Origin of the sequence: Chryseobacterium sp. GM_Chr_2 (assembly GCF_026540445.1) — a bacterium.
In the GTDB taxonomy this organism is placed as follows: Bacteria; Bacteroidota; Bacteroidia; order Flavobacteriales; family Weeksellaceae; genus Chryseobacterium.
This window is the reverse complement of sequence record NZ_JALNUD010000002.1, coordinates 114,580-519,707: the sequence shown is the minus strand read 5'-3', so window position 1 is coordinate 519,707 and position 405,128 is coordinate 114,580. Positions and strand designations below refer to the sequence as shown.

The 405,128-nt window shown below is 35.2% G+C and carries 324 protein-coding genes, 3 tRNA genes, 1 pseudogene and 1 CRISPR repeat array (1 of these 329 running past the window's edge); of the genes and pseudogenes, 98 read left to right on the top strand and 230 right to left on the bottom strand.

Annotated elements, in window-relative coordinates; genetic code table 11:
• Positions 1-90 precede the first annotated feature (90 nt).
• Positions 91-907: direct repeats of the CRISPR family, unit length 47 nt; unit sequence GTTGTGAATTGCTTTCAAATTTTATTATCTTCGTGATAATACACAAC.
• A 904-nt stretch (positions 908-1,811) separates the two neighbouring features.
• Genes cas2 through cas9 form a run of 3 tightly spaced genes read right to left on the bottom strand, consistent with a single transcriptional unit; the run spans position 1,812 to position 7,334 of the window.
• On the bottom strand, positions 1,812-2,150 hold the full coding sequence (gene cas2 / locus OXQ85_RS05535) for a CRISPR-associated endonuclease Cas2 (protein WP_267402818.1): 339 nt from the start codon (positions 2,148-2,150) through the stop codon (positions 1,812-1,814).
• Positions 2,147-3,040 (bottom strand): type II CRISPR-associated endonuclease Cas1, encoded by an 894-nt coding sequence (gene cas1, locus OXQ85_RS05530; protein WP_267402817.1) that lies wholly within the window; start codon positions 3,038-3,040, stop codon positions 2,147-2,149. The genes cas2 and cas1 overlap by 4 nt, the downstream gene beginning before the upstream one ends.
• 4 nt (positions 3,041-3,044) lie before the next feature.
• A complete protein-coding gene (cas9, locus tag OXQ85_RS05525; protein WP_267402825.1) occupies positions 3,045-7,334 on the bottom strand; it encodes a type II CRISPR RNA-guided endonuclease Cas9 in 4,290 nt (1,429 codons plus the stop codon).
• A 307-nt stretch (positions 7,335-7,641) separates the two neighbouring features.
• On the opposite strand from cas9, the gene OXQ85_RS05520 reads away from it, so the two are divergent.
• Positions 7,642-9,765, top strand: coding sequence for a Tex family protein (locus OXQ85_RS05520; protein WP_267402816.1), 2,124 nt, complete (start codon positions 7,642-7,644; stop codon positions 9,763-9,765).
• Positions 9,766-9,775: 10 nt separating this feature from the next.
• Complete coding sequence (locus tag OXQ85_RS05515; RefSeq protein WP_267402815.1) at positions 9,776-10,354, top strand: RDD family protein; 579 nt, start codon at positions 9,776-9,778, stop codon at positions 10,352-10,354.
• Between the two features lie 197 nt (positions 10,355-10,551).
• On the opposite strand, the gene OXQ85_RS05510 is transcribed toward OXQ85_RS05515, so the two are convergent.
• Both OXQ85_RS05510 and OXQ85_RS05505 read right to left on the bottom strand, forming a co-directional pair.
• On the bottom strand, positions 10,552-12,120 hold the full coding sequence (locus tag OXQ85_RS05510; RefSeq protein WP_267402814.1) for a M20/M25/M40 family metallo-hydrolase: 1,569 nt from the start codon (positions 12,118-12,120) through the stop codon (positions 10,552-10,554).
• 430 nt (positions 12,121-12,550) lie between these two features.
• Positions 12,551-12,727 carry a histone H1 gene (locus OXQ85_RS05505; RefSeq protein ID WP_042720556.1) on the bottom strand — a complete coding sequence of 59 codons (177 nt, stop codon included), beginning with the start codon at positions 12,725-12,727 and terminating at the stop codon, positions 12,551-12,553.
• Between the two features lie 437 nt (positions 12,728-13,164).
• Here OXQ85_RS05505 and OXQ85_RS05500 point away from each other — a divergent pair, with 437 nt between their 5' ends.
• A complete protein-coding gene (locus tag OXQ85_RS05500; RefSeq protein WP_267402812.1) occupies positions 13,165-14,085 on the top strand; it encodes a helix-turn-helix transcriptional regulator in 921 nt (306 codons plus the stop codon).
• An 81-nt stretch (positions 14,086-14,166) separates the two neighbouring features.
• Entirely contained in the window at positions 14,167-15,372 is a 1,206-nt protein-coding gene (locus OXQ85_RS05495; RefSeq protein WP_267402811.1) for an MFS transporter, read from the top strand.
• A gap of 173 nt (positions 15,373-15,545) precedes the next feature.
• Here the strand turns inward: OXQ85_RS05495 and OXQ85_RS05490 are convergent, their stop codons facing one another.
• Positions 15,546-16,964: a PLP-dependent aminotransferase family protein gene (locus tag OXQ85_RS05490; protein WP_267402810.1), complete on the bottom strand. Its 1,419-nt coding sequence runs from the start codon at positions 16,962-16,964 to the stop codon at positions 15,546-15,548.
• A gap of 113 nt (positions 16,965-17,077) precedes the next feature.
• Here OXQ85_RS05490 and OXQ85_RS05485 point away from each other — a divergent pair, with 113 nt between their 5' ends.
• Entirely contained in the window at positions 17,078-17,584 is a 507-nt protein-coding gene (locus OXQ85_RS05485; protein ID WP_267402809.1) for a hypothetical protein, read from the top strand.
• 134 nt (positions 17,585-17,718) lie between these two features.
• On the opposite strand, the gene OXQ85_RS05480 is transcribed toward OXQ85_RS05485, so the two are convergent.
• From OXQ85_RS05480 to OXQ85_RS05390, 19 genes are all read right to left on the bottom strand, one after another.
• Entirely contained in the window at positions 17,719-18,060 is a 342-nt protein-coding gene (locus OXQ85_RS05480; RefSeq protein ID WP_267402808.1) for a hypothetical protein, read from the bottom strand.
• Between the two features lie 21 nt (positions 18,061-18,081).
• A complete protein-coding gene (locus OXQ85_RS05475; RefSeq protein WP_267402807.1) occupies positions 18,082-20,328 on the bottom strand; it encodes a hypothetical protein in 2,247 nt (748 codons plus the stop codon).
• 43 nt (positions 20,329-20,371) lie between these two features.
• Positions 20,372-22,390, bottom strand: coding sequence for a hypothetical protein (locus OXQ85_RS05470; RefSeq protein ID WP_267402806.1), 2,019 nt, complete (start codon positions 22,388-22,390; stop codon positions 20,372-20,374).
• A 1-nt stretch (position 22,391) separates the two neighbouring features.
• Positions 22,392-23,222 carry a hypothetical protein gene (locus OXQ85_RS05465; RefSeq protein ID WP_267402805.1) on the bottom strand — a complete coding sequence of 277 codons (831 nt, stop codon included), beginning with the start codon at positions 23,220-23,222 and terminating at the stop codon, positions 22,392-22,394.
• A 1-nt stretch (position 23,223) separates the two neighbouring features.
• Positions 23,224-23,769 (bottom strand): hypothetical protein, encoded by a 546-nt coding sequence (locus tag OXQ85_RS05460; protein ID WP_267402804.1) that lies wholly within the window; start codon positions 23,767-23,769, stop codon positions 23,224-23,226.
• Positions 23,770-23,771: 2 nt separating this feature from the next.
• Positions 23,772-24,686 carry a nucleotidyltransferase gene (locus OXQ85_RS05455; RefSeq protein ID WP_267402803.1) on the bottom strand — a complete coding sequence of 305 codons (915 nt, stop codon included), beginning with the start codon at positions 24,684-24,686 and terminating at the stop codon, positions 23,772-23,774.
• A 1-nt stretch (position 24,687) separates the two neighbouring features.
• The gene (locus OXQ85_RS05450) at positions 24,688-24,987 is read right to left on the bottom strand and encodes a hypothetical protein (protein ID WP_267402802.1); all 300 of its coding nucleotides are present in this window, start codon (positions 24,985-24,987) and stop codon (positions 24,688-24,690) included.
• A complete protein-coding gene (locus OXQ85_RS05445) occupies positions 24,977-25,270 on the bottom strand; it encodes a hypothetical protein (RefSeq protein WP_267402801.1) in 294 nt (97 codons plus the stop codon). Before OXQ85_RS05445 ends, OXQ85_RS05450 begins: the two co-directional genes overlap by 11 nt.
• A gap of 1 nt (position 25,271) precedes the next feature.
• Positions 25,272-25,496 carry a hypothetical protein gene (locus OXQ85_RS05440; RefSeq protein WP_267402800.1) on the bottom strand — a complete coding sequence of 75 codons (225 nt, stop codon included), beginning with the start codon at positions 25,494-25,496 and terminating at the stop codon, positions 25,272-25,274.
• The gene (locus OXQ85_RS05435; protein WP_267402799.1) at positions 25,493-25,984 is read right to left on the bottom strand and encodes a hypothetical protein; all 492 of its coding nucleotides are present in this window, start codon (positions 25,982-25,984) and stop codon (positions 25,493-25,495) included. The genes OXQ85_RS05440 and OXQ85_RS05435 overlap by 4 nt, the downstream gene beginning before the upstream one ends.
• The gene (locus tag OXQ85_RS05430; RefSeq protein ID WP_267402798.1) at positions 25,984-26,982 is read right to left on the bottom strand and encodes a hypothetical protein; all 999 of its coding nucleotides are present in this window, start codon (positions 26,980-26,982) and stop codon (positions 25,984-25,986) included. The genes OXQ85_RS05435 and OXQ85_RS05430 overlap by 1 nt, the downstream gene beginning before the upstream one ends.
• The gene (locus OXQ85_RS05425; protein WP_267402797.1) at positions 26,963-27,604 is read right to left on the bottom strand and encodes a DUF6046 domain-containing protein; all 642 of its coding nucleotides are present in this window, start codon (positions 27,602-27,604) and stop codon (positions 26,963-26,965) included. The genes OXQ85_RS05430 and OXQ85_RS05425 overlap by 20 nt, the downstream gene beginning before the upstream one ends.
• A 4-nt stretch (positions 27,605-27,608) precedes the next feature.
• Entirely contained in the window at positions 27,609-29,549 is a 1,941-nt protein-coding gene (locus OXQ85_RS05420; RefSeq protein WP_267402796.1) for a tape measure protein, read from the bottom strand.
• 3 nt (positions 29,550-29,552) lie between these two features.
• Positions 29,553-29,738, bottom strand: coding sequence for a hypothetical protein (locus tag OXQ85_RS05415; RefSeq protein ID WP_267402795.1), 186 nt, complete (start codon positions 29,736-29,738; stop codon positions 29,553-29,555).
• Positions 29,731-30,138 carry a hypothetical protein gene (locus tag OXQ85_RS05410; RefSeq protein ID WP_267402794.1) on the bottom strand — a complete coding sequence of 136 codons (408 nt, stop codon included), beginning with the start codon at positions 30,136-30,138 and terminating at the stop codon, positions 29,731-29,733. The genes OXQ85_RS05415 and OXQ85_RS05410 overlap by 8 nt, the downstream gene beginning before the upstream one ends.
• Positions 30,139-30,167: 29 nt before the next feature.
• The gene (locus OXQ85_RS05405; protein ID WP_267402793.1) at positions 30,168-30,605 is read right to left on the bottom strand and encodes a hypothetical protein; all 438 of its coding nucleotides are present in this window, start codon (positions 30,603-30,605) and stop codon (positions 30,168-30,170) included.
• 8 nt (positions 30,606-30,613) lie between these two features.
• Positions 30,614-31,774: a DUF2586 family protein gene (locus tag OXQ85_RS05400; protein WP_267402792.1), complete on the bottom strand. Its 1,161-nt coding sequence runs from the start codon at positions 31,772-31,774 to the stop codon at positions 30,614-30,616.
• An 85-nt stretch (positions 31,775-31,859) separates the two neighbouring features.
• The gene (locus OXQ85_RS05395; RefSeq protein WP_267402791.1) at positions 31,860-32,381 is read right to left on the bottom strand and encodes a hypothetical protein; all 522 of its coding nucleotides are present in this window, start codon (positions 32,379-32,381) and stop codon (positions 31,860-31,862) included.
• Between the two features lies 1 nt (position 32,382).
• A complete protein-coding gene (locus OXQ85_RS05390; RefSeq protein WP_267402790.1) occupies positions 32,383-32,841 on the bottom strand; it encodes a CHAP domain-containing protein in 459 nt (152 codons plus the stop codon).
• Positions 32,842-33,059: 218 nt separating this feature from the next.
• Between OXQ85_RS05390 and OXQ85_RS05385 the strand changes: the two genes are divergently transcribed.
• A complete protein-coding gene (locus OXQ85_RS05385; protein WP_267402788.1) occupies positions 33,060-33,608 on the top strand; it encodes a hypothetical protein in 549 nt (182 codons plus the stop codon).
• On the opposite strand, the gene OXQ85_RS05380 is transcribed toward OXQ85_RS05385, so the two are convergent.
• The 9 genes from OXQ85_RS05380 to OXQ85_RS05340 form a co-directional block, all read right to left on the bottom strand.
• The gene (locus OXQ85_RS05380; RefSeq protein ID WP_103293146.1) at positions 33,605-33,808 is read right to left on the bottom strand and encodes a hypothetical protein; all 204 of its coding nucleotides are present in this window, start codon (positions 33,806-33,808) and stop codon (positions 33,605-33,607) included. The genes OXQ85_RS05385 and OXQ85_RS05380 overlap by 4 nt on opposite strands.
• A gap of 88 nt (positions 33,809-33,896) precedes the next feature.
• Positions 33,897-34,115 carry a hypothetical protein gene (locus tag OXQ85_RS05375; RefSeq protein WP_267402786.1) on the bottom strand — a complete coding sequence of 73 codons (219 nt, stop codon included), beginning with the start codon at positions 34,113-34,115 and terminating at the stop codon, positions 33,897-33,899.
• Between the two features lie 24 nt (positions 34,116-34,139).
• Positions 34,140-34,469 carry a hypothetical protein gene (locus OXQ85_RS05370; RefSeq protein WP_267402785.1) on the bottom strand — a complete coding sequence of 110 codons (330 nt, stop codon included), beginning with the start codon at positions 34,467-34,469 and terminating at the stop codon, positions 34,140-34,142.
• A gap of 2 nt (positions 34,470-34,471) precedes the next feature.
• Positions 34,472-35,101, bottom strand: a complete 630-nt coding sequence (locus tag OXQ85_RS05365; RefSeq protein ID WP_267402784.1) for a DUF3164 family protein — start codon at positions 35,099-35,101, stop codon at positions 34,472-34,474.
• Positions 35,102-35,141: 40 nt separating this feature from the next.
• Positions 35,142-35,351, bottom strand: coding sequence for a hypothetical protein (locus OXQ85_RS05360; protein ID WP_267402783.1), 210 nt, complete (start codon positions 35,349-35,351; stop codon positions 35,142-35,144).
• Between the two features lie 2 nt (positions 35,352-35,353).
• Positions 35,354-35,980 (bottom strand): hypothetical protein, encoded by a 627-nt coding sequence (locus OXQ85_RS05355; RefSeq protein WP_267402782.1) that lies wholly within the window; start codon positions 35,978-35,980, stop codon positions 35,354-35,356.
• Complete coding sequence (locus OXQ85_RS05350) at positions 35,977-36,900, bottom strand: AAA family ATPase (protein WP_267402781.1); 924 nt, start codon at positions 36,898-36,900, stop codon at positions 35,977-35,979. The genes OXQ85_RS05355 and OXQ85_RS05350 overlap by 4 nt, the downstream gene beginning before the upstream one ends.
• Before the next feature lie 18 nt (positions 36,901-36,918).
• On the bottom strand, positions 36,919-38,973 hold the full coding sequence (locus OXQ85_RS05345) for a hypothetical protein (RefSeq protein ID WP_267402780.1): 2,055 nt from the start codon (positions 38,971-38,973) through the stop codon (positions 36,919-36,921).
• Positions 38,974-39,143: 170 nt separating this feature from the next.
• Positions 39,144-39,365: a hypothetical protein gene (locus tag OXQ85_RS05340; protein ID WP_267402779.1), complete on the bottom strand. Its 222-nt coding sequence runs from the start codon at positions 39,363-39,365 to the stop codon at positions 39,144-39,146.
• Between the two features lie 101 nt (positions 39,366-39,466).
• Here OXQ85_RS05340 and OXQ85_RS05335 point away from each other — a divergent pair, with 101 nt between their 5' ends.
• Positions 39,467-40,258: a transcriptional regulator gene (locus tag OXQ85_RS05335; RefSeq protein ID WP_267402778.1), complete on the top strand. Its 792-nt coding sequence runs from the start codon at positions 39,467-39,469 to the stop codon at positions 40,256-40,258.
• Positions 40,259-40,962: 704 nt separating this feature from the next.
• Here the strand turns inward: OXQ85_RS05335 and OXQ85_RS05330 are convergent.
• The 3 genes from OXQ85_RS05330 to holA form a co-directional block, all read right to left on the bottom strand.
• Positions 40,963-41,050: transfer RNA gene (locus OXQ85_RS05330), tRNA-Ser, on the bottom strand.
• Between the two features lie 232 nt (positions 41,051-41,282).
• On the bottom strand, positions 41,283-42,224 hold the full coding sequence (gene trxB / locus OXQ85_RS05325; protein WP_267402777.1) for a thioredoxin-disulfide reductase: 942 nt from the start codon (positions 42,222-42,224) through the stop codon (positions 41,283-41,285).
• 184 nt (positions 42,225-42,408) lie between these two features.
• Positions 42,409-43,446: a DNA polymerase III subunit delta gene (holA, locus tag OXQ85_RS05320; RefSeq protein ID WP_267402776.1), complete on the bottom strand. Its 1,038-nt coding sequence runs from the start codon at positions 43,444-43,446 to the stop codon at positions 42,409-42,411.
• Between the two features lie 7 nt (positions 43,447-43,453).
• Between holA and OXQ85_RS05315 the strand changes: the two genes are divergently transcribed.
• From OXQ85_RS05315 to bglX (OXQ85_RS05295), 5 genes and pseudogenes are all read left to right on the top strand, one after another.
• Positions 43,454-43,885, top strand: a complete 432-nt coding sequence (locus OXQ85_RS05315; RefSeq protein ID WP_267402775.1) for a type I restriction enzyme HsdR N-terminal domain-containing protein — start codon at positions 43,454-43,456, stop codon at positions 43,883-43,885.
• A gap of 373 nt (positions 43,886-44,258) precedes the next feature.
• A complete protein-coding gene (locus tag OXQ85_RS05310; protein WP_267402774.1) occupies positions 44,259-45,002 on the top strand; it encodes a dienelactone hydrolase family protein in 744 nt (247 codons plus the stop codon).
• A 160-nt stretch (positions 45,003-45,162) separates the two neighbouring features.
• The gene (locus tag OXQ85_RS05305) at positions 45,163-46,791 is read left to right on the top strand and encodes a DUF6377 domain-containing protein (RefSeq protein ID WP_267402773.1); all 1,629 of its coding nucleotides are present in this window, start codon (positions 45,163-45,165) and stop codon (positions 46,789-46,791) included.
• Between the two features lie 135 nt (positions 46,792-46,926).
• Complete coding sequence (locus tag OXQ85_RS05300; protein WP_267402772.1) at positions 46,927-47,412, top strand: RidA family protein; 486 nt, start codon at positions 46,927-46,929, stop codon at positions 47,410-47,412.
• A 271-nt stretch (positions 47,413-47,683) separates the two neighbouring features.
• Positions 47,684-49,978, top strand: a pseudogene (gene bglX, locus OXQ85_RS05295) (beta-glucosidase BglX).
• A gap of 578 nt (positions 49,979-50,556) precedes the next feature.
• Here the strand turns inward: bglX (OXQ85_RS05295) and OXQ85_RS05290 are convergent.
• From OXQ85_RS05290 to OXQ85_RS05245, 10 genes are all read right to left on the bottom strand, one after another.
• Positions 50,557-53,751 (bottom strand): hypothetical protein, encoded by a 3,195-nt coding sequence (locus OXQ85_RS05290; protein WP_267402771.1) that lies wholly within the window; start codon positions 53,749-53,751, stop codon positions 50,557-50,559.
• Positions 53,752-53,774: 23 nt separating this feature from the next.
• On the bottom strand, positions 53,775-54,482 hold the full coding sequence (locus tag OXQ85_RS05285) for a hypothetical protein (protein WP_267402770.1): 708 nt from the start codon (positions 54,480-54,482) through the stop codon (positions 53,775-53,777).
• A 734-nt stretch (positions 54,483-55,216) separates the two neighbouring features.
• The gene (locus tag OXQ85_RS05280) at positions 55,217-55,831 is read right to left on the bottom strand and encodes an alpha-ketoglutarate-dependent dioxygenase AlkB (protein ID WP_267402769.1); all 615 of its coding nucleotides are present in this window, start codon (positions 55,829-55,831) and stop codon (positions 55,217-55,219) included.
• Between the two features lie 15 nt (positions 55,832-55,846).
• Complete coding sequence (locus OXQ85_RS05275) at positions 55,847-58,738, bottom strand: AsmA-like C-terminal region-containing protein (RefSeq protein WP_267402768.1); 2,892 nt, start codon at positions 58,736-58,738, stop codon at positions 55,847-55,849.
• A gap of 309 nt (positions 58,739-59,047) precedes the next feature.
• Entirely contained in the window at positions 59,048-59,203 is a 156-nt protein-coding gene (locus tag OXQ85_RS05270; RefSeq protein ID WP_267402767.1) for a hypothetical protein, read from the bottom strand.
• 542 nt (positions 59,204-59,745) lie between these two features.
• A complete protein-coding gene (locus OXQ85_RS05265) occupies positions 59,746-64,563 on the bottom strand; it encodes a DNA repair ATPase (protein ID WP_267402766.1) in 4,818 nt (1,605 codons plus the stop codon).
• Positions 64,564-64,826: 263 nt separating this feature from the next.
• Positions 64,827-66,836, bottom strand: coding sequence for an SPFH domain-containing protein (locus tag OXQ85_RS05260; RefSeq protein WP_267402765.1), 2,010 nt, complete (start codon positions 66,834-66,836; stop codon positions 64,827-64,829).
• Between the two features lie 106 nt (positions 66,837-66,942).
• Positions 66,943-67,596 (bottom strand): hypothetical protein, encoded by a 654-nt coding sequence (locus OXQ85_RS05255; protein WP_267402764.1) that lies wholly within the window; start codon positions 67,594-67,596, stop codon positions 66,943-66,945.
• A 3-nt stretch (positions 67,597-67,599) separates the two neighbouring features.
• Positions 67,600-68,301 (bottom strand): PspA/IM30 family protein, encoded by a 702-nt coding sequence (locus tag OXQ85_RS05250; RefSeq protein ID WP_267402763.1) that lies wholly within the window; start codon positions 68,299-68,301, stop codon positions 67,600-67,602.
• A gap of 20 nt (positions 68,302-68,321) precedes the next feature.
• Positions 68,322-68,717, bottom strand: coding sequence for a YbjN domain-containing protein (locus OXQ85_RS05245; RefSeq protein ID WP_267402762.1), 396 nt, complete (start codon positions 68,715-68,717; stop codon positions 68,322-68,324).
• Positions 68,718-68,837: 120 nt separating this feature from the next.
• Between OXQ85_RS05245 and OXQ85_RS05240 the strand changes: the two genes are divergently transcribed.
• Complete coding sequence (locus OXQ85_RS05240; RefSeq protein WP_267402761.1) at positions 68,838-69,437, top strand: helix-turn-helix transcriptional regulator; 600 nt, start codon at positions 68,838-68,840, stop codon at positions 69,435-69,437.
• 218 nt (positions 69,438-69,655) lie between these two features.
• Here the strand turns inward: OXQ85_RS05240 and OXQ85_RS05235 are convergent, their stop codons facing one another.
• The 4 genes from OXQ85_RS05235 to OXQ85_RS05220 all read right to left on the bottom strand — a co-directional run bounded on the left by OXQ85_RS05235 (position 69,656) and on the right by OXQ85_RS05220 (position 76,441).
• A complete protein-coding gene (locus OXQ85_RS05235) occupies positions 69,656-70,912 on the bottom strand; it encodes an efflux RND transporter periplasmic adaptor subunit (protein WP_267402760.1) in 1,257 nt (418 codons plus the stop codon).
• 2 nt (positions 70,913-70,914) lie between these two features.
• Positions 70,915-75,282, bottom strand: a complete 4,368-nt coding sequence (locus OXQ85_RS05230) for a CusA/CzcA family heavy metal efflux RND transporter (protein ID WP_267402759.1) — start codon at positions 75,280-75,282, stop codon at positions 70,915-70,917.
• Between the two features lie 152 nt (positions 75,283-75,434).
• Positions 75,435-75,761 (bottom strand): DUF6660 family protein, encoded by a 327-nt coding sequence (locus OXQ85_RS05225; protein WP_267402758.1) that lies wholly within the window; start codon positions 75,759-75,761, stop codon positions 75,435-75,437.
• 50 nt (positions 75,762-75,811) lie between these two features.
• On the bottom strand, positions 75,812-76,441 hold the full coding sequence (locus OXQ85_RS05220; RefSeq protein WP_267402757.1) for a TetR/AcrR family transcriptional regulator: 630 nt from the start codon (positions 76,439-76,441) through the stop codon (positions 75,812-75,814).
• A gap of 573 nt (positions 76,442-77,014) precedes the next feature.
• Between OXQ85_RS05220 and OXQ85_RS05215 the strand changes: the two genes are divergently transcribed.
• From OXQ85_RS05215 to OXQ85_RS05195, 5 genes are all read left to right on the top strand, one after another.
• Entirely contained in the window at positions 77,015-78,415 is a 1,401-nt protein-coding gene (locus tag OXQ85_RS05215) for a glycoside hydrolase family 28 protein (RefSeq protein WP_267402756.1), read from the top strand.
• 1 nt (position 78,416) lies between these two features.
• On the top strand, positions 78,417-82,025 hold the full coding sequence (locus OXQ85_RS05210; RefSeq protein WP_267402755.1) for a DUF4450 domain-containing protein: 3,609 nt from the start codon (positions 78,417-78,419) through the stop codon (positions 82,023-82,025).
• 233 nt (positions 82,026-82,258) lie between these two features.
• A complete protein-coding gene (locus OXQ85_RS05205; RefSeq protein ID WP_267402754.1) occupies positions 82,259-84,394 on the top strand; it encodes a hypothetical protein in 2,136 nt (711 codons plus the stop codon).
• Between the two features lie 337 nt (positions 84,395-84,731).
• Positions 84,732-85,775, top strand: a complete 1,044-nt coding sequence (locus OXQ85_RS05200) for a GntR family transcriptional regulator (protein WP_267402753.1) — start codon at positions 84,732-84,734, stop codon at positions 85,773-85,775.
• A 72-nt stretch (positions 85,776-85,847) separates the two neighbouring features.
• A complete protein-coding gene (locus tag OXQ85_RS05195; protein ID WP_267402752.1) occupies positions 85,848-86,291 on the top strand; it encodes a nuclear transport factor 2 family protein in 444 nt (147 codons plus the stop codon).
• Between the two features lie 95 nt (positions 86,292-86,386).
• Here the strand turns inward: OXQ85_RS05195 and OXQ85_RS05190 are convergent, their stop codons facing one another.
• From OXQ85_RS05190 to OXQ85_RS05120, 15 genes are all read right to left on the bottom strand, one after another.
• Positions 86,387-87,538, bottom strand: coding sequence for an alpha-hydroxy acid oxidase (locus OXQ85_RS05190; protein WP_267402751.1), 1,152 nt, complete (start codon positions 87,536-87,538; stop codon positions 86,387-86,389).
• 85 nt (positions 87,539-87,623) lie between these two features.
• Positions 87,624-89,009 carry an FGGY family carbohydrate kinase gene (locus OXQ85_RS05185; RefSeq protein ID WP_267402750.1) on the bottom strand — a complete coding sequence of 462 codons (1,386 nt, stop codon included), beginning with the start codon at positions 89,007-89,009 and terminating at the stop codon, positions 87,624-87,626.
• A gap of 425 nt (positions 89,010-89,434) precedes the next feature.
• Positions 89,435-90,715, bottom strand: coding sequence for a sugar isomerase (locus OXQ85_RS05180; RefSeq protein WP_267402749.1), 1,281 nt, complete (start codon positions 90,713-90,715; stop codon positions 89,435-89,437).
• A gap of 196 nt (positions 90,716-90,911) precedes the next feature.
• Positions 90,912-93,014 (bottom strand): bifunctional aldolase/short-chain dehydrogenase, encoded by a 2,103-nt coding sequence (locus OXQ85_RS05175; protein ID WP_267402748.1) that lies wholly within the window; start codon positions 93,012-93,014, stop codon positions 90,912-90,914.
• 264 nt (positions 93,015-93,278) lie between these two features.
• The gene (locus OXQ85_RS05170) at positions 93,279-95,354 is read right to left on the bottom strand and encodes a RagB/SusD family nutrient uptake outer membrane protein (protein WP_267402747.1); all 2,076 of its coding nucleotides are present in this window, start codon (positions 95,352-95,354) and stop codon (positions 93,279-93,281) included.
• 18 nt (positions 95,355-95,372) lie between these two features.
• Positions 95,373-98,414, bottom strand: a complete 3,042-nt coding sequence (locus OXQ85_RS05165; protein WP_267402746.1) for a TonB-dependent receptor — start codon at positions 98,412-98,414, stop codon at positions 95,373-95,375.
• A 310-nt stretch (positions 98,415-98,724) separates the two neighbouring features.
• Positions 98,725-99,813: an L-rhamnose/proton symporter RhaT gene (gene rhaT, locus OXQ85_RS05160; protein ID WP_267402745.1), complete on the bottom strand. Its 1,089-nt coding sequence runs from the start codon at positions 99,811-99,813 to the stop codon at positions 98,725-98,727.
• Positions 99,814-100,217: 404 nt separating this feature from the next.
• A complete protein-coding gene (locus tag OXQ85_RS05155; RefSeq protein WP_267402744.1) occupies positions 100,218-101,366 on the bottom strand; it encodes a glycoside hydrolase family 88 protein in 1,149 nt (382 codons plus the stop codon).
• Positions 101,367-101,514: 148 nt separating this feature from the next.
• Positions 101,515-102,291, bottom strand: coding sequence for an SGNH/GDSL hydrolase family protein (locus OXQ85_RS05150; protein ID WP_267402743.1), 777 nt, complete (start codon positions 102,289-102,291; stop codon positions 101,515-101,517).
• Between the two features lie 3 nt (positions 102,292-102,294).
• Positions 102,295-104,175, bottom strand: a complete 1,881-nt coding sequence (locus tag OXQ85_RS05145) for a rhamnogalacturonan lyase (protein WP_267402742.1) — start codon at positions 104,173-104,175, stop codon at positions 102,295-102,297.
• A 530-nt stretch (positions 104,176-104,705) separates the two neighbouring features.
• Complete coding sequence (locus tag OXQ85_RS05140) at positions 104,706-105,509, bottom strand: DUF4350 domain-containing protein (RefSeq protein WP_267402741.1); 804 nt, start codon at positions 105,507-105,509, stop codon at positions 104,706-104,708.
• Between the two features lie 157 nt (positions 105,510-105,666).
• Positions 105,667-108,438 (bottom strand): glycosyl hydrolase, encoded by a 2,772-nt coding sequence (locus OXQ85_RS05135; protein WP_267402740.1) that lies wholly within the window; start codon positions 108,436-108,438, stop codon positions 105,667-105,669.
• A 140-nt stretch (positions 108,439-108,578) separates the two neighbouring features.
• The gene (locus OXQ85_RS05130; protein WP_267402739.1) at positions 108,579-109,901 is read right to left on the bottom strand and encodes a rhamnogalacturonan acetylesterase; all 1,323 of its coding nucleotides are present in this window, start codon (positions 109,899-109,901) and stop codon (positions 108,579-108,581) included.
• 2 nt (positions 109,902-109,903) lie between these two features.
• Entirely contained in the window at positions 109,904-112,759 is a 2,856-nt protein-coding gene (locus tag OXQ85_RS05125; protein ID WP_267402738.1) for a glycoside hydrolase family 2 TIM barrel-domain containing protein, read from the bottom strand.
• Positions 112,759-114,138 (bottom strand): glycosyl hydrolase family 28 protein, encoded by a 1,380-nt coding sequence (locus OXQ85_RS05120; protein ID WP_267402737.1) that lies wholly within the window; start codon positions 114,136-114,138, stop codon positions 112,759-112,761. Before OXQ85_RS05120 ends, OXQ85_RS05125 begins: the two co-directional genes overlap by 1 nt.
• 170 nt (positions 114,139-114,308) lie before the next feature.
• On the opposite strand from OXQ85_RS05120, the gene OXQ85_RS05115 reads away from it, so the two are divergent.
• The 11 genes from OXQ85_RS05115 to OXQ85_RS05065 all read left to right on the top strand — a co-directional run bounded on the left by OXQ85_RS05115 (position 114,309) and on the right by OXQ85_RS05065 (position 119,707).
• Positions 114,309-114,578 (top strand): hypothetical protein, encoded by a 270-nt coding sequence (locus OXQ85_RS05115; protein WP_267402736.1) that lies wholly within the window; start codon positions 114,309-114,311, stop codon positions 114,576-114,578.
• A gap of 242 nt (positions 114,579-114,820) precedes the next feature.
• Complete coding sequence (locus tag OXQ85_RS05110) at positions 114,821-115,198, top strand: hypothetical protein (protein WP_267402735.1); 378 nt, start codon at positions 114,821-114,823, stop codon at positions 115,196-115,198.
• 10 nt (positions 115,199-115,208) lie between these two features.
• On the top strand, positions 115,209-115,730 hold the full coding sequence (locus tag OXQ85_RS05105; RefSeq protein WP_267402734.1) for a hypothetical protein: 522 nt from the start codon (positions 115,209-115,211) through the stop codon (positions 115,728-115,730).
• 8 nt (positions 115,731-115,738) lie between these two features.
• A complete protein-coding gene (locus tag OXQ85_RS05100) occupies positions 115,739-116,248 on the top strand; it encodes a hypothetical protein (RefSeq protein ID WP_267402733.1) in 510 nt (169 codons plus the stop codon).
• 130 nt (positions 116,249-116,378) lie between these two features.
• The gene (locus tag OXQ85_RS05095; RefSeq protein ID WP_267402732.1) at positions 116,379-116,789 is read left to right on the top strand and encodes a hypothetical protein; all 411 of its coding nucleotides are present in this window, start codon (positions 116,379-116,381) and stop codon (positions 116,787-116,789) included.
• A 36-nt stretch (positions 116,790-116,825) separates the two neighbouring features.
• Positions 116,826-117,203: a hypothetical protein gene (locus tag OXQ85_RS05090; RefSeq protein ID WP_267402731.1), complete on the top strand. Its 378-nt coding sequence runs from the start codon at positions 116,826-116,828 to the stop codon at positions 117,201-117,203.
• A gap of 10 nt (positions 117,204-117,213) precedes the next feature.
• Positions 117,214-117,729 carry a hypothetical protein gene (locus OXQ85_RS05085; RefSeq protein ID WP_267402730.1) on the top strand — a complete coding sequence of 172 codons (516 nt, stop codon included), beginning with the start codon at positions 117,214-117,216 and terminating at the stop codon, positions 117,727-117,729.
• Between the two features lie 10 nt (positions 117,730-117,739).
• A complete protein-coding gene (locus OXQ85_RS05080; protein ID WP_267402729.1) occupies positions 117,740-118,246 on the top strand; it encodes a hypothetical protein in 507 nt (168 codons plus the stop codon).
• A gap of 39 nt (positions 118,247-118,285) precedes the next feature.
• Positions 118,286-118,663 carry a hypothetical protein gene (locus OXQ85_RS05075; RefSeq protein ID WP_267402728.1) on the top strand — a complete coding sequence of 126 codons (378 nt, stop codon included), beginning with the start codon at positions 118,286-118,288 and terminating at the stop codon, positions 118,661-118,663.
• Between the two features lie 11 nt (positions 118,664-118,674).
• Positions 118,675-119,190 carry a hypothetical protein gene (locus tag OXQ85_RS05070; protein WP_267402727.1) on the top strand — a complete coding sequence of 172 codons (516 nt, stop codon included), beginning with the start codon at positions 118,675-118,677 and terminating at the stop codon, positions 119,188-119,190.
• Positions 119,165-119,707 (top strand): hypothetical protein, encoded by a 543-nt coding sequence (locus OXQ85_RS05065; protein WP_267402726.1) that lies wholly within the window; start codon positions 119,165-119,167, stop codon positions 119,705-119,707. The genes OXQ85_RS05070 and OXQ85_RS05065 overlap by 26 nt, the downstream gene beginning before the upstream one ends.
• A 136-nt stretch (positions 119,708-119,843) precedes the next feature.
• On the opposite strand, the gene OXQ85_RS05060 is transcribed toward OXQ85_RS05065, so the two are convergent.
• The 5 genes from OXQ85_RS05060 to OXQ85_RS05040 all read right to left on the bottom strand — a co-directional run bounded on the left by OXQ85_RS05060 (position 119,844) and on the right by OXQ85_RS05040 (position 127,133).
• Positions 119,844-121,310 (bottom strand): TolC family protein, encoded by a 1,467-nt coding sequence (locus tag OXQ85_RS05060; RefSeq protein ID WP_267402725.1) that lies wholly within the window; start codon positions 121,308-121,310, stop codon positions 119,844-119,846.
• Positions 121,303-124,464 carry an efflux RND transporter permease subunit gene (locus OXQ85_RS05055; protein ID WP_267402724.1) on the bottom strand — a complete coding sequence of 1,054 codons (3,162 nt, stop codon included), beginning with the start codon at positions 124,462-124,464 and terminating at the stop codon, positions 121,303-121,305. Before OXQ85_RS05055 ends, OXQ85_RS05060 begins: the two co-directional genes overlap by 8 nt.
• 17 nt (positions 124,465-124,481) lie before the next feature.
• Positions 124,482-125,567 (bottom strand): efflux RND transporter periplasmic adaptor subunit, encoded by a 1,086-nt coding sequence (locus OXQ85_RS05050; protein WP_267402723.1) that lies wholly within the window; start codon positions 125,565-125,567, stop codon positions 124,482-124,484.
• A gap of 101 nt (positions 125,568-125,668) precedes the next feature.
• Positions 125,669-126,097, bottom strand: a complete 429-nt coding sequence (locus tag OXQ85_RS05045; RefSeq protein WP_267402722.1) for a hypothetical protein — start codon at positions 126,095-126,097, stop codon at positions 125,669-125,671.
• Positions 126,098-126,413: 316 nt separating this feature from the next.
• On the bottom strand, positions 126,414-127,133 hold the full coding sequence (locus OXQ85_RS05040) for a hypothetical protein (RefSeq protein WP_267402721.1): 720 nt from the start codon (positions 127,131-127,133) through the stop codon (positions 126,414-126,416).
• A 4-nt stretch (positions 127,134-127,137) separates the two neighbouring features.
• On the opposite strand from OXQ85_RS05040, the gene OXQ85_RS05035 reads away from it, so the two are divergent.
• On the top strand, positions 127,138-127,482 hold the full coding sequence (locus tag OXQ85_RS05035; protein WP_267402720.1) for a hypothetical protein: 345 nt from the start codon (positions 127,138-127,140) through the stop codon (positions 127,480-127,482).
• 228 nt (positions 127,483-127,710) lie between these two features.
• Here the strand turns inward: OXQ85_RS05035 and OXQ85_RS05030 are convergent, their stop codons facing one another.
• From OXQ85_RS05030 to OXQ85_RS04990, 9 genes are all read right to left on the bottom strand, one after another.
• Complete coding sequence (locus tag OXQ85_RS05030; protein ID WP_267402719.1) at positions 127,711-128,772, bottom strand: UDP-glucose--hexose-1-phosphate uridylyltransferase; 1,062 nt, start codon at positions 128,770-128,772, stop codon at positions 127,711-127,713.
• Positions 128,741-129,925, bottom strand: a complete 1,185-nt coding sequence (gene galK, locus OXQ85_RS05025; protein WP_267402718.1) for a galactokinase — start codon at positions 129,923-129,925, stop codon at positions 128,741-128,743. The genes OXQ85_RS05030 and galK overlap by 32 nt, the downstream gene beginning before the upstream one ends.
• 178 nt (positions 129,926-130,103) lie before the next feature.
• Complete coding sequence (fsa, locus tag OXQ85_RS05020; RefSeq protein ID WP_267402717.1) at positions 130,104-130,757, bottom strand: fructose-6-phosphate aldolase; 654 nt, start codon at positions 130,755-130,757, stop codon at positions 130,104-130,106.
• Positions 130,758-130,870: 113 nt separating this feature from the next.
• Positions 130,871-132,901 carry an alpha-glucuronidase gene (locus tag OXQ85_RS05015; RefSeq protein WP_267402716.1) on the bottom strand — a complete coding sequence of 677 codons (2,031 nt, stop codon included), beginning with the start codon at positions 132,899-132,901 and terminating at the stop codon, positions 130,871-130,873.
• Between the two features lie 217 nt (positions 132,902-133,118).
• Positions 133,119-134,093, bottom strand: coding sequence for a glycoside hydrolase family 43 protein (locus OXQ85_RS05010; protein ID WP_267402715.1), 975 nt, complete (start codon positions 134,091-134,093; stop codon positions 133,119-133,121).
• Between the two features lie 151 nt (positions 134,094-134,244).
• Complete coding sequence (locus OXQ85_RS05005; RefSeq protein WP_267402714.1) at positions 134,245-135,366, bottom strand: endo-1,4-beta-xylanase; 1,122 nt, start codon at positions 135,364-135,366, stop codon at positions 134,245-134,247.
• Positions 135,367-135,658: 292 nt separating this feature from the next.
• Positions 135,659-137,113, bottom strand: a complete 1,455-nt coding sequence (locus OXQ85_RS05000; protein WP_267402713.1) for an MFS transporter — start codon at positions 137,111-137,113, stop codon at positions 135,659-135,661.
• A gap of 218 nt (positions 137,114-137,331) precedes the next feature.
• Positions 137,332-139,242, bottom strand: a complete 1,911-nt coding sequence (locus OXQ85_RS04995) for a sialate O-acetylesterase (protein ID WP_267402712.1) — start codon at positions 139,240-139,242, stop codon at positions 137,332-137,334.
• An 8-nt stretch (positions 139,243-139,250) separates the two neighbouring features.
• Entirely contained in the window at positions 139,251-141,620 is a 2,370-nt protein-coding gene (locus OXQ85_RS04990) for a glycoside hydrolase family 127 protein (RefSeq protein ID WP_267402711.1), read from the bottom strand.
• A gap of 540 nt (positions 141,621-142,160) precedes the next feature.
• Between OXQ85_RS04990 and OXQ85_RS04985 the strand changes: the two genes are divergently transcribed.
• Positions 142,161-142,847, top strand: coding sequence for an NUDIX domain-containing protein (locus OXQ85_RS04985; RefSeq protein WP_267402710.1), 687 nt, complete (start codon positions 142,161-142,163; stop codon positions 142,845-142,847).
• Between the two features lie 2 nt (positions 142,848-142,849).
• Here OXQ85_RS04985 and OXQ85_RS04980 read toward each other — a convergent pair whose 3' ends face one another.
• From OXQ85_RS04980 to OXQ85_RS04840, 29 genes are all read right to left on the bottom strand, one after another.
• Positions 142,850-144,760: a DUF294 nucleotidyltransferase-like domain-containing protein gene (locus OXQ85_RS04980; protein WP_267402709.1), complete on the bottom strand. Its 1,911-nt coding sequence runs from the start codon at positions 144,758-144,760 to the stop codon at positions 142,850-142,852.
• A 2-nt stretch (positions 144,761-144,762) separates the two neighbouring features.
• Positions 144,763-145,407 (bottom strand): 3'-5' exonuclease, encoded by a 645-nt coding sequence (locus OXQ85_RS04975; RefSeq protein ID WP_267402708.1) that lies wholly within the window; start codon positions 145,405-145,407, stop codon positions 144,763-144,765.
• Between the two features lie 70 nt (positions 145,408-145,477).
• Positions 145,478-147,205: a sodium/solute symporter gene (locus OXQ85_RS04970; protein WP_267402707.1), complete on the bottom strand. Its 1,728-nt coding sequence runs from the start codon at positions 147,203-147,205 to the stop codon at positions 145,478-145,480.
• A 3-nt stretch (positions 147,206-147,208) separates the two neighbouring features.
• Complete coding sequence (locus tag OXQ85_RS04965; protein WP_267402706.1) at positions 147,209-148,270, bottom strand: aldose epimerase family protein; 1,062 nt, start codon at positions 148,268-148,270, stop codon at positions 147,209-147,211.
• Positions 148,271-148,389: 119 nt separating this feature from the next.
• Positions 148,390-149,886 carry an L-arabinose isomerase gene (araA, locus tag OXQ85_RS04960; RefSeq protein ID WP_267402705.1) on the bottom strand — a complete coding sequence of 499 codons (1,497 nt, stop codon included), beginning with the start codon at positions 149,884-149,886 and terminating at the stop codon, positions 148,390-148,392.
• A 171-nt stretch (positions 149,887-150,057) separates the two neighbouring features.
• Positions 150,058-150,756, bottom strand: coding sequence for an L-ribulose-5-phosphate 4-epimerase (locus OXQ85_RS04955; protein WP_267402704.1), 699 nt, complete (start codon positions 150,754-150,756; stop codon positions 150,058-150,060).
• Positions 150,757-151,176: 420 nt separating this feature from the next.
• Positions 151,177-152,874 (bottom strand): ribulokinase, encoded by a 1,698-nt coding sequence (locus OXQ85_RS04950; protein WP_267402703.1) that lies wholly within the window; start codon positions 152,872-152,874, stop codon positions 151,177-151,179.
• A gap of 217 nt (positions 152,875-153,091) precedes the next feature.
• On the bottom strand, positions 153,092-155,074 hold the full coding sequence (locus OXQ85_RS04945) for an alpha-L-arabinofuranosidase C-terminal domain-containing protein (RefSeq protein WP_267402702.1): 1,983 nt from the start codon (positions 155,072-155,074) through the stop codon (positions 153,092-153,094).
• A 100-nt stretch (positions 155,075-155,174) separates the two neighbouring features.
• On the bottom strand, positions 155,175-157,802 hold the full coding sequence (locus tag OXQ85_RS04940; protein ID WP_267402701.1) for a glycoside hydrolase family 3 C-terminal domain-containing protein: 2,628 nt from the start codon (positions 157,800-157,802) through the stop codon (positions 155,175-155,177).
• Positions 157,803-157,990: 188 nt separating this feature from the next.
• Positions 157,991-160,735: a T9SS type A sorting domain-containing protein gene (locus OXQ85_RS04935; RefSeq protein WP_267402700.1), complete on the bottom strand. Its 2,745-nt coding sequence runs from the start codon at positions 160,733-160,735 to the stop codon at positions 157,991-157,993.
• 258 nt (positions 160,736-160,993) lie between these two features.
• Complete coding sequence (locus OXQ85_RS04930; protein WP_267402699.1) at positions 160,994-163,516, bottom strand: glycosyl hydrolase 115 family protein; 2,523 nt, start codon at positions 163,514-163,516, stop codon at positions 160,994-160,996.
• A gap of 216 nt (positions 163,517-163,732) precedes the next feature.
• The gene (locus OXQ85_RS04925; protein ID WP_267402698.1) at positions 163,733-164,023 is read right to left on the bottom strand and encodes a glycoside hydrolase family 97 C-terminal domain-containing protein; all 291 of its coding nucleotides are present in this window, start codon (positions 164,021-164,023) and stop codon (positions 163,733-163,735) included.
• A complete protein-coding gene (locus OXQ85_RS04920; RefSeq protein WP_267402697.1) occupies positions 164,020-165,675 on the bottom strand; it encodes a glycoside hydrolase family 97 catalytic domain-containing protein in 1,656 nt (551 codons plus the stop codon). The genes OXQ85_RS04925 and OXQ85_RS04920 overlap by 4 nt, the downstream gene beginning before the upstream one ends.
• 2 nt (positions 165,676-165,677) lie before the next feature.
• Positions 165,678-167,045 (bottom strand): glycoside hydrolase family 43 protein, encoded by a 1,368-nt coding sequence (locus OXQ85_RS04915; protein ID WP_267402696.1) that lies wholly within the window; start codon positions 167,043-167,045, stop codon positions 165,678-165,680.
• A gap of 112 nt (positions 167,046-167,157) precedes the next feature.
• Positions 167,158-168,564, bottom strand: a complete 1,407-nt coding sequence (locus OXQ85_RS04910; RefSeq protein WP_267402695.1) for a glycoside hydrolase family 43 protein — start codon at positions 168,562-168,564, stop codon at positions 167,158-167,160.
• A gap of 6 nt (positions 168,565-168,570) precedes the next feature.
• Positions 168,571-170,595, bottom strand: coding sequence for an NPCBM/NEW2 domain-containing protein (locus OXQ85_RS04905; protein WP_267402694.1), 2,025 nt, complete (start codon positions 170,593-170,595; stop codon positions 168,571-168,573).
• Positions 170,596-170,612: 17 nt separating this feature from the next.
• Positions 170,613-171,986, bottom strand: coding sequence for a glycoside hydrolase family 43 protein (locus OXQ85_RS04900; RefSeq protein WP_267402693.1), 1,374 nt, complete (start codon positions 171,984-171,986; stop codon positions 170,613-170,615).
• 17 nt (positions 171,987-172,003) lie between these two features.
• Positions 172,004-173,122, bottom strand: a complete 1,119-nt coding sequence (locus OXQ85_RS04895; RefSeq protein WP_267402692.1) for a family 43 glycosylhydrolase — start codon at positions 173,120-173,122, stop codon at positions 172,004-172,006.
• 12 nt (positions 173,123-173,134) lie between these two features.
• Positions 173,135-175,696 carry a glycosyl hydrolase 115 family protein gene (locus tag OXQ85_RS04890; protein ID WP_267402691.1) on the bottom strand — a complete coding sequence of 854 codons (2,562 nt, stop codon included), beginning with the start codon at positions 175,694-175,696 and terminating at the stop codon, positions 173,135-173,137.
• Between the two features lie 77 nt (positions 175,697-175,773).
• On the bottom strand, positions 175,774-177,699 hold the full coding sequence (locus tag OXQ85_RS04885) for an alpha/beta hydrolase-fold protein (protein WP_267402690.1): 1,926 nt from the start codon (positions 177,697-177,699) through the stop codon (positions 175,774-175,776).
• A 328-nt stretch (positions 177,700-178,027) separates the two neighbouring features.
• Positions 178,028-179,638 (bottom strand): glycoside hydrolase 43 family protein, encoded by a 1,611-nt coding sequence (locus OXQ85_RS04880; protein WP_267402689.1) that lies wholly within the window; start codon positions 179,636-179,638, stop codon positions 178,028-178,030.
• Between the two features lie 52 nt (positions 179,639-179,690).
• Complete coding sequence (locus tag OXQ85_RS04875; RefSeq protein ID WP_267402688.1) at positions 179,691-181,409, bottom strand: glycoside hydrolase family 43 protein; 1,719 nt, start codon at positions 181,407-181,409, stop codon at positions 179,691-179,693.
• A gap of 93 nt (positions 181,410-181,502) precedes the next feature.
• Positions 181,503-182,318, bottom strand: coding sequence for an SDR family oxidoreductase (locus tag OXQ85_RS04870; protein WP_267402687.1), 816 nt, complete (start codon positions 182,316-182,318; stop codon positions 181,503-181,505).
• A gap of 118 nt (positions 182,319-182,436) precedes the next feature.
• A complete protein-coding gene (uxuA, locus tag OXQ85_RS04865) occupies positions 182,437-183,606 on the bottom strand; it encodes a mannonate dehydratase (RefSeq protein WP_267402686.1) in 1,170 nt (389 codons plus the stop codon).
• Between the two features lie 88 nt (positions 183,607-183,694).
• Positions 183,695-185,656: a RagB/SusD family nutrient uptake outer membrane protein gene (locus tag OXQ85_RS04860; RefSeq protein WP_267402685.1), complete on the bottom strand. Its 1,962-nt coding sequence runs from the start codon at positions 185,654-185,656 to the stop codon at positions 183,695-183,697.
• An 11-nt stretch (positions 185,657-185,667) separates the two neighbouring features.
• Entirely contained in the window at positions 185,668-188,532 is a 2,865-nt protein-coding gene (locus OXQ85_RS04855; protein ID WP_267402684.1) for a SusC/RagA family TonB-linked outer membrane protein, read from the bottom strand.
• A 91-nt stretch (positions 188,533-188,623) separates the two neighbouring features.
• Positions 188,624-189,952 (bottom strand): xylose isomerase, encoded by a 1,329-nt coding sequence (gene xylA, locus OXQ85_RS04850; protein WP_267402683.1) that lies wholly within the window; start codon positions 189,950-189,952, stop codon positions 188,624-188,626.
• Positions 189,953-190,061: 109 nt separating this feature from the next.
• Entirely contained in the window at positions 190,062-191,546 is a 1,485-nt protein-coding gene (locus OXQ85_RS04845) for an FGGY family carbohydrate kinase (protein WP_267402682.1), read from the bottom strand.
• Between the two features lie 16 nt (positions 191,547-191,562).
• The gene (locus OXQ85_RS04840) at positions 191,563-192,279 is read right to left on the bottom strand and encodes an NUDIX domain-containing protein (RefSeq protein ID WP_267402681.1); all 717 of its coding nucleotides are present in this window, start codon (positions 192,277-192,279) and stop codon (positions 191,563-191,565) included.
• A 658-nt stretch (positions 192,280-192,937) separates the two neighbouring features.
• Here OXQ85_RS04840 and OXQ85_RS04835 point away from each other — a divergent pair.
• A complete protein-coding gene (locus tag OXQ85_RS04835) occupies positions 192,938-193,087 on the top strand; it encodes a hypothetical protein (RefSeq protein WP_267402680.1) in 150 nt (49 codons plus the stop codon).
• Positions 193,088-193,311: 224 nt separating this feature from the next.
• Here OXQ85_RS04835 and OXQ85_RS04830 read toward each other — a convergent pair whose 3' ends face one another.
• Complete coding sequence (locus tag OXQ85_RS04830; protein ID WP_267402679.1) at positions 193,312-193,791, bottom strand: hypothetical protein; 480 nt, start codon at positions 193,789-193,791, stop codon at positions 193,312-193,314.
• Positions 193,792-194,148: 357 nt separating this feature from the next.
• On the opposite strand from OXQ85_RS04830, the gene OXQ85_RS04825 reads away from it, so the two are divergent.
• From OXQ85_RS04825 to OXQ85_RS04815, 3 genes are all read left to right on the top strand, one after another.
• Positions 194,149-194,616 carry a PA2169 family four-helix-bundle protein gene (locus tag OXQ85_RS04825; RefSeq protein WP_267402678.1) on the top strand — a complete coding sequence of 156 codons (468 nt, stop codon included), beginning with the start codon at positions 194,149-194,151 and terminating at the stop codon, positions 194,614-194,616.
• Positions 194,617-194,765: 149 nt separating this feature from the next.
• Positions 194,766-195,728, top strand: a complete 963-nt coding sequence (locus OXQ85_RS04820; RefSeq protein WP_267402676.1) for a YihY/virulence factor BrkB family protein — start codon at positions 194,766-194,768, stop codon at positions 195,726-195,728.
• A gap of 24 nt (positions 195,729-195,752) precedes the next feature.
• A complete protein-coding gene (locus tag OXQ85_RS04815) occupies positions 195,753-196,595 on the top strand; it encodes a transporter (protein WP_267402675.1) in 843 nt (280 codons plus the stop codon).
• A gap of 714 nt (positions 196,596-197,309) precedes the next feature.
• On the opposite strand, the gene OXQ85_RS04810 is transcribed toward OXQ85_RS04815, so the two are convergent.
• Positions 197,310-197,726: a helix-turn-helix domain-containing protein gene (locus OXQ85_RS04810; RefSeq protein ID WP_346659705.1), complete on the bottom strand. Its 417-nt coding sequence runs from the start codon at positions 197,724-197,726 to the stop codon at positions 197,310-197,312.
• Between the two features lie 61 nt (positions 197,727-197,787).
• Between OXQ85_RS04810 and OXQ85_RS04805 the strand changes: the two genes are divergently transcribed.
• Positions 197,788-198,417 carry an NAD(P)H-dependent oxidoreductase gene (locus tag OXQ85_RS04805; protein WP_267402674.1) on the top strand — a complete coding sequence of 210 codons (630 nt, stop codon included), beginning with the start codon at positions 197,788-197,790 and terminating at the stop codon, positions 198,415-198,417.
• Positions 198,418-198,768: 351 nt separating this feature from the next.
• A complete protein-coding gene (locus tag OXQ85_RS04800; protein ID WP_267402673.1) occupies positions 198,769-200,220 on the top strand; it encodes an OmpA family protein in 1,452 nt (483 codons plus the stop codon).
• Positions 200,221-200,396: 176 nt separating this feature from the next.
• Here the strand turns inward: OXQ85_RS04800 and OXQ85_RS04795 are convergent, their stop codons facing one another.
• Positions 200,397-200,777 (bottom strand): STAS/SEC14 domain-containing protein, encoded by a 381-nt coding sequence (locus OXQ85_RS04795; protein WP_267402672.1) that lies wholly within the window; start codon positions 200,775-200,777, stop codon positions 200,397-200,399.
• A gap of 327 nt (positions 200,778-201,104) precedes the next feature.
• On the opposite strand from OXQ85_RS04795, the gene OXQ85_RS04790 reads away from it, so the two are divergent.
• The 3 genes from OXQ85_RS04790 to OXQ85_RS04780 all read left to right on the top strand — a co-directional run bounded on the left by OXQ85_RS04790 (position 201,105) and on the right by OXQ85_RS04780 (position 205,805).
• Complete coding sequence (locus tag OXQ85_RS04790) at positions 201,105-201,470, top strand: response regulator (protein ID WP_267402671.1); 366 nt, start codon at positions 201,105-201,107, stop codon at positions 201,468-201,470.
• Between the two features lie 50 nt (positions 201,471-201,520).
• A complete protein-coding gene (locus OXQ85_RS04785; protein ID WP_267402670.1) occupies positions 201,521-203,509 on the top strand; it encodes a PAS domain-containing sensor histidine kinase in 1,989 nt (662 codons plus the stop codon).
• A gap of 91 nt (positions 203,510-203,600) precedes the next feature.
• The gene (locus tag OXQ85_RS04780; protein ID WP_267402669.1) at positions 203,601-205,805 is read left to right on the top strand and encodes an ATP-binding protein; all 2,205 of its coding nucleotides are present in this window, start codon (positions 203,601-203,603) and stop codon (positions 205,803-205,805) included.
• 291 nt (positions 205,806-206,096) lie between these two features.
• On the opposite strand, the gene OXQ85_RS04775 is transcribed toward OXQ85_RS04780, so the two are convergent.
• The 4 genes from OXQ85_RS04775 to OXQ85_RS04760 all read right to left on the bottom strand — a co-directional run bounded on the left by OXQ85_RS04775 (position 206,097) and on the right by OXQ85_RS04760 (position 211,132).
• Entirely contained in the window at positions 206,097-206,582 is a 486-nt protein-coding gene (locus OXQ85_RS04775) for a DUF4385 domain-containing protein (protein ID WP_267402668.1), read from the bottom strand.
• A gap of 112 nt (positions 206,583-206,694) precedes the next feature.
• Positions 206,695-207,069 (bottom strand): response regulator, encoded by a 375-nt coding sequence (locus OXQ85_RS04770; RefSeq protein ID WP_267402667.1) that lies wholly within the window; start codon positions 207,067-207,069, stop codon positions 206,695-206,697.
• Complete coding sequence (locus OXQ85_RS04765; RefSeq protein ID WP_267402666.1) at positions 207,059-208,564, bottom strand: PAS domain-containing protein; 1,506 nt, start codon at positions 208,562-208,564, stop codon at positions 207,059-207,061. The genes OXQ85_RS04770 and OXQ85_RS04765 overlap by 11 nt, the downstream gene beginning before the upstream one ends.
• A 72-nt stretch (positions 208,565-208,636) precedes the next feature.
• Positions 208,637-211,132 carry an ATP-binding protein gene (locus OXQ85_RS04760; RefSeq protein ID WP_267402665.1) on the bottom strand — a complete coding sequence of 832 codons (2,496 nt, stop codon included), beginning with the start codon at positions 211,130-211,132 and terminating at the stop codon, positions 208,637-208,639.
• 269 nt (positions 211,133-211,401) lie between these two features.
• Here OXQ85_RS04760 and OXQ85_RS04755 point away from each other — a divergent pair, with 269 nt between their 5' ends.
• The 3 genes from OXQ85_RS04755 (at position 211,402) to OXQ85_RS04745 (ending at position 214,569) form a co-directional block, all read left to right on the top strand.
• Complete coding sequence (locus OXQ85_RS04755; protein ID WP_267402664.1) at positions 211,402-213,105, top strand: FAD/NAD(P)-binding protein; 1,704 nt, start codon at positions 211,402-211,404, stop codon at positions 213,103-213,105.
• A 142-nt stretch (positions 213,106-213,247) separates the two neighbouring features.
• Positions 213,248-214,252 (top strand): SDR family oxidoreductase, encoded by a 1,005-nt coding sequence (locus OXQ85_RS04750; protein WP_267402663.1) that lies wholly within the window; start codon positions 213,248-213,250, stop codon positions 214,250-214,252.
• A 14-nt stretch (positions 214,253-214,266) separates the two neighbouring features.
• A complete protein-coding gene (locus OXQ85_RS04745; protein WP_267402662.1) occupies positions 214,267-214,569 on the top strand; it encodes a hypothetical protein in 303 nt (100 codons plus the stop codon).
• Positions 214,570-214,756: 187 nt separating this feature from the next.
• Here the strand turns inward: OXQ85_RS04745 and OXQ85_RS04740 are convergent, their stop codons facing one another.
• Genes OXQ85_RS04740 through OXQ85_RS04720 form a run of 5 tightly spaced genes read right to left on the bottom strand, consistent with a single transcriptional unit; the run spans position 214,757 to position 218,913 of the window.
• Entirely contained in the window at positions 214,757-215,455 is a 699-nt protein-coding gene (locus OXQ85_RS04740) for a lycopene cyclase domain-containing protein (RefSeq protein ID WP_267402661.1), read from the bottom strand.
• Between the two features lie 3 nt (positions 215,456-215,458).
• Entirely contained in the window at positions 215,459-215,911 is a 453-nt protein-coding gene (locus OXQ85_RS04735; protein ID WP_267402660.1) for a sterol desaturase family protein, read from the bottom strand.
• A gap of 16 nt (positions 215,912-215,927) precedes the next feature.
• Positions 215,928-216,764, bottom strand: a complete 837-nt coding sequence (locus OXQ85_RS04730) for a phytoene/squalene synthase family protein (RefSeq protein WP_267402659.1) — start codon at positions 216,762-216,764, stop codon at positions 215,928-215,930.
• A 6-nt stretch (positions 216,765-216,770) separates the two neighbouring features.
• Positions 216,771-218,240 carry a phytoene desaturase family protein gene (gene crtI / locus OXQ85_RS04725; protein WP_267402658.1) on the bottom strand — a complete coding sequence of 490 codons (1,470 nt, stop codon included), beginning with the start codon at positions 218,238-218,240 and terminating at the stop codon, positions 216,771-216,773.
• A gap of 1 nt (position 218,241) precedes the next feature.
• Positions 218,242-218,913 carry a MarR family transcriptional regulator gene (locus OXQ85_RS04720; RefSeq protein WP_267402657.1) on the bottom strand — a complete coding sequence of 224 codons (672 nt, stop codon included), beginning with the start codon at positions 218,911-218,913 and terminating at the stop codon, positions 218,242-218,244.
• Positions 218,914-219,113: 200 nt separating this feature from the next.
• Here OXQ85_RS04720 and OXQ85_RS04715 point away from each other — a divergent pair, with 200 nt between their 5' ends.
• Positions 219,114-219,464, top strand: a complete 351-nt coding sequence (locus OXQ85_RS04715) for a PA2169 family four-helix-bundle protein (protein WP_267402656.1) — start codon at positions 219,114-219,116, stop codon at positions 219,462-219,464.
• A gap of 1,133 nt (positions 219,465-220,597) precedes the next feature.
• On the opposite strand, the gene OXQ85_RS04710 is transcribed toward OXQ85_RS04715, so the two are convergent.
• Both OXQ85_RS04710 and OXQ85_RS04705 read right to left on the bottom strand, forming a co-directional pair.
• The gene (locus OXQ85_RS04710) at positions 220,598-222,979 is read right to left on the bottom strand and encodes a DUF5686 family protein (RefSeq protein WP_267402655.1); all 2,382 of its coding nucleotides are present in this window, start codon (positions 222,977-222,979) and stop codon (positions 220,598-220,600) included.
• Positions 222,980-223,199: 220 nt separating this feature from the next.
• Complete coding sequence (locus OXQ85_RS04705) at positions 223,200-224,513, bottom strand: sorbosone dehydrogenase family protein (protein WP_267402654.1); 1,314 nt, start codon at positions 224,511-224,513, stop codon at positions 223,200-223,202.
• A 207-nt stretch (positions 224,514-224,720) separates the two neighbouring features.
• Between OXQ85_RS04705 and OXQ85_RS04700 the strand changes: the two genes are divergently transcribed.
• Positions 224,721-225,080 (top strand): response regulator, encoded by a 360-nt coding sequence (locus OXQ85_RS04700; RefSeq protein ID WP_267402653.1) that lies wholly within the window; start codon positions 224,721-224,723, stop codon positions 225,078-225,080.
• Positions 225,081-225,446: 366 nt separating this feature from the next.
• On the opposite strand, the gene ligD is transcribed toward OXQ85_RS04700, so the two are convergent.
• From ligD to OXQ85_RS04670, 6 genes are all read right to left on the bottom strand, one after another.
• On the bottom strand, positions 225,447-227,306 hold the full coding sequence (ligD, locus tag OXQ85_RS04695; RefSeq protein WP_267402652.1) for a DNA ligase D: 1,860 nt from the start codon (positions 227,304-227,306) through the stop codon (positions 225,447-225,449).
• 65 nt (positions 227,307-227,371) lie between these two features.
• The gene (locus OXQ85_RS04690) at positions 227,372-227,983 is read right to left on the bottom strand and encodes a DNA polymerase ligase N-terminal domain-containing protein (protein ID WP_267402651.1); all 612 of its coding nucleotides are present in this window, start codon (positions 227,981-227,983) and stop codon (positions 227,372-227,374) included.
• Positions 227,984-228,052: 69 nt separating this feature from the next.
• Positions 228,053-228,832 carry a Ku protein gene (locus tag OXQ85_RS04685; RefSeq protein WP_267402650.1) on the bottom strand — a complete coding sequence of 260 codons (780 nt, stop codon included), beginning with the start codon at positions 228,830-228,832 and terminating at the stop codon, positions 228,053-228,055.
• Positions 228,833-230,087: 1,255 nt separating this feature from the next.
• A tRNA-Arg gene (locus OXQ85_RS04680) sits at positions 230,088-230,159 on the bottom strand.
• Between the two features lie 62 nt (positions 230,160-230,221).
• A complete protein-coding gene (locus tag OXQ85_RS04675) occupies positions 230,222-231,985 on the bottom strand; it encodes a TonB-dependent receptor (RefSeq protein WP_267402649.1) in 1,764 nt (587 codons plus the stop codon).
• Positions 231,986-232,074: 89 nt separating this feature from the next.
• The gene (locus OXQ85_RS04670) at positions 232,075-235,038 is read right to left on the bottom strand and encodes a tetratricopeptide repeat protein (protein ID WP_267402648.1); all 2,964 of its coding nucleotides are present in this window, start codon (positions 235,036-235,038) and stop codon (positions 232,075-232,077) included.
• A gap of 249 nt (positions 235,039-235,287) precedes the next feature.
• Between OXQ85_RS04670 and OXQ85_RS04665 the strand changes: the two genes are divergently transcribed.
• Together OXQ85_RS04665 and OXQ85_RS04660 are read left to right on the top strand one after the other, a co-directional pair.
• Positions 235,288-236,958 (top strand): amino acid permease, encoded by a 1,671-nt coding sequence (locus OXQ85_RS04665; RefSeq protein WP_267402647.1) that lies wholly within the window; start codon positions 235,288-235,290, stop codon positions 236,956-236,958.
• 128 nt (positions 236,959-237,086) lie between these two features.
• Entirely contained in the window at positions 237,087-237,434 is a 348-nt protein-coding gene (locus OXQ85_RS04660) for a DUF962 domain-containing protein (RefSeq protein ID WP_267402646.1), read from the top strand.
• A gap of 202 nt (positions 237,435-237,636) precedes the next feature.
• Here OXQ85_RS04660 and OXQ85_RS04655 read toward each other — a convergent pair whose 3' ends face one another.
• Entirely contained in the window at positions 237,637-239,658 is a 2,022-nt protein-coding gene (locus OXQ85_RS04655) for a DUF3857 domain-containing protein (RefSeq protein ID WP_267402645.1), read from the bottom strand.
• Between the two features lie 150 nt (positions 239,659-239,808).
• Between OXQ85_RS04655 and OXQ85_RS04650 the strand changes: the two genes are divergently transcribed.
• Together OXQ85_RS04650 and OXQ85_RS04645 are read left to right on the top strand one after the other, a co-directional pair.
• Positions 239,809-240,162: a DUF4377 domain-containing protein gene (locus OXQ85_RS04650; RefSeq protein ID WP_267402644.1), complete on the top strand. Its 354-nt coding sequence runs from the start codon at positions 239,809-239,811 to the stop codon at positions 240,160-240,162.
• 27 nt (positions 240,163-240,189) lie between these two features.
• On the top strand, positions 240,190-240,546 hold the full coding sequence (locus tag OXQ85_RS04645; RefSeq protein WP_267402643.1) for a DUF4377 domain-containing protein: 357 nt from the start codon (positions 240,190-240,192) through the stop codon (positions 240,544-240,546).
• Between the two features lie 44 nt (positions 240,547-240,590).
• Here the strand turns inward: OXQ85_RS04645 and OXQ85_RS04640 are convergent, their stop codons facing one another.
• A complete protein-coding gene (locus tag OXQ85_RS04640) occupies positions 240,591-241,532 on the bottom strand; it encodes an SPFH domain-containing protein (RefSeq protein ID WP_267402642.1) in 942 nt (313 codons plus the stop codon).
• 183 nt (positions 241,533-241,715) lie between these two features.
• Here OXQ85_RS04640 and OXQ85_RS04635 point away from each other — a divergent pair, with 183 nt between their 5' ends.
• Positions 241,716-242,789, top strand: a complete 1,074-nt coding sequence (locus OXQ85_RS04635) for a nitronate monooxygenase (protein WP_267402641.1) — start codon at positions 241,716-241,718, stop codon at positions 242,787-242,789.
• Positions 242,790-242,877: 88 nt separating this feature from the next.
• Here OXQ85_RS04635 and OXQ85_RS04630 read toward each other — a convergent pair whose 3' ends face one another.
• Complete coding sequence (locus OXQ85_RS04630) at positions 242,878-244,233, bottom strand: deoxyguanosinetriphosphate triphosphohydrolase (protein ID WP_267402823.1); 1,356 nt, start codon at positions 244,231-244,233, stop codon at positions 242,878-242,880.
• A gap of 69 nt (positions 244,234-244,302) precedes the next feature.
• Here OXQ85_RS04630 and OXQ85_RS04625 point away from each other — a divergent pair, with 69 nt between their 5' ends.
• The 5 genes from OXQ85_RS04625 to OXQ85_RS04605 all read left to right on the top strand — a co-directional run bounded on the left by OXQ85_RS04625 (position 244,303) and on the right by OXQ85_RS04605 (position 248,911).
• Complete coding sequence (locus OXQ85_RS04625; RefSeq protein ID WP_267402640.1) at positions 244,303-245,037, top strand: DNA-formamidopyrimidine glycosylase family protein; 735 nt, start codon at positions 244,303-244,305, stop codon at positions 245,035-245,037.
• 859 nt (positions 245,038-245,896) lie between these two features.
• The gene (locus OXQ85_RS04620) at positions 245,897-246,397 is read left to right on the top strand and encodes a MepB family protein (protein WP_267402639.1); all 501 of its coding nucleotides are present in this window, start codon (positions 245,897-245,899) and stop codon (positions 246,395-246,397) included.
• Between the two features lie 40 nt (positions 246,398-246,437).
• Positions 246,438-247,154 carry an ATP-binding protein gene (locus tag OXQ85_RS04615; protein ID WP_267402638.1) on the top strand — a complete coding sequence of 239 codons (717 nt, stop codon included), beginning with the start codon at positions 246,438-246,440 and terminating at the stop codon, positions 247,152-247,154.
• A 106-nt stretch (positions 247,155-247,260) separates the two neighbouring features.
• The gene (locus OXQ85_RS04610; RefSeq protein ID WP_267402637.1) at positions 247,261-248,445 is read left to right on the top strand and encodes a HEPN domain-containing protein; all 1,185 of its coding nucleotides are present in this window, start codon (positions 247,261-247,263) and stop codon (positions 248,443-248,445) included.
• 283 nt (positions 248,446-248,728) lie between these two features.
• Positions 248,729-248,911: a hypothetical protein gene (locus tag OXQ85_RS04605; protein WP_267402636.1), complete on the top strand. Its 183-nt coding sequence runs from the start codon at positions 248,729-248,731 to the stop codon at positions 248,909-248,911.
• 70 nt (positions 248,912-248,981) lie between these two features.
• Here OXQ85_RS04605 and OXQ85_RS04600 read toward each other — a convergent pair whose 3' ends face one another.
• Positions 248,982-251,975 (bottom strand): LamG-like jellyroll fold domain-containing protein, encoded by a 2,994-nt coding sequence (locus OXQ85_RS04600; RefSeq protein WP_267402635.1) that lies wholly within the window; start codon positions 251,973-251,975, stop codon positions 248,982-248,984.
• Between the two features lie 395 nt (positions 251,976-252,370).
• On the opposite strand from OXQ85_RS04600, the gene OXQ85_RS04595 reads away from it, so the two are divergent.
• Positions 252,371-252,928, top strand: coding sequence for a hypothetical protein (locus OXQ85_RS04595; RefSeq protein ID WP_267402634.1), 558 nt, complete (start codon positions 252,371-252,373; stop codon positions 252,926-252,928).
• A 197-nt stretch (positions 252,929-253,125) separates the two neighbouring features.
• Here OXQ85_RS04595 and gcvP read toward each other — a convergent pair whose 3' ends face one another.
• On the bottom strand, positions 253,126-255,984 hold the full coding sequence (gene gcvP / locus OXQ85_RS04590; RefSeq protein ID WP_267402633.1) for an aminomethyl-transferring glycine dehydrogenase: 2,859 nt from the start codon (positions 255,982-255,984) through the stop codon (positions 253,126-253,128).
• Positions 255,985-256,521: 537 nt separating this feature from the next.
• On the opposite strand from gcvP, the gene OXQ85_RS04585 reads away from it, so the two are divergent.
• Together OXQ85_RS04585 and OXQ85_RS04580 are read left to right on the top strand one after the other, a co-directional pair.
• Positions 256,522-257,703 carry a DcaP family trimeric outer membrane transporter gene (locus OXQ85_RS04585; protein WP_267402632.1) on the top strand — a complete coding sequence of 394 codons (1,182 nt, stop codon included), beginning with the start codon at positions 256,522-256,524 and terminating at the stop codon, positions 257,701-257,703.
• 104 nt (positions 257,704-257,807) lie between these two features.
• Positions 257,808-257,963 (top strand): hypothetical protein, encoded by a 156-nt coding sequence (locus OXQ85_RS04580; RefSeq protein WP_267402631.1) that lies wholly within the window; start codon positions 257,808-257,810, stop codon positions 257,961-257,963.
• Here the strand turns inward: OXQ85_RS04580 and OXQ85_RS04575 are convergent.
• The 20 genes from OXQ85_RS04575 to tpx (OXQ85_RS04480) all read right to left on the bottom strand — a co-directional run bounded on the left by OXQ85_RS04575 (position 257,960) and on the right by tpx (OXQ85_RS04480) (position 273,213).
• The gene (locus OXQ85_RS04575; RefSeq protein ID WP_267402630.1) at positions 257,960-258,610 is read right to left on the bottom strand and encodes a J domain-containing protein; all 651 of its coding nucleotides are present in this window, start codon (positions 258,608-258,610) and stop codon (positions 257,960-257,962) included. The genes OXQ85_RS04580 and OXQ85_RS04575 overlap by 4 nt on opposite strands.
• Positions 258,611-259,080: 470 nt before the next feature.
• Complete coding sequence (locus tag OXQ85_RS04570) at positions 259,081-259,338, bottom strand: hypothetical protein (protein ID WP_267402629.1); 258 nt, start codon at positions 259,336-259,338, stop codon at positions 259,081-259,083.
• An 84-nt stretch (positions 259,339-259,422) separates the two neighbouring features.
• Positions 259,423-259,764, bottom strand: a complete 342-nt coding sequence (locus OXQ85_RS04565; RefSeq protein WP_267402628.1) for a hypothetical protein — start codon at positions 259,762-259,764, stop codon at positions 259,423-259,425.
• A gap of 9 nt (positions 259,765-259,773) precedes the next feature.
• Positions 259,774-260,352, bottom strand: coding sequence for a sigma-70 family RNA polymerase sigma factor (locus OXQ85_RS04560; protein ID WP_267402627.1), 579 nt, complete (start codon positions 260,350-260,352; stop codon positions 259,774-259,776).
• Positions 260,353-260,823: 471 nt separating this feature from the next.
• On the bottom strand, positions 260,824-262,827 hold the full coding sequence (locus OXQ85_RS04555; RefSeq protein ID WP_267402626.1) for a S9 family peptidase: 2,004 nt from the start codon (positions 262,825-262,827) through the stop codon (positions 260,824-260,826).
• 131 nt (positions 262,828-262,958) lie between these two features.
• Positions 262,959-263,417, bottom strand: coding sequence for a hypothetical protein (locus OXQ85_RS04550; RefSeq protein ID WP_267402625.1), 459 nt, complete (start codon positions 263,415-263,417; stop codon positions 262,959-262,961).
• Positions 263,418-263,439: 22 nt separating this feature from the next.
• Positions 263,440-263,892 carry an SRPBCC domain-containing protein gene (locus OXQ85_RS04545; RefSeq protein ID WP_267402624.1) on the bottom strand — a complete coding sequence of 151 codons (453 nt, stop codon included), beginning with the start codon at positions 263,890-263,892 and terminating at the stop codon, positions 263,440-263,442.
• A 45-nt stretch (positions 263,893-263,937) separates the two neighbouring features.
• Positions 263,938-264,366 carry an SRPBCC domain-containing protein gene (locus tag OXQ85_RS04540; protein ID WP_267402623.1) on the bottom strand — a complete coding sequence of 143 codons (429 nt, stop codon included), beginning with the start codon at positions 264,364-264,366 and terminating at the stop codon, positions 263,938-263,940.
• A gap of 60 nt (positions 264,367-264,426) precedes the next feature.
• Positions 264,427-265,260 carry an SDR family oxidoreductase gene (locus tag OXQ85_RS04535; protein ID WP_267402622.1) on the bottom strand — a complete coding sequence of 278 codons (834 nt, stop codon included), beginning with the start codon at positions 265,258-265,260 and terminating at the stop codon, positions 264,427-264,429.
• Between the two features lie 133 nt (positions 265,261-265,393).
• Positions 265,394-266,260, bottom strand: coding sequence for a VOC family protein (locus OXQ85_RS04530; protein ID WP_267402621.1), 867 nt, complete (start codon positions 266,258-266,260; stop codon positions 265,394-265,396).
• Positions 266,261-266,382: 122 nt separating this feature from the next.
• A complete protein-coding gene (locus tag OXQ85_RS04525) occupies positions 266,383-266,619 on the bottom strand; it encodes a hypothetical protein (protein ID WP_267402620.1) in 237 nt (78 codons plus the stop codon).
• Between the two features lie 37 nt (positions 266,620-266,656).
• Positions 266,657-267,070: an SRPBCC family protein gene (locus OXQ85_RS04520; protein ID WP_267402619.1), complete on the bottom strand. Its 414-nt coding sequence runs from the start codon at positions 267,068-267,070 to the stop codon at positions 266,657-266,659.
• Positions 267,071-267,151: 81 nt separating this feature from the next.
• Positions 267,152-267,583, bottom strand: coding sequence for a VOC family protein (locus OXQ85_RS04515; RefSeq protein WP_267402618.1), 432 nt, complete (start codon positions 267,581-267,583; stop codon positions 267,152-267,154).
• 228 nt (positions 267,584-267,811) lie between these two features.
• Positions 267,812-268,588 (bottom strand): alpha/beta hydrolase, encoded by a 777-nt coding sequence (locus OXQ85_RS04510; RefSeq protein WP_267402617.1) that lies wholly within the window; start codon positions 268,586-268,588, stop codon positions 267,812-267,814.
• Positions 268,589-268,590: 2 nt separating this feature from the next.
• Positions 268,591-269,115 (bottom strand): DinB family protein, encoded by a 525-nt coding sequence (locus OXQ85_RS04505; RefSeq protein WP_267402616.1) that lies wholly within the window; start codon positions 269,113-269,115, stop codon positions 268,591-268,593.
• A gap of 163 nt (positions 269,116-269,278) precedes the next feature.
• Positions 269,279-269,686, bottom strand: a complete 408-nt coding sequence (locus OXQ85_RS04500; protein WP_267402615.1) for a VOC family protein — start codon at positions 269,684-269,686, stop codon at positions 269,279-269,281.
• Positions 269,687-269,725: 39 nt separating this feature from the next.
• Complete coding sequence (locus OXQ85_RS04495; protein ID WP_267402614.1) at positions 269,726-270,136, bottom strand: VOC family protein; 411 nt, start codon at positions 270,134-270,136, stop codon at positions 269,726-269,728.
• Positions 270,137-270,213: 77 nt separating this feature from the next.
• Complete coding sequence (locus OXQ85_RS04490) at positions 270,214-270,804, bottom strand: Crp/Fnr family transcriptional regulator (RefSeq protein WP_267402613.1); 591 nt, start codon at positions 270,802-270,804, stop codon at positions 270,214-270,216.
• Positions 270,805-271,198: 394 nt separating this feature from the next.
• Positions 271,199-272,410 carry a DUF763 domain-containing protein gene (locus tag OXQ85_RS04485; protein ID WP_267402612.1) on the bottom strand — a complete coding sequence of 404 codons (1,212 nt, stop codon included), beginning with the start codon at positions 272,408-272,410 and terminating at the stop codon, positions 271,199-271,201.
• Between the two features lie 305 nt (positions 272,411-272,715).
• On the bottom strand, positions 272,716-273,213 hold the full coding sequence (gene tpx, locus OXQ85_RS04480) for a thiol peroxidase (RefSeq protein ID WP_267402611.1): 498 nt from the start codon (positions 273,211-273,213) through the stop codon (positions 272,716-272,718).
• A 164-nt stretch (positions 273,214-273,377) separates the two neighbouring features.
• Here tpx (OXQ85_RS04480) and OXQ85_RS04475 point away from each other — a divergent pair, with 164 nt between their 5' ends.
• From OXQ85_RS04475 to OXQ85_RS04465, 3 genes are all read left to right on the top strand, one after another.
• Positions 273,378-273,830, top strand: a complete 453-nt coding sequence (locus tag OXQ85_RS04475) for a T9SS type A sorting domain-containing protein (RefSeq protein WP_267402610.1) — start codon at positions 273,378-273,380, stop codon at positions 273,828-273,830.
• A 14-nt stretch (positions 273,831-273,844) separates the two neighbouring features.
• Positions 273,845-274,969, top strand: a complete 1,125-nt coding sequence (locus tag OXQ85_RS04470; RefSeq protein WP_267402609.1) for a hypothetical protein — start codon at positions 273,845-273,847, stop codon at positions 274,967-274,969.
• Positions 274,970-275,075: 106 nt separating this feature from the next.
• A complete protein-coding gene (locus tag OXQ85_RS04465; RefSeq protein WP_267402608.1) occupies positions 275,076-277,295 on the top strand; it encodes an NADP-dependent isocitrate dehydrogenase in 2,220 nt (739 codons plus the stop codon).
• A 334-nt stretch (positions 277,296-277,629) separates the two neighbouring features.
• On the opposite strand, the gene OXQ85_RS04460 is transcribed toward OXQ85_RS04465, so the two are convergent.
• A complete protein-coding gene (locus OXQ85_RS04460) occupies positions 277,630-277,974 on the bottom strand; it encodes a helix-turn-helix domain-containing protein (protein ID WP_267402607.1) in 345 nt (114 codons plus the stop codon).
• Positions 277,975-278,077: 103 nt separating this feature from the next.
• On the opposite strand from OXQ85_RS04460, the gene OXQ85_RS04455 reads away from it, so the two are divergent.
• The 7 genes from OXQ85_RS04455 (at position 278,078) to OXQ85_RS04425 (ending at position 283,862) form a co-directional block, all read left to right on the top strand.
• Complete coding sequence (locus OXQ85_RS04455; RefSeq protein WP_267402606.1) at positions 278,078-278,824, top strand: SDR family oxidoreductase; 747 nt, start codon at positions 278,078-278,080, stop codon at positions 278,822-278,824.
• Between the two features lie 207 nt (positions 278,825-279,031).
• Entirely contained in the window at positions 279,032-280,015 is a 984-nt protein-coding gene (locus OXQ85_RS04450; RefSeq protein ID WP_267402605.1) for a heme-binding domain-containing protein, read from the top strand.
• Positions 280,015-280,455: a hypothetical protein gene (locus OXQ85_RS04445; RefSeq protein ID WP_267402604.1), complete on the top strand. Its 441-nt coding sequence runs from the start codon at positions 280,015-280,017 to the stop codon at positions 280,453-280,455. Before OXQ85_RS04450 ends, OXQ85_RS04445 begins: the two co-directional genes overlap by 1 nt.
• 221 nt (positions 280,456-280,676) lie before the next feature.
• Positions 280,677-281,693, top strand: a complete 1,017-nt coding sequence (locus tag OXQ85_RS04440) for a sensor histidine kinase (RefSeq protein ID WP_267402603.1) — start codon at positions 280,677-280,679, stop codon at positions 281,691-281,693.
• Positions 281,674-282,438 (top strand): LytTR family DNA-binding domain-containing protein, encoded by a 765-nt coding sequence (locus OXQ85_RS04435; protein ID WP_267402602.1) that lies wholly within the window; start codon positions 281,674-281,676, stop codon positions 282,436-282,438. Before OXQ85_RS04440 ends, OXQ85_RS04435 begins: the two co-directional genes overlap by 20 nt.
• 141 nt (positions 282,439-282,579) lie before the next feature.
• The gene (locus OXQ85_RS04430) at positions 282,580-283,353 is read left to right on the top strand and encodes a DUF1223 domain-containing protein (RefSeq protein ID WP_267402601.1); all 774 of its coding nucleotides are present in this window, start codon (positions 282,580-282,582) and stop codon (positions 283,351-283,353) included.
• 116 nt (positions 283,354-283,469) lie between these two features.
• Positions 283,470-283,862: a DoxX family protein gene (locus tag OXQ85_RS04425; RefSeq protein ID WP_267402600.1), complete on the top strand. Its 393-nt coding sequence runs from the start codon at positions 283,470-283,472 to the stop codon at positions 283,860-283,862.
• A 185-nt stretch (positions 283,863-284,047) separates the two neighbouring features.
• On the opposite strand, the gene OXQ85_RS04420 is transcribed toward OXQ85_RS04425, so the two are convergent.
• The 3 genes from OXQ85_RS04420 to OXQ85_RS04410 form a co-directional block, all read right to left on the bottom strand.
• Positions 284,048-285,049, bottom strand: a complete 1,002-nt coding sequence (locus tag OXQ85_RS04420; protein ID WP_267402599.1) for an aldo/keto reductase — start codon at positions 285,047-285,049, stop codon at positions 284,048-284,050.
• Positions 285,050-285,137: 88 nt separating this feature from the next.
• Entirely contained in the window at positions 285,138-286,043 is a 906-nt protein-coding gene (locus tag OXQ85_RS04415; RefSeq protein WP_267402598.1) for a helix-turn-helix transcriptional regulator, read from the bottom strand.
• Positions 286,044-286,257: 214 nt separating this feature from the next.
• Positions 286,258-286,686 carry a hypothetical protein gene (locus tag OXQ85_RS04410; protein ID WP_267402597.1) on the bottom strand — a complete coding sequence of 143 codons (429 nt, stop codon included), beginning with the start codon at positions 286,684-286,686 and terminating at the stop codon, positions 286,258-286,260.
• Positions 286,687-286,958: 272 nt separating this feature from the next.
• On the opposite strand from OXQ85_RS04410, the gene OXQ85_RS04405 reads away from it, so the two are divergent.
• The gene (locus tag OXQ85_RS04405; RefSeq protein ID WP_267402596.1) at positions 286,959-287,246 is read left to right on the top strand and encodes a GNAT family N-acetyltransferase; all 288 of its coding nucleotides are present in this window, start codon (positions 286,959-286,961) and stop codon (positions 287,244-287,246) included.
• Position 287,247: 1 nt separating this feature from the next.
• Here the strand turns inward: OXQ85_RS04405 and OXQ85_RS04400 are convergent, their stop codons facing one another.
• The gene (locus OXQ85_RS04400; RefSeq protein ID WP_267402595.1) at positions 287,248-288,342 is read right to left on the bottom strand and encodes an MBL fold metallo-hydrolase; all 1,095 of its coding nucleotides are present in this window, start codon (positions 288,340-288,342) and stop codon (positions 287,248-287,250) included.
• 222 nt (positions 288,343-288,564) lie between these two features.
• Between OXQ85_RS04400 and OXQ85_RS04395 the strand changes: the two genes are divergently transcribed.
• A complete protein-coding gene (locus OXQ85_RS04395; RefSeq protein WP_267402594.1) occupies positions 288,565-290,043 on the top strand; it encodes a S41 family peptidase in 1,479 nt (492 codons plus the stop codon).
• A gap of 29 nt (positions 290,044-290,072) precedes the next feature.
• Here the strand turns inward: OXQ85_RS04395 and OXQ85_RS04390 are convergent, their stop codons facing one another.
• Both OXQ85_RS04390 and OXQ85_RS04385 read right to left on the bottom strand, forming a co-directional pair.
• Positions 290,073-290,669, bottom strand: coding sequence for a hypothetical protein (locus OXQ85_RS04390; RefSeq protein WP_267402593.1), 597 nt, complete (start codon positions 290,667-290,669; stop codon positions 290,073-290,075).
• Positions 290,670-290,725: 56 nt separating this feature from the next.
• Positions 290,726-291,217, bottom strand: coding sequence for an RNA polymerase sigma factor (locus tag OXQ85_RS04385; RefSeq protein WP_267402592.1), 492 nt, complete (start codon positions 291,215-291,217; stop codon positions 290,726-290,728).
• Between the two features lie 373 nt (positions 291,218-291,590).
• Between OXQ85_RS04385 and OXQ85_RS04380 the strand changes: the two genes are divergently transcribed.
• Positions 291,591-292,421, top strand: a complete 831-nt coding sequence (locus tag OXQ85_RS04380; RefSeq protein ID WP_267402591.1) for an alpha/beta hydrolase — start codon at positions 291,591-291,593, stop codon at positions 292,419-292,421.
• 200 nt (positions 292,422-292,621) lie between these two features.
• On the opposite strand, the gene OXQ85_RS04375 is transcribed toward OXQ85_RS04380, so the two are convergent.
• The gene (locus OXQ85_RS04375; protein WP_267402590.1) at positions 292,622-294,250 is read right to left on the bottom strand and encodes an NADP-dependent glyceraldehyde-3-phosphate dehydrogenase; all 1,629 of its coding nucleotides are present in this window, start codon (positions 294,248-294,250) and stop codon (positions 292,622-292,624) included.
• A 235-nt stretch (positions 294,251-294,485) separates the two neighbouring features.
• On the opposite strand from OXQ85_RS04375, the gene tpx (OXQ85_RS04370) reads away from it, so the two are divergent.
• Positions 294,486-295,058 carry a thiol peroxidase gene (gene tpx / locus OXQ85_RS04370; protein WP_267402589.1) on the top strand — a complete coding sequence of 191 codons (573 nt, stop codon included), beginning with the start codon at positions 294,486-294,488 and terminating at the stop codon, positions 295,056-295,058.
• A 98-nt stretch (positions 295,059-295,156) separates the two neighbouring features.
• A complete protein-coding gene (locus OXQ85_RS04365; protein WP_267402588.1) occupies positions 295,157-295,336 on the top strand; it encodes a hypothetical protein in 180 nt (59 codons plus the stop codon).
• Positions 295,337-295,393: 57 nt separating this feature from the next.
• On the opposite strand, the gene OXQ85_RS04360 is transcribed toward OXQ85_RS04365, so the two are convergent.
• The 5 genes from OXQ85_RS04360 to OXQ85_RS04340 form a co-directional block, all read right to left on the bottom strand.
• Positions 295,394-296,059: a hypothetical protein gene (locus OXQ85_RS04360; RefSeq protein WP_267402587.1), complete on the bottom strand. Its 666-nt coding sequence runs from the start codon at positions 296,057-296,059 to the stop codon at positions 295,394-295,396.
• Between the two features lie 215 nt (positions 296,060-296,274).
• A complete protein-coding gene (locus tag OXQ85_RS04355) occupies positions 296,275-297,033 on the bottom strand; it encodes a hypothetical protein (protein WP_267402586.1) in 759 nt (252 codons plus the stop codon).
• A 26-nt stretch (positions 297,034-297,059) separates the two neighbouring features.
• Positions 297,060-297,359, bottom strand: a complete 300-nt coding sequence (locus tag OXQ85_RS04350; RefSeq protein WP_267402585.1) for a type II toxin-antitoxin system RelE/ParE family toxin — start codon at positions 297,357-297,359, stop codon at positions 297,060-297,062.
• Complete coding sequence (locus OXQ85_RS04345) at positions 297,352-297,684, bottom strand: hypothetical protein (RefSeq protein ID WP_267402584.1); 333 nt, start codon at positions 297,682-297,684, stop codon at positions 297,352-297,354. The genes OXQ85_RS04350 and OXQ85_RS04345 overlap by 8 nt, the downstream gene beginning before the upstream one ends.
• Before the next feature lie 286 nt (positions 297,685-297,970).
• On the bottom strand, positions 297,971-298,684 hold the full coding sequence (locus OXQ85_RS04340; RefSeq protein ID WP_267402583.1) for a DUF6261 family protein: 714 nt from the start codon (positions 298,682-298,684) through the stop codon (positions 297,971-297,973).
• A gap of 339 nt (positions 298,685-299,023) precedes the next feature.
• Here OXQ85_RS04340 and OXQ85_RS04335 point away from each other — a divergent pair, with 339 nt between their 5' ends.
• Both OXQ85_RS04335 and OXQ85_RS04330 read left to right on the top strand, forming a co-directional pair.
• A complete protein-coding gene (locus OXQ85_RS04335) occupies positions 299,024-299,371 on the top strand; it encodes a hypothetical protein (protein WP_267402582.1) in 348 nt (115 codons plus the stop codon).
• A 39-nt stretch (positions 299,372-299,410) separates the two neighbouring features.
• Positions 299,411-300,580, top strand: a complete 1,170-nt coding sequence (locus OXQ85_RS04330) for a DUF4062 domain-containing protein (RefSeq protein ID WP_267402581.1) — start codon at positions 299,411-299,413, stop codon at positions 300,578-300,580.
• Positions 300,581-300,753: 173 nt separating this feature from the next.
• On the opposite strand, the gene OXQ85_RS04325 is transcribed toward OXQ85_RS04330, so the two are convergent.
• The 6 genes from OXQ85_RS04325 to OXQ85_RS04300 form a co-directional block, all read right to left on the bottom strand.
• Complete coding sequence (locus tag OXQ85_RS04325) at positions 300,754-302,739, bottom strand: urocanate hydratase (RefSeq protein WP_267402822.1); 1,986 nt, start codon at positions 302,737-302,739, stop codon at positions 300,754-300,756.
• Between the two features lie 293 nt (positions 302,740-303,032).
• Positions 303,033-303,449 (bottom strand): endonuclease domain-containing protein, encoded by a 417-nt coding sequence (locus OXQ85_RS04320; protein ID WP_267402580.1) that lies wholly within the window; start codon positions 303,447-303,449, stop codon positions 303,033-303,035.
• Positions 303,450-303,617: 168 nt separating this feature from the next.
• Positions 303,618-303,911, bottom strand: a complete 294-nt coding sequence (locus OXQ85_RS04315; RefSeq protein ID WP_267402579.1) for a hypothetical protein — start codon at positions 303,909-303,911, stop codon at positions 303,618-303,620.
• 192 nt (positions 303,912-304,103) lie between these two features.
• Positions 304,104-305,081, bottom strand: a complete 978-nt coding sequence (locus OXQ85_RS04310) for a D-glycerate dehydrogenase (protein WP_267402578.1) — start codon at positions 305,079-305,081, stop codon at positions 304,104-304,106.
• A gap of 151 nt (positions 305,082-305,232) precedes the next feature.
• Positions 305,233-305,652, bottom strand: coding sequence for a DUF1801 domain-containing protein (locus OXQ85_RS04305; protein ID WP_267402577.1), 420 nt, complete (start codon positions 305,650-305,652; stop codon positions 305,233-305,235).
• Positions 305,653-305,839: 187 nt separating this feature from the next.
• Positions 305,840-306,493 carry a protein-L-isoaspartate(D-aspartate) O-methyltransferase gene (locus OXQ85_RS04300; RefSeq protein WP_267402576.1) on the bottom strand — a complete coding sequence of 218 codons (654 nt, stop codon included), beginning with the start codon at positions 306,491-306,493 and terminating at the stop codon, positions 305,840-305,842.
• A 134-nt stretch (positions 306,494-306,627) separates the two neighbouring features.
• Here OXQ85_RS04300 and OXQ85_RS04295 point away from each other — a divergent pair, with 134 nt between their 5' ends.
• From OXQ85_RS04295 to OXQ85_RS04265, 7 genes are all read left to right on the top strand, one after another.
• Positions 306,628-307,590 (top strand): Gfo/Idh/MocA family oxidoreductase, encoded by a 963-nt coding sequence (locus OXQ85_RS04295; RefSeq protein WP_267402575.1) that lies wholly within the window; start codon positions 306,628-306,630, stop codon positions 307,588-307,590.
• 235 nt (positions 307,591-307,825) lie between these two features.
• Positions 307,826-309,556 carry a cellulase family glycosylhydrolase gene (locus tag OXQ85_RS04290; RefSeq protein ID WP_267402574.1) on the top strand — a complete coding sequence of 577 codons (1,731 nt, stop codon included), beginning with the start codon at positions 307,826-307,828 and terminating at the stop codon, positions 309,554-309,556.
• Positions 309,557-309,621: 65 nt separating this feature from the next.
• Positions 309,622-310,497 (top strand): CGA/CIA family class A beta-lactamase, encoded by an 876-nt coding sequence (gene bla-A / locus OXQ85_RS04285; RefSeq protein WP_267402573.1) that lies wholly within the window; start codon positions 309,622-309,624, stop codon positions 310,495-310,497.
• 53 nt (positions 310,498-310,550) lie between these two features.
• A complete protein-coding gene (locus tag OXQ85_RS04280) occupies positions 310,551-310,961 on the top strand; it encodes a hypothetical protein (protein ID WP_267402572.1) in 411 nt (136 codons plus the stop codon).
• A 23-nt stretch (positions 310,962-310,984) separates the two neighbouring features.
• On the top strand, positions 310,985-311,875 hold the full coding sequence (locus OXQ85_RS04275; protein ID WP_267402821.1) for a 3-hydroxybutyryl-CoA dehydrogenase: 891 nt from the start codon (positions 310,985-310,987) through the stop codon (positions 311,873-311,875).
• Between the two features lie 109 nt (positions 311,876-311,984).
• The gene (locus OXQ85_RS04270) at positions 311,985-313,268 is read left to right on the top strand and encodes a hypothetical protein (RefSeq protein WP_267402571.1); all 1,284 of its coding nucleotides are present in this window, start codon (positions 311,985-311,987) and stop codon (positions 313,266-313,268) included.
• Between the two features lie 38 nt (positions 313,269-313,306).
• The gene (locus tag OXQ85_RS04265; protein WP_267402570.1) at positions 313,307-313,549 is read left to right on the top strand and encodes a hypothetical protein; all 243 of its coding nucleotides are present in this window, start codon (positions 313,307-313,309) and stop codon (positions 313,547-313,549) included.
• 50 nt (positions 313,550-313,599) lie between these two features.
• Here OXQ85_RS04265 and OXQ85_RS04260 read toward each other — a convergent pair whose 3' ends face one another.
• The 9 genes from OXQ85_RS04260 to dnaN form a co-directional block, all read right to left on the bottom strand.
• Positions 313,600-314,010, bottom strand: a complete 411-nt coding sequence (locus tag OXQ85_RS04260) for an META domain-containing protein (protein ID WP_267402569.1) — start codon at positions 314,008-314,010, stop codon at positions 313,600-313,602.
• A gap of 246 nt (positions 314,011-314,256) precedes the next feature.
• The gene (gene pheT / locus OXQ85_RS04255; protein WP_267402568.1) at positions 314,257-316,659 is read right to left on the bottom strand and encodes a phenylalanine--tRNA ligase subunit beta; all 2,403 of its coding nucleotides are present in this window, start codon (positions 316,657-316,659) and stop codon (positions 314,257-314,259) included.
• Positions 316,660-316,861: 202 nt separating this feature from the next.
• Positions 316,862-317,587, bottom strand: coding sequence for a LytTR family DNA-binding domain-containing protein (locus OXQ85_RS04250; protein WP_267402567.1), 726 nt, complete (start codon positions 317,585-317,587; stop codon positions 316,862-316,864).
• Between the two features lie 3 nt (positions 317,588-317,590).
• Entirely contained in the window at positions 317,591-318,622 is a 1,032-nt protein-coding gene (locus tag OXQ85_RS04245; protein ID WP_267402566.1) for a histidine kinase, read from the bottom strand.
• A 160-nt stretch (positions 318,623-318,782) separates the two neighbouring features.
• Positions 318,783-320,000, bottom strand: a complete 1,218-nt coding sequence (locus OXQ85_RS04240; protein ID WP_267402565.1) for an ABC transporter permease — start codon at positions 319,998-320,000, stop codon at positions 318,783-318,785.
• A gap of 135 nt (positions 320,001-320,135) precedes the next feature.
• The gene (locus tag OXQ85_RS04235) at positions 320,136-320,873 is read right to left on the bottom strand and encodes an ABC transporter ATP-binding protein (RefSeq protein WP_267402564.1); all 738 of its coding nucleotides are present in this window, start codon (positions 320,871-320,873) and stop codon (positions 320,136-320,138) included.
• Between the two features lie 48 nt (positions 320,874-320,921).
• Positions 320,922-322,178, bottom strand: a complete 1,257-nt coding sequence (locus tag OXQ85_RS04230; protein WP_267402563.1) for an efflux RND transporter periplasmic adaptor subunit — start codon at positions 322,176-322,178, stop codon at positions 320,922-320,924.
• A 25-nt stretch (positions 322,179-322,203) separates the two neighbouring features.
• Entirely contained in the window at positions 322,204-323,508 is a 1,305-nt protein-coding gene (locus OXQ85_RS04225) for a TolC family protein (protein ID WP_267402562.1), read from the bottom strand.
• A gap of 420 nt (positions 323,509-323,928) precedes the next feature.
• Positions 323,929-325,059 (bottom strand): DNA polymerase III subunit beta, encoded by a 1,131-nt coding sequence (gene dnaN, locus OXQ85_RS04220; protein WP_267402561.1) that lies wholly within the window; start codon positions 325,057-325,059, stop codon positions 323,929-323,931.
• A gap of 200 nt (positions 325,060-325,259) precedes the next feature.
• Between dnaN and OXQ85_RS04215 the strand changes: the two genes are divergently transcribed.
• Positions 325,260-325,613, top strand: a complete 354-nt coding sequence (locus tag OXQ85_RS04215) for a diacylglycerol kinase family protein (RefSeq protein ID WP_267402560.1) — start codon at positions 325,260-325,262, stop codon at positions 325,611-325,613.
• A 104-nt stretch (positions 325,614-325,717) separates the two neighbouring features.
• Here the strand turns inward: OXQ85_RS04215 and OXQ85_RS04210 are convergent, their stop codons facing one another.
• From OXQ85_RS04210 to purB, 6 genes are all read right to left on the bottom strand, one after another.
• Positions 325,718-326,347 (bottom strand): GDSL-type esterase/lipase family protein, encoded by a 630-nt coding sequence (locus OXQ85_RS04210; RefSeq protein ID WP_267402559.1) that lies wholly within the window; start codon positions 326,345-326,347, stop codon positions 325,718-325,720.
• Between the two features lie 161 nt (positions 326,348-326,508).
• Positions 326,509-326,901 (bottom strand): ribonuclease inhibitor, encoded by a 393-nt coding sequence (locus tag OXQ85_RS04205; RefSeq protein WP_267402558.1) that lies wholly within the window; start codon positions 326,899-326,901, stop codon positions 326,509-326,511.
• Between the two features lie 44 nt (positions 326,902-326,945).
• A complete protein-coding gene (locus OXQ85_RS04200; RefSeq protein ID WP_267402557.1) occupies positions 326,946-327,647 on the bottom strand; it encodes a DUF3667 domain-containing protein in 702 nt (233 codons plus the stop codon).
• Positions 327,648-327,795: 148 nt separating this feature from the next.
• Entirely contained in the window at positions 327,796-331,491 is a 3,696-nt protein-coding gene (locus tag OXQ85_RS04195; RefSeq protein ID WP_267402556.1) for a phosphoribosylformylglycinamidine synthase, read from the bottom strand.
• Between the two features lie 29 nt (positions 331,492-331,520).
• Positions 331,521-332,483, bottom strand: coding sequence for a WG repeat-containing protein (locus tag OXQ85_RS04190; protein WP_267402555.1), 963 nt, complete (start codon positions 332,481-332,483; stop codon positions 331,521-331,523).
• A gap of 59 nt (positions 332,484-332,542) precedes the next feature.
• Positions 332,543-333,970 (bottom strand): adenylosuccinate lyase, encoded by a 1,428-nt coding sequence (gene purB, locus OXQ85_RS04185; RefSeq protein ID WP_267402554.1) that lies wholly within the window; start codon positions 333,968-333,970, stop codon positions 332,543-332,545.
• A gap of 491 nt (positions 333,971-334,461) precedes the next feature.
• Here purB and OXQ85_RS04180 point away from each other — a divergent pair, with 491 nt between their 5' ends.
• Both OXQ85_RS04180 and OXQ85_RS04175 read left to right on the top strand, forming a co-directional pair.
• Positions 334,462-335,346 (top strand): helix-turn-helix transcriptional regulator, encoded by an 885-nt coding sequence (locus OXQ85_RS04180; protein WP_267402553.1) that lies wholly within the window; start codon positions 334,462-334,464, stop codon positions 335,344-335,346.
• Between the two features lie 67 nt (positions 335,347-335,413).
• Complete coding sequence (locus tag OXQ85_RS04175; protein WP_267402552.1) at positions 335,414-336,580, top strand: iron-containing alcohol dehydrogenase; 1,167 nt, start codon at positions 335,414-335,416, stop codon at positions 336,578-336,580.
• A 241-nt stretch (positions 336,581-336,821) separates the two neighbouring features.
• Here OXQ85_RS04175 and OXQ85_RS04170 read toward each other — a convergent pair whose 3' ends face one another.
• The 6 genes from OXQ85_RS04170 to OXQ85_RS04145 all read right to left on the bottom strand — a co-directional run bounded on the left by OXQ85_RS04170 (position 336,822) and on the right by OXQ85_RS04145 (position 346,640).
• Entirely contained in the window at positions 336,822-337,223 is a 402-nt protein-coding gene (locus OXQ85_RS04170) for a hypothetical protein (RefSeq protein WP_267402551.1), read from the bottom strand.
• Positions 337,224-337,335: 112 nt separating this feature from the next.
• Entirely contained in the window at positions 337,336-339,663 is a 2,328-nt protein-coding gene (gene bglX, locus OXQ85_RS04165) for a beta-glucosidase BglX (RefSeq protein ID WP_267402550.1), read from the bottom strand.
• A gap of 180 nt (positions 339,664-339,843) precedes the next feature.
• Positions 339,844-340,551, bottom strand: coding sequence for a prolyl oligopeptidase family serine peptidase (locus tag OXQ85_RS04160; RefSeq protein WP_267402549.1), 708 nt, complete (start codon positions 340,549-340,551; stop codon positions 339,844-339,846).
• Between the two features lie 305 nt (positions 340,552-340,856).
• Positions 340,857-342,245: a glucoamylase family protein gene (locus tag OXQ85_RS04155; RefSeq protein WP_267402548.1), complete on the bottom strand. Its 1,389-nt coding sequence runs from the start codon at positions 342,243-342,245 to the stop codon at positions 340,857-340,859.
• Between the two features lie 77 nt (positions 342,246-342,322).
• A complete protein-coding gene (locus tag OXQ85_RS04150) occupies positions 342,323-343,795 on the bottom strand; it encodes a RagB/SusD family nutrient uptake outer membrane protein (RefSeq protein ID WP_267402547.1) in 1,473 nt (490 codons plus the stop codon).
• A gap of 4 nt (positions 343,796-343,799) precedes the next feature.
• Positions 343,800-346,640 carry a SusC/RagA family TonB-linked outer membrane protein gene (locus tag OXQ85_RS04145; RefSeq protein ID WP_267402546.1) on the bottom strand — a complete coding sequence of 947 codons (2,841 nt, stop codon included), beginning with the start codon at positions 346,638-346,640 and terminating at the stop codon, positions 343,800-343,802.
• 376 nt (positions 346,641-347,016) lie between these two features.
• On the opposite strand from OXQ85_RS04145, the gene OXQ85_RS04140 reads away from it, so the two are divergent.
• Positions 347,017-347,694: a DUF4197 family protein gene (locus OXQ85_RS04140; RefSeq protein WP_267402545.1), complete on the top strand. Its 678-nt coding sequence runs from the start codon at positions 347,017-347,019 to the stop codon at positions 347,692-347,694.
• Positions 347,695-347,734: 40 nt separating this feature from the next.
• Entirely contained in the window at positions 347,735-348,040 is a 306-nt protein-coding gene (locus OXQ85_RS04135) for a DUF493 family protein (RefSeq protein ID WP_267402544.1), read from the top strand.
• Positions 348,041-348,097: 57 nt separating this feature from the next.
• On the opposite strand, the gene OXQ85_RS04130 is transcribed toward OXQ85_RS04135, so the two are convergent.
• The 17 genes from OXQ85_RS04130 to OXQ85_RS04050 form a co-directional block, all read right to left on the bottom strand.
• Positions 348,098-348,448, bottom strand: a complete 351-nt coding sequence (locus OXQ85_RS04130; RefSeq protein ID WP_267402543.1) for an ArsC/Spx/MgsR family protein — start codon at positions 348,446-348,448, stop codon at positions 348,098-348,100.
• Positions 348,449-348,483: 35 nt separating this feature from the next.
• Positions 348,484-349,098 (bottom strand): deoxynucleoside kinase, encoded by a 615-nt coding sequence (locus OXQ85_RS04125; protein WP_267402542.1) that lies wholly within the window; start codon positions 349,096-349,098, stop codon positions 348,484-348,486.
• A 39-nt stretch (positions 349,099-349,137) separates the two neighbouring features.
• Complete coding sequence (locus OXQ85_RS04120; RefSeq protein ID WP_267402541.1) at positions 349,138-350,061, bottom strand: hypothetical protein; 924 nt, start codon at positions 350,059-350,061, stop codon at positions 349,138-349,140.
• A 90-nt stretch (positions 350,062-350,151) separates the two neighbouring features.
• Positions 350,152-351,177 (bottom strand): glutaminyl-peptide cyclotransferase, encoded by a 1,026-nt coding sequence (locus OXQ85_RS04115; protein ID WP_267402540.1) that lies wholly within the window; start codon positions 351,175-351,177, stop codon positions 350,152-350,154.
• Positions 351,178-351,433: 256 nt separating this feature from the next.
• Positions 351,434-352,456 (bottom strand): glutaminyl-peptide cyclotransferase, encoded by a 1,023-nt coding sequence (locus OXQ85_RS04110; RefSeq protein ID WP_267402539.1) that lies wholly within the window; start codon positions 352,454-352,456, stop codon positions 351,434-351,436.
• Between the two features lie 104 nt (positions 352,457-352,560).
• A complete protein-coding gene (locus OXQ85_RS04105; RefSeq protein ID WP_267402538.1) occupies positions 352,561-352,986 on the bottom strand; it encodes an SRPBCC domain-containing protein in 426 nt (141 codons plus the stop codon).
• A 40-nt stretch (positions 352,987-353,026) separates the two neighbouring features.
• On the bottom strand, positions 353,027-354,640 hold the full coding sequence (locus OXQ85_RS04100; protein ID WP_267402537.1) for a Na+/H+ antiporter: 1,614 nt from the start codon (positions 354,638-354,640) through the stop codon (positions 353,027-353,029).
• 38 nt (positions 354,641-354,678) lie between these two features.
• Positions 354,679-355,683, bottom strand: a complete 1,005-nt coding sequence (locus tag OXQ85_RS04095) for a bestrophin family ion channel (protein WP_267402536.1) — start codon at positions 355,681-355,683, stop codon at positions 354,679-354,681.
• 77 nt (positions 355,684-355,760) lie between these two features.
• Positions 355,761-356,435, bottom strand: a complete 675-nt coding sequence (locus OXQ85_RS04090) for a DUF2490 domain-containing protein (protein ID WP_267402535.1) — start codon at positions 356,433-356,435, stop codon at positions 355,761-355,763.
• A 138-nt stretch (positions 356,436-356,573) separates the two neighbouring features.
• On the bottom strand, positions 356,574-356,966 hold the full coding sequence (locus OXQ85_RS04085; RefSeq protein WP_267402534.1) for a DUF1398 family protein: 393 nt from the start codon (positions 356,964-356,966) through the stop codon (positions 356,574-356,576).
• Between the two features lie 248 nt (positions 356,967-357,214).
• Entirely contained in the window at positions 357,215-357,664 is a 450-nt protein-coding gene (locus tag OXQ85_RS04080) for a VOC family protein (protein ID WP_267402533.1), read from the bottom strand.
• A gap of 39 nt (positions 357,665-357,703) precedes the next feature.
• Positions 357,704-358,075 (bottom strand): VOC family protein, encoded by a 372-nt coding sequence (locus OXQ85_RS04075; RefSeq protein ID WP_267402532.1) that lies wholly within the window; start codon positions 358,073-358,075, stop codon positions 357,704-357,706.
• Between the two features lie 26 nt (positions 358,076-358,101).
• Entirely contained in the window at positions 358,102-358,572 is a 471-nt protein-coding gene (locus tag OXQ85_RS04070; protein ID WP_267402531.1) for a hypothetical protein, read from the bottom strand.
• A 16-nt stretch (positions 358,573-358,588) separates the two neighbouring features.
• A complete protein-coding gene (locus OXQ85_RS04065) occupies positions 358,589-359,044 on the bottom strand; it encodes a DUF1569 domain-containing protein (RefSeq protein WP_267402530.1) in 456 nt (151 codons plus the stop codon).
• A gap of 469 nt (positions 359,045-359,513) precedes the next feature.
• The gene (locus OXQ85_RS04060; RefSeq protein ID WP_267402529.1) at positions 359,514-360,719 is read right to left on the bottom strand and encodes an ABC transporter permease; all 1,206 of its coding nucleotides are present in this window, start codon (positions 360,717-360,719) and stop codon (positions 359,514-359,516) included.
• 2 nt (positions 360,720-360,721) lie between these two features.
• A complete protein-coding gene (locus tag OXQ85_RS04055) occupies positions 360,722-361,678 on the bottom strand; it encodes a biotin/lipoyl-binding protein (protein ID WP_267402528.1) in 957 nt (318 codons plus the stop codon).
• An 11-nt stretch (positions 361,679-361,689) separates the two neighbouring features.
• A complete protein-coding gene (locus OXQ85_RS04050) occupies positions 361,690-363,105 on the bottom strand; it encodes a TolC family protein (RefSeq protein ID WP_267402527.1) in 1,416 nt (471 codons plus the stop codon).
• 404 nt (positions 363,106-363,509) lie between these two features.
• On the opposite strand from OXQ85_RS04050, the gene OXQ85_RS04045 reads away from it, so the two are divergent.
• Positions 363,510-365,687, top strand: a complete 2,178-nt coding sequence (locus OXQ85_RS04045) for a prolyl oligopeptidase family serine peptidase (protein ID WP_267402526.1) — start codon at positions 363,510-363,512, stop codon at positions 365,685-365,687.
• Positions 365,688-365,879: 192 nt separating this feature from the next.
• Here the strand turns inward: OXQ85_RS04045 and OXQ85_RS04040 are convergent, their stop codons facing one another.
• From OXQ85_RS04040 to OXQ85_RS04030, 3 genes are read right to left on the bottom strand one after another with little or no spacing between them, the layout of a single operon-like run.
• Positions 365,880-366,365 (bottom strand): ecotin family protein, encoded by a 486-nt coding sequence (locus OXQ85_RS04040; protein ID WP_267402525.1) that lies wholly within the window; start codon positions 366,363-366,365, stop codon positions 365,880-365,882.
• A 42-nt stretch (positions 366,366-366,407) separates the two neighbouring features.
• Positions 366,408-372,290 carry an alpha-2-macroglobulin family protein gene (locus OXQ85_RS04035; RefSeq protein WP_267402524.1) on the bottom strand — a complete coding sequence of 1,961 codons (5,883 nt, stop codon included), beginning with the start codon at positions 372,288-372,290 and terminating at the stop codon, positions 366,408-366,410.
• Positions 372,290-378,187, bottom strand: coding sequence for an MG2 domain-containing protein (locus OXQ85_RS04030; RefSeq protein WP_267402523.1), 5,898 nt, complete (start codon positions 378,185-378,187; stop codon positions 372,290-372,292). Before OXQ85_RS04030 ends, OXQ85_RS04035 begins: the two co-directional genes overlap by 1 nt.
• A gap of 18 nt (positions 378,188-378,205) precedes the next feature.
• On the opposite strand from OXQ85_RS04030, the gene OXQ85_RS04025 reads away from it, so the two are divergent.
• From OXQ85_RS04025 to OXQ85_RS04010, 4 genes are read left to right on the top strand one after another with little or no spacing between them, the layout of a single operon-like run.
• Complete coding sequence (locus OXQ85_RS04025) at positions 378,206-378,961, top strand: hypothetical protein (protein WP_267402522.1); 756 nt, start codon at positions 378,206-378,208, stop codon at positions 378,959-378,961.
• 3 nt (positions 378,962-378,964) lie between these two features.
• Positions 378,965-380,068 (top strand): DNA replication/repair protein RecF, encoded by a 1,104-nt coding sequence (locus OXQ85_RS04020; RefSeq protein ID WP_267402521.1) that lies wholly within the window; start codon positions 378,965-378,967, stop codon positions 380,066-380,068.
• Between the two features lie 2 nt (positions 380,069-380,070).
• Positions 380,071-380,655 carry a hypothetical protein gene (locus OXQ85_RS04015; protein ID WP_267402520.1) on the top strand — a complete coding sequence of 195 codons (585 nt, stop codon included), beginning with the start codon at positions 380,071-380,073 and terminating at the stop codon, positions 380,653-380,655.
• Positions 380,655-380,948: a hypothetical protein gene (locus OXQ85_RS04010; RefSeq protein ID WP_267402519.1), complete on the top strand. Its 294-nt coding sequence runs from the start codon at positions 380,655-380,657 to the stop codon at positions 380,946-380,948. The genes OXQ85_RS04015 and OXQ85_RS04010 overlap by 1 nt, the downstream gene beginning before the upstream one ends.
• On the opposite strand, the gene OXQ85_RS04005 is transcribed toward OXQ85_RS04010, so the two are convergent.
• Genes OXQ85_RS04005 through OXQ85_RS03995 form a run of 3 tightly spaced genes read right to left on the bottom strand, consistent with a single transcriptional unit; the run spans position 380,926 to position 384,706 of the window.
• The gene (locus OXQ85_RS04005) at positions 380,926-382,956 is read right to left on the bottom strand and encodes a recombinase (protein ID WP_267402518.1); all 2,031 of its coding nucleotides are present in this window, start codon (positions 382,954-382,956) and stop codon (positions 380,926-380,928) included. The genes OXQ85_RS04010 and OXQ85_RS04005 overlap by 23 nt on opposite strands.
• A 13-nt stretch (positions 382,957-382,969) precedes the next feature.
• The gene (mtgA, locus tag OXQ85_RS04000) at positions 382,970-383,614 is read right to left on the bottom strand and encodes a monofunctional biosynthetic peptidoglycan transglycosylase (RefSeq protein WP_267402517.1); all 645 of its coding nucleotides are present in this window, start codon (positions 383,612-383,614) and stop codon (positions 382,970-382,972) included.
• Between the two features lie 45 nt (positions 383,615-383,659).
• The gene (locus OXQ85_RS03995; protein WP_267402516.1) at positions 383,660-384,706 is read right to left on the bottom strand and encodes an ABC transporter substrate-binding protein; all 1,047 of its coding nucleotides are present in this window, start codon (positions 384,704-384,706) and stop codon (positions 383,660-383,662) included.
• Positions 384,707-384,765: 59 nt separating this feature from the next.
• Between OXQ85_RS03995 and OXQ85_RS03990 the strand changes: the two genes are divergently transcribed.
• A tRNA-Arg gene (locus OXQ85_RS03990) sits at positions 384,766-384,839 on the top strand.
• A gap of 156 nt (positions 384,840-384,995) precedes the next feature.
• Here OXQ85_RS03990 and OXQ85_RS03985 read toward each other — a convergent pair.
• The 6 genes from OXQ85_RS03985 to OXQ85_RS03960 all read right to left on the bottom strand — a co-directional run bounded on the left by OXQ85_RS03985 (position 384,996) and on the right by OXQ85_RS03960 (position 390,931).
• Complete coding sequence (locus tag OXQ85_RS03985; protein ID WP_267402515.1) at positions 384,996-385,802, bottom strand: AraC family transcriptional regulator; 807 nt, start codon at positions 385,800-385,802, stop codon at positions 384,996-384,998.
• A 92-nt stretch (positions 385,803-385,894) separates the two neighbouring features.
• Positions 385,895-386,872, bottom strand: coding sequence for an aldehyde reductase (locus tag OXQ85_RS03980; RefSeq protein ID WP_267402514.1), 978 nt, complete (start codon positions 386,870-386,872; stop codon positions 385,895-385,897).
• A 333-nt stretch (positions 386,873-387,205) separates the two neighbouring features.
• Complete coding sequence (locus OXQ85_RS03975) at positions 387,206-387,772, bottom strand: AraC family ligand binding domain-containing protein (protein WP_267402513.1); 567 nt, start codon at positions 387,770-387,772, stop codon at positions 387,206-387,208.
• Positions 387,773-387,838: 66 nt separating this feature from the next.
• Positions 387,839-389,254, bottom strand: a complete 1,416-nt coding sequence (locus OXQ85_RS03970) for an aldehyde dehydrogenase family protein (protein WP_267402512.1) — start codon at positions 389,252-389,254, stop codon at positions 387,839-387,841.
• A 302-nt stretch (positions 389,255-389,556) separates the two neighbouring features.
• The gene (locus tag OXQ85_RS03965) at positions 389,557-390,123 is read right to left on the bottom strand and encodes an NAD(P)H-dependent oxidoreductase (RefSeq protein ID WP_267402511.1); all 567 of its coding nucleotides are present in this window, start codon (positions 390,121-390,123) and stop codon (positions 389,557-389,559) included.
• Between the two features lie 4 nt (positions 390,124-390,127).
• The gene (locus tag OXQ85_RS03960; RefSeq protein WP_267402510.1) at positions 390,128-390,931 is read right to left on the bottom strand and encodes an enoyl-CoA hydratase/isomerase family protein; all 804 of its coding nucleotides are present in this window, start codon (positions 390,929-390,931) and stop codon (positions 390,128-390,130) included.
• 140 nt (positions 390,932-391,071) lie between these two features.
• On the opposite strand from OXQ85_RS03960, the gene OXQ85_RS03955 reads away from it, so the two are divergent.
• From OXQ85_RS03955 to OXQ85_RS03945, 3 genes are all read left to right on the top strand, one after another.
• Positions 391,072-391,485: a helix-turn-helix domain-containing protein gene (locus tag OXQ85_RS03955; protein ID WP_267402509.1), complete on the top strand. Its 414-nt coding sequence runs from the start codon at positions 391,072-391,074 to the stop codon at positions 391,483-391,485.
• 48 nt (positions 391,486-391,533) lie between these two features.
• Positions 391,534-392,391 (top strand): AraC family transcriptional regulator, encoded by an 858-nt coding sequence (locus tag OXQ85_RS03950; protein WP_267402508.1) that lies wholly within the window; start codon positions 391,534-391,536, stop codon positions 392,389-392,391.
• 551 nt (positions 392,392-392,942) lie between these two features.
• The gene (locus tag OXQ85_RS03945) at positions 392,943-393,923 is read left to right on the top strand and encodes an alpha/beta hydrolase (protein WP_267402820.1); all 981 of its coding nucleotides are present in this window, start codon (positions 392,943-392,945) and stop codon (positions 393,921-393,923) included.
• Positions 393,924-394,142: 219 nt separating this feature from the next.
• On the opposite strand, the gene OXQ85_RS20680 is transcribed toward OXQ85_RS03945, so the two are convergent.
• The 5 genes from OXQ85_RS20680 to OXQ85_RS03925 all read right to left on the bottom strand — a co-directional run bounded on the left by OXQ85_RS20680 (position 394,143) and on the right by OXQ85_RS03925 (position 399,656).
• On the bottom strand, positions 394,143-394,298 hold the full coding sequence (locus OXQ85_RS20680) for a helix-turn-helix domain-containing protein (RefSeq protein ID WP_346659707.1): 156 nt from the start codon (positions 394,296-394,298) through the stop codon (positions 394,143-394,145).
• 15 nt (positions 394,299-394,313) lie between these two features.
• Entirely contained in the window at positions 394,314-394,463 is a 150-nt protein-coding gene (locus tag OXQ85_RS20675) for a hypothetical protein (RefSeq protein ID WP_346659704.1), read from the bottom strand.
• A gap of 350 nt (positions 394,464-394,813) precedes the next feature.
• Positions 394,814-395,332, bottom strand: a complete 519-nt coding sequence (locus OXQ85_RS03935; RefSeq protein WP_267402507.1) for a DUF2911 domain-containing protein — start codon at positions 395,330-395,332, stop codon at positions 394,814-394,816.
• A 36-nt stretch (positions 395,333-395,368) separates the two neighbouring features.
• Complete coding sequence (locus OXQ85_RS03930) at positions 395,369-397,060, bottom strand: sodium:solute symporter (RefSeq protein ID WP_267402506.1); 1,692 nt, start codon at positions 397,058-397,060, stop codon at positions 395,369-395,371.
• A 100-nt stretch (positions 397,061-397,160) separates the two neighbouring features.
• Positions 397,161-399,656, bottom strand: coding sequence for a PIG-L family deacetylase (locus tag OXQ85_RS03925; protein WP_267402505.1), 2,496 nt, complete (start codon positions 399,654-399,656; stop codon positions 397,161-397,163).
• Positions 399,657-399,833: 177 nt separating this feature from the next.
• Here OXQ85_RS03925 and OXQ85_RS03920 point away from each other — a divergent pair, with 177 nt between their 5' ends.
• Positions 399,834-400,964: an AraC family transcriptional regulator gene (locus OXQ85_RS03920; RefSeq protein ID WP_267402504.1), complete on the top strand. Its 1,131-nt coding sequence runs from the start codon at positions 399,834-399,836 to the stop codon at positions 400,962-400,964.
• A 101-nt stretch (positions 400,965-401,065) separates the two neighbouring features.
• A complete protein-coding gene (locus OXQ85_RS03915; protein ID WP_267402503.1) occupies positions 401,066-402,472 on the top strand; it encodes a serine hydrolase in 1,407 nt (468 codons plus the stop codon).
• Between the two features lie 364 nt (positions 402,473-402,836).
• Here OXQ85_RS03915 and OXQ85_RS03910 read toward each other — a convergent pair whose 3' ends face one another.
• Both OXQ85_RS03910 and OXQ85_RS03905 read right to left on the bottom strand, forming a co-directional pair.
• Complete coding sequence (locus tag OXQ85_RS03910) at positions 402,837-404,402, bottom strand: ABC transporter permease/substrate-binding protein (RefSeq protein ID WP_267402502.1); 1,566 nt, start codon at positions 404,400-404,402, stop codon at positions 402,837-402,839.
• On the bottom strand, positions 404,399-405,128 hold the 3' portion of the coding sequence (locus tag OXQ85_RS03905) for an ABC transporter ATP-binding protein (protein ID WP_267402501.1). 191 nt of this gene lie beyond the right edge of the window; the window shows 730 of its 921 coding nt (coding positions 192-921); its start codon lies off the right edge, out of view — the gene reads right to left on this strand; its stop codon occupies positions 404,399-404,401. The genes OXQ85_RS03910 and OXQ85_RS03905 overlap by 4 nt, the downstream gene beginning before the upstream one ends.

The window sequence follows — 405,128 nt, the reverse complement described above, 5'->3', positions numbered from 1 at the left end:
TTGTAATTGAATAGTTGTGAATTGCTTTCAAATTTTATTATCTTCGTGATAATACACAACAGGCAACTTCAAAGGCTTATTCATAGAATTGTTGTGAATTGCTTTCAAATTTTATTATCTTCGTGATAATACACAACTGAAGTTCATTCTGGAATTTTCCACCTTTAGTTGTGAATTGCTTTCAAATTTTATTATCTTCGTGATAATACACAACCTACAGGAATAAGATCTTTTCCTGCTGTAAGTTGTGAATTGCTTTCAAATTTTATTATCTTCGTGATAATACACAACCTGCTCCATTACCATTCCAAATCCCGCCATGTTGTGAATTGCTTTCAAATTTTATTATCTTCGTGATAATACACAACGTTGTATGACCTTGATACTCACCTTGACTAGTTGTGAATTGCTTTCAAATTTTATTATCTTCGTGATAATACACAACTTAACCCAGCGTTGAGGAGCAAAGTATTCAGTTGTGAATTGCTTTCAAATTTTATTATCTTCGTGATAATACACAACTCTTTAGCTTCATTAATGGGTGTGTAGAACGTTGTGAATTGCTTTCAAATTTTATTATCTTCGTGATAATACACAACGACGATGCCGCCGTATTGGTGTTCTATGATGTTGTGAATTGCTTTCAAATTTTATTATCTTCGTGATAATACACAACTAACGAATGTTTTAACGCCTTTTGCTTTTAGTTGTGAATTGCTTTCAAATTTTATTATCTTCGTGATAATACACAACTAATATCTCGAAGTTCATTCTCTTGAGTAAGTTGTGAATTGCTTTCAAATTTTATTATCTTCGTGATAATACACAACCACCATCCTTACAGTGAAACTCTTTCACATGTTGTGAATTGCTTTCAAATTTTATTATCTTCGTGATAATACACAACTCATTTGAATCTTTTCATTAGCGTAAACAAGTTGTGAATTGCTTTCAAATTTTATTATCTTCGTGATAATACACAACCCTGGTTCCTGCTGCATCATCAAAAATGTGGTTGTGAATTGCTTTCAAATTTTATTATCTTCGTGATAATACACAACTCTAGCATTGTCTTTGCGCCCGGCTTACTCGTTGTGAATTGCTTTCAAATTTTATTATCTTCGTGATAATACACAACACCGTAGATAACGCGGGCGTGGCAAATCACGTTGTGAATTGCTTTCAAATTTTATTATCTTCGTGATAATACACAACGGTTATGCCGGATTGCTTACATAGCTTGCAGTTGTGAATTGCTTTCAAATTTTATTATCTTCGTGATAATACACAACTTTAGCCACTAATGGTAATTACTCGGTAAAGTTGTGAATTGCTTTCAAATTTTATTATCTTCGTGATAATACACAACATGGATTATTCTTAGTTGGTAAGTCGAAAAGTTGTGAATTGCTTTCAAATTTTATTATCTTCGTGATAATACACAACTTAAATCGTGCTTAGGATTTTTTATTAATTGTTGTGAATTGCTTTCAAATTTTATTATCTTCGTGATAATACACAACGATATTTCTTTTATTAATTTCATTCAAATAGTTGTGAATTGCTTTCAAATTTTATTATCTTCGTGATAATACACAACGTTGCCTTGCTTATATTGTATTTTCCTTTAGTTGTGAATTGCTTTCAAATTTTATTATCTTCGTGATAATACACAACTGTAATTCCTTCCGTTAATTCAGAACCTAAGTTGTGAATTGCTTTCAAATTTTATTATCTTCGTGATAATACACAACCTCAAAAAATAATCTACTGAAATTCAGTAGATTATTTTTGTTTTCAGGATTTAAAATTTAGAATAATTCGAGCTGCTGAAACGTCGGTGGTGGCTCTTCTTTATTTCTGGCAAAGAAGATTTCAATATCTCCAAACTGCTTGTCTGTGATACACATAATGGCTACTTTACCCGCTTTGGGAAGCATAAATTTCACTCTTTTAATATGTACTTCCGCGTTTTCGCGGCTCGGACAGTGCCTTACATACATTGAGAACTGAAATAAGGTAAATCCGTCATCAATCAGCCCCTTACGAAAGCGGTTGGCATCTTTCATATTAGCCTTGGTTTCTGTTGGCAAGTCATATAATACTAAAACCCACATAATTCGGTATGCATTAAACCTTTCGGCATTCATATCAGTTCAGGATAAGAAATTAACCTTTTTTCACCAGTATAGCACTTATATAGAGAGGTTACCGTTGTTTTTACAGCAACTAGTAAAGGTCTCACTTTATCATCAATTCTTACATCTCTGGTAGCTATCTGAAGGATATGTGCTTTAAATTCTTTGGTTAACTCCTCTGTTTCAGGACATTTAGCAAGCCATTGCATCACCAACATATCAACAAAAGGACGGTAAGGCTCCATGAGATCATCAGCGAGACAGTAAGGATTGTATTTGTTTTTATGAAAGATACCGAGCACCGGAAGCAATCCAGTTTCCACAATTGCTCTTGCCACAATACTCCGAAGTACGGCATAACCAAAATTGAAAAATTGATTCGGTGAATCTCCAAAACGCTGTCTAAGAAAATCTAAACTTATAAGATATTTCCAATAATGCTGAGCCGCAATACCTTCCATATTGGTGATATCACCACTTTTTACGTTGTTTTGATAATCAATCATGGGTTCATAATAGTTCCCCAATCTCATCAATACATTTTTTTGGTTTTCAATTTTACATTCGATGGTCTGTTTCCAAAGTTGTTTTTTTAAAGGTTCACTCGCTTCCAACTGATCTTTTACCCGATCAGAATGTTCGGAATGTCCATAAAGTGGCAACATAATTCCGTGTGGTAAATGTTGTGCATCACAGCTTATCACCACTACATTATTCCCCATCATTTTTTGAATGAGATTATGTGAAATCGTAATCTGAAAATGATCCAGCATCAGTAGCCCCAAATCTTCCACAGGAACACTCCCCTTTTCCGTTTTAGTTTCCGGACAGAGAATTTTCATCTGCTCGTCTTTGAGTTTGAGATAAGCAGGATTGCCGATGTAAATGGAGCGGGTGATCATAAAATTATGCTTTTGAGATATTTCCTAGACGATCAACATTTAGTTTTATACAATACTCTTTAATCATAGAGCCCTCAATTGAGCGTTCCATTTTATTTAATGTTGAAAACTCAGCCTTATTAACAATTGATACAGAAATATCCTGCCTTACAAAAAATATCTGGCTTCCTGAGAAACTTACAACTTTGTATATTTTTTCGTTTTGCTCTTTAGTGAATTTTTCAAAATTAATCGTATTTACATTCTCAATCTCATCATCTGAAGGAATATAAACTAAATCATTTGGACAAAGATAAAAATCATTAGTTCTTTTTAAATCAACAACTGACAAACCTTGTTTTTGCCTTTCAATCACTTCATTTAAGGGAATTGTCTCATAACTTCTCTTCCCGTTTTTATCTTCATATATTACAAAAAAGAGGTTGGTTCCCTTTGCAGCTTCTACATATTTATCTTTTTTATTTCCTAATTGACCCACCTGAAATTTGGTTCCTAATTCAAAAACTCGGACTTTATTAATAGGTTGATGCAGCTTACCATCATTAAATTTTTCAATATTTTTATTCAAATCTTCTATTCCTTCAGGAGAAAAAGCTAATTCAGAACTTCCCTTAAACTCTAAATAATTTTTAAGAATTTTCTGTATTCCTGTATCTGTAATCGAATTAATTGACTTCAAATCGAAAGATGTATCAAGACTTTTTCTCGTGGCTGTAAGTATTTTTCCTTTTGGAACTTTTACCCAAGATAAATCTACCTTACCCGAAACAGTATCTTTATGCATTGGCTTTCTTATCGCCCAATTCATTCCGGTCTGCTCTACCCTTTCTTTTCTTTTCAATCCATCTTTCTCTACATATTTTTCATAGTAATTGGTAGCTTTATTAATAACACGAAGGTTTTGTTTAAAACTGACAATAATTTTATCTAAACTATTTTTTGCATCTAATGTGAAATTATCCCAAGGTTTTAAAAATTGCTTTGGAACTTCTCTTTCAATTGTAGCGCTAGATTGTGAATGTTTATAGACTGTCTTCTCAAACTTCATCAATTTCTTTTTCAAATCATACCGTTTTGTCTCCGACTTTGCAGATTGATTATTCAATAAATTCACATGGTCTTTTGTTGCACAGGCAATTACCAAAGCATCTAAAGCATGATGACGATGGTCTATTCTCTTCTTTGAAAATCCTTTTGAAAACTTAATAGGAACAGTAGGTAAAAACTTTTGATGATTTTCATTCCAAGTTGTAAAATCCGTAGATTTTGTCAATTGATTCATTCTTTCAAAACGAGGAAGTATTAAATCATTCCAGACATCATTCAGCCCCCAATCCTGTTTCAGTTGTGTTGTAATTTTTCCATTTCCGGGAACAATATTTTTAGAATTAATACCTTCATCTGTTCCATCTTGCACTCTAACTATATGAGAAAGTACTCCAGAAATATATTTACTGATATGACGCGTATCATTTATCTGACGTTCAATCATTTTTTCAGGAATCTCTTCCAAAAGAAGCTTATTTTTCTTTCCTCGATTATTAGCATAAGTTTTTTTTATAAAATCTTCATATTCTTCTGCTTCAAATATTTTGATACTTTTACCAAACCCTGTTTCAACAATTGTCCCTCCGAATTTTTTAATAAATTCAAGGCCAATATAATTATCCTTTAATTTGTTTACTGCGGATTCACAAATAACTTTATTACTAAAACTATCATCAAAATAACGACTTTGTGGTATAATATGCTCAATTTCATATTCCGGTGTAAACAATTTATTTAAAGGAATAATTTGCCCGGTATATGGTGATTTATATTTCTGTTCCAGCCAAAGCTTATACTTTCTTAAATCTGATGGAGAAGGCTGAGCTGTTTTGCTTATTTTAAGGATATCATCTTCAATTTCTATGTCAGATTTTAAAATTCCATCCTCATAAATTTTCAAAATTTCCTGTTGCATTGGAGAATATGGACGAATATTCTCTACCTCAGCATCATTTATCATTTCTGCCAAAAGCGCTTTGATACGAAGATTAGTATTTTCGTTTTCAGAAATCTTGCGAGTAAGATCTTCTCGTTCTTTTGCAGGAAGTTTCATTTCTCTTCCTAATTCGATATGAATTTCATTGAAGAAATCTTTAGCTCCATTTCCGTATTTCAACCAAATATCTTTTACTACACGTAACGTTTCTGTAATGACTTGTTCAACAATCGGATTACGAAGTGAATGTTGCTTAAAACCTTTCAAAAACTCTTCTAAATCATCTACAGAATTCCATTTCCCAATCATTGAAGCTTCTGAATGTCTTCCGTAAACAATATATTGAACAAGCCACAATTGTAAACCCTGAAAATCATTTTCGGCTGTAAGATGAATTGTTTTTTCTCTTACTTTGTCTTTAATATTTTCATCATATTCTCCATTGATAATTTTCTGAATCCTGTCTTTTGAATATTTATCAATATCAGCATAGTTCCAATATTTTCCCAATCGCATCAAAGGCAATAATTTCTTAATCGCTTTCTCGGAAAAAGAACCGTACTCGCTTTTAAACGGTGGAAATTTTCTGAAAGCTTCAAAAAAAGAAATTTCATCTAGATTATTTTTAAGAGCAAAAGATTTTAATGCTTTTTCATATTCCGTTTTATCATTTACAGAGTAGATAATATGCCAAATTTTTTGTTCAACTTCTCTCGTTAGAAATTCATCAGAAATTCCTTCAACTTTATCTAATTTTGATGAAATCATGGTTTTGGTTTCGTTGCAAGGATATTTTTTATCTTCAACGAAATTCCAACGATACTTTTCAATTTCTAAATTCAATAATTTTCCCCTAAACTCTTTTTGCTCTAACAGAAATTTGAGTAATTGTTTCTGTTCTATATCCTTTCTGTTATTCAGAAATTCAAATAGATTTTCGTAATCTGCGGTTGTATTAAAAAACTCTTTTGTAACAGGATTTTGCTCATCATCTTTTTTATAAATATTAAGATTAAAAATCCACTGCCATATTCTGAATTCCTGATAATACGGATTAGATTTTGGAATCGCTTTTAAATATTGAGTATGTTCTACTCCATTTTCATCTTTATATTTTCTAAATTCCAAAGTACAATTTGAAATAGACGATTTCTGACTTCTCAACGGTCTTTGATAGAAAATTATATCATCCATAAAAAGATGAACAATATCTTTTTTGCTTAAGGTTAATTGATGTGCTTCATTATTTCGATACAGCTCACGAATACAATCAATATACAGATCCTCATTCTGTAATTCAGGATGAAATTTTTTCTGTTTTTCTAAGATTTGCTTTAGTTCCTCTTTATAAAATTTTCTTTCGATGGTACGAACCAACTTTCCTTTAATTTTTTGTTTCGGAGTTTGAAGAAGCGTTTCATAAATGTAAGTTCCTACCGTTTTATCTGAATGATCAATTTCTTGTTCTGTTTTAGTCTTTATAGCAATCCAATCTTTTTCAGAATCAACAGCTTTAAAAGTTCTTTTTACATCTCCATTTTTCAATGATGATTCTGTAACAATAAATTCTTTTACACGCTCTATCCAATCTTCTGTTTTTACAATTTGCTTATCATATTTCCACCCATTATCGAAATAAACATCATATAATATTTTGCCCTTTACATTATCTCCGGAATCTACAATCTTATCAACTTTTAGGCTTACAAACGTTTTATCTTTCTCCTCATCCAAATCTTCACCACGCAATTGATAATAACCACGTTTTTGATTAAAATTCAAAATAAGCCAAGCCAATTCTTCTTTTTCTATTCTTTCAGTTAAAGCTCTTTTACGCAGATAATATATGGTCCAATCATAAGGAATTTTTTTATTATTTTCTAAAAGCTGAGGTTGGTGATTTTTAAAATCAGAAATCATCTCCTCAAAGGACTTTTTAAAAATAAATTCACCATTATGATAAACCAACTTTGGCTCTGTTTCAGATTTAAACTTTCCGAATCTTTTTTCAAAATCTATCTGAGAAGCATAATGTTCCGGAAGGAAATTCAAAACATTTAAAACTCTGTGAAGTCTTTCTCTTCGTAATAAAAACCTTTCACGAAGTCTTCTTACGCTTCTGTAATTAGTTCTTGCAGCAGTTTGGGATACAGCATTTCCTTTTCCAAAATCTCCCAGAATATCCTGAGACATTGGAATAATTCGACTTCCCATTCCTAGAATGTTACCCTTCTTATTTTGAAAATCCTGCTGTATTAATGCCCAGCCGATTGAATTTGTTCCTAAATCTAATCCTAATATATTTTTCATCATGATTATCCGTTTTTTGAAATTACCCTAAAAATAGAAAGAAAAAAATAATGTAAAATACGGTTTACCTTATTTCGTATAAAAAATTAATTTCTATCTTTGAAACCGAAAGCAATTCACAATAAGGATTATTCCGTTGTGAAAACATTTGGGTCACCTCTTGTCCATAATCAGGAGGTTTTTTTATGCCCAAATGTTTCGTGAATTCTTTTAAGCGGATAAAAATCAATGAACAAAACATTTAAGGCGGGCAACTCCCCTTCTTTTATTTTCAAAAATGCTATTTTAGCACTTCCAAAAAATTTCAATGAACACCATTAATTATATACAACAAACCCTCAATATATCCGAGAAAAGCATCAACGCAACGTTAGAACTATTGGCGGAAGACTGTACGATTCCTTTTATTTCCCGTTACCGAAAAGATAAAACCGGAAATCTGGATGAAACGCAGATCGAACAAATTTCTAAGCTCAATAAGCAGTTTGATGAAATTATAAAGAGAAAAGATTCAATCTTAAAATCAATTGAAGAGCAAAATGCATTAACTCCGGAACTGAAACAGAGAATTGAAGAAAGTTTCGATATTCAGGAGATTGAGGATTTATATTTACCCTTCAAAAAGAGAAAGAAAACCAAAGCTGATGCGGCAAAAGAAAAAGGACTGGAACCTTTGGCTAAAATGATCATGAGCCAGAAAGTTCAGGATTTGGAATTTTTAGCTTCAAAATATATAAATGATGTTGTTTCGACTGAAGATGAAGCTTTGCAGGGTGCAAGAGACATCATGGCAGAATGGATCAATGAAAATATGTATGTGAGAAAAAATCTTCGCCGATTGTTCCAAAGAAAAGCGGTGATGACTTCAAAAGTCGTAAAAGCGAAGAAAGATGAAGAAGATGCTCAAAAGTTTTCACAATATTTCGATTGGGAAGAAAATCTGAACAGAACGCCTTCTCATCGATTATTAGCGATGTTGAGAGCAGAATCTGAAGGTTTTGTAAAGACAAACATCGGAATTGATAAAGAGGAAGCGATTGATTTTATTGAAAACGCGATTATCAAGTCAAATAACGAAACAGCGGAACAAATTTCATTAGCCATAAAAGACAGCTATAAAAGACTATTAGAACCCGCTATTTCGAATGAAACTTTACAGGAAGCCAAAGAAAAAGCAGATAAAAAAGCTATCGAAATTTTTTCTGAAAACCTGACTCAACTATTGCTTGCTCCGCCTTTGGGAGAAAAGAGAATTTTGGCAATTGATCCAGGCTATAAAAGCGGTTGCAAAATTGTTTGTCTGGATGAAAAAGGAGATTTACTGCACAATGAAACCATCTATCCTCACGCTCCGCAAAACGAAAGCGGAATGGCGATGAAAAAAATTCGTTCGATGGTGAATGCCTACAATATTGAAGCAATATCAATCGGAAACGGAACCGCAAGTCGTGAAACTGAGTTTTTCATTAAAAAAATTGCATTCGACAAACCATTGCAGGTTTTCGTGGTTTCGGAAGCCGGAGCTTCGGTATATTCGGCAAGTAAAATTGCAAGGGATGAATTTCCAAGTTATGACGTGACGGTTCGTGGTTCGGTTTCTATCGGTCGCAGATTGGCAGATCCGTTGGCTGAATTGGTGAAAATTGATCCGAAATCAATTGGTGTTGGTCAGTATCAACACGATGTTGATCAAACTCAGCTTAAAAATGAACTGGATTCTACGGTGATGAAGTGCGTGAATTCTGTTGGTATTAATTTAAATACCGCAAGTAAATCATTATTAAGTTATGTTTCCGGAATCGGTGAAAAGATGGCGGAAAACATAGTCAATTATCGAACCGAAAACGGCGCTTTCGAAGATAGAAAACAATTGAAAAAAGTTCCTAGATTAGGTGAAAAAGCTTTCCAACAGGCGGCTGCGTTTGTGAGAATTAATAATGCTAAAAACCCCTTAGATAATTCTGCAGTTCACCCTGAAGCCTATAAAATTGTCGAAAAAATGGCAAAAGATTTAGGGATAAAAACTGATGAACTGATTGCCAATAAAGAGAAAATTGCATTAGTTCAACCTGAAAAATATATTACCGAAGACATCGGAATTTTAAGCATTAAAGACATTTTAAAAGAACTTGAAAAACCGGGATTAGATCCAAGAAAAGCAGCTAAAGTTTTTGAATTTGATCCTAACGTGAAAAAGATTACCGACTTAAAAGTTGGAATGATTTTACCGGGAATTGTGAATAATATTACGGCTTTTGGATGTTTTGTAGATTTAGGAATTAAAGAAAGCGGATTGGTTCATATTTCTCAACTAAAAGACGGTTTTGTGTCTGATGTGAATGAAGTGGTGAAATTACATCAGCACGTTCAGGTGAGAGTAACGGAAATTGATGAAGCAAGAAAAAGAATTCAGTTGAGTATGATTTTGTAAAAAAATTATCTTGAAAATATCAGAAATTAAAGAAAGAAAAACAATTCGCAGAGCAACGCGAGATTTTGATTTGGAAGGTAATCGTATTTATAATGAATTTGAATATGATTTACCTTACAAAGTTGATTTTCCCTATAGCGATCAACAAAGACAAGTGGCAAAAATAATAGACATGATACCTTTATTTTTGATTTTTCTTTTCATTTTTAAACAAACTTTGTTCCTATCATTCTTGCTTTCAATACCATCTGTAATAATTATTGGAAGTATTACAGAAACAATTTGGGGAACAACTTTTGGAAAAAAACTCTTCAGGATGGTTGTTATCGATGATTTTGGAAACTTTCCTGATTTTTCTACATCTTTAAAAAGAAATTTCCTTTGTTTATCAAATTTTTATCCTTCCTTTTCAGAATATACGTTCAAAACTGTTGCGTTTGGAACTCAAACACGTTTTAGAACTGATATAAGTATGCATATGAATAATAAATTGTGTAAAACTTACATCGTAAAACAAAATAAATTATCTGAAATCAGGAATCTACTCAATACAGAAGAACAAAAACAAAATGTGCGACTTATTGATTAAGTCGCACATTTAATTTCTATGACAATCTTTGTATCTCATTTAAAGATTGCTTCTTCACTTTGTTCATCGCAATGACGGCAGACTACTACCCTAGCCCCGATTGAAACGACATCCTTTTTGGTTGCGGGCGGAGCGAAGCGGAGCCCGTAACCAAAAAGATACAGTGGAAAGCGGGATTAAGCTCCTAAAAATTATATTTAAAATCCTTTAGAATCTCTTCTCGGTTGCCTTACTTCCGGCCATTTGGTCGTCTGCCCTTTGTCGTCAACAGGCATTGCACGCTTTTCTCTGTTGGTAAATTCAGGATCTTCAGAAGCCATATACGCCAACGTTGCAGTTAAAATGACATTGCTTTTCACTTCATCGAAAACGATCTTATCATAGGTATCTTTCGTGGTATGCCATGTATACCCGAAATATCCCCAATTTAAAGAGCTTAAAGAAAAGCCGGGAACACCTGCAGCAACAAACGAAGCATGATCTGAGCCACCTCCACCCGGCATTCCAGGGAAATCTGTTTTAATTTGATCTTTGATATTTTTGGGTACTGCATTCAGCCATTTCCCGATGTAATCATAAGCATTCACAAACCCTTGTCCGCTGATGTTTACCACTCTACCCGTTCCGTTATCCTGATTGAAAACAGCCTGAGTTCCTTTGATAATTTCCGGATTATCTGCCACGAAACCTCTCGAACCGTTCAAGCCCTGCTCCTCGCTTCCCCAAAGCCCGACAACGATTGTTCGTTTATTATTAGGATAATATTTTTTAAGAATTCTCATCGTTTCAAGCATTGTTAAAACACCCGTTCCGTTATCTGTCGCGCCTTGTGCGCCATCCCAAGAATCTAAATGAGCAGAAAGAATAACATATTCATTAGGTTTTTCTTTTCCTTTAATCATTCCGATGGTGTTAAAAGTTTTCGCATCAGGAAGAACTTTCGACTGTGTTTCTACTTTAATCTTTGGTTTTGCTCCGTTTTCAGACATCCTGTATAACATTCCGTAATCTTCCACATCAATATCGATCATCGGAATTTTACTCGTTTTAGCACCGAAAATTCTGTTGGCTCCCATAATTCCCGTCCAGTTGGAAATCGCAATTCCTGCAGCTCCAGCTTTTTCTAAAGCTTCAGGCAAAGTCGTATTATCGTAACCGATATTTTTCACATAATCATTGAAATCTTTGGTTGCTTTTTCTTTCTCGGCTTTTAATTTTTCATACAATTCAGGCGTTGCAAACTCCTTGATCTGCTCATTCGAGCGCCCAATCTTTTGATATTGAGCCATTAAAACGATTTTTCCTTTTACGGAAGGCAACCATTTATCAAACTCAGCTTTGGAAGCAACTTTCGGAAGAATCACCACTTCAGCTTCTATTGCTTTTTTGGTTGAAGGGCTCCACGCCAATTGAGTTGCCGACAAAGATTTTGTTCTCGGATAGGTCATATCAACATGCGTAATGCCTCTCTGCCAACCTTTCCAAGTACCGAATTGCTGTAAATTGGCCTCAATATCCCACGAACGAAGCTTATTGGCTGTCCATTCGTTCGCCGCCAGCATTTCGGGAGTTCCCACCAAACGCGGACCAACTCCATCGAGAAGTTCGTATGCCATTCCTTCCAATTGAGAATTGGTATTTATTTCATTTACAAAACTTTGAACAATCGGATTAAGCTTTTCTTTCGAATCTACCGTAATTTGTGCCCAAGAAAACTGTGTTGCCAATACAACAGCGGGCATTGCAAAAAATCTATTTATCTTCATAATCTTCATTGATTGGCTTAAAGATAAAGAGATTCTGGGAGAGGGGAAAATGTTTTTAGGGTGAATTGTGGATAAGTAATCCATGTGAAATAAAATAATTCCAATATCTTAAACCATTAAGATTTATATTAAGAAGTTAAGGAAAATTAAGTTTAGCTACGCTTTCATTATACAATAATCAAAAAGTAGTTTAAACTTTCTTGGATAACGTTTAATTTTTTATCGGCATTCCATAATTTTATCATAGATAAAATCCTTGCGTCTTAAAAGTGTTTAACGGTTTAAAAAGACTTTTGCGCCTTTGTGATAAACCAACAGTATGAAAAAAATCTAAGCAATCGGATGGAAATAAAAAAATCAATGAATTTATTCATTAACGATGAGTTATATCCAAAAAAAAAACCGACTTAGAAAGCCGGTTCTGGAACAATTATTTTTTTGATTCCTCAACAGAAACTTTTCTGAATTCTTTGAACAACTTGCTTAATTCCAAAGCTGATTTACGAGCTCTAGTTCCAGCAGCTTTGTTTCCTTTTTCTGCTTGTTGGTTTGCTTCAGTTGCGAATGCTTCAAATTCCGCGTTGATTTTTTCAATTAGTTCTTTCATTATTTTTAAAATTTAGGCTGCAAATATAGGTTTTATGGTGATTCCAGCCAACTTTGACAGAAAAAGTTTTATCAGTTTAATTTAAATTTAACAGCATTCTAAAAATTACCTCTAATTTTTTAATGAAAAAATTAAAATTTAGATAGAATTCTTTTAAAAACGCTTACTGACAAAGCTCTTTTCTATTTTTTATGAATGTCTTTAAAAATTTCACAAATAAGCGTTTTTATTAAGGATAATTATTTTTATCATAAAGTCTACAAAATTTTCATTTATTACGAACTGTTTTTTAATATTCATAAGGACATCTGTTCAACAAAGACCACACGATCAATTATTTAATTTGAAATTACAAAAACATCTATTTATTATATTAATCACAATTTATTTCCCAAACAAGAATCTTTCTCTATATTTGATTTTTATAATTATATACAATGAGCGATCAGCTGGAAACCATAAGTGATTATTACAAGAAAGTAAAAGATGGAAAAGTCACCATTTTTGAAACCGACGATTTTGTTGCCGGAACTTCTCATTTCAATATCACGATGAGGAAATACTGCAGCTCCCGAAGCCCTTACAGCAGACGGGATTATTATCGCGTGAGTCTCATCATCGGCAAAGGAAAATTTCAATATGGAAATCAGACGATTACGATTGAAAGTCCGTCATTATTCTTCCCTTCACTGAATATTCCTTACAGCTGGGAATGTGAAGATGTGATTCAGGAAGGCTACACCTGCCTTTTTAACCAGGAATTTTTCAGTGGTAATTCTGAACTCCAGTTTTTTAAGAAAACATCCCTTTTTAAAGAATGGAGCTCCCCTCTTGTTGTGCTTACCGAAGAACAGACGGAATTAGCAACGCTTTATTTTGATCAGATTTATAGGATTAATAATTCATCTTATCCTTTTCGCTGCAACAGTATTAAAAGCAATCTCGTTTCGGTTCTGCATCTGGCATTGGAAAACCGCATGGAAGATATCAGCATGAATAATCTACCCGCTAATGTGCGCTTGTACAGAATGTTTGACGAACTTTTAAACAAACAATTCCCTTTGGATTCACCTACTTATCCTCTTGAACTAAAAACGGCTTCAGATTTTGCAGATCACCTGCATGTGCATGTAAATCATTTGAATTCTTCGGTAAAGTCAGTCACCAATCTTACTACCACGCAGATTATCAAAGAAAGAATTCTCGAGGAATCTAAAAATCTTTTAAAATACACCAATTGGGATATTGCTGAAGTGGGCTATACTTTAGGCTTTGAACAACCTTCTCACTTCAATAATTTCTTTAAAAAACATACAGACCATTCGCCATTGCAGTTCAAAAAAACATTAATTATTTGATTTTTGTAATTTTTGCTTTGTCTTTTAAAATTCATTTTTCTGAACCTTGATGTAATTTTGTATCATTAAAATGAAAAGAAAATGTTGAAAGAAGCATCATTACAACGTATCAAGCTAATAACCATTATGGCATTTGTGTCTATTCCCCTTTCTGGATTTGTTACAGACATCTATTTGCCGTCGTTTCCTTCTATGGCGAAAGGATTAGCGGTTTCAGAAAAAGATATTCAGATTACGCTCACCTCGTATTTATTAAGTTACGGAATTACACAACTGTTCATCGGCAGTATTCTTGATAGCATCGGGCGTTATCGACCGAAATTGGCAGCATTGTTTCTGTTGATTATAAGCAGTCTTCTTATAACGCAGACCAACAGTATTTTACTGATATCATTGATGCGTATTTTACAGGGAGTTGCCGTTTCAGTTTTGGTGGTTTCCACACGAGCTATTTTTGTCGATCTCTACGATCCAGACAGAGCAAAACACTTTCTGAGCTATTTTACAATAACTTGGTCTTGCGGTCCTATTCTTGCCCCGTTTTTAGGGGGTTATTTGGAAAAACTATTCAATTGGCAGTCGAATTTTCATTTTTTGGCAATCTATGCCGGAATTTTATTTTTATTCGAATGGTTTTTCAGTGGAGAAAGCCTTCCTCAGAAAAAGAAATTCAGCCTTTCTGAAAATTTAAAGCTCTATAAAATGATGCTGAAAAGTAGAATATTTATCCTCGGAATTATGATTTTAGGATTAAGCTATTCTGTTGTCATGGTATTCAATATCACCGGACCATTTATTATTGAGAATACTTTTCACTTTAATTCTGTAGTCATAGGATACTGTACGTTAATCCTTGGATTTTCATGGATGATTGGTGGCTTAATCGGCAAAAAAAGACTTTCGTTACCGGATGACAAACGCGCCTTAAAACCTGTTGTTCTTCAGATTGTATTAATTATTTTAATGCTTATTACGAGTTATTTTTCAGAAAGCTTATTTATTATGATTCCTTTTGCTTTTGTCATTCATATCTGTTCAGGAATTTTATTTACTTCGTTTTTTACCACAAGTATGCTTCACTTTCCTAAACATGCAGCAACAGCTGGCGGATTGATGGGCGGATTGGTCTACGTAATTACTTCGGCAACCAGCTTTATTATTTCTGCCACAGGATCTGTCACCCATCAGAAAGATCTTTCGTGGAGGTATTTCATTATCGGAATTATATTATTTGCAGTTATTATCATATTCAACCAAACCATTAAAAAAACGAAAACAGAGCATTAGTCTCTGTTTTTTTATTATTTTTTTGAAGCTTTTTCGTGCTTTCCGCACTCGCTATTTTTTTGTGTATCGGCGGCGCGGCTTCGCCGCGCCGCCGATACACAAAAAAATGAGCTCAAACAAATGCTACAATCACGGCTAGGAAACTCAACATTCAATTATAATCTGTCTGAAAATTATATTTTCTGAAGCAATTCACGAGCTTTTTCACCTGCTTTTTTAATCAAATCAAGACTTTCAAAAGTCATATATTCAGCAAAAACAATTCTAAAGCAATTTTTATAATCATTATGTACAGAAAATGTAGTTCCGGGAGTGAATAAAATTCTATTTTTCTCGCAATACTCATAAAATTGTTCCATATCAATTTCTTGTGGTAATTTCCCCCAAATACTGTAACCGCCCTCAGGCTCATGAAAACAAGAACCTTCTGGAAAATACGTTCTCAAAGCATTCAATAAAATCATTGCCTGCTGATTAAGTCTTTTCCTAAACAATCGTAAATGACGGTTATAACTATTTTTCATCAACAATTTTATCATTAATTCCTGATAGATCGGAGAAACCGTTCGTCCCAATGAAAACTTTGATTTCTCTGCCTGAGCATAAAACTTTCCTGCATTCAGCCATCCTAAACGGATTCCCGGACTCAAGGTTTTTGAGAAAGAAGAAACAGTCATTACAAAACCTTTTTTATCAAAAGTTTTAATGCAAGTCGGTCTTTTTTCCGAAAAGTAGACATCGCCATAAATATCATTTTCAATAATCGGAATCTGAAACTCTCCAGTAAAATCAACCAAATATTCTTTAACCTCATCTCTCATCAAAATACCTGTCGGATTATGAAAATTGGGCGTTATAATCACCGCTTTTATAGGTTCAGTTCTGCAAATCTCCTTCAAATATTCAACATCAAATCCATGCTGTTCATTAATAGGAATTTCAACAACTTTAAGTTTTAAATTAGCCATAACTTCAAGCACAGAAAACACACACGGGCTTTCAACAGCCACCATATCGCCTTCATGGGTCACCGAATGCAAAGCAATAAACAAAGCCTGAAGCGCACCATCTGTAATAATAATTTCGTCTGAATTCATGTGACAATTCAGTTTGTTCATTCGGTCTGCAATTAAATTTCTCAATTCCAAAGAACCATTTGGCGGATAATATCGAAGCAACGCAGAACCTTTTTCCCTAATAACTTCCTGCATCGTTCGAAGAATTAACTTTTGAGGAATTAAAGTATCTCCCGGAGCGGCATTATTAAAGGAATTAACAGTTAATGGCTTATTTCTCGCCGATGTTAAAAGTATATTTTTATTGAAATTACTATCTTTAGAAATCTTCAACTGATTTTGTGATTGAAGAAAATTGTTATGCTGATACGCCACAACATATCCCGATCGAGGGTTGCTTTTCACCAAACCTTTAATCATCAGATATTCATAGCCACTCTGAACAGAGCTCATGCTTAACGCATATTTCTCCTTGATCTCGCGAACGGAAGGCAAACGATCACCATAATGAAATGTCCCGTTTTTAATTTGTTCTTCAATAACAGAAGTAAAAATTTCATATTTATATTGCTGCATTTTCTCTAACTGTATTGAACAAATTTACAAAATTGAAATCTGTATCGATTATTTATTCCGAAACTGTATCTATATTTTCCCTGAAAATCGACTTACATTTGATAAAAAGACTCATGGAAATAGTTTCAAAATTTACGGTAGGCTCGGATCAGGGAGTGAATGATTTTTTTGCAGTGGAAGAACCATTCTTTATCGCTCTGCATAAAGATTTTGTGGAAGAACAAAAAATTGAAGAATATATTGATGAACATTTTGATCATCGCCAAAAAATCAACGACCTAAATGACTTATCGATACAACTTATCATCACCTATCAAGACGAAAAACCTGTGGGATACAGCATTTTAAAAAGTGGTTCTGAATATCCTGAAATGCCTAAAGATAAAAGGGTGACAGAAATTCTTTTTGCCATTCTTCCTGAATATAATTCGATTGAAGTACAACAATCGCTTTGGAAGAAAACATTAATTGCAGCTTCGTTTGCAGATATTATCTGGATTAATATTTTTCAACATCATTATTTACTTAATTTTTTTAAAGATTTAGGTTTTGAAACTGTAAGAGAATCTCAAGGAGAACCTTTTTTGTTGGATTCTTATGTTTTAAGTTTAGAAAAATAAAATCTGTATATAAACGACAATACGAAATGCCAAAACTGGATTTCCAAACGTCTGAATAAAAAATATGGCTCTGGTTATAAAGCAAAAAAGCATCTATTTCAAGATGCTTTTTAATTTTTAATATGTATGGGAAATTACTTTTCTTTCAGTTTTTCTTTAAGTAAGGTATTTTCTGCTTTCAACTGTTCGTTAATACGCTTTTGAATATTTATTTCTTCTTCTAAAAGACGAATTTTTCTTTCTGAGATCTCCGAAAATTCTTTAAATTTTGCCTCATAACGATTCCCTAGGTCATCCAAAGCATCTTTATAGAGATTTACGAGTTTATCGTCATTCTCCAGCTTTTTACCTTCGTTATCCGCATCCATTCCCTCCACTTCGGCATCAATTTTTCGTCTTCCGAAAAACCATCCTGCCGAGCCTGTAACTATTAAGCTGAGAAAAGTTCCTATATGTTCTTTGAATAATTCAATCATGTTTTTTTAAGTTTATTTTATCTAATCATAGACGTAAATTTCAATTACTCCGAATTGTCCTACAATGTCTGTCGAGCTACTAGTTTCATCATTATTAAAAAGAATGAGAGATATTGCATCGTCTGACAATACATTCGTAAGGCAACCGTACGGATATTTTCTTCCTGACTGAATGTTGATTTTACTATTGATCCAAACTTTATCACTAGGAAAAGCTGCTTTAAGCTCTCCAGAATACACTCCAATATCGGTACGCTTCCAAGTGATGTCTCCAAGCGTATTTTCTAACACCTTGAATTGAGGATCTAAATATCTATCCGCATACATTAATGCTTTATAGATTTTGTAAGCAGGTTTATTCAACCTCTCTTCAACCCATCTTTTTTGCACAAATGAGTTTTCTTGATAGTTATCTCCATAATAATCTGCCCCAACTAAACCAGCTCCTTTTGAATCTGCTTTTATTGCAATATATGGAAATTCATTTGAGAGATTAATGTACTTTCGATCGTCATATAAGCCGTTATTAATAAAAACTTGAGTCGGATTTACACTTACACTAATATTATTTTTGGAGTTCAATTCTAAATAACCTTCGGAAGAAATAGAAAACTCGGCATCACCGCTAAATATTTTATGACCTTGATCTGCTGATAATTCAATATTTCCTGTAATTGGCTTTCCTATTTCTGTGCCAGCTAAGGGAATATATTCTTTCTTATTTTCAAGACCAAATGTTCCATCTGGTTTAGCCACAACATCTTTTGTAAATGAAGCATCTGCAGTGGGAAGTCTCAGAACCTGTAAACTTGTATCAAATCTTAACCATCTGTCTGCGAAGTTTCCTTCAATAAAATGTGTTTTATAATAATTATTATCTTTTCTTAAGAAGTTATTGATAATAAATTTATTACTCTGAAGACCAATTAACTCAATATTAGAACCAAGTATCAGGTTATTCTCTCCCCAAATGCCACTAGGATGACCAGATGTTCCACCTCCAATAACAACATTTGACGACCAAATCCCAGATCCACCTTTCCCCCAGTATTGTCCCGCCTGATAGCCTAAAAATGTATTGTTGCTACCTGCGATAAAGCACCCTGTCCATTTACCCAGCATTGCGTTTCCGCTTCCTTCTTTAATTCCGTAACCCGATGAAACTCCTATTAAGGTGTTATCATTTCCTCCTGTAAGCCCTGTTGCAGCTTCAATCCCCATCGCAACATTCGCTATCCCAGTAGTTACATCTTTACCCGCGTAATGCCCTACAATAGTATTAGATTCTCCTGTAGTTATTGATGGTAAACAGTTATATCCTAAGGCTATATTATATGTTCCGGTATGCTTTGGATTCATGTTTCCAAAGGAAAATGAATATGTGCTTTGATTAACTCCTAAAACACCATTTGTCCCTGGTTTTCCTTTTTCCGAACCTGATTCGATAAAAGCAATGCCCTTAGGAGAATAATTATTTCGGTTAACTACTGTTGCCAAAGTCTCATCCTGTAAAAGGTCTGTAGTAGTAACTCCAGCTTCTCTTTTGATGTAAAACTTCCCATCTATTGATGGTTTGTCAACTTTATTATTCAAAGAAGCCTGCAGACCTTCCACCATCCCAATGGTAACATTAGAAATACCGGTTGGCAGATAATTATTTTTATCTGTTTTTTCGCCCCCTTTGAACATATAAAGAGAATAATTTTCATTATTTACTGGGATGGCTATAAAATCATTATCTTCGAATACATATGCCGCCGAATTTGCGGCAAAGTCTGAAATACTTGTCTCTGAAGATTCAACAAGCGTTGTAATACCTAAAGCTTCAATCTTTTCGGCTAAAATATTTCCATCGTCATCGGTGTAATCATCATAAGACATAAACATGTCATTACTTTGATTTTTGGTATAAACATTTCCGAATTCAGAAATATTTCCAGCCTCATCGTAATCGTCTACTGTCGCGATATTAGTCGGAAGATCTCCAACTCCTAGAGTCGTTTTCCAAGACTGAATATTTTCGTTGTTTAAATTGGATGCATCTCTTTTAGCCAAATAATTGGCATGAGAATCTGGATTGGAAACATGGGTTTCAAAAATAGCTTTATCTGCCTTATTCTGCAGTAGATTATCTAGTCCCGCAATTTTAGTTGTAGGAATAGATTCGTCTTTGTGCCAGAACGAAGACCATGATGCCTGAAATTGTTCCTGGGTGGGAAAATCTCCGGTTTCGAAATAGCTGTATATGGTGTTTAATGGTATTGACATTTTAATTTTATATTATTACTAATTAATTTACTTAGACTTTGCTCTAAATTTTATATAACTCAACGATATTAGCACTTGCACCTGTACGACCTGCCGTGTTTTGATTATACATTCCAAAAGCAACGGCCCCTGTATATCCTATTTTAGTAGATATAAAAACCTGATTATTAGAAGAGATAATAGTTGTCCAGTTGCCACCACGACGTATAAATATTGCAGTTACTGAAAATGTTGTATCAGTAGTTCCAATCATTGAGGAGGAAGTGTCCGGATAAATTTTAGCCATAGGATACCAATAGCTTTGTACTAATCTTACATTCACTATTGTCTGATTTAAAAGATCTACCTGATTTTCTGTATTAACCAATCCTACAAAATGTGTCATACTTCCATTTGCAGAATTTATAATTGCTGTTTGCCCCGTAATCTCCACGGTCATATAAAAATCTTCGTCTGCTCCTACAAGCTCATTTGTTTTTCGAGCCGCAATAAAAGAAGAATCATCACTTCCTTGTTTAACAATAAAATCACTACTATAAGTAACGGACGAACCAGATTCCGTAATCCCAGGGGAAGAAGCATCGTTATAAATTTTCTTTGACCAAACAATGCTGTTCAAATCAACCCTTTGAATATTATCAACAACATTTATTAAAAAGTTAGTTAAATAATATGCAACTCCATTCCATAATCTAATTTTATAAGATCCGAGCGGTATATCTTTAAAATTGTAGTAAAAAGTTAAATCTATTCCATTAGTATATAACTGAACCTGTGATGCAGGAATCTCGGCAATAACTGTTGCTGTTGCTGCTGAGATACTATTCTGTGTACAAAGTTCTACTTTAAAATTGGTGGGTGGCAAATTTAGATTTGCACCTTTGAGATTAATCCAATAGTTTTTATCTTTTGCATCTACAATAGGAGGTGTAATTACTGCCACACTCATGGTTCCGGTTGTCCACCCTCCATTCATTTTGGTTTTCCATAATGCTTTATCAGCATCAGAAAGCTGATCAGGGATTTGTAAAAACTCAGAGGCTAAATCTTCTTTCATTAAGATTTTCTTCCTCACACTTCCACTATCAGTAGCATAAAAACCTTTGTTATAATATGTAATTTGGTTTGTTACAATCTCATTATTTTCATCCAGAATAACTCCTTTCGAACGTAATTTCCCTGTTAAATGAAGTTGTTCAGAGGGTGCTGTTGTACCAATACCTAATTTTCCAGCATTGTTATACACATTAGACTCTCTAAAATCACCACCATTCCATTGAAGTAGATAATTGGAAGCTGGAGATATTGAAGCATAAACAGGAACAGACCCTAAGCTACGAATAAAAAAACTACCATTTCCTGAAGGTTTATCCATTTTTCCATTCAAAGAAGCCTGCAGCCCTTCCACCATCCCAATGGTAACATTAGAAATACCGGTTGGCAGATAATTATTTTTATCTGTTTTTTCGCCCCCTTTGAACATATAAAGAGAATAATTTTCATTATTTACTGGGATGGCTATAAAATCATTATCTTCGAATACATATGCCGCCGAATTTGCGGCAAAGTCTGAAATACTTGTCTCTAAAGATTCAACAAGCGTTGTAATACCTAATGCTTCAATCTTTTCGGCTAAAATATTTCCATCGTCATCGGTGTAATCATCATAAGACATAAACATGTCATTGCTTTGACCTTTGGTATAAACATTTCCGAATTCAGAAATATTTCCAGCCTCATCGTAAGCGTCTACTGTCGCAATATTAGTGGGAAGATCTCCAACTCCTAGAGTCGTTTTCCAAGACTGAATATTTTCATTGTTTAAATTGGATGCATCTCTTTTAGCCAAATAATTAGCATGAGAATCTGGATTGGAAACATGGGTTTCAAAAATAGCTTTATCTGCCTTATTCTGAAGTAGATTATCTAATCCCGCAATTTTAGTTGTAGGAATAGATTCGTCTTTGTGCCAGAACGAAGACCAGGATGCCTGAAATTGTTCCTGGGTGGGAAAATCTCCGGTTTCGAAATAGCTGTATATGGTGTTTAATGGTATTGACATTTTACTGGAAATTTGGTTCAATATATAATGCTATTCTTGAAGGCTGAATATTGTTATGAGGCTGATTTGCCCCTCCCGAGCCAATATATTGAGTATATTCATTACCTCCTTGCTTGCTTAATCCATTTCTATTCCCTGTTCCTACTTTTTCTAAACCAAGCTGAAAAGACATACTGAAATTAGGTAACTCTGCTCTTGACAAAGTATGGGTTTTAGATCCAACCTCACTACCCAATACACTAAATTCTAATTCATTAGGATTCCACCCTACAATAGTTTTACCTCTAAAATCAAGACATTCTTTCCACCCTATAGGGATTTCCGACACGGGTTTTCTCCACGGCATTACAATACCTCCATTAATAATAGGAGCTGTCTTCAATTCCAACATAGCCACTCTTTGTGCCAAAGCGCTTACATCTGGTTGAGATGCCATATTATTAACTTTTGCCTGCAAATCTCTTAAAGTATCTAATTTTACAAACTCAGACCACAAATAATTATTGGTACCCGCTCCTTGTCCAAATTTCACCTCTCTTTTTTCAATCAAAATCTTAGATTGCTGATCTTCAAAAGTTTTAGGAACATCGGTTTGATGGATATACACAGTCGAAAAAACTGTTCCTCCTTCGAAATTATATAGTTTTCCGTCTATGGCTACAATTCCTGGGTTCACCTGCGAGCCTACGGTTTCACAGCCCATTAAAATGGTTTTGTTACCAGCAAGATCTCCAAGCACTTCAAAGATCTCATAAGCTTCCTCAATTAAAGCCATCAAATCATTGGTAAGCGGCACACCGCCTGTCTGTAAAAATTTGAAGTTATATTTCATATTAATATTCTTTTGTTTGTATTTGATACCTTTTTGAAGGCAGTTTATAAAAATCGATATCAGCTTTTAGCTGGTCTATATTGATTAATGAATTATTCGGATTGTTGGCATCTACTGGTATTTGCACAATAAAATCATATTCACTAAAAAGCTCTGCCTCTGTTCTTAGATACAGCGGATTTGAATCTCCAAAAAGCCATCTCGTTTTTGGGGTATATTGCCCACCTGAATTCGCAGGATTTGATGGATCATTTTCAGCTTCTGTATACAGATAAACACCATCATACAAAACAGCTTTTATAATTTTGATTCTTTTATCTACTCGATCATATTTGTAGTTTAGAATCTTTTCAAGAGAAAACTTCTGATAATTATAATTCATTTTCAGAAGGTTAAATTTTCTTTCTTCCATGAAGTTTTTATAGAGATCTTCTATACAAAAAATCAAAACAGAAATTAAATTCATCACCGATCTTGTTCTCCAGAATGTAAACAACCACCAGTTGGCAAGTTTTTTAAAATCGATTAAAAATAATTTATCATTCATAATTACTGTGCCTGATAGTTGATGTACGTAATCCCACTCCAATCCTCCTGATATTCCGGAGCATTGGGATCGCTTGATTGTCTTAATGTAAAGCTTCCGGAACTCGGTATTCTGCTGATTTCGATGGGTTGAAATTGCCCATATCCTGTAGATCCCGCTTCAATCCATTTAGTAGAAACTTCGATATTTAATAAGTCTGTAACTCCTTCTACCGCCAAGATGGCAGCTTCGAGTTTCTGAACGCTTAATTCTCCGTTAAAAGGAAGATTCTTTAAAAATCTTTTGATAGCATCTTGTACAGGATACCTCATTGTTCTGATGCTTCTACCATCACCGAAAAGAACTCCCGGATTATAGCAGACTTTAAATCTTAATCTTAAAATATCTGGTCTGTAGTTTACAATCGTAATATTATCTCCAGCAGCCTGAATTTCTTCTATATAAGCTCTAAATGCTTGCCCTACATCATCACTCACCGGAACAATCTCATCATTTTCTTCTGTTGAAATTTTCATAGAGATTTTGGAGGTAGTGGCAGCTTTTGTAACTGCAACATATTTAATTACTTTCGATTTTTCGATATCTTCCAACGTAGCATCTACCATTTCGCCATCTTCATTTTCATATTGTGGCGAAAACTGATCACTTTCCGGAAGTAAGCTGAAACCATATTGAAATCTAAGAGCCTGATTTCTGTACCATCTTAAAGTAGGTACTTTTTGCTCCTGAATCATGGTTTCTATTTCCTTTAAATGAAGTTTACAAGCTTCCTGAAAATTCCAGATTACAAAAGCTACGGTCTCGAATATCTTTTTCCAGAATGAGGTTTTGGATGATGTATTGAGACTTTGCAGATCCGGATTTTCATTTTTTAAATCAAGGATCTGATTAATTATTTCCTGAAGCGTTTTATTCATCTTAACTTACTTTAAAAGTATTTCCTAATTGCATAAACCCAATACCCTTCAATGTTGGCAATTGGCTTTCTTGTTCTAATGTTGTACCCGTGGCGGGCTTTATTTTTTTTGATGCATAATAATTAATGACATCGTTATTTTTTTCCATTTCATCAGGTATTGTTAACGTTACTCCTGATGTAAGAAAATCGGAAACCGACATTCCGTTTGCAATGGCAATATCAAAGCATTTCTGAACGTCTCCTGTATACTGTATCGCGATATCTAAAATTGATTGCCTGTTTAATACTTTAATCTCCATAATCTGCGTCTATGTTTATTTCAAGGTCTTCACCAATTTTAATCCCGTTTACCGTCATTCCGTCTGCATAAAATTCCTGACGAATTTCTCTTGCCAGCTCTTCGGAGCCATCATGCTCCAAATATCTCCTTACGCCTACTCCGTTTTTAGGGAAAAGTTTTATTTCACCTTTATCCGCCAAAAGCAACGTTCTCTGATGTTCGTAAGTGCTTTCTCCGAATACAAAGTCTCCATTTGCAAACTGCAGTTCAAAATTTTCATTTAAAAGAATATCTACTGGCATATTATGTCATTTTTCCTGTTCCTGTTCCCGTTTGTGCAGCTGCGGTACCTGTGGTGGCTACGGTTACGTTTATCTGTCCCGCTTTTACAAAATCTTTTATTGCACTTGCCATTTTTTCAGCAATTCTGGTTCTTGAAGATGCTGCACTTTGCTCTTCATTTGCCTCATCGCTCATTATTTTAAGCAATGCATTTACAAGTATTGGTTCTGCTATATCTAAACTCATTTTAAAAGCGATTTAAATTCATTTTTAAGATTGCTAAAATCTACACTGTTGATCAGATTGATTGTAGGACCATAATTAGTGGTAAATTTCATTTGCAAAATGGCATCGAATAATTTATCAACTAATTCAGCAAAATTTTTTCCATTGGCCTCAAGGTGAACTTTATCACTCAGCTCAAGATTGGTATTTCCTACCTTCCAATAGAATTTTTCTACCTCATCACAAGCAATCACCATCCAATCTTCATCATCTTCAACCCGAATGGCTAAAACATAGCTTCCTACTTTCGGAATCTGAATAAAACTTTTATTCCCCGTAAGAACAGGTCTTAGTCTTACATCGAAGTACTCCTGATCGTCTTCATCAATTAAAATACAGATGGCTTTATTTTCATCCACAGACTTTACTCTTGCAATATTGCTTACTGCGGGCGCATGTGAACTTGCAATCTGTTTTAATCCTTCTCTTATATATTCTGGTGTTGCCATTATGTTTGCATTAAAAATCCTAATGTTACGGTTTGTCTTCCTCCTGAAGCTCCAAATTCTCCGCTTACGCTTTCGATGAAATATTGACCGGATTTGTCGGGATACATTCCGCCGTCAAGCTCTAAAACCATTCCTTTCACCGCATAAGGTTCTAAAAACAATGTAATATTCCCTTCATAACCTTTGTAGTTTTCTTTGGTTTGTAAGCGATTGGCAATTTGTTTTAAAAACTCAGCAGGAATTCCGGCTTTTACTTTCAAACTTTTCTGAGCAGATGATTTTTGTTGATCTGATTTTGTTTTGTTTACCACGCCTTTATCATCTTTTTCTTTAATGACAATTTGGGTACTTTTATCTACAGATTTCTGATTAAATTCATCATCTTTTACTGTATTCCAGCCTATTTTTACCTTTACTCTATCTTGTACTTTCCCAAAAACGGTTCCTACATAAATTTCATTCATATTAAAATAGACCGCCAGCTTACATTCATCTTTCAGCCATTCCAATACTTTAATTCCGCTTACGTTTTTAAACCTTACATTTTTTAAAGGGATTTCCGGAACTTTTTTAGAAACTAAAATTCCCGTTCCTACAACAAGATCATCCAAAAGCTTCTTTACTGTAACAGATGAATAACTTTTATCGAAAATGACATCGTAAAGTTTATATCCGTAGCCTTCACATTCAATCTTTACGGGAATTCCCATATTGACTCTTTTTATAAAACCTTCGAAACGTGGTTTATTATCATTATTATATCCCAAAGAAACACTTACCTTATCACCTTCTTTAAAAGCATAGCCTTTTCTTTCACTACTTTCACGCTCTCTATTAAGATCCTGAGTTTCTAATTTATCTGTTTTCAGATAACTAATTCTTGGCAGCTCAATGGTACAAGAATCAATGAAAGAGCCAACTTCGCTTTTCCAGGTGACTTTACTGGCTTTTATGTTTTTTGTATCTTTAATCGAGATATCACTTGTTAGTATTAGCATTATTTGGTACTTCTAAATCTTTAACATCTGCAATAAAATCACTTTCACAGGTAAGCGTAAAGGGTCTTATCCAGTGCGCTTTGCCTTGTACTTCCGGAAATTCTAATGATGTGATTGCCACTCTATTGCTCTTTTCTAAAAACAATTCAGGATATCCTCCGTTAAGAGAAACCGGTTCTCCTGTTTCGAAGATAGTTTTGAGTTTTGAAATATCATCTTCCGGAACTGTTCTTCCTTTACCAATTAAAAAACCACGGATAGTAAATTTGTAATCATCAATATTGAACATTTCCTTTACGGTTCCTTTTCTTTCACTTACAGCTGTTCTTACAATTGTTTTGCTAAGGTTAACAGCAATTGTGCAAGCATCAATTATCAAAGGATCATTAGCATTACCATTAATTCTAAACTCTGCAGGAAACCAAATATCCTGACCTTTAGTTGTAACCCTGTTAAATGCAATTCCTGCTTTATTATTACGAATCTTTCCCCTGTGTTTATTTGCTGATTCTCCGGAGCCCACTGTAATTTCATTATCTTTAAAGCCTGAATCGGGAATATGATAAGGTGTCTTCGAAAAATAAGTTTTATATAATTCTGCTAAATCAAATTGTGTGTACATACTATTACATTACTTTTGCTCCGTTATATAGAACACGTCCTAGGCATTCCATTACTATACTTTCTAACTGATCGGAAGTTTCTCCGGAATTCAGGGTATTAAACTGAATGGTTTCGAAGAATTTTCCTAAGGTGATATTGATTGTTTTTTGTCCGCCACCCGAAACTGTACTTCCCGTTTCCTGAGATTTTGCAGCGTTACTTCTTCTGGTATCTTCAGACCTGTTAATGGTTGGTTTTCCTCCTCCCGTTAAGTCCGCTTTTGCTGGCCCTGCCGCTTTTTGAAAACCTTTTACCTTCGCATCCTGATCTTTCATTCCGTTTAAAAGATCTGCATTGGCTTTAATTTCCGTTGTCTTAGTGACTTTTATTTCTTCACCAGTTATGAGCTCTTTTGCCCATCGGTATGCACTTTCGATTCCATCCAAAATAGGCCGTAAAATATTATTCCAAACCCATTTAAGCTTATCTGCAACCCAGCCTATCACCTGAAATACAACTCCTAAGATTCCATAAACAGCAGCAAAAACATCTTTTATCAATTCACTATTTGCAATCCAAGTAATAAGTCCAGAAACAATACTCCATACCGCATCAAAAACTCCTCCCAATGTCTCCCAAACCGTTGAAAGAAAACCTTGAGCAATTTCTACGTATCCCGACCAAGTATCTGTACCATCTCCCAGACCTGTAATAAATTCTACAGCTTGCCCAAGTGCATTTGCTACAATATCAATATAAGGTTGTACGGCAGTTAATGCAGGAGCAAAACCTTCAGTAAATTTTAAACCAATATCCAAAACCTGCGAAATAATAGGGGTGAAAGCTGAACCAATCTCCGTGAGAGCACTCATTCCCCTTTCTTTAATATTATCCCATTTGCCGGTAACTGTATTGTTTGCTTTTTCGGTTGCACCTTCGTATAATCCGCCTTTTCCTTTTGCATCTTCAAATGACTTCGATAAAGTAGCGTAATCTACACCGCCTTTGAATTGGTCTGCGCCTTTTCCTGTAGAAGCAGATAACATTCCGTAAACATCAATCCCTGATGCTTCTAGTTGTTTAAGCTGATCACTAGATGCCTTACCACTGCTTTTAATATCTTTCATTTGATCAGAAAGCTTTGTAAGCTCAGATGCTCCGCCGCCGGTAGCAGTAACTGCATTTGCCAAATTCATCACTTCTTCTCTGGCTTTTTGAGCATCTCCGCCTACAGAAAGTAAAGCTTTATTTGCCTCCAGTAATTCTGGAAGTTGGAAAGGTGAATTTCCTGCATCCGTTGCAATGTTTTTATAGATTGCATTAGCATCCTGCCCTTTACCTACTACATTGGATATCCCTAAAACATCCTGCTCTTTTTGAATACCTCCTGAAATAGCAGCGATAGCTCCATCTTTAAGAATACCTCCGATTGCCGCACCTACTCCTGCAAGTGGAGCAAGCATTCCTGCTAGAGAGAAACCACTTTTTTTTCCAGCGCCATCAGCATCTGAAGATTGTGAAGTTGTAGATTGAGATAAATTTGCAGGGTGATTTGCAGCTCTTGCTTGCAGTTCGCTTAAATTCCCCCTTAATCTTCCAATAGTACTTACGTCATTTTCACTATTTAGGCGATTTCCAATATTTTGGATTCTATTCTGAATACTTCCGTAACTTTCAACAGTTGAAGGAGGGTTTATTCTTTGCATAAAACTATCCCTTCTTCTTGAGTAACCTTCTGATATAAAGTTTTTTAATTTATCATATTGTCCTCGTATATTAAAAAAGTCTTTAAAGGATTCAAGTAGATTATCTTTTATTTTTTTTACAGCCGTAGTCAAATCGTCTTTCACTCGAATAAAAGCTTCCCCAAAATCAGTATTTTTCAGCCTGTTCGTGATATCTGTAAAAAAATTCGCCAAAGCTGCCAACTCACTTAGATTAGATAAATTGTTTGTTCCATTCATATTTTAAAATTTTCTTTCGCCCTGTTTTTTCCAAATTTCCAAGGCTATTCCGGTGCGATAGAAAAATTTTTCATCACCCCAATTCTTTAACGCATCGGCTCCAAACTGCATACTTCCAAAAACAATCAAGAACTCTATTCCTTCGGTCTGTTTATCAGAGAAAGACTGGCTTCCTCTTTCGCTAAGCACGAAAAAAATCGGCCTTCTTACTCTCTAAAATGTTATTCATCTGTAAGAATACAGCGATGAAGCAATCTTCGTCTTCGATCAACTGATAATCTCCTTCAATCCAAAGTTGTTCTACAATCATGGCAACGGCTTTACTCATCCCGTTGGAGCCAATGGCTGTAAGATAATCTCCCAAATCATCTGCTTTTGGTGGACGGAGCACGGCAAGGAAGTCATCCACCTTTAAATAAATAAGGTCTCTGTTGCCGTACTCTTTCTTCCACTCATCTAATTTTTTTGTAGTATATCTTTCCTCGAAGGGTGTAAGATCTTTTACTACAGATTTTTTAGATTCTTTGGTTTTCTTTTCTTCTTTAGACTTTCTGTTATTGAAAATCTCTTGTAACTTTTCGTTTGCCATTTTATTTTTTGTTTATTGTTTTTGTTTGATTATTTAAATTCTCTATTCATTGCGATGTAAGGAAGAGAAACTTCTCTATTTTTCGCACCTTGTTCCATTTCGAAACCATCTTCAGTGAACTGAACTCCAGACATAGTAATCGTTGTTAAAGGATCTGAAGAGTTTCTTCTGTATGAAATAAGAATTGTAATAAGCTCGTGAGGAACCTCTGTAATGTCATCATAACCGGCTGCTTTAGCGGCTCTGTTTAATGCATCTGCTTCAAAACCTAATACTTTGATGCTTCCTTCATACTTTTTGTTACCTCTCATGATATCGATAGGCTGATCTCCAGCGCCATAGATATGTTCAGATTCAACAGTTTTCTTTACAGAGAAGCCTCTAAGCCCCTTGATAGTCTTTGCTAGTAATTTAACCTCAAAATTAGACCATGCACATTCTGATGATGTAATATTAATATTAGCCATGTTTTAAATTAAAGTGTTTGTGTTAATCCCATATTCAATACAATCCAAGTCATATAACCTAAAGGTTGGATTTGAATTTGTTTTTCAAGGGTACTTGTGTTGATTAAGTCTTGTTCTACAGGAACTACTACCTGTGCTCCACTGATTTGCCCTGCCATATTTGCTAAAAGCTGAGATCTTGTAACTTCTTCTAGGTAAGCAGCATCTGCATCGTTTAGTTTTCCTTCAGCAGTCATTCTTACAGAAGATTCTAAGAACGGAGTATCTGTAGCTGTAGAAATTCTTTGCGCCTTGTCGATCAATCTTCCATGAACTAAAGTTCTGAAATCGTCTGTACCAGCCATTTTATCTACGCTGAAATAGTAACCTGCAGCTCCCTCTCTTGTATGGAATGTAATGTAACCTGCGTCTGTAAATTTGTCTAGTTTTTCAACGATAATTTCGTCTACTTTTTCCTTTCCAATGTAGGCCTCGGTAATGCTTAATGCACCGTTTTGTCCGTCTCCGATTTTTACATGAGCAGGATATTTACAAGCTCTCGCCAAAACCAACGCTACAGATGCAGAACCATCTTTCTTTGAACCTCCAAGCACAATCCCTGCGAAAGTATTTTCAACAGATTTTGGCTCGAAAGAAGACAATACAGTCTCATCTAATACTCTACCTTCGATGAAAAGCCTTACCGGTTTATTAATCGACTGTTGGTACTGAGCCAACGCTTTCGAAGCAACCAATGCATCTTTAGAATCTTCATCTAAAAAGCCAGCTGCCGGAACGTAAGCTGCATTAGGTTTTCTGCAAACCCCTACTAAATTTACTCTACCGTTAGAAACTTTAAGAAGTTTTTTCACTCCTTCTTCGTTCGTACTTTTAACGGCATCTTCCATGGTTACGGTATCTTCTGTTCCTAAGATCCATAATTCTTGGCTACCACCTAGCTCCTGATAAAATTCGTTAATTGCCTGAAACAAAAACGGTTCGTCTTGTTCTGTGTATCCTTTTGTTTGAGCATCTGCTGGTGAATAAACTGTCTGTACTTTACCAATATTGGCTTCTAAGTAAGCAGTTCCCACGATTCCTGCAACGCCGTCCATTACTTGAACCTGACGAAGTAAGTTGCCTGAAGCCACATTTGCTTTTACTTTCGGTGTTCCATTTCCTTGTGACATTTTTTAATTATTTTTTAAAAAGTTGTTGTATTTTTTTGATCAGAAATCTATTTTCTGCTCTTTTTTTATTGTATTTAAATTTTATTTAAACAATCCTTTTCCATCTTATAATAAGAACAAGAGCGAACAGGGCGAGTAATGCGAGAAAGATTCTTCCGAGCCATAATTGTGTTTGCTGAAACCATGACAAAGGCTGTGCTTTGTATATCGGCTTTTCAATGTAAATTGGTGTTTGCTCGTGTTCTTTGGAGTACGTTTCCCGCCATGTTTTAAAAAACTCTTGTGCTTGGTTGTAGCATTGTACCGATAGATTTCCGTTTACTAAAGAAACTTTCGGAGGCAATAAACCTTTGTAAGACTTATCACGTTGAATGCTTTCGTTTTCACTTATTTCAGATGATCTAAAAACAGGTTTTCCATTTATACATTCTATAAAAGCATTGTAATAGGTGCTGTCTGCTTCCGTTCTGAAAATCGTGTCTTTAACAATTGTCAGAACTTCTTTCGTGTTTTCTATAATCACCGGTTCCGAAGGCTTCCTATGTAAACAGGAAACCTGAACCAGCGAAACAAAAAATAGCGATATGAAGAAAATAAATTGTTTCATTTTAATATTTTATATAACCCTTAATTGATGTTAAAGCTCGTTTTCTACGGCAAACCTTGATACCTTCTCGGCTTCCGTTATCATTCGTATTCCCTTCTACGGTGTAGATATACTGTCCGTCGAATTTTTCAACAAAACCTGTATGCCCCAGCCCTTTTCCAAAATCCATAATGAATACAGAACCCACAGAAGGTTTTAAAGATTTTTTTTCCTTCGGAGCATTATTCCAAGCATATAAAACGCCGCCTGTTTTAATGGCTGTATTAGCCGTTTTATTCTGCTTTGATGCTTCACTAAAACACCAATACACAAATGCCATACACCAGCTTGCCGGAAAGTTGATATTTACAGATGCTAAATAATTTTTAACAGGAATTCCCCAGTTTGAGCCATGAGGTTTTTCCTCTTGTCCTATTTGGCTAATAGCGACTTGTAATGCTGCTGTAGATAGTGAATCCATATTAATATTTAAGTGTTGTGGTTGTTTTGTGAGTACAAATTTCCAGAATCTCGCAACGGTTTGAAAATAACAGCGCAAGGATTGCACACCTTTTTTAAAATGCCCTCATTTACCCTCAAATTTGTATCGTGAAATAGTGTAAACAGTAAATAAATATAAAGTCTGTTTTAGAAAAGCTATTGATAACAGAAGTAATGAGAAACTATATTTAAATACTTATGGAAGAATATTTTTACGTACAATTATTATTAGATCTTCAGGAAAGAATTGCTCAGGAGATTCCGGAAATTCAATATATTGATCAGCAATTGGGTCAGCTTGAAAACAATACCTCAGAGACACAAAACAATGTGGTTTATCCTGCTTTATTTATTGATTTTCCCGAAGCTGTATATGATGCAGATTTTCCTGAAGCACATTATTCGGATTTATCTGCCAATTCTCAATTAGGAAATATCCCGGTAACGTTTCAGTTGGTTGCCAATGATCAACATGCTACATCGCATTTGGCTTCACTCGAAGAAAGAAAATTAGGGTTAGATTTTTTCAGAATTGAACAAAAGCTTTATAAAACCCTTCAAGGCTGGAGCAAGGAGTATTTTTCGCCATTTTCAAGAATTATATCAAAAAGTACAAGCAAAAAGTATGTAGGATTTAAAGTAAGAGAAATCACTTTTATCACTCAATATGAAGATTTTTCAGCAAGTGTAGAGGAAATCGCACAACCTGTAACTAACTATAAATTTGTAAGAAAAGAAGACACTTAGAATAACGTAAGCTGGGTTTCCTCTTTGGGAATTACCATACCTTTAATATTCATCCATTGTCTGTAAGAAAGGTGAATATTGTATTTTGGGAAGGTATGTCTCACGATTTTTGTATCCGGAACGTCTGCATGTTTGTGTGCATTATAAATACTTATAATGTAGCGTGCCCGTTTGATATAATTTTTATTGTTGTAAGACATTAAGGCAAAATTACAGCGTCTTTTTGTGCAAGTCAAGGCGATTTTCAAGCACAAAAAAAGCTACGGAAAAAATCCGTAGCTTTTAGTTTTATAGAAGTTGAGGTTTTCTTTGAAATTCTTTGAGCGCTACCGTTTTTAAAAGATTCAGAACATTCGGCTCTTCTGAATTTTTCAATGCGTAGGTTTCATACAAAGGATAATCTCGTGGCTCGGTACTTACCTCCAAAGTAAGAATTACGTATCCTTTTTTCTCTAAAGCTTCTTTTACCTCATCATTGCTGTACCAATGAGCATTTATTTTAATCATGTTTAAAGCTTATTTAATTATTATTTAAATGAGTTGTTTATGGAGTTCATTTTTCATCAAAAGAATGGCATTGGTTTCATAACTTCCGAAATCATCAGGAAAATAAATCTCAAACTCCTTTAGAAAATGCCACAAGGCATCTGCTTTATAGTAAGGCAATTTTAAAATGAAAGATTTATCTTTTTGCCTTGTTTTAATCGCTTTTTGCAGAAATTGTGTTCTGAGTTCCATGCAAATAGAAACACTGCTTTTCAATGATCTTGGTTGCGTATGCAGATTCAATATATCCAAAATCTGCATACTGTTATTAAGAACTGCTAGTTTACCATTGTCGAGCGGTAATAGTATTTTCATGGCTAATAAGAAAAATTTAAATTAATCCCGCTCCATTCGTTATTTTCATCCTTTTTAAAAAAAGAAACATAGTCTTTACTTAATGAAAACTTATAACTTTCCTTTAATAATTTAATTCCTTCTTTCCAATTTTCATCATCAAAACGATCTTCCATACTGTAAAGTTTTTGCACCAAAAGAATATCCAACGCACCGTTTTTACGTTCTAAAAGTGACATGATAAGATCTTTTGTATCGCGATCTCCTTCATATTTTGAAGTTAAAAAATCGATAATATGTCTTTCGGCCTGGTGAGATCGTTCATCAAACGTACCTTTGCCTTGTCTTTTAAACTGAATTCTATAATTTTCATCTTCAATTTTAAAATTCCCTTTTCCATCCTGATGTCTTTTGCTGTAATCCTTAAGAAGGTCGAAAAGTGATCCTAATTCTGAAAAAGCTTTGGTTTTAAAATCCTGAATTTCATCTGAAAGTTTTTCGGCAACGGGAACCAAATCATTGATAACCGATTTTTTAAGACTTTCATATTGACTACGTTTTGCTTCCCGCTGTTTTGCTTCGTTTTGCTTTCTGGCATTGAGTTCTGCCTCCAATTCTTCTATCGATAAAATTTTTAATGTTTCTGTGATCATATTTTTTGTTTTTGGTCTTATTGTAAGTTTTAGTTTAATATTAATAAGGTGATTCCCATTGAAGCTGATTGATAATCCTCAACTTCACTTGGATTTTACTTTCCACATCTTCCGGAATTACATAGCTCGCTTCATTCCAAATAGAGCTTAGTTCTTTATGGATAAACATTCTGTCGAAATCTGTAAGGTATTTTTCTCCGTAGCTGTCGTATTGTAATGCAATTGTTAATATATTTTCTCTTGTATTCATGATTAATAATTTTCTGTGGTTGTTCCCCAATAAAGGTTTGCTTTTTCTTCGTTAATATTTAGTGTTCCGCCGGGACATCTTCCGGAGATAATGGCTCTTAAACCTTCTGCCTGAATGATGATTTTTGATAATTTTCTCCAAACAGTTCCTAGTGCACTGTCCGGAAGTCCTTTTTCTTCATGGCTGACAAAAATGATGAGCTTATTTTTGTGTTTTTCTTTGAGTTCCAATACCATTTTTCTTGTAATTTCATCACGGTAAACCGTTGTATTATCAATAAAAATGATTTTCGGACATTTTCGTGATTCAAATTTCTGAACCAATTCTTCCCAAGGCATATAATCCAACAGTTTGAAATTTTTTTCCGTATCTGAAAGACCGGCAAAAACCATTGCTGAAATAATATCCTTTGAAAAACCTTCTTCTGCAGATACGTACAGTACTTTCCCAAAACCTGCCAGATATTTGGCTAACATCATGGCAAAAGTGGTTTTTCCGTGTTTTTCGGCTCCTCCCAAATACCAAAATCCTGTAGTTTCGGGTTGTCCGAAAGTTTTTAGCCATAAATCTTTAAATTCAAACTGTTTAAAGACAATCGATAGAGCCTGTTTTACTGATATTGATTTCATACTTTATTGATGTTGACAAGGGTTTTTAAATATCTTAACGATTTGATCTTTCCATCTTCCTGACCTTTCTTTTTGTACGGAGAATCTACTTTTACCATACAGCTTCTGATGACTTCATTGATGGAATTTTTATCCTCAATATTTACATAAGCTACATCGCCAATAAGCTTTGTATAAAACTTTTTTCGATCTTCAGAACCTCGCGGAACCAGTGTAACAAAATCATCGGAAAACCTACTGAAAATCTCTGCAAAACCGACTTTGTGATTGTTAATTCCTTTAGTAATTTTAGCTCTTAAACCGTCGGCGCCAATCATAAACCATGCACAATTATCTACCGTATCATTCATGATTCCTTTTAGTTCCAAATAAGCACTGTATTCTAAATCTCCGGCTTCATCAATACAGATAAAAGGATTTTCTAAAATATTCAGACTGTACTTTACATTTTCTAGGATCTCGTGATATTTCCCTTTAAAATCGCAGCCTAAAACCAAAGCCAACTGCCTGATAAATCTCATTTTCGTATGGGTCTGAGAAGCATCTACATAAAATGCATTTTTCATTTGTGAAATAATGGCTTTTGCACATTCGGTTTTTCCTATTCCACAATCGTCTACCAAAATCATAGAACTTTTAGTTTTCTGACAGAAAATGAAGCTTTCATACATTTGCTCATATACCTCTGTTCTTGCAAACTTCCAGTCATTTTTATTGATGTTTACTTGAAACTTGCGTCCTATATTAAGCCATTCTCCATTCGATAAAACCTTTTCTGTTTCTCCTTTTTTTATTCTACTGTATATTGAACTGCTAATATTTAAAGTTTTTGCAAAAGCGGCGTCTGAACCTCCGAAATTTTTCCGCCCATTCAGTATCGCTTCGCGAATTTGTTGTTTTAACTCTTTATTGATCTCCATATTTTCTCTTGTATTTGTTTATCTAAAATTCGATTTCCAGCTTCTTGCAGTTCCTTCAGAGTTTTCATAATTATATTCTGCTTTTTCTTCGAAAAGAATTTCTTGTGGAATAGATTCTGTTTGGCTGTATCGCTTTCTGCCGGAAATTTGAAATTTGTTGTTTAGTGTTTTCTTGCGGTTATCTATAATTGTAATCTGGTCTATTTCTCTTTTTTTATGAGCCATATAAGAGTTGACTGTGTTTTCATAAGCCGACATCAGCTTTCTGTTCATTTCTCCCTGTTCGCTTCTTTCATGTTTTGATTTTGAATATTCTGGATGCGGAATTAAGTCACAAAGCATCATATCATCATAATAAATCATTGCTTTTAAGGTTTCTCCATTGTTTCCATCAAGCCAAAAAATCCTGAATTCTTTTCCTTCTACATATTTCATCAGTCTTATCAATTCTTCGCCTAAAACAATTTCATTATCCAAAGCCAAAACATAGGTTGTATTTCTAAAATTGATGATGCCTGCATTGCAGCTCGATATTGTTTCTTTTCCGAGATAAGGTAAAAATGCACTCCAATTGGTTGGCTGGGTATTCTTATTTTGCATTTCGCAAAAAACCTCCCAACGTGTTTTGTCTGTATGTACAGAATGTGGAGAATTGTTCCAGATCTCAATATCATTCAGCGAGTGGTCTACAATATCCTCGTAAGGAATAAAAACTTCATCCTGCGCGCTCTTTTGGTTATCTTCTTTTCTAGCATGTGGCCTTGCCATCCATCCGAGTCTGCTTTTTTCATGTCTGTATCTCAGTTCCTCAAATTTTCTTTCAATCGCTTTAGATCTTGCTCGGTTTGCGTAAATATTTACATTGTCGAACATCGCTCCATTTCTAAGAAAAGTATCTTTAAAACTGCTGTTTAAAGAACTTTCACATTCTATTCCTAAAGGAAGGTTAAAACCCCATTCAGAATAATTCCTTACCATTTGACGATAAAACTCAATGATAATTCCTTCTTTTGTTTTTCCGTGTACCCAACACGTCCATGCTTCAGAACCTAAATCGATTCCCATATAAAACCAGACACGATTTCTGTTTTTATCATACATGAATGGAGGTTGTCTATCGTCAATCGAAATCAATGTTCCTGCTTCTTTAATTTTCGTGAGCTTGTGCCAAGGAATAAATTCCTGCATCAACTTTTGCCTGTCTCCCGACCTTTTTGCGTGCGTTCCTATTCTATTTTCCCATTTTCCCAGCCATGCAATAATGGAACTGTCTGATATTTCTTTAAATTTTGTATTGTCAGCAGCATTATATAATTCTCCGGTTTCGTGTGAAATAATTTCTAATTCACCATCTACAAAAGCTTTATATTGATTAGCAACTTGTGTTCTAGAAGGCTTATACTCTTGCCCGGCAAATAGATCATTCAGTAATTCAAGCATTTCATCAGTCATTAATTTTCTATTTTGATTCTTTAACTTCCCGGAAATAAGACTATTATAATTACACCCTTGCTCAAAAGTGTTAAAAAAAGGCTTCCAGATTCGATCAAATGCTCTGTAAGAAGAGGGTATCGTATGTTTTACATGAAAAAGCTTTGGCAGATATTCATTAAAAGTCACAATATCAGTACATATTGAAGGCAGTAAACCTCTTCCGGATGTTTTCTTTAATTTTTTCCACTCTTCAAGTCGAGCAATTTTCAATCGTTCTGCGGCTAAAAGAACACTAGCATTCGTAATATATTCTTGTTTAAAGCTTTCCTTTAACGGCGTTCCGTCTTCAAATCTGAAATCTGTAAAATATCTTACAGCAAAAGGATCAAATTGAAAAAAAGAAATTAATGGATGATTCATTTTTCGAGGATCTCCTATGCTATCTTGTATTTCTTTTGGTAAAGAATCAAAATCAATTAACATCTGGCGGCCATTTCCTCCCTTTCTTACCTGCTTTATCCCGAAGGGTAAATCCTTATATCTTTGAATTTTCTTTTGTAAAGCATTTAATGTGTTAAAATATTCAGGAACAAGCTCATCTTTGGTTACTGTTAATATGTTGCCCCATTGAAATGGCATAATTTTTTTCGTTATTTTTATTTGTGATTGGAGTATATCTTAATACGATTTATAACTTATTTTAAAAAATATTCCCAGTATAATCTTATAAGTTGCAATCTCTTTCCGGCCTGTTTCGGCATCTATGACCTCTATTTTTTTATGACAGAAAATCATTTGTAACATTTTTTTCATGGTATTTTGCTATTTAGCTGTTGTGCTTCATTTTTAATTGCTTCTTCCGTTTTCTTTAAAAAAATTCTATATTCTTTTTTCAACATATCCGATTTTTCACCCAATCTATCTCCTCGTAAAGATTTTCGAATAAAATCTAAAGAACAGTTATGTCTTTCTTTAAGAATATTTAGAATCTCTGCATTGTAATACGTTCTTTTTTTAGTAGTTTTGTTCATTACCGTGTTTGTCTTTTGTATGGGACAAATGTCGTAAAGTTTTACGAATAACCAAAAGAAAATTCGAAATATTTATCGAATCAAAGTTTAATTATTTGATTATGAATGGAATAAATTTTCGTATAAAACAACTTGTTGATTACTTTGCAAATGGCAACAATTCTGTGTTTGCCAATATGATAGGCGTGAACGAAGCCAATATAAGAAGCTATATCAACGGCACAGAGCCAAAATTTAACGTAATCGAAAAAATTTGTTCAGCACTCGCAATAAATTTCGAATGGTTGATTTTGGATAAAGGAGAAATGCTTAGTGAAAACAGAACCGAGCAAATCACTTTGCAATCTGATTTCTATCATCGAGTTCCTCAGGTAATCACTGTTGATGCCCACAATAAAGACAATATTGCATTAGTTCCCAATAAGCTGAAGGCCGGATATCTGCAAGGGTACAATGATCCAAATTTTATAAAAACCCTACCAACTTTTCGACTTCCAAATTTAAATAATGGTGTTTTCAGAATGTTTGAAATTGAAGGAAATTCAATGTTTCCAACCCTTCCGGATAGAACACACGTAATTGCGCAATTTGTAGACGATTGGATTCACGGAATAAAAGATAATATGCTTTACGCAATTATCTCGAATGAAGTTGAAGACGGATTGATTAAAAGATGTTTAAACAGGATTAAAAAGTATGACAATTTGATCTGCAAATCAGACAACAGAAGAAATTTTCCTACACAAAACATTAGTCCAAGCACGATTAAAGAAGTTTGGGAAGTAAAGCTTCATTTAAACTTTAATTTACCAGATCCGGCAGATTTCTACGACAGATTGAATGACTTAGAGGCAGAAGTACAGCATTTAAAACTCAGGAAAAACTATAAATAACTGATTTACAGCGAAAATATCAATATATAGTAAGCCCCTAAATATATTTGAATAATAAAAATTGATTGATTTCATTCTCTCTGGAAGCCTTAAGCTTTAGTCAAAATTATTGATTAAAGCATATTTTGTCTATCTAAATGTCCATCCAACCGTCTATCCAATTCTAATTTTAACCAAAGTATTAACATTCAAAATTGAAGCTAAAAATCATTTTTTAATAATAAGTTGCTAAAAATCAATATTAAAAACCCAACAAATTAACTCAATACTTGTTCATAAAATTATGTAAAGTACTAGAATTAGTTAAAAATTGAGACATTTGGTAAATGCTATTTCCAAATTCCAACCCTAACTATATACACTGTTAATAAGCTAATTAAACATACTCAATAGTATTTTATATTTGGTCTTTTGATTTTAGGATGCGTAAAAGATCGAGGCAGAACAATGCAGGGAGACAAATTTTTATGATTTTTATCTTGTTTTATATTTGATTTTCAGTTGGTTGTTGCTTATTATTTGACAATTTCAGGAATAAAAAACAGCATCAAAAGATTGATGCTGTTTAGGTTTTGAAATGTTGTTTAATTAATTTGGTATTAACTAGTATATTATTATCTTATTTTTTTTTGATACTGTGCTCAAACAAAAAACGCTGTAAACATTGATGTTTACAGCGTTTTAGATTATTTTGGTTTCCCAACTGGCGGAGAGTGAGGGATTCGAACCCCCGGACCTGTTACAGTCAACAGTTTTCAAGACTGCCGCAATCGACCACTCTGCCAACTCTCCTTTGAAACTCCGATTGTATCGTTGTTTTCAGTGGTGCAAATATAGAAACATTTTTAATACTGTCAAAACATTTTATTGATAAATTTTAACAAAACTTAATAATCAGCTATAAATCAGTTGAATTATTTTTCACAAACATTGATTAATAAAGGAAATTTTAGGATCAGAAATAAAAAAAAACGTGCCTCAAAAAAGAAACACGTTTTCATATTTTAAGATTAATTTTTGCTAATTAATGCAATTCCGCTAGATATTTTTCAGCATCCATTGCCGCCATACATCCGCTTCCTGCTGCTGTAATTGCTTGTCTGTAGATATGATCCTGAACGTCTCCCGCCGCAAAAACTCCAGGAAGATTTGTTCTTGAAGATCCTTTTTCAGTATCAATATATCCGTTTTCGTCTAAGTCAATTTGACCTTTGAAAATATCTGTATTTGGTTTGTGACCGATTGCGATAAAGATTCCGTGAACATCAACTGTAGATTTTTCTTGAGTCTGGTTATTGATAACAACCGCTCTTTCTACCAAGTTATTCTCACCTTCGATACCAATCAATTCATGGTGGAATTTCACTTCAATATTCGGTGTATTCTGAACTCTGTGAATCATTGCTTTAGATGCGCGGAACTCGTCTTTTCTCACCAACATCGTTACTTTGTTTACCAATTTTGCAAGATAAGTAGCCTCTTCTGCCGCCGTATCACCAGCTCCTACAACCACAACATCTTTTCCTCTATAGAAAAAACCGTCGCATGTTGCACAAGCAGAAACACCTCCGCCATTATATTTTTTCTCGTCATCAAGACCTAAATATTTTGCAGTTGCACCTGTAGAAATAATTACCGTTTTAGCGAAAATTTCTTTGTTTCCTGCATATAATTTGTGAACACCGCCTACTTCTTTAGAAAACTCAACTTTCGTGATCATTTCATAATGCACTTTTGTGTCGAATCTTTCAGCCTGCTTTTGCAAATCCATCATCATTTCAGGACCTGTAATTCCCGCCGGATATCCAGGGAAGTTATCCACTTCCGTAGTTGTCGTTAATTGCCCGCCCGGCTCCAAACCTGTATACAATTCAGGTTTTAAGTCTGCTCTTGCCGCATAAATAGCTGCTGTAAAGCCAGAAGGCCCAGATCCAACGATCACACAATCTAAAATGTTTTGCTCCATAATTTGCTTTTCAAAAGATTTAAAAATTTACGTCCGCTAAGTTCGTAATTTTTAATATTTATTTAAACTTATTTTAATGATAGTTGTCAATATCTAATATGTCGATTTTCAATTGTTGATAGTTGATTGTTTTTGGTTGATAGCTTTTACCCCATCAACTAGCAACTATAAACCATCAACCAAATCACACTTTCATTTTAATCTTATCGACATTGATGATTTTGTAAACCAATTCCTTAATTAGTTCCGCTTCGCTCATGTTGACAGCGCCTAATCCTTTTCCTTTCATATCGAATTCTCTTAAAATCGAAATGACTCTTGTGGCATGTTTTAAAGGATATAATCTTGCGGATTCTGCATAATCTTTAAGAAAATAAGGATGAACACCCATTTGAGAAGCAATAGTTGGCTGTGGTTGTCCCGCCATTGTATGATAGATAATGACATTGGAAAAATAATTATACAAACTCGCCAACATCATCACAAAAGGATTATTTTTAGGATTTTTGCCCATAAAATGAGCAATTTTAAATGCTGCGTTGGCATTTTTTGTTCCTAAAGCTTTCTGCAATTCGAAAACGTTGTATTCTTTGCTGATGCCAATGTGGTCTTCGATGATTTTTCCGTCAAGAACCTCACCCGGTTTCAGGATTATTTTTAGTTTATTTAATTCATTCGCGATTCTTGAAAGGTCGTTTCCAAGATATTCTGCCAGTAAATGAGAAATATTGGGTGCAGTTTTTATCCCAAGTGAAATACATTCGTCGGAAATCCATTTTGGAAGATTATTTTCCTTTATCGATTCACTTAAAAATAAGGCATTGATTTTATCTAAAGATTTCGTAACCTTTTTTCGGCTGTCTAATTTCTTGTGTTTATATGCGAAAACCAAAACTGTAGACGGAACCGGATTTTCAACATACGTTTCCAACGCTTTTGTTTCGGGTTCGTTTAGCTTTAAATCCTGTGCTTCTTTTACAATGATTACCTGCTTATCGCCCATCATCGGAAACTGTCTCGCCAACGAAAGAATTTCCTGATAAGTGGTATCTTTTCCGTAAACCACTGTTTGGTTAAAAGCTTTTTCGTCTTCGGTTAAAAAGTCGTGTTCGAGGGCTTTTACAGCAAGATCTATAAAGTAAGGTTCTTCTCCGTGGAAAAAATAAATAGGTAAAACTTCTTTATTTTTAATATTTTTGAGGATTAAATCTAATTCTTTCATCTTATAAATGGAACTTCCAAAACTGAATTTTCAGGAAACTTTTGATTTTAAATTCAAGAAAGACAAAGATAAGTTTTTTATTTATGACTTGGTTCGTAAAACTTACCTTTTGCTCACTCCTGAAGAATGGGTGCGCCAACATTGGATTCACTATTATCTGACCGTAAAATCCTATTCAACTTCTGCTTTAATTACCGAAAAAAAGATTGTTTTAAACGGTTTAACAAAGAGAATAGACCTCTTAATAACAGAAAAAACAGAACCTATTATTTTGATTGAATGCAAAGCTCCACAAATTAAATTGACAGAAAAAACATTTGAGCAAACTGCAAGATATAACTCTATCATCGGAGCAAAAGAAATCATTCTAACGAATGGTTTGCAGCATATTAATGCATATTATGAAAATGAACAATATCAATTTTACAAACCTAGTTAAGGCTAAGGATAAGGTTGAGGCTAAGGTTGAGATTAAAATTGACTTTAAAAATTAAATAATGGTCTATTCATTCTTTTTCTGAGTTATTTTAGTAATTTAGATGAAGGATTTTTAATTATTACGGTTTCTAACAGGCTTTTGTCATTCTTGAAAGAATCTAAACAAAACTATTCAAAGATTCGAGTTTTGATTATGTACGGGATGTCAAACAGAGTGTTGAATTAGGGTAAAACAGTGGATATCCGACAAAATACGTAGCCCCGATTGAAGCGACATCCTTTTGGATTGCGGTTGGAGCGAAGCGGAGACCGTAACCCAAAAGATACAGCGGAAAGCGGGATAAAGCTTCAAAGAAAAAAATTAATTTAAAATTATGATACGTTCAATATTATTCGCAGCATTTTTAATGAGTTCAGGAACTATTTTTAGTCAAAATCTTAAAACGGTTTCTTATCAAGATGGTTCGCAAAAACTAAATGGTTTGGTGACTTCAAATGCAGGAAAAAAACTTCCCGGAGTTTTGATTTTACCCGCCTGGAAAGGAATTGATGACGAAGCCAAAAATGCGGCTTTAGAACTGGAAAAACAAGGTTATGTTGCTTTTGTTGCAGATATTTATGGGGAGGGAAATATTCCAACCAATATGGATACTGCCGCAAAAAACTCCGGATATTTCAAAAAAAATTATGATTTATACCAAAAGAGAATTTCTTTGGCATTGGATCAGTTGAAGAAAAACGGAGCGGTAGCAGATAAAATTGCTGTCATTGGTTATTGCTTTGGAGGAACCGGTGCGTTGGAATCTGCACGTGGAAGCCTTCCGGTGGTGGGTGTTGTTTCAATTCACGGAAGTATCGGGAAAGATCAATCGAGAGCAAACGGCCCAATTTCTACAAAAATTTTGGTTGAAAATCCAGCGGACGATAAAAGTGTAAGCCCTGAAGATTACAACAATCTGATCAAGGAAATGAACGATGGAAATGCAGATTGGCAAATCATTACGTATGCTCACTCCAAACATACTTTTACCGATCCGAAATCACCGGATTATAATGCTGTGATGGCAAAAAGAGCCTGGAATCATACGCTAATGTTTTTGAAGGAGATTTTGAAATAATGAAATTTATTTGAATCATAAAAAGTTGGTGAAAAATTTCATCAACTTTTTTTATATCTGATGAAGAAAAATAAAAAACACATTTATAAAATTATTTCTAATTTTGTAGACTTTAAATTTTTAAGATACAATTTCTTATTCCTAAGTCAAACTGTTTTTCATGAAATTTCTTTCTGTTTTTCTGTGTTTTATGTCTTTTACTTTTGTTTTTTCTCAAAGCAATCAGGAATTATTGAAAACTCTTGACAAAGAAATCAATCAGAAAGAGATTTACAGCAAGAAAAAAGAGGAAGCGATCGATCAGCTTAAAAAAAATAATTTTCAAAGTTTAGATCAGCAATACCTTAATAATGAGAATATTTACAAGCTCTACAAGCAATTTCAAATTGATTCTGCAGTGCATTATGTAAAGAAAAATATGGCGATTTCGGAGCAGCTTAACAATCCTAAAATGAAAGCTGAATCGAGTCTTCAACTGGCTCACCTCTACTCGACTTTAGGGAAGTTTAAAGAGTCTGAAAACCTCTTAAAAAGCATTAATAAGAATGTTTTAGACACTCAAACTAAAGCAAATTATTACGATACCTACAGTAAATTTTACGAACATTATACTACCAATATTCATGATGTTAATGGAATAAAAAATATTGAACTGTATCGCGATTCACTTTTAATGGTGCTTCCAAAATCTTCGGTTCAGTATAAAATCAATCTTTCGCAAAAATTTATTCATGAAGGCAAAGCTGATGATGCTGAAAAAATTCTGCACAATTTAATAACTGAATCCAAGAAAAAGAATCTGGATTACGCCATGTCGGCTTATCTTTTGGGAGACGTTTATAAACTGAAAAAAAAACAGGATGATGAGTTAAAATATTATCTTATTTCAGCCATTACGGATACTCAAAACGCAATAAAAGACAATGCTTCTTATCAAAATCTGGCACTTATTTTTTACCACAATGGAGATATCGACAACGCATATCGCCTCACAAAATCTGCCATTGAGGATGCTATTTTCTGTAATGTAAAATTCAGAACACTGAATATTTCCGAAATGTATTCCATCATCAATAAGGCGTATGTGGATAAAGAAACAGAGTCTAAAAGTCAGTTGAAACTCTATCTTATTTTGATCAGTTTATTAACACTCCTTCTTGCTTTTTTAATCGTTTATATTTACAGACAGATGAAAAAAGTAACAAAGATTAAAGAACAACTCTCCGAAACTACCGATCAACTAGCGCTTTCCAATGCTGAAATTACCAATACCAATAATCAGTTGCAGCAATTGAATCAGCAATTATCGGAATCAAACCATATTAAAGAAGAATATATCGCCTATTTTTTCGATACCTGCTCCACTTACATCAATAAAATTGAAGATTATCGTAAAAATTTAAATAAAAAGGCAAAAGATAATCAACTGGACGATCTCTTTAAAACGTTAAAATCGAATACGCTTATCGAAAACGAACTGGAAGAATTGTATCGAAATTTCGATCAGATTTTCCTAAATCTTTATCCGAGTTTTGTCAATGATTTTAATTCTTTGCTTGTTCCTGAAGAAAAAATTGTTTTGAAAAAAGGTGAACTTTTAAATACCGAACTCAGGATTTTTGCCCTTATCCGATTAGGGATTACTGACAGTGTAAAAATTGCTGACTTCTTGAGATATTCATTAAGCACGATTTATAATTACAGAACCAAAACCAGAAATAAAGCGGCGGTGTCAAGAGATCAGTTTGAAAATGAAGTTTCAAATATTGGAGAAATGGCTTCGAAATAATTTGACTTCTAAAAAACTCAAATTAGAAGATAGAATTCTGGTAATGTAGCGCTGATAAAAGTAAAATCTCTCAACATATGTATATTTTTTCAAAATAATACCTACCTACATTTGCGCTTATATTTATATAAGACAATGAACAAACTACTTCAACTATCACTTCTCTGCTTGGGAATTCTTGCTTTTTCCCAAAAGAATAATACCGCAAAGACCAATACAATCTCTCACAAAAATCCGAGTACTCTTTTTGATCCTACCCCTTTTGCTTTTTCACATTCTACTACAAATAATACGGAAGGTCAATATGTTTTCATTTCCGGGCAAAGCGGCGGGGAAGATCTGAATCATCATCTTTCTGCCGATTTCAGAACGCAGGTAAAATATTCATTAAAAAATCTTGAAGCTGTACTTAAAGAATATGGACTTGGCGTAAAAGACATTCTTAAGATCACGATTTTGATTGTTGACCACGATCAGGAAAAACTAAAAATTTGGTCTGAGGAGATGCACAATACCTGGCAACATAATAATTTTCCGGCAAGCACTTTAGTTCCTGTTCCAAGATTGGCTTTGGACGGTATGATGATCGAAGTGGATGCTATCGCTTTTTTGAAAAAATAACAGCACTTTTCATTTCAATAAAAATTCAGGAACTCGGTCCAAAAATTGGTTCAAAATAGAGATAAAATCATCAAAAAAATGACTTTAATTCAGTCTGTTTTTTTATAAAATCGCTACATTTTCAATCTTTAAAATTTAAATAACTAATTAATTTTCAAATTTTTAAATTTTAAAACCACTACTTTTTAGCTTTCTATCCCGATTTCGTTTGTTATAAATTTTAGTTTTGCCCTGAACGGTTCACTTAACATTTAATTTATATTTTTTAATAATGAAAAGGGTTATTATCGCGGCTTGTATTGCGGCAAGTATATTCAAAGTAGATGCGCAAACTATTGCTCAATCTGAAAAGGTAAAGATGGATAAATTCATCACCGAACTGATGAGTAAAATGACGATTGAGGAAAAAATTGGTCAGCTTAATTTTCCGGGTGGCGGAGATGTAACAACCGGGCAGGCTAAAAACAGCAATATTGCAGATAAGGTAAGAAAAGGAAATGTAGGTGCCATTCTGAATCTGAAAGGTGTTGAAAAAATAAAGGAAATCCAGAAAGTGGCTGTAGAAGAAAGCCGCTTGAAAATTCCTTTATTTTTTGCGCTGGATGTTATTCACGGTTACGAAACAGGCTTTCCGATTCCTTTAGCATTGGCTGCTACGTGGAATCCAAAAGCCATCGAACAATCTGCAAGAATTGCAGCGAAGGAAGTAAGTGCAGACGGAATCAGCTTAACTTTCAGTCCGATGGTTGATGTTTCCAGAGACCCGCGTTGGGGAAGAGTTTCTGAAGGAAATGGTGAAGATCCTTTTTTAGGCGGTGAAATAGCCAAAGCTTTAGTGAAAGGTTATCAGGGCGACAACACCTATAAAACCAATTCTCAGATTATGGCCAATGTGAAGCACTACGCTTTATATGGCGCGAGTGAGGCGGGAAGAGATTATAATACGGTAGACATGAGCCGCCAGAGAATGTTCAATGAATACATGTACCCTTACAAAGCGGCTGTAGATGCAGGTGTGGGTAGTGTTATGACATCATTTAATGATATTGACGGAATTCCGGCTTCTGCCAACAAATGGCTTTTGGATGATGTATTGAGAAAGTAATGGGGCTTCACAGGTTTCATTATGACCGATTATACCGGAGTGAGTGAAATGGTAGATCACGGAATCGGAGATTTGCAGACCGTTTCTGCAAGAGCTCTGAAAGCCGGAGTTGATTTGGATATGATAAGTGAAAGTTATTTAGCCACATTGAAAAAATCTTTTGATGAAGGAAAAGTAAGCACAGCCGACATTGATAAATCATGTCGCTACATTCTGGAAGCGAAGTATAAAATGGGATTATTCAGCAATCCTTATAAATATATTGATACAAAAAGACCTGCAAAAGACATTTACACTCCTGAAAACAGAGCATTTGCGAGAAAAATTGCTGCAGAAAGTTTTGTTTTGTTGAAAAATGACAATGTTCTTCCATTAAAAAAACAAGGAACTATTGCAGTTGTTGGTCCATTGGCCAACACAAGATCTAATATGCCCGGAACATGGAGCGTTTCTGTAGATTTGAAAAAACCATCGACTTTGGTTGAAGGAATTCAGTCAGTTGCAGGGAAAAATGTGAAAGTTCTTTATGCAAAAGGAAGTCATTTGACTGCCGATGCCGAGCTTGAAAAAAGAGCAACGATGTTTGAACGTGGTTTGGGTAGAGAGAATGAAAAGCGCAGCGACGAAGAAATGATTAAAGAAGCGCTTGATGTGGCTTCAAAATCAGATGTTATTGTGGCTGCTTTGGGAGAATCTTCAGAATTTAGTGGAGAATCAAGCAGCAGAACGGATCTTAATATTCCTGATGTTCAGCAGAAATTACTGGCAGAATTAGTAAAAACAGGAAAACCTGTAGTTTTGGTAGCATTTGACGGAAGACCTTTAACTTTAAACTGGGAGAAAAAGAACGTTCCAGCGATTCTTAATGTTTGGTTTGGAGGTTCTGAAGCGGCTCCGGCAATCGCAGATGTTCTGTTTGGAGACGTAAACCCAAGCGGAAAATTACCAATGACCTTTCCTCAAAATGTAGGACAAATTCCAATTTACTACAATCATAAAAATACTGGAAGACCGTTGCCTGAAGGAAAATGGTTTGAGAAGTTCAGATCAAATTATATTGATGTAAGCAATGATCCGCTCTACCCTTTCGGATATGGTTTGAGCTATACAAAATTTGAATATGGTGATATTAAATTAAGTTCCAATAAAATCTATCAGAACGGAACGATCACGGCAAGCATTGATGTCACCAACAAAGGTTCTTTACAAGGTCAGGAAGTCGTACAGTTGTACATTCGTGACATTGTGGGAAGCATCACGCGTCCTGTAAAAGAGCTGAAAGGTTTTGAAAAAATTTCATTAAAACCGGGTGAAACAAAAACCGTTACCTTTAAAATCACACCTGAACTGTTGAAATTCTACAATTACGATTTGGAATTTGTAGCCGAACCGGGAGATTTCGACGTAATGATCGGCACAAACAGTCAGGAAGTGAAAAAAGCAAAGTTCACTTTACAATAGATATAATTTCTTCAATTATATAGTTGCATTGTAAATAGCCGGTTTCATCGGCTGGCTATTGCAAAGCATCGTTTTTATACAGTTGTTTTTTGAGACGCAAAATCTAAGTTGATACAGTTAGTTAGGTATTTTTTCTCTTGGATTTATTTTGCGTCTCAATTTTTATTTTACATCCAGTTTATATAATTTATTTGAAGCTTTTTCCCGCTTTCCGCACTCGCTATTTCCTTACAGGTTTCGGCGCGGCAGCTTCGCTGCCGCGCCGAAACCTGTAAGGAAATGAGCTCAAACAAGGCTGCAATCGGGGCTAGGGTGTCAGCCATTCATTTAAAAAGTTGGTGAAAACATTAAAACCTGTTTAAATTTTTAAATATACAGAAAAGTCATTTTGAGCAAAATAAAGCGAAATAAAAACATCCCAAATACATGAATTCCAAAATATTATCCATTCCATAATACTTCGCAAAATTCCATTCAGGATAAAAAAATTAGATAAAATTCAAATAACTTTTCACTTTACATAACAAAACAGACCACCCAAAAGCAGTCTGTTTTTCATTCAAAATAAACAATCAAATTTACTTCGGTATACTTCTTATCAAAGGATTGACAATGGACTGACATCCGTTAATCGTCACAGGAATATACTGTACTTCACCCGCGATACAATTACTGCGATACACTTCAATTTTTAAATATAAATTATTTGTTTTACTGTAATTTTTATACATTTTATTCAATTTAAAATTTAAAAGATTTTGCAACGGGTTTCCAATTACAGTTTCAATCACGGAATTCAGAATATCTTTCCATTCCGTAATATTTCCTACCGAATCTTTCTCTGCATAAGCAAATGATAAATGATAAGACGTACAAGGTTCCAGTAAATTAAACGTTAACGGATTTGATAAACACAACGACTGCTCATCTTGTTCCAGATCAAAATAAGGTAAAACAGAAACATCATACACATACGTTTTACTTCCCAAAAGATTCGCCGAAATCACATTATTTAAACGAAGTTCTACACGGTCGAAAGCTGCCCCAATTCCATCTAAAATAATTGCCGTTTTCTGCGACGCCTGATTGGCAATTAACTTTAATAAATCTAATTTTACAATCTGAGAATCTGAAGCACTTACTTCATCTCCCACAGGCATATCTCCCAAATAACGCTGAATTGTAAAACCTCCAAGCACATTCACATCCAAAATAGGCAATCCCTCAGAGCTCATCACAATTCTTACTTTGTCTCCCGGTCGGGCAATTTCTTTAAACTTTACGGTAAGAACCTGCTTATTCAAAACTCCTAAAGAAGTATTAAAAATGGCTGCCGTATCGTAATTCGGGGTTCCGTGTAGTACCGACGAACTATTATTTATCGCATCTGCCGCAAGATAAGGATACAAAACCCCAGACAAAGTTGTGGCAACGCCTAATCCAGCATCCTGAACGCCATACAAAACATCTTTTGCAGAATGATTCAAAAGTAAAGATGAACTAGAATTTCCTGGAATTTCTGCGCTGCTTACCAAAATATTAGCTTCACAAGCCTGAGCCTGTGTCAACGGAATTCTGTCATCAATATACATTCCGTACACTCTGGCAGAATTGAAAAGTCCCAAAACACTTCCCATCAAAATTCTTACTCCGCCATATTCTATCGCATTTCCTGAAGCATCTTTAGGGATAAAAGAAACATCTATGGTATTATTTCCAACCAATAAATTCAGAAGATCCAATTCGCCAATAGATTTTACTGGGCCAACAGGATTTCCGCTCTTATCTAAAGTTTGAAGCGTAATTCCGCCTAATAATTGCAAAACGCCGTAGTCTTGTCCGAGTTTAATCGTCATGGGAGTTCCTGCCGGAATCGGGCTCGCAAACGCATTCGAAAAACCAAGATCTAACCAGGAATTTCCTATTCCGGCTAATGAAATTGCATTAAAAATAGTGGCATATGTAGAAAGATCATTGTCGATTGCTTTTTCGCTATTCGTGCTTCCTCCCGTTAAAATGGCACCTGTACTTTTCAGATTGGCCATTCTTTGTACATATCTGTAGTCACATTCTTGTCTGTCATACACGAAAACCGTAACTCTTTTCACAATATCACAGTTTCCGGCCGCATTTACAGATTTAGCATAATAATTATAAGTTCCTATTTTGGGAAAGTTAATCGTTTGACCAGTTACCTCCTGATTAGTAATTTCATCATAAATTCTTACCCCTGTACTTCCTGGTAACTGACTTTGATAATTTGCAGCACTAAAAGTTGTTGAAGCATCAGCAATTCCATCAAAATTAGCATCCAAAGGCAGGCTAATGCTTGTATTTCCGGTAATTTTATACTCTTTATTTTCTATGGCAGTGAAAGCAATATAATCGCTTGAACAATATCCGGCATCGGTTAATCCTTTAATATAATAAGTTCCGAGTGGCTGCCATTTATTGGCTTGTTTTTCAGCAGCAGTTTTAAAAGGAATTTCTTTTTGATTGCTATCTACTACTATATATCCGTCGAAATTTGCATTGTAATTTGGAATGATTTGAGTAATGTCAAACTTCCTCGTTCTGATGTTATTATTTAAAAACTCAAAAGAGCAAACCTTTTTTATTTCAGGCGTATCATCTACGAAAGCAACGTCGTACACACGAATATCTTCTGCATTAATCAGGTTTACAGAAAGCGGCTTAAATATTCTGATTCCTACTTTATCAAAAGGAATAATATTTCCTGCTGCATCCCGTGGAGCAGCCAGAAAACTGAATTCTGCATTGTTTTGATTAATTAAACCTAAAAGATCTAATCCTAGCACATTAGAATCCAGCTTCACGGAAGAAACTTCCTGTCCGTCTTTATAAAAAACCACCGAAGATTGGCTTGCGACATCTAATTTTAAAAGCCCAGAAGGAATGCGAACTTTCAATCTAACTGCTTTGTCGTGAACTGCTTTGGGCAAATGAAAAAATTGCTCAACAGTTCCCGAAGCATTCAAATTTAACAAAGCCGTAATCCCGATCTTCGAAAACGTGGTAAGATCATTATCTATAGCCAAATGTGCATTAGTTACAGGTTCAGAATTAATTAAACTTAATAATCCTCCGCCCGCTGTATAAGACGTTAATAAGGAAACGTTACAATCTGAAACATCATTTTTAAAATAATAAGAATCATACACTTTAAAATTGTTGACCCCGCCAAAAAGTAATGAAAAAGAAGTTTTATCATTTATTTCAATGGTTTTTACGGCTTCTTTTGGATAAAATATAGCGTAATAATTTTGAGCGGCATCTTTTGCAATGGTAATTTTATCCTGATTAGCATTAGAATTGGTTGTAGAAACAGAAATAACACTATTTCCGGCTGCATTTTTAAGATTAAATGAAGTTACGTGCTCGCCTCCGATCACCACTCCTAAGACTCCTTTTAAAAGATTCCCCAAACTTCCACCTAATAAGGCATCTAAAAGTCCGGTTTCATTGGAGTTTACTTTCATGTAAAATTTAGAATTCGCCGGAACATACGCTGTAGAATTATTATATTCCATAGTAAGCGTTCCCGAATAGCCTAATAATCCCAAAGCCGTTCCTCCGTAACTATTGATTTGTGCGAAAGTATTTACATCTGAGTCATTGGCGTTTGCGGGGCTGGTGACATTAGTTCCGGATGAGGTATTGGGTCTTACTTTCTGTGTGGTTTGACTATTATATAACCCTGAAAACAATAAGAAAACGAGGAGTATAAAGGTTTTGTTAATCGTATTTTTCATATTTTTCAATTCAAAATATTTCATTATTTCAATACGAAAACAATGTTTACAAAAGAATAATCTGTTCCGGTTCCGATAACGTCATAAGTAAGAATGCCATTTTCATCAATACTTAAATTTGCCATCGATGTATTATCATAATCAGTCACATAATAATAAAGTTCATTAGCATTTGGAATATTGCCAATGGTATCTGGCGCATTCGTACTTTTTACAAAAGTGGTTCTTGTTTCTGTACCTATACTCCCACCAGTTGTAGAATTGGCTACAAATTTTTTATTCGTAAACTGTGCTTTATATTCAGCATATAAATTTCTTCTTAATCCCGTTCCTGGAGATGAAGTATTGAAAACAATGGAAGGCATATAAAAAAATTTAATCGGCGAATCTAGATTCGTGTTGAGTTTCATCCATCTTCCTTCACCATTTAGATTGGGCTCGAAATAATAATAACCTGCTGATTTTACATCTGTCGTTTTACCACTTGCATCTGAAGTTACTCCAGAAGTAACGTACACTAAACTAGCCTGTTGGTCACCAGAATAGATAAGATCTTTTGCTTTCAGTTCGTCTCCCGTTAATCTTGGCGGGATAATCCCTTCCACAGAAGTCGAATTTCCTGATTCCTTAACATGTAAAGTAGCTTTTGGCTCTGGTGTGTTAATCCCTACTTGAGCTGATAAAGTAATGGTTGTAAGTAATCCGATGAGTGTGTAATAGGTTTTGTTCATAACATTATTGATTTATAATTTTTGCTAATAATCTATCAATCAACAACAAACTAAAATATACATTTAAATAATAATAAATCTCCAGATAGTGATTATAGCCACAAAAAAATATCAAACTCTTTTCGGAGTTTGTCATTTAAAATTGGAAATATTCACATTAGAATTCTTTTATCACGTGTTATGACAAAAAAGTAATTAGTGGAGAAAATATAGGCAGAATTATATCCGTTGGGACATAAGATGTTTATTCCTTTGTATCATGGTAGTTTGTTAGTTTTCGCTGCAAAGATAATTATTTTTATTAACAAAATACAATTAAACACGCTTTATTATAGAAAATTTTACACAGTTATAACAATTAATTTGCATAAAATAAACTTTGATTGAAAATTCAAAAATAATTATAAAGTCTGTTTAAATTTTATCTAGAAGTTTTTGCTGTTTTAATGAATTAATTTGTAACCAAACATTAAACAAATAGCACATTGATATTTAAAGTTTAAAAATTTGTTATAAAATCTGTTTAAATTATTTTCAATTTATTCATTATAGAAATTAGAATGACAAAATATGATAGAGTTGGCGAATTTCCTAGCCCTGATTGAAGCTTTGTTTGAGCTCATTTTAGATATTTCGGCGCGGCAGCTTCGCTGCCGCGCCGAAATATCTAAAATAGCGAGTGCTGAAAGCAGGAAATAGCTTCAAAAAAAAGACAATTCGATAAAATCAAAAACTTACTCAATCTCTTTAATTAAACGAAAAGTAAGATTAATTCTTGGTTTTATTATCTTCAAAGACTTCGCAATTCTATGCTCCCAGTTTTGTTGCAGATCGCCTTTCATAATCAATAAAGAACCGTGGTGAAGTGGTAAACTATATTTTTTTTGATGGTCATCAACCTTCCTGAAATCAAAATTTCTTGTCTGTCCCAGACTCACAGAAGCGATAACCGGCCGATTGCCCAACTCGCTTTCTTTATCGCGATGCCATGCTACGGAATCATTTCCGTCCCGATACAAATTCAACAAAACGGAATTGAATTTATAGCCGGAAAATTTTTCGATTTTAAGCTTTAAGTTCAATAATTCCGGTGACCATTGATTGACCAAAAATTTATTCTCACCTAAATGGTAAAATTTATTTTCATTGCCGTACCAAGCCGTTAAACGGGGAGTCAGAACCGTTTTATCATACATTTTTTGTGAATTCTGCTTCCAAGGCGTTTCGTTCAGAAGTTTTTCTTCCAGCCTTGAAGCTTCTTTTTCGGATAAAAAATGGTTGGTATATTCTAATAATTCCTCCGGAAACTGGTAAAAATCATCGGAATTGAATAAACTTAACTGACTCACTATTTTTAATTGAATTTATTTTTCTTTTAGATCCTTATTGATCTGTTTTTCTGCATTTTTCGCTTTCTTTTCCTGAGCTTCCCTTATTTTACGTTGCTCTCTTCTCGATTTTTTCTCTGCTCTTCGTTCTTCGCGAATTACTTTATTCGATTTTTTATTGTAAAGCGCATCAATAATCCCCTGCCCTGTTTTGCTGAAAATCTTCACTTTTGGCTTTTCATGAGTTCCTGTTACTACGATCGGGAAACCAACCCATCCGCCGGGCGGCAGCCCTACTCTCACCTGAAGATCCAACAATCCATTAAAACTTGTTGTTCCGCTGATCGATGGTCTTAATACTGAAACTTTAAACGTGAATTTATCTACATGAATCAAATTATTTTTGATATGTGTCTCAATATTTACTCCTTTCATATCAGGATCATTAAAGGCTTTCGAACCAATATTATCTCCCACCGCAGAAAGCATTTTCAGATTTTTAACCTCAACATCACGAAGATTGACAACTCCGCCACCTTCCAAAGAAGGATAAATCGGTGTCATATTTTTATCAAAATCTCCTTTCAGTTTATAATCCAAAGATACAATTCCTTTTACATTTTTCGCAGCGGTTGCCATCTCACGAACCATATCAATTTCTTTATACGCTCTCTGAACATCAAAATCCAACACTTTCAATGCTACATCATAATTGGCAGTTAACGGAGATTCATCCTGATAACGGGCATCAATATTCATGCGGCTTCCAATAATATCAAACGAGGTATTTTTAAGATAAACCTGCCCTTTATCTACAGAAGCAGTTCCTTTAAGATGATTTAAACCTAACCCTTTAAACTCAACTTTTTTAGCATTAGCGACTAAAGATACATCTAGATTTTTCGGAATAATAACCACTCCACTGCTTTTCGGATTTTCAACTTTAGCATATTCTACATCAATAGATTTCTTAGAGTTATCACCTTCTTTCAACGCCATAAATTCATCAATCAGGATATAATTTGAGTTTAAATTAAACTTTCCATGAAGCGTCCCTTTTCGTTCTATAAAATAATTAATAGTGTTCAAAAGATAGCCATTCAAAGCAAAATCTGATTTTCCATAAGTGGCAAAAAACTTTCGGAACCACATTTTTTCATTCTCAAACTGGAAATTTCCTTCCTTAATAAAAAACGATTTAGGTAAATATTCGGTGGTGGCTTTTATATTTTTTAGAATTAAATTCCCTTTATTATCCAACTTACTGTACTGCCCTTTCGTGGCATAACTTTGTCGACCGTTTAAAGATAAATCGGCCATAATTAAACCACTAACATCGAAGCCTTTTTTAGCAAAGACTTTATAAATTCGACCTACATTTAAAACGCCTTTTGCACGAACTTTATATAAAACGTCTTCAAAATTCTGCAAATCTGCATTTACAAACACAGGATTTCCTTCAAAATCAAACTTGAAAGGATCCAGCTTTACGCCAAGACTTTTGAAAGTACCGTCGTTATTAATAATATTGGCCACCAAATTAATATTCTGAATCGCATTCGGGTAATATTTTGTTTTTAACCAACCATTTTTCAGGTTTAAATAACCATTTGTTTTAGGAAATAATTTTTTGTCTAAACTAAAGATTCCATCCGCTTTAATATTGGTATCCATCAATCCTCTTATATCAATATCTTTCAATCCTAAAGCTTCATCCAAGGTTTGAAGATTCACCGCACCTTTTACATCGGCCTTTATTTTCATCTCGTTAAGACCTTTAGTCGTTACAACTGCTCTGAAATTATTGTTCGGACCAAGATCAAAACTAAGTTTTTTCAAATCAATTCCAAGTTGTTCTGTATCTAACGATGGTAAATCCACATTCAGGTCCATATTTAAGTTATTCATCGGAACCGGAGCTTTTCCATTGGAAACAAAACCATTTTTTACCAATAAACGGGCTTTTAATCGCGGTTTTAGATTTTTAGGTTCACTAAAACGTCCTTTTAAATGAAAATAAAGATCACTATTTCCTTCAATCTTAATATCTTTTGCCCAATCGAGATATTGCGGAGGCAATACAGAAATCATTTCTCGAATAGTTGTTTTTTCTGATGCAGCCTGAATATCAAGATTATACCCATCTTTCAAAATACTTAAAAAACCTGTAAACTTTAAAGGTAATTCATTGATTCTTAATTCGTTTTTTCTCAAAACGAAGGTTAACGCATTGGTATTGATTCTGGTGATTAAATCTGCATGTAAAGTTTTCTGTTTAGCGTAATAAATTCTATCTAAACTAAAATCAAGCTTATTAATATCGAGATTGGTTTCAAGATCGAAAATATCTTCACTTAGACCTCCTTTTCCTGTATAATTGAGCCCTTTAGCATCAACCAAAACTCTTGCAGAATGATCGTTATATTTTACATTCCAGTTTTTAAGCTTAATCAAATCTAGTTTTATGGAAGTTCCGGAATCTGCGGTATCTTTCGGTTTATCAGATGGTTTTGATACATATACATTGTAATTTGCCTCCCCTTTCGTATTTACAAAAACGTTCGCATAAGCATCCGTCACATATATTTCATCTATTTTTACCTGACGGTCGAAAATGAGACTTTTAAGATTAATTCCTGCCGCTACTTCTTTGGCTGCCAATAAAGTATCTTCTTGAAATGGTTTGGAACCCTTCAACAAAAAATCATCCACGGAAACCGTAAGTGATGGAAAATGTTTAAAAAAGCTTAAATGCGTTCTTTTATAATCGAGTTTACCTGCTAAATGTTTATTGGCAAATATTTTTACCTGCTCCGAAATGGTTCCCGGAAATAAAATAGGAATAATAAACATGAGAAACAAGATGGAGGCAATGGAAATTCCCGTCCATTTCAGAATTTTCAAAATGATTTTCTTAAACCTTTCCATAAACAGATATTTTTGTGATTGATAAATTAACAGCTATCTAAAATCAAGCCATTAAGGCAGGAACATTTGGCAAAAAACACCATCAAACCTCGAAATATTAAAAAATAAAACAGGCTTATCTTAAGCGACAGCCTATTTTTTAACAAGAAGTTTGTTTAAACTAATTTTAAATTTAACCGCAAAAGAAGCAAAAGATCTTATTGGATTTATTTAAAGGAGTTCAAAAGTATGCAAAGAGAAAAAATCAAAGATTTTTTTTAACTTATGTTATCTTTTTTATTTAAGTATTAAACTTAAACAACTAAAGTGTTAAAATCTGGGCGCAATAACTCCCTCTGCTGTAGTACCATCGGTCTTTTTTGGAGTAACATCCAACGTTGCTTTAGGATTAGAGTTATTGATTCCGATCTGAGCACTTAAAAAAGGTGCAATGATGAAAAAAGGAAGAAATAAATGTTTTTTCATGAATATAATTTTTATTGGTTTTCTTTATTACTAACCAGTAAAAACACATTGATATTGAAAAATAATAATTTCTTCAACATGAAAAGAATTCATCCTAAATAAGCAATACAAATTTCAATCAGAGTGTTTAATAATGGTCCAAAAAAGCCGCAATCTCAGAAAGCGGAATTTTTTGAAAAGAAAGGAGGCAAAAAATCCTCCTTTCAAACTAATAACCTAAAAAGCCTATTTGACTTCTTTATATTGTGTGTGTTTTTTTATCTGCTTTTTAAGAAGCGGTTTCCAAGGTTACCTTATATTAAAAACAGTTTCATCATTTGTATTGATTACAACTACAGCCTATCAACCATAGCTATAAATTATTTACCTAATTATATAAAACAAAAATTTAAAACATTAATTATTGTTTATACGGTAAATTTTATACTACAAAGTAACAATATTGCGAAATAAAATTACCAATGAAGAATGTAGATATTTATCGATGAAAAAAGCCAACTTCATGATAAGTTGGCTTTGTATTTACATTGAATTTAATTTGTTTAGGTTGTCCTGTTTTGCAAAACCTCTTTTATGCCTTCCAAACCTTCGCTGAATTGGGTTAAAAGAGAAATTACCTGAACCATTCGATCATTATCACCAAGACCTTTTATCATTTTATTTTTGACAAAAGTCTTTTTTATTTCTTCCCAGCGTAATTTTTCATGTTCGGTCATAATGTTCATCATTTCTTTCAGTTTCAACATATTGGATTCCGCTCCCGTCGTCAACGTTTGAGATTCATTTTGATAATGATTTAACACAATCTGCACAACCTCATCATCTTTCAGAATAGGCTGCATCTGTACGATCAGTTTGTTCATATTTCGGTAAGAACCCTGAAGCTTAAACGGCGGTTCGTTACGATAATCATCTGCCATTGCTGCGGAAGCGATATATTGGCTGTTCACCTTAAGCACAATATCACGTACTTTCATGGTGTTTTCAAGTACCTTTCTAAAGTCTGAAATCTCATTTGAGCTAAAATTTCCTAACAGGTCAACCGCAGGATTATCTGCCTGCACGGCGTCGTAAAGTCTGTATAAATTTTCCATTCCCGGTTGTGTCAATCGGCTTAAATAATCGTTGGAAGTCAGCGCATTTTCAATTAAACTTAAATCAAATAATTCGGTTTTACTTCCCGAAATCTCACCTAAATTATACGTATCAGAACGGTTCGCCAACATATCCGGAATTTTAAACTTCTCCCCGTTTTCTGTGTAAGGATTACCTGCCATCACCAAACAGAAACGCTTAGAACGAAGATCATAGGTCTTACTTTCTCCATTATAAATTCCTTCAATTTTTCGTTGTCCGTCTGCCAAAGAGATAAATTTTTGCAAAAATTCCGGATTACAATGCTGAATATCATCAAGATATAACATCACATTATCAGCCATTTCCAGAGCCAAATTTAACTTTTCCAGTTCCTGTTTTGCTCCGGCATTTTTAGCTTCACTTGGATCGGTTGAAATAATATCATACCCGATCGACGGCCCGTTAATCTTCATAAAAACAAGCCCCATTCTGTCGGCCATATATTCCATCAACGTAGTTTTTCCGTAGCCCGGTGGCGAAATCAAAAGCAGCATTCCCATTCTGTCGGTTCTTTTATCATTTCCGACCGTTCCTAACTGTTTGGCCAAATTAGCTCCGATTAAAGGAAAGTAAACCTCACTAATTAGTTTATTTCTGACAAATGAACTCAGCACCTGCGACTGGAAAGTCTCCAGTTTCAACGATTTTTTCTTGCTGCTGACCCAAGTTGATTTCAATTCCTGAAGCTTTTTGTATTTTGGAACTGTAACTTCGTTAAAATAATCTAAACGCGAAGAAAATTCATAATAATTAAGATGATATTCCACATCTTTTTCCAACGATTTTAAACTTTTCAATGAGGTTTCATAGGCAACGTGCTGAATATTTTTTTCATTAAAATTCTGAGTTACTAAAAAAGTTGCCGTTTCCTGTTTTATATTTTCCTCAACATTTAATTCTTTGCTGAAAATAAATGCCTGCAAAGCACTTTCTGCAATAAAATAACACGCTGAAGGATGTAGATATAAAGCCTCGATCTGATCTGCAAATTCAAGGTCTTTCCCTTTTTCTTTAAGATCTGAAAAGAATGCTTCATATAAATTTCCGGCTTTTTCAGAGACGATAAAATGTTCTCTGTTTTCCTTTTTAAGATAAATGGCGGCATTCTCAAAACTAGTTTCAACGAAAAAATTACTGTTTCGGGCAAACAATTCTATTTCAGAAGACAATTCATTCACGAGATACTGAAAACCTTTATCTGTGGTAAAAGATTGCGAAATAAGTGTCGCTGCCTCAAACTGTTTAGCAAAATAAGCCTTTCTTTCCTGATCCAGAAACTTCCAGAAAAGCTGAGCAACGGAACGTTCCTGAGAAGTAAACCTCATCAGTCCCAATTCGTTATGCATCTGCTGGAGTTTGGTTGTGATCAGCAAAGCATCCTCGTCATGAATTCCTTTTACCAAACCTTCTCCAAAATGTTCCATCATAAAGTGCTGAATCAATTGTCGGTTTTCTTCTTCCACCACGATATTTTTATTTTGGTTAAAAATATTCCATGATAAATATTCGAAGCGTTTTACCTTTTGATTTTCAGAGATATATTCCTGATTCCAAACTTCTTTATAATCTGAAAGCGCTTCAAAATCGAGAGGTTCGTAAAAGCTTGTTCCAGTTAAATGATAATAATACTGTGCATTTTTAAGCACCATCGTAAGATCAAGCTTCTGGCGATTGACGGCAAATTTATAATCACCTAACGCAATTACATGATCTCCATCTGCATAAATTTCCTTCTTATCTTTCAGTTTTCGTGCAGATTCCTGCTGAGAAGTTTTCAGTAGCGTCTGAATTTCCTCCGCTTTGGCAGAATCTTCCATTTCCATAAGCTGTCGGGCCATATCTCTGACTTTTTCCACCATAAGATCGGTCGCAAAATAGCCGTTGATCTCGTTTTCACTGTCAAAACTTTCGGCTTTGGTCTGAACAGATTTTAAAATCCTTTGCGCAGAATCATAAAAATTCTGAGTTCTTTTATTTCGGGATTCGGTAAGCTGAACCCTTTTATTCTGGAAATGACCATATACCTCTTCCCTTTTTTCGACGATCTTCTGAATAAATTCTTCAAAATCAACAAACTTGGTTTCCATATCTTCCAGCTGAATGGAAAGCTTGGTAAGGTATTCATCACATTTTTCCGGCGTCTGAGAAAGTTCTAAAAAGTTGATGACCGACTGATCAAACAAAGTCGTTTGTGCCTGAAAATCAGCAGAAAGTTCTTTTCCTGAAATTTCTCTTTTTCTTTTTGAAAGTTCTAATCTTTCCTGATTCAATCTGGCGAAAATCAGGGAAATATTTTCGATAATCTGAGTCGACTGTGAGGTATCTTCAATTTTCAGATTGTTCACAATATCTACCAAAAGCTCCAACTGAGCAGACAGGTTATTGATCTCTTCCTCAATGGCTTTTGCATCAATGGCTTTTTCAAGATGAATAATCTGTTCAGTAATCGTTTCTGCACGTTGCTGATAAGGTAACAGCGAGTTTTCCTGCAAAAGGAAAGTGACACAAGCATTTGAAAGTTCTTCCGAACGCTCTGAAAGCGATTTTTCCAAACCATCAAGAATCTCAGTATCGGCATATTTCAGTTCTCTGGCACTGGTAATTTCTCCACGCAGGGCGCGGATTTGGGAGAGCATATCGATATATTCCGTTAATTCAGAATAATGAATTCTCTTTGTATCATCAAGCGTTTTTTCACAGGCTAGCTTTATTTTTTCAATCGCTTCTGCCGTATTTTTCTTTTGTTCAACGACTTTTTCGTATTCATTGATCGCCGAATGGGCAATTTGCCTGATCTCTTTTAAAGGCTGATCGAGATGCTGAATTTCTTCTTCACCCAAAAAGTAATAAGCATCGAGAATCGTGGTGGAAAGCTTAACAATATCATCGTAAAGTCCGCTGTAAGAATCTTTTTTATTCAATAAAGTAATCAATTCCTGACTTTCAGCCATCACGCGAACGATGTCTTTATTTCCTATTTTGTATAATAAATTATCAGATTTTTCAGTATTTTCCTGTAATTCTTTCGAATATGGCGACTGCCAGATCTGGGCAAGATGGTGCTTCGTAGTTTCTACACTTTCCCTTAAATAAATCAGCCTTCCGTCGTGCAGAATTGTATAGCCACTGCATCGAATGGGCGTTTCAATAGTCTGTGTGATGATATTATACGAAATCAGCTGATAATTATTGGTTTTATCATCATAGAAAACATATAAAAAATTTTCACCATTAGGTTCAGGAATAGTTTTCAGATAATGTAACCTGTTTTGATCCTGAGAAATGACCTTTAAACCTCCGGTTTGCAGTGCATAACCATTTGAAAATAAAATTCCCTGACTTTCGGGAAGCAAAACCGCCGCATATTTTAAAGTATCAACCCTGGAGACTGTCTTTTCCTTATGGTTATAAATAAAATAACGCTCCGTTTCCTGATAAGGCCTGATTTTAAACAAAACCAAATTCCCCAAATCACAGAAATGAATTTCAGCATCATCCAGATTCTGATCTTTATGAACCACATCTTCCGAATAAATTCCTTTTCCCGTTTCTGTATTATCTTCAATTTTAATGGTAAGATCGCCTCCGATAGATTCCACAAAAACCTTATCTGCCAGAGAAACATGAGGATATTTTCCGTTTCGCTGCATATCGCGGGTTGCTTTCGTCCATGTAAAGCCATGTTGTGGCGGATAACTGACCTCGGAAGCACTTCTAGAATCAATATAAACTAGCGTATTTTCTTTAATTAACCACTTGAATGCCTTGATGTCCGTTGTGCTTTCAGAAAGCTGGAATACCATGTACAGATAGTTTTCCGTGAAGTAAAAACGGGCAAAAAAGGTATTTCTGTAATATTTATATAAATTTTTGAACTCATCAATAAAAATTTCATCATTGATTAATGAAACATCCTGAGGTTCAAAACGGTTATTATTAATTTTATGAATGGAAAAAACATCGGTAATATTTACTTCAGTCTGCATTCCCAAATGTGCATTGGAACCGAAAATCAGAAGATCGTTGAAAGAAAAAATATCCTTTGCCACACAGCTGTGATCTGTAGAAATTCTTTCGTTGGCAATTAATGAAAAATCGATACCTCCGAAAATGTTTTTACGTTTTTCATTCAGCTTCTGAAGCCTTTCAACAAGGTCGTTTTTCTGCTCATTCAGACGGTTCTGAATAATTTCGTATATCCCTGAATTAAGTTTTTCTGACATAATTTTGGTTTAAATAATTTTATGCTTATCCCGATTTAATAGTATTTAATTTTAACGCAAAGCCCGCAAAGTTTTTTTAAAATACTCAATGTTTTTAAGTTCGCAAAGGCGTTTCACTCAGCAAAGACCATAAAATTTAAATACTGTAAATTCTAGATACATAAAATTTTTGTTAAAAAAACTCTCAAAGTTTTCGCGAAAATCCGCTATCGACCATGAGAGTTTTACTGATGTTTATGTTGAGTTCAATGGTTCTCCAATGGTTATTGCAAAGGCTTTTGATCTACTCCTAAATGTTTTGCCATGTCGAGTGCTTTACCCAGAATTCCTTTTTCATTTTGATCTGCCACGCCATTCAATTTAAATATCAATGAAGCAACGCTCATATTTTTAATATCTTCTGATGAAATATTGTATTTATTCACCATTCTCATTACTTTGCTGATGATATTTTCATTACCATCCAGCAAATTATCTCTCAGCAATTGGGCATTTTCACTGTGATTGATGAATTTATCAATTCCTTTTCCTGCAGAAACCTGACGAATCACGTTATCAAAGAATGTGTTATCACCGCCAACGATGTCGATATTTGCAGATTTGAATGCTTCTGCCAATACCAATGCCTGAGCGTCTGCAATCTCTTTCTGGATAGAAATTTGTGCCAATTCCACTTCTTTTTCTTTAGCCAATGTTAAACGGAATTCTTCGTGCTCTTTTCCTGCATCATTCAGCTTTTTCATCGCTTCGGCTTTTTCTGTAATTCCGGCTGCTTCTGCCAATGCTTTTTCTTTGATAACTTCAGCCTGAGCAATACCTTCCTTCTTGATCGCATCTGCTTTTTTCTCAATAACAATCGCTTCCACAATTCCCTGTCTTTCGGCAACATCTGCTTTCGCTTGCATTACCTGAGCTTCAGATAAACCTACCGTTGCCTCTTCTTTCGCTTTGGCATCAGCAATGATTTTGCGGGCTTCTGCTTCTTTTTCAGCAGCATCTCTTTTAGCCTGAGCTTCGATGACATATTTCTGAGCATCTTTTTCGGCTGCCAATTTGCGGGATTCTGCGGCTTTTGTTTCCTGAATTAATTTTTTCTCCGCTTCCTGAGTCGCCATCGTGATTTCCACCTGCTTTGTTCTTTCAGCGGTTTTAAAAGCTTCAAGATCTTTGATTCCCTGTTGCTCTTCCACCACTGTTTTTTCCATGGTCAATCTTTCACGAATTGCATCCTGAATAGTTTTCTTTTCAAGCTCAATCGCTTTGTCTTTTTCAATTTGCGCCAAGGAAACTATTCTTTCTCTTTCTGTGGCTTCAAGCGCTTTATCTTTCAGCACTCTTTCAGTTTCTACAAGATCGGCGCGTTCTTTATTTTTAGCAGCAATAACCACCTGACGTAATTTATTTTCTTCTGCAATCTGCAATTTTTCTTCGGTAGCAATTCTTACGGATTCGTATTTCAGACGTTCTTCCTCTTCCACTTTTAAGATCTCTGCATTTTCGCGCGCTCTGATATTGGCAACTTCTCTTTTTTGAGACTCTTCTTTTTCAGCCAATTGTTTTTCCAATTCAAGAATGGCTTCACGGGCTTCTACATTCTGTTTGGTGATTGTTTTTTCCTCGTCTCTGCGAACCTGATTGGCTTTAATATTCTGAGTGGCGGTTAATTCTGTAATCTTCTTGATCCCTTCAGAATCTAAGATATTGTCTTTATCTAATTTATCAATAGAAGTCTGTTCAAGATAATCAATCGCACAGTCATCCAACACGTAACCATTCAGGTCTGTTCCGATAATATCTAAAATTTCCTGACGAAATTCGCTTCTTGCTTCATATAATTCGGTAAAATCAAATTTTTTACCAACTGTTTTTAAGGCTTCTGAAAATTTAGCTTCAAAAAGCTCGCGCAAAGTATTGGTATCCGATGCTCTTTGGCAACCAATTGTTTGACCCACATTCACAATATCATCCACCGATTTATTTACTCTGATAAAGAAAGCCACCTGAATATCGGCTCTCATATTATCCTTACAAATCAATCCAGCCCTTCCTTCTCTGGAAATTTCAAGCTTTTTAACTGAAATATCCATAGATTCCATACGGTGGATCACAGGAATTACAATTCCGGCATTAAAAAATACTTTTGTGCCTCCGTATCCTGTTCTAAGCATTACAATTCCCTGAACAGTTTTTTTGTACATCGACAGTACCCAGAAAATGAGCCCTACCGTAGCAATTACAACAACAATGATTCCGACAATTAAAGGTATGTTCATAATTTAATAGTTTATATATTAATGTGTTTTTTTTGGTTAAAAATTTAAAGAAATGATAAAATATAGTTCAGAATGAGCATAAAAAGAGAAAACATGACATTGGTTTTTAAAATTTAAAAACATGATCTACAACGTAGAATTTTCTTCCCGGCTCTTCATCTACAATCATCACCCGCGTTCCGTGTTCCAGCTTTTTTCCGTTGTTGCTTTTCACCATCAGGATCATAGGATCGCTTCCGATGAAAACTTCCATCATCCCGATCTTTTCGCCTTCAATAGTAGATTTTAACCTTCCCTCTCTTCCCAGAAAATCGTGAGATCTTTCTCCCTTATGATTGATTTCTTTGAAAAAAGGATTGAGTGGCTTTAAAATCAGTTTCGTTACAAACAAACTCACGATCAACAACGGAACAACCATTAATGCTTCTGCCCAAGTGGGCAACGAAATAAAAACATTAAGGTAAATAGACCCCAACCAAGTAAGTAAAAGAACCAAGGTAAGAAAGTAGGTCATCGGAACAATATCCAGATTCAGGAATTTGAGAAAATGCGCCCAGGCAGAAGGATCGTCCGAAATATGAATATGGCCGTCCGGAGCGTCTATATTCGTATCGACATCTAAGTCAGAATCTATTCCGACATCAATATCTAACCCTGTAAGCATGGTAAAAATCCAGTAAATGACTGACAGTGCCAAAAGCACGCTCAGAACCGTATTTACGGGAGAAAACGCAATATGTAAAAATTCCTGAAAGGTCATTCTTTAGCCTTTTTTAAGTGATTCTTTTAGTTTTTGTAAAGCATCTCCTGCTTCTGTATCCTCATTCTTCACCAAAGCATCAATCTCTTCATCCACTGATTTTCCTGCTTTGGAAATCTCCAGATAAGCCTCCGCCTCGGCTTCCTGCTGTATTACTCTATCCTTCAGCTTCTCCAGCATACTTACCGTTCCGCCTGTATCTATCTGGGTCATTTTTTGATTGATATCGCGAGTCGCTTCACTCACCTGAACTCTGGCATTTAATGTTTTAAGCTCTGTTTCCCATTTAGAAATACTCGCTTTCAGATAATCAATATTTCCCTGCATTTTATCGCAATCCCCGTGTAGCTTATCAGACTCTTCTTTCAGAGAAACTACATGCTCCAATGCTGCAGCCTGCTTTTTTAAAGCTTCTTTTGCCAGACGATCTGCTTCTGCGCCATCAACCTCTCCTTTTTCTGCTTTTTGAACCAACAGCACTGCTTTTTTATAATACTCTTTAGCCGATAATTCTTCTGCTTCCGCTTCATTTTTTTTGCGGATAGACAATGCTTTCAACTGTGCCAATGCCTCAATTTTCTCAGCAAGCTGCTCTTTCATCTCTCTGATTCCTTGCTCCGTTAATTTTATAGGGTCTTCGAAATCATCAATCACAGAATGAAGCTCTGCTTTTCCTATATTTACTAATCTTTTGAAAATGTTCATTTTAAATATTTTTAGTGGAATTACTTACTCATTTCGATCATTTCATTGGTAAATTCACCGACAAGAATTCCCAAAGAATTGATAGAGGCCATAACCTCGTTTTGTGCCATATTATCAGTCGGTAGCGTATCTCTGAAGATCACGCGTTTTCCGGTATTGTCTAAAACAAAAGCACCGTGTACAATATCTCTGTTTTTCTGAAGAAGGGTTTTGTATATTTTCTCCGTCGGATTTTTAACCTCGAAAAGAAACTGCTCCATAATAAGGATAGAATCCGAGACGATAAGGATCATATTTTTGATTCCGTGCGATTCTTTCTCAATGATAAGAATCCTTCTGGCTTCATCATCTAAAGTAATATTAAAACCACTATCCAACAGCCATTCTTTAACTCTTCTAAATATTTGATTTCTCATAAGCATCCATGTTTATTACTAATTCTGTTTCACAAATATAGAATTTTAATTTTCAAAATGCAAATATTTTTAGCAATAAATTTCATTCATTTGCCGTATATTTGCAAAAAAGATTAGACTATGAGCTTTTTCGGGACTAATATAAAGAAGATAAGACAGGTAAGAGGGCTTAGCCAGAAAGCATTTGCAGACCTTTTTGAACTTAACAGAGGGGTAATCAGCTCTTATGAAGAAGGACGCGCAGAACCCAAAATAGAAACCTTATTAAAAGTAGCAGATTACTTCAATTTAGATTTACATAATTTATTAACAGAAACATTACAGGTTAATCAATTAGCAAGCGGTTCAGATATCGATCATTTAATGTTTGCAGCAGATCATTTGCCAAATGTGGTTTTACATAATGATCCCAGCACTGTAAAAATGCAAAAAATATTAGCAAATATAGATTTAGTATATGAATTCTCTGAAAGCAATAGTCTTTTATCTAATTATCAATACGGTGATATTTTGTTTTTAAACAAGGCCGATCAAAGTAAAGACCCTTTCTCAACTCTTATCGCTCATATTGACGGAAATCTTACATATTATTCTGAAATTACAGAAAACGAAATACCGCAAGCCGAATTTTATAAAATAGTTGGCTATATTTCCTTAGCGGAAAAAAAGAATATTCTTGGGGAAATTTTGGAGAGGTTGGAGAGATTGGAGAGGAAATGATGTGTTTTCACGCCACGAATCCACGAATGATAATTAATTATTTTTTAGTACTAAAATAAAACCAGTGTCATCTTCTTTATCTACAAGCCTATTTTTTAAGTTTAAACCATTTCAAATTAATCACAAAGACATAAAGAAAGCGGACCAAAAGTCCGCTCCCATTAATCAAGATGTTTTAAAATCTAAAGATTATCTTTCAGAATACATCAGATACAATTCTAATGCTCATGCTCTCCTGAATTGGTCAGTTTGGCATTCACGAAAAAGGCACCCTTCACCACAATTTTAGCATTCGGAGAAATATTTCCTACAGAAGTAATCGCTGTATAGCCCATGTCCGTTGAGCCTTTGATGATTTCAACCTTTTCAAAATTCATTGTTTTTGATTGATTTTTAGGCTTTCCTTTTTCATGGCTCCCATTATTTTCCTCTTCATGCTCATCAGGTTTTTTATCGGTCTGCACAAAAACATAATATTTTCCGTCTGCTTCTACGATAGCCTCATTAGGAATGGCTGGTGTTGTACTTTTATCAAGACTTACAATTCCAGTGATGTTCATTCCGTCAATTAAGCCTGTTTTATTCCCTGTTACATTGGCATGAATGGAAATCGTTTTGTTTTCATTTTCAAAAGTAGATCCTACGCTGTAAATGGTGGCATCATACTCTGTTTCAGGATTGTTGGTGAGTTTAAAATGAACAATCTGCCCCACTCTCATTTTAGGCAAATCTTTTTCAAAAACCTGTAAATCAAGATGAATCGAATTGTTATCAATAATTTCCAAAACCGGCGACGAAATATCAACATAGCTCCCGATCTGTGCATTAATATTGCTGATCGTTCCACTGATTGGAGCTGTAATAGCCAGACCCGATTTTAGATTTCCGTTGTTTACACTTCCCGGACTAATTCCCATCATCTGAAGCTGTCTTTGTAAAGAAGCTTTCTGCGTTCTCAGACTTTTCAGTTCCGCATCGGCACTTTGAAGATTCTTTTTAGCTCCGGCATCGTTGTCAAAAAGCTCCTTTTGTCTTCTGAACTCCTGTTCTGCAAAAGAAATTCTACTGTTTACCGTAAGATATTGTTCCTGAAGCTGAATATATTCCGGATTGCTGACGGTCGCCAAAACCTGACCTTTCCTTACAAAATCGCCAATCTGAAAATTAATGGTTTTAATTATTCCTCCATACAAAGAGGTAACCGTTGCCTTATTGTTATTAGGAACCCGCAATAATCCATTAGCTTTGATGGTTGAGGTTAATTCTTTCATTTCGATGGTTCCCAATGTTACACCGACTGACTTCATTTGTTCATCAGTTAATTCCGCGATGGTTTGCGGCGCTTCTTCATGTTTTACTTCCGCCTGTTGAGTTTTTACTTCTCCCTGAATTTCTTCTGTGGAGCCTTTCTTTCCGCAGCTAACTGCTAAAATACTAACCAGAATTAAAGAAAGGATGCTATATTTGATTTTCATTTTTATTGATTGATAATTGAATTAATAGTAACGACAGATTCATTCACCTGCTGAATAGACTGCAGATATTTCAACTGAATATTGGTAGCCGTCTGTAATGCGAAAAGATATTCTACATAAGAGATTTCTCCGGTTTTATAGCCTAATTGTCCGGCTTTGGTAATCTTTTCAGCATTAGGAATCGCCTGATTCATATAGTATTCATATTGTTTTACATTCTGCTGATATTGGCTGAAAGCATTTTCGAGCTGAGCTCCCAGTTGTTTTTGCTGAAATTTCGCATTCGATTCCGCCATTTGTTTCTGATAATCAAACGACTGTATTCTCGCTTTTGTTGCTCCAAAAGTGAGAGGAATGGAAACGCCGACGGTCGCCGAATGAAATCTGTTTCCTCCGTTAAAATACTGCTCCATCCCATTCACAGTCTGAAAACCGATCAAAGATTGATTGGTATACCCGATCGTAAATTCCGGAAGTCCTTGCGATTTTTCAACATTTTTATTCTTTTCCGCAATCTCCATTTCCTGATAAAAAGCTTGTACAGAAGGGTGTTTTGCAATCGCTGAACTGTCTAATATATCACTTACTTTTAAAGGTTGGTAATTTAAGTCAAACGGAACAGCCAGATCTTCAGATGTATTTAAAACTGTTTTAAAATTTTTATAAGCATTCATCAAATACACTTCATTCTGCTTCAGCAATAGATTAATTTCACCTATCTGGGTTTCAGCAGTATTAATTTCAATCTTTTTAATATCTCCCGCTTTAAATCTCACCGTTGCAATTCTGATGAAATCGTTATACAAACTATCCAGATTCTCCAATTTTGATTGATTATACTGCAGATATTCAATCTGATAATAATACGTTCTCACCTGCTTTGCCAGTTCATTTGCAGAAATCTCTTTGCTGATTTGCTTTCCTTTAATTTCCTCATTAATCAATTCCTTTTTTGCTTTAAATAAAGTCGGAAACGGAATGGTTTGAGAAATAGAAAAAGATTGGTCGAATTTCTTAGAATTATATTGCCCCAACTGAGCATCAACATTCATTTTCGGGAGTTCTTTTGCGGTAGGCATCAAAGCTTCAGATGATTTTAAATCTAAATCTTTAGACTTCATTAAGTCACTATTGGTTAAAGCCATTTGAATTGCCTCTTCGATGGTTACAGGTTTTCCCTGTTGTGCTTTAAACATTGATCCCAAAAATAAAAATCCTAAAACTACCACCGTTGGTCCTGCTTTAGATGTACTTTTTTTTAAATTAATAGTAGAATTAAAAATAATATACAACATCGGCAACACAAACAAAGTCAGAAAAGTCGCCGTCACCAATCCACCGATAACCACGGTTGCCAGAGGTTTTTGAACTTCCGCGCCCGCACCCGTGGAAATCGCCATTGGTAAAAATCCTAATGAAGCGACGGTTGCCGTCATAAGAACAGGTCTTAATCTTGTTTTAGTTCCTTCTAAAACTCGCTTTAAAATATTTGTTTCGCCTTCTTTTTCGAGCTGATTGAAAGTTCCGATTAAAACAATTCCATTCAAAACGGCAACTCCAAATAAGGCAATAAACCCGATTCCGGCACTGATACTGAACGGCATATCTCTTAACAATAAGGCAAAAACTCCTCCAATCGAACTCATCGGAATAGCTGTAAAAATCAATACGGCCTGTTTAAACGAATGAAAAGTAAAATACAACAACATGAAAATCAATAACAATGAAACCGGAACGGCAATCATCAATCTTTCGCTGGCGGCTTTTAAATTTTCAAACTGCCCTCCATAGGTAAAATAATATCCGGAAGGCAATTTCACTTGTTGATCCAGTTTTTGCTGAATTTCTTCAACAACACTTTGCACATCACGGTCTTTTACATTAAAACCAATCACAATCCTTCTTTTTCCCTCTTCACGGCTAATTTGAGCAGGTCCCAGTTTATAACTTATATTCGCCACTTGAGAAAGCGGAACCTGAGCCCCGGAATTGGTTGAAATCATCAGATTATTAACATCTTCAATATTGGTTCGATGCAAACTGTCTAAACGAACCACCAGATCAAACCGTCTTTCGTTTTCAAAAACCTGACCGGCAGACTGCCCTGCAAAAGCTGTGCTTACGGCATTATTCACATCTTCAATATTCAATCCGTAATTTGCCATTCTGGTTCGGTCGTATTCCACATTAATCTGCGGAAGCCCGCTTATTCTTTCAATTTGTGGTAAATTTGCTCCCTGAACCGACTGAATAATCTTTGCCGTCTTGTCTGCGTATACAGAAAGGGAATCTAAGTTTTCACCAAAGATTTTCACGGCAACATCCTGTCTGATTCCTGTCATCAATTCATTAAAACGCATCTGAATCGGTTGGTTTTTCTCAAAGAAAACTCCGGGAATTGTTTCCAGCTTTTCGGAAATTTCATCAGCTAAATCTTCGTAGGATTTTTTTGTTTTCCATTCTTTCTGAGGTTTTAAAACAACAATCAGGTCCGTGGCTTCCGGCGGCATCGGATCGGTCGGAACTTCGGCAGCTCCGGTTTTGCCAACAACCATTTTAACCTCATCAAACTGTTTGATAATTCTTGTTGAAGCCTGCATCGAAGTTTCAATGCTTTGGCTTAAAGAGCTTCCTTGTGGCAAAATACAGTGAAAAGCATAATCGCCTTCCTGCAGCTGAGGAATAAACTCGCCTCCCATTTTACTGAAAATTAAAACAGTAATCGCAAACAATGCAACCGTTCCTCCGACGAGCACATATTTTATTTTTAAAGCTTTTTCCAATAAAGGCTGATAGATTTTCTGAAGCTTATTCATCATTTTATCAGAAAAATTCTCTTTGTGTAAAGGTTTTTTAGACAAAAATAAAGCGCTCATCATCGGAATGTAGGTTAATGATAAAATCAATGCTCCTAAAATGGCAAATCCGACTGTTTTTGCCATAGGCGTGAACATTTTCCCTTCAACACCAACTAAAGTTAAGATCGGAATATAAACGATTAAGATGATAATTTCTCCAAAAGCTGCGCTACTTCTGATCTTCGATGCCGAAAGAAAAACTTCTTCATCCATTTCAGATTGCGTGAGGATTTTATTGGTTTTTCTTAAGCCTAAATGATGTAAGGTAGCTTCAACAATAATCACGGCACCATCTACAATCAAACCAAAATCGATTGCTCCTAAGCTCATTAAATTGGCACTTACTCCGAAAACATTCATCATTCCCAACGCAAACAATAGAGAAAGCGGAATGGCTGATGCCACGATTAATCCTGCCCTGAAATTTCCGAGGAAAAGTACCAGAACGAAAATAACGATCAACGCTCCTTCAATTAAGTTTTTTTCAACCGTGTTGATGGATCTTCCAACTAAATCTGTGCGATCTAAAAAAGGTTCGATCACCACATCCTCCGGAAGCGATTTTTGGATCGTCGGAATTTTATCTTTAATACGTTGAACCACTTCATTGCTATTGGCTCCTTTGAGCATCATCACAACACCGCCAACGGCATCTACTTCACCATTATATGTTAAAGCTCCATAACGAACGGCATGACCAAGACCAACATTCGCGACATCTTTTATGAAAATAGGAACACTTCCTGTTTCATTTTTTACCGCAATATTTTTAATGTCTTCAATCGAAGTCACCATTCCAATACCACGGATGAAATAGGCGTTTGGTTTTTTATCAATATAAGCTCCACCTGTGTTCTGATTATTTTTTTCAAGGGCCGTAAATATATCGCTGATGCTTATCCCCATCGCCTTCAAGCGATTTGGATCGATGGCGACCTCATATTGTTTTAATTCCCCACCAAAACTGTTAATCTCTGCAACTCCTGGCGTTCCGTTGAGCTGTCTGCGCACAATCCAGTCCTGCATGGTTCTCAGTTCTTTACTGCTATACTTTTTTTCACTTCCTTTTTTCGGATGAAGAATATACTGATACACTTCACCCAAACCTGTACTTACGGGAGCCATTTCAGGGATTCCGACTCCTTTTGGAATCTCTTCGGAAGCCTGTTTTAACTGTTCGCTAATCAACTGACGGGCAAAATAAATATCTACATTTTCTTTGAAAACAACCGTAATCACGGAAAGTCCGAATCTTGAAATACTTCGGGTTTCTTCGATATCAGGAATATTGGCAATACTCTGTTCGATAGGAAAAGTAACCAATTGCTCTACTTCCTGACCTGCCAACGTTGGGCAAACGGTGATTATTTGTACCTGATTATTTGTAATGTCAGGTACGGCATCGATCGGTAATTTGGAAGCACTCCAAGTCCCCCAAATAATCAACATCAAGGTCATTATCGCTATGACAATTTTATTCTTGATGCTAAATTTTATGATTTTATCCAGCATTAGATTTAATTTTTATTGAAAATCGAGTTTATTCCATCAAAAAAAAGGAATAAAGAGCGACAAAAATGAACATGAATACGTTGCAACGGTATTGCAAAGTTTCCACAACAAATTGATGAAAGACACAAGTCTTCCATTACAATCAATAAAAATTAAATTTTAGGGGGTTGCCAAATCTGGTCGTACACCAAATACGCAAAATCGTTTTTCTGGAAAAGAATTTTTTTTGAATAATAGCTGTGAACCTGCTCCGGAAAGGAAATAATGGGTTCAACTTTAAAAGAAGCTACCGTAATCTGGCAGCAGTTGCATGAACATAATGGCGAACAAACATCGGTCTTATCTTTAGAATGATTATCTGTCTGAAATGTTACTTTTAAAACCTCATCCACCGTTGGAGACTGCGCATGTACATCACCGCATGGCATCAATGACAACACCAAAAAGTAAATTGTAAGCAAAAGTCTCAAAATGTTCACGATGCAAATTTAGGTAATTTCTATAATAAAAAATGAATAATCATTTTAATCTACAAATTTTCATAAGACATCTGCGTCATAAAAGAAATTGCTTTTTTTATGTGATCGCGACCTTCGGAAGTAGTAAGATTAATTCCGCAAAAAGTTTCCCCATTCACCGAAGAATACATATTCAAATAATAAAGTCCGGCAACCATAATGGCCATCACCGACCGGAATTCCTCAGAATGTTTTCCAAAATGCGGATCTGCAATATTTTTAAAAATATACTCTCCGTTGGCTTCCTGAGTATCTGTCATTTTTCGTAAAGCTTTTCGGGATTCTGCCAAACGCCAAAGCAAAAGTTTCTGCGCATCTTTGTTGCTATGCACGTACTCATACTGCATTTGTAACATTCCTTCTATAATTTTTCTTCCGCCATCATCTACCTCAGGCATCACCTTATCAGACGTCAGATTGCTCCAGTAATCCTGAGAGCGAATATATTCGTCTAACAACCCGTCCATACCTCCAAAATAGGTATAGATCATTTTTTTGTCAACCCCAGCCGTAGCTGCGATGTGATTTATCTTTAATGCGGCGTAGCCTTTCGTTTTCAGGATTTTTCCTACTGCATCCAAAAACTTTTTTTTACTTCGTTCTTTGTTGCGGATACTGCCTGCTGCTGGTTTTCTTTCCATCATTAAACATTCAATATACAAGTTTAAGAAAAATTTTATTATTTTAGACACTATTTAGTGTCTTAATTTTTATATATTTGCACCAAACTAAACCATTCTATATATATATTTAAACACTAGTAAGGTTGAAGAAACGAAAAAAAATAATTCAGATTCAAAGCAATAACAATCAGAATTTCAAATTTCGATCCCTCAGTTTCAATGCTTCAGAATACATAATGAAGCAGTGGTAAAAGATTGATTAATACACAAACGAAAAACAATTTATACCGCAAATCGCTAAGGTAAAAACACGAAAACCTAACAGCATCATTAGATTTCTAATGGTGCTTTTTCTTTATAATGAATCAGCAAAATCCGTTGGCTGAATTTTATAAGACCTATTAATATTTAGAATAAGAAAAAATTACCATTTTTCTAAACCTTAATTATGCCTAAATTGCGCAATCGATTACAAAACTAAAAATATACCGACAGTGCAGGATAATTCTTTATAACAATTAATTTAGATTGCGATTAATAAAAGAATGATCCTAAACTATCTTTCTTTAAACCTAAATATTCACTGACATTATGATAAAACTTGCCCTAACTCTTACTCTCGCTTTATCGATATCGTTATCGGCACAATACAAACCGTGGACTTCCGCAAAACAGCCTTTAAAAGAAATCAAAGCGTTAAAAAAGCAAATCAAAAAACCTGAATTCAGAAAAGTTGATTACTTGATTACCGATTTCGGTGCGATTGGGGATGGAAAAACAAAAAATACCGAAGCTTTCAAAAAAGCAATTGAAAAATGTAATTCAGAAGGCGGAGGAAGAGTTGTCGTTCCAAACGGCGTTTTCTTGACAGGAGCTATTTATCTTAAATCTAATGTCAATCTTCATTTAAGCGACGGTTCCACGATTCTTTTTAGCCAAGACAGCAACGACTACCCTATCGTTTTCACACGTTGGGAAGGAATGGAATGTATGAATTATTCATCTTTAATTTATGCTTACGAAGAAGAAAATATCGCTGTTACCGGAAAAGGAACTTTAGACGGAAATTCAGATTTGGATAATTGGTGGTTTTGGTGTGGTGCAACAAAATATGGTTACAACGAAACTCGCCCGGGAAGACAAAATCCAGCAAGAGCAAAACTTCACGAATATATGGCTCAGAGAAAACCTGCGAGAGAAAGAATTTTCGGAGACGGTTATTATTTAAGACCAAATTTCGTTCAGCCTTACAAGTCTAAAAATTTCTATATGGCGGATGTTTTGGTTAAAAATTCGCCAATGTGGAACTTGAATCCCGTTTTGTGTGAAAATGTTTTAATTGAAAGGGTAAAAGTCATCAGTCACGGACCAAACAATGACGGTTTCGACCCTGAAGCTTGTAAAAATGTCTGGATTAAAGATTCCTATTTCGACACAGGAGACGACTGTATTGCCATCAAATCCGGAAGAGACGAGGACGGAAGAGATATTGGAAGACCAGCCGAAAACCATATTATAGAAAACTGCGAAATGAAAGACGGTCATGGCGGAGTCGTTATCGGAAGCGAAATTGCAGGTGGTGCGAAAAATATTTACGCTGTCGGAAACCTAATGGACAGCAAAAATCTTGACCGTGCGTTGAGAATTAAAACCAGTTCAAGTCGTGGCGGAATCATTGAAAACGTGTTCTTCTACAATACAAAAGTGGGGGCTTACAAAGAAGCGGCAGTTCGTTTCAATATGCATTACGAAAAGCCGGGAAATCACATACCGACAATGAGAAATATTTGGGTTGAAAACCTAACCGTTGACAAAGGCGGAAAATATGCTGTATTTTCTGATGCCTACGAATCTTCTCCGGTAACAGATTTCACAATGATCAATGCTAAAATGGTCGGCGTTCAGATACCTTATAAAGTAGATTATATGAAAAATGTGACTTTGAAAAATGTAACCGTTAACGGACAACCATTAACTGAGTTAAAACCATAAAATGCGAAAGAAAACCATTTTCGCCGGACTCATCGTTTTATCGGCACTCTCCCATTCTTTTGCTCAATCAAAACATTGGCAGAACAAAGAGCGTGAACTGCATTATAAAGAGGACAAAGGCGATTTTTTGTTGGTCAACGGAAAATACCGTTTCAACCGTGCTTTGTACGGAGATAATCGTGCATCGAGAGTTGAAGCGGGAGATTTGCCGGAATTTGCACTCTATCTTCCGGGAATGGGCGGAAATCTTCAGTTTATTATTCAGAAAGGAAATTCCATTAGAAAATTAATTAATGCTGAAAAGATTGAAACCCGATATCGTCCCGGAACGATGCTGTATGAAATAAAAGATCCTATTTTAGGAACCGGAAGTTTGAAAATCAACGTTTTAGCACAAGCCAAGGAAGAAGGCTTGGTGGTAAAAATGGAAACTGTGAATATAGATTCGTCAACAAAAATCTATGCGGTTTTTGGCGGAGCAAGCGGGACGACTTTCAGCAGAAACGGCGACATTGGCGCAGATCCGGAATCCGGATTTTATCTGTTGCCTGAATATTGTCTGAATAATCAGTTTCAGATTAATAAAAATCAATTCCAACTCAATTATTTAAATAAGAAAAAAGAAAGTCAAATCGTTAGTGGAAGTTTTTCAAACGTTAATTTGTTACAGCAAACTGATGCTCAGACTTTAGAAAAATTGGCTGAGTTTACTCAAAATAGAACAGATAAATCTCCGATTGTTTACGCTTCCTATTCTTCACAAAAAAATCCGGTTTATATTCAAATAGCGAAAGGAAAATCGGCTAAAAACTTTTCAGACGAAGATTTAAAAAACATATTTAATGAAGCTGAAAAAGCTCGTTTAACTTTAACGAACAGAATTCAGCTCAAAACTCCGGATGCAGATTTGAATAATTTCGGAGCGAATTTAGCCGTTGCAGCCGACGGAATCTGGGAAAGTCCGACTTTTCTTCACGGAGCAGTTGCTTGGAGAATGCGACTGAATGCGTGGCGTGGCGCTTACACAGCAGATGCGTTGAGTTGGCACGACAGAGCAAAAGAACATTTTGAAAGTTACGCCAATTCGCAGGTTTTAAAACCTGATTTTGCGCCTGTAGAAATGGATACATTGCTTCATTTGGCGAGAAGTGCGGAGAAAATGGGGACTTCTGTTTTTTCGAGCGGATATATTTCCAGAAACCCAAATGACAATACAAAACCGCATCACTACGATATGAATCTGGTATTTTTTGACCAGCTATTTTCGCATTTTAATTACACAGGAGACAAAGAATTTCTGAAAAAAATGTGGTCGACAATGGTTCGCCATATGGATTGGGAAAAACGAAATTTTAAACGGGGCGACTTGTATGATGCTTATGCGGCGATTTGGGCGAGTGATGCGCTTCAATATTCGGGTGGAAAAGTGACACATACTTCGGCGTATAATTACAGAGCCAACCGTGAAATGGCAAAGCTAGCAAAAATTATTGGCGAAAATCCTCAACCTTACGAACAGGAAGCTGATGCGATTTTAAAGGCAATGAAAAATGAACTTTGGATTAAAAACAAAGGCTATTTTGCTGAATATAAAGATGCTTTAGGCAATCAAATCGTTCACGACAAACCGGGAATCTGGTCGATTTATCACGTTTCTGACGCGTTTATTTTGAATGAATTTGAAGATTATCAGAACTTACAATACATCAATAATTATACACCAAAAATTCCGATTACGGTAAAAGGTGCGGCTCATAAAGACTATTTTACGTTAGCAACGACCAATTGGCAACCTTATGATTGGTCGATTAACAATGTGGCTTTGGCGGAAAACCTACAGACCGCTTTGGCGTATTGGCAAGCCGGAAGAAATCATGATGCCTACCAACTTTGGAAAGGAAATTTGGTAGAATCGATGTATTACGGCATCAGTCCGGGGAATTTTGAACAGCTTTCTCATTATGATGCGTTTCGTGGAGAATTGTACAGAGATTTTGCTGACCCGATTGGTATGGCTTCAAGAACTTTGACAGAAGGACTTTTTGGAGTTTATCCTAATTTATTGGAAAATAAAATCGTCATCAAACCAGGATTTCCGAAAGACTGGAATTCTTCCGAGTTGAGACTTCCGAATTGGGATTATGAGTTTAAAAGAACTTCTAAGAAAACTGAATATTTATTTAAATCAAAATATCAGAATCCAGTTTCGCTAGAAATGCAGATTCCTGTGAATTATTCCAATATCAAATCGGTACAGGTTAATGGTAAAAATGTAAATTGGAAGGTTAAACCGAATTCTATTTTACAGCCCATTATTCAGTTTGAAACGCCGAAAGGAAAAGATTTTAAAATTGAAATCAATTATTCTGGCGAAGAAAGCAAAAGTGAACAGACGGATTTTACTAATTATATTTCTGAAAATTTTCAGTTAAATTTTGATTCAAAAAAGAAAATAAAACGGGTTTACGATCCGCAAGGACTCATTAAAAATTCCCCTCCTCTGGAGGGGTGGATTCGACCAAAGGGAGAAGACGGGGTGGTTAAAAATGATTTCAATTTAATTCAAGAAGAAAGAAAAGGAACTTTTTTCGTTCAAGTTGAACAAAATGGAACGACTTGGTGGCAACCTGTGAATGTGGATATTCGTTTTCCTTTGGAAACAAAATGGGTGAATAAAAAACTACAGATTCAGTCAAAATCAGCGAATGCAATTAATGGAAAACTAAGTATTAATGGTTTAAATAAAACCTTTAGCATTCAGAAAAATCAAAATACAACCATTGAAATTCCTGCAAATTATTTAAGCAAAGGAACAAATTCTATTGAACTAGAATATAATGGAATTAAACAAAATATCGAAATCACCGATTGGGAAATTGAAAACCAAGGTCAGTTCAACAATATTTCATTAGCTTCAAAATACAACGAAAAAGTAACCGAGATTTTCAACCAAAAATATCTTTCGCCAAGGTTGAAAGTCCCTACTCTACAACTTCCGTGGCAGGGAATCGGAAACTGGTGTTATCCGTTGATTACCGCTCAAATCGATGATTCCGGATTAATGAATAAAAGAAAAAACAACAAAATTGATTTTCTCGGAATTCCATTTTTAATTGATAAATCGGATAAAAATATTGTCTTTGCAAGTCAGTGGGACAATTATCCTGAATCGATTGAAATTCCTTTGAATGGAAAAGGAAAGAAAATTTATTTTCTGATGGCGGGTTCTACGAATCCGATGCAGTCGCAGATTGTGAATGGAAAAATTACGGTTCAATATGTTGATGGTTCAACTTCTGAATTGGAATTGAAAAATCCAGTGAATTGGTGGCCGATTGAGCAGGATTTGTTTGATGATAATTTTGCATTTGAAATTCCAGATGATAAAATTCCGTATCGGGTTCAATTGAAAACAGGCGAATTATATAAAGGCGGAAGTTTAAGTAAATATTCCAGCATTAAAGGGTTTACAGACCGTCAAATTGATGGCGGAGCTGCAACAATTTTGGATTTGCCAATTGATGCAAATAAAGAATTAAAATCTGTAAAATTTACCGCAGTGAGCAATGATGTGGTGATTGGGATGATGAGTGCTACTGTTTTGAAATAATTAATGCCACGAATTCACGAATTTTTATTCAATTATTCATGTATTCGAGGCTGATGAAAAATAAATAAATAATTTAACCGCAAAAGGTTCAAAAGAAATTATTGGAAAATAAGAAATTCAAAAGTTTACAAAATGTATGGTTTATATTCTCGTTTTGCCAGCTTTTGAATAGCTAAATAATAAGAGAAATCTTTTGCCTCTTTTGTGGTTAAAAACAAAAAATAAATTTAAAAATGAAGAAAATTGCAATATATCTGAGTCTTTTCTGCATCGGGTTTTCATCCCTGAATGCTCAGAAAATTGATCGTAAAAAAGTCGTTCAGCGACATAATATCGTCAATATAAAAGCAGATACTTTATCAACTTTAACGGTTGGAAACGGAAAATTTGCCTACACCGTTGACATCACGGGAATGCAGTCATTCCCTGAATATTACAAAAATGGAGTTTCTTTGGGAACTCAATCTGAATGGGGCTGGAACAGTTTTCCGAATACCGAAAAGTTCAAATTTGAGGAAACTTTGAAGCCTTACGATTTCAATAATGACGGAAGAAAAGCGTTGTACAGTGTTCAAATCAAAGAACCGGAACGCAACAAAAAAGCGGTTGAATATTTCAGAGTTAACCAACATCGTTTGCAACTCGGAAATGTTGGAATTGAACTGATTAAAAAGAACGGACAAAAAGCACAGGTTTCAGACATTCAAGACATCAATCAGAAAATTGATTTATGGACGGGAATTATCACCAGCGAATTTTCATTGGAAGGTACTCCGGTAAAAGTTTGGACAGCTTCGTTCCAAAATTCTGATAAAATCGGGGTTAAAATTGAGTCTGATTTAATTTCTCAAAAAAGATTAAAGGTTTTTGCAAAATATTCTTATCCGAGCGGACAGTTTTTGGATGAAGCGGCTTTTTACGGAAATGCTGATAAACATTCTACAAAAATCATTTCTTCAAGCTCAACTCAGGGATTGATTGAGCATAAATTACAGACTGCAGATTATTTCACACAATTGTATTTTACGGAAGGAAAATTAAGCGAATCCGGAAAGCATCAATTCGTTTTCGAACCATCTTCGAAAAGTAAAAATTTAGAATTGACAGTTGAATTTTCAGAGAAAAATCAAAAAACTTCAAAAAGCTTATTCGCTGATGCTGAAAAAGAAAGTATTTCCGGATGGAAAAACTTCTGGGAAAGTGGTGCAGCCGTTGATTTTGAAGGAAGTACCGATAAAAGAGCCAATGAACTGGAGCGCAGAATTGTTCTGTCTGAATATTTAACGAAAGTTCAGTGTGGAGGAAGCAATCCGCCGCAGGAAACAGGTTTGACATTCAACAGCTGGTACGGAAAACCACACACAGAAATGCATTGGTGGCACGGCGTTCATTTTGCTTTGTGGGGAAGACCGGAGATTTTGGAAAAACAATTAGATTATTATTTCAGGTCGTTTGAAAAAGCTAAAAAATTAGCGGAAAGACAAGGTTACAAAGGCGTTCGCTGGATTAAAATGTCGGATAATGAAGGAAACGAAAGTCCGTCTTCTGTGGCTGCATTTTTAATTTGGGAGCAACCGCATTTGATTTATATGACTGAACTTTTGTACCGTCATAACAAAGACAAAAAAGTTTTAGAAAAATATAAAGATTTGGTTTACGCAACAGCTGAATTTATGGCTGATTTTGCAACGTATGACAAAGAAAAAAACCGCTATAATTTAGGAAAAGGCGTAATTCCTGCACAGGAAGTTTTCCCTGCAAAAGATACTTTTAACCCTACTTATGAAGTGGCGTATTGGGATTGGGCATTGAAAGTGGCTCAACAATGGAAAGAAAGATTGGGTGAATCGAGAGATAAAAAATGGGATGATGTGATTACGAAATTGGCTCCGCTTCCGGTTCAGGATGGAGTTTATTTATCGACAGAATCGGCAAGAGATTCTTTCACATTCCCAAAATGGATGACCGACCACCCTGCTGTTTTAGGAGCATTAGGAATGGTTCCTGAATCTCCAAAATTGGATAAAAAGATTATGAAAAACACATTGGATATTGTTTGGGAAAGATGGAACTGGGGTCACACCTGGGGTTGGGATTTCCCGATGACCGCGATGACAGCTGCAAGATTGGGACTTCCGAATAAAGCGCTGGATGCTTTATTTATGGATATTCAGACCAATACATATCTTAAAAATGGTCATAATTTCCAGGATGGTCGTTTGAGAATTTATCTTCCTGGAAACGGCGGTGTTTTAACAACTGTTGCCATGATGTTGGAAGGTTGGGATAATTCGACAGGACAATATCCTGGCTTTCCGAAAGATGGAACCTGGAAAATAAAAGCCGAAGGTTTTAAAAAGATGCCTTAAAAAATTTCACATTCATATAGCTGAAGTCTGTTCTTACGAAGAGCAGGCTTTTTTATTTAAAGTATGATACTCAAAGATCAAGGTTATGATTAAGGTTAACGTAAAGGTTAAAATTGGTCATTATTTTAAAGTTACATATAATTTCCGGGGATTTTGAGAATTTAAACGTATATCAGGTAGTAAATACAATTATTTAAAAATCAACCATTTAAATTAATTTTCAAAATTAAACATGACGAATATCATTTATTGTAAATTTTTGTATCTTTTCTGAACCGTTAACCTCTTTATTACATTAGTTTTTTAAAACTAAAATAATCCTTTGTACCGAAAAGCCATGGCAGAAACGTTTGAAATAAACATTAATGAAAATTCCCGAGTTCCGAAATATAAGCAGATTGTAGATTCTATCCTGAACGGAATTGATGGTGGAGGAATTCAGATTGGAGAAAAAATCCCTTCGATCAATGAGCTCAGCGAATCTTGTTTTCTTTCAAGAGATACCGTTGAAAAAGCCTATAAAGAACTTAGGAAAAGGCAGATTATTGAGTCTGTAAAGGGAAAGGGATATTATATTTCGCGTGTTAATAAAAATGATACCATCAATATTTTCTTCCTGATCAATAAACCGAGTACTTACAAGATGATGATTTATAATTATTTTGTGAATGCAATCGGTTCCAAAGGCAATGTGGAGATGTATATTTACCATTGTGACGAAACGCTTTTTATCAATTCATTAAAGAAAAATTTAGGCGGATTTGATTATTATGTGATTATGCCACATTTTCGGGATGAGCAGTCGAAACACACGAGTTCAACACAGGAAGTTATTGATATGATTGAACAAATTCCGAAGAACAAATTATTGATGCTTGATAATACAAAACCTAATATTTCGGGCGAATACGGCTCTATTTTTCAGGATTTTGAGCATGATATTTATGAAGCATTAGAGGAAGGTTTAGACAAAATCAGGAAATATGAGAAGATCATTTTGGTATATCCTGACAAGTCGATTCACCCCTACCCTTTCCGTATTGTTCGCGGTTTTGAGAAGTTTTGTAAAGATTTTAAATTGGATTATGAAATTTTGGATGAAATTTATCCCGACATGGAATTACAAAAGGATATTTTCATCACCATTCGTGAACGTGATCTGGTAAATTTGGTAAAGCAAATCAGACAGAATAATATGAAATTGGGTGAAGATATCGGCATCATTTCCTACAATGAAACTCCACTGAAAGAATTGCTTGGAATTACGGTTATTACAACAGATTTTAAAGCAATGGGCGAATCTGCAGCGTATATGATCCTGAAAAATAAAAAAGAATCTGTAAATAATGTGTTTAAATTTATTCAGAGAGATTCTTTATAAATTATCTCTTTAAAAACATCAAATGCAATCGATTACATTAACTATTTAAATAAGAAAAATTATAAATTTATTATGATCAAAAAAATAATTTTAGCCATGAGTCTTTTAATGGCAGTAACTATTTTCGCACAGAAAACTAATGATAAAGACGCTGTGACTGCAGCTTCAGAAAAATTAAGACTAGCAATGATCAGCGGAGAAAAACCTGAATTGGAGGCTTTAATTTTACCTGAATTAACTTATGGACATTCTGGTGGACATATTGATGATGCTACAGAATTTGTTGAAAAATTAGTCAGCAAAAAATCTGATTTTGTTACCATTGATATTACTAATCAGAAGGTTGATATTGTGGGAAATACCGCGATTGTACGTCATCATTTATATGCAACGACTGCTGATGCCGGAAAAGCACCCGGCGATGTAACACTGGATATTATCCTGGTTTGGACCAAAGTGAAAAAAGACTGGAAATTATTGGCTAGACAGGCCGTGAAGTCTGAGAAAAAGAAATAAATTGGCTGGAAGCTTGAAGAAGGAAGCCGGAGGTTGTTGAACGCGTAATTCAATAACTTCCAGCCTCCCTCTTCAAGCATCATTACCTAAAAAACTTACTTCACTCTAAAGTTCTGTAACTCTTCCGGTTTTTCACAGCAAACCTGCTCCATTACTTGTCTGAACTGCATTTTAAGCATTTCAATGATATGATCTCCGCCTTTGTCGCCTAAAGCTCCCACAGCATACATGAACGTTCTTCCCATAAAGGTAAATTCAGCACCACAGCTTAATGCACGGGCAACATCCGGACCGGTTCTTACGCCGCTGTCCATCATTATTTTAATCTGACCTTTATATTTTTCGCTGATTTCTTTCACCACCGCAATTGTAGATTCTCCGGCATCCAATTGTCTTCCGCCGTGATTGGAAATAATCATTCCATCGAATCCTAAACGGACTGCTTCTTCTGCGTCTTCATCGGAAGCAACACCTTTAATGACCAATTTTCCTTTCCATTTATCGCGAATGGCTTTGATTCTGTCTGAATTTAATCTTCCGGAAAACGTAGAATTCATGAACTGCCCCAGTTGTTTCACATTCATGTTTTTATCCATGTATTTTTCCATTGTCTTAAAACTTGGAACCCCGTGTTTCAGAATTTCAAGACACCATTCTGGTTTTGCTAACGCTTGGGAAATATTTCGATAATTCAATTGAGGAGGCATTGCCAAACCATTTCTGATTTCTTTGGCTCTGTACCCGAAAGTCGGGACATCAGACAAAACACATAATACATCATAACCAGAAGCTTCACAACGTTCGAGAATATCGTCTCGTAACCATTCTTCTCTCGGATGATATAATTGATACCAAGCTTTTCCTTCCGTTAATTCCGCAATTCTTTCGATACTACTTGTGGTAACGGTACTTAAAATGAATGGAATATTATGTTTAAAAGCTGCTTTAGCCAAAATTTCCGGAGCATTTGGCCACATCAACCCCTGCAATCCAACGGGAGAAATTCCGAAAGGAGCAGAATATTTTACGCCAAATAACTCGGTTTCCATATTGGCTTCTGCATAATTGTTATTCAAATAGCGCGGACGAAGCAGAACGTCTCTCAGCTCGCTTGTATTTCGGTCTCTGTTGATGTTTTCGTTACAGCCACCATCCAAATATTCGAACGCAAAACGAGGCATTCTTTTTTTTGCTCTTTCAATGAGAAGTTCAAGGGAGGCGTAACGCGTATCAAAGGGAAATGCCATAATTTGTTTTTCGTTGTTGGTTGATAGTTGCTGGTTTTACTATTTTGATGTCAACTGACAATCATTAACCAACAACTAAAATATTTTATACATTAAAAATTAAAGGTTGAAGCAAATTCATCTGATAATGTTGCTGTAAAAAGGTTTCATCGATTTCTTTATTAGAAATCACCATCGATGCTCCCAATGCCGAACCCAGCGGCGAATGTGTAGACATCACGCTGTAATCCTGAAAATGGTGAGACATCAGCTTCATAAATACATCATTATCTGTGAATCCTCCATCAATATAAATGGTATTGATTTCTGAATTTCCGATCGCATTTTTTATCGTATGAATCTGTAAATCCATTAATTCAATCATTAACTGATGATAAGCTTCTTCAAATGTAGCAAAAGAATTTAAATCTGTTTCACTAATCATTTTTCTTTTTAAAGCAATTCCTTCAAAACGGAAATACACCGCCTGATGCTTCATCAAATGTAAATATAATTCCTGATCAAACTGTACTTCTCTGTGGAAACCATATTCTTTTCCGTAATGTGCACACAATTTTTCAACCTGAATTTTATATTCATTGCCCATGAAAAAACGCGATGCTTTTACACGTTTTCCGTCGATTCGCATATAATTTAAGCAATTATTTTCGATGTCTTCGTCGGTTAAGCTTTCATCATTAAATGGATTTAAAGAAATACTCCAGGTTCCTGTTGAAAGCAATAAAAACGGCTCTTTTTTACTTAAAATATAAGGCAATAATGCCGATGAAGAATCATGGATTCCTACACCGATTTTGATTTTTTTATTTCTGTACGAAGTATTAATACTCGCAGAAGTCGGAACAATTGGCGGCAATAAAACATCGATTCCTTCTTCGTAAACCCAGTCGTGATAATCTGCTTTATCATAATCCCACAAATTGGTGTGGCAGCCTATCGAAGTAAATTCCGACACACAAATTCCGGTAAACAGATAAGACAGATATTGAGGTAAATGTAGACTGTATTTAATTTTTTTGAAGGTTTCTGGATGCTTATGCTTTAGCCAAAACAACTGCATTCCCGAGTTCAGCATTCCGGATTGTGGAGAGGCTGTCTCGCGGGCAATTTTCAGTTTACTTCCGTGCTTTTCGTAGAATAAATCAAGAATATCCTGATCCATAGGTTTGGTGTAATTGTACAAAGGCGTCAGAACATTTCCTTTCTGATCCAAATGCACAAAACTCGCTCCATACGTCGAGAAGTTGATAGCTTTTACTTCAAAATTTTCATCATCCAAAATGGCATTGAAGTTATCTTTAATCCAGTTTTGCAAGGCTCCAAGATCTTCCGTGGGATAACCGTCTTCATCCGTCGTGAGCGGTAATTCTGTATACTCACGAACAACTTCTTTGTAATTTTTATCAAATAAAAAGAATTTTTTATTGGTCTTTCCAATATCAAATACGATGGTTACCTTTTTTTTAGACATTCTTGGGATGAATTTTTTTTGTCATTGCGAGGAGCGAAGCGACGCGGCAATCTTTTACTTAAACACAAATAACACTAATTTGCTTTATTTTTAAACGTAAAGTTCTCAAAGATTTTTTGGAGTACTATACGTTTTTAAGTTCACAAAGGCGTTTGACTACGTCGAATCTTCGATTTCACTTAACTTAGATCGCAAAGACTAAATTATATTTTATATTTAGTTTCAATAATTTTTTCAACACCATTAAGGAGTGTTCAGATATTAACATTTATACGGAAAAAATCCACTAATTTCCTTAAGCGACGAGGCTTAAAAACCCTAATGATCTAAACACTTTCAACCTTAATGATTAAAAAAATAAGGATACATATAATTAAGGACTTTCGATTGCACCTGAAAGTCCAAATTATCAATTTAATACAGTTTTAAAGCCCTGTTGCTTTTACATTTAAACCTCTTTCGGAGATTAAATTTTCTCTTACTTTAAGATTTCTGTACGCTGAAATCGGGTCTAATGCCGCACCTGTCTGCAATCTCGCTGCTTTTAATAACGGACGAACATCTGTTCTGTAGGCATTCTGTAAAATTTCCTGTGCACGAACTACATCGTTATTCAACTGAGCATCTTTCAATGCTTTTTGATCTACCAAAAGAGCCTGTGCATAAGCAATTAAGATCGCTTCCAAAGACTGAATTAAATCTTCCAACGGATCTTTTATGTTGTGACTCGCATCGATCATCCAAGCCGGATAAGGGTTTTGAGGATTGTTCTCGATTCCGTACACCAATTCGTTGAAAATTAGAAATAATGCATAAGGTTTGATTGAACCTACCGTTAAATCATCATCTCCATATTTACTGTCATTGAAGTGGAAACCTCCTAATTTTCCTTTATACATCAATGTTGCAACAATTTGTTCAATATTTGAATTCGGTAAATGGTGACCTAAATCTACCAACGTGTACGCTCTTTCACCGCAAGCATTTGCCAGCATGAAAGACGTTCCCCAATCCTGAATGGTTGTTGAATAGAAATTCGGTTCGTAAGGTTTATATTCAATGAATAATTTCCAGTCTTCCGGCATTCCTGCGTAGATTTCTTTTAAACTTTGCTCTGTTTTTGACAAAGCTGTCTGGAAATTTAATTGTCCAGGAAAACTTGATCCATCTGCCAACCAAACGGTTAAGCTTTTTGAACCTAATTCTTTTCCGATTCTGATGACTTCTTTATTATGTTCCACAGCATACGCTCTAGAATCTTCATTTACAGCATTTAAAGAACCAAATTTATACGACTGTTTTGCATCTGCCTGATCCTGAAAAGTGTTGGAATTCATGGCATCAAAGATCAATCCGTGAGAAGTCGCTTTTTCTTTAATCGCCGTCACATCGCTGGGAATATCCCAAGGAATATGAAGTGAAATTGCTCCTGCAGAATGCGTTAAAGCGTGAATTAATCCAACATCATCCAACTTTTGTTCTAAAGAAGATGGTTCGCCCCCGTAAGAAAATCTTCCGAAACGAGTTCCTCCCGCTCCCAAAGCCCAACTTGGAATGGCTACCTGGAAATCAGCAATTTTGTTGACAATTTCAGCAACATTTGCACCTGATCTTGTCAGTTTATCTGATAAATACCCAAAGTCTGAATTGAAATTTTCAACCTCGATTTTATTATTTTGTTCAATGATATCTTTTCCTATAATCATGATTTACTTTTTACATTTTTAAATTGAATAAATATTTAAAAAATTCTGAATTTGAACCATTAAGATCATTTAAGTTGTTAAGTTTTTTTAAGACAAATTAAATAGATTTTTAAGTGTACATCTTAAAGCAAAGCTAAACTTAACAATGCTCAACTTCTTAATAAATTCATCAATTTAAAATAATTTGTTTTAAAATTTATCTCGGAAAAGCATTTGCCATTCCACCGTCTACGTTGATGATGTTTCCTGTACTTTTATCCAAAATCGCAACACAAGCGAAAACTCCGTTAGCAATGTCTTCAGGAAGGATAATTTCATTTAGCAAGTTTCTTTTTGCGTAAAATGCGGGTAACTCTTCTACAGAAATTCCGTTGGCTTTCGCGCGACCTTCTGCCCAAGATCCTTCCCAGATTTTACTTCCAACGATTACTCCGTCAGGATTCACAACATTTACTCTTATTTTATCTGCTGCCAATTCTGCTGCCAATAATCTTGTCATGTGTTGTTGCGCTGCTTTTGCAGTTCCGTAGGCTACATTGTTTGGTCCGGCAACTAATCCGTTTTTACTTGCAATGTTTACGATATCTCCGCCTAAACCTTGCTTTTTAACGATCTCAACCCCTGTTTTAACCATTAAGAACTGACCTTTAACCAAAACATCTTCCAGTAAATCCCAGTCTTTTGTTGTTGTATCTTCCAAAGATTTTGAAATCGCCAAACCAGCTGAGTGTACGATAATATCTACTCCACCGAACGCCAAAACTGTTTCTTTGAAAGCATTGGTAATTGCTTCTTCGCTCGTAACGTCGCATAGAACACCAACTGCCTGATCTTTATTGTATTTGGAAGTTACCGCGTCTAACGCTTCCTGATTTAAATCTGTGAAAACCACAACGGCACCTTCGGCAACCATTTTATCAGCAATGGCCTGTCCAATTCCGCCTCCGGCTCCGGTTACCACAGCGATTTTTCTTGATAATGGTTTTTCTTTTGGCATTCTTTGAAGTTTCGCTTCTTCCAACAACCAATATTCGATATCAAAAGCTTCCTGTCTTGGTAATGAAGTGTATTCGGAAATCGCTTCTGCACCACGCATTACATTGATTGCGTTTACATAAAACTCACTTGCAACACGCGTTGTCTGCTTATCTTTTGAGAAACTGAACATTCCCACTCCCGGATAAATGATAATCACAGGATTTGGATCACGCATTGCAGGGCTGTTTGGATGTTTACACGTTTCGTAGTATTCTTTGTATTCTTGTCTGTATTGCTCGAAAAGAGGATTTAGTTTTTCAAGAATAGCTTTAGAATCAGTTAAATCTTCATTTTTATCTAAAGTCAACACCAAAGGTTGAATTTTAGTTCTTAAAAAGTGATCCGGGCAAGACGTTCCAAGCGGAGCCAATCTTTCCAAATCGTTGCTGTTGATGTATTCCAACACGACATCGCTGTCTGTGAAATGCCCAACCATTCTGTTTTCAGAAGAAGCCAAACCTCTTAATAAAGGCATGATTTGAGCCGCTTTATTTTTACGCTCGTCAGCAGGAAGAGATTCTACTTTTTGTCCGCCAAAAACCTGACATTTTTCTTCGATTTTTTTAGCGATATATTCAGAAGCCATCTCGATCACTTCTAAACTGTTGATATAAGATTCGTAAGAAGTATCTCCCCAAGTGAACAATCCGTGGCTGCCCAAAACAATTCCTCTGATTCCAGGATTATCGTTTAAACATTTTTCCAATTGCAAACCTAAATCGAAACCAGGTTTTTGCCAAGGAACCCAACCCATTGTATCACCCCATATTTCCTTGGTAACCGCTTCACTGTCTTTCGCTGCAGCAACTGCAATAAGAGCATCCGGATGAAGGTGATCAATATGTTTGAATGGAAGTAAACCATGAAGAGGTGTATCAATAGAAGGCGCTTTGCTATCTAAATCGAAGATACAGTGATTGAATAAACCTACCATTCTGTCTTCGTCAGCTAATCCTTGATAAACATTTTTAAGGTTACGAAGTCTTTCTGTGTACAAACCTGCAATTCCTTTTCTCGTCAGCGTTCCGATGTCTCCACCTGAACCTTTCACCCACATTACCTCCACTTCTTCGTTAGTTAATGGATCTTTTTCGATGGTTTTGCAACTTGTGTTTCCGCCTCCGTAATTGGTGATTCTAAGGTCTGCCCCCAAGATGTTTGAACGGTATAAAAATAAAGCAACCTGATCATCTCCGAAAGATGCTGCTTTTTCATCATCCCACAAATAGTCTACGTATTTGAATGTTTTTACTTTTTCCATTGTTTATCTTATATTTCTAAAATTCTAAATCAAAATTAGACTGTTATATTTTGTACAGCATCCCGTACTATACTGCTTAATGCCTGAATTAAGGATAAATTAACGTTTATATAATTTTTTATTGAATTTATCTTTTATAATAGCCTGATTTTGATTGTTGGTTATTAATATTTTGTGATTAAGCGTTTAATTTTTATCATTAAAATTTTACCTGTAAAAAATACAGCCATCAATTATTTAATGAATATTTTAAATTATATTGAATTAATATCCAGGCAACTGAGTTAAATTAGGATTATCAATCAACGGATGACCTGCAGAAGCTGCCGCAAAAGGAAGCAATTCTGTCTTATTAGGCACAAATCCGTAGAAAAGACCATCGCCGCCGCCTTCGATCCAGTTTGGATAAGCTCCGCCGTTTTCAGCAGAACCTGTAGGCTTGGTATAAATAATATTTCCAATCTGAAGCTGATTAAACCCAGCTAAGAATCCTGCTGCTTTTCTTGCATTTCCATTGAAGGTACTCGTATAAGCCTGGAACATATTGGTAGGATACCATTTCTCTTCCGTCGTCGTTGTTTGACCGTGAGCCGTTACAATTGCTCTTAATGCTGTCTGGTAAGTCGCATAATTAGCTGAACTCGTCGGAACATTCGTAATCGTTGCAATCTCTGTAGGATTTGTAATATCAATATATTTTAAAGCCAAGTAAGGATCTCCGTAAATCTGTGCGTTTTTTTCAAGTCTGTAAAGACGGTAAACAGGCGTATTGGCATAGGCTCCGGCTTTGTTTGATAAGTTTTTCATTGCCTGTTTTGTGGCTTCAATTTCGCTAGCTAAACGGTTCATTCTGATCAAATCTGTACGAAGGTTAAACTCGCCTGCAAATTCCCACTTACGCTCCTGAACAATCGCCGATTCATAAGCCTGCTGACCAGACGGAAGCGATGCACTTCCAATTCCGGCACGGTTTCTCACCTGCATTAAAGCGGCATTTCCTGCTGCGGTTGGCCCTCCGTTTAAGTAGTTTTGCGTTTCAGCATACATCAATAAAACATCGGCATATCTTAAGACTGGAATATTTAAATTACGGGCATCGGCCGCCTGAGGTGCCACACACCATCCCATTCTGAATTTACCAGCCATAATACATGAGAAAGTAGTTCCAGCGTTCACCCAGGTATCGCTTGCGGCACCACCATTCAAGAAATAAACACTGTATGATGTACAGGAAACATCTCTACGCGTATCTCCCTGATTGAATGACAAATAATAACTCGGAAGCACAAACTGCAATGCTTTTCTTGATCCGTATGTTCCTCCACGAGAGCCTTCATTGGCATATACTCCAAAGGCAGAATTGGTATTAGCTCCATATTCAGCGATCTGCCATAGAACTTCTGTGTTTGTTACGGAGAATTTTCTCTGAGCAAAATTGTACCACAATGCCTCGAAGCCACTTTTACCACTTTGAGCCTGCACCAAAGAATTGGTTCCGCCGTTAATAATGGTTGCACAGGCATTATCCGCAATCTGATACAATTGCTGAACTCTTGTATTATCGCTTCTACGGGACATCATAGCACCGCTTCCGGTACTCAGATCCCAGCGAAGAGAATATCCCGCTGCATATAAAGCCACTCTTGCCAACAAAGCGCTAACACCTTGCTTAGTTAAACGTTCTGTGGTTGCATAGCCACTTTGTGCAAAATTCGGAATAATATTTACCGCTTCCTGAAGATCACCAATAATCTGATCGTAAATTCCGTCACGCGAAGAACGTTTTGGATATAAAGTACTTGGATCATTAGGATCCATTTCATCCAAAGGTTTAAAAACAGAAGGAACATCCCCGTATACGCGGATTAAATTATAATAACAAAATGCACGAATAGCCTTTGCTTCAGCAATCAATACATTTCGTTTTGTACTTTCCGGCATTTTACTCAATCCGCTCACTGCGATATTGGTTCTTTCAATCACCGCATACATTGCCGAGTAAATTCCTGTAACTGTATTCGGAGTGTATGCATCATACTGATAGTTACAGATATTATATTTTGAATTATTGGTAGATCCGTCTTCTGAAGAATGAATCACCGTATCTCCCGCTCCCAGCTGATAATACATTTCTGTAGGAATTACTCCTCTGTAACATCCGAGCACGTACATTTCAGCAGTATCAATATTATTAAATACAGATTCCGTATCCAATGAGTTGTAAGCTGGCTGATCTAAGAAATCCTCGCTGCACGAATTCATAAATAAAACAGCAACAAAAACAGAAGGCAGGATAACTAATTTTCTTAAAAATCTTGGAGAATTATATATATTTTTCATGATTTAAATCGCTAAATGTTAAAAAGTTAAATTAAGACCAAGAACATAACTTCTTGAACGCGGATAGGTTGAACTATCATATCCCGGAGTAACGGTTACTCCGCTCGCCGCTGTAACTTCAGGATCATATCCTGAATACCCCGTAATCGTCGCTAAATTATTCACTGTAAAATAGATACGCGCATTAGACAGCATTACTTTGCTCAAAAATTCTTTAGCAAAAGAATACCCTAAGGTAACCTGAGCAATTCTCAGATAAGAACCATTTTCAACATAATAAGATGAAGGATAAGCGATATTGGCTGTATTGGTATTACTTAAGCTCCAAAGATTTGATGCTTCATTTGGATTCAGCTCTTTTAATCTTGCCAAATTTGTTGTTGCCAAACCTGTATTCGGATCAATTAAATGATAATAATTGTTCCCGAATTCTGAAGGAACGTTCTGAAACATCGCATAAGGACTTAAACTCTGCTTCGTCGCATTGTAAATATCATTTCCAACACTGAACTTCATAAATACTGCCAGATCAAAACCTTTGTAAGAGAAATTATTGCTAATTCCTCCGATAAAATCAGGAGTTCCGTTTCCGATCTTCTGCATTTTTCTGGTAAACTGATCTCCGGCTTCGTTATCCGCCGCAAACTTCATATCACCTGGCTTCGGAGTTCCTGAAGAAGGTTTTACCACACCTGGTTTTAAGCTTAATGTACCGTCTGCATTCTGATTAAAATCATCTGTAGTATAAACTCCCTGATAAACATAGCCATACATATCCCCCAACTGCTCTCCTACCGTTGCGTAGTAAGTAACCATTCCCGTTCTGCTTCCTCCAACACTGAACGTTTTGTTTAACTGCCCACTTTCAAGAGACATTACTTTTGATTTATTGAAAGAGATATTTAAATCGGTAGTCCATCGGAAATTGCTTGATTTAACATTGATGGTGTTCAACGTAAATTCCATTCCTCTGTTTCTCATCGAACCAATATTTTGATATTGCCTGGAGTAGCCTGTAGAAACTGGTATTATCGACTGAAATAACATCTGGCTTACGTTGTTGTTATACCATTCCGAAGTTAATTTAATTCTGCTATTAAAAAATGCCATATCTACCCCGATATTTGTTGTTCTCAACTCTTCCCACTGAAGATAAGGATTCCCCCAATTGGTGCTGGTAACATAGGCAGGATAGCCTTGAGTATTATTCATCGGATAATCCGTCAGTAAAACATTGGTTCTCCATAAATTATTAGAAATTCCGTTATTTCCTGTAACCCCGTACTCTACTCTTAACTTAAAATCATTAAAGTAATTATTGATTTTATGATCTTTCCAGAAATTTTCCTGAGAAACACGCCATGCACCCGCTACTGAAGGAAAATATCCCCAACGAGAACCTTCTGCAAACTTGGAAGATCCATCAGCACGGAATGTTCCTGTAATTAAATAACGGTTATCATAATTATAGTTGACACGCGCGAAATAAGAAAGTAAGCTATTGCTTGATCGGTCTGTATTTTTATCAGCGACTGTGGCGTTTCCGATATCATCCAAACCAAAATTCGGATAAGGAAATTTAATTAATCTCATGCTGCTTCCTTCCGATTCTTCATACCAAATTTCATTTCCAAGCAAAGCATTTACCTTATGTTTCTCACCGAAAGTTTTATTATAATTTAAAGTATTGGTAATCTGATAACGATAACTTTCCGCATTAGCAATATTCCCGTTGATTCCTGTGTTTACAGGATCTGTAAGAAAAGCTCGGGAATTCTGATCTGAAAAAGATGTCGATTTACTATTCGTCCAGCTATATTGCCCCGCAGTTCTCCAGGTAAAGTTTTTTAAAAAGTCAAACTCAATGCCTGCATTGGCAACAAATGTTCTTGTTTTTTTATTGGAAGTTGATGCCTGAGTTTCTATGAAAGGATTTTCTGTATCAAAACCAGAATCTAATGCTGAATAATCAGGAAAAGTCTGCGTATTGAACAATTGATCATCCGTAAATAAAGTTCCTCCTGTAATCGGTTGAAGCAAGATTTTTTTCATCCCAGAATAAGATCCGCCACCATTTACAGAATTATTTGTAAACATCGTATTGAAATCTACTCTTACTCCTTTGTATAACTCTGAATTGATATTTGCTCTCAATGAGTTTCTCGTTTCACTCGAATTCTGAAGTAAACCATCTTGTTTATTGTAATTATAACTGATGAATGCCTGTGTTTTATCACTTCCAACAGAAACATTCAGGTTATGGTTCTGGGTTAGTCCGGTACCTCCCAGCATCTTTTCCTGCCAGTCTAGTGCTGCTACAGAACCGTAACGATCGGCTATTCTCTTAAAAGCACCGGCATTAAATCCTGGTGTATCTGTCCCTAAACTATTGTCAAAAACATTACTCCATTGTGTTGTTTTACCTTGAAGTTGTGCTAACTCATATTGATATTTCACAAACTGCTCCGAACTAGAAATCATATCCAATTTCTTAGAAAGCATATCAAAAGACATGAACGTATTGTAATTAATCACCGTTCTTCCTTTCTTACCACTTTTGGTCTTAATTACGATAATACCGTTCGATCCACGCGCTCCGTAGATGGCAATGGCAGAAGCACCTTTCAACACATCAATACTTTCAATATCATTTGGATTGATCACATTTAGGGCATTATCCAACTGAAAACCATCCACAATATACAATGGATCTGAACTTTGTGTAATCGATGAACCACCTCTTATTGTTACGTTAGCGCTCGCACCGGGAGCTCCACCTGCTGTTACGATATTCAAACCTGCTGCTCGCCCCTGCAATGCCTGTAAAGCATTCATAGCGGGTGTTGCTGCTAAATCTTTTGCTGAAACTGAAGAAACAGATCCGGTAAGGTCAGATTTCTTCACTTTTCCATAACCGATGATGACTACCTCATCAATATCTTTTGTGTTCGTTTTCACACTATCATTTACTCCTTTCTGCCCCCAGACAAAACTAGCTGAAAGCATAAAAGCAGGAAACACGATCCGCTTTATATTCTGATGTTTAATTATTAAAGACATATGTTAGTTTTTATAAGGATTTATAATATTGCATCACAATGTTACATTCTTGTCACATTTCCTGCATCCTGCAATATCCTGTATCCGATTTTTCATAATTTAACTTAATTAGCTATAAATATTTTAGATAAATTTTAAAATTGATAATAATTTGATGATATAATTCAGAATAAACATAAAAAAACACAACACTACTTAGCTCAAGACAAAAAAGGCAGCTGAAAAAATCACTGCCTTACTCAATTTGAATTTTAAACTATATGTTATATGAATATTGTGAAAAATTAATGATTATGTATTCTTTGAGATTTTATCGTAAAGAATTTCCGTATCCTACAATCAGAATTGAAATAAACATCACCGCCATCCCAATCATAATGGTAGAAATGGTTTTCTTGGAGACGCCTTTCCATTCTTTAATGATTACCCCCCACAAATTGGCAATTAAAATGATGAATGCCATGTGCAAGATCCATGAACTTGGGCCGTTCCCCATTTTACTTTCTCCCATTCCGTAGAAGAAAAACTGCAAAAACCACATGGTTCCGGCAAGCGCACAGAAAATAATATTCTTTACAAAGGGAACATTCTTTTTGGTATAATCGCTGTAAGATTTATTTTTAAATGATAAATAAAGACAACCGATAAGATTGGACGCCATACCACCCCAAAGAACAACAACATACGTTACATTATTCTGGAAAAGGAATTCTCCCTGCCCCGGATTGGCAAGCTTCCAAGCATCATTAGCGACAATTGCCATTGGTTTTCCGGCCTCAAGACCAAAATTAAAACATGCACTTAAAACACCTGAAATAATGGCTACAACAAGTCCCAAACCGAATTTATATTCCGTTTTTACCTCCATCCCATGAGGATCAACAGCTTCTGTCTGAAGTTCTTTGTCTTTCATTACTCCGGCTTTTCCGCTGATGATAATGCCGACAACACAAACCAGAAGCCCTAATAAAACAAATTGTCCCCAAGAATTCGAAAGCATTAAACCAATATTATCTTTACCTTCCTGTGGCGAAAATTCATAATAAATGGAAGGCAGAAGTGAGCCGATCACCATCGTCAACCCCAACATAATGCTGCTTCCTAATGCTACGCCAAGATAACGAACGCCCAAACCGTACATAAAACCGCCGATTCCCCAAAGGGCACCGAACATAAATGTTAATCCTAAAATAGATGAACTTTCATTCTGAATAATATCCCAAAAGTTAGGAATGGTAAGAAATGCGGCCAACGGCGGAACGATAATCCATGAAAAAACGCCACCAATCAACCAAAAGGTTTCCCATTGCCATCCTTTTACTTTCTTGTAAGGCAAATAAAAACTGCCCGAAGAAAAACCTCCTAAAAAATGGAAAATAACTCCTAATAATGCATTCATAATTTATTCTTCTTGATTGATTTTGAAAATTAACAAGATGGAACCGATTGCGCATCTTGTACTGTCATGCCTAAATTTTTGAAAAAATAAGATTTTTTCCTATGTTTTACATCTAATTTGTAAATCAATGATCTATTAAGAGTTATGATTAATTTTGAACAATTTTAGTTCAAAACTATTTTCCAAAATAAGGCTTGGGTTTGAGTTTTAATTATAAATAGAAACCTATTAAGCGGAAAAATGGTGATTCTATAAAAGCTCACCTTCCCCCAATTTTATCGATCAACTGTCTGTTTAGGCATAAAAAAACCTAACGGTTAAAAAAATCCGTTAGGTTTGAATATCCCCTTTGGCAAAAGCCTTTTGATAGATCTTATATTGAAATCGGGCTAAAACCCAACTCTTTATTTTAACTTGTAAACTTCACTTGCTGCAAGCAATACACAACCCAATCCATAATCTTCAAAATCAGGGATTTTATCAACCGCTAAAGGCTGTCCATCCTTCGGTTCTTTTCCAGTACCCTGAACCCAGCCTAAAAATCCGTTCGGCTGAACAGAATCTTTTACAATCGCATTCCAAGCCTTGATTAAAACAGGAAGATATGTTTTCTTATCAATCAAACCTTTATTAATTCCATAAGCCATTCCGTAAACGAAAAGTGCTGTTCCCGTCGTTTCTTTTCCGCCGTAATTCGTTGGATCATGAAGGCTTACATTCCAAAAACCATCTTCTCTCTGAATCGGAAGCACCGCTGATAAAAGGTCTTTATAATCCTGCAAATATTCTTTATAATGAGAATCAGATTTTGGAGTGTCTTCCAAAGTACGCACCAATGCAGCCACTACCCAACCGTTTCCGCGGCTCCAATAGCAATCTTCACCATTCGGTTCTTTGTAAGGCGGAACAAAATCTTTATCTCTCCACCATAATTTATCCTTCGCATTGTACAAACCATTTCCGCCATGTTTGTATTTCGTATAAGCATACATTTCGTAGTTTCTGTCGAAATATTTTTGGTCGCCAGTGATTTTACCTAATTTCGTAAAAATAGGCATGCTCATCTGTAAAGCATCAATCCACCACCAATCATCCACTTTTTTTGTGGCAATCATGCTATCCATTGCTGCTTTTACGTTTTTGATTCTTTCCGGATTTTTTCTACCGTCGATTTCGTAAAGATCAAGATACGTTTGTCCGCAAGCCTGATGATCAGCATTTCTTGTATACGTTCCACGCTGTAAATTCCAATCGTGGTTATTTGCCCACGACATGGCGTAGTCGTAATATTCCTTTTTCTTATCTACTGAATACAAAGCCATCAACCCTTCATAATAAACTGCTCTCGTCCACAAATTACTCGGCCAGACTTTTTTACCAACAATATCTTTTTTGGTATCGGGCCATTTATCCATAAAATATTTGTTGGCACGTTCTGCCACTTCCAAAACTTCTTTTTTATTGGGAAGTGCCGTCTTTTGTTTTTGTGCCGAACACGAGGAAAAACCTCCGAGCATTAAAGCAACAAAACTTGCTGTTAATAGTTTTTTCATAAGTATATATTATTTTTCTATTTTAATTTGTTTAAACGCTACGAGCGCTAAGTTTTTGTTAATTAAATCCTGCATATTTTTGTGATCGCAAGGGCACTCTGTTCAGCAAATGATAGCAGAAAAAATTTCTACAATATCGTGCAAAGCATTATTTAATATATTTTTTTAGGTCGCAACCTTTTAACTGCTTAATACCTTTTGTTACCAATTCTGCGTTTACAATTGCGCCTTCTTTGTTGGTGTGGGTATGATCTTTTGGAAAATAAGAATTTACCTTTTCAGCGCCCATTTTTTCATATTTTTCGATGACCATTGTATTTAAATCTAAAAAATAAGCTCCGGTTTGCCTTGCGACTTCTTGAGCCCAGACTCCGTATTGATCTTTTTCAATTTTCCCTTTTTCATTAAACTTATTTCTCGGAATTGGCGAAACAATAATCGGAATGGCACCTTTAGATTTCGCTTCATTCGCATATTTTCTCATGTAATATCCAAAAGTATAAACCGTTTCATTCACCCTTCTGATGGGATTGTAAATATCTTTTGATTCTTCCCCAATTCCTTTTATTGTACCCCTTGCTCTTAACGTATCTGCCAATTCTCCACCATCATTATGACCAAACTGCATTAAAACATAATCACCTTTTTTAATGGTTTTCATAATAGAATCCCATCTTCCTTCTGTTAAAAAAGTTCGGCTGCTTCGTCCGCCTTTTGCGTGATTCTGAATTTCAATTTTGTCAGTATTTAAAAACATATCCATGAAACTTCCCCATCCCCAAAGTGAATCTGCTCCTTTTCCTGAGCCATTTTGTACGGTGGAATCTCCAATAATGTATAAAACAGTTTTGTTTTGAATCTTTTGAAATGAAGCTGCAATCATTACGATTAAAGCAATAGCCGGAAGTAAGAATTTTATTTTCATAGTTTATTTTTGAGATTTTACAGTTACAATATTTGGTTGAGGAACAACTTTCACCGATTCATCTAAATAATAATCCGTATGCGGCGGTTGATTATAGCCTACATTTTGCCAAACAATACTCAATCGATACTGCGGATTATGCATCAAAGTATACAATCTATGTTTCGTAGGAATCGTCGTACTGAAAATTCTCAATTCCTGATTATCTGCAGTTCTGTAAATCAATTCTTCTCTCCAATCTCCAAATAAATCGGCAACCAAAGAAGGATTTTTCTTGGTTCCGTTATTTGATTCGCACTGGAAATTTTTAGCATCAAATATGACATTTGATTTTTCTTTTTTCCAGTCCCATTTTGAAACGACTGTTCCATCTAAAATTTCACTTAAAAAATCGCCGTCCCAATAGATTCCCATATTACAAGCCGGAGTTTTTTCTGCTATTTTCTTTCCTTTTGCATCGTAAAGTCCTTTCACTCCCGCTCCGGCTGCCCAAGATTCGAAACCTTCGTAACGAGGATCTATATTTAATGATAAACCTCTTCCCGGACCTTGAAACTTGCTGTCTTTACTATAAATTAAAGAAGGTAGTTTCCACAAAACTTTTCCGGTTTTTCCGTCTCTAAAATGTGCTCCCGCATCATCAAACCTTTCTTGAATATCAAAAATTTCCAATCCCGGATTGGATGGGTCTAAATCTCCGACGTGCAAAGCATCACCGTGACCATAACCTGTACTATTCAAAACTTTTCCGTTGTCATCAACCGTCATTGCACCGAAAATAATTTCATCTTTTCCATCATTATCGACATCGGCAATACTCAGATTGTGATTTCCCTGTCCGCGATATTGTTTGTTTTCTTCCGAACTTTCTGTATCAAAAAGCCATCGAAGACTGAGTTTTCTATCTTTATAATCCCAAGCAGCAATCGCAGTTCTGGTATAATACCCTCTCGACATAATTACACTTGGCGTTTTTCCGTCGAGGTAAGCAACTGCTCCCAAAAATCGGTCGATGCGGTTTCCTTTGGCGTCGCCCCAAGTTTCGGTCATTTCTTCATTGGTCGGATTTAAACTTCCTGCAAATCTTGGAACTTGATAATTTACGGTATTAATTTCCGCTCCCGTTTGTCCGTCAAAAACAGTCAAGAATTCCGGTCCGGAAAGAATCATTCCGTTTTCGTTGACGTAATTTTTCGTTGGGTCACCAATATATTTTCCTTTTCCGTCTTTGCTTCCATCGGCGGTTTTCATTACGATTTCCGCCTTTCCGTCCTGGTCTAAATCGTAAACCAAAAACTGCGTGTAATGTGCTCCTTCCCTAATGTTTTTGCCTAAATTAATTTCCCACAAAAACTGTCCGTTCAGTTTATAGGCCTGAATAATCGGCGGATCTGTTTCTCCTTTCTGACTATTGTCGTGTGATCTTCCGGTTTGATGAAGAATGATTTCGTATTCGCCGTCTCCATCTAAATCCGCAATTGAAACGTCATTTGGAGTGTAACCAGCTGGTGTTTTCAGCGGAATTGAAAAATAAGGTTTTTGATTCGCTGTGTATTTTGCAAAATCTTGGTCAACGTCCTGATGTTGTGTATTTGATTTTACGAAATAGGTGTAACTCTTCGCTTTATCAGCGGTTTTATCTAAAAAATTGGTTTCGTTGAGCAAAGGTTTTTCATTCAGCTTTTTGGTCTGATTATTTTCTGTGCGATACACATCGAAATGGGTATTCTGAGCTTCCGTTCCCAGCAAACGCCAACTTACAAAAACGCCCGATTCTGCAGGAATGGCAACGATTCCTCTTTTCAGATATTCCATTTGTCTTTGGGCAAAGAATGTTTGCGAAAGAAAAATGGCGGATGTAATGAATATGTATTTAGTTTTCATAATGCACATTATTTTCATTTTTTTCTATAAAAAAGATGAAGCAACAGGTCGCTCCTACGGAGCTTGTTTTTATGGTCTTCACTTTTTTCTATTAACAGTACATCCCGCTGGGATTTTAAATAGTTCCGTTAGGAACGGACTGATAATAGAAAATAATTATTCAATAAATTAAAGCTCTGGAAGAGCGACCTGTAAATTTTATTTCAATTTTTTATCAGACAAGAATAAATATTTTTATGTTTTGGCTAAAGCCGAATTTGAAACTTCATTTTTTAACGGGCTAAAGCCCGTTTCTATTGATTTAATCCCTATTGATTCCAATCCTTGTCAAAGTTTTGAACCCCGAAAAGAATTTACTGCTTTTCTAAACCTTATAGGTTTTAGAAACCTATAAGGTTTGTACAGTTGAATCTCTCGCAGCCCGACCTGAGTGGAGCTCTTTTTGTCGCAGCAAAGCGGAGACAAAAAAGCGGGAACGGAGGGCGGAAAAAGCTGCCCAAATAAAAATTCAACCGATTGCACAAATTGATTTATTTTTTAGAAGTTTGCTTCAGCAACCATTTCACCCATTCTTCTGTGCCTTCATAATTGGAAAAATCTTCCGTAAGCTTCTTTCCATCAATGTATTCATTATAACACCATGGATCTCCCAATGCGAAAACAGTACCTTTTCCAACCTTTGCGATAGCACCAATTACCTGATTCTGTGCATGCAAAAATGGTTTCGCAGGTGCTTTTGCCGTTATAGTACTCACTTCTTTCATATATAATTTAAGCTCAGAAAATACCTCATTGCCCGGTTGTACATATACAGCGCCCTTTTCAAACTCTCTGCCTTTCAATCTATTGATGCTGTCATCATTGAAATGAATCCCGAATTCTCCAGCCAGTTTATTGAAATGTTCAAACTCTGAATTGCCGTTATCATTGCTCAATAAAACCAGAACGCCACCTTTTTTCACCCAATCTACCAGGTTTTTGATTGAATTAGCATCGATAAGATTGGCTTTTCCGCCATAAGCTTCTTTATCGATATCGGCATCAACGATGATATAGATATTGGCTTTTTTCAAATCTTTTTTGGAAGGAGCGGTCGTTAAAGTACTGATTTCTGCACCCTGTTTCTGGAAAATTTCGCCCAGCAAAGAAAATCCGCCGTTGGAAGTGTCGTTCCATGTGTAATGCCAAGATTCCAGCACTTTGGTTTCTTTATTTTCCTTTTTTTCGTTGTTGAAAAAGTTGTCTAAAACGACTTTCGGTTTGTTTTGAGCATTGGAAAATCCGAATGTGAGGAGCGTTCCTAATGCTAATGTTTTTACTATGACTTGTTTCATAATTTATTATACTATTTAATTTAACCTGTTTCTCTATAATTTTTGAACGCAAAGTCCGCGAAGTTTTTCTTTTAAACTACTAACTGTTTTTAAGTTCACAAAGGCGTTACACTTAAATAAGAATACAAAGATTGTTAATTGCAGACTGTCATTAAAATTATTTTGAGAAATATACAGGAATTAATTGAATTTCGCCATCTAAACCTGAAGGTTGTACTTTCCAGTTGGAAGCATCGAACGGTTTGTAATCGATGTTTACAAAATTAATTTCGTGGTAATTTCGCCATTGGATTTTATTTTGGTCCATATAACGGATTCGGTTGGCCATCAGGTTTGAAACTTCAATCTGAATGGTGTTTTTCCCTTTTTTCAGATATTTTCCGACATTGATTTCAAACGGATGACTCCACACAATTCCCGCATCCTGACCGTTGATGATGACTTTTGCACTTTCATATAATTTGTCGAATTTCAGTACAAAATCATCGGCTTTTTTATTTAATTTGAACGAAGTTGTGTAAACTCCTGTTCCCGAAAAACTCTGCGTTGAAGCGTCTTCTGTGAAATTTGTCCAAGGTTGAAGTTTGTCCAAAGTTTTTGATTTCGGAAGTTCGGGACCACCTTCTTTGAAAGTGAGTTGCCAAGGTTGATTTAAAACAATCGGAGTATCTGTTTTTTCAATATATTTCCATTTTGAAATTGAATTATCTGGAGTTTCTGAAACTTTTAAAATTAATGATTCTCCTGATTTCAACTGAACTTTGACCGAATTATTTTGCGTTTCTGCAATTCCAAAATAACCATTTTCAGGATTCATTAAAGCGACTTGTTTTCCAATAAAATTCAAAGGAATATTTTGACTGATTTCTTTTGACGTGTGATTGACTATGTAATAATATTTTCCACCGTCGAACTTTCTTCTGACGAATTTCAATCCTGTATCCGTCAGTTTTTCTCTTTCAATTTTTAAATATTCCAACGCTTTTTCAACATCAGAACTTAATACAATTTTTCCTTTTCCGAATGTTGCCGATTTTAAATTTCCATCTTGCTGAAAAGGAATTTTAGTCCATAAAGACTGCAATTCACTTCTTCTTTTTTCAAATTCAAAAAATCCCGGAACGTCTTTTGGCTCACTTTGAAAAATTACCGAAGCTCCATTCTGAGCTAAATTTAAAATATTTTTCAACGTTGATTTTGAAAAATAATTCAGTTGAGGAATAATTAAAACTTTATAAGAACCACCATTTTTAGAAACCTGAATATTCTGATTTTCAAACTTCGCTTCACCAATCATTTTATCCGAAATCATATCCAAAGAATAACCGGATTTCCCCAATTTTTCAAGATTTTCATAAAATACAGTCGGATGCAGCCACTTTTCAATATTATGAATTTTAAATGCCATATCCTTTCCTTTCGGACTCGCCCATTGGTCGTAAACCGGCCAGTACATCAGGATTTCATTATCCGATTTTCCACTTTGTAAAACTGATTGTGTTCTTTCGATGTAAGAATTTAAACCTTTAATATTTGGCCACAAAGAATTCTCCGGAACGAAATTCGTCGAAGCATAAAACAACCAGCCCGGAAACTGAACATCAGCCGGCGTATACGTCGTTCCGTGATAAAAAATGTGATTAATTCCTGATAAAAAAATCTGTTCAGCTTCCGGTTTTACCTGTGACCAGGATGTTTTGAAATGTTCTGTCAACCAAGTAAAAGATTCATTGGAAATCAAAGGTTTTCCGGTAATGTTTGCCGCCGAAGATGCGAATTTCAGCATATTAATATCGGGAACTTCCTTTGTATTGATGTCTTCCACATTTCTTTTCAAACCCTGAATATCGAATTTTGTACTTCCGAAAGTTTCAGATTCTGGAATATCGACTGCTGCATATAAATCCAATAAATTTCCCGGTGAGCCGTGAGCCTGATTGGTATTTTTCGAGTTTTTGGAATGCGCCCAATTCGTGAAATTATCCGTGAAATTATGCAAAATCAATTCGCTCATTGTTTCACGATAATCGGATTTTATCCTTCCAGCCAATTCGCTTTCTTCATCGCTCACCAAATATTTGATGTACTGACTTAAATCGTAACCTCTTCTTTTTTTGAATTCTTCTTTAAAATCGGCAGTCCAATCTGCACCGTAAACTTCGTAACTGTCATTGAAAAAAGAACGGATTCCATAGTTGGAATTTCCAAAAGCTTTATCGAAAGTTTTGAGATAGTCTTTGGTCGCTTCGGGAGAAAAATGGTCTAAAGTGTAGCCATCACCACCCGGAGCGGCACGTTTTACTTTCTGCAAAGTTTTACCTATAAAAACTGCATAGATTGTCCATTTTCCTGAAGTCGGTTTCCAGTTTAAAGTTCCATCTTGAGCCACTTTATCCGTTAAAACTACCGCTTCATTTTTTTCATTATAAGCGGTAACGATATCTAATTTTGTGGTTTTTAAATTCTTCTGTTTTTCGTCTTTTAAAACAATCTTTTCAGAAAATTTTTCACTCGGTTGAATATTGTAAGTCTGAACAATTATTTTTGTTGCTGCATCCTGTTCATCAACCTGCGGTCCGCCAATTGGCCAACCTGTTCCGACTGCCATATCGACTCCCATTTTTAAACTTTTAGCTTTATCTGTCGTGAACTGCAACATTTTCATCCATTCCGGAGAAAGGTAATTGATGTATTTGTTCTCAAATCCTTTCGCTCCATAAATCGGGACAATTTCTACTCCACCGAAACCTGCTTTGGAAAGGGTTGTCAGTTGTTTATCCAGACCTTTTTCGTCAACGGCACTTCCCATCCACCACCAACGCGTCCAAGGTTGAGCGGTATTGGTTGCTTTTGGCCACGGATTCTGTGCGGAGAGATTTCCGAAGGCAAAACAGATGACGCTTAGTTTGAGTATATTTTTAATTTTCATTTTTGATCATTTTTTGAAACGAATTATATTCGATTTTATAATCCATGGTTTTGCCAAATGTTATTCATATTACACCGGTTTTCACCCGGAGCTATTCACATTGAACCACTACGTGGTTCCCCATTCCACTGCTCATTTTTTCAATTTCCATCAGGTTTTAAAGATTCCATAAAAACAGATTCCGGCCAGTGGATTTTTTTTACATCATCGGGTTTATTCGGGTTAAAATTTTTATAATTCTTTGAAATATATTTTTTTAAAGGCAAGTTTTGGTCAACGATGGATTTTACGACACATTTTGCCAATTCATACGCTCCATAAGGATTAAAATGTGTATCGTCTGCTAAAGCATTCGGTTGATTAGGGTAAGCGTTTGCAGGATAATGAACAAATGCTTTCTTCGCTTTTTCAGGTCCCATTGCTTCGAACAGTGTTTTGCTTAATGCATTCAAATCAATCAAATCTACATTTTCTTCTTTTGCAATTTCCCGCATCGCATCAGGAAAATCGTCTAAAGTATTGACAATTTTATTCTTTTCATCAAAAACTCTGCGGTTCATCGAAGTTACCAAAACCGGAATTGCACCTAATTGTTTGGCCTTCTGAATCCATTCTTTTAATCTTTTTCTGTAACCGGATTTTGTGCTGTTTCCTGCTTTTTGGTCGTTGTGCCCAAATTGTATGAATAAATAATCTCTAGCTTTCAATTTATTCCAAATTTTATCAATTCGGTGGCGGTCTTCGAAGGCTTTTAAAGTTTCTCCACTTTCGGCATAATTGGCAATTACAACTTCATTTGGAACAAAAAAATATGGTAACATCTGTCCCCAAGAAGCCCACGGTTCATATTGTGCATCGACAACCGTTGAATCTCCCGTCAAATAAATCGTTTTTGCTGTTTTATTGGGTTGAATGATTACCGAACATACTTTCGGAGCTTTATCATTAAATTCAATCGTCAACAAATTGTCCCAATGCAAATATTTTGTTTCTCTTGGTTTTAATTTTACAATGCCGATTTTTTCACCGTTTTGGTTTCTAATGATGCTATCTTTTACATAAACGGTAATTTGTTTTTCAACAATTTCGCCTTGTTTTGTTTTGATATCACTCAACATCAATCGACGGTTTTCAACACGAACTGTTGTTTCCGAAGTTCCTTTTGTATCGCCTAAATTCAGTTTAATATCATAATTTCCTTCAGGAACTGCAACGGAAAAATAGAAAGGTTTGTCGCTTGTGATGAAATCTCCTGTCAAAGCATTTCCACCGTTGTCTACGGATTTTAAGCCAGAAATATCCATAAAACCATAACCGACTTTTCTATCGAATTTTGAAGTTGGAGTAACGGGAATGAAACCTTTCTCCACTCTTTCACCACCAAAATCAAATTTGAAGCTGGTTTGCTGTCCAAAATATAATGAACAGATAAGCATTACTAAAAATGATAATTCTTTTTTCATTATTAATCCGTCAAAATATTTTCTTTTGGCATTGTAAACTGTTTATTTTCATCTCCCAAATCTGGCAAACCAAAATAGAAATATAAGGTTCTCTTAAACGTTCCATTCAGATGATTCGGTTCACTTTCTAATCCTAAAGATTCGGTTTTATCGTTAATGTTAAACGCCAAAACAGTTCCCAACGGCGGAATCGCATCTAAAAATGAAATATTTCCACTTGGCAATTTTGGATAACCTTCCGCTCCGTAAATTCCGTAAAAATCAAAAAGTCTGACAAACATCTTTTCTTCTTTTGTTCCAACTGTTATTTTTCCTTCTGCCGTATCCAATTGCAACCAAGAAACATCATCAAAATAACCTTTAAATTCAGGGTAAATCCACGGCGACTGTCCGGTTCTTGATGAGTTTTTTAAATTCTGCCAAACATTATAGGTTTGTCCTTGTAAACGGTTTTTCCAAACGTGATAAGGTCCTTTTCCGAGCCATTTTGCGTTGATGACATAATTTTCAGGATAATCAAAACTTACTCCTGAAAATTGATAATCTCCAGACAAAAAATATTCATAATTCATTTCTAAAATTCCATTTGGATTGAGTTTCCAAATGATTTTATTTCCGTTTTTATAACGAACTTCAACTTCCAAAACACCTTCTTCTGTAAAAGATTTTATGGATGATAATTCCATTTTGTCGTTAACGAAAACAGGTCCGTTTTTCAAGGATATTTTTTTACCTTTTTTATCAAGGGTAACAGATTTTAAAAGTCCATCTGCCCTATCAAAAGTAAATTCCTTTTCGTCTGATTTTAAAATTATCACTGATCTGTCTTCATAAACAGAAACCGGAAATTCTTTAGTTAATGATTTTGAAAATTGTTTCGAAATCTCATCATTAGATTTAATTTTCCAAGTCCAAGTGTAAATTTCTTTTCCGAAAGAATCGGTTGCGGTTAACAATAAACCTTCATTTTCTTTCCAGTTTGCAGGAAGATTTAAATTAATAATTCTTTTTTCTGTCGGTTTAATATTTGGAGATTCTGCTTTTCCCGTTTTAATAATATCAAAACCTGATTCAGAAGAAAATGGAGTTTTAAACTTAATTAATTTCCATTCAAACTGACAATTTTTTAAATTCGTAAAATGATAACGGTTTTCAACGGGAATATTTCCGTTAAAATCATTGGGCAACGATTTCAAATCAATTTTTACCGGACTGTAAATTTCACGGATGGCGTAAAAACTGCCTTCCTTTTCACGATGTGGTCCTAAAACTCCGTCGGGAGCATTAATTGCATTCACATCAATCTGATTATTGAAATCTGTCCGCACCAAACCTTCATCCACAAAAGCCCAAAGGAAACCTCCCGCTCCTTTTTTGGAATTCCAGTGCAGTTCCCAATAATCGGCGAGAGAAGTTCCGCCACCGCCGTCGTCCTGTGCGTGCAAAAACTCCGTCGACATATAGATATTTTCGCCTTCAAGGATTTTTTTTGTACTGTAATAATCTTCGTAATGATTGCAGTCGATGCCGTTGAAAGCATTTCCTGGCTTGTGGTGTGCGTGAATTACGGGACGGTTTGACAAGTCATATTTTGCAAATTCTGCATCCAAATCAAAATTATGCCCGCCTTCGTTTCCATTGCTCCAAAAAATGATTGAAGGATTATTTGCATCTCTTATTACCATTTCTTTCACGAGCTTTTTCCCGACTTCTGTACTGTATTTTTTTTGCCAACCCGCCAATTCATCCAAAACATACAAACCCAAAGAATCGCAAATTTTTAAAAACGATTTATTCGGCGGATAATGAGAGCAACGAACGGCATTCATATGCATTTCTTTGATGAGCTGAACGTCCATTAAATCGATATTTTCCGTAACAGCACGACCCGTTTCCGGCCACCAAAGGTGACGGTTGATGCCTTTCATTTTCACTTTTGTTCCGTTGATGAAAATTCCGTCGCCTTTTCTTATTTCAATGGTTCTGAAACCGAATTTTTCTTCGATTTGACTGATTGTTTTTTTGTTTTTATTTAATGTGAATTTAGCTTTATATAAATTCGGTGTTTCTGCCGTCCAAAGTTTTGGATTTTTAACGGAAAACTGAATCTGTTTTAAAGTATCACCTTTTTGAATCTGAACCTGAGATTCGCCAACCAGTTTATTTTTAACATCAAAAATTTCAACTTTCAAATTATTTGTGGAATTAATTCCTTTCAAGCTAATATTTGAACGAAAAGTTCCGTCTGCTTTGGCTTCAATGGCTGTTGACAAAATATGTTCTTTCGGATTGGCTTCCAAATAAACAGGTCGAAAAATTCCGCCTAAAATCCAATAATCGGCCAAACGTTCTGCGTTATTGATGGATTTATCCGTCGACATTTTGGAAACTTTTACCTCAAGAATATTCTCTTTCCCAAATTGAATTTTCTCCGAAATATCATATTTAAATTCATAAAAAGCGCCCTGATGAATGGCTCCTGCCGATTTTCCATTGATTTTCACTTCGGTGTCGGTCATTGAACCTTCAAAAACGATGTTGACGGTTTTTCCTTTCCATGAATTGGGAACGGTGAATTTGTGTTTGTACAAACCTGTTTCGTCGTAAAACTTGAAGTTTTTGCCATACGTTACATAATCCCGACCGTAATTGTAGGAACCGAAACCTTGCTGTTCCCAATGTGAAGGCACATTGATTTTGCTCCAGCTTCCCGATTTTCTACCGGAGTTTATCCAAAAATCCCATTCTTTGGTGTGTTCAGCATCTTTCCCAGTTAAGAATTGGATTTCTTTAGACTGAGAAAACAAAAACTGTGAAAAGACACATAACAGAGCTAATATTTTGAAAGAAAAACTCATTATTTTGCAGCAATGTCGGAGTCGTCTTTTTTATCGTAAGATTGCGTAAGAGAAGCTACTTTCGTAACATTAACCTTAGTTTGCTTTAAATTTTGAATGTTATTTAAATTTTCCATTTCGGGTTTTAAAGCTTTGATTTTTAAGTTCTCAAAAGTGAAATCTTTTAAATCAAACAAATCCGATTTCTCAATAGAAAAGGCTGTTTCGCAACTTAAATCAATATTTTTGATGGTAATGTTATTTGCCAATCCTTTTCTCGGTCTTGCTTCGCCTTTCAAATCAAAAAACTGATTCCAGCCTTTTGCGTAAATGAAAGTTTTTACGTTTCCTTTAATGTTATCTAAAGTGATGTATTCGTAATGTTGAGGCGTATCGGGACGCATTTTCAGGTGCAACAATCTTGAAGCATCTTTTACGGTAGAGTTTCTAAAAATGATGTTGTAGTTGTGAATCGATTCGCTTCCGCAAGTCAGTGCAGAATGGCAAAATCCGAAAGTATTGTCTTCGATGATGATGTTTCTGTTTTCACCATTATTCGGGTCTGTATCCGCTTTTGGACCTTTTCCACCTTTTAAAGCAATCGCATCGTCATTCACCGACAAATAACAATTTTTAACCAAGAAATTGGTACAAGCATCGATGTCGATTGCATCTGTACTTGGCGCTTTTACAGGTTCTTTCGGCGCTAAAATCGTTAAGTTTAATAATTTTACGAATTGAGATTTGTAATAATGTGTACTCCAAAATGGTGAGTTTTTTATAGTAATTCCTTCAATCTGAATATTTTTTGAATTGGAAACGTAGATAATTCTTGGTCTCATTTCATCCATATTGGTGCATTTAGGATTCCATTCTCTTCTTTTCCAGAATGATTTCCAGAATCGAAGTCCGTTTCCGTCAAGAGTTCCTTTTCCAGAAATTGTGAAACCATCTAAACCGTCTGCATTAATTAAAGCCGGAAAATATTTCACAGTCTGACCTTCCATTCTTGTAGTCACGACAGGAAAATCATTAATATCGTCGCTTCCTTTTAATTTTGCACCGTTTTCTAAATATAAATGTGTTCCCTGTTTAAAGAAAAGTGAACTGATTAGGAAAGTTCCTTTGGGTACGATGACAACTCCACCTCCATTTTTTGCTGCCAAATCAATAATTTCCTGAAGTTTTTTGGTCTGAAGAATTGTACTGTCGTTCTTCATTCCGTTTTCAGTAATGATGTATTTCTTTCCGAGTTTATTGATGTCTGTAGGTTTGTTTTCTTTAAACCATTTTGGAATCGCAGTTCCGTCGGGAAATTTATCCTGACTTTTTAAAGATGAAGAACCTGCAAAAACAATAAACAGTGTAAATATAAAAGGTGATATATTGTGAAATTTCATAATCTTTTTCAGAGAATTCTGAATTTATTTTAATTAAACGAATTAACAAAAATAAAAATATAGATTTTAGTAAAGTACAGCATCCTGCTCTTTCATGTGGATGAAATTTATTAATTTTTCTAAATCATTTTAAACAAATTTTACATCTGTTATTTTCGACTTTTTGTAGAATGAAGTTTTGTATATTTGAAATCATTTCCTCATCATTTAATATCAGTTTTGTGAATATTCAACATCTAATTGATGAATATATTTCTCATCAGCCTGAACAAAAACGCATTAATCTTCAGCATTTACATCAAATAATGCTTGAAATAATGCCAAATTGTAAATTATGGTTTCTGGACGGCAAAAACGTAACCGGAGATTGTATTAAGTTCAAATCACTGAAAAATATCAATATTGAAGTACTAAAAGATGCGATACAATCTGCATTGTAAAACAAAATAAATACAAAAAAAAGTTAACATCTGGAATTTGAAAACGGATTGCTAAGATTTTGGCAGAAAATAATGAAGGCAACTCAATCATTTGGGTTGCTTTTTTCATGAATTAATGAAAAGAATATTTTTCACAATACAAAAATCAAAAAAAAGTGAATAAATTCAAATAAAATCACACTTATTAGTGAAATATTTTATATATTCGCTAAAACTAAATTACATTCAAAAGATTAATAATTATGAAAAAAATTCTTTTCTCGGCAGTTTACGCCAGCATTTTTTGTGCAGTTATCTCATGTTCTACTGAAAGAAATTCTCTAACAACTACCGAAGATCTAAAATCTACCGAAATGACTTCTTTCGACAGAGCTTTAAAGGAAATCATGAAACCCGAAAACCGTTCAACGCCTGAAGAAAAAGCAAGATGGGGCGCGCAATTAAATGACAGGTCACTGGATATTCTTTTCAATGCTTCATTACAAATGCTCGGTAAAAAAAGTAGTACCTCTACAGAAAACAGCACCCGAGTTGAAAAAGAGAAGGTAATTGTACAGGCTACCAATCTTTATTTTTCTAAACTGAATACGATAAAATCTAATCAGAAAGCAGAAAACTAACCACTTGATTATGAAAAAAATACTTTTATCACTTTTTGTAACAAGTACACTGGGTTTGTGTGCACAAGGCAAACTGAATATATTCAATTATTCGTCTTACAGATTATCAAACTATTTAGTAGGGTCTAACCAGGCAAATAACTGTTATCCTAACGTAAGTGGAACCAATTATCCTTTATTGGTGCCGCCAAATACCAATATAAGTTATGATAGTTATTCTACCAGCAATCTTACCAATCCGCCAATCAATTCTTGGACGGTACAACTTAACGCAAGTAGCGGCACTCTACCTCCACAAATACCAGGAGCATCACCTCTGTTAAATGTTTTGGGCACGACTACAAAATGGCAGATGAACAAATTTTATGTGGAAGACCCAAGCGGTGCCCCTCTTTATTACAGTGGAGCTTCCATAGGAAATATTGACTGTAATGTTACGATTACCGACTTAATACCATCTGCTGCTACTCCATATCCATTCAATGCTTTTTGGTTTCCTGTAGGAGACGAAACCTACTTTGTAATCCAATAAAAATAATTATGAAAAAAATACTTACCCTTACCTCCGTACTTGCAATTTCGTTTTGCTTTTCCCAAGGTAAATTATATATTGAGAATTATTCTAATTATGATCTTCAGATGCGTGTAATAGGCGGAAATCCTAATAACTGTGTTCCGGAAGTTGGAGCCAGCATGAATTTTCCTGCCAGTACCCAAGATGTGATTGAAAATTTTAACGATTCTCAACCTTATACTACCCATTGGTCTGCAATATTAACAGCAGGAGGAAATACATATCAGGAATATGCTCCTAATTCCGGATTATTAAATACCGTTTCTCCGCTTACCCGCTGGAAATTTCTGTGGTATCAAACAGTTTATCCCGGAACAACTAATGTAGCTTACGATACGGTGAATTTTAATATGGGCGAACCTTCTGCATTTCCAAATTGCCCGTTGCAAAGCTCACCATTTGTAGACGGAACGTTAACAGATGCATTTTGGTTTTATATTCCATCTGAAAATGCAACCTATTTAGTAATACAATAAATTCAAAAAATCAGACTACAAAATATTAATACTTATGAAAAAGATATTCACCCTTTCCTTGGGACTTGCATTTTCATTATGCTTTTCTCAAGGTAAATTATACTTACAGAATTATTCTAATTACGATCTGATGATGCGGGTAGTAGGCGGAAGTACAACTAGTTGTGTGCCAGAAGCCATAACAAGTATGAGCTTTCCGGCGGCAACGCAAGCAGTTATTAATAATTATAATGATGCGTTTCCCTACACTACAGGTTGGTCTGTAACAACTACTATGGGAACAAACCCCATTGGCCAAACCATACCTTCCGGGTTACTCACTGCTATTTCTCCTATTACTCGCTGGAAATTTGCATATTACCAGACACAAGATCCCGTTACGGGCAGTACTGTTTACGATACCGTAGATCATAATATGGGAGATTCAGCTGCATTTCCATATTGCCCATGGAATAGCTCAACTTTCATCGACGGAACTGTAACCGATTCATTTTGGTTTTATATTCCTTCTGACAATGCAACCTATTTAGTAATACAATAAATTTTAAAAATTAAACGAAATAAAATAGTAATAATTATGAAAAAAATTCTTCTATCGGCAGTTTTCGCCAGCATTTTCTGTGCAGTTATCTCATGTTCTACTGAAAGAAATTCTTTAACAACGACTGAAGATCTAAAATCTACCGAAATGACCTCTTTCGACAGAGCTTTAAAGGAAATCATGAAACCTGAAAACCGTTCTACACCTGAAGAGAAAGCCAGATGGGGAGCACAATTAAATGACAGATCGCTGGATATTCTTTTCAATGCTTCATTACAAATGCTCGGTAAAAAAAGTAGTACCGTTACAGAAAACAGCACTCGAGTTGAAAAAGAGAAAGTAATTGTACAGGCTACTAACCTCTATTTTTCTAAACTGAATACGATAAAAGCCAATCAGAAAGCAGACAACTAAGATTCTGAGTATGAAAAAACTATTTTTATCACTTTTTCTTACAAGCACTCTTGGTTTATATGCGCAAGGCACCATAAATATTTTCAATTATACCAACTATAGGCTGTCTAATGATTTGGTAGGATCTAATCAGGCAAGTAATTGCTATCCATCAATCAGCGGAACTAATTATCCTATTATGGTGCAACCAGGAGCGAGTGTAAGCTATACAGGCTATGCGACAAGCCATCTTCAAAATCCTCCCATCAACTCGTGGAACGTGCAACTTTCAGCAAGCAGTAGCCCTACCATCCAATCGGCAGGGGCACCCATACTGAATACTTTAGCTGCCATTACAAAATGGCAGATGACAAAATTTTATGTTGAAGACCCAAGTGGCGCGCCCATCCCGGTTAATAGCGGTATGTTGGGAAATATCGATTGTACCACTATGGTAACCGAGCTACAGACATCTGCAACAACACCTTATACTTTCAGTGGTTTCTGGTTTGAAATCGGAAACGAAACTTACTTTATCATCCAATAAATAATTAAATATGAAAAAAATATTCACACTTTCATTAGGTCTTGCCTTTTCATTATGCTTTTCACAAGGCAAATTATATATTCAAAATTATTCTAATTACAATCTTGGTATGCGCATTGTAGCCGGAAACACAGGCAGTTGCCTTCCAGAAGCAGTTGCGAGTATGGATTTTCCTGCTCAGACACAAGATGTAATTGACGACTTTAATGATGCTTTTACTTATACTGCAGGCTGGTCTGTAAGGCTTTCTCCTACAGGTAATCCATCATATTTCACGGCTCCGAATGGCTTACTGAACTCTATTTCACCAATTACCCGTTGGGAGTTTGCATGGTATCAGGCGCAAGATCCAATTACTGGCAATACAGTTTATGATACGGTAGACCACAATATGGCGGATAATTCTGCATTTCCAAACTGTGCATGGAACGGTTCTACGTTTGTAGACGGAACGGTAACAGATTCTTTTTGGTTCTATATTCCATCAAATAATGCAACGTATTTAGTTATTCAATAAATAGTAAAAAAATAAATCACATTTAAAAAATTAATGGTTATGAAAAAAATACTTTTATCGGCGGTTTACGCCAGCATTTTTTGTGCAGTTATTTCATGTTCTACTGAAAGAAACTCTTTAGCAACCACTGAAGATCTAAAATCTACCGAAATGACCTCTTTCGACAGAGCTTTGAAAGATATTATGAAGCCTGAAAACCGTTCAACACCTGAAGAAAAAGCAAGATGGGGAGCGCAATTAAATGACAGATCTTTAGATATTCTGTTCAATGCTTCTTTACAATTAATCGGGAAAAAAGCAGAAAATAATACCGAAAATATCAGCAGAGTAGAAAAAGAAAAAGTAATTGTGCAGGCCACCAATCTTTATTTCTCGAAACTCAACACCATAAAAGCAAATCAGAAAGCAGATAACTAAAAACTAAGGCTATGAAAAAATTAATTTTACCTCTTTTTTTAGCGAGTGCGCTCGGTTTGTCTGCTCAAAAGAAAATAAATATCTTCAATTATACTGCTTATAATTTATCGAATTCTCTGGTTGGCTCCAATCAGGCAAACAATTGTTATCCTTCTGTAAGCGGAACCAATCATCCCATACCCGTAGCTCCAGGAGGAGCGGTAACTTACAACGGATATTATGGAAGTCACTTACAAAATCCTCCTATCAACTCATGGAATGTAGAGCTCTCACCCACAAGCAGTTCTACGCAGCCAAGTACTTCTCCCCTTCTTATTACTTTGGGAAATACTACAGACTGGATGATGAATAAATTTAGCCTTTCCGATCCAAGTGGAGCGCCACTTTATTACAGCGGAGCGTCTATCGGGATGATAGGTTGCAATACGCCTGTTATTAGTGATTTAACACCATCTGCTGCAACACCATATCCTTTCACAGCATTTTGGTTTCCGGTAGGAAATGAAACCTATTTTGTCATTCAATAGAAAAATAATTATGAAAAAGATATTTACTCTTTCATTAGGTCTCGCATTTTCATTTTGTTTCTCACAAGGCAAACTCTATTTACAGAACTATTCTGCTTATGATCTTACTGTACGAATAGTAGCAGGAAATACCACAAACTGCTTGCCTCTGGCTTCAACGAGTATAAGATTTCCAGCGGCTACCGAAGATGTAATAGAAAATTTTAATGATGCATTACCTTATACTACGGGATGGTCTGTATCACTTACCACTGGCACAATGCCAACTCAGGTAGCAATACCTTCCGGATTACTAACTGCAATCTCTCCTCTTACTCGCTGGGAATTTGCATGGTATCAGGCGCAAGATCCAATTACGGGCGACACAGTTTATGATACGGTAGATCACAATATGGCAGATAATACTGCTTTCAATAATTGCGGCTGGAGTGGTTCTACTTTTATTGACGGAACAATAACAGATTCTTTTTGGTTTTACATTCCATCAGAAAATGCAACGTATTTAGTTATTCAATAAAGTTAAATTTGATTTCACTTATCTATAATGTCCCTAGGTTTATCTTAGGGACTTTTTAATTTCATAAAATTTATTACTAAAAAAGAAGCTCATCTTTCGATAAGCTTCTTTAAGAAAAAATTTAATGTTATGAGATTTATTTTTTTTCAGGTTCTGGTGAAACCACAGGATTTTGATCCCAACCGCCACCAAGAGCCCGATACACAGCCACACTTGCTTTTAGCTGATTGACTTTCTTTTCAACCAGTTCGAATCTCGATTCTAAAGCATCACGCTGAGTCAGCAAAACTTCCATATAATCAGCGCGGGCATATTTAAACAAATCATTGGAAATGTCGATGGATTTCGTCAAAGCATCTACTTCCTTCGTTTTGATATCTACACTATTTTCTAAGTTTTTAATTTTAGAAAGCTGATTTGCCACCTCAATATAAGCGCTCAAAACCGTTTGCTCATAGTGATAAACTGCCTGAACCTGTTTAGCATTAGCATTATAATATGACGCTTTAATTGCTGCTCTGTTAATCAGTGGAGCTGTTAATTCGCCTGCTAAAGAAAACAGAAACGATTCAGGTTTAATTAAATAGGTTGGGTTAAAAGCCTGTAATCCAAAACCAGCACCAATGTCCAAAGAAGGATAAAATCTGGCTTTTGCTGATTTAATATCTAATTTTGAAGCCGCCAGTTCATATTCTGCCTGTTTGATATCCGGACGGTTTTCCAATAATTCAGAAGGGATTCCGGCATACACTGTTTGGGGAATGATCGTATCAAAATTCTGACTTCTTTCCACAGGCTGAGGAAATCTTCCGACCAAATAATTGATCTTATTTTCAGTTTCCACAATTTTCTGCTGAATATCATACTGCATTCCCTGCGTTTTTAAAACCTGCGCCTGAAATCTTTTCACCGCCAATTCATTCGAGCGGGCAAACTTTTTCAGATCTTTAATAATATTTAAAGCATCTTCCTGAATTTTAATGTTTTGATTTAAAATAACCAATTCATTATCCAACGCCAACAATTCATAATACGAATCTGCAATTTCTGAAATCAGGTTGGTGATCATGAAGTTTTTTCCTTCCACACTTGCCAAATATCGCTGAACCTGAGCCCTTTTCGCATTGTGAAGTTTACCCCAAATATCGGTTTCCCATTTTGCCTGAACGCCCACTCCAAAATCAAAAAGAGGATCCGGCATTTCTTTTCCGGGCTCCATTTCGGTATTGGCCTCCATGGCTCCGATATTGGTGTAACGGCTTACTTTATCTACCCCAACTCCGGCTTTTAAACCCACCGAAGGTAAATATTCTCCTTTTTTAGCCTTAATTTCATTTTTAGAAATTTCGATTTCCTGAAGAACGATATTTAATTCCTGATTATTCTGCAATGCTTGATTAATTAGATTCTGAAGATTAGGATCGCTGAAATATTCGTTCCATTTTTGCTTTCCAATATTGATAGTATCATTTTCTGCTGATGCAAATTTCTCAGGAACCGCTCTGTTTTCAGCACGTTGCTGTATGTCTATAGGTTTGCAGGCCGCGAGACTTAATAAAAAGAATGCCGCACCTGCATATTGATATATTTTATTCTTATTCATAATGGATCATGTCTTCGCTAAATGGTGATTCTTGTTCTTCCTTAATCATTTTTTTACCATCTGCCCATTTTGCAAATATGTAATAGAGCCCCGGAATGATGACAACGCCGAAAACGGTTCCGAATATCATTCCTCCCATTGAGGACGCCCCGATTGTATGATTTCCGATGGCTCCCGCTCCATGAGCCAATACCAAAGGAATCATCCCTGCAATAAATGCAAACGATGTCATTAGAATAGGACGGAAACGAACTTTTGCCCCTTCAATCGCAGCATCAGCAATCGACATTCCTTCCAGACGTTTCTGAACGGCAAATTCCACAATTAAAACAGCGTTTTTACCGAGTAATCCGACGAGCATAATAAGACCAACTTGTGCATAAATGTCATTCTGAAGTCCCATTGCTTTCAACAAAAAGAAAGACCCGAAAAGCCCCACTGGCAAAGAAGTAATAACTGCTAAAGGCAATATTAAGCTTTCGTATTGCGCCGCTAAAACCAGATAAACGAAGATTAAAACAACAAGGAATACATAAATAGCCTCATTACCACGATTGGCTTCGTCATAAGACAACCCTTCCCAAGCCACTTTGTAACCATGAGGCAGAGTTTTTGCTGCCGTTTCGTTGATCGCCTGAATGGCATCAGCCGTCGTGTATCCTGAAGCAGGAAGTCCTCTGATGGCTGCAGAATTGTACATGTTATATCGTGTAATTTCATTGGGCCCCTGCGTTTTCTTCATGGTCATGAATGCAGAATAAGGAACCATTTCATCTCTGTCATTTTTAACGTAGAGATTTAAAATATCTGTTGGAAGTCTTCTGAATTCCGGTCCAGACTGAACATACACTTTAAAGAATTGCCCAAAACGGATGAACCCCTGTTCATAAGTACTACCAATTAAAATATTTAAATTATCCATTGCTTTACCGATAGAGACTCCTTTCTGCATGGCAGCATTATTGTCAAAAACCAATTCGTACTGCGGATAATTGGCAGCGAAGAAAGTAAATACTCCTGTAAGTTCTTTACGTTTCTTTAGTTCTGCCATAAAATCTTTATTCACTTTATCGAACTCCTGATAATTGGTATCTCTGTTGATGTCTAACAATCTCATGGAAAAACCTCCTGAAGAACCAAATCCCGGAACTGCCGGCGGTTCGAAAAACTCGATGGTAGCTCCCAAATCTTTTGATTTTTCTTCTAACTCTTCCATCACTTCTTTCACAGAATGCTCTCTATCCGACCAAGGTTTAAGGTTAATTAAACAAGTACCTGCGTTTGAACCTCTACCTTCGGTCATAATTTCGTAACCCGCTAAAGAAGAAACAGATTCTACACCATCTACTTTTTCTGCAATACCCTGTAATTCTCTGGAAACTTTATTCGTTTGTTCCAAAGTTGATCCCGGAGGCGTCTGGATAATCGCATAAATAGTTCCCTGATCTTCTGTCGGAATGAAACCACCAGGAAGATTTTTATTAACAAAGAAAATTCCCGCGCTGAAAATAGCTAAAACCGTCCATGTTAAAGCTCTTCTGGTTACAATTCTTTTTAATAATGCCGCATACTTTCCTGTCAGCTTATCAAACAGACGATTAAAAGAATCGATAAATCGTGTAAAAAGGGTCACTTTTTTAGGCTTACCATGATTATTTTTCAACAACATCGCACACAACACCGGTGTTAAGGTAAGTGCAATTAATGCTGAAATAACAATAGAACTCGCCATCGTGATCGAAAACTGTCTAAAGAATGTCCCCACAGGGCCAGACATGAATGAAATTGGCAGAAATACCGAAACCATCACCGCCGTAATAGCAATAATTGCCCCTGAAATCTCTCCCATTACCTCCTGAACTGCCTTAAACGGAGTCTGATTTTTTTCTTCCATTTTGGCATGAACGGCCTCAACAACAACAATGGCATCATCTACCACAATACCGATGGCCAGCACCAATGCAAATAATGTTACAAGGTTTATGGTTAACCCAAACAGCTGCATGATAAAGAATGCGCCAATTAGCGAAACAGGTACAGCAATAATCGGAATTAATGTAGAACGCCAATCTCCCAAAAAGATGAAAACAACAATAGCAACCAATATAAAAGCGTCTCTTAGCGTATCGATTACCTGCTCAATAGAAGCATCTAAAAATTTAGAAACATCATAGCTGATTTTATAATCTACACCGGGAGGGAAGTTCTTTTTAAGTTCTTCCATTTTAGATTTAATGCCTTTGATTACGTCGCTGGCATTACTTCCATAATTTTGTTTTAATACAATTGAAGCAGACGGGTGACCATCCAAATTAGAATAAATATCAAAAAATTCGCTTCCTAACTCTACTTTACCAACGTCTTTCAGTTTTATATTTTCTCCTTCCGAATTGGCGCGCACAATAATATTTTCATATTCTTCAGGCTTATTATATTGCCCTTTATACGTCAGTACATACTCCAACGTTTGGGCTGCAATTCCAGAACTTTGTCCGATTCTGCCGGGGCGTCCGATGATACTCTGCTCTCCAATCGCCTTCATCACCTCATCTACTGAAATATCATACGCCCGCATTCTTTCGGGATTCAGCCAAATACGCATCGCATATCTTCGGCTTCCTAAAATCTGCGATCTTGCGATCCCCGGAATACGGTTGATTTCCGGAATAACATTTACAGTAGAATAATTGTACAGAAACTTTTCATCCATACTTTTATCATTGCTGTAAAGATTCACGTACATCAACATACTGGGCTGTACAGGATTTACAATAACTCCTTCTTTCTGAACCAGTTCTGGCAAAAGAGGCATTACCTGATCTATTCTTGTTTTAACTAAAACCGTGGCAATATTAGGATCGGTTCCGGGATCAAAAACAACATTTACAGTCGCTTCTCCGGCACTTGTAGCATCTGTAGACATGTATCTCATTCCCTGCACTCCATTTACGGCATTTTCGATGGTAATTAATGAAGATTTTACCAATACATCTGCACTGGATCCCGGATAGGCAATACTTACCGCAACCGTTGTAGGTGCAATTTGTGGAAACTGTTCCGTAGGCAGTAATTTAATCGCTAAACCTCCTACAAACAGAATAATAACAGAAATTACAATTGCAAAAACGGGTCGATGAATTATTTTCTTAAACATAATTGATGCAATTTTAATTATTCTGAATACAAATCTAAATTGGACATTACCTGCTCAGGCTTAAGGTATTTATTCGCAATTTTCTGATTGTTCTGAACTTTACGAAGCCCTTCCAGCAATATTCTGTCTTCTTTATTTAATCCTGAAGAAACCACATAAATATGAGGTAACTCTGCAGCCACCTTTATTTCGCGAGCCTTCACCGTATTGTTTTTATCTACCACATACACATATTTTTTCTCTAAAACTTCAAAAGTCGCCTTTTGAGGAATCAGCAAAGCATTAGCGTATGGCGATGTGATTACAATGTTTCCAGTTTCACCAAATCTTAATAGACCTTTAGGATTCGGGAATGTAGCTCTGTAGGCAATGTTTCCGGTTTCATTATTAAAATCAGATTCAATAGTTTCTACAATCCCATCCTGAGAGAATTCTTTACCATTAGCCATTCTCAGACGAACGTGCATAGGGTCATTTGTTGTTCTGTCGCTCATCTGATTCAGATATTCTGCTTCCGGAACGTTAAAATACACCCACATTTTGCTGTTATCAGACAATTCAGTGATCAGTTCACCATCATCTACCAGACTTCCTTTTCTTACGTGCAATCTTCCGACAATTCCTGTAAAAGGAGCACGAATTTCGGTAAATCCTAAGTGGGTATTGGTAGAGGCAAGTTCAGCTTTTGCTTTCTCGTATCTTGCTTTTGCCATCGCCATTTCCTGTGGAGCAACGATATCTTTGTCGGATAAACTTTTGGTATTCTGATATTCGATTTCGGCATATTTTGCTTCTGCTTTAGCACGATTTACATCAGATTCATACAAATTAGGCATGATTTTAAACAAAAGCTGACCTTTTTGAACAAATTGCCCTTCATCAACATAAATAGACTGAATATATCCTTTTTCCTGCGCACGAAGCTCAATATGATTGATGGAACGAATTTGCGCAACATAATCTTTATCGATTAAAGTATCTTTTATAAGCGGACTTGTAACATTGAATGATGCTTCTTCTGCTTTTTCTTTTTTCTCAGAATTACAGCTTACACACAACAAAATAAGGCACAAGCTTATATACATGAGACTTTTCTTGACCATGATAATAATTTTATAATATTTTAAAATTGAAAAATAGAGTTCTAAGCTTTCAAATTATAATTGAAAACTTTAAGGGGTTTTTCGAAAAAAATAGAATAAAATCACAGTCGGATGACCCTGTACTGAATATACAGATCATCATATTGAAGCTTTAAGTGTTCGGAATGAGCAAGGGAAACGGCAATTTGCCTGTTATGAAATGTTTTTACAAAACCAGAGATGAGGCTCCAAAAATCTTCCCTCAAAAGCATGGCGAATTCCAGAGAATCTGAAGACTCTACTTTCTCGTCATTTTCATTGTCATTTTCATTTTCAGAAAGCGCCCGAATCTTGTTGTAGTGTGGCCTTGTAAGATTGTATAATTCGTAATCTGTCTGATTTTTGAGAAATGCAAAAGAATGTTCAGTTTCCTGAACTTCCTTAATCAGAACATCTGTGGTAAAATCTATATCGGAAGGAGTATCTGTAGAAATATATTGTTGCATTTGCCCGTAATACAAACCCAACACGGTAAGTAACACAAATGACAAACTATATATATATTGATAAAATCTTCCCAGCATATCCTACCGACAAAGTTAGTTAAACTCGTGGGGAAGAGCAAATCTTAGAATTAAAAATCTCTTAAAAAGCGATCATATTAAATAAAATTATTGTTGATGGTTAATCATTTAATCAAAATAGAATAAAAATCGGGTAATATTGTTAAAAAAAATAACCTCTCACGAAGAGAGGTCACACTTAATGGGGAACAATAAGATAATAAATTGACATGTTTTTTTTCAACTATCAGCAATAAAATTTTGCTGTAGAATACCTAAAATTATTTTTATATAACTCAAATAATTAATCTGAGATTTTTGTAGCGCTTAACGTAACATTAGAAACTGTGAACGATCCTACTCCGGTTCCGGCTGTTAATGTCATATAATCTCCTGCTGCCAGATACACAATTGTTGATCCGGAAATTGCATATCCGTTAGGTGGTTCCACGGCTGCAGTACCCATTAATTCATAGATCGCTCCGTTTTTATTAAAATAGACATATCTACCTTGTGTTGTAGATCCTGCCATACTTTGGAAGCTGCTTGTGAATAAATAATAACCCGCTGTTTTGGCCGTGAATCGATCTGTACTAAGGTCAAAATTAGAATTCACATCAAACACTACATTATTAAAGTCTACCACGTTAATCCCCGTACCAATGGTATATGAGGAAGAATTGGAAACTCTTACCAATGCATCAACCGATTGAGTAGATTTTGAATATACTTCCCAAGTAGTAGCCGCACCTGTAAGACCTGTGCTGATGACCTGCACCGTTTGGTTTCCTCCAACTGATATACTTGTCTGATTATTAATTCTTTCAGAGCCTGAAGGTGTAACGGTTACCATGAAAGACGTATTGTTTTTAATGGTATAAAGACGACCTTTAAAGTTCCCTGCACCCGATATTGCTGCAGGAAGCGTCATGGAAGCATTAGCTGTTCCGTTATACGAAACATAGAAATCGGAAGTCGTCATGGCATAGCTTGCCGCAGTTACCGAATTATACTTTGCTGCCATCTGGTTGGCTACCGAAAACGGAATTGTAAAGTATGACGGAAGTAAATTTGAAGTTTACAATGATTTCCCTACCAAAACTTTGAATTTTGAGTATTTCAGAGGTGATATTGAAAAAGATAAAATACTTATTTCCTATGGAAACGATAATCTTCAAGTTGCCATTCATGGAAGAGAATCAAAAATATCATCAATATCGGAAGTTATTCCCCACCCAGTAATAGCTTTTGCCTGTGCTGCTACAGCTTTTTCATCAGTATCTTTATCTCTGTTATCAGATCTTTCAAACAGACGCTGTAAAGTTTCTCTCCCTTTCGATCTACTGTTTTCGGATTTTATAAAATATATATAAAAACAACTCTGCAGGACTTAATTGTGAACCTCGTGCAAAGCCCTCCACATTTTTTTAGATTCTTCAAGAAAATTACAGGTGCGACTCCCACTCAATATAAGATCTCAATGAAAACTTGCGTTTAAATTACTGGTAAGATACAGACAAAACCTTTATCAAATATTTCAATATTACTCTGTTAAAACTACTATATATCGATAAAATCCTTACTTTTCATCAGGATTTCTATTATAATCTGTAATGAATATTCGAAAGACTCTTCAATATCTCTGCACTTTGCTCCGGAGTGACATCACGTTGCGGTTCTGCAAGCATTTCATAACCCACCATGAATTTTTTCACTTCTGCATTTCTCAGCAATGGCGGATAAAAATGCATGTGAAAATGCCATTCAGCATGAGGTTTATGGTCGGTTGGAGATTGATGGATTCCAGCCGAGTATGGAAATGAAACCTCAAAAAGATTGTCGTATTTTGTGGTTAAATCTTTTAAAATTGAAGCTAAAGAAAGCTTTTCTCCTTCAGAAAATTCAATCAGATTTTCAATTTTTCTTTTGCTCACGATCATTGTTTCGTAAGGCCACACTGCCCAGAACGGAACCACTGCAACAAAATCCTCATTTTCAAGAATAATTCTTTCATTGATTTCCAGCTCTTTTTTCACATAATCTTCCAAAAGAGACTTTCCTTTTTCGTCAAAATATTTTTTAAGGTTTTCCTGGGTTTTAAGAACACTGGATGGTATAGAAGACTGCGCCCAGATCTGTCCGTGTGGATGCGGATTGCTGCAACCCATCACCTGACCTTTATTCTCAAAAATTTGAACGTGGTTGATGTAATCCAATGCTCCCAGTTCTTTATATTGATTTTGCCAAACATCAACAACTTTTTTAATATCATCAACCTCCATTTCAGGCAACGTAAGACTGTGATTTTCAGAGAAACAGATCACACGATTGATCCCTCTTTCAGGCTTCAACGTAAAAAAATCCGACGGTTGCTCAGAAAAATCGACTTCATCTTTCATCAATGAACCAAAATCGTTATCAAATACGTAAACACCTTTGTAATCCGGATTTTTTTCACCGCTAACACGAATATTTCCCGAGCATAAATAGCAATTCTGATCATGAACAGGAAGCTGTTCTTCTGATGTTTTTTCTGTTTGTCCCTGCCAAGGTCGTTTTGCTCTTTGTGGAGAAACAAGAATCCACTCATCCAAAAGCGGATTATATCTTCTGTGAGGATGGTCTTTTTGATTAAATGACAATTTCATCTCGCTTGTATTCATTAATTCCGTCTGATATTTTCACCCTGTACACTTTCATTTCGATATCGAAAGCCTTTTTATATTTAGCACTGATAGCATCAATAACCTGATCAACATTTTCATCTTTAATAAGGTTAATGCTGCAGCCGCCAAAACCGCCGCCCATAATTCTTGCCCCTAAAACACCTTCTTCTTTTAAAGTTTCCTTAACCATAAAATCAAGCTCATCACAGCTTACTTCAAATTCTGTTGAAAGTCCGGAATGGGTTTCGTTCAAAAGTTGACCAAGATATTCTACATCACTGTGGGACAGAGCTTTTGCAGCTTCTTCTACCCTCTTAATTTCTTTAAGGAGATATAGACATCTTTTGTGGGAAACCTCACCCATTTCCTCCCTCACTTTATCAAGCATTTCAAAACTAAAATCCCTGAATTTCTGTATTTCGGGAAACTTTTCCCATAATATTTTTTTGCCATTGTCAACATCTCTTCTTCGGTCGTTGTAGCCGGAAGTAAGGTGGGTATGTTTCACGCAACTGTCAAAAAGAACCAAGCTGTAACCATCAATATTGGCTTCAAAATACTGATGTTCCAAAGAGTTGCAATCGAGCATAATCACTTTATGCTCTTTTCCGAAAACTGACGAAAATTGGTCCATAATTCCACATTTTACACCTACAAAAGTATGTTCAGACTTCTGACCGATGACCGCTATTTCTTTTTTATTTAAATTTAAATCAAAAATTTCGTTGAGAATATAAGTAAAACCACATTCCAAAGCCGCCGACGATGACAAACCAGAACCCATCGGAATCGTACTGCTGAAAGCAATCTGCAAACCTCCGACCTCTTTTCCTAATTCCTGAATGACATTGAAAACACCTAACAAATAATTGACCCAAGTCTGTGAAACCGGAAACTGTTTTTTATTAACATCAAAGCTAAAAGAATCATTAAAATCTTTGGCAAAAAAAATAATTTTGGAATCGTCTGTTTTTTTTACCGCAAAACAAATATGTTTGTCGATGGCAGCCGGAAGCACAAAACCGTCACTATAATCTACGTGTTCCCCAATAATATTAATTCTTCCAGGAGCAAGAAAAATCCGTTCTGGGTCTGAGCTGAAAGCTGTTTGAAAAGCCTCTTTGGTATAATTGATTAATTTCTCCGGCATATCAATAACTGCATTGTTCTTTTTGATTGATCCGTAAAGATAACGATATTTTTTTTATTTATTAATTGTTCAAATACATTATTATCTTCCAATTTGGTCATCAAATTCTTTAAATTAACAGCAACCTGAAATATATTGCTTTTTGATCTAATACTTAAATTTGATGATTTTATTTAGATTACTGCATTTTCTGTGAATCTTTAATGAACTGCTCCAAGCCGGAATCCGTTAAAGGATGCTTCAGCAACGACAAAATCGGAGGCAAAGGACAAGTCACGACATCGGCACCAATTTTTGCACAGTTGATGATGTGCATCGAATGGCGAACAGATGCTGCCAAAATCTCGGTTTCATATCCATAATTATCGAAAATGGTTCTGATTTCCTGGATTAAATGAAGACCATCGGTGGAAATATCATCCAGTCTTCCTAAGAATGGAGAAATGTAAGTTGCTCCTGCTTTTGCTGCTAAAAGTGCTTGCCCTGCTGAGAAAATTAATGTACAATTGGTACGGATTCCTTTTTGTGAAAAATATTTGATCGCCTTGATTCCGTCTTTGATGATGGGAACTTTTACCACTATATTCGGATGAATAGCTGCCAATTCCTCGCCTTCTTTGATCATTTCTTCATAGGTTGTGGAAAGGACTTCTGCCGAAATATCGCCGTCTACAATTTCGCAAATATCTTTGTAATGTTGCAAAATAACTTCTTTCCCGCTGATTCCTTCTTTTGCCATCAGGGATGGATTGGTTGTAACGCCATCAAGAATTCCAAGATCCTGAGCTTCTCTTATCTGATTAAGATTGGCAGTGTCAATAAAAAATTTCATAGATTATATTGTTAATTTTATTTAAGTGTTAGAATTAAACTTAATTGATTAAAAAAACAACTTCCTGTCTTAAAAGATTCAGAAAGTTATTTGTTTAAGTTTAAATGGATTGATTAATTGTGATGTCCCATATTGAGCTTGATTTTTTTTAAATCTTCCAGCTTGTGAACAGGTTTTTCGATATCAGACGGAATTGGTCTTTTGGAAAAGGTCTGAAAATACAACAGACACGCATCTTTCCACCAAACGGCATCTTCAGCCTGAATTTTTAATTTATCCTGAACCTCTGAAAATCTCTCCGCATCCACGTAAGTTTTTACCGATTCCCAGGCTTTTTGATAAGCTCTGACACCCTGAACTCCCGAATCATATTTATAGCACAACTCATCCCAAAGGGTTTTTCCGTCTTTCATCTTGTAATCCCAAGGAACATGATGGAACCAGAGAATCAGGTTTTCAGGAGTTGTCTTGATGTTACCGTAAACTTCATTCAATGGCGGAAAATATTGTGAAACGGCATTGCTTCCCGTTTTTGTTCTATCGAATCCGATTCCTTCTGCATTGGCCTGATGGTAATACACCGGTGACCAGTCGGGTCTTCCGCCTTTATAATCGCCCCACGGTTCCGGACCGTAATGGTGTCCGCCGGCAAAAATGTGGTGAAGACCAAGCGGCATCATATAATCTACTGCAGTTTCGCGTGAAGTAAGCATCATTTCTTTGACCGGATTTACGAAGTTTTTATCATCCGTAAAAGTCATTTTAAGCCATTCATCTGCAATCTGTTCCGAGGTTAAATCGTGATTCCAGGCTAAACGTCCGAAAGCGTACCAATTAGCCTGTGCAAAGTGATGTCCCGTCCAGTCTTGATCTTCTCCTATATTGGCAACAGCGGAAATAGCCGTCAGTTTTGCAGGTCTTAATGTTCCATCTGTAATTTTAGCAATCGTAGAACCTTTCCCATCCGAAAAAGTATCGCTGTCTAAAGTTTCTTTGAATAACGGCGCAAGATAAACCAAATGATTAGCCTGTCCCAAGTATTCCTGAGTAATTTGAAATTCGACCATTTCTGAAGTTTTTCTCATCGCTCCGAATAGTGGATTGAATGCTTCTCTAGGTTGAAAATCTATGGGTCCGTTTTTAATCTGAATAATGACATTATCTCTGAATTTTCCGTCTAATGGAACAAATTCCAGATGTGCCTGTTTCGCACGGTCTTCTTTGCTCGGACTGTATACAAATGCTCTCCACATCACGATTCCGCCATAAGGTTTCAAAACATCTGCCATCATATTGGCTCCGTCTGCGTGCGTTCTTCCGTAATCCTGCGGTCCGGGCTGTCCTTCGGAATTGGCTTTCACCAAAAATCCTCCGAAATCAGGAATTAATTTATAAATTTCCGCCGCTTTATCTTTCCACCATTTCTGAATATCCTGATTCAACGGGTCTGAATTCTGTAATCCACCTAAAACTTTTGGTGAAGAAAAATTGACGGACAGATACACTTTGATTCCGTAAGGTCTGAAAATATCGGCTAAAACTTTGACTTTTTTAAGATAATCTTCACGAAGCATATTTGGTGAAGCATTCACATTATTCAATACTGTTGCATTGATTCCGATGGATGCGTTGGCCCTTGCATACTCTTCGTATCTCGGCGAAATTTTATTGGGTAAGTCTTCCCACTTCCAAAGCGAATGACCAGCATAACCCCGTTCAATGGTTCCGTCAAGATTATCCCAATGGTTAAGAATTCTTACGTCGTAGGAAGATTTTTCTTCAAGCTTTAGATTAGAAAAATTGGCTTTCTGCTGCTGTAAATTCAAGAGATGATAGCTTCCGTACAGCAATCCTAAATCCGTTTTTGCCAAAACGCTGATTTTTTTTGGAGTAGAAACGATTTTGTATCCGTCTTTAAAATTTTCCGGAAATCTGTCAATTTTTAAATCAACTGCTTGTCCTGCCCAATGTTGGTTCAGTTCCTTTTTGGCGATTTCAATGGTAGGACTTTTACTGTTTGAATTTACAATATTTCTTGGCTTTGGATTGACCGGATATCTCAGCCATAGCTGACTTCCGTCTTCAGCAAAAGCCATTAACGGAAGGATTAGAAACAGTAATATGTAATGTCGGAAATGTTGCATTCTTAATGTTTAAAATTATTTAAGTTTTGGCTAAAGCCAAATTAAATTGCATATTATCTTTCAAACGGGCTAAAGCCCATTCCTATTGATATTGGAACCCTTTCGGATTCGGTTTTTTATCGTTAATATTCCATAGGTTTCACCTACGGCTACTTTTGTTGAACCCTTCGGGTTCCCTTTAATGAAAACAATTTAAGCATAAAAACAAACTAAAGATTTACTTATTGTCTTCCAAGCCTTCAATCGTTTTAATTTTACCGTCGTTATCGTATTCAATTTCGACAACCTTCATACTTCTCAGCCACGTTCTTCCGCCACTCGGAACCGAATCGTGGAAAAACAGATACCATTTTTCTTTAAATTCTACAATGCTGTGATGCGTGGTCCAACCCACAACAGGCGTTAATATTTCACCTTGGAAAGTGAATGGTCCGTAAGGATTATCACCTGTTGCATAACAAATCAAATGCGTGTCTCCTGTGGAATACGAAAAGTAATATTTGCCCTTGTATTTGTGCATCCAGGATGCTTCGAAAAAACGATGCTTATCGCCGTGAACTAGAGGATTTCCGTTTTCGTCCAAAATCACGACATCTTTCGGTTCTTCGCCAAATTCCAGCATATCATTACTTAAAGCTACGACTTTTGATGAAATGGCGGGCTCATTATCGTTAGGAAGAATGGCAGATTCTAAGGCCTTGTTATTTCTGTAACGTTGCAATTGCCCGCCCCAAATTCCACCGAAATACATATAATGTTTTCCGTTATCCTCAAAAAGACAAGGGTCGATGCTGTAACTTCCCATCATCGGATGTTTTTCCGGAACGAACGGACCATAAGGTTTATCGCTCACCGCAACCCCGATTCTGAAAATATCATTTTTGTCCTTCAGTGGAAAATACATATAATATTTGCCATTTTTGAAAGCCACATCACAATCCCACAACTGTCTCCCCGACCAAGGAATATCTTTTACCGAAAGAACAACGCCGTGGTCCGTAACTTCGCCATTTTCCACGTCATCAAGGGAGAAAACGTGGTAATCGTTCATATCGAAATGGTCGCCGTTGTCATTTTCTTCGATTCCGCTTTCGCGGTCGTGGGATGGATAAATATAAAGTTTTCCTTCAAAAACGTGTACGGAAGGGTCTGCCATATAATCTTTCGGGAAAAGGTATTTTGCTTTGTTCATTTTATAGTTTAGATATTTAGATAATAGATTTTGAGTTAAATTTCTCGCAGATTTTTCAGATTTCGCAGATTATTTAAAATAAAATCTGCTTAATTCGCTAAATCTGCGAGAAAAATATTTATTTTAATTTTTGAAATCTTAAAAGCTTATTTTATTTTTCTTTTGTTAATCCAATGATTTTCTCAACGACAGGTTTTGCCTGGTAATTTCTGTCGAATGGCAGCGGATAATCGGTTCTGCCTTTTACAGGGAAATCATTTTTCCAGGATTGGGCATCGGTTACTCCCCACAATGTCACTCGTCTGATTTTATCCTGATGTTTCAGGAACAGTCTGAAGAAATCCAGATAACGGTTTTCCCATTCTGTCGTTACATTTTCGGGTAATCCTTTCGTGTAAGGATTCATTTTTGCTTCGTACTCTACTTTGTCGGAAACGTTGGCAGAAGTTCCCCACGGTGAAGGCAGTGCGCTGATTTCCATTTCGGTAACATTGATTTTTACGCCTGCTGCAGCATAATCAACGATTGCTTTTTCGTATTCTTCCAGTTTTGGATTGTCCAATCCAACGTGGGTCTGCATTCCGACTCCATCGATTCTGATTCCTCTGGATTTTAGATTTTTAACAATTTTGGTAACGGTTTTTACTTTTTCCGGAAACCATTCGTTGTAATCGTTGTAATAAAGTTCGGCATTCGGGTCAGCTTCCTGCGCATATTGGAAGGCGAGCGGAATAAATTCTTCGCCAAGAATTTCGTAAAATTTGCTTTTACGGTACGTTCCGTCTTCCATAATCGCTTCATTCACCACATCCCAACCTTTTACACGGCCTTTGTATCTGCCGACCAACGTTGAAATATGACTTTTCATTCTCTGTTTCAGAACTTCGGGAGAAACATCTTTTCCTTCTTTGTCCACGAAAAACCATCTTGGTAATTGTGAATGCCAAATCAAGGTATGACCGATGATGAACATTTTGTTTTTTTCTCCGAATTCCACGAATTTATCGGCATCATCAAAGAAGAATTTTCCTTCCTGAGGCTGGATAAACATTGATTTCATACAGTTTTCCGCAACAATGGAACTGAATTGTTTCTTGATGATTTCATCCGACTTCACATCAGTACCGTCAATTTGCGGAAGGCTCATTGCGGTTCCGATGTAGAATTTATTTTTGTAGGCATCTTTCAGGGAATCTTTTGAGGATGCTGAACTTACTGTTTTGCAGGAAACGGTTAAGGCTAAAATTCCTAATAATGCGGCTATTTTTTTCATTGTTAATTTTTTTATTAATTATCCTGAAACTTTAACAGGTCGCCTCTACGAGGCTTGATGAATATTGATATTTTTAGCTATTAACAGTTCGCTCCTACGGAGCTTTTGCTATTTTTATTTTCTTTATTAAAATTCTAAATCTATAGAATGACCATATTGTCTTTAAGGGTAAAATTTGTTTTTATGCTGAATCTCGCAGCCCGGCTTGAACGGAGCTCTTTTTGTGGAGCAAAGCGGAACAAAAAAGCGGGAGTGGAAGACGGATTAAGCTGCCAAAATAATCAAACCTATATTAATCTTCTTTTTTTCTTCTTTCTTTGAGTTCCTGTTCGATTTGGGTCTCCATTTTTTTGTTGATTTCGTAGAACATCAATAATCCACACGCCGCAAAGAACGGAATGGCCGGAAAAATACTGACCAGCATCTGAGCGCCATTTGAAACGGATTCCGGCTGGATAACGTTTTCGGTTCCTTCGGATGAAATGTAGCCGTAATGCCCGATAATGGAAGAAACCAATGAACTTCCGATGCTTAATCCCACCTTTAATCCTACCATCATTGCGGAAAAAATAATTGCTGTGGCGCGTCTGTTATTTTTCCACTCGGAATAGTCGGCTACATCGGCAATCATTGCCCAAAGCAATGGTGTGCTGATTCCGTAGAAAAAGCCGTGCAGAATCTGGGAAAGGAACATTAATCCTACCGATTTTGGCGGATAAAAGATGAATGCAACGATAAATAAAGTTGAAATAAACAGGGAAGCGATGAACGCATCTTTTTTCCCGTATTTATCGGCAAATCTTTTTGAGAAGGTAATCCCAACAATCATCATAATGATTCCGCCGGCATTGAAGAGCCCGAAACCAGCTGAACGAGGGTCCTCACCGAAGAAATTCATCCCGATGGAGCTGAAAAATGCGGTAATCGGCGAAATAAAATTTTTCAAAGAAGTTTCATCGACGTAATTGTTGAAATAATAAACGTACGAACCGCCTTTCATTGCCAAAGTAATGAAAATCAAAGCTGTAACCACCAACATTATGATCCAAGGCTTGTTTTTCTTTAAGTCTTTTAAATCAGCTCCCAAAGAGGACTCTTGCTCCGGTTTTGGAATGACTCTTTCTTTGGTAGTGAAAAATGTAATGAGCAACATAATCGTTCCGATAATGGCTAACCACGTCATTACAATTTCGATTCCGGCTGCTTTGTCTCCTTGCCCGACAGATAAAATTATCGGCAACATAAATACCTGAACGAAAAACTGTGCAAACATCACCGCGACGAAACGGTATGAAGAAATACTGTTTCGCTCGCCCATATCACCTGTAATCACGCCGCTCAATGCCGCGTAAGGTAAATTATTAGTGGCGTATAAGAGTAATAAAATTGTGTAAGTTACTGCTGCATAAACCATTTTCCCCTGGTACGAAAAATTGGGTGTGCTGAATGCAAAAAGTGCCGCTGCACCCAACGGAACGGCAGAAAATAAAATCCACGGACGGAATTTTCCCCATTTGGTTCGGGTTCTGTCTGCCAAAGCGCCGACCAGCGGATTGAACCCGAAACCTGCAATAAGTCCGACAATCAAAGTAATGATAGACGCATCTTCCGGCTTTAATCCGTAGATATCGGTGTAAAAATAAGCTAAGTAAGTCACCAAAGTCTGGAAAACCAGATTGGCCGCTAAATCTCCCAAACTGTAGCCGATTTTTTCAACGACAGATATTTTCTGAGATGGATTGTTCATATAGTTTATGGTTGTTTTTTATTGAGATAAATAGATAATAGACTGATAGATGAAAGATTTTTTAAACATTAAGAATTTAAGAGACTTAATTTTTCTTAAATAAAATTGACTTGTTAATTTCTTAAAATTTTTACTTATTATTAAATTTCTTAAATCCTTAATGTTTAAATAAATAGAAATAAACAAGTTTATTTTAATTAAAGAATTTAAGCCTTGAGTTATTCCGTTGTGAAAGGCGATGCGGGAAGTCCGGTTTTGTTTTTCAGGTTTCCATCGGGATTGTCTGCCCAGTCGTAACGGACTGCAACAGGATTTGTCACCGAATCATTCCAAACCACAATTGTTTTACCTTCGATTTTTGCTTTTGCCCAAGCCCATTTTCCTTCGGCATTTTTGATGGCGAAACCTTTTAATTCGGAAACTGGCGCAAAATCATCGGTTCCTTTTTTGAAAGTAAGAACAATTTTATTTCCGTCAACTTTTATTGATTGATAAACCGGTCCGTCTGCAACGATGTTTTTTCCGTAAGCCAATTTCATCGCCTGTAAAGCCAACCTGTCTCCTACTGTTTTTTTATCGAGCGGATGAATGTCATTCCATTCTCCGATGTCGATGATTACTGCAAGTCCGGCATTCGGAACTTGTAGTGACACTTTACGCTGCTGGTCTCTGAGTTCCGCCCAATTGCTTTCTATCGGCTGTGCTTTTGACTCCATAAAATTGGCTAACTGAACTGTGATGAACGGCATTTCCTTGTTATTGAATTTGTTTCTCCAGTCTGTAATCATCGTGGTTAATAAATCGCCGTATTCTTTTGGTTTTCCAGTGTTGCTTTCGCCCTGATACCAGATTGCGCCCGTGATATTATAATTAATTAAAGGATTGATCATCGCGTTGTACAATCCCGTCGGTTTCCAACGTATAAAGGTTTGTCCGGGAGCCATTCTGTCGACTTTTACCCCGATTTTATATTTCCATTCGGATTTTAAATCTATTTTTTGTCCGTCGATTTCAAGGTAATACGGTTTGTCTGCAATGAACTGTCCTTTTCCGTTTCCGTTGGAAACTCTCACAGCAATGACGTTTTTGCCTTCTTTTAAAACTCCTGCTGGAACGTCGTACCAACGTGGCGGATATTCATAGGTTACATTTCCTACTTTTGTTCCGTTGATATAGGTTACATCGGCATCTTTAATTCTTCCAAGATTTAAAAATGCTGATTTTCCTGCTTGACTTTTCGTTAAAGTAATTTCTTTTCTGAACCAAACAGAACCTTCAAAAGAACCTTCTTTATCTTCCCAAGAACCGGGAATCTGCATCGTTTTCCAGTCGGAATCATTTAAATCAAATTTTTCCCAGTGTTGATTGAGTCCAATATCGCGTTGGTCTAATTCCGCATACCAAGCCTTGCTAAGCGCCTGTTCTGAAGATTCTGTAGATTTTATTAAATCATCGTTCTGCCATTTTTTTGCTTCTTCCAGATATTCAGGATATTTTTTCAAAGAATTTTCATCCATCCAAGCCTGAATTGGAGAACCTCCTAAACTGGAGTGAATAATTCCTACAGGAACTTTATTTTTTTCACTTAAATCTTTAGCAAAAAAATAAGCAACACCAGAGAAATTCAGAATGGTTTGAGGATTTGTAGCTTCCCATTTCCCACCGTCCAGTTCGGTCTGTGGCGATTTGAAATTATATTTCTGAGGAACCGTAAAAAACCTGATATTCTGATTGTTAGCATTTTTGATTTCATTTGAATAAAGCGGCGTAAGTCTGCGCATCGGCAATTCCATATTCGATTGTCCTGAAGCCAGCCAAACATCGCCAATCAAAATATCTTTAAGAGTAATTTCGTTGATGGTCATTGTGTATGGACCGCCTGCTTTTTGCTCCGGAAGCACGATTTTCCAGTTACCGTTTTGGTCTGCAGTGGTTTTGTAGCTTTTGTTGAGGAATTTCACTTCTACTTTTTCATTGGCATCGGCTTTTCCCCAAATGTTCAATTTCTGGTTGCGCTGTAATACCATTCCGTCTGAAACCAATGCAGGAAGCTTGATTTTAGCTTCAACACAAAGACTGCAAATCAATAGGAATAAGCCCAGAATTTTAGTAAAAATATTATTTGACATATTAGTTTTTATTTTGGCAATTCGTTCAGTAACCTCACTTCAATAATTTTTGGAGTCAGAGATTTTTCGCCTGAAATAAATTTTACGGTGAGCGTTTCTTTATTCTTTTCTGAATCGGGAATAGGGATTAACAATGTTTGTGGTGAGCTTCCCATTTTTCCTTCAAAATCTTTTGAAAATGTTTTAATTCCGTTGATTTCAGCATTCAATGTACGATTGTTATTGGCATCGAAATACAAAAGGTAAAGATATTTTGCATTTTTATCCTTATTTCTCATCTGATAGCTGAACCAGCCTTTAGCATCGCGAAAATGACGGTCTTCCATATAACCATCGTAAGCATCTTTGCTGTCAAAAAAGTGGTCGGACTCCGGCTGTTGCTCGCCTAACTGAATTTTATCTGTTGTAATATTGTCCAGTTTTCGGACAACTTCTTCTTCCTGAGCTTTTTTCTGCTGAATGATTTCGATTTTATCCTGAGTTGCCTGAGGAAAATAGATGATATATCGTTCTTCCTGAACCTGATAAAACGGAACAAGTTCTAACCCGTTGCTGAATTTATTCTGAGGATAAAGTCCATTAATTTTAAATGTCAAATCTTTTTCACTAACAGGTTGAAGATGATCCAAAACAGTTGTCGAAGATCCTAAAATCGTCGGAATATCATTCAGCGGAATCTGTGGTCCGTGCGCAATATGTCCGCCGCGGCTGTCATCGGCAAATAATCCCTGCTGATTTTCTTTTCCATATTTGGCTGCCAAAACGATGGGTCCATATCTGAACGCATAATAATCGGAATTATCCGGAAGCTGTTCCGCAGAAAGATGCATCGGCATTTTCATCTCGATGACATCGCCTTTTTTCCATTTTCTGTTGATATTGATATAACCTTCGGAATCGACAGGAATATTGATATTTTTTGAATTAACGGAAACACTTATCTGTGAAGCATTCGTCCATTCCGGAGTTCTTAATTTTAAATTGATTTCGGATTTTGGAGCAAGGTCAAAAATTAATTTTGTTGAAGGTGTTTGTGGGAAATTATTTTCCTGTCTCAGAATCAACTTCTTCTCTGACCATTTTAAAACAGACGGAATAAACAAATTGACATACAAATCGTTATCAGAATGTGCATAAATCATTTCGCCATACTTCGCGTGGTTTTCCATTCCCGAACCGACGCAGCACCAGAAACTGGTTTCCGGCTGCGAATAGACCCTGTAATGGCCGGGACGCATCGGCGTGAAGTATACCAAACCGCCTTTGTCAGGATTTTGCGTGGAAAGAATATGATTGTACAAGGCTCTTTCGTAATAATCCAGGTAAGATGATTTTGGATGGGTCGCGAAAAGTTCTTTGGTCAACTTCAGCATATTGTACGTATTGCAGGTTTCGGGACCTTCAATGCTTTTAATCATTCCACTGAAATCGGTTGTTGGATTAAAATGTTCACTCACACTGTTTCCACCGATAATTGCAGAACGTTTTTGCGTAACATTAGTCCAGAAAAAATCTGCAGCACTGCTCCACTCTTTGTTATGTTCCAAATCTGCAATTCTTTTGAAGCCAATCACTTTTGGAATCTGTGTATTGGCGTGAATTCCTGTTAGTTTATCTTCGTGAATCAGCAAAGGATTTAAGATTGCCAAATGGGAAAACCGATGGGCAAGCTTTAAGTATTTTTCATTTTTTGTAATGTCGTAAACATCAGCAAAAACTTCGTTCAGTCCGCCGTGTTCGCTTCTCAGCATCTCCTGAATCTGATTATCGGAAAGTCCGGAAACTTCATCCGCCATCCAATCGGTAAGCTTGATGAGCATCTTTTTTGCCTTTTCGCTGTCTGCATACCAATAGGCATCTCGTAAACCCGAATATATTTTGTGAATATTATATAATGGAACCCAACGGTCATTCAATCCGAAAGCCGATGCGCGGATATTGCCATCCGAGATTTCTTTCCAGATTTTTTTGCCATTCGGAACACCCGAAAGATAGCCGCTTTCTGAAAGATTCTGGCAACGTTCCAGCTCATCAATCATATAATCGAGTCGCTGCTTTACTTTGGCATCGCCTGTAGAAGCGTACATCAAAGCCAACGCTGAAATATAATGACCGCCGATATGACCATCCAATCCCGTATTTTCCCAGTTGGGATAATTAGGTTTTTTAGGAGTAATTCCAGACTCTTTTAAATATGGAGCCAACAAACGGTCGGCATCCATCGACATGATATAATTTTTATCTGTCTGCATCGCCCTACTGAAAATGCTTTCCGATAGAGCGACCTTATTCAGAGGAAAATAAGTGATGTTTTTTTTCACCTGCCCGAAAGCAAGTGTTCCCAAACTTAAAAATACTATCAGCGATTTTCGACTCATTAATAAATGTTATTTCAACATTTCTAAAATAAAAGAAAGAATCTATATGGCAAAGAATTTTGCAGTATATAAGGATAAAATCAAAAAAATTGTTATTTTAAAGTCAAAGAAAAAACATACAAAAACCAAAGGCTTATCATAAATAATAAGATTATTAAAAATCACGAAAATCAGATATATAGCTTGAAATTACTTATAATCAATATCAATCAAGAACTTAGAAATGATATTATTTTAAATTCACTGAAAGGGTTATCGTATTTTTTAAGCTAAGCCTTTGCAAATAATTAAAACAAATCTGAAATATGAGAATTAATAATTTTAACATATCTTTAACATTAAATTCACTCATTTTTAATCTTGTTTATGAATAAAATTTAATGAATTCAGCTCATTATTACTCCCAAAATATTAGCTTAAAAACAAAATTTTAAAAATTAAATTAATAATTAAGAAAAATAAAGTGTAAAAAAAACATTTATATGCTATCCGTCATGTAATCAACCAATAAAAACTTTAACTTTGTAAAAAATATAATAGATGACTCAGGACTATTCTCAATATCCACGACATTTGGTAGCTGTTGACTGTATAATTTTCGGTTTTGACGGTGAGAATCTTAAGATTCTTTTGGTACAAAGAAATTTTGAGCCCAAGATGGGAGAATGGTCTCTGATGGGAGGTTTTATTGATGATAAAGAGAGCTCTTATCAGGCTGCCAGTCGCGTTCTGAATACATTAACAGGGTTAGAAAATATTTATCTTGAGCAACTTAATGCTTATACAGAAATAGATCGTGAGCCTACTGCCAGAATTATGTCGATTTCATATTATACATTAATTAACATCGAAAAAGATATTCAAATTAATGAAAAATATAGTGCTAAATGGTTTGACTTGAAAGACCGTCCAGATTTGATATTCGATCACAATGATATGGTAAAAGATGCTGTTCTGAGATTAAGGAGAAGAGCAACGACAAGACCAATCGGTTTTGAATTACTGACGGAGAAATTCACGATGAAGGATCTGCAGAATCTTTATGAGGCCATTTTTGACGAAAAATATGACAAAAGAAACTTCACAAGCAAAATCAACGCGCTGGATGTTTTGGTAAAAACTACCGAAAAAGATATGAGCTCATCTAAAAAAGGTTCTTTTCTTTACACTTTTGATGAAGAAAAATACAATAAAAAAATTGCTGAAGGGTTTATGTTCAGGATTTAAACTTAAAAACTTCCTGTAAATTTCACTTTGATTCCCAGCTGGAAATTGGCAATGGTTTTAAAGATTTCGATTAAAGTGACACGCTCTATTTTGGTAAGTTTACTGATTTCAATATAGTTATCAGGATGCTTTTTATCAATATTAATCTGATTAGCCTGATTTTTTAGCCGAAGTGCCATCAGATAATAGTAAGACTGATGCATTTCATTGTATTGCTGCTGTGTGAAAACTCCTATTTCCGTCAGTTTTTTCATTCGTTCGCCGGTATTCTCTATTTCCAACTGGTTTTTCAACGCATACACACGGAGCAAATCTACAATTGGTGACATCGCAGTCTTAATATCAAAAACTTCTGATTTTCCAATGGTCTGGGTTTTAATTCTTTTCAGAAAAGTCAAAGGCGGTTCGTACTGTAAAGCATTTTTGGCAATATGAGCAAAAAACAGCTGATTGGGTGAAGCTAATTTTTCCTTGATATAGTTCTTCAGATCTTTCACAATACTTTCTTCACCATAAATAAAACGGAAATCGAAAAAAGTGGAAAGCTTCATTGCGGTTTCCGGCACCGATTCTTCGATCCATTGGTTGTAATTTCTTTTCCAGTGAGAAAGAGAATGGGTCCATTTGGGATTGCTTGCCATAAAATTTCCTTTGCAGTATTCAAATCCAATGGTATTGAGATCATCCGAAACTTTTTTGGCAAAATCCAGAAAATATTCCCTTACCATTTCGCGGTGTTCATTGGCTTTATCTTCATAGATAATTCCGTTGTCCTGGTCTGTGCTTAGAGTCTGTTCTTTCCGGCCTTCGCTTCCGGTCACGATAAACGCAAATTTTGCAGGAGGTTTTCCTATCTGCGTGATAACTTTTTCTATTACTTTTACTGTTATTGTATCAGCAATTGTTGTGATGACCTGACTGGCAATCTCCCCGTGCACTCCCCTTCCCAATAATTGAGTAATAATATCCGGGACCTGCTTCCATTTTTCCTTAAGTTCTTCTACACTTTCAGCCTGCTTTACCGATTGGATAAAAACAAGCGGACTCTGTCCCTGCTCGCTCAACAGGCGGTTTCTGCTCAGAAAACCTACATACTCGCCATTATCTTTTACGAGAAGATATCTTGATTTGGTTTTAAACATCATCAGAACCGCTTCATAAAGATAGGCGTCGCTGGAAATACTTACAATGGGATTATCCATCACCTCTGAAATTGCAATTCTGGAATCAAGGCAGTGGGCGATAACATTATCTCGCAAGGTAATATCTGTCGCATAGCCGATAATTTCCTCACTTGCTGATTTTTTCACAAAGATGCAGCTTACTTTATGAGTGGCCATCATTTGAGCCGCCTCAAAAACAGGAGTATTTTCTTCGCAGGAAACAATACTTTTATAGGTAATTCCTTTTATTTTTCTTGAGTAAAACTGTTCAGCCGCAAAATAGCTTTCTTCAAACGTTGCAGGCGTTTTCACAAAATGAGAAAATTCCTCATCCAGCATTTTTTTGCCAAAATCTGATGTAAAATAGTGGAAAAAGTCTTCGTAGGCGTTACATAGCTCGTAGAATTCCTTTTTCGGTAAAGTATAAACAACAGTTCCCTTTTTGGCAATCGCCGATTTCAATGCACGTACTCTGTTCAGAACCACAGATATTCCCCCAAAACAATAAGGCGAATGGTGTATCGAAATACATCTCTTATTTTCCGCTGCATCGAAAAAAAATGTTTCGTATTCTCCGGATTCAATAATGTCTACCCCTCTCATTTCCGTCACTTCCTGGCGATAGACCAATGTATCTTTGGAAAACTCGGTTCTTGTGAACGTTTCTGAGATTTCTGCAAGAACGGTTTGGGGTAAAAGATGAAAAGGTTCTGTTATTTTTAAAAGTGAAATAATTTTTTCCTGCATCATAGTTATTTCATTTTATGGGTTAAAAACTTTAAACCGGATTCGATTTTCTGATGAATATTCTGAAAGTCGGTTTCTGAAACCTCTCCGCGTTTCCGGATTTCAAAAAAACATTTTGCAGTTATTTCTGCATCGATCATCGCATTGTGGAGATGTTCCATTTTTTCATTAAAAAGAAACTCGTAAAGCTGAGGCAGTTTAAAATAATCAGCTTCCGGATTGACAACATACTCTTTACTTTTAAGCATTGTGCAGTAGAAATGACTCTGCAGAAAAGGATTTTCCAGGTTTGCCCTGTAAAAATCGGCGCTCAGTGTGTGAATATCAAACTCTGTAAAATGTCCCGTAATCAAGGGTTGAAATTCTTTTATATCTGTTGAAAGTTTTTCTAAAACCAAAGTTCTTTCCTGTCCGTTTTCAACTAAAAATTCTTTGGTAATACCGTGGATTTTCAATGACTTCGAGCTGATTTTCAAATCCTCATTAAAAATATAAAAATTTTCACGTTTAACTTCCTGGGCATTTTCGTCATAAATAACCCAGGCCACCTGAACTGCGGAAGGCCAGTTATCTTTTTCAGAATAAGGCAGGCTCCATCGTTTCGGAATTCCTGTAGTTTCGGTATCGATGAAAAGAAAATAGGTTTTCAAAATACAATCAAAATTATAAAAAATAAAAAAGGATGCCTCAAATGACATCCTTTTTATAATACCTTAAAATTTACCAAAATCTCACGTAAAGTGCAGTTAGTAAAAGTAATGTTACAACAATTAAAACCAATGTTCTGTTATCTACTTTGAACATTGATGCATCGATGGCAAATGCTTTCGGGTTCACTTTCGGTCCTGCAAGACTGATAAGAATCATCACAACAATCGTGAAAAAGAATGACCAACCCATATTAATCAAAAACGGAATTTCGGTAATCGTATGAACTACGCCATTTTCCAGTTTTTCATAAGTGAAAGCTGTGTATAACCAGGTTTCTTTTCCGAAAATTTCCACAGCAAAACTGTTGAAGAAAATTGCCAGAACGAATCCTAAAATTACGCCGACCAAAGCTGCAGTTCCGGTTGTTCTTTTCCAGAACATTCCTAAAAGGAACATCGCAAAAACACCCGGACTGATAAATCCTGTATATTTCTGAATAAAGGTAAATCCACCTTCACCACCGATTCCCAAAGCATCGGTCCAAGTGAAAGCCAAAGCAACGAACATTGCTATAATAATTGCCCATCTTCCGGTTCTCACCATCTGGATTTCCGTTGCATCAGCCTTCAAATATTTTTTATAAATGTCTAATGTAAAAATCGTTGAGATACTGTTGACTTTCCCTGCCAAAGAAGCAACAATTGCCGCCGTCAAAGCCGCTACAGCAAGACCTTTCAGACCAACCGGTAAAAATCCTAATATTGCAGAATATGCTCCGTCTTTCACTCCGTTAAAGCCATGTAAGTGACCTTTTGTATACAAAACGTAAGCTGCAATTCCTGGAAGCATAACGATAATTGGCATAAATAATTTCAGGAATCCAGCGAATAAAATTCCGGTTCTCGCCGTTTTCAAATCTGCTCCTAAAGCTCTTTGTGTGATGTACTGGTTACAACCCCAATAATTTAAGTTAACAATCCACTGTCCTGCAAAATACATTGCCAATCCCGGAAGGACAACATATTTCTGAACATCAAGATTTTCAGGCATTGCTAAAGTTGTCGTTGTTTTAACCGGTTTTTCAAGCATTAATTTGAAATGTTGCGGAGCTTCGTTCATCAAGGTTTGGAAACCCGTCAAAGCATTTCCTACAGCCGCTCCGTTGATTCTCTGGTCGACAATCTGAAGCGCCATATAAACTGTTGCAAAACCTCCGATAATCAAAACCGCCACCTGAATTACGTCAGTGTAGCCGATTACTTTCATTCCGCCAAGACCGATTAGCAAAGCCATTAGAAGCAGTCCAATCATGATGACATGCAGATTATCTCCTCCAAGTAAAGTATCAATCGCTAAAGCTCCTAAATAAAGAATGGAAGTCAGGTTGACAATCACATATAAAAACAGCCAGAATACCGCCATAATCAGGGAAACCGATTTATTATAACGGGTTTCCAGGAATTGTGGCATCGTATAAATTTTATTTTTAAGATAAATCGGAATGAACCAAATCGCAATGATAATCAGTGCCAATGCCGCAATCCATTCGTAAGCTGCTACTGCAACACCCACGAAAAATCCTTCACCAGACATTCCGATGAACTGTTCCGCTGAAATATTGGAAGCAATTAGACTTGCTCCAATCGCCCACCAAGTCAGTGAACCTTCCGCAAGGAAATAATCTTTACTGCCAGTTGCTGCAGATTTTTTTCTGTTATAAATCCAGATTCCGTAACCGGCTACCACCACAAAATAAATCAGAAATATGATGATATCAATAGTTGCTAAATTTCCCATACTTTATTGTTTAACTGAGAATTTGTAAATTGTTTTCGACTGGTATTTCTGTCCCGGCTTCAACTCCGTAGAAGGGAAAGAAGCCTGGTTTGGAGAATCCGGAAAATGCTGGGTTTCCAAGCAAAAACCCGTTCTGAATTCATTTTTCCCGCCCGTTTTGGTATCAAATTTTCCATCCAAAAAGTTTCCTGAATAGAACTGAACGCCCGGTTCATCAGTCAAAACTTCCATTATTCTACCCGATTCAGGATGATAAACTTTGGCAATGCTTCTCAATCCGCTTCCGTTCAGAATCCAGTTGTGGTCGTAGCCTTTTCCTTTTTTAAGCTGGTCGTCATCAGCATTGATATCTTTTCCAATTGCTTTTGAAACTGTGAAATCGAATGCACTTCCCTTCACCGCTTTTTGCTCACCTGTAGGAATCAGAGTTTCATTAACTGTTGTAAATTTATCCGCATTAATCTGCAATTCGTGGTCAAGAATAGTTTTTGAGAAATTTCCTGAAAGATTGAAATACGAATGTTGAGTTAAATTCACAACAGTCGGTTTATCGGTCTCCGCTTCGTAAGAAATTTCCAAAGCATTATCATCTGTCAAAGTATACAAAACGGTTGTGGTTAATTTTCCTGGATAGCCTTCTTCACCGTCTGCGCTTGTGTAAGTCAGTTTCAAAGTTGGGAATTTGGCATCTTTCACTGGTTCAATATTCCAGAATTTGGTATGAAATCCTTCTTTTCCACCGTGAAGACTGTTCGGACCGTCATTTTTGTCGATGTCATAGGTTTTACCTTCCAAAGTGAATTTGGCATTAGCAATCCTGTTTCCGTAACGGCCAATTAATGCTCCAAAATAATATGGATTTCCGTTGAAATAATCTTCAGGCTTGGTAAATCCTAAAACGACATCTTCATATTTCCCGTTTTTATCGGGAGCGGTAAGTGAAGTAATAATTCCACCAAAGTTAATAACTTCCAGCTTCATCCCGTTTTTGTTGGTCAAAGTATATTTTTTGATGGAATCGCCTTTTGACGTGACTCCGTAATCTGAAACCTGTATGTTTTCCATTGTTTCCGGTTGAGTTTTTGATTGATTTTTTTTTTTATTGCACCCGAAAATACATAAAACGGCAAAAAGAATTATCAGGTTGATACTTGTTTTTCTCATTTTTTAGAAGTTTTGCAAGTTTAACGATAATATATTTCATTCCAGCGAAGTGTGTTCTTAAAATCACGGATTTTTGTATCTTCATCAATAACAAGCGATTCGATACCTGCAATCTCTGCAAAATCTTCTAATTGTTCTACGCTGATGATCTCACTGTAACACGTGTGATGCGCTCCACCTGCCAAAATCCAGGCTTCAGCCGCCGTGTACAAGTCAGGAAGCGGTTTCCAAAGAACTCTAGCAACAGGAAGTTTTGGCAATTCTTCGGTGATTTCTAATGCTCTCGTTTTGTTAATTAACAGTCTGAAATGATTTCCAAAATCCATCAAAGCTGCATTTAAAGAATCAATATTTCCTCTTGAATTAAACACCAGACGAACCGGGTCAGCTTTTCCGCCAATTCCCAATGGATGAATTTCACAAGAAGGTTTGTCAATCGCCAAAACAGGGTCAACTTCCAACATATGCGAACCTAAAATCGAAGGATTGGAAGGATTTAAATGATACGTATAATCTTCCATAAAGGCATTTCCGCCTTCAAGGCCTTGTCCCATCGTTTTCATTGCACGAACCAAAGCGGCAGTTTTCCAATCGCCTTCTCCGGCAAATCCGTAACCTTTTTCCATCAATCTCTGAACGGCAATTCCAGGCAATTGTTCCAAGCCGTGAAGATCTTCGAAAGTATCTGAAAAACCTTTAAAATTTCCGTCTTTCAGGAATTTTTCCAAACCTAATTCAATTCTTGCGGCAACTTCCAGAGATTTTCTGTTTGAACCTCCGGAAAGAAGGGATTCTGCCATTTTGTATGAAGCTTCATATTCTTCAATTAAGGTTTTGATTTCGCCATCGCCAATCGAATTGACAACGCTTACCAAATCCCCGATTCCCCAAGTGTTTACCGAAAATCCAAATTTGGTTTCCGCTTCCACTTTATCGCCATCCGTAACGGCTACAAATCTCATATTGTCACCAAAACGGGCGAACTTCGCACCTTGCCAATCATCCCAACCTGCGGCAACTCTACTCCATTCTCCAATTTGTTTCTGAACTCTTTCTTCAGCCCAATGTCCTACGACTACTTTTCTGTTTTTGCGCAGACGGCTCACCATAAATCCGAATTCACGGTCGCCGTGCGCAGCCTGATTCAGGTTCATAAAGTCCATATCCATCGTAGACCAAGGAATATCCTGGTTGAATTGCGTATGAAGATGCAACATTGGTTTTTGCAAAGCGGTCAGTCCACGAATCCACATTTTTGCGGGTGAAAACGTGTGCATCCAGGTTACGATTCCGATGCAGTCTTTTGCAAAGTTGGCAGCTGTAAGTGTTTCAAAGATTTCTTCTGTTGTTTTTACGGTTGGCTTTAAAACAACTTTTACAGGAATCTGTGATGAAGCATTGAATGCCTCCACGATTTTCGCTGAATGTTCCGCAACCTGCGCTAATGTTTCAGGGCCGTATAAATGCTGGCTTCCGGTGATGAACCAGATTTCTTTTGTATTGAGAGGTGTTAACATATTTTATAAATGATGATTTATGATTGATAATTGATTTTTATTTTTTTCCATAGGTTTTACCTACGGCTACTGATATTGAATCCTTCGGATTCTAATGTTTTTCATTAAACCTCATAGGTTTTAAAACCTATGAGGTTTATAGTATTAAAAGCAGCATCAGGTTTAAGCTAATTACTGTCCGTAATAGGCATTTTTGCCGTGTTTTCGTTCATAATGTTTTTTGATTAATGAATCTTTTAAGCGTGGCGCGTTTGGATTAATTTGCCTTGTGAGATAAGCCATCTCGGCGATAGTTTCGAGAACTTTGCTATTGTAAACGGCTTTTTCAGCATTTTTTCCCCAGGTGAACGGTCCGTGATTTCCGATGAGTACCATTTCCACTTCTTCGTAAGACAAGTTCTTTTCTTTAAAGCAATCCAGAATCTGGATTCCGGTGTTGTATTCGTAATTGCCCTCGATTAAATCATTGTGCATCGGCGGTGCGCAAGGAATATCTGAGGTTAAATGGTCTGCGTGCGTCGTTCCAAAAATTGGAATATCCAGTTGCGCCTGTGCCCAAGCTACGGAATAGATGGCGTGTGTATGTGAGATTCCCCCGATGTTTTCCCAGTTTTTGTAGAGATAAGCGTGGGTTTTGGTATCGGAAGATGGTCTTAAATTTCCTTCAACGACATTGGCATCGTAATCTAAAATCACGATGTCTTCCGGTTTTAGTAATTCGTAAGGAACACCGCTCGGCTTGATGGCAAATATTCCTTTGTCACGGTCGACGGCGCTCACGTTCCCGAATGTGTAAACGACCAGCTTTAATGCATCGAGCTGCATATTAGCTTCGTAACATTCTCGTTTTAATTCTTTATAGATGCTCATTTATTTAATTTTTAAACTTTCGTTTGTCATTCCGTAGGAATCTCTACAAAGCTTGCTTAGATTCCTACGGAATGACAAACGTCCTGGTTATAATCTTCTCCTATTTGACGCTGAATCTGCAGCACGGCTTGAGCGGAGCTCTTTTTGTGTAGCATAGCGGAACAAAAAAGCGGGAGCCCTTCGACAAGCTCAGGATAAACTACAGACGGATTAAGCTGCCATAATAATTTTAGTTGATGGTTATTGGTTTTTCACTTAATGTAAATATTTAACAGGTCGCCTTACGAGGCTCTCTTTGTGATGATAATATTTACATATTTGCTATTAACAGGGCGCTCCTACGGAGCTTTGTTTTTTTCATCACCGTTCTGGCTACTAACAGGCGCTCCTACGGAGCTTTTCTGCTTTAACTTCTATCAACTATAAACTGTCAACCGTCAACTTTTTCTTTGATTTGATATTATTTTCTGTGAAATCTGCGAGAACCTGATACTGTTTCATAAATTCTGCATATTTTTCTACTTTTTCCACTTGTGGGAAATATTCTGCTTCGAAATCGGAGCCCATTTTCTGGCTGGCTTCCTGAACAGTCGGGTAAATTCCAGCCGCAACAGCCGCATAAATGGCTGCACCCAAAGCCGGAGCCTGGTCTGATTCCGCCACTACAATCGGCATATTAAGAACGTTGGCCAACGTCTGCATAATGAACGGTGATTTTCTGGCAACGCCACCAATTCCTATCACTTTTTCGATTTTTACGCCTTCTTCTTCGAAACGGTCGACTATTTTTTGGGCTCCAAAGCAAATGGCATTCACCAAAGCTTTGAAAATATGCGGTGCTTTTGTTCCCAAGGAAAGGTTGCTAATCGCCATTTTCAGTTCCTGATTGGCATCTGGCGTTCTTCGTCCGTTGATCCAATCCAAGGCAACCGGAACAACCTCCGAAAGTGGAATTTTTTCCGCTTCCAAAGTGAGATTGCGAATAAGATTGTTCTCTATTTCTTCTTTCAGCAATTGCTTTTGATTTTCATCAATGACATTGGAATTCATCAGAATATTGTGTGTAGGCCAGGTCAGAATGTCTTTGTACCAAGCCAGAACGTCACCAAATGCAGATTGCCCCGCTTCCAATCCCATCAATCCCGGAATGACGGAACCATCGACCTGTCCGCAGATTCCTTTAACTGTTTTGTCGCCGATGATTTCGTTGGGAGCCACCATAATATCGCAGGTTGACGTTCCCATAATTCTGATTAGTGTATTCTCCTCTACTTTTGCTCCCACCGCTCCGGAATGAGCGTCGAAAGTTCCGACAGCAATTACCGTATTCGTTGTTAAGCCTAATTTTGTCGCCCATTCTTCATTCAGATTGCCGGCAATTTCATCGGACGTGTAGGTTTTATCGTACAGCCTATCACGAAGTTCTGCCAGTGAAGAATCCAGCTGACCGAGAAACTCTTTGGAGGGAAGTCCGTCCCACGATTCGTGCCACATTGCTTTGTGACCGGCTGCGCAACGGCTTCTTTTAAAAGACGCTAAATCCGCATTGTCGGAAAGTAAAAATGTAAGGTAATCGCAATGTTCCATCCAGCTGTATGCTGCGTTTTTCACGGATTCATCTTCTCTGTTGATATGAAGAATTTTTGCCCAGAACCATTCAGAAGAATAGATTCCGCCTTCAAATTTTGTATAATCTTCACCACCCCAGTTTCTTGCCAGATGATTGATTTCTTCGGCTTCGTTGATGGATGTATGGTCTTTCCATAGCACCATCATTGCATTAGGATTTTCTGAAAATTCAGGCAAAAGTGATAAGGCAATTCCATCCTTATTCACGGGAAGCGGTGACGAACCTGTCGTATCAATACAAATGCTGGCGATATTTTCCGGCGCAACGCCACTTTCTTTGACAACGGTTGAAATGGTTTTTTCCAAACCTTCGATGTGGTCGAGCGGATGCTGACGAAATTGATTTTCTTCCGGCTTGCAGAATTTTCCTTCTTTCCATCTTGGGTAATAGCTTACAGAAGTTGCCAGTTCTGCCCCATTTTCCGTATCAATCAAAACGGCCCGAACAGAATCTGTTCCGTAGTCTAAGCCGATAACGTACTTTTTCATTAACAAAAGTGATTTATTTGATTATTTTTTTAGCTCTCTTCAAAATAACAAATGCAATGGATTACATTCGTCAAAGATTTAACAATAAGTTTTAATTAATCTTAAAGAAATCTCAACTTTTCTGTTTTAGAGATAAAACAAATATAACATTCTATTTTAAATAAATGTAATATTTACACTTAATTTTAATTTTTCCTTTGTTAATGTTGGTTTGAAGCTATTTAATTTTCAAAATAACTAAAGAAGTTGCCGGAATTTCAACAGAAATCTTTCCTTTTTTAATGGTCTGCGTTTCTTCTTTTGGTGTAATGGTTTCTGATTGGAAATTATTTTCATCGGAAAGACCTGCGGAAGTCAGTACAATTTTGGTGAGCTGACTGCCTATTTTGATGTTTTTTGGATTGATTTCAACTGAAGTCTCCTGAGAACTCGAATTAACAATTTTAATGATGATTTCTTCTTTTTTAAGATCACGAACTGCCGATGCATAAATATTATTCTCACCTTTCAATGGTTTTCCGTTTTCGGAGATTTTTATTAAATCCGTTCCTTTATTGTTGGAGAATAATTTCTGAACATAATAATTGGGAGTGGCGTAAGATTTTAAATTATTGAACCAAATTAAATCCGGCGTCCATTGCCAACCGTCTGCGTGGGCGAAAAGCGGTGCGTAGGAAGTCATTGTCACGACATCTGCGTTGCGTTCCAGTCCGGTCATAAAAGCGGCTTCTGAAAGTGCGGTCAACCAGTTATTCTTATTGTCAGGTTTTACAACGCCAACCGATTGTGCGGCATATTCTCCGGCAAAAACTCTTGGTCCTCTTCTATCGTATTTATCATATCTGTCAGCATTTTTTAAGAACCATTCAGGAGAATTGTAGTAATGTTCATCCACAATCTGTGCATTGAGTTTTTTAAGCTCTTTCCAACCGTAATCGAAAAATTCGCCATCGGGAGACGGTCCGCTTCCGGAAATGATTTTGATATCGGGATATTTGGTGTGAATCGCTTTTTCAAAAACTTTGTAGCGTTCAATATAATCCGCTCCCCATTGTTCATTTCCAACGCCTATGAATTTCATATTAAAGGTTTTCGGATGTCCCATTTCTGTACGAATTTTTCCCCATTTCGTGTTGGAATCACCATTTGCAAATTCAATCAAATCCAAAGCATCCTGAACGTAAGGGTCTAAATCTTCCATTTTTACAAGTTCAGCTGTGTTAAATTGGCAAGCCATTCCGCAGCTGAGAATCGGAAGCGGTTCTGCGCCTAAATCTTCCGCCAACTGGAAATATTCGAAAAAACCAAGACCGAAAGACTGCCAATAATCGGGAGTGAGACGGTGGGCAAATCCATTGTTCCATTTATTGATAAGATTTTCGCGGTCTTCTACTTTACCAATTGTTTTTTTCCATTGATAACGTTCTGCCAAAGTTCTTCCTTCGACAATACAGCCGCCCGGAAAACGTAAAAATCCCGGCTGTAAATAATATAATTTTTGAACCAAATCTTTTCTCAAACCGCCTTTTCTGCCTTTCCAGGTGTCTTGAGGAAACAGTGAAATCATATCCATATTCACAACACCTTTTCCGGTAAAAGTGATTTGAAGTTTCGCTTTTTCAACGGTTTTGGAAGGTACAAAAACAGCATTATATTTTTGCCAGCCTCCACCTTTTATGATTGTAGAAACTGAAGAAATCACTGTTCCATTTTCATCAATCAGACTTGTATTAATGGCAGAAATATTGTCTGATACATTTTCCAGATTGAAGCTGAAATCATATTTCTCACCTTGATGCAAACCAATTCCCCTGAAACCTTCGTTTTCCAGCACATAATTTTTATCATTCCAAACCGTGATTCTTGCGTAGTTTTTATTGGATTTGGATTTGTCGGTTATAATTGTCAAAAAACCGGAATCCAAGTTTGGAGAAAGCGTTTTTGTATTGGGTTGTTTCCAGCCTGTCAAAGGTTCGTCGAACTCGAAGCTGCGGTTTTTAATCAGTTCAGCATATAATCCGCCGTCTGCCGCAAAATTGATGTCCTCGAAGAAAATCCCGTACATCGTTGGCTGGATTTTGATGTTGGTGGAAGTTCCGTCCAAATCGAGGAAATGGGTTTTAATAGTTTTATTTTGAGCTGAAAAGAAGGCTACGCTTAAAAAAAATGCGGTGGTTAATATTTTGGATTTTGCTTTCATTGATTGGTTTTTATCGCAGAGACACTTCGACTGCGCTCAGTGTGATATCTCTAATACTATATTTTAAACTGATTTTATATCTAAATTTAATTGTAAAAGTTTAATTTACTTTCAATTGAAGACTTTTCAAACCTGCTTCATCGGAAGTTCCGCCGTAGAAAATCGTGTAATCTCCTGCTTTTGGAGCCAAATCATCTACTTTTTCATCATAAAATGTAAATGAATCTTTAGAAATCGTTAATTGAATATTTTTTGTTTCCTGAGATTTAATTAAAACCCTTTCAAAAGCTCTCAAAGTCTTTACTGGTGCCGCAGGATCATTATTTCTTTTTACATAAACCTGAATCACTTCCTCACCATCTTTTTCAGAATTATTTGTAACAGGAATCGTAATTGTAACATTTTCATTGGAATTGATGGTATTTTTGTTCAGCCTAGCATTTCCGTAAACAAATTTTGAATAACTCAACCCGTGTCCGAAAGCGTACAACGGTTTTTCAGTCATATAGCGGTAGGTTCTTCCGACCATATCGTAGTTTTCAAAACCCTGATGTTTGCTGGTTTTGGACAAATTATTGTCAAGCTGTTCCAGATTTTTATAAAATGTAATCGGTAATCTTCCGGATGGATTGTAATCTCCCGCCAAAACGTCTGCAACCGCAGTCCCTCCGGATTGTCCACCATACCAAGCATTGATCAACGCATCATAATTTTTTTCATCCTGCACTAAACCTAATGAACTTCCTGTACACAGAACAAAAACAACTGGTTTTCCTGTTTTTCTTAATTCAGCCAGCAATTCGCGTTGAACTTTTGGTAGATCGATAGACGTTTTATCGCCGCCTTTGAAACCTTCTGCATTCACCATCATTTCTTCGCCTTCCAAACTTGGAGAAAGTCCACCCGCGAATACAATAACGTCCGCATCTTTCACTTTTTCCTTTACTGCAGCAAAATTAACAGGATCTTTTCTGTACACATCAAAAGTGATGCTTACATATTTCCCTTTTTGGGTGTGGCGCAATTCAATATTGTATTCCTTGCCTTTTTCCATTTTTACAGGAAATTCCGAAGGATGTCTCGCATCGGGGCCTTTTCTGGTGGCGATTTCTTTACCGTCAACAAAAAGTGTATAAACATCGGAAGTTGATGGCGAAAGAATCACATCGCCCGTGTAAGGGCTTTTGAAAACGCCGGAAATAATAGCCGATGTATTTTCTCTTCCGACATTCGGGGCAAGCTGAGTTCCGCCAAAACTGTTGTAATTGATTCCGCTTTTATTGACAGAAACATTAGCGGGAGTTCCTTTGAATTCATTGTTGTTGAAAAAGGTAACTTTCATTCCTTTTTCGCCGTTTTTCTGGCTTAAAAAGTTTTGGTAAAGCGAAGTTCTGGAAGACGGATCAGCCACTTCGGTTCCTTTTTCATAAATAATTTCAGTGTTTGGAAATTTTGTTTTAATTCCACCCAAAATCGTTACGATGGAAGAAGGTGTTCCGTTGTAATTTCCCAACTGCATCAGTCCGTCATCAGCATTTGGACCTACAACTGCGATTTTTTTGATATTTTTATTTAAAGGCAAAACTTTCTTCTCGTTTTTCATCAGAACAATAGATTTCTGAGCCATTTTTAACGCCTGTTTTTTATGCTCTTCAGAATCCACAACAGAATATGGAATTGAGTTCCAGTGAACGGAAGATTTCGGATCCAGCATTCCCAATTCAAACCAACCTTTCAGAATTCTTCGCATCGAAATATCGAGGTCTTTTTCGGTGATTAATCCGCTTGCGAGAGATTTGTTTAAATTATTATACGTGTCGCCACACTCTAAATCTGTCGAATGTTTCAGAGCATCTGCGGCGGTACTTTTTTCATCAGGATGTGTTCCGTGGTACTGTTTCTGGTAGAAATCTGCCAAAGCCCAGCAATCGGAAACGACCATTCCGTCATAGTTCCATTTTCCGCGAAGAATTTCTGTCAATAAAGTATTGTTAGCACAGCAAGGCTGTCCGTCGAATGCATTGTAAGCGCACATCACTTCTCTCACATTTCCCTCTAAAACCAATGCCTTGAAAGCGGGAAGATAGGTTTCGTATAAATCTCTTTTCGAAACTTCTGCATTGTAAGAATGTCGGTTCCACTCCGGACCGCTGTGAACGGCGAAATGTTTGGCGCAAGCGTGGGTTTTAAAATATTTCGGATCGTTTACCTGCAAACCTTTTACCGCAGCAACACCTAAAACAGAAGTCAGATACGGGTCTTCACCATAGGTTTCCTGACCTCTTCCCCATCTTGGGTCGCGGAAAATATTGATATTTGGTGTCCAGAAGGTAAGTCCTTCATAACGTCCGGTTTTTTGAGATTCATCGAAAGATCTATTGTATTTTGCACGGGCTTCATCAGAAATCATTTCAAAAGTTTTGAGATGTTCAGGAACGTCCCAAGTTGCTGCCATTCCGATTGCCTGCGGAAAAACCGTGGCTGTTCCTGCCCTTGCGACACCATGAAGCGCCTCGTTCCACCAACCGTAACCGGGAATATCCAGTCTCGGAACTGCTTTGGAATTGTCCATCATCATTCCGATTTTTTCATCAACCGTCAATAATCCGAGAAGATTTTCGATTCTCTGCTCGACCGGAAGTTTAGGGTTTTGGAATGGGTATTTGAAAGTTTGTGCGGATGAGACTGCACAAATTAGTATTGACAGTGAGAAAAAGAGTTTTTTCATGGGATAAAATTTTTTAGATCAATTTTATTGTCGGATCACTATAAAAATGATATTTCAATTCGGTAAAAGCAAATATATCATAATATAATTAATAAATGTATAATTAACACTTAATTTATTTGATTTTTCCTAATTAAAAAGCCACCAGAAAAATCTGATGGCTTAATCTGTTGATGGAAAATCAAATCTTATTTTTTGATTAATTTATGCACAGATGTATTTCCTGCAACCGCTACTTCTACGAAATACAGACCTGAAGGCAGATTTGATGCTTCAATTCTGTTTTTTCCTAAAGAAAGCTCTCTTTTCGAAATAATCACACTTCCTTTCGCATCGTAAATTGTGTAGAAAGCATTACCTTTTTTAATATCAATGAAAAACTCGGTCTTAACAGGATTTGGATATACCTGTACCTCATCAGCAGTAAGTGCAGATTCTGAGGTGGTCAAAGTAGCAAAACTCAGCGGTAAAAATGCTGCAGTATACGGATTTCCTTCTGTAATATATCCCTGGAAAGGATCAATCGTCGGTTCGCTCCCTGCAACCACTTTGTAAAATCCGGTCACATTGTTTTCTGTTTTTAAAACATAAGCCCCTGCATAAACTTTAATTTGTTGATAAACGCCATTCACTTGGTTTACCGTAATCGCTTTTGGTGTTGATACAGATCCTGTTCCTGTGAAAGTGACCGTTCCTGTCGCTGCGATTAACACCGGAGTATTGGCTGGAATCATTCCTGTTATCGGTGAACACGCCACACTGCCTGAGCCGGGAATCATCGTGTAAGCCGTTACATTCGCCGGAACTGCTGCCTGAAATGGCAATAAAACAACTCCGTAGCCGTTAAAGTTTCTGGTGTAGGTTGCTGAAGCCGCCGTAAAATCAAACGGAACCTGAAAATCTTTTCCCTGATCTGAAAGCGTCAGTGTCCTGCAGTTTGTTCCTGAAATAACATTGGTATTGGTGTTTGCCACACTGCTGTTGATATAAAAAATACTGTTCTTGTTCTCAGAACCAGCGATCCAGCTTGAAGTTGGCGTGATGCCGGTTACCGTACGGAAATCTAATGAAGTATACTGGTTGTTTTCCATCGCATCCAAAAGACTGCTGTCTGTCTCGGTATATGCTCCGGTAAATTTTGCAGCTCTTTCATTTCCGACATTAAAATAAACATCCCCAAGATTTAAGGTTAAAATAGAACTGTAATTTCCACTTCTTAAACCTAAAATCCCTTTACATCCGAACGGAAGTGTTGCCCTCGAAAGATCAAAAACCAGATTAAAGCTTCCGGATCCGGGTGCAGGCAAATTCACGCTTCCATAATTGTAATTTCTTACCACATTATCATTATCAACATAGTACAATGTCGTGTTTGATGATGACTGACCAAGCGTTGTCGTATAACTTAAAATATTTAAAACCAATTTATTATAACGATCATTCAAAGCGATATACCCATTCGCTGCCGTCATATTCTGGCTGAAAAGCGGTGTCGAATTATAAAACGTCACGGTCTGCCCTGAAATCTGGTGTGCTGTACCAAAGGCCGGATTTGTCGTTGCTAAAGTTTCAATTTTATTGTAATGAATTTCAGTTCCAGTCATGTTAGAAACGGGTCGGTCGCCACTTTTTGTAAACACAAAAGTCATTACACTAGACGGTGCCACAGACACCTGCGGTCTGAATGTATCGGTAGTAAAGGTCAACGGCGCCGACGTCATATTCTGTGTTTGAGAAGTAGTAATGCTGTTCGCAGAATTGGTATAAAAAGGAAGATCGACCTTAAGATTATAAGTGTTTGTGGAAGAATTTATTACCATTAACGTCACCTGATTTCCATCCAGAGAAATATAGGAAGAACCTTCCAGACTGCCTGTTGCCACTTCCCATTTGGTATCAATTCTGTTTTTGTTGGTGGTGGTTTTAGCATATTGAGATAAAATGTAACCGCGTTTGGTCATTTCACCTGCAACGGTTCCATTTGTACCGTCACCCATCATTCCATAATATCTTTTGGATGCATAGTGTATCCATGCGTTCACATTTCCAAGCATCGCATTGTTGACCGCTCTCGCAAAAGAAAAACCATCAATCGACCAACTGAAATCACGTGCGGGAACGCTTGTATTAGAGTTCCAGTTGATTAGATATTCTGTCTGCCAGATCTGTTTATTATTCGCCTGAAACTGCTTGTATGCCGATTGCATACTTCCATATTGGTGTCCACCATAGACTTCAAAATTGGCCATGGTTGCCGTATTTAAAAAGGCATTGGCAAAATTATCTGTAAACCCAACACTTTCGGGAGCAATGACGTTGCAATTGATGAGCTGGCCATAATCTCTTACAAAATTTGCGATCTGAGTTGGTGTCCAGATGCAGCCTGCGTATTGCGCCATTTCATCCGGCTCGTTTTGAATTGAAATATAATCCAGCGCCACGCCATTATTTGCAAGATAGGTTACAAAACTGTTCAAATGCAAAGCGTAATCCTGATAATGTTCCGGTTTTAGATAGCCGATCTGTTGCACACCGTTGGCATCCGTAAAAACGGCATTTGAATGATTATTTGTTTTCCATGCTGCAGGCATTGTCCAGGGGCTTGCGAAAACGATCAGTCCCATTGCCTTTGCCTGTTGAGCAGTTGCTAAAACCTGCGACCAGTCCGCTTGATTTTCAGGAATATATAACCTCAAAATATTGTATCCTGCGTCGGTTGCGCCGGTTCCCCAAAGTTTCTGAATCTCTGTCGGAGTCATGTGGTTGTACGCAAACTGCGGACTGCACACGAAACCGCCATAGCCGGTCACCTTTTGATACACAATATTTTTGTCTATTTTTACTTTTGCAGGCAACACTGTCTGTGCATCTGCAAATTGAGTACAGGTGATGCCTACCGCCAGAGCAAGCATCCGGTTTAAAATTTTTTTCATAATGTTCTAGTTTTAATTTTGATAATTTTCAGTAAAGTTTGGATAATACAATCCTCTTCAAGACAGTTTATGATTAAAAACCATCAAGAAAATACCCTGAAAAGTTTCAGGCAGCTATCGTAAATAAAGTTATACTACAAGATCCTTAGCTCTTTCCTGTACATTATTTTGTTGAAAAACAATACTTAGAATTCAGAGGTGAAATGGATTAATGTTTCATAGGCAAAACGTAGATTATTATTAATATTCAGCTGATTTTTATTGAAGAATTTCACTTTCGGGTGCACCCAGATAAGAAGGCTGTAAGCCTCCTGTATTGATCAATATTTTTTCAAGCACGATTCCCGGCTCAAGCACTCTGAATCGCAGCGTATGTTTTCCGGGTTGAGAAATCTTGTGTTTTGTTGCAGACTTGATGATATGCTCGGATTGCCATCTTCCCAATTCACCTTTGTAATGACCATTGAAATTGACAACCTGCGGAGTTCCGCCATCAAAGGAAATCTCATAACGCAAACCTTTATTATGATTGAAATTCAAATTTGGTGCTAATAACAGCTGGACTTCAAATTCACCTTTGGATTCAAAATTCATATCATATTCCAGATAAATATTTTCATCAGCTTTCGGATAAGCATTTTGAGGAAAGGTCGTTACGCCGGATTTGGTTTTTCCGAAATCAGGAATAACTTCCCAATGGATTCGGTCTGAATTATTCATTCTTGAAAAATTTTCCGCCTCAATGGAAACATAACCGTTTTTCTCCTGAAACACTTTTTCTTTCGGAACTTCAGACTCAGAAACACGGGTAACTTCGGGCATTATATTTTCTTTTCCGTCAAACCAGGCTTTGTATCCTATTCTCATCTGGTCCATCATATGCTGCCATTTTCCACCGGCAATGACGTTGTTATACTGATTGTCGAGATAAGCATTTCTATCAAAACATTCTTTGACTTTATCCGCATAGACATTAGCTTCAACATCTTTTTTAGTTGCCAATTCTTTGTTTTTTGCCACTGCGTAGTACATTTCATACAGATTGCTGCACGCATCAATCGGATATAAAACCAGCTGAAAGTACGCGTCCTGATATGCTGCCGGAATCTTCTCTTTCAAACGTAAAGCTTCTAATGCCAAAGACCTGTAATCATTTAAAACCGTTTCAAATTCATTATAATTTTGAAGGCTGTAGGTTTTCCAGTCCAATGTTTCGGGCGTTACTCGGCGGTTATATTTTGAATAAAGATTAATCATTCCCGCAATTTCTTTGGCATATTTTTCACCAAACTGTTGTGCAGCCCATTTTTCGGTATATTCTAAAAGATTTTTTGAATTGAATTGTTTCGGATTCCAGGCCATTTCCAGGAAAAAGCTGATTGGGAACTCCATCGGTTTTAAATCCCCGACATTGACGACCCAAACCTTATCCACTTTATGTTCATAGGAAAGATTCATCTGTTCCCAAACTCTCTGAATCGGACTGATATTAATCCACTTTGAATTTCTTGGTCCGCCCACATAATCGAAGTGGTAATACATTCCGTAACCGCCTTTATGTAAAGGTTTTGAAAGGTCCGGAAGTTTTCGCACGTTGCCCCAGTTGTCATCACAAAACAATAAAATTACATCGTCCGGAACCCGCATTCCTTTGTCATAATAATCCTGAACTTCTTTATATAAAGCCCAAACCTGAGGCGTTTTCTCCGCTTTTTTTCCTGTTACGTCAGCAATAATTTTTCGCTGGTCTTTTACGATTTTTTCAAGTAATGAGATATTAGTTCCCTCTCCCATCGCTTCATCGCCGTCGCCACGCATTCCCACTGTGACTAATTTTTCCCAGTTTTTGCTTCTTTCTAACCCCAATTTCCAGAATTCCTGCAAAACTTTCTCATTTTTCGAATAATCCCAGACGTTCGGTAAATTATTTTTTTTGATGTATCGATGCCAATCGGTTTGAGCCTGAGCCATCGGTTCGTGGTGCGAAGTTCCCATAATGATTCCCATTTCGTTGGCTAAAGGTCCGTTCAAAACGTCATCATCATAAAAAGCCTTTCCCCACATTGCAGGCCAGATGTAATTACCCTTCATTCGTAAAATCAGTTCAAAAACTTTTTCATAAAATTTAGAATTGATTCCTCCAAACGTTGCTCTTGCCCATCCTCCGAGCGAAGGTTCTTCATCATTCAGGAAAATGCCACGATATTCTACCGCAGGTTCTCCGTCGGTGTAAATTCCTTTTTTAAAGTATAGATTTTCTTTTTTCTCAACCGGAACATCCGCCCAGTAATACCAAGGTGAAACCCCGATTTGTTGCGACATTTCGTAGATTCCGTAAATTGTTCCGCGTTTGTCGCTTCCTGCAATCACAATTGCTTCGGAAACGCCGGGAAACGGATTGCTGATATTTTGAATGATGTATTTTTCATTTTTTCCAGCTAATGATTTTCCGTCGATTTTCTTTTGTTTAATCAAATCATCAATCGCCGATTTTGTTCCGACTGTCCCGATGATAATCAGCGGAGATTGCTGTCCGGAAATCTGATTTAAAATATTTGGCTGACTTCCTGTAACTTTCTGAAAATCGGATTGCAAATTTTTAACAGCTCTCAAAATTCCATTATCAGTTCCGAAATTAACGAACATTGAAAGAGTAACCGATTTTTCTTTTAAAACAATGGTTTCTAAATTTTTTTCCGTGCTGATGAATGGTTGCGCCGCTTTGAGCTGCAAACAAAGTCCGAATATGATGACGAGAAAAAATATTTTTATTTTATTCATATTTTTTGTTTTATATAATGAACCCTTTTCAGGATTCGGATTTTATTTACTTTTCGTTTTCCATAGGTTGCACCTACGGCTATTGATATTGAATCCTTCGGATTCTATTGCGGTGAATCTCTCGCAGCCCGACCTGAGTGGAGCTCTTTTTATGAGGAGGAACGACGAGCAAAAAAGCGGGAACGGAGGGCGGATTAAGCTGCCCAAATAATTATTTTAATTTCTCAAAACAAATCCTCCGTTCGGCTGAATTTCTATGTTGAATTCTCCTTTATTATTAAACTTCACTTCTTTTTCCGATGAATTTCCCTGAGCATCATCATTAATGAATTTCACCGTTTTACCGGCAAGCATTGGAAGATTAATTTTCAGTTTTTTAACCGTTTTTTCCGCATTGATTCCCGACACATACCATTGATTCTGATGTCTTCTGGCAATCACGGAATATTTTCCGGGGTATCCGTCGATGAACACTGTTTCGTCCCAAAGCGTCGGAACTTCTTTCATAAAATCGAGCTGGAATTCGGTGCGTCGCTCAGGTTATTCGGCATTACACCAAACATCTGAACCGGATTTTGAAACAGAACAGCCGTTGCCAACTGGAAACCATCTGTTGTGTATCTTTTATTTTTATCCTTGTTGGATTTTGTTAAATATTTGTTGAGGAAAGTTCCGCCAAACTCCATACTTCCGACCGTATTTCTGATGAACGGATGTAATGTGGCGAAAAACGCTTCCTGTTTGCGGACATCTTCTGAAAAATACAGCATTTCCGAAGCTAAAACAGCCTCGCTTCCTGCATAATTCGGATACATCACTTCCCAGCCTCTTGGTAAAGTTGCTCCGTGGAAAATGATTTTTAATCCAAAATCATTAGCATCGGAAAGAATATCTTCATAAAGACGCATCGTTTCCTGCTTGTCGCCCCCGAAAAAGTCGACTTTCAGACCTTTTACACCGATATCTTTCAGCCATTTCATTTCCTTTTTTCGTTCGATGGATGAGCTCATTTTATTTCTCGGTCCCATCGGCGCATCATTCGCCGCACCGTTGGAATTGTACCAAAGCAATACCTCAACATTTTTGGATTTGGCATACTGAATGAGTTCTTTCATTCGTTCTTTTCCGATATTTTTGTCCCAAAGTGCATCAATCAAAATATATTCATAACCCAGTTTTGATGCCAAATCGATAAAGAGACTCTGGTCTTCGTAATTCATACTGTTGTCCTGCCAAAGAATCCAGCTCCAGGTAGATTTTCCGAAAGTGTATTTTTGTGAAGGTTCATACATTGGTTCTACGACATCAAAAGGAATTGTCGTTTCAACAATCGGTTTCAAAGAATCGCCAATGGTGATAGTTCTCCAAGGTGTTTTTCCAGGAAGTGAAATGGCAGCTCCGGAACTTCCGAAACCATTGTTTTCAGCCATATTCGGATAAGCAACCTGGTAAAGATTCTTTTCTGACGTTGTATCCAAATGAGAAGCGCAGTAAAAACTGTTCACTCCTGTTTCAGACAATAAAATCCAGCCGTCATTTCCAATATGAAATAGTCCAGGAAAAACGTAACCATAATCGGCTTTTGTTCCTAATTCTGCATCAGCTTTGTAACCGCTTTCGTAGCTTGGAGCGGTTCTGGCAAAACCTGTCATCGGCTTCATCATTGGAGAAAGGAAAGTTGTGGTTTGAGAAGGGAATCTATAACCCGTAATTTCCGATTGTACAACTGCGCTCAAACGGTCTTTCATCGGCTGAATCTCATATCTGAAAGCGACATTATTATCGCTCACCCGAAATTCAATTCCGATATTGAAGTTATCTGCATTGGTAAAACTGACTGTCAGAGTATTAGCCGTATAAGTAACCTGTGATTTTTTGATTTTTTCGTTTGTATAATTTTTGAAAACCTTATCTTTTTTGCTGTCAATGAATTTTAAATTTTTAGAGAAATCAGATTCATTGGTTACTAAGCCCAGTGGAGATTTATCAAGCATAGCTTTTCCCTTAAAAGTAACATTATAAAGCGCTTTTCCATTTTCGGAAAAGACATTCAGTTTCAATTTTCCGTCAGGACTGGAGATTTCTGCAACCTGTGCAAAAACAGTATTCACAATGAGAATACTAAACGCAAGTGATAGTTTAAAAAAAAGTTTAATCATAATTAATGAGTTTCAAGAAAAGTCCAATAATCGAAAAACATAATATCTTTTGCTGCTTTTCCATTACATACAAAATACACATCATGAACACCAGTAATTTTTTCCTTCACTTCAGTTTTCACAGTTTCCCAACGGTCGTCTCCACCGGTCAAAGGAACTTTTACCGTGGCGATAATCGGTCCGCTTACACTGTCCAGATGAATGTCCATCATCACATCGCTGTTGTGTGTCGTTCCAACTCTGGCTGAAAATATTGATGCTCCTTTTTTGCCAAAATCCACATTTTTCACACTGGTGTAAGCGCCACTTTTTTTAGCTTTGATAAAGACGCCTGCTTCTTTGTTCTGATAAGATTTTACATTTTCTGACCAGGCAATCATTTCTGCCTGATTAAAAGCATAAGGATTAATGGTTGCAATAGCTTTGGTAATTCCATTGGTCATTTTGATGGGTAAAATAGAACCGTCTTTATTAAAATTAAGTTCTTCCACACTCACCGACCTTGTGAAACCGCTTCCTCCCGGCAACGCACCGTTGTGATAAAAGAAATAGGTTTTCCCTCTGAAATCAACAATTCCGGGATGATTAGTGAAAGATTTCCCTTCGGTTGGCATTACGATTCCGCTGTATTTCCACGGTCCCTGTGCACTTTTACTGGTGGAATATCCAATGAATTCAGGAAGTGGACCGCCCGGCCAGAATAGATAATACAGATTTTTTCGCTTGTACAGCCAAGGTCCTTCTTCATATTTTGTCGGTCTTTCCGGGTTTTCTTTTCCGTCCCTTTTCCCGAAAGATTCTGCGGTCATTGGCACTTCCACAATATCGCCAGAATAGGAAATCATATCCTGATTGAGCTTAACCATTTTAAGTTTGGGATTTCCCCAGTACATATAAGCCTGACCGTCGTCATCAATAAAAACCGTAGGGTCAATATCGCCCCATTCACTCTGAACCAATGGTTTTCCAAGCGGGTCGTGGAATGGTCCAAACGGACTGTCTCCCACCGCAACACCAATCGCTCCTTTGTTATTTGTTTTGGACCACATCGGAACATACATAAAAAATTTGCCGTTACTTTCCACGCATTGCGCTGCCCAGGCATCGCGTTTTGCCCAGTCGAAATCTTTATAGCTCAGAATGCTTCCGTGGTCAGTCCAGTTCACCATATCGTTGGTGGAATAGACCTTCCAGTCGTTCATCACAAACCAGGTGGAATCGTCCTCATCGTGAGTGGTGTAGACATAAAGCCTGTCGTTATACACCATCGGTGCAGGGTCTGCCGTATAATTGGTCTGAATAATGGGATTCTGGGAAAATAATATTCCCGAATAGCCTATTAAACAAAGATTGAGTATTGTTTTTTTCATATTTAACCTTTTTTGAACACTAAGGACACAAAGTTTTTATTTTTTTAAGTTTCACTAAGCCGCTAACGCTTATAAAAGTCTTACGCTATTAATTATAACAAAAGAATTTAATTTATTTTTTCTGAAAACTCCAGTGGTCGAAATTGAAAAGCACTCTTCCGGCTGTAATGTTTTTACCTTTAAAGACAAAATATACATCGTGAACGCCGGAAACCGATTCTGAAATTTTTGATGTCAGGGTTTTAAATTCTTCCCAACCTCCGGTTCTCGGAACTTCAATCCCGGCAATTTTATTTCCGTCCAATTTATCTAATCTCACTTCTAAAATTCCTCCGTCAACACCTGCAGCGATTGAAGCTGAAAATTCAGAAGCGCCTTTTTCAAAATCTACCGAACGAACTTTGATATAACCTCCCACTCTAGCATCGGAAACATAAACTCCCGTCTTTTTGTTTTCGGAAGTGCTGCATTTCTCTGACCAGGCTATTGTTTCCGCTTCATTTCTTTTGTAGGGATTGAGTGTTGCAACGGGATTTACACCCTCTTTGGTCATTGCAATTTTCGGAATGCTGCCATCCTGATTGTATTTGAATTCTTCAATAGATGTTGACCTTCCGTAACTTCCTGCGCCGGGCAATAATCCTGTGTGATAGAACAGGTAGGATTTCCCTTTAAAATCGATAATCCCGCCGTGGTTGGTGAAACTATTGGTCGGCTGTCCGGTCATTATTTTTCCCTGATATTTCCATGGTCCGGTCGGTGAATCGCTTATGGAATATGACAGACATTCGGTTCGGTCAGTCATTCCGGCATACATCATATAATATTGCTTGTTGCGTTTGTAGAACCAAGGACCTTCCACAAAAACATCTTTAAACTGTTCCTGTTTCTGCAAAACCTCATCACTTCTTCCGGGTCGTTTCAATCCGCCAAAAGCTTCTACCGATTGCGGAATTTCGGTGATTTTTCCACCATAGGAAACCATATCTTTGTTAAGCTTCACATAAAATAATTTGCTGTTTCCCCAATAAAGATAAGCCTGTCCGTCATCATCAATAAAAACCGTCGGGTCGATATTATCCCAGGTTCCCGTTGTCACCAATGGTTTTCCGAGTGCATCTTTAAAAGGGCCTGTCGGACTGTCAGATACTGCAACGCCAATCGCCATATTATTATCAACGGTCTGAACGCAGATATACCAATAAAATTTGCCGTTACGTTCAATGCATTGCGCCGCCCAGGCTCTGTCACGAGCCCAGCTGAAAGATTCCAATGAAAGCGGTGAACCGTGGTCGGTCCAGTTGACCATATCATCCGACGAGTACACTCTCCATTTCGTCATATAATAAAAATCATAGCCGGGAATATCGTCTCCGGTGTAGACATACATCTTGTTTTTGTACACCATCGGTGCAGGATCCGGTGTAAAATGGGTTTGGATAATCGGATTCTGGGCTGAAATAAAAGTACTCGCCAACAGGAATGATAATGCGATATATTTTGATTTAAATTGAATCATAATTAATTATTTTGATGAAATAAATTTATAATAAGCCACACCGTGCGCCGGAATATCCAGTGATAATGCCTGATTCGATGTACTGATTTTGGCAATATCCTTCTGTCTCCAAAGATCTCTTACGGTTTGACTACCGGAAATCCCGAGCTGTCTGAAATCTTTATAAGACATATTCACTTTTTCCCTTCCGAAATTGGCAAATGCCACTGCTTTTCCGCCGTCTTCAAGGTCTTTTACGTAAATTTTCAATTCGCCAATGGTCTGCAGACAAACGCCCTGTTTTCCTAAAGCATCCTGATTGACGGCAATCACTTCATCATTCGTTAAAAGATTTAAAGTAAAATCATCCAGTTTCTCAAGGTCGCAACCAATCAGTAATGGTGCTGAAAATATGCTCCAAAGACTGATATGCAGATATTGTTCGTCCGGTTTCAATCGGCTTTGATGCGGATTTCCCCAACCTACGACACCTACCACCAACATATCGGGGTCGTTCCAGTTGCCGGGTTTTGCGTAAGGAGCGGCTTTATCTTGGGCTAAAGCAATATTTTTAACACTCGCCCAGGTATCAGTAATGTCATTGGTGGTTCGCCAGGATTGTGCATCGGCATCATTTCCCCACTTCCAGACATCGCCCATCCCATATTGACAAAGATTGTACACAATATCACGAGGCTGATTTTTTAATAAATCTCCCATTAATTTAAATGGCTTTACGCCTTTATCTAAATCTCCTCCACCCTGAAAATTGAGGGAAGAAACTTTATTCGGGTCGTTATCAGGCAGACCGTCAATCACGCCGCCGTAACTGCACCAATCGTATTTCAGATAATCGATTCCCCATTTAGCGTAGCTTTCGGCATCCTGTTTTTCGTAGCCGTAGCTTCCTGCACAACCACCGCAAGTCCAAGGTCCGGGAGAAGAATAAATTCCTGCTTTCAGACCTTTTGAATGAAAGTAATCGGTTAATTCCTTCATATCCGGAAATTTTGAATTGGTCAGAATATAACCGTTATCGTCACGCATTTTACCTTTGAAAGACGGGTCTTTTCCGTCTCTGTTAAATTGCCACGAATCATCGATGTTGATGTAATTCCAGCCGTGGTTTACCAATCCTGTTTTAACCAAAGCATCGGCAGCGCGTTTTACTTTATCGGCAGAAACTTCGTGTCCGAAACAGTTCCAGCTGTTCCATCCCATTGTGGGTGTCAAAGCTATTTTGTCTCCGCTTTCTATTCTTAATTTTTTTGAAACTGAACCTTTTGTATTTTTAGCGGATAAAAGGACTTCATAGATTCCTTTCGTATCTATTTTTCCGGTGATAATTCCGGTCTGTGAATCTATGGTTAAACCTTTCGGAAGATTTTTCGCCGTAAAAGTCATCGGCCTGTCCCCTGTTGCTGCAACCCTGAACAAAAAAGGTGAGCCGGGACGAACGCCATAAACACCTGCTGAATTAATTTTTGGAGTTGCCGCTGGTTTTGGCGTTAAAATATAAGGTACTGATGAAATCGGATTAAATGTTATCAGTTTTGCACCGTCTGAAGTTTCAAACTTAGCATCTGCCCAATCGGCGTGGTCATAATAAGGTCCGTTTCCGCCATCTGTTACGACTAATTCTACTTGTTGTACACCTTCCAGCGAAACGGAAACAGGCTTTGCTTTATCGCCTAATTTCATTATTCCGCTTGACCAAAGCTTTTTGTTGTCGCCATAAATTTCAAATTCAACTGCGGGATTTTGATCTTTCATTTCGTCATCCAATCCTACCAAAGCTGAAAAGCTTTTTGCTTTACCGTTTAATTTAATCAACAAAGAACTTTCGGCGTGCGTACCAAAACCTCTTTTGAAAACTTCGCCGGCAATCGTCATAGGTTTTCCGTCCACCGAAGTATTGATGCCGGGTTTTCCGTGTCCCTGTGTTGCCACGCTTAAATCCAACTGGTCTAACCAAACGGTTGACTGTGCCTTGGAAATATTTCCCGACAGCAAAAATGTTACAGCAATTAAAAGTATTTTTGTCTTCAACATGATTTAAAAATTTGGATTTAATTAAATTTCCACCAATCAAAATAGAAAAGGTCCTTTTCACCTTTAAAAACAAAATATAAATCGTGGATTCCTTTTATACTTTTCAGAGGTGTATTAATGGTTTTATATAAGTCGCCCTCACCTTTTCCTGTAACGTTAACAACTCCCAGCAATGGCCCATTAAGAGCATCTGAACGTACTTCTATTTTTCCGCCATAAAGAGAAGCAACATTTACATCCAAAGATTTTACGCCTTTGGAAAAATCTACCCCTTGGATTTTAATATAATCACCATTGTTAATTGAGGTAACGATGACGCGGTCTGTGATTTTTTTGCCTCTGTTATAGGGTTGATTGCGTTCCCATTCTGTGACCATTTCTGTTTTCAGACCTTCGCTGTAAGCCATCGTTTCTGCTTCCACTTTTTTATAAGGGTTCAGAGTGCCCACTCTTTTTGCACCATCCGTAGTCCAGAAAGGAAGCTTCTGAATGGTTCCATCTGCATTGTAGGTAATTTCTGTGACACTAACAGACCTACGTTCGTAATGTTTGCTCATCGTCTGCATTCTAAGCATATGATTGAATCCGAAAACATAAGATTTACCTTTGAAATCTATGATACCGGGATGATTTCCGCTGGATCTCTGGTCGCCATCCATTATTACACCTCCATAATTCCAAGGACCTGTAGGCGATTTTGCCATTGCATAACCAATCCCTTCCGGACAACATTTAGAAGCGTAAGCCATATAGTAGATTCCGTTTCGTTTCCACGCCCAAGGTCCCTCCTGATATTTGAAAGGATCTGGCTGGTCTTTGACCTTCGCAAACGAGGGGTCTTTCGTAATTGGGCCAGCAAGAGATATCATATCTTCGTTGAGTTTAGCATACCAAAGATTCGGATTTCCCCAGTAGAGATAAGCCTGCCCGTCGTCATCAATTAAAACTGTGGGATCGATGTCATCCAGAGAATTTTTGATCAAAGGCTTGCCGATAGGATCGGTGAAAGGTCCATATGGACTGTCCGCCACCAAGACCCCAATACCCATATTGTTGGGCATTGGACAATACATATAGAATTTCCTTTTTCTTTCAACAACCTGTGGCGTCCAGGCACCGTTGTCGGTATTTACCCATTTAAAATCCTTGAGCGAAGCCACTACGCCGTGGTCTGTCCAATTGACCATATCTGTGGAAGTGTATAGTAACCAGTCTTTCATTTTGAATCCGAAGGCATCGTAGTCATCGTGGCTGGTGTACAGAAAAACCGTGTCATTATGAACCATCGGTGCAGGGTCTGCAGTGTACTTGGTTTGGATAATGGGGTTTTGAGCATTCATTGATATTCCTAAGAATAACAACCCAAAATTCAATATATATTTCTTTATCATATTAACTATTTTTTCGATTAATATTTAATAACCTGTTCCGTCCAGGTAGGTCCATTGATGTAAAACATTCCGTCTTTGTAATGCACCGGCTCGATTCCCATTTGCGGACCCAGTTCCCAAGGTTCGAAGGTCTGACTGTAGGGATAAGGTCGTTTTTCATACATAAAATAATGGCAGGAATTCCAGAGATTTCCGTCCGGACCGATGAATAATGCATTATGTCCTGTTTCCTGATAAGGATCTTGAGTATCTGTAAACTGCAGATTTTCATAGCCTCCATCTTTTGCCATTTGCTGTCTGTAACCTTTTTTGCGGGTCCCGAAAATCGGTTCAGGGGAAGCGAGTTCCCAAGGTCCTAAAGGTGATTTTGATTTCAGCAAACCCACTTCATAACCTCTTGTCCAAGTTGAAAAAAACATAAAATAGGTACCTTCTTTTTTAGTCACGAAAGGTCCTTCGATTCCGCCAACCATCCATTCCGGCCAGCCTGGTTGTTTTTTATCCAGGAATTTTTGAATGGGCGTGATTAATTTTCCTGTTTTTAAATCAATTTTAGCCTGAAATAATCCATTTCCGCTGCAATAGAGATAAACCTGTCCGTCCTCATCCTCAAACAAAGTGGCATCATTGTTATATTGTGGGGTGAGCGGACCATTCAGCAGTTTATATGGACCTGTCACTTTATCGGCTGAAAATAACCAAACGCTGTGTGTCGCCATTCCCTTCGGGTCTTCTTTGGTTACCTTTCCACTGTTTACAATCAGATAATATTTCCCTTTGATGAAATGAATTTCGGGAGCCCAAAAACGACCATCATAAGGGCAATCTTTTGGTAGTTTTTTAGCATCAATCAAAAAAGAATGCTGCTTCCAATTCACCATATCTTTTGAAACCAACATCCGGACTCCGGGATTTTTGCCTTCCCAAACAGGATTGGAAGTTCCCACACAATACCATAAATCATCGACCTTAATGATGAAGTGATCACGCATAGAAATGGCAGAATCCCTGGTAATCGGATTGGTGTATCGGAATTCTCTTTTAGCTGAAACTTTTGATGTTTCACCCTGAGCAAAATTCAGATTTGAAATAAAAATGAATAAAAATAATAACAGAATATCTTTAAAATTTTTCATATTTTGAAATATTTATCTTTTATAAGGACTTTCATCCATTTTCAAATACGTTTCTTCATAACCGCCGTTGTCTATGATGATTTTGTACAGTACAATTCCTGGGTCAAGAGGTTCTACCGTCAAAGTAAAATTGTCGTTTTGGTTTGCAGGAACAAGAAATGTTTCCACTTTTTCCACGATTCTTGCTGCTGCGGCAGGATACATTTTGGTGTAATTATTTGCCCAGTTCAAATCCTGATTGAGACCGATGGTTTTTGAGTTATTTTTATCGAGATAAGCTTTTACACTGTGTCCTCCTTTTTTGAACGGAAGCGTAGAATCAAAAATAAAATGAATTTTTACCTCGGAAGGTTTATTTTTAAGATTAAATTGATAGCTTATCGCTGAACCAGTCGTTTTTTCGGTGTAAGGCATCAATGCAATGCCGGAAAGTGTTCTTCCCAAACCAGGAATGACCGTACATTTTGTATTTGCTGAAGCTTTAACCTCAAAAAAATGTTCGGCTTCCATTGCAACTACACCATTCTTTTCTTCAAAAATATAACCGCCTGTTTTTGCATCTTGTTTCGTGATTCTGTAAACGGTTGGCTTGATATTTCCCTCTTTCGGTTCGTCCCAGGATTTGTAACCAATGTGCGTCTGGTCCATTATATGGTTCCATTTTCCATTGGAAATATTGAGGTTGTAATCTTTCATATATTCTGCATCTCTTGCGAAACATTCATCAGCATAGTCTGCCCACTCATTGGCTTTCAAATCTTTTTCTGTTGCTAGTTTATGATTCATTGCGACTGCATAATACATATCGTAAAGATTTGCCATTGCGCGAACGGGATGCAAAACGAGTTGTTTATAGGTATCTTTATAAGCCTCCTCTAAATTGATAAATTGTCTCAAAGCTCTTGTTTCTAAAGCCAAATATGCATCCCTTACCTGCAAAAATTCACCGCTTTGAAGATTATAGGTTTTATCATTCAGCATTTCTGCCGAAACTCTTGAATTGTATTTACAGTAAAGATTAATGATTTCTGCAATTTCCTTTGCATTGGTCTTTCCAAAATGTTCTTCAGCAAATTTCAATGAATAATTTTCAATATTGTCCTGCGTAAAAGAAGTCGGATTCCACGCCATATTCAGGAAGAAATCCATTGGATATTCGTTCGGTTTTAAGTCTCCTACATTCAAAATCCAGATTTTATCAACGCCGTAACTGTACGTTAACTGCAACTGTTCCCACATATGCGGAATCTGCGTCATATTCAGCCACTGATAGGCTCTTGGCGCACCGTGCAAATCAACGTGATAATACATTCCGTAACCGCCTGGATGCTTTTTGGAATTCAATTCAGGAAGTCGTCGTACATTTCCCCAATTGTCGTCGCAAAGCAAAATAATGACATCGTCCGGACCTTTCATTCCCTGATCGTAATATTCCAAAACTTCACTGTACAAAGCCCAAAGCTGAGGTGTCTTTTTTGCAGGTTTTCCTGTTACTTTTTCAATAACTTTTCTTTGGTCAGCCATTATCTGCTCCAACTGTTTGAAATTAGCTTCGGCACTTCCCAAATCGCTCATCGGTTCGTCGCCGTCACCACGCATTCCCATTGTTACGAGATTATCATAATTCTTATTACGACGAAATCCGTCTTCCCAAAATTTCAGGAGTGCTTCTTTATTGGTGTGATAATTCCATTCTCCATTTCCATATTCCTTACGGTGATTTCCCCATTCTTTTTGAGCTCGCATCATTGGTTCGTGGTGTGAAGTTCCCATTACGATTCCATATTCATCGGCAATTTTTGGATTAAGCGGGTCGTCTTCGTTAAAGGCTTTTCCCCACATTGCTGGCCAAAGATAATTGGCTCTGAGACGCAACAGAAGCTCAAACATATTCGCATACATTTTGCTGTTGATGCCTCCGAATTTCGTTCTTGCCCAGGTTCCAAAAGCGGGTTCCTCATCATTGATGAAAATTCCACGGTATTTTACCTTTGGCTCGCCCGAAGCAAAATATCCCGGAACGACATACGCTGAAGAACGTTTCTGAACGGGAACATCATTCCACCAATGCCACGGTGAAACACCAAGCTGTTTTGAGATTTCGTAAATTCCGTAAATCGTTCCCCGTCTGTCACTTCCTGCGATGATGAGCTGTTTTTTTGAATTTGATTTTGAATTATCTACGGTTGTAATGACAAAACTTTCCCACTTTCCTTTCAAATCTTTGGCATTGATTTTTTTTGATGAAATCAATTTATCAATCTGCTTGCTGGTTCCAACTGTTCCGATGATGATTTCAAATTCGCCGGAAGTTTCTGTGGTGAATAGATTCGGTAGTTTTCCTGTTACTTTCTGAATATCGTTCTGTAAATCTTTTGCAGCGCGAATGACGGCAACATTTTCTGATGGGTCATAAAATAAATCGGCAACCTTTCCTTCTTTTGAAACAATAGGGAATCCTTTATCATCTGAAATGATATTTTCTGTGATTCCTGAGGTTTGTTGCCCCAACAGTTTTAATAGCCCAAAAAAAAGGAATACTATTGATAATGTATTTGTTTTCTTATGCTTCATCGTAGCTTATTAGATTTTTTCAAAACCGTTTTTTAAATGTTTATTATTTCATAGACTTGAATAAAACAGGTTTATATCTACTTAAAAAGCTCCTGTGCAAACTGATGCAGACTGTCTCTCCAAACCTGCCAGCTGTGACCTCCAGGATAATCTCGGTACGAATATTTAATTCCTATTTTATCCAGTTCTTTCAGCATTTTCTGACCGTTTTCGTAAGCGATATCGTCTTTTCCGCCCATTGAAATCCAGAAATTTTTAACGTTGGATGAAAATGCAGATTTATTTTCATTTAAAAATTTGTACTGTTTATCGGCAACGTCCTGAAGCATCGGCAACATATATCCAGAACTGAAAACACCCAAGCTTGAGAACATATCCGAATTCTGAATTCCTGTATATAATGTATAGATTCCGCCCATAGAAAGTCCGGCTAAAGCACGATTTTCTTTGCCTTTTTTTATTCTGTAATTGGATTCGGCAAAGGGAATGATGGATTCTTTCAGCTCTTTTTCAAACATCTGGAGATTGCGCTCGCCAAAGTTTCGGATTCCACCTTGTCCGATATTGGCATCCGGCATAATGATAACCATCTTTTTAGCTTTCCCTTCCGCAATCAGATTATCTAAAATCAGATTGGTTTTACCTTGATTCGCCCAACCGCTTTCATCTTCTCCTCCGCCGTGTAAAATATACAATGCCGGATAAGATTCAGAAGAATTTTGGTCGTAACCCGGTGGCGTGTAGATGAAAACCCGTCTCCAAGAATTGGTCACTTTGGAATAGAAATTTTTGATGCGGATATCGCCGTGCGGAACGTCTTTTAAAGCATAAAAATCATCGCCATTAAAAGGAATATCGATTCCGCTGGCGTATCTTCCCATTCCATAGAAAGTCTTGCTGGATGGGTCTGCAACCGCAACACCATCAATCAGCAAAGAATAATAATGAAAGCTTCCCCTTTGTACATCCGTCGTTCCTGTCCAGAAGCCATCTGCGTCTTTTTTGAGGTCATATTTTTTTCCTAAATCGATTTGAACTTTTTGCGCTTCCGGCGCTTTTACCTTGAACATCACTCTTCCATCGGGAAGGATTTGAGGATACTGCGCATTCCTGATATTGGTTGCTGCAGGCGTTCCTAAGACGGTAAATCCATCAAATTTAGTTTTATCAACAGACTTAAATAAGAGCTGTGAAAAGATATATAAATCATTTTTCCAGACTTTGAAATCGTGACCGCCTGGCTCAATGTAGAAGATATGCGGGATTTTATTTTTCTTCAGATAATCGCTGGTTCTTTTGCTGAAAGGCATCAATCCGTCCGCATCACCACAGGAAATAAATATAAGTTTCATTTTCAATGCTTCCTGTGGATTCGGCAAAAGCTGATTCGGTTCTTTTGTATTGGGTGCTGAAGAAAATGCGCCCAGCCACGCAAATTTATCGATGTTGCCGAAAGCGAAATTCTGTGTTTGTCCGCCTCCCATCGACAAACCGGCTAAAGCTCGGTTTTCACGGTCTTTTTTGACAGGATATTTTTTTTCTACAAACGGAATCAGGTCATTCAGCAAATCTTTTTCAAAAGTTGCGAAGGCTTCGACTTTATCCGGAGCCATAATATTTCCTGTTGCTCTGTCATCTTTCATCGCACGGCCGTTCGGCAAAACGACAATCATCGGTTGCAGCTTTCCCTGTGCGTAAAGATTGTCCAGAATAACATTCGGTTTTCCCTGATTGAACCATTCTTTTTCATCTCCGCCAATGCCGTGAAGAAGATAGAGAACAGGATATTTTTCCCCTTTTTTGAATCCCGGCGGTGTGTAAATCAGAGCTTTCCGTGTAGTTCCAACGGTTTTTGATGTGTATTGAATCGTATCGATTTTTCCGTGGGAAATGGTTGAGTTTTCAATATCAAAACCCTTTAGAGCTTGTTTATCAAGAGTTTGTGCCGAAACAAACATTCCGGATAATACGAAACTTACTGCTAATATGATGGATTTGTTCATGATTTTTATTTGTATTTTTTACACTTATTAATTTAGATAAAAAAAAGACTGACAAGGGTTTTATCTTTTTACATTTTTAATGTTAATTATCATTGCCGCAATTAACAGGTCGCCTCTACGAGGCTTTGTTGTGATGACTATTTTTTTCTATTAACAGATTGCTGCTCCTACAGAACATCAATTTTCTTTCAAATAGCGAATCTTTTGCAGCCCGACTTGAGCGGAAATCCTTTTTTGCTTGTACTCTAGTTCTATTTAATCTGAAATCATCTGCAAAAAAGATTGAGAGCGGAAGGCGGATAAAGCTGCCCAAATTATTCAACTCTAATTATTCCGAACTTATATTCACTCTGAAAAAATCAACATCTACAAAACCTCCCAGATTTTTGGTTGCATAATTGAAAATCGCAAACTTTGAACCCATAAAAAATCTCCGATAATCGAAAATCATTTTGTAATCTTTTGCCATTTCGGTCCAGTTTTTCTGGTCGGTGCTGTAATAAAAATCGGCCAAATCTTTTCCGAGATTAAAATCGGCATCAATTTTAAAATAGACTTTGTCAGAATTCAGAGGAATTCTCTTTTTTTCATCTTTTTTAACACCTGTAACCGCCTTATTTTTACTATCTAAACTGACTTCATTGGTTGAAAAAACAATAAACTTTTTACCATCTTCCATTATTACAGATAAAATTCCTGAATCGCCGTTGAAAGCACTGAAACCTGCAACATCACCATCTTTCATAACTTTCACATCCAGAGCAACAATACCACTGGATTTCGGACCTTCCATTCTTTGGGTCAACGTATTCGGAGCGAGGTACAGATTATCGACGACTTTATTGGTTTTTAATCTTAAAAAGCCTTTTCTGTCGGATAAAGACCAAGCTGAATTGACAGGATTATGATTCCACTGCCACTGGATTTTCATCTTTTTGTTAGAAAATTCGTCACTTTCTACCAAATGATTTTTGGGTTTAAATGGAGCTAATGGAACTTCACCTTTCAAAGGAACTTTTCCATTATCACCTAAAATTGGCCAATCGTTTTCCCATTTCACAGGGAGCAAAATCGGAACTCGTCCTACTCCATTTCTGTCCTGGAAAATCAGTGAATACCAATTACCATTTTTATCGTCAATCAAAGCACCTTGTCCGGCGTAGGAAAATCCAAGAAAATTGTCTTCAAGAATAACTTTTTTCTCGTAAGGTCCGGTTACTTTATCAGCTCTGTAAACTTCCTGACGACGTTTTCCGCCTCTCGGCCAGGAAATCATCATCATATAATATTTTCCATCTTTTTTAATGATTTGATTGCCCTCCAAAAGTCCGGTTTCCGATTCATCTTTCTGGAAAACTTCTATTCCGTCCTGATTTCCGATAATGGTTTTAAAATCCGGGCTCAGCTCAAAAACTTTGTTGGAAGTGAAGACATACACTCTGTCGTCATCATCGAAAAGCAAAGATGCATCGTGAAAATGTCTGGTTCTTGTAATCAATTTCCAATCTCCTTTTTCAGGATTATCTGTAACATAGAAATAAGATTTGAAAGGCTCATCATTCGGGGAAAACAGAACGTAATATTTTCCTTTGTGAAAACGTATGGAAGAAGCCCATTGTCCTCGTCCGTAAACACTTCCGTCTATCAAATCATATTTGGAATTGTCATTTAAGGTGTCAAAAACATAGCTAGACATTTCCCAATGGACCAGATCTTTAGAATGCATTACCGGAGCGCCCGGCATCAGGTGCATTGTGGTGCTTATCAGATAAAAATCATCGCCGTTTCTTGTGATCGATAAATCCGGAGCGTCTGCCCAAATGATTGGATTGATAAATTGAGTTATCGCCTTTTCAGAGTGATTTATCTGGGCTGAAAGGTGATTCAGCCCGATAAATCCCAAAATAGAAACTATATAAAATGATTTATTAATTTTCACGGTTTTGAATTTGATGTTATTAAACAAACCTTGAAGGTTTAGAATATTTAAATTAATTCGGAACAATATCATTTGAAGATGTACTGTATAAACCAATCAAACTTCCTGTGAATCCTCCCGCAACATCGGTAGAAAGGATATCTCCGGAAACCGCGCCGCCTAGATTTTTGAAGCTTTTACCACCAAAAGAATAATTGAAGCTGATTTCATCTTTTTCTCCTGTAATCTGAAATTTTATATTTTTTGAAAGTGAAATTTTTTCGCTTGCAATTAATTTAGATTCACCTTTTTCAGTTCTTTCCAAAACAATGTAGAAATCTTTATCTTTCTTCGTAATACCGAAAACGTAATTGAATGTTTCGCTTTGATACAGCGTAATTCCAGCCAATTCTTTTTCAGATTTAGGTTTAAAATCAAGTGTCACGGATGTTTCAAAATCTTCGTGCTGCAATCTGTGGAATAAAGATGAAATCGGAGCCAAGGCTTTGATATTCGTTCCCATAGGATTCACTTTTACACCCGTTTTCGTAGTCGTAATGAAGTTTTCACGCGGTCCGCGCATTGCAATCCAGCGGAAATCGAGGTTTTTATCGGTCAGTTTATCATCATACGTGAAATTCCCGTTCGGGAAAAATCCATTTTGTCCGGTTTGGTTTTGAACGCCTTGTGGCATTTTTAATTTTGGTTTCATCGGAACCAAGCCATTTTGAAACACAGGATACGTTCCGCTCCAGTCAACCGGAAGAATGAAGGTTTCTCTACCGTGATTTACACGTCCTTTTTCGTTGGGACGAATGGCCAAAAACACACCGTACCATTGTCCGTTCGGGCCTTCCACCAAATCGGCGTGACCTGCCCAATCCACTTTTTCTTTTCTGTCTCTAGGAAAATATCTCTGGGTAAGAATTGGATTATTCTTAGCGGGAACAAACGGTCCTTTCGGAGAATCTGCCATAAAAATCACTTCGCTGTGGTTGCCTCCGGTTCCGCCTTCTGCGCACATCAGGTAATATTTTCCTTTGTATTTGTATAAATGCGGGCCTTCAATCCAAATTGGCTTTTGAGAAAGGTCAACGCCACCGTTTACAATAATTCTGTCTGAACCTTCGACAACCTGGTCTTTTTCTAAATCATAATCCCACATTTTGATGACGCGGTGACCTTGATATTGCACTGTTCCCTGTGGTGGTGCGTCGTTGTGAACGATGTAAGCTTTTCCGTCATCATCGAAGAAAATAGCAGGATCGATACCGTCGAAATTCAGTTTCTGGACTTCGCTCCAGCCTTTTGCCGGGTCTTTAGTTTTTACGACCATATTGCCGATTCCACCTGCAATCTGAGTGGTAATCATATAAAATGTGTCGTTGTACTTGTTGTATTTGATATCTGGTGCGTAAATTCCGTGAGAAACGCCACCTTTTTCAACTTTTAACTGAGAAGGTCTGTCGAGAACGTGCCCAACCTGCTTCCAATTGACCAAATCTTTGGAAGTGAAAATCGGAACACCCGGAAACATTGAAAAAGAAGAGTTTACTAAGTAATAATCATCTCCTTTTTTGGTGATACTTGGGTCGGGATAACAGCCCTGAAGAATCGGGGAATAGAATTCGTCTGATTTTAAAGGATTGTCGTTGTATATTTTGTCGTTTCCTTTATATTGAAAATCGGTGAATGTCTGGGCTGAGATGCTGGTCGTCGACAGTAGAGCTGCTGCTGCAATAATGCCGTTTTTATGTGCTGAAAAAATCGATTGCATTAGTCTCTGTTTCATTATTATATTTTTAGATTATTAGGATTGTTATAAAAAAAGACCTTAACCAAAAAATAATTAAGGTCTTAACTATATGAAGAAAATAACTACGTTCTAAACGCCACTGAATGCACTAAAGCCGCCGTCGACAGGAATTAAAGCTCCTGTAATGAAGCTTGCCGCATCCGAACAGAGAAACTGTATTGTTCCGTTGAGTTCCTCCACTTCTCCAAATCTTTGCATTGGTGTCTTGGCCATTACTTTTTTGCTTCTATCTGTTAAAGATCCATCCGGATTCAGTAAAATGGCACGGTTTTGATCTCCTATGAAAAATCCGGGAGCAACGGCATTGACACGGATTTTATCTCCAAATTTTAAAGCTAAATCAGAAGCTAACCATTGTGTAAAGTTTGTAATTGCTGATTTTGCCGCCGAGTATCCAGCTACTCTTGTAATTGCAGAATAAGCTGCCATTGAGGAAATATTCACGATGCTTCCGCTTTTCTGCTCTGCCATCACTTTTCCGAAAACATAGCTTGGATAAACGGTTCCGTTGATGTTAAGATCGGTCACTTCATCCCATCCGCTGATGTTCATATCGAAAAATGACTGCTCTGGAGATAATGTTGCTGAAGGAATATTTCCTCCGGCAATGTTCAGCAAAATATCTATTTTACCATACTTTTCTATGATTTTCTTTGATGCATTTTCGAGGCTTTCGATGTTCATTACATTCGCTTCAACGGCAAATGCATCACCTCCTAAATCTGTAAGTTCCTTTATGCGGGAATCCAACGTTTCCTGATTTCTTCCCAAAGCCACTACTTTTGCTCCCGCTTCGATAAAACTTTTGGCAAGGCTTCCTCCCAAAACGCCGGAAGCACCTGTAATGACCGCTACTTTATCTTTTATGCTGAATATTTCGTTCATTTTTAATTATTGATAAATGATGATTGATAAATGATAATATTGAACCCTTCGGGTTCGTTGGATTGTTTTGCTCTAGGTTACACCTACGGTTACTGATATTGAACCCTTCGGATTCTCCTTATCTTGATTCAGAATTGACAGCTGCCATCACACCGTCGATTTGTCCTAAAGCCAACATTCTTCCTAAGAAAGAATAGCCGGGATTATAACCTTTATCGATATCTTCTGACAACAATCTTCCATGGTCGATTCTCATTGGCAAATCCGGGTTTTCTTTTTCGAATACACGAATTACGTCAATTAATTTTCCTCTTCCGCCTAGATGATGTGCTTCAATGAAATCGCCGTTTTCGAAAACATTGGTGCTTCTGAGGTGAACGAATTTTGTTCTGTGGGCAAACTTCTGAGCCAGCTTCGGAACGTCATTCTGAAGATTGGCACTCAAAGAACCTGCGCAGAAAGTCAATCCGTTGTGGGGATTATCCACAGCATTCAGGAACCAGTCTATATCTTCTTCGTTAGTTACAATTCTCGGTAAACCTAATAAAGCGAAAGGCGGATCATCGGGATGCACACACATCTGGATATTCCATTCTTCACAAACAGGCATTATTTTTTCAAGGAAATATTTTAGGTTTTCCCGAAGTTGGTTTTTATCAATTCCGTCATATAAAGCCAATAAATTATTGAACTTTTCTACAGGATTTAAATCCCCTTCTTTAATATTTCCGTTAACGAATCCCTGTGTTTTTACAATAACAGAATCTATCAGATCATTATTATCCTTTTCTGTGAGCGTGCTTTTTAATAGTTCAACTTTTTCCAGGATTTCCTGATTATAGTCGTTTTTCGCTCCTTCTCTTTTCAGGATATGAATTTCAAAATAAGCAAATCTTGCTTTATCAAAATAAAGTGACGAAGATCCGTCTTCCCATTCGTGGAAAAGATCTGTTCTTGCCCAGTCTAAAACCGGCATAAAATTATAGCAAACCGTATTTATGCCTGCTTTTCCTAAGTTTTCGAGACTTTTAATATAATTTTCTATCAAAAAATCACGGTCTTCACCTCCGTATTTGATTGCTTCGCTTACGGGAAGACTTTCCACAACAGACCAGCGAAGGCCGTGACTTTCTATATATTTTTTGTAATCATTAATAGCCTCCAAACTCCAAATCTCTCCGTTGGGAACACTATGAAGTGCAGAAACAATACCTTCTACACCGATCTGTCGAAGGGTCTGTAATTTAATTTTATCGTTCTTCCCAAACCAACGCCATGTTTTTTCCATACCATTTAAATTTTTAATTGAAAAACAAGGCAGATGTTTTTAGAATCTGCCCTGTGAACTATATATGAAATGTGAAATTAAGTAATTTCTAATAACCAGGATTCTGATATTTTGCTTTAATATCTGCAGATACTTCCATAGCATCGAGCTGTCCTTGAGGAATAGGTCTTAGATAATGGAAAGGCTGAATAGTCCTTGTAACTGTTTGCGGTGTATGATTTCCATAATTCGCACCTCCAATAGAATAGGTTGCTGACTTTGATGCCCACGTCTGAGTTCTCACTAGATCGTACCATCTATATCCTTCTCCAAAGTATTCTCTTGATCTTTCTGCAAGAATATAATCAATGGTTATTGTGGAAGGTGTGGCTGCAATCATAGTAGCACTGTTATCAACAACATACGATGCATTTTGTGCATTATTAAATTTCCATTTTCCAGCACGTCCACGTATCACATTAATTAAATCTCTTGCCGACATAGATCCGGATGCCCCCTTCACGGCAGCTTCCGCTGCAATAAAGTACAATTCAGAGAATTTAGCGGCATAAAAAGGACGGGTATGACTTGGATTGGGATACCCTAAACCATTTCCATTATCGGTTCTATATGGTCCGATTTTCCAGATACCGGGATAAACAATTCTACTGATACCACTTGGAGCAATCACCCAGTCTGCTCTACCAGGAAGGGTACCTGCCCCCACACCGCTCTGATCGGCTGTGGTTGGATAGGTTGGAGTTTGGGAATCATCATTTAGAAATGTTAAAACGGCATCATTTGCGTGTATCGGAAGGTTATTGGCATTGTACAATGTGGTTACATTCGTAAGCCCAGTTCCTTCTTTATGCCAGTTTCCTCTATATACGGTTGTAAAGGTTCCGTCGTATCGAGAATCATTTGTTTTATCTGCAAATGTATTTTTAATAACCTCAATGGTTGGAGCCATTCTTACCCAAGGTCTTCCCAATGGCTGAAACGCTGCACGCTGCACAGAACTTGCTGCAGACCAAGTTGTCGCAGAAGTACTACTTTTAAGATTGGTATAATTCCAGGTCATCATCCATGATGCAAAGTTATTCGGAGACCATCCGTCACCATAACTTGCCTGAATAACCCCTTCATTGAAATAGGCACTGGTTTCTGTATGATCTGCATACAGCATACATTCACTATTACGATCGTTGTCACCTCTGTTCACATCATAGTAAGTTGGCTGTAAGGCATACTGCCCAGGATTATTGATAGCATCCATTGCAATATCATAAGCTTTCTGAAAGTACCATTGAGGATTGTGACCATCCGGATCGGTACGGGATGTTTCAGGGTAAGTAGGGATACTGTTTGGGTTTTGGAGCCACCATCCATATGTTAAATATGCCTTTGCTAAATATAATCTCGCCACATTTTTAGTTACCCCTCCTTTTACACGAGGATCAACAGGAAGATTATCAATCGCTTTTACCAAATCCGGGAAGATAGCTTTAGTATACACTTCTGTAACAGTATTTCTCACTGAAGTTGTTTTTGGATCAATATTAAAAGTAAGCTCACCAGACCCAAGATCTAGAGGTACACCACCATAAGTCTGAACCAATAAGAAATAGTAGAACGAGCGGAAAAATCTTGCCTCTGAAATTAATGATTCTGCTATACCTGCTCCAGATCCGTTCTGTATGATTCCATTTGCAGTGTTAATTGACGGGAATACAGATCCCCATACCATACTGGTAGGAAAGGTATTTGAATTGATACTTCCTGCACCCCCCGTCATATCGAGATCTTTAAAGTTTCCATCGGCACTTTGCCCCCATGTTGCCTCATCTGTACCTGTCATATTAGCATTAAGCCAGTATCCATTTCCATAAAGTAGTCTTAACTGTCTGTACAATGAAGTTACTCCCTGCGATATTCCTCTTTCTGTAGAGAAATCTTCCGGAGTATAAATCCCTCTAGGCTGTTCGTCCAAAATCTCATTACACCCTGTTGTTGTAAATGCTATTGAAGCTAAAAATAAAGCAGCAATGAATTTTTTATTTAAATTAATCATGACTTATAATTTTAGAAGGTTAAATTAAGACCCAAGAGATAATTTCTGGTAGCTGGGTTGTTTGTTCCTATAACTAACTGATTCGCTTTGTACGAATTAACAGCCTGATTCTCATTTCCTCTTGAGTTTGGTTCAGGATCCATTCCGGAATGTCTGTAATATGGCGAACCGAAAACAAATGGATTTTGTACCGTTACATATAATCTTAGATTACTTACACCTAAATTTTCAAGAGTGCTTTTATTAAAATTATATCCTAAAGTAATTGTTCTGATTTTTACAAAAGATGCATCAAAAAGAGCAAGAGTTGATGCATATTTAGGGTTATCCCCACTTAATAATCCTCCTGGTTTAGGATATCTTACATCTGTATTTTCGGGAGTCCAATAATCTACATCCACATTATTCCCTCGGCCTGTTAACCTGTTCAGATATCCGGCTGAGCCATAAATTGTGCTAATAAGAACCCCTCCTTTTTGAAAAGCTCCGACAACACTCAGATCAATGTTTTTATAAGCCAGTCTAGTATTAAAACCACCAATAAAATCAGGATTTGTATTTATTATTTGTCTGTCTGCCTCATTAATTGCTCGTACAGGCGTCCCATCTGCATTATAGCCTCCTGTATACAAAACTTTGATCATTCCTGGCGCTGCACCTACTTGTGGTTCTAAAATATTCAGATATGGATCGCCTTGCTGCCAAAGACCAATATATTGGTAATCATATATTGCATTGATGTTGTACCCCACAAACCATAAATTATTAACATTTCTGTCCTGCCCAGATGCCAATGCTGTGATTTTGTTTTTGTTTGCTGCTAAATTACCTCCCACTTCCCAACTAAAACCTTTGGGATTGTCAAAAATCAAAGCATTCAAAGAGACTTCCAGACCTTTATTCTGCGAAGCTCCCACATTCTGCAACACAAGATTTAAACCACTTGATGAAGGAAGCTGTTTATCTAGTAATAGTTTTTCAGTATTAGTAACATAATATTCAACTGTACCACTTATTCTTTTGTTAAAAATTGAGAAGTCAACTCCATAATTCCATGTCTTAGAAAATTCCCAACCCAGTGACGCATTTGGCGCTCTGTTTACATAATTTCCAATTGCATTTGCAGCTCCAAAATTATAAGGTGTTGTACTTAGGCTGCCAAACGTTGTGTACGGGGCAACAGCTTGGTTTGATGTTTGTCCGAAACCTGCCCTTAACTTCAATGTATTAATGTATTTTGAATCCTTTAAAAAACTTTCATTAGCAACATTCCAACCTGCTGATATTGCCGGATAGGTATGCCACTGATGGCCTTTAGCCAATACTGAAGCGCCGTCTGATCTTACCGTTGCTGTTAACATATAACGATTATCAAACTGATACATCACTCTTCCCATGAATGACATCAGACCTCTTCTCCAATATCCCTGATTGTTGGGATCTATAGTTATTTCCCCTTGTGCATGGCCTAAATTAAAATATTGAAATGCATCTAGAGGAACATCTCGGGCGGCAATAGATGAGCTGTTGAATCGAGTTTGCTCGGCCGAGTAAAGAGCCGTAGCATTAATTTTATGTTTGCCAAACGTTCTGTCATAGGTAATTAAATTTTCGATTACCCATTGACTTGTCAAAGAATTTCCGATACTTGCTGACGAAGCGGTTGTCGGCTGATAATTTAGTACCCCAGTTCCAAGGTAATAGCCACTGTTCGAATTTCTATAGGTAAGCCCCACATTTAATCTGTATTTCAAGCCTTCAACAGATGGGATTTTTATTTCTCCGTACAGATTATTATAGGAGCTGAATGCGTTGGTGCGATCAGCGTATGCATCTCCTAAATTTTCTAAAATTGATCTGGTCTGTAATGCCGTCTGATCCTGATTTGCAAAAGTAGTTCTCAACCTCGACGATCCATCGGCAAGATATGGGCTTGTTAATGGTGAATATCCTAAAACGGGCGCACCGCTGATGCCATTGAAATCATTGATTGAGAAATTAGAATTTGTAGAGAAGCCAACTTTTAACCAAGAATTTATCTCCTGGTCCAACGCTCCTCTAATGGATAATCTTTTGTAAGTTTGTAAAGGCACAACACCATTTTGCTGAAAATAAGCCACTCCAAAATTATACCCTCCTTTCTCTGTACCTCCTGATACTGCCACATCATGATTCATCATCAGCCCCACACCATAATACAGATCCTGCCAATCGGTATTTGTACCGTTGATTTCATCAGGTCCATTTGTAAATAAATTAGCGTCAGCTCTCAGTTTAGCAAACTTGTCCCCACTCATGACAGGATATTTCGAAAATATCGTCTGAAATCCTGTATAACCATTATATGAAAATCTTGCCCGTTGCCCCTTTCCGCCTCTGTTTGTAGTAATAATAATTACTCCATTTGCTCCTCTGGAACCATAAATTGCCGTTGCTGATGCATCTTTAAGAACATCTAAAGTTTTAATATCTGAAGGACTGATATCGCCTAACGATCCTACAAACGGGATACCATCTAATACAATCAAAGGATCATTTGAGCCCGTTAAAGATCGTTCTCCTCTGATTCTTATCTGCTGAACAGCTCCAGGTTTGGTAGAGGTTCTTCCGATATCTACCCCTGGAAGACGCCCTTGTATAGCCTCTGTAATATTTGCAGATGGAACTTCCTTGATGGCTGTTCCGCTTAATGAGGCTACAGATCCAGTAACAGCTTCTTTTTTCTGAGTACCATATCCTATAACAATCACTTCTTCTATCTTCTTCTCCTTCTGTACAGTATCTTTTTTAACCTGGGAATAAGCCATCCCTGAAGGTAACAAGGCCATTGCAAAAAATAATGCTGCCTTATTACCGCCAAAATAAAATCGATTCATAAGTTTTAATTTTAAATGTTGGGTTGAAAAAAAAGACTGTTAAAAAATTGACATTCGAGAATCCTTAGTGTTTAACAGTCTCTTCTATTTTTTAGATATACATGTTCACGATCGCTTCAAACAGTTCCTGTTTTCCGCTTTTCGGCTGTGGTTCGCCAATTTCGTGAGCAATTCTCTGAAGATCTTCTAAAGTAAGTGTTCCATCTTCAAAAGATTTTCCGTTTCCATTGTCGAAAGAAGCGTAACGGTCTGTTCTCAATTTCTTATAATCCGAATTTTCAAGAATATCTGCCGCAGCCAAAAGCCCTTTAGCAAAAACATCCATCCCTGAAATATGAGAAATGAATAAATCTTCCGCATCAATAGAATTTCTTCTGATTTTAGCATCGAAATTTACTCCGCCATTTCCTAAACCTCCCGCCGGAAGAAGCACCAACCAAGCCTGAACCATGTCATAATAATCTATCGGGAACTGGTCTGTATCCCATCCATTTTGGTAATCTCCCCTATTTGCATCGATACTTCCTAAAAGCCCTGCATCTACCGCAGCCTGAAGTTCGTGTTCGAAGGTGTGCCCCGCTAAAGTTGCGTGGTTCACTTCGATATTTAATTTAAAATCTTTGTCTAAACCGTAATGTCTTAAGAAACCAATCACCGTTTCAGAATCGTAGTCGTACTGATGTTTCGTAGGTTCCATTGGTTTTGGTTCAATTAAAAAAGTTCCTTTAAAACCTTGCTGACGAGCATAATCTCTCGACATTGAAAGAAAACGTGCCAAATGATCTTTTTCACGCTTCATATCTGTGTTTAAAAGGCTCATATAACCTTCTCTACCACCCCAGAAAACATAGTTTTCACCGCCAAGAGCAATTGTTGCATCGATTGAATTTTTAACCTGAGTTCCTGCGCAAGCCACCACATCAAAATTTGGGTTTGTAGAAGCTCCGTTCATGTATCTTTCATGCGTGAAAACGTTTGCTGTTCCCCATAAAAGCTTGATCCCGGTTTCCTGTTGCTTCTGTTTTGCGTATTCTACAATTGCCTGAAGATTTTTTTCGTATTCTTTCCAATTGTTTGCTGGGTCTACTAAATCGATGTCGTGGAAACAGTAGTAATTGAAGCCCATTTTAGACATAAATTCAAAACCGGCATCCATCTTATGTATTGCTCTTGTTACCGCATCATTTCCGATATCCCAAGGATGATGAATAGTAGGCCCTCCAAATGGATCGCTACCGTTTGCACACAGTGTATGCCACCAAGCCATTGCAAAACGAGTCCAGTCTTTCATTGGTTTTCCCATGACGATTCTTTCCGCGTCATAATATCTGAAAGCTAATGGATTTCTGCTTTCTTTTCCTTCAAATTTAATTTTGTCGATACCTGTAAAAAACTCCTTTGTACCTGTTAAAGTCTTCATATATTTTATTTATTATTTTAATTTATCGTTAAAATTTGACGTAACATTTCCTGCTCACTGATTCTGAAGATTCAATAAGTGCAATGGAAAATTTCCGTTATAAGTGTGTTTAGATTATTTCTTTAAGATGATCTTTCCATCTCTCATAGGCTTCTAAATATTGTTCCCGTTTTTCATGTTCAGGTTCTATTACTGCTATTTTTTCCAATGATGAAAAAGCCTCCTTAGAATCTGCATAAAAACCGATTCCCATTCCTGCCGCTCTTGCCGCACCTACCGCTCCGTCTGTATCGTAAAGCTCAATGACAGCATTACTCACTCCGGCCAGTGATTTCCTGAAAATTGAACTTAAGAACATATTGGCATTCCCTGCACGGATTACCTGAATATCCATGCCGATATTCCTCATGATATCCATTCCGTACTCGTATGAGAACACAATTCCCTCCTGCGCTGCACGCAAGATGTCTCCTTTTGTATGAATGTTAAAATTAATTCCGTGGATCGAACAGTTCGTTTCTTTATTTTCAAGCACTCTTTCCGCTCCGTTTCCGAAAGGAATGATACTTAAACCTTTAGCTCCAACTGGTGAAAGTGATGCCAAGTCATTCATGTCCCCGTAAGAAGATAAGGATGTTGCAAAGTTGTGCTTTAACCAAGAATTTAAAATTCCTGTTCCATTGATGCAAAGCAAAACTCCAAGTCTTGTAAGCTCTTCGGTATAATTAACGTGAGCAAAAGTATTTACTCTTGATAATTTATCGTAATCTAATTTATCTAAAACTCCATAAACAACGCCTGAAGTACCTGCTGTAGAAGCAATTTCTCCCGGATTGAAAACATTTAATGATAAAGCGTTATTCGGCTGATCTCCCGCTCTATAAGAAATCGGAGTTCCTTCTTTTAAACCTAATTCCTGAGCTGTAGCAGCAGAAACCGTCGCCTGAATTCCGAAAGTTGGAATAATTTCAGGGAAAAAGCTCTTTGGAATTCCATAATAATTGATGACATCTTCTGAAATACAATTGTTTTTAAAATCCCAGAAAATTCCTTCAGATAAGCCCTCAATCGTTATTCCTATTTCTCCGGAAAGTCTCATCGCGATATAATCTCCCGGCAGCATTATTTTATCAATCTTTTCAAAAATTTCCGGTTCGTTTTCTTTAACCCAGGCTAATTTTGAAGCCGTAAAGTTTCCGGGAGAATTTAGTAAATGAGATAAACATTTTTCTTCCCCGATTGCTTTGAAAGCCTTTTCACCATAAGGAACCGCGCGGCTGTCACACCAAATGATGGAAGGTCTTAATAAATTCTGATCTTTGTCTACTAAAATAAGACCATGCATCTGCCATGTAATACCGATTCCTTTGATATCTTCAGGATGTATTCCGGATTCGTGCATTACCGCTTCATGAGCAAGCTTCAGGTTTGTCCACCAGTCGACAGGGTTCTGCTCTGCCCAACCAGGGTGGATCGCAGTGATTTTCATCTCTTTTTTAGGAGAAAATTCAGAGGCGATCACTTTTCCGCTGGATGCCTCAATGAGACAAACTTTCACAGAAGAACTGCCGATATCATAGCCTAGTAAGTACATATAGTTTTAAAAAGTATTATTTTATTAGTTTAGTATTGTTTTTTTTATAAATTTTGGCATCAAACTTATAATATCTTGCTGCACGGTGTGACACATTTTTTTCAATCTCCTCCAAAGGAATAATGTAATTGAATGAGGAAATTTTTTTATGAAAATTTTTAATATCAATCCGTTTTTCGCTCAATGCACTATAGAGCTGATAGAGCTGTCTGATGGTAAATTTCTTTGGAAGAAGCTCAAAAATGATAGAAAAATCAAGCTCTATCCATTTTCTTACCTCTACTAAAGACTCATTAATAATCTTATTATGATCAAACGGCAGAGAAGGAACCTCGTCAATGGGAAACCAATCTACCGTAGCATATTTTGTACTGTTAATCTTATGATCTATCTTGCAAAGAGAGAGATAAGCCACCGTAATGATTCTGTCAATATGGTGCTTGTACTCTATTCCCATCCATTTGATATCATTCTCATTATTTGCCCTCATAGGATCTGCAAAACACTTAAACTGTTTCAGAACCATTTTCTTAATTCCTGTAAGCTCATGCAGTACTCTTTCTGCGGCATCATCCACATCCTCATCACTGAAAATAAGGCTTCCGGGAAGCTTTATCTGGCGTTCTTCATCAAGATGTCTTTCCACTAATAAAATATTCAATCTGTTTTCATGGTCGAATCCAAAAACGACACAGTCAACAGAAACATAGGTATGTATAAAATTTGGGCTCATGGAGATGTTAACATTTACGTAACATCACAAATATAAAAATTCAACTGAATAAAAAAAATATTTTTTTCATTAACAATTAAATATCAGTAATTTACATATCGATTTTTAATGAAAACATTCACATATAAAACATGATAAGCTTATCATTTAACCTACACTTAAAAACATTGTAACAGATCAATTTACAAGCAATTATTAGGAAAATATTAATAATAAAATACTGAAGTTTTTTACAGAAAAAATATGATAAGAATTTCAAAAAAATATTTCAAAAAAAATAAAAAACAAGTGTAAAAAAAACACTTTTAAATAAAAAAAACGATAAAAACTCATATTTTTTATTACCGTTTCTGCACGTAAGCTAATATAAAATTGCAAATAATGAAATTTCTTAAAATTATTTATATGAATTATTTTAAAAAATTCTACAAAGCTTTAAATGATATCTCCCACTACTCTATTTTGATTTTACAACGGAAATAAAATAATAGTACTCAAATTAAGATTTCTCATCGCTTTTTCATAGTTGTTCTTGAAATCTTTCCACATTACAGCCCTGAATATATTAACCTCTCGATATAAAAGCAATGTTATTTTTTAAATTAATAAATTTTACGCCAATATTCCAATTCTCAATGTATAATTAGGAAATCTGGACATGGAAAAGGTCAATACTTATGGTGGAGGTATAACGGTATTGAAAATATCTTTCTCGATTAGCTTCATTGATTTAACGAAGACCGAAAACTCTCAATTAAACGATTTTCTAAACTCTAAAGGAAACGGAATAATTGGAGGGTACCTTTAGGGAGGAAACCGTTTATGCCGTAGTCTTTTGGCTGGCAAAAGAATGGGCTGACCGCTATACCTTAGCTGCCTTTTTGCCGGTTTATTATAAAAAATTAAAATTTATTTTTTATAAATCCAAGTTTACATTAATTATAAAAGGAAATTTCATATTGTTTATTTAAAATTCCCAATATGAAAGCAGTACAATGAAGTAAAGCATTAAAAACTGAGAACTCATTACTTTTACTTTAAAGAATATTTAAACAATTGTTGGTTAAAATTTCCACAAACAGTGATTGACATTGCCAAAGGTAAGCCGTTTCTATCGGTCAGATATATAGCATTGGTCGTTTTGCGCTTTTTTCGTCCCTGATAACCGACCACTTCACCACTTCGTAAGGCTGGGCTGTGGCTGCCATCTACATCTGTGCTGGATACATCAATTTTTGATTTATTCTTTTGTAAAATAAGATTCCAACAAGATTTCCATATCCCAGCTTTACATTTACGATAATAGCCAAAGATTGTTTTATGATGAAGAACTTCTTTCCTGAATAACTGAAAGATAGGTAAAAGATACCATTGAATGCATGTTTTAAGTTTATATAAAATACAGTTGATAATCTCCCAAATAAGTACTTTTGATTTGAAGCACCTCTTTACAACGGGAATAGAATGTACGATTTCTAATTCTATTGTATCTTTGCTTAATAGTTTGTACAAGGGATAGGATTTTATTTGTTTTAGCGACACGAATTTCCTAATCCTTTTTTTATGTCAAATAATTATGGAAGTTATTTTAATTAAAGTCAAGATAAGTTCCATGTAAAATATAGGAATAAGACTTATAAATACTTCAGTACACCGCAAATGATTATTAAGATTTTACGACTGTGTTTTTAAAAATAACACTTTCTATGTAGGACAATAATTAATAAACTGCTGTTCAAATAATTAAATTCCAAATCTAATGGATCTCGACATTACCCGCTTGCGAATTTTATAAAAATAAAGCCCTAACATACCACAAAACAAATAGCATAGGCATATTTATTGTTCAATCATTCAAAAATATTCAGTATGGAAAATAATAAAACAATTTCAGCACTTAATGAATTACTTCATATTACCAATGACAGAATTAAAGGTTTTGAAAGCGTAGAAGGAAAAGTTTGGGAAAGCTATTCTGATCTAAAGGGTGAATATGATAAAATGATCTCTCAGTCTAAAATAATGAAGAATGAAATTATTAATCTCATTACTGAAAGAGGTGGAAATCCTGATGAAGAAAAATCATCATTGTCTGGTAGTTTACACCGGACTTGGATCGATATTAAAAATTCCATACCGACAAGTAATAGTGATAAAGAAACCTTGGAGAATGTAGTTTTTGGTGAAAAACATGCTATTGAAGCATACGATAATGCATTGAAAAGCGGTGATCTTTGCAGCGAAAGTTCAAAGATAATTGCGGAACAGTTGAGACAGCTGCACATATCTTACCATCAGTTCAGTAACATTGAACATTATAAAAAGAAAGATGAATAATCTGTTTCGTATCTAACAAGCTCTATCATAATTTTCACAGACTAATTTAAGAATCGGAAGTGATATCTAAGTAATAACGTCCTGATTCTGTTAGTTTCACATTGGTAAGTAAAAATTACACCTGATTTTTACCAGTAATACTATACATCATGAAAGCAATTAATAATTTTTGGGAAATACTTAAAGGGACATACAAGGACTGGAGTGCACGGGATCTGGGAACCGAGGCTGCCAGCTTAGCCTATACCGCCATTTTTTCGATTCCTGGACTCTTAATTATAGTTATATGGCTTACGGGTATATTCTTTGGTGAAGAAGCGGTACGGGGAGAAATCACTAAACTTATCGGGAGCATGATGGGGAAAGATGTCGGTAAAAGTCTTGAAGAAATGGTCGTAGCCGGCATGGTGGATAAAACGAACATCGTTATGAAAATCATTGGAATCATTACGCTTGTTTTTGGGGCAACTTCACTTTTCTTCCAATTTCAAAAGTCACTCAATAAGCTGTGGGATATTGTGGCAACTCCTAAAAAAGCTTGGGAAAAATATCTTCTCGACCGTGCGAATTCTCTGGGGATGATTATTGTCATTGCATTTCTTATGCTCATTACCTTGCTGCTGAGTTCTTTCATCGGTCTTGCTAACGATTGGGTTATCCACCGTTTCGGATTGGAAACCCTAATTTTGGTAAATATTATTAATATTGTTATAGGCTTTCTGGTTACATTATTTCTTTTCGCAGCCATGTTCAAAATTCTGCCGGATGTTGAGTTACAATGGAAATCCGTGTGGGTTGGAGCTGCAGTAACTGCTGCACTGTTTACACTTGGAAAGTATATCCTTACTTTTTATTTTGAAACGTTCAATCCCAGTTCAGCATTTGGTACTGCCGGGACTGTTATTTTACTGTTGTTGTGGATTAATTACACCTTTCAGATTATTTTCTTTGGTGCAGAATTCACTAAGGTCTACGCTAAAAAAATGGGGTATCAACTTAAACCTTCAAAACATGCAAAATGGAGCCCGCAAATAATATCTAAAGAAGACTCGAAAAACATAGTAACCGCTGAAAAAACTCCTGATAAAAGGGTGAAAGATTCGACGATTTAGTTTAGAAAACTTAAAATAAAAACCATGAATAGTTTTTACTTTTTTTTAAAGTTAACGTTAAGTGTTGTATGTCTGCCAGCATTGTGCTTTGCACAGCAAAAGCATCTGAACTATTCACTTTTTCATCCTGTACCCAATGAGCATATGAGAGAAATGGAAACTGACCGTCCGGATGTTACCGAATCTCCCTACACAATCGATGCAGGGCATATTCAATATGAAACGGATGTAATAAGGCTAATAAAAGAAAAGTCAGACATTCTGAAAACAAGCACATTACTCATCAATCAGGCCAACTTAAAAATTGGAATTACGGGAAGCACAGCCATACAGTTTGGTTTCCAAACCTACGGCTGGCAAAAGGAAACAGACCTAATTTCAAATAATGTAGTAAAAACTGACGGAATAGGTGATATAACATTCAGGATTAAACAGAATGTAATAGGAAACGACCATGGTGACTTTGCTCTGGCAATCCTTCCCTACGTCAAATTGCCTACTTCAAAATATGATGAAGAGAGCTGCCTGGAAGGTGGACTAATTGTACCTATGTCCTATAAGTTACCTGGAAAATGGAAATTGGGTCTACAGGTGGAAGTAGATAGACTCAAGGATCTGGATCAACCGGAAATGCATACTGAATTCCTGCAAACATTGACAATTAGTCATCCATTATCAAAAGGAATAGACTGGATAGCTGAAACTTATTACACCTATAATTTTAAAGCCCATGAGCTTTCCAATTTTATTAATGCTGCAATTCAAATGGAAGTTGTCAAAGGCTTTAAATTAGATATCGGAATTAATTATGGAATACAAGATACCGCAGCGAAACATTATTTCGTCGGTGCTTCTTACCGTCATTAAATTCTAATATTTTAAAGCATTTTTAATTCTTTAAAATCGAACAATTTCCGTCATAATTCGAATTATTTATGTCCGGATCACAAACCGAAAAATTATGTATTGATGATAAAAAAACAATGTTCTGGTCATATCAGCATTCTTTTTATTCAAATTGTATCCAGAATGTCATCACCTAACAGAAATGATGTTCGTATTTTTACATAAATCCGTATAATTACAACTATTATTTGCTTTCGCGATTTTGGGAAAACATACGAAACTTTTCGTACAGCTTTGTAGAGCTCATTCGATTCATCTTATTTCAAATCTTCAATATCTAACCACTCGATTGTTAGCTTTTTCATGACCTGCAATTAATTCGTTAAACTTATTGACTTTAGAATTTTTATTATGCACTTTTTGGATTAGAAAAACTATTAGAAATGTAATAATAGTGGCGCCGAGTTTGCATACCTCAAAAAATTTAAATACAAGTCCGATAGTGGTCAGATAATAACCAAAATAATGGCTCCCATAAAAGCACTTGACTTGTTTTAAAAACCAACTGTCGAGTCTCTGTCACAGTGGTCAAAAAAGTTTTTTTATTTTCAAATCATTTATATGTATTAACAATTTATGTAAATAAAGTATGTATGTATGTTTTCAGAGATAATCTAATTTTAATTAAAAAGATTCTTTTTAAATATTATACTAGATTTTTTATCTTAGCACAATTTAACTTTCTATTATTTTCTTCCTGTGATTTCTTCCCCAATTTGCAATTGTCAAGGTCAAATCCTTCAGTGTTTTTCCGTACTCTGTTAAATCATAAACTACCGACATTGGCTGGGTATCAATGACTGTACGGCTGATCAATTGATTAATTTCCATATCTTTCAGTTCCCGACTCAACATTTTCCCCGAAATACCTTTTACCTCACGTAATAATTCAGAATAGCGCATGGGCTGAAAACATAAGCAGGCAATGATGGATACTTTCCATCTTCCCCCAATCACATCCATGGCATCATGAATACACAATATATTGTAACTACATTCTTTAACAGGATTATTATTATTTTCATCCATATTTCCTATAATTCTGTATTTTATTAAGATGGTTACCCTAATGTCACCATTACTTTTTGTCACAAAGTTACTAAAAGTCACTAATAGACTTTACCTTTGCTAAAGAAAAAAAAGTTTTTACAAAATGGAATTATTACAAGATTTGAACTGGCGATATGCCGTTAAAAAGTATAAAAATGATAAAGTGGATGAGGAAAAAGTAGACCAAATCCTAAATGCTATAAACCTCACTGCATCTTCTTGCGGATTGCAACCTTACCGTTTGTTTGTAATAACTAATGAAGACCTAAAACTTAAATTGAAAGCAGAATCTTTTAACGGACAAATTGCAGAATCTTCACACCTATTAGTTTTCGCCGCTTATAATAAGATCACAACGCAAAACGTACAAGATCTAGTGTCCCTCACATCCCAAGTAAAAAACGTGTCAATTGAATCGCTAAATGGTCTATTTGTATCTATAGATTCCTTTTTTAAAAGTAGAACCGATGAGCAAAACAGACATTGGGCAGAGAAACAAACCTACATTGCATTAGGCACTGCACTAATTGCCGCTGCTAACTTACGTGTTGATGCTACACCTATGGAAGGTTTTGATCCTGAACTATTCGACAACCTACTAGGTCTTGAAAAAAAAGGGCTGCACAGCACAGTTATTCTTTCTTTGGGATATCGCGATGAAGCTAATGATTATTTAGCTAATACGGAGAAAGCCAGAATACCTTTAGAAGAAATGGTACATAAGATAAATTAATACTTATCTAAATAAAATCTGAAGTTATTATAAGAACCGATCTCTTATTTTCAAATAGAGGCAAGCCAATCAAAAAAATTCTGTCAATAATTTTTTTCTCCCTAATAATTTAAAAATTTGGTTTGTAGATCTACCTAAAATTTATAGAAACAACCAGTAAAAAACGAGCTTACAAAAAATATATTTTAAGATATAAATGAATATCAAACCGTTAAGTCTAGGCTATTAATAAAACTGATATTAAAATATTCTAAAATACATCCATTGGTATGGAAATTGTAAATTACAAAATCCAATTTAGTTAATATTTTTAATGTATTAACTTCAATAAATTAATCATCAAAATAAATTATGAAATGTAATCTAGCATCTATAGCTTTAGCTATGGCTATTCCTATGTATGGTTTTGGGCAGGACTCCACTACCGTTATCAACAATCAGTATCCTAACACTTTCAGCTCGGGATCTGCTAATGTTTCCCCATTTAATTCTTCAGCAAAAAGATTTAATGACTGGTCGATCTCCGTAGGAGCTGGTATTCCTCTATTGCAAACAGCAGATCTTACTTCTATTAAAAACGGAAATGGGAAAAATCTTTTCGGATATTCAGCTTATGTGAGTGTAGATAAGGCTATTACCCATGCATTTGGGCTAAAGCTTCAATATGACAGAGGCGAAACAAGACAAGGATGGTTTAATACAAAGAATGCAGCACCAAGTAATGCAAGCATGACAGGACAAGTTGCAGGAAGAACCCAGTATGATGCAATATCTGTTTTAGGAGATATTAATTTTTCTAATTTATTAAGAAGAGTTGATAATAATTCAACCTTTAGGTGGGCATTGCATGGTTATGCAGGTATTGGTACGCTGGCGTACAAAGCTTTCCAGAAAGATGAAACCGGACAAAGATTAATGACTGAGGTGAAACCTTTTAAGCTTAATTCATTATTCGGACAGGCGGGTGCTGGTCTTAAGTATAAAATAAGCAACAGAGTCGATATCGAAGGTAGATTAATGTATGTAATTACAGGAGATGACGAATTTGACGGTGGAGGAAATCATAATAGTGCGATCAATCAACGTTCAGAAAACACATCCGACAATTTCTTCAATGCTACTTTAGGTCTGACCTTCAACTTAGGAAAGCACGAATCGCACTTAATGTGGCATGATCCTTTGCAGGAAATTTACTATAGAATGGATGACTTAGCAGCAAAAAATCAAGATATTACAGTATGTAAGAGTGGTGATGCTGATAACGACGGTGTTTGTGATGATTGGGACAGACAGCTAGACACCCCTGCAGGCGCAAGGGTAGACGGTGCCGGAGTAGCATTGGATACTGATCTTGACGGTGTTATTGATCTCTATGACAAATGTGTTACAGTACCCGGCCCAGTAGATAATCAGGGCTGCCCTACTGCTCCCAATGGTGGGCCGGTTGATGAGCAAACCAGAGTTCTTGAAGGCATTGAGTTTGACCTTAATTCGGCCAGAATTTTACCTTCAAACACTCCAATTCTAAATAATGCGGTAAATTATATTAATTCATCATCAGGCGGGTACAGAGTGATAGGTTCCACTGATACTAGAGGTACTGCTGCCTACAATAAAAGATTATCTGAAAAAAGAGCCGGAAACGTTAAAGATTACTTAATCAAAAATGGTGTACAGTCTGGCAGACTGGAAGCTGTGGGAAAAGGCAAGGATGACTTACGATATCCTGAATGCGATCCAGCATCTAAATGCCCGGAGTGGAAAAACAAGGCTAATAGAAGAGTATATTTCGAAGCAAAATAAATGCATAGTTTTATCTAATAAATAATTGAAAGGGTTCTTTTAGAACTCTTTTTTTTTATCTAACTTTTTATAAGCTTGCATGTAAATTTTACAATAATCTGTAAATGAACATTTAATCATGAAAAAAGCCGAAGATTATTCATCTTCGGCTTAAAAAATATTTTTATGCTTAATATTTAAGCACTTAAAGCTTTTCCGTTATGACACCAATAAAGGGCATCGTATATGTTTTGTTTTGAAAAAAATCTTAGCTCACCCGACATTAATGTGGCAAACATCTCATGGAAGCTTTCTAAATGGTCATCATCCATTACGATCGCCGTCCTGTTCCAGTTCGTAAAGTCTTGTAAATTTGAACAACATTCTTTGAATAAGCTTTGGAAATTATCTTTTTCAACATTTCCATTCAAATAAATCATGTAGTTGAGTTCTTGAAATTTCGAATGCTTATGCTTAATATGAGGAAGAACTAATGCTTCAAAATCATTTTTTGGGGTTTCTCCCATCGCATAGAACGCTGCAACATTTTCTGGAGCGTCAGTAAGAATAGAAATCATATAATAATAGTTAATTGGTTAAAAAAGTTATTTCAAAAAACGAACCAAATTTTAAGTTTTTCTATGAAAAACCATATTTGCCATTATCCTTCTATTTATTTTAATATTAGAATCATAATACAAACATCCTTCAATATTCTTTACTCTATTTAAGTGGTGGTGCCTACAGCATCCGGATGTTAAATATTATTCCGGTAAATACCAGTATTCCAATATCTTTTTAATTTATTGTAATTTTTTTCAATCAAAATATTCAATTTACGGTAAAATGGAATCTATTTTGATTTATAAAAGAATTGTATTATTGTAAAATATTAAAAGTAGTTCATGAATTATCCTAAAGTTATGGTATGTGATGATCATCAGAGTATTCTTGATGTGGTACAGTTGATGTTAGAAAGTTCAGGCTTTGAAGTTATAACTGAGGTGGATAGTACAAAATTGATTTCACGGATAAAAAAAAGCAACCCCGATATTCTTTTGTTAGATCTCTGGATGCCTTCACTATCTGGCGAAGAAATCCTCAAATTAATTCGAACAGATGATGAGATTGTTAATTTGCCGGTAATTGTTCTTTCCGCTAGTGCAAATGGAGATGATATTGCGAAAGATGCAGGAGCCGATTCATTTGTTCCCAAACCTTTTGACATGGATGATCTTATCGGTAAAATAAGACACTTAACCAGTAATTAAAACAGTAGTACATTCAAATCTTTGTTATTCCTTAAATATAAAATTACATAATGACTTTATCTCCTGAAAGGATAGTTGGGCTAAGCAAAATGGCTGGTGAAATTAAAAAATTTGGCTGGGAAAATACTGCTTTGGGGGCTATATCTGAATGGGATGACCATTTAGTGGTTCATGCCAACATGATGTTATCCTGCCCCTTTCCGATGATGATTTGGTGGGGATCAGAATTGTTACAGCTGTATAATGATTCCTGTAGCGACATAATATCTTTGCAACAAAGTAATATTCAAAAATCTTTGGGGCAGAAAGCAAATGATTTTTGGTCTGAAGCATGGGATACTATATCAGATAGATTGAAAAAACTTCATCATGATCCGTTAGCCGTATTTGAAGAAGATCAGCTTGTACCAATTTATAGAGGTAACCATCTGGAACATGTTTACTGGACGTTTAGCTACAGTAACTTGATGGATAGTAAAGGAAATAATGCAGGAATTTTGATTATTTTTAAGGAAACTTCAAAATCTAATACAGAATTAAGACATAAGAGAGAGGAAGAAAATTTTCTTTTAAGCCTTACAGATAAATTAACCGGCGTTCGTGAGGTAGAGGATATTTATACTATTTCTTTAAAATCAATTCATAAGCATTTTTGTTTTTATGATACCGGATATATAAAAATTAATAGAAAAGCAGACAACTCAAAAATTTTAAAAAATTTTTCTACCTTGGAGAATGTAATGCCAGCCGTTGATTTTAAAGAAACTTTTTTGAATAAATCTGGTGTTTTAATAAATGAATCCGGTAAAATAAATGAAGGTTATTCCATTAAGTTTGAAAAGATTAATACTTCTGAAGAAAATGGTATTGAGACTTATTTCTACGCTATTCTACCTGATGACTTTCAATGGAATCAATTTAAACAAAATACTTTTCGTGATGCCTGCAAACGTGTATCAGATCTGGCAGTAATTGCAGAATCTCAGAATAAACTAATGATCTCAGAATCCCGATACCGTTCCTTATTCGAGAATATTTTGGATGCATTCATGGTTATCGATTTTATCCTTGATAATGCCGGAAATCCTATAAATTATACTTTTGTAACAACTAACCCCGCCTTTGAGATACAAAGCGGATTAAAAAATGTGGTTGGGAAAACAATATTGGAGATCATGCCCGATGTGGAAAATGAATGGATCAAAGCATATGGCTCAGTAGCCATTACGGGAAATCCTATTCAGTTTAACCAGTATAATGAAGGAACCAAAAGATATTACGAGGTATTTGCATCATCTGTAAAAGAACATCCAAGCCAAGTGGTAGTGGTATTTAGAGATGTTACCGAAAAAAAGCGTGAAGATGAAAGAAAGAAAAAATTCCTGAATCTTGCGAGCCATGAATTAAAAACTCCACTGACTTCAATTTATGGTTACCTCCAGATTATTCAGCGGCTTCATAAGGATAAGAAATACGAGATGGCAACATCTATTTTGGAAAAATCTGTAAGCTATGTCAATAGGATGAATACCATGATTAATGGTTTTTTGCATCTTTCCAAAATTGAAGATTCTATCGAGTCTTTTCATCTGGAATTAGTGAATATTACAGAATTAATAAAAGAGTGTTATCAAGAGGCTGTTTCCTATCACAATACTCACAAAATTGTTTTTTCACATTCTGACTGTCATTATATAACGGTAGACCGTAAGAGGATAATGATGGTAGTTCAAAACTTAATTACGAATGCCGTTCAATATTCACCAAAAGGTTCATGCATTACGATTTCATGTATACAATCAAACGGTCAGGTTACCATCAGCGTCGAAGACGAGGGAATAGGAATTTCTCCTCATGAGATAAAAAATATTTTTAAAAAATTCTATAGAATTGAAGATAATCCTGTTACCGGGGTTTCAGGTTTTGGGCTTGGGCTATATATAAGTTCAGAAATTCTTAAGCAGCACAATAGTGAAATCATTATCAGAAGCAAAGCGGGTAAAGGATCAATTTTTCACTTCTCTTTACCTCTTCAGTAAATATAATAGTCATTAAAGCTAACCAGATTTTTAATGACACTATTGAAAGATTTCCCTTAATTAAATTCACTTTTAAATCAATGTCTATTTTATGATTAAAGATGCACTAGATGTTTGCAGCAGTGAGCAGATTCATATTCCAGGATTTATTCAATCTCATGGATATTTAGTAATAATAAATAAAGATAATAATATTATTTACTGCAGCAAAAACTTTATAGAACTCACTGGTAAAGACCAAGATCATTTATTAGGATCATCTGTAACCTCACTAAATTCAATGTTAGGAAAAAATGAGGAAGATAAGTTTATCACTAGTTTAATTTCCTTAGCCTGGCAAGGTCGGGACTTTAAGCCACTCAATCCTTATTTGGTAATTATACATGATAAGAAATACAATATGATCATTTCATTATCTGAGGATTATTACCTGCTAGATTTTGAGCCTGAAGAATCTGACCTTTTTACAGATCCGAGTAATACAGTGGGAGCAAGTCTATCTCAAATGTTGGCCGACAAAAATCTGGAGGCTATATTAGAAAATTCAGTGGCTCAGATCAAGAATATCATCTGTTATGACAGAGTCATGATCTATAAATTTCATAAAGATGGTCATGGAGAAGTCGTTGCTGAAGATAAAAACACTGAGCTGGAAACTTGGCTGGGTCTTCATTATCCAGCTTCTGATATTCCCGAACAGGCTCGTAAGCTTTACATACAAAATTATACCCGGTTGATTAACAATGTCTTTGAAGACACAATTCCCCTTATAAGTAAATCAGATATTCCTGCCGATCTTAGCAATAGTACACTCAGAGCAGTCTCTCCTGTTCATATTCAATATTTGAAAAATATGAATGTTATATCAAGCTTCAGCGTTTCTATAATTGTGGAGGATCAATTGTGGGGCTTGATTGCCTGCCACAATTATTCACCGAGATACATCAACTTCAGACAGCGAGAGACTGCAAAGCTTATAGGTCAGGTTCTTAGCTCTTGTATAGGATTGCGTACTCAAGAAAAGTTACAAAAGGAAAATATGAAAATCCAAAATGCTGTTATGGACATTACCAAAAGCTTAAATGGTGAAAATATTTCAGATTTTATGTTTCATTGTTCTACTGTATTTATGGAGGCATTCAAAGCAAGCGGGATCGCTTTTCTATTTGAAGGAGAAATTAAAACAATCGGAAATGTTCCGTCCTCATCTTCGCTGCTTAAAATTACGGAGCTTATCAACAATAGTTCTGAAGATAAAATTATTTTCTCCGAAAACATACTGAATATTACAACTTATAAAGAAAAAGCTAATTATGCAGGCTTCATGGGGATTCGTCTTACTGAAAATATCAAAGACTGCTTGATTATTTTCCGACCAGAAATTACGCAGACGGTTTTATGGGCAGGAGACCCTACAAAGCTTATACAGTTTGATAAGCACGGAAACCCATTTATTTCTCCAAGAAATTCTTTTGAAAAGTGGTCTGAAGAAGTAAAAGGAAAGTCTGAGCCTTGGTCTACTGCGGAGCAGATGGCTCTTACGGAAATAAGAGATGAAATAAATTTCGCTGTAGGAAGAAAAACAGCCGAACTGAGAATTTTAAATGAAAAGCTCAGAGATGCCTATGCTGAACTTGATTCTTTTGCACACACAATTTCTCACGATCTTAAAATACCTTTAACAACTATTAAGGCATTTGGAGAACTCATTATCAGGAAATCATCTGAGGATGATGTGAAAGCAATGTCGTCAAAAATCGTGGATAATTCTAATCGTCTTCATCTCATGATTAAAACAGTATTAGAGTATTCAAAGGTTGGCCAGAAAGATGTCTCAAAAGTTACGATCGATATGACTGCTTTGGTTAATGATATCGCAGAACAGCTTAAATTGAACAGTAAAAACTCTAATTTAGAATTAATCATAAATAATACTCCAGACATTGAAGGAGACCCAATTCTTATTTTTCAGGTATTTCTAAATATCATTGAAAATGCAGTAAAATATTCTCATAAAATAGAGCTTCCTATTGTTTCTGTAGAAGGCATTACTGACAGTAACGAAACCGTTTACATTATTAAAGATAATGGAATAGGAATGGATAAGGATCAGTTGGCAGGAATATTTGGATTATTTAACCGAGTAGGAAAAACAGATGAATATGAAGGGAGTGGAATTGGTCTTGCGACTGTAAAAAAAATTATTACAAGACATGGAGCGCAAATAAAAGTAGACAGCGAAGAAGGCCTAGGAAGCATTTTTACACTGACATTTCCTAAAACAAAAATAGCGTGAACCTGACCAAAAGCAAACTACTGAAAATTGAAAGAAAATAAAAAGAATCCAGATTAAAAAATATGGATTCTTTTATCGATTAGAATTACCAGATTATTAACTAACGAAAAAAAGCTGTTCAAATTACAGTATTCCAGTATTTTTTGGCTGAAAATTTGTTTTATCTTCTTAAAAGAAAATTATGAAAATACTAAAACTTGCTTTATATGTCATCGCTGCCTTAGCCAGTCTAACTTTAGTTGTGGTGGTAATTAGAGAGCTTACTTAAACCTCAATAAGCTGATGGCAAATCTATCCATTATTTTTCACCCATTCCTTTTTCATCTTTGCATATTTCGGATTTTTCTCGGCCTTCCTCCACATTTTATAAAATATATTTGCTGATTCAGCTTTTAAGGGATCACCCGTACCCTTTTCTAAAGGGTGATAGTTGTCTGAAGCATCATACTTTTTACCCCCTTTATAATTATAATATCTTCTTGAGCGCGTAAATCCCATTTGTAAAAACTTTCTGGCCATGTCTGCTCCTACAAAGTCTTCTTCACTAACGTAATTAAGAAAAAGTTCAAAAATACTGTTTGCACTCTCTTTTGCAATTTCAGGGGTTTTGAATCTCCAAAATTTCCCAATATCAGTTTTGTAAGGCTCGCAAATCAATACACCTTGCTCTCCTTTGCCAACCTTATATAATAGTGGATTTTTTTTATAATCGATATCACTTTTCCAAGCGTAGTCTTTGGAATTAAAATTTAGGTAGCTGGGTAATTTTGAAGACATATGATTTTATTCTAAAATAATATATTTCAGTGATTATTGATACCTTGCCATTCTTAGTTTGTTGAAAATGCAAAAAGATTATTATGTAAGTGATCTTTTTGCATTTTTACAATTATAATATAGGAACTGTAACAAAATCAGAAATTGTTTTTAATAAGTGATCGATATCAAAAGGTTTAAATATAAAACTATTGGCACCCGCCTCAAAAGCTATCTTATCACCATCACGGCTTGCTGAAAGCACCACTACAGGGATATGCTTAATATCCGCATCGTTGCGAATAAGCTTCAATACCTGATCTCCTGATAATAAAGGCATCCAAAGATCCAAAAGAATAAGATCTGGTTTTATTTCTTTAATATGTTTGATAACGTTAACACTATTTATTTCTGTGAAAACTGTAAATCCCTCGTCTTCAAGTAACATTTCTATAGTATACAGAATCCCTGCATCGTCATCACAGATTAATATCTTCTTATTTTCCATTTTCAAATTTTAGTATTGGTAATGTAAAGCTGAAGGTTGATCCCTTCCCTATTTCGCTCTCCACCCAAAGTGTTCCTTTATGGTTACTAACGATCTCTTTACTGATATAAAGGCCTATCCCAAGACCTGGAAATTTTTTTTGAATATCACCTACTCTGAAAAAACGATCAAATATCTTAGACTTGTCTTGTGAGCTGATGCCCATTCCATAATCTGTAATGGAAATTTTCACATAATTTCCTACTTTACTTATATATACCTCTATTTTTTCAGAATCGGGAGCATACTTTACAGCATTAGAAATCAAATTATTAATAACCTGTGAAAGTTGAAGCTCATCTCCCATCACAATTGCATCTGTGCTTCCTTCGACACTAATATTATAATGCGGTATGGTGAATACTAAATTATCTATAGTTTCTTTTAAAAAATGATCAACGTTAAAGGGCTCTGTATGCAATTCAATATTCCCTGACTGAATTTTTGAGGTATCCAGCAATTCAGTAATTAGATTATTAAGTTTATCTACGTGTACGGATACCTTCCCAAGAGTATCCAAAAATTTCTCTGTGATTCCTCCCGAGCTCATCCTTTGCAAAAGTTGCACTAAACCTTTTATTGTCGTAAGAGGTGTTTTCAGCTCGTGGCTTGCAATAGATAGAAAATCATCTTTTCTTCTTTCCATTTCCCTCTTTTCACTGATATCTTCAATAGCTAATAAGATTCTGTCTTTATAGCTACCGTCGAATTCGATTCTGTAAGCATTTAAGAGCATCAGCCTTTTTCCGATATAGGGGAAAGTATGCTCTACTTCAAAATCGGTTACTGGATTGCTTGTGGGAAGAATTTTAATTAAAAGTTCTTTTAGTGCTGGGATATTCCATTGATTATTTCCCAATTCGTAAAGAATTTTCCCTACTGTTTCTTCTGAAGTAACTTTAAATGTTTTTAGGAAATGATTGTTGGCACTTAAAACTTTAAAATCAGGGCTAAGAACCAGCAGACTTTCTCTGACGGTCTGAATAATACTCGATAGAAATATTTCACTCTCAACAAGTTCCTTAGTTCTTTGGGCAATTTTACTTTCAACCGACTCTTTCTCTTCTCGAAGGTCATGTTCAATTTTCTTCCGATCTGTAATATCATTCTGCACTCCTATAAAATGAGAGACTTCTCCATTTTCATCTTTTACAGGCGCAATATAAAGTTCGTTCCAAAACAAATCTCCATTTTTACGATAATTTCTTATCTCTACTCTGCATTCTTCTCCTTTCTCGATACTGGTCTTCAGGAGCTGACGCTGCGATTGGGCACGATCTTCTGCCTGAAGAAACCGACAGTTATGCCCGATAATTTCTTCGTGACTATATCCACTTATTTTCTCAAAAGCCTTATTACAATATACGATCGGATTATCCGGCTGTTTATTATCTGTTATAATAATGCCTGAATTGGCTGAATCAAGAGCTTTTAAATATATGTCTAAATTATTCATTTCTTCATTATTTTTAAAGGATTTTATATCAAATATTTAACCCTTTACTATAATATCAATCTATAAATTTTATCATTCTAATGAGTTTGTAGGTATAGAAAACCAAAAAACACTTCCTTTTTCAGCTTCCGATTCCGCTCCAATCTGTCCACCGTGTTTTTTAATAATTTCAGAGCATATATATAGCCCCAAACCCAATCCTGAATATACCTTTCCTGAGTGATCGGCTCTATAATATCTTTCAAACAAATAAGGTAATATTTCACGATCAATACCTTCTCCGAAGTCTTTTATTTTAACAATAGCGTTATGATTATCCTTCTCTATAATTACATGTAGTTTTCTACTTAAGGGTGCATATTTGATGGCATTATTGATAAGGTTGACAACCACCTGATCTATTCTGCTTTCATCAGCATGCACTATTAATTCTTTATTTCCCAAAAAAATAATTTCATAATCGTCATCTTTTTGAATATTATTGGAACTATTCATTACCATTTGGTAAAGATTAAATTCTGTTTTCTTCAACTCCAGCTGTCCTTCACTTATCCTCGTCACATTAAGTAATTCATCTACCAGAATACTTATTTTCTCCACACTTCGAACCGACTGTTCTATAAGTTTTGTATGTGTAGAAGAATAAGGTTTGTCTTTAATTCGATCCAAAAACTGTATAGATGCTTTCAAGGCAGTAATGGGAGTTTTGAGCTCATGACTTGCAGTACTAAGGAAATCATCTTTTTTTTGTTCAAAAAGTTTCTTCTCAGTAATATCGCCGGCCATCCCAACCATATATTCAGGTTCTCCTGAAGTACTGTATATTGATCTCCCTTGTGCCTGTACCCAATGTAGAGTACCATCTGGCCACCGGATGGGAAATTCCATTTTATACACCGTTTTATTTCGAATAGACTCTTTTACCAAAGTCTTCAAAAGATCAACTTTTTGTGGTAAGACTGTGTTAAAAAGATCGTGATAAGAAAATTCCTCATCAGGTTGGAAACCATAGATCATTTTAAACTGATCATCACTCGACATTTCTCCTGTTTTCAAGTTGATCTGGGTTGCACCCAAGCCTCCCACATCCATTGCTATCTGAAGTCTTGTATTAACTTCATCTACACGACGACGGCCATTTACTTCTTCTGTAACATCATAGGCAACAACTAGTATTGCTTTTTCATTTTCATTTAGTCGATTAATAGGGCGGTAAACCACATTAAAATATTCTTCTGTATTATGAATATTAACTTTTATCTCTTTCCCATAATATGAATCTCCAGAATTCATTACCTTAATAAGAATATCTGCAAATACATTTTCGGGAGAATTGTATAAACTTCCTAGTAAAGGTTGACCAATAAGCGACCTATCAATTTCCAAAATTCTCAGCAGAGCTTCATTCGCAGCATCAACAATGAGATTATCACCTTTAAAATACCCAATAGCTACAGGTGAATATTCAATCATCGTACGAAAGCGCTCTTCCCTCTCATTAACAATACCAAGAAGTTGTTTCAATTGATTTTGAGATTCAATTAATTCATTATTCGAATCTGTCAATTTCTCATTTATTACCGACAACTCATGAATCATCGCCTTTTCTCTTTCTGCTATCAACGTTTTTTCAGTTACATCATTAGCAATAATTATTATTCTCTTCTGTTTTGCATTATTCTCAGGAAGTAATTTATAGTTTACATCAAAAAAACCTTCCTTAAGCCTCCCTTCTCGGAATATCGGAGCTTTAATAGAATATCCCATGTGAGAGCGCCCTGATCGAAACACTTCTTGTATAATTTTAATATACTCGTGGCCTTCTAATTCAGGCCTTGCCACTAATAGTGGTAAGCCCAAGATCGTTTTATCTCTCCCCCATATTTTAAACATCTCATTGTTTGCCTGCTCAATAATCATTTCATCTCCACAATATATTCCAATTGCAATAGGTGCTCTTTCTACTAAAAGTCTAAATCTATTCTCACTTTCTATTAGCGTAGAGATAAGTTCCTTTACTTCTTCCTGCGATTGTTGTAAATTAAGATTGCTTTTAAGAAGATCATTATTGGTATCAGATAATTGCTCATTAATAGCAATATATTCTTCATTCATTGCAGAAAGATCTTCAATAAGCTTTTGCTCTGATATTGATTTTTCGTTGATCGTTTTAACAGCAGCCATCCTATCCGAAACCTCAAAGGCGGTGTGAAGAATGTATCTCATTTTATCATCACTTCCTTTAATAGCCTTGTATTCAAAGTCAAAATAAAACGTCTTGTAGGATCCGTTAACCATAAGATCTGCAGCATAGTTCTTCGCCAGAAAAGTCTGACCGGTTTGCCAAACTTCTTTCAATATTCCCAAAAAGGGCTGCCCATTGAGCTCTGGTAAAGCATCCTGAAAATTTTGCCCGATAATACTACTTGTTTTCCCCCAGAAAGACAACATCACTTCATTAGCATTTAAGATAGTGATATCATCTCCGCAATAGATCGCTGTAGCATTCGGTGAATAGTAAAGAACATTTAACAGTTCATCTGACGTAGATTCTTTGGGTATCTTCATACTTATATAAACTTAGCATATTTATAGCTTATAATAAATGAGTAGAATAACCTCCTGTAATGTAAGTCTATAATTGATTCAAACAGCATCAAAAACACTGCCATAATTTCGTTAATAGAGAACAACAGGTTTATAAACCTATTTATTTATTATAAATTTTGTTAAAGATATAAATCAGATCAAAATTTTTTAATAATTTTTTGCACTTTACATACCACATATATTTACAAAGGAACATAATTTGAATGTTGTGACACAAACAGCTAAATATGCATCATAATGATAAATCCGTAGCTCTCATTGGAGGCGGCCCCTCTTCTTTATTTGTACTCAAACACCTGGTATCTAATAATCTAAAGCTTGATAATATTTACATCTTCGAAAAAACCGAGAAATTGGGTGCAGGAATGCCTTATAGTTTGCTTGGAGCCAATAAAGAACATGTTGCCAACGTTTCAGCCAACGAACTTCCGGAATTGGCCGAAAGTTTTCTCAGCTACATTAAAAGATCAGATACTACCGAATTTTCTGAATTTGTGAAAGATAATACAATAAATGAGTACCAGGTCATTCCTCGGTTATTGTTGGGTAATTATCTCGAAGAGCAGTTTAAACTGTATATAAAGGAAGCAATAAAGATGGGCATAAATGTCCATATCCAAAAAAAAACCACGGTTTCTGATATTGAAAAAGATGAGTTCACAGGATCTTACCATATCTTTACCAATGAAGGAATCTGTTATTCTGTTTCTACGGTAATTTTATGTACAGGGCACTCATGGCCGAAGCGGCATGAGGAGATCATTCCCAATTGGTACGATTCTCCCTACCCTCCCTCAAAATTCTGTAAAAAAACAAATTTCCCTGTTGCCATTAGAGGAACTTCGCTTACAGCAATAGATGCAGTAAAATCTATTGCAAGGATGAACGGTGCATTTGTAGAGCAGGATGGGAATATAAGGTATGTATTGAATGAGAGTTCTCCTGACTTTTCTATCGATCTTTTTTCCCTTCGTGGTTTTCTTCCCTCGTTACGTTTCCACAGTGAAGACAATGCGTATTCAAGTGAATGGATTATGTCAACAGAGGAAATTCAGGAATATAAAAAAAACAACCATGGATTTGTTGATCTTGATTATGTATATGACAGAAACTTTAAACAGCCTTTGTCTAAAAAGAACAAAATAGTATATAATCAGATAAAATCTCTTTCTATAGAAGAATTCGTAGAAAAAATGTTAGCCATCAGAAAAGATCTAAATAGTTTTGAATTATTTAAAGCAGAATACACAGAGGCTGAAAAATCGATCAAAAGGCATGAGACCATTGCGTGGAAAGAAACCTTATCTTCCTTTAGCTATGCAATGAATTATCCTGCGAAACATTTTTCAGCAGAAGATATGTTGCGATTGAAAAAGACGCTCCTCCCTTTGATTTCGGTAATTATTGCTGCACTTCCTCAATCATCCTATAAAGAAGTTATTGCCTTATATGAGGCAGGGCTAATCCGTGTTTTAAGTGTTGATGATGAAAGCCGAATCGAACCTCATGAAGATGAAGGTGGTATTTATTATTACAAAGATGAGTATGATAAAAATATTAAAAAACATTACAGAATGTATGTGGATGCAATAGGGCAACAACCTGTAGAATATAACGATATCCCATTTGAGGGATTGAAAAAAAAGAATATGATTAGTTCCGGTTATCTTAAGTTCAAAAGCAAATCTGCAGCGGAGGAGCTGTTAAAAGAAGGAAGAAATGATATTTTAGAATATGATAAAGATCAATATTATCTCAGAGTGAAGGGGCTTAATATAAATGATAACTTTCAGGCATTGGATTACTACGGCCAGGCCATTAAAGATCTTTATATCATGGCAGTTCCTTATATCGCAGGATTAAACCCAGACTACTCTGGCCTGGATTTTTGCGATACTGCTGCTAAAATAATCGCTAACTCCTTGTCTTAAATTATTGAAATTTTAAATCCACAGCAAAAAAATATACCACAATTTACTCTTTTGATACAAGTTGGAATATAGATTGATAATATAAAGATACACAAAAGCGTATTTCATATGCGCTATCACACCACATCAAAATAAAATATTAATGGAAAAGGAAATGAACAGAAGAAATGCTATCGGAAAGATAGCAGCAACCATTGCTATTGCAGCGGTAGCACCTCAAACGTTTGCACAGTCGCAAAAAGTACAAAAAATTAAAAACTCAAGCAGCGAACTTACGGATCCTACTACCAAGTATCCAAGACCTCCCTTCAAAAAACAGTTCCAACCCTTTCCTGGGCTAGCAAGTAAAATGGAGCCTGTTCCTGATCATGGAGAGAAAAGCTATGTAGGTTCTGGCAGGCTCATGGGTAGAAAAGCTTTGATTACGGGTGGAGATTCAGGTATTGGAAGAGCTGCTGCAATTGCCTATGCTCGAGAAGGTGCCGATGTGGCCATTAATTATCTTCCTGAAGAAGAATCCGATGCGCGAGAAGTAATTGAATTGATAAAAAAAGAAGGACGGAATGCTGTAGGCATCCCCGGAGATCTAAGATTCGAAAACTTCTGTAAAGAATTAGTTAAAGAGGCGGTAAAACAATTGGGAGGGCTTGATATTCTTGTAAACAACGCGGGTCACCAGAAGACCCACGAGTCGATCCTAGATATAAGCACAGAGGAATTTGAAAGAACAATGAAAACAAACATTTATGCTCCGTTTTGGATAATTAAGGCTGCACTTCCGCATTTAAAGCCTGGATCTTCTATCATTGGGCTATCTTCTGTGCAGGCTTATGATCCTTCTGAGAATTTGTATGATTACGCACAGACAAAAGCTGCCACTACCAGTTATGTAAAATCATTAGCAAAGCAGCTAGGCCCAAAGGGAATACGTGTAAACGGAGTTGCTCCCGGGCCTGTATGGACAGCTTTAGAAGTAAGCGGAGGACAAACACAAGAAAATATTGTAAAATTCGGAAGTGAAACACCGTTAGGAAGGCCTGGGCAGCCTGCAGAACTAGCTTCAATATTTGTGCAGCTTGCCGCCAATGACGCAAGTTTTGCAACGGGACAAATTTACGGATCCTCTGGAGGAAGTGGTCAACCTTAAAAAAAGAATGATGTATGAAGAGCAGCAGCAAAATATGGATATTGTGTATTGCAGGAGTCTTTATTTACTGGAGCCTATCAAATAAAAAAAAGGTAGAAGATCAGGCTTTCACAGCTCCAGATGGAAATTTTTACAAGAAAGATGAAATTTACCAAACTGCAGATCAAATGCTTTATAAAAATGGAAAACTACTGCCGCAAAAAATTCATCCGAGGTTAACGGTAGATGAAATTAATGAGCAAGAAAATAAAGCCAGTGATTCGTTATCTTTTACACCAACAGATCATTTAGATGAACTTGAATTGATGAAATCCTAGTAAACTACTAAAACAGACCATCCTTTGGATGGTCTGTTTATACATTTTATCATTTTTTTAAGCAATCAACTATAATGTCTGATAAAATAATTAATCATCGTTTTGAGAGGCGGGAGACTGAATTGATTTTCAAGACTACTGTGAAGCCTTGGTATAACTTAAGATATAATTTTCCCAAATGATACTTTTAAGATAAAGAGCCCTTTGTTCTTCCAATTAATTCAAAGAAATATATATTCCAAAGGATTAATTCATATCCATACACAACATCTTCTAAGGGAATTGTCAGGATACGGAATCCCATAAAATTATCAGGATTATAATTTACAATGGGAGATTCTAGTCCGGTTCCTGTTAAAATACCATTGACCAATAAGAATCCCGGCATTAAAAGGATGTAAATAACAGATGCTTTTCCTATTATTCTTGCATTAAGCATAAAATATAGAATAAAAACAGTAACCCCTGTTGTTAAAAATGTCACCATTGTATAAATTTTAGCATGCTGATAAATTCCCAATCCTAAGGATAAAACAATAACAGCAACTGCAAAATATTTCTCCTTTTTATACTGCCAATTAAAATTGAAGAATTTATTAAGGCAGAAATACGTAAAAATACAGGCAAACGGAATACAGAAAAAGAAAAGTATTTCTTCAAATGGTAATCCCAAAATCGTAAGCCCGATAATATAATCATGATTAAACCACCATACACCTCGAGCTGTGAACCATATGTCCCATATGATAAATGCAAAAGCAACTAAAGCGGCAGATTTAATAAAGGCGCCAAAAAACCGACTAAATTTAATTTTATGGTGGAAAGAGAATACGAAGCATATGATGATCGTAAAAAAATTAATTAGAAGATAGGTATAATGCTGCATATATTATTTTTTATTCCAATACATTCTAAAATATCTGATGGGTACCCATAAAAAACCAAAACACTCGCCTTCTTCTTTGGTGATATGCTTGTGGTGCTGCTTGTGAGCTCGCCTTATTCCTAAAAGGTAGGGATTATTTGTCTTGGTAAATAATTTAAATCGCTGATGGATAAAAATATCGTGTACAAAAAAATAAGCCATACCGTACAGTGCTATGCCGATAGCAATATAAAACCAGTGATTGTAGCCATTTACAGTTCCATAATACATTAATGCTATAGTTGGCACGGCAAATATTAAGAAAAAATAATCATTTTTCTCTAAAGAGCCTTCATTACTGTGATCGTGGTGATCTTTATGCAAGCGCCACAAAAATCCGTGCATAATATACTTATGGGTAAGCCACGTTATTCCTTCCATGGTAAAAAAAGTGAGAAGAACAATAAAAAAATTCATACGTATTCATTTAAAATTACATGAAAGATGTTTTATACTCTAGATAGCTCGTCATCATTAGAGACATCTTAGTGCTATTTGAAATTCTTATCCTTTGATTTAATATTTTGGAAGCAGGACTTCGCTTAATTTTTTTAAACAATGAAACAAAGTATTTATAGGCAACATACACTCCGAATCTTGAGGATGTAGGGAGTTTCTTTATTCCTTCGAGTGCAATTAAAAATTCTGCTTCTATCTCTTTTTCTATAGAAGTCTTAACCTGATTATCAAAAATTTCCATATTAATACCAGGAAAATAGCTTCTTCCCAAGTGCTGATAATCATTCTTAATGTCTCTCAAAAAATTAATTTTTTGAAAAGCAGATCCCAATTTCATGGCAAACGGTTTTAATTCTTCAAACAATTTCCTGTCACCGTTTACAAAAACCTGCAAACACATTAATCCAACTACTTCAGCAGAACCCAGAATATATTTTTCATATAATTCTGAGTTGTATTCTATCTTTTCGAGATCCATTTCCATACTGCTTAAAAATTGATCAATTAGTGAATGATCAATATTAAAGCGTTTAACCGTTTCTTGGAAAGACTGCATGATGGGATTAAGAGATATGCCTTCATTAAGAGCGCAGTAAGTATCCTCTTTAAATTTTAATAGCAATTTAGTCTTATCATATTCATGAAAACTGTCGACAATTTCATCAGCCAGCCTTACATATCCGTATATTGCATAAATCGGATTTCGTAATGATTTGGATAATGCCATTATACCTAATGAGAAACTTGTGCTATATTGCCTTGTTGTTTCTTTACTTACCTTATAAGAAAGATTGTCAAATATTTTTTTCATTGTCAATTATTTTAATGTGGCTTCCAAAGCAGCTATCTTCCCTGAGATAAGAGCGGGAGGAACTCCCGGTCCGGGAACTGTAAGCTGACCTGTATAGAATAAATTGTTAATCTTCTTGTTTTTTAAAGAGGGTTTTAATACCGCAGTTTGTTTCAATGTATTGGCCAATCCATAGGCATTACCTTTATATGCATTGTAATCATTCTCAAAATCATTAACACAATAACTCCTTTTATACTCTATACAAGTCTTTAAATTATCCGTATGCGTATGTTTTTCCAATCGTGAGATCATTTCATCAAAATATTTTTCTCGGATAGCTTCAGAATCTTGTAATCCAGGAGCTAGTGGCATCAAGAAAAATAAATTCTCAGAACCTTCTGGGGCTACTGAATTATCTGTTTTTGAAGGACAACAGATATAAAACAAAGGAGCTGTAGGCCATTTTTTGCTTGTGTATATTTCTTCCGTATGAAGGTCAAGATCATGTTCAAAAAATAACGTATGGTGCTTTAGACTAGGTATTTTTCTGCTAAAGCCCACATAATAGATGAGACAGGATGGTGCAAATACTCTTTTCTCCCAGTAAGATTCATCATAATTTCTGAATTGTTTCTCTAAGAGCTGAGATTCTGTATGATGATAATCAGCGGAAGAAATAACAGTATCAAAATCTAAAAACTGATTATTGACCTCTAATGTTGAGACCTTGCCCTCAACAATATTAATTTTACTAACCGATGCATTACAATGAATTGTGGCTCCCTTTTCCTGAGCAATTCTTTTTATGGCTTCTATTATTTTGGAAAAACCTCCCATGGGATACCATGTTCCTAATTTATATCCTCCGTAATTCATTAAACTATAAAGTGCGGGAATATCTTTGGGTGCCGCTCCTAAAAATATCACGGGAAATTCCATGAGCATAATTAACCTAGGATCATTAAAATACTTTCTCACAAAACTCTTAAAATCAGTCAGCAAATCAAGTTTCAAAGCACTTTTCGCAATGGTAAAACTAAAAAATTCAAACCATGAATGGCAGGGTTTGTTAACAAAATTTTTCATTCCTATCTCATACTTGTAACGGGCATCTTTCATAAAAAGATCCAATTGCTCCCCTCCCCCTTTTTCAATTTCTTCAAAAAGGATTTTCATATCGTCATATTTATGAGGAATATTCATGACTGAGTCTGAAAAAACCATTTCAAACTGAGGATTCAATGACACTAATTCATAAAAATCAGAACTTTTATACCCAAAGTCAGAAAAAAAAGATTCTATAATATCCGGCATCCAGTACCAACTGGGTCCCATATCAAATGTATAACCATTATCAGTCTTGAAGTGTCTTGCCCTGCCTCCAATTTCAGAATTTTTCTCAAATACGTGTACATCATGTCCTTGTTTAGCAGCATAAGCCGCTGCAGAAAGACCTGAGAAACCCGAACCTATCACTGCAATTTTCTTTTTCATCCTAATTAGTTATAAATTGATATTCTCTACTAACAACATCAATGAGTTCATTACTGTTAATATGTCTTGAATATATGGGATAATGGAAGCGATCCAACTTGTTAAGAATATATATTAAATTCATCTTTTCTTCATATGTAAGATCACCAGCAACGATGTGAGTTGCCTCCCGGATTTTTTTCATATGAAATTCCAATGCACTCAAACCCTTTTCAGTAATCGAAACAATTTTATTTCTTCTATCGTCTTTAGAATCTGTAATGGTAATCCACGAATTTTTTAACAAACGAGAAATGATAACAGTACCCGCCGATTTGGTATGAATATTTTTTGTAATAAGATCCATTTTCGTCATTGAACCAAAAGACTTAAGATTAATTAAATAAATAAAATCATCCTGAGTCGTAAAATCTGAATTTGTTATTGCTGATTTAGAATAGGTTTTAGCATATTTATTAAGATGAACAATTAAAGTACTAATTGCACTTTCTGGACTTCTTCCATTCTCCTTCCCTTCCCAGTAAGGTTCCTCAACTTCTCTTTTCTCTGATTTCCAACTTTCATAAATCCACTTTTTGAAACCATCGCTATCAGCTGAATACTTATTGAATTCATTTTCATTTTCAAACTGTTCCAAAAGTTCTATAATCTCTTTTATTATGGAGTAATTCATAATACAAATATTTGGTATAATATTAAACTAAGTATGAAATAAATTAGTTCATTTTAAAACTAATATTACACTAATCCATTTATCATGCCAAAAAAAAAATAATTAAAATCTATTTTTTAACGAAAACAGGCACCTTTATTGTAAATTTCATAATACACTAATTAAAATTTTAATATGAAAACGAAAAAACAGTTTCGGTATTGAATGATTTACTGAACATTACAAACGACAGAATTGCAGGATTTTCAAAAGTAGAAGAAAAAGTTTGGGACACCCATTCGGGATTAAGAAGTGATTATGATAATATGGTATCTGAATCTCAAACAATGAAAAACGAGCTTGTAGGTCTTATCAATGAGAGAGGTGGACAGGCAGATAATACGACAAGTACTGCGGGTGCTTTTCATAGAGCTTGGATCGATGTAAAAAATGCAATGGCAATGGACAAAGATGAATCTACTTTGGAAAATGTTGCGTATGGAGAAAGTGCCGCAATAAAAGCTTATCAAGATGCTTTAGATAGTGGCGATCTTTGCCCTGAAAGTTCATGAGTTGTGAGTGATCAACTTCATCATTTGAAATCTTCTTTTGCTAAATTTGAATATTTGGAAGACAAAAAATAATAAAATCACTTCAAACAATATATTAATATTAGAGAGCAAAAGCTCTCTTTTATATTTTACACCTTTAAGTAGAATTTGAATTATTATATAGATTTTTTAGATTTGAAAGTTTCATAGTTATAGTTTTATAATTTTGCTGATAAGCATAGGGTTATAACATACAATAGTTTAGTACTGTAGTAATAGTTTAAAAAAAATATGATTAATCAGTGTATGTCTCTTGGTTTCTACGTATCAACTTGATAGATGAAGGCTAGAGTTAGCAAATGGCTTAGTTTATAAATTAGAGAATTAACAAATTATATTGATAACCTCGTGCGAGTTAAGTGAAAACATACAATTTATCAAATAAAACATTTTGTAATTTTATCAAAAAAAGTATCTATAACAATAAATCAAGAATCAATCACGCCGAATAAATTAAATTCGTAGTTTTTTATGGTTGCTAAGATGGTTAATTACTTATGTATGTGTTTATTCTCACAGCTATAAATCGGTAAAATTATGAAACTCTAGAAACAACAAATCCTCATTTTATGAGGATTTGTTAATGAAAAAATATTTGGTGATTTGATGGTCTTTTAAAAATATTCTCAGATTGCTCCGAGAATATAATCCCTTAGTTATGTCTATTTTTTTAATAGCCGCGTTTAGGTATTCAAAAGCAGTGCCAAAAATCAAATTATAATTTAATTTATCTATAATTATCACATTTTTTTAAATCACATTATCATGATATAATAATTAGAATTCCATTTATTTTAAATTTAGAAATTACTGTAAATCTAAATCAATAAGAGATGAGTGATAATGTCAATAATAATCCATTTTCTTTTTTCTCAGAACTTTCCAATTTCTTTAACATTTTTTTACTAGTGTTCAATATCCCAACATAATAGAGACCGTCTATATACTTTCAGTTTTTTTACATCAGCTTGTGATGATCTATTTTATCTCATATAAAAATCCGTCCATATTACATCATAATAAAGGCGCAATAACCTCAAGTCTTTTAGGCAAAAGCTGCTTAAAATTCATTTTGATTAATCTCAAATATTTTCTTAAAAGCCGAGAAGTTTCAGTTTAAACTGTATGGCAAAATTATTTTTAAAAGAGGGTGTATTATAATAGCCAAGACGATAGAAAAATCCGAGATTAAATTGAGAGGACAGAAAATTATTCCACTCCAAACCGACTTCATTGTATAGATGATTCAGCTTTTCAAATTGAAACTGATGATCCGCTGCGTTTTTCATGTTACCAATAATTCCACGGTAGATAAAGTCGAAGCTTGACACATTTTTACCGAAACTTTTAAAATACCACGGTATACGGTGCGTAATATACGTGCCAACAAATTTATCACTGAAATATCTACCCCCATCCATCGTGGCAAAACCAAGGTAGGAAGTCAGGTTAAAATTAAAACCTGCTTTACCATTGGCGAGGCCATTCATTGTAAAATTCTTCCAAACAGGAGCATCACCGAAAATAATTCCTCCATAAGCTCTGATTCCCGTGACCCCGATTTTTGTTTTAAAATTATGAGCAATTAAGGCATCAAATCTGCTGAACGTCATGTTCCCATTCATTATTTTAAGACCCTGTTCATAGTTAAAATAAAATTCTGGAAAACTCTGTTCAAACGTATATTTGCCGTTTGGAGTCATCATATTTTTAGAATTAGGAGAATATTTAAGGGTTATGAAGGCAGAAGTGAAATCGAAGCTATTTCCGAGATTTTTGTAGCTGTAGGTGAACTTTGATTCTTCGTTCGACTTTTGCGCAGCTACATTTAACGTTAACCCATTTGTTAAATCGTTTTCATAACTCACTTTGAAACTTTCAAATTGATAAAACACATTGTTGTTGATGGCAATTCCTGAATTCATAAGTTTCATTCTAAAATTCCATAGATTTTCTGAAAACCTTCCTGCAACCATGACATCATTTTCATATTCAAGACGAAAAAATGAATTCTTCTGAAGTGTTGTACGAACATCCACTCCAGCTCCGAATTTTACTCTCTTATCATATATTCCATATGCAAAATAAACATCCGGAGAAATATATTTATTGAAACGGTCGTTCAGTTTTACGCCTGCTCCTAGCCTGAAGTGTTCGTATTTGTTATAACCGACCACTTTAGACAGATCAAAATCAAAAACGCCCAATCTTAAATTACCTTTTAACAGTCCGATAAGTCCCTTTACTTTCTGATCTAATTTATACTTGTTGCTTAGACTGTCGATTTTATTATAGGCTAGTTCTTCACGGGTGCTCAGATCACTCGTCCGGTATTGGTCCATCAGGCTTCCGTCTGAATTTTTAACGGATAAAGTATATCCTTTAAAATCTTCTGCTTTAAATTCTACCGGGGTATGAATATTGAAATAATCTGCTGTTGCGTACGCATACGTCCCGAATTTTTTTGAGTCATTACGTTCTTTTTCTTTGTTTTCATTATTTTTTTCTGATCCGAGATTAAGATTTAATAATGTATTATTCACCTTCAGTTTATAATCTTCTTTCAATAAAAACCACTTTTTATTGACAGGAACCCAGACACTGGTAATAGCGCCCTCATTTTGCATTTTGCTATTGCTCTGTATTTTTTTTAGTCCATAGGTCTGTTTATCGACGTACAAATATCCTGAATATTTATTCTGGGGCCTACTGTTGTTATTTCCGACCTGTCTGAATCTGATGATGTAATTTTCTCTACTGTCAATTTCAATAGAATCGGTAAGGAAGAATCTGTATAAATTTCGGTTTTCTTCTTTAATTTCTTTGGGAATCTGATTTCGGTTAGACCGGAATGCAATTAATTCGTAGATGGGCTCTCTAAGTCCGGAAACCTTATTATCTAAAACATTAATTTTCTCTCCATATTTTTTAGAATAGTTAATCTGAGAGGCTCTCTCCCATAAAAACATTTTGCTCTGTCCGGCCAGACGTTCCAGGTTCAAAGACTCTATGGAATCTTTTTTTTCTTTTTTTCCAAAGTTTTTCTGCGGAAGGCTTTTTAAAGAATCCATCTTTTTGGCAACATATTCCTGGTAATTTACAATACTGTCCTGATCGAGATCCAACGATATTTTTTCGTAGGACATATAGGAATAGGAATCTAAACTTGAGGGCGAATTTTCCGGATAGTATTCGTTAACCTTTTTTAGAATCTCTAGGGCTCTGGGATCGCTTTTATCTGACAAAAAAACCGGTTCTATATTTTTTACGGTGGGATTACTTTTGTTAAGTGCTACTTCCATCACCTCATCTACCAACACATATTCTGAAATATACCCTGGTGCGCTAACCTCCACTTTTTTACAAGATGTGGTAAACATTAAATTTCCTGACTGATCACTATTTCCTATCAGCAGTTTATTACAACTTATACGAGCTTTTTGTACAGGCTTTTGGGTGTCTGCATCGCTAACCATAATTTTCGACTGTGAAAAAAACAGAGATGATAAAAAGCTTAATAAGCAGAGAAGATGATATTTATTCATATCGGTAGAGTAATTTGGGTTCTTATAAAAGAAATTATAGTTCTAAATTATGATTTACTAAAGTAAACCTTCAAATAATAAGGAAAACCGGCTGATCAATAATAGCCAAAGAAAAAACAACCTCACGGGGTTGTTTTCCTTTGGTGTATCTTTAATTGTAAGAGACCCGCCATACAATTCCTCCTACATCATCTGCTACAAGTAATGATCCATCTGAGGTCTGAAGCACTCCCACAGGTCTCCCGTATACTTCTCCTTTGGCCTCATTGGCGATAAATCCGCTGAGAAAAGGAGCATAAGATTTTGATGCTTTTCCGTTGGTAAAAGGCACAAACGCTACCTGATATCCCACCAACGAAGAGCGATTCCAAGATCCGTGCTGACCAATAAATGCACCGTTTCTGTATTTCTGAGGATATTGATTTGCGGTGTAAAAGGTAAGCCCCAAGGAGGCGGTATGGCTGCCCAATGAAACATCCGGAACGATTGTTTTTTTTACGAGATCAGGTTTTTCGCCCTTTCTTCGGGGATCTTCATGCTGTCCGAAATATGCGTAAGGCCATCCATAGAATGCATCTTTCTTCACAGAGGTTAAATAATCAGGGACTAATTCATCTCCCAGTTCATCTCTCTCATTAACCACCGTCCACAATTCTCCGGTTACCGGATTCCAGCTCATTCCTACAGGATTTCTGAGACCCGATGCATAAATTTTTTCCTGTGTTCCATCTGGATTAATCTCTAGTATATTGGCTCTTCTCACCTCATTTTCCATCCCGTTCTCCCCGACATTACTGCCGGATCCTACCGATATAAAAATCTTTGATAAATCTTTATTCGCAATCATATTTCTGGTCCAATGGTTATTGTATCCACCGGCCGGCAGATCAAAAATCTTTTTTCCTTTCCCTGTTATTTTCGTATCCCCAGATTTGTAAGGATAGACCCATACTCCATCTGTATTGGCAACATAAAAACGGTCTTTTACAATCAACATCCCGTAGGGTTGATTAAGATTGTCTAAAAAAACTGTGGATGACTCCGGTATACCATCTTTGTTACGATCTTTGTACAGAATAATTCTGTTGGCGGAGTCTCCTCCCACTTCAGCTTTACTTTTTCCGCTTATATCGTTTTTAACTTTTTCAGTTGCAGAACGCTCGGAATTAGACAAAACAACAAAGATATCTCCATTTTCTGCCTGTATCATATTTCTTGGGCTTTTTAGTCCCTCAGCAAATCGGGTAACAGTAAAGCCTGCCGGCGCTTTCGGACTTTTATTTGCTGCCCAGCCTATTACCTTACAAAATTTATTTTTAGCACCTTCTTCATCAGGTGCCGGAAGATTTAATGTATCTATCGATGTTAAAACTTTGCTACCTTTTTGTACATTACTGGCATCAAGTTTATTTTCCTTACATGAAAAAAAGGAAAGTATTGCTGCAACAAATAAAAAATTTCTCATAAATTATTGATTTAAATGTAGATTTTCATAATAAATAACAATAACCATTCCTTTAAATCATGTATTAAGGCATACCGTTAAAAATATTTCAAAATTTCTTAAGAGATATTACAAAAGATTTCTGAAGGCATAATCACTTTTGATATAAAAAATAAGCATAATACATTTTCTTGAGGAGATTGGCTCCGTTTTTGCGAGGACAAGAAAATGAAAACAATTTTTATAGTAGAAGATGAGACAGGCATTCGAGATGCATTGCAATTACTCCTGTCATTTGAAAATTATGATGTACGCTCATTCTCTGATGTTAAAACATTTAATTTAAGAGATAAATCAGCCATTCCTGATCTATTTATTCTTGATGTGAAACTTCCTGACGGTTTAGGAACTGACTTATGTAATAGTATTAAAAAAGACGATTCTACATCGCATATTCCAGTTATAATAATAAGTGCTCATGCGAAATCAGATTTGGTAAAAAAATCCTGTGATGCGGATGAATTTGTGGCGAAACCTTTCGACATCGATGATGTTATTAATAAAATTGAGAATTTAATAAATTCATAATATTTTGTCAATAAAGATACCTTACTAATCTTTTGATAATACATCAAACTGTAAGATACAATATAAAATTTCCCGGGTTTCTTTTTGAAAAAACTAATAATCATGTATTTAAGCTCTTATTTAAAATAAGATTTACTCGTCGAGACCGGTAAAAAAATTTTAATAAACAATACAGTAGTCAAATATTAAATCGATCTATAATTTGTAATAAAAAGTTATGGTCAATGGTATTTCAATGTTTACTATTAAAAGTTTAAACTTTCCATATGGAATGAAGTCAAATTTTTACATATAAGTAAAGTGTATTGTTTCTAATACTAAATTGATATAGTTGTAATCTAAATCTACAAAAGTTAAATATATCAATTATGATAATCTATTTATAACTTTTAACATATCAATTCCTTTTCCTAACACAGGTTTGAAAAGATCACCTTTCTCTTTCAGTCGTTCTAATGTATTATAGATATTGAAATCAGTGGGTTTAAGTCCTATTTTAATCTCAGTCCATTCCAAAGGCATAGATACTGGCGCACCGTTTTTCGGACGTAAACTATAGACACTCGCTAATGTCTGACCTCTTCTATTTTGTAAATAATCTAAATATATTTTATGCTTATCTCTTTTTTGAAGACTTCTTTCCAATGTTGTTAAATCAGGTAATTTTTTGTTAACCATCCGCATCAATAGATGTCCAAAATCTTTTACCTGTTCATAAGAATATTTAGCATTCATAGGAATGTAGATATGAATTCCTGAACTTCCGGAAGTTTTCGGATATCCTTCGATTCCGGCTAAATCCAAAACCTCTTTTACAGCTTGAGCAGTTTCTATTACATCTTCAAATGTATTTTTCTCAGAAGGATCAAGGTCAAGAACCAAATAGTCCGGATTGTCCGCTTTTTGGATTTTACTTGTCCAAATGTTCAATTCTATACAACCAAGATTATTGAGATAAGCCAGGGTTTCTTTATCATTACAGATAATATAATTAATATACTTATCCGAACTTTCAGAAAAAACTTTCTGTGTTTCTATCCACTCTGGTGTCTCTTCTGATGCATCTTTTTGGAAAAAACTCATTTCATTGATTCCATTGGGATAACGATTCATAGATTGTGGTCGATTTTTGAGATGGGGCAAAATATAATTTGAAATACTTTGGTAAAAATCTATCACATCACCCTTTGTAACATCATCATCAGGGAAATAGATTTTGTTCTGATTCGTGAGTTTCAATTCTTGTTTTCCAATTTTCTTTATCAAATCATCTTTTCCTGCTCTTCTTTTAGGTTCAGATTTTTTCATAATTTCCTTTTTTAATTGATCTTCAGAATTGAATTTTACATCTTTAGGTTCAATATCGTCACGAAGTCTCAAAAAAATCGGATGACGATAAATGTGGTCTTTTGTCAATTCTGTAAACTTGATTTCAGTAACTAATTCTGGTTCTATCCACGTTGCTTTGGTATTGGTTTTTGGTGTGATTTTGAAAACTGATTTTGATATGATAAAAGGCTGCATTTTATCATATATTTCAGAAAGCGACTGATTATTAAAACCGCCTCCCGTATGACCACAAAACACTATTTCGTCATCCAAGTATTTACCCAAAATCAATGCTCCGAATTTTTTTCTTGCGCCTTTTGGTTCGGTAAAGCCACAAATAATGGCTTCATCACTTTTATGGATTTTGATTTTGAGCCATTCTGAGCTTCTTATATTTTCTCTGTAAAGACTTTCGGTTTTCTTAGCGACAATTCCTTCTAATCCTAAATCTTTTGCGGCTTGGAAAAATTCTTTTCCGTTCTCAAGAATATGGTCACTGAATTTGATGACTTCATTTTCTATCAAAGCATCTTTCAATAATTCCTTTCGTTGGAGATAAGACAAACTTTCTGTCGAGTGCCCATTTAACCATAACAAGTCAAAAACCTGAAAAGTCAATGCCATATTAGGATTATCACCGATTTGTTGGAGCCATTGAAAATTAGGTTTTCCTTTATCGTCGTAAGCCACGATTTCACCGTCAAGAACCATATTGTGTTCCTGCATCTTAAGCAAATTCGTTACTTTCTTGAATTTCTGAGAAAAATCAATCCCGTTTCGGGAATATAATCGGATTTCGTCTTTACTCAAATCTGCAATGGCGCGATAACCATCCCATTTGATTTCGAATGCCCAGTCTTTATCATCAAAGGCTTTGTCGGAGACTTTGCAAAGCATTGGCTTAATGAATTCCGAAAGCTTTTTTGCTCCAGAAAGTGCCGGAGCATAGTTTTTAAAAGACTTTATTCCTTCGGATGAGTTATTTTTTTTTTACCGTCTTTCTCAGTTAGATAAGCGGTTACTTTTGAATTTTTAAGTGTATATTCTTCAGCGTTATAATCTTTATCCACAGCATATTTATCTTTATGCTTGATGAGCAGCCACGCATTATCCTCTTTAGGGTTTTTTATTTTCACCAATGCAAATTCGCCTTTAAGCTTTTTACCATGAAGAATAAATTTTAGTGATTGTTTATGAAGTTCGGCTCTCATTACCAAATCATCACTTTTATCTTTCACTTTTTCAATCGGCTCATAAGTTCCTTCATCCCAAATCTCCACTTCACCAGCTCCATAATTGCCCTTGGGAATAGATCCCTCAAAAGTTCTGTAAGCAAACGGATGGTCTTCTACCATCATCGCCAATCGTTTATCGGAGGGATTGAGCGAAGGACCTTTTGGAACTGCCCAACTTTTCAGAACTCCATCCATTTCCAAGCGAAAATCATAATGAAGCCTGGAAGCTGCATGTCTCTGAATAACAAATTTAAGTCTCTTACTACTTTCTTTTTCCTTTCCTTCCGGTTCAGATGTTTCTTTGAAATTCCGTTTTTTATTATAATCTTCGAGTGCCATAACTTATAGATGTTAATGAATGAATGATAATCGATATAAGCTTGCGACGCTGCATATTTTAACTTACAATTAGCCAACTTTTTTCTTTCCTTTCTCTAAACTCGCTTTCAGCATCGCCATCAGGTCAGTTGCTTTTCCTTCCGGCTCTTTTACTTCTGTTAATTTGATTTTTTTACCTTTTGCTTTTTGCTTAATGATCTTCAGAAGATCTGCATTGTAAGTATCTTTATATTGAGAAGGATCAAATTCAGAGGCCAGAGATTTAATCAGCTGTTCCGCCATTTTCAGTTCCGAAGGTTTTGGTGCACTTCCCGAAGGTATTTTTAGATCTTCGAAACTTCGCATTTCTTCCGGATAACGCATTCTATTGACCATTAAAATCTTATCTTCATACGGGCGAATTAAACAAAGGATTTCGCGTTCTCTCAAAACGAAGGAGCCCACACCTGCCATTTTCGTTTTCATTAAAGCCTTGAGTAATAATTTATAAGCCGCTTCACCATTTTTCTGCGGTTCGAGAAAGTAAGGGGTCTCAAAAAGCGCCGTATCAACTTCAGATTCTTTAACAAATTGATCAATAGAGAGAATTTTTGATTTCTCTGGGCTTGCAGAGGCAAAATCCTCGTCTTCTAAAATGATGTATTTATCTTCTATTTTATAGCCTTTGACAATATTTTCCCACACAACTTCTTTACCCGTTTTTTCATTCACTCGCTTAAATCGTATATTGCTTAGATCATTACTATCCAGCATATCTAAATCTAAAGTGCTTGAATCCGTTGCAGAATACAATTTTATAGGAATATTTACTAATCCAAAACCTATAGCTCCGTTCCAAATTGCGCGCATAATTGTGATTTTAAGTTATTGATGTAAAACTATCTTAATCAATTTCTACAATAACTATTCCACAGTTTTCTAGCCATTTGCCATTGGATTAAAATCATTTTGTTTTTTTTCGATAACACTTCGAGAAAGGATCGTTTTGTGAGATTATTTTGAACTGTGTTTTGCAATATGTGCTTCTCAAATTTTATCCATCTCAACAGCATCTTCAAAACTTCTTGTAGCTTCTTCTCCGTAATATTTTAATACAATTTAAAGTAAGCGAGTTTGCCCTTTGTAAGATATGGATGGTACCTTTAGGGAAGAAACCGTTTATGCCGTAGTCTTTTGGCTGGCAAAAGACTTAAAATGAATAAGATGGAAGGCGCAAAAATTAGTAGTACTTCTTTTTACAGGGCAATATAATCCGGTCTACATTGGTAAAATATATATTAAAGCATACAAAGACGAGGATGCCTGTATTGTTGAAGCCAATCATGAAAGTTTGATTCCAGAAAACCTATTTTATAAAGTGCAAAATGTTTTAAGCGGAAAAACTTTGGCTGAAAGACCTCAAGGTAAAATTATTGCAGCTAATGAATTCCACTAAGAGGATTTTTAAAATATCCACGATGTGGAGGACATATTTCAGGTAGCGGATCTAAAGGCAAGAAAAATGTTTATTATTACTATCACTCTAATGCTAAGTGCGGCTATAGGTATAGCTCAGACGAAGTTAATTCTGCCTTTGAAAAAGAATTAGTAAAATATGATTACCACGAAAGCATAAATACATTATTAAAAGAAATAATATTAAGCAATTTTAAATACATACAGGAAAATATTGATGGTAAGAAAAAGGAACTTTCCGAACAAATTGTTAATTTAACCAATAGGCTATCTAGCGCTAGAGAAAAGTATCTCGAAGATAGATTAGATTTTGAGGATTATCAGATTATTAAAAATGAAAGTAAGAAAAAAATTGATGAAATGGAACTTCAGAATCCAAGGCTATCACGTAAAAATATAGATATTAGAGCAAAGCTTGATCAAGTTCTAAACATTTTGCCAAAGCTGTCTCAATTGTACATTAAAGGTGATAATGAGACAAAAAATTCTATATTGTGTTCGATTTTGGCCGAAAAACTTGAATTTCAAGAAAATGCTTTTCGAACACTTAAATTGAATTCCGCACTTACTCAAATAATACTGATTCACAATCAGTTACAAAGTAAAAAAAAAGGAAAGAACACTTCTAAAAGTGCTCTTTCCCGCAGAGTGACCGCAGAAGGATTCGAACCCTCACTGTCGGAGCCGAAATCCGAAGTTCTATCCATTAAACTATGCAGCCGATTTTGGGCTTGAGTGTTGGAGAGTAATTTGGTTTAAAAAAAACTATCCCACACTCAAACGTTAAAACGTAATCTTCACACCTCCCAAAATCTGTGCACCAAGAACTTTATATCCTTTGTACGTCTGGTATTTTGAGCTTAAAAGATTATTTCCGATTGCGAAAATACTGAAATTTTTGTGAAATTTATACTCTGCCGAAAGGTTTACATCTGCATAGCCACCCACTTTGTCGTTGGTATTCTCTGTAGACTGGTAGAACACCGGCGCCGGAACTCCCTCAATAGCAAATGAATTAGTTGTTCTGTCGCTAGCAAAAATACCTTTGAAACCTAGTAATAATTTTTTATCTAACATCGTATATTTTGCTCCGATGCTTGCGTTTAACAATGGAACATTGTAGATATTTTCGTAATTTTTAAGATCATATTTCGTAAAACCAATCTCCCCATCGATGATTAAATTAGCTAGAGGGAAATATTGTAAATTTGCTTTAATGTTGCTTACATTTCCATCATCATAAACAGCAGAGAAGGTATTCGCATAGTCGTACGCAGAACGGTTTACAGCATCTCTTTTGAAAAGATCATTTCCTTTAAAGAACATCACATCACGCATTTTTGCATATCCTGCAGAAACATCATATTTAAACATTTCATCGATATCACCTCTTAAACCTACATAAAAATGATATTTCGTTTCCGTTGGCTTCAGATATTGGTCAGAAAGAATAAAAGGATTTTGCTGAAGCAATTCGCTGTACGTGTTTAGCTTTAAACCTCCGTCAATACCTCCGTAAAATTTAAATCCGTTATCCGCAGCAAACTGAAATTCTGCCTGAGGAAACCAATAGGTCTTATTATTCTTTAATTGTTCCGCTAAAATAAGGTTTGAATTTTTAGCATTCAGGAAAGAGAAAGAAGAACCTACCATTAAATAAGAATCACCCTTTCTGAACGTCACTTTAGGCGCTAAATTCATATTGAAAAAAGTCGCTGAGTTTTTATTTTCTAAAGCGAAATCTGTTTTTACACTTTCTAATCCAACTCCAAGATCAGCATTAAGATTAATTCCTGATTTACCAAGTTCTACCGCATGTTTAGAGAAATTAGCCAATACAGAAACCTGGTTTTCCTGTGCGTCAAAATGATCTTTCAAAAATGACGATTTAACTCGTACATCATTTAAAATTTCATTAGAATAAAAATCATAATAACCATTTGCTTTAAACTGATTTACTTTTTGCTTTAAATCTACATCAGCAGCCGGTTCTAAAGCATAAATACCATAATAGTTGTAATTATTTAAACCATATTCGGCATTTACATTAAATTTTCCTTTATCTCCGTAAGAGTTTAAGAACGCTCCAATAGTGGCATTGCTTTGTTTAGAATCCCACGCATATTCTTTTTTAAGACCTTGAGTCGAAAGGAAATGTACATCGGCACCTACTTCAATTTTATTTTGAAGCGTTTTTGAAATATTGGCATCACCTAAAATTTTGCCATAATTTCCCATCCCAAATTGTACGTAATTATTCTGCGCACTTCCTTCAAATTTCGGAGCCACATCTTCACCCTGAATGGTTGAGGTTTTGAAATCAGAAACCGCAGGAACATCTGTAATTGTATATTTTACAGGATTTTGAGATTTCTCTTCCGGTGGATAATTCTTAATCGTTTCCACGGAAGTTTTCTTTTTTTCGATCTTTTTTACTTCTGGTTCTCTCTTTTTATTAAGAATCAGTTTTTCTTCTTTGATCTGGGAAAACGCTACCGACGAAAACCCTAAAAATATAATGGATAATAATTGAATTCTTTTGTTCATTACTTTTTGTATTTAAGCATTTGTGTAAAAAATATTAATGATTTTAAAATTCCATGAATATTTTTCACGTTAATACATTAGTACACTTTTTACTTTTTAATCGACTTCTTAACTTCTTTTGCCTCTGCTACAATTTCAGGGAAATCTTTATAATTTTCGATGATCTGATCGCATGTATAACTTGCCTGATAATTGTCTTTCAATCCGACATAGTTCTTCGCCATCAACACCAATGCTTTTGCGCCCCAAAACTCTTCTGAAGCATAATTATTAGCCAGTTTAAAGATCGTTTCGTTTGAAGATTTGAAAGCTTTTCCTTTATTTTGATAATAGGCTTTTGCGTAAAGAGCTTCTGCCGCTACCGAAGTATTTGAAGACTTTTCAAGAGAGGTATAGGCCGTTTGTGCATCTTTATCTTTTCCTGAATTCATCAGGCTTCTTGCTTTAATCACTTTCGCTGTTTCAATAACTGCCGCCGAGTTTTTATTATTTGCGATTACATCATTGGCTAGTTTTTCAGCTTGTGCAAAATTCTTTTCCTCAGCATAAATCTTCATCAATTCTACATTTGCATAGTTTTTAATGCTGATGTTGGATGAATTTCTGATGTTTTCAAGATACTTTTTCGCTTCATTATTATCCCCCTGATTAATATAAATCTGAGCAATACGAGTCTGTGCATCATCCTGATAATCATTCTGAACACTTGCTATTTCCTGCAATACAAGCAATGCTTTGGTTGTATTTTTAGTTTGATAATAGCTTTCTCCCAACTCGTATTTAGCCTGATAAAGACCTTCACCTGTCGGGTTTTGCGTTAAATATTTCTCGTAATAAGAAATTGCATTTTTGTAATCTTTTTTAGCAAAATACTGCTTACCGGTAGAAAGGTTAATCTCATCGATTTCGGCTGCATCTACGTTTACTCCTACATTTTTTGCAAAACTTTCATATCCCGCAACATCTCCGTTTTTCGCAAAGATTGGTTTTGCTGCCTGAACAATTTTCTCTGCGTATGCCGTATTTTTATATTGCTCACCCAACGTTTTTAATTCAGATAAAGCTTTATCGTTTTGATTCTGATCAATATAATTCTGTGCTCTGTAAATAGAAGCATTTGCTATCAAATCTTTGTCAGAAGACGATTTAATCACTTTTCCGAAGAAGTCGTTTGAATTGGTAAAATCATCCTGAGCTGCGTAAGCCGTTCCGATTTCATATTGAGCATCATCATAATATTCCGATCCCGGATATTTTGATAATAAATTTTTAAGGTTGGTAATTTTTGCCTGAGTATCCCCTTTAAATCCTAAAGCCATTGCTTTTTGGTATAAAGTATAATCTGTCGCATCTTCGTTTTTGTCGTAGATCGCGATAGCTTCATTCAGATTATTATTGGCATAATTAATATCTGCTAAACGAAGCTCAGCATCATTTTTAAACTCAGTTTTCGGATTGCTTAAATATTGTTTGAAATACGTTTCTGCCTGATCGAATTTTTTAGATTTAAAATAAGCATATCCCAAATCGTAAGGCAATTGTTGTTTTTCAGGGAAATTTTCGTTCAGCAATTTTTCATAACGGGCAATTGCAGAAGGATAATTTCCTTTTTGGTAATATACCTGCCCTAACCAATACAACGCTCTGTTGTTGAATTCTTTATTAATATTAAATCCTAAACTTCTCAGGAAATACTGTTCCGCTTCGTCATAATTTCCTTTGTTAAATTCTTCTGTTCCCAATAAATAAGAAACCTCCTGATCTACTTTATCGATATCCGGAGAAGAATTCTGAAGTCTGTCGATCGCGTTCAGGGTTTCTTTATAATTTCCTGAATATAAATAAGACTTTACCAAAAGCGATCTCATTTCCGGAGAATTCGCGTCATTTTGGTTTTCGTTGATGTATTTTTGAATTACCGTTGATGCACTTTCAAACGGGTTTCCGATGTCGTAGCTCAGTTTAGCATATTGTTCATGCGCCAGTTTTTTAACTTTAGCATCATAATCCATCTGATAAGACGAACGGAATGCCGAAAGCGCTTCCTGCTTTTTATCAACCGCCAAATATGCATTTCCAAGCTGATAATAAGCATTTTGAGCCAATGCAGAATTGCTGTTCAATAATTGATTATAATAAGAAACCGCTTCATCATACTTTTTCAACTGAGCCGCTACAAATCCCATCTCATAAAGATCGTTTTCAGACGGATTTTGCTGAACGCTCAGATAATCTTTCAAATGAGGATATGCAGAAGTATAATCCTTCTTCATGAAATAACTTTCCCCAATAATTTTATGAACCTCTGCTTTATAAGATTCCGAAATACTTTCGTTCAGTAAAGCGTTTCCTTCAGAGATAGCTTTATCATAATCTTTATCATTATAATACATCTGAACATAATAAGGACGCACCAGTTTAGAATATTTCGGCTGATCTTTTACAGAATCGAAATACTGAAATGCCTTATCATTCTGTCTGTTCGAATAATAAAGATGTCCCAACATATAAGCGATATCTCCTCTCTGAGAATCGTCCGCTGTTTTGTAAGCTTCTTCCAGAGCATCTGTTGCCCCTTTAGAATCGCCCATCATAAATTTAGCATATCCTAACTTTAAGATATACTGAGTATTTTCTTCTTTTGAAAGCTGATATTGGTTTACTTTTTTCAAAGTTTCCAAAGCTTTTTCAAAATCTTTTTTAGTTAAATAATAATCCGCCAATGGTAAATTGGCCTGCGCAAAATACGCCGAGTTCGGATATTCTTTCATGAAAGCAGTTAAACCTTCTTCCGCATGATTTTTCTGAAGAATAACCCCGATCACGTTATCAAAAAACTGCGCAGCCTCTTTTTTCGATCTCGACAAATTCTGATTATAGAAATATTGTCTTGCGTATTCGAATTGAGAAGCGTTGTATATTTTGGTTTGATAAAGATTTTCTGCCAGATTAAACCTGTAATTTTCCTTTTGGGTAAAGTATTGTGACTGCTGAGCTTCGGATACACCGAAATACAGCACCGCAGTCGCTAGAAGTATTTTTCTTGATTTCATTTAATTTTAAATTTTAAAACGTGTAAGCTGAAAATCAACTAGATATTTAAAATTTCGGGGAATATTTATCCACAATTTGAAAACGAAAATATTGAAAAGATATTGTATACACAAGCGTTTTAACACATTGTTGATAAGTGTATTATTTTTTAAGACTTCTTAACTTTTCCATAAGATACCTTAAGAAAATCTAAATTATTTCTGAGAAATAATTACATTTGTTTTTTTCAAAATCAAATATAGAATTGAATGAGTCAACTTTTTAGAAGAAAAATCTATTCAGAAACAGATACATCTACCAGTCTGCTAAGGGTTTTGGGTGTTTGGGACATCGTATTTTTTGGTATTGCGGCGATTATTGGTGCTGGAAGTTTTAGTAGTTTGGGAGAAGCCGTTTTCAGAGGCGGCCCCGGTGTTATTTTGCTATATTTGATATGCGGTTTTGCCTGTGGCTTTACGGCACTTTGCTATGCAGAATTTGCGAGTAGAATTCCTACGGCGGGCTCTGCTTATACGTATGCTTACGCCAGTTTTGGTGAATTAATTGCCTGGATTATCGGCTGGGCATTGATTATGGAATATTCTTTTGGGAATATTTATGTTGCCTTTTCATGGTCTGATTATTTTACAAGCTTCCTGCATCGTTTGGGAATGCATATTCCGGATTATCTGACGTGTAGCTACACAGAAGCCAAGAAAGCAATTATGAATGGTTCTGAAAATAAAGAACTGCTTAACGCTTGGAAAACAGCGCCTTTATTAGGTAATTTAAAAATCATTTTTGATCTTCCCGCTTTGGTAATCAACGGATTAATTACATGGCTATGTTATATCGGAGTAAAGGAAAGTAAAAATTTCAACAACTCTTTGGTAATCTCGAAACTAGCAGTTATTGTTTTGGTAGTTTTGGTCGGTTTTTCTTATATCAATACTGAAAACTGGACACCGGTAAGCCTTGAAACAGGAACAGCTTCATTTATGCCTAATGGTTTTGTTGGTGTTATGAGTGCGGTTTCGGGGGTTTTCTTTGCTTACATCGGTTTTGATGCTTTAAGTGTACTTTCAGAAGAAACTAAAGATCCTCAAAAAACATTACCTAAAGGAATGATTATTTCTTTGGTGCTTTGTACGTTTATTTATATCGCATTAACGCTGGTATTAACCGGAATGGTTGATTACAGAAAGTTCGACGGTGTAGGAGATCCTCTTTCTTTCATCTTTGAAAAAGGAAATGCGAATGTTGCATGGATGGAGCTCACCGTATCATTTATTGCCATCGTTGCCATCACCACTGTATTATTGGTTTTCCAGATGGGGCAACCAAGAATCTGGTACGCCATGAGCCGTGATGGATTAATGCCACAGAAATTTCAAACCGTTCATCCGAAATATAAAACGCCTGCTTTCGCCACAATTGTTACAGGTATTGTAGTGGGAATTCCTATCTTATTTACAGACAAATCTTTCATTCTTGACTTTACGAGTATCGGAACCATTTTCGCATTCGTATTGGTTTGCGCAGGGGTTTTGGTACTTCCGGCAAAGGAAAAGATCAAAGGAAGATTTCACCTTCCATACATCAATGGAAAGATCATTTTCCCTGTTATTTTTATCGGCGGATTAATTGCTTTTTACTATTGGCAACCGGAATTTTTCCAAAATTTAATGGATTGGAAAGATGCTAAGGAAGGAGAATTCAGAGCTTCTATTTTCTTTTTTATCCTGATTAATATTGCAATTTGCGTTTGGGCTTTCATTAAAAATCTATCCTTAATTCCATTAATCGGATTAAGCTCTTGTCTTTATCTTTTAACAGGAATGAGTCATGAAAACTGGTTCTGGTTCGGACTTTGGTTTGCTATCGGATTGGTGATCTACTTTTTCTACGGATACAAAAACAGCAAGCTGAATAAGGCATAAAATATTTAAAATAATTAGCAAAATCGCGAAAAGGCAATGGTATTACAAACCTGCTTTTTCGCGATTTTCTTTTTTATATTTTGGCGAACTTATTGCTTTAGATTTCTTAATTCTAAACTAAAAACGCCATGTCTGAAAGAATAAAAACCTTCAAAGAATTTTATCAGTTTTACCTTACGGAACACAGTAAAACAGGAACACGGATTTTCCATTTTTTGGGAACATTGCTTGTGTTTTGTGTCATCGGATATGTTATCAGTTCAGGCAAAGAAAGGTTTCTTTGGTATATTCCGATTTTCGGGTACGGATTTGCGTGGTTTAGCCATGCCGTGATTGAAAAAAATAAACCTGCAACATTCAAATATCCGCTCTGGTCTTTGATTTCTGATTTTAAACTGTTCTTTGAATTGTTGATTGGAAAACAGAAATTTATAACAAGAAAGATTGAGGCTGAGGCTGAAATTGAAAAAGAATAAATTAATCATTAGCCTAAACAGTATCGGCGGGTTTGCAAAGCAAACCCGCCGATACTGTGTAAAAGATATATTTTAAGATCAATTTTTAATAATTTGTTTGAAAATACTCTGACTACCCCGTCTTTTTGCTTTCGCAAAAATCCACCCCTTCAAAGAAGGGGAATTCAACATTGCACATATTAACTTTAAGCTTCCAGCTTAACTACTTAAACTTCTTTTTAAAGCTAAATTTCAGCATATTCATCAATCCCGGTTCGATAATGTCAACTCCGATTCCGAAATTGCTATCTGCTACCGTATGATGGGCCGTTCTGAAATCTTCAAACTGCTCTTGCGGAATTTCTATATTTACTAAAGGATTGTATTCAATATAAACCGTTCCGCCGTTTTTAGTGATTTTTTTACGGCTTTTATAATCAAAATAAGGATTGGAAATCGTACTTTCCTGAACCGTATATTTTTCTTCCGTATCGATTTTTTGATCGGTATGAAGCGATATTTCATACTTTTCACTGTCGAAATTATGCCAGAAAGGTAAATCTTTATGCATAAAATCTCTTGCTCCGGCTTTTACTACGTTTCGATCAAAATACATCAAAAATCGGTTCTTTTGAGGATCTGTAAAATACGGATTATCAATCGTAGAATGGTATTGAATCGTAAACTCATTCAACTTTTTATCGTCGCTTACAACATCAATTGCAGCATCTTTAAACACATTTCTTACATCCGTTCCGCTTCGGTCGTTGGAATAATTCAAACTGTAAAACAGGAAGTTATTCCAGCTGTCCACCACTTCCCTTTTGTTCGTATTTTTGAAATATCGTCTCATTGCATTGGCGCGGTTTCCACGATAAACAGTTATCAGTTTAAGATGTCCGGTAGCTTCTTTAGCATTAAATTCTACCTTTTCATCCACACAATAATAAGGATATTTATAAGCCTTTCTTTCGTATAATTCCTGATCTTTTTTTACTTCCAGATAATGCATAAAATAGGTAAATCCGCGATTTTCAAGATAACCGAATTCATCACGAAGCGTTGCATCCACAAAATGATCTTCACCTTTATGATTAATTTTCACGATCACATGATTGAAAGTAAGCAAAGACGGCAGATAATATTTAATATAGAAATCTGTATGAAAATTCACCAAAACGATTGAAGAATCTACTCCAATATAATCCAAAATAGATTTTAACAGCACAGATTTCGCCTTGCAATCTCCCTGCTTGGTTTCATATGTAACAGACGGCTCTTGCGGCTTGTGACCATTCATTTCATTGGCATTGAAAATATAATAGATATTATTCTGAACATATTCAATCGCGAACTGAAGTTTTTCGTCGGAATCAGTAATTGCATCTAACTTTTCTACTAAATTCGGAGCGTATTCAGGCAAAGCAGCTTTATTGAAAATCTCCTCATACAATGGAGCAATATAATTCGACAAGTCTTTCCAATTACTCTCCGTCGCAAAATCGATAAAGGGAAAAATTTCACGATTGGCATCAACTGGGTTAATATAATCAACCTCATCAATTACAAATCGGTCACCTTTTTTCAGATAATTGATTTCCGGCTGCAAAACATTGCCCTGCTCATCTCGGAAGAATGTTTTCTTGTAAGCAATCGGCTGATCTCGATCATTAATAAAGGTAAACTTAAAATTACCATACGCCCAATAATTATCAGGACTTACCCAAACATACTTTGAAAATTCTTTTCTTAAAAAATCTCTTTCAGTAAAAGCTTTTACACGAGAATCTTCTAAAATAAGAACATCATACAATCTGAGATCTTTAATAGTAATATTAATTTTTTTGTTACTGCTCAAAACTCCGCCTGCACTTTGATTTTCACTGTCGAAAACTTTAATGCTTGTATCGGGAATTTTATCAATTAAAACCCCATCTCTCAACACACTGATTCGGTGAATATTATAGATTTCATTTTCTTCCACCACCACTTCCGAAACAGAAGCTCTTTCAAGATTAGCTGGCTCATTCAGCGTGTACGCCATACAAACGTATTCACTGTTTTCGGTATTGCTGGTGTAGTATTTTTTGTCTAAAAAATAGCAGTAATCCCTTCCTTCATCAATTTGTTTTTTGGCAAATTCAGATTCTTTTATACGATCAATAAGATCCTGATCTTCAATAATTCCCGCCCACGCTTCAGGTTTTTGAATCTTGTAATTTTCAACTTGAATTTGATTATTCATATTTATATTTTACTATTTTAATTTGTTTGGTTAAAAAATTTAGGGCACCCAAATTAATTAAATAAAAACTAAAAAGCAAGAGTAAAACCACTACAAATGCTTAGATAGACTTCGGCACAATAATTGACAGCTATGGATTAAAATCATTTTATGAGAATTATTAAATCAATTTTAATGGTATTTATTCCGGCTGTAGCAATTTTTTCACTTACGCAGTGTACTACCACTTCGGATGCTACATCATCAAACGGAAATGAAAAGACTTTTATTGTAGGTCCGCAAACTGCCGACTGCACAGGAGTCGCTCCCATGAAATGTCTTCAGGTAAAAGAAACTCCGAATGGAGAATGGACTAATTTTTACACCAACATCGACGGCTTTACTTATGAGCCTGGGTATGAATATGTTTTAAAAGTAAAAACTGAAAAAATTGCGAATCCACCAGCAGATGGTTCATCTATAAAATATACTTTGGTAAAACAAGTTTCGAAAACTAAAAAATAATCAACAACAATTAAAATCCTTACACAAATGAAAAGTAAAACTTTAATTTTGACTGGGTTTCTTGCCCTTTCATCACTGGCAGTATCGGCTCAGAAAAAAGCAAAAGCTCCAAAAGCAAAAGCGAATGTAAAAACCTTCATCATCGGGCCACAGAAAAACCCATGTATGAGCATCAATCAGCAAGGTGATTGTTATCAGCTGAAAACATCAAAAACTCAGAAAAACTGGGAAAATTTTTCACAGCCGATTAAAGGTTTCAAATACACACCGGGATATGAATATGAAATTCAGGTGCGTGCAGACAAACCAAAAGAATCTCTGGAAGGCGCTACAGAAGAATATACTTTCGTAAAAACAGTTTCAAAGAAAAAAGCTAAATCATAGCATTCAATAACAAACCCTCTGAAAATTTCAGAGGGTTTTATTTTTTAGCTGTTATGTTCGTGATCTTTCGGAGGTTTCGGATAATTTCCTTTATTCGCCTCTCCTACTGTATTAGCAGTTGTCATTGCGACAACAAGATCGTTTAACATTCCGCTTGCGGCTGTTGGCGAATTCGGTAATAAAACCAAATTACTTCTGTTGCTCGCTCCCACCGAATGTAAGGTATCATAATGTTGTGTCACCACGATTAATGCAGAAGCTTCGTGAGAATTGATATCTACATTATTCAACATTCTTACAGATTCTTCCAAACCTTTGGCGATTTCTCTTCTTTGGTCTGCAATACCCTGTCCTTGTAATTTTTTAGATTCTGCCTCCGCTTTTGCCACTGCAACGATTCTAATTCTTTGTGCTTCAGATTCATATTCTGCGGCTGTTTTTTCTCTTTCCGCCGCATTGATTCTGTTCATGGCATGTTTCACCTGTTCGTCCGGATCAATATCAGTTACCAAAGCTTTAATAATATCATAACCATAACTGTTCATTGCTTCCTGAAGCTCACTTTTTACCGCAATCGCCACGTCATCTTTTCTCACAAAAACATCATCAAGCTTTAATTTAGGAACTTCCGCTCTTACCACATCAAAAACGAAAGAAGTGATCTGGTTTTCAGGATTCTCTAATCGATAATAAGCATCAGCAACCTGACTCCTAATCACTTGATACTGAACAGACACTTTCATTCTGATAAAAACATTATCCAAAGTTTTAGTATCGATAATTACATCTAATTGTTGAATTCTCAGGTTTAATCTTTTAGCAATTTGATCAATAATTGGAAGTTTAAGATGTAATCCTGAATGTTTTACGGAAGTAAACTTTCCGAAACGCTCAACAATTGCCGCAGTCTCCTGCTTTACTACAAAAAACGAGGCAAATAAAATAATAAGTCCGAAGAAAATAACCGGAACCAATAAGTATGTCATAGTTTTAATTTTTTAATGTGTCGTAATAATTTCTTTTTTGTTAAAAAACACTTTCCACTTGGTTTGTTTTAAATATAATAAAAATATGTGAGATGAAGACTGATAATAATCAATTCTGTATTGCTGAAAAGAATTATTAAAAGTATTAATTTTAATATCGCTTTCTCTAAAATCAATACAATCATGTGGAACAAAAACAGAATTACGGAATTATTAGGCATTGAATACCCTATTATGCAAGGTCCTTTTGGCGGAGGTTTATCGACGGTTGAATTAACGGCAACTGTCAGTAATCTTGGTGGTTTAGGCGGATTTGGAGCGTATACATTATCGCCACAGGAAATTTATACTATTCATCAAGAAATACTAAAAAAGACCGATAAACCTTACAATCTCAATCTCTGGGTAAATGACCACGACATTATTGATGAAAAACAGACTCAGAAACAATATGAAAAGGCGGTTGAAACTTTTAAACCTTATTTTGATATTTTAAATGCAGAAGTTCCAGCTTTACCTCCATCTTTTGAATCAAGATTTGAGAATCAGTTGCAGGTTGTTTTTGATATTAAACCTAAAGTTTTCAGCTTTATGTTTGGACTTTTAGACTCAACCATTATTGAAGACCTTCACAAACAAGGAACAATTATCTTTGGAAATGCCACGACTTTAGATGAAGCCATTGCTTTGGAAAACCTTGGTGTAGATGTTATTGTCGCTTCTGGATTTGAAAGTGGCGGCCATCGACCTTCATTTTTGGATCAATCAGAACTTTCGACTACGGGAACTTTCGCCTTGATTCAATTAATTAAAGATAAAGTAAAAATCCCTGTGGCAGCAGCCGGAGGAATTGCCAATGGTCGCGGAATTGCCGGAGCTTTTACATTAGGAGCCGAAGCCGTACAAATCGGAACCGCATTTTTAGCCACCGAAGAATCTGGAGCCTTGCCTATCCACAAAGAATTCTTATTTTCTGATGCCGCAAAATCTACAACCCTTTCCAGAGCATACACCGGAAGATTAGGACGAGCCATAACCACAGAAATTACCAGAAATGTATTAACTGCAACAGACGATGTTTTACCTTTTCCTTTGCAGACGACTTTTATGAATTCGTTAAAAAAATCGGCTTTAGAACAGCAGAAAAATAATCTCGTAATGTTCTGGTGCGGACAAATCGCTCCTCTTCTGAAACATACAAAAGCCACAATTTTAATGAAATCATTGATTGAGGAAGCGAATGAGTTGCTTAAATAACTTGCTGGAAGATGGAGGCAGAAGATGGAAGTTTATAACGCGCGCAAAAACTTTCTGCTTCCAGCCCCCATCTTCTTTTCCAAAAGTTCTAAACCGTCATTCCAATATCGATTCCTTTTATTTTTCGGTAAAGATCGGTTGCATAATTATCCGTCATTCCGGAAACGAAATCGATCACTCCAAGAACCTTCTGATAATCGGTTCCGTCATCGTAAACAAATTGTTTTGGAAGTAATTTTAATGCTTTTGTATCGTAAGATTTTCTATTTTCTTTAGACTTTAAAATAGATGGAATAAAATGATCCAGCAATTCGTACATTACGTTATAGCCGGCATTTTCAATTTCTACAACTGCTTTATGATTATAAATTTTTTCGATAGAGAAAGATTCAATATCCTGTAAGGCATTGTTTTCAGATTTATAAATATCCAAAAGCCCTTTATCTAAATTTCCTTCAAGAATTGTATTAAAGTTATTTCTATACAACTCCAACGATTTATTAATTAAAGCATTAATTACTTTTGCTCTTAGATAGGAAATTTGTTCATTTTCATTTCCGATAGAATCCAGCTTATCTTTTACTCTTTTGATATCGTCAGTTTCAGACTTTACGAGTTCAAAAAATAAATTTTTACAGTCCGCCGTTGAAACAATACCTAAACGGTGAGCATCTTCCATATCAATTATATTATAGCAAATATCGTCAGCCGCTTCTACTAGCCAAACGAATGGATGTCTTTTGAAAATATACGGTTCTTCGCTTTCTGAAATTAAATTCGTTTCTTTTGCAATTTCTAAGAAAATATCCTTTTCATTTTGAAAAAAACCGAACTTTTTTCTATGAATAATTCCTTTCTTTTTCGCAATCGCTTCACAAGGATATTTTGCAATACTTGCTAATGTAGAGAACGTTAACTGAATTCCTCCCGCATCTTTCCCTTGTTGTTGTTGAGCCAAAACTCTGATGGCATTGGCATTTCCTTCAAAATTTACCAGATCTGCCCATTCTTTTTCGTTGAATTTTGGCTTTAAATCAGATTCATTTCTTTCAAAATAGCTCGCAATCGCATCTTCTCCCGAATGCCCGAAAGCCGGATTTCCTACGTCATGACACAAACAAGCTGCTGCGATTACATTTCCTAAATTATGAAGGTAAAAACTTTTAGAATCTTCAGTAAGATCATTTTTATATTCATCATGAATAAACTCGCCCATCACACTTCCCAAACTCCTTCCAACAGACGAAACTTCCAACGAATGCGTTAAACGGTTGTGTACAAAAACACTTCCCGGAAGCGGAAAAACCTGCGTTTTATTCTGCAGTCTTCTGAAAGCCGATGAAAAAATAATTCTGTCAAAATCTCTCTGAAAATCCGTTCTTGAAGCTTTTGTATGTGGATTGTTTCCGGTACGCTGATTGGTGAAAATCTGGTTTAAGTTCATCATTTTTCAAAATTACTTCAAATTTTAGTTTTACGGAATACTATTTGAACTTTTGTGGAAAACTATCTTATGCCAGAAGGTCCAACGATATTATTAATGAAAGAAGATCTACAAAAATTTGTAGGCAAAAAAGTATTGACCGCTCATGGGAGTTTTAAGATTGATAAAGGGATATTGGAAGGAAAAATTTTAACTAAAATTCGCACTTTTGGTAAACAGACCTATTTGGTTTTTGATCATACTGTGATCAGAATTCATTTGCTGATGTTTGGCTCTTATAATTTATTTGAAAGGAAAGATCAGGCAAATAATTTACGACTGGGACTAACTTTTAAAGATGGCGGAATGTATTTTTATACTTGTAATGTAAAATCTGTTGATCCGGAATTTTTAAACACTATTGATTGGAAAGCTGATGTGATGAGTGATGAATGGAATCCTACAGAAACTGAAAAAAGGTTAAAATCAAATCCTAAAATGATGATTTGTGATGCATTGATGGATCAGGATATTTTTTCAGGTGTAGGAAATATAATCAAGAATGAAGCTTTATTTCGGGCAGGAATTCATCCAGAAAGTATAATTGAAAATTTACCTTCGAAAAAGTTGAAAGAAATAATCGCTGAAGCCAGAAATTACAGTTTCGATTTCAAAAAATGGAAAAAAGCGAATGTTCTGAAAAAGCATTTTAAAGTTTATCATCAGAAAAACTGCCCGAAATGTGGTGCCGAAATTATAAAAAAAGACACCGGAAACGGAAAACGAACCAGTTTTTTCTGTGACAATAATCAGAAACTCTATTAATCAAAATAACTAACTTTTTGAATATTTAAAATAGCCTATCCTATAGTTTTATGAAATGTAATACTTTTTGTCACTGACAAATGACATAATTTCATCATTTCTGACACCAAAGTCATTCAAATTATTTGAATGGCTTTTTTACATTTAATTCATACAGCAAAAAATTTCGAGCCAGAAAATAATTTTTGTTAACAAAAAATTCATTTTAAGTGAAAACTCGACGATCACATTTTTGATTTTATGATGATGTTATGCATGCCATTTTTTCTTTTTTGGATTATCAAGTCTTAAATACAAAAGACCAAAGCTTTATCAGATTAACAAAATTTTACAAATAAGATAATAAAAATACATATAAATTTTCAAAAATACATTAAATAATTGTAAACAAAATTTAACATTAAAAACACATAAACACAACTTAACACACTGATAAACATCATAATTATTTGCTTTGGCACACGATTTGAAAGTAGTAATATTGCAAATACAAAATCGACAATAAAAAGTCAAATAATTAAATATATAACAATATGATCACTTACATCGGAATTGCAACATTTTTAGTAGTTATTACTTCTTACTTTATGACTGTTAGAAGAGAAGGAAATTAATTGTATTCTCACTAACAAATAGTCGCTTATAGAAGAAATTTACTAATTCACATTTATGTTTACAATCCCACAGAAGGTTGTTGCTCTTTTACTCAATTGGAGTAAAAGGGCCCAAAACATAAAGTAGGAGATTTACAAACAAGACAAATTTTAATTTTTATAATAGCCGATAGGGTCGAACGAAAGTTCGGCTTTTTTTGTTTTTAGAGGTAAGTTCACAGTAATTTTCACTTACTTTCGTTATTATGATTCAGGAAATTCAGATTGTTCAGGATAAAGCATTTAAAAAATTAAACTTAATAATTTCAGACATTACTAAAGATTTAGAATGTGACGAATATTTCGGCTACCATTTTAAGCTTGATCAATTCAATATTAAATTCAGAAAGGCGAAAGTTACTCCCAAGAAAATCGGACAGTTTGTAACGCTATGGAAAAGAAATCCCGAAACCAAAGAAACCGAACCTTTTCAATATAACGATGATTTTGATTTTTATATTATTTACACAGAGCACGAAAATCATCAAGGCTTTTTCCTTTTCAGCAAGAAAGCTTTAATTCAACATCAAATTTTAACGACAGAATCGAAAGAAGGAAAACGCGGCTTCAGAGTATATCCAGATTGGGATATTCCAGTAAATAAACAGGCGATAAAAACTCAAAACTGGCAGCAAAAATCACTTATCAACCTTTCTGAAAATAGTTATCTGGAAAAACTCCAAAACATTTTAAATAGTGAAATATAAACAGATATTGCTTTATCTTTGCGTATAAATTTCATTTACTATGAATCTGTACGACCTTATTATTCAGGATAAAGAACAAGTGACGCTCAATGATGTTTTCCTTGAAACTCAAAATAAGGAACAATTTGTACAGCTCATTAAAGAACATACCTACATTAAAGAATTGCAAGAATACGGTCTTCCCGTGAACAATAAAGTACTTTTGCAAGGAAGTTCGGGTTGCGGAAAAACCATGACTGCTAAAGCGATTGCGAATGCTTTAGGTAAAAATATTATTATTTTAAATTTAAGCAATATCGTTTCTTCAAGAATTGGCGAGACTTCACAAAATATCAAAATGATTTTCGATAAAGCGGCGCGTGAAAGATCAGTTCTTTTTCTTGATGAACTCGACCAAATCGGAAAAGCTAGAGGCAGCGACGATAAAGATGTTGGCGAAATGCGAAGATTGGTGAATACATTGATCCAGTTGATCGATTATTATCCTGAAAATGCACTTTTACTTTGCGCGACGAATCACCCTGAAATCATTGATACCGCTTTATTGAGACGTTTTCAGCTGAAGATTAATTATGAAATGCCTTCGAAAGAATTTCTGGATACTTTTTATGATAATTTATTGTTGAAATTTCCTGAAGATTTAAATAAAATTGAAAGAAAATATGAGATCTCTTTTGCGGAAGCGAAGGATCATGCATTGACTTTAGTGAAAGGGAATGTTATTGGGAAACTGGAAGGAAGTTCTGTTGAGATATAAAAATTTCTATAAATTTTGAAATTTAAATTGACTCTTATTATTTAGAGAAATGTCAAAAGCCTTTAATATCTTATTTTTCTATATTTGTTAAAAACTTATTCTACTCATGGAAATAAAGATAGAGTACTTGATTGTTTACAAAATACAAGGAAACTACTTAGATAATATCAATGGCTTTAAACATCTTTTAATGTTAAACTCTTTATTAACATTTAAAGAAAATTCAGAAGAAATACTATTCAACAAGAAAAAATTTTCATTTAAGATCAACTCACATGAAATTGAAAATAAAAACCAAAGACTTTTTAAATTTACTTTATATAGTAAAGAAGATAACATTGATGAATTTATAATCCTATTAAAACTTATCAGAGAGGGAATATATAAATCAAATGGCAAAATAAGTATTATTTGGGATGATATTTCTAGTTATTATTCTAAATTAGCCTACCCCCAAATTAATAAAATCGAAAACTTATTGCGAAAATTAATCACTTTCTTCATGGTATCTAAATTAGGGTTAGAATGGACGGAAGAGAGCACTCCAAAAGAAGTTAAAAGTAATACTAGAAATTCAAGAGATAATAATAATTATTTACATGATACTGATTTCATTCAATTAGCAGATTATTTATTTAAGACATATCCAGAAAAAAATGTAGAAATATTATTTAAAGAAATTAAAAATAATGATGATTTCAAAGAAAAAGATTTTAATTATTTAGAGAAATTCATACCAAAATCAAACTGGGAAAGATACTTTAATTCTTTCGTAGATTGCGAAGATGGATATTTAATTAAACAATGGAATAGATTATATGAATTAAGATGTTTAATTGCTCACAATAGCTTTATTACAAAAAAAGAATATGAAGAAATAAATAAAATAGTTTTAGACTTAACAGAAAAATTTGAAAAAGCTATACTCTCAATTGATGAAATTATTATTTCCTCTTCAGACAAAGCTTTAATTTATGATAATATGGTTATAAATCAGAGCATATTAACAAATAAGTATTTAGATATTTGGAAGAAAATCACTGAAGATATTACTATATACTATAGAAGAGAAGGATTTAAATTTGTCCAAGATAAAACATTAAAACAAATTATAGATGGTCTAATCTCACTCCATGTAATTGGTCCAGAATTCTACTTTAAATTGTCCGACTTGATAGTAATAAAAACAAATTATGTTAATTCAAGCCAGTTTGTAACACAAGAAATAGTTCAGGATTTAGAAGAATTTTATTATAGTCAAATATGTTTCAAACCTCCTTTTTATAAGTAATTTTTTTTTGCAAAACATTCATATTAAAAATTTTCATCGCAAAAAATTCATGGATATATATTTCGTTTTATCACTTAAAAAAGCAAAATATAAAACCCCTCAAATTCAGAATAAAATACCTTTTAAAAATTGAAAGGTATTTTTTATTTCATCAAAAATATCATAAAAGTTCAAATTATTTTAAACACTTATTAATTCACATATTACCATTTAATAATCAATACCTTACATGAAAAATTAGGTACGTTTTTTGCTGCTAAAATATATGTAAAAAACACACCTAATGAAAAAAGTAATATTCAGCTATTTAACGATAGCAAGTCTTCTTCTCGTATCCTGTGAAAAGAAATACAACAAGGAATCTGAAGAAAGTGAAAACATCAAGACAACTGTATTGATCACCTGCTCGATCATGGCAGCGACTCTCCTATTCACTTATTTTGCTAAAAGAAAACAACGGAAATAACACGCAAAATCCCTCTCATTACTGACAGGGATCTTTTGTTGATATGAAGAAATTAAACTGTGTCCTGATTTTACTTCACCATCACTTTAAAATTACTGTTCAGATTTTCTCCTGAAACATTCAGAATGTAATTTCCGGATGTTTTGATGTGAGCGATATTTATATTAAAAGTTCCATTTCCGTTACTATTCAACTTTTCTTTCAAAACCACTTTTCCGGTCAGATCAATTAATGTCGCTGTTAAGTTTGATTTTTTATAATCAGGAAGCTGAATAAAAATCTGATCTTTCGCCGGATTTGGATACACTGAACCTGCATTTTTACTGATGCTAAATTCTTTGTTTCCTAAAACCGCCTGATTATACAAACCATAAACATCCGTTGCAGACAAGGCATAATTATACATTTTCAGCTCATCAATTGCACCTTTGTAAGGAGCAGGAGAATTTACTGTTGACAAAAATTCAAGCTCGCCGATATTTCCGATAACCAGATCACTTTCTTCACCAATTCCTGTCACTGCGGTTTCATCGCCTTCGGCTACTAAGATCCCATTTCTGTAAATTCTCATTTTGTGAGTCGCAATATCTCTCATAATGACAACATGCACCCAATCTCCCGTAAAATAGTTGGCAATAGGTGATGTAATTTCCTTTTTCGTAACATCATCATCAATAGCATATCGTAGCTGTCCGCCTTTTATTTCTACATTAAAACGCTTACCTGTCGCTCCGGTGTTGGTATTTTTAGTAAATGAACCTTTACATAAAACATATAAACTCGTTGCTGAAGATGACGGAATCATACTTGTCGGAGCTTTCATCCAATACGAAACCGTAAACGAATTATTATTAAATAAAATTTGATCCTGATGAGGAATGCTTGCGATATAATTATTCGGAGCCGTGGCAAAATCTAGTGCATAATTTTCTTTTCCGGGAACTCGTACGCTGGCATTATCATAGTCTGTATTCAATATTCCGTTGTTGGCATAAGATGTTATATCTGCAATTTGCTCTCCCGAAGAAGGCGCTTCCGAAAACGGCCAGTTTCCTACAATACTCGGCGTTAAGGCACGGAAATTCCAGACATCTCCTGTAACACTGCCTAAAGTATTGGAAGCATCAACTCTCCAATAATAATTGGTAGCTGTATTTAAATTGGTCAGCTGATACGAAGGTGCAGCCGAATAAGGTACCGTTCCAACGCTTGTTAAACTCTGAGGATTTGTTCCGAAATACACATTATAATTTGTTGTATTCGAACTTCCTGTCCATTTTAAAAGCACATTTCCATTGCTTAATTCCACATTATTATTAGCATTTGTTGGAGTTGGATTTGCCGCTTTTGTAGGAGCAGACGGCACAGGCGGTGTCGTTATCGAAGCAGAAGCATACACCGAAGAATCCGTTGAATTGATCGCTTTAACTCGATAATAATACTGAGTATTTGGTGTTAAACCTGTTTCATTATAATTGATAGCATTCGCAGGAAGTGTTGCAATGACATTGAAATTAGTTCCGTTGCTTGATCTTTCCAACACATAATTGGTTTCGTTTGTAGCATTATCAACCCAATTAACCGTTAAAGAACTGGAAGCCGGAGTTCCCGAAGTGGTGGCATTCGTGAAATTCAAATTCGTTGGCGGAATGACAAAATCAGGAGCAGCCGTGTTAGGCAAACTGTTAATATACACCTCAATATTTAAATACGGAGCATGTGTTGTGCTTACCGCCAAAGCATCAAAAACATTCGGATTCAATCCGTTAGCAATTTCCCAAGCATCAGGCATTCCGTCATTGTCTGTATCTAAAGGAGCCGGAGCGCCATACACATGTCCCGCACCGCCATTGGTAAAGCCAAATTGCGATGTTAAATCACTCTGAACATACACATACGTTGCTGTTGTCCCTTTTGATTGTAAATCTGAAATCATTAGATTATCAACCTGATCTCGTCTTGGATAAGAAGCTCCCACTCCAGCAACCACATTATCATACGCAGCCTGAGCCGTTAACACAGGGTTTTGTACCGGATAATCATAAGGAACTGATTTTATAGCCGCCATATCTCCTACAGGAAAACCTGTTAAGTCTTGTGGAACCAATGTTCCGTCTAACACTCCGTTTTTGTTATTATCAAAGTAATTTCCGGAACCATATAAATTGAAATTGGCATTTCCTACACTAAAAGGTGTGGTTACCGAGCTGCTTGTATTGGGACCTCCGATAAAATAATTATTGATGATATTCACAAAAGAGCTTCCCGCTGAATCGCCACCCATAATATAAGCCTCACCCGATTGCGTGTGACCGTAGGTATTTCCGTAATTTCCCCAGTTGTACACGACATTGTTGACGAATTCATTGATTCCTTTAACCTTATTATTTCGGGTTTTATTGCAGATATATAAATTGCCGATCAAACTTATTTTACCGCCTGCCGGTGGCTGCATTAATCCGCCTGCAGAGTGATTATGGCGATGCAATCCTTGCCCTATAATTGAATTTTGAATCGTGATATTATCCGGACTTGTTCCGTTGTTGTCCCAATTTACAGAAAACACCTCATCTGTTCCCCAGCTGAACGTCATGTGATCCAGAATGATATTAGCTCCGTTGGAAATCCCTGAAGCATCCTGATTTTGCGAGGTTCCTCCGTAACGGATTCTAAAATATCTCGCAATCGTATTATTGGCTCCCGAAAACGACACGCGAGGTCCCAAAAATACAATTCCTTCTCCTGGAGCCGTTTGTCCGGCAATCGTTGTATTGGGAGCTACAGCCACAATAGACTGTAAATTAACAATTCCCCCTACTTTAAAAATAACAAACCTTCCCGGCTGGCTCACGGCATCACGAAATGAACCTGCACCGCTGTCATTCAAGTTGGTCACTAAATAAATTTGTGGATTAGCCGCACCTCTGGCTCCGGTTGTAAATCTTCCAAATCCGGTAGCTTCCGGAAAGGCTAATGTCTGCGCGTTAAGCTCCAAAGTGGAAAATGTAGCTCCACAAAACAGCAAAGAAGTAAGCGTTTGTTTAATGAGTAATGATGTATTCATAAGATTAATTTTGTGTTAACTAATCTAAACACAAACGTAAACAGAGGCATCCTGCCCTATCCTGATTACACACTATAAATCAAATAATTACGATTACAAATCATTACTTTTACACTAAGTAAAAATATTTCAATAGACTGAGAATCATTAGAGATAAAGAATAGAAAAATTTTATTCTTATTTAAAATTTTATTTAAATTGTATCTTAATTTGAGAGCTTTTCACACAGTTATAAAAACAATCTCTTGATTTTCATCTCAAACTAAGATAAAAACGATCAATAATTATTTAGCCAAAATATTTCGCATTATATGAAGACCATTTGTAAAAATTGCAAAAATGAAATCATAAAACTAAATTTCAACGAAGAGCAAAAATTAGATATTTATGCTTTAATGCAAAATGATTTAAGAAAATTCACTGAAAATAAGTTAATTAATGATTTTAATTTAGACCAAAATGAAGCAAACTTCATTATAAAACATTTAAATAATCGAAATGGAATTTGTTGTGAATGTAATTTTGAGAATTTAAATGGTGAATATATAGAATGTCCTAATTGTAAAGCTTTTAATTATAATCTTGATGAGCCAATTTTCAATATTGAGTTTTGTAGTAATCTTGAATGGTCTTTAGATTTTAAAAATGTTGAGAATGAAAATATAAAATATTACGTTAAAGATTTTTGGTGTGACGGCGTTCAGCATTTGCCTGAAGATATAAAATCTCTACTCTATAAAAATCTTAAAGTAAATAAAGAAATCAATACCAAAGCATGGCTTGGATATTCTGGACAAGAGTTGTATGAAATGAAAATAAAACTTGGAGCACAATCTTTAGAGAATTATAAAAATAATAAAAGCCTGATAGAATGTATTCCTCAAAAGAATGAAAATTTAAATTGGATTAATCTTAATATAGAAGATAAAAAAATTGAAGTTCAGTTGAAATAAATATAATTACTATATTAAATCAAGATTATTGAGTAGCAAAACGTAATGGACAATCTCTAATAATATAATTGAGATTCTTCCTTCGTCAGAATGACAAGTTGAATGTTTTTATATTGCTTTACTTTTACTCCTCGAAATGACACAAAAAAACTCCCTCTCATGAAGAAAGGGAGTTTCTATATTTAAAAAAATTAGAATTACATATAAGCTTCAATCGGCTCACACGTACAAACTAAGTTTCTGTCTCCGTAAGCTTCATCAACTCTTGAAACAGAAGCAAAGAATTTGTGATCTCTTACCCACTCCAGCGGATAAGCTGCCTTTTCTCTGCTGTAAGGTTTATCCCAAGAATCCGAGATTACCAATTGCTCTGTGTGAGGTGCATTTTTCAATACGTTATTAGCTGCATCAGCTTCACCGTTTGCAATCTCATCAATTTCATGTTTGATCGCAATTAGAGCTTCTGCAAAACGATCGATTTCAGCTTTGCTTTCAGATTCAGTTGGTTCAATCATTAATGTTCCGGCAACCGGGAAAGAAACTGTTGGCGCGTGGAAACCATAATCCATCAATCTTTTCGCAACATCAGCCACTTCAATTCCTAAAGATTTAAACTGTCTGAAATCTACGATACATTCGTGAGCTACTTTTCCATTTTCGTTTGAATACAAAATTGGGAAATGTTCTGCTAAAATTTCTTTCAAATAATTAGCATTTAAAATAGCGTGTTCAGTTGCTTTTTTCAACCCTGAAGTTCCCAGCATTTTAATGTAAGCGTAAGAAATATTTAAGATCAATCCAGAACCGTAAGGCGCTGCAGAAATACCTTCGATAGATTCTTTAGAACCAATTTTGATATTTGCATTCGTAGGAAGGAAAGGAACCAGGTGTTTCGCCACACAAATAGGGCCAACTCCAGGACCTCCACCTCCGTGAGGAATCGCGAAAGTTTTGTGAAGATTTAAGTGACAAACGTCTGCACCGATGTTTCCAGGACTTGTATATCCTACCTGAGCGTTCATGTTGGCACCATCCATATAAACTTGTCCACCGTGCTCGTGAATTAAGTTTGTAATTTCGATAATGTTGGCATCAAAGAATCCGTAAGTTGACGGATATGTGATCATTACACAAGATAAGTTAGCAGAATGCTGTTCTGTTTTTGCTTTAAGATCTTCGAAATCAATTTCTCCGTTCTCAAGATTTTTCACAACAACAATTTTCATTCCTGCCATTGCTGCAGAAGCTGGGTTTGTTCCGTGTGCAGACTGAGGAATCAATACTACATTTCTGTGACCTTCACCTCTTGAAATATGATATTCTCTGATGACCATTAATCCCGCATATTCTCCTTGAGCTCCAGAGTTTGGTTGAAGAGAAGTTCCTGCGAAACCTGTGATTTCAGCTAAATCTTTCTCCAATTCACGAATCATTTCCTGATAACCTCCCGCTTGGTCAACCGGTACAAATGGGTGAATTGCTCCCCAGTTATCCCAGGAAAGCGGTAACATTTGCGTTGCAGCGTTCAGTTTCATCGTACAAGAACCGAGAGAAATCATTGAATGTGTTAATGATAAATCTTTTCTTTCCAGACGCTTGATGTAACGCATCAATTCTGTTTCCGTATGATATTTGTTGAATACGCTTTCTGTAAGAATTTCGTCTTTTCTTAAATTCTCCTCAGGAATACTGTATCCTTCTTTAATTTCTAATTTGAAAGTCTGCTTGTCTTTAAACTGAGCAAAAGAAGCCATTAAATAATTCAACTTATCCAATGTTGTACTTTCATTGATCGCAATACTTACAACGCCTTCTGTGAAGTAGTTTAAGTTCAGTTTGTGATCAAGCATCATTCTCACCAACCTTGCTTTTTCATCTTCAGCCATTGTGATTTTTACCGTATCAAAGATCGGTTCTTCCACAATTTGATATCCTAAAGCTTTTAAACCTCCTTTCAAAGCATTTGCTTTAAAGTGAATTTGGTCAGCGATATAATTTAATCCTTTTGGACCGTGATAAACAGCGTACATTCCAGCCATTACAGCTAAAAGAACCTGCGCTGTACAGATATTTGAAGTTGCTCTTTCTCTCTTAATGTGTTGCTCTCTTGTCTGCAACGCCATTCTCAACGCACGTCTTCCGTACATATCCTGAGAAACCCCGATAATTCTTCCCGGAATATCTCTTTTATACTCTTCTCTACAAGAGAAAAATGCCGCGTGAGGACCTCCATAACCCAATGGAATACCAAATCTCTGCGTAGTTCCTACAGCACAGTCAGCGCCCATAGAAGCAGGAGATTTTAACTTAACCAAAGCCATAGGATCACAAGCAACAGCTACCTGAAGATCTAGTTTTTTATATTCAACAATATCTTCTGTATAATCTAAAACGATTCCGTTTTTACCAGGATATTGTAGTAAAACTCCATAGTAAGAAGCATCTAGCTCATGCGTTTTGTGATCTCCTTCTACGATCTCGATTTCTAAACCTTCTGCTTTTGTTTTTAAAACAGAAACGGTTTGAGGTAAAACTAGATCAGAAACGAAAAACTTATTAGCTCCTGCTTTTTTCTGATCTTTCGTTCTGTTGTTGAAGAACATGTGCATTGCTTCTGCAGCAGCCGTCGATTCGTCCAATAACGACGCATTTGCCAGCGCAAAACCTGTAAGATCACACACAACAGTCTGGAAATTCAAAAGAGCTTCCAATCTTCCCTGTGCGATTTCCGCCTGATAAGGTGTATAAGCCGTGTACCAACTAGGGTTTTCAAAGATATTTCTCTGAATAGCCGATGGCAACAGCGTATTGTGATATCCAAAACCGATGTAGCTTGTATAATCAGTATTCTTAGATGCCAATTCTTTCGAATGGTTCATCATTTCGTATTCTGAAAGCGGTTCTGAGATTTCAAGATCTTTTTCTAAACGGATAGAAGAAGGGATGGTTTGAGAAATTAACTCTTCGATACTTGAAACGCCAACTTTTTCCAACATCGCCTGTTTATCGGCTTCATTTAAGGAAATGTGACGGCTCACAAACTGTTCTGTATTCATTTTTTATATTAGATTTTGTTTGTAAAAAAAGATTGGTAAAATTACAATAATTTACAAAATTGCGCAACATCTGAAAATTACAGAAAATGCAAAACAAGTGACTTATCGATTTTAAAACGAAGCAGTTTTACCATTTTTTTTGAATAAAATTGAATTTAATTTTCAACAACGTATTTCTAGATTTTATCATAATAATCAAATTAAATAACGAATATTTTTCTTTAAAATTTCAAACTAAATCAATCATTTTTTCAACAAAATACAGTTTGATAAAAATAATCAATGAGACTCATTTAAAAATAATTGATTAGCTTTAATTTTTAAAATAAAACACTGAAAAGCAAATGATTAAACTTTTAAATCTAAACTTTAAATAATTTTATTTTTATTTTAATAAATAGCAAAAAATAGAAATATTTTTAATTAAAATTTTAAAAACAAGATTAAACGTTTATTCAATATCAAATAACCAAAACTCAAATTAAGTATGAAAATGTAAAAAAGAATTAAAGCAATAAAAAAAACACAACTTTTACGATGAAAAAAAACACAACAAGGCATTTTGTCTCCGTTATTATTGCTTTTATATTCAATATAGAAGCATCCGGACAAATTACTTTAACCAAAAGTAAAGCTGAAGACCAAAATGAATGGGAACTGTATTTAAAAGGTTTCGTACAAACAGATTTTACGGTCGATTTTCAAGACATGAAATCTATTGAAGGTTTTGCAGCACAATCAATTACCGTACCCCAAAGAAACATGGCGCGAAGCAATTTCAGTGTAAAGCAATCGCAAATCGGACTTGGAATTAAACAAAGAAACCCAAAAGGCGACGATAATTTCTCTGCTTATGTTGAAATTGACCTTTACGGACCAGACGGAACTACGGCTCCCAGATTCCGACAGGGATATATTAAATGGAAAAACTGGACGGCCGGACAAACCTGGAGTAACTTTTCTGATCATGAAATTTTTCCTAATATTTTCGATTTCATAGGACCTGACGGATTGTTATTCAACAGAAGAATGCAGGTACGATATTCAAAAAAAATATCACCAAAAGAAAATTTATCGTTCTCTTTAGAAGATCCAAATACGCCGAGCATTTCACTGCCTGTAGATTCCTTAAACTGGAAAAAAAGGTCGGTTATTCCTACTTTTACAGCGATGTATCGATATGGCGACGAAAGAGATTATATAAAAGGTGGACTACTATTTTCACCTATCAGCTACGATATGAAACATACTATGGATGATCCTTACAAAACCAAAACGATGTTGGGTTGGGGAGCAATGATTTCAGGAAAAAGATATATTACCGACACCAACAGTTTCAGATTTCAAACATCGTACGGAAAGGGCTATGCCACTAATAACAGTGACTTGAATGGCGAAAAGTATGACGCCATACCAAATCCTGCGAACAGAAATTTACTAGAAACTTTAGCGTTATTCAATATGGTTGGGATGTATGAGCATTGGTGGAATCAGGAATGGAGTTCGGTAGCTTCAGTAAGTTATTCCAGAGTCGGCCATAAGGATTTTGCTCCTAAAGATATGGCTAAAAACTTCCAGAATATTAGCCTTAATCTAGTTTTTCAACCTTTAAAAAAACTGAGAATGGGCGTTGAAGGAAATTATGGAAGACTGAGAAATTTTCAGGATCAGAAAGCGGAAGCATGGAGAATTCAGTCGTCTATTGCTTTAAGTTTCTAAAATAATTCTGGTATTTTGAGAGGGATAAACCTTTATTAATCAGCACTTATATATTTTATGATTTTTTATTATCTATATTTATTCTAAATTAATATATTTGCATCATGAATATGATTGTCCCTTTCAAAGTTCCGGCTTTGACTCCCGCTTTTTCTGTGAATACTGAGGAAATGTATTGTGGTGATAAGAAATCTTGCTGCAAGAAATTCAAAAAAGGAAAAAGATGTAAAAAGTGCCCAGGAAGAAAAAAGATGGCTTAATTTCCGAAGCTTTTTATTAGAAAATAAATTGCAATAATTATGATCATTACAGCTGCCACTATTCTGAATATTTTAGGCTGACCATGCGGATTTACAACTGTTTTCGGTTGTGATTTGAATAGTTCTTCCGCTTTATCTTTAAATTTTTCTGTGTTATTTTCAAAGACTTCAGTTATTGTAATTCCCTGAACGACTGTTTTGTGCAACAGTGAATTGGTCGCATGAAGCAAGATTTGGAATTTCCCGTCTTTAAATTCCGTTATTTTAAATATTCTTTCGCCGTAAGGTTTTTCCAGTCCGAAAGGTAAAACTTTCACAACATCAGCATTTTGAGTTTGCCAATTGATAATGATCTCCTCCCCTTTTTTCGCATGAATTTTATTTGCTGTAAAAGTCTTTATAGAAGGCGGAATATTATATCTGAAACTTTTCTGATGACTTTCTAAATTCTGATCGTAAGAATGTCTTCTACTTTTATCGTTCAACGTCTCATACGCTTCCTGAATTTCACGAAAACGATCGGCAAAGAAATCATCATTTTCATTTTTATCCGGGTGATATTTTAAAGACAGTTTTCTATAAGCTTTTTTGATGTCTTCTTCTGAAGCATCGTGAGAAATCCCGAGAAAATAGTAGTAATCTTTCATTGAACTATGCAAAAATAAGGATTTTTTGTCATTGCGAGCAAAGCGAAGCAATCTCTTTTTAACCTTAATTTTCAATATTGTAAGCTTTTGTTTTTAACGCAAAGTCCACAAAGTTACTTTAAAATGTTTGAGGATAATTTTCGTTCGCAAAGGCGTTTCACTCAGCAAAGGGTGAAAGTTTTATATTTATGTTTTATAAAAAGTTAAGTTATATAAATATTGTGAAAATTCTCCTTCTTTGAACGGGTGGATTTTTACAAAGCAAAAAGGCGAGGTAGCTTTATACGTAATAAATTCAATAATTATAATACTAAGTTTATAAAACCAACCCATCAAAAATTCTTTGAAATTTTCGCCACCCCTCCATTGGAGGGGAATTTGTAAGTGATGATGATGTCTAAAAAAGAATCAGGTCGGGAAGCGAAGCTTCCCGACCTGATTCAAACAATTTCAATTTAGTTACTTTCTATTTATGCTTCGCAAGATGAGTTTTTACTGCAACATCTTGATGCAAATTCTTTTTTAAACTTTCCTTTTAACTCCTGATATTGCTCTTCATTCATTTCTCTGATCTTATCTGCCAATCCGAAAGGAGATTTTTCTTTAATATCATATTCCTGAAAAATACCTTTTACAAATCTTTTTCTTTGGATTGCTTTTTTAGCGATCATTGCAACTCCGGCAATGGCTAATGCTCCCAGAGCACCTTTTAATACTGAATTTTTCATTTTTTCAAAATTTTAAATTTTACTACTTTGTTTTTTATATAGACGAATGAATCTTAATTTTACTTTACTACTTCTAAAATTTAATTATTCGTTTGTTCTTTTATTTCTGTTGAAAAATCCGCTTTCGCATCGGTTTCTCCAGACTTCTTTGAATTTTTCTCTTTCTTCAGGAGATAAATTCATCATTTTTTCTCTCATCTTTCTTTCCTTGAAATCTTTCATTCCTTTTCCAAAATGAAAACCTCCGAAAAGAATTTTACAAAGGATCAAAATTCCCATCGCCTGCCAATATGTTATCGATTTCACTCCTAAAATTTCAGGAAGAAGACAATTCCAAAGAGACATAACGATCCATGTAACTCCCAGAAAAATAAGTGGCGGACAAAGAATTAAAAAAATCCAACCTTTTTTATGTTTATAATCCATGATATATTTTTAACTATTTAAATCTTCGTATAATTTTCTCAATCGGTTTCTCAAATGTTTTACGGCATAGTTTTTCCGGCTGATAATGGTTTTGATATTTTCGCCCTGTTCATCAGCGATTTCCTGGAGAGTTTTATCGTTAAGCTCGTTTTCAACATATACAAGTCTTTGTTTTTCAGGTAACTCATCCAGTGCTTCAAAAAGTTTTTTCCAGATTTCATCCTGAAACATTTTCACTTCAGGTCCCGCGCTTTCATCCAGCAGCAGAATATCTTTGATAGAAAAGCTTCCGTCTTCATCTTCATACACGAAATCTTCTAAATTCTCCGTTTTCTTTTTTCGGTATTTGTCAGTGATTTTATTTGCCGTTACTCTGTACAACCAGCCGCCCACATTTACAATCTCAGACAAATTGGTAAGACTACTGAACTGATACCACACCTCCTGTAGAATATCTTCCGCATCTTCCGTATTTTTCACTTTCGGGCGAATGTATGACATCAGCTTTCCTCCGTACTTTGAAACGGTTTGTGAGATGATATTTTCTTTCTCCTTCTGTGGCATTGCTATTTTTTCGACAACCTCCATATTGCTATGACGATTGAAATTTTTGTTTTACTTTAATAAATTTAAAATATTTTTCGGAATTTTCAATTTTTCTTTTATTCATCAGGATTTTTTCAATTTATTTTAAGAAGCTTTTTCCTGCTATCCACTCTATCTTTTTTGTTACGGGCTCCGCTTCGCTACGCCCGCAACAAAAAAAGGATGCCGTTTCTATCAAGGCTAGGGTTAAGTCTTTTACTTTAATGATAGTCAGTCCTGAAAAATTCCCCTCCAGTAGAGGGGTGGCGAAAATTTAAAGAATTTTCACGGGGTGGTCTTATAAATTTAGTATTATAGTTATTACTTTATTATGTATAAACTACCCCCGTCTTTTTGCTTCGCAAAAATCCACCCCTTCAAAGAAGGGAAATTTTCATAATGTTATTATTATACAAATAAAAAAACGGAAAGCGCAATCACTTTCCGTTTAATTAATTATAAAAACCGTAGATTTTATTTATTAAAATTTTCCGCGAAGAACCCTAACATCGATTTATAAAATTCCAGTCGATTAGGTTCTTTACCAAACCCGTGACCTTCATCATATTTTACCATATAAGGAACTTCAAAACCTTTTCCTCTCAACGCTTTTACAATCTGATCAGATTCGTTGATATTTACTCTCGGATCATTTGCTCCTTGAACTACAAACAATGGTTTCTTAATTTTATCAATCTGAAAGACTGGTGAAACTTCTTTAGCAATCTTTGCTTCCTCAGGATTGTCAAGGTCATACCAGATTTGCTTTACCATTTCTTTATAAGGTTTCCAGTATTCTGGGAAAGAATCGAAAAAGGTGAAAATATTGGAAACTCCAACATAATCAACCCCACAAGAATAAAGATCCGGAGTTTTAATTAATCCCATTAAAGTCGCATAACCACCATGACTTCCGCCATAGATGGCCACTTTATCTTTATCAATCCAGCCTTGCTCAATCGCGTATTTTACACCATCTTCCACATCATCCATTGCTTTTCTTCCAATCTGCTTATAACCCGAAGTCTGGAATTTTTTACCATAACCTCCTGAAATTCTGAAATTAACCTGCAATGTCGCATATCCTCTACTTGCAAACAATTGCGTTTCAGGATTAAAGCCCCAATCATCTCTAATACCCTGCGGCCCTCCGTGAGGATTCACAATCAATGGAACTTTTTTACCTTCCAAAGCCGCTTTTGGTAAGGTAATATATCCATGAATCGTTAAGCCATCTCTGCTCTTAAACTCAATCGGGCGCATTTCTGCCATATCTTCCTCTTTCAATTGAGGCATCAGATCAAAAAGAAGCTTGGTTGTTTTAGATTTTGTATCGTATTCATAATACTTTCCGTACAATTTATCACTATCAACCACCACAAGCAATTTATCATTATTATCATCCGAAGAAACAATAGAAAACTGTTTGTCATCAAACTCAGCGCTCAATTTATCATGAATGGTCTTGTAAAAATTACTTACGGGAATCGTTTCATTTTTAATTCCGTTATAGCTGATGTAATCCAGTTCATAATTTCTGTTTTTCCCGGCTTTACTTATCGAACTTACATCAAAAGTCGGATTAGAATAAATTTCTTTAATAATAGAATTTTTCTTTAAATCATACAGTACAATTCTCGATTTATCGCTATCAAGATTTGTTACAACGTATGCTTCATCTTTATTTTTAGAATTATCATTAAAGCTAATTACATTGAAGCCGTCTTTCCAATCTGTTGATTTTAAAAGATTAAACTTTCCTGTCGCTAAATCTTTGTAATACAATTTTGTCGTCAAACCATTTTCAAGAATACTATAGCCTCTCAAATTTCCGTCTTTATCAAAAAGATAATCATCAATCGGGCTGTTAACATCTTTATTTTCATACAGCTGAGTAGTTTCACCCGTGTTGAAATTGATCTTGTACGGTTCAAAGATCTGTTTATTATTTTTGTTCATCGTCACAATCACAAAAGGGGTATCTTTTATAAGGCGAACCATTCCTAAAGTAATTCCGTCAAAAGGTGTTAAATCCTTTAAATTTTTCCCATCAATATCCGCAGCATACAAATGAATATTTTCATTCCCACCACGATCTTGGGTGTAAAATAATCGTTTTTTATCCAGCCAGCCGTAACTTCTAATCAGATCATCTTTTTCAACTAATGCTTTTGTAATTTTCCCTGATTTGAGGTCTTTTACATACACATGATTTTTACTGTCTTTGTCCTTTTCTTTATAGGAAAGATACTGTCCGTCAGGAGAAATCTTGAATTGAGAAGCTTTTGGACGAGCGAAATAATCTTCAACTTTATATTTGAAGTTTCCTTTGTCATAATTAATAAGCTTGTCTATTGTTGCCTTGTTAGAAACCAGCGCGGGATCGCCTGGTAGTTTGGCATTCGTACTTTGTGCGTTCATCATAATGGTAGAAATTACAACCTGTGTGATTCCGAAAATCTTAGAATTTAAATTCATATTTCATGGTTTTGGTTAAACGAACTAATTTTTACTATAAGACATTTTTTAAGTCTAAAATGTTACATTTTGTCTACAATTTGTGAATTTTTTAACATTAAAAAAGGAAAGCCCTTACTTTCCAATATTATTTAATTCAAATAAATTCCAAAAAACCAAGTCCATGCAATTAGGATAATCTGCATTGGAAGTCGCTCTTTATAAAGATAATTCATTCCCGGCCCGGAATAATCTGCTTTGAAAAGATTTACTTTTTTATTTGATGAAGTAATATTTGCCACAAAAACCAAAATATAGAAAATAATTAACAAAACTGCCGTAATTTCTCTTATTGAAGGAAACATCAAGCCAATTCCTGCTCCAATTTCAATGATTCCTGTAAAATATACCCAAAATATTTTCGCAGGAATAAAATCCGGAATCATCATCGCCATTCCTTTTTGAAATTTGAAATGCGCAAGTCCCGTAAATATGATGAAAACTGCCATTCCCAAATTTCCAGAAAATAGAAAATTCCAGCTTCCATGAAAAATTTTCGTTCCTAATAAAGCTATAATAAAGGTTACAAAAAGAATGGTTAATAATTTCATACTTGATTTTTGTTTTTAATGATTACATCTGATTTTCAGCAAGATCTTTCACAATTTCCAAACCTTTTGTAAAACCTGTATTCATATGATCCTGCCATTCTTTTTCCACCTGAACCTCAGCATGAAGCTTTGTTTTTCCATCAAAATCAATCAAGATATATTTTTCAAAACAGCCGCTCCATTGTTTGACTTCCATGCTTTCCGTATCTTCATTCCCTTCCTTATCAATCATTCCTAAATGTTTGAAAATGATTTGATTCGGCTCTTCAAGACTGTCAATTGTGGAAACCATCCCTTCACCTTCTGCATTGGTAAAGTATGTTTTACCGCCAACTTTCCAATCGGTTTTCATAAAAGAATCAGAAGCTGGATTGAAAAATTTTGTCCATTGAGCATAGGTTTGCTCATTCCAAAGCACATCCCAAACCTTCTGTTGAGAGGCATTGATTACTATTTCGTAAGATAAAGTTTCCATAATTTTGCTTTTATTGAATTGATGTTTTTTGACTAATACAATTAATTAAAGTTGATTTTCTGAAAGATGTTTTACATTCGATAAAGCTAAAGGAAGTTTATCTTCAAAAAATTCTTTAAACTCATCAGAAGTATGAATAATAATTTTCAATAAAACACCTTCTTCATTTTCTTCCAAGATATAGGTTTCTGTTGCTTCTCCCCATTCTTGCGCAGTTTCTACGCCATCATAAATTTCTCCTAAATGCAGAAATTTCATTTCTTCATTCGGAATGTTTTTCTCTACTCTGCTATACATTCCATTATTATCAGGATCAAGGAATTTTACGATACTTCCTTCCTCAAGTGTTCCTTCATAAAAAGAACCTTTCGTAAAAGCCGAAGTCCATTGTCTAAAAGAAATATCTGCCCAAAGTACACTCCAAACTTTTTCGGGAGACGCATTGATTTCAATGTCAAAATTTAAAATTTTCATTATTAATATTTAAAATTAGCTGTGATTAAAAATTGAGTTATTTTGATTTTTAAATTGTAATTATCCTCCGACAAAGTCGCCTCCATTAATATGAATGATTTCGCCAGTGATAAAATTGGCATCTTCCGAAGCCAGAAAAACATACGCAGGTGCCACTTCCGAGGGCTGGCCAGCGCGTTTCAGCGGATTGTCTTTTCCAAATGTTGAAAGCTCATCGAAAGTTTCTTTCACAAGTGGCGTCCAGATTGGGCCCGGTGCAACTCCATTCACCACAATACCTCTTTCAGCAATATTAACAGCTAAAGATCTGATGAAGGTGGCAATTGCTCCTTTAGTAGCAGAATAATCGATCAGATGATCGCTTCCTCGATATGCTGTAACCGACGTTGTACAAATAATTCTTGCTCCTTTTTGCATTAATGATAAAAAATCTCTGGTTAGAGCAATCATTGAAATAATATTGGTATCAAAAGTTTTCTGGATCTGATCCTCAGAAATATTTTCTATATTATTTTTAGGAAACTGAATTCCGGCATTATTTACCAAGATATCCAGTGTTCTCCAATCTTTTTTGATCTTTTCCACGCATCTTGTTCTGAAAGCTTTTTTGGTTAAATCACCTTTAATTAAAGTACATTTTCTACCTTCTTTCTCTACCAGTTTCTTTGTTTCTTTAGCATCTTTATCGCTTTCGTTATAAATAATTGCAACATCAGCCCCTTCTCTTGCAAAGTGAACAGCAACTGCCTGCCCGATTCCGCTGTCACCACCTGAAATGACTGCTTTTTTATTGAGAAGCTTCTTGCTTCCCAAATAGTTTTTACGAATAATTTCGGGATATACCCCTTCCTTCGGAACTTTTGATTTAGATTGTGACTTGTTCTGTGTCTTCATAAGCAAATCTTTTTCTAAATACATCAAACAGCAAGCCGAAGAAGAAAGTTGGGAGGCTAAATGATGGAAGCTTGAAGTTTTTAACGGTCGAAAAAAACTTCCAACCTCCAGCTTCCATCATCCAGCCTATATCTTAAGAATCATAAGCATTTTCTAAATCCTGAATAATTATTTTCTGCATTCTCATCATCGCCTGAACAACCTTTTGCGCTTTTATCGCATCCGGATCGCTCATTAACTGGATCAATTTTTTCGGGACAATTTGCCAGCTAAAACCATATTTATCTTTCAGCCAACCGCACATGCTTTCTCTTCCGCCATCCAAAGCCAAAGTATTCCAATATTTATCGGTTTCTTCCTGATCATTGGTCATGATAACCATTGAAATTCCTTCATTAAAATCAAACTTGTGGTCATACGAATTATCCATGCAGAAAAAACTGTAACCATCAATTTCAAAATGCGCATGTTGAATATTTTCGGCAGGTTCCGGGATTGGATGACCTTCACTTCCATCTCCATACCTTAGAATATTTTCAATATTGGAGTTTGGAAAAGTGTGAGTATACAATTCCATTGCTTCCTGTGCTTTTCCATTATTTTCATGAATAAACATTAAAGTCGGAATAATTTTTTGCTCAGATTGTTTTTCTCCTAAAAATATTTGCCAGGTTACATCATATTTATCTTTAACCCAGCCATATTTTTTACTCCAGGAATAAGAATCTAAAGGCATTAAAGCCATTCCGTTTTCCAGCAATTGATCCCAATATCTCTGAACCTCATCTTCCGTTTCACAAATGACCATAAATGAAACGGAAGCATTTTTCTTAAATTGCGGCCCTCCGTTTAATAACATTAATTTTTGACCAAAAAGATCAATATTCATTACAACAGGTGTATCTGCGGTAATTTTTCCGTCAAATACTTTACAGTAAAACTCTGCAGATTCTTTGGCGTCTCCATCGTACCAAAGGCACGGGAAAATATCGTTATTCATATAGTTTTTAATTTAGATATAAACATGAATCAATACCAATTTTCGTTGTTAAAATAGTCTTTTTCGTGAGAATTTAAAAAAATTAATGAGATTGCTTCGTCGCTTCGCTTCTCGCAATGACATTAGTTTTTAAAAAAAACATGATTTTCATTCATGTAAATTTTCAGTTTTTGCATTGCATTTTTCCCGAAGCCATGCAGCTGCATAATTTCTTTCTCGGAATAACCACAAAGTTTTTCCAAAGAATCAATCTTCTCTCTTTCCAAAGCTTTTCTTGCAGGCATCGCAATAACACCTTGCAAAAAAACTCCCTTAGCAACATGATTCACAGCGCAAATGGAACTTAAACACTTCGCCATTATTACTAAATTTATCATGATTTTGAAAAGATTATAATTAATTATTTTCTACATATTTATGGAAATTATTCAAAATCGCATACCAACCTTCTCTTTGCATTTCCAATGAATTTTGTTTTTCGGGATCAAAAATGATCTTTACTTTCGTTGTGTTTTCATCAATCTTATCGAAGGTAATATCAACATTTCTACTATCTTCAAGATGGTATTTTATTCTCTCATTTGGAATTACTTCATCATAAATTCCTTCAAAATCAAATCCGAAACTTCCGTCTTTTGCTTCCATTCTGTTTTTGAATTTCCCTCCTACACGAAGATCGTTTTCAGAACTTGGGCATTGCCAGGATTCGTGGGCAAAATTCCATTTAGTAATATGTTTAGGCTCATTATAATAATCCCAAACTTTCTGAACAGGCGCTAAAATCGTAATGTCAATTTTAATAGGTTCCATAATTGTATTTTTTTAAGTAGAGTAAAAAGGGCAACGAAAAATTTTCAGTTACCCTTTTTAATAATTTAGTTAAAGATAAGATTATTTTGTGTATTCTTCATTATAGTTCACCATCCAATGAACTCCATATTTATCCTGAAAGCTTCCGAAATAATCTCCCCAAAACTGATCTTCAATAGGCATTTCTACATTTCCACCTTCCGAAAGTCCCTTAAAAAGCCGATCTGCTTCTTCTCTTGAGTCCGGAAAAATAGAAACATAATTGTTATTTCCAACAGTCAGATTTTGTCCGAAACTTGGAACGATATCCGATGCCATCAACAAATCTCCACCAATCGGAAGCGCGATGTGCATCACTCTGTTTTTTTCTTCGTCGGATAAATTTTCAGTTCCGGGAGCGTTTCCCATTTTGTGAATTTCACCTAAAAATTCTCCACCAAAAACGGATTTGTAAAAATTGAAAGCTTCTTCTGCTTTCCCATCAAAATTTAAATACGGATTTAATTTAGCCATAATATGTATTTTTAAAAGTTTGTCATTGCGAGGAGCTTGCGACGTGGCAATCTTCTGTTTTTTTAAACGCAAAGTGCGCAAAGATTTTCTTTAAGATGTTTGAGAATATTTTTTGTTCGCAAAGGCTTTTCACTCAGCAAAGGTTGAATGTTTTTTTGATATGCTTATTTTTCGTTCTGAAAAAAGCAAACTGGATTGAAAAATTTTCTTTAATAGTTAATTTTAAGTTTATTTATTCAAAAATTTCTCAACCTCGTTTACTGTAAAGTCAATTAATTTTTCATCAAAATTACCTCCAAAATCAGCCATAATATATGAACCGTGAGTCGCGGGAAGAATCATCATTTGAGAACCTTCCACCAAACGCCACATTTCCACAACGTGTTCTGGTTTTATAATGTCTTTATCTCCTGAAATAAATAAAGTTGGAGCTTTAATACTTCTCAAAATATCTTCGCTCCAGTCTTCAAAAGTCTGCATTCTTTTGCTGTCTTTATCGAACATATTTTCTAATGCCGAAAAATCTGGATTTAAGTTTAAAAAGTTAATTTTCAAAGGTTCCGGCATCGACTCAAAAGTTACGTCTGTCATTCTCTCAAAAAAGCCATCCATCATTCCATCTTTTTTGTAAAATGCAGATGCCACGATTAATCTATCTATCATTTCGGGATAAAGATGAGCAATTTGAATCACTGTACTTCCGCCGTTACTGAAACCCAAAAATGAAGCTTTTTTAATATTTAATTCTTTCAAAAGAGCAGCAACATCATGAGCGTCTTGTTCGAAAGTTTCAGGAATATCGCGATGTTCGGACATTCCGTGATTTTGTAAATCGATTCCAATTAATTGAAATTTGTTTTCCAATCTTGAAATCACTTCTTTATAATCAAACAAAATTGAACCTCCGCCGCCATGAATTAATACCAAAGGTTTTCCGGAACCATAGATTTCGTAATATATCTTGATTCCATTGATTGGCTTATGACCTTTTTCAACCGGATTCATATTTAGTATTTTAAATCTTTATCAAAGTCGTATTTCATTCCTTCGTAATTCAGAATTCTGCGCATCAACCCGATTTGTCCGCACAGATAATCTTCACGACCGATACACATTCCAACAAAATTCAGGACAGTTTCTGGGAAGAAATCGATGTTCATTCCCATTGGAAATGCTTTGTCTAATTCTTCGTCCGTAACTTCCAATAATCTTTGGTAAACTAATGGTGAAATTTTATGAAAAGATTCTTTTAATTGTTGTAAAGTCGGATAATTTAAACTTTCATCCAATGCTTTTCCCTGAAAGAAAAAGTCTTTGAATTCAAAATCTTCCTGAAGTCCGAGAACAAATCCCAAAGCATAACGCATATCCAGAAAATTGCCAACCATCCATATAATATGGTTGGTTCTACCTTCAATTCTTTTCAAAGCATCTTCTTCTGAAATTCCATTAAGTACCATCAAAAAATTCTGACTATGACCTCGAAATGCCGGGATGATGATTTCTAATTTTTTTGATTTTGGTGTATCCATTTTGATTGTTTTTTTGATTTTGCCACGAATTCACAAATTTTAACTTCATTTATACTGCTTATTTTTCCTCTCGCAGATTTTGATGATTGTGCAGATGTTTCCGTTTCACTGGAAAAAATATCTGTGAAATTTGTGAGAAATATTTATGAAATTAATGTTTAAATTATTCAGTCGGAAGCTGTGACGGATCTGCAAAAATGACATTCCAGCCATGTCCATTGATATCCCAAAAAGAATTTTGATACATCCAACCGTGATCCTGCGATTCTTCATGCTGATAAGCTCCGTTCGCAACTGCAGCATTCACAACTTGGTCTACTTCTTCACGACTATCTAATCCAATCGCTACCAAAACCTGCGTTGTATCGCCTTTTGGAGTTGGTCTTTCAGAAAAAGTCTGAAAAAATTCTTCTTCCAAAAACATAACTTGAATATTATCGCCCATCACAATACAAACCGCTTTTTCATCTGAAATTTGATCATTGATTGAGAACCCAACATTTGTCCAGAATTCTTTAGTTTTTTGAATATCTTTTACCGGAAGATTGACGTAGATTTGATTAATTTTCATTTTGTAATTTTTAAAGTTTTTGTTTTAATTTTAGAAATATTATTCAGTTGGAAGTTTAGACATATCTGCAAACATGACTTCCCATTGATGTCCGTTTAAATCGGCAAAAGCTCTTTGATACATCCAACCGTGATCTTGCGGTTCGCTGTACGTTGAACCCCCATTTTCAACAGCAGTTTCCACCATACTATCAACTTCTTCGCGGCTGTTTGCACCAATACAAAGTAGCGTCTGAGTCGTTTCTCCCTTTGCAATAGACCTGTTTGTAAAGGTTTGAAAAAATTCTTCCTTTAAAAACATCGTATAAATATGATCGGTTTTCATTATTACACAAATTGCCTTTTCATCGGAAAATTGTTCGTTGATTGAAAAACCTAATTTTGTCCAAAACTCTCTCGTTTTCTGAACATCTTTTATCGGAAGATTAACATAAATCTGATTGATTTCCATTTTGTAATTTTTTAGTGTTTAACTTTAAACCAAAATTACCAAGTTGCTGTGAAAGTGAACTTGCCATAAGACAAGATTTAAATTTTCTTCGGATGAGAAACCAATTCTTTACGAATTCTGCTCAAAGAAGTATCTGTAACTCCCAGATAAGAAGCGACTTGCTTCAAAGGAGCAAATTGTATAACGTGAGGTTTTTGTTCTAAAAGATTAAGGTAGCGTTTTGTTGCGGAAAGCGTAAACATCTCCACAGAACGCTGTTTGTAAACGAAAAGTTGCTGCGACATCCAAGCCCGTCCCCATTCTCTGAGATTCGGGATTTTGTGAAATAATTCCTGAAAAGTTTCAAAATCAAATCTCCAACATTCACAATCGGAGATACAAACTATATTTTCCTGGGTCGGAATTCTTTGAAATAATGAAGAAACTTCAATAATAATTTCATTTTCCACGAAAAAGTGCGTCGTGACTTCATTTCCATTAAAATCATTGACAAATGAACGAGCCAAGCCTTTTTCCAAAATATAATACGCATTCGCAATTTTACCTTCTTCAAGGATGAAATCTCCTTTTCTGAAAATTATCTTTTCATGAGCCTGAAATATCTCTTCAAGCTCTTCGTCTAGGAAAAATGGGAAATCGTAGCAGATTTCTAAGGATTTGTTGCTCATCAAGTCAATGTTTTTCTAATCTTTTAAAATTAGATTTTTTATTGGAATTGATGAAGGATTTATTAAACAAATAATGATTTGTAACGGATACTTTTTTGTGTAATCCTTTACATGCTAGCGTTAAAGGCTGTTTGAATCAATTCTAAATTATTAAACGTTTTAATTTTAATCATAATTAATATTTCCTTTTTTCTTGAAACAAAAGAACGAAAAATTCAAGACTGGAAATTCCGACTAAAAATTAAAACTTAATCCTAAAATTCCCAAAACTCGCGCGAATTTAACATTTGTCTTTTCATTCTAAATTTGTCTCGCGCTCAAACAGTGGGAATTTTTTAACGGCTTAAATTCTAATTTTCTTAACGTCTCCATTTCCTAAGTCCGCAATAACTCATCAAAACAAAGAAAGTTGAATAGACGTTGGCTTCGCAGGTTTCTGAGCATCTCCAAAAACAGTTTTTCCGCCGAAACGCCATGAGTTTTGTCTTTCTTCTTCAATCACTTCCTGAATATCGAAATTTGGGATGAAATCTTTTTCCGTTGATTCAATAATTTGATGAAGTTTATTCAACGTTTTTAATTTATCTGAATTTCCCAATTTTGATTTTTCAATTCCTGATTTTAAAATTTGAAGACTTTCATCATAAACTTTGGTGGGAACAGGAAACGGATGACCATCTTTTCCACCATGAGCAAAGGAAAATCTTGCAGGATCTTTAAATCGCGAAGGCGCTCCGTGAATGACTTCACTTACCAAAGCCAAAGATTGCATCGTTCGCGGACCGACACCTTCCAACATCAATAAATCTTCGAAGTTTTGAGGTTGTTGTTCGCGGGTGACGTACAAAAGCGCTCCAAGACGTTTTAAATCTACATCAGAAGCCTGAACATCATGATGGTTCGGAAGAATTAGTCTGGCAAAATCGCTCATAATTTTCGCAGAATCCGTGTGAGAAATATCTAAAATTCCTTTTCGGTTTTCGGAAGCTTCAGAATCGGTTAAATTTAAAATTTGTCCTCTTGAAATTCCGTTGATTCCCGTGTGAGGTTCTTCAATAAAGGATTTTATATTTTCGGAATGCCAATGATAGCGTCTTGCCGTTCCGTCGGATTCGTGCATTCCTTGTTGAACGACGCTCCAATTTCCGTTATCAGACAAAATAAAATTGTGCAGATATAATTGGTAACCATCCTGAATTGCTGTATTATCAACCTTCGCAGAAAGTTTGCTGGCTTTTACTAAATCGTTTCCGTTTAGACCCGTTTTATCTGCAATTTGCAATAGTTCTGAAGGAGTTTCTCGTGAAAATTTGCCTTTTCCACCACAAATATACAAGCCAAGTGACTGAGAATTGGGATTGATCGAACGTTTTAAAGCGCCCATTACTGAAGTTGTAATTCCGGAAGAATGCCAATCCATTCCCATCACTGCGCCAAAACTTTGAAACCAAAACGGATCTGCCAATCGGCGGAGAACTTCATCTTTTCCGTAATCCATTAAGATAACCTCAACGATTGAAAGTCCGAGAAGTGACATACGTTCGTACAGCCAAGGCGGTACTTTGCCGTAGTGAAGGGGTAAATCTGCGGTTCCGGAGCGTTTCATTTTGTAAAGGTAGGACTTTTGATATTGATTGTTTGATGATTGGAATCATTTTTTAAACACGAATGACACCAATTTCTCACACTAATTTCACAAATGTTTTTTGCCTATTTTTTATTTTTGCTACTTTTTTCTACCATTGATTCCACAGATTTGCACAGATGTTTTGTTTCTTATTTTTTAATAATTTTAATTTAAATATTCTCTCGCGGATTTGGCGGATTACGCAGATGTTTATGGTGTAAAATTACAAAAAAGCCCTGCGAATATTTTCACAAGACTTTTTAGAAATTTTTATTTCTACTATTTTATTTTAAAGCATCTAAAGCTGCTTCGTAGTTTGGTTCGTCTGCAATTTCAGAAACCTGCTCTGTGTAAACCACTTTGTTATCCGCATCTGTTACAATAACCGCACGGCTTAAAAGCCCTTTCAAAGGAGAATCTGTAATGGTTACTTCATTATCATCACCAAAACTACTTCTGAAATCTGAAAGAGTTTCAACATTTGTTAAACCTTCAGCTGCGCAAAATCTTCCCAAAGCAAAAGGTAAATCTTTAGAAACGTTGATTACCACAGTATTTTCCAACGCAGAAGCTTCTTCATTGAATTTTCTTGCAGAAGATGCACAAGTGGGCGTATCAATACTTGGGAAAATGTTGAACACTTTTTTCTTTCCTTCAAAAGTTTCCAATGTTTTTACATTTAACCCTGAATCTACCAAAGCAAAATCTTTAATGGTAGTTCCTACTGATGGTAAAGTTCCTATGGTATTAACTGCGTTTCCTTTTAAAGTGATTGTTGACATAAATTTATATTTAAAGTTTTTCAAATTTAATTAAAATGATAAATTTTTTCAATCAAATAATGGTTAAATTAATCTTAAAGTGAAAATAAAAATTCTTTAATCTAAGAATCAGTTTTTTAACTAAAATTTTATCTATATTCGCAGTCCTAAAAAAATCAATAATCATGCGAAAAAAAATTACTCTTTTATTATTTGGAGTTCCTGTTTTCGGTTTTGCCCAGTCTGCGATTGGAAATATCAATTCGGGAGCTGTTTCTGCGGATAATTTTACGCATTCTGTGGGAGAAATCTATGTGATCCCGACTGATCCTGATCAGGCAAATTCAGGAACAATGGGAATGCTTTATCAAACTGTTTTACAGGTTTTGGGAGTGAATGAACTTCAGAAAGAAAACCGTAAGATTTATCCAAATCCGACCACAGATTTCGTGTATGTAAAGCTCGATTCTAAAACAAAAATTGAAGAAGCGGAAGTGTACGATACCGCCGGAAGACTTGTTTTTAAAGCAAAACTTGAATCTGACAAGCTTGATCTTCGCAACTTAAACCCAGGAATTTATATGTTATCATTTAAAAATTCTGAAATCAAACCTATTAAAATTATCAAAAAACCTTAAAAAAACTCTTTATCATGAAAAAATTTTACGCTACTATAGGATTATTTCTAGCAACTTTATTAAGCGCGCAAGTTCCGCAGGCTTTCAGCTATCAGACGGTTGCTTTCAATGCTTCAGGAGCGCCTATTTCAAACGGAAACGTATCTTTAAAAGTTAGTATTTTAGACAATACTGCAACAGGAAATGTTCTCTATTCTGAAACTCATACGAAAACAACCAACTCTAAAGGTTTGGTTAATTTAAATATCGGTCAGGGAACAGCTTCAACAGGGAGTTTTGGAGCCATTAACTGGGGAACAAATCCTAAATTTATAATAGTGGAACTTGATCCTCAAGGTGGTTCTAATTATGTAAATGTTGGGGTAAATCAATTGATGAGTGTTCCTTATGCGCAAATAAGTAAAACGGTTGTGACAGGCGCAGGACAGGGCATTATCCTTACTTCTCCAAATGGAACGGCTTATACTTTGAACGTGAATGATAACGGAGCTTTGAGCTTGCCTACAACATCTGCATCTAATTCTTCTATACCTGCCAATTTATATTTATATGGTTCGTATAACAGTTTTAATGCTTCTAATGCTGAATTATTAAGAAATGTTAATGGGCCAGATACAAGAATAGGATACAAATATTTACCTTCAAATACCCAACTAAAATTTATAGCATCACCGGGTAACGGTTCACAAGTTTATGGAGTTGATTCGCAAGGTTATCTATCACCCAATGGAAGTTTTTTAAATGTTGCATCAAACGGATTTTATAGAGTTTTTACAATATTTTATTCAGTAAACAATACAACCTTGATCTTTACGGAAAATATTAGTCCACAAATAGAAGTTAATAATTCTTCGATTTCAACGTCTCCTGTAACATATAATTCTTCTACCAATAAATTTTCTGTTACGGTAAACGGTGTCACATCTTCAAATTTCTCAGGATTCAGAATTTATTTACCTTCTACAGCTTCTACTTTTTTAAGTCCTGAATATTTAGGGGATAATTTAAGCGATGGAAATTTTGATGTAGGAGGAAGCCCGATCATGATTCCCAATTTAACATCAACACCAAAAAACTTTAAAATAGAATTCAACATCAACTTTGATGCTACCGGATCTTACACGATTACCCAAATATAAATTTAAAGAGGCAGCAGCCTCTTTTTTTATGCAAAATAAGTTGAAAAAAGAATCATAATCACTAAATTTGTGAGTCTTAAAAAATCAAATAATAAATTACACTATAATGTCAGACAAATCAAAAATCTATTACACACTTACGGATGAGGCTCCAATGTTGGCAACACACTCGTTTTTACCGATTGTAAAAGCTTTTACAAAATCAGCAAATATCGAGATTGCAGTTCCGGATATTTCTTTGGCAGGAAGAATTTTAGCAAACTTCCCTGAATTTTTGAAAGATGACCAAAAAATTGGTGATGCATTGGCGGAATTGGGTCAATTGGCAACTCAACCAGATGCAAACATTATTAAATTACCAAATATTTCAGCTTCTGCACCTCAATTAGATGCTGCTATTGCTGAATTACAAGGAAAAGGATTTGCAGTTCCAAATTATCCTGCAGAACCTAAAAATGACGAAGAAAAAGCGATTAAAGCTAAATATGCTAAAGTTTTAGGAAGCGCTGTAAACCCTGTGTTAAGAGAAGGAAATTCTGACAGACGTGCTCCAAAAGCAGTAAAAAACTATGCAAAAGCAAACCCTCACAGAATGGGTAACTGGGCTTCAGACAGCAAAACTGACGTTGCTCACATGGAAAGCGGAGATTTCTACGGAACTGAAACTTCAACAACGGTAGAAAACGCTACAAAATTCAAAATCGTTTTCAAAGGAAATGACGGTTCTGAAACTCAATTAAAAGATTTCGCGGCTCTTCAGGCTGGAGAAGTTATTGATTCTTCTGTAATGAACTTAAACTCATTGAAAGCTTTCGTTCAGCAGGCAATTGATGAGGCTAAAAACAGAAACGTACTTCTTTCTGCTCACCTTAAGGCTACGATGATGAAAATCTCTGATCCAATTATTTTCGGAGCGATCGTAGAAACTTTCTTCAAAGAAGTTTTCACTAAATATGCTGAAACGTTCAAGTCTTTAGATATTAATCCAAACAACGGTCTTGCAGATCTTTTCGATAAAATCAAAGGAAATGCTCAGGAAGCTGAAATCAAGGCTGATATTGAAACTGCTTTGGCAAACGGACCAAGAGTGGCAATGGTAAATTCTGATAAAGGAATTACTAATTTCCACGTTCCTTCTGATATCATTGTTGATGCTTCTATGGCTGCTTTGGTAAGAGGCGGAGGAAAAATGTGGAACAAAGACGGAAACGAAGAAGATACAGTTTGTATCATTCCAGACCGTTCTTATGCAGGTTTCTACCAGTCAGTAATTGATGATATGAAAGCGCACGGAAAATTAGATCCTACAACAATGGGTTCTGTTCCGAACGTTGGTTTGATGGCTCAAAAAGCTGAAGAATACGGTTCTCACGATAAAACTTTCCAGGCTTCTGCAGAAGGAACAGTTGAAGTTCAGGACGAAAACGGAAACGTTCTTCTTTCTCAAAAAGTAGAAAAAGGTGACATTTTCAGAATGTGTCAAACTAAAGATGCACCAATCCAGGACTGGGTAAAATTAGCAGTAAACAGAGCAAGATTATCTGATACGCCTGCGATTTTCTGGTTGGATAAAGGAAGAGCGCACGACAGAGAAATGATCAAAAAAGTTGAAAAATACTTAGCTGATCACGATACCAACGGTCTTGATATTAAAATTCTTGACGTAAAAGATGCAATGACAGAAACGCTTCAAAGAGCTAGAGAAGGAAAAGATACCATTTCTGTTTCAGGAAACGTATTGAGAGATTATCTTACTGACCTTTTCCCGATTCTTGAGCTTGGAACTTCTGCTAAAATGCTTTCTATCGTTCCATTGATGAATGGTGGTGGTTTATTCGAAACAGGAGCTGGAGGTTCTGCTCCAAAACACGTTGAGCAGTTCATCGAAGAAGGTTATTTAAGATGGGATTCTCTAGGTGAATTCTTGGCACTTCAGGCTTCTTTAGAACACTTAGCACAAACTCAAGGGAATACAAAATCTCAGGTTTTAGCGGATGCATTGGATGAAGCAAATGCTAAATTCTTAGCTACCGATAAATCTCCTGCTAGAAAAGTCGGACAAATTGATAACAGAGGTTCTCACTTCTATTTGGCAATGTATTGGGCTGAAGCGTTGGCAAATCAAACTGCTGATGCTGAATTAGCGGCTCAATTTGCTCCGGTTGCTGCTGCAATGAAAGAAAACGAAGAAGTGATCAATGCTGAATTAATCGGTGCTCAAGGAAAACCACAACATATTGACGGTTACTACAAAACTGACACGTATAAAACGTATGCAGCCATGAGACCAAGCACGGTTTTAAATGAAATCATCGACGGAATTTAATTTTCGATCTTGATATAAATGAAAAGCTCCTTTTTTAAGGGGCTTTTTTTGCTCAAAACTTTCTTAAACACTAATGACACAAGTATTTTTCACGAATATTTCACTATTTAAATTTAATAATGTTATAAAGTTTATTTTATTATGGAATCTTTATTTTAAACCATTAAGATTTTAATTAAGAAATTTAGAATATTAAGATGAGCTTTGCTTTTAGCGTGATGTTTAATTAAAATCAATTTGATTTTTTCTTAATTAACCTTAACAACTTAAATATTCTTAATGGTTAAAAAAATAAACAATCAAATTTATGATACTCGTTAAAACATTCGCGCCATTAGTGTTTAAAACCATCCTCTACAATCACTCTTCGATGTTCCCTACCCCAACTGATCATTTCACTGATAATATTTCCAAACGTTCTGCAATATCCTGTCGGTTCATATTCGATTAAAACAGGAGTTTCGGGATAAACATTGCGTTTAACTAATTTATTTAATTCCATGTCTTTCAACTCTTTTGAAAGCATTCTTGTTGTAATTCCGGGGATACTTCTTTCGATTTCACGGAAACGTCTGTTGCCGTTGCAAAGTGAATTAATAACAGGAATTCTCCATTTTCCTCCAATAAAATAAAGCGTGTCTTGTAATGCTCTAAGCTCTTCGGTTTGATCTCTTTCCATGTCTGTAAAGTTAAATGATATAATTGATGATACTGATATACTCTGTGATACTGATTACAAAAGTATATCAATTTGAAATAACTTTGTCAAAAATTTTAAAGAAATGAAAAAGTTTAACAACAAATTAGCCATTGTAACAGGCGGAAATAGCGGAATTGGATATGCAACCGCAAAAGAATTAATCGAAGAAGGTGCAAAAGTAATCATCACCGGAAGACGAAAAGAAGCGGTTGAAAAAGCGGCAGACGAATTGGGAGCGATACCGTTTGTTGCAGATCAGGCAAATCTTGATGATATTGATTTATTAAAAACAGAAGCTGAAAACAAATATGGAAAAGTTGATATTTTATTTATCAACGCAGGAATTACAGGAGGTTTAATTCCAATTGAAAATATGCCGGTCGAAAATTTTGACAGTGTGATGAATATTAATTTCAGAGGAGCTTATTTCACTTTAAGTAAATTCATCCCATTATTGAATGATGGGGCTTCAGTTGTGATGTTATCTTCAATTGTCGCATCCACTTACAAACCTAACAGTTCGGTTTATCAGGCAAGTAAAGCAGCTTTAAACTCAATAGCAAAAACAGCCGCCGCAGAATTAGCTTCGAGAAAAATTCGTGTAAATATGGTAAGTCCGGGACCTACAAAAACAGAAGTAATGACTAAAGCAGGATTAGACCAAGCAACCTTAAATGGCTTGAATGATTATTTAATCGACCTTATCCCTTTGAAAAAAATGGGAACGGCGGAAGATGTTGCAAAACTTGTAATCTATTTATCAGACAACAACATTTCAAGTTTCATCACAGGAACAGAAATCGTTATCGACGGCGGAATGGTGTTGTAGAGAACTGTAAATTTTGGGATGGAAGCTGGATGAGGGGAGCTGGAAGCTAAATACGCAGAAAAAACTTCCCTCTTTCAGCATCCAGCTTCCTTTCTTCTTAATCCTTCAAAATTCCATTTTCACCTTTTCATTTGTCCGGTTCACCTAATTTCTGATTTCAAAACCACCTCCACTCTCCTACTTTTGGGTCATAAAAAATCAATTATTATGGACTCAATAAAGAAAAAAAGAAACGTAAAACCCATTGCCATTGCCTTTCTGGCAGTTTTGGGAATCTTTGGAGCTTTACAACTTTTCAACAAGCCTTTGGAAGGAAAAACAGTGATAAAACAAATTGAAGCTCCGCGAGAAGTCATTTCTATTTTGGAAAATTCCTGTTTTAATTGCCATTCTAATCAACAAAATTTAAGTTGGTACGACAAGATTGCTCCGATTTCATGGGCAGTGAACAAAGATGTGAAAAGAGCAAGAGAAGTTCTCAATTTCTCAGAATATACAAATTCTCCCGGTGAGCATAAAGGAAATATGTACGCCATTCTCAACATGATGCAAAGCGGGAAAATGCCGCTTCATGAATATACATTACTTCATCCATCTGCAAAAATTACAGCAAAAGATATTGAAGTGATTAAAAAATATACACTATCTCTTTCCAGTGTTTCTCCCGCAAAAAAAGAAATTAAGGATATTCACCAAAATATCGATATTAAAGAAAATACTACGTCTTCAAAATTTCCAGTTTCTCCCAATGGCGTAAAGTATACAGACGATTATAAAAATTGGAGAGTCATTAGTATGAGTACTCTTTTTGATAATTCGGTTCGTGTAATTTATGGAAATGATATTGCCGTAAAAGCCATTGAAACCGAAGATTTTCATCCGTGGCCAGATGGAAGCATCATTGTAAAATCTGTTTGGAAACAAGAAAAATTAGCGGACGGAGAAGTAAGAGTCGGAGAATTTGTAAATGCACAATTTATGGTTAAAGATTCTAAAAAATATACAGATACGGAAGGTTGGGGATTTGCAAAATTTTCAGGAAACGATCTTCATCCTACTGGCAAAACAGCATCATTTGCAAAAGAATCATGCATCGCTTGTCACCGACAATTAGCCGAAAAAACAGGATATCTGTTTGATGTCCCAATGAAAGTAAATACCGAAAGATTAATTAAAAACCTACAAAAATAATGAAAAAAATATTGCTAATCATCGTATCAATTTGTGCCATATTTACTGCCTGTAAAATTGATGAACCTGATAAAGACTTACATCGTGTTGTTTTTGATTCCGGAAATTTAAAATTTATTTCGACTTCATTAAATACAACAAAAGAAACATCGACCGCTTTGTATGGAAATCAAGAAGCCCTGGAATCTTTAACTGATAAAAATAATCAACTGAAACCTAATTCTAAATTTAAATTAGTCACTTGGAAATATCATGAAAATCCTCAATACATCGGAGGAACAATTACCGGAGAATTATTAAGTGTAGAAACTATGAATACAGATAAAAACGGAAATATTTCTTATTCAGTAAAAAACTCTTCTGAAAAAGAAAAAATTCAACCTAATAAAGAAGAAAGAATAAAATATATTATGAGTTATAAACCCGTCGTAAGACCTTAGTAAAAGTGAATGGTGAATCGTCAATTTGCTTCGTTTGTGAATTTTTTTCATATTGATTAATTCACAATTATAAAGTTAATTTAATCTGGAGCTGAGAAATCGGTTCCGGATTTTTATGATGTGAAATAAATTGACAATTGACTTGCAAAGCAAAATTCACAATTCACAATTAAATTCAACACATTTTACCTACCTTAACACCTTTAAAATTCGCAGTTGTCATGCAGCAACAAAAAATAAAAATTTCACAAGCCGTCATTTGGATAAGTTCCCTATTTTTAGGGATTTTATCTTCGGTTCCGCAATTGGCATCTCATGCTTTCAATTGGGAGGAAGCCGTTGTCAATTCAGCTATAACAGCCGCTTTCTCAGTGATTATGTGGTATCTCAACATCTATATGCTGAACCAAAATTCCGGAAAAAGACGACAAAATATTTCATATTCAAGATTGATGGTCGTTTTGGCTTTTGGGATGGTCATTATGTTTGGTTTGGCTTGGATTCAACAAATTATTTTATCACACATCAATTTTGGTCCAACTATGTTAATGATCGAGGTTCGCGGGATTTTGATCAACCTTGTTTGTTATATGTTTCTGACTTTATTGCAAAATAATTACGCAGGTCAGCAAGTTCAGCTTGAACTGGAAAAAGTAAAAAGTGATAATCTCGGTGCTCAGTTCGAATTATTAAAACAGCAAATCAATCCGCATTTTCTTTTTAACAGTTTAAACACCTTAAAATCAATGGCAGAAACTAATGATTCTGAGACTGTTGACTTCATTATGAAACTTTCTGATTTTTATAGATTTACATTAGAAAGCAGAAAACTGGATTTAATTACCGTTCAGGAAGAAATGAAAATTATCGATTCGTACATTTTTCTACAAAAAGCACGTTTTGGTGAAGGAATTACGCTTACAAAAAAATTAAGTGACAATGTTTTAAAAACATTAATTCCTCCATTTACCTTACAATTATTAGTTGAAAACTGTATTAAACATAATATTGTGTCACAAAGCAAACCTTTACATATTAAGATTTATAATTCTGAAAACAGATTGGTCATTGAAAATCCGATTCAGAAAAAAATGACCGTTGAAGATTCATTAGGAATCGGGCTTGATAATGTAAAGTTACGCTACAAACACCTCTTGGAACAGGAAATTGAAATTAATTCAAACGAAAAAATCTTTCAAATAAAACTACCATTTATCCATGAATATAATCATTATTGAAGACGAATTTAGAGCTGCCAAATCTCTCCAGAATTTAATTTCAGAATTAAAACCTGAAGCTAAAATCATGGGAGTTCATGACAGTATTGAAATGAGTATTGAAGCGCTTAAAGAAAATAAACCCGATCTTATTTTCATGGATATCCACTTATCAGACGGACTTTCCTTTGAAATTTTTAAGCAAGTTGAAATTACTTGTCCGGTTATTTTTTGTACCGCTTTCGATCAATATATGCTCGATGCCTTTAAAAGTAAAGGGGTCGATTATGTTTTGAAACCATTTTCACGAGATGATATTGCCGAAGCTTTCCGAAAAGTGGAAGAATTAAAGAAATTTTTTCAAAAAACAGAACTTCCGGAACTTGAAGCTCTTTTACAAAAAATCACTCAACCGCAAACTACGGCAAAATCTAGTTTTTTAGTGTTTAAAAATCAAAAATACACCACAATTCCGACGGAAAACATTGCGTATTTCTTTATTCATAATGAGATTACACATCTAATGACTTTTGATAAACAGCAATTTCAACTTACCCAAACATTAGGACAAATTGCGGAGCAGGTTTCTCAAAAACAATTTTTCAGAGTTAACCGACAATACATCATAAATTTCAATGCAATTAAAGAAATGGAGCATTATTTTCAGCGAAAGATTTTGGTTAAATTAACCGTTGAAACTCCTGAACAACTTTTAATTAATAAAGAAAAATCTCACAGTTTCTTTACTTGGCTGGAAGATCGTTAACGTCAAAATTTCAACTCCAACTATCCATCTAAAAAATTAAAGTTTATAAAATACAGGTTCACCTCACAAATTGTCCGGTTGAACCTTTTTTGTATTCTTTTGTGTCCTCAGGGTATCTACTTTTGAATCAAATTAAAAGAAATGATACTTAAAAATCTAATAGGAACCGCCGCTTTCGTAGCATTGCTGTTCACCGTATCTGCCTTCGTTCACGAGGAAAAAAAAGAAACAGCAACACAAAATATTTCAACCAAAAATGACGGATTTGCTGTGTTGGAATTATTCACTTCCGAAGGTTGCTCAAGCTGTCCACCTGCCGATCAATTGATGGGTGACATTGAAAAACAATATCAGGGTCAGCCCGTTTATATTCTCGCTTATCATGTTGATTACTGGAATAATTTGGGTTGGAAAGATAAATTCAGCAATATCGAAAACTCGAAACGGCAGCAGCAATATGCACAGATTTTACGATCACAAGTTTATACACCTCAGTTAATTGTGAATGGTAAAAAAGAGTTTGTAGGTTCAGATCGAAATGCAGTAGAAAATGCAATTCAAACTGCCTTTTTAAATTCTAACAATGCTAAAATTGATTTGTCTGCTAAAGTTTCTGAGAAAGAAATCAATGTTAATTTTAAAACAGATGAAAATAATTCTTCAAACAAATTACTAATCACTCTAATTGAAAAAAAATCTTCCACCAATGTGCAGAGAGGAGAAAATGAAGGTCGTCATTTGATTCATTGGCAAATTGTTCATCAACAAAATCAAATTTCATTAAAAAATTCTTCAGAAGGAGCAACGCGCTTTAAACTGCCGGAAAACTTCAATCCTGCTAATTGGGAAATTATCGGAATGATTCAAAATGTAAAAACCGGAGAAATCTTGGGTTCTACAAAATCTTCTTTCTAAACACAATTATAACATTCATAGAAATTAGTGAAAAACATTTACGACATCTATGTCAAAATATTTTAATCAAAAATATTCAAAATAAAAAATAATTAACAATTTAAAACAATAAAAAAATGAAAACAAAAACAACAAAAATCATCTTTTGGTCAGGCGCAATCTTTATGTCACTTTGGTTTGGAGCAAGCAGTTTCTTTGAACTGACAAAAAACCCTGTAGTTTGGGATATCACACGACAGTTAGGCTATCCACCGCATTTTATCTATATTTTAGGTGTATTTAAATTATCAGGAATTTTGGTTTTATTAGTTCCCAACCGGTTACTACGATTGAAAGAGTGGGTTTTCGCGGGAATGTTCTTTGATATTATTTTCGCCTTCTTTTCAAAAATTGCAGTATTGGGTTTTCCGGCAACAATTGATGCAATAGTAGCCTTTACAGTTCTTTCAGTTACTTACCTGATGTTCAGGAAATTGTATACACCAGAATTAATTTTTGGAGAAATTTAAAGTAAGAATAAAATACACACGTCTTTTATAATGCACACAACTTTTCAGGCCTTCCTGATATTAAAAAAGATAAATCCTCTCATTTTATTGAGAGGATTTATTGTTAAAAAAAGGCTGTAGAAAATTTTAATAATTTTCGAAATATTCAAGAAAATAATTCCGTAATCTCTAGAATCTTTTTTGATTTAATTATTCACTAATTTCATAGAACCTTCGCTATATCTTTCACCCACATTCGGATATTTTTTTAAGATCGTATCGATAGTTTCTAAATCCGATTGTGAAAGGTCTACATTTACCGCAGCAATATTTTCTTCAAGATATTTGATACGCTTCGTCCCAGGAATCGGAATAATATCTTCACCCTGATTCAAAACCCAAGCTAAAGCCAACTGAGTTCCTTTTATTCCTTTTGACGAAGCAAAATCATTAAGTTCTCTGGCTAAATTTTTATTATTTTCCAAATATTCTTCCTGATAACGAGGAAGTGACTTTCTGAAATCTTCGTCACCAAAATTCTGAACATCATTGATATTTGAGAAAAGCCCTCTTGCCAAAGGAGAATACGGAACCAATGTAATTCCCAACTCTCTGATCGTTGGCAAAATATCACTTTCAATATCTTTCGTTAATAACGAATATTCTGACTGTAAAGCCGTAATTGGATGAATTTTATTCGCTTTCCTAATAGACTCAGGAGAAGCTTCTGATAAGCCTAAATATTTCACTTTCCCGGCTTTCACCAAATCTGCCATTGCACCGACTGTTTCTTCAACCGGAATATTCGGGTCTACTCTGTGAGCATAATACAAATCGATTTCATCAATTTGTAGTCTCTGAAGACTTAAATTCACTGCCTTTTTGATCCATTCCGGCGAACCGTCAAAATAAGTGCCGGGAGCACCGCTATGACTGGCTTTTCCATCTTTAAATCTAAACCCAAATTTGGTTGCGATAAAAATTTTGTCACGATTCGGAACCAAAACTTTGGAGATCAGTTTTTCATTTTCACCGTTTCCATACATATCTGCGGTGTCAAGAAAGTTTACTCCCAAATCCAACGCTTTATGCAAAGTGATGATACTTTCCTGCTCGTCTGTCGGGCCATACGCAAAGCTCATTCCCATACATCCTAATCCAATTGCAGATAACTGCACGCCTGTATTTCCTAATTTTCTAAATTTCATGATAGCTTGTGATTTAAAATTTATAGGACAAAATTATAACCGAAATGCAAGGATCATAATATAGAATTCAAACAAAAAATTATAAAAATCAAACAGTCGTTACTCGAACCGCATTTGGTGTCATTCCCGTTTGTTTTTTAAAATAATTGGTGAAATAAGACGGTTCTTCGAAGCCTAATGCATAAGCAATTTCAGCAATATTCCAATCGGTATGTTTTAATAAGGCATGAGCTTCCTGAATAATCCTTGAAATAATCTGCTGACTTGTAGTTCTTCCTGTGATCTCTTTTACAGAACGATTAAGCGAATTAACGTGAATAGATAAACTTTCCGCATAATCCACAGGGCTTTTTAGCTTTAAAAAACGATCCGGACTGTCGATAGGAAATTGCCTTTCAAGCAATTCCATAAATAAAGAAGCTACTCTTTGAGAAGCGTTTTGATAAGGTTCAAAATTTTCTGCGGGGTTCATTTTCATTGTTTCATGAATCAACAAATGAAGATACGCACGCAACATGTCGTATTTATGCAGATAATCTGACTGAATTTCAGTCATCATTTTAATAAAAATATCTGAAATAATTTGCTGCTGAGATTCATTCACAAAAAAGATCGGCGTTCCTCCGATTTTGAAGAGTGGCGAGTCCTGAAGCATGCCCAGACGGCCGCCATCATGCAAAAACTGATCGGTAAAAAGGCAGAAAAACCCCTTCTGATCGTCATTATCAGCTTCCCATGAATACGGAATCACAGGATTTGAAAACAGCAAAGCAGGCCGATCAACATAGATCCATTTGTCTGCGTAATGAAGCTTTCCTTTTCCAATAATTAATGAAATTTTATAATAATCTCTCCGGCTATAAGGCGTAATTGATGAGCAATAATCCCGTGAAAACACATTGAAATGCCCTACTCCAGGTGTTGTTACGGATATCAAATTTTGATTGTGAGCATTTCGCTCATAAAAACCTTTTATTGTTTCTCTGGAATCCATAGTTCAAAGTTATAAAATTCAAACAAAACAATAATATGAAAATAATTAAAGTGGATAAAATTATTCAGAGGCTGGAAGATAGATGATGGAAGGTTTAGGCATTTTGAATACAAGATTTCTCCTTCGCTAAAGCGACAGATAGATTAAATAAAAAGCAAAACGACCGATCGAATGACCAGCCGTTTGAAAATTGAATGTATAGTTGATAGTTGAATTAATGATGGTCATGTCCTTTGCCATGCTTTTCTTTATAAACATAAGCTTTCTTGTTATTATGTTTATATTTTTTGCCATTATTCTTGTTTCGGTTATAAACTGCCACCGGATTTTGACCTTTGTAATATTTATTTTTGAATTTTAAATATTTCTCACGCCCCATGATTCTTTCAAGCTCCACATATCGGTCGTCTCTCCAATGGTCTGGATTTTTAACATAGACTCTATTCCATGAATTATAATCGTTATATCTGTCGTTCAAAGAATAAATTTCATTAGCCTGAGTTTTTGACAGTAATAAATCCGCAATTACACTTTGCCAATTGACATCGGTTATACTCCTTCTATAATCGTTATAATAATCTGATTGCGCATATGTTAAACCAAATGTTCCGACAAGCATTGCTGTTAATAATAACTTTTTCATTTCACTTCATTTTAAATTAAACTACTGTTGAATTTTCAATTAGAATGCCAAAGATGTGGTACCTATTGCCAATATTTGTTAAATAATTTGTAAGTAATTGACATTCTTTGTCATTATTTTTAATTATATCTTTTGTCCTCAAAATAATTTAAAACAAATATAAATTCCGTTAAATATTCCTGAAAACTAATGCTTTATATTATTTTAATTTGTAATTTTAAAGGAGATAATGATTTTTATAATCAAAGTTTAACCAATCAAATCTCAATCGTATGGAAAATGTAAAATTTGAAATATCTCCTTATCAAGATGAATTGCAGCTATTAATAGATGATAAAAAGGCAGGTTATATGTCCATAGAAATTGATGGTAAATTGCTCATCGTTTACTACACAAAACTTGAGGAAGAACATGAAGGGCAAGGATATGCAAAAATGCTTCTCGATGAGCTGGTACGCTATGTTGAAGAGAAGGATTTATTAGTAGATCCTGAGTGTGATTTTGTGAGACAACAGTTTGAAAATCACCCGACAAGATATAAACAAATCTGGCACGCATAGTTTAATCTTCCCACCAGATTCTGAACACATTGTCTGATTTATTCAAATCAACAGGTTCACCGATCATTGGGGTTAAAATATTCAGATTTTTATCTTTTCCAAGGCTTGTTACCTTTTTCAGTGGCTCATTCCATGCGTGAAGAGCCAATGCAAACTTGGAGGAGTGAACCGGAATAACATTTTTTGATTTCAAATCTATACAAGCCTGGATAACATCCTCGGGAAGACCGTGAATGTATTTCCAGGCTTCGTTGTACTGGCCGTTTTCGATAAAAACATAGTCGAAAGGCCCATATTTTTCACCAATCATTTTAAAATGTGTGTCGTAGCCGCTATCGCCTCCAAGGAATAGTTTTTTTGTGGGTGTTTCCAAAACATAGGAAGTCCAAAGCGTAACATTTCTTTTCACTTTTCGACCGGAAAAATGTCTTGCAGGAGTAAAAGTTATTTTCAGATTATTCTTTAAAATAGCCTCACCACACCATTCTTCTTCAATTAACTGTTCATATTCATAGCCCCATCTTTCCAAATGAGCACCAACGCCCAATGGTAAAATTACTTTCTTTACTCTATCTTTAATAGCTTTCACTGTGGGATAATCCAAATGGTCATAATGATCGTGTGTGATCACCAGATAATCTATATTCGGAATATCTTCAGGCTTAAAAATATCAGCTCCTGAGAAAGCTTTGTTGAAAAATTTAAACGGAGAACCATATAAACTCAGCACAGGATCAATTAAAAATGAAACTCCATCTGTCTGAATATAATATGAAGAATGCCCAAGCCAGATAAATACATCCTGATCTTTTGGAAAGCTCTTCAAATCGGTATGAATTGAAGGAATATTATGCAAAGGTTTTAATAACGGATCTTTCTTTTTCACCATAAAATCAAACATCACTTTCGGCATGCTATATCCTTCTGCAATAGACGGTGTAGGGCTTAAATTCTGAAACTGGCTGTTCTTATAATGCTCTGATTTTTGCATTCTTTCCAATCTTTTTCCTTTTGCTTCTGCACCGAAAACCTGCTGACCGGTGATGATAAAATATAACAAGACAATCGCTACGACTGCAATAACTAAATAGATCATTTTCTTTAATTGAACATCAAATGTATGATATTATCGTATATGACGAACTAAAATAAAAATGCCTTTAATTTTAACTAAATTTATAAAAATTGAAAAGATTTTATTTCTTAAAACTCAACTTATAATGATAAACTTTTTATCTTAGCGATTCAAAAAAAACAAGACTTGAAAAATTATTATCTCCTGATATTGTTCGCATTATCGCTCGCCTCCTGTATATCGGTGAGGAAGCATAACGAGCAGACTACTTCTTTAATTTCGCCCGAAAAACTTAAAGATGATGTAGATTTTGCCCATTCAAAATTAAAAGAACTTCATCCGCAACTTTATTGGTATATTTCTAAAAAGGACTTGGATTATAAATTTGATAGTCTGAAACAAACTATTGATCAACCTTTAACGCCAATTCAGTTTTATTTTAAATTACAACCTGTAATTGCGCAAGTTCGTGAAGGACATCTTTCGTTGAGAATTCCGAGGAGAAAATTTACCAAAAAGGAAATAAAAGTTCTGGAAACTAAAAAGCCTATGTTCAGCCGTTTTGAATATTATGTAAAAGGTGAACATTTGTATATTATTAAAAATAAAGACTCTATAGAAAATATTAAACCGGGAACTGAAATAGTAGCCATCAATACTATTCCGGTGGCTGATTTTATGAAAAAATATAATTCGTTAATCAGCAGCGATGGATTTAATACTACTTTTCAGCCTTATTTTTTAAAAGATGTTTTCTTTAATTTTTATACTGCAGAAAACGGTTTTGAAGATAAAGCAACCATTCAAACCCTTTATAAAGGTGAAAAAAAAACGTATACTTTAACAAGAGAATTAAAATCTAAAACCGATCTGGCAAAAGATAAAGAACAGGAAAAAAGAACTCAGGAGAAAAAAGTAAACGATTACGTCGCTTTTGATAATTCTTATAACAGAAATTTTAAATTTTTAGATAAAGACAGTTCGATTGCTTATATAAAAGTGAAAAGTTTTTCAAGGGAATATTCTGATAAATTTTATAAAAATAGTTTTGAAAATATTAAAAAATCAGATGCAAAATACCTCATCATCGATGTTCGAAATAATTATGGAGGCTCTTTAGAGGAAATTAATAATTTGTATTCCTATTTGGCTCCAGAACCTTATGTTTTAATTAAACCCTCGCAGGTTACCTCCAAAATCACCCCTTTAAAAACAAACTATTTTAGAAAAAGTAAACCGTTTCAATATGCTTTAAAAAGTATTTTTTATCCTAGTTTTTTCTTCAGTCAGGCTTTCAGCACCTATAAAAAAGACGGAAAAGTTTACTATAAAATGAAGGCAGATAAATCTACAAAACCTAATAAAAATGCTTTTAATGGTAAGGTTTTCGTTTTGATCAATGGCGGCAGTTTTTCCGCATCATCAATTATTACTTCAAAATTAAAAAATGACAAGCGAATTGTTTTGGTGGGCGAAGAAACAGGCGGCGCCAATGACGGAACTGTTGCGGGATTTTACTCTTATCAGAAACTTCCGAATTCTAAAATTGATTTACCGATTGGGCTTCTTTTGGTGCAGCCCAATATTGAATTTACCCATACTAAAAAAGGGGTAACTCCTGATATTACAGTGACTGAAACGATGGAAGATATTATTGAAAAGAAAGATCCGCAGCTTGAATGGGTGAAAAAAGAAATTGCAAAAGAGAATACTGTTAAATAGTTTCGGCGGACTTTCAGTCCGCCGAAACCCTATTTTTTCAATTCCAACAAAAGATTTTCAATTTGCTTGATATATTTTCCATAAAAAGCTTTAAACCAATATTTTCCCACTAAAAATAATAGCGGCATCACAACAACCATCGTCCCTATCAGAATACTTGCAATTTTAATATCTGACAAAGGAAGTGGTCGCGGAATAAACTCAAGTACAATAATGATTTCGCATACCAAAAACGGTACAAAAGAAAGGTAAAACGATAGGTAGTATTGCTTATTCAGATCAAACTGATGTAACAGATTCCGCAAACTTTCAGAGGTATTCATCATGGTGTCGCTCATATTTTTATACAGCTTAAAAAACTGACTGTAAAAGAAAAACGTCACAAAAACCATGGATGCAACCAAAATAGTGATGTAAAATTTAAACTTAAAAGGTCCGGGAGAAAAAGCAATCAGACCAAAAGCAAATACAAAAATCCCAACGGTTGACCAAAATTCCATCCGCATATTTTTACGTATTTTTTCAAGCGGCAGATTGATCTTATTTTTCTGTTCAATGCTGATTTCGGGAGTTTCTTCCAGAGAATCATCCTCATTCCAGGCATTTTTTAGTTCATCTATATTCATTGTTGTTGATTTAAAAAGTTAATATTGAAGTTCAGATTAAAAAAATTCCAAACTTTTTATTTTGAGTTTAAGATATCTTTCAATTTATTCTTGGCGCGATTCATTTTTACGCGGACATTTCCTTCCGAGATTCCCATCTGTTCCGCAATTTCTTTTCCCGAAAAATCTTCGAGATAATAAAATATAAAAGCCTTATCGATGGGATTTAATTCATGAATAGCATCATACATTTTGCCCAGTTTCTCTTCTTTTTCATGATCATATTCGTCTTGAACAATTTTATAATTAGTGAAATCTTCATTCCCGATAAAACTTCTCTTTTTCTCAGATTTCAGGAAAATAATGGCTGTGTTTAACGCAATTCTGTATAACCATGTAGAAAATTCACTTTCACCTTTGAAATTCGGATACGCTTTCCAGACCTGAAACGTAATCTCCTGAAAAAGATCATCCCGGTCGTCCTTATTATCCATATACATCTTAGAAATCTTGAAAACGATTCCTTTATGCTTTTCAATTTTAGTTAAAAATTCTTGTTCTAAGGTCATGGCTGCTTACTCTGAAGAGTTAGTTGGTCTTTCAAAAATATGTTACAGAAATTTCACGAAAATATTTCAGTTAGAGAAAAAAAACTTTATTAATCGTTTTTATTTGAAGCTATTTCCTGCTTTCCGTTACAATTCCTCATTACGCGGCTCCGCTTCGCTTCGCCGCTCCATTCCGGGATTTTCACTGCAATCAGGGCTAGGAAGATTATCTTTCATTTTAAAATTAGTCATAAAATCAACAGTCAAAAATTTTGAATAACAAAAGTTGATCACCAATTAATAAAAACAAATACCACATTATCAGTTTTAACCTAATTTTCATTTTTCATGGCTTAAAATTTGTGTATAACCTATCACACCAAAAAATATAAATATGCCTTACATTACAAAACAAAACGACAAAAATTTTCAATTATATTACGAAGATTTCGGTTCTGGACAACCCATTATTTTAATTCACGGATGGCCATTGAGCGGAAAATCATGGGAAATGCAGATTCCTGTTCTCCTTAATCTTGGATACAGAGTTATCTCCTACGACAGAAGAGGATTCGGGAAATCTTCACCATCCACAGACGGATACGATTACGATGGATTGACAGCCGATTTACACGAATTAATTTCACAGTTAGAATTACAAAACGTTATTCTTTTCGGATTTTCCATGGGTGGCGGCGAAGTGGTGCGTTATCTCACCAATTACGGTTCTGAAAATGTAGATAAAATTGCTTTAATTTCTTCAATCATTCCTTTAGTCAAACAAAAAGAAGATAATCCTGATGGGGTTCCGCAGGAAAATCTAAACGAAATAATGCAAAATCTGAAAACTGATAGAATCACTTTTCTTGAATCATTTCATAAAGATTTTTATAATTACGGATTACTTTCACAATCCGTAAGCCAAAAACAGTTGGACTATGACTGGACAATCGCTGCATTTGCCAACCCAATTGCCACCATAAAATGTGCTGAAAGCTGGGCAAATACAGATTTCCGTCCGGAACTCCCGAATATAAATGTGAAAACATTAATCGTACATGGAGATGCCGACAAAATAGTTCCGATAGAAACCGCAGGAAAACAGGCTGCTGAAGGAATTGCAAACAATGATTTTGTGATTATAGACGGCGGCCCACATGGTCTTAACGTCACTCATGCTGATGATTTAAACAGCGTTTTAAGTAGGTTTTTAACAGAACAATAACTTTTCTTTCAATAAAAACGATTCTTTAGAATCAAAAAATCCGCAATACTTTCAATTGCGGATTTTAATTTTATATAAAGCTTGCTTATAATTTTATTTGAAGTAAAAAGTTATTTAAAGTTTTACTCTAACTCAAAATAAAACTCTAAAACACTCCCATTCTAAAACTCTATTACCCTAAAACTCTCAAACTAAAATTCTTAAAAAATATAATCCGTGCTCAAGAAATTAGAATCATGATCTCTCACAATCGTATTCAATAATTCCTTGTTTGAATCTGTAATTTTAGCCGCAACCAATGAGCGAATGGAGAATGAACGAAGCGCATCAAAAACAGAAAGCGTACCTTCTGCACTATCTTTTCTTCCGGTAAAAGGAAAAACATCCGGACCTCGCTGAGCCTGACAATTAATGTTCACACGGCTTACCAAGTTTACAAAAGGATCAATTAATTTCGAAACCTCCAACGGATCTTCACTGAAAATGCTCACCTGCATTCCGTGATCGGCATTCACCTGATAATCGATCGGTTCTTCAATATCATCAAACGGAACCACAGGAATTACCGGACCAAATTGTTCTTCATGATACAATTTCATTTCATTATTTACAGGATAAACCACTGCCGGAAAAACAAAAGACTCTTCTGTAAATCCACCATTTTCATTCAAAACTTTTGCTCCTTTTGCCAAAGCATCATCAATACATTCTTTCAAATATGGAGGTTTATTCACTTCCGGAAGCGGTGTAATTTTCACATCTTTTTCCCAAGGCAACCCTGGTTTTAAAGCAGAAACCGCCGCCGTTAATTTCTTAGTAAATTCTTCAGCAACATCTTTCTGAACGAAAATTAATTTCAGCGCAGTACATCTTTGCCCGTTGAATGAAAGAGCTCCTAAAATACATTCGCTTACCGCAACATCCAAATTGGCGTTTTTGGTAACAATGGCAGCATTTTTAGCATCTAAACTTAAAATAGCACGTAAACGATTAACCTTCGGATGCAGTTTTTTCAATCCATTAGCCACTTTACTCGAACCGATGAACGCTAAAACATTCACTTTTCCGCTTTCCATAATTGGAGTGATGATTTCTGAACCTTTTCCGTATAATGTATTTACCGTTCCTTTCGGGAAAGCTTCTTTGAAAGCATTTAACAACGGATAATGCGCTAAAACGCCATGTTTAGGAAGTTTAAACAAAATTGTATTTCCCATAATTAAAGCCGGAATCAATGTGGTGAAAATTTCGTTTAGAGGATAATTGAAAGGTCCCATACTCAATACGACACCAAGCGGCGCTCTTCTGATTTGAGCAATGGTTCCTTCTGCTTGCTGGAAACGTGAAGATTCTCTGTCAAGATCCTTCAATGCATCTATCGTTTGATTGATATAATCTACCGTTCTGTCGAATTCTTTTGTTGAATCTGCCAACGTTTTGCCGATTTCCCACATCAATAATCTGATCACCAAATCACGCTGCTGAATCATGAGGTATACAAATTTCTGCATACATTTTATTCGGCCTTCTACAGACATTGTAGGCCACTCTCCTAATCCGTTATCGTAGGCTTTTACGGAAGCTTCCAATACTTCCATCGCTTCTTTAGGGCCAATATTCGGAATGGTTCCCAACAATTTTCTTTCCAGTCCGTTTTCAGTCTGAATGCAGACTGGCGAATAAATTTCCTGAACCTCCCCGTTCCATTCTACAAGCTCTCCGTTTAAGAGATAAACTTTCTGATGAATTTCGGGAACTTTATATTCTTCGGGAATTTCGTTTTCTGATTTAAATATTTCTTGAAATGAAGATGTGTTTGCTGAATTCATAAATTTTTAATGTTTAATAGTGTGTAAAATTTGAATAGAATAAAGGTAGATGGAAAATTTGAGTTTAAAAATAGCTGTTTAATAGATTTGCTCTATTTAAAACAAACTTAACATAAGTGATAAAAAGAATATTTTTACCATATGTTTAACTTTAAAATCTTACATTCATCTAAAATTTATTTGAAATAATTTTCACAGTATTTGCTAATCTAAACATACTAAAAAAATAAAATTCATGGTTTTAAAATTCGTTTTCAATGCCTTATTACTGTTTTCAGTATTTACAATGGCGCAGCAATCTAAAACACAAAACACCGTATTAGCAGGAGGAAAGCCAGTTCACACCTATGCTAAATTACCGGCAGTAAACAAAGCTGCTCCTAAATTCACGCTTACCGATGTGACAATGAAAGACCAGACTCTTGATTCTTACAAAGGGAAATATTTGATTTTGAATATCTTTCCGAGTGTAGATACGGGGGTTTGTTCGGCTTCTGTACGTCATTTCAATGAAGATGCGGCTAATCTTCCGAATACCGTGGTGCTTTGTATTTCCAAAGATTTACCTTTTGCTCAAAAAAGATTTTGCGGTGCTGAAGGTATCAAAAATGTTGAAATGCTTTCTGATTTCCGTTCAGATTTTGGAAAAACCTATGGTGTAGAAATTACAGATTCTGCCATGAAAGGATTATTGAGTAGAGCCGTTGTTGTGATCGATCCTTCAGGGAAAATTGTTTATGAAGAGCAGGTTGCCGATATGTCGCACGAACCTAATTATGAAAAGGCTATTGCTGCGGTGAAGAAGTAGATTATCTAGTCAAAGAAATCAGTTTAAATTATTAGTAAAAATAATTCTTTATATGGAGAATTTTATTATATTTGATTTTAACAAATTAAACAATTACTATGAAAAATTTAAAAAAGATTTCAAGAAATCAATTAAAAGAAGTAAAGGGAGGAGGTTCAACACCAGTTTGTGGTCCTGGCTTATATTATGTTTGTGAGGCAGTGGGTCAATGTGATGAAATTTCAGGTGTAGAAGATTGTCTATGTGCATGTAAACCAAGAGTCCTTCCTACAACATAAGAATAACAAAAGAAACTGTTTCAAATGAAACAGTTTCTTTTGTTATTTTAAAACTTTTTACTTCTTTTTCGTCGTTACCAAAATTACTCCATTTTTTCCATCTTCTCCATACAAATCTTTAGCTTTCTTATCCTTTAAAATATTAACCGATTCTATTAATTGAGAATCTATTTTTCTTAATTCTTCAAAATTAGTGACTCTTCCATCTAAAATCAGAATAGGTTGCTGTTCTTCTTTTAAAGTTCTGATAGCTCCTCCAATTCTTATTGATTTATTTTTCGGACTATTACTCTTTACTTGCTGCAACTTATTTTCATCAACCGTCATTGCCGCAGGTTTTCCTAAAACCATGGTATGTCTTACAGTTTTCAACCCAGGCAAAACTACCTCGTTTAATTTTTCAGCTTTCAAAGTATCTTGTATTTTATTTTCCTGTGCATTCACAGCCATAAAACCTCCTGTCGTTAGCATAAAACCCACTGCAAACTTTACAAAAAGTGAATTGATATAAGAATATTGCAAGTCTATATTCAATTGTGATTCATTAAAATAACCACAAATATTTTTCTCGGAAGAGTTTGAAAAAGCATTGATAATTTCCTCGTCAGAAGCTGTCGTAAAATCTTTGACAGTCTTTGAACAAACTGCACAAAACCTTCCTTTTTCTTCAGTAGTCATTGAGTTCCAGTTTTCGTGACAAGGTTTGGGTATGGTGATTTTCATAATTTCCTTTTTATTTAAAGATGCAGGAAAAACGGAAAAGGTTGGAAAGGGCTCAGATTATTTCATAACGAGTTTAATTTTTTCTTTAAGACCCTGTTTAAATTTTATCTAAGGTTTTCTTTATGATTCTGAAAGTAGCGAAGCGGATTGAAGAATCTCTAATAATATCTGCATAGATTCTTCCTTCATCAAAATGACAAATACTTACCCAAATTTTAAAGATGAAAATACCTCGGGTCAGGATATTGAAATTCAAAATTCAATTCTGAAATTAATTTTGCAGGTGAAATCAATCTTCCTTTTGTTGTTCGCTCTCCCGAATACGGTAAATCTTTCTGAGCATTGATGATCTCTTCTTTATTCGGATGAATAGGCGCAACTACATTATACACTTTAGACTGTGATTGATTGTCCAACATTTTTTCAACCACCGAAACAATATCTGCATAATGAATATGATTCACCAACTGATCCAATCCGGAAATATTATAATTCTTCAATAATCGTTGATCTCCCATTAATCCGGCCAATCTTAAAATATTAGCTTGAGGAAATTTCGCTAAAATAAAATTCTCACTTTCTACATTTCCCGCGGGCTGATCTTCTTCCGTAAATTCTATTTCTTCCGTTTGAGGATAAACTCCGGTAGAACTTATTAAAAACAATTGACCTTTATAATTTCCGAGGAATTTTAACAGGTTGTCATATCTTTCTTTCATCGAAATCTGCGCTCCTCTGATTCCTGAAATAGGAACCGTAATAATGATCGCGTCTAATTCTGAAGCGACTTCCCATTCATTTATTTCAGAAGGAGCATCCGGAAAATCCACTACTGTTGTGTGATATCCTTTTGAAGAAAATTCTTCTATTTTAGATTCGGAAGTTGTGGTCGCGAATATTTCGTATCGGCCTGCTACTCGTTCTGCAATATGCGTTCCCAGCCAGCCGCAGCCGATAATCCCTAGTTTTTTCATTAGTTTAATTCTTTATTTTAATCATATTATTTTAGTGATTCATAATTATCTTCGGGGTTTTGGAAGTTTTGAAGGATGCGGACAATGGTAATTAATTCTTCATTAATATCATAGATCACAGAATTGTGTTTCGTTAAAAGCAATTTTCTAAAACGAGTATTTTCATACCGCTCAAAAACAACATTTGTATTCTCAAGAATGTCAATTGCATCAATTAGCTTCAGATAAAAATCATCAGCAACTTTTTCATTCCATTTATTAACGAGATATTCTTCTATTCTTATTAAATCAGCTTTTGCATCATCTGAAATTTTTACTTTAGGCATTCTTCGCAGACTTTAATCTTTCTCTTCTTTCATTTACAAATTCATAGAAATCTGTTGTTCTCCCATTTTTAATATCCTCTTCTGCCCTTTTTAAAGACTCCAAAATCTCTTCTTTCGTTTCATTACGCCATTCTTTAATCTCTATCGTTTTAGAAATAATCAAAAGCTCTTCCGGCGTAAATCTTTTCTCCTTTAATTTCTTGAAAAAAGTAGGCTTCTTAATTCCTGATTTCTCGATGATATAAGACATTTTGAAAGGAGAATTTTTCAGAATCTCATCTATATTATTCTGAATTTCGATGTATTTTTCTATTTCTGCTATCATTATTTTATGTTTTTAAGTATCATTATCTTATTACAAATATAATAAATTAACTTGTTATACATTTTGATTTGTTTTCGTCACTTCGAGTAGATTTTTGAAAAAAATCGTATCGAGAAGTTTGTAATTTTAAAGATGAATCTGTTCTCGATACATTTTTTCTCCGCTTTGTTACGAAAAAAACACTCGAACTGACGCATCTAATACCAAACTTTTGCAAAATGCATAACGGGCTAAATCAATGAATATAAGTAAAAATAAAACCCGCATAAAGCAGGTTTTGAATGACTTAAATTATAGCTAAATTAGGAGGAGTTTGATCTTTCTTATTAAGTTCAGAATTTTTCGCGGCCTTTACCTGCTCGTTCGTATCGCGGTAGAAAAGTTCCCAACCCGGAACCTCTTTCATTACCGTTACGAGATTGAGGTAAGCCTTCAACGTTTTCTCCAGATCCTTTCGAATGGCCGAGGCGCTAGTCATTAGTCGAAGGTCTGCATTCGCTTCTGCCTGTTCTGCAAACAGAGTTTCAAAAGCTGCCTGCTTAGATTTCATCTCTGTAAAAGCCGTGTCTAAAGAAAGAAGTGTGATTTTATGTTGATTTTCAGCAGTCTCCAATGCTTCAATCAGCTTTTTCATTTGAGCCGTTTGCGAAGAATAACTTAAACGATCCAGATCCAATCCAAAAGTCTTAAATACGCCATACAAGTCCTCCGCCAACTGATAATTGGGTACAGAAGTCAGCATTCGATAGCCGTTCAGAAAGCCTTTGAGATTGGTGTACGCCAAATCTCTTTCATGATCTGCCGTGGCAACATCTGTCCCTTTTCCGCTATAGACCTGCTTCGTATACACCTTGTCGTATTCGGTATATGAAGTTTCTAAAGCCGCTACAAGTGGATGATTGGTAATAACAGGATATTTTCCCGATTGAGAATTTGAAATAATTCTTTGTGCTAAAGTCGCAAGGTCTTTAGTGTTTAATTTTGTGAGTGCAATATTCATTTGTTTGTGTTTTTTGAATTAACAAATTAAAAATCAAATATATAAAAAAGTTGTTTAGTTACAACTAACCTTAAAACAAATCACCGGACATCTCCGAAGATTCCCCGCAACTTGCAGGAGAAAAACGGAGACCTCCGGAGATTACAAACAACCTTGTTTTAAATAAACGGAGGACTCCCGTGATTTGTTTTAAGGGTGTTTGGGATGATCGGAGGTATTGGATGGTTGGAACAGAATAAAAAAGATAATTCCGTATAAATACTGAAAAAAATAATAACATCATTTTTATACATTTGATAATTATAGGTTGTTAGATATTCTATAATTAAAAATTAAATTATGTTAGAAAAAGACGAAAAAAGAATTAAGGATGAGCTATCAAAACTAATCAAGGATAAATTATTATCAGAATATAAAGATGTTAAAGAAAAACCTGTTGATAGCGTTGAATATATAGAGATAATCAGCCTCGATTATGATACTGAAAATCAAGATCGAAAAAAAATTATTGTAAAAAAAGTTATAGCCAATGTTAGATTACATATCTTATTTATGGAAGGCTCAACAAGTTCTTTAAATACACAGTTTAAAAATAATAAACCTATTGATTTCACAATAGATTTTTCTGAAGATGAAGTTAATTTAGTTGAATCTGATGTGAAATTTATCGAAGAAAAATTATTTTAATGATTATATTTGATATTATATATCCGATAATTTTAATTAATGAATAATCTTAATATTTTTATTAGTTCAACTTGCTATGATTTATCACAATTAAGAGCAAACATAAATGACTTCATAAAAGATTCTGGACACAATCCTATCCTATCAGAATATAATAACTTTCCTGTTTCCCCAGATTTAACTGCAGTCGAAAATTGCATTAAAAATGTAAAGGAAAATGCAGATATGTTAGTATTAATTGTAGGCAATAGATATGGGAGTATTATAGAAAGTGGAAAATCAATAACCAATACAGAATTCTTAACTGCAAAACAAAAAGGAATTCCTATTTTTTGCTTTATTGATAAAAACATTTTGACAACTTTAAATATATGGAAAGATAATAAAGATGCTGATTTCTCTAAAATTGTTGATAATAATAAAATATTTGAATTTATAGAAGATATAAGAAACAATAGAAATTTATGGGTTTTTCCTTTTGAGCAATCAAGAGAAATTATAGAAACTTTAAAAAATCAATTGTCGTATTTATTCAAAGATAGTTTGAAAATAAAAAATATTTTTGATAAAAGTATAGATGATTTTTTCAAAATTAATCTTAGTGAAAAGTGTATTAAAATTCTTATTGAGAAAAATGAATACTATGAAATTGAATTTCTTTATCAAACTTTTATTGATGAAATTGAGAAAAAAGAATTTTTAAAAAATGATATTAAATATTCAATTTTGATAGAGCCTAAAAATTTTATAGATGATTTACAAGAATTGACAGATTGGGGCTCCAATAGGCTAAAGTCAATATTAAGTATAATAGATAATTTAACAAATTTATTTCCCATAATAACAAAATTCGTTAACGAACCAGGTCAACCATCTGATATTAAAGGATTATATTATGCATCAATTAAATATGCTCAAATATTTGAACAATTACTTAATTGGATGATAGATGTTAAAAGTACTTATATTATTGAAGATTTTTCAGATTTGAAAAACCATTTAGCAGACACTGCTTCTAATGTTGTTGAACAACTCTGGGATTATCCATATGAAATAAAAAAACAATTAGAAAATATTAAGCAAGAACATCTGTTAGGAAATAAAATTACGACTTTAAAGTTAAATTTAGTATTAGATATAAATAACGTTGCACAATTAAAATTTCAAGAAAAATTAAAGGAAATTGAAAGAAGTATAATTAAAGGGTAAATAGAAATCCCCCCTCGCTATCGCGGGCTTTCAGGCTTGTGCATCCATAAATAAGGTACGAGCAAGATGCTCGCACCAGCGTAAAGAAAAATATTTCTCAATAGTATACCTGCCTCACAGCAGGTTTTTGTATTGGAAAACTTTGTCAAAGATTTAAACTTTGACAAAGTATGTTAAAACAAACTATCGTCTACAAAATTCGGAAGGGTAACTTTCAGATTGGGTTCTGCTTCCATGGCTCTTTTGATGGCGAAAACAGCGCCTTCATTTCTTGCCCAGCTTCGTCTGGAGATTCCGTTGTTCACGTCCCAGAAAAGCATTGATTTTAATCTTCTGTCGGCATCATCACTTCCATCGAGCAACATCCCGAAACCACCGTTGATCACTTCGCCCCAGCCAACGCCACCTCCATTGTGAATGGAAACCCACGTCGCCCCACGGAAACTGTCGCCAATCACATTGTGAATCGCCATATCTGCCGTGAATCTCGAACCGTCATAAATATTGGAAGTCTCTCTGTAAGGCGAATCCGTGCCCGAAACATCGTGATGATCTCTACCCAAAACTACTGGTCCGATCTCTCCGTTTTTAATGGCTTTGTTGAAGGCTTCTGCTATTTTCATTCTTCCTTCTGCATCGGCATATAAGATTCTCGCCTGTGAACCCACGACCAGTTTATTTTCCTGTGCACCTTTAATCCACTGAATATTATCCTTCATCTGTTGTTGAATTTCTTCAGGAGAATTTTTAATCATTTCTTCTAAAACCTCACATGCAATTTCGTCTGTTTTCTGTAAATCTTCCGGCTTTCCGCTTGTACAAACCCAACGGAAAGGCCCGAAACCATAATCAAAACACATAGGCCCCATAATATCCTGAACATAAGAAGGGAACTTAAATTCTCTTCCCAACGTAGGATTTTCCGCCATTACATCGGCTCCGGCTCTTGATGCTTCCAACAAAAATGCGTTTCCGTAATCGAAGAAATAGGTTCCTTTTTCTGTATGTTTATTGATGGCCGCCGCGTGTCTTCTCAACGTTTCCTGAACTTTTTCTTTGAATAATTCAGGATCTTCTGCCATCATGATATTAGATTCTTCAAACGTTTGCCCTACAGGATAATAACCGCCTGCCCAAGGATTGTGAAGCGAAGTCTGGTCTGAACCGATATCGATTCTTAAGCCTACGTCAGCAAATTTTTCCCAAACCTCAACAATATTTCCCAAATACGCCAACGAAACCGTTTCCTGATTTCCCTGCGCTTTCTTGACTCTTTTTACCAATTCATCAATGTTTTCATGAATTTCATTCACCCATTTCTGATCGTGACGAATTTTTGTAATCTTTGGATTGACTTCTGCAATGACCGTAACGCAACCCGCAATATTTCCTGCTTTCGGCTGAGCTCCGGACATTCCGCCTAATCCTGACGTTACAAATAATCCTCCTTTTGGTTCTTTATTAATTTTTCTGAAAGCATTCAGCACCGTAATCGTCGTACCGTGAACAATCCCTTGTGGACCGATGTACATATAACTTCCCGCCGTCATTTGCCCGTATTGCGTAACGCCCAATGCATTGAATTTCTCCCAATCATCGGGTTTAGAATAATTCGGAATCATCATTCCGTTCGTCACAACAACTCTTGGAGCATCTTTATGAGAAGGGAATAACCCCATCGGATGCCCGGAATACATAGTTAATGTTTGTTCGTCCGTCATTTCCGACAGATATTTCATGGTCAAAAGATATTGTGCCCAGTTCGAGAAAACAGCACCATTTCCACCATAAGTAATCAATTCATGAGGATGTTGTGCAACCGCATAATCCAAATTGTTTTGAATCATCAGCATGATCGCTTTTGCCTGCTCAGATTTTCCGGGATATTCGGCAATATCTCTCGCTTTCATCTCGTAATCCGGACGAAAACGATACATATAAATTCTTCCGTATTTTTCTAATTCTTCCTTAAATTCAGGCAATAACTCTGCATGAAATTGAGGTTCGAAATAACGTAAAGCATTCTTAAACGCTAATTTTTTCTCTTCTTCTCCTAAAATCTCCTTACGTTTCGGAGCATGATTGATATTGATTTCGTATGGTTTTGGCTGCGGCAATTGGCTCGGTATGCCTTGTTGTATCTGTTCCTGGAAAGTCATATTACAGTTTAAAGTTCTATGTTTTACGTTGAAAGTTAATTGAAAATTCAAAGTTTTAAAGATATTCAATTTGGAAAACTCGTGCAAATAATGTGTGAAAATTGAATTGTATAGTGAATTCCCCTCCTTTGGAGGGGTGGCGAAAATTCAAAGAATTTTTGAGGGGGTGGTTTGAAAATCAATATTTTTTTTTGTAACTGTTTCAAACCACCCCGTCTTCTCCCTTTGGTCGAATCCACCCCTCCAAAGGAGGGGAATTTTCACATCGCTAAAAGATTTATGGATAAGCTGAATTAGTATTTATAATTTTCAATAATAAAGTTCTCTAAGCTATTCATGACAACTGATAAATTATTTTTAACATCAAAATCTGTAATTTTAAAGATTTTTAAGCCTAAAGATTCAAGGTATTTTTGTCTAATATCATCATACATTTCTTTTGTATCATGACTCCAGCCATCGATTTCAATGACTAAACCTAAGTTTTTCACATAAAAATCTACTATATAATTTCCGATGATTCTTTGTCTATCGAAATCTATTTGATGAAATGTTTTGGCTCGGACTTGTCTCCAAAATAAAACTTCGCTAAGAATTCCGGCTTTTCGTTTTCCGTTTAATAATGGTTTTAATTTTGGATTGTATGGTAAGTTTTCTATAAAATTTTTGTGGATGAGAACTCCTTTTATTTCGGTTAAGATTTCTTTCATTATTTGTTGTTTTTAATGGTTTGTGTTTTATTAAACCACCCCGTCTTCTTCCTTCGGTCGAATCCACCCCTCCAAGGGAGGGGAATTTTTAGAGTGGAAAATACATTTAAATTTAACAAAAAAACCTCGCTGAAATTCAGCAAGGTCATTTATATAAAGTGAGAACTTTTAAGTTAAAACATCATCATTTTCTTCTTCATGATCGTCATCATTGTCACTTAGGCTCCAGTAATTATTTTCTTCATCTTCGGAACCAATTTCTTCCATTTCATCATCGTCATCAACGCCTGGAATATCTAGTCCTTTATCGATTTTGTCATCATCTTTATTTTCATTAAAAATTGGATGTCCGTCGCCATCTAAGGGAATATGTTTTTCCTGATTAAAAATATCTTCGTTTGGACTGTAATCCATTTGTTCTAATTTTCTTTCCTGTTCTTTAGGATTATCTTCTGGTATCATAATATTAATATTTTAGTGTAATTTGTAATCCTCAAAAATGATTCCAAGCTTTCTGAGAAGGAAAATTTAAATGAAATTTTAATTTTTTGATTTAGAAATGAGATTATCGGCTGGAAGATGGAAGATTGAAGTTTTAAAAGCGTCTTTCAAAATCAACCTCCTGCTTCCATCTTCCAGCCTGTAAAATTCACATTATTGAGTATACACTTCAGGATTTGCACAATGCGGAAGCTTCTCTCCTTTTGAAAACGCAATGATATTTTCAGCAGCTAGTCTCGCCATTCCCTCTCTCGCTTCTATTGTTGCAGAACCGATGTGTGGCAAAACACAAACATTTGAAAGTTCCAGAATAGGATCGTCTTTGAAAATTGGTTCAGGATTCGTTACATCCAGTCCGGCACCCCAGATCTTATGTTCAGCCAAAGCATCATACAGGTCTTTCTGATTATGGAAACCACCTCTCGCCGTGTTTATAAAAATAGCATTCGGTTTCATTTTTTCGAAAATAGAAGCATTGAATAATTCTTTCTGTTCAGCTCTGAAATTCGCATGAATACTTAAAACATCGGACTGCTCGATGAGTTCATCAAACGAAACATATTTTGCATTGAGTTCTCTTTCTGCTTCTTCATTATGATGGCGATTGTGATAAATAATCTTCATATCAAATGCTTTCTGAGCCTTTTTAGCCATCTCAAAGCCAATTCTGCCCAATCCAAAAATCCCTAATGTTTTTCCGTACAGTTCCTGACCTAAAGCATGAAGCGGATCAAAATCGCCCCAATTTCCGCTTTTTACTTTCTCAAAATTAAAACTTGCTCTTCTTGCAACCGATTGCATTAATAAAAAGGCAACATCGGAAGTCGCTTTGCTTAATACATCCGGCGTATTTCCGATGGGAATATGTCTTTGGTTGGCTTCATTTATATCTACATGATCAAATCCTACAGAATACAAAGCAATTGTTTTGATATTCGGGCATTCGTTGAAGAAATCCTGATCGTATTTAAATGCACCTCCAACGCTTAAAATTGCATCATTTTCTTTGCAGTAGCTTAACCATTCATCATGTGATAAAGTTTCATGTTCGGGGATGAACACTTCTAATCCAGCATCTTTCAGCATGTTAATTCCTATCTCAGGAATTCTTTTGTTTACGAAAACTTTCATTCTATTTTGTTATTATTTTGATTATTATTTTCAAATAAAAAACCTTACTCCTGAGAAAGTAAGGTTCTATGTAACTTTAATATGTAAAAATTGATTGTCATCCGAAAAGTTCATTATTATTAAATAAATTCTATTTTTTTGAATTCAATTATCATTCCGAACCTTTCTTAATATTTATTTTTTTTATCAAAATCAACGCTCCTTTTCTTTTGACAAGATTTTTATAATCCCACTGAATTTCCTTTGATTTTTCAAGACTTCTTTTAATATCATTTTCATTCACTTCAGCAATATCATTATAAAAAACTGAGGCATCCTGAAATTTTTCGCCTTGTATATTTAAAAATTCTTCGTTAAATGATTTTCCGCTCCAAAACATCAATCGAATTCCCTTCATTTGCTTGCTATAGCCTACAATTGGATTTTCATCTAAAAACCAAACGGGATGGGCATGCCATATTTTTGATTTCGCATCAGTCAGATTTTCATTGATGAGTTCTGATAATTTTTCGCAAATCATCTGATCAGATTCTGATTGGGATTCATTATAATTGTGGATATCGGAATTCATTTTACCTTAATTATCTTATAAAATTATGAAATAATCCTGTAAAAATAAGTTTAGGCTAAAGTCAAACAAAGAAAATTTGATTTTGTAAACAGGCTAAAGCCCGCTTCTATTGATATTATAAAGAACTGGTGTTTGAGACCAGCACGCCTACCAATTCTTTATAGATTCTTCACTTTTCTAAATAATATTATTGATTTGTACTTCCTAACATCGGCACAAATTTATAAGCTCCAAATTCTTCTTTTTCAAATTCTGTTGGAGAAACTTTTGTAAATCTGTATAAAACCTGTTCGTCAGTCGGACCTAAAGGAATCACCATTTTTCCGCCTACTTTCAATTGTTTTAATAATTCTGTTGGTAAAACGGAAGCTCCGCAAGTGACGATAATTCTGTCGAAAGGTGCAAAAGTCGGAAGTCCAGCAAAACCATCTCCAAAGCTTTGAAATTTCGGATACAGATGCATTTCGCGAAGCTTTTTCTTGGAAAAATCAAAAAGATCTTTTTGTCTTTCAACGGTATAAACATGGGCTTTCATTGCTAAAAGAACAGCAGTCTGATAACCACAACCGGTTCCGATTTCAAGAACTTTTTCGCCTTCTCTTACTTGTAACAGTTCAGATTGTTCTGCCACGGTAGATGGGTGCGAAATGGTTTGATGTGCCAGAATCGGGAAGGCACGGTCTTCATAGGCGTAATCTTCAAAAATACTTTCGATAAAAAGGTGTCTCGGAACCTGGTTCATTGCCGAAAGTACATTTTCGTCAGCAATCCCAATCCTGTTTCGAAGATAATCTACTAAAATCTTTCTTTTTCCTTTATGTACAAACGAATCCTGCGTCATTTAGATGGTAGCTGTTAAGTTATAGGTTACAGTTTTTACAAAAGTAAAAAAACATTCATAATTTATCAACCTAAAACCTATCATCTATTTCCCAATACCTAAAATCATTATCTTTACAGAAATTTAATACAGCTATGTTAAAAGCAGGTTTGGTAGGAGCCGGACATTTAGGAAAAATACATTTACGACTTCTGAATCAATCAGATAAATATGAATTTGTAGGTTTCCATGATAAAGATGTAGAAAACGGAAAAAAATTAGAGGCCGAATTCGGATATAAATATTTTGAAAATTTTGATGATTTGTTGGATCAGATCGATATGTTGGATATCGTGACTCCCACGCTTTATCATTACGATTATGCATTGAAAGCGATTGAAAAAGGACTTCATTTCTTTATTGAAAAGCCGGTAACGCAAACGCTTGAGCAGGCTGAAGAAATCCTTCGTAAATGTCAGGAAAACGGGATTAAGGCACAGGTTGGGCATGTTGAAAGATATAATCCTGCCTTTATTGCGACCAAGGAATACATTAAAGAACCGATGTTTATTGAAATTCACAGACTGGCGGAATTCAATCCTCGTGGAACGGATGTTTCTGTGGTTTTAGATCTGATGATTCATGATTTGGATATTTTATTAAGCATTGTAAAATCTAAAGTTAAAAATATTCATGCAAGCGGCGTTTGTGTAGTGAGTAAAACTCCGGATATTTCTAATGCAAGAATTGAGTTTGAAAATGGTTGTGTTGCCAATCTTACGACTTCAAGAATTTCGATGAAAGCGATGAGAAAAAGTCGTTTTTTCCAGAAAGACGCTTATATTTCTGTTGATTTCCTTGAGAAAAAAGCAGAGGTGATCCGAATGAAAGATGCTCCTGAGCACCCTACTCCATTTGATATGATTATTGAAAATGCAGATGGTGAAAAGAATCAGATTTTGTTTGAATATCCAAATATTCAGTCGAATAATGCCATTTTGGATGAATTAAATTCTTTCGCAGATTCTATTACCGAAAATAAAAATGTAGAAGTTTCTATTGAAGATGGAACCGAAGCATTGAAAATAGCATTGCAAATTATGAAGCTGATTTCGTAATTTTTAATCGAAATATTAAAATTAATATACACAAACTGTCTGCTATTGTAGGCAGTTTATTTTATTTTAAAGCAGAACTAAATATTACAATTATTAATCATTTAAGCAAATCTGAAGGATTAATTTTTCTTTTACTATTTTTTAATTTCCATTCAATAATTTTAAATATATTTGTTGATACTTTAAATTATCATTCTTTAAACAATCCCTAATACTCAAATAAATTAAAACTACTATGAAAAGAGCCATTCTAATATCCGCTTTATTATTGTCTCAATTTGGGACATCACAATTATTAAAAACGGATGGTCAAAAAATTGTTAATGATAAAGGAGAAAACATTCAGCTCAGAGGCCTTGGCCTAGGGGGATGGATGCTGCAGGAAGGATATATGCTGAAAACGGCAGACTTTGCCGGCCCGCAATACAAAATCAAAGAAAAAATTGCTGAACTGATCGGTAGAGATGGAATGGAAAACTTCTACAAAGCCTATCTGAAAAACGGTATCACGAAGCAGGATATTGATTTTTTAAAGAAAGCAGGTTTCAATTCGATCAGGCTTCCGATGCATTATAATCTGTATACTTTACCGATTGAAAAAGAACCTGTAAAAGGACAAAATACCTGGCTGGAAGAAGGTTTTAAAATGACGGATGATCTTTTGAAATGGTGCGCCGACAATAAATTATATCTCATCCTCGATCTTCACGCCGTACCTGGCGGACAGGGAAATGACGTCAATATTTCTGATAATGATAAATCTAAACCATCTCTTTGGGAAAGCGAAGAAAATCAGAAAAAGACCATTGCTCTTTGGAAAAAATTAGCAGAAAGATATAAAGATGAGCCTTGGATTGGTGGGTATGATTTAATAAATGAACCCAACATTAATTTCACAGGAAAAAACCCGAACGGAACCGATGAAATGTCGAATGCTCCACTTTGGAAGCTGCAGAAAGATATTACAGAAGCCATTCGTACGGTTGATAAAAAACATATTGTTATTCTTGAAGGAAACGGCTGGGGGAATAATTATAACGGACTGACTCCGCTTTGGGATAAAAATCTGGTATTTAGCTTTCATAAATATTGGAATAATAATGATGACGCAACTTTGAAACCTATTTTAGAGTTAAGAGAAAAGCATAATATCCCGATTTGGCTGGGAGAAACGGGGGAAAATTCGAACGTTTGGTTTACAGAACTGATTCAGCTTTTGAACAAACATAATATAGGTTACGCGTTCTGGCCAATGAAAAAAATCGACAATATTGCCGGAATTACAAACGTAAAAATTACGCCTGAATATCAAAAACTATTGGATTATTGGAAAAATGGTGGTGAAAAACCATCTAAAGAATTTGCAACAAAAGCTTTGATGAAAATTGCTGACAATTATAAATTCAGTAATACGGAAATTAAAAATGATGTGATTGATGCGATGTTCAGGCAGACAACGGATGCCTCTACAAAACCATTTAAAAATCATGTCGTTCCGGGAAGAGTTTTCGCTTCGGAATATGATTTGGGAAGAATTGGATCTGCATATCAGGATAATGATTACGTAAATCTTTGGGTAAGCGATCCGGCTAAAAGATCTGAATGGAATTCGGGAAATCAGATGAGAAATGACGGCGTTGATATTTACCTTTGTAATGATAAAATCACCAACAAATATTATGTCGGAAAAACTGAAAAAGGAGAATGGCTTCAGTACACCATCAATGCAAAAGCCGATAAAGCCTATGGTTTTGACATCAGATATTCGAGCAATAACAATGCAAAGATCAGAATTGAAGATGCTTCCGGAAAACAACTGGCAACTTTTTCATTAAATTCTACCGGCGGAAATGAAATCTGGAAAACCGTTTCTGCTAAAGGTTTAAACCTTAAAAAAGGAGAAAATAAACTCAGAATTATATTTGAAAACGACGGTGTAAATCTGAACTATTTCGAAGTGAAGTAAAAAAAAATCTTAAATTGCAAATCCCTTTTAGTCTCTAAGAGGGATTTAATTTTAAACAAAATATTATGAAAAAAATAAGCCTGTTATTTTTTTTGATTTCGATGTTCACATTCGCGCAACAGTCGGTTTTAGATCAGAAAATCAATTTCATTATAAAAGATAAAAAAGCGACCGTCGGAGTTTCTGTTTTAGGCTTTGAAAACAACTTTAAATACAACAAAAACGGTGATAAAAATCTACCGACTTTAAGCGTTTTTAAGTTTCATATTGCCTGTGCGGTTCTGGATTTGGTGGATAAAGGAAAATTTTCGCTCAATCAGAAATATACATTAAAAGAATCTGAATTATTAGCTAATACCTGGTCGCCCATCAAAAAGAAATATCCGAAAGGAGATATTACGCTGAGTTTAGGCGAAATCATTGATTACACGGTTGCGTGGAGTGATAATAACGGTTGTGATTTTTTATTGAAGTTAATTGGCGGACCTCAAACGGTTCAAAAATTCATGGATTCTAAAGGTGTAAAAGGTTTTCAGATTAAAGTAAATGAAGACGAAATGCATAAAGACTGGAAAAATCAATACAAAAACTACAGCACCACCAATTCTGCGGTTGCTTTGCTTAAAAAATTCTATGACAGAAAAATACTTTCCAAAAAATCTACAGATTATCTGTACAATATCATGCTGAATACTTCTACCGGAACAAATAAGTTGAAAGAACAGCTTCCAAAAGGAATTACAGCTTATAAAACGGGGTCTTCCGGGAAGTATGATAATGGTTTGACAGTGGCTGAAAATGATATGGGAATTGTGACATTACCTAACGATAAACATTACGCAATTGCTGTATTTATAAGCAATTCCACTGAATCTGATGTGGTAAATTGCAAGGTTATTTCGGATATTTCTAAAGTCGTTTTCGACTATTTTAATAAATAGAATTTTAAGCTTATTTTTAAAGCAGTAAAATCTTTACAAAAGCAGACTTTATCATGAAAAAGATATTTTTAACAATCGCTATTTTCTGTTTTGCATTTTCATTTGCGCAGAAAGGACAAAGCTATCTACAGATTGGGTACGGAAGCATCTGTTGCGGAACTCCGTCCACAGATCCAGTAATGAATTATGTAAACCAATTTCAGAAAAAGAACAAAATAAAATCAATTGAAGTCTTGAAGCAATCTGGACTTGGAAGAGAAGGTGAATTCAATTTATATATCGGGATCGATGCTCTTTCTAAAACACAGAGACCTATTTTTATAAAAGGGCTTCAGGCTGCAGTGCTTTCTCAGAATGCAAAAAGAAAGCAAAATCAGGATGGAATCGTCAATTTTGAAGAGGTTACGATTGTTTCAAATAAAGATCTAGCCAACGCAAAAAACTTAACTATCTATAAAAAATAATTTTAACTAAATAAGGAAAAATGATCAAAAACATTGTAGTTATCGGAGCAGGAACCATGGGAAATGGTATCGCACACACTTTCGCACAAAGTGGTTTTAAAGTAAACTTGGTAGATGTATCCCAAGATGCTTTAGACAGAGGCTTGAAGACCATTACTACGAACCTTGACAGAATAATTGCAAAGGGTAACCTTACCGAAGAACAAAAAGCCGAAACTTTAGGAAATATCACCTCTTTCACGGCTTTACAAGATGCTGTAGGATCTGCGGATCTTATCGTGGAAGCAGCTACTGAAAATCAGGAATTAAAGTTGAAAATTTTCGGTCAGATGGATGAATTTGCACCTGAAAACTGTATTTTGGCAACCAATACATCCTCTATTTCTATTACCAAAATTGCTGCCGCTACCAAAAGGGCAGATAAAGTAATCGGAATGCACTTTATGAATCCCGTTCCAATCATGAAATTGGTTGAAATTATTAAGGGATATTCTACTTCTAAAGAAACTTTTGACTCAATTTACGAAATGAGCAAAACTTTAGGAAAAATTCCTGTGGAAGTAAATGATTATCCGGGATTTGTAGCCAACAGAATCCTAATGCCAATGATCAACGAATCTATCGAAACGCTTTACAACGGTGTAGCGGGAGTTGAAGAAATTGATACGGTAATGAAATTAGGAATGGCACACCCGATGGGGCCACTTCAATTGGCAGATTTTATCGGTCTTGATGTTTGTTTAGCGATCTTAAACGTGATGTATGAAGGTTTCAAAAATCCTAAATATGCACCGAACCCATTATTGGTAAATATGGTGATGGCAGGGAAATTAGGCGTAAAATCAGGCGAAGGTTTTTATGACTACTCTGAAAGTAAAAAAGCTGAAAAAGTAGCAAAAATGTTTTCAAAATAATTTTTAAGTTGTGCTTTATAAGTTATAAATTTGGACCACAAAACCCGCAATCTATAACCTAATAACTGCAACCTTGATAAAAATTAAAGAAAAATATATACAAATATCAATGGTCATCATTACTTTAGTGATGACCATTTTACGTTTTTTACTGAACGAAAAAGGAAGAGTAAGCCCGGATTCTATAAGATATATGAGATTTGCTCACGGACTTCCGGAAATTGATAATACCATTACTCCGGCGGGTTATCCTGTAGCGATCAAATTTTTCACTTTTTTTGGTCTTGATGAATTTTGGGGAAGTAAAATCATTGGAATTTTAGCATTTCTTTTCATCATTTTCTTTGCTTGGAAGAAAAATTTTTATTTCAAAGAAGCGATTGTTGTAAGCTCATTATTCAGCTTTTTATCTATTTACTCTTTCACGATGAGCGAAGCATTAACATTGCCTTTTGTACTGCTTCTACTCTACTCTGCAATGCTTGTTATTAAAGATAAAATCGGAAAATTAGAAGGTATTATGTATCTTTCATTAAGTTTGATTGCCATTTATAACATTCGATATACCGGACTTTTCATTGTGGGAGGATCCGGACTTTTCGGATTACTTTACTGGAAAAGAAAATTTGCCTCAAGCTTTATCATTTCAGGAATTATCGGTTTTATTTTGATTGTTCTGTATAAATTTCTCTTTATTGACTATTTTAACGAAGATTATATTGGTCAAAACCTGAATATGGGATTGCATACTACTCCTGAGCTTTTAGTTCAACTATTTCAGGGCTTATGTACTACTTTTAATCCTTTTGTTCATATTGCAAATCCGGGAGGAGGAATCGTTAATTACGGAATTTACGGAATCGGATTATTAAATATACTTTTAATCATATTCTTGTTTATAAAGAAAAAACTTTCAGATACAGAATCTTTCTTCATCGTAATTGGAGTTTCTGCTATTGCGTGCTCTTATTTTGTACAATATTTTTATTCGGTAAATGCGATAGACTATCGATTGATGGCGCCTTTCAGCTTTCCGATATGGTTGGTTTATTTCAAAAAAATGTTCCAAATCTTTAATACAAAAGTGTATGTGATCGGATTTTTAAGTTTAATGACTGGGATGATCTTCACATGGCTTTCCAAGGGAAATTATCTTGAAAACAGAAAAGCAGCAAAGGAATTTTTACAGGCCGAAAAATTAGATAAAGTTCCTTTACAATTTTATCTTGAAACGGAAGAAGACCTTGAAAAAATTCAGGTTGCGGAATTACTGAGTACTGTAAACCCACAAATCAGAGTAACTTTCAAACCGGAAGACAGTCTTAAGAGAACTACCTTAACACGTTACAAAGTTTTACAAAAAATTAAAATCGACAAGAATAAATATCAATAATTTTATTATCTTTGATTTAAAGTTAAAACATTAAAAAAATGAAATTACCAAAGTTTTTATTAGCAGATAATTCGGAATTTCCAGAAGATTTATTCGTGGTTCATACAGAATACCCAAGATTTATCTTAAACGTAGAGGAAGAAGAAGTTGAGTGGTTAGATGATTTGGAAGGTGATGATGAAGAAACGATGGCAGATGAGGCTACTAAAGTGGTAGAAGCTGCTTTCAAATGGTGTGATGAAGAATTAGCTAAGTACGACGAAGAGGAGGACGAAGAATAATTAACAATCAAAACATAAAAAAGGAACTCAAATTGAGTTCCTTTTGTTTTTTATTCTGCTTTATTGAATTTCAATAGTAAAAGATTATCTTTATACAATTCCAAAGTATTTCCTGAAACTACATATTTGTTAGCTTTCCCAACCATATCCATGAAGTTTTGCTCCACGCTCATGTTGTCGCAAGCCATTTTTGTTGATCCTAATGCACCTGCAGAAAAATTACCGCTTGAAGGGTCTACTTTTGCAGTTCCGAAATAATTATTACATCCTGCATTTCCGCTGATTTTTTCTCCTTCAATATTAAGTGACGGAACTTTACCTTTCACATTATCAGCCAAAGTCCATTTTGTACTGGATAATGAAGGTTGTGCTTTACCAACTTTAGAAGCCGAAGCACTCGTCATTGTCCCACATGATGCCAAAACCACAGCCGCACCTATACTTAAAAAAAGATTTTTCATTTTTCCTTTATTGATTTAAACCAAATTTACGTAAATTAAATTATTTAAACGGTTTTCGGTGAATTTTATTATTCTTTTAAGATTATTTTTCATTGAAAAATTTCTTTAGAAGATCAGAAAAAAGAGTGTAAATTTTAGATACTTCGACGGGCTCAGCAGGACATTTCTAATACTATCAACAAGTTATAATATAAAAACAAAAAACGGACTTTAAAAGCCCGTTTCTATGATATATTTTAATAAAAATTATCCTCTTAATTCTGCACCAAATTCTTTTTCAAAAGATTTGATTAAAGAATCCATTACAGAAGCAATTTCTTTTTCTTCCAATGTTTTTTCTTCATTTAGAAGTTCAAAACTCATGGCATAAGATTTCTTACCTTCAGGAAGATTTTTTCCTTCATAAACATCAAACAAGTTGATATTTTTAATATAAGGAGACTTGTTCTTTTTAGCCGTCTGATAAAGATCCTGATAGTTTACATTCTTATCAATCAAGAATGCTAAATCTCTTCTGATTTTGTTGAATTTAGGAATATCCTTAAACTTCAATTCGTTTTTAGAACGCAATTCCTGAGCATATTCTAACTCGATTTCAGCATAGAAACATTCCTGATCGATGTCAAAATCTTTCATTAACTGAGGAGCCACTTTTCCGATTCTTACCAAAGATTTACCATCAACTTCATACGCCAATGCATCAGAAAATCTTTCGTCAGACAAAGCAACTTCTTTATAATCAATTGCTAATCTTTCCAATAAAACTTTCACATAAGCTTTTAAGTTATAGAAACTTGTAGCAGATTTTGGCTGCAACCAGTTTTCAGCAACTTCCCTTCCGGAAACAAGGATTGCCAATTGTTTTCTTTCCTCGTATTTCTCTCTTTTATGGTAAATTTTTCCGAGTTCGAAAAACTTAATATCCTGATTTTTTCTGTTGATATTGTAGATCGCATTTTGCAAAAGACCTTCTAGTAAAGACTTTCTCATGAATGCCAGATCACCGCTCAAAGGATTCAATAATTTTACAGCATCAGTTTCATCTTTTACAGAAGTTAATGAGTTGTTCATCACTTCATTGAAGCCTAAACTTTGCAAAGTTCTTGCCCAGTTATTTTCCAGTTCGTCCTGATCGTTTGCACTCAATTTTACAGGCGTGAATGAAATCTTCTGCGGAGCATCAATTTTATTATATCCGTAAATTCTTAAGATTTCTTCAATAACGTCGATTTCTCTCGTTACATCTGCTCTGTAAGCAGGAACAGAGATTTCTAGACCATTCTGAATTTCGTTTAAAACCTGAATTTCCAACGCTTTCAAAATTTCTTTTACTTTCTCTCTGTGAATTTTTGTTCCTAAAATCTGTTCAATTTTTGAGAATCTGATGATCACATAATTATCTTCCAGTTTCTTTGGATATTCTTCTAACAAATCACCAACCAATTGTCCTTCAGCTAATTCCTGAATCAATTTGATAGCATGTGTGATTGCCGTTCTTGTAATATTAGGGTCAACACCTCTTTCAAATCTGAAAGACGCATCTGTATTTAAACCATGGAATTTAGCTCCTTTTCTCACCGCAACCGGGTTGAAATAAGCACTTTCCAGGAAAATAGTTTTAGTCTCATTAGAAACTCCCGAAGTAGCGCCACCGAAAACTCCGGCAATACACATCGGCGTATCTTTTCCGTCTTTGATCATGATCTCAGAACCGTTCAATGTTCTTTCAACACCATCCAAAGTCGTGAATTTTGTCCCTTCTTTTACGGTTCCTACTTTCACTTTTTTATCTGCAATTTTATCTGCATCAAAAGCATGAAGCGGCTGTCCGTAGCCATGAAGAATATAATTGGTAATATCTACAACATTATTAATTGGGCTTAATCCGATTGCTTTTAATCTGTCTTTTAACCAAGACGGAGAATCTGCAACTTTCACATTTTCAATCACTGCACCAATATATCTAGGGCACAATTCTGAATCTTCAACTTCTAATGTGAAATCGTGAGAACCTTCGTTGTTCAAGGCAACAGAAGACACTTTTTCAAAAGTAGATTTTTGCTGATTGGTAGAAAGAAAGGCATACAAATCTCTTGCAACACCGTAGTGAGACATAGCATCAGTTCGGTTCGGTGTTAAACCGATTTCAAAAACCTCATCATTCGTTAATTCAAAATAATCAGCGAAATTTTTTCCGACTTCATATTTTTCCTCATCCAAGACCATGATTCCACCGTGATCATCGCTAAGACCAAGCTCATCTTCTGCGCAGATCATTCCCTGAGAAACCTCACTTCTGATCTTTGCTTCTTTAATTTCAAAAAAGTTTCCGGTTTTATCATAGATTTTTGTTCCGACAACAGCTACAGGAACCGTTTGACCTGCTTCCACATTCGGAGCCCCGCAAACGATATTCAAAATTTTTCCGTTTCCTACATCTACTGTTGTTTTCTTTAATTTGTCTGCATTCGGATGTTTTTCGCAAGTTAAAACCTTACCTACAACAATTCCTTCCAAGCTTCCTTTTACGCTTTCAAATTTTTCTATCCCTTCAACCTCAAGACCAATATCCGTAAGGAACTCACCGATTCTTTCAGTTTTCAATTCCGATTTGATAAAGTCTTTCAGCCAGTTGTTTGATATTTTCATTTGCTCAATCTATTTTTTAATTGGTCTGTTGAAACTTAGTCGTTTCAGCAGATCATTTTATTAAGGTCAAAAAAACCTTTACTTATTTTGAAATTTTGCTCGAATTTTTCGCGGTACAAATATCGTGTTTTTTCGAGAAATAAAGAAATTTAAATGGGATAACAATTTCAAATTTATTTGTTATAGAACAGGCAAAAATAGTTTAGAGGCTTTTCCCTTCGATATAATCCATCAGGGATTTCTTATAATTTGGAGCGATTACGATCTGCTGATTTCCGATGACGATATGATTTCTCTCAATGGCTTCAATTTTATTCAAACCAATAATAAACGACCGATGAACCCTCATAAAATCTTCAGAAGGCAGTTCTTCTTCCAACTTTTTAAGGCTCATCAGTGTTAAAACCGGTTTAGGATTATCTTTAAGGTAAATTTTTACATAATCTTTTAATCCTTCAATATAAAGCACTTCCGAAAAATCGATTTTCACTTGTCTGTATTCTGATTTCACAAAGATAAAATCCTGTTTCTTTTCTATTTTTGGAAATGAATTCGACTGCAAAGATTCAAAATAAACTCTTGCTTTCTGAGCAGCATTCAGAAATTCATTATAATCAAATGGTTTCAGAAGATAATCTAACGCATTTACTTTGTAGCCATCGATGGCATACTGTTCAAAAGCCGTCGTGAAGATCACTTTACTTCGCGCTGGGATCATTTTTGAAAATTCTAATCCGGTAAGATCAGGCATCTGAATATCAAGAAAAAAAAGGTCTATTTCACTTTGTTCATCGCAAAACCTCATCGCTTCCACCGCATTGTTACATTTGGCTTTCAGTTCTAGAAATGGAGTTTTCAAAACATAGCTTTCAATTAATTGTAAAGCCATCGGTTCATCATCAGCAATCAGACAGGTTATTTTTTTCATCTTTTATTTGATTTTCAGTTTCATTTCCGCAATATACATTCCGTTGTTGAGATGAGAATGGAACTCATATTTTTCGGGATACAATAAATTTAGTCTTTTCTTCAGATTTTCAACGCCGATTCCTGAACCGCTTTTATCGGTATCAGTTTTAGGAAAATTAGAATTTGAAGCCATAAAAAGAATTTCTTCCTCTTCATTAATTTCCATTTTAAAGCTGATATCTGAATGCTGTGTTGCCGAAACTCCATGTTTAAAAGCATTTTCCACCACAGAAATAAAAAGCAAAGGCGCAATTTCCAAGTTAGGAATTTTTGAAGGGAAACTCGTATAGACTTTCGTATTATCATTCAGACGAAGCGTCATCAGCTCAATATATTTGTTCAAAAAATCAATTTCTTCGGAAAGTGTGATCTTTTCAACATCCGTTTTATATAACAGATGGCGCATCAGTTTACTCAAACTGTGGATGCTTTGTTTTGCTTTATCAGGCGCAAAATCAATCAATGAATAAATATTATTCAATGCATTAAAGAAAAAATGCGGCTGCAACTGATATTTAAGATGCTGAAGTTCAGATTTCAGTTTTATATTATCCGCTTCACGCTTCATTTCTTCGGCCTGCTTCATTCTCTGTCCAGAATTGATGGCAACGGAAAATGCAATGGGAATCAGATAAATCATAAAATCCATGAAATAAATGAACATTTCAGGAGGTCTTCTTCCACCGCCACCTTTGGGTTTAGGATCTTCGATAAGCTCAAAAATCTGCTGTTTCAGAATAATCAAAGCTATAATAAGAAGAATATTGATGAGGAGAAAACGAATTTTTTTATCCGAATACAGCCAATTGATAAGAAAAAAATAATTAATATAAAAAATAACTGCCAAAAAGAACAGTTGCAACCAAAAGTGCTTGAAAAGTTCCAGCCAATTTCCGTCTGAGCCCAGCGAAAATGCTGCAGGAAGAAAGAAAAGAACCAGCCATATCAACAAATGAATGCTGATTTCCAGCTTTTTACTTTTAATATTAATCATAACAATTCATTATCATTTTAATTACTCTAAAACCTTTCATTGGTTAAAATTTAAACTTATTCAAACCATTAAAAATCGTCGATTTATGAAATCTTTGAAGAAGTGAATTTAAAATTTTTTCTACCATTTCCCTCTACTTTTCAACATTAAAATTCTAATTTTATTCGTATCTCAAGGCATTGATAGGATCTGCCTGAGCTGCTTTTCTCGCAGGGTACCATCCAAAAAAGACACCCGTAACCGTACACACCGCAAATGAGATCACAATAGAGCTCATTGTAATACTAACGGGCCAACCCGCAAATTGTTTTACACAAAAAGTGGCAACTAACCCGATAACAACGCCTAAAACACCGCCCGTAATGCTAATCAACACAGATTCAATTAAAAACTGCATCAGAATATCATTTCCTTTGGCTCCAATAGCCATTCTCAAACCAATCTCTTTTGTTCTTTCTTTCACTGAAACATACATGATATTCATAATTCCGATTCCACCAACAATTAGGGAAATACTGGCAATGGCGACCAAAAGAACCGTCAACATTTCACTTGTTGAACTAAATGTAGAGATAATTTCCTGCTGGGAAGACACGTTAAAATCGTTATCTTCATCAGGCTTTATCTTGTGCTGATTTTCCATGATGGTTTTAATTTCATTAACAGCCGCTTCAGAATCTTCTTCACTCAGCGATGATGCCACAATAGACTGCAGATATTTTTGGGCTAAAATTCTCTTCTGAACCGCAGTGTAAGGCGCAATAATGATATCATCCTGATCCTGACCGAATGTATTTTCACCTTTTTCGCGAAGTACCCCAATCACTTTGAAAGGAATATTTTTAAAACGAATCATTTTTCCGATCGGGTTTTCATTTGGAAACAGATTTTCCTGAACCGTTTTTCCGATCACCGCCACTTTTGCATACGCTTCCACATCATCTTCCGTAAACATAGAACCCTCTTCCACAGCCCAATCACGAATCTTTAAATATTCAGGAGAAGCCCCGTAAATTGAGGTAGGCCAGTTGTTGGAGCCTGCAATACTCTGTCCGCTACCGTTCACCAAAGGCGAAATATTTTTAATGAGTTTCGCTTTTGTTTTTAAAACATTATAATCCGCCAATGTTAACGTCTGCATTGCAGAAGGATCCGAACGCACACCGCCCATCATTCCGGCGCCGGGGCGAACTGTAATTAAATTCGCACCCATGCTCGAAATATTTTTCTTAATACTTTCCTTGGAGCCTTCGCCTATGGCAAGCATCGCAATCACGGAAGCTACCCCGATAATAATTCCCAGCATGGTAAGCATGGCGCGGGTTTTATTGAGAAGAATAGCTTTCCAGGCTATTTTAAGTAAATTTAAAAAGTTCATTATTTTCTGTGATTTAGATAAAAACATTCACAAGCCTCATCATCTTCATCATCCATCCTTATTTTCTGCAGCATTCCCTTTTTACTGAAGCTTGCAAATGTTTGATATACAACTAATAAATGATATGAATTTTCTTTATTCTGCAGTAGGAAGCTTTAATAGCTCCTCTGCAGCATATAATCTTTCGGTAACCAGTCGGTCTTCCGTAATATTTCCGTCTTTTAAAACGACCGTTCTTCGGCTGAATTTAGCAATATCATCTTCGTGAGTAACAAATCCAATGGTGATTCCCTGATCGTTTAATTCCTGAAAAAGATTCATGACTTCATAGGAGGTTCGGGTGTCCAAATTTCCTGTCGCTTCATCCGCAAGCAGAATAATCGGATGATTTACCAACGCTCTGGCGATAGCAACCCTTTGTTGCTGACCTCCCGATAACTGACTCGGAATATGGTACATTCTGCTCTCTAAACCCACCTGTTTCAAGGCTTTTACCGCTCGCTCTCTTCTTTCTTCTGCCGAAACTTTAGGATTATAAAGCAACGGAAGTTCTACATTTTCCAGCGCGCTCGTTCTCGCCAGCAAATTATACGACTGAAAAATAAATCCTATCTTCTGATTCCTGATATCGGCTAACTGGTTTTTATTTAAATCTTTCACAGAAACGCCATCCAGTTCATACGTTCCGGAAGTCGGCTGATCGAGACATCCTAAAATATTCAGAAAAGTAGACTTCCCAGAACCACTGGTTCCCATGATCGTTACAAATTCTCCTTCATTGATCGTTAAATTAATCCCCTTCAGAGCATGCACAATCTCATCTCCCATTTTGAATTCGCGCTTCAGATTTTCTATATTGATGATTGGTTTCATTCCTTCGTCGTTTAAGGTTTAAGGTTTTTTGTTGAAAAGTTTCAATCATTAATTTCCTGGAGGTGGACCTTGATTTGAACTTGATTTTTTATTATTGTTACTCGGTCTTTTCGGCATAAACGGACTGTTTTCCGATTGAGACTTCGTCACTGCTTCTTGCTGTTCATCCAATGAAGTTAAAACCTGTTCATTTCCTTCCAAACCATTTTGAATCTGAACATTTACGCCGTCATTGATACCAACTGTCACTAATTTTTGAGATAAAGTATTGTCTTTATTTTTAATCCATACATACTTTTCTTTGTTCTTCCCTGTTTTAATTTCAGGAATTTTCGCCGTCAGTTTGTTTTGAAGATAATATTTCTGTAAAGTTTCAGCATCCGGGCTAAAACTAATGGCTCCCGCCGGAATTGTATTGATATTTTTAAGTTCCTGTGTGAAAATGGTGATCGTTGCCGTCAATCCGGGTTTTAATTTCTGTTCAGAATTATCGGCATCAATAATTACGGTGTAGGTTACCACATTAGATTCCGTAGTGGCTGCTAATCTCACCTGACGAACTTTTCCGTTAAATTCTTCCTGTGGAAAAGCATCTACGGTAAACGTCACACGCTGCCCTACTTCCACTCCGCCAATATCGGCCTCATCCACATTGGCCTCAACCTGCATTTTTGTGATATCTTTAGCAATGGTAAACAACGTCGGTGTCGTCATACTTGCCGCTACCGTTTGTCCCTCTTCCACTTCACGGCTTAGGATAATTCCGTCAATCGGCGCATAAATATTGGCATAACTTAGGTTCGTTTTTGCTTGTGCTAATGCTGTTTGTTTTTGGCTTACCGTCTGTTGAGAGTTTTTAACCTGATAAGCCGCCTGTTCGTAATCTGCCTTACTAATAACCCCTGCTTTAAACATACTGTTTTGACGGTTATAATTTTGCTGATAGTAATTAAGCTCATTCAAAGCCGCATTATACTGAGCCATTGCATTATTTACAGACTCCTGAAGGTTTGTTTTGTCTAATTCCGCCAAAAGCTGCCCTTTTTTAACCTGAGAATTATAATCCACATAAATATGATTGATAATCCCTGAAACCTGTGTTCCCACTTCCACCTGATCTACAGGTTCCACAGTACCTGTAGCCGTTACCGAAGTGGTAATGTTTTGCTTGGTCATTTTCACCGTCTGAACAGAAATTTTAGGATCTTCTTTTTGCGTAAAATATCTATAAGCAAAAACCACAGCAATCACTATAATTAAAGTAATAGCAGAATTTTTAAAGTATTTTTTATATTTCGGATTCATTTTGATAATATTTTATTCTGTTATTTTAGTTTACTGTTAAAGTTTTTCCTTGATAAAAATTCAAAAGCTGCGTGTATAAAACTGCCATATATTTTGACTGTAAATACGTTTGCTCATTCGTTAAATAAGTATTTCTGCTCACCGACAATTCTGTTGTCGTTAACCCTCCGAATTCAAACTTCTTGTTGGCCAAATCGTAAGCAAGTTTTGCATTATCCCTTGCTACTTTTGAAGATTTTTGCTGAGCCTGATTGGCGATAGCATTTTGCCAAGCCGTTTCAATGCTTGAATACAATGTTTTGCCTGCACTTATTTTATCTAATTGATTCTGTTCAATATCGATTTTTGCCAGTTTTACATTTGTGTCATTCTGTTTTTTAGAAAAAATGGGAATGTTTAAGGATAAACCCACCGATTTATTGAAATTGTTTTTCACCTGATTAAAATAGCTGTAATCCTGAGTGCTTGTAAATCCAGTATTTAGCCCTGCTGTTGCCGAAAGTGTTGGTAGATAACCTGCTTTCGTAATCGCTAAAGCTTTATTTAAAATTTCATTTTGATAATCATAGATCTTTAAATCCGGAAGATTTTCAGAAGCTTGGGCAAAAACCTGTTGCTTATCCGGAATTGTTTCCTCCAAATCCGTAAGATTTATTTTTTCAATTTGAAAATCAACAGTCGGTTCCAATTCCAGAAGTTGTTTCAATTTTAAAACCTGCTGATTATAAAGATTTTCACTGTTCACAACCGTATATTGATTCTGTGCATCCTGAGTTTCAACATCTGCGAGTTCTAACTTTGAAATAGCTCCGTTTTTAAACTTAACCTGTGTCAGTTTTAATTCCTGAGCGGAAGAACTAGCGGTATTTTTTGCAATTTCAATTCCTTCATAATAATATAAAGACTGGAGATAGGCATTCAAAACATTTAAAATAATATTGTTTTCAGCCTGTTTTTGATACAATGACGATTGCTCCAGCAAAATTTTATTCTGTTCGATCTGAAGATTCAGTTTATTTCCCTGATAAATCACCGCATTGGCTGAGATCCCAAAACTGTTGGAAAGAATATTTTGATTCACAAAACTACTGGTAATCGGATCAATACTTGAACCATTTGTTAAACCAAAAGAAGATGAACCATAAATGGTAGGCAGTTTGTTGTTTTTCTGCTGCTGATAATTGAGTTGAGCCGTTGTCTTATCCAACACTGTTTTTTTTACGGTAATGTTGTTTTCAACAGCGTAATCAAGACAATCCTGAAGCGTCCATATTTTTTGAGCGGAAGCGAATGTTCCGACGAAAAGTGCTATGAGAATATATTGTTTCATTTCTGTCTGTTTTACCAAACAAAATTGCCAAATCGTGAAACCAATATCAATTTTATTAGACGAACGGTGTAATTTTCTAGAAGAACGGTATTTTTATCGATGAATTTACATTGGCTTTCTCTAAATTTATTTCTTTTGAGCTTCTTATTTTGGAAAAATCTAAGAACAATTTTCCCTTCTATAATGCTAAGTTTAGATTCAAGAGGATGACAAATCGTATATCATTCTAAAACTTTTTTTGAAATGACTGAATTCCTAGCCCCGATCGCAGCGCTCATTTACTTTATTTACGGCTCGGCGGCTTCGCCGCCGAGCCGTAAATAAAGTAAATAGCGAGTGCGTAGAGCGGGATTATGCTCCTAAAAAACAAAAAAGAGACTGATACCAATCAATCTCTTTTTATATTATTCAATTTTAATATTACAATCCGATTACCGGCATTGATAGCATTAAAATATTTTCGTTGTCTTCAAGACCGTCAAGTGGCTCGATAATTCCCGGTCTGTTTGGTTGAGACATTTTCATTGTAATATCGTCTGAACCTAAAATCGTTAACATTTCCGTTAAAAACTTAGAACTGAATCCGATGTTGATATCTTCTCCGTTATAGTCGCAAGGAATCTGCATATCTGCCTTGTTTGCATATTCTGTATCTTCTGCGTGAAGGTGAAGAATATTTGCAGAAAGTTTGAATCTTACCTGATTAGTAGATTTATTTGACATGATAGAAGCTCTTTTAATAGCTCCCAACAATAGATTTCTGTTGATTGTCAACACATTCGGGTTTTCTTTTGGAATTACCGCTGTATAGTTAGGATATTTTCCGTCAATCAATCTACAGATCCAGATATGTTTGCCAAAAGTAAATTTAGCCATGTTCTCGTTGAAGTCGATTTTCACGTCTTCATTTGAGCTTGCTAAAATATTCTTGAAAATGTTCAAAGGTTTTTTAGGCATGATAAATTCCATTGGCTCGGCATTCATCAAATCCTGTCTTTTGTATACAACCAATCGGTGAGAATCTGTAGAAACAAAGTTCGTTTCGTTTTCTCCAAACTGGAAAAGAACTCCCGTCATTACAGGACGAAGAGAATCATTACTTGTAGCAAAAAGGGTATTTGTAAGCGCTTCAGATAAAACTCCGGCAGGCATTGTAACGCTCTGAGAAGCATCAAATTCCGGAAGTTCAGGATAATCATCAGCATTATCTAATGCTACCGCGAAATTATCTTTCTCATCTAAGATCTCAAGCTGACTTCCCGTTCCTTCTGCATTATCTTTTACAACCAACGTTAGCGGCTGCTCTCCGTAAGTCTTGATGAAATCCTGAAAAATCTTTGCCGGAACAGCAAATTTTCCCGCGTCATCAGACTTTACTTCAAGAGAAGTTACAAGAGTCGTCTCACCATCAGATGCTGTAATGGTAACGTTGTTTCCGTCTAATTCAAAAAGATAGTTTTCTAAAATCGGTCTCGATTGAGAGCTTGATATTACGCCACTTACAGTTTGCAACGCCTTCTGCAGTTCACCACTTGAAATAATAAATTTCATAGATTTAAAAATAATTTTTACAAATATAATAAATAGAAAATAGATTGAAAAGAATATTGACGAGAGTTTATTAACATCCATCAAAAGAATTTTCCAACTCCTTCTGCTCCACTTTTTTGTTCCGTAAGATTATTCTTACGAGCTTAAATTTAATAATTATTTTTGACCAATTGAGTATATTTGTCAATAATATTTTTGTCATGCGAAAACCACCTATTCATAAAAGTTTTTTATACGCTTTCCGAGGTGTTTTTTTGATGATGAAAAGTGAAAGAAATTTCCAAATCGAGCTTTTGGCTTTCTTTATCAATCTGTTTCTTATTTTCTATTTAAAACTTTCCACAATTGACACTATTCTTATCTTGATCGTTTGCTATGGGGTTTTAGTTGCGGAAATTTTCAATACAGCAATTGAAAAAATATGCGATATGATTCAGCCTGAATTTGATAAAAGAATTGGTTTTATTAAAGATATTGCGGCGGGAGCGGTTATTTTAACGGCTGTTTTATCGGGAGTTGTAGGAATTTTGGTGTATTGGAAGTATATATTTTAATAATCTCAAATAAATTTTGGCTAAAGCCATATTGCCTGGCTATAAAAGTTAAACGGGCTAAAGCCCGTTCCTATTGATATTTTTATTAATAATGTTCCTACGAATTATTCCAAATACTTTTCAATAACGGGAATTGCAATTTCAGCCATTACGCCATATCCTTTTTCATTGGGATGAACTCCGTCTTTCGAAAGCAGAACTTCTTTATCATCTACAAATCCCGAGTAAAAATCAACGTAATTCAAAGACTTTTCAGCACAAATTTCTTTAAGAATCTGATTGTATTTTAAAATTTCCTCTGTCGACCTCAACTTTCCAGAAGCAACCATAACTCCATCTATATTTTTAGAAATCGGGAGAATGCTGATTAAATAAATATCTTGTGCATATTGTTTTGCCTGTTCAACAGCGGTTAAAATATTAGCTTTAAACTGTTCCGGATTTATCAAATGGGTTCCCTCTTTTACAGCTAAATCATTGGCTCCGTAACCAATGAAAACAATATTTCCTTCAGGAGAATTTCTGGCAGCCATTTCATAAGGAATTCTTTTAAGCAGACCTTCTGTAGTTTCGCCACCGATTCCGAGATTGTAAATAATCAGTTCACTGCTTCCTTCATTGTATTTCTGTAAAGCATATCTTTTCAGAATATCTACCCAACCGCCAAATACACCGTCGTATTCTCCGTAAGTGATGCTGTCACCGAAAAATAATCCGTATCTCATTTTTTTCATTTACTTTTTAAATATTTTTAATTGTGAACTTTGAATTTTGAGCCAAGAATTATCAAGATCCTTCGACTTCGCTCAGGATGACATCGCTAATATTTATTGTTTTAATACTACTTAACTCCCCTTAACTTCTTAAATAAAACCTTAATGGTTTAAAATAAAAATCAATCCAAAATTAGCGTAATATTTTTATGTGATTCTATAATTTCAATTAAAATTTCAAATAAAGTTTGTCCGTTTCCGTCGATTAATTCATCCAATTTTTGCTGAATCAATTCTACATTAAAAGGTTTTCCCTGCCTGATTTTATTTTCGTAAAATTCTTTAGTTAAATCAAGTCCTAAATCTTCTTTTGATTTTTGGGAGTCTTTCCAAGTTATATCTGAATCAACTCCATACAAAATATCATCAAAACCATCTAATGTTCCGACTTTCCAACCTTCATCTTTCATAAAAAGTTCAGAAATTTCTTCGTAGAAACCTTTCAGATTTGAAAAATGACTGCCATTAATGACGGTCATTTTCTTTTTATTGTTATTTGAATTATTCAGTTGCATATTTAAAGATACAAGAAAATTTCAAAAGGAAAACTTTAAAATAATTACTTAAAAATTTGTATTAAAAAAGTCAATAAAATCAAGCTGTATTTGTAGGTAACAATTCCTAAAAATAAACAGACAAGACTTTTTACATAATTTAAAAATTTCTTTTCTCCAAAAAACTGACCAATTGCCCAGATAAAGTATATTTGAACGAAATATATTCCAACTTGGGCGATTATAAATAAATTAAGCAACTTCCCAATCAATAGAAAGAATAAAACTGAAATAAAAAATACCCCAAAAATATAAGACAAGAGCACGAAAATCTCAAAAATATTATAGCCGTTTTTATAAAAGAATAATTTGGTCCACACCGCCATAAAAAACCCAATAATCAAAGCAGAATATCCGAGGTGAGAATCTACCCAATTGTTGATTGCATCGATATAATGGTTACTTTCCCGAGTAGATGATTCTCCTAATGCTTTTATATTAAAGATAAGTACATCTATATGAAGCCAATGAATCGCTAAGGTGTAAATAACCGCCGCAAAAACCAGAAAGGCGATAGGTTTTACATACTTCTCGCGGTTTTCTGTAAGATATTCTCTCACCGTTTTTCCGGGACGTATCAAAAGTTCTTTGAGTGTAAAAGGGAAGCCTTTATCAACATGAAAAAGATGCTGAATCTCATGAGAAATATAATGCGCATCGATTCTTTTGATTGTTTTTTTATGGTCAGGAGAATTTTCTTCGTTCATCAGGTTATTGTTTTTAGTTTCTATAATTATGTTTACAAAAATAGGAACTTATTTGTTAAGTCATCATTAAAAAACCCCATAGAATCTAAAATCTATGGGGTTTGTATCGAAAAACTTTGTCAAAGTTCAGAACTTTGACAAAGTTGATTTATTTAAAGTATTCAACTCCGTTTTTGAAGATATTGTGATAATTCGCAGTTGGAATATTTTTCATTAAACCTTCTGCAAAACGTTCCGGGTGTCCCATTCTACCGAAAATTTTTCCGTCTGGGCTGGTAACACCTTCAATTCCGAACAATGAATTATTTGGATTGAACGGCATTCCGTGGGCAATATTTCCTTCTAAATCCAAATATTGAGTTGCGATTTGTCCGTTTTCATACAACTTCTGAATTTCCGCTTCTGAAGCCATAAAACGACCTTCACCATGAGAAATCGGAATTGTGAAAACCTGATCTTTCATGCCTTTTAACCAAGGTGATTCGTCATTGACAACTCTTACATTCACCATCTGAGAAATATGTCTTCTGATTGCGTTGTGAGCCAAAGTCGGAGAATTTTCATCCAAATCTTTGATTCTTCCATAAGGCAACAATCCAGATTTAACTAACGCTTGAAAACCGTTACATATTCCGATAATCATTCCGTCTCTGTCTAACAATTCGTGAACTGCATTTCTCATCTTTTCGTTTTTCAAAACGTTAACAATGAATTTTGCAGAACCATCCGGTTCATCACCTGCTGAGAAACCTCCTGAGAAAGCCAAAATCTGAGAAGTTTTGATTTCCTCTACCCAAGCGTCAATACTTTCGTCCAATAACTGGTGATTGATGTTGATTAAAGGCAGACTGCTGATTACAGCACCTTCTTTTGCGAAAGCATTCAATGTATCATACTCACAGTTTGTTCCCGGGAAAACCGGTGCAAATACTTTTGGCTGAGCGATTCCGTGTTTTTTGATGATAATATTTCTTGGGTTGATTGAGTTTAATTTCTCATCGATCTCAACCGTAATCTTTTCTTTTTCAACCGTTGGGAAAAGATTTTCGAATGTATTCGTGTTTGCAGCTAACAATTTGTAGATCGCAATTGGTTGATTGTTGATCGTTAAAACTTCGTCTGCAACAACTTTTCCGATTAATTGAAGATTTACAGAGCTTAATTCTTCTTTAGATTCGATGATTAAGCTACCGATATTTTTAGCTAATAAAACAGATTCATCAACTGTAATTTCAGCACCTAATCTGTTTCCGAAGCTCATTTTTGCTAAAGCCACTGCAACTCCACCTTCTTTAACCGTTTTTACTGAAACGATTTTTCCTGCTTTAATGTTTTCGAAAATTAATTCATAAACCGTTTTTAAAGCATCATAATTCGGAAGTCCGTTTTCCTGAGCGATATGATTGAAGAAATACACTTTATTTCCTTCCCCTTTAAATTCAGGAGAGATAATATTTTTCTTCTCACCGTTGGCACAAGCAAAAGAAATCAACGTTGGCGGAACATTCAAATCCTGGTATGTTCCACTCATTGAGTCCTTACCACCGATTGCAGCCAATCCAAAATTAATTTGAGCATCATAAGCTCCTAAAAGTGAAGCCAAAGGTTTACCCCATTTTTCAGGATTCTGACCTAATTTCTCAAAATATTCCTGGAAACTGAATCTGATATTTTTATAATCGCCACCCATCGCAACGATTTTCGCAACACTTTCTACCACCGCGTAAGAAGCTCCCAACAAAGAATTCTGCTTAGAAATCTCTGCATCGAATCCCCAACTCGCCAAAGAAACCGTTTCGATATTTTTTGCTCCGATAATTGGCAATGTTTGAACGCTTCCTTCCATCAAAGTCTGCTGATATTTTCCACCTAAAGGCATCGCAACCGTAGTCGCACCAATCGATGAATCAAACATTTCCAACAAACCTTTTTGAGAAGCAACATTTTTATCGCTTAATATTTTTAAGAAATTTTCTTCATTAAATGCAGGCGTCTCTTCTTTTACTTCATGGAGGTGAGTAATTTTAACTTCCTGACTTTTTGAACAACCGTTCGTATCTAAAAACGCTCTTGAAAGGTCAACAATTTTATCACCTTTCCAGAACATCTGCATTCTTCCTGAATCTGTCACTTTTGCAACCTCAACAGCCACAATGTTTTCAGCTTCACAGAACTTAATAAACTGTTCTTTATCTTTAGGCTCAACCACAACCGCCATTCTTTCCTGAGATTCAGAAATAGCCAATTCAGTTCCGTTTAAACCTTCGTATTTTAAAGGTAAAACATCAAGATTAACCTCCAATGAATCAGCGATTTCACCGATTGCTACAGAAACTCCACCAGCTCCAAAGTCGTTAGATTTTTTAATCAGTCTCGTCACTTTAGGATTTCTGAATAATCTCTGAATTTTACGCTCTTCAACCGCATTTCCTTTCTGAACTTCAGAACTCATTGTGTGAATTGAAGTTTCGTCCTGTTCTTTAGAACTTCCGCTTGCTCCACCAACACCATCACGACCCGTTGCACCACCTAGGATGATGATAGAGTCACCTGCTTCAGGCTTTTCACGTCTTACCCAATCCACAGGAACCGCTCCGGCAACGAAACCAACTTCCATTCTTTTTGCCTTGTAACCTTCATCGTAAATTTCGGAAACCATTGTAGTCGCCAAACCGATTTGATTACCGTAAGAAGAATATCCGTTTGCAGCTTGTTTTGTGATTGTTTTTTGAGGTAATTTGCCCGGTAAAGTCTGATCCACAGATCCCAAAACATCAGCAGCACCCGTTAATCTCATCGCCTGGAAAACGAAAGAACGTCCAGACAAAGGATCTCTGATGGCACCACCTAAACACGTTGAAGCCCCACCAAAAGGCTCAATTTCTGTCGGATGATTGTGCGTTTCGTTTTTGAATAATAAATACCACGGTTCTTTTTTACCATCGTATTCAGCTTCGATTTGAATTGTACAAGCGTTGATTTCATCAGAAACCACCAAGTTCTCCAAATTCCCTGTTTTATGGAAATATCTTCCGCAAACCGTTGCCAAATCCATTAAAGAGATTGGTTTCAATTCGCGTCCTAAGAATTTTCTTTTTTCGATATAATCATTGAAAATTGTTTCCAATGTATGTTTAAACTGTCCTTCAAATTCAATATTTGACAATTCTGTTTCAAACGTTGTGTGACGACAGTGGTCGCTCCAATACGTGTCTAAAACTTTAAGTTCAGTTTCCGTAGGATTTCTCTCTTCAGTTTTAAAATATTCCTGAATAAATTTCAAATCATCCAAACCTAATGCAAAACCGTGATTGTTGAAGAATTCCCCTAATTGAGCATCATCAAAATTGATGAAATTTTCGTGAACAATCACTTTTGACGGTGTTTCTTCAGCAGGAATATTTAAAGTTGATAAATCTTTTTCCTGAGATTCAACTTTATTGATCAAAAGATCTTTGATTTTAACTAAATCAGATTCGGAAATTCCTTCAAACTCGATTAATTTTCCGCTTCTTACTTTAGACTTCTCATTTCCAGTCAGTAAAGCTATACATTGCTGAGCAGAATCTGCACGTTGATCATATTGACCAGGCAAAAATTCTAATGCGAAATGAGTTCCTTGTGCCGGATTTTCCTCGATTAAAATATCAGTAACCGGATCTACGAAAGTGCTATTCACAACTTTTTCGAATTCACCATCGTTTAATCCAAAAATATCGTAAACGTTATACACTTTTACGCTTTGGATAGACGGAACCACCGCTTTTACTTCATCAAAAATTTTTGGACTTTCCACATCGAAAATTCCTCTCTTTTCTACGAAAATTCTTTTGTTTTGAGACATTAGATGTCAGATATTAAATATTATTAGACTTATTTACTTAATTTATTCGGATGATCCGGATGTTCTTTCTGAAAATCTTCGGCTTCCTTAATTTCCTTTTTCAGCCAGTTTTCGAAAGGAATTTTTTCTTCATCATAATCCAGCGCAAAAATATTTTTGCCATCTTCTGAAATTAAGAATTTGAAATCAAACCAAGATCCCGTTTCTATTCTTCTATAATCGTAGGTATTTACCTGATAAAAAGGAAAATTTTCTTTTGGTCTTTCTACGATTTCGAAGAATAATTTCTTTTCATTTTCAGATAATTTCGTGTAATGATTTACATAATACAACTCTGAAAGTTTCTTATTTTTGTTTTCGAAAAACTGAAGAATGGTCTTCTCTTTTTCGTTGTATCTGAATGGATTCGGAAAATATTTTCCATCAACTTCAATCGTATTTTCAGATTTTGAAACAGGCATCACAATTTCTCCTTTGAAATTCATCACTCCCCAAGTTCCACCAACCATTGCTTTATGTTCATCTTCTGTTTTTTCCCAATCACAATCATCACAAAAAGCTGCATAACCGTAATTGAAAGGTGAGACAAAATCATGTTCAGGTTTAATGATAACCGTTCCGTTTCTGTCTACAAAACCAACTTTTCCGTCTTTAACAAACCTTCTTACTCCTTCAGAGAAATAATCTGCTTCGTTGTCGTAAAAGAAGGGTTTGTAGAGGAAATTTCCTTTTTTGTCGTAGACGTAGCCCCATTCATTTTTTCCAGGCTTTTCATCATTTTTAAATCCATCAAAATAGATTGTTTCACCTTTTACCAATTCTCCGTCTTTCAAATAAGAAAAAACTTTAAACTGTGCAGGAACAACAATTTTCCCGTTTTGATCTTTAACTCCAACCAATGAATCTTTTGATTTAAAATACTTTAAAACTTCCTTTTCCTGAGAAAAAGAAAGCATGGGCATTAATAAAATGACTAAAAGTATTTTTTTCATGAATCGGTTTGGTTTAGTTAAAAATAAAATATGCAGCCGAAAAGACTGCATACATTATATTATACTTTAAGATCAGCCTCTAATCCTATCAGATCTTTGTTGGCATCAATAATCGGCTGAACTTCATTCGCGATGAATTCCTCCGTCTGAATTGGCGCAAAACCGATAAAGTTTTTAGGATCAAGAACTTCTTTTAATTTTGATTTATCTAGTTTTAATGAATCGTCGTTTAAGATTCTTTCGATAAGGTCGTTTTCCTTACCTTCTTCTTTCACTTTTTTAGACGCTTCCATAGAATGAACTCTGATCACTTCGTGGATTTCCTGACGGTCGCCACCAGCTTTCACCTCTTCCATGATGATGTATTCTGTCGCCATGAAAGGAAGTTCTTCCATAATATGTTTGTTGATTCTGTTTGGATAAACCACGATTCCGTTCATGATGTTGTTCCAAATCAATAGGATGGCATCAACTGCTAAAAATGCTTGAGGAATTGTTAATCTCTTGTTTGCAGAATCATCCAATGTTCTTTCAAACCATTGTGTTGAAGCTACCATTGCAGAACTTGTCGTTAAAGACATTACATATTTTGCCAACGCTCCGATTCTTTCACTTCTCATTGGATTACGTTTGTAAGCCATTGCAGATGAACCGATTTGGTTTTTCTCGAATGGTTCTTCAATTTCTTTCAAATTTTGAAGAAGACGTAAATCGTTTGTGAATTTATGTGCAGACTGTGCAATATTTCCTAATAAGGCTACAACTTTAGCATCGATTTTTCTGTCATAAGTCTGTCCGGACACTCCAAAAACTTTTTCGAAACCGAATCTTTTTGACAACTCTTTATCTAAATGCTTAACTTTAGAATAATCTCCGTTGAAAAGCTCTAAGAAACTTGCAGCAGTCCCGGTTGTTCCTTTTACCCCTCTGAATCTTAAAGTCTCTAAGAAGAAATCAAGCTCTTCGATGTCAAGAACTAAACTCTGTAACCAAAGTGTTGCTCTTTTTCCAACTGTCGTTAACTGAGCCGGCTGGAAGTGAGTAAATCCTAAAGTCGGTAAATCTTTGTATTGAATAGCAAAATCAGAAAGATTCTTCATTACGTTCACCAACTTTTTCTTTAAAATTAAAAGTCCGTCACGAATTTGAATTAAATCTGTATTATCTCCTACAAACGCTGAAGTTGCTCCCAAGTGAATAATTCCTTTTGCAGAAGGCGCCACATCACCATAAGCGTGAACGTGAGCCATTACATCATGTCTGAATTTTTTCTCGTACTCAGCCGCTTTTTCGTAATCGATATTTTCTGCATTGGCTTTCAATTCGGCGATTTGCTCGTCTGTGATATCAAGTCCAAGATCTTTTTCGATTTCAGCAAGGGCAATCCAAAGCTTTCTCCAGTTCTGGAATTTATTATTGTGAGAAAAGTTAAACAACATTTCTTCGCTTGAATAGCGTTCTTCCAAAGGATTTTTGTAGGAATTCATTCTTTTCTTTTACTTTTTTAGATATGCAAAAATACAGTTTTTAAACGAGAGAGAAAAATCTCTCTGTGCTTTTGTCTTGAAACAAAATCACCAAAAATTCAAGACTGGAATCTTTCGCTAAAAATGCCTTCTGTTCTCTAAAAATTCTAAACTTGCGCGAATTCAGAATTGGTTTCCATTTCATAATTTGTGTCGCGCTTCGAACAATAGAATTTTCTTAACGTTCACAAAATTCATTTTTTTAACGCTACAACTTCCTAGGTCGTCTAAAATAGCCCGGATTGAAACGGCATCCTTTTGGGTTGCGGGCGCAGCGAAGCGGAGCCCGTAACCCAAAAGATATAGTGGAAAGCCGGAAAAAGCTTCAAATAAAAAATAGAAATAGCTTTTCGATGTAATCAAATTGCTCTGAACATTTTCATCATTATAAATCTTGCAAACTGAAAATGTTTTGTTATAAATTTGTTGCTTCGTTTTAAAATAATCATGAAATGGGAAATTTGAAGAAATTGGAAATCAAAAAAAATATTCAGAAAGAGGAAGATAAAAATCTGTCTTTTCGGGTTTTTGATTTGAATGAAGAAAATTTAAAGGATTATTTTAAGCCTCACAAAAAAGATCATTTCTTAATTATCATTATCGAAAATGGAACACTTCAGCTTCATATTGAGGATAAAATTCATTATTTGAAGGCCGGAAAAATTTCCGTTGTTTTTCCGGAGCAGGTTCATTTTATTTCAGATTTAAGTTCAGATTTAAAAGGGAAAATTATTCTGTTTGAAGAAATCTTATTCTGTTCAGATATTCTGAAAAACGAATTGAGTACGTATAATGTTAATCTTTCAACTCAGCTTAACTGTACGATTCTTTCCCATGAAGATTTTGAGCAAAGTTTAAATTCCATTCAAATTATTCAGGGGATTTATCAGAAACCGAGTTTGATTAAAAAGGAACAGGCAAGATTTCAAATCAAGATCTTTTTATTAGGTTTAATTGAATCCGTTCACGGTTTGCATCCTATTTTACATAAAGAAACGGCAGACAAACCAATTTATGTTCGGTTTAAAAAATTATTGAATGAACATTACAAACAATACCGAACCGTTCAATATTATGCTGAAGAATTGGCCATTACACCAAAAAAATTAAATTTAATTACTAAAAAACATTCTGGAGAAACAGCCATTCAGGCAATCCACAATAGAATTTTAATGGAAATAAAACGTCAGTTGATGTTTTCAGATCTTTCTCATAAAGAAATCGCTTTTGATCTCGGTTTCAACTCTCCTTCCGCGCTTAACAAATTTGTAAAAGCAAAATTGAAAGAAACGCCAACCGAACTTCAGCAGGAACTGGCGCAAATGTATAACGCGTAGTCTTGTTTGTATAACATTGCTCGTTTTAGCTTGTCTAATTTTGTTTCATCAAAAATTAAATAAAAAAATGAGCAAATTATTTATTGCAGGAGAAGTTTTCCACGGTGCGGGAACTCTTTCTGAATTAGCAAATATTAAAGGTAAAAAAGCGGTAATCGTAACAGGAGGAAGCTCGATGAGAAAGAGCGGAACGTTGGATAAAGCGGTTGCTTACCTTACAGAAGCGGGAATCGAAACTCAGATTTTCGAAGGTGTAGAAGAAGATCCATCATCTGCAACTTGTGCAAAAGGAGCTGAAATGATTCAGGCTTTCCAACCAGACTGGATTATCGGTTTAGGAGGTTGTTCAGCGATTGATGCGGCTAAAATCATGTGGGTTTTCTATGAATATCCTGATGCGGATTTCAATGCGATGATTAAGCCTTTCACGGTTCCGGTTTTAAGAAACAAAGCTAAATTTATCGCAATCCCTTCTACAAGTGGAACAGGAACTGAAACGACTGGTCTTGCTGTAATTACAGACAGAGAAAAAGGCGTAAAATATCCTATCGTTTCTTATGAATTGACTCCGGATATCGCGATTGTTGATGGTGAAATCTGTGCTTCAATGCCGGCTCACGTGACTTCAAACACAGGTCTTGATGCTTTAACTCACTGTGTGGAAGCTTACGTTTCTAACATTGATAATAATATCGCAGATGCACTTTCAAAAGGAGGTTTGGAAATTGTTTTTAATAATTTGAAAGAAGCGGTAGAAAACCCGAACAATATTGTAGCTCGTCAGAATATGCATGATGCTTCATTTATGGCTGGATTGGCGTTCAACAATGCTTGGTTGGGGATTGTTCACTCTTTATCTCACCAGGTTGGTGCTTTATACGGAATTCCTCACGGAGCTTCGAACGCGATTTTCCTTCCGAATGTAATTCGTTATAATGCTCAAGCAACAAATCGTTTTCCTGATTTAGCAAGAGTAATTGGTAAAGAAACGGCTGAAGATTTAGCTCAGGCTATTGAAACTTTACGTTCGGAGGTTAATAATCAATCCGCGATCAAAGAATTTGGAATTTCTAGAGAAGACTGGGATAAGAATCTTGATTATATCGCTAACAACGCTTTGGTAGATCCTTGTACAGGTTTCAACCCAAGAGTTCCTTCTTTAGAAGAATTGAAAGCTATTTACAATGCTTGTTATGAAGGCCTTGTATATGCTGAAGAAGTTGTTGCAGGATAATATTTAATCCTACGATTATAATTAAACGTTATAGGTTTTTGGAACCTATAACGTTTTTTTCGGCATGTTTATTACTAGTCCCCGTCGAGCGGCATGTTTGAGCTCTTTTTCAGGTTTCGGTTTCGGCGGCTTCGCCGCCGAAACCGAAACCTGAAAAAAGCGAGTAGCGAAAGCGGGAAAAAGCTACAAAATTTAAGTTTAAAATAAAAACAGGAAGCCAAAATTGACTTCCTGTTTTGTTTTATTGATAAATCACTACATCATCTTTTTTAATCTGATAGCCTTTTTTCTTATAAGGAACTAAAACGTAGCTTTCTTTAACGTGACTTCCGCTTTTCCAGATTTTGCCCTTGCCCTGTCTTTCCAGAATAATACTTTTAGCATTTCCATCGGTAATAAAAATTTCAGCTTTACTCATGCTTTTGTTGAAAATAACTGCCGTCATCAAAGTATAGCTCTTATCAGATTTAACTTCATTGAGTTTAATTTTCTGTTCAAAAACGCGTACACAATCATTTCTAAGTTGCGAATAAGTATAACCTGCCGAACCGATGCAGCCGTGAACATCTCTGTCGCCGCCAACTTTCTGGGCAAATGCTAAAGATCCAAGGAACATCGCTCCTAATAAAATAGTTTTTTTCATATTGTAAATATTTAAGTTTTCATTTGGTAAAAAATATGCCAAAGATTTGGTATTAGTTAATTTCTTTCTAAGTTACAAAAAAAGCCACTCGTTATGAGTGGCTTATAAAAAATTATTTTGTCCAATTGATTTTTGAATGTTTCACCTCTTCTGAGTTTGTACCGATCATGATATCAAAATCTCCAGCTTCCCAATCATATTTTAAATCTCCGTTGTAGAATTTAAGATTTTCAGGACTGATGTCGAAGGTAACCTTTTTAGATTCTCCTTTTTTCAACATTACTTTTTGGAATCCTTTCAATTCTTTTACCGGTCTTGTGATGCTTCCAACCATATCTCTGATGTATAACTGAACCACCTCAGCGCCATCATAATTTCCGGAATTCGTTACCGTTACCGAAGCCTGAATCGTTTGCTCACCTTTTGGATTAGCGTTAGAAACCGTTACATCAGAATAATTAAATTTAGAATAACTCAAACCAAACCCAAACGGATACAACGGCGTGTTACACTCATCCATATAATTCGAACGGAATCTTTGGTATTCGCACTTATCAGTTAATTCCTGACTTAATGGGCGGCCTGTATTTTTCGCGTTATAATAGATTGGAACCTGTCCTAAACTTCTTGGGAACGTCATCGGTAATTTTCCTGAAGGATTTACCTTTCCAAAAAGAACATCTGCAATAGCATTTCCGGCTTCTGAACCTGGGAACCAAGCATTCAGAATAGCATCAGGCGTATCTTTTACATTCGTTAAAGCTAAAGGACGACCTGTGAATAACACCATGGCGATTGGTTTTCCTGTCTTTTTCAATTCATTTAATAAATCAACCTGAGACTGAGGAATCGTGATTTCAGTTCTTGAAGAAGATTCTCCGCTCATTTCAGCAGATTCTCCGATGGCCAAAACGATAACGTCTGCTTTATTGGCAACATCTACCGCTTCTTTCAATAAAGCTTCTTTTGAACGGTTATCTCTATCTGTTTTCTTTCCATGAGCTGCGTAGATTTCTTCTAATTTAGCATCGTAATCGATATTTGCTCCTTTAGCAGAAAGGAATTTCACATCTTTCCCGTAATTAGCCTGAAGACCTTGCATTAAATTAACAGAAATTGCGTGCTTTGTAGCCACACTCCAAGTTCCGGCCATGTTCATTGAGTTGTTCACCAATGGTCCGATCACGGCAACCGTTCCTGATTTTTTCAATGGTAAAACTTGGTTTTCGTTTTTCATCAAAACCATAGACTGAGAAGCTACGTTTCTCGCAATATTACGGTTTTCCATGCTGTAAACCTCTTTTGCAGCTAATTTCGCATCTCCGTGTTTGTATGGATTATCGAACAAACCTAAATCATACTTTGCTTCAAGAATTCTTCTCGTTGCCATATCGATCTCAGTCTGCGTCACTTTTCCTTCAGATAAAGATTTTTTCAATGTGGTTAAAAAACCTTCACCTACCATATCCATATCAACTCCGGCTTTCAAAGCTAAAGCTGAAACTTGCTGAAGATCTCCCATTCCGTGGTCTACCATCTCGTTGATCCCTGTATAATCGGTCACTACGAAACCTTTGAATTTCCACATATTTCTCAATACTTCGGTTTGCAACCATCTGTTTCCGGTCGCAGGAACTCCGTCTACTTCGTTGAAAGATGCCATCACAGACGCTACACCAGCATCCACAGCCGCTTTATAAGGTGGAAAATATTCGTTGAACATTCTCACGTGGCTCATGTCTACCGTGTTGTAATCTCTACCCGCTTCACCAGCTCCGTACAACGCAAAGTGCTTTACACAAGCCAAAATATTGGTTCCGTTTGCCAAATCTTTTCCTTGGTAACCGTAGACCATGTTTTTAGAAATTTCACTTCCTAAATATGGATCTTCACCCGAACCTTCAGAAACCCTTCCCCATCTTGGCTCGCGGGAAATATCCACCATTGGCGAAAACGTCCAGTTAATTCCGTCGGCGGCTGCTTCTCTTGCTGCAACTTTTGCTGACTGCTGAACTAAATTCATATCCCAAGAAGCCGCTAATCCTAATGGAATAGGAAAAGTGGTTTCGTAACCGTGAATTACATCCATTCCGAAAATCATTGGAATTTTCAGACGGCTGTTTTCTACCGCTACTTTCTGAACGGCCTTAATTTTATCAGCCCCTTTTATATTGAATAGTCCACCGACTAAACCTTGCTCTACTTTTTTTCCGATATCGGAACTTTTAGCCAAACCAGTCGTAAAATCTCCTGAACTTGGTAAATTCAGCTGTCCGATTTTCTCGTCTAAAGTCATTTTAGCCAAAAGATTATCTACAAAAGCTTTCTTTTTAGCCTGATACTGCGCCGTCTGATAAGACTGAACGGGCTTTGTTACCATTTCCTGAGCCGAAACTACAGGTGCTAATGCTAAAGTCGCGATTACAATTAACTTTCTCATAAATCTATCTTCTTAAATTATAGTTCTATTTTTTATTTTAATTTTTAATAATAAGTTTTTAACGCTAAGTTTGCTAAGGTTCTTCTTTAAAACTATTCTGCATATTTTTGTTCGCAAGGGCGTTTCACTCAGCCAATGATAGCAATCTAAAATTTACTTATATTATCAATTTTAAATGAATTATTTTTCTTTCTTTTTACTCAACATCCATTCATACAACGCAGGATTTGAATACGTAGAATCCCATGAATTATGATTATCATTTGGGAAAATCGTTAATTCTGCCGATGGATTTACCGGATGAAGTTTTTGGTAAAAATTAAAAGCATTTTCAGGCAAAACAACATCGTCCATTCCGCCGTGAAAAATTTTCATATTTAAATCTTTGTATTGATTGATGTTCGCATACATCACTCTGTCGGTCGGTGCGCAAACGGAAACTACGGCAGCAAACATTTCAGGATGTTCCATAGCCAGTTTCAGCGTTCCCCAACCTCCCATCGAAAGCCCTGTAAGGTAAATTCTGGAAGCATCGATCTTATACTTTTTCTGAATTTCTTTAATCAAATTATAAACGCTTACCGTATCCCACCAAGTATCTGCAGGGCATTGGGGAGCCAAAATTGCCACAGGTTCATTAATTAAATTCCTGTAAGTAAACGGACTGTGCGCTTTTACAGCTTCCAGATCGTTTCCTCTTTCTCCCGAACCGTGAAGAAATACAATTAACGGAACATTTCCTTTTACTTTTTGAGGATAATCGAGAACGTAAGATATTTTCTCAGTTCTTTTCACCTCTTTATTGAATGTTGTTTTTATTTCCTGAGCATGTACGCTTAAAGAAAATGGTAAAAGTAAAAGTGGTAAGTGTGTTAGTTTAATTTTCATTTGAATAATTTAGTTTGTAATTTGATTTAGATCCTGCTTAAAGTTGACATTTTTAACATTAAGAAGTTCAGTTTTAAAGATTCTTTACTTAAAGAGCTTAATAAAAATCAATCTATTGATTTCTTAATCGTATTTAGCTTCATTAGCTTAAAGCCTTAATGTTAAAAAAGAATAAACAAAGTTTATTTTAATTAAGCAAATGAAGTAAACAATGAAGATTATATCATATAATTTAAACAGGTTCTTAGTTTTTTTAAGTTTTATTTAAAATTTATTCGGAAAATACAATTAAGTTAAAAAAAATATTATTTGATATTATATTTTTCAGATTTGAAACTTAATTTCTTTAATCCTTGTTGAATTTCTGGAGCATTCATGAATAATTTCCATAAAAATCCGGTTCTGTAATTTTCTATCATCGGAGCAATCGTTCCCTGATCAATCGCTAAATATCTTGGAGTAAACCAATTGTCGTAATTAATAGAAGTAGCATCGTAAGGTCCTGCAGAACCGATAAATTCAGGTTTTTGCGTATAGATAAATCTCAGAAAATCCATCGATTCTTTGGGTGAATATGGGAAACTGCTCAACGCTGCCGTCGGAGTAATTACGCCATGATCATTTTGAGGAAAATGGGCATCGTAACCTGTGCTTCCGTCTTTATTTCTTGAATATCCGGCTGTTAATCCCCAATAATTTGGCCCGTATCCTTTCCAGCCTTTTGGATTTTCAACACAATATTTATAATCGATAAGAACCTGATTTTTGTTTAAATCAAAATAATTTTTGATTAATTTATCCGATAAATTTGTTGGATCTAAACCGATGTAAGAATACTGAGTCCAGAATAATGGTCCTCCGTATTCTTCTGCTCCGTTGTGCTTAACATACATTGGAAGTCCATATTTTTCTTTGTCTGAAAGGTACGTTCCGTTCCTTGTCCAGCCTTTATAATACGTTTCAGCGTCGATTGGATAGGTTGGCGACGAAGCTGCTAAAATATACGTGATTAAACATTCATTATAACCTTGAAGCGGGAAGTTCATTTCCCATTGATATTCCGGTGACCAGTGCCAGTACAAAACTTTCTCACCTCCTTTTGTATACCAGTTCCATTGAATTCCTTTCCAAAGTTCGTCGCATTTTTGGGCAAGTGCTTTTTCTTCGGCATTTCCGTTTTTGAAATATTCACGAACCATTAAAATTCCTGAAGTCAAAAACGCCGTTTCTACCAAATCTCCACCATTATCTTTTTTACCAAAAGGAACGGTTTTTCCTGTTTCTCCGTTGATCCAGTGTGACCAAGCGCCTTTATGACGGTCTGATTTTGCCAGAAAGTCCATCATCGTAGTCAATCTTTTTACCGCTTCTTTTCTTGGAACGAAACCTCTTTCCACACCCACCAAAATTGTCGCCAATCCAAACCCGGAACCTCCTGTCGTGATGACGTGCTTATCATTATCAGGATAAATATTATCTTCATGATAACGCTCTCTTCCCAATTTAGAATTGGGTTCTGCGTAGTCCCAGAAATATTTTAAAGACTCTTTCTGAACTTTATCCATCAATTGCTCATCAGTAATATCACTTTTTACAACCTGAGTTTGAGAGTTGGAGGGTTTAAGCGTCTGAGAATTTTTGCAGGAAACCGTAAGTAATGATACAACAGCCATTGATAGTACTATCCTTTTCATAAATTCAAATTTTAAAGTTGATCCCTAAAAGAAGAGGAGAATTTTCATTCTCCTCTGTGATTTTATTGATTAAATTTTTAGTAACCAGGGTTTTGAGCTGATAATCCGCCAGCTTCCATGATAAAGTCTTGTGGAAGTGGGAAAACTTCATGTGTTCCAACTTTGAAAACTTTACCTCCATCAGCAGCCATTGCAGCAGCAGCCTGACCGGTTCTTACCAAGTCGAACCATCTGTCATGTTCGAAAGCAAGCTCCAATCTTCTCTGCTTCCAGATATCTGCCCTTACATCAGATTGAGAAAGCGCTGGAGTATCTCCAATACCTGCTCTTTGTCTTACTTGATTTAAGAAAGGAATTGCACCCGAAGTTTGACCTAGCTCATTCATTGCTTCAGCTTTAATTAAAAGAACCTCAGCATATCTTAGGTAACGGATGTTTGTATCTGTATTAGGTTGATCATAGTATGCAGAAGAATATGCTTTATAGTTATAAAATTTATTTTCTGCATTGATGTTAACTTTTCTATCATCATATAATGTCATACCTCTGTGCATAATGGTAGCATCTCTTCTCTTATCTGTAGCTGAATAAGCATCATACAATCCTTGTGATGGAGTAGCAAATCCCCATCCCCAACCTCCAGTACCACGAGGTGCCTGAACTTGAGTATACTGCTGGATTCCTCTACCTGCTACCGTACCAGAACCTTGAATTTCAAATATAGATTCTGCATTATTTTCTCCGCTTAACTTATAGATATCAATAAATTCTGGTGTCAAAGAGTAGCCAGTTACTTTATTAGCTTCATCAACAGCCAATTGCCATTTTTTCTGATAAAGATATACTTTTGCTAACAAAGCGTGTGCTGCTCCTACAGAAGCTCTTCCTGCATCAGTCTTAGGATATACTGAACGGTCTGGTAATGCTTCAATTGCATCTGTAAGGTCTTTTTCTATGAATGCATAAATTTCTTCTTTAGAAACTCTTGTCAGCTGCATTTTTGTATCTTCAGGGCTTCCTCCAGGTGTAAGTGCCCTGTCCACTAAAGGAACTCCACCAAAAGATCGTACCAATGTAAAATACATAAAGGCTCTCAAAAACTTTGCCTCCCCCGTTAGTCTTTTTCTTAGATCTGCATTTACATTTGTAAGCTGTGGTAAATAGTTAAGCGCTTGATTAGCTCTGTTGATTCCCTGATAATTTGAAGCAAACAATTCTTTAAACGAAGGTGTTGTTGCTGTGAAATTTAAAGCATCAAGAATATCTTTATCAGAACCTGAATCTCCAGAACTTGAGCCTTTATCTGCATCATCGGATACGATAGACGTTACTCCTATCCATGCAAAAGAACTCATGTTCCAATCTAAAAATTTTGCATAAATTGAATTAACAAAATAAACAGCCCCTGCATCATTATTAAACTTCTCGATTTCCCCAACTGTCATTGATTCTGAAGGAGCTACATCAATAAACTCATCCTTACAGCTTTGTGTAAAAGTCCCTGCAGTTAATAACATTAAAGAGACTAATAATATTTTATTCTTTTTCATTTTTTTAGAAGTTAACGTTTAAACCAAATAAGAATGATCTCAATGTAGGGTAATTGTTTAGCTCTACCCCAGCTAATCCGTAAGGATTTCCTTCTGCATTAGCATCTGTAGCACTGTATCCTGATAATTCAGAAGAATATCCAGAGTATTTTTGCCATACTACAGGGTTAATAGCACTCACATACAATCTAATAGATTTTACATTTTTCACAACATCTTTGATGGTGTACCCAATAGAGATATTATTTATTCTGAAATAATCTCCGTCTTCTAAAAAGAATGTAGAGGCGATAGGAATTACTGTAGATGGTTTTGGATTAGCAGCATTGGTATTTGTAGGAGTCCAGTAGTCGTTTGCTACTGAAGCCTCTATATTTTCACCACTGATTCTCTGCGCTTTCTTACCATTATACACTTTGAATCCAAAAGCTCCATAACCGTTCGCGGCAAAATCCCAGTTTTTATAGCTTAATGATACATTGATTCCCAATGTAGATTTTGGAATATAAGAATCAAAATACTTTCTGTCTCCAGCATCTGCACTTCCTGTAATTCCGTTACCATTCAGATCTTTATACTTTAAATTTCCATTGGCATCATAACCGTCAGCCTCCCATAAATAAAAGCTTCCTAACGCATGTCCTACAGTCGATGCGTTAAATAGTTTTGTCCACTGACCATTTCCTAAATCACCTCCGCTTAATTGCGAAATATTTTTACCTGCATCTACTCTGGTTAATCTATTTTTATTCATTGAATAGTTTGCTCCCAAAGAGTAGCTCCAATCTTCTCCAATTTTATCTGCCCAGTTTAGGGAAAATTCCAAACCTTTGTTTACTACTGCACCCATATGAGAATAATAGGTTTCAGACTGTCCTGAAGTAATATAATTAGAAATTCCTAAAATTAAGTTTTTAGTCTCTCTGTTATACGCATCAACTGAACCGCTTAATCTGTTATTAAGAATCGCGAAATCTAAACCTACCGATGATTCTTCAGTAATCTCCCAACCTAATGAAGGATCATAACCTCTGTTTACGGTAATACCATTGCTTACAACATTTTCGTTTCCAAAACCGTAGTTATAAACTGTACCTGAGTTAAGAGGTAAATAGTTCAACGGAACTCTTTGATTACCTAATCTACCCCATCCTCCTCTTAGCTTTAAAAGGTTGAAGAAACCATCTTTCATGAAATCTTCTTCAGACACTACCCAACCTGCGCCGAATGATGGGAACGTTCCCCACTTTTGTCCTGCAGCAAACTGAGAAGATCCGTCTCTTCTAATAGTAGCACTTAACAAATAACGATTCATTAATTTATATTGTGCTCTTGCAAAGTAAGATATTGTTGTATTTCTATCTCCTTTAACAGATAATAAATTCTGTACATTATTTACATAATCAAAATCTTTAAGATTCCAGTAATTCTGATCTGTTAGTAATAAATTTCTTCTTGTAAGTGTTGTCGTATCTAAACCATTGAATACTGTCGCTTCAGTACCTACAGTTGCTTCAATATCATGAACTCCAAACTTTTTGTTATATGTTAAATAGTTGGTAAGTGACCAGTTATAATAATCTTCTTTCTTGTTGACAAGAGTATTTCTTGCGTTTGTATTATTGAAATCTCCAATAACTCTTGTAGGATCAGCCGCTAACCAAACAGCTACCGCATCCGTAAAGTTATAAGATTTATAGTTCCCGTATTCACCACTAAACTGAGAAGTGAACTTTAAGCCTTTCATGATGTCAATATCTAACTTCAAGCCCCCTTGCATAGTCATCGCTTTGCTTTGTTGATTATCAAAGAATAGCTGACTAACAGGGTTACCAATGTTATTGAATTGAGATCCTGTATAATCTACCACTCCATTCCCGTTAACTCTAGGAAGACCAAATTGCCCAGAACCGTAACGAACAGGCACTATTGGAGATTGTTTGTAGGCTGTTGTGAAAGCACCTAATGGTTTAGGCGTATCTTTTGTGAAGGCTACACTTAAATTTTGAGACAAAGTAACTCCTTTAGCAATTTTGAATTCGTTATTTGTTCGGATTGTTGAACGGTTATAACTAGTTCCCTTAAGAATGGATTCTTCATCATAATTGTTCAAACTCAAGAAATACTTTATAGATTCTCCAGCTCCAGAAATTGAAACATTGTGTTGGTTGTACATTCCTGTTCTTGTAATCTGCTTATACCAATCTGTATCTACAGGTTGGTTAGTAGCAAATTTATTTTCTCCAAGAGCAATATTATTATAGTTAGCAAATTCTGAAGCATTTGCCATCTTCACAGTTTTAAGTGGATTCCTAATCCCAACTAAACCGTCATAAGAAACAGTTAATTTTCCTCTACCCGATTTTGTTGTAATAATTATTACCCCATTTGCAGCTCTGTTACCATAAATAGCTAATGCCGCTGCATCCTTTAAGATATCATACGTTAAAATATCATTAGAGTTGATATTATTGATATTATTTGCAAACATCCCATCTACTACATATAGAGGAGTTCTTCCTCCCGTAACAGTACCCATACCTCTGATCATTACCGTTGGTGTAGAACCAGGCATATCAGAAGCAGTTACCTGCACCCCCGCCGCTTTACCTTGAATGGCCTGTGAAGCATTAAGAACTTTCGTTTTAGTAACCTCTTCAGCGCTTATTGAACTGATAGCAGTAGTATTATCTACTTTCTTACGGCTACCGTAACCAATCATTACTACTTCTTCGATTTTCTGTTCTTTGGGAACAGTATCTTTTGGCGTAGTTTGTGCATTCACATTCATACCAAAGTACAAAACAGCAATGAGTGATGAATACTTTAAATCACTTTGTTTCATATAGTTTAATTTTATTCGTACAATCAAATTGAGGTAAGGTTTTGTAAACCTTTTTATAATGCCTTATTTCAAATCATTTTGTATTTCTCAAAAAAAGACATTAGCCAAAATTATAAAAATATCCGTTATATTGTTAATCTTTCATAAAAATTTTAAAAATTAACTATAAAAAAAATTAATATTCAACAAAATAATAATTAAAAAGAGATTTTATCAATATAAAATGTATTTTAAAAAAAATAATGCAATCGATTTTCCACCTATCTTTTTAATAAATCTCCCAAAAAAACGTTCTAAGCTTAAAATTTTGTTAAACAGAATATAGTGTTTAAATTTGGTTCGTTATTTGAGAAGATATAAAGTTTAAGAATTATAAATGAAAAAATACATTATCGCTGCTGCTTTGGTTATAGGAACAGGCGCAGTTATTACGACAAGCGTTCATTCTTGCACTACGTTAGCAACTACCGATTTGGGACTTTCCATTATTAAAAAGTTTTTGCTGAACGGAATCGACAAAGGCGTGAATGTTTACAGTAATAGAGATGCATTCTTACAAAATAATATGGTGGATAAGGCACTTCCGAAGCAGTTGAGAGAGATCAATTCCCTATTGGAAAAGGTAGCTCCGTCTTTGGTACAAAAGGAAAGAGCCTATATTGCCGATGCAGCCGTATACACCGTAAATATTTCAAAACCAATTTTGGTAAATGCAGTCAATAGCCTGAATGCGCAAGATGTTACAAGAATCATCAATGGTGAAAAAGGAACAGCCACTTTGATTTTAAAGGAAAAAACTTCACAGCAGTTGATTGCAGCCATCGCTCCGAAAGTTGATGAGCAGCTTAATCAATATGGAATTGTAAAAAGCATTAATACCGCTTTATCAGGAAGTAATTTTCTGGGAAGTCTTTTAGGAGGAAATACAACAACAGTAAATTCTGGTGGATTGAGCCAATTAGCTTCTGAACAATTAGTAAACGGGATATTCAATATCATCGAGGATTATGAAATTCAGAACTCGAAATCACTTTTAGGACCACTTGGAAAATAGAAAATTTTTCACTATTTTTATATATATTTAAAATTTGTAGATGGATATATTACAAGGAAATCAACATGCAAATCCTGAGGACTTTTATCAGTCTTTAAAGGATAAACTGGAAGGTCACCACGATTTTCCGGAAGACTATTTATTTAAATTTATCATTCCGACAGACCAATCAAAACTTACAGAAATTTACAAGGTTTTTGATGGCATCAAATTCACGCTGGGAAACCGCGAAAGTAAAAACGGAAAATATACTGCCTGCAACATCAACGCATTTGTTTTAGACGCAGATCAGGTGGTACATATTTATAAAGAAGTTGCAAAAATAGAAGGTGTTATTCTATTATAAAAAAGAAAAAAGTCAGCGTAAATGCTGACTTTTTAGTTTATATATTTAAATTAAATCTTAATTCTCAATAAAATCTATCACTTTCTCGATAGGTCTTCCGATGATCGCTTCGTTTCCTTTAATCAAAATTGGACGTTGCACCAAAGATGGATTTTCACTTAAAATGACTAACCATTCTTCTTCAGAATATTCTTTATCCGCAAAATGTTCTTTATAAAGCTTTTCATTATCTCGAATAATTTCAGAGACATTGTTTCCTAATTTCTTCAATACCGTTTTTATCTCTAAAATACTCAAAGGCTCTTCCACAATATTAATTACCTCAAAAGCAACTTTATTTTCCTTCAAATATTCCAACACCGCATTGGATTTTGAACAATTCGAATTATGTAAAACTTTAATATGCATTTCAAATGAGATTTAAATTATTCACTACAACTTAATTAAAATAAACCGTTGAGTTCCGCTTCAATTTTTTCTAAAATAAATCCAAAATCTTCAGGCTTTTCTACGAAATCCAAATCATCTACTTCAATGATCAAAAGCTTCCCTTCCGTATAATTCGAGATCCATTTTTCATATTTCTGGTTTAGTTTAGAAAGATATTCGATGCTAATTGACGCTTCATATTCTCTTCCTCTTTTGTAGATTTTTTTCACCAGATTCGGAACATCAGATTTAAGATAAATTAAAAGATCCGGCGCAGAAACGAAAGATTTCATCAAATTAAAAACTGAAGAATAATTGTTAAAATCTCTGTCTGAAAGAAGTTTCATATCATTCAAATTCTCTGCAAAAATATGAGCATCTTCATAAATGGTACGATCCTGAATAATGTTTTTTCCACTTTCTCTGATCTCTTTTACCTGACGGAATCTGCTTCCCAAAAAATACACCTGCAATGCAAAACTCCACTTGCTCATATCTGCATAAAAATCTTCCAGATACGGATTATGATCCACATCTTCAAACTGTGCATCCCACCCGTAATGCTTAGAAAGCATCGTCGTTAATGTCGTTTTTCCTGCTCCAATATTTCCTGTAACCGCAATGTGCATATTTTTCCTTAAATGTTTATGATTAATTAAAAAAATAAATTAAACTCCCAATTTCTGAACCTCGCCAATTTCTTCAAAAAGCTTCAGCATATCAAAAGTATCCGACTTTTCCGAAGATTCGTCTTTCTTCTTTTCTTCTGAATTTTCTATCGATTTTTTAGCGGACTCAGGTTCTTTTTGTTGTTTAATTTCTTTTCTGTTTTCCAGGCTGTAAAGATAAAGTTTGTTCGCTCTGATTTCAAAATAAGAAAGGGTATTTTTATCCACAATTTGTGCATCAGGATCTTCAAAAACCTTCACCATACCTTTTTCCGGAACATATTTTAGAATAGAATTATTCGTAATCACGAGAATATTATCGTTTTCACGACGAAATCTTTTCCCATTCAGCACTTCTGCTTCAAAGAGTTTTTCCAACTTCAAATTAAATACTCGTATATGTTTTCTCGTGAGAATGTATACTTTATTTTCATACACCAAAAGATCCATCAGATCATCAAAACTGCCATCCAAAGGATAAGAATTGATCGTCGTATCGTTTCTGAAATTATACTGAACCAGCCTTTTCATGCTATCATCCAACAACCAAATCTGTTGCAGATCTTCAGCATACGCCATTTTAATAAATCCGAATTTTTGCTTGAAATCTACCTTCTGAATTTCATTAAGATTCTGATCTACAAATTTCATTTCCTGAGCATTTTCGGAAAACATCGGCACACTTAAAGGATTCTGAACCGTCTGAATTTTAAATGGAACCGTCACCATCAGTTTCCCAATCTGTTTTCCTAAAGAATCATATTTTGTAAAGCTGAAATCTTTGTTTTTATAGATATACAGATTCCCGTAATCATCGGCAAGCATATCCTTCGCTTCCTTCAATTTTAAAGAATCTAAAGGAAGGGCTTTCTGCGCAGAAACGGCACAGAATGCAAAAACAAATATTAAATGTAGGAATCTCAAATTTTATTTTGGTAAAGATAACTTTCTTAAACGGAACGTCTGCAATTTACAGCCTTTTATTTATACTTAAACGAAGTTTATATTTTAATATTATTTGAATGAAACTTCAAAAATTTTCGCCCAGTTTTTCCCTGTTATCAGCATATTATCACCTTTAAAGGCAATTCCGTTTAAAACATGTTCGCTGTCTCCGCCATCATTTTCGGCCGTCAGTTTTGTAAAGTCGAATTTGCCTACCACTTCTCCGTTAGCCGGATTGATTTTCAGAATAATTGGTCTGTGCCATACATTAGAATAAATAAAACCGTTGTGATATTCCAGTTCGTTGATCTTTTCGAATGCTTCAGTATTTCCTGCAACAGCAAGGGTTTTCACCACTTTTGAAGGATTATTCACATCAAGAAAAAACAGATTTTTAGAACCATCTGTTGCAATAAGGTTTTTGCCATCATACGTTAATCCCCAGCCTTCCGCAAGATCATTAGGTAAGGTAAATTCTGAGATTTTTTTCAATGTATTTTTATCATACACAAACCCTTTTCTATTTTGATAGGTCAACTGATAGATTTTATCACCTACAATGGCGCAACCTTCAGAAAAAATATCCGCGGGCTGTTTAACTACAATCATAGGATCAGTAGATCCCAGCGTATATTTGATGAGTTGAGAATCGCCTGTTAAGCCATCGCTTTCGTAAATGAAATTACCATCCATCTGAAAACCTTCAACAAAATTTTTCGGATTATGAGGATATTCAGCAACAATTTGATAATTAATATTCTGTTCAGGATTTTTAGCAAAAACATTAATAGTCGCATCCTGATTTAAAGTCTCGCCACTTTTAGTTTTAATGATAAAAGAAACATTATTATCTCCCAAAGAAAAAAACTTCGGATCCACCGTTAAATTGGAAGTTTCTTTGTCTCCAAAACTGATGGTAATAGCTTCTGCATCATCGGTAACCTCTTTTGGAAGTGTAATTTTATCGCCAAAATGATAACCCTGCTCCTGCTTCGAATTATTGTAATCCGCCAGCATATCCATCATTTTTTCTTTATTATTACAAGAAGCCAGGAAAAATACCGTGGCAAAACCTAGGACAATATTTTTTTTCATTGAGTTCTGAATCATTTTTCAAAAATAGTAATTTTAAACCTATTTAGCCTGAGTTGAAAGTAATAGTTCATGAATAATTGGATGTAACTTTGGATTAATTTTGAAAAGTTTTTATTTGATAAAAGTTCTCGATACATTTTTCTTCGTTTCACTGCGAAAAACACTCGAACAGAAGTAAAAAACTCAATTCTTTATAACAAGAAAATAGCGCTCCAAAAAGGAACGCTAATGTATTTTATTGATAGAGGTTGATTAATTACTTAATCTGAACTTCATAGATCTTCGGCCAGTTTTTACCTGTAACCAACATATTTTCGCCTTTAAAAGCAATTCCGTTTAAGACATCATCACTTCCTTTTGTATTCTGTTTCGCAATATCGGTAAAGTCAAATTTTCCAACCACTTCACCGTTGGCAGGATTAATTTTTAAGACAATCGGTTTCTGCCAAACATTGGCATAGATAAATCCGTTGTGATATTCAAGCTCATTCAGCTGATCGTATGCTTCCGTATTTCCTGCAACTGCAATGTATTTCACCATTTTTGAAGGATCTTTCGGATCTAAGAAATACAACAGCTTACTTCCGTCTGAAGCGATAAGATATTTCCCGTCATAAGTTAAACCCCAACCTTCACCAAGAACGTTCGGATAAGGAAATTCAGACAACAATTTCAAAGAAGCTTTGTCATAAACATAGCCTTTTTTGCTTTGCCATGTCAACTGATATACTTTATCACCCACGATTGTACTGCCTTCAGAAAAATCCTCAGGAGCCTGCTTTGTAGCAACCAAAGGAGTTGTGGTTCCCAAAGTATATTTTAAAATTTGTGAAGAGCCGTTTTGTCCGTCACTTTCATAAATCGTATTTCCTTCTACCTGAAATCCCTGAACGAAGTTTTTTACATCGTGAGGATATTCAGCAACAATCTGATACGCGATATTTTTTTCAGGATTTTTCGCAAAAACATTAATGGTAGCATCTTGCGTTAACGTTTCCCCGCCTTTTGTTTTAATATTAAAAGTTACAGCATTATCACCCAACGTATAAAATTTCGGATCGATAGTAAGACTTGTCATTTCTTTATCTCCGAAGCTGATGGTAATGGTCTCCGCTTTATCTGTGATGTCTTTCGGAAGATCAAGCTTGTCTCCAAAATGATATCCTATAGTTTCTTTAGAGTTATTAAAATCTGCTAATGTATCAAGAACTTTTTTATCATTATTACATGAAGCCAACATCAAAACTGCTGCAAAACCTGCTATTATATTTTTTTTCATTGAAATCTAAATATTTTTCCCAAAAGTAGCAAATTTTATTCCGCTTTACGAATTTTGGGCTGAGGGTTTACCAAATTGTAATATAACCGATTAATTTAAATAAACTATTGTTCCAAATGCGGTTTCAGACTTCTTCCGATAATTCCGTCCCAACCTTCAGCAAAAGATTCTCTTGAAAAATTTTCGCCCAATTCTTTTAACTGATCAATTTCATCATGAATTAATGTAATTACCGTTTCGTCACCTTGTTTGTTGAGTTCCCAAGTTACAGTCGTTGTTCCTTTTGAAAGTTCAGGAAAAGCCCAGGAATATTTCAGTTTTTTATTCGGAATGATCTGTAAAATTTCACATTGATGATGATATTTCTTCTCATTGCCCGGTTCGTAAAAGTTGAATATTTTCCCAACTTCTAATTCAAAATCAGGAATATCAAAATACCATGATTTCATTTCATTTTTATCCGTGATTGCGTTCCATACTTTATCGATGGGTGCATTTATTTTATATTGAACAATAATTGGGATGCTCATATTTTGATTGAAATTTAATTCTAAATGATATTTTTTCTTTTTAACTATGTGCAAATCCTGTAATCTTTGCTTCATCAAAATCCAGCTGCATTTCAATGGTTCTCATCACATGATCGTCGAAAATCTTTTCCCGTTTCATACGATGAAGTTCATTTCTCTGCGCCTGAATGATTTGTCTCATCACATCTTTATTTTCACTCATCGCTGTTGCATAATCGCCTGTCGAAGCCATACATTGCGCCTTATCTACCATCATCATCATTTCGTTTTCCAGCTTATGTTTTTGATGCTGAACAAGGCTGTTCGTTTGTGCAAGATCCGAGAAATCATTTTCCAATTTATGTAAAGCAGTTTCTTTTAATTTTCTCATTAAAATAACTTCCTGTTTTTCTTCAGGCAACTCACTTCCGGCATCATTTATTTTTAAAAATTTCAAAATCGGAGTTAATAACAAACCTTGTCCGACCAATGTAATTAAAATAATCACAAACGTTACAAATAAGATAATGTTTCGGTGAGGAAATGCTTCGCCATTAGGTAAAAATGCGGGAATCGACAATGCCGCAGCCAAAGAAACAACCCCTCTCATCGCCGCAAAACTAATGATAAAAGGCTCTCGCCAATCAGGTTTCGGGGCTTTTAATCTTAATTCTTTAGAACAAAGCCTTGGAAAATACATTAGCGCATAACTGTATAAAATTCTGGTTCCGATAATCGCACCACCAATTACAACACTGTAAAAAATACCTTCTGAAATCGTGTAATCTTTCATGGCAGCCACCACAACGGGTAATTCCAGACCAATTAAGATGAAAATAATGGTATTCATCAAGAAAATCAGGACACTCCAAACGTTTCCGGACTGAATTCTCGAAGTATGACTTAAGTAACAATGTGAATTATAAGACATCAACAAACCTCCTGCAACCACCGCCAGCACTCCGGAAAAGTGGAAATGCTCGGCTCCGACATACATGATGTAAGGGACAATTAATGTAATAATGGTATCGATATTGGAATTTGACGGAATAATTTTAAGCAAAGAACCGAAAAGCAATCCCGCGCCTGCTCCTACGGCAATTCCGCCAACTGCCATTGTGAAAAAATCTTTTACCGCTTCTCCAAAAATGAACTGACCTGAAATAACGGCTGCTAAGGCAAATTTAAAGACAATTAAACTCGATGCATCGTTGATTAAACTTTCGCCTTCCAGAATACTCGTGATTTTTTTCGGAATTTTCATGTGCTTCAAAACCGAAGTTGCCGCCACAGCATCCGGCGGAGAATTTACGCCTCCCAACAGAAATCCCATCGCCACCGTAAGCCCCGGAATAATGGATGACGACAAATAAGCAACGACGATGGAGGTTAAAAATACCAATCCAAATGCCATCGAAAAAATCTGCTTTCTCCATTTGTGAAAGTCTTGCCATGAAGTAAACCATGCTGCTTCAAACAAAATTGGAGGAAGAAAAATAAGGAAAACCAAATCGGGTTCTATTTCTATATGTGGCATGCCAGGAACCAAACTTATCAATAATCCTGCGATAACGAGGAAAATAGGATAAGCAACTTTCAGTTTTTGCCCGATCATTACCAATATCATCACAGACAACAATACCGCGATTGATATAATGACGTATGTGTGAATCATTTTATGTATGTTTATTTAGTTAATTTTTTTTATTTTTTTTAAAGAACAATATTATTTTTTGCTGTAATTGGCGCAGGAAGATTTTCTTCATCCAACATATCACGCATATCGATTTCTATTGTTCGGCTGATCTGCGTAATCGGAACATCGTTCGGGCTTCCTTCAAAAGGATTTACAGAAGCCTCTCCTACACTATCCAATGTATGAAAACACCATGTTACCAATAATGAAAACGGAATATTGAACCATAAAGTCAATCCTTCAAGCACTGTTCCGTCACCTAATTTGTCAAATTCTTTTAATAAACCAAAAGGCACAAAAAGAATGAATAAAAGCAACAAATAAGTCGTAATGGAAGAAAAATTTCTTGGATAAGGAAAGTTTTTAATTCGTTCTGCTTTTCCCTGATTATCGGTAAACTTTATCAATTGCTGATTAATTTGCGTCCACTGAAAATCGTTGATTTCTCCCTTTGCATAGGCTTCCGACAATTCTCTACTTTGACTTGCTATCAGCTGTGTCGCTCTGTTTTTCTTGCTTAAAATATATTGAAGCTCCGCCTCTGAAAGGTAATTTTTCAGTTCCTCATCCAACTTAGACAATCGTTCTGGAATATCATATTTTCTGGCATATTCATCAAACTGCGCCGTATCCATATTTTCCCAAGTTCTCGTCTCACGAAGCTGAAAACGAAGCGCCGTTAACCATGCATAATGACGCAGAAACATCTCTTTTACTTTACCTGAATTTTTAGATGAAAGAGAATCTCGCAAAATATATCCGAAACTTCGGCTGTCATTAATAATTGCTCCATAAATCTGTCTGGCTTCCCAAAGTCGGCTGTAACTCGCATTATTTTTAAAACCTACGATGAAAGCAACCGCCGTTCCCATAATTGCAATCGGTTGCCACGGAAACGAAAGGAAAGTACATCCTAAAAAGTACAAAATGGTAGGAATCGATGATAAAACTGTGAGCCAAAGGATACTTCTCTTTGTCCAGACCGCAAATTCGCGGGCTCCAAATCTTTTTCCTGAGTGCATAGTGTTTCGTTTTTAATAGTTTATTGTTATTATTTTTTAAGGGTTTTAACACTCAGCAAAATTTGTTTCATCAAACCCTAGTTTTTAGTAAACGGAATATTGTTATAAAAACCAATCTGAACCTGTCCGCGGTTTCTGTTCTCCTGAATCTGGTTCATATATCCCGCTTCCACTCTCATATTTTTATTGATTACATATCCCAACGCTCCGTACACCCTGTTTCTGTCGAAAGTCGGACTGTTCAAATGAAGAAAAATTTCATTATAAACAGAACCATAAAATGTTTTCGGAAGTATTTCTTTATTATTGATCGGAATATTAAGTCCTAAAAAATAACGAAACCTCATCCTGAAATCATCTTGCAAAAAACGTTCTTCCAAACGGTAACGATGCTGAAGGTTGAATCTTCCAAACTTTTGTTTTGTAATATATTGCTGAAAAATTCTGTGTTCTATATTTTCAGTTTTTTCACCGTTTATATAAGGTTGACTTAAAATAAAACCATAACCCAACAAAATATTGTTATTGTTTTCCGTTAAATCATATCCAATTCCGGTACGGATCAGGAGTTGCTCCAAATCTCCTCCCATATCAAAATTTCTATACTGGATCTCGTTATGAAAATTTAATTTTTTACTGATTTTATTATTTCCAAAATACATATACCAAGCTCCCAGATCATTTTTTTGGGCATACGAGAATGTTGCCGCCAATGAAAAAATGCTTAAAGCCAACGTTTTCAAAATCTTCATCTTCTTAAATTTTACCTTTATATTTATTATTAAAATCTATCAACTTTAAAAATTCAATATTAATTATCAATAATAAGCAAAATTTAATTGTTGTGAAAATTTTTCTTTTTCAAATAAAAGTTCCTGATCAACGGCTTGTTATGAAGGAACTTGCTCTGTCAACACATCATTTCCTGAGTTATCAAAATACGTACAGGTAAGATGAGTCAGATCCATTTTCCAGCCTTTAATTCCAGTTTCTGCACAGTCTTTACAAAAAGTAGGATAATCTGTACCGCCTTGCTGGTGAAGTTTTAACCTTGATTTAAATTCATCTAAATTCAAATCTTCAGCGATATTCATCATTTTATATTTTGCTCCTGTGGAAACAGATCGATTTTCTGCATCAAAATATTCTGCGTTGCCATCACTCACATAAGTCACATAATTTGCAACTCCCAAATCCTTGAGCGCTTTAATATAATTTGGAAAATCGGCACCGCTTTTTACTTTTTGGTGTTCTGCTTTAATTTCATCAATAGTGAATTTCATTTGTTTATATTTTTTAATTTTTATTTTAATACAAAGCTCATAAAGTATTTTATTCGCATTGAAAATATTTAAGTTAGTAGAGGCTTACTATTTAATCATAAATTTTAAACCTAAGCCCTATTTCCTGCAACCTAAATTCCTAAATCCAAATTTAAAAATTTTTGGAATGCAAATGTATTATAAAATAAAAACTGACGGAATGTTCCGCCAGTTAGTTTTTTCGATATTTCGTATTCAAAATATTAATCTTAAGGATGTTGCTGCATTTTAGCAGGATCGTCATAGTTTACCATCCAGTTAATCCCGAATTTATCGGTAAACATTCCGAAATAGGCACCCCAGAAAGTATCTGTTAAAGGCATTGTCACCTGTCCGTCTACAGAAAGTCCGTTGAACAATTTTTCTGCTTCTTCTTTCGATTCTGCATTGATGGAAATCGAGAAATTGTTTCCCATTTTAAGTTGAGAAGCATGATCACAACCCGCATCGCTTCCCATCAAAACCGTCTCTTTAGAAATAGGAAGAGAAACATGCATGATCTTGTCTTTATCTTCTTCTTTCGCTTCCTGACCTTCCATTGGAGGCATTTCACCAAAAGTTCCGATGTAAGGATATTCTCCTCCGAAAACAGACTTGTAGAAATCAAAAGCTTCTCTACAATTTCCGTTGAATGTTAAATAAACGTTTACTGACGCCATAATGTGTTCTTTTTTAAAGTTGAGTTTAAATTGTAAATATTATCTGTGCTGATCTATTAAAATCATATTACCATCCGGATCTTTCAGGTAAATATGTTCTGGTCCTTCAGTTGATTCGTCTGCTTCTTTTTCAATCTCAATTCCGTTTTCTTTCAGATGTTTCTGAATAGCACGAACATCATCAAAAGATTCAAGATTTTGAGCATTTTGATCCCATCCGGGATTGAAAGTAAGCATATTTCCGTCAAACATTGCCTGAAAAAGACCGATAATATGATCTCCATTTTTCAGGATCAGATAATTCTGATCGATATTCCCCGCCATCTGACTGAAACCTAATTTTTCATAAAAATCCTTCGATTTCTGAAGGTCTTTTACACTTAAACTAATTGAAAATGCTCCTAACTTCATATAGATTTTCTTCTGTAACGATTTAATTATTGATTATTCAACTTTGTTTTAAAGTTCAAAGTTCCGTCATAGCTTTTCCAGTCGCCTCTTAGTTCAATTGTCTGTCCTTCTACTTTTTCTGTGGTTTTATTCCACTTAAAAGTATAAACAAATTTTCCTTTGAAAAGCCCTGAATGCTTTCCTTTATTTTCTTCAGCAAATTCATATTCACCAAACACAACTCCTTTTTTCTTGGCGTCTCTGTATTTTGTGATCGTCAGTTTTCCTTCCAGTTTTGCATAGGTTTTATCAACAAGCGAATATCCTGAAACAAAATATTCCTGATCATTTTTTTTATTCTGTTCAGAAATATTGATCTTCAGTTTAAGTTGCTGCTTATCGTTTCCAATCGTTCCACTGTAAGGCTTGCTGTTATTCAGCCATACATTCGAAATATCAGGCATTTGCGCCATTGCAAAATTGGAAGCTAAAATGAGGAATAATAAAAGTTTTTTCATGTGTTTTGATTTATTTTTAAACTCCGAATTGAGATAAATGATGATTTAAATGTTTAGCAAACATATTATTCCACTCTTTAGAATTTAGTTTTCCAAAAGAAAAAGATTCTTTTCCATCAAAAGCCGAAGCTCCTAACTGTTGAGTTTTTTGGATAAAACCAATCAGTCTTTTCTTTTCATCATCAAAATTCTTTCTTCCCTGAACCAAAAACTGAGGCGATGTAGGAGAGTCTCTAGGATATGCTTTTTCACCCACCACTTTAGGTTTTACGAATCTTTTAAGGATAAATTTTGCAATTGCTCCCGGTTTTTTATGTTTTTCCGGCTCGTATACCATTTCATATGTGATGCAGCAGTGCGCCAACATTTGGTCTACCGTCATTTTACCCCATAATCCGTGGGTATCTTCCACCAGTTTATTTATTCTATCTATATAATTCTGAGCATCTTTCGCATCAAATACATTTTCCATAGCTGATTTTATTTGTCAAAGCAAATATATCAGTTTTTTTGTATCATTTTTCAACTCATACAAAAAATAGTAAAAACACTGAACTACAATAAATTCCGCGCATACTTTGGTATAAAAATCTCAGTAGCATCAGTGAAAATCTATGCTGTTTACAGGAAATAAAAACAGTATTCATGGCTAATAATTATTTTTAACGCTAAGTTCGGAAGGATATTTTAATCGTACTGTTAATTTTTCGTTCGCAAGGGCGTTTTACTAAACTAATGATAGCCATGTTGAATTTCCGTAGCATCTGAACACAAAGGCTTATAGAGATTTTTTACTACTACCTGTTTTTAAGCTTCACAAAGCCGTTTCACTTATAAAAGCCATAAACGTTATCAAAAAAGAAAATCAACACGATTGTGTGTGAAAATCTTTGGAATCTGTGGGAAATAAAAAAATTCGTGCATTGGTGACTAAAAAATAATCAATTCAAATTATCAGAAGAATTTTCGCCGGAAATTTCAACAGATTTTGGATTTTTAAACATCAGCCACATTTTAATTTTTAAAGTAATCCAACCTAAAATGGCGTAAACAATTAAAAGAATACTTAAATGTTTCAAATACGGATATGTAAGTTCTACAGAACCTTTCTGAATCAATAAAATTTTAAAAGCCTGCAAAAAAGGTGTTAATGGAATAATATTCGCGATAAACTGTACAAAAGCTGGCATCGCATTCAAAGGCCAGGTAAAACCACTGATGATAAAAGCCGGAGACGCAATCACCATTAATATCTGGGTAGCTTTTAATGCATCTGGGATCAAAATACTGATCAAAACCCCTAAAAATGAAGCTGAGCCAACGAAAACTGATGTTAATATAATAAAGTTAAAAATCCCTTCCGGCATCGGAACCTTGAAAATCATGTGCATAAAATAATAAACACTCACGATTAAAATTGAAAAAATCCAGATGGGAAAAACTTTAATCAACATCGTTGGAAACGCCCATTTTCGCATTTTTGCATATTCTTTGATGAATGTACCGCCTTGAAATTCTGCGGCAAAACTAACTGCCATTGCCAGTAGAATAACCTGCTGTAAAACTACGGCCAACATCGCCGGCCACATAAAAATTAGGTAATTTCCAGTGGTATTGAATAAGGTAATATAATTGACTTTGAAAGGCTCATATTGCGTTGCCGCTCTCGTGGCGGGCATTCCTGCTTTTTGCAATGCTTTAATAGAAACTCCCGCGGAAAACGTTCCGATCGTGAGCTGTAAAGCTTTTGATGCAAAATTAGCCGTTAAAACATTTCCTGTATTCACATAAACGTTGAGTTCCGGGTATTTTTTTTGAAGAATAGACGCTTCAAATTTCGATGGAATAATGACAACCGCCGCCGCTTCATGTCTTATCACCTCATCTTTAATGCTAAAAGGCTCCTGCAAATAACGAATTACCTTAATGCTTTTATTGTCTTCCAGCATTTCCGTTAACTGGCTCGACAAAGGCGTATTATCCCTGTCAATCACCAAAACAGGCGTATTTTCTACTTTTCCGCTTTTATATACGAAACCCAGCAATGTCGCATAGAAAATCGGTGCTAAGAAAAACACGGTTCTCAAGGTCGAATTGCCGATAAATAGCTTAAATTCTCTTCGTAAAAGTCGGAAAAATTCTTTCATAATTATTTTAGCAATACGTTTGAATTCACCAAAATATCTTTCGCTTTATTCATATCCTTTGGCTTAACTTTAATTTCATAAATCGCGTCCTGAAGCTGATAATCCGGATAGGCAGTTGTGATATCCGCATATTTTGTCAGTTGTTTGATATACAAAATTGTACCTTCTATTTTTTCTTTATTATAAGGAATTTCCATGCTTACAGTCTGCCCTTTTTTGTACCTTGAAATCTGACTTTCAGGGACTGTAAAACGGAAAAAAGTACTATTCGGAATATATCCGTTGAACAGCGCAAAACCAGCCGTTGCCAATTCTCCGGTATTTAAACTGATGGTTTCTATTTCCATATCATTGGTGGCAATTACATATCTTTCAGAATACGCAACATTCGCTTCCTGCAAAGCACCTTTTGCCTGAGAAGCTTGTCCGGCAGCCATTTCTACTTTTTCGAAACGGGTGCCTCTTTTGACATCGTCCAATTCAGCAACCACGGCATCATACTGAGCTTTTGCACCCTGCATTTTAGCATAAATTTCATCATAAGCCTGTGGTGACATCAAACTGTCACGGTACATATTCGAAGCTCTTTTGAAAGATTTCTGGGCAAAATCATATTGCTCTTTCAACCCTTTATACTTCGCCTGAAGCTGTTTCATCTGGTCGGCAGTCGCTCCGTTTTTTGCCATCTGTTCCTGAGCTGTGGCCGCACTTACTGCACCCTGAGCCTGTGCAATTTTAGCAGAAACTTCAGGAATATCAAGCAATGCCAACGTATCGCCTTTCTTTACCGTTTGTCCTTCTTCTACAAGTATTTTCACAATTCTTCCGGTAACTTTCGGAGCAAAAGAGATCACTTCTTTCTTTGTTTTCCCTTCAGAATCATTAAGATTTTCTTTTTTGTTGTCACAACTTCCCAACAAGAGCAAAACAGTACATAGTATAGAGAGATTTTTTTGCATCATTTTAAATTTTAAGGTTGATAAAGTTTAGCAATATCCAATTCCTGAGTAGACCTCATTAATTCTATTCCCGCTCTTCTTTGATTGAAAATTGTATTTTGATATTCGAGTTCGGCAATTTCCAGATCATTTTCGGCATCGATAAGTTGGGAAGATTTGCTAATCCCGTATCTAAATTCTTTTTCAGCCTGAACCAAAGCATTTTTCGCCAATTCTTTGGCTTTAGATTTCAATGCAATCTGAGCGGTGGCAATATCATAATTGGTTTGATTATTGGCTAAGTTCAACGTCAGTTTTTTGAGCGCATCTTCTTTTTGGTTTTGAAGAACTTCTTTACCAATTTTAGCGGTTTCTTCAGCATGTTTTCCTTCATTTCCGTCGAAAATCTCCCATTTGAAGCCTACTCCAGCTGTAATCAAAGGAAGAATATTAATATTTGTCGGGCGCCAATCCAATTTTGCACCCGTGTATCCAATTTCCGGAATAGCAGGAATCACATTTTCCGAAGTCTTTATTCTGCTCCCATACAATCCGATATAATAAGCAGATGCCATTAGCTGAACCTTAGGAATCATCCACGTTCTTTCAGCCTTTATTTTATAATCAGCCGCGACAATTCCATGCTCCAAAGCACGAATCTCGGCTCTCTGTTCGATTCCTTTTTCGGGAGATAATAATTCTACGGGTTCTAAGATAGGTTCAATTAATCTCAAACGTTCTTTGCTGATTCCCGTTAAAATATAAAGCTGCGTTAACAACAATTCTTTTTTGCCCTCATACTCTACCATCTTTGCATTGAGCGTCGCTTGGGCGAGTTCAATTTTTTTATGATCATAAGGTGTAATTAAACCATAACCCAGCGCTTTATCTGCCGTTTTTCTATTAATGTCTAATCTTTTTTCGCTTTCATCCAATACTTTTTTTGATTGATGAATTAAAGCCAACTGGTCATACGCTTTTGAAATATTGGCGACCACCTCATCTTTTGTTTTTTCGAGCAAGATATTTTCAGAAAGCTTTTTCTCTTCAATTGCTTTCTTTAAATATTTCACTTTTCCTCCAGAATATACCACCATTTTGGCATCGGCTTTTGCAATTCCTGAAAATCCTGAAACATTTAGATTGTTATTAAAACTGCCTTCCGGAATCCTGATAAATGGTGTTAAATTAATTTCAGGAGAAGTAAGGCGAGCCGTAGCATTAAGATATCCTGCCTGTCCGCTCATTTCCAACGTCGGAAGAAAGATATCCTTCAATTTATGCTCGTCAAGATCAGTGAGTTTGTTTTGGGTGAGCTGCATCTTCAAATCGGAATCGCGAACCATTGCACTATCCAAAAGCTCCCGGAAATCGGGTGCCGACTGTGCCCAGCCAAAGATGGGAAGCGTAAAAAAACCAAACGTAAAAATCAATAAATTGTTTTTCATGGTTCATGTTTACAACAAATATAATGCAAAAAACAATGTAAAATGACAAGAAATTCCCACAATATGGTGAATTTAAAACTAGTTTAAATTTAGTTTAACGAAAAACGTTTGTTAATCGGGTTTTAAGGAAAATCGTTTAAATTAAATTTGAGATTTGTTTTAATTGAAAATTTGTTAATCTTTACCGTTTTGGCTACTCCAGTTTTGTTCCTTGTTTTTCCCACATCATTTGTTAGTTGTAACCATCTCCGTGTACTAAGTTATATCTATATATTATTTATGCACAGTTAGAGAAATATCATTTACTTTGCGTAGGTTTTAATTAAAAATAAAATCAAGAAATTATACATGAGGAAGAATCCTACCATCCATCAAACTATGGGACAAAAATAATTTTAAGACTAATGAAAATAAAAATATTTCTTATTATCAGCTTCTCATCATTTTTTACGAGTGCTCAAAAAACAAAATTACCTCAATCAAAGCCAACTATTGATGAGTATTTTGGAACTAAAATCATTGATGATTACAGAAATTTGGAAAATTTAGATGACATCCAAAACATGGAATGGATGAAATCTCAGACAGCTTATACCAATTCTGTTTTAGATTTAATTCCTAAAAGGAATTACTATGTAGAAAAAAGATTAGAACTTGATACAAGGCAAGTCTATTCTGTATCAGATTTGAAGATAACAGATAATAATAAATATTTTTATTTAAAGAAAAAAGGAAATGAAAAAATAGCAAAATTATATTATCGAGAAGGATTTCAAGGAAAAGAAGAATTACTTTATGATCCTATTAACTACAAAAATTCAGAAAAAGATCATGATTTTATTATCAATTACATAAGTCCTAGCTTAGATGGTAATAAGATTGCTGTTTCAATAGCTGAAAAAGGTGTAGAGTTATCCGATCTGATTATTATTGATGTAAAAAAAAGACAAATCTACCGTGAAGTACTTACCAATACTGCGCCTGCTAGTTTTGATGGAATAAAATGGTTAGATGATAATAGCGGTTTTTTTTATGTAAATTTTTCTACAATTGATTCTAAATCTAAAGACTTTTATAAAAATACTCAGACTGTTGTTTATAAAATAGGAACTGATCCAAAAAAAATAATTGATGTTTTTTCTGCCAAAAACAATCCTGATTTAAATATTACTGAGGATCAATTTCCTATGATTTTAAATTCTGATATTGATGACCAGTTTTATAAAGGAATGTTGTTAGATTTCCAATCATACAGAAAAACATTCATAATCAATAAAAAAGATTTATTAGCAGGGAAAAAAAATTGGAAATTATTTTCGAAATCAAGTGATAAAGCTAAGAGTTTAGATTTTTTGAATGATCAAGTCATTTTTTTATCATACTATAATTCATCTTTAAATAAATTATGTAGAACAAATATTACTAATCCAAATTTTAAAAATGCTAAAGTATTAGTTCCAGAGAAAACAGATGAAATAATTAAAAGCTATAGAATAACAAAAGATGGTATTTATTACACCACTACTAAAAACGGTGTAGAAGCTAAATTGTATCTATATAAAGATGGAAAGGATAATGTAATTAAACTCCCTTTTCCATCAGGAAATATTGAATTACAGAGTAAAGGGAAAAATTATTCAGATATTTGGATTACCTGTTCTGGGTGGGCAAATGATGAGCAACGTTTTAAATATGATGTAAAAAAGGACTCTTTTATTCCAGAAAACATGGCTCCTGTGGCAGAATATCCTGAATTTAAAGATATTACTGTTGAAGAAATAAGTGTAAAAGCAAAAGATGGACAAGAAATTCCAGTTTCTTTAATTTATAATAAGAACATTAAAAAAGACGGCAAAAACATGGTATTGATTGACAGCTATGGTTCTTATGGAATTTCCTCTAATCCTTTCTTTGCTAAAACTTATTTGTTATGGGTTAATCAAGGAGGAATGGTAGCTATTGCACACGTAAGAGGAGGAGGAGAAAAAGGAGAGCAATGGCATTTAGGAGGATATAAAGAAACAAAGCCTAATACTTGGAGAGATTTGATAGACTGTACAGAATATTTAATACAAGAAAAATATACCTCAAGAGACAAAGTAGCTATTTGGGGAGCCAGTGCAGGAGGTATTACAGTAGGGAGAGCTATGACAGAAAGACCAGATCTTTTTAAAGCAGTCATAGCTGAGGTAGGTTCATTAAACATGCTTAGAGATTATACAAAACCTGATTCTCAGCCTAAAGAGTTTGGAAGCATAAAAGACCCAAAGGAATTTAAAGCTTTATTGGAAATGGACGCTTATCATCACATTAAAAAAGGAGTAAAGTATCCAGCGACTTTCATCACAGGAGGGATAAATGACCAAAGAGTTATTGTTTGGGAGCCTGTAAAATTTGCAGCTAAATTAATGGCTAATGATGCATCTTCTAATCCTGTATTATTAAAAATAGATTTTGAAGGTGGACATGCTGGTAACGTACCTGTTGCTCAACGATACGCTAATTTAGGCGATATGTTTGCATTTGCACTATGGCAATTAGGGCACCCTGATTACCAGCCAAAAGAAAATACAAAAAAATAATGTCTCGTTTTCCTTATCAATTTTTTGAGGAGTATGTGGTATGTACTCATCTATTTTTGAAGTAAAAATTTCCGGAGACAATTTAAGATAACAAAAAAGCAATTACAGACAACCTAAAATTATTTGTGCTTTTATTGAAATAAATCAAAAAACTCCTCGAATCGAGGAGTTTTCTATATATATACGGTTAATTTATCTCTGAACCGCTTTCTTCATCGCATCCGGACGAAGCACTCTGTAACGCACTTCCATATCTTTCGGAATGTAGAAAACCAATGGCAATTTGCTGTTGTATCTTACGGTTTCAGGCTTTAGGTTGACAAATTGTTTCGTCAGCTTCTGATCCGGACATCCCATTAATGTACCACCTACTTCACCTTTAGATTCCACATCGTAATAGGTGTAACCCCAACCTTGTAAATCCTGAGTTTTCACTTCGCCCATCATAAAGTGTCTATTGCAATCCAGCATTTTTTCGGCACCTACGAAGAATTCAACTTTTAAGTCATTTTCGTTTTTAGCAACAGGTAACTGAATATATACTTGCTTATAACCTTCTTTCGCTTTAGGAAACATTTCAATCTCCAGTTTGGCAAACTTCTCCGCTTTATTTTGTGCAAAAGCATTCATTCCAATCATCATTACCAAACCTGTCATTAGTGTCTTTGAAAATTTCATAATTTTTGTATTTTAATTTTACAAATTCCTAAAAGCCAAAAATCATTCCAAAATCTCGATATCAGTGCCTTTCGAGTGGGAATTCATCTGCGGCGCATAATAGTTCTGCATCGTCGTAATACCGTTTGAGAACTTTCCGGATGCATTGGCAATATAATCATATTCAAATACATACTTACCTTTTGGCATGTATTGAATATAAAAATTTGTAGACGCATCTTTAGTAGATTGATAATATCCTAAATTATTCTTCCACTGATAACCGGAAAGCACGTCCAGAGGCTCAAACCCAGCTGCTCTCATATCTTTGATATGAATAAACTCCATCGCACGATCGGTATTCAAAATCATTCGTACCGTTACTTTATCTCCTACTTTTAATGGAGTTTCGGATGAAATTTTCTGCAATTCTTCCCCGTTCACGGTCTTTACTTTTTTGTATAATTCTTTCGTAATCGAGATGTAATTTTCGGAAGATTTTATTTTATTTAAATCTTCATAATATTGCCAGAACAATCCTCCCTGAACAATTCCCGCACCAGGTTTTGTTACCGTAACAGTCGCAAGGTTTTTATTTAAAATATCAGATTTTACCACAGATTTCACATATCCCGTTGCCTGAGTTTGTGGTTGCAATTCTTTTCCGCCCCAAACGATGGTTGCTTTATCACTTTCAGCACTCGTCCATGATTTCCCTGAATTTAAAATCGTAAAAATAACCTCTGAAGTGCCTCTTGAAGTTCCCCACGAATTAACCTCTTTTTGAGTAATCAGCCAGATTTTCATGTCTTCAATGAACTTTTGATCGTTTGGTTTTAGCTTATTAAATGCTTCCAAAGCACCTGCCTGATTCACCACTTTTGAGCTAAACCAGCCCCAGCCATCCCGATTTTGTTTCCAGTAAACACCCTGTGTTTTTGAGTCTACCGAAGTTTCTTTTAAGTAATTCAATATTTTATCTGAAACGTCTTTTAAGCCATAATCATTCATTAACAAAGCGGCACGATGCAATCCGAAGAAGGTAAAATCTGTTAATTTTGCCGTTTTTGCTTTTTGCTTAATTAAGGATTTTAAAGAAGCTCCTTTTCCTCTCAGCGGGTATTCTTTTTCCCAGTAATTTCGGGTATCCAGATAATCCAATGTCCAGTTGGTCCAGACATTTTTTTCATTCGAATCATAATATTTACCCATTTCATTATCAACATATCCAATCAGGTTTTTCACTAATTCTTTTTGTTCAGAATTTTGATAATTTTTCATATTACCTTTCAACCAAGAATTAATTTTTCCTAAATTTTTAAGAATATACAATGAGGTTGAATATGAACTAGGATACCCCTGATACCAAGAGAAACCACCATCCGGATTCTGCAGTTTTTTGAAATCATCCCAATCCTGATTGATCGAATTTTTCATCGTATTTGCATCGAACAACAAAGCTAATTTAGCCATTTGTTCCCCTTCATTTTTACTTTCCAAAACCCAAGGTGTTTCATCCAGCAGCAATTGTTTCAGCTCCTGATTTTTTTCAAGATTTGAATTGAGTAATCCTTTATTCTGATATTCTTCGAAAACGGTTTTCATTTTCGGATTAGCTTTAAAAATTTCGGATGCTAAAACATCAGCAAACCATTTATTAAAGATCACATCCGCAGAATTATTAGGGTCATTTTTCAAACTTGGAAGCGCAAACATAATCTCCCAAATCGGATTGGTCGTCAGTTCCAACGTATTTGAAACGTTAGAAATCGTTGATGAATTGGCATTTTTAAGATTTTCCAGTTCAAAAGTCTTCGTTTCACCTTCTTTTACAAAAATAGGAAGAGCGTCTGTCACCAACATTCTGTTCGGAAGAATAGCCACTGCTTTTTGTTCGCCATCAGAATATTGTCCGGCCTTTGCAACGATTTTTAAAATAATCGAAGAAACGTTATTCGGAACTTTCACTTTCCATGTTAAAACAGAATTTCCATTTTCATCAACCGAAAAAGCCTGCTCTTTATTATATCCTGAAACAGCTGTTAATGTACTCAATCCGAATTTTTCAGAAATATCTTCATTCGTAAAAGCGTCCAAAATCTGTAACTGTGCCGAACCATTTAATTTTTTGCTCGTTAAGTTTGATAATTTTGACTGTAAATTCAGTTCATCACCTTCTCTTAAAAATCTAGGATAATTTGGAGTAACTGAAAATTCCTTCTGAGTAACCACTTCTTTCTGCAAGGTCGCTGCTCTTGCGTCTTTGGTGTGAGCTAAGAACATCAATTTCCATTTCGTTAATGCTTCGGGAGAAGTGAATTCAAAGCTTACATTTCCTTCGGAATCCGTTTTAAGATCAGGATAGAAAAAAGCGGTTTCATTTAAATTCTGACGAACAGGAATTTTATCTGATGAATCTTGATCTAGCTGATCCGTATATTCCGCTTTTTCCTGTTCGTTCAATTGTCTTCCAGAAGCTAAAATATCTATGGCAGCATCATCAACCATGGCTTCTTTTTTCATTCTCATTGCTACGGGAGCTGCAGAAGGACTTGGAACTCTTGAACTGAAAACTTTCACACCTGCAGTCCTTCCTGATAATTCACTTAATACAGTATATTGCATTTCATCATCAAACCAATTAAACTGAGGAACTTCCACATAATTTCCATTGAAATATTTCGATCTTTTTTCGTAATATTTTGAATAAAGACTTTGTCTCATATCGTAAGATGAAACAATGGAATAAGGCATATAAAGTCTTTGCCAATTGAAGCTATTTACCGCAAACTGATCTAGAGACATATCATACATATTCGCCAAAACCTCAGCATTCATCTTTTCTTTATCACTTCCTAAAACTTTTACAGACCATTTTTCCTTTGAATTTGGTTCCAGCTTATCTCTGAAAGTTACTGTTTCAATCTTTAAAGGCTGTTCTGTACTTTTAATTTTTAAATCAACACTTTCTGTCTGAATATCATTAAAAGCAACAATCTGAAACTGAAGGTTCAAGGTTGAAACGGATGGGTCTTTTGGGATTTCCATCGAATATTCTAGCATTCCGTTTTTGAATTGATGAACTTCTGAAGTTGTTTTTCCTGAACCATTTTGGATGAAAACAGTAACCAAAGCATCAGGGATCGCAGAATAAACATACACTTTTGCTTTTTCTCCTCTTGAAAATTCGGTTTTAGGATCTAAAACGGATAAGAATGTTTTTTGATTTGGCTTTAATGATTTTTTATCCCAAACATTAAAATTCTGAGCTGTTTTAATAGTATCCTTTCCTTCAATATTATACAATTCCAGCTGATATGTTCCCGCTTCTAGTTTTCCAAGATCAAGATCTGAGGAAGGCTGCTGCGTTTTGGTAATAATAACTTTTTCAGTTTTCCAGTTTTTCAGTTCATCATTTTTATCATAAAAATCATGCGGAAATTTGCTGTAAAACTCTGCCTTCGAGTATTTTGGCTGATCCTGAATGACGGCTTTAAAGTTCTGTCTGAAAATTCTGTCCGGCTCCTGAAGTTTAGTCAATTTTACCTGATAAGGCTTTTTAACATCCTGCTCATTATAATTTTTAGTTTCAACTTTCAGTTTTAAATTATTATCAGAAAACGTATTTTCAATTTCATCAGTTTTAATATAATGAGAAACCGAAGCCACTTTAAGGTTGGTATCCGCCGATTGCGTTTCGCCGTTAATATCTGTTACCGAAGCATTAATTTCATAATTATCTATCTGGATGCCTTCCACATTTTCATCTTTTTTAAGATCTAATTGAATGGTAAATTCTCCTTTCTCGTTTGTTTTAACCTCCCCTAAAATCGAGTTTTCATTATCATTATTTTGCGGATACCAACTGAAATATCGCCAACGGATATTACGTTTTTTAATTTCATAGTCTACCGTTGTATTACTCAGGGCCACACCGGAAAACATCATTGCTTTTCCTTTCAGCTCGGTGGTTTGTCCATATTTATAATCTCCTTTTACAGGCTCAAATGTCACCTCGAACTTTGGTCTTTTGTATTCTTCAACACGTATATCTTTGTATCCGCCTGTTCCGCCATCGGTTTCCAAAGTAAATCTTCCGTTAAGCTTACCTTTTGGCAACACAAAACTTCCATGATAAGAACCAAAATCATTCGTGGTAAAATCCTGCGAAGTTACTTCCTGATAATTGGCATCTTTCAGCGTAATTTTCTGTTTTAAATCTGAAGCAACCGATTCAGTTTCTTTGTTAATTTTTGTATTGATTACTTTAAAATAAACCGTTTGTCCGGGTCTGTAAATGGCTCTGTCTGTAAAAATCTGTGCCTGAGTGCGGGTTTCTTTATTGGGATTTCGATCCGCATAATATTCCCTGTAAACATTAATGAATTGATAATCGTTGGTCTTCGGCTGCTGAACCAGATATTTTACATAATAGTTTTTAGAAGGCAAAGTAAAAATACCGTTCGTATCTGTTTTAGCTTGGGTTTTAGTCAGACTTTTACCATTGGTGTATTCGTAAAATGTAAGATTTTCGTTAATTATAGGTTTGCCATTTTCACTGTTGACCAATTTAAGATGAGTAGAATTTAATTCGCCGCCGCTTTTACTTTGGTAAATAATTTTATGGTTTGAAACTAAAAAATAGAAATTCTGTCTTTTATCATTTTCGTTGCCCGTAACGTTATATTCGGCAATATATACTCCTGAAGGAAGTGATTTTATTTCCAAAGAAGTGGAATGATTCTGATAATCTTTGGCATCCGTTACCTGAAAAACTTCTTTTCTTACCAGATTTTTTTTAATCGTGTTGAAAAGATCTGAGTAAGAATTTCCCGCATATTGCATAAATAAAGTAAAATCATCTTTCACTTCATAAATATTCAAAGAAAATTCTGAAATATTTTTGTGGTCGGCCACAAAATGAATCGGGAGATTAGGCTGCGTCTGCTGCTCATATCTGAAATTAAGCGTCGGAACTTTAATTTGTTCTTCAATATTTTTGACATTCTCAATAAAAGGAGATTTCGGATACTGAGCTTTTGCCTGACTGGCGATTTCTAAGGCTGCCTTCTGTTCTTTTTTAGAAATCAGCTGAGACATGATCTGTTCCATCACCAAAACTTTATAATCTCCTTCTGTAGAAGATTTAACAAGGCTTTTCAACTGCTCCAGTTTATCTTTGCATTGGTTGAAATTGCAGTTTTCCTCCAGCTTCTGATGCATAAAATACAGTTTTGAATTTCCTGAATTCTGAGCAATTAATCCATCAAAAATAGCATCAATTGTTTTTCTATTTTCAGCGAGTTCATTTTTAGTAAAAAGCTGATTATCCGAAAAGAAATTTACTTTTTTCAAATCATACCAATCTGCCAGAGTCGGAAAATAAGTAATGTCTTTTGTGTTAGAAAAAAGATCTTTATATTTTAATAACGCTACTTTTTTCATTTCAGACGTCTGCTGATCCAACTCCTGAAAATTCTTCGTCAGATAATTTTTAAAATCAAGCTTGCTCCAGGTTTCGATCTGCGCTACATCCTGCGAATTCAGATTGGTTCTGCCATTTACTTTCCATGAATTTTGCTGATAGTAATCCATAAAAAAGCCATTTGCCAACACCTTAAAAACAATTTTATCATCGCCTTTCAGCTGCTTTTCGGCATTCTGAATTTTAGTAAAAAAACTCGAAGCCGCATTATTCTGTTCATCATCCGAAGTTGTATTCAAAATACTGAATTCAGATTTTAGAGAACGGATGAGCTGTAAGGTATTGTTTTCTTTCATAGCCTGTTTTTGAATGTCTAAAACAATGGGAAGATTAGATTTATACGTTCCTTTTTTACTGTTTTCTTCTACTTTTTTCCATTGATCGTCGTAGTATTTTTGTGCCTGTATTCGGCCGAAAACACTCAAACATAAAATGAGGGTTAAGAATTTTATATATTTCATTATTGTTTATTTTTAATTTCAATTTTATCGCCTTTGGTTCTGGCATTCATCTGCGGAGCGTAGTAATTCTGCAACGTGGCAAATCCGCTTGAGAAATTTCCCGACGCGTTGCATATCAAATCATATTCAAATACATATTTCCCTTTCGGCATATAGTAAATATAGAAATTGGTAGATGCATCTTTTGTAGCCTGATAATACCCCAGATTATTTTTCCATTGATAACCCGAAAGCACATCTACAGGCTCTAATCCGGCAGCTCTCATATCTTTTAAATGAACATACTGCATCGGTCTATCCGTAACAAGAATCATTCTTACGGTCACTCTGTCTCCTACATGTAACGGACTATTTTCTGTAATTTTCATTAATTCTTCTCCATTTTCAGTGGGCATTTTTTTATAAAACTCTCTGGTCATGGCAATATACGTTTCGGTAGATTTTACTTTACTTAAATCATCATAATATTGCCAGAACAATCCTCCCTGAACAATTCCCGGGCCAGGTTTTGTAACAGTAACTTCTCCCAGATCCTGATTTATCTTCTCAGATTTTACAACCTGCTTAAGATATCCCGTTGTTTTCGGATTAGGAGCAATTTCTTTTCCGCCCCAAATTACTTTGGCTTTATCGGCTTCCGGAGTCGTCCAGGATTTTCCAGAATTCATCAGGATATAAATTATTTCCGCAGTTGTTCTAGAATTTCCCCAAGAATTAGTTTCTTTCTGGGTGGCCAGCCAAACTTTAGCCTCTTCAATAAAATTAACATCTTTTGGACTTAATTTGTTTAATGCTTCAATAGCGCCCGCATGATTAACTGCTTTAGACTCATACCATCCCCAATCGTTCAGGTTTTTCTTCCAATACGCTCCTTGTGTTTCGGAGGAAACTGATGTTTCTTTTAAATAATTAATTAGTTTATCCGACGGAACTTTTAAGCCATAATTATCAAAAATAAGCGCTGCACGATGAACTCCATAGAACGTAAGATCTGTTAATTTAAACTGATCTGCACGCTCAATAATCATTTTTTTCAATCTTGCTCCTTTCTCGCCCAGCGGGTATTCTTTTTCCCAATAACGTCTTGTATCTAAATAATCTAACGCGAAATTACTCCACGGGTTATCTTCTTTTTCTTTCCAGTGCATTTCCAGCTCAGTATCAATATAGTTTATCAATTTAGAGACCATTTCTTTTTGCCCTATCATTTGATATTCTGAAATTCCGCCTTTCAGCCACTCATTCATTTTTCCTAAATTTTTAAGAATATATAATGAAACAGAATAACTGCTTTTATAACCCGGAAGCCACGGGAAACCACCATCACTATTTTGATAGTGCGAAAAAATATTCCAATCTGAATTGATGGAATTTTTCATCGCATTCACATCAAAAAGTCTGGCCACTTTATTCATTGTTTCCGCCTCAGATTGCGAATGCAGAACCCACGGTGTTTCTTCCAAAAGAACCTGTTTCAATTCCTGATTTTTCTCTAAATTACTTTTCAGAAGATCTGCAGATTTATATTCATCAAAAACTGCTTTCATTCTTGGATTTGCTTTAAAAATTTCTGTTCCTACAATGTCGGCAAACCAAGTATTGAAACGCGAATCTGAACTGATATTAAGGTTGTCGCTTAAATCAGGAAGGGCAAAAAGGATTTCCCAAACCGGATTCGTTTTCAGCTCTAATGTATTACTGAAATTAATCGCTGTTGATGAAACATCTTTTGTTAAATTATCTATTTTAAATGTTTTCGTTTCGCCTTCTTTTACAAAAATCGGAACGGTATCTGTTAAAATCATGGTATTAGATAAAACCGCAACCGGAATTTGTTCACCATCAGAATATTTTCCCGATTTGGCAATTACTTTTATAATAATGGAGCTGAATTTATGGTAAGGGGTTTTTATTTTCCAGCTTACAACAGAATTTCCGGTTTCTTTTACTTCAAAATCTTTAATGGAAGATGCGATCGCAAACTGGGAGGTAATATCTTCATTAGTCTCCGCATTTAAAATCTGAAAAGATGCCGAACCTTTCAATGCCTTCTTGGTAAGGTTTGAAATTTTTGCTTGAAAATCAAGTTCGTCTCCTTCTCTTAAAAACCTTGGATAATTTGGAGTTACAGACAATTTCTTTTGAGTAATAATTTCTTTTTCCAATGTAGCTGCTCGGGTATCTTTTGTATGTGCCAAAAACATCAGCTTCCATTTTGTTAATGCTTCCGGAGTTGTAAATTCAAAGCTTACATTTCCGTTGATATCTGTTTTTAAATTGGGATAGAAAAATGCAGTTTCATTTAGATTCTGGCGGGCTTTTACCTCATCAAGAATTTCTTTCTTATCGCTTGGTTTTTTAATATCATCCTTATCTAAAACTCCGTCATAATCAGTGTCTTCATATTTTGAAAAACGATTTCTAGAACCTTTAAAACTACTTTCAAGTTCTAGGGCGGTAACATTTTTAGGTTTAGGACATCCATTATATTCAGGCAATCCGGGAACAGTGGGGCACGCATCATTTCGATCATCAATTCCATCACCATCAACATCCGTGGTTAAGCCGTATTTTATTAAAAGATTATATAAAACATCATCATCAAACCAATTAAATTTTGGTTCACTAACATTTTTTCTTTCAAGATAGTTTACTTTTTTCGACCAGTATTCTTTTTCAATAAAATTTTCAATATTAAAATCTTTTATAATATTTGGTGGATAGTAAATCGTTGACCATCTGTAATTGTTTACCGCAAATTTGTCTAAAGATTGATCATACATATTCGCCAAAACCTCCGCAACAACTTTTTCTTTGTTTCTCCCTGTGATTTTCACACTCCATTTTTCTTTGGAGTTCGGCTCTAATTTATCCCGAAAAGTCGTTAATTCTATTTTTAACGGATCTTCATCTTTTTTCACATAAATATCAGCATATTCATTCTGAACATCATTGTAGTGAGCCACTACAAACTGAACATTATATTTTACAACTTCTTTATTTTGAGAAACCGGAAAAGTAAAAGAAATAACTCCGTTCACAAACTTTTTTCTTTCAAATTTTGGTTTTCCGGTTCCATCCTGAAGATAAATATTTACCGTAGCATCAGGAATCGCAGAATAAGCATACAACTTTACCGAAGAACCACGATGCACTTCTTTTTTAGGACTTACAACTTTCAAAAACGGATATTGATTTTTACCTAAACCTTTAGTACTCCAAACGCTGAAATCCTGCTCCGCTTTGATAGAATCTTTCCCTTCAATATTATAAATGAGCAATCGATAAGTTCCCGCTTCTAATTTGCCAAGATTTAATTCTTTTCCTTTATCTGTACGGTCGATAATCGTTTTTAATCTTTCCCAATATTTCTGATCTTCAAATTTATCATATCGGTCATGAGGAAATTTGCTTAAAAATTCTTCTTTTGAAAGTTTTGGAAGATCCTGAATATTCTTCTTAAAATTATTCCTCAACACTCTTTCAGGTTGCTTAAGCTGAATTAATTTAACCTTATAATTTTTATCCAGTGCAATTCCGTTGTAATTGAATGTTGATACTTTCAATTTTACCTCATTTTCAGCAGAAGTTTCTTTAATTTGTTCAGCCTCCAGATAATGCGAAACGGAAGCTACATTGACATCTGTAGTGGCTGATTGTGTTTCTCCGTTAATATCCGTAATACTTGCTTTTATTGTATAACCATCGATTTGAATACCTTCTTTATTCTCATCTTTTTTAAGATCAATTTTAATAATAAATTCTCCCTTTTCGTTGGTCTCCGTTTTTCCTAAAATTGGATTGTAATTGTTGTAGATATCTTCATACCACCAAAAGTATCTTTTACGGATATTTTCTCTCTTAATCTCATAATTTACAACAGCATTATTCAGGGGAATACCTGAAAAGGTAAGCGCTTTTCCCTTCAGTTCAATAGTTTCGCCATATTTATAATCATTTTTAATGGTATCAAAAACAATTTCAAATTTCGGACGTTTGTATTCTTCTACAGAAAAATATTTTGTACCATACAAATCTCTTATGTCATGTCTTCCGGATGTACTTAAACTGAATTGTCCATTCATTTTATCCTTCGGAAGCACAAAAGATCCACTGTAAGATCCGAATGAGTTTGTTTTAAGCTTTTGAGTAGAAATAACCTGTCTGTTTGCATCATATAAAGTAATTTCCTGTTCATTATCAACAATCAAAGCATCTCGTTTTTTTTCAAAATCAGGATACGTTGAAATGACTTTAAAATGAACCGTTTGGCCAGGTCTGTAAATTTGTCTGTCTAAAAAAATCTGACTTAAAGGGCGTTCATCTCTATAATCATGATTCCATTCGTACTCATTATTCAATAGATTAAAGTCATTAGAATCTGGTTCATAAAGAATTTCTGTACGGCTATAGTGATCAACCTTGGGAGCAAATCTTGCAAAATTATCCGTTTTAATAAGAATTTCAGTTTCACTCACATTCGAATAATCTCTAAAATCATATTGTTGCAATTTTGTATTTGGTTTTATTTCGCCATTTTCCCTTGAAAGCAAAATATAATTTTTATTCTGATCATAAATCACCCTTGAAGAAGTCACAATCATCAAAAATCTAGAAATATCTTCACCGTTAATATATTCTGCAATATAAAGCCCTTTCTGAAGCAGATTCATTGCTAAAGAAGTTGTGTATGTTTTGTAATCCTTTTTATTTGGCAAAGAAAAAATATTCGTCCGTACGGTTGTTTTATCTATTTTATCAAAAAAATCTTTATAATTAAGTTTTTCTAAATATTCAAGATTATTCTTAAAATCATTAACCTTGTAAATTTTAACTGTAAAACGATCCGCATTTTTATGCTTAGCAACAATATGAATTGGTTTTTCAGGTAAGTTATGCACATCATAAGTAAGCTCTACAAAAGGTGCTTTTATTGTATTTTCCTGCGAAACAATGTTACTTAGAAATTTAGAATTCGGATATTCCAGTTTCATCTTATCAATAAGTTGCACAGACTCCAAAAACTTTGATTTACGGTTAAAAAAATCTACAACATCTTTAGTGATTAAGATCTTATAATCTGCTTTTACAGGTGAGTTGATTAAAGAAATCTGTTGAGTAATAAAATCTTCTTTATCCTCTCCCGAACTTTCAGAAATAAGTTTTTGATGTTGAAAATAAATTTTAGGATTTTTATCATTAGAATCAATTAAATTCTGATATAAAGTAGAAATAATTGTCTTATTTGCTTTTAATTCATCCTCAGTGAAAATATAATTATTCTTTAGAAAATCTATATTTTTTTTAACCTTCCAGTCGTAAAGTGTAGGAAAAAATTCAAAATCGCTTTCGGTTTTAAAAGCTTCTTTATATTTCTCTAAATCGATTTTCTTTAATTTAACATCAATCTTAGAAAGCTCTGCAAATCTTTGAGTATAGAAATTTTTAAAATCCAGTTTGGTCCACGACTCTATCTTTGAAAGATCTCCTTCGTTAAGATTCGTTCTTTTTTGAATCTCCCACTTTTTTGTATCAAAATAATCCTCAAAAAATTCAATTTCCAGCACTTTGAAAAGTAAAAGATCATTTTTACTCATCCTTTTTTCTGCCTCTTGTATTTTAGCAAAAAAATCAGATGCATAATTATTTTTCGGATCGTCTTTAGTTTCTTTATAAATTGTAAATTCCGTTTTCAGAGAGCGTATAAGTTGCGTCGCATTTTTTTCTCTGATGGCCTGATTTTGAATTTCAATTACGATCGGCAGGCTGGATTTCACATTTCCGCTGTTGTAACCTTCTGCAATTTTTTTCCATTGATCTTCATAATAGTTTTGCGAATAAAGAAAACTACACGAAAAAATAAAAAATAACAAAACACATTTGCAGATGTTTTTCATAGGTATTAATTTTGATAAATGAACGTTTTAAAAATACTGAAAAAATCCGTTATCGATAGTCAATTTTACGTATCCTTAATGGGGACTCTTTTTGCAGTGTTTTTCATGGAAGAGCAAAACACCTTCCGTTATCCCACGGTTTGCTTAATTTTTATCACCTATTTCAGTGGTTATCTGTATACTAAGTATCAATATACCAAGCATTTCTTTAAAATTTTAGTATTAAATGCTATTGCAGGGATTATCTGTGCAATGCTGATTTATCATAATCATAATGAAATCAGACTTCTAAAATGGTTTATTATTGTCGTGTTAGGACTTCTCTATAACAGTTTTTTTCTCGATGTTTATATTCGGAAAATCCCTTTGTTAAAAGTATTTTACGTGGGATTGGTCTGGGCATTGGTGAATTGCTGGCTTACCTTGCCACAGTTCAATCTTCCGATTTTCTTAATCAGTTTTTTCTTCATTACCGCGCTGGTTTTACCATTTGACATTCGGGATATGAAAAGCGATACGGTTAAAACTTTTCCCATGATTATTGGCGTTCAACACACAAAAAACATTGCTTATCTCCTTATTTTTGCGAGTAATATTCTTGCGATTTTATATTTGGATTTAAATTATTCAATTTCATTTTTTTTATCAAGTATCATCACGTATATTTTAATTTATTTCTCTGAAAATGAAAGGGATGACAGTTATTTCTCTTTTGGAGTGGAAACATGCTCTGCACTTCCTTTTTTATTTCTAGCAATAATGGAGTATTTTTGACGAATGAAAATCAAGAATCTTTCCCTTTACAATTTCAAAAACCATACTGAAAAAAAGTTCGACTTTTCTCCGCAAATCAACTGTTTTGTAGGGAATAACGGCGCGGGAAAAACCAATATTCTTGATGCGCTGCACTATCTTTCGGTAGGAAAAAGTTTTTTAGGAAATACCGACCTTAACAATATCAAAAACGAAGAAGATTTTTTCACCATAAGCGCTGAAATTCAAAATGATGAAAGCGAAGATATTATCCGAATAACTCAGCCTAAAGAATCAAAAAAAGTCATTAAAAAAAATGACAAAAGCTATGATCGTATGGCAGATCATATCGGATATTTACCAAGTGTGATGATTTCTCCTTATGATTCTAATTTAATTTCAGATTCCGGAGAAAGTAGAAGAAAGTTTTTAGATTCCATGATTTCTCAGACAGATTCTGAATATCTTTTTCATCTGATTCAATATCAAAAAACGATTCAGCAGAGAAATGCTTTGTTAAAATATTTCGCCAAAAATCGTGTTTGGGATAAAGATTCTTTAGATATTTATAATGATCCAATTACTAAATTCGGGACCAAAATTTTTGAAAAAAGACGAACTTTTGTAGAAAAACTCAATCCTATTGTTCAGAATTTTTACAGTATAATTTCGGGTGGAAAAGAAACGGTTTCAGTAATTTATGAATCTCATCTGCTTGAAAATTTCGACTTTTCTCAACCTCAAAAAAAGTTTAATGATTTACTGAAAGAAAGTCTGGAAAAAGACAGAATGCTGACTTACACATCCAAGGGAATTCACAAAGATGATCTTTTATTTGAAATGGATGCCGTTTTAATCAAAAAAATTGGCTCTCAGGGACAGCAAAAATCATTTTTAATTTCATTGAAACTGGCTCAGATGAGTCTTGTAAAAGAGCTGACGAATAAAACGCCTATTCTTCTTTTGGATGATATTTTTGATAAGCTTGATGATACAAGGGTTTCGCAATTGATTGAACTGGTAAATCAGGAAAATTTTGGTCAGATTTTTATTACAGATACACACCGAGAACGCACAGAAAATGTTGTGAAAAAAATTAATGAGGAAAGCATAATTTTTGAAATTTAATAATGAAGAAAATTTTATTAATTATACTAGCTTGTATTTTCTCTTTTTCCTTTGGACAAAAGAAATTTACCATTAATGAGCTTATAAATAGTTTTCCTTTAAATAAAGCTACCAAGGTCAAAATAATTTCATATAATATTGATTTCCCCGGCCCAGCACCTATTCCACCTCCTCCAATCGGAAAAGATGGAGACTCAACAGCGATCAAAAAATTCATTGCCAATCAAAAGTTTCCAATTACGTTAGAAAATATTATTGGGAAAGAGGACTTGGAAGGAATTAATCAAAATAAAACACTTAACTTTAAGGAAACAGTTGAGTTTTCAAAATTACTCTACAATACTTGTGGAAAATTCCAAAGTGGATTACGTGAAGTAACTAAATGTTTTTTTCCTAGAAACGCTATTTTATTTTATGATGAAAACGACAAAGTTTTTGAAACATTAGAAATATGTTTTGAATGTCATAGAATGGATTATCATTCAGGAAAATCAATGGAAGTCAACTACATGTGTGATAATTTCTATAAAAATTTAGAAAAATATTTTCAAAGTAAAGGATTGCAGACTAAATACATAAGAAAATAATGAAGAAGAAAAAACGAGAATTTCAATCCTCAGATTTAGTAAAATCCTTTGCCCGAATTTACGGTTTTGAAGGAAAGTTGGTTGCATTCGAGATTAAAGACTTTCTTGAAGAATATCTGGATGAAAGTCTTTTTAGCGAGATAAAGACTGTAAATATTGAAAACAAATGTATTATTATTAAAATTGATTCGCCATTGCTAAAACATGACTTTCAAATGCGAAAAAGTTTTTATCTGAAAAAATTTCAGGCAAAATTCGGAGAAGAAAAATTTAATGATCTTCAGATTTTGTAGTCATCGTACTACTCATTAAATCGTCTGCTTTTTTATCTAATCCTGAACGTAATGGAAGGAAAAATTTCAATGGATGTTTAATAAAATATTTGAAAATTTCTCTGTAAATCATACTTACCTGTCCAAAATTCAATTTTCTTGATCTGAAAGCTAAAAACATAGATAATGAAAAACTTACCAAAAAGTTAAAAAATCCGATCAGGAAAACCGTTATAAAAGAAATCCAAAACGTATAAGAATCCACAGAAAAATCTTTCCCGTACAATCCAATGGCGAAATTTCCTGCTGCAAAAGTAATGTGGCGGATATCCAAATCTAACCCGAAAAATAATCCTACCGGAGCCGTCGCTCCCAAGAAAACCCCAAACCAGAAATTGGAAACAATTCCCGGCCAGTTTTTAGCATAATAGGTAGACAAACCTTTCGCGAATTTTTTACCAAAAATCTTTCTGATCGAAAAATTTTTCGCAATACGCTCCGGGATTTGATAGAAAACAGAATTATTCCCAATATTTCCTGAAATAATTCCCGAAATAAAAAGATAAAAACCGGCAATACTCGCGTGTAAAATTGCTTTAGATTTGAATGGATCCAAATCCTTCAACAATTTATCTGATCGGTCAACTGCTAAATTTTGTGAGAAGAAAACATCTAAACCGTAAATTATTAACAAAGCAATAGGAAATGATAGTAAAACATTCCCAACAAATGCAATAAACTGACTTCGGAATAATTTTGAAACCAAATGAGCAAATTCAACGTAATTACTCTTGTTATTCCCTTCTTCAGAAAGAATTTTCGTCATCGTAGCAGCCGTCATTGCAGGCTGTTTGGTTGCCAATGTAAATCCCATCAGATAGATCATTACAAATCCCATCGCATAATTCATAGAATACAAAAATGCATGGGAGAAATCACTTCCTGGAACATAACCGTAAAGCATTTTCAAAACACACAGTGCGCCCACGATAATCCCACCACCACTGGCTTTGTAGAACATCGTCATATATTCTTTCTTGGTTGAAGTAATGTAATGCGACCCTGTTTCCGCCGTATGATTAGTAATTAGGTGTGAAATTAATCTTGTACTATCATTAATTAATTCTGAGATATTATTTTTATGAGATTTGTAGCTTAATACGTTAAATATTAACTGCTTTGATTTAATTAAAACATCTTCTTCATTATCAATTACCAATAATTGAACAATCTCAAAAATACGTTGTAATTGTTGTCTGATTTTAAGAAGAGATTGATTAATTTTCCCTGAAATTCCATATTTGGAGGAATTTTTAAAGGCAATATTAACGAAATCCTGGCATTGCTGAATATAGATTTTTATCTGCTTATATCTGCTGTCTTTAGAGTGTAACTGAATTTCAGGATTTGCTTTAAATTCTTCAGCCAAATCTTCTAATTCATTTTGTAAAGCTAAAAACGGGTTGTCAAAATTTCTATATTCCGGAGCCATTCTCACAACCTCAACCTCCATCGCTGCTCCTGTCACGCGCCATGAAAGAATATTCATTGAAAATATCAGTTCGTTCTTCACCTTCGATTTAAGAATGAAATCAGAAATTCCTACAATTTCAAAGAATTCATTAATTTCATTTTCAGGAAGATTATGAAGATAGCTTAAATCTTTTTTTGGTCTTAAACTCACATTGTCAATTAAATACCAAACGGTTTTTTCATTAACAACAGGCGGAAGAATTTTATTTAGAATTCTCTTCTTTAATTCAGGAAAAAAGGCATTTTCCGATAAAATATTAGCTTCCGTTAAGGATAAATTGAACGGTCTGTCATCAAAAACACGAGAAATGTAATGTTTAAAATTTTCACTAGTTTCCGGATTTTCTTTGAAAAAATTCAAAACATCTGTGAAATCACTTTCTTTTGCAGCTTCTAAAAATTCAGCTAAAGGATCGAGTGAAGACGTTTCGTTCTTAAAAGAAAAATACTTTTTAAGAACAGATTGAAAATGGATACCGGAATTAAAAAATTTCATTAATGCAAAGATACTATTTCAAACTCACATTTCTCATTTGTCTCATGATCCAATTGTGTTTCTTTCTTAAATAAGCCGAAGGATTTTTCGGGTCATATTTCTTTGGATTTGGCAAAACAGCCGCTATCCAAGCCGCTTCAGAAGTGGTTAAGTCTTTCGACGATTTATTAAAATAATATTGTGAAGCCGCTTCAATTCCAAAAACTCCCTGTCCCATTTCAATAGAATTCAGATATCTTTCCAAAATAATATCTTTACTCCAAACTTTTTCTATAATGAAGGTATAAACAGCTTCAAAACCCTTTCTCAGCCAGCTTCTGCCTTGCCACAGAAAAATATTTTTTGCAGTTTGTTGAGAAATTGTACTTCCTCCTCTCAATTTTTTACCTTTCTCATTATTTTTCATGGCTTTTTCAATCGCAGTATAATCGAAACCATCATGAATAAAGAATTTTTGATCTTCGGAAGCAATAACAGCCTTCTTTACATTATTTCCCATCTCATCGTACGAAATATAGTCTCTGTGAAGTTTCCCATATTCGAAAAGTCCTCCGATCTGAGTAATGGTGATGGGCGGATTGAAAAATCGTCCCCATACGATGAATACTACGTTCAGAATAAGGATGATGAAAATGAACTGTTTAATTTTTTTCCACATAACATTTTATAAAAAGGAATAACAAAAATAATGAAAACCTCTGAGTTATTGCAATTCTTTCATGTAAGTCAGTTGATAATCTGGTAAAAGCTCAGGGTGAAAAATTTTAATATAATCTTTCAAAACTAAGTCTGATCGTACAACACCACTTTCGAAAAAATCATTTGCTTTATCCTTTTCTTTACCTGAAATTCCATAAATTTTTCCTTTATTGAAAACTTCCAATTTTTCATAAAAAGGATTAATATTCAGCATTTCTTTCTTTGAAACATGATTTCCTGCATTCACCCAAAACTGAACATTTCCAGCCTTTGCATATACCTCTTCGAAGCTCATGGTTACAGCTTTTTCATCTGAATTATCTTTTAAAATATAATTGGCATTGGCATCTGAAATATAATTAGCCAAAGAAGTTTTCCCTCCCGGAAGATACCATACATCGCCATACATTTCATTCGCAAGTACCGTTGGCTTTACTGTAGATTTTAAAGCTAATTGTTTTAAATCATTATAATTTTTCTCAATTTCTTTAAATTTTACTTCTGCCTCCTGATCTTTTCCCAAAAGCTTTCCAAAAAGTTTAATATACGCTGTTTTTTCTAAAGGTTTTTGCTCTAAATATTCATCAAGAAATATCACCTGAATTCCGTTATTTTTAAGCAATTCATACGTGTTCTGAAAGCTCGCGATATAATTGGTAAAAATAGCATCAGGCTTTAAAGAAATAATTTTTTCCACATCATATTTCTGATCACTCCCTATATTCTGAATCTTTCCTTCTTTTACTAAACTCTGAATTTTATCTGAATAAATATATTCCGGACTAGAAACTCCTATAATCATATTTTCAGCATTTAATTCTGAAAAATAACCCGCTAAACTTGCATTTAGTAATATAATTTTCTTGAAAGGAGTTTGATCTGATTTAAAATTATAGGTATAATTTCCCGATGTCAACTGCAAAGATTTAATATCTTCTTTAAATTCCACCCGATTGGAGATTAAAACGGAATCCGAAGACGAAATTTTTAGTTCTCTTTTACAGGCGATTAGCGTGAAAAACGTTATTAACAGTAAAATTTTTGCTTTCATCTTTCAAAGAAAAGAAAAAAGTGCTATATTTGCAAACCCTTAAACAACAAGGAAACGACGGCCTCGTGGCGCAACTGAATAGCGCATCTGATTACGGCTCAGAAGGTTACAGGTTTGAATCCTGTCGAGGTCACAAATGCTTAAATGGCGCCAACTAAAAACAGTTGGCGTCATTTTTATTTATAAATAGTATTTTTTTAGGTAATGTAATCAAAAATAGTTGGTGTTTTTCACAAAAATTTGTGAAAGATTTTTGTTGATTTATACTGATAAGATTATCAATCTCAAATTAATGTACAATCGTTTTTTTTTCAATAATATTTTTCGGACTTTCTCCAAATTGTTTCTTAAAAGCAAATGAAAAATGAGAAAAATCTTCAAAACCAAGTTCAAAATAAATCTCATTAGGTTTTTTGTGCTCATGCTCTAAAAGATAACGAGCTTCCTGAAGTCTGCGATTAGTGAGCCATTTTCCAGGTGATGTTCCAAAAATAGTCTTGAATTCTCTTTTAAAGGTAGATAAACTTCGTCCTGTAAGATAGGCAAACCGGTCAAGACTAATATTGAATTTATAATTACGATTCATAAACAACTCCAAATCAACTTTATGGGGACTATTGAAATTAAAGAAAATATCTTTTAAACTTGACTGCTTTTTCAGCAAAATCATCAACAATTCTTCACGTTTAATATCTACAAAAGAGGCTTCAAGTTGTTCTTTTCCATCGTAATATGGTTCTAATGACTCGATGTAGCTTTTAATAAATTTATCATCTTTCAAAAACAAAAAAGAATCACTATTGTCAGTAGTTTCAGCTTGATAAGGATACCGTTCCAAAAATTTCTTTAAAAAAGCCTCATCAAAAGAAATAATAACCTTTTCAAACTGCCCGTCTTCTTTATATTTTGTGTATCGTACGAGATGATTTTTTCTGGCAATACAATAATCGCCTTGCTTCATAGAGTAATACTTGTAACCATCGTAAGCTACCATAGAACCCTTCAGTAAAAATAAAAAGAAATGCTCCGGAATAAATTGCTCTGGGGAAATCTCTGGTCCCAAATGACAAGATTGTATATTATTAAATTTCATCATATTTATTTTATTGAACCGACTTAATGCCATTTTTGTTCGTTTCTTTTACATTACAAAATGACTTTAGAGCATGAGTCCCAACGTAAACAAAATTAAAAATTTAAATTTAAACTATCTACGCTTGCCAAAAGAGCCTCTTCTCGACTTCTTGGATTCCAATGAAGAATAGTCCTCGCTTTATTATTAGATATCTCTTTGTAAAACTCCCCATCAATGGGTTCCAGGTGTTTAATTGTTGACGAATACTGAGGTCTTTCTTTTTTTAATAATTCGGCAACATCGTAGAAGCTCATCACTCCTTCCGAAGTTGCAATAAAACGCTCTCCATTCGCTTGAGGATGTAACATTGCTTTTATATGAATATCAGCAACATCTCTTACATCTACAACACCCATTGTAAAAGTTGGTGTATATTCCAGATTTCCTTTAAGAATTTCGGAAACTGCAACATCTAGAGAAGCAGAAGTAATGCCACCAATTACAGGTCCAAAAATACCAACAGGATTGATGACCGATAACTCCAAACCGTTCCCTTCTTTTTCGATAAATTTCCAAGCAGATTGTTCAGCAAGTGTTTTGGATTTGATGTAAGCAGGAAGTTCAGCATTCGAATCTGTCCAATCTTTCTCTGTAAAAACATGATTTTCTATATTGGTAGTATAACCAACAGCTGCAAAAGATGACGTAAGCACCACTCTTTTTACCCCTGCCTCACGAGCCGCTTTCAAGATACGAAGTGCGCCATCCCTTGCCGGTATAATAAGTTCGTTTTCATCTTTCGGATCTTTCGCAGGAAAGGGCGATGCTACGTGCAATACATAATCACAATTTTTAACTGCTTCAGCCCAGTTTTTATCTTCGGTAAGATCTGCTTCATAGAAAGAAAGATTAGAGAAATCTTCGATTCCGCCCTGTTGCACTGCTTTAAGAATCACATCCTTTTTAGATAATGATCGTAGTGTTGTTTTTACATTAAAATCCTGATGTAATAATTGTAAAATAGTATGAATTCCTAAAAATCCTGTTCCTCCTGTTACCAAAACCGTTTTGTTTGCCTGTATATTTTCCATTATTAAAAATTTATTAAGCAAAGTTGAGAATTAATTACAGTGATTATTTTGTTTAAAAGGTCAACTTTCATTTGTTCAAAAGGTCAGTTTTCCAACTTCAGGATTTTGTAATACTATCAAAATAAACTTTAGCAAGAGCATTATTGTTTAAAAAGCCTTCCGAAAATACATCCGGAAAGCTTAATATTAAACTTGTTTAAACTTTTTTACCACAAAAGAAACAAAAGATTTTAACACTTTAGTTATTTTAAGTTTAATGCTTAAATAAAAAAAAGATCACATAAGTTTAAAAAAAATCTTTGATTTTTTCTCTTTGCAGACTTTTGAAATCCTTTAAATAAATCCAATAAGATCTTTTGCTTCTTTTGCGGTTAAATTTAAAATTAGTTTAAACAAACTTATTAATATTAAACCACTCTTTAAAAACGAATTATAATGAAACAGCTTGTTTATCGAAGATATTAAGATAAATAACAACTCTTTAATTTTAAGGTCGATAAAATCTTTGGTCAGCAGTTTCGGATTTTCGAGAATGGTTTGCAACAAGGTGATGTAATTTTCAAGCACAGCATTCACTTCTATAGAAACCATAGGTTTTGAAACTTCAGAATGGCTGGATGAAAAATGATATTCTTTTGCCATAGTCTGTAAAACCTCCTGATTCAGATAAATATTCAGACTTTCAAAACTTCCGGTTTCGGGCGGACATTTGGTAAATTTCACCAACTGGTTTTTCCGGATTAAATTAAAATCACCTTCCTTCGCAATGTATTTTTCCTGACCGTCAGACAGCACAAATTGTCCCGAAATTTGAAAAGCAAGGACGTGCTGAGGAACAAAATTTTCACCTTTTCGGCTTACCTCATGATAGCAGGAATAGACAATATCAGATTTTTCCATTTTAATTGAATGCTAAAAGACAAAGCGTCATTTTTTGAAACAACGCTTTATCAAATGTACAAAATATTATTGCAGAACAGCTTTCGGTTCAAGATAAGCTTCCAAACCATACACACCGTATTCTCTGCCAATTCCAGACTGTTTGAAACCTCCAAACGGAACCATCGGGTCGTGGCGGAAGCCATTGATACAGACTCTTCCCGCATCAATCTGAGAAGCCAATTTCTGAGCTCTTTCCACATCAGATGAACTGATGTAAGCCGCCAAACCGTAAGGCGTATCGTTCGCAATTTCTATCGCTTCCTCTTCCGTTTTATAAGGGATAATGGACAATACAGGACCAAAAATCTCTTCCTGAGCAATTCTCATTGTATTGCTTACGTTGGTAAAAATGGTCGGTTTTACAAAGTTTCCGGCTTCCAGTCCTTCAGGCTTGCCTTCTCCTCCGGCTAATAAAGTTGCCCCTTCTTCCAACCCTATTTTTATGTAACTCTGAACTCTTTCAAGTTGTTTTACACTCACCATCGGTCCCACATTTGTATTTTCATTTTGAGGCAATCCTACTACCACTTTTTCTGCCGTTGCTTTGGCTATTTCATTCACTTTATCGATTTGATTTTCAGGAACAAGAAGTCTTGTCGGTGCTATACAGGCCTGTCCGCTGTTCATATACGCTCCGAAAACCGCTGTCGGAATAACTTCTTCAAGATTGGCATCATCCAAAATAATATTGGGCGATTTTCCTCCCAACTCCAGAGTTACTCTTTTCATTGTATCGACCGCTGTTTTTGCAATAAGTTTCCCTACCGCTGTAGAACCTGTGAACGAGATTTTCGAAACATCGGGATTAATGGTTAATTCCGTTCCGACTACATTTCCCAAACCTGTTACAAAGTTGATAATTCCTTTTGGCAAACCTGCATCGTGAAAGGCTTCCATCAAGACCTGAGTCTGCAGACCGCTCATTTCACTTGGTTTAATGACCACTGTACAACCTGCTGCAATCGCTGTGGCGACTTTACTGCAAACCGAGCTGTTACTGGCATTCCACGGAGTGATAATTCCTACAACACCCACCGGTTGTAAAAGGACTTTTGAAGAATTAATCGTTTGTTCAAATTCGAAATTTCGGATAGATTCTATCATTGAATCGAACCAACTGTTGGTGTTATTACTGCTTAAAGTAACAAACTGTTTGCTTCCTCCGTATTCTTCGATCATTACGTCAATCAGTTCCTGATTTCTTTTCTCTACCGCTTCTTTAAGTTTTTCGAGATAAGAAATTCGCTCATCCACTGTAGACTTTGAGAAAGTTTTGAAAGCTTTTTTTGCTGCTGCGATGGCATTTCTTGTATCAACTTCATCGGCTAAAGTTATCTCTCCTATTTTTTGATTATTAGACGGATTGATTAAGTCTAAAGTTTCTGTTCCGTGAGGCGTTACAAACTCGCCATTGATGTAAATTTTGTTTACTGTTTTCATTTCTAAAATTTTATAGGACAAAGTTAGATGAGAAATGAAAGGTAAACTTTGTAAAAAAGCTCAATGTTAGTTTGTAAAAAAGTTCAGTTTTTAATTTTAAATATTATTTAACTGTTTCCTTTTTACATTAAACAAGTTTAATCCAACTGCTTTTTTGAATAATCTGATAAACTTTTTAAACTCATCAACAGATTTTAAGCTTCTTTAATCAAGTAAATATGATCGTGTTCCGATGCTATTTCAAATTTAATAAAATCGGAAGAATAGTTCTCCCGACTTATTAAAATTACATTAAATTCAGCTTAGATATTACTTTTTAAATGTGTTTCAAATGAAGACAATTCCTGTTCGATATTCGGGTTTTTAAAAACATCATAAAAAGCAAACGTGGGCAATGGCTGAACTCCGACAAACTGAAGGGTTGCCGTAAAAGGTTTTGTAAATTCTTCCATTGAGAAATCTTCAAGCAATTGGCCTGAATTTCCAAACGTTTCTTCTGGCGCATTCCAGGTATTTACAATCATCCCTCTGCTTTGCAGAAGACCGCCTGTTCCGTAATTTCCGCCATTATTTCTACCATCTCCGGCGTAGATTTTTCCGTAACCACTCATCAAAACTTTATCGATATAATCTTTCGTTTTTGCAGGCATCCCAAACCAATTAATCGGAAAATGAAAGAGTACAAAATCTGCAGTTACCCATTTCTCGATTTCCTGCGGAATTTCATAACCACTGTCGATAACTGTTTCAAGAATTTCGTAGCCTTTTTCTTTAAAAACAGTTTTACTTTTTTCGAAAATCGTTTTGTTGAGATTTCCTTCTGCAATTTGTGGCCATTTGATATGACCGTTAATGATTAATGCTTTCATTTAATTATAAATATTTTCCAAGATTTAGTTCAACATCGCCATAGGTTTGTAATCCTTGGTCTAAGAGTTTTTTAATTCTGGTTCTTGCTTCAGGCTCTGTTAATGATGCAAAGAAGGCAATTTGCGTTTCCATAATATGTTCATCTTTAGGAATAATGACTCTTTCGTTCATCGTGGCCTTGATTTTCTTGATGATTTTCAAATCAAATGAGTCAATTCTTTTGGCTAAATTTTCTACGAATATATCCAATTCATTATCAGGAAATGCTCGATTAATCCAACCGTAATCAGCGGCAGTTTGCGCATCATAATCGTCACCACTCAAAATAATTTCCAGAGCCCTTGCCTTTCCTGTCAATAAATGAAGACGCTCTAATCCGCCACCACCGGGAAAAGAACCGATTCCGATTTCAGGTTGAGCAAAAAAAGCCTTTTCCTTGCTTGCAAAACGCATATCAAAAGCCTGAATAAATTCACTACCTAAACCTCTCGCTCGTCCTCTGATCGATGCAATGCTTACAAACGGAGCCTGCTCGAGACGTTTGGCAACATCGGGCCAAGATTTTGAAAGTCCGGTTTTTCCCTCACCTTTCGGAAAATCAAAAATATTAACCAATTCAGCGTGAGCAACATAAAATTCCGGGTTTGAACTTTCAAAAACAACTACTTTTAAGTTTTCGTTAGCTTCTAATTCATCCATTAACGTTCTTAATTGAACCGAAAATTCAGGGTCGAATACATTTACCGGAGGATGATTGATGGCCACTTTCCAATAGCTTTCTGTAATTTTTTGTGTTGTAAAAATCATAATAATTTCTTTTTTAAAGTTTATTTGTAACTTGATAAAATCTTCTTCAAATTGACAAGTGAGAAATATTTCAGTATTTTTGCTTGCAAATTGAAAGTGTAAAGATATAAATTAACTTGCAAAATGCAAGTAAAATATTTATGGTAAAAAAAAATAGAAATTCCGGATGTCCGGTAAGTAACTCTTTGGATATTTGGGGCGATAAATGGAGCTTACTAATTGTGAGAGATTTGATGTACGCAAAACAGTATACATACGGTGATTTTTTGAAATCTGAAGAAAAAATAGCGACCAATATTTTGGCGACAAAACTGCAAATTTTAGAAGCTGAAGAAATTATTTCTAAATCGCAACATCCTGAAAGCAAAGCAAAGTTTTTGTATAAACTGACCGAAAAAGGCATTAGTCTGCTCCCTGTTTTAATAGAAATTTATTTGTGGGGCGAGCAATATTTTGAATTGTCTGAAAACCATAAAAAATTTCTACAGGATGTAAAAAAAGACAAAGAAGCATTTTTAAAAAGGGCGCAAGAAAATCTCAGAAAAGCACTTTAATTATTTTAAAGCAATCAGTATAAAGCAATTACTTAAACATTTTCGGCAATGAATAATTCTACAAAAACTTTCGAATCACATCACAAGAAATTAGGTTTAATTTCATTCAATTCCGAAACTTTGGATTTTGTAAATGGAGAAACATTCAGACCTTACATTAAAGTTTTATTTGTTCCTGCAGGGTATTCTTTGACGGTAGATTTCAATGTTTATAAAACTGAAACTCCGGCTTTGTTTTTCATTAATACCAATCAACATATTGATATTCAATCATCAACTACCGATTATGCTTTTTTGATTCATTATAATAGAGATTTCTACTGTATTCAGATTCACGATGAAGAAGTGGCTTGTGACGGACTTTTATTCAATAATATTTTTGAAATTCCAAAGGTTGATTTGTTGGAAGATGAGCTGAAAACGGTGTCGCAATTATTTAATCAAATCAATGATGAGCTTAATTTTCAGGATCGTTCATCTGAGGAAATGATTAGAACGTATCTCAAACAAATCATTATTCGAGCAACAAGACAATGGAAAAAACAAAATCTGCAGACCGAAGAGCTCAATCTCATCACTGCTGAACAGGATTTTTTTCGAAATTTCAGCCGCCTTGTAGATATTCATTACAAAGAAAAACACAGCGTCGCCGATTATGCAGACCTTCTGAATCTGGCTCCCAAAACGCTTTCCAACAAATTTCATAAACTCAATCTCGAAAATCCGAATGAAATGATTAAAAACAGAATCATTCTGGAAGCCAAAAGATTATTGCTTTATAGCGAGTTGAGCATCAAAGAAATTGCTTATCAATTGGGTTATGAAGACCCCGCGTATTTTAATCGAATGTTTGCGCAAAAATCTGGAAAAACTCCGGCGGTTTTTAGGAAAGAAATTAAGGCTTGATTTTATTTTATCGGCTACCTTATTGACATTTTCTGCTATATTTTAGATTGAACTCCTACGGAGTTCTGTTTCTCTACCCCTAACTATTTACTACACAGTTGCTGCTCCTTACGGAGCATTTTTTTGTTTTGAAGTTTCGTTTTATCAATCTCAAAAACTTAAGTTGGTTAAAGAAATGATTTTCATTAATAATTAGACTAAAATTTAGCAAAAACACATCAAAAGGAAAAAAGTACAATTTTCAATGACTTTTTAATCTTTATTTAGATTAGCAAAGCGACATACCTTTGTCCCATCAAAAAATAACAATCTAAAAAAACATAATAAATTCAACTTATTAAACTAGTTAAATGTGTAGGATTTCTAGCCTGTATAAATTTGCTATATCAAAATTAAACAATCAAAAAAAACAAAACGTACATAGAATAAAAAACTTTAATCTTCAACTTTAAAATTATCTTAAATATTAATCTTCAAAAATAATTACAATGAAAAATATCTATTTAAAAGCAGTAACATTAGCTTCATTTGCCATCTTCAATACTAATATTATGGCACAATCAAATCCTGCATCTCAAGACCCAAATATCGGTAGAGAAACCAGAGAATTCTTAAAAGCTTTGAACAGCGGTGACGGAAAACCATTGGAAACCTTAGCTCCAAAAGACGCAAGATTGGTTTTAGTAGGCGCTCAAAAATCTGTAAACTTCGATTATTCTGATATTGAAGAATCCGAAAGAACCATCACACAAGACGGGCAAACTGTAAACATCCACATCGTAAAACCAAAAGGTGCAAAAGCAGGACTTCCTGTATTTATGTTCTTCCACGGTGGCGGATGGGTTTTAGGAGATTATCCTACACACAAAAGATTAGTTCGTGATTTGGTTGTAAATAGCGGCGCAGTAGCAGTTTTTCCAGATTACACACCATCTCCGGAAGCGAGATTTCCAGTTGCCATCAATCAAGCTTATGCAGCAACAAAATGGGTTTCTGAACACGGAAAAGAAATTGGTGTTGACAGCAGCAGACTTGCCGTTGCAGGAAACAGCGTAGGCGGAAATATGGCAGCCGTTGTCGCATTGATGGCGAAAGACAAAAACGGTCCTAAACTAAAACAACAAGTTCTTTTGTGGCCGGTTACAGACTCAGATTTTAGTAGAGCTTCTTACACAAAATATGCTCAGGAAAGATTTTTAACAACCCCATTAATGAAATGGATGTGGGATAATTATTTACCTGATTTAAAAGAAAGAAACAACAAATATGCTTCTCCACTGAAAGCTTCTTTGGAAGAATTGAAAGGTTTGCCACCAGCATTGGTTCAGGTTGCTGAAAATGATATTTTGCATGACGAGGGTGTAGCTTACGGAAGAAAATTGGATGACGCAGGTGTTCCTACAACTCTTACAGAATACAAAGGTTTTATCCACGATTACGGAATGCTGAATCCTTTGGCTCACATCCCTGCAGTGCAAGAATCTGTATTGGATGCAGCGACTGCCTTGAGAAAAGCGTTATTTACAAAGTAATCTAAAATAACACAATAAAAAACTCGAGTAAATTTATGATTACTCGAGTTTTTTTTAGCTCTTAATTGTATTTATAGCTTAACTAGAGATTTTTTAAGGTTTCCAATACAAGTTTTGACATTTAATAAAAACCAACTGTAAAAGACTGTTTACTTAATATAAAATATACCTTGAATATACTTTTGTTCAGCAAAGCAAGTTCATCCATTACAAAATATCTTAGTTAAAAGAATTTCTGAATTCCAAGGGTATAACTTCAGTCTTATTTTTGAATAATTTATTGAATGATTGTGGATATTCAAATCCTAGCCGATAAGAAATCTCACTGACAGACAAATTGGTGGTTGTTAAAATCTCTTTTGCTTTATCAATCAGTTTTTGATGAATATGCTATTGGGCATTTTGACCTGTCAGTTCCAGTAAAATATCACTAAGATAATTGGGAGAAACATTCAATTGGTTTGCTAAAAATTGTACAGTGGAAAGTCCTGATTGTAGCTCCTGATCACAACTGAAATGATTTTCCAATAAGCTATCCATTTGGCTCAATAAGTCATTATTTTTAACTTTCTGGAATAGGAACTGCCGACTGTAAAAACAAATGTATCCCTACCAAGGGTAAGTGTATCCAAAATAAAACAGACAATGATATTAAACTAAAGACTAATAGTGTCAATTTCGATTACTCCAAATACCTAAATATCAAAGTACAAAACATTAGAAATTAAAGGCTAGATCAATCATAACCAATTCTTATTTAATTTGACTTAAACGAATGGAATCATCAACAAAAGTCTTTGAGTAGACTTTACTTAAAGAGACAACTTTCATAAATTTAAAAAAAACAAAAAAATCCCGAATTAACGGGATTTTAATATTTAGATATACATTTATTTTATCTCTACAGGAACTGAAATCTTATCCCAATCCATTGTGAAACCATTACTGTTTATTTTATAAACTAAAGCTTCCTGTGTTGCCGGTAAAGCCTTTGTTTTTACATCAACACGCAAAGCATCTTGTCCTTCCTGATATTTATAAGCGCCCCATTGTTTCGCTTCTTTGTTGAAAATCGCAGTCCAAGTTCCGCTTTCTTTAGGGATCAAGAAAAAGCTGTATTTACCTTTAGGAAGTTTTTTACCCTGAACGGTGATGTCTTTATCCGTTTCAAAAGTAGTTGCTTCGTTAGCACCCGCACGCCAAACTTTATTATAAGCTTCCAAACCGCCCCAGATGGTACGACCTTTCACAGAAGGGCTGCTGTAGGCGATTGTAATATTTGCATCTTTAATTTTTCCTGTCGCAGTAGCTGGTGGGCTCGCAGGTTTTTTAGCTTCCTGAGCAAATGCATTTACTGAAATCGTCATTGCAGCCAAAACCATAGTAGCAGATTTAATTATTGTTTTCATACTATTTTTTATTTGTTTGTTCTTGTTTTTGTTCGCTTACGAATTTACGGCTTTCGGCTTATAAAACAGTAATCCAATTGCAGAAAAAATAATTACCGCAGCCGCCCCAATCACATTAAGCCAAAGGAAAGAAACAATATCGAACTGATAAACGGCAATCACCGCAATTTCTGATAAAATAGCAGCCATAAATACATTCTTTCCATTGATTTTTTTAAAGTAAAATGCCACCAAAAAAATACCCAATATCGGACCGTAGAAAAGTGAACCCAAAACATTTACCGCTTCAATAAGAGAACCCATTTGAGTAGCAAACATCGCGACACCGATCGAGAAAATGCCCCAAGCTAAAGTATGTAAACGACTGTACTTCAATTCGGTTGCATCATCAGGAATTTCTTTTTTAAATAGTAAATGAACATCTTTTAATGAACAAGCTGCAAGGGAATTTAACGCTGCTGAAATTGAGCCCCAACTCGCCAGAAATATGACGGCAAACAATAAGCCGATCATTCCGACAGGCAAAGTATTTTTAACGAAATACAGGAAAATATAATTCGTATCCGTTTTCTCTGCATTAAAATTTGATTTATTGATTGCTTCCTCTACCCTTCCGTGAAGAGCTTTTACCTCTGTCTGTGTATTTTTAAAATCCTCAATTGTTTTTTTAAGTTCAGGAGATTGAGTTTCTTTTAACTTTAAAATTTCTTTAGATTCTGCATTGAATTTTGCCTGCAAATCCTGATGTTCTTTTTCAAAAACTGCAGCCTGTTCAGGTTGTTTTTTCTTTAAATTCTGATAAGATCTCTCATTAAAATAAATCGGAGCTGGCTTCAAAGAAAAGAAGGCAAAAAGTAAAGCCCCAATCAGAAGAATCGCAAACTGCATCGGAATTTTAACCAATCCGTTCAACAGCAAACCCATTTTAGCATTGGTATTGTCTTTCGCAGTAATGTATCTTCCAACCTGACTTTGATCTGTTCCGAAATAAGAAAGTGCCAGAAAAAAACCTCCAATTAATCCGCTCCAGATATTGTATTTATCTTTCCAGTCGAACTCCGTGGTAATTACATTCAGCTTTCCGGATTTCCCTGCTAAATAAAGGGCATCCTTAAAACCAATTCCATTCGGCATATTTTCAATCAACAAATAACCTGCAAAAGCCATTGTTCCGAGAATAATCAGAAACTGTAATTTTTGTGTGTGAGCAATCGCTTTTGCGCCACCAACATAGGTATAAATTAATAAAATTCCGCCCGTTAAAACATTAGTTAGATAAATATTCCAGTTTAAAACGCTTGATAAGATGATACTCGGAGCATAAATACTGATTCCCGTTGATAATCCTCTCGAAAAAAGAAAAAGCAGTGAAGTGAGTACCCTTGTTTTTTTATCGAAACGGTTTTCTAAATATTCATAAGCCGTATAAACATTTAATCGCTGAAAAATCGGAATAAACGTAATACAGATCACAATCATCGCTAAAGGCAAACCAAAGTAATACTGTACGAAACGCATTCCGTCTGTATAGGCTTGTCCCGGAGCTGAAAGAAAAGTAATCGCACTTGCCTGAGTCGCCATAATACCGATCAACACAATGTACCACGGCATTTTATTATCTGCTTTCAGGTAAGATTCGTTGCTTTTTTGTCCACGACCGATGAATACGCCGTAAACCACCACTGCAACCAGTGTAAAAATAAGAACTGCCCAATCTATTGTACTCATGCCCAGAATTTAGTGAACCAGTAATAAAACACAATCTGAGCTACTAATGCAAATGCTAAAAGCAGATACCAAATATTCCAATTTTTAAGTTGATTATTCATTAGTTTTTTTGTGCAGATAAGAAGTTTAAAAATAATCGTGCCGCACCCACATTTCCCGCAGGTAACTGTCTGAAAAATGCCAACGGAGTATAAATAAAATTACCCTTTCCGTATTTTGCATACAAAGTTGATCCCTGCAAAGGCTCTTCACCCGTATCGTGCATTTCAAAAAGCGGTTCATACGCTGCATCCCATTTGTCTGGGAAATAGGCGCCACGCTCCTGTACCCAATCTTTAAAATCATCCGCAGTAATTTTGTTTGGATAGTTCAGTAATTTATGATTGGGATTTAAAAATTTAACCTCAGCATTTTCTTCGGTAACACGCTTATTAGCAATTGTAAAATTGTACATTCCCAATTGGTCAACCGTTGTATCCTGATTGGTGTTGTATTGCATAACCAAATTCCCTCCGGCTTTTACATAAGACCATAAAAAAGGCATCCAACGTCCCAGTTTTTTCTCTGTATTATTGGCACGAACTCCAAGAACGATCGCATCATATTGTGAAAGTTTATTTTGATTTCCGCCAGATTCATCTAAATTGCCATAAAAATCTTCGTCTTTCAAAACATCAACCTGAATTCCTGCAATTTTTAGAAACTCAGGAATGAAATCACCAGCTCCTTGTATGTAACCGACTTTTTTAACCTTAACTTGAATATCACCTTTCATTACAGCTACAGTGGCAGGTGTAAAATATTGTAAGGAAGGCAAATGAGGATATTGAATTAGTACCTGTTTTTTATTATAAGTCATTCCATCTGCAACAAAATTGGCATCCAATTGCATCTGATTTGATTTTATCGAAGCAAGTTTAGCCTTTGGAATAACATAATCAACGGTAACATCTTTTCCATTAATTGATTTTAAATCACCTCCGCCTAATCGTTCTCCATTATATAACAAGTTTACTTTTCCATTATTAAACTGTTTATTTGAATTTACCTTAAAATTTAAACTTAAATGTAAATCTTCATTTTCTTTGACTAAATAAAGTGGTTGTGTAAATTTTATTTCCAATGCAGGAACAATACGCAGAGCTTCCACCACATCTCCACGCACCGGATCTAATTTCTTGAACGATAAAGGAAGTTTAACCTGAAATTTTTCCGAACCTATTTTTAAATCAAGCAAAACATTCAGTGGTGATTCTGCCTCGGGTAAACCGACTAAAGTATCATTGGGAACAGAGAAAGTGGCCGCGTTCACAGCTGGTTTTGCCAACCAGTAAGGTTCTGTAAGCGCTGCATCTGCAGGAATCTGAATATCATGCTGAATGGTAACTAAAGAATCTTTTGATAATTTTCTGTTAAAGTTTTCTGACTGATTTAACCATTTTACATTTTCCAAAACGACAGGATTTTCAGCTCTTGAAATTAAATTTAATCTGAAATTATAATTATCACCAGCAACAGCTTCAGCTTGATTGGTCACAACCTCGCCCATAAATCCGGCACAGCTTAAAATGATATTGTCAAGCGATTTAATTTTATCATTTTTTAAATCTGAATCTTTTAATGCTAAAACTTTTTTTCGCAAAGCAAGTAATGCAGGCAAACTCTTGTCTGGCTCATTAAAATTGAAAGTTGAAATAATTTTATCTAAAGATTGGTCAATGTCAGAATTCCCTTCTTTTGTCCATGTCTTATTGATTCCATCAAAAAGCGTTGATTTTGCAGGCTCTCCGGCAACATGGGAAAAATATTCAGTTTTAATTCCGCCTACAGATTGTGTTCCTGCACCCTGACTTTTATGTAAACTTCTGCTTAACCCCGCCAATTCACCATAACCCATTCCCAGTTGCGCATCGTATTGTCCAACAGTAACTTTCAGTTGATTTTCAGCCGTCGTATTGTTGTTACCAAATCGGAAAGTGTTCCATAATACACGTTTTGGATGCCATACATTTACATATTTCAGTTGATTTGGGAAAGCAGTTTTATCTCCTGCCAGTTTAAAAGCTTTTTCTGCAACCACAGCCGAAGCCGCGTGTTGTCCGTGTCCTGCCGCAGCAGTAGGAGGAAAACGGCAAATGATCACATCCGGACGGAATTGACGGATTACCCAAACAACATCTGCTGTAATATTGTCTGCATTCCACTGTTGAAAAGTATCGGTTGTATTTTTAGAGAATCCGAAATCAATCGCACGGGTGAAAAATTGTTGCGCGCCGTCTAACTTTCTTGCTTCTAAAAGCTCATGTGTTCTGATTAATCCTAACGCAGCGCCTTGTTCTGTGCCTAATAAATTCTGACCACCATCACCTCTGGTTAAAGATAAATAGCCCGTTTCTACATTTTGGTCATTGATTAACCAAGAGAGCAATCCCGTATTTTCATCATCGGGATGGGCTGCAAGATATAAAACTTTAGGTATATGTTTAAGCGTTTTGAGTTCGCGGTAAATTTCAGATGACTTTGAGGGCCGAATTTGTTGCGCCGAAAAAACGGTATACAATCCAAGGATGAATACAGTGCTTACTTTTTTGAACATATGATTTGCTTTGTTGCGTGGCAAATATAAGTAAATCGTTTTTCTTTTAAAGTTTAGCAGAAAAAGCAATTAACGGCTCTAAAGGTTCCATTATATTTTTAATGTTAAAGAAAATTATGATTAAATCTTATTTTTTTTAATTTGGTAAAAATTACATTTGTATTTCTATTAAAAACTATGGACAAATACAGCTTTTTGGAAATAACCGCTTTTATTGGAATCTTTCTTGTATTTTTTCTTTCGATGTTTTTATTGACTGTAAAAACCAAATATAAGCTTGCCAATTTTCTCTTGGCTTTTTTCCTTTTTACTAATGCTGTAGATGCTATTAAATTTCTGATGCGAGAGTTTCCTGTGAATTATATCAATCTTGAGGCTTTCCGCTGGAGTATTAATTATTTGGCTCCGGCATCGTTTTATCTCTATGTACTATCGGTTTGTTTTTCCAATTTTCGATTAAAACCAAAACATTTATGGCATACCGTTCCCTTTATTGCTTTCAATGTATATTTAATGTCGGGGATTTATTTTGAAGATAGAGCTGCAAAAATAAACTTCATCAATGCGATGAATCAAACTTCGATTATGCAGTTTTTTTATTTTCTTTTTGAATTTCTGTTTCAAGCCTATTTTATTGCTTCATTTTTGATGATTAGAAAATCTAAGACCGTTTATTTTGAGAATTATACAAATCCCAATGTTTCTGCACTCAACGCACTTTATAAAATAACCATCCTTTATTATGTCTTACATTTCATAGTTCTTACAAGATGGTTGGTTACTTTTATTTTTGGTTGGGGAGAAATAAGATCCTGGATTGTAACTCTTGATGGGTTTGCCTTTTTATTCTGTACTTGTTGGTATTTATTTGTTGCATTAAATAATCCTGAGTTTTTCCGAGGAGTTAATTCTCAACTGAAACCTATTACAGAAGTTATTCCGAAACAAAAAACGAGCACTTTACTATCTAACGAAAAAAATACGGAAATAGAGTCTTTAAAAGATTTTATGATTAAAAATGAACCTTATTTAGATTCATCATTAACCATTCAGGATTTATCTGAGCAGTTGAAAATGCCCGTTAAAGATTTATCTACTTTAATTAATTTGTATATGAATAAACACTTTTTCGATTTCGTAAATGAATATAGAATAGAAAAAGCAATGGAACTTTTAAAAGATCAAAGAGAACTGACTGTTTTGGAAATTTTGTACCAAGTTGGTTTCAATTCTAAATCTTCATTTAATACCTCTTTCAAAAAATATACAGGAAAAACGCCAACAGATTTTAGAAAACAAGCTTTGTAAAATCTAATTATTTTCGAAAAATGAGTTCGATTTTTTTTAATCGGTCGCGTCCTGAGAGTTTCTGAAGCATATTTGCATTAAATATAAAATAAAAAGCTATTATGAGAAATTTCCTCTTTACAATTTTTACTCTTTTATCAATTTCTGCTTTTAGTCAATCTAAAACTGAATTAAATCAGGCAATATCTATTGAAAAAATAAAACATGAAATTGATTCTGTAATGACAAAATCTTATGAAAGAGAATTATTCAATGGAAATATTCTTGTCGCAAAAAATAATAAAATCATTTATCAAAAATCATTTGGATTTACCGATGAAACAAAACAAACGGCTTTAAATAACAAATCGATATTTAACATTGGTTCTATTGCAAAGGAATTTAATGCAGTTTCCATCATGATTTTGGTGGAACGTGGTCTTCTTAATCTTAATGACAAGGTATCTAAATTTAATTTAGGATTGCCAAAATGGGCAGAAAAAGTTTCTATTCGTCATTTGATTAATTATGCAAGTGGTATTCCTCCAATCGAACAATCAAAACCTGAAAATGACGCGGATGCATGGAATATTTTGAGAAACAATGATAATTTATTGTTTGAACCCGGAACAGGTTACAGGTATGATAATGGCAATGTATTTTTACAAAGAAGAATCATTGAGAAGGTCTCTGGAATGTCATACGAAGAGTTTGTTTTCAAAAATATTATGAAACCATTGAAAATGACAAACTCTGTATTTGAACCCAAATTTGGCTATAAGAATCGAACATCTTGCTACGATATGGACAATATTCGATGCCCGGAATTGAAATTTATTAGCGGATGGCTTTGGGTAGATATCAATGATCTTTATAAATGGATTGACGCAATGAATTCTAACCGTTTAATTTCCAAAAAAACCTTTCAAATCTTGCTGAATAATCCATACGCCAAAGATGAAGGTGGTTCCCTTGGCAGATATTTTGAAAAAGAAGACTTACAAAGACATAACGGAGTTTCTTATAAATTTGAATCAATCTTTTTAAATGATTTTAAAAATAACGTGACGATAATTTTAGTATCTAATAATCTCAATAGAGTTTGGGATTTAGGTCATATTATTCATAATTTAATGTTGGAAAAATCTTACGAAATCCCTAAAAAATCTATTTACCAAGCCATAAGAAAAGATGCTCTCAACAATGTAAATAAAGGTATCGAGATTTATTATTCGCTAAAAGAAAATGCTAAAAATGAATATAGTTTTGAGAATTCGGGAGAACTTAATAAACTAGGATATGAATTATTAAGGCTCGGAAAAAGCAATGAATCCATTATTATATTTAAATTGGCAACCCAAGAGTTTCCTAAAGACGCTAATGTTTTCGATAGTTTGGGAGAAGCTTATTATACAAATAAGCAATATGATTTAGCATTAGAAAGTTATAAAAAAGCGATTAGTCTGGGCGGAACCAACGGTAATGCTGAAAAAATGATCGAAAAAATTGAGAAAGAAATAGCGAAGTAAAATTTTCCAGAATAACTTTTTAACTTACACAGTTAGTGAGACAATACCAAATTCGGAATACTTTTTATTTGATTATAATGGAATTTGAAATAATTTCATCTTTACTCAGAGCCTGTTTAAATTTCTTTAAAACATTTTGATAATATTAATTTTCAACAAATAACACTATTGTCTTCGACGGGCTCAGAATGACAATCCTAATACTAAATGTATAATTTGGCGATGTCAGATTGAGCTTGTCGAAATCTTAGATATTTTTTTGAACTAAATTTAAACAGGCTCTAAGAATATCTGCAGAAATAAACATTTAAATACATATTTTATTAATTTTTTGTCTCGGTTGATCAATACTCTTTAACAACGATTATTTTGAATTAAAAAATTTCTTAAGATCAGAAATATTTTTAATTTTTAGTTCTTCTGCCTGCTTTCTCCGCATCATCAGTGCGTAAGAATTATTGAATCCCAACGGTTGTAACCATTCAATACCATATTGCTTTTTAAATTCTGAATTAACAAAATCAAATGTTCGTTGCGGACTTCGGGAAACATCATGTATTACTTTTGATGACGGTTTTAGTAAAACCAGAAGACCTGTTCCGGTATATTCTGGATAGAAATCGATGGCATCATTCGCCAAAGCATCGAAACATATTTTTGTTCCGCCCAACCCTGTTTTGGTTTCTACCTTATAATTTGTATAGCCCTCAATCAACATTTTATACATTTCGACAAGAATATATTGTTCTCCAAATATCTTCGAGCCAATTTTTATGGTTTGAGATTTTCTTTGATGAGATTCTTTATATAAATTGTTTTTAACTAAAAAATCTTTAGCAATTTTTTCCGGAGTTTGGTTAAGATAATCTGATTTATAATTCAAATCTGTCATTATCGAATCATTAAATTTTCCGGATAAAAGATTCAACGTTTTTTCTAATTCAGGAAATTTTTTAAGCGTTTTAGTTTTAATAATTGGAGCAGCAAAATAAGGTGGAAAAATCTTTTTGTCATCATTCAAAACATATAGATCAAAAGCTCTAATCCTACCGTCGGAAGAATAGCCACTAATTACATCCAGGTCTTTTTCATAAACCGCTTTGTACATAATAGCATCATTTACAATTACTGGATTTACATTCAATCCATATACCGATCTAAGTCCTAAATCACCATCTTGTCTGCCCATAAACTCAGGAGTAAAACCTGCTTTAATTTTATTTTCAGAGGTTGATTTCACAAGATAAGCTCCCGCCGTTATAATTAATAAAGCTGGAAGAATATATTTCAATCTCTTTACTAATTGATAGCCTGATTTCTGCAAAAGGGCGATCATTTGGTCTAAAAGTATGGCAAGCAAAGCAGCAGGAATTGCACCTGCTAAAATCATGTTCGTATTATTTAATGAAATTCCTCCAAAAATAAATTCACCCAGGCCTCCTGCTGCAACAAACGAAGCTAAGGTTGCCACCCCAACGTTGATAACAGCTGCTGTTCTTATACCAGCAATAATAACAGGCATTGCCAAAGGTAGCTCCACCTTTAGCAACAACTGTTTTCTGCTCATTCCCATTGCTTTAGCTGATTCAACAATACCTGGATTAACTTCTGTGATGCCCGTAAAGGTATTTCGGATAATTGGCAGAAGAGCATAAATTAACAATGCAACAATAGCAGGGGTAGCTCCAATGCCAAAAGCAGGGATCATAAACCCTAGTAAAGCAATACTGGGTATAGTCTGTAAAATTCCTGCAATACCTAAAACCGGGCTTGAGAGTTTTCTTTTCCTTGCAATTAAAATTCCTATAGGCAAGCCAACAATAATTGCAAAAAACAGTGAAAGAAAAGTAAGCCCCAAATGTTGAACAATCTGCTCAAATAATTTGCTGTGTTGCTCGGTTATAAATTGCCAAAAGCTTTGCTGACTCATATGATTTGTAGTTTTCGGTAATCATTAAATGCCCTTACAAGATTTTCATAATCTTCTAAAAACCAATTATCAGTGCTTAATTTCTGAAAGACATCCCACAGACTTGTATGCTCCGAGAATTTAAATTTTTCATATAAATGGCTGAAATTAATATCATTTTTCATATCTTTTAAAGTAGCAACCTTATATTCTAATAAGAGTCGGTTTTCGGCAAAAAATTTTTTTACAAAATCATTTTTTTGCTGGTAAAGCATTTCTTTAGGAGTTCCTGTCTGTATTATTTTACCTTCATGCATTAAACAAATTTTGTGTCCTAGTTCAAATGCTTCCTGAATGTCGTGAGTAACCAGAATGATTGTTTTATTTTTTAGTTCCTCCAAAGATTTAAATTCCGAATGAATATTAGCTTTTGTAATATTATCCAAAGCTCCAAACGGCTCATCCATTAGTAAAATCGGCGAATCTGCAATGAGCGCACGCGCAATTCCGACCCGTTGTTGTTGCCCACCACTCAATTCATTAGGAAATCTGTTGAGAATATCTTCGGGAAGATGCAGCTTGTGGATCAGTTCTTGGGTACGGCGCTTTGTTTTTTTTCTGTCCCATTTCAATAAATCAGGAACAACAGCTATGTTTTGCTGGATTGTGTAATGTGGAAACAATCCTGAATGCTGCATAACGAAACCTATTCCTCTGCGTATTTCTTCCGGTTTTTGTTCAAGAATA

Coding starts and splice junctions, on each gene's coding strand:
- cas2 (WP_267402818.1), bottom strand. CDS start 2,150: ATGAATGCCGAAAGGTTTAATGCATACCGAATTATGTGGGTTTTAGTA.
- cas1 (WP_267402817.1), bottom strand. CDS start 3,040: ATGATCACCCGCTCCATTTACATCGGCAATCCTGCTTATCTCAAACTC.
- cas9 (WP_267402825.1), bottom strand. CDS start 7,334: ATGAAAAATATATTAGGATTAGATTTAGGAACAAATTCAATCGGCTGG.
- OXQ85_RS05520 (WP_267402816.1), top strand. CDS start 7,642: ATGAACACCATTAATTATATACAACAAACCCTCAATATATCCGAGAAA.
- OXQ85_RS05510 (WP_267402814.1), bottom strand. CDS start 12,120: ATGAAGATAAATAGATTTTTTGCAATGCCCGCTGTTGTATTGGCAACA.
- OXQ85_RS05505 (WP_042720556.1), bottom strand. CDS start 12,727: ATGAAAGAACTAATTGAAAAAATCAACGCGGAATTTGAAGCATTCGCA.
- OXQ85_RS05500 (WP_267402812.1), top strand. CDS start 13,165: ATGAGCGATCAGCTGGAAACCATAAGTGATTATTACAAGAAAGTAAAA.
- OXQ85_RS05495 (WP_267402811.1), top strand. CDS start 14,167: ATGTTGAAAGAAGCATCATTACAACGTATCAAGCTAATAACCATTATG.
- OXQ85_RS05490 (WP_267402810.1), bottom strand. CDS start 16,964: ATGCAGCAATATAAATATGAAATTTTTACTTCTGTTATTGAAGAACAA.
- OXQ85_RS05485 (WP_267402809.1), top strand. CDS start 17,078: ATGGAAATAGTTTCAAAATTTACGGTAGGCTCGGATCAGGGAGTGAAT.
- OXQ85_RS05480 (WP_267402808.1), bottom strand. CDS start 18,060: ATGATTGAATTATTCAAAGAACATATAGGAACTTTTCTCAGCTTAATA.
- OXQ85_RS05475 (WP_267402807.1), bottom strand. CDS start 20,328: ATGTCAATACCATTAAACACCATATACAGCTATTTCGAAACCGGAGAT.
- OXQ85_RS05470 (WP_267402806.1), bottom strand. CDS start 22,390: ATGTCAATACCATTAAACACCATATACAGCTATTTCGAAACCGGAGAT.
- OXQ85_RS05465 (WP_267402805.1), bottom strand. CDS start 23,222: ATGAAATATAACTTCAAATTTTTACAGACAGGCGGTGTGCCGCTTACC.
- OXQ85_RS05460 (WP_267402804.1), bottom strand. CDS start 23,769: ATGAATGATAAATTATTTTTAATCGATTTTAAAAAACTTGCCAACTGG.
- OXQ85_RS05455 (WP_267402803.1), bottom strand. CDS start 24,686: ATGAATAAAACGCTTCAGGAAATAATTAATCAGATCCTTGATTTAAAA.
- OXQ85_RS05450 (WP_267402802.1), bottom strand. CDS start 24,987: ATGGAGATTAAAGTATTAAACAGGCAATCAATTTTAGATATCGCGATA.
- OXQ85_RS05445 (WP_267402801.1), bottom strand. CDS start 25,270: ATGCCAGTAGATATTCTTTTAAATGAAAATTTTGAACTGCAGTTTGCA.
- OXQ85_RS05440 (WP_267402800.1), bottom strand. CDS start 25,496: ATGAGTTTAGATATAGCAGAACCAATACTTGTAAATGCATTGCTTAAA.
- OXQ85_RS05435 (WP_267402799.1), bottom strand. CDS start 25,984: ATGGCAACACCAGAATATATAAGAGAAGGATTAAAACAGATTGCAAGT.
- OXQ85_RS05430 (WP_267402798.1), bottom strand. CDS start 26,982: ATGCTAATACTAACAAGTGATATCTCGATTAAAGATACAAAAAACATA.
- OXQ85_RS05425 (WP_267402797.1), bottom strand. CDS start 27,604: ATGTACACACAATTTGATTTAGCAGAATTATATAAAACTTATTTTTCG.
- OXQ85_RS05420 (WP_267402796.1), bottom strand. CDS start 29,549: ATGAATGGAACAAACAATTTATCTAATCTAAGTGAGTTGGCAGCTTTG.
- OXQ85_RS05410 (WP_267402794.1), bottom strand. CDS start 30,138: ATGGCAAACGAAAAGTTACAAGAGATTTTCAATAACAGAAAGTCTAAA.
- OXQ85_RS05405 (WP_267402793.1), bottom strand. CDS start 30,605: ATGGCTAATATTAATATTACATCATCAGAATGTGCATGGTCTAATTTT.
- OXQ85_RS05400 (WP_267402792.1), bottom strand. CDS start 31,774: ATGTCACAAGGAAATGGAACACCGAAAGTAAAAGCAAATGTGGCTTCA.
- OXQ85_RS05395 (WP_267402791.1), bottom strand. CDS start 32,381: ATGAAACAATTTATTTTCTTCATATCGCTATTTTTTGTTTCGCTGGTT.
- OXQ85_RS05390 (WP_267402790.1), bottom strand. CDS start 32,841: ATGGATTCACTATCTACAGCAGCATTACAAGTCGCTATTAGCCAAATA.
- OXQ85_RS05385 (WP_267402788.1), top strand. CDS start 33,060: ATGGAAGAATATTTTTACGTACAATTATTATTAGATCTTCAGGAAAGA.
- OXQ85_RS05380 (WP_103293146.1), bottom strand. CDS start 33,808: ATGTCTTACAACAATAAAAATTATATCAAACGGGCACGCTACATTATA.
- OXQ85_RS05375 (WP_267402786.1), bottom strand. CDS start 34,115: ATGATTAAAATAAATGCTCATTGGTACAGCAATGATGAGGTAAAAGAA.
- OXQ85_RS05370 (WP_267402785.1), bottom strand. CDS start 34,469: ATGAAAATACTATTACCGCTCGACAATGGTAAACTAGCAGTTCTTAAT.
- OXQ85_RS05365 (WP_267402784.1), bottom strand. CDS start 35,101: ATGATCACAGAAACATTAAAAATTTTATCGATAGAAGAATTGGAGGCA.
- OXQ85_RS05360 (WP_267402783.1), bottom strand. CDS start 35,351: ATGAATACAAGAGAAAATATATTAACAATTGCATTACAATACGACAGC.
- OXQ85_RS05355 (WP_267402782.1), bottom strand. CDS start 35,980: ATGAAATCAATATCAGTAAAACAGGCTCTATCGATTGTCTTTAAACAG.
- OXQ85_RS05350 (WP_267402781.1), bottom strand. CDS start 36,900: ATGGAGATCAATAAAGAGTTAAAACAACAAATTCGCGAAGCGATACTG.
- OXQ85_RS05345 (WP_267402780.1), bottom strand. CDS start 38,973: ATGCCATTTCAATGGGGCAACATATTAACAGTAACCAAAGATGAGCTT.
- OXQ85_RS05340 (WP_267402779.1), bottom strand. CDS start 39,365: ATGAACAAAACTACTAAAAAAAGAACGTATTACAATGCAGAGATTCTA.
- OXQ85_RS05335 (WP_267402778.1), top strand. CDS start 39,467: ATGAATGGAATAAATTTTCGTATAAAACAACTTGTTGATTACTTTGCA.
- trxB (WP_267402777.1), bottom strand. CDS start 42,224: ATGGAGCAAAACATTTTAGATTGTGTGATCGTTGGATCTGGGCCTTCT.
- holA (WP_267402776.1), bottom strand. CDS start 43,446: ATGAAAGAATTAGATTTAATCCTCAAAAATATTAAAAATAAAGAAGTT.
- OXQ85_RS05315 (WP_267402775.1), top strand. CDS start 43,454: ATGGAACTTCCAAAACTGAATTTTCAGGAAACTTTTGATTTTAAATTC.
- OXQ85_RS05310 (WP_267402774.1), top strand. CDS start 44,259: ATGATACGTTCAATATTATTCGCAGCATTTTTAATGAGTTCAGGAACT.
- OXQ85_RS05305 (WP_267402773.1), top strand. CDS start 45,163: ATGAAATTTCTTTCTGTTTTTCTGTGTTTTATGTCTTTTACTTTTGTT.
- OXQ85_RS05300 (WP_267402772.1), top strand. CDS start 46,927: ATGAACAAACTACTTCAACTATCACTTCTCTGCTTGGGAATTCTTGCT.
- OXQ85_RS05290 (WP_267402771.1), bottom strand. CDS start 53,751: ATGAAAAATACGATTAACAAAACCTTTATACTCCTCGTTTTCTTATTG.
- OXQ85_RS05285 (WP_267402770.1), bottom strand. CDS start 54,482: ATGAACAAAACCTATTACACACTCATCGGATTACTTACAACCATTACT.
- OXQ85_RS05275 (WP_267402768.1), bottom strand. CDS start 58,738: ATGGAAAGGTTTAAGAAAATCATTTTGAAAATTCTGAAATGGACGGGA.
- OXQ85_RS05270 (WP_267402767.1), bottom strand. CDS start 59,203: ATGAAAAAACATTTATTTCTTCCTTTTTTCATCATTGCACCTTTTTTA.
- OXQ85_RS05265 (WP_267402766.1), bottom strand. CDS start 64,563: ATGTCAGAAAAACTTAATTCAGGGATATACGAAATTATTCAGAACCGT.
- OXQ85_RS05260 (WP_267402765.1), bottom strand. CDS start 66,836: ATGAACATACCTTTAATTGTCGGAATCATTGTTGTTGTAATTGCTACG.
- OXQ85_RS05255 (WP_267402764.1), bottom strand. CDS start 67,596: ATGACCTTTCAGGAATTTTTACATATTGCGTTTTCTCCCGTAAATACG.
- OXQ85_RS05250 (WP_267402763.1), bottom strand. CDS start 68,301: ATGAACATTTTCAAAAGATTAGTAAATATAGGAAAAGCAGAGCTTCAT.
- OXQ85_RS05245 (WP_267402762.1), bottom strand. CDS start 68,717: ATGAGAAATCAAATATTTAGAAGAGTTAAAGAATGGCTGTTGGATAGT.
- OXQ85_RS05240 (WP_267402761.1), top strand. CDS start 68,838: ATGAGCTTTTTCGGGACTAATATAAAGAAGATAAGACAGGTAAGAGGG.
- OXQ85_RS05235 (WP_267402760.1), bottom strand. CDS start 70,912: ATGAAAATCAAATATAGCATCCTTTCTTTAATTCTGGTTAGTATTTTA.
- OXQ85_RS05230 (WP_267402759.1), bottom strand. CDS start 75,282: ATGCTGGATAAAATCATAAAATTTAGCATCAAGAATAAAATTGTCATA.
- OXQ85_RS05220 (WP_267402757.1), bottom strand. CDS start 76,441: ATGGAAAGAAAACCAGCAGCAGGCAGTATCCGCAACAAAGAACGAAGT.
- OXQ85_RS05215 (WP_267402756.1), top strand. CDS start 77,015: ATGATAAAACTTGCCCTAACTCTTACTCTCGCTTTATCGATATCGTTA.
- OXQ85_RS05210 (WP_267402755.1), top strand. CDS start 78,417: ATGCGAAAGAAAACCATTTTCGCCGGACTCATCGTTTTATCGGCACTC.
- OXQ85_RS05205 (WP_267402754.1), top strand. CDS start 82,259: ATGAAGAAAATTGCAATATATCTGAGTCTTTTCTGCATCGGGTTTTCA.
- OXQ85_RS05200 (WP_267402753.1), top strand. CDS start 84,732: ATGGCAGAAACGTTTGAAATAAACATTAATGAAAATTCCCGAGTTCCG.
- OXQ85_RS05195 (WP_267402752.1), top strand. CDS start 85,848: ATGATCAAAAAAATAATTTTAGCCATGAGTCTTTTAATGGCAGTAACT.
- OXQ85_RS05190 (WP_267402751.1), bottom strand. CDS start 87,538: ATGGCATTTCCCTTTGATACGCGTTACGCCTCCCTTGAACTTCTCATT.
- OXQ85_RS05185 (WP_267402750.1), bottom strand. CDS start 89,009: ATGTCTAAAAAAAAGGTAACCATCGTATTTGATATTGGAAAGACCAAT.
- OXQ85_RS05180 (WP_267402749.1), bottom strand. CDS start 90,715: ATGATTATAGGAAAAGATATCATTGAACAAAATAATAAAATCGAGGTT.
- OXQ85_RS05175 (WP_267402748.1), bottom strand. CDS start 93,014: ATGGAAAAAGTAAAAACATTCAAATACGTAGACTATTTGTGGGATGAT.
- OXQ85_RS05170 (WP_267402747.1), bottom strand. CDS start 95,354: ATGAAAAATATATATAATTCTCCAAGATTTTTAAGAAAATTAGTTATC.
- OXQ85_RS05165 (WP_267402746.1), bottom strand. CDS start 98,414: ATGTCTTTAATAATTAAACATCAGAATATAAAGCGGATCGTGTTTCCT.
- rhaT (WP_267402745.1), bottom strand. CDS start 99,813: ATGAATGCATTATTAGGAGTTATTTTCCATTTTTTAGGAGGTTTTTCT.
- OXQ85_RS05155 (WP_267402744.1), bottom strand. CDS start 101,366: ATGAAAAAACTATTAACAGCAAGTTTTGTTGCTTTAATGCTCGGAGGT.
- OXQ85_RS05150 (WP_267402743.1), bottom strand. CDS start 102,291: ATGAAAATAAAATTCTTACTTCCGGCTATTGCTTTAATCGTAATGATT.
- OXQ85_RS05145 (WP_267402742.1), bottom strand. CDS start 104,175: ATGAAAACTAAATACATATTCATTACATCCGCCATTTTTCTTTCGCAA.
- OXQ85_RS05140 (WP_267402741.1), bottom strand. CDS start 105,509: ATGAAACAAGTCATAGTAAAAACATTAGCATTAGGAACGCTCCTCACA.
- OXQ85_RS05135 (WP_267402740.1), bottom strand. CDS start 108,438: ATGAAAATTAAAAATATACTCAAACTAAGCGTCATCTGTTTTGCCTTC.
- OXQ85_RS05130 (WP_267402739.1), bottom strand. CDS start 109,901: ATGAAAAAAGAATTATCATTTTTAGTAATGCTTATCTGTTCATTATAT.
- OXQ85_RS05125 (WP_267402738.1), bottom strand. CDS start 112,759: ATGAGTTTTTCTTTCAAAATATTAGCTCTGTTATGTGTCTTTTCACAG.
- OXQ85_RS05120 (WP_267402737.1), bottom strand. CDS start 114,138: ATGAAATTTCACAATATATCACCTTTTATATTTACACTGTTTATTGTT.
- OXQ85_RS05115 (WP_267402736.1), top strand. CDS start 114,309: ATGAAGTTTTGTATATTTGAAATCATTTCCTCATCATTTAATATCAGT.
- OXQ85_RS05110 (WP_267402735.1), top strand. CDS start 114,821: ATGAAAAAAATTCTTTTCTCGGCAGTTTACGCCAGCATTTTTTGTGCA.
- OXQ85_RS05105 (WP_267402734.1), top strand. CDS start 115,209: ATGAAAAAAATACTTTTATCACTTTTTGTAACAAGTACACTGGGTTTG.
- OXQ85_RS05100 (WP_267402733.1), top strand. CDS start 115,739: ATGAAAAAAATACTTACCCTTACCTCCGTACTTGCAATTTCGTTTTGC.
- OXQ85_RS05095 (WP_267402732.1), top strand. CDS start 116,379: ATGATGCGGGTAGTAGGCGGAAGTACAACTAGTTGTGTGCCAGAAGCC.
- OXQ85_RS05090 (WP_267402731.1), top strand. CDS start 116,826: ATGAAAAAAATTCTTCTATCGGCAGTTTTCGCCAGCATTTTCTGTGCA.
- OXQ85_RS05085 (WP_267402730.1), top strand. CDS start 117,214: ATGAAAAAACTATTTTTATCACTTTTTCTTACAAGCACTCTTGGTTTA.
- OXQ85_RS05080 (WP_267402729.1), top strand. CDS start 117,740: ATGAAAAAAATATTCACACTTTCATTAGGTCTTGCCTTTTCATTATGC.
- OXQ85_RS05075 (WP_267402728.1), top strand. CDS start 118,286: ATGAAAAAAATACTTTTATCGGCGGTTTACGCCAGCATTTTTTGTGCA.
- OXQ85_RS05070 (WP_267402727.1), top strand. CDS start 118,675: ATGAAAAAATTAATTTTACCTCTTTTTTTAGCGAGTGCGCTCGGTTTG.
- OXQ85_RS05065 (WP_267402726.1), top strand. CDS start 119,165: ATGAAACCTATTTTGTCATTCAATAGAAAAATAATTATGAAAAAGATA.
- OXQ85_RS05060 (WP_267402725.1), bottom strand. CDS start 121,310: ATGAATAAGAATAAAATATATCAATATGCAGGTGCGGCATTCTTTTTA.
- OXQ85_RS05055 (WP_267402724.1), bottom strand. CDS start 124,464: ATGTTTAAGAAAATAATTCATCGACCCGTTTTTGCAATTGTAATTTCT.
- OXQ85_RS05050 (WP_267402723.1), bottom strand. CDS start 125,567: ATGGTCAAGAAAAGTCTCATGTATATAAGCTTGTGCCTTATTTTGTTG.
- OXQ85_RS05040 (WP_267402721.1), bottom strand. CDS start 127,133: ATGGCAGCAAAGTATAATTCGGTAACTGCGGCAAGCTATGCCATGACG.
- OXQ85_RS05030 (WP_267402719.1), bottom strand. CDS start 128,772: ATGAATACAAGCGAGATGAAATTGTCATTTAATCAAAAAGACCATCCT.
- galK (WP_267402718.1), bottom strand. CDS start 129,925: ATGCCGGAGAAATTAATCAATTATACCAAAGAGGCTTTTCAAACAGCT.
- fsa (WP_267402717.1), bottom strand. CDS start 130,757: ATGAAATTTTTTATTGACACTGCCAATCTTAATCAGATAAGAGAAGCT.
- OXQ85_RS05015 (WP_267402716.1), bottom strand. CDS start 132,901: ATGCAACATTTCCGACATTACATATTACTGTTTCTAATCCTTCCGTTA.
- OXQ85_RS05010 (WP_267402715.1), bottom strand. CDS start 134,093: ATGAACAAAGCAAAATACCTTTTCCCGAAAGATTATATGGCAGACCCT.
- OXQ85_RS05005 (WP_267402714.1), bottom strand. CDS start 135,366: ATGAAAAAAATAGCCGCATTATTAGGAATTTTAGCCTTAACCGTTTCC.
- OXQ85_RS05000 (WP_267402713.1), bottom strand. CDS start 137,113: ATGAACAATCCATCTCAGAAAATATCTGTCGTTGAAAAAATCGGCTAC.
- OXQ85_RS04995 (WP_267402712.1), bottom strand. CDS start 139,242: ATGTCAAATAATATTTTTACTAAAATTCTGGGCTTATTCCTATTGATT.
- OXQ85_RS04990 (WP_267402711.1), bottom strand. CDS start 141,620: ATGAGTCGAAAATCGCTGATAGTATTTTTAAGTTTGGGAACACTTGCT.
- OXQ85_RS04985 (WP_267402710.1), top strand. CDS start 142,161: ATGACTCAGGACTATTCTCAATATCCACGACATTTGGTAGCTGTTGAC.
- OXQ85_RS04980 (WP_267402709.1), bottom strand. CDS start 144,760: ATGATGCAGGAAAAAATTATTTCACTTTTAAAAATAACAGAACCTTTT.
- OXQ85_RS04970 (WP_267402707.1), bottom strand. CDS start 147,205: ATGGGAAATTTAGCAACTATTGATATCATCATATTTCTGATTTATTTT.
- OXQ85_RS04965 (WP_267402706.1), bottom strand. CDS start 148,270: ATGGAAAACATACAGGTTTCAGATTACGGAGTCACGTCAAAAGGCGAT.
- araA (WP_267402705.1), bottom strand. CDS start 149,886: ATGTTAACACCTCTCAATACAAAAGAAATCTGGTTCATCACCGGAAGC.
- OXQ85_RS04955 (WP_267402704.1), bottom strand. CDS start 150,756: ATGAGCATCTATAAAGAATTAAAACGAGAATGTTACGAAGCTAATATG.
- OXQ85_RS04950 (WP_267402703.1), bottom strand. CDS start 152,874: ATGAAAAAGTACGTTATCGGCTTAGACTACGGAACAGATTCTGTTCGG.
- OXQ85_RS04945 (WP_267402702.1), bottom strand. CDS start 155,074: ATGAAAGCAAAATCCAAAATATTAACCACCGCATTTTTTTTAAGCGTA.
- OXQ85_RS04940 (WP_267402701.1), bottom strand. CDS start 157,802: ATGAAAAAACTCTTTTTCTCACTGTCAATACTAATTTGTGCAGTCTCA.
- OXQ85_RS04935 (WP_267402700.1), bottom strand. CDS start 160,735: ATGAAAAAAATTTTAAACCGGATGCTTGCTCTGGCGGTAGGCATCACC.
- OXQ85_RS04930 (WP_267402699.1), bottom strand. CDS start 163,516: ATGAATAAAATAAAAATATTTTTTCTCGTCATCATATTCGGACTTTGT.
- OXQ85_RS04925 (WP_267402698.1), bottom strand. CDS start 164,023: ATGAAAGAAGTTCCGACGCTTTGGGACGAAACAGTGTTCATCGACGGA.
- OXQ85_RS04920 (WP_267402697.1), bottom strand. CDS start 165,675: ATGATTAAACTTTTTTTTAAACTATCACTTGCGTTTAGTATTCTCATT.
- OXQ85_RS04915 (WP_267402696.1), bottom strand. CDS start 167,045: ATGAAAAAAACAATACTCAATCTTTGTTTAATAGGCTATTCGGGAATA.
- OXQ85_RS04910 (WP_267402695.1), bottom strand. CDS start 168,564: ATGATTCAATTTAAATCAAAATATATCGCATTATCATTCCTGTTGGCG.
- OXQ85_RS04905 (WP_267402694.1), bottom strand. CDS start 170,595: ATGTTGAAGACAAAAATACTTTTAATTGCTGTAACATTTTTGCTGTCG.
- OXQ85_RS04900 (WP_267402693.1), bottom strand. CDS start 171,986: ATGATAAAGAAATATATATTGAATTTTGGGTTGTTATTCTTAGGAATA.
- OXQ85_RS04895 (WP_267402692.1), bottom strand. CDS start 173,122: ATGAAAAATTTTAAAGATATTCTGTTATTATTTTTATTCATTTTTATT.
- OXQ85_RS04890 (WP_267402691.1), bottom strand. CDS start 175,696: ATGAAGCATAAGAAAACAAATACATTATCAATAGTATTCCTTTTTTTT.
- OXQ85_RS04885 (WP_267402690.1), bottom strand. CDS start 177,699: ATGAACAAATCCATCATATTAGCAGTAAGTTTCGTATTATCCGGAATG.
- OXQ85_RS04875 (WP_267402688.1), bottom strand. CDS start 181,409: ATGAAACAGAGACTAATGCAATCGATTTTTTCAGCACATAAAAACGGC.
- OXQ85_RS04870 (WP_267402687.1), bottom strand. CDS start 182,318: ATGAACGAAATATTCAGCATAAAAGATAAAGTAGCGGTCATTACAGGT.
- uxuA (WP_267402686.1), bottom strand. CDS start 183,606: ATGGAAAAAACATGGCGTTGGTTTGGGAAGAACGATAAAATTAAATTA.
- OXQ85_RS04860 (WP_267402685.1), bottom strand. CDS start 185,656: ATGATTAATTTAAATAAAAAATTCATTGCTGCTTTATTTTTAGCTTCA.
- OXQ85_RS04855 (WP_267402684.1), bottom strand. CDS start 188,532: ATGAATCGATTTTATTTTGGCGGTAATAAGGCAGCATTATTTTTTGCA.
- xylA (WP_267402683.1), bottom strand. CDS start 189,952: ATGAAGACTTTAACAGGTACAAAGGAGTTTTTTACAGGTATCGACAAA.
- OXQ85_RS04845 (WP_267402682.1), bottom strand. CDS start 191,546: ATGTACTTACTAGGCTATGATATCGGCAGTTCTTCTGTGAAAGTTTGT.
- OXQ85_RS04840 (WP_267402681.1), bottom strand. CDS start 192,279: ATGAGCCCAAATTTTATACATACCTATGTTTCTGTTGACTGTGTCGTT.
- OXQ85_RS04835 (WP_267402680.1), top strand. CDS start 192,938: ATGGAAAAGGTCAATACTTATGGTGGAGGTATAACGGTATTGAAAATA.
- OXQ85_RS04825 (WP_267402678.1), top strand. CDS start 194,149: ATGGAAAATAATAAAACAATTTCAGCACTTAATGAATTACTTCATATT.
- OXQ85_RS04820 (WP_267402676.1), top strand. CDS start 194,766: ATGAAAGCAATTAATAATTTTTGGGAAATACTTAAAGGGACATACAAG.
- OXQ85_RS04815 (WP_267402675.1), top strand. CDS start 195,753: ATGAATAGTTTTTACTTTTTTTTAAAGTTAACGTTAAGTGTTGTATGT.
- OXQ85_RS04805 (WP_267402674.1), top strand. CDS start 197,788: ATGGAATTATTACAAGATTTGAACTGGCGATATGCCGTTAAAAAGTAT.
- OXQ85_RS04800 (WP_267402673.1), top strand. CDS start 198,769: ATGAAATGTAATCTAGCATCTATAGCTTTAGCTATGGCTATTCCTATG.
- OXQ85_RS04795 (WP_267402672.1), bottom strand. CDS start 200,777: ATGATTTCTATTCTTACTGACGCTCCAGAAAATGTTGCAGCGTTCTAT.
- OXQ85_RS04790 (WP_267402671.1), top strand. CDS start 201,105: ATGAATTATCCTAAAGTTATGGTATGTGATGATCATCAGAGTATTCTT.
- OXQ85_RS04785 (WP_267402670.1), top strand. CDS start 201,521: ATGACTTTATCTCCTGAAAGGATAGTTGGGCTAAGCAAAATGGCTGGT.
- OXQ85_RS04780 (WP_267402669.1), top strand. CDS start 203,601: ATGATTAAAGATGCACTAGATGTTTGCAGCAGTGAGCAGATTCATATT.
- OXQ85_RS04775 (WP_267402668.1), bottom strand. CDS start 206,582: ATGTCTTCAAAATTACCCAGCTACCTAAATTTTAATTCCAAAGACTAC.
- OXQ85_RS04770 (WP_267402667.1), bottom strand. CDS start 207,069: ATGGAAAATAAGAAGATATTAATCTGTGATGACGATGCAGGGATTCTG.
- OXQ85_RS04765 (WP_267402666.1), bottom strand. CDS start 208,564: ATGAATAATTTAGACATATATTTAAAAGCTCTTGATTCAGCCAATTCA.
- OXQ85_RS04760 (WP_267402665.1), bottom strand. CDS start 211,132: ATGAAGATACCCAAAGAATCTACGTCAGATGAACTGTTAAATGTTCTT.
- OXQ85_RS04755 (WP_267402664.1), top strand. CDS start 211,402: ATGCATCATAATGATAAATCCGTAGCTCTCATTGGAGGCGGCCCCTCT.
- OXQ85_RS04750 (WP_267402663.1), top strand. CDS start 213,248: ATGGAAAAGGAAATGAACAGAAGAAATGCTATCGGAAAGATAGCAGCA.
- OXQ85_RS04745 (WP_267402662.1), top strand. CDS start 214,267: ATGAAGAGCAGCAGCAAAATATGGATATTGTGTATTGCAGGAGTCTTT.
- OXQ85_RS04740 (WP_267402661.1), bottom strand. CDS start 215,455: ATGCAGCATTATACCTATCTTCTAATTAATTTTTTTACGATCATCATA.
- OXQ85_RS04735 (WP_267402660.1), bottom strand. CDS start 215,911: ATGAATTTTTTTATTGTTCTTCTCACTTTTTTTACCATGGAAGGAATA.
- OXQ85_RS04730 (WP_267402659.1), bottom strand. CDS start 216,764: ATGAAAAAAATATTTGACAATCTTTCTTATAAGGTAAGTAAAGAAACA.
- crtI (WP_267402658.1), bottom strand. CDS start 218,240: ATGAAAAAGAAAATTGCAGTGATAGGTTCGGGTTTCTCAGGTCTTTCT.
- OXQ85_RS04720 (WP_267402657.1), bottom strand. CDS start 218,913: ATGAATTACTCCATAATAAAAGAGATTATAGAACTTTTGGAACAGTTT.
- OXQ85_RS04710 (WP_267402655.1), bottom strand. CDS start 222,979: ATGGTTAGCGATGCAGACACCCAAAAGCCTGTACAAAAAGCTCGTATA.
- OXQ85_RS04705 (WP_267402654.1), bottom strand. CDS start 224,513: ATGAGAAATTTTTTATTTGTTGCAGCAATACTTTCCTTTTTTTCATGT.
- OXQ85_RS04700 (WP_267402653.1), top strand. CDS start 224,721: ATGAAAACAATTTTTATAGTAGAAGATGAGACAGGCATTCGAGATGCA.
- ligD (WP_267402652.1), bottom strand. CDS start 227,306: ATGCTTTGCAAAGTCTCCGACAAAGCCTTTGATGATAAAGACTGGGCA.
- OXQ85_RS04690 (WP_267402651.1), bottom strand. CDS start 227,983: ATGGCACTCGAAGATTATAATAAAAAACGGAATTTCAAAGAAACATCT.
- OXQ85_RS04685 (WP_267402650.1), bottom strand. CDS start 228,832: ATGCGCGCAATTTGGAACGGAGCTATAGGTTTTGGATTAGTAAATATT.
- OXQ85_RS04675 (WP_267402649.1), bottom strand. CDS start 231,985: ATGAACAAAAGAATTCAATTATTATCCATTATATTTTTAGGGTTTTCG.
- OXQ85_RS04670 (WP_267402648.1), bottom strand. CDS start 235,038: ATGAAATCAAGAAAAATACTTCTAGCGACTGCGGTGCTGTATTTCGGT.
- OXQ85_RS04665 (WP_267402647.1), top strand. CDS start 235,288: ATGAGTCAACTTTTTAGAAGAAAAATCTATTCAGAAACAGATACATCT.
- OXQ85_RS04660 (WP_267402646.1), top strand. CDS start 237,087: ATGTCTGAAAGAATAAAAACCTTCAAAGAATTTTATCAGTTTTACCTT.
- OXQ85_RS04655 (WP_267402645.1), bottom strand. CDS start 239,658: ATGAATAATCAAATTCAAGTTGAAAATTACAAGATTCAAAAACCTGAA.
- OXQ85_RS04650 (WP_267402644.1), top strand. CDS start 239,809: ATGAGAATTATTAAATCAATTTTAATGGTATTTATTCCGGCTGTAGCA.
- OXQ85_RS04645 (WP_267402643.1), top strand. CDS start 240,190: ATGAAAAGTAAAACTTTAATTTTGACTGGGTTTCTTGCCCTTTCATCA.
- OXQ85_RS04640 (WP_267402642.1), bottom strand. CDS start 241,532: ATGACATACTTATTGGTTCCGGTTATTTTCTTCGGACTTATTATTTTA.
- OXQ85_RS04635 (WP_267402641.1), top strand. CDS start 241,716: ATGTGGAACAAAAACAGAATTACGGAATTATTAGGCATTGAATACCCT.
- OXQ85_RS04630 (WP_267402823.1), bottom strand. CDS start 244,233: ATGAACTTAAACCAGATTTTCACCAATCAGCGTACCGGAAACAATCCA.
- OXQ85_RS04625 (WP_267402640.1), top strand. CDS start 244,303: ATGCCAGAAGGTCCAACGATATTATTAATGAAAGAAGATCTACAAAAA.
- OXQ85_RS04620 (WP_267402639.1), top strand. CDS start 245,897: ATGATTCAGGAAATTCAGATTGTTCAGGATAAAGCATTTAAAAAATTA.
- OXQ85_RS04615 (WP_267402638.1), top strand. CDS start 246,438: ATGAATCTGTACGACCTTATTATTCAGGATAAAGAACAAGTGACGCTC.
- OXQ85_RS04610 (WP_267402637.1), top strand. CDS start 247,261: ATGGAAATAAAGATAGAGTACTTGATTGTTTACAAAATACAAGGAAAC.
- OXQ85_RS04605 (WP_267402636.1), top strand. CDS start 248,729: ATGAAAAAAGTAATATTCAGCTATTTAACGATAGCAAGTCTTCTTCTC.
- OXQ85_RS04600 (WP_267402635.1), bottom strand. CDS start 251,975: ATGAATACATCATTACTCATTAAACAAACGCTTACTTCTTTGCTGTTT.
- OXQ85_RS04595 (WP_267402634.1), top strand. CDS start 252,371: ATGCAAAATGATTTAAGAAAATTCACTGAAAATAAGTTAATTAATGAT.
- gcvP (WP_267402633.1), bottom strand. CDS start 255,984: ATGAATACAGAACAGTTTGTGAGCCGTCACATTTCCTTAAATGAAGCC.
- OXQ85_RS04585 (WP_267402632.1), top strand. CDS start 256,522: ATGAAAAAAAACACAACAAGGCATTTTGTCTCCGTTATTATTGCTTTT.
- OXQ85_RS04580 (WP_267402631.1), top strand. CDS start 257,808: ATGAATATGATTGTCCCTTTCAAAGTTCCGGCTTTGACTCCCGCTTTT.
- OXQ85_RS04575 (WP_267402630.1), bottom strand. CDS start 258,610: ATGAAAGATTACTACTATTTTCTCGGGATTTCTCACGATGCTTCAGAA.
- OXQ85_RS04570 (WP_267402629.1), bottom strand. CDS start 259,338: ATGAAAAATTCAGTATTAAAAGGTGCTCTGGGAGCATTAGCCATTGCC.
- OXQ85_RS04565 (WP_267402628.1), bottom strand. CDS start 259,764: ATGGATTATAAACATAAAAAAGGTTGGATTTTTTTAATTCTTTGTCCG.
- OXQ85_RS04560 (WP_267402627.1), bottom strand. CDS start 260,352: ATGGAGGTTGTCGAAAAAATAGCAATGCCACAGAAGGAGAAAGAAAAT.
- OXQ85_RS04555 (WP_267402626.1), bottom strand. CDS start 262,827: ATGAATTTAAATTCTAAGATTTTCGGAATCACACAGGTTGTAATTTCT.
- OXQ85_RS04550 (WP_267402625.1), bottom strand. CDS start 263,417: ATGAAATTATTAACCATTCTTTTTGTAACCTTTATTATAGCTTTATTA.
- OXQ85_RS04545 (WP_267402624.1), bottom strand. CDS start 263,892: ATGGAAACTTTATCTTACGAAATAGTAATCAATGCCTCTCAACAGAAG.
- OXQ85_RS04540 (WP_267402623.1), bottom strand. CDS start 264,366: ATGAAAATTTTAAATTTTGACATTGAAATCAATGCGTCTCCCGAAAAA.
- OXQ85_RS04535 (WP_267402622.1), bottom strand. CDS start 265,260: ATGAAGACACAGAACAAGTCACAATCTAAATCAAAAGTTCCGAAGGAA.
- OXQ85_RS04530 (WP_267402621.1), bottom strand. CDS start 266,260: ATGAATAACGATATTTTCCCGTGCCTTTGGTACGATGGAGACGCCAAA.
- OXQ85_RS04525 (WP_267402620.1), bottom strand. CDS start 266,619: ATGGCGAAGTGTTTAAGTTCCATTTGCGCTGTGAATCATGTTGCTAAG.
- OXQ85_RS04520 (WP_267402619.1), bottom strand. CDS start 267,070: ATGGAACCTATTAAAATTGACATTACGATTTTAGCGCCTGTTCAGAAA.
- OXQ85_RS04515 (WP_267402618.1), bottom strand. CDS start 267,583: ATGGCTAAATTAAATCCGTATTTAAATTTTGATGGGAAAGCAGAAGAA.
- OXQ85_RS04510 (WP_267402617.1), bottom strand. CDS start 268,588: ATGAATCCGGTTGAAAAAGGTCATAAGCCAATCAATGGAATCAAGATA.
- OXQ85_RS04505 (WP_267402616.1), bottom strand. CDS start 269,115: ATGGATACACCAAAATCAAAAAAATTAGAAATCATCATCCCGGCATTT.
- OXQ85_RS04500 (WP_267402615.1), bottom strand. CDS start 269,686: ATGAAAATTAATCAAATCTACGTCAATCTTCCGGTAAAAGATATTCAA.
- OXQ85_RS04495 (WP_267402614.1), bottom strand. CDS start 270,136: ATGGAAATCAATCAGATTTATGTTAATCTTCCGATAAAAGATGTTCAG.
- OXQ85_RS04490 (WP_267402613.1), bottom strand. CDS start 270,804: ATGAGCAACAAATCCTTAGAAATCTGCTACGATTTCCCATTTTTCCTA.
- OXQ85_RS04485 (WP_267402612.1), bottom strand. CDS start 272,410: ATGAAACGCTCCGGAACCGCAGATTTACCCCTTCACTACGGCAAAGTA.
- tpx (WP_267402611.1), bottom strand. CDS start 273,213: ATGTCAACAATCACTTTAAAAGGAAACGCAGTTAATACCATAGGAACT.
- OXQ85_RS04475 (WP_267402610.1), top strand. CDS start 273,378: ATGCGAAAAAAAATTACTCTTTTATTATTTGGAGTTCCTGTTTTCGGT.
- OXQ85_RS04470 (WP_267402609.1), top strand. CDS start 273,845: ATGAAAAAATTTTACGCTACTATAGGATTATTTCTAGCAACTTTATTA.
- OXQ85_RS04465 (WP_267402608.1), top strand. CDS start 275,076: ATGTCAGACAAATCAAAAATCTATTACACACTTACGGATGAGGCTCCA.
- OXQ85_RS04460 (WP_267402607.1), bottom strand. CDS start 277,974: ATGGAAAGAGATCAAACCGAAGAGCTTAGAGCATTACAAGACACGCTT.
- OXQ85_RS04455 (WP_267402606.1), top strand. CDS start 278,078: ATGAAAAAGTTTAACAACAAATTAGCCATTGTAACAGGCGGAAATAGC.
- OXQ85_RS04450 (WP_267402605.1), top strand. CDS start 279,032: ATGGACTCAATAAAGAAAAAAAGAAACGTAAAACCCATTGCCATTGCC.
- OXQ85_RS04445 (WP_267402604.1), top strand. CDS start 280,015: ATGAAAAAAATATTGCTAATCATCGTATCAATTTGTGCCATATTTACT.
- OXQ85_RS04440 (WP_267402603.1), top strand. CDS start 280,677: ATGCAGCAACAAAAAATAAAAATTTCACAAGCCGTCATTTGGATAAGT.
- OXQ85_RS04435 (WP_267402602.1), top strand. CDS start 281,674: ATGAATATAATCATTATTGAAGACGAATTTAGAGCTGCCAAATCTCTC.
- OXQ85_RS04430 (WP_267402601.1), top strand. CDS start 282,580: ATGATACTTAAAAATCTAATAGGAACCGCCGCTTTCGTAGCATTGCTG.
- OXQ85_RS04425 (WP_267402600.1), top strand. CDS start 283,470: ATGAAAACAAAAACAACAAAAATCATCTTTTGGTCAGGCGCAATCTTT.
- OXQ85_RS04420 (WP_267402599.1), bottom strand. CDS start 285,049: ATGAAATTTAGAAAATTAGGAAATACAGGCGTGCAGTTATCTGCAATT.
- OXQ85_RS04415 (WP_267402598.1), bottom strand. CDS start 286,043: ATGGATTCCAGAGAAACAATAAAAGGTTTTTATGAGCGAAATGCTCAC.
- OXQ85_RS04410 (WP_267402597.1), bottom strand. CDS start 286,686: ATGAAAAAGTTATTATTAACAGCAATGCTTGTCGGAACATTTGGTTTA.
- OXQ85_RS04405 (WP_267402596.1), top strand. CDS start 286,959: ATGGAAAATGTAAAATTTGAAATATCTCCTTATCAAGATGAATTGCAG.
- OXQ85_RS04400 (WP_267402595.1), bottom strand. CDS start 288,342: ATGATCTATTTAGTTATTGCAGTCGTAGCGATTGTCTTGTTATATTTT.
- OXQ85_RS04390 (WP_267402593.1), bottom strand. CDS start 290,669: ATGAATATAGATGAACTAAAAAATGCCTGGAATGAGGATGATTCTCTG.
- OXQ85_RS04385 (WP_267402592.1), bottom strand. CDS start 291,217: ATGACCTTAGAACAAGAATTTTTAACTAAAATTGAAAAGCATAAAGGA.
- OXQ85_RS04380 (WP_267402591.1), top strand. CDS start 291,591: ATGCCTTACATTACAAAACAAAACGACAAAAATTTTCAATTATATTAC.
- OXQ85_RS04375 (WP_267402590.1), bottom strand. CDS start 294,250: ATGAATTCAGCAAACACATCTTCATTTCAAGAAATATTTAAATCAGAA.
- tpx (WP_267402589.1), top strand. CDS start 294,486: ATGGTTTTAAAATTCGTTTTCAATGCCTTATTACTGTTTTCAGTATTT.
- OXQ85_RS04365 (WP_267402588.1), top strand. CDS start 295,157: ATGAAAAATTTAAAAAAGATTTCAAGAAATCAATTAAAAGAAGTAAAG.
- OXQ85_RS04360 (WP_267402587.1), bottom strand. CDS start 296,059: ATGAAAATCACCATACCCAAACCTTGTCACGAAAACTGGAACTCAATG.
- OXQ85_RS04355 (WP_267402586.1), bottom strand. CDS start 297,033: ATGAAAAAACTAGGGATTATCGGCTGCGGCTGGCTGGGAACGCATATT.
- OXQ85_RS04350 (WP_267402585.1), bottom strand. CDS start 297,359: ATGCCTAAAGTAAAAATTTCAGATGATGCAAAAGCTGATTTAATAAGA.
- OXQ85_RS04345 (WP_267402584.1), bottom strand. CDS start 297,684: ATGATAGCAGAAATAGAAAAATACATCGAAATTCAGAATAATATAGAT.
- OXQ85_RS04340 (WP_267402583.1), bottom strand. CDS start 298,684: ATGAATATTGCACTCACAAAATTAAACACTAAAGACCTTGCGACTTTA.
- OXQ85_RS04335 (WP_267402582.1), top strand. CDS start 299,024: ATGTTAGAAAAAGACGAAAAAAGAATTAAGGATGAGCTATCAAAACTA.
- OXQ85_RS04330 (WP_267402581.1), top strand. CDS start 299,411: ATGAATAATCTTAATATTTTTATTAGTTCAACTTGCTATGATTTATCA.
- OXQ85_RS04325 (WP_267402822.1), bottom strand. CDS start 302,739: ATGACTTTCCAGGAACAGATACAACAAGGCATACCGAGCCAATTGCCG.
- OXQ85_RS04320 (WP_267402580.1), bottom strand. CDS start 303,449: ATGAAAGAAATCTTAACCGAAATAAAAGGAGTTCTCATCCACAAAAAT.
- OXQ85_RS04315 (WP_267402579.1), bottom strand. CDS start 303,911: ATGATACCAGAAGATAATCCTAAAGAACAGGAAAGAAAATTAGAACAA.
- OXQ85_RS04310 (WP_267402578.1), bottom strand. CDS start 305,081: ATGAAAGTTTTCGTAAACAAAAGAATTCCTGAGATAGGAATTAACATG.
- OXQ85_RS04305 (WP_267402577.1), bottom strand. CDS start 305,652: ATGAATTCCGATATCCACAATTATAATGAATCCCAATCAGAATCTGAT.
- OXQ85_RS04300 (WP_267402576.1), bottom strand. CDS start 306,493: ATGACGCAGGATTCGTTTGTACATAAAGGAAAAAGAAAGATTTTAGTA.
- OXQ85_RS04295 (WP_267402575.1), top strand. CDS start 306,628: ATGTTAAAAGCAGGTTTGGTAGGAGCCGGACATTTAGGAAAAATACAT.
- OXQ85_RS04290 (WP_267402574.1), top strand. CDS start 307,826: ATGAAAAGAGCCATTCTAATATCCGCTTTATTATTGTCTCAATTTGGG.
- bla-A (WP_267402573.1), top strand. CDS start 309,622: ATGAAAAAAATAAGCCTGTTATTTTTTTTGATTTCGATGTTCACATTC.
- OXQ85_RS04280 (WP_267402572.1), top strand. CDS start 310,551: ATGAAAAAGATATTTTTAACAATCGCTATTTTCTGTTTTGCATTTTCA.
- OXQ85_RS04270 (WP_267402571.1), top strand. CDS start 311,985: ATGGTCATCATTACTTTAGTGATGACCATTTTACGTTTTTTACTGAAC.
- OXQ85_RS04265 (WP_267402570.1), top strand. CDS start 313,307: ATGAAATTACCAAAGTTTTTATTAGCAGATAATTCGGAATTTCCAGAA.
- OXQ85_RS04260 (WP_267402569.1), bottom strand. CDS start 314,010: ATGAAAAATCTTTTTTTAAGTATAGGTGCGGCTGTGGTTTTGGCATCA.
- pheT (WP_267402568.1), bottom strand. CDS start 316,659: ATGAAAATATCAAACAACTGGCTGAAAGACTTTATCAAATCGGAATTG.
- OXQ85_RS04250 (WP_267402567.1), bottom strand. CDS start 317,587: ATGAAAAAAATAACCTGTCTGATTGCTGATGATGAACCGATGGCTTTA.
- OXQ85_RS04245 (WP_267402566.1), bottom strand. CDS start 318,622: ATGATTAATATTAAAAGTAAAAAGCTGGAAATCAGCATTCATTTGTTG.
- OXQ85_RS04240 (WP_267402565.1), bottom strand. CDS start 320,000: ATGAACTTTTTAAATTTACTTAAAATAGCCTGGAAAGCTATTCTTCTC.
- OXQ85_RS04235 (WP_267402564.1), bottom strand. CDS start 320,873: ATGAAACCAATCATCAATATAGAAAATCTGAAGCGCGAATTCAAAATG.
- OXQ85_RS04230 (WP_267402563.1), bottom strand. CDS start 322,178: ATGAATCCGAAATATAAAAAATACTTTAAAAATTCTGCTATTACTTTA.
- OXQ85_RS04225 (WP_267402562.1), bottom strand. CDS start 323,508: ATGAAACAATATATTCTCATAGCACTTTTCGTCGGAACATTCGCTTCC.
- dnaN (WP_267402561.1), bottom strand. CDS start 325,059: ATGAAATTTATTATTTCAAGTGGTGAACTGCAGAAGGCGTTGCAAACT.
- OXQ85_RS04215 (WP_267402560.1), top strand. CDS start 325,260: ATGCGAAAACCACCTATTCATAAAAGTTTTTTATACGCTTTCCGAGGT.
- OXQ85_RS04210 (WP_267402559.1), bottom strand. CDS start 326,347: ATGAAAAAAATGAGATACGGATTATTTTTCGGTGACAGCATCACTTAC.
- OXQ85_RS04205 (WP_267402558.1), bottom strand. CDS start 326,901: ATGCAACTGAATAATTCAAATAACAATAAAAAGAAAATGACCGTCATT.
- OXQ85_RS04200 (WP_267402557.1), bottom strand. CDS start 327,647: ATGAACGAAGAAAATTCTCCTGACCATAAAAAAACAATCAAAAGAATC.
- OXQ85_RS04195 (WP_267402556.1), bottom strand. CDS start 331,491: ATGTCTCAAAACAAAAGAATTTTCGTAGAAAAGAGAGGAATTTTCGAT.
- OXQ85_RS04190 (WP_267402555.1), bottom strand. CDS start 332,483: ATGAAAAAAATACTTTTAGTCATTTTATTAATGCCCATGCTTTCTTTT.
- purB (WP_267402554.1), bottom strand. CDS start 333,970: ATGAATTCCTACAAAAATCCTTTGGAAGAACGCTATTCAAGCGAAGAA.
- OXQ85_RS04180 (WP_267402553.1), top strand. CDS start 334,462: ATGGGAAATTTGAAGAAATTGGAAATCAAAAAAAATATTCAGAAAGAG.
- OXQ85_RS04175 (WP_267402552.1), top strand. CDS start 335,414: ATGAGCAAATTATTTATTGCAGGAGAAGTTTTCCACGGTGCGGGAACT.
- OXQ85_RS04170 (WP_267402551.1), bottom strand. CDS start 337,223: ATGAAAAAAACTATTTTATTAGGAGCGATGTTCCTTGGATCTTTAGCA.
- bglX (WP_267402550.1), bottom strand. CDS start 339,663: ATGAGAAAGTTAATTGTAATCGCGACTTTAGCATTAGCACCTGTAGTT.
- OXQ85_RS04160 (WP_267402549.1), bottom strand. CDS start 340,551: ATGAAAATTAAACTAACACACTTACCACTTTTACTTTTACCATTTTCT.
- OXQ85_RS04155 (WP_267402548.1), bottom strand. CDS start 342,245: ATGAAAAGGATAGTACTATCAATGGCTGTTGTATCATTACTTACGGTT.
- OXQ85_RS04150 (WP_267402547.1), bottom strand. CDS start 343,795: ATGAAAAAGAATAAAATATTATTAGTCTCTTTAATGTTATTAACTGCA.
- OXQ85_RS04145 (WP_267402546.1), bottom strand. CDS start 346,640: ATGAAACAAAGTGATTTAAAGTATTCATCACTCATTGCTGTTTTGTAC.
- OXQ85_RS04140 (WP_267402545.1), top strand. CDS start 347,017: ATGAAAAAATACATTATCGCTGCTGCTTTGGTTATAGGAACAGGCGCA.
- OXQ85_RS04135 (WP_267402544.1), top strand. CDS start 347,735: ATGGATATATTACAAGGAAATCAACATGCAAATCCTGAGGACTTTTAT.
- OXQ85_RS04130 (WP_267402543.1), bottom strand. CDS start 348,448: ATGCATATTAAAGTTTTACATAATTCGAATTGTTCAAAATCCAATGCG.
- OXQ85_RS04125 (WP_267402542.1), bottom strand. CDS start 349,098: ATGCACATTGCGGTTACAGGAAATATTGGAGCAGGAAAAACGACATTA.
- OXQ85_RS04115 (WP_267402540.1), bottom strand. CDS start 351,177: ATGAAAAAAAATATTGTCCTAGGTTTTGCCACGGTATTTTTCCTGGCT.
- OXQ85_RS04110 (WP_267402539.1), bottom strand. CDS start 352,456: ATGAAAAAAAATATAATAGCAGGTTTTGCAGCAGTTTTGATGTTGGCT.
- OXQ85_RS04105 (WP_267402538.1), bottom strand. CDS start 352,986: ATGAGCATCCCAATTATTGTTCAATATAAAATAAATGCACCCATCGAT.
- OXQ85_RS04100 (WP_267402537.1), bottom strand. CDS start 354,640: ATGATTCACACATACGTCATTATATCAATCGCGGTATTGTTGTCTGTG.
- OXQ85_RS04095 (WP_267402536.1), bottom strand. CDS start 355,683: ATGCACTCAGGAAAAAGATTTGGAGCCCGCGAATTTGCGGTCTGGACA.
- OXQ85_RS04090 (WP_267402535.1), bottom strand. CDS start 356,435: ATGAAGATTTTGAAAACGTTGGCTTTAAGCATTTTTTCATTGGCGGCA.
- OXQ85_RS04085 (WP_267402534.1), bottom strand. CDS start 356,966: ATGAAATTCACTATTGATGAAATTAAAGCAGAACACCAAAAAGTAAAA.
- OXQ85_RS04080 (WP_267402533.1), bottom strand. CDS start 357,664: ATGGCGTCAGTAAACGTTTATTTAACATTCAACGGAAATTGTAGAGAA.
- OXQ85_RS04075 (WP_267402532.1), bottom strand. CDS start 358,075: ATGAAGTTAGGAGCATTTTCAATTAGTTTAAGTGTAAAAGACCTTCAG.
- OXQ85_RS04070 (WP_267402531.1), bottom strand. CDS start 358,572: ATGAAAAAACTTTTATTATTCCTCATTTTAGCTTCCAATTTTGCAATG.
- OXQ85_RS04065 (WP_267402530.1), bottom strand. CDS start 359,044: ATGGAAAATGTATTTGATGCGAAAGATGCTCAGAATTATATAGATAGA.
- OXQ85_RS04060 (WP_267402529.1), bottom strand. CDS start 360,719: ATGAAAGAATTTTTCCGACTTTTACGAAGAGAATTTAAGCTATTTATC.
- OXQ85_RS04055 (WP_267402528.1), bottom strand. CDS start 361,678: ATGCAAAAAAATCTCTCTATACTATGTACTGTTTTGCTCTTGTTGGGA.
- OXQ85_RS04050 (WP_267402527.1), bottom strand. CDS start 363,105: ATGAAAAACAATTTATTGATTTTTACGTTTGGTTTTTTTACGCTTCCC.
- OXQ85_RS04045 (WP_267402526.1), top strand. CDS start 363,510: ATGAAAATAAAAATATTTCTTATTATCAGCTTCTCATCATTTTTTACG.
- OXQ85_RS04040 (WP_267402525.1), bottom strand. CDS start 366,365: ATGAAATTTTCAAAGACACTAATGACAGGTTTGGTAATGATGATTGGA.
- OXQ85_RS04035 (WP_267402524.1), bottom strand. CDS start 372,290: ATGAAATATATAAAATTCTTAACCCTCATTTTATGTTTGAGTGTTTTC.
- OXQ85_RS04030 (WP_267402523.1), bottom strand. CDS start 378,187: ATGAAAAACATCTGCAAATGTGTTTTGTTATTTTTTATTTTTTCGTGT.
- OXQ85_RS04025 (WP_267402522.1), top strand. CDS start 378,206: ATGAACGTTTTAAAAATACTGAAAAAATCCGTTATCGATAGTCAATTT.
- OXQ85_RS04020 (WP_267402521.1), top strand. CDS start 378,965: ATGAAAATCAAGAATCTTTCCCTTTACAATTTCAAAAACCATACTGAA.
- OXQ85_RS04015 (WP_267402520.1), top strand. CDS start 380,071: ATGAAGAAAATTTTATTAATTATACTAGCTTGTATTTTCTCTTTTTCC.
- OXQ85_RS04010 (WP_267402519.1), top strand. CDS start 380,655: ATGAAGAAGAAAAAACGAGAATTTCAATCCTCAGATTTAGTAAAATCC.
- OXQ85_RS04005 (WP_267402518.1), bottom strand. CDS start 382,956: ATGAAATTTTTTAATTCCGGTATCCATTTTCAATCTGTTCTTAAAAAG.
- mtgA (WP_267402517.1), bottom strand. CDS start 383,614: ATGTGGAAAAAAATTAAACAGTTCATTTTCATCATCCTTATTCTGAAC.
- OXQ85_RS03995 (WP_267402516.1), bottom strand. CDS start 384,706: ATGAAAGCAAAAATTTTACTGTTAATAACGTTTTTCACGCTAATCGCC.
- OXQ85_RS03985 (WP_267402515.1), bottom strand. CDS start 385,802: ATGATGAAATTTAATAATATACAATCTTGTCATTTGGGACCAGAGATT.
- OXQ85_RS03980 (WP_267402514.1), bottom strand. CDS start 386,872: ATGGAAAATATACAGGCAAACAAAACGGTTTTGGTAACAGGAGGAACA.
- OXQ85_RS03975 (WP_267402513.1), bottom strand. CDS start 387,772: ATGGAAAAATCTGATATTGTCTATTCCTGCTATCATGAGGTAAGCCGA.
- OXQ85_RS03970 (WP_267402512.1), bottom strand. CDS start 389,254: ATGAAAACAGTAAACAAAATTTACATCAATGGCGAGTTTGTAACGCCT.
- OXQ85_RS03965 (WP_267402511.1), bottom strand. CDS start 390,123: ATGAAAGCATTAATCATTAACGGTCATATCAAATGGCCACAAATTGCA.
- OXQ85_RS03960 (WP_267402510.1), bottom strand. CDS start 390,931: ATGATTTTTACAACACAAAAAATTACAGAAAGCTATTGGAAAGTGGCC.
- OXQ85_RS03955 (WP_267402509.1), top strand. CDS start 391,072: ATGGTAAAAAAAAATAGAAATTCCGGATGTCCGGTAAGTAACTCTTTG.
- OXQ85_RS03950 (WP_267402508.1), top strand. CDS start 391,534: ATGAATAATTCTACAAAAACTTTCGAATCACATCACAAGAAATTAGGT.
- OXQ85_RS03945 (WP_267402820.1), top strand. CDS start 392,943: ATGGCACAATCAAATCCTGCATCTCAAGACCCAAATATCGGTAGAGAA.
- OXQ85_RS20675 (WP_346659704.1), bottom strand. CDS start 394,463: ATGGATAGCTTATTGGAAAATCATTTCAGTTGTGATCAGGAGCTACAA.
- OXQ85_RS03935 (WP_267402507.1), bottom strand. CDS start 395,332: ATGAAAACAATAATTAAATCTGCTACTATGGTTTTGGCTGCAATGACG.
- OXQ85_RS03930 (WP_267402506.1), bottom strand. CDS start 397,060: ATGAGTACAATAGATTGGGCAGTTCTTATTTTTACACTGGTTGCAGTG.
- OXQ85_RS03925 (WP_267402505.1), bottom strand. CDS start 399,656: ATGTTCAAAAAAGTAAGCACTGTATTCATCCTTGGATTGTATACCGTT.
- OXQ85_RS03920 (WP_267402504.1), top strand. CDS start 399,834: ATGGACAAATACAGCTTTTTGGAAATAACCGCTTTTATTGGAATCTTT.
- OXQ85_RS03915 (WP_267402503.1), top strand. CDS start 401,066: ATGAGAAATTTCCTCTTTACAATTTTTACTCTTTTATCAATTTCTGCT.
- OXQ85_RS03910 (WP_267402502.1), bottom strand. CDS start 404,402: ATGAGTCAGCAAAGCTTTTGGCAATTTATAACCGAGCAACACAGCAAA.